Source organism: Microbacterium sp. X-17, from assembly GCF_039615055.1.
In genome coordinates this window covers 834,808-1,200,862 of sequence record NZ_JBDHNI010000002.1, presented here as the reverse complement: position 1 = coordinate 1,200,862, position 366,055 = coordinate 834,808, and the positions used below count along the sequence as shown (strand labels likewise).

At 70.8% G+C, this 366,055-nt stretch carries 360 protein-coding genes, 6 tRNA genes and 1 riboswitch; of the genes, 150 read left to right on the top strand and 216 right to left on the bottom strand.

Annotated features, from left to right (window positions below; all coding sequences use genetic code 11):
- The 3 genes from ABCS02_RS14285 to ABCS02_RS14275 form a co-directional block, all read right to left on the bottom strand.
- Positions 1-3,594: ATP-binding cassette domain-containing protein (locus tag ABCS02_RS14285; protein ID WP_345836312.1), on the bottom strand; the 3,594-nt coding region annotated here is incomplete at its 3' end.
- Positions 3,595-3,751: 157 nt separating this feature from the next.
- On the bottom strand, positions 3,752-4,441 hold the full coding sequence (locus ABCS02_RS14280) for an SDR family oxidoreductase (RefSeq protein ID WP_345836311.1): 690 nt from the start codon (positions 4,439-4,441) through the stop codon (positions 3,752-3,754).
- Positions 4,442-4,453: 12 nt separating this feature from the next.
- Positions 4,454-5,536: a Gfo/Idh/MocA family oxidoreductase gene (locus ABCS02_RS14275; RefSeq protein WP_345836310.1), complete on the bottom strand. Its 1,083-nt coding sequence runs from the start codon at positions 5,534-5,536 to the stop codon at positions 4,454-4,456.
- A 27-nt stretch (positions 5,537-5,563) separates the two neighbouring features.
- Here ABCS02_RS14275 and ABCS02_RS14270 point away from each other — a divergent pair, with 27 nt between their 5' ends.
- Positions 5,564-6,031, top strand: coding sequence for a nuclear transport factor 2 family protein (locus ABCS02_RS14270; protein ID WP_345836309.1), 468 nt, complete (start codon positions 5,564-5,566; stop codon positions 6,029-6,031).
- A 9-nt stretch (positions 6,032-6,040) separates the two neighbouring features.
- Here ABCS02_RS14270 and ABCS02_RS14265 read toward each other — a convergent pair whose 3' ends face one another.
- The 12 genes from ABCS02_RS14265 to ABCS02_RS14210 form a co-directional block, all read right to left on the bottom strand.
- Positions 6,041-6,868: an IclR family transcriptional regulator gene (locus ABCS02_RS14265; protein ID WP_345836308.1), complete on the bottom strand. Its 828-nt coding sequence runs from the start codon at positions 6,866-6,868 to the stop codon at positions 6,041-6,043.
- Positions 6,869-7,070: 202 nt separating this feature from the next.
- Complete coding sequence (locus ABCS02_RS14260) at positions 7,071-8,549, bottom strand: carboxylesterase/lipase family protein (RefSeq protein ID WP_345836307.1); 1,479 nt, start codon at positions 8,547-8,549, stop codon at positions 7,071-7,073.
- A gap of 22 nt (positions 8,550-8,571) precedes the next feature.
- Positions 8,572-9,249, bottom strand: coding sequence for a cupin domain-containing protein (locus ABCS02_RS14255; protein ID WP_345836306.1), 678 nt, complete (start codon positions 9,247-9,249; stop codon positions 8,572-8,574).
- 35 nt (positions 9,250-9,284) lie between these two features.
- Positions 9,285-9,965: an isochorismatase family protein gene (locus ABCS02_RS14250; protein ID WP_345836305.1), complete on the bottom strand. Its 681-nt coding sequence runs from the start codon at positions 9,963-9,965 to the stop codon at positions 9,285-9,287.
- 45 nt (positions 9,966-10,010) lie between these two features.
- Positions 10,011-10,799, bottom strand: a complete 789-nt coding sequence (locus ABCS02_RS14245) for an SDR family oxidoreductase (protein WP_345836304.1) — start codon at positions 10,797-10,799, stop codon at positions 10,011-10,013.
- Entirely contained in the window at positions 10,796-11,956 is a 1,161-nt protein-coding gene (locus tag ABCS02_RS14240; RefSeq protein ID WP_345836303.1) for an alpha-hydroxy acid oxidase, read from the bottom strand. Before ABCS02_RS14240 ends, ABCS02_RS14245 begins: the two co-directional genes overlap by 4 nt.
- Positions 11,949-12,335 (bottom strand): nuclear transport factor 2 family protein, encoded by a 387-nt coding sequence (locus ABCS02_RS14235; protein WP_345836302.1) that lies wholly within the window; start codon positions 12,333-12,335, stop codon positions 11,949-11,951. The genes ABCS02_RS14240 and ABCS02_RS14235 overlap by 8 nt, the downstream gene beginning before the upstream one ends.
- A 105-nt stretch (positions 12,336-12,440) precedes the next feature.
- Entirely contained in the window at positions 12,441-12,836 is a 396-nt protein-coding gene (locus ABCS02_RS14230) for a limonene-1,2-epoxide hydrolase family protein (RefSeq protein WP_345836301.1), read from the bottom strand.
- 12 nt (positions 12,837-12,848) lie between these two features.
- Complete coding sequence (locus tag ABCS02_RS14225; protein WP_345836300.1) at positions 12,849-13,004, bottom strand: DUF1059 domain-containing protein; 156 nt, start codon at positions 13,002-13,004, stop codon at positions 12,849-12,851.
- A 28-nt stretch (positions 13,005-13,032) separates the two neighbouring features.
- Positions 13,033-14,679, bottom strand: coding sequence for an FAD-dependent oxidoreductase (locus ABCS02_RS14220; protein ID WP_345836299.1), 1,647 nt, complete (start codon positions 14,677-14,679; stop codon positions 13,033-13,035).
- Positions 14,680-14,686: 7 nt separating this feature from the next.
- Positions 14,687-15,985 carry a cytochrome P450 gene (locus tag ABCS02_RS14215; RefSeq protein ID WP_345836298.1) on the bottom strand — a complete coding sequence of 433 codons (1,299 nt, stop codon included), beginning with the start codon at positions 15,983-15,985 and terminating at the stop codon, positions 14,687-14,689.
- A 52-nt stretch (positions 15,986-16,037) separates the two neighbouring features.
- Complete coding sequence (locus ABCS02_RS14210; RefSeq protein ID WP_345836297.1) at positions 16,038-17,336, bottom strand: cytochrome P450; 1,299 nt, start codon at positions 17,334-17,336, stop codon at positions 16,038-16,040.
- 251 nt (positions 17,337-17,587) lie between these two features.
- Between ABCS02_RS14210 and mftG the strand changes: the two genes are divergently transcribed.
- Together mftG and ABCS02_RS14200 are read left to right on the top strand one after the other, a co-directional pair.
- Positions 17,588-19,105 (top strand): mycofactocin system GMC family oxidoreductase MftG, encoded by a 1,518-nt coding sequence (gene mftG, locus ABCS02_RS14205; RefSeq protein WP_345836296.1) that lies wholly within the window; start codon positions 17,588-17,590, stop codon positions 19,103-19,105.
- Entirely contained in the window at positions 19,102-19,536 is a 435-nt protein-coding gene (locus tag ABCS02_RS14200) for a nitroreductase family deazaflavin-dependent oxidoreductase (protein ID WP_345836295.1), read from the top strand. The genes mftG and ABCS02_RS14200 overlap by 4 nt, the downstream gene beginning before the upstream one ends.
- Positions 19,537-19,549: 13 nt before the next feature.
- On the opposite strand, the gene ABCS02_RS14195 is transcribed toward ABCS02_RS14200, so the two are convergent.
- On the bottom strand, positions 19,550-20,731 hold the full coding sequence (locus ABCS02_RS14195; RefSeq protein WP_345836294.1) for an acyl-CoA dehydrogenase family protein: 1,182 nt from the start codon (positions 20,729-20,731) through the stop codon (positions 19,550-19,552).
- A 231-nt stretch (positions 20,732-20,962) separates the two neighbouring features.
- Between ABCS02_RS14195 and ABCS02_RS14190 the strand changes: the two genes are divergently transcribed.
- Complete coding sequence (locus tag ABCS02_RS14190; protein WP_345836293.1) at positions 20,963-21,724, top strand: glucose 1-dehydrogenase; 762 nt, start codon at positions 20,963-20,965, stop codon at positions 21,722-21,724.
- A 27-nt stretch (positions 21,725-21,751) separates the two neighbouring features.
- Positions 21,752-23,173 (top strand): hypothetical protein, encoded by a 1,422-nt coding sequence (locus ABCS02_RS14185; protein WP_345836292.1) that lies wholly within the window; start codon positions 21,752-21,754, stop codon positions 23,171-23,173.
- Between the two features lie 17 nt (positions 23,174-23,190).
- On the opposite strand, the gene ABCS02_RS14180 is transcribed toward ABCS02_RS14185, so the two are convergent.
- Both ABCS02_RS14180 and ABCS02_RS14175 read right to left on the bottom strand, forming a co-directional pair.
- Positions 23,191-23,727, bottom strand: a complete 537-nt coding sequence (locus tag ABCS02_RS14180) for a helix-turn-helix domain-containing protein (protein ID WP_345836291.1) — start codon at positions 23,725-23,727, stop codon at positions 23,191-23,193.
- A gap of 57 nt (positions 23,728-23,784) precedes the next feature.
- A complete protein-coding gene (locus tag ABCS02_RS14175; protein WP_345836290.1) occupies positions 23,785-24,720 on the bottom strand; it encodes a LysR family transcriptional regulator in 936 nt (311 codons plus the stop codon).
- Positions 24,721-24,798: 78 nt separating this feature from the next.
- Between ABCS02_RS14175 and ABCS02_RS14170 the strand changes: the two genes are divergently transcribed.
- From ABCS02_RS14170 to ABCS02_RS14155, 4 genes are all read left to right on the top strand, one after another.
- Positions 24,799-25,872 carry a TDT family transporter gene (locus ABCS02_RS14170; RefSeq protein WP_345836289.1) on the top strand — a complete coding sequence of 358 codons (1,074 nt, stop codon included), beginning with the start codon at positions 24,799-24,801 and terminating at the stop codon, positions 25,870-25,872.
- Positions 25,873-26,519: 647 nt separating this feature from the next.
- The gene (locus ABCS02_RS14165; protein ID WP_345836288.1) at positions 26,520-28,550 is read left to right on the top strand and encodes a bifunctional polysaccharide deacetylase/glycosyltransferase family 2 protein; all 2,031 of its coding nucleotides are present in this window, start codon (positions 26,520-26,522) and stop codon (positions 28,548-28,550) included.
- A gap of 67 nt (positions 28,551-28,617) precedes the next feature.
- Entirely contained in the window at positions 28,618-28,824 is a 207-nt protein-coding gene (locus ABCS02_RS14160) for a dodecin family protein (RefSeq protein ID WP_345836287.1), read from the top strand.
- Between the two features lie 51 nt (positions 28,825-28,875).
- Positions 28,876-29,544, top strand: coding sequence for a hypothetical protein (locus tag ABCS02_RS14155; RefSeq protein ID WP_345836286.1), 669 nt, complete (start codon positions 28,876-28,878; stop codon positions 29,542-29,544).
- A 12-nt stretch (positions 29,545-29,556) separates the two neighbouring features.
- Here the strand turns inward: ABCS02_RS14155 and ABCS02_RS14150 are convergent, their stop codons facing one another.
- Together ABCS02_RS14150 and ABCS02_RS14145 are read right to left on the bottom strand one after the other, a co-directional pair.
- On the bottom strand, positions 29,557-29,865 hold the full coding sequence (locus ABCS02_RS14150; protein ID WP_345836285.1) for a hypothetical protein: 309 nt from the start codon (positions 29,863-29,865) through the stop codon (positions 29,557-29,559).
- Positions 29,866-29,914: 49 nt separating this feature from the next.
- A complete protein-coding gene (locus tag ABCS02_RS14145) occupies positions 29,915-30,427 on the bottom strand; it encodes a MarR family transcriptional regulator (protein ID WP_345836284.1) in 513 nt (170 codons plus the stop codon).
- Positions 30,428-30,513: 86 nt separating this feature from the next.
- Between ABCS02_RS14145 and ABCS02_RS14140 the strand changes: the two genes are divergently transcribed.
- The 3 genes from ABCS02_RS14140 (at position 30,514) to ABCS02_RS14130 (ending at position 34,081) form a co-directional block, all read left to right on the top strand.
- The gene (locus tag ABCS02_RS14140) at positions 30,514-31,293 is read left to right on the top strand and encodes an alpha/beta hydrolase (protein ID WP_345836283.1); all 780 of its coding nucleotides are present in this window, start codon (positions 30,514-30,516) and stop codon (positions 31,291-31,293) included.
- Between the two features lie 455 nt (positions 31,294-31,748).
- Positions 31,749-33,035, top strand: coding sequence for a hypothetical protein (locus ABCS02_RS14135; protein ID WP_345836282.1), 1,287 nt, complete (start codon positions 31,749-31,751; stop codon positions 33,033-33,035).
- Positions 33,032-34,081, top strand: coding sequence for a DUF262 domain-containing protein (locus ABCS02_RS14130; protein ID WP_345836281.1), 1,050 nt, complete (start codon positions 33,032-33,034; stop codon positions 34,079-34,081). The genes ABCS02_RS14135 and ABCS02_RS14130 overlap by 4 nt, the downstream gene beginning before the upstream one ends.
- A gap of 822 nt (positions 34,082-34,903) precedes the next feature.
- On the opposite strand, the gene ABCS02_RS14125 is transcribed toward ABCS02_RS14130, so the two are convergent.
- From ABCS02_RS14125 to ABCS02_RS14110, 4 genes are all read right to left on the bottom strand, one after another.
- On the bottom strand, positions 34,904-35,236 hold the full coding sequence (locus tag ABCS02_RS14125; protein WP_345836280.1) for an Lsr2 family protein: 333 nt from the start codon (positions 35,234-35,236) through the stop codon (positions 34,904-34,906).
- A 104-nt stretch (positions 35,237-35,340) separates the two neighbouring features.
- Positions 35,341-35,484 carry a hypothetical protein gene (locus tag ABCS02_RS14120; RefSeq protein ID WP_345836279.1) on the bottom strand — a complete coding sequence of 48 codons (144 nt, stop codon included), beginning with the start codon at positions 35,482-35,484 and terminating at the stop codon, positions 35,341-35,343.
- 41 nt (positions 35,485-35,525) lie between these two features.
- Positions 35,526-35,891, bottom strand: a complete 366-nt coding sequence (locus ABCS02_RS14115; RefSeq protein ID WP_345836278.1) for a hypothetical protein — start codon at positions 35,889-35,891, stop codon at positions 35,526-35,528.
- Between the two features lie 26 nt (positions 35,892-35,917).
- Positions 35,918-37,039 (bottom strand): hypothetical protein, encoded by a 1,122-nt coding sequence (locus tag ABCS02_RS14110; protein WP_345836277.1) that lies wholly within the window; start codon positions 37,037-37,039, stop codon positions 35,918-35,920.
- Positions 37,040-37,251: 212 nt separating this feature from the next.
- Here ABCS02_RS14110 and ABCS02_RS14105 point away from each other — a divergent pair, with 212 nt between their 5' ends.
- Complete coding sequence (locus tag ABCS02_RS14105) at positions 37,252-37,533, top strand: helix-turn-helix transcriptional regulator (RefSeq protein ID WP_345836276.1); 282 nt, start codon at positions 37,252-37,254, stop codon at positions 37,531-37,533.
- On the opposite strand, the gene ABCS02_RS14100 is transcribed toward ABCS02_RS14105, so the two are convergent.
- Positions 37,519-39,270 carry a hypothetical protein gene (locus ABCS02_RS14100; RefSeq protein WP_345836275.1) on the bottom strand — a complete coding sequence of 584 codons (1,752 nt, stop codon included), beginning with the start codon at positions 39,268-39,270 and terminating at the stop codon, positions 37,519-37,521. The two genes, ABCS02_RS14105 and ABCS02_RS14100, sit on opposite strands and share 15 nt — an antisense overlap.
- A 53-nt stretch (positions 39,271-39,323) precedes the next feature.
- On the opposite strand from ABCS02_RS14100, the gene ABCS02_RS14095 reads away from it, so the two are divergent.
- From ABCS02_RS14095 to ABCS02_RS14065, 7 genes are all read left to right on the top strand, one after another.
- Positions 39,324-39,767, top strand: coding sequence for a hypothetical protein (locus ABCS02_RS14095; RefSeq protein WP_345836274.1), 444 nt, complete (start codon positions 39,324-39,326; stop codon positions 39,765-39,767).
- Positions 39,768-40,224: 457 nt separating this feature from the next.
- Entirely contained in the window at positions 40,225-40,524 is a 300-nt protein-coding gene (locus ABCS02_RS14090) for a hypothetical protein (protein ID WP_345836273.1), read from the top strand.
- A gap of 257 nt (positions 40,525-40,781) precedes the next feature.
- Positions 40,782-40,970: a hypothetical protein gene (locus tag ABCS02_RS14085; RefSeq protein WP_345836272.1), complete on the top strand. Its 189-nt coding sequence runs from the start codon at positions 40,782-40,784 to the stop codon at positions 40,968-40,970.
- 298 nt (positions 40,971-41,268) lie between these two features.
- Complete coding sequence (locus ABCS02_RS14080) at positions 41,269-41,436, top strand: hypothetical protein (protein WP_345836271.1); 168 nt, start codon at positions 41,269-41,271, stop codon at positions 41,434-41,436.
- The gene (locus ABCS02_RS14075) at positions 41,433-43,595 is read left to right on the top strand and encodes a hypothetical protein (RefSeq protein ID WP_345836270.1); all 2,163 of its coding nucleotides are present in this window, start codon (positions 41,433-41,435) and stop codon (positions 43,593-43,595) included. The genes ABCS02_RS14080 and ABCS02_RS14075 overlap by 4 nt, the downstream gene beginning before the upstream one ends.
- Positions 43,592-44,545, top strand: a complete 954-nt coding sequence (locus ABCS02_RS14070) for a replication-relaxation family protein (RefSeq protein WP_345836269.1) — start codon at positions 43,592-43,594, stop codon at positions 44,543-44,545. Before ABCS02_RS14075 ends, ABCS02_RS14070 begins: the two co-directional genes overlap by 4 nt.
- Positions 44,542-45,549, top strand: a complete 1,008-nt coding sequence (locus ABCS02_RS14065) for a site-specific DNA-methyltransferase (protein ID WP_345836268.1) — start codon at positions 44,542-44,544, stop codon at positions 45,547-45,549. The genes ABCS02_RS14070 and ABCS02_RS14065 overlap by 4 nt, the downstream gene beginning before the upstream one ends.
- 1,103 nt (positions 45,550-46,652) lie before the next feature.
- On the opposite strand, the gene ABCS02_RS14060 is transcribed toward ABCS02_RS14065, so the two are convergent.
- The 6 genes from ABCS02_RS14060 to serS all read right to left on the bottom strand — a co-directional run bounded on the left by ABCS02_RS14060 (position 46,653) and on the right by serS (position 51,558).
- Positions 46,653-46,991 (bottom strand): hypothetical protein, encoded by a 339-nt coding sequence (locus ABCS02_RS14060; RefSeq protein ID WP_345836267.1) that lies wholly within the window; start codon positions 46,989-46,991, stop codon positions 46,653-46,655.
- Positions 46,992-47,685: 694 nt separating this feature from the next.
- Positions 47,686-47,777 (bottom strand) — tRNA-Ser (locus ABCS02_RS14055).
- Positions 47,778-47,830: 53 nt separating this feature from the next.
- Complete coding sequence (locus tag ABCS02_RS14050) at positions 47,831-49,027, bottom strand: LCP family protein (protein ID WP_345836266.1); 1,197 nt, start codon at positions 49,025-49,027, stop codon at positions 47,831-47,833.
- A 129-nt stretch (positions 49,028-49,156) separates the two neighbouring features.
- A tRNA-Ser gene (locus tag ABCS02_RS14045) sits at positions 49,157-49,241 on the bottom strand.
- A gap of 122 nt (positions 49,242-49,363) precedes the next feature.
- Positions 49,364-50,293 (bottom strand): HAD hydrolase family protein, encoded by a 930-nt coding sequence (locus tag ABCS02_RS14040; RefSeq protein WP_345836265.1) that lies wholly within the window; start codon positions 50,291-50,293, stop codon positions 49,364-49,366.
- Entirely contained in the window at positions 50,290-51,558 is a 1,269-nt protein-coding gene (gene serS / locus ABCS02_RS14035) for a serine--tRNA ligase (protein WP_345836264.1), read from the bottom strand. Before serS ends, ABCS02_RS14040 begins: the two co-directional genes overlap by 4 nt.
- 95 nt (positions 51,559-51,653) lie before the next feature.
- Between serS and ABCS02_RS14030 the strand changes: the two genes are divergently transcribed.
- Positions 51,654-52,667 carry a diacylglycerol kinase family protein gene (locus ABCS02_RS14030; protein WP_345836263.1) on the top strand — a complete coding sequence of 338 codons (1,014 nt, stop codon included), beginning with the start codon at positions 51,654-51,656 and terminating at the stop codon, positions 52,665-52,667.
- Positions 52,668-52,682: 15 nt separating this feature from the next.
- Here the strand turns inward: ABCS02_RS14030 and ABCS02_RS14025 are convergent, their stop codons facing one another.
- Positions 52,683-53,906 (bottom strand): serine hydrolase domain-containing protein, encoded by a 1,224-nt coding sequence (locus tag ABCS02_RS14025; RefSeq protein ID WP_345836262.1) that lies wholly within the window; start codon positions 53,904-53,906, stop codon positions 52,683-52,685.
- Between the two features lie 110 nt (positions 53,907-54,016).
- On the opposite strand from ABCS02_RS14025, the gene ABCS02_RS14020 reads away from it, so the two are divergent.
- Positions 54,017-55,084, top strand: a complete 1,068-nt coding sequence (locus tag ABCS02_RS14020) for an LLM class flavin-dependent oxidoreductase (RefSeq protein WP_345836261.1) — start codon at positions 54,017-54,019, stop codon at positions 55,082-55,084.
- A gap of 116 nt (positions 55,085-55,200) precedes the next feature.
- Here ABCS02_RS14020 and pheA read toward each other — a convergent pair whose 3' ends face one another.
- From pheA to ABCS02_RS13995, 5 genes are read right to left on the bottom strand one after another with little or no spacing between them, the layout of a single operon-like run.
- Positions 55,201-56,160 carry a prephenate dehydratase gene (gene pheA, locus ABCS02_RS14015; protein ID WP_345836260.1) on the bottom strand — a complete coding sequence of 320 codons (960 nt, stop codon included), beginning with the start codon at positions 56,158-56,160 and terminating at the stop codon, positions 55,201-55,203.
- A gap of 10 nt (positions 56,161-56,170) precedes the next feature.
- Positions 56,171-56,776, bottom strand: coding sequence for a hypothetical protein (locus ABCS02_RS14010; RefSeq protein WP_345836259.1), 606 nt, complete (start codon positions 56,774-56,776; stop codon positions 56,171-56,173).
- Complete coding sequence (locus tag ABCS02_RS14005; RefSeq protein ID WP_345836258.1) at positions 56,773-57,102, bottom strand: hypothetical protein; 330 nt, start codon at positions 57,100-57,102, stop codon at positions 56,773-56,775. The genes ABCS02_RS14010 and ABCS02_RS14005 overlap by 4 nt, the downstream gene beginning before the upstream one ends.
- Before the next feature lie 24 nt (positions 57,103-57,126).
- Positions 57,127-59,241 (bottom strand): ATP-binding protein, encoded by a 2,115-nt coding sequence (locus ABCS02_RS14000; protein WP_345836257.1) that lies wholly within the window; start codon positions 59,239-59,241, stop codon positions 57,127-57,129.
- Position 59,242: 1 nt separating this feature from the next.
- Positions 59,243-59,896, bottom strand: a complete 654-nt coding sequence (locus ABCS02_RS13995; protein ID WP_345836256.1) for a response regulator transcription factor — start codon at positions 59,894-59,896, stop codon at positions 59,243-59,245.
- Positions 59,897-59,978: 82 nt separating this feature from the next.
- On the opposite strand from ABCS02_RS13995, the gene pgm reads away from it, so the two are divergent.
- Together pgm and galE are read left to right on the top strand one after the other, a co-directional pair.
- A complete protein-coding gene (gene pgm / locus ABCS02_RS13990; protein WP_345836255.1) occupies positions 59,979-61,619 on the top strand; it encodes a phosphoglucomutase (alpha-D-glucose-1,6-bisphosphate-dependent) in 1,641 nt (546 codons plus the stop codon).
- 17 nt (positions 61,620-61,636) lie between these two features.
- Complete coding sequence (gene galE, locus ABCS02_RS13985) at positions 61,637-62,614, top strand: UDP-glucose 4-epimerase GalE (protein ID WP_345836254.1); 978 nt, start codon at positions 61,637-61,639, stop codon at positions 62,612-62,614.
- A gap of 87 nt (positions 62,615-62,701) precedes the next feature.
- Here galE and ABCS02_RS13980 read toward each other — a convergent pair whose 3' ends face one another.
- The 3 genes from ABCS02_RS13980 to ABCS02_RS13970 all read right to left on the bottom strand — a co-directional run bounded on the left by ABCS02_RS13980 (position 62,702) and on the right by ABCS02_RS13970 (position 65,810).
- Entirely contained in the window at positions 62,702-63,697 is a 996-nt protein-coding gene (locus ABCS02_RS13980; RefSeq protein WP_345836253.1) for a LacI family DNA-binding transcriptional regulator, read from the bottom strand.
- 111 nt (positions 63,698-63,808) lie between these two features.
- Positions 63,809-64,858: a biotin/lipoate A/B protein ligase family protein gene (locus ABCS02_RS13975; protein ID WP_345836252.1), complete on the bottom strand. Its 1,050-nt coding sequence runs from the start codon at positions 64,856-64,858 to the stop codon at positions 63,809-63,811.
- Between the two features lie 103 nt (positions 64,859-64,961).
- Positions 64,962-65,810 carry an alpha/beta fold hydrolase gene (locus ABCS02_RS13970; protein WP_345836251.1) on the bottom strand — a complete coding sequence of 283 codons (849 nt, stop codon included), beginning with the start codon at positions 65,808-65,810 and terminating at the stop codon, positions 64,962-64,964.
- Positions 65,811-65,878: 68 nt separating this feature from the next.
- On the opposite strand from ABCS02_RS13970, the gene ABCS02_RS13965 reads away from it, so the two are divergent.
- Positions 65,879-66,310: a MarR family transcriptional regulator gene (locus ABCS02_RS13965; RefSeq protein WP_345836250.1), complete on the top strand. Its 432-nt coding sequence runs from the start codon at positions 65,879-65,881 to the stop codon at positions 66,308-66,310.
- Positions 66,307-67,659 (top strand): MFS transporter, encoded by a 1,353-nt coding sequence (locus ABCS02_RS13960; protein ID WP_345836249.1) that lies wholly within the window; start codon positions 66,307-66,309, stop codon positions 67,657-67,659. Before ABCS02_RS13965 ends, ABCS02_RS13960 begins: the two co-directional genes overlap by 4 nt.
- On the opposite strand, the gene ABCS02_RS13955 is transcribed toward ABCS02_RS13960, so the two are convergent.
- Positions 67,574-68,323, bottom strand: a complete 750-nt coding sequence (locus tag ABCS02_RS13955) for an IclR family transcriptional regulator (RefSeq protein WP_345836248.1) — start codon at positions 68,321-68,323, stop codon at positions 67,574-67,576. The two genes, ABCS02_RS13960 and ABCS02_RS13955, sit on opposite strands and share 86 nt — an antisense overlap.
- Positions 68,324-68,466: 143 nt before the next feature.
- On the opposite strand from ABCS02_RS13955, the gene ABCS02_RS13950 reads away from it, so the two are divergent.
- The 4 genes from ABCS02_RS13950 to ABCS02_RS13935 are packed head-to-tail and all read left to right on the top strand — an operon-like array spanning position 68,467 to position 74,123.
- Positions 68,467-69,867, top strand: a complete 1,401-nt coding sequence (locus ABCS02_RS13950; RefSeq protein WP_345836247.1) for an FAD-linked oxidase C-terminal domain-containing protein — start codon at positions 68,467-68,469, stop codon at positions 69,865-69,867.
- A 1-nt stretch (position 69,868) separates the two neighbouring features.
- Entirely contained in the window at positions 69,869-72,061 is a 2,193-nt protein-coding gene (locus ABCS02_RS13945; protein WP_345836246.1) for a malate synthase G, read from the top strand.
- Positions 72,062-72,086: 25 nt separating this feature from the next.
- Complete coding sequence (locus ABCS02_RS13940; RefSeq protein WP_345836245.1) at positions 72,087-72,512, top strand: carboxymuconolactone decarboxylase family protein; 426 nt, start codon at positions 72,087-72,089, stop codon at positions 72,510-72,512.
- 54 nt (positions 72,513-72,566) lie between these two features.
- Positions 72,567-74,123: a molybdopterin-dependent oxidoreductase gene (locus tag ABCS02_RS13935; protein WP_345836244.1), complete on the top strand. Its 1,557-nt coding sequence runs from the start codon at positions 72,567-72,569 to the stop codon at positions 74,121-74,123.
- Positions 74,124-74,220: 97 nt separating this feature from the next.
- Here ABCS02_RS13935 and rocD read toward each other — a convergent pair whose 3' ends face one another.
- Entirely contained in the window at positions 74,221-75,396 is a 1,176-nt protein-coding gene (gene rocD / locus ABCS02_RS13930) for an ornithine--oxo-acid transaminase (RefSeq protein ID WP_345836243.1), read from the bottom strand.
- Between the two features lie 100 nt (positions 75,397-75,496).
- On the bottom strand, positions 75,497-76,342 hold the full coding sequence (ddaH, locus tag ABCS02_RS13925; protein ID WP_345836242.1) for a dimethylargininase: 846 nt from the start codon (positions 76,340-76,342) through the stop codon (positions 75,497-75,499).
- Positions 76,343-76,458: 116 nt separating this feature from the next.
- Between ddaH and ABCS02_RS13920 the strand changes: the two genes are divergently transcribed.
- Positions 76,459-78,534: an MDR family MFS transporter gene (locus ABCS02_RS13920; protein WP_345836241.1), complete on the top strand. Its 2,076-nt coding sequence runs from the start codon at positions 76,459-76,461 to the stop codon at positions 78,532-78,534.
- A gap of 140 nt (positions 78,535-78,674) precedes the next feature.
- Here the strand turns inward: ABCS02_RS13920 and ABCS02_RS13915 are convergent, their stop codons facing one another.
- Both ABCS02_RS13915 and ABCS02_RS13910 read right to left on the bottom strand, forming a co-directional pair.
- Positions 78,675-82,361 carry a bifunctional proline dehydrogenase/L-glutamate gamma-semialdehyde dehydrogenase gene (locus ABCS02_RS13915; RefSeq protein ID WP_345836240.1) on the bottom strand — a complete coding sequence of 1,229 codons (3,687 nt, stop codon included), beginning with the start codon at positions 82,359-82,361 and terminating at the stop codon, positions 78,675-78,677.
- Between the two features lie 139 nt (positions 82,362-82,500).
- Positions 82,501-83,061: an acyl-CoA thioesterase gene (locus ABCS02_RS13910; RefSeq protein WP_345836239.1), complete on the bottom strand. Its 561-nt coding sequence runs from the start codon at positions 83,059-83,061 to the stop codon at positions 82,501-82,503.
- A 122-nt stretch (positions 83,062-83,183) separates the two neighbouring features.
- Here ABCS02_RS13910 and ABCS02_RS13905 point away from each other — a divergent pair, with 122 nt between their 5' ends.
- Together ABCS02_RS13905 and cofE are read left to right on the top strand one after the other, a co-directional pair.
- Positions 83,184-83,690 carry a GNAT family N-acetyltransferase gene (locus ABCS02_RS13905; RefSeq protein ID WP_345836238.1) on the top strand — a complete coding sequence of 169 codons (507 nt, stop codon included), beginning with the start codon at positions 83,184-83,186 and terminating at the stop codon, positions 83,688-83,690.
- A gap of 1 nt (position 83,691) precedes the next feature.
- Positions 83,692-84,474, top strand: a complete 783-nt coding sequence (gene cofE, locus ABCS02_RS13900) for a coenzyme F420-0:L-glutamate ligase (RefSeq protein WP_345836237.1) — start codon at positions 83,692-83,694, stop codon at positions 84,472-84,474.
- Positions 84,475-84,730: 256 nt separating this feature from the next.
- Here cofE and ABCS02_RS13895 read toward each other — a convergent pair whose 3' ends face one another.
- Genes ABCS02_RS13895 through ABCS02_RS13885 form a run of 3 tightly spaced genes read right to left on the bottom strand, consistent with a single transcriptional unit; the run spans position 84,731 to position 87,545 of the window.
- Positions 84,731-85,594 carry a hypothetical protein gene (locus ABCS02_RS13895; protein WP_345836236.1) on the bottom strand — a complete coding sequence of 288 codons (864 nt, stop codon included), beginning with the start codon at positions 85,592-85,594 and terminating at the stop codon, positions 84,731-84,733.
- Entirely contained in the window at positions 85,591-86,289 is a 699-nt protein-coding gene (locus ABCS02_RS13890; RefSeq protein WP_345836235.1) for a response regulator transcription factor, read from the bottom strand. The genes ABCS02_RS13895 and ABCS02_RS13890 overlap by 4 nt, the downstream gene beginning before the upstream one ends.
- On the bottom strand, positions 86,277-87,545 hold the full coding sequence (locus ABCS02_RS13885) for a histidine kinase (RefSeq protein WP_345836234.1): 1,269 nt from the start codon (positions 87,543-87,545) through the stop codon (positions 86,277-86,279). The genes ABCS02_RS13890 and ABCS02_RS13885 overlap by 13 nt, the downstream gene beginning before the upstream one ends.
- A 139-nt stretch (positions 87,546-87,684) precedes the next feature.
- Between ABCS02_RS13885 and ABCS02_RS13880 the strand changes: the two genes are divergently transcribed.
- Together ABCS02_RS13880 and ABCS02_RS13875 are read left to right on the top strand one after the other, a co-directional pair.
- Complete coding sequence (locus tag ABCS02_RS13880) at positions 87,685-88,047, top strand: helix-turn-helix transcriptional regulator (protein WP_345836233.1); 363 nt, start codon at positions 87,685-87,687, stop codon at positions 88,045-88,047.
- On the top strand, positions 88,044-89,375 hold the full coding sequence (locus ABCS02_RS13875; RefSeq protein WP_345836232.1) for a permease prefix domain 1-containing protein: 1,332 nt from the start codon (positions 88,044-88,046) through the stop codon (positions 89,373-89,375). Before ABCS02_RS13880 ends, ABCS02_RS13875 begins: the two co-directional genes overlap by 4 nt.
- Before the next feature lie 13 nt (positions 89,376-89,388).
- Here the strand turns inward: ABCS02_RS13875 and ABCS02_RS13870 are convergent, their stop codons facing one another.
- From ABCS02_RS13870 to ABCS02_RS13835, 8 genes are all read right to left on the bottom strand, one after another.
- A complete protein-coding gene (locus ABCS02_RS13870; RefSeq protein WP_345836231.1) occupies positions 89,389-90,498 on the bottom strand; it encodes a 3-hydroxyisobutyryl-CoA hydrolase in 1,110 nt (369 codons plus the stop codon).
- Complete coding sequence (locus ABCS02_RS13865; RefSeq protein WP_345836230.1) at positions 90,429-92,012, bottom strand: cytochrome b/b6 domain-containing protein; 1,584 nt, start codon at positions 92,010-92,012, stop codon at positions 90,429-90,431. Before ABCS02_RS13865 ends, ABCS02_RS13870 begins: the two co-directional genes overlap by 70 nt.
- A 5-nt stretch (positions 92,013-92,017) precedes the next feature.
- On the bottom strand, positions 92,018-93,007 hold the full coding sequence (locus ABCS02_RS13860; RefSeq protein WP_345836229.1) for an electron transfer flavoprotein subunit alpha/FixB family protein: 990 nt from the start codon (positions 93,005-93,007) through the stop codon (positions 92,018-92,020).
- 9 nt (positions 93,008-93,016) lie between these two features.
- The gene (locus ABCS02_RS13855) at positions 93,017-93,793 is read right to left on the bottom strand and encodes an electron transfer flavoprotein subunit beta/FixA family protein (RefSeq protein ID WP_345836228.1); all 777 of its coding nucleotides are present in this window, start codon (positions 93,791-93,793) and stop codon (positions 93,017-93,019) included.
- 73 nt (positions 93,794-93,866) lie between these two features.
- Positions 93,867-95,066, bottom strand: a complete 1,200-nt coding sequence (locus tag ABCS02_RS13850; RefSeq protein ID WP_345836227.1) for a bifunctional 2-methylcitrate synthase/citrate synthase — start codon at positions 95,064-95,066, stop codon at positions 93,867-93,869.
- Positions 95,067-95,085: 19 nt separating this feature from the next.
- Positions 95,086-95,985, bottom strand: coding sequence for a methylisocitrate lyase (prpB, locus tag ABCS02_RS13845; protein WP_345836226.1), 900 nt, complete (start codon positions 95,983-95,985; stop codon positions 95,086-95,088).
- Positions 95,985-97,511, bottom strand: a complete 1,527-nt coding sequence (locus ABCS02_RS13840; RefSeq protein ID WP_345836225.1) for an MmgE/PrpD family protein — start codon at positions 97,509-97,511, stop codon at positions 95,985-95,987. Before ABCS02_RS13840 ends, prpB begins: the two co-directional genes overlap by 1 nt.
- Positions 97,508-98,164 (bottom strand): GntR family transcriptional regulator, encoded by a 657-nt coding sequence (locus tag ABCS02_RS13835; protein ID WP_345836224.1) that lies wholly within the window; start codon positions 98,162-98,164, stop codon positions 97,508-97,510. The genes ABCS02_RS13840 and ABCS02_RS13835 overlap by 4 nt, the downstream gene beginning before the upstream one ends.
- A 211-nt stretch (positions 98,165-98,375) precedes the next feature.
- On the opposite strand from ABCS02_RS13835, the gene ABCS02_RS13830 reads away from it, so the two are divergent.
- From ABCS02_RS13830 to ABCS02_RS13810, 5 genes are all read left to right on the top strand, one after another.
- Complete coding sequence (locus ABCS02_RS13830; protein WP_345836223.1) at positions 98,376-99,221, top strand: pyruvate, water dikinase regulatory protein; 846 nt, start codon at positions 98,376-98,378, stop codon at positions 99,219-99,221.
- 22 nt (positions 99,222-99,243) lie between these two features.
- Positions 99,244-101,661 (top strand): phosphoenolpyruvate synthase, encoded by a 2,418-nt coding sequence (gene ppsA / locus ABCS02_RS13825; RefSeq protein ID WP_345836222.1) that lies wholly within the window; start codon positions 99,244-99,246, stop codon positions 101,659-101,661.
- A gap of 61 nt (positions 101,662-101,722) precedes the next feature.
- Complete coding sequence (locus ABCS02_RS13820; RefSeq protein ID WP_345836221.1) at positions 101,723-102,688, top strand: ABC transporter ATP-binding protein; 966 nt, start codon at positions 101,723-101,725, stop codon at positions 102,686-102,688.
- Positions 102,685-104,307 carry a polyketide antibiotic transporter gene (locus ABCS02_RS13815; protein ID WP_345836220.1) on the top strand — a complete coding sequence of 541 codons (1,623 nt, stop codon included), beginning with the start codon at positions 102,685-102,687 and terminating at the stop codon, positions 104,305-104,307. Before ABCS02_RS13820 ends, ABCS02_RS13815 begins: the two co-directional genes overlap by 4 nt.
- A gap of 89 nt (positions 104,308-104,396) precedes the next feature.
- Positions 104,397-104,876, top strand: coding sequence for a helix-turn-helix domain-containing protein (locus ABCS02_RS13810; protein WP_345836219.1), 480 nt, complete (start codon positions 104,397-104,399; stop codon positions 104,874-104,876).
- Here the strand turns inward: ABCS02_RS13810 and ABCS02_RS13805 are convergent.
- The 8 genes from ABCS02_RS13805 to ABCS02_RS13770 form a co-directional block, all read right to left on the bottom strand.
- Complete coding sequence (locus ABCS02_RS13805) at positions 104,846-105,214, bottom strand: VOC family protein (RefSeq protein WP_345836218.1); 369 nt, start codon at positions 105,212-105,214, stop codon at positions 104,846-104,848. The genes ABCS02_RS13810 and ABCS02_RS13805 overlap by 31 nt on opposite strands.
- Before the next feature lie 282 nt (positions 105,215-105,496).
- On the bottom strand, positions 105,497-105,967 hold the full coding sequence (locus ABCS02_RS13800; RefSeq protein ID WP_345836217.1) for an NUDIX domain-containing protein: 471 nt from the start codon (positions 105,965-105,967) through the stop codon (positions 105,497-105,499).
- A 5-nt stretch (positions 105,968-105,972) separates the two neighbouring features.
- Positions 105,973-106,992, bottom strand: coding sequence for an aldo/keto reductase family protein (locus tag ABCS02_RS13795; protein WP_345836216.1), 1,020 nt, complete (start codon positions 106,990-106,992; stop codon positions 105,973-105,975).
- A gap of 20 nt (positions 106,993-107,012) precedes the next feature.
- Positions 107,013-109,064, bottom strand: a complete 2,052-nt coding sequence (locus ABCS02_RS13790) for an ABC transporter ATP-binding protein (RefSeq protein WP_345836215.1) — start codon at positions 109,062-109,064, stop codon at positions 107,013-107,015.
- Positions 109,061-110,794: an ABC transporter ATP-binding protein gene (locus ABCS02_RS13785; protein ID WP_345836214.1), complete on the bottom strand. Its 1,734-nt coding sequence runs from the start codon at positions 110,792-110,794 to the stop codon at positions 109,061-109,063. Before ABCS02_RS13785 ends, ABCS02_RS13790 begins: the two co-directional genes overlap by 4 nt.
- Before the next feature lie 161 nt (positions 110,795-110,955).
- Positions 110,956-112,176, bottom strand: a complete 1,221-nt coding sequence (rlmN, locus tag ABCS02_RS13780; protein ID WP_345836213.1) for a 23S rRNA (adenine(2503)-C(2))-methyltransferase RlmN — start codon at positions 112,174-112,176, stop codon at positions 110,956-110,958.
- Positions 112,177-112,228: 52 nt separating this feature from the next.
- Positions 112,229-113,785 (bottom strand): DUF4407 domain-containing protein, encoded by a 1,557-nt coding sequence (locus tag ABCS02_RS13775; protein ID WP_345836212.1) that lies wholly within the window; start codon positions 113,783-113,785, stop codon positions 112,229-112,231.
- Positions 113,786-114,006: 221 nt separating this feature from the next.
- Complete coding sequence (locus ABCS02_RS13770; protein ID WP_345836211.1) at positions 114,007-114,792, bottom strand: enoyl-CoA hydratase-related protein; 786 nt, start codon at positions 114,790-114,792, stop codon at positions 114,007-114,009.
- A 163-nt stretch (positions 114,793-114,955) separates the two neighbouring features.
- Here ABCS02_RS13770 and ABCS02_RS13765 point away from each other — a divergent pair, with 163 nt between their 5' ends.
- Complete coding sequence (locus ABCS02_RS13765; protein WP_345836210.1) at positions 114,956-116,407, top strand: APC family permease; 1,452 nt, start codon at positions 114,956-114,958, stop codon at positions 116,405-116,407.
- A gap of 35 nt (positions 116,408-116,442) precedes the next feature.
- On the opposite strand, the gene ABCS02_RS13760 is transcribed toward ABCS02_RS13765, so the two are convergent.
- From ABCS02_RS13760 to ABCS02_RS13750, 3 genes are all read right to left on the bottom strand, one after another.
- The gene (locus ABCS02_RS13760) at positions 116,443-117,180 is read right to left on the bottom strand and encodes an energy-coupling factor transporter transmembrane component T (RefSeq protein WP_345836209.1); all 738 of its coding nucleotides are present in this window, start codon (positions 117,178-117,180) and stop codon (positions 116,443-116,445) included.
- Positions 117,177-118,868, bottom strand: a complete 1,692-nt coding sequence (locus ABCS02_RS13755; RefSeq protein WP_345836208.1) for an ATP-binding cassette domain-containing protein — start codon at positions 118,866-118,868, stop codon at positions 117,177-117,179. Before ABCS02_RS13755 ends, ABCS02_RS13760 begins: the two co-directional genes overlap by 4 nt.
- Before the next feature lie 4 nt (positions 118,869-118,872).
- Positions 118,873-119,496 (bottom strand): ECF transporter S component, encoded by a 624-nt coding sequence (locus ABCS02_RS13750; RefSeq protein WP_345836207.1) that lies wholly within the window; start codon positions 119,494-119,496, stop codon positions 118,873-118,875.
- Positions 119,489-119,597, bottom strand: a riboswitch (TPP riboswitch). Its footprint overlaps the gene before it by 8 nt.
- Before the next feature lie 37 nt (positions 119,598-119,634).
- Between ABCS02_RS13750 and ABCS02_RS13745 the strand changes: the two genes are divergently transcribed.
- Positions 119,635-121,059 (top strand): D-alanyl-D-alanine carboxypeptidase, encoded by a 1,425-nt coding sequence (locus ABCS02_RS13745; protein ID WP_345836206.1) that lies wholly within the window; start codon positions 119,635-119,637, stop codon positions 121,057-121,059.
- An 80-nt stretch (positions 121,060-121,139) separates the two neighbouring features.
- Here the strand turns inward: ABCS02_RS13745 and ABCS02_RS13740 are convergent, their stop codons facing one another.
- From ABCS02_RS13740 to ABCS02_RS13730, 3 genes are read right to left on the bottom strand one after another with little or no spacing between them, the layout of a single operon-like run.
- Positions 121,140-122,051, bottom strand: a complete 912-nt coding sequence (locus ABCS02_RS13740) for a J domain-containing protein (protein ID WP_345836205.1) — start codon at positions 122,049-122,051, stop codon at positions 121,140-121,142.
- A gap of 57 nt (positions 122,052-122,108) precedes the next feature.
- Positions 122,109-122,648 carry a hypothetical protein gene (locus ABCS02_RS13735; RefSeq protein ID WP_345836204.1) on the bottom strand — a complete coding sequence of 180 codons (540 nt, stop codon included), beginning with the start codon at positions 122,646-122,648 and terminating at the stop codon, positions 122,109-122,111.
- Positions 122,645-123,481: an LssY C-terminal domain-containing protein gene (locus ABCS02_RS13730; RefSeq protein ID WP_345836203.1), complete on the bottom strand. Its 837-nt coding sequence runs from the start codon at positions 123,479-123,481 to the stop codon at positions 122,645-122,647. The genes ABCS02_RS13735 and ABCS02_RS13730 overlap by 4 nt, the downstream gene beginning before the upstream one ends.
- Positions 123,482-123,593: 112 nt before the next feature.
- Here ABCS02_RS13730 and ABCS02_RS13725 point away from each other — a divergent pair, with 112 nt between their 5' ends.
- Both ABCS02_RS13725 and ABCS02_RS13720 read left to right on the top strand, forming a co-directional pair.
- The gene (locus ABCS02_RS13725) at positions 123,594-124,622 is read left to right on the top strand and encodes an ATP-binding cassette domain-containing protein (RefSeq protein ID WP_345836202.1); all 1,029 of its coding nucleotides are present in this window, start codon (positions 123,594-123,596) and stop codon (positions 124,620-124,622) included.
- Positions 124,619-125,443 (top strand): ABC transporter permease, encoded by an 825-nt coding sequence (locus tag ABCS02_RS13720; RefSeq protein ID WP_345836201.1) that lies wholly within the window; start codon positions 124,619-124,621, stop codon positions 125,441-125,443. Before ABCS02_RS13725 ends, ABCS02_RS13720 begins: the two co-directional genes overlap by 4 nt.
- 12 nt (positions 125,444-125,455) lie before the next feature.
- On the opposite strand, the gene ABCS02_RS13715 is transcribed toward ABCS02_RS13720, so the two are convergent.
- Positions 125,456-125,863, bottom strand: coding sequence for a hypothetical protein (locus ABCS02_RS13715; protein WP_345836200.1), 408 nt, complete (start codon positions 125,861-125,863; stop codon positions 125,456-125,458).
- A gap of 93 nt (positions 125,864-125,956) precedes the next feature.
- Between ABCS02_RS13715 and cofG the strand changes: the two genes are divergently transcribed.
- Genes cofG through cofC form a run of 4 tightly spaced genes read left to right on the top strand, consistent with a single transcriptional unit; the run spans position 125,957 to position 131,419 of the window.
- On the top strand, positions 125,957-128,320 hold the full coding sequence (cofG, locus tag ABCS02_RS13710; protein ID WP_345836199.1) for a 7,8-didemethyl-8-hydroxy-5-deazariboflavin synthase CofG: 2,364 nt from the start codon (positions 125,957-125,959) through the stop codon (positions 128,318-128,320).
- On the top strand, positions 128,317-129,810 hold the full coding sequence (locus ABCS02_RS13705; protein WP_345836198.1) for an NAD(P)/FAD-dependent oxidoreductase: 1,494 nt from the start codon (positions 128,317-128,319) through the stop codon (positions 129,808-129,810). Before cofG ends, ABCS02_RS13705 begins: the two co-directional genes overlap by 4 nt.
- Positions 129,807-130,814, top strand: a complete 1,008-nt coding sequence (gene fgd / locus ABCS02_RS13700) for a glucose-6-phosphate dehydrogenase (coenzyme-F420) (RefSeq protein WP_345836197.1) — start codon at positions 129,807-129,809, stop codon at positions 130,812-130,814. The genes ABCS02_RS13705 and fgd overlap by 4 nt, the downstream gene beginning before the upstream one ends.
- Entirely contained in the window at positions 130,811-131,419 is a 609-nt protein-coding gene (cofC, locus tag ABCS02_RS13695; protein WP_345836196.1) for a 2-phospho-L-lactate guanylyltransferase, read from the top strand. The genes fgd and cofC overlap by 4 nt, the downstream gene beginning before the upstream one ends.
- 206 nt (positions 131,420-131,625) lie before the next feature.
- Here cofC and cofD read toward each other — a convergent pair whose 3' ends face one another.
- From cofD to ABCS02_RS13665, 6 genes are all read right to left on the bottom strand, one after another.
- Positions 131,626-132,579, bottom strand: a complete 954-nt coding sequence (cofD, locus tag ABCS02_RS13690; protein ID WP_345836195.1) for a 2-phospho-L-lactate transferase — start codon at positions 132,577-132,579, stop codon at positions 131,626-131,628.
- Positions 132,576-133,373, bottom strand: a complete 798-nt coding sequence (locus ABCS02_RS13685) for a uroporphyrinogen-III synthase (protein WP_345836194.1) — start codon at positions 133,371-133,373, stop codon at positions 132,576-132,578. The genes cofD and ABCS02_RS13685 overlap by 4 nt, the downstream gene beginning before the upstream one ends.
- A gap of 177 nt (positions 133,374-133,550) precedes the next feature.
- Complete coding sequence (locus ABCS02_RS13680; RefSeq protein WP_345836193.1) at positions 133,551-133,817, bottom strand: hypothetical protein; 267 nt, start codon at positions 133,815-133,817, stop codon at positions 133,551-133,553.
- Positions 133,807-134,217 (bottom strand): phage holin family protein, encoded by a 411-nt coding sequence (locus tag ABCS02_RS13675; protein WP_345836192.1) that lies wholly within the window; start codon positions 134,215-134,217, stop codon positions 133,807-133,809. The genes ABCS02_RS13680 and ABCS02_RS13675 overlap by 11 nt, the downstream gene beginning before the upstream one ends.
- A gap of 1 nt (position 134,218) precedes the next feature.
- Positions 134,219-134,554, bottom strand: a complete 336-nt coding sequence (locus ABCS02_RS13670) for a hypothetical protein (protein WP_345836191.1) — start codon at positions 134,552-134,554, stop codon at positions 134,219-134,221.
- Between the two features lie 85 nt (positions 134,555-134,639).
- The gene (locus ABCS02_RS13665) at positions 134,640-136,142 is read right to left on the bottom strand and encodes an FAD-dependent oxidoreductase (RefSeq protein WP_345836190.1); all 1,503 of its coding nucleotides are present in this window, start codon (positions 136,140-136,142) and stop codon (positions 134,640-134,642) included.
- Positions 136,143-136,350: 208 nt separating this feature from the next.
- On the opposite strand from ABCS02_RS13665, the gene ABCS02_RS13660 reads away from it, so the two are divergent.
- The gene (locus ABCS02_RS13660) at positions 136,351-136,920 is read left to right on the top strand and encodes an HhH-GPD-type base excision DNA repair protein (protein ID WP_345836189.1); all 570 of its coding nucleotides are present in this window, start codon (positions 136,351-136,353) and stop codon (positions 136,918-136,920) included.
- On the top strand, positions 136,920-139,799 hold the full coding sequence (locus tag ABCS02_RS13655; RefSeq protein WP_345836188.1) for an NB-ARC domain-containing protein: 2,880 nt from the start codon (positions 136,920-136,922) through the stop codon (positions 139,797-139,799). Before ABCS02_RS13660 ends, ABCS02_RS13655 begins: the two co-directional genes overlap by 1 nt.
- Before the next feature lie 2 nt (positions 139,800-139,801).
- Here the strand turns inward: ABCS02_RS13655 and ABCS02_RS13650 are convergent, their stop codons facing one another.
- Both ABCS02_RS13650 and ABCS02_RS13645 read right to left on the bottom strand, forming a co-directional pair.
- A complete protein-coding gene (locus ABCS02_RS13650; protein WP_345836187.1) occupies positions 139,802-140,626 on the bottom strand; it encodes an ABC transporter permease in 825 nt (274 codons plus the stop codon).
- Positions 140,623-141,633, bottom strand: coding sequence for an ATP-binding cassette domain-containing protein (locus ABCS02_RS13645; RefSeq protein ID WP_345836186.1), 1,011 nt, complete (start codon positions 141,631-141,633; stop codon positions 140,623-140,625). Before ABCS02_RS13645 ends, ABCS02_RS13650 begins: the two co-directional genes overlap by 4 nt.
- 234 nt (positions 141,634-141,867) lie before the next feature.
- Between ABCS02_RS13645 and ABCS02_RS13640 the strand changes: the two genes are divergently transcribed.
- The 7 genes from ABCS02_RS13640 (at position 141,868) to ABCS02_RS13610 (ending at position 148,402) form a co-directional block, all read left to right on the top strand.
- Positions 141,868-142,767: a LysR family transcriptional regulator gene (locus ABCS02_RS13640; RefSeq protein ID WP_345836185.1), complete on the top strand. Its 900-nt coding sequence runs from the start codon at positions 141,868-141,870 to the stop codon at positions 142,765-142,767.
- 87 nt (positions 142,768-142,854) lie between these two features.
- Positions 142,855-143,685 (top strand): MBL fold metallo-hydrolase, encoded by an 831-nt coding sequence (locus ABCS02_RS13635; protein ID WP_345836184.1) that lies wholly within the window; start codon positions 142,855-142,857, stop codon positions 143,683-143,685.
- Positions 143,682-144,980 (top strand): ABC transporter substrate-binding protein, encoded by a 1,299-nt coding sequence (locus ABCS02_RS13630; RefSeq protein WP_345836183.1) that lies wholly within the window; start codon positions 143,682-143,684, stop codon positions 144,978-144,980. The genes ABCS02_RS13635 and ABCS02_RS13630 overlap by 4 nt, the downstream gene beginning before the upstream one ends.
- Positions 144,977-145,849 carry a sugar ABC transporter permease gene (locus ABCS02_RS13625; RefSeq protein WP_345836182.1) on the top strand — a complete coding sequence of 291 codons (873 nt, stop codon included), beginning with the start codon at positions 144,977-144,979 and terminating at the stop codon, positions 145,847-145,849. The genes ABCS02_RS13630 and ABCS02_RS13625 overlap by 4 nt, the downstream gene beginning before the upstream one ends.
- A complete protein-coding gene (locus ABCS02_RS13620; protein ID WP_345836181.1) occupies positions 145,839-146,675 on the top strand; it encodes a carbohydrate ABC transporter permease in 837 nt (278 codons plus the stop codon). Before ABCS02_RS13625 ends, ABCS02_RS13620 begins: the two co-directional genes overlap by 11 nt.
- Before the next feature lie 16 nt (positions 146,676-146,691).
- Positions 146,692-147,768 (top strand): ABC transporter ATP-binding protein, encoded by a 1,077-nt coding sequence (locus ABCS02_RS13615; RefSeq protein ID WP_345836180.1) that lies wholly within the window; start codon positions 146,692-146,694, stop codon positions 147,766-147,768.
- 4 nt (positions 147,769-147,772) lie between these two features.
- Complete coding sequence (locus ABCS02_RS13610) at positions 147,773-148,402, top strand: HAD family phosphatase (RefSeq protein ID WP_345836179.1); 630 nt, start codon at positions 147,773-147,775, stop codon at positions 148,400-148,402.
- 118 nt (positions 148,403-148,520) lie between these two features.
- On the opposite strand, the gene ABCS02_RS13605 is transcribed toward ABCS02_RS13610, so the two are convergent.
- Complete coding sequence (locus ABCS02_RS13605; protein ID WP_345836178.1) at positions 148,521-149,906, bottom strand: glycine--tRNA ligase; 1,386 nt, start codon at positions 149,904-149,906, stop codon at positions 148,521-148,523.
- 68 nt (positions 149,907-149,974) lie between these two features.
- Positions 149,975-150,448: a hypothetical protein gene (locus ABCS02_RS13600; protein WP_345836177.1), complete on the bottom strand. Its 474-nt coding sequence runs from the start codon at positions 150,446-150,448 to the stop codon at positions 149,975-149,977.
- A 179-nt stretch (positions 150,449-150,627) separates the two neighbouring features.
- Here ABCS02_RS13600 and ABCS02_RS13595 point away from each other — a divergent pair, with 179 nt between their 5' ends.
- Positions 150,628-152,031 (top strand): MFS transporter, encoded by a 1,404-nt coding sequence (locus ABCS02_RS13595; RefSeq protein ID WP_345836338.1) that lies wholly within the window; start codon positions 150,628-150,630, stop codon positions 152,029-152,031.
- 13 nt (positions 152,032-152,044) lie between these two features.
- Here the strand turns inward: ABCS02_RS13595 and ABCS02_RS13590 are convergent, their stop codons facing one another.
- Positions 152,045-152,962, bottom strand: coding sequence for a serine hydrolase (locus tag ABCS02_RS13590; RefSeq protein WP_345836176.1), 918 nt, complete (start codon positions 152,960-152,962; stop codon positions 152,045-152,047).
- A 43-nt stretch (positions 152,963-153,005) separates the two neighbouring features.
- Positions 153,006-154,970 (bottom strand): M13-type metalloendopeptidase, encoded by a 1,965-nt coding sequence (locus ABCS02_RS13585; protein ID WP_345836175.1) that lies wholly within the window; start codon positions 154,968-154,970, stop codon positions 153,006-153,008.
- Positions 154,971-155,046: 76 nt separating this feature from the next.
- On the opposite strand from ABCS02_RS13585, the gene ABCS02_RS13580 reads away from it, so the two are divergent.
- Positions 155,047-156,369 (top strand): MATE family efflux transporter, encoded by a 1,323-nt coding sequence (locus tag ABCS02_RS13580; protein ID WP_345836174.1) that lies wholly within the window; start codon positions 155,047-155,049, stop codon positions 156,367-156,369.
- Positions 156,370-156,373: 4 nt separating this feature from the next.
- Here the strand turns inward: ABCS02_RS13580 and ABCS02_RS13575 are convergent, their stop codons facing one another.
- Entirely contained in the window at positions 156,374-156,964 is a 591-nt protein-coding gene (locus ABCS02_RS13575) for a TrmH family RNA methyltransferase (protein ID WP_345836173.1), read from the bottom strand.
- 229 nt (positions 156,965-157,193) lie between these two features.
- Here ABCS02_RS13575 and ABCS02_RS13570 point away from each other — a divergent pair, with 229 nt between their 5' ends.
- Positions 157,194-158,474 (top strand): Nramp family divalent metal transporter, encoded by a 1,281-nt coding sequence (locus ABCS02_RS13570; protein ID WP_345836172.1) that lies wholly within the window; start codon positions 157,194-157,196, stop codon positions 158,472-158,474.
- Between the two features lie 9 nt (positions 158,475-158,483).
- On the top strand, positions 158,484-159,122 hold the full coding sequence (locus ABCS02_RS13565) for a metal-dependent transcriptional regulator (RefSeq protein ID WP_345836171.1): 639 nt from the start codon (positions 158,484-158,486) through the stop codon (positions 159,120-159,122).
- Here the strand turns inward: ABCS02_RS13565 and ABCS02_RS13560 are convergent.
- Positions 159,112-159,537, bottom strand: a complete 426-nt coding sequence (locus tag ABCS02_RS13560; RefSeq protein ID WP_345836170.1) for a very short patch repair endonuclease — start codon at positions 159,535-159,537, stop codon at positions 159,112-159,114. The genes ABCS02_RS13565 and ABCS02_RS13560 overlap by 11 nt on opposite strands.
- Positions 159,538-159,587: 50 nt before the next feature.
- Here ABCS02_RS13560 and ABCS02_RS13555 point away from each other — a divergent pair, with 50 nt between their 5' ends.
- Positions 159,588-160,748 (top strand): DNA cytosine methyltransferase, encoded by a 1,161-nt coding sequence (locus tag ABCS02_RS13555; RefSeq protein WP_345836169.1) that lies wholly within the window; start codon positions 159,588-159,590, stop codon positions 160,746-160,748.
- Positions 160,749-160,755: 7 nt separating this feature from the next.
- Positions 160,756-161,514, top strand: a complete 759-nt coding sequence (locus ABCS02_RS13550; RefSeq protein WP_345836168.1) for a GIY-YIG nuclease family protein — start codon at positions 160,756-160,758, stop codon at positions 161,512-161,514.
- Between the two features lie 9 nt (positions 161,515-161,523).
- On the opposite strand, the gene ABCS02_RS13545 is transcribed toward ABCS02_RS13550, so the two are convergent.
- The gene (locus ABCS02_RS13545) at positions 161,524-162,480 is read right to left on the bottom strand and encodes an SDR family NAD(P)-dependent oxidoreductase (RefSeq protein ID WP_345836167.1); all 957 of its coding nucleotides are present in this window, start codon (positions 162,478-162,480) and stop codon (positions 161,524-161,526) included.
- 52 nt (positions 162,481-162,532) lie between these two features.
- On the opposite strand from ABCS02_RS13545, the gene ABCS02_RS13540 reads away from it, so the two are divergent.
- Together ABCS02_RS13540 and ABCS02_RS13535 are read left to right on the top strand one after the other, a co-directional pair.
- Positions 162,533-163,342, top strand: coding sequence for an HAD-IIA family hydrolase (locus tag ABCS02_RS13540; RefSeq protein ID WP_345836166.1), 810 nt, complete (start codon positions 162,533-162,535; stop codon positions 163,340-163,342).
- A 1-nt stretch (position 163,343) separates the two neighbouring features.
- On the top strand, positions 163,344-163,922 hold the full coding sequence (locus ABCS02_RS13535; RefSeq protein WP_345836165.1) for a YdeI/OmpD-associated family protein: 579 nt from the start codon (positions 163,344-163,346) through the stop codon (positions 163,920-163,922).
- A gap of 52 nt (positions 163,923-163,974) precedes the next feature.
- On the opposite strand, the gene pyrE is transcribed toward ABCS02_RS13535, so the two are convergent.
- The gene (gene pyrE / locus ABCS02_RS13530) at positions 163,975-164,553 is read right to left on the bottom strand and encodes an orotate phosphoribosyltransferase (RefSeq protein ID WP_345836164.1); all 579 of its coding nucleotides are present in this window, start codon (positions 164,551-164,553) and stop codon (positions 163,975-163,977) included.
- Positions 164,554-164,780: 227 nt separating this feature from the next.
- Between pyrE and ABCS02_RS13525 the strand changes: the two genes are divergently transcribed.
- A complete protein-coding gene (locus ABCS02_RS13525; RefSeq protein ID WP_345836163.1) occupies positions 164,781-165,623 on the top strand; it encodes an exodeoxyribonuclease III in 843 nt (280 codons plus the stop codon).
- A 25-nt stretch (positions 165,624-165,648) separates the two neighbouring features.
- On the opposite strand, the gene ABCS02_RS13520 is transcribed toward ABCS02_RS13525, so the two are convergent.
- The 5 genes from ABCS02_RS13520 to ABCS02_RS13500 all read right to left on the bottom strand — a co-directional run bounded on the left by ABCS02_RS13520 (position 165,649) and on the right by ABCS02_RS13500 (position 169,797).
- Positions 165,649-165,900 carry a hypothetical protein gene (locus ABCS02_RS13520; protein WP_345836162.1) on the bottom strand — a complete coding sequence of 84 codons (252 nt, stop codon included), beginning with the start codon at positions 165,898-165,900 and terminating at the stop codon, positions 165,649-165,651.
- A gap of 223 nt (positions 165,901-166,123) precedes the next feature.
- Positions 166,124-166,759 (bottom strand): dihydrofolate reductase family protein, encoded by a 636-nt coding sequence (locus ABCS02_RS13515; RefSeq protein WP_345836161.1) that lies wholly within the window; start codon positions 166,757-166,759, stop codon positions 166,124-166,126.
- A 37-nt stretch (positions 166,760-166,796) separates the two neighbouring features.
- Entirely contained in the window at positions 166,797-167,519 is a 723-nt protein-coding gene (locus ABCS02_RS13510; protein ID WP_345836160.1) for a helix-turn-helix domain-containing protein, read from the bottom strand.
- Positions 167,520-167,960 carry a VOC family protein gene (locus ABCS02_RS13505; RefSeq protein WP_345836159.1) on the bottom strand — a complete coding sequence of 147 codons (441 nt, stop codon included), beginning with the start codon at positions 167,958-167,960 and terminating at the stop codon, positions 167,520-167,522.
- Between the two features lie 43 nt (positions 167,961-168,003).
- A complete protein-coding gene (locus ABCS02_RS13500; RefSeq protein WP_345836158.1) occupies positions 168,004-169,797 on the bottom strand; it encodes a glycoside hydrolase family 15 protein in 1,794 nt (597 codons plus the stop codon).
- A 55-nt stretch (positions 169,798-169,852) separates the two neighbouring features.
- On the opposite strand from ABCS02_RS13500, the gene ABCS02_RS13495 reads away from it, so the two are divergent.
- A complete protein-coding gene (locus ABCS02_RS13495; protein ID WP_345836157.1) occupies positions 169,853-171,214 on the top strand; it encodes a glucose-6-phosphate dehydrogenase in 1,362 nt (453 codons plus the stop codon).
- Between the two features lie 231 nt (positions 171,215-171,445).
- Here the strand turns inward: ABCS02_RS13495 and rraA are convergent, their stop codons facing one another.
- Both rraA and ABCS02_RS13485 read right to left on the bottom strand, forming a co-directional pair.
- Positions 171,446-171,916, bottom strand: coding sequence for a ribonuclease E activity regulator RraA (rraA, locus tag ABCS02_RS13490; protein ID WP_345836156.1), 471 nt, complete (start codon positions 171,914-171,916; stop codon positions 171,446-171,448).
- A 100-nt stretch (positions 171,917-172,016) separates the two neighbouring features.
- Positions 172,017-172,817 carry an alpha/beta hydrolase gene (locus ABCS02_RS13485; protein ID WP_345836155.1) on the bottom strand — a complete coding sequence of 267 codons (801 nt, stop codon included), beginning with the start codon at positions 172,815-172,817 and terminating at the stop codon, positions 172,017-172,019.
- Positions 172,818-172,916: 99 nt separating this feature from the next.
- On the opposite strand from ABCS02_RS13485, the gene ABCS02_RS13480 reads away from it, so the two are divergent.
- The 4 genes from ABCS02_RS13480 to ABCS02_RS13465 are packed head-to-tail and all read left to right on the top strand — an operon-like array spanning position 172,917 to position 176,463.
- Positions 172,917-173,498: a nitroreductase family protein gene (locus ABCS02_RS13480; protein ID WP_345836154.1), complete on the top strand. Its 582-nt coding sequence runs from the start codon at positions 172,917-172,919 to the stop codon at positions 173,496-173,498.
- 37 nt (positions 173,499-173,535) lie between these two features.
- A complete protein-coding gene (locus tag ABCS02_RS13475) occupies positions 173,536-174,636 on the top strand; it encodes a type III polyketide synthase (protein ID WP_345836153.1) in 1,101 nt (366 codons plus the stop codon).
- Positions 174,633-175,322 carry a methyltransferase domain-containing protein gene (locus ABCS02_RS13470; RefSeq protein WP_345836152.1) on the top strand — a complete coding sequence of 230 codons (690 nt, stop codon included), beginning with the start codon at positions 174,633-174,635 and terminating at the stop codon, positions 175,320-175,322. Before ABCS02_RS13475 ends, ABCS02_RS13470 begins: the two co-directional genes overlap by 4 nt.
- Positions 175,315-176,463, top strand: a complete 1,149-nt coding sequence (locus ABCS02_RS13465) for an NAD(P)/FAD-dependent oxidoreductase (RefSeq protein WP_345836151.1) — start codon at positions 175,315-175,317, stop codon at positions 176,461-176,463. Before ABCS02_RS13470 ends, ABCS02_RS13465 begins: the two co-directional genes overlap by 8 nt.
- Positions 176,464-176,675: 212 nt before the next feature.
- Here the strand turns inward: ABCS02_RS13465 and ABCS02_RS13460 are convergent, their stop codons facing one another.
- The 5 genes from ABCS02_RS13460 to ABCS02_RS13440 form a co-directional block, all read right to left on the bottom strand.
- Positions 176,676-177,518 carry a UbiA family prenyltransferase gene (locus ABCS02_RS13460; RefSeq protein WP_345836150.1) on the bottom strand — a complete coding sequence of 281 codons (843 nt, stop codon included), beginning with the start codon at positions 177,516-177,518 and terminating at the stop codon, positions 176,676-176,678.
- Between the two features lie 232 nt (positions 177,519-177,750).
- The gene (locus ABCS02_RS13455; protein WP_345836149.1) at positions 177,751-179,955 is read right to left on the bottom strand and encodes an AAA family ATPase; all 2,205 of its coding nucleotides are present in this window, start codon (positions 179,953-179,955) and stop codon (positions 177,751-177,753) included.
- 94 nt (positions 179,956-180,049) lie between these two features.
- Positions 180,050-181,240 (bottom strand): glycosyltransferase, encoded by a 1,191-nt coding sequence (locus tag ABCS02_RS13450; RefSeq protein WP_345836148.1) that lies wholly within the window; start codon positions 181,238-181,240, stop codon positions 180,050-180,052.
- 3 nt (positions 181,241-181,243) lie between these two features.
- The gene (locus tag ABCS02_RS13445) at positions 181,244-182,455 is read right to left on the bottom strand and encodes a glycosyltransferase (protein ID WP_345836147.1); all 1,212 of its coding nucleotides are present in this window, start codon (positions 182,453-182,455) and stop codon (positions 181,244-181,246) included.
- An 84-nt stretch (positions 182,456-182,539) separates the two neighbouring features.
- Positions 182,540-182,914: an SHOCT domain-containing protein gene (locus ABCS02_RS13440; RefSeq protein ID WP_345836146.1), complete on the bottom strand. Its 375-nt coding sequence runs from the start codon at positions 182,912-182,914 to the stop codon at positions 182,540-182,542.
- A gap of 146 nt (positions 182,915-183,060) precedes the next feature.
- Between ABCS02_RS13440 and ABCS02_RS13435 the strand changes: the two genes are divergently transcribed.
- From ABCS02_RS13435 to ABCS02_RS13425, 3 genes are read left to right on the top strand one after another with little or no spacing between them, the layout of a single operon-like run.
- Positions 183,061-183,735: a GAP family protein gene (locus tag ABCS02_RS13435; protein WP_345836145.1), complete on the top strand. Its 675-nt coding sequence runs from the start codon at positions 183,061-183,063 to the stop codon at positions 183,733-183,735.
- Positions 183,736-183,776: 41 nt separating this feature from the next.
- Positions 183,777-184,214 (top strand): DUF6325 family protein, encoded by a 438-nt coding sequence (locus ABCS02_RS13430; RefSeq protein ID WP_345836144.1) that lies wholly within the window; start codon positions 183,777-183,779, stop codon positions 184,212-184,214.
- Between the two features lie 3 nt (positions 184,215-184,217).
- Complete coding sequence (locus ABCS02_RS13425; RefSeq protein ID WP_345836143.1) at positions 184,218-184,559, top strand: SHOCT domain-containing protein; 342 nt, start codon at positions 184,218-184,220, stop codon at positions 184,557-184,559.
- Positions 184,560-184,709: 150 nt separating this feature from the next.
- Here the strand turns inward: ABCS02_RS13425 and ABCS02_RS13420 are convergent, their stop codons facing one another.
- Together ABCS02_RS13420 and ABCS02_RS13415 are read right to left on the bottom strand one after the other, a co-directional pair.
- A complete protein-coding gene (locus ABCS02_RS13420) occupies positions 184,710-185,762 on the bottom strand; it encodes a DUF998 domain-containing protein (RefSeq protein WP_345836142.1) in 1,053 nt (350 codons plus the stop codon).
- 11 nt (positions 185,763-185,773) lie between these two features.
- Positions 185,774-186,553, bottom strand: a complete 780-nt coding sequence (locus tag ABCS02_RS13415; protein WP_345836141.1) for a potassium channel family protein — start codon at positions 186,551-186,553, stop codon at positions 185,774-185,776.
- 24 nt (positions 186,554-186,577) lie between these two features.
- On the opposite strand from ABCS02_RS13415, the gene ABCS02_RS13410 reads away from it, so the two are divergent.
- Entirely contained in the window at positions 186,578-187,882 is a 1,305-nt protein-coding gene (locus ABCS02_RS13410; protein ID WP_345836140.1) for an ion channel protein, read from the top strand.
- Here the strand turns inward: ABCS02_RS13410 and ABCS02_RS13405 are convergent, their stop codons facing one another.
- From ABCS02_RS13405 to dnaK, 4 genes are read right to left on the bottom strand one after another with little or no spacing between them, the layout of a single operon-like run.
- The gene (locus ABCS02_RS13405) at positions 187,883-188,374 is read right to left on the bottom strand and encodes a MerR family transcriptional regulator (RefSeq protein ID WP_345836139.1); all 492 of its coding nucleotides are present in this window, start codon (positions 188,372-188,374) and stop codon (positions 187,883-187,885) included.
- A gap of 25 nt (positions 188,375-188,399) precedes the next feature.
- Positions 188,400-189,392 carry a DnaJ C-terminal domain-containing protein gene (locus ABCS02_RS13400; protein WP_345836138.1) on the bottom strand — a complete coding sequence of 331 codons (993 nt, stop codon included), beginning with the start codon at positions 189,390-189,392 and terminating at the stop codon, positions 188,400-188,402.
- 8 nt (positions 189,393-189,400) lie between these two features.
- Positions 189,401-189,994 (bottom strand): nucleotide exchange factor GrpE, encoded by a 594-nt coding sequence (locus ABCS02_RS13395; RefSeq protein ID WP_345836137.1) that lies wholly within the window; start codon positions 189,992-189,994, stop codon positions 189,401-189,403.
- Positions 189,995-189,997: 3 nt separating this feature from the next.
- Positions 189,998-191,881: a molecular chaperone DnaK gene (dnaK, locus tag ABCS02_RS13390; RefSeq protein WP_345836136.1), complete on the bottom strand. Its 1,884-nt coding sequence runs from the start codon at positions 191,879-191,881 to the stop codon at positions 189,998-190,000.
- 177 nt (positions 191,882-192,058) lie between these two features.
- Between dnaK and ABCS02_RS13385 the strand changes: the two genes are divergently transcribed.
- Complete coding sequence (locus ABCS02_RS13385) at positions 192,059-193,432, top strand: MFS transporter (protein ID WP_345836135.1); 1,374 nt, start codon at positions 192,059-192,061, stop codon at positions 193,430-193,432.
- Between the two features lie 170 nt (positions 193,433-193,602).
- On the opposite strand, the gene ABCS02_RS13380 is transcribed toward ABCS02_RS13385, so the two are convergent.
- On the bottom strand, positions 193,603-194,142 hold the full coding sequence (locus ABCS02_RS13380) for a MarR family winged helix-turn-helix transcriptional regulator (protein ID WP_345836134.1): 540 nt from the start codon (positions 194,140-194,142) through the stop codon (positions 193,603-193,605).
- A gap of 106 nt (positions 194,143-194,248) precedes the next feature.
- Between ABCS02_RS13380 and ABCS02_RS13375 the strand changes: the two genes are divergently transcribed.
- The 12 genes from ABCS02_RS13375 (at position 194,249) to fdxA (ending at position 205,683) form a co-directional block, all read left to right on the top strand.
- Positions 194,249-194,761 (top strand): hypothetical protein, encoded by a 513-nt coding sequence (locus tag ABCS02_RS13375; protein WP_345836133.1) that lies wholly within the window; start codon positions 194,249-194,251, stop codon positions 194,759-194,761.
- Between the two features lie 35 nt (positions 194,762-194,796).
- Positions 194,797-195,504, top strand: coding sequence for a CbiX/SirB N-terminal domain-containing protein (locus ABCS02_RS13370; RefSeq protein WP_345836132.1), 708 nt, complete (start codon positions 194,797-194,799; stop codon positions 195,502-195,504).
- Between the two features lie 142 nt (positions 195,505-195,646).
- Positions 195,647-197,347 (top strand): nitrite/sulfite reductase, encoded by a 1,701-nt coding sequence (locus tag ABCS02_RS13365; RefSeq protein ID WP_345836131.1) that lies wholly within the window; start codon positions 195,647-195,649, stop codon positions 197,345-197,347.
- A complete protein-coding gene (locus ABCS02_RS13360) occupies positions 197,344-198,087 on the top strand; it encodes a phosphoadenylyl-sulfate reductase (protein ID WP_345836130.1) in 744 nt (247 codons plus the stop codon). The genes ABCS02_RS13365 and ABCS02_RS13360 overlap by 4 nt, the downstream gene beginning before the upstream one ends.
- A complete protein-coding gene (gene cysD, locus ABCS02_RS13355; protein WP_345836129.1) occupies positions 198,084-199,007 on the top strand; it encodes a sulfate adenylyltransferase subunit CysD in 924 nt (307 codons plus the stop codon). Before ABCS02_RS13360 ends, cysD begins: the two co-directional genes overlap by 4 nt.
- Positions 199,007-200,317: a GTP-binding protein gene (locus tag ABCS02_RS13350; RefSeq protein WP_345836128.1), complete on the top strand. Its 1,311-nt coding sequence runs from the start codon at positions 199,007-199,009 to the stop codon at positions 200,315-200,317. The genes cysD and ABCS02_RS13350 overlap by 1 nt, the downstream gene beginning before the upstream one ends.
- 48 nt (positions 200,318-200,365) lie before the next feature.
- Complete coding sequence (locus tag ABCS02_RS13345; RefSeq protein WP_345836127.1) at positions 200,366-201,433, top strand: ABC transporter substrate-binding protein; 1,068 nt, start codon at positions 200,366-200,368, stop codon at positions 201,431-201,433.
- 119 nt (positions 201,434-201,552) lie between these two features.
- A complete protein-coding gene (locus tag ABCS02_RS13340; RefSeq protein WP_345836337.1) occupies positions 201,553-202,278 on the top strand; it encodes an ABC transporter ATP-binding protein in 726 nt (241 codons plus the stop codon).
- The gene (locus ABCS02_RS13335; protein ID WP_345836126.1) at positions 202,268-203,179 is read left to right on the top strand and encodes an ABC transporter permease; all 912 of its coding nucleotides are present in this window, start codon (positions 202,268-202,270) and stop codon (positions 203,177-203,179) included. The genes ABCS02_RS13340 and ABCS02_RS13335 overlap by 11 nt, the downstream gene beginning before the upstream one ends.
- Positions 203,176-203,991, top strand: coding sequence for a uroporphyrinogen-III C-methyltransferase (cobA, locus tag ABCS02_RS13330; RefSeq protein ID WP_345836125.1), 816 nt, complete (start codon positions 203,176-203,178; stop codon positions 203,989-203,991). The genes ABCS02_RS13335 and cobA overlap by 4 nt, the downstream gene beginning before the upstream one ends.
- Before the next feature lies 1 nt (position 203,992).
- Positions 203,993-205,363 carry an FAD-dependent oxidoreductase gene (locus ABCS02_RS13325; protein ID WP_345836124.1) on the top strand — a complete coding sequence of 457 codons (1,371 nt, stop codon included), beginning with the start codon at positions 203,993-203,995 and terminating at the stop codon, positions 205,361-205,363.
- Positions 205,360-205,683 carry a ferredoxin gene (gene fdxA, locus ABCS02_RS13320; RefSeq protein ID WP_345836123.1) on the top strand — a complete coding sequence of 108 codons (324 nt, stop codon included), beginning with the start codon at positions 205,360-205,362 and terminating at the stop codon, positions 205,681-205,683. Before ABCS02_RS13325 ends, fdxA begins: the two co-directional genes overlap by 4 nt.
- A gap of 25 nt (positions 205,684-205,708) precedes the next feature.
- On the opposite strand, the gene dcd is transcribed toward fdxA, so the two are convergent.
- Positions 205,709-206,314, bottom strand: a complete 606-nt coding sequence (dcd, locus tag ABCS02_RS13315; RefSeq protein WP_345836122.1) for a dCTP deaminase — start codon at positions 206,312-206,314, stop codon at positions 205,709-205,711.
- Between the two features lie 51 nt (positions 206,315-206,365).
- On the opposite strand from dcd, the gene ABCS02_RS13310 reads away from it, so the two are divergent.
- Positions 206,366-206,439 (top strand) — tRNA-Gly (locus ABCS02_RS13310).
- Between the two features lie 61 nt (positions 206,440-206,500).
- Here the strand turns inward: ABCS02_RS13310 and ABCS02_RS13305 are convergent.
- Positions 206,501-206,842 (bottom strand): hypothetical protein, encoded by a 342-nt coding sequence (locus ABCS02_RS13305; RefSeq protein ID WP_345836121.1) that lies wholly within the window; start codon positions 206,840-206,842, stop codon positions 206,501-206,503.
- Positions 206,839-207,684, bottom strand: a complete 846-nt coding sequence (locus ABCS02_RS13300; protein ID WP_345836120.1) for a ribokinase — start codon at positions 207,682-207,684, stop codon at positions 206,839-206,841. Before ABCS02_RS13300 ends, ABCS02_RS13305 begins: the two co-directional genes overlap by 4 nt.
- 29 nt (positions 207,685-207,713) lie before the next feature.
- On the opposite strand from ABCS02_RS13300, the gene ABCS02_RS13295 reads away from it, so the two are divergent.
- Complete coding sequence (locus ABCS02_RS13295) at positions 207,714-208,670, top strand: nucleoside hydrolase (protein ID WP_345836119.1); 957 nt, start codon at positions 207,714-207,716, stop codon at positions 208,668-208,670.
- Between the two features lie 271 nt (positions 208,671-208,941).
- On the opposite strand, the gene ABCS02_RS13290 is transcribed toward ABCS02_RS13295, so the two are convergent.
- Positions 208,942-210,213, bottom strand: a complete 1,272-nt coding sequence (locus ABCS02_RS13290; RefSeq protein ID WP_345836118.1) for a serine hydrolase domain-containing protein — start codon at positions 210,211-210,213, stop codon at positions 208,942-208,944.
- Positions 210,214-210,294: 81 nt separating this feature from the next.
- Between ABCS02_RS13290 and ABCS02_RS13285 the strand changes: the two genes are divergently transcribed.
- Both ABCS02_RS13285 and ABCS02_RS13280 read left to right on the top strand, forming a co-directional pair.
- On the top strand, positions 210,295-210,600 hold the full coding sequence (locus ABCS02_RS13285; protein WP_345836117.1) for a DUF2470 domain-containing protein: 306 nt from the start codon (positions 210,295-210,297) through the stop codon (positions 210,598-210,600).
- Positions 210,601-210,642: 42 nt separating this feature from the next.
- Entirely contained in the window at positions 210,643-211,296 is a 654-nt protein-coding gene (locus tag ABCS02_RS13280; RefSeq protein ID WP_345836116.1) for a biliverdin-producing heme oxygenase, read from the top strand.
- 1 nt (position 211,297) lies between these two features.
- On the opposite strand, the gene ABCS02_RS13275 is transcribed toward ABCS02_RS13280, so the two are convergent.
- On the bottom strand, positions 211,298-212,647 hold the full coding sequence (locus ABCS02_RS13275) for an AAA family ATPase (RefSeq protein WP_345836115.1): 1,350 nt from the start codon (positions 212,645-212,647) through the stop codon (positions 211,298-211,300).
- A 79-nt stretch (positions 212,648-212,726) separates the two neighbouring features.
- Between ABCS02_RS13275 and ABCS02_RS13270 the strand changes: the two genes are divergently transcribed.
- Positions 212,727-213,812, top strand: a complete 1,086-nt coding sequence (locus tag ABCS02_RS13270; RefSeq protein ID WP_345836114.1) for a hypothetical protein — start codon at positions 212,727-212,729, stop codon at positions 213,810-213,812.
- Positions 213,813-213,920: 108 nt separating this feature from the next.
- On the top strand, positions 213,921-214,442 hold the full coding sequence (locus ABCS02_RS13265) for a hypothetical protein (protein ID WP_345836113.1): 522 nt from the start codon (positions 213,921-213,923) through the stop codon (positions 214,440-214,442).
- Between the two features lie 96 nt (positions 214,443-214,538).
- Here the strand turns inward: ABCS02_RS13265 and ABCS02_RS13260 are convergent, their stop codons facing one another.
- The 17 genes from ABCS02_RS13260 to ABCS02_RS13180 form a co-directional block, all read right to left on the bottom strand.
- A complete protein-coding gene (locus ABCS02_RS13260; RefSeq protein WP_345836112.1) occupies positions 214,539-216,518 on the bottom strand; it encodes a cytochrome c oxidase assembly protein in 1,980 nt (659 codons plus the stop codon).
- A 78-nt stretch (positions 216,519-216,596) separates the two neighbouring features.
- Entirely contained in the window at positions 216,597-216,884 is a 288-nt protein-coding gene (locus ABCS02_RS13255) for an HU family DNA-binding protein (protein WP_345836111.1), read from the bottom strand.
- Positions 216,885-217,070: 186 nt separating this feature from the next.
- Positions 217,071-217,376 carry a 30S ribosomal protein S14 gene (gene rpsN / locus ABCS02_RS13250; RefSeq protein WP_345836110.1) on the bottom strand — a complete coding sequence of 102 codons (306 nt, stop codon included), beginning with the start codon at positions 217,374-217,376 and terminating at the stop codon, positions 217,071-217,073.
- Between the two features lie 3 nt (positions 217,377-217,379).
- Positions 217,380-217,550, bottom strand: a complete 171-nt coding sequence (rpmG, locus tag ABCS02_RS13245) for a 50S ribosomal protein L33 (protein WP_320942767.1) — start codon at positions 217,548-217,550, stop codon at positions 217,380-217,382.
- Positions 217,550-217,786, bottom strand: a complete 237-nt coding sequence (gene rpmB / locus ABCS02_RS13240; RefSeq protein ID WP_345836109.1) for a 50S ribosomal protein L28 — start codon at positions 217,784-217,786, stop codon at positions 217,550-217,552. Before rpmB ends, rpmG begins: the two co-directional genes overlap by 1 nt.
- A 108-nt stretch (positions 217,787-217,894) precedes the next feature.
- Complete coding sequence (locus ABCS02_RS13235; protein ID WP_345836108.1) at positions 217,895-218,566, bottom strand: DNA-3-methyladenine glycosylase; 672 nt, start codon at positions 218,564-218,566, stop codon at positions 217,895-217,897.
- A gap of 5 nt (positions 218,567-218,571) precedes the next feature.
- On the bottom strand, positions 218,572-219,987 hold the full coding sequence (locus ABCS02_RS13230; protein ID WP_345836107.1) for a hypothetical protein: 1,416 nt from the start codon (positions 219,985-219,987) through the stop codon (positions 218,572-218,574).
- A complete protein-coding gene (locus tag ABCS02_RS13225; protein ID WP_345836106.1) occupies positions 219,977-220,756 on the bottom strand; it encodes a TIGR03943 family protein in 780 nt (259 codons plus the stop codon). Before ABCS02_RS13225 ends, ABCS02_RS13230 begins: the two co-directional genes overlap by 11 nt.
- Complete coding sequence (locus tag ABCS02_RS13220) at positions 220,749-221,786, bottom strand: permease (RefSeq protein ID WP_345836105.1); 1,038 nt, start codon at positions 221,784-221,786, stop codon at positions 220,749-220,751. Before ABCS02_RS13220 ends, ABCS02_RS13225 begins: the two co-directional genes overlap by 8 nt.
- Positions 221,783-222,184: a transcriptional repressor gene (locus ABCS02_RS13215; RefSeq protein ID WP_345836104.1), complete on the bottom strand. Its 402-nt coding sequence runs from the start codon at positions 222,182-222,184 to the stop codon at positions 221,783-221,785. The genes ABCS02_RS13220 and ABCS02_RS13215 overlap by 4 nt, the downstream gene beginning before the upstream one ends.
- Before the next feature lie 137 nt (positions 222,185-222,321).
- On the bottom strand, positions 222,322-223,182 hold the full coding sequence (locus ABCS02_RS13210; RefSeq protein WP_345836103.1) for a metal ABC transporter permease: 861 nt from the start codon (positions 223,180-223,182) through the stop codon (positions 222,322-222,324).
- Positions 223,179-223,991 carry an ATP-binding cassette domain-containing protein gene (locus ABCS02_RS13205; RefSeq protein ID WP_345836102.1) on the bottom strand — a complete coding sequence of 271 codons (813 nt, stop codon included), beginning with the start codon at positions 223,989-223,991 and terminating at the stop codon, positions 223,179-223,181. Before ABCS02_RS13205 ends, ABCS02_RS13210 begins: the two co-directional genes overlap by 4 nt.
- On the bottom strand, positions 223,988-224,899 hold the full coding sequence (locus tag ABCS02_RS13200) for a zinc ABC transporter substrate-binding protein (RefSeq protein ID WP_345836101.1): 912 nt from the start codon (positions 224,897-224,899) through the stop codon (positions 223,988-223,990). Before ABCS02_RS13200 ends, ABCS02_RS13205 begins: the two co-directional genes overlap by 4 nt.
- A gap of 67 nt (positions 224,900-224,966) precedes the next feature.
- Positions 224,967-226,289 (bottom strand): dihydrolipoamide acetyltransferase family protein, encoded by a 1,323-nt coding sequence (locus ABCS02_RS13195; protein WP_345836100.1) that lies wholly within the window; start codon positions 226,287-226,289, stop codon positions 224,967-224,969.
- A gap of 11 nt (positions 226,290-226,300) precedes the next feature.
- Entirely contained in the window at positions 226,301-227,284 is a 984-nt protein-coding gene (locus ABCS02_RS13190) for an alpha-ketoacid dehydrogenase subunit beta (protein ID WP_345836099.1), read from the bottom strand.
- The gene (locus tag ABCS02_RS13185) at positions 227,281-228,411 is read right to left on the bottom strand and encodes a thiamine pyrophosphate-dependent enzyme (protein ID WP_345836098.1); all 1,131 of its coding nucleotides are present in this window, start codon (positions 228,409-228,411) and stop codon (positions 227,281-227,283) included. The genes ABCS02_RS13190 and ABCS02_RS13185 overlap by 4 nt, the downstream gene beginning before the upstream one ends.
- A 4-nt stretch (positions 228,412-228,415) precedes the next feature.
- Positions 228,416-229,525, bottom strand: coding sequence for a histidinol-phosphate transaminase (locus ABCS02_RS13180; protein ID WP_345836097.1), 1,110 nt, complete (start codon positions 229,523-229,525; stop codon positions 228,416-228,418).
- A gap of 55 nt (positions 229,526-229,580) precedes the next feature.
- Between ABCS02_RS13180 and ABCS02_RS13175 the strand changes: the two genes are divergently transcribed.
- Genes ABCS02_RS13175 through ABCS02_RS13165 form a run of 3 tightly spaced genes read left to right on the top strand, consistent with a single transcriptional unit; the run spans position 229,581 to position 230,580 of the window.
- Positions 229,581-229,787 (top strand): ribbon-helix-helix protein, CopG family, encoded by a 207-nt coding sequence (locus ABCS02_RS13175; protein WP_345836096.1) that lies wholly within the window; start codon positions 229,581-229,583, stop codon positions 229,785-229,787.
- On the top strand, positions 229,784-230,152 hold the full coding sequence (locus ABCS02_RS13170) for a type II toxin-antitoxin system death-on-curing family toxin (RefSeq protein ID WP_345836095.1): 369 nt from the start codon (positions 229,784-229,786) through the stop codon (positions 230,150-230,152). Before ABCS02_RS13175 ends, ABCS02_RS13170 begins: the two co-directional genes overlap by 4 nt.
- Before the next feature lie 32 nt (positions 230,153-230,184).
- Positions 230,185-230,580 carry a phage holin family protein gene (locus ABCS02_RS13165; protein ID WP_345836094.1) on the top strand — a complete coding sequence of 132 codons (396 nt, stop codon included), beginning with the start codon at positions 230,185-230,187 and terminating at the stop codon, positions 230,578-230,580.
- Here the strand turns inward: ABCS02_RS13165 and ABCS02_RS13160 are convergent.
- Positions 230,549-231,745, bottom strand: a complete 1,197-nt coding sequence (locus ABCS02_RS13160; RefSeq protein ID WP_345836093.1) for a hypothetical protein — start codon at positions 231,743-231,745, stop codon at positions 230,549-230,551. The genes ABCS02_RS13165 and ABCS02_RS13160 overlap by 32 nt on opposite strands.
- Positions 231,742-232,008 carry a hypothetical protein gene (locus ABCS02_RS13155; protein WP_345836092.1) on the bottom strand — a complete coding sequence of 89 codons (267 nt, stop codon included), beginning with the start codon at positions 232,006-232,008 and terminating at the stop codon, positions 231,742-231,744. Before ABCS02_RS13155 ends, ABCS02_RS13160 begins: the two co-directional genes overlap by 4 nt.
- A gap of 113 nt (positions 232,009-232,121) precedes the next feature.
- On the opposite strand from ABCS02_RS13155, the gene ABCS02_RS13150 reads away from it, so the two are divergent.
- Together ABCS02_RS13150 and purB are read left to right on the top strand one after the other, a co-directional pair.
- Complete coding sequence (locus tag ABCS02_RS13150; protein WP_345836091.1) at positions 232,122-232,631, top strand: low molecular weight protein-tyrosine-phosphatase; 510 nt, start codon at positions 232,122-232,124, stop codon at positions 232,629-232,631.
- A gap of 20 nt (positions 232,632-232,651) precedes the next feature.
- Complete coding sequence (gene purB / locus ABCS02_RS13145) at positions 232,652-234,034, top strand: adenylosuccinate lyase (protein WP_345836090.1); 1,383 nt, start codon at positions 232,652-232,654, stop codon at positions 234,032-234,034.
- A 3-nt stretch (positions 234,035-234,037) separates the two neighbouring features.
- On the opposite strand, the gene ABCS02_RS13140 is transcribed toward purB, so the two are convergent.
- The 3 genes from ABCS02_RS13140 to ABCS02_RS13130 all read right to left on the bottom strand — a co-directional run bounded on the left by ABCS02_RS13140 (position 234,038) and on the right by ABCS02_RS13130 (position 235,847).
- Positions 234,038-234,373, bottom strand: coding sequence for an amino acid transporter (locus ABCS02_RS13140; protein ID WP_345836089.1), 336 nt, complete (start codon positions 234,371-234,373; stop codon positions 234,038-234,040).
- Positions 234,370-235,026: an acyl-CoA synthetase gene (locus ABCS02_RS13135; protein WP_345836088.1), complete on the bottom strand. Its 657-nt coding sequence runs from the start codon at positions 235,024-235,026 to the stop codon at positions 234,370-234,372. The genes ABCS02_RS13140 and ABCS02_RS13135 overlap by 4 nt, the downstream gene beginning before the upstream one ends.
- Before the next feature lie 113 nt (positions 235,027-235,139).
- A complete protein-coding gene (locus ABCS02_RS13130; RefSeq protein WP_345836087.1) occupies positions 235,140-235,847 on the bottom strand; it encodes a GntR family transcriptional regulator in 708 nt (235 codons plus the stop codon).
- Between the two features lie 50 nt (positions 235,848-235,897).
- Between ABCS02_RS13130 and ABCS02_RS13125 the strand changes: the two genes are divergently transcribed.
- Positions 235,898-237,100: an MFS transporter gene (locus ABCS02_RS13125; protein ID WP_345836086.1), complete on the top strand. Its 1,203-nt coding sequence runs from the start codon at positions 235,898-235,900 to the stop codon at positions 237,098-237,100.
- Positions 237,101-237,112: 12 nt separating this feature from the next.
- Positions 237,113-237,280: a hypothetical protein gene (locus tag ABCS02_RS13120; protein WP_345836085.1), complete on the top strand. Its 168-nt coding sequence runs from the start codon at positions 237,113-237,115 to the stop codon at positions 237,278-237,280.
- A 12-nt stretch (positions 237,281-237,292) separates the two neighbouring features.
- On the opposite strand, the gene ABCS02_RS13115 is transcribed toward ABCS02_RS13120, so the two are convergent.
- From ABCS02_RS13115 to ABCS02_RS13095, 5 genes are read right to left on the bottom strand one after another with little or no spacing between them, the layout of a single operon-like run.
- Entirely contained in the window at positions 237,293-237,955 is a 663-nt protein-coding gene (locus tag ABCS02_RS13115; protein WP_345836084.1) for a DUF1254 domain-containing protein, read from the bottom strand.
- Between the two features lies 1 nt (position 237,956).
- Complete coding sequence (locus tag ABCS02_RS13110; RefSeq protein WP_345836083.1) at positions 237,957-238,559, bottom strand: DUF1214 domain-containing protein; 603 nt, start codon at positions 238,557-238,559, stop codon at positions 237,957-237,959.
- A gap of 9 nt (positions 238,560-238,568) precedes the next feature.
- Positions 238,569-239,858 (bottom strand): erythromycin esterase family protein, encoded by a 1,290-nt coding sequence (locus tag ABCS02_RS13105; RefSeq protein WP_345836082.1) that lies wholly within the window; start codon positions 239,856-239,858, stop codon positions 238,569-238,571.
- Positions 239,855-240,490 (bottom strand): phosphoribosyltransferase family protein, encoded by a 636-nt coding sequence (locus ABCS02_RS13100; RefSeq protein ID WP_345836081.1) that lies wholly within the window; start codon positions 240,488-240,490, stop codon positions 239,855-239,857. The genes ABCS02_RS13105 and ABCS02_RS13100 overlap by 4 nt, the downstream gene beginning before the upstream one ends.
- Before the next feature lie 10 nt (positions 240,491-240,500).
- Entirely contained in the window at positions 240,501-240,926 is a 426-nt protein-coding gene (locus ABCS02_RS13095) for an Hsp20/alpha crystallin family protein (protein WP_345836080.1), read from the bottom strand.
- A gap of 167 nt (positions 240,927-241,093) precedes the next feature.
- On the opposite strand from ABCS02_RS13095, the gene ABCS02_RS13090 reads away from it, so the two are divergent.
- From ABCS02_RS13090 to ABCS02_RS13075, 4 genes are all read left to right on the top strand, one after another.
- Positions 241,094-241,246, top strand: a complete 153-nt coding sequence (locus tag ABCS02_RS13090) for a hypothetical protein (protein ID WP_345836079.1) — start codon at positions 241,094-241,096, stop codon at positions 241,244-241,246.
- 69 nt (positions 241,247-241,315) lie between these two features.
- Entirely contained in the window at positions 241,316-243,985 is a 2,670-nt protein-coding gene (gene mgtA / locus ABCS02_RS13085; RefSeq protein WP_345836078.1) for a magnesium-translocating P-type ATPase, read from the top strand.
- Positions 243,986-244,025: 40 nt separating this feature from the next.
- Positions 244,026-244,574, top strand: a complete 549-nt coding sequence (locus ABCS02_RS13080) for a flavodoxin domain-containing protein (protein WP_345836077.1) — start codon at positions 244,026-244,028, stop codon at positions 244,572-244,574.
- A gap of 70 nt (positions 244,575-244,644) precedes the next feature.
- Positions 244,645-246,369, top strand: coding sequence for an acyl-CoA dehydrogenase (locus ABCS02_RS13075; protein WP_345836076.1), 1,725 nt, complete (start codon positions 244,645-244,647; stop codon positions 246,367-246,369).
- 27 nt (positions 246,370-246,396) lie between these two features.
- On the opposite strand, the gene ABCS02_RS13070 is transcribed toward ABCS02_RS13075, so the two are convergent.
- From ABCS02_RS13070 to ABCS02_RS13025, 10 genes are all read right to left on the bottom strand, one after another.
- A complete protein-coding gene (locus tag ABCS02_RS13070; protein ID WP_345836075.1) occupies positions 246,397-247,290 on the bottom strand; it encodes an alpha/beta hydrolase in 894 nt (297 codons plus the stop codon).
- A complete protein-coding gene (locus ABCS02_RS13065) occupies positions 247,287-248,846 on the bottom strand; it encodes an amidase family protein (protein WP_345836074.1) in 1,560 nt (519 codons plus the stop codon). Before ABCS02_RS13065 ends, ABCS02_RS13070 begins: the two co-directional genes overlap by 4 nt.
- Positions 248,846-249,640, bottom strand: coding sequence for an enoyl-CoA hydratase-related protein (locus ABCS02_RS13060; RefSeq protein WP_345836073.1), 795 nt, complete (start codon positions 249,638-249,640; stop codon positions 248,846-248,848). The genes ABCS02_RS13065 and ABCS02_RS13060 overlap by 1 nt, the downstream gene beginning before the upstream one ends.
- Positions 249,637-250,779 carry an acetyl-CoA C-acetyltransferase gene (locus ABCS02_RS13055; protein WP_345836072.1) on the bottom strand — a complete coding sequence of 381 codons (1,143 nt, stop codon included), beginning with the start codon at positions 250,777-250,779 and terminating at the stop codon, positions 249,637-249,639. The genes ABCS02_RS13060 and ABCS02_RS13055 overlap by 4 nt, the downstream gene beginning before the upstream one ends.
- Before the next feature lie 32 nt (positions 250,780-250,811).
- Positions 250,812-251,636 carry an enoyl-CoA hydratase/isomerase family protein gene (locus ABCS02_RS13050; protein ID WP_345836071.1) on the bottom strand — a complete coding sequence of 275 codons (825 nt, stop codon included), beginning with the start codon at positions 251,634-251,636 and terminating at the stop codon, positions 250,812-250,814.
- A gap of 28 nt (positions 251,637-251,664) precedes the next feature.
- The gene (locus tag ABCS02_RS13045) at positions 251,665-254,094 is read right to left on the bottom strand and encodes a CoA transferase (protein WP_345836070.1); all 2,430 of its coding nucleotides are present in this window, start codon (positions 254,092-254,094) and stop codon (positions 251,665-251,667) included.
- Positions 254,091-254,942: an acyl-CoA dehydrogenase family protein gene (locus tag ABCS02_RS13040; protein ID WP_345836069.1), complete on the bottom strand. Its 852-nt coding sequence runs from the start codon at positions 254,940-254,942 to the stop codon at positions 254,091-254,093. The genes ABCS02_RS13045 and ABCS02_RS13040 overlap by 4 nt, the downstream gene beginning before the upstream one ends.
- Positions 254,943-254,959: 17 nt before the next feature.
- Positions 254,960-256,150 carry an acyl-CoA dehydrogenase family protein gene (locus ABCS02_RS13035; protein WP_345836068.1) on the bottom strand — a complete coding sequence of 397 codons (1,191 nt, stop codon included), beginning with the start codon at positions 256,148-256,150 and terminating at the stop codon, positions 254,960-254,962.
- Between the two features lie 37 nt (positions 256,151-256,187).
- Complete coding sequence (locus ABCS02_RS13030) at positions 256,188-257,003, bottom strand: enoyl-CoA hydratase/isomerase family protein (protein WP_345836067.1); 816 nt, start codon at positions 257,001-257,003, stop codon at positions 256,188-256,190.
- Between the two features lie 70 nt (positions 257,004-257,073).
- Positions 257,074-257,739, bottom strand: a complete 666-nt coding sequence (locus tag ABCS02_RS13025; RefSeq protein WP_345836066.1) for an isochorismatase family cysteine hydrolase — start codon at positions 257,737-257,739, stop codon at positions 257,074-257,076.
- Between the two features lie 168 nt (positions 257,740-257,907).
- Between ABCS02_RS13025 and ABCS02_RS13020 the strand changes: the two genes are divergently transcribed.
- The 3 genes from ABCS02_RS13020 to ABCS02_RS13010 are packed head-to-tail and all read left to right on the top strand — an operon-like array spanning position 257,908 to position 260,905.
- Entirely contained in the window at positions 257,908-259,266 is a 1,359-nt protein-coding gene (locus tag ABCS02_RS13020; protein ID WP_345836065.1) for an MmgE/PrpD family protein, read from the top strand.
- Positions 259,263-260,030 carry an MmgE/PrpD family protein gene (locus ABCS02_RS13015; RefSeq protein ID WP_345836064.1) on the top strand — a complete coding sequence of 256 codons (768 nt, stop codon included), beginning with the start codon at positions 259,263-259,265 and terminating at the stop codon, positions 260,028-260,030. Before ABCS02_RS13020 ends, ABCS02_RS13015 begins: the two co-directional genes overlap by 4 nt.
- Positions 260,031-260,032: 2 nt before the next feature.
- Positions 260,033-260,905 carry a polysaccharide deacetylase family protein gene (locus ABCS02_RS13010; RefSeq protein WP_345836063.1) on the top strand — a complete coding sequence of 291 codons (873 nt, stop codon included), beginning with the start codon at positions 260,033-260,035 and terminating at the stop codon, positions 260,903-260,905.
- 131 nt (positions 260,906-261,036) lie between these two features.
- On the opposite strand, the gene ABCS02_RS13005 is transcribed toward ABCS02_RS13010, so the two are convergent.
- The 3 genes from ABCS02_RS13005 to ABCS02_RS12995 are packed head-to-tail and all read right to left on the bottom strand — an operon-like array spanning position 261,037 to position 264,244.
- The gene (locus ABCS02_RS13005; RefSeq protein WP_345836062.1) at positions 261,037-262,452 is read right to left on the bottom strand and encodes an aldehyde dehydrogenase family protein; all 1,416 of its coding nucleotides are present in this window, start codon (positions 262,450-262,452) and stop codon (positions 261,037-261,039) included.
- Positions 262,449-263,432 (bottom strand): MDR family oxidoreductase, encoded by a 984-nt coding sequence (locus ABCS02_RS13000; RefSeq protein WP_345836061.1) that lies wholly within the window; start codon positions 263,430-263,432, stop codon positions 262,449-262,451. The genes ABCS02_RS13005 and ABCS02_RS13000 overlap by 4 nt, the downstream gene beginning before the upstream one ends.
- Positions 263,433-263,443: 11 nt before the next feature.
- The gene (locus ABCS02_RS12995) at positions 263,444-264,244 is read right to left on the bottom strand and encodes an SDR family oxidoreductase (protein ID WP_345836060.1); all 801 of its coding nucleotides are present in this window, start codon (positions 264,242-264,244) and stop codon (positions 263,444-263,446) included.
- A 158-nt stretch (positions 264,245-264,402) separates the two neighbouring features.
- Between ABCS02_RS12995 and ABCS02_RS12990 the strand changes: the two genes are divergently transcribed.
- Positions 264,403-264,699, top strand: coding sequence for a hypothetical protein (locus ABCS02_RS12990; protein WP_345836059.1), 297 nt, complete (start codon positions 264,403-264,405; stop codon positions 264,697-264,699).
- A gap of 38 nt (positions 264,700-264,737) precedes the next feature.
- A complete protein-coding gene (locus tag ABCS02_RS12985; RefSeq protein WP_345836058.1) occupies positions 264,738-266,243 on the top strand; it encodes a class I adenylate-forming enzyme family protein in 1,506 nt (501 codons plus the stop codon).
- Here the strand turns inward: ABCS02_RS12985 and ABCS02_RS12980 are convergent.
- Genes ABCS02_RS12980 through ABCS02_RS12950 form a run of 7 tightly spaced genes read right to left on the bottom strand, consistent with a single transcriptional unit; the run spans position 266,231 to position 273,066 of the window.
- Positions 266,231-267,454: a TetR/AcrR family transcriptional regulator gene (locus tag ABCS02_RS12980; RefSeq protein WP_345836057.1), complete on the bottom strand. Its 1,224-nt coding sequence runs from the start codon at positions 267,452-267,454 to the stop codon at positions 266,231-266,233. The two genes, ABCS02_RS12985 and ABCS02_RS12980, sit on opposite strands and share 13 nt — an antisense overlap.
- A complete protein-coding gene (locus tag ABCS02_RS12975) occupies positions 267,451-269,028 on the bottom strand; it encodes an AMP-binding protein (RefSeq protein ID WP_345836056.1) in 1,578 nt (525 codons plus the stop codon). Before ABCS02_RS12975 ends, ABCS02_RS12980 begins: the two co-directional genes overlap by 4 nt.
- 14 nt (positions 269,029-269,042) lie before the next feature.
- The gene (locus ABCS02_RS12970) at positions 269,043-270,194 is read right to left on the bottom strand and encodes an acyl-CoA dehydrogenase family protein (RefSeq protein WP_345836055.1); all 1,152 of its coding nucleotides are present in this window, start codon (positions 270,192-270,194) and stop codon (positions 269,043-269,045) included.
- A 31-nt stretch (positions 270,195-270,225) separates the two neighbouring features.
- Entirely contained in the window at positions 270,226-271,029 is an 804-nt protein-coding gene (locus ABCS02_RS12965; protein WP_345836054.1) for an SDR family oxidoreductase, read from the bottom strand.
- A gap of 15 nt (positions 271,030-271,044) precedes the next feature.
- Positions 271,045-271,428: a MaoC/PaaZ C-terminal domain-containing protein gene (locus tag ABCS02_RS12960; protein ID WP_345836053.1), complete on the bottom strand. Its 384-nt coding sequence runs from the start codon at positions 271,426-271,428 to the stop codon at positions 271,045-271,047.
- Positions 271,425-271,880 carry a MaoC family dehydratase N-terminal domain-containing protein gene (locus ABCS02_RS12955; RefSeq protein WP_345836052.1) on the bottom strand — a complete coding sequence of 152 codons (456 nt, stop codon included), beginning with the start codon at positions 271,878-271,880 and terminating at the stop codon, positions 271,425-271,427. Before ABCS02_RS12955 ends, ABCS02_RS12960 begins: the two co-directional genes overlap by 4 nt.
- 1 nt (position 271,881) lies before the next feature.
- Entirely contained in the window at positions 271,882-273,066 is a 1,185-nt protein-coding gene (locus tag ABCS02_RS12950) for a lipid-transfer protein (protein ID WP_345836051.1), read from the bottom strand.
- Between the two features lie 123 nt (positions 273,067-273,189).
- On the opposite strand from ABCS02_RS12950, the gene ABCS02_RS12945 reads away from it, so the two are divergent.
- The 4 genes from ABCS02_RS12945 to ABCS02_RS12930 are packed head-to-tail and all read left to right on the top strand — an operon-like array spanning position 273,190 to position 277,753.
- Positions 273,190-273,984 (top strand): IclR family transcriptional regulator, encoded by a 795-nt coding sequence (locus ABCS02_RS12945; protein WP_345836050.1) that lies wholly within the window; start codon positions 273,190-273,192, stop codon positions 273,982-273,984.
- Between the two features lie 49 nt (positions 273,985-274,033).
- Positions 274,034-275,077, top strand: a complete 1,044-nt coding sequence (locus tag ABCS02_RS12940) for an enoyl-CoA hydratase/isomerase family protein (protein ID WP_345836049.1) — start codon at positions 274,034-274,036, stop codon at positions 275,075-275,077.
- On the top strand, positions 275,070-276,341 hold the full coding sequence (locus tag ABCS02_RS12935) for a CoA transferase (protein ID WP_345836048.1): 1,272 nt from the start codon (positions 275,070-275,072) through the stop codon (positions 276,339-276,341). Before ABCS02_RS12940 ends, ABCS02_RS12935 begins: the two co-directional genes overlap by 8 nt.
- On the top strand, positions 276,338-277,753 hold the full coding sequence (locus tag ABCS02_RS12930) for an amidohydrolase family protein (protein ID WP_345836047.1): 1,416 nt from the start codon (positions 276,338-276,340) through the stop codon (positions 277,751-277,753). The genes ABCS02_RS12935 and ABCS02_RS12930 overlap by 4 nt, the downstream gene beginning before the upstream one ends.
- 84 nt (positions 277,754-277,837) lie before the next feature.
- Here the strand turns inward: ABCS02_RS12930 and ABCS02_RS12925 are convergent, their stop codons facing one another.
- Both ABCS02_RS12925 and ABCS02_RS12920 read right to left on the bottom strand, forming a co-directional pair.
- Positions 277,838-277,981 (bottom strand): hypothetical protein, encoded by a 144-nt coding sequence (locus ABCS02_RS12925; protein ID WP_345836046.1) that lies wholly within the window; start codon positions 277,979-277,981, stop codon positions 277,838-277,840.
- Positions 277,978-278,640 carry a DsbA family oxidoreductase gene (locus ABCS02_RS12920; RefSeq protein ID WP_345836045.1) on the bottom strand — a complete coding sequence of 221 codons (663 nt, stop codon included), beginning with the start codon at positions 278,638-278,640 and terminating at the stop codon, positions 277,978-277,980. The genes ABCS02_RS12925 and ABCS02_RS12920 overlap by 4 nt, the downstream gene beginning before the upstream one ends.
- A gap of 81 nt (positions 278,641-278,721) precedes the next feature.
- Here ABCS02_RS12920 and ABCS02_RS12915 point away from each other — a divergent pair, with 81 nt between their 5' ends.
- Positions 278,722-279,198 carry a MarR family transcriptional regulator gene (locus ABCS02_RS12915; RefSeq protein WP_345836044.1) on the top strand — a complete coding sequence of 159 codons (477 nt, stop codon included), beginning with the start codon at positions 278,722-278,724 and terminating at the stop codon, positions 279,196-279,198.
- 144 nt (positions 279,199-279,342) lie between these two features.
- Positions 279,343-279,783: a nuclear transport factor 2 family protein gene (locus tag ABCS02_RS12910; RefSeq protein ID WP_345836043.1), complete on the top strand. Its 441-nt coding sequence runs from the start codon at positions 279,343-279,345 to the stop codon at positions 279,781-279,783.
- Between the two features lie 44 nt (positions 279,784-279,827).
- On the opposite strand, the gene ABCS02_RS12905 is transcribed toward ABCS02_RS12910, so the two are convergent.
- A complete protein-coding gene (locus ABCS02_RS12905; RefSeq protein WP_345836042.1) occupies positions 279,828-280,811 on the bottom strand; it encodes a PDR/VanB family oxidoreductase in 984 nt (327 codons plus the stop codon).
- A 3-nt stretch (positions 280,812-280,814) separates the two neighbouring features.
- A complete protein-coding gene (locus tag ABCS02_RS12900) occupies positions 280,815-281,906 on the bottom strand; it encodes an aromatic ring-hydroxylating dioxygenase subunit alpha (protein WP_345836041.1) in 1,092 nt (363 codons plus the stop codon).
- 101 nt (positions 281,907-282,007) lie between these two features.
- Here ABCS02_RS12900 and ABCS02_RS12895 point away from each other — a divergent pair, with 101 nt between their 5' ends.
- Entirely contained in the window at positions 282,008-282,613 is a 606-nt protein-coding gene (locus ABCS02_RS12895) for a PadR family transcriptional regulator (RefSeq protein WP_345836040.1), read from the top strand.
- Here ABCS02_RS12895 and ABCS02_RS12890 read toward each other — a convergent pair.
- Genes ABCS02_RS12890 through ABCS02_RS12870 form a run of 5 tightly spaced genes read right to left on the bottom strand, consistent with a single transcriptional unit; the run spans position 282,610 to position 287,337 of the window.
- Positions 282,610-283,572 carry an MBL fold metallo-hydrolase gene (locus ABCS02_RS12890; RefSeq protein WP_345836039.1) on the bottom strand — a complete coding sequence of 321 codons (963 nt, stop codon included), beginning with the start codon at positions 283,570-283,572 and terminating at the stop codon, positions 282,610-282,612. The genes ABCS02_RS12895 and ABCS02_RS12890 overlap by 4 nt on opposite strands.
- A complete protein-coding gene (locus tag ABCS02_RS12885; RefSeq protein WP_345836038.1) occupies positions 283,559-284,485 on the bottom strand; it encodes a CoA ester lyase in 927 nt (308 codons plus the stop codon). Before ABCS02_RS12885 ends, ABCS02_RS12890 begins: the two co-directional genes overlap by 14 nt.
- The gene (locus ABCS02_RS12880; RefSeq protein ID WP_345836037.1) at positions 284,482-285,675 is read right to left on the bottom strand and encodes a CoA transferase; all 1,194 of its coding nucleotides are present in this window, start codon (positions 285,673-285,675) and stop codon (positions 284,482-284,484) included. Before ABCS02_RS12880 ends, ABCS02_RS12885 begins: the two co-directional genes overlap by 4 nt.
- The gene (locus tag ABCS02_RS12875) at positions 285,672-286,130 is read right to left on the bottom strand and encodes a MaoC family dehydratase (protein ID WP_345836036.1); all 459 of its coding nucleotides are present in this window, start codon (positions 286,128-286,130) and stop codon (positions 285,672-285,674) included. The genes ABCS02_RS12880 and ABCS02_RS12875 overlap by 4 nt, the downstream gene beginning before the upstream one ends.
- Positions 286,131-286,143: 13 nt before the next feature.
- Entirely contained in the window at positions 286,144-287,337 is a 1,194-nt protein-coding gene (locus ABCS02_RS12870; protein WP_345836035.1) for an acyl-CoA dehydrogenase family protein, read from the bottom strand.
- Positions 287,338-287,477: 140 nt separating this feature from the next.
- Between ABCS02_RS12870 and ABCS02_RS12865 the strand changes: the two genes are divergently transcribed.
- Genes ABCS02_RS12865 through ABCS02_RS12840 form a run of 6 tightly spaced genes read left to right on the top strand, consistent with a single transcriptional unit; the run spans position 287,478 to position 293,233 of the window.
- Positions 287,478-288,503 carry an NADP-dependent oxidoreductase gene (locus ABCS02_RS12865; protein ID WP_345836034.1) on the top strand — a complete coding sequence of 342 codons (1,026 nt, stop codon included), beginning with the start codon at positions 287,478-287,480 and terminating at the stop codon, positions 288,501-288,503.
- On the top strand, positions 288,503-289,270 hold the full coding sequence (locus ABCS02_RS12860; RefSeq protein WP_345836033.1) for a FadR/GntR family transcriptional regulator: 768 nt from the start codon (positions 288,503-288,505) through the stop codon (positions 289,268-289,270). The genes ABCS02_RS12865 and ABCS02_RS12860 overlap by 1 nt, the downstream gene beginning before the upstream one ends.
- A 3-nt stretch (positions 289,271-289,273) precedes the next feature.
- Complete coding sequence (locus tag ABCS02_RS12855) at positions 289,274-290,170, top strand: MBL fold metallo-hydrolase (protein WP_345836032.1); 897 nt, start codon at positions 289,274-289,276, stop codon at positions 290,168-290,170.
- The gene (locus tag ABCS02_RS12850; RefSeq protein WP_345836031.1) at positions 290,170-291,249 is read left to right on the top strand and encodes an alcohol dehydrogenase; all 1,080 of its coding nucleotides are present in this window, start codon (positions 290,170-290,172) and stop codon (positions 291,247-291,249) included. Before ABCS02_RS12855 ends, ABCS02_RS12850 begins: the two co-directional genes overlap by 1 nt.
- Entirely contained in the window at positions 291,246-291,773 is a 528-nt protein-coding gene (locus ABCS02_RS12845) for a carboxymuconolactone decarboxylase family protein (protein WP_345836030.1), read from the top strand. The genes ABCS02_RS12850 and ABCS02_RS12845 overlap by 4 nt, the downstream gene beginning before the upstream one ends.
- Positions 291,774-291,793: 20 nt before the next feature.
- On the top strand, positions 291,794-293,233 hold the full coding sequence (locus ABCS02_RS12840; protein WP_345836029.1) for an NAD-dependent succinate-semialdehyde dehydrogenase: 1,440 nt from the start codon (positions 291,794-291,796) through the stop codon (positions 293,231-293,233).
- 18 nt (positions 293,234-293,251) lie between these two features.
- Here the strand turns inward: ABCS02_RS12840 and ABCS02_RS12835 are convergent, their stop codons facing one another.
- From ABCS02_RS12835 to dnaB, 15 genes are all read right to left on the bottom strand, one after another.
- The gene (locus ABCS02_RS12835) at positions 293,252-294,742 is read right to left on the bottom strand and encodes an aldehyde dehydrogenase family protein (protein WP_345836028.1); all 1,491 of its coding nucleotides are present in this window, start codon (positions 294,740-294,742) and stop codon (positions 293,252-293,254) included.
- 2 nt (positions 294,743-294,744) lie between these two features.
- A complete protein-coding gene (locus tag ABCS02_RS12830; RefSeq protein ID WP_345836027.1) occupies positions 294,745-295,812 on the bottom strand; it encodes an alcohol dehydrogenase in 1,068 nt (355 codons plus the stop codon).
- 23 nt (positions 295,813-295,835) lie between these two features.
- Positions 295,836-296,906: a zinc-binding dehydrogenase gene (locus ABCS02_RS12825; protein WP_345836026.1), complete on the bottom strand. Its 1,071-nt coding sequence runs from the start codon at positions 296,904-296,906 to the stop codon at positions 295,836-295,838.
- Between the two features lie 13 nt (positions 296,907-296,919).
- Positions 296,920-297,288, bottom strand: coding sequence for a hypothetical protein (locus tag ABCS02_RS12820; protein WP_345836025.1), 369 nt, complete (start codon positions 297,286-297,288; stop codon positions 296,920-296,922).
- Between the two features lie 4 nt (positions 297,289-297,292).
- Positions 297,293-298,084 (bottom strand): N-acyl homoserine lactonase family protein, encoded by a 792-nt coding sequence (locus tag ABCS02_RS12815; RefSeq protein WP_345836024.1) that lies wholly within the window; start codon positions 298,082-298,084, stop codon positions 297,293-297,295.
- Positions 298,085-298,125: 41 nt separating this feature from the next.
- Complete coding sequence (locus ABCS02_RS12810; protein WP_345836023.1) at positions 298,126-299,298, bottom strand: thiolase family protein; 1,173 nt, start codon at positions 299,296-299,298, stop codon at positions 298,126-298,128.
- Entirely contained in the window at positions 299,295-299,942 is a 648-nt protein-coding gene (locus ABCS02_RS12805; RefSeq protein ID WP_345836022.1) for a 3-oxoacid CoA-transferase subunit B, read from the bottom strand. Before ABCS02_RS12805 ends, ABCS02_RS12810 begins: the two co-directional genes overlap by 4 nt.
- The gene (locus ABCS02_RS12800; RefSeq protein ID WP_345836021.1) at positions 299,939-300,664 is read right to left on the bottom strand and encodes a 3-oxoacid CoA-transferase subunit A; all 726 of its coding nucleotides are present in this window, start codon (positions 300,662-300,664) and stop codon (positions 299,939-299,941) included. Before ABCS02_RS12800 ends, ABCS02_RS12805 begins: the two co-directional genes overlap by 4 nt.
- Entirely contained in the window at positions 300,661-301,785 is a 1,125-nt protein-coding gene (locus ABCS02_RS12795; protein WP_345836020.1) for an NDMA-dependent alcohol dehydrogenase, read from the bottom strand. Before ABCS02_RS12795 ends, ABCS02_RS12800 begins: the two co-directional genes overlap by 4 nt.
- 12 nt (positions 301,786-301,797) lie before the next feature.
- Complete coding sequence (locus tag ABCS02_RS12790) at positions 301,798-302,622, bottom strand: mycofactocin-coupled SDR family oxidoreductase (RefSeq protein ID WP_345836019.1); 825 nt, start codon at positions 302,620-302,622, stop codon at positions 301,798-301,800.
- Between the two features lie 29 nt (positions 302,623-302,651).
- Positions 302,652-303,923 carry an ABC transporter permease gene (locus ABCS02_RS12785; RefSeq protein ID WP_345836018.1) on the bottom strand — a complete coding sequence of 424 codons (1,272 nt, stop codon included), beginning with the start codon at positions 303,921-303,923 and terminating at the stop codon, positions 302,652-302,654.
- A complete protein-coding gene (locus tag ABCS02_RS12780) occupies positions 303,920-305,419 on the bottom strand; it encodes an ATP-binding cassette domain-containing protein (RefSeq protein ID WP_345836017.1) in 1,500 nt (499 codons plus the stop codon). Before ABCS02_RS12780 ends, ABCS02_RS12785 begins: the two co-directional genes overlap by 4 nt.
- A gap of 3 nt (positions 305,420-305,422) precedes the next feature.
- On the bottom strand, positions 305,423-306,646 hold the full coding sequence (locus ABCS02_RS12775) for a substrate-binding domain-containing protein (protein ID WP_345836016.1): 1,224 nt from the start codon (positions 306,644-306,646) through the stop codon (positions 305,423-305,425).
- A 224-nt stretch (positions 306,647-306,870) separates the two neighbouring features.
- On the bottom strand, positions 306,871-308,544 hold the full coding sequence (locus ABCS02_RS12770) for an RNA-binding domain-containing protein (protein WP_345836015.1): 1,674 nt from the start codon (positions 308,542-308,544) through the stop codon (positions 306,871-306,873).
- A gap of 85 nt (positions 308,545-308,629) precedes the next feature.
- Positions 308,630-309,994 (bottom strand): replicative DNA helicase, encoded by a 1,365-nt coding sequence (gene dnaB / locus ABCS02_RS12765; protein WP_345836014.1) that lies wholly within the window; start codon positions 309,992-309,994, stop codon positions 308,630-308,632.
- A gap of 559 nt (positions 309,995-310,553) precedes the next feature.
- Between dnaB and ABCS02_RS12760 the strand changes: the two genes are divergently transcribed.
- Both ABCS02_RS12760 and ABCS02_RS12755 read left to right on the top strand, forming a co-directional pair.
- Complete coding sequence (locus ABCS02_RS12760; protein ID WP_345836013.1) at positions 310,554-311,555, top strand: hypothetical protein; 1,002 nt, start codon at positions 310,554-310,556, stop codon at positions 311,553-311,555.
- Between the two features lie 85 nt (positions 311,556-311,640).
- Positions 311,641-312,843, top strand: a complete 1,203-nt coding sequence (locus ABCS02_RS12755; protein WP_345836012.1) for a hypothetical protein — start codon at positions 311,641-311,643, stop codon at positions 312,841-312,843.
- A 63-nt stretch (positions 312,844-312,906) separates the two neighbouring features.
- Here the strand turns inward: ABCS02_RS12755 and rplI are convergent, their stop codons facing one another.
- From rplI to rpsF, 4 genes are read right to left on the bottom strand one after another with little or no spacing between them, the layout of a single operon-like run.
- Complete coding sequence (gene rplI, locus ABCS02_RS12750) at positions 312,907-313,359, bottom strand: 50S ribosomal protein L9 (protein WP_345836011.1); 453 nt, start codon at positions 313,357-313,359, stop codon at positions 312,907-312,909.
- A gap of 9 nt (positions 313,360-313,368) precedes the next feature.
- Positions 313,369-313,623, bottom strand: a complete 255-nt coding sequence (gene rpsR, locus ABCS02_RS12745; protein ID WP_124291977.1) for a 30S ribosomal protein S18 — start codon at positions 313,621-313,623, stop codon at positions 313,369-313,371.
- 27 nt (positions 313,624-313,650) lie between these two features.
- Complete coding sequence (locus tag ABCS02_RS12740; protein WP_345836010.1) at positions 313,651-314,145, bottom strand: single-stranded DNA-binding protein; 495 nt, start codon at positions 314,143-314,145, stop codon at positions 313,651-313,653.
- A gap of 5 nt (positions 314,146-314,150) precedes the next feature.
- Positions 314,151-314,507, bottom strand: coding sequence for a 30S ribosomal protein S6 (gene rpsF, locus ABCS02_RS12735; protein ID WP_345836336.1), 357 nt, complete (start codon positions 314,505-314,507; stop codon positions 314,151-314,153).
- Positions 314,508-314,696: 189 nt separating this feature from the next.
- Between rpsF and ABCS02_RS12730 the strand changes: the two genes are divergently transcribed.
- Positions 314,697-315,371 carry a hypothetical protein gene (locus tag ABCS02_RS12730; RefSeq protein ID WP_345836009.1) on the top strand — a complete coding sequence of 225 codons (675 nt, stop codon included), beginning with the start codon at positions 314,697-314,699 and terminating at the stop codon, positions 315,369-315,371.
- On the opposite strand, the gene ABCS02_RS12725 is transcribed toward ABCS02_RS12730, so the two are convergent.
- Complete coding sequence (locus ABCS02_RS12725; protein WP_345836008.1) at positions 315,364-316,008, bottom strand: TMEM175 family protein; 645 nt, start codon at positions 316,006-316,008, stop codon at positions 315,364-315,366. The genes ABCS02_RS12730 and ABCS02_RS12725 overlap by 8 nt on opposite strands.
- A gap of 22 nt (positions 316,009-316,030) precedes the next feature.
- Positions 316,031-316,378: a helix-turn-helix domain-containing protein gene (locus ABCS02_RS12720; RefSeq protein WP_345836007.1), complete on the bottom strand. Its 348-nt coding sequence runs from the start codon at positions 316,376-316,378 to the stop codon at positions 316,031-316,033.
- Positions 316,379-316,455: 77 nt separating this feature from the next.
- Here ABCS02_RS12720 and ABCS02_RS12715 point away from each other — a divergent pair, with 77 nt between their 5' ends.
- On the top strand, positions 316,456-317,103 hold the full coding sequence (locus tag ABCS02_RS12715; RefSeq protein WP_345836006.1) for an NAD(P)H-dependent oxidoreductase: 648 nt from the start codon (positions 316,456-316,458) through the stop codon (positions 317,101-317,103).
- Between the two features lie 109 nt (positions 317,104-317,212).
- Here ABCS02_RS12715 and ABCS02_RS12710 read toward each other — a convergent pair whose 3' ends face one another.
- Complete coding sequence (locus ABCS02_RS12710; protein WP_345836005.1) at positions 317,213-318,640, bottom strand: CCA tRNA nucleotidyltransferase; 1,428 nt, start codon at positions 318,638-318,640, stop codon at positions 317,213-317,215.
- A 193-nt stretch (positions 318,641-318,833) separates the two neighbouring features.
- The gene (locus tag ABCS02_RS12705; RefSeq protein WP_345836004.1) at positions 318,834-320,342 is read right to left on the bottom strand and encodes a methyltransferase; all 1,509 of its coding nucleotides are present in this window, start codon (positions 320,340-320,342) and stop codon (positions 318,834-318,836) included.
- Positions 320,343-320,435: 93 nt separating this feature from the next.
- On the opposite strand from ABCS02_RS12705, the gene ABCS02_RS12700 reads away from it, so the two are divergent.
- Genes ABCS02_RS12700 through trxA form a run of 4 tightly spaced genes read left to right on the top strand, consistent with a single transcriptional unit; the run spans position 320,436 to position 325,600 of the window.
- A complete protein-coding gene (locus tag ABCS02_RS12700) occupies positions 320,436-322,574 on the top strand; it encodes a DUF6049 family protein (RefSeq protein ID WP_345836003.1) in 2,139 nt (712 codons plus the stop codon).
- A complete protein-coding gene (murJ, locus tag ABCS02_RS12695) occupies positions 322,571-324,181 on the top strand; it encodes a murein biosynthesis integral membrane protein MurJ (RefSeq protein ID WP_345836002.1) in 1,611 nt (536 codons plus the stop codon). The genes ABCS02_RS12700 and murJ overlap by 4 nt, the downstream gene beginning before the upstream one ends.
- Positions 324,182-324,231: 50 nt before the next feature.
- Entirely contained in the window at positions 324,232-325,218 is a 987-nt protein-coding gene (gene trxB / locus ABCS02_RS12690; RefSeq protein ID WP_345836001.1) for a thioredoxin-disulfide reductase, read from the top strand.
- A 58-nt stretch (positions 325,219-325,276) separates the two neighbouring features.
- Entirely contained in the window at positions 325,277-325,600 is a 324-nt protein-coding gene (gene trxA, locus ABCS02_RS12685) for a thioredoxin (RefSeq protein ID WP_345836000.1), read from the top strand.
- A gap of 7 nt (positions 325,601-325,607) precedes the next feature.
- Here trxA and ABCS02_RS12680 read toward each other — a convergent pair whose 3' ends face one another.
- The 9 genes from ABCS02_RS12680 to rpmH form a co-directional block, all read right to left on the bottom strand.
- Positions 325,608-325,952 (bottom strand): tryptophan synthase subunit alpha, encoded by a 345-nt coding sequence (locus tag ABCS02_RS12680; protein WP_345835999.1) that lies wholly within the window; start codon positions 325,950-325,952, stop codon positions 325,608-325,610.
- Between the two features lie 181 nt (positions 325,953-326,133).
- Entirely contained in the window at positions 326,134-327,057 is a 924-nt protein-coding gene (locus ABCS02_RS12675; RefSeq protein ID WP_345835998.1) for a ParB/RepB/Spo0J family partition protein, read from the bottom strand.
- Entirely contained in the window at positions 327,057-327,995 is a 939-nt protein-coding gene (locus ABCS02_RS12670) for a ParA family protein (RefSeq protein WP_345835997.1), read from the bottom strand. Before ABCS02_RS12670 ends, ABCS02_RS12675 begins: the two co-directional genes overlap by 1 nt.
- Positions 327,996-328,011: 16 nt before the next feature.
- Complete coding sequence (gene rsmG / locus ABCS02_RS12665; RefSeq protein WP_345835996.1) at positions 328,012-328,650, bottom strand: 16S rRNA (guanine(527)-N(7))-methyltransferase RsmG; 639 nt, start codon at positions 328,648-328,650, stop codon at positions 328,012-328,014.
- Between the two features lie 21 nt (positions 328,651-328,671).
- Entirely contained in the window at positions 328,672-329,172 is a 501-nt protein-coding gene (locus ABCS02_RS12660) for a R3H domain-containing nucleic acid-binding protein (protein WP_345835995.1), read from the bottom strand.
- A 15-nt stretch (positions 329,173-329,187) separates the two neighbouring features.
- Positions 329,188-330,276 (bottom strand): membrane protein insertase YidC, encoded by a 1,089-nt coding sequence (yidC, locus tag ABCS02_RS12655; RefSeq protein ID WP_345835994.1) that lies wholly within the window; start codon positions 330,274-330,276, stop codon positions 329,188-329,190.
- A gap of 3 nt (positions 330,277-330,279) precedes the next feature.
- Positions 330,280-330,636 carry a membrane protein insertion efficiency factor YidD gene (yidD, locus tag ABCS02_RS12650; protein WP_345835993.1) on the bottom strand — a complete coding sequence of 119 codons (357 nt, stop codon included), beginning with the start codon at positions 330,634-330,636 and terminating at the stop codon, positions 330,280-330,282.
- The gene (gene rnpA / locus ABCS02_RS12645) at positions 330,633-330,968 is read right to left on the bottom strand and encodes a ribonuclease P protein component (protein WP_345835992.1); all 336 of its coding nucleotides are present in this window, start codon (positions 330,966-330,968) and stop codon (positions 330,633-330,635) included. The genes yidD and rnpA overlap by 4 nt, the downstream gene beginning before the upstream one ends.
- 9 nt (positions 330,969-330,977) lie before the next feature.
- Positions 330,978-331,115, bottom strand: a complete 138-nt coding sequence (gene rpmH, locus ABCS02_RS12640; RefSeq protein ID WP_005054680.1) for a 50S ribosomal protein L34 — start codon at positions 331,113-331,115, stop codon at positions 330,978-330,980.
- 298 nt (positions 331,116-331,413) lie between these two features.
- Here rpmH and dnaA point away from each other — a divergent pair, with 298 nt between their 5' ends.
- The 7 genes from dnaA (at position 331,414) to ABCS02_RS12605 (ending at position 341,133) form a co-directional block, all read left to right on the top strand.
- Positions 331,414-332,823, top strand: coding sequence for a chromosomal replication initiator protein DnaA (dnaA, locus tag ABCS02_RS12635; protein WP_345835991.1), 1,410 nt, complete (start codon positions 331,414-331,416; stop codon positions 332,821-332,823).
- 396 nt (positions 332,824-333,219) lie between these two features.
- Complete coding sequence (gene dnaN / locus ABCS02_RS12630) at positions 333,220-334,359, top strand: DNA polymerase III subunit beta (protein WP_345835990.1); 1,140 nt, start codon at positions 333,220-333,222, stop codon at positions 334,357-334,359.
- Positions 334,360-334,398: 39 nt separating this feature from the next.
- Positions 334,399-335,553, top strand: a complete 1,155-nt coding sequence (recF, locus tag ABCS02_RS12625) for a DNA replication/repair protein RecF (RefSeq protein WP_345835989.1) — start codon at positions 334,399-334,401, stop codon at positions 335,551-335,553.
- Entirely contained in the window at positions 335,546-336,034 is a 489-nt protein-coding gene (locus ABCS02_RS12620; RefSeq protein WP_345835988.1) for a DciA family protein, read from the top strand. Before recF ends, ABCS02_RS12620 begins: the two co-directional genes overlap by 8 nt.
- A gap of 119 nt (positions 336,035-336,153) precedes the next feature.
- Entirely contained in the window at positions 336,154-338,190 is a 2,037-nt protein-coding gene (gyrB, locus tag ABCS02_RS12615; protein WP_345835987.1) for a DNA topoisomerase (ATP-hydrolyzing) subunit B, read from the top strand.
- 19 nt (positions 338,191-338,209) lie between these two features.
- Positions 338,210-340,732 carry a DNA gyrase subunit A gene (gyrA, locus tag ABCS02_RS12610; protein ID WP_345835986.1) on the top strand — a complete coding sequence of 841 codons (2,523 nt, stop codon included), beginning with the start codon at positions 338,210-338,212 and terminating at the stop codon, positions 340,730-340,732.
- Positions 340,729-341,133, top strand: a complete 405-nt coding sequence (locus tag ABCS02_RS12605) for a DUF3566 domain-containing protein (RefSeq protein WP_345835985.1) — start codon at positions 340,729-340,731, stop codon at positions 341,131-341,133. Before gyrA ends, ABCS02_RS12605 begins: the two co-directional genes overlap by 4 nt.
- 15 nt (positions 341,134-341,148) lie before the next feature.
- On the opposite strand, the gene ABCS02_RS12600 is transcribed toward ABCS02_RS12605, so the two are convergent.
- Positions 341,149-341,868 carry a VIT family protein gene (locus tag ABCS02_RS12600; RefSeq protein WP_345835984.1) on the bottom strand — a complete coding sequence of 240 codons (720 nt, stop codon included), beginning with the start codon at positions 341,866-341,868 and terminating at the stop codon, positions 341,149-341,151.
- A 99-nt stretch (positions 341,869-341,967) separates the two neighbouring features.
- Between ABCS02_RS12600 and ABCS02_RS12595 the strand changes: the two genes are divergently transcribed.
- From ABCS02_RS12595 to ABCS02_RS12570, 6 genes are all read left to right on the top strand, one after another.
- A tRNA-Ile gene (locus tag ABCS02_RS12595) sits at positions 341,968-342,041 on the top strand.
- Between the two features lie 41 nt (positions 342,042-342,082).
- The gene (locus tag ABCS02_RS12590) at positions 342,083-343,636 is read left to right on the top strand and encodes a hypothetical protein (RefSeq protein ID WP_345835983.1); all 1,554 of its coding nucleotides are present in this window, start codon (positions 342,083-342,085) and stop codon (positions 343,634-343,636) included.
- An 88-nt stretch (positions 343,637-343,724) separates the two neighbouring features.
- Positions 343,725-344,825, top strand: a complete 1,101-nt coding sequence (locus ABCS02_RS12585; protein ID WP_345835982.1) for a hypothetical protein — start codon at positions 343,725-343,727, stop codon at positions 344,823-344,825.
- A 34-nt stretch (positions 344,826-344,859) separates the two neighbouring features.
- A tRNA-Ala gene (locus ABCS02_RS12580) sits at positions 344,860-344,932 on the top strand.
- 73 nt (positions 344,933-345,005) lie between these two features.
- The gene (locus tag ABCS02_RS12575; RefSeq protein WP_345835981.1) at positions 345,006-345,257 is read left to right on the top strand and encodes a type II toxin-antitoxin system prevent-host-death family antitoxin; all 252 of its coding nucleotides are present in this window, start codon (positions 345,006-345,008) and stop codon (positions 345,255-345,257) included.
- The gene (locus ABCS02_RS12570) at positions 345,254-345,664 is read left to right on the top strand and encodes a type II toxin-antitoxin system VapC family toxin (protein ID WP_345835980.1); all 411 of its coding nucleotides are present in this window, start codon (positions 345,254-345,256) and stop codon (positions 345,662-345,664) included. The genes ABCS02_RS12575 and ABCS02_RS12570 overlap by 4 nt, the downstream gene beginning before the upstream one ends.
- A 6-nt stretch (positions 345,665-345,670) precedes the next feature.
- On the opposite strand, the gene ABCS02_RS12565 is transcribed toward ABCS02_RS12570, so the two are convergent.
- Positions 345,671-346,030 carry a carboxymuconolactone decarboxylase family protein gene (locus tag ABCS02_RS12565; RefSeq protein WP_345835979.1) on the bottom strand — a complete coding sequence of 120 codons (360 nt, stop codon included), beginning with the start codon at positions 346,028-346,030 and terminating at the stop codon, positions 345,671-345,673.
- Between the two features lie 46 nt (positions 346,031-346,076).
- Positions 346,077-346,658 (bottom strand): DNA helicase, encoded by a 582-nt coding sequence (locus ABCS02_RS12560; protein ID WP_345835978.1) that lies wholly within the window; start codon positions 346,656-346,658, stop codon positions 346,077-346,079.
- A gap of 101 nt (positions 346,659-346,759) precedes the next feature.
- Between ABCS02_RS12560 and ABCS02_RS12555 the strand changes: the two genes are divergently transcribed.
- Together ABCS02_RS12555 and ABCS02_RS12550 are read left to right on the top strand one after the other, a co-directional pair.
- Positions 346,760-347,317 carry a peptidylprolyl isomerase gene (locus tag ABCS02_RS12555; protein ID WP_345835977.1) on the top strand — a complete coding sequence of 186 codons (558 nt, stop codon included), beginning with the start codon at positions 346,760-346,762 and terminating at the stop codon, positions 347,315-347,317.
- Between the two features lie 9 nt (positions 347,318-347,326).
- A complete protein-coding gene (locus ABCS02_RS12550; RefSeq protein WP_345835976.1) occupies positions 347,327-348,211 on the top strand; it encodes a rhomboid family intramembrane serine protease in 885 nt (294 codons plus the stop codon).
- 88 nt (positions 348,212-348,299) lie between these two features.
- Here ABCS02_RS12550 and ABCS02_RS12545 read toward each other — a convergent pair whose 3' ends face one another.
- The gene (locus ABCS02_RS12545; protein WP_345835975.1) at positions 348,300-348,536 is read right to left on the bottom strand and encodes a cell division protein CrgA; all 237 of its coding nucleotides are present in this window, start codon (positions 348,534-348,536) and stop codon (positions 348,300-348,302) included.
- Positions 348,537-348,592: 56 nt separating this feature from the next.
- Between ABCS02_RS12545 and ABCS02_RS12540 the strand changes: the two genes are divergently transcribed.
- Together ABCS02_RS12540 and ABCS02_RS12535 are read left to right on the top strand one after the other, a co-directional pair.
- The gene (locus ABCS02_RS12540) at positions 348,593-349,390 is read left to right on the top strand and encodes a class E sortase (protein WP_345835974.1); all 798 of its coding nucleotides are present in this window, start codon (positions 348,593-348,595) and stop codon (positions 349,388-349,390) included.
- Entirely contained in the window at positions 349,390-349,545 is a 156-nt protein-coding gene (locus ABCS02_RS12535; RefSeq protein WP_345835973.1) for a hypothetical protein, read from the top strand. Before ABCS02_RS12540 ends, ABCS02_RS12535 begins: the two co-directional genes overlap by 1 nt.
- Before the next feature lie 9 nt (positions 349,546-349,554).
- Here the strand turns inward: ABCS02_RS12535 and pknB are convergent, their stop codons facing one another.
- Genes pknB through ABCS02_RS12500 form a run of 7 tightly spaced genes read right to left on the bottom strand, consistent with a single transcriptional unit; the run spans position 349,555 to position 358,363 of the window.
- Entirely contained in the window at positions 349,555-351,249 is a 1,695-nt protein-coding gene (gene pknB, locus ABCS02_RS12530; RefSeq protein ID WP_345835972.1) for a Stk1 family PASTA domain-containing Ser/Thr kinase, read from the bottom strand.
- On the bottom strand, positions 351,246-352,970 hold the full coding sequence (locus tag ABCS02_RS12525; protein ID WP_345835971.1) for a protein kinase: 1,725 nt from the start codon (positions 352,968-352,970) through the stop codon (positions 351,246-351,248). Before ABCS02_RS12525 ends, pknB begins: the two co-directional genes overlap by 4 nt.
- Positions 352,967-354,424 carry a penicillin-binding transpeptidase domain-containing protein gene (locus ABCS02_RS12520; protein WP_345835970.1) on the bottom strand — a complete coding sequence of 486 codons (1,458 nt, stop codon included), beginning with the start codon at positions 354,422-354,424 and terminating at the stop codon, positions 352,967-352,969. The genes ABCS02_RS12525 and ABCS02_RS12520 overlap by 4 nt, the downstream gene beginning before the upstream one ends.
- Positions 354,424-355,818, bottom strand: coding sequence for an FtsW/RodA/SpoVE family cell cycle protein (locus ABCS02_RS12515; protein ID WP_345835969.1), 1,395 nt, complete (start codon positions 355,816-355,818; stop codon positions 354,424-354,426). Before ABCS02_RS12515 ends, ABCS02_RS12520 begins: the two co-directional genes overlap by 1 nt.
- Positions 355,815-357,050 carry a PP2C family serine/threonine-protein phosphatase gene (locus ABCS02_RS12510; RefSeq protein ID WP_345835968.1) on the bottom strand — a complete coding sequence of 412 codons (1,236 nt, stop codon included), beginning with the start codon at positions 357,048-357,050 and terminating at the stop codon, positions 355,815-355,817. The genes ABCS02_RS12515 and ABCS02_RS12510 overlap by 4 nt, the downstream gene beginning before the upstream one ends.
- 12 nt (positions 357,051-357,062) lie before the next feature.
- Positions 357,063-357,626: an FHA domain-containing protein gene (locus ABCS02_RS12505; protein WP_345835967.1), complete on the bottom strand. Its 564-nt coding sequence runs from the start codon at positions 357,624-357,626 to the stop codon at positions 357,063-357,065.
- On the bottom strand, positions 357,623-358,363 hold the full coding sequence (locus tag ABCS02_RS12500) for a DUF3662 and FHA domain-containing protein (protein WP_345835966.1): 741 nt from the start codon (positions 358,361-358,363) through the stop codon (positions 357,623-357,625). The genes ABCS02_RS12505 and ABCS02_RS12500 overlap by 4 nt, the downstream gene beginning before the upstream one ends.
- A gap of 120 nt (positions 358,364-358,483) precedes the next feature.
- Here ABCS02_RS12500 and ABCS02_RS12495 point away from each other — a divergent pair.
- Positions 358,484-358,567: transfer RNA gene (locus ABCS02_RS12495), tRNA-Leu, on the top strand.
- 46 nt (positions 358,568-358,613) lie between these two features.
- Here ABCS02_RS12495 and ABCS02_RS12490 read toward each other — a convergent pair.
- From ABCS02_RS12490 to ABCS02_RS12480, 3 genes are all read right to left on the bottom strand, one after another.
- Positions 358,614-359,750: an alkylhydroperoxidase-related (seleno)protein gene (locus ABCS02_RS12490; RefSeq protein ID WP_345835965.1), complete on the bottom strand. Its 1,137-nt coding sequence runs from the start codon at positions 359,748-359,750 to the stop codon at positions 358,614-358,616.
- A 169-nt stretch (positions 359,751-359,919) separates the two neighbouring features.
- Positions 359,920-360,222: a hypothetical protein gene (locus ABCS02_RS12485; RefSeq protein ID WP_345835964.1), complete on the bottom strand. Its 303-nt coding sequence runs from the start codon at positions 360,220-360,222 to the stop codon at positions 359,920-359,922.
- A gap of 143 nt (positions 360,223-360,365) precedes the next feature.
- Entirely contained in the window at positions 360,366-361,268 is a 903-nt protein-coding gene (locus tag ABCS02_RS12480) for an ATP-binding protein (protein WP_345835963.1), read from the bottom strand.
- Positions 361,269-361,632: 364 nt separating this feature from the next.
- Between ABCS02_RS12480 and ABCS02_RS12475 the strand changes: the two genes are divergently transcribed.
- Complete coding sequence (locus ABCS02_RS12475) at positions 361,633-361,836, top strand: cold-shock protein (RefSeq protein ID WP_345835962.1); 204 nt, start codon at positions 361,633-361,635, stop codon at positions 361,834-361,836.
- 23 nt (positions 361,837-361,859) lie between these two features.
- Here the strand turns inward: ABCS02_RS12475 and ABCS02_RS12470 are convergent, their stop codons facing one another.
- From ABCS02_RS12470 to ABCS02_RS12460, 3 genes are read right to left on the bottom strand one after another with little or no spacing between them, the layout of a single operon-like run.
- Positions 361,860-363,938: a phosphatidylglycerol lysyltransferase domain-containing protein gene (locus ABCS02_RS12470; protein ID WP_345835961.1), complete on the bottom strand. Its 2,079-nt coding sequence runs from the start codon at positions 363,936-363,938 to the stop codon at positions 361,860-361,862.
- 9 nt (positions 363,939-363,947) lie between these two features.
- On the bottom strand, positions 363,948-365,225 hold the full coding sequence (locus ABCS02_RS12465) for a hypothetical protein (RefSeq protein WP_345835960.1): 1,278 nt from the start codon (positions 365,223-365,225) through the stop codon (positions 363,948-363,950).
- Entirely contained in the window at positions 365,218-365,895 is a 678-nt protein-coding gene (locus tag ABCS02_RS12460) for an HAD hydrolase-like protein (protein WP_345835959.1), read from the bottom strand. Before ABCS02_RS12460 ends, ABCS02_RS12465 begins: the two co-directional genes overlap by 8 nt.
- Between the last annotated feature and the right edge of the window lie 160 nt (positions 365,896-366,055).

The window sequence follows — 366,055 nt, the reverse complement described above, 5'->3', positions numbered from 1 at the left end:
CGTGAGGTCGGTGCGTTGGTTGGTGGTGCCGACGAAGACGTCTTTGATTTGTTCGAGGCGGTTTTGGGTTTCGGTGGCGGTTCCGGTGTAGAGGAGGTTGCCGCGGGCCATGACGTAGGCGCGGTCGGCGATGGTGAGTCCGCTGGTGATGTGTTGGTCGACGAGGAGGACTCCGACGCCGGTGTCGGCGACGGTGCGGATGGTGTGCATGAGGTTGTCGACCACGATCGGTGCGAGTCCGAGGGAGAGTTCGTCGATGACGAGGACCTCGGGTTTGCGGGCGAGGGCTGCGCCGACGACGAGCATTTGTCGTTCCCCGCCGGAGAGGAGTCCGGCGGCGCGGTCGCGGATCTTTGCCAGTTGCGGGAAGTATTCGTACGCGATGTCGGGGTTCCCGCCGCCGAGGACGAAGTGGTCTTGCACGGACAGGCTGCGGACGATGTTGCGTTCCTCAGGGACGTACGCGAGCCCGTTCCGCACCCGCCGGTACAGGGGGGTCCGTTTGGTGGGGGTGCCTTTCCACAGCACGTCGCCCTTCATGGGTTTGATGACCCCGCAGATCGTTTTCAGGGTCGTGGATTTCCCGGCCCCGTTCGGTCCGATCAGCAACACCACCTCACCGCGGTTCACGGTCAGGTCGATGTCGCGGACCGCGGGCAGGTCCCCGTACCCGGAGGTCAGCCCACGGATCTGGAGTTGTTGTTCATCGGTGACCGACGCCCGCACGGCGGGGGTTTCGGTGACCCGGGCCGCGCCGACCGTTTCGACCCGGTCGGGGGTTTCGATGGTGACCGTTTCGACGACCACGACCGTTTCCGGTTCCGGGGCGGTGACCCCGGTGTCGGTGTCGCCGAAGTACGCGTCTTTCACCTGCGGGGACGCGGCGACCTGTTCCGGGGTGCCCGACGCGATCACCGCGCCCTGTTCCAGGACCACGATCTGGTCGCACACGTCCATCACCAAACCCACGTCGTGTTCGACCAGCACGATCGTCATCAACCAGTCATCCGCGAGCCGCCGCACCAGCCGGCCCAGTTCCGCGGTCTCGTTCTCATCCAACCCCGCCGCCGGTTCGTCCAGCAGCAGCACCGACGGGTTCGCTGCGACCGCGCGGGCGATCGCGACCAGCCGCCGCCGCCCGAACGACAAGTCGGATGCCATCGTGTCCAGGTCCCCGGTCAAACCGAACTCGTCGATCGCGGACGACGCGACCGGAGACAGTTTCGGTTTCCCCGGCCGGAACAAGTCGGTCACATACGCGCCCAGGTCCCGCCGTTCACACGCGGTGACAATGTTGTCCCGCACCGTCATCGCGTCGAACAACTCCAACGACTGGAACGACCGCCCCAAACCCGCCCGCGCACGCCGGCGGGTCGGCCAGCCCATCACGTCCTGATCGTTGAGCAGCACCCGACCGGTCTGCGGGTGCACGAACCCGGTCGCCGCGTCGATCACCGTGGTCTTCCCCGCCCCGTTCGGACCGATCAACCCCACAATCTGACCCGGCACCGCCTGGAACGACACCTTCTTGACTGCGTGCACCCCCCCGAACGACACCGACACATCCGACAGTTCCAACGTGACCGGCGCGACCGGCTCCACCCGACCCCGCACCCCACCCGCCGTCGCGGCGTCTGCCGTTTCGGTGGTCGCGGCGTCCGCGGTCTCGGTGGCGGCGTCTGCCGTCTCGGTGGTGTCTGCGGTTACGGCTGGGGTCTTGCGGTGGAAGAGGCGCGCCACCCAGGCGCGGGTCGCGGCCATGGTGGAGAACCCGCCGTTGGGCAGGTACGACAACTGCACCAGCAGCAACAGACCGAGCACGACCTGCACGATCGTGGAGGTCCCGATCAACTGCCGGATCGAGAACGGCAGCAACCCCAACGGGTCGATCAACCCGCCCATGATCGCACCCGCGACATACCCGATCCCACCGATCACCGTGTACAACACGATCGAGATCGAGTGGAAGAACGAGAACATCGGCACGAACTGCACGATCGGGCTGGAATACGTGATCAACAACCCGCCGACACCTGCCAACGCGGCAGCCAACGCGAACGCATACAACTTCGCTTGCGGCACGTTGATCCCCAACGCGGACGCAGCCCGCTCATTCGTCCGCACCGCGATCAGACGCCTGCCGGACCGGCCGCGGCGGAGGTTCATCACCCCGAACGAGGTCACCGCGAGCAGCACCACACACACCACCGCCCACCGCACCGGATACACCAACCCGGACAGGCTGAACCCGAACAGATCCGGCGACCCGATCGAGCCCGCCGCAGCCTGCCCGCCACCCAGAGCGGAGTTGTCCAGGAACTGCTGCTCGATGAACACCGCGAACGTCAACGTCACGATCGCAAGGTTCATCCCCCGCACCCGCACCGCCGGCAACGCGATGATCAACCCGACCAGGATCACCGTGATCACCCCGACCACCGCGCCCAAAAGGAACCCGCCACCGGCCATCACGATCCGAGTCCCGACCCACCCGGCCAGGCCCGCCAACGCCATCTGCGCCAACGAGATCTGCCCCGCATACCCGCTGACTACCACCACCGACAAACAAATGATCCCGAGCGCCGCGCTGATCGAGAGCGCCCCCAACGCGGACGGCGACAAGAACACCAACAACAACACCCCCGCGACCACCAGGATCGCCACCGTCACCCACCGGATCTTCCCGTCGGTCAGCATCGGCGGTTTCGCGAGATCCTCATCGGTCCGGCTCGTCACCGAAATGTTCCGGACCAGCAACGCGACCACCACCACGATCACCGACACCAACGCCTGCACACCCGCGATCGGCCACGACGGGTTACTGGTCTGCAGCAACGTCAACTCCGACTGCAACACCCCGATCAACAACCCACCCGCAAGCGCCAACCAAAACGACCGGAAACCCCCCACCACCGCAGCCACCAGGAACGGCACCACCATCAAACTCAACTGCGTCACCGACAACCCCACGATGTTCACGATCATGATCGCCGCCAACACCGACAAGAAACCCGCCAACCCCCAGTTGATCAACGCCACAAAATCCCGCGACACCCCATGCGTGTCCGCAACACCCTCCGCGACCGCCGTGGTCCGCTTCCCGAACCGGGTATACCGATACACCGGCACCAAAACCGCGGTCAGAACAACCCCGACCCCCAACAGAATCAACCGGTCCACCGACACATCCGCGTTCCCCCACAACGGAATCGAATCCTTCGGCAACACCGGCGCCGGAGCAGACGGAGCCCCACCCCACGTCCCCAACGCCCACGCATACAACACCGCGAAAAACGCCAAACTCGCAACCAACTGAATAATCGGCTGCGCATTCCTCAAACGCCGCACCACCACCGCATAAAACGCAACATTCAACAACACACCCGCACCAAACGCGAGCACCAACGCCACCACCAACGGAACACCCGCACCCCGCAACAGGTAAAACGCGAACGCCCCCACCATCCCCACCGCACCCGACGCGAAATGCACCACACCCGACGCCCGATACACCAACACCAAACTCAACGACCCAAGACCATAAATAGCCCCAGACCCCAACCCCAGAATCGCAAAAATCAGAATCTCGTTCATACCACGAACTCCGGCATCGAAATGGTCCTTCCGGGACTGCTGTGTCCTCAAAGATGTCCGACCCAGGGATTCCTCTCGGCATCGAAAGGAAGGTCGGTCTGCTGGACGCTACAGACCCGCGGACGCGGCCGACGTCACCGGTTCGCCTGACGAACCACTACCGGCGGACGGACCCGCCATCGACGACGAGCGTCTGGCCGCTGATGAAGGAGCTTTCCGGGCCCAGCAGGAACCGCACGGCGCCCGCGACGTCCTCCGAATGCCCGGCCCGTTTCAGCGCGCGACCGGCGATCTGCATCGCCTCGCGATCGGCGTAGTCGGGCGTGAGGCCGGTCTCGATCAGGCCCGGCGCGACGACGTTCACGCGCACGTCGCGGGCGCCGAGCTCGCCCGCCAGCGAGCGCGCGAAACCGACGAGACCCGCCTTCGTGGCCGTGTACACGGCGTAGCCCTCGACCCCCTTGAAGACCATCGCCGACGCCACGTAGACGATCGACGCGCCGTCCGGCGTCAGCGGCAGAAGACCCTGGGTCAGGGCGATCGTCCCGGTCAGGTTGACGTCGATGACCCGGCGCCACGTCTCCCGCGGCTCCTCGGCCAGCGGTCGCTGCTGGATGACGCCCGCGCAGTGGACGATCGACGCGAACGACCTCCCCTCGAGGGTTGCGATAGCCGCGTCGATCGATGCGAGATCGCCGAGATCGCAGGCGACGAAGGCGACGTCGTCCCGGGCCGGACGCTCGCGATCGATCACCGTCACGTTCGCGCCGGCCTCCCGGAGGGCAGTCACGATCGCCGCGCCGATGGCGCCGGAGCCTCCGGTCACGAGAGCGTCGGTGTCGATCACAGCGCCTGCCTTTCAGCGATCACGTCGCCTGCGTCTCGGAAGGGAAAGGTCCAGGCGTACCTCGCGGTCCTCCTCGACGGACACCACGATGGCGCGCCCGATCCGTGCGTCGAGGATCGCGGCGGTCAGCGGGTACGGCGGGGCGGCACCGTCGCGCACCCACTCGGCCGTGGCGTCCAGGAACGACGACAGCGCCCACGCCTCGTCGGTCTGTCCCGTCGAGTGCGGCGGCCGGCGGGCGACGACGTCGCCCTCGAAGACGAGGGACTCGGTGCCGCCGTCGAACACGTCCATCTCGTCGCCGCGCCGCACCCGCATGATCCGGGACGGGACGATCGTGCGGGGGCCGACGATGCGGGTCACGACGTCGTCGCGGATCTCGCCGTGCGTCCCGCGGACGGTCATCGCGGCCGGGATCAGCCGGTTGTTCCACTGGTTCGCGGTGAAGTCGTAGAACCCCAGGAGACCGTCGTCGAACTCGATCGTCGCGACGGTTCGCGCTCGCTCGCGGGGCTCGAGGCTGTCGTCCCACCCCTGCCGGCCGAAGACGTCGACGATGCTCGTGGTCCACTCCCGTGCGCGGACGCGGACCGTGCGCGGGTTCACGCGGAGCGCGAGGCGGAGGAGGGCCGCCGCGTGATGCAGTTGCGTGGACGAGATCGACGCCGAGGTCGGCATCCCGATGACGCCACGCGCGATCAGCTCGAGACGCGCCGCGTGGAGCGGATAGCGCGGGTACTGCTCCGCGACCGCGACGGTGTCGGCGTAGCGCTCGGCGAGGCCGTCGAGCCGCTCGGGGGAGGCCGGCGGCGTCTCCACCACGACCCGGGCACCGTGCTCGACCGCGAGCGCGATCAGGTCCGCCGACGCCTCGGGAGCGACTGCCACGAAGACGAGCTCCGGTTCGACCTCCCGCAGAACGGTGGCCGCGTCACCGGCGGCGGTTGCGGCGTGCTTCCGAGCGAGGGAACTCGCCGCGCCGGTGTTCCGCGCACCGAAGCCCCGCAACACGAAGTCGGGATGCCGCGAGAGCGCGTCGGCCAGCTGATCCGCGCGCCATCCGCTGCCGAGTATCACCGTCGATATCGGATTCATGCGGCCTCCGATGAATACTGTATTCCCGTGAGCACAGAGCGATCCATCCGCGATCTCGTCCTCGAGCATTTCGCCACGGAGGACCGGAAAGACGTGCCGGGAAACCTGGCCACCTTCACCGACGACTGCTGGTACGAGATTCCCGCGCTCGGCGTGTCCGTGCGCGGGAAAGAGGCCATCGGCCGCCACATGACCGACCTCGGCCGGTTCTTCCCCGACCTCGTCAACCTCGATCCGCAGATCGCGGTCGCGGGACGGGAGGTGTGGGTGCGCACACGTGTGCGCCGGACCCACGGACAGACCTGGATGGGGATCGAGCCGACCGGACGCGTGATCGAGACGACGACGGTCTCGTACTTCCGCGTCGCCGACGACGGCCTCTTCGAGTGCGAGGTCGTCTACCTCGACGTGCCGGATCTCCTGTTCCAGCTCGGTCTGACCGCCGCCCCCACGGGCAAGGCGATCGTCGACCGCCTGGTCAGTCGTACACAGTAGACACTTACGTCAGCAGAGATCCACCTGCGTCGACGCGCGGCGGGTGATCCCGACCGCGGTGTGCATCACGGTGTTCGCGATCGACTCCAGCTTGATGCGCGACGAGGGCCCCGCGACCGAGACCGCACCGATCACGTTGTTGCGGGAGTCGAAGATCGGCGCCGCGACACTGGAGTACCCGGGCCAGCTCTCCTCGCGGTCGTAGGCGACGCGCGTGCGGCGCACCTCGCGGAGCGAGGAGGTCAGCATCTCGGGCGACGTGATCGTCCGCTTCGTCATGGCGGGCAGCGGCGACCGGTTGAAGTGCTGCTCGATGACGTCCGGCGAGAGGTACGCGAGCATCGACTTGCCGGCGGCCGTGGAGTGCATCGGCATCTGGTCGCCGATCATCCACCGGGCGGCCTGGCCGTCCTCCGCCGCGAGCCGCTCGACGCACACGGCCATCGGCACGCGCAGCGAGCTCAGGTACACGGTCTCGCGCGTCGTGGCATGCAGGGCACGCAGGAACGGGTTCGAGATCGCCCGGAGGGACTTCTGCACCCGGACCTTGGAGCCCAGCTCGAACATGAAGAGCGAGAGGCGGAACCGGCCGTTGCTCTTCTCGAGGAGGCCGGTCTCGACCATCCCGGACGCGAGCCGGAAGACCGTCGCCTTCTTCAGCTGGGTGCGCTGCGTGAGCTCGGACAGCCCGAGGTCGGTCTCACCGGACAGAAAGGCCCCGAGGATCAGCCGCACCTTGGCGAGCACCGACCCGCTCTCGGCGTTTGCCGCGGGCTCGCTGTAGAGCGCCTCGATCTCGGCGAAATCATCAGTCGGATGGAAGTCGAGAAGTGTCACCGTGCTGCCTCCTTCGGCAAGAGCGTCGCCGCTCATCCGGCCCGTCCAACCCTGTAACGGAAGTTCATACACTAATGTATACGAAGTCCCTTCGCCTGTCACCTACTGATGATCCACATGCTGAGGGGCATGCGGAAGAGGGGTCGGAACAACGACGGCGAGTCGCGCATCCGTCGGATGCGTCGCCGATCGGGCGGCAGGGTCAGCGAGCGTCGAGCCAGAGCCGGCGGGCGGCCGCACCCGGGTCCCCCACGGGACGGGAATCCGCGCCGAACTCCATCGTCGTCCGCGCGGACGCGTCGTACCGGCCCCATTCCGGCAGCTCCGGCGTCGCCGGGTCGCCCGTGCGCGCGAAGGCCGCCCAGGCGTCGTGCATCCGGTCCGCCAGAGGCTGCGGCGGATGCGGACCGGCGAACTCGGTCACGCCCGCGGCCGTCAGCTGGTTGAAGACGAACGGCAGCTCGAGCAGGTGGCAGGCACCGAGCCGGCCGTCCTGGGCTCCCGACGGCCACGTGAAGAGGTACATCCAGACGTCCGGGTCGGACGCGGCCCGCGCCTCGGCGAACCGGATGGCCGGGATGCGGAAGATCATGTCGGTGAGGATGCGCGACAGGATGTCGCCGGGCGCGGCATCCGGCAGCTCTTCGCGGTAGACCTCGAGGAGCCGGTCGGGGTCGCGGTGCATCCGGGACACCCGGCGCTGCAGCTGCTCCTCGGCGAGCTCGGGCGCCATCACCGACCAGAGCCCGTTCTCATCCAGATTCGTGCCGAGGAGGATCGGGATCCCCGGAGCCGTGGTCCGGGGCCCGGCAGCGGGGTCCACGACGGGACTGAACGCCGAGGTCACGGGCCGGCCGTCCTCCGCCCGCACGGCGCCGGGCGTCGTGCGGAGCTGGGCGGCGACCGCTCCCTGGGCCCGGAGGACGTCCTCGACGGGCAGACTCTTCAGCTCGGCCACCCCGGAGACGCCGGCGGCCTCCAGGAACAGGGCCGTGACCTGCGCGGCCACGTGCGGAGTGTGGAACGGCTGACCCGCCCCGCTCTCGAGGATCGCGCCGTGGAAGAGCCCCTGCGCCTCCGGCATCCCGAGCAGGGCGTCGATGCTGATGGCGCCGGCGGAGCCGCCGGCCACGGTCACGCGTCCGGGATCCCCGCCGAAAGCCGCGATCGTGTCGCGCACCCAGCGGAGCGCCGCGATCTGGTCGAGGAGGCCGTTGTTCCCGGCGCCCGGCTGCGCGCCGTCGACCTCGTCGAGGGAGAGGAAGCCGAGCGCCCCGAGCCGGTAGTTGACGGTCACGACGACGAGGTCGTGCCGGCGCGCGAAGGAGGAGCCGTCGTACCACGACATCGCGCCGGATCCGACGGTGAAGGCGCCGCCGTGGATCCACACGATCACGGGCCGGAGCGCACCGTCCACGCCCGGCGTGAAGACGTTGAGGGTGAGGCAGTCCTCGCTCCAGTCCGGGAACTCCGGCAGCGGTGCGCCGAGCCTCTGCGGGGACTGGGCGGACGCCGGCCCGAATCGGGTCGCGTCCCGCACCCCGTCCCAACCGGGATGGGGCCGAGGGGGCTGAAAGCGCAGATCTCCGACGGGAGGCTCCGCATAGGGGATGCCCGCGAAGAGCAGAACCCCGTCGCCTTCAGCGCCCTCGACGACCCCCGACGGGGTCGTCACGCGCATGCGCGTGTCTCCATCGTTCGGATCAGGCGTTCTCGCCGGACACCTTGAGCGGCGGGCCGCCCCACTGGATCTCGTCGCGGATCTGCGCACGCCACTGCTTGCGCTGCTCGACGAGGGCGAGGAGCTTCTCCTCGGTCTCCTCCCAGTAGGTGTAGCCGCCGTTGCCGGTGGCGATCCAGCCCTCCTTGAGCTGCTTGATCTCGATGTTGTCCCACTCCTGGTCCTCGCGCGGCACCGTGAACATGAAGTCCACGAACGTGGCCGGCTTGTCGGAGCGGTTCACCGGGTTGTGGAACGTGCCGTTCACGACGACGACGTCGCCGGCGGTGATGACCAGGTCGCCGCCCGGCTGCTCGAAGACCATCTCGCCGTCGAGGCAGATGAGGAGGTCGATCGTGTCGGTGCGGTGCATGCCGCCGCTGCGGTCCATGCCCTGCCCGGGAGGCATCGTCGCGAGGTAGGCGCGCATGCCGCCGTAGGGGGCCTGGTTGCCCGGCTTGAGGTGGGTGCGCATGTGCTCCACCTGGTCGCGGTAGAGGGGAAGCGTGGGGAGCTCGTCCCAGCCCCACAGCCCGCTCATGATCGCGCGCAGCTTGCCGCCGGGCTGCGTCGTGACCTCGGGGTTGGTCATGTCGACGTAGCTCGTCGACACGGTGCCCTGGTCGTCGATGTCAGCCGTGTTGATCAGTCTGATTCTCATCGTGTGTCCTTTCGTCTGCGAAGAGGAAGCGGCGGTCAGGCCCGCGAGCCGATGACCTCGATCACCTCGTCGAGCTTGGAGAGATCCGCGTACTTCGCGGTCATGTCCAGGAGCTCGACGCGGTGGGAGAGCTGCGAGCGGTCCGCGACGCACTCCAGCGGAACGGTCACCCGGTAGTTCAGGTTGAACGCGTCGTTGACCGTAGCCCGGACGCAGCCGCTGGTCGTCATGCCGGTGACGATCAGGGAGTCGGCGCCGACGTAGTTCAGCATCCCCTCCAGCTGCGTGGCATAGAACGCCGACGGCTTGGGCTTCTTGATGACGATCTCGCCCGGCTCCGGGGTCAGGATGTCGACGATCTCGTGCGCCTCCGGCGGCCCGTCGAACGGGAACGTGCTCGGGGTCGGCCGGCCGCGAAGCCACGCCCCGACCTCGGCGCCCGCGAGCGGCTCGGTCACGGTGTAGAAGATCGGGATGCCGGCGGGACGCGCCACGTCGAGGAGGCGACGGATGCTCTCCGCGCACGGCTCGCCGGTCTTCGCCCAGCCGCTCGGGAAGCGGTCCTCCACGAAGGCCCGGGTCATGTCGACCACGACGATCGCGGGTCGCTCGCCGATCCCCCAGCGATGCTCGGCACCCGCCCCCCACCACTTCTCGAGGCCGGCCCGGTCCTCCTCGGGGAGGTCGGGCAGGAGTTCACTGAGTTCGACGGGCATGTGCTCGTTCCTTTCGGCAGGGGGATCGCGAGGGGGGAGGAACCGTCAGAGGGTGGTGTAGCCGCCGTCGACGACGAGCGTGGTACCGGTGATGAAGGTGGACTCGTCAGAGGCGAGGAACAGCGCGGCGTTCGCCAGGTCCTCCGGGGTGCCCCATCGGCCGATCGGGATGTGGGTCGTCACGCTGTCGATCCACGACTGGTCGGAGCCCGCGGCCTCGAACAGCTGCTGCGCCATCGGCGTCCAGGTGGGTCCCGGGGCCAGGGCGTTGGTGCGGATGTTGTACGGCGCGAGGTCGTTAGCCATGACCTTCACCAGGTGGTTGATGCCCGCCTTGGAGGCGCAGTACGCCGCCTGTCCCGGCCGGGCGGAGATGCTCAGCTGCGACGAGGTCAGGATGATCGAACCGTGGCCCTGGCCGGCCATGCGCCGGGCCGCGGCCTGCGCGGCGACGAAGGCGCTCGTGAGGTTGAGGTCCACCGTGCGACGCCAGGTCGCGATCTCGATGTCGAGGAACGAGACCTCCGCACCGCTCCCCCCGACCGTCGTCAGGAAGACGTCCACGCCGCCCAGCGCGTCCGCGGCACGGTCGATCGCGCCGACCAGGTCCGCGTCGTCGAGCGCGTCGACGGCCTGGGTCTCCACCTGTCCGCCGGCGGCACGGATGCCCTCGGCGGTGGCGTCCAGCAGTTCGCGGTTGTTGTCGAGGGCCCACAGGTTCGCCCCGGCGGCGGCGAGGGTCAGCGCGGTCTGCTGACCGATGCCGCCGACGCCCAGCACCACGACCTTCTTGCCCTGGAGCCTCCCGACTCCGGATTCAGCGCTCGTGCTCACGGTCGGTCTCCCATCACCAGGTAGCTCGGATCGAGATCAGCCACCGACTGGCAACCGAGAAGTCGGAGGGTGGTCGACAGCTGGTCGCGGAAGACCTCGAGGATGCGGGAGACACCGGCACCGCCGGCAGCGCCCAGGGCCCACACGTACGGGCGTCCGATCAGGACGGCCCGCGCGCCGAGGGCAAGCGCCCGAGCCACGTCGTTGCCGCGGCGCACACCGCTGTCGAGGAGCACCTCGAGGTCGGACCCGACCGCGTCGACGATCTCTGGCAGCGCGAAGATCGTCGGACGCGCGCCGTCGATCGTGTTGCCGCCGTGGTTGGAGACGATGATGCCGTTGGCGCCCGCGTCGACGGCGCGCCGGGCGTCGTCGGGGTTCATGATGCCCTTGACGATCAAGGGACCGCCCCACAGCTCGCGGATCCACTCGAGGTCCTCGAACGTCGGGGAGTCCTCGAGCATGGTCTTGGACGCCGTCCACATCTCCGTCGGCTGATTGTTCTGCACCCACATGGGGGTGTTGACCTGCATGCCGTCGCGAAGGAAGTCGAGCAGCCACGCGGGCTTGAAGGCGAACTGCGGACCGTACGTCAGCGCGTTCCTGAGGTTGACCGTGAGCGGGCCGTCGACGCGCATGCGGGCGTTCCGCTCGCGCTGAGCGTAGGCGGCGAGGTCGATGGTGACCACGAGCGCGCCCGCGCCGGCGCGCTTGGCGCGGTCGATCATGACCTCGACGTTGCTGCGGCCGCCGACGAAGTAGAGCTGGAAGAAGACCGTGCCCTTGGAGGCGGCGATGACCTCTTCGATCGGGTAGCCCATCATCGTGCTGACCACGGCGATCGTGCCGGCGTCGCCGGTCGCGCGAGCAACAGCCGGCTCCCCGTCGCGGTGGACGGTGCGGACGTTCCCGGTCGGCGCGGTCAGGACCGGCATCGAGACCGGGAAGCCGACCACGGTGGTCGAGAGGTCCGGGTTCGGAACGGCGACACCCGTACGGGGGCGGAACTTCAGGGTCTGGAAGGCGTCCTGGTTCTCCTGCACGGTCTTGCCGAGGCCGGTACCACCCTCGACCATCTGCTGGGTGCCCTTCGGCATCCGCTTTCGGCCGTAGTACTCCGCGTCCTCATAGCTGAGGATCTTGGACACGTCACGCATTGCTGTTGTTCTCCTTCGCGAACCACCACTGCCGGAAGACGACGCAATCTCCGTCGTCATCGAAATCGAGGACGTACACCCCGTCCACCAGGTAACTCAGCTCCGCCTCAGGGAAGGTGAAGCTGTAGGAAATGTGGACCACGCCGCGCGGTCCGTCCACGGCCAGGATGTCGAACTCGAAACCGGGATCCGTGAAGGAGCCCAGATCCTTCCAGAACTCCCGGATGTCGCTCTGCTCGGTCGTGACCGCGAAGGGGCGCTCGTAGTACTCGCGCGTGCTCCGGAAGAGCTCCATCGCCGCCTCGAGGTCCGTCGCGAGCCATGCGTCTCGCAGCCGGTTCATCCAGCGTTCCGCGACAATCGCCGTGGATGCGCTCAAGTTACGTTCTCCTCCCGAGCTGACTGCCCGAGTCTAAGTACGCCTCCGCGCGGTCGTGCCTCGCGGTTCGCCTGATGAACCGCTGCCCGGTAGGGACGGGCCGTCCTAGCCCGCGGTGCCGAGAGAGGCCAGCTGCCGCTCGAACTGGCCCATGTCGAAGTAGTCCCGCCATTCGACGATGCGCCCGTCGCTCACCCGGAAGCTGCCCATGACCGGGATCGAGAGCTGCAGCTTCCCGTCGGGCGAGAGGAAGTCGTCGAGACGCTCCGTGAGGACGATGTCACCGTCCTGGGCGAGCGAGACCAGCTTCCAGTCCGCCAGGAGGGCAGTCCCGAGGCCCGAGGCATCCATCGACGCCCGCCACCCCGCACGGCCGACGATCGGGTCCATCGGGATGTTGTGATAGAAAACGTCGTCCGCGAGGAGCTCCCCGGCCGCGTCGATGCGCTGCGCGTTGAGGTGATCGAGGAACTGCCGTACCACGTCGGCTGCACAGGGCATCGACGTCTCCTTTCAGTCGGGGACGACCGTGGCCATCGTCAGAATCGCGGCCCGCGGGTACGCCCGGCCGTGCACGCTGCTCAGATGAGCCTCGACGTGCTCGACCAGCTCGTCCTCGGAGCTCTCGACGAAGGTCTGCCCACACGGACAGGTCAGTTGGTATGTCATAGCGATCCTGCGATCCTCTCGTCCGCGGTCATGCGCTCTCGGTCGCGAGCGCGACCTGGCGCATCTCCTCCACGTCGACGATCTTCACACGCGGGCGGCCCTGCCGTCTGCCCTCGGCCCGTTCCTGCCGGTCGATGCGCGACCACCCCTGGTAGTCGATCGCGTTCGGGAGGAGGGCGGCGACATCGTCCGAGAGCTCGGCGGGTCCGAGCGCACCGGACTCCCAGTCGGCGATGAGCGCGTCGACCGTCGCCGCGGCATCCTTCTTGTTGGTGCCGATGACCCCGGTCGGGCCGCGCTTGATCCAGCCCGCGGTGTAGACGCCGGCGACCGGCGCGTTGGATGCGGGGTCGATGACGCGACCGCCCTCGTTCGGCAGCGTTCCCGCCGACGCGTCGAAGGGCAGGCCCGCCATCGCGCGACCGCGGTAACCGATCGATCGGACGACGAGGGAGGTCTCCAGGCGCTCGACCGTCCCCGTCGGGACCGCCGTGTGCGCGCCGCTCTCGGTCATCCGGTTGTGGGACACCTCGAGCGCCTCCACGTGGTCCTGGCCGATGAGTGCGACGGGTGACGACAGGAACCGAAGCACGATGCGACGCTTCCGCGTGGGCGTGACGTCGGCGAGCTCCTGCAGCTGCTCGAGCTTCAGCGCGCGCAGCGCATCCGCCGCCTCGCCCGGCTCGCCGCCGAAGTCCACGGTCACGTCGAAGTCCTCGTTCTGCGCGAGGCCGAGGACCTCGGAGAGCGTGAACGCGGCGCTGCTCGCGTCGCGACGCCCGAGCACGACCACCTCGGTGATGTTCGAGGACCGCAGCGCCTCCAGGGCGTGGTCGGCGATGTCGGTCTTCGCGAGGGTCTTCGGGTCGCTCGCGAGGATGCGGGCGACGTCGAGCGCGACGTTGCCGTTGCCCACGACCACCGCGCGGGTGCCGCTGAGGTCGAACGCGGCCTCCCGGAAGTCCGGGTGTCCGTTGTACCAAGCGACGAACTCGGGGGCGCCGACACTGCCCGGCAGCTCCTCCCCCGGGATGCCGAGGTGGCGGGAGGCGCTCGCGCCGTTCGCATAGACGACCGCGGAGTACCGGCGCGCGAGCTCGTCGTGCGTGATGTCGGTGCCGATCTCGGTGTTGAGGAACACCCGCACGTTCTCGCGCTTGAGCGTCTTGTCGAAGCGGTCGAGCACGTCCTTCGTCTGGGCGTGGTCGGGCGCGACGCCGAACCGCGCGAGACCGCCGGGAACCGGCAGCCGCTCGAAGACGTCGACGCGGACGTCGAGGCCGCGGATCTTGAGGAGCTCGTCCACGACGTAGGAGGCCGCCGGACCCGTGCCGACGACCGCGACGCGCAGGGTCTCCCCCGTACGCGCGACGGACCGACCGACCGTGGGCACCGGGAGCCGGACGTAGTCACGGCGTCCGGAGACCTCGTAGAAGCTCGCGTTGATCCGCTCGAAGATCTCCTGCTCGGGCTCGAGATCGAAGTCGGGGACGATCGCGCTGACGGGGCACACGGCCACGCACGCGCCGCAGTTGATGCAGACCTCCGGGTCGATGTACAGCATCTCGGCCGTCAGGTAGTCGGCCTCCCCGGGCGAGGGGTGGATGCAGTTGACCGGGCAGACGGACACACACGCGGCGTCGTTGCAGCAGCGTTCGGTGATTACATGCGGCATGTTCGGGTCAGGCGGGAGTCAGGCGAACCGGAAGGCTGTTGAGCCCGCGGAACTGGTAGCTGACGAAGTAGTCGAGATCGGCGTCGGTGAGGGGCGTCGAGATGTCGGAGAAGCGCGCCAGCAACCGCTGCATGGCGATGCGGATCTCCGCCCGGGCCAGCGGGGCTCCGAGGCAGAAGTGGATGCCGTGGCCGAGGCTCAGGTGCGGCGTCCCGTCGCGCCCGTCGAGACGGATCTCGTCCGGGTCGTCGAAGCGGGCGCCGTCGCGATTCCCGGAGGCGTACGCGAGGTACAGCATGGAGCCCGCGGGGATCGCGACGCCGCCGACCTCGGTGTCCTCGGTCGCGTAGCGGAACATGCCCTGAGCGGGGGCCTCGAGTCGGAGCATCTCCTCGACGAACTGCGCCACCAGGTCGGGGTCCTCGCGCAGCTGCGCGGCGAGCTCGGGCTCGCGCGCGAGGCGCAGGACGCACGCCGCGATCAGCTTGGTCGAGGTGTCGTTGCCGGCCACGAGGACCGCCATCGAGATCTCGAGCTGCTCCGCTCGCGTCAGGGGCTCGCCCTCGGGAGCGGCCTGCGCCAGAACGGTCAGGAGGTCGTCCTGGGGGTTCTCCAACCGGTCGTCGAGGAGCGAGTTGAAGAGTGCGTAGAACTCACCCTGGGTCTGGATGACGGTCTTCAGGTCGTCCGGGCCGATCGTCGGGCTGAGCGGCTTCAGGAAGTCGTCGGACCACCTCTTGAACCTCTCCAGGTGATCGGTCGGCGCCCCCAGCACACTGGAGACGGCCTTCAACGGCAGCGGCACGCCGAACGCCGGGATGATGTCGATCTCCCCCGACGTGTCGAACGCATCGATCAGCTCGTCGACCATCTGGGTGAGCTGGTCCTCCATGTTGCGGACCTGGCGAACCGAGAACGCCCGGTTCACGACGGAGCGGTGCCGGCTGTGCTGCGGCGGGTCGGCGTTCAGCAGGACGCCCTGCGCCTCGCGCACCTCACCGCCCTGCGCGAAGAGCTCCGGCTCGCGCTCGAGCAGCGCCATCGAGGCCTCCTGCAGCCGCGCCGCTTGCGCTGGGCTGCTCTGCATCCGATTCGAAAAGAGATTCGGCTGCCCGGTCACCCCGACGATGTCGTCGTAGCGGGTGACCACGAAGGCCTCGATGGCGGGCTCCCAGTACACGGGGGTCTCGGAGCGCTGCTTCTCGTAGGCGAGAAAGGGGCACCGTACCGCGGCGTCTTCGAGCCGGAACAGCGCGGCGGTACCGTCCGGCGCGGCGTTCTCACGGGAATCAGCGGTGATACTCATGGTCCCATTCTCCTCTTCGGGGACGCCCGCGGACGCGGGCGTCCCGGTTGTTCTACTCGGCGCGCGTGACGTGAACCGGCAGGCTCTCGATGCCGCGGAACTGGTAGCTGCTGATGTACTCGATGTCCTCGTCCGCCAGCGGCGTCGAGATGTCCGAGAAGCGCTCCAGCAGGCGCTGGATCGCAATGCGGAGCTCCGCACGGGCGAGCGTCGCGCCGACGCAGAAGTGCTCGCCCTGGCCGAAGCTCAGGTGCGGCGTCGTGACGTCGCGGCCGAACACCAGCTCCTCGGCGTTCTCGAAGCGCGACTCGTCGCGGCTGCCCGAGGCGTACAGGAGGAAGAGCACGGAGCCCTGCGGGATCGCGACGCCGGCCACCTCGGTGTCGGCGGTGGCGATGCGGTAGAAGCCCTGTCCGGGAGACTCGAGACGCAGGACCTCCTCGACGAAGTCGGACACGAGGTCCGGCTCCGCGCGGAGGCGCGCCGCGAGCTGCGGGTCGCGCGCCAGGCGCAGCACCATCGCGGTGATGATCTTCGTCGTGGTGTCGTTGCCCGCCGCCATGACCTGGAGGGACGCCTCGAGGATCTCCGGCTCGGTCAGCGCCTCGCCGTCGATGTTCGCCTCGACGAGCGCGGTGAGCAGGTCTTCCTTCGGGTTCTGACGCCGATCGGCGATCTGCTCGCGGAAGTACGTGTAGAACTCGATCTGGCTGCCCAGCGCGTCCTTCATGTCGACCGTCGTGAGGTGCGGGTTGAGCATCTTCAGGAAGTCGTCGGACCAGCGCTTGACGTCGGCGGTGTGGTCGATCTCCACGCCGAGCGCGTTCGCGATGACGGTGACGGGCAGCGGCACGGCGAAGTCGCGGACGATCTCGACGTCGCCCGACGCGTCGAAGCCGTCGAGCAGACGGTCGACGAGCTCGGTGAGGCCCTCCTCCATCTTGCGGACCTGGCGCAGCGTGAAGGCGCGGTTCACGAGCGCGCGCTGGCGGGCGTGCTCCGGCGGGTCGGCGTTCAGGAGGAAGCCGGCGGGGCCGCGCAGCTGCCCGGCGCGCTCGAAGATCTCCGGCGCCTCGCCGAAGAGCGCGCCCGCGACCTCCTGGACGCGACGGTCGTGAACGGGGCTGTTCTGGACGCCGTTCGAGAAGAGGTTGGGCTGGCCGGTGATCGCCACGATGTCGTCGTAGCGCGACACGACGAACGCCTCGATGCGGGGCTCCCAGTAGACGGGCTCGTCGGTGCGCAGCTTGTCGTAGATCCGGAAGGGGCAGCGGATCGCCGCGGGCTCGAGATCGAACAGCTGGCCGCTGTCGGTCGGCGCGCCCTCACCGATGTCAGTCGTCGTGCTCATGGTCCGGATCCTCCTCGATCGGGTTCCCGCGAGAGGGCGTCGTTCGACGCCGGTCGACCCTCGCGGCCATTGAATGTGCTGGGCAACCAGTAGAGCGCGATCCGCGGCCTCGCGCGCGTCATGGTTCGTTGAACGAACCGCCCGCGGAGGGGGCGCCGGGCGGTCGTCAGGATGGGCGACGGATCGATGACGATGCGAGGCCGGAGGAGCGCCATGACCGAGTTGATCGCCACCCCGTGCGAGGTCGCTTCGTGAACGGTTTCGACGTCATCGTCGTCGGCTCCGGCTCGTCGGGGGGAACCCTCGCGGCGCGCCTGAGCGAGAACCCGGATCGGTCGGTCCTCCTCCTCGAAGCCGGGCAGGTCTTCCGGTCCGCCGGCGAGATGCCCGTCGAGCTGCTCGAGCCCTCCCGCATCTCGGCGGCGATCCCCGGGGAGCCGACGACCTGGACGTTCCAGGCCGAGATGACGCCCGGCCGCCGCGTGCCCTACGCCCGCGGCAAGGTCATGGGCGGTTCCAGCACGATCAACGCGTGCTACTTCGTCCGCGGCACGAAGCAGGACTTCGACACGTGGGCGCGTCTCGGCAATGACGAGTGGGCCTTCGACCGGGTGCTGCCAGTGTTCACCCGGCTCGAGACCGACCGCGACTTCGCCGGTCCGTATCACGGCGCGAGCGGGCCGGTCCAGGTGTCGCGGCAGGCCGGGCTGGCGCCCGAGTTCGCCTCCGCCTTCGACGCATCCTGCCGCGCGCTGGGCTTCGCGGACGACCCCGACAAGAACGCGCCGGACTCGCGCGGCGGGATCGGCCCGCTGCCGATGAACATCGCGGACGGGGTCCGCTACGGCTCCGCGATGGCGTACCTGCTCCCGGCGATGGGGCGGCCCAACCTCCGCGTCGTGGGCGGCGCGCTCGTCCAGAAGGTGCTCTTCGACGGGCAGACCGCGATCGGCATCCAGGCGCTCGTCGACGGACGCCTGCAGAACTACTACGCGGACGAGGTCGTCCTCTCGGCGGGCGCGCTGAACACGCCCCAGGTCCTGATGCTGTCCGGAGTCGGCCCGGCCGAGCATCTCCGTGAGCACGGGATCGACGTCGTCCACGACCTCCCCGGCGTCGGTCAGGGTCTCAGCGACCATGCCATGGTCGGCGCCGCGTGGGAGTCGTCGGCCCGGCTCTCCGAGGACCTGACGAAGGGCTCGGTCAACCCGATCCTCCACTGCGCGGTCGAGGGCGGCGAGATCGAGATCATCCCCTTCGTGCTGACGAATGAGGCGATGCTCGGACTGGGCGGGAACGAAGGCGGCACGGCGAGCATCGCGGTCGTCATGCTCCAGCCGGAGAGCCGCGGCACCGTGAGTCTCGGCTCGGCGGATGCCACCGACCTCCCGGTCCCGCGCTGGAACCTGCTGAGCGCCCAGGCCGACCGGGTGAGCCTGCGCGAGGGCGTCCGGCTCGCCGCCGAGATCTTCGACCAGCAGGCCCTCCGGGGCATCGGCGGCCGCCTTTCCGGGTTCCCCGAGGACCTCAGCGACACGGCGGCGCTGGACGCCTGGCTCGACCAGAACGTCGCCGCGGGGCATCCGTCGTCGACCTGCCGGATGGGCCCCACCTCCGATCCGGGCGCCGTCGTCGATCAGCGCCTGCGGGTGTACGGACTGGACCGGCTGCACATCGCAGATGCGTCGGTCTTCCCGACGCTCACCTCCCGCGGTCCGAATGCGACGTCGTTCCTCGTCGGGGAGCGCGCGGCCGAGCTGCTCGGATGAGCGACGGCGACTACGCGCCGAGCCCGCGCGAGTACATCGCCCGGCAGGTCGCCGACTACGAGCGGACCGGCGGCGTCGAGGGCGGCATCACCGTCGGCGCGCCCTGCATCATCCTCACCTCGCGGGGCGCGCGCAGCGGGAAGGTGCGGAAGACGCCGCTCGTCCGCGTCACGGACGGCCGGAGCTACGTGGTCATCGGCTCGCACGCCGGCGCCCCGACCGATCCGGCCTGGGTCCACAACCTCCGGGCGGATGCGGACTGCCGGCTGCAGGACGGCGCCGTCCTCCTCGACTATCGCGCGCGGGAGACCGAGGGCGCCGACCGCGCGTCGTGGTGGGCGCTGGCGACCTCGGTCTGGCCGGCGTTCGACGACTACCAGGCGAAGGCCGGCCGACTCATCCCCCTGTTCGTCCTCGAGCCGAAGGCCTGAGGACTCCGGCGGGTCAGATGACCCCGGCGACGACCTCGTCGTTGCCGAGCAGCTTCTTGCCGTAGATCTCCTCGGCGATCTCGAAGTTCATGTACGAGTGACGCGTCGCGACCGAGACGTTGCGGAGGATGCGCTGGAGCGGGTTCGCGAGGGCGAACGAGCCGGCGCCCGACACCGACACCAGGCCGTCGACCGCCTCGCGGAGCGTCTTGCCGGCCCACGTCAGGTCGAGGCGGCGCGCCGCGCGCTCGACCTCGGGCATGTCCTCGCCGCGCTCGGCGTAGCGCATGACGTCCGCGACGACGGCGTCCACCATGGCCTCGGCCGCCCGGATCAGGGTCGCCGCGCGGGCGATGCCGATCTGGGCCGTCGGCGCATCGACGTGCGAGCGGTAGGTGGTGTCGGAGATGCCCTTCGTCGGCGCCTTCTGCAGCACGTACTCGAGCGCGGCCTTCGCCATGCCGAGGACGCCGCCGGCAACCACCGCGTTCCCCATCGGGATGAACGCGACGTGGTAGAGCGCCTCGTCGTCGAACGGGGTGCGGCGGAAGTTGTCCTCCGGCCCGGAGCGGAACATGACGCGGTGGTCGGGGACGAAGACGTCCTCGCCGACCATCGTGACGCTGCCCGTGCCGTTGAGCCCGGAAACGTACCAGGTGTCCTTGATCGTGAACTTGGTGCGGTCGACGAGGGCGATGCCGCCCTGGACCTCGCCCGACTCGTCCGTCGTCATCATGCCGATCGTGCCCCACTGGGCGTAGAGCGATCCCGACGAGTTGCTCCACGCGCCGTTGAGCAGGTAGCCGCCCTCGACCCGGGTGCCCACGCCGACGGATCCGCTGGCGCCGCAGATGATCGCGTCCGGGTTGGATCCCCACACGTCCTGCTGGGCCTGCTCGCCGAACCGCCCGACCAGCGCGGCCGCACCCGTGTACAGGCCCGCGACCCAGGCCGGCGCACCGTCGCCGCGGCCGATCTCGCTGAGCACGGCGACCTGCGTCCCCAGGTCCGCCTCGTAGCCGCCGAAGCGCTTCGGAACGGCGAGCCGCAGCAGGCCCGCGTCACGCAGGGCGGCGATCGTGTCCTCGCCGATCTGACGCTCGTTCTCCACGCGCTCGGCGTTGCCGCGGAGGAAGGGGACGAGTGCGGTCGCCCGCGCCACCAGCTCGTCGCGCGACGGCTCAGTAAGGGACATCGGTGCACTCCCGTTCGTCATTGAGGAAGACAACGTCGCGCAGCGCGAAGCAGCGGGACCTACCGCACGCTACCGAGCGCCCCCTGGACCGGATCCCGGCGGTCCGCTAGCCGGACCATCGCCGGAGCGCCCTCCGGGACACTTCTAACCTTCCGCAAGACCGGTCGCGTTCTGCGCCGGCGGCTCACACACGGACGCGGCGGACGCGATCGGCTGGACAAGGAGACGAGTATGGGACGGGTCAGCGGCAAGGTCGCACTGATCAGCGGCGGCGCACGCGGAATGGGCGCGGAACACGCCCGGCTCCTCGTGAAGGAAGGCGCGAAGGTCGTCCTCGGCGACCTCCTCGACGAGGACGGCGCGGCGGTCGCGGCGGAGCTCGGCGCGGAGAACGCCCGCTACGTGCACCTCGACGTGACGAAGTACGACCAGTGGGAGTCCGCGGTCCAGACGGCGGTCGACGCGTTCGGGCACCTCGACATCCTCGTGAACAACGCCGGCATCGTGAACTTCGCGCCGATCGACGAGTTCCCGCTCGAGGCCTGGCAGCAGATCATCGACATCAACCTGACGGGCCCGTTCTACGGCATCCGCGCGTCGGTCCCGGCGCTCCGGAAGGCCGGCGGCGGCTCGATCATCAACGTGTCCTCGATCGCCGGCCTGCAGGGCTTCAGCATGGTCTCGGGCTACAACGCGTCGAAGTTCGGCGTCCGCGGCCTCACGCGGAGCGTCGCGCTCGACCTCGGCCACGACAACATCCGCGTGAACGCCGTGCTCCCGGGCAGCGTGAAGACGCCGATGAACGCCGACATGGACGTCGACCAGAGCAAGGTCGCGCTCGGGCGCCAGGGCGAGCCCATCGAGCTCTCGAACCTCATCCTCTTCCTCGCGAGCGACGAGTCGTCGTTCTGCACGGGCGCCGACTTCATCGCCGACGGCGGCGAGATCGCGGGCCCCGCGGGTCGCGACCCTCGCGCCGACGACGACAAGTAGACACGCGTCACGCACGGGACGAGTGACATGACGTTCGATCCGGATGCTGCGCCTTGGGAATCGCCGGTTCCCCAGGCGCAGCCCGGGCCGGGCGACCGACCCGAGACCGCTCTGCAGGGGCAGACGACGGTCGCGGAGCGGGAGAACGGCGACGCTGAGCGGGCGTACACCGCCAATCTCCAGCTCGTCGGCAGCTTCCCGGGGGAAGGAGCCGAGGGCTTCCAAATGGCGTGGGTGGGCGACTTCGCCTATGTGCCCACCCACAACAGCCCGCACCAGGAGCATCCCGGCACGATCGTGATCGACGCGTCGGATCCGGCCCGGCCGCATCCCACCGCGTACCTCACGAGCCCGGCGATGCTCGACCCGCACGAAGCGCTGCACGTGCACCCCGGCCGGATGCTCCTCGCCGGTGCGGAGAACACGAGCTTCACCGACCCGCTGCCGAAGGCGATGAGCTTCGACGTCTACGACATCGCGGCCGATCCCGGGCATCCGGTCCTGCTGTCGAGCGTGGAGATCCCCGGTGCCGTCGGGCACGGCGGGAACTTCACGCCGGACGGCCGGACCTTCTTCGTCGGAGCGAACCTCGTTGACGGCATCTACGCCATCGACCTCGCGGATCCATCGAACCCGGTCGCCCTGCCGCGGATCGACGAGCGCGCCCACGACTTCGTCTTCAACGCGGACGGCACGCGCGCCTACATCGCGCACGCGGGCCACTTCCCGCCCATGTTCCCCGAGCTCACCGGCGACAACGGGCTCGTGATCCTCGACGTCAGCGACTACCAGTACCGGCGGCCCGACCCGCAAGCCCGCGTCGTCAGCCGGCTGTACTGGGAGGACGGCGGCGGCGCGCACATGCAGCTCTCGCGGCTCGTCACGTACGACGGGCGCCCGTATGTCGTCATGGGCGACGAGATGGGTGGGGGCGAGCACTTCGGCGAGGGCCGCTCCGGCCCCTACCATCACGGGGTCGCACCGGACGGCTTCATCCGCATCATCGACGTGAGCGACGAGCAGAACCCCCGCGTCGTGTCGAAGCTGATGCTCGAGGTCAGCGACCCGCGGAACGCCGGCGCGAAGGACGACCACATCGGCTACGGCGGGTACTCCTCGCACTACTGCGGCGTCGACCGCTACGAGGATCCGCGGCTGCTCGCCGCCACGTACCGGCAGGCGGGCGTGCGCGTGTTCGACATCCGCAATCCCTTCCGGCCCCGCGAGATCGCCTACTACAAGCCGCCGCTCCGGACCGGGATGCCGCTGCCGGGGTCGTGGCGCGAGTCCGAGGACCAGGGCGGTCTCGGCACGAGCACCACGGACCACTCCGGCTCCCAGGTGCGGTTCGTCGAGCGCGACGGAGAGCTGCACCTCTGGTTCACCAGCACCGACAACGGCTTCCAGGTCCTCCGTTTCACCCGCCCGCTCGACGAGCTCCTGGCCTGACGGGTCCGTCTCCCGCGTCAGGCGACCTGAACGGAGTCAGGCGTGCGCGCGGCGGGCTCCTGCGGGAAGGACAGGACGAGGTGCCGGCCGAGTGCCGTCGCAAGGCGCGCCAGGGTGTCGATTCGGTTCCGCGCCCCGCCACCCTCCTCGAGCCGGGAGATCACCGACTGGGTGGTCTTCATCCGGACCGCCAGCTCGCGCTGGCTCAGCCCGGCAGCCGTGCGGAGATCGTAGACGAGCTGACCGAGTGCGAGATCCTGCTCGACCTCATCGCGACGCTCGTCGGACACGGCGCCACGGCGCTCCCTCATGTCCTCCCACCGGGAATAGTTGCCCATCTCTTCCTCCATCACGTATGTGATCCTTCGCGCAGTTCGACCGAGGGTGAACCGCAATTCGAACAACCCATCGCCGAGGCTTCGCGAAAACGGCATCCGAGCGCTCGACGCGAGCGCCCCGAGCCGGTCCACGATCACGACCACACGCTCCCAGTCGCCGCGACTCAGGCTGTCGAGCCACGACTCAACCTCGTCGTGCACTTCGATCTCAGCCACGACTCATCATCGCATTCGAGGCATGATCGCACAAGAGCGATCATGCCTCTCCGCTCGTCACCAGGCGGCGGGACGAGCGCGGGCGGCGAGTCGGGCTGAGGGGGAGTCCGCCTGCGCGTTGCGGGTCGCCGCACGGAGGAGGGACTGCAGCTCGGGATCCAGGGCGGCCGAGGCGGCGTAGATCGCGCGGAGCTCGCGGATGAAGCGGAGATCGCGGATCCGGACCCGAGCGAGCCGGCCGGACGCGATGTCGTCGCGCACGGCGAGGATGCTGAGCACGGCCGGCCCGGCGCCCGCGGCGACGACGGTACGGATCGCGGCGGTCGTCGGGAGCTCGAGCAGCGGGCGATGCGGCGTGTGCCCGGCATCGAGCATCATCCGTTCCGCGCTGAGGCGGGTACCCGATCCCTCCTCGCGCACGATGAGCGGGGTCTTCGCGAGCTGCGTCGCGGTGATCGACGCGCGGTTCGCCCAGGGGTGCGTCGGCGCGACGACGAGGACCAGCTCGTCCCGGGCGATCGTGACCGACCGCAGGTCGCCGATGTCCTGCGGCGACTCGATGAAGCCGAGCGGATGACTGCCGGACCTGACCAGTTCGACGACGGTGGCGCTGTTCGTCGCGGTCACCGACAGCGGAACGTCGCGACCGCCGTCACGGACGGCCAACAGCCAGGCGGGCAGAAGATACTCCGCGATCGTGAGGCTGGCCGCGACCGAGAGCGGCGTCCGGCGACCGCGGAGCGCGGACGCCCCGACGGCGAATCGCTCGGCCGCGGTCACCACGTCGGCGGCCCACTGCGCCGCGATCTCCCCCTCCGCGGTCAGGCTCGTGCCCCGGGGTCCGCGGTGGAGGAGGGCGAGACCGAGGCGCTCCTCGAGACGCCGCATCCGGGCGGATGCCGCCTGCTGCGTCAGTCCGGCGGCCAGCCCGGCGGCGGAGATCGAGCCCCGCTCCGCGATCGCGGCGAGAACCGCGAGCGAGACGAGATCCACGTCAGCTACAACCAATGCTTGTGCATCCACAATGCATGTACCCTACTGCGCCGGCCGAGGACGGACGAGTGTGGAGGCATGGCCCGGTTCCGCATCTCCGACGTGACCCCCAACTGGTTCGCCGCCGTGATGGGCACCGGCATCGTCGCGACCGCCGCGGCGGCGCTGCCTCTCCAGGTGCCGGGACTCCGTCCGGCGGCGATCGTCGTCTGGATGGCGGCATCCGCGCTCCTCGTGTTCCTGGTCACGACCGCCGTCCTGCACGCGACGCGGCACGGCGGGCGGGCGCGCCAGCACCACCTCGATCCGGTGATGGCGCACTTCTACGGCGCACCTCCGATGGCGTTCCTGACGGTCGGCGCCGGCGCGCTGCTCCTGGGAAAGGACGTGATCGGGACGCCGGCGGCCGTCACCCTCGACGCCATCCTCTGGACCATCGGAACGATCGGCGGTCTGGCGAGCGCGGTGATCGTCCCCTACCTCGCCTTCACCCGGCACGAGAATGCCGCGGACGCGGCCTTCGGCGGTTGGCTCATGCCCGTGGCGCCGCCCATGGTCTCGGCGGCGACCGGCGCGCTGCTGCTGCCGTACGTGCCGAGCGGGCAGCCCCGCGAGACGCTGCTGCTGGCCTGCCTGGCGATGTTCGGGCTGAGCCTGCTCGCCTCGATCATTATCATCGCCCAGCTGTGGCAGCGGCTCGCCGTCCACCATGTCGGCCCGGACCGCCTGGTGCCCACCCTCTGGATCGTGCTGGGCCCGCTCGGTCAGAGCATCACCGCCGTTACGCTCCTGGCCGCGCACGCGGACGGCGCGCTCAGCCCGTCGCTCGCCCGGGCGCTGGCGGGCTTCGCCGTCCTCTACGGGACGGCCATGCTCGGCTTCGCTCTCCTCTGGCTGAGCGTGGCCGCGCTCATCACGATCCGGACCGCTCGGCGCGGGATGCCGTTCTCGTTGACCTGGTGGTCGTTCGTCTTCCCGATCGGCACCTGCGTGACCGGGACCGCGGGACTGGCGGCGCAGACCGGCAACGCCGCCGTCGGGGCGCTCTCCGTCGCCCTCTTCGTCCTCCTCATCGGCGCGTGGACCACGGTCGGCGCACAGACCGTCTACGCGAACGTGCCGCCTCGGCTCCGCCCGTCGCTCGCACGGTAGATCCGAAGACCCGCGACCGTCGCACCCATCGAAGGCGGGGTCGGCTATCGTGGTTGCGCCTCCGGAACCATTGAGGAAGCCGCAGCAATGAGCGAATCCCCCCGCACTCGTCGCACCGGGCACGCCGAAGCGAAGCCCGTCTTCGTCGACCCCAGCGGTCGGCGGGCGAAGCGAATCCGGATAATGGTCGGATCCCTGGCATCGGGCCTCGCGATCTACGTCGGCCTCACGGCCATCGCGCTGCTCTCACCTTCGGTTCCTTGGGCGCCACTTCTGCCGGCAGCGATCCAGCCCGCCGCTCAGACGACGCCGCAGCCCGAGCCCGTCACACCGCCACCGGCCGCCGAACCGAGGACGCCAACCAGGGGTGTGAGCGCACCCCTTACCCCGTCGACAGCACCGATGGACGTGACGGGTCAAACGGTCAGTCAACCGGTCGCCGTCGCGCCACCAGCCCCCGCAGCGACTCCGCGCGCGCCATCGCCATCAGCGACGGCGACGCATGGGAACAGCGCCCTCGCGCCGGGTCAGAGCCGCCGACAGTCCGGTCCCACGCATCCGTGAGCTCGCCCCCTCGGTTCTCCGCGCGAGCGATCCGTCCGACAGCCCACTGGGTGGCGTTGGCGGTTGTCCTCGCCTTCCTGGCGGTGGCACTCACCGTCCAGGGCTACATCCAGCACCTCGGCGGTAGCGGTCAAGACGGCGCGGCGGGCTCGGGCCCGGTCGGCGACGTCCCTGACGCCGTGTCCTCCGGGGGGCCGATCATCTCGATGACACCGGACCTCCGAACACTCACGCCTCCGGAGAACACGATCGCGCTGACGTTCGACGACGGCCCCGACCCGATCTGGACGCCGCAGGTGCTAGCCGTCCTCCGTGACGCGCACGTCCACGCGACCTTCTTCGTCACGGGCGAGGCCGCGATCGCGCAGCCCGCCCTGATGCGCGAGATCCTCGCCGACGGGAACGAGGTCGGCGTGCACACCCTGTCCCACGTGGACCTCGCGTCCGCCCCCGCGTGGCGGCGGCAGCTCGAGGTCGACGGTGGCGAGCAGGCGATCGTCGACGCTACCGGCACGTCCACTGCGCTCGTGCGCCCGCCGTACAGTTCGACCAACACTGCCGTGACCGACGGCCTCTGGAGCGCCATCCAGGGCATCGGAGCCACCGGCAGGATCACGGTGCTGACCACGCTGGACAGTGAGGACTGGCAACGGCCCGGCGTGGACGCCATCGTCCGCAACGCAACACCGCGGGGCACCGAGGGGCAGGTGCTGCTGATGCATGACGGCGGCGGCGATCGAAGCGAGACCGTCGCCGCGCTCGCGCAGCTTCTCCCGCGGCTCGCGTCGAACGGCTTCCGCGTCACGACGGTGAGCGATGCGGCCGGGCTGAAGGCCACCACCCGGCCGGCGACACCGATCGAGCGGATTACCGCGGGAGCGCTGGCCTGGACGATCCGGATCAGCGACATCGTGATCACGCTGATCGGCATCGCCCTCGTGCTGAGCGGGATTGCGATCATCATCCGGTCCGCTCTCGTCGTGATCGTCGCCGCGCGCCACGCGCATCTCGCTCGCAGGCCCCGACCGGCCCGGCCGACGGTCACCGATCCGGTGACCGTGATCATGCCCGCGTACAACGAGGCCGCCGGTATCGAAGCCGCCATCCGCTCCATCGCCGCCTCGGCGCACCCGGTGGAGATCATCGTCGTCGACGACGGCTCGACCGACGAGACCGCCCGCATCGCGGAAGGGCTGGGCATCCCGTCCGTGCGCGTGATCCGTCAGTCCAACGCGGGAAAGCCCGCCGCTTTGAACACTGGGCTCGCCGCAGCGAGCCACGAGCTGGTCGTCATGGTCGATGCCGACACCGTCTTCGAGACGGACACCATCGGCCGCCTGGTGCAACCGTTCGCGGACCCCGAGGTGGGGGCCGTCTCCGGGAACACCAAGGTCGTCAACCGACGGGGAATCATCGGCCGGTGGCAGCACATCGAGTACGTCGTCGGCTTCAACCTCGACCGCCGGCTCTTCGACCTCGCGGAATGCATGCCGACCGTTCCCGGGGCGATCGGTGCGTTCCGCCGGTCCGCGATCATCCGCATCGGCGGCGTGAGCTCCGACACCCTGGCGGAGGACACCGACCTCACGATGTCGCTCCTGCGCGACGGATGGCGGGTCGTCTACCGCGAAGACGCACGCGCGTGGACCGAAGTGCCGGCGGATCTCGGTGCTCTCTGGAAACAGCGCTATCGCTGGTGCTACGGCACGCTTCAGGCGATGTGGAAGCACCGCCGCGCCGTGGTGCAGAAGGGACGCGCCGGCAAGCTCGGACGACGCGGCCTGACGTACCTGTTGATCCTGCAGGTGCTCCTGCCCCTGCTCGCGCCCGTCGTGGACCTGTTCGCTCTCTACGGACTGATCTTCCTCGATCCGGTGAGGATCGTCGCCCTGTGGCTGGCGTTCCTCATCGTCCAGGCCCTGGTCGCCGCCTATGCGTTCCGGCTCGACCGGGAGCCCCTCGGACCGTTGTGGACCCTGCCGTTGCAGCAGATCGTCTACCGGCAGCTCATGTACCTCGTGGTCATCCAATCGGTGTTCACCGCGATCGCCGGGCGCCGCCTCCGGTGGCAGCGGATGGAACGCTACGGGTCTCTGCAGCAGAAGTCTGTGTGACCCCCTTCCCTCCGCACGCGAGCGCGATCAGTATGGGGTGGTCGGCATCGAGCGATGAGGGGTCGAGATGAGCGTTTACCGAGTGATCGACGTGATCGGCACGAGCGAGTCGTCCTGGGAGGACGCCGCCCGAGAAGCCATCAGCACCGCGGCGGAATCGCTGCACGATCTCCGGATCGCCGAGGTGACGAAGCAGGACGTCGTCGTCGGCGATGACGAGACGCTTCTGTTCCGCGTCCGGCTCCAGCTCTCGTTCAAGTACGCGCCGGAGTAAGCCGTTCACGGCCCTCACCCGTCGCGCTGGACGCATGCGGCGGTCGCGATCATGGTGGCTATCGTCCTGAGCAGTGGTGGCGCAGCAGCTGCAGCACCCGTCGACGTGCCGCCCGAGGTCGCGAACCTTTTCGCATGCCCCGCCACCGCCCCGTGCAACGGGATCGTCTTGGGCGAACCGAAGCCGGTCTACGATCTCAACGGCGGTTACAGCACCGACAAATCCGCAGACCCGCGCGGCTCGATCAGCCAGTGGATCGCCGTCGCGTACGACCCCGCGGGAACGGTCATCGGCACCGACTCGGCCGTCCTGCGAAACGGCACATGGGTCCTCGGCGACGTCTACCATCCGCCGTACGATCCGACCGTCATCACCCGCGCAGACGGGCTCCTGCAAGTCCCAGTGGACGGCGCCGCCCTCTACGCGCTCAACGGGGACACCATCAGCGGCATCTACGGTCAAGCGACCCGCAGGGTGCCCTCGCCGACGACGGTCGAGTCCGCGCAGGCCTCCGTCACCGCATGGGCTCGGCAGGCCCCGTGGCGCAATCCGCTCCCGGACGCACCCACGAATCCGATCCTGGTCGGCGTGGTGGGGCTGGGTGGCGCGGCGATCCTGGCCGCGTTCGTCTTCTTCACACGACCTCAGCGCCGACGGCCAGCCTCGCCGGAGCCGGAACACGGTGCCCGTCCTGGTCCGCCCGAACGCGGGGCGCTTTGAGCTGCGGGTGAGCTACCCGCGTTCGCGGAGCGCCCGCTCGAGTTGCGTTCGTGTCGGCGCACCGGCCAGGCCGGTATCGGTGAGGTAGACCCGACACGCGAGATCCGTCGTCCGCCCGCCGGACGGGAAGAGGTCCTCGCCGTCGACGGTGATCGTCGGCGAGCCCGCGAACCCTGCGTCCTCCGCTTCGCCGGCCGTGCGGATCAGCACGTACTCGACCGGGACGTCTGTGAGACCGATTGCGTCGAGCGCCTGCCGCGTCCGTGTTCCCGCCTCTTCCCAGTTGGAGCACTCATCAATGTGCAGGACCCGGACCCTCATACGCACATTGTCGTACGCGCGCGGAGCGAACCGCCGCCCGGCTCGTCCGCTAGATCCCGACGCCCGGCGCGTCGTCGACGACCCGGGCCAGCATCTCCCCGAACGCCACCCGCTCCGTCGCGGAGAGGCGTTCGAAGGATGCCCGTAGCACCGCGTCGATCGATCGGGTGCCTTCCGCGAGCACGCGCTCGCCCTCGGGAGTGAGCTCGGGACGGATGGCACGGCCGGGTCCGTCGGTGCGGCGGATGAGTCCGCGCGCCTCCATCCGGGTCGCGAGGGTGCCGAATGCCTGATCGGTCTGAAAGGTCAGCACGGCGAGGTCATGCAGCGACGAACCCGGGTGTGCGTGAAGGTGGCGGAGGGCGTCCCACTGCACGATCGAGATCCCCAGGGGTTTGAGTGCTTCGTTGCCCGCCCGATGGTGCTTGACCTGCAACCGCTTCACCGCCTGCCCGAGCTGCTGGATCGTCATCGCCATGCCCCGATCATAGGACAAGACATCAAGGTTGTTTATATAAATATGTTGATATAAGGTTGCCGACATGATGGCGACCCATTGCACGCCGTGATGCTGCTGCTGACAGTCGCCCTCGTCATCACCTTGGCCGTCAGCGCAGCGCTGACGGCGACCACCAGAAGGAGCACCCCATGAGCACTGAGTCAGCCCTCGCCCTCACGACCTCGGCCGGCGATATCCCGCTGACCTTCACCGAGCGCGGCGGCGGACGCCCCGTACTGCTGCTGCACGGGGGCGCCGGCCCGCTCTCCGTCGCGGGATTCGCCGACCTGCTCGCCGACCGCACCGGCACCCGCGTGATCACCCCGACCCACCCGGGTTTCGGCGGCACCCCCCGCCCCGAGCAGCTGTCGACAATCGGCGGGCTCGCCGAGCTCTACGCCGGCCTGCTCGACGCGCTCGAGCTGAACGACGTCACCGTGATCGGCAACTCGATCGGCGGCTGGATCACCGCAGAGCTCGCCCTGCGCCGATCGCCCCGCGTGGCCCGCATCGCCTTCGTCGACGCCACCGGCATCGAGGTGGCCGGGCATCCCGTCGTCGACTTCTTCTCGCTCACCCCCGCCGACATCGCCGAGCACAGCTACTACGACCCGTCCAAGGCCGTCATCCCGGACCCGGCGACGCTGCCCCCCGCCGCACGGCAGATCCTGCTCGGCAACCGCGAGGCGCTCGCGGTCTACGGCGGTGCGATGACGGATCCCGGCCTCCGGGAACGGCTGCGCTCGATCGACGTGCCCGCCCTCGTGCTGTGGGGTGAGGCCGACCGCATCGCCGACGCCGACTACGGCCGCGCGTTCGCCGCCGCGATCGGCGACGCCCGGTTCGTGCTTCTCGAGCGCACCGGACACGTCCCGCAGATCGAGACCCCCGAGGCTCTGCTGAGCGCGCTGCACGACTTCGTCGCATAGCCGGACAGACGCCCGTCATGCGGGAGCGTTGGCGGACCCGACGCAATGGCTTTCGAACCCTTCGTGGGAGACGAAGCGACTCCTCGACTGGATCGCGAAGCGCCAGAAGCACTAGTAGTCCGCTCGCCTTGTCAGTTATGAGCTATGGCGCGATCGCTGTCAAGTCTCCTGCACACCTCCGCAAGGGTGTCCCCGGGCGCCAGCAGGACTACTGCACGCGATCGCGATTCGTACACAGAGGGAGCCAGAACGCATCGCCCTTATGGCCCCCTGGGCCCTGGGCCGCGAGCACGCAGTCGCGGGCTCGCGCTGCCTGGTAAGCGACTATCTACACGCCAGGGGACGGTCACCACAGGGAGCCGCACTGCCCACGATGCACGTGTGAACAAGCCGGTACGGAGGGTCACTTGTGGATAGGATGGCGTGCTGACGCGCGTGCGAAAAGGAGCCCTCGAGTGGAGCGTTCTCTGGAGCTTGTTCGCTCGCCGAAGCTCAGCCCTGTGGGCCCGAGGTGGTACAGGTACTACGCCGGGTTTGATCCTGGCTTCGTAGCCGACGTCTGCGATGCTCTCGGGATTGAGGAGGGGGGGTCGGTTCTAGACCCCTGGATGGGCTCAGGCACGACCCTAGGTGTCGCGGCAACTCGAGGCGTGGGAGTCGCGGGGATCGACCTGAACCCTGCGATGGTCGTGGTCGCTAAGGGGCGTCTTCTCGCTACGGACACTTTGTCCAGTCTCGAACCTCTCGGTACGGAGATTCTCAGCACCGCCGGCGCCGCCGAATACATGGGAGTCGACCCGCTGCGCCACTGGCTCGACACGGAGAGTGCGGTGTGGGTACGAGGGCTCGCTCAGCAGATCCGGCGCGTACTCACTACCGACGAAACTTGGCCGTGCGACGTCGATAGCCTCTCGTCACTCGCCAGCTTCTACTTCGTTGCTCTATTCGAAGCCGTCACGCAGGCACTACGAGCGTACGGATCCCGTAATCCAACATGGATCAAGCGTGCTACCGAATACGACGGCGCCGTTGAACTATCCAAGACACAACTCGAGAGTGCCTTCAGTACGGCCGTCAAACGTCTCGCGGTCTATCTTCGCAGCGCACGAAACATCACACCTGAGACTCATGATGCGGCGGTGCTCTCAACGGGCGACTCGCGCAAGATGCCCTTCGCCAAAGGAACGTTCGACACCATTGTGACGTCTCCGCCGTACTTGACCCGCCTGGACTACGTCATGGGTCATGCGCCAGAGTTGGCACTCCTGGGTTACGACGGCGAGGAAATCCGAGTGCTACGCGACCGAATGATCGGTACACCCACGCGCAGGGATGAGGATCTTGCGGAGGGGGTACTGGGAACGATCGCGGAGCAACTTCTGGATCGCGTTCGTAATCACGACAGCTACGCGGCTCGTAGCTACTACGAGCCGAACTTCCGCCAGTACTTTGCCGGAATGGCGAAGTCGTTCAGTGAAATCGAACGGGTCGGTAAGCCAGGAGGAAGCGTACTGCTCGTGGTTCAGGACAGCCGTTTCAAGGATGTCCACATTGACCTTGCGGCCGCTCTGACAAGCATGGGAGAGCGCCGCGGCTGGGAGGTGGGACCACGAAAAGACTTTGTGAATGTGAGATCGATGGCGCAACTGAACAAGAATGCTCACCCTCTCGCGCGCTCAATCAAGCCCGTTGAATCAGCGATCAGCTTCTCTCTACCCCGCAGCACCGGAGGCTTAGGATGAAAACTATTCACTCAACCCAGCCAATCCTCGACTTCTGCAACGGGCTGAAGAGCGGCGAGTACATGGTGAACCGCGACTATCAGCGGAGTGACAAGGTGTGGCCAGCAAACGCGAAGTCATTCCTGATCGAGACGATTGTGCTGGACTACCCAGTGCCCAAGCTGTCCCTACACCAGAATCTTGACGTCAAGTCGCGAAAGACTGTCAAGCAGATCGTCGATGGTCAACAGCGATCGATGGCGATCCAGGAGTTCTACCAGAATAAGCTCCGATTGGGCAGAACCTTGGCGACTGAGCGCCTTCGAAACAAGACATTTGAGGAACTTGATGAAGCCGATCAGGCCACATTCCTCAACTATGGTCTGAACTTTGACATCTTCGTCGGTGCTTCCGTGGACGAAGTACGAGAAGTGTTCCGCCGAATGAACTCTTTCACCATTCCCCTGAACCCGGAAGAAACTCGTCACGCGACGTTCCAGGGACCCTTCAAGTGGTTCATTAACTCGTTGAGCAAACAGTACGACACCGCATTCAGTGAGGTAGGCGTTTTCACCCCCAAGCAGCTCACTCGAATGGCCGATGCCAAGCTGCTGACCGAGATCAGCCACGCGATCGAGCATGGCATCACGACAACCAGCGCTTCATCATTGAACGCCATGTACAAGGCACACGACATCGATTTCCCGCAGGAGGAAGAGATGCGTCACGCCATCGAGATCGCGTTCGATCGGGCGCTCTTTGAGAGCGACATCGCGGGCACCCCGCTTGCCAAACCTCTCAACTTTTACGCTTTGGCACTTGCGTACGTGCATGCTGACGGCCGCATGGCTATCCCGGGGGACTTCGAGACTCCCGACACTCCTTCATTTGAGCGAGGCGACAGGCTTTTCAACCTCTCGTTGCTAGCCGACGCTCTGGAAGCCGACTCCCCGACAGACGTAAGTAGGGAGTTCACGACATTCGCTTCGGCCGCCAAGGATCGGACGAACGTGGCGGCTCAACGCAAGGTGCGCTTCGAGTTCTTCTTACGCGCTATCAGCATCTGAGCCCAATCGTGCGTGCGGTCTCCTACACCCCTCGGCTTTACGCCGTCGCGAGGAAAAGAACTGCCTACGTAGAATCCCTCCTGCCCACAACTCAAGTTTCGATGACTCATCAGCTAGACCGAGAGGTTTCCTTCGCCGCCGTCGAACTCCTGAATACTTGGGCGCGGTTCAGTCGCACGATGTACTTCTCCGTGTGCCGTGGGGTACGTGATGCCAACGGCGCTTTAGTAAGAACATCCATAGCTTTTGCGGATTTCGACGACGCGCAGCGTCATGCAGCTCAGCACTTCAGGAAGCACCGTTTGCCTCCAGGTAAGCTCAGCCATCGCGAAGAACCAAATTGGCTCGAACCTACTGTCTTACAGAAGTTGCTCCACGATATAGGTGCCACCAACGCTTCTACGATTGATGCGGCGTTGTCTTTTCAGACGAGAGTCTTTCAAGGCCTGCCATCCGTTCGAAACTTTTACGGGCACCGTGGACAGGATACGGCACGAAAAGCTTCGAATGTTGGACGACAGTATCAGCTTGGCGGCTCGCTTCACCCGACTCAGCTGTGCCTGAGTTATGCTCCGAACCGCCCGCAATCGATACTTCTAGACTGGATCGCCGACCTGCGCACGATAATGAGACTCGCGGCGGCCTAAGCGCTTGAACCGTTCAGTGTAATGGTATTGGGCCGGTGGCAATCCATTCGAGTCGGGCATTGCGCCAGCGAACTCATCGCCCGCTTGAGAGGATTAGCCTGTCGAATGACAATGGCGGCTAGTAACCGGCGCTGAACTGAGAAGCGGCCTCCATCCAGCGGCCAAGAACACTTGCCTAGTGGGCGGCGTCATAGGCCTCAAGGACGCTAGCAGGCACGCGACCACGCGTGGATACCTCGTGGCCATTCCGGGCAGCCCAGGAACGAACGTCAGCCAGGTCACGGCTGGAGGTCTTACGCGGGGCGGAAGAACGACCAGCGGCGGCGATGCCAGTTGACCGAGCCACCTTGATGAAGGGAGCGAGGGCCTCTTCGAGCTTCACCTTGTTGGCGTCAGAGAGGTCAATCTCGTAGCTCTTACGCTCTAGGGAGAAGGTAATGGTGGCGACGTCCTCGAGAGGCGTGCCGTCGAGGTCATCGAAGAACTGGGTGATGGTCTTCTGCGCCATGGGTATTTTTCTCTTTCCTAGAAGCCCTGCGAGTGAAAGCGTAGCGGCCACCAACGCAGAATGCCCTCGCCACGACGGCGAGGGCATTCTTGTGTGCTCGGGATCTAGAGAACGTCGTGATCGCAGTAGGGGCAGCGGTACGGCCCCTGCGGGTGCATCTGGTCCTTGTAAACGGTGTGACCCTTGGTGCAGCTGGCCGCCAGCTGGTAGTTGCCGGTCGGGGTCTTGGCGGCTTCGGTACGGAACATGAGATGGGGCTCCTTCGTGTCGGGTGGTTGCAGGCGGATGGTTATCGGATGGCGGTCGCGATGGTGTCGCGGCGGCCGATGCTGGCGGAAAGGGAGACGGTGTTGCGTGCGCCGTTCCAGGCCCGGGAGAAGCCACCGTCCCCAAGCGCCACCAGGCAGACCTGGCGTTGGTGGCCGTGGTCGATGACATAGACCTGCACGACCCAGTAGCCGCCGATCAGGCTCTTGCCCTGGGCGACAACCTCAATCTCGGCGTGGTCATCGAAAACCGCCAGGGCACCTGAGCCGCTGTCGACGGGCTCAACTGAGTGGGCTTTGACCTGTTGCATGGCCTGCTGCAACCGGCGTCCCAGATCCTGCACGCTTCGCTCGGTGGTGAATTCGATGAGGTCGGATTTCATCCCCATGATGGATTTCTCCTTATGCCGAACGCTTAGGCCTGGAGGGCACGGCGCGCGCGAGCAAAGAAGATGGCACCGACACCCACGACGAGCGCCAATCCACCAGCGGCCAGGAGGTAGGGCACGGCGGTGTTATTGGCTCCCGTGGCGGCCAAGCTGCCGGTGACAGCGACGGGCACCCAGACCGATCCGGAGGTACTGCCGAGGAGCTCGATCTGGTGGCTACCAAGAGGGATATCCGCCGGAATGGTTACCGTCTGCGAGAGCGTGCCGTCAGCCGAGGCGTTCACCGTAGCCAGGAGTACCGGATCGCTATGCAGCCAGATGGCTACTTCCTCATTCGGCTGGAAGCCAGAGGCCGTGACGATGACGGTCGAGCCGGGGGTAAGCGCGTTGTCCGAGACGGTGGCACTGAGATCGGTCGCAGCCGGAGTGGGGCTTTCGCTCGGCGTGGGGGTGGCAGTCGGCTCCGGATCCGACGTGGGCGTCGGGGTCGGGGTGGAGCCAGGGCAGTCTCCCGGAAGCGAGAAGGTGTGGTTTCCGATCGGCTCCGTCAGGGTTGGCCGATACTGCTCCGTCACGTTCAGCGTCGTGGAGCCGCTGGGATCCAACGGAATGTCGAAGTGAACCTGGCCCATCTCGTTGTGGGCGTAATCGGTATAGGTGTTCGATCCAGACGACGTGATGGCGGTGACGTTGGCCCTCAGGCTGCTGCCTTCGGGAAGAGAGACATCCACCGGCACGGTAGCGCTGCCGTCGACGCACACGGGAGTGCCGAAGTTGACAGCGGCCGGAACCGGGTGCGGATCACACGAGGTGAGGTAGGAGAAGCTGCCGCTGGCGTAGACAACGCCGTTCAGCACCCACTCGACAACGTGAGTGGCATCGTCCCGGAGGAAGGCCGTCGAGAGTGAAGGGCCCCGGGTGCCATCCTGATCGGCGGCTCCTTCCCAGACACCACCGCTGATCTGACCGTCGACGGTCATGTACGTCGTGAAGGTCTCACCAGCCGTCAGTGGGAACGTGCCACCGCCTCCGACACGGAAGGCGTCGAAGTAGCAGTTGGCCGTCATCGGGAACGGCTGAATGTCGCCGACGGCAGCCTGTGCTGGCGCAGCTACCAGCAGGCCAGCAGCACCGAGGAGGAGTGCCACGACGGCAGAGGTGAGAACGCGGAGGCGGTGAGGCCCAAAGCGTAGCGAACGGGTGGGTCGGGTCATGGCGTGGTTCCCCTAACGAGCGACGGAGCGAAGCCGACTCAGCAACCCGTGAGGGCACACGGAGGAGGCTCCAAGATAACTCAGGCAGGGTTCATTATGCATGATTTATCTTCCATCGCGAACGCGACGGTGACGAACGTTGAGGGATGGCCAAGCGCGTCCCACCCCCGGAGTGGGCACCCTATGTACGCGAGCTCGGTCAGGAGCTACACAGACGCCGCATCGCAGCGGGGTTGAGCCAAGAGCAACTGGCCGCAGCCGCTGGCATCACCCGTGTCACGTACGGGCAGCTGGAGAAGGGGCTGTCCAAGGCGGATGCCATCGCCAACCCATCGCTTGCCACACTGGTCGCGCTCAGCAACGTCCTTCACGTCGATGTGACGGAGTTGATACCGAAGGGTGCGCCGGATATTTCAGCGTGGCGATGAACTATCAAAACCGGCCGCCTGGCGAATTCTCTTTACAAAATCACCGTGCTTAATGTGATAGATTGCCTCAATTAGCGGCCACGGCGTGAGAAGAAAGTAAACTCCATTTTTCGACAGGCGTCGCCGAGCCAAGCTAGTACGTAGAGCAATTCGCTCGGCACGGGCCGATGGCCGCGTCAAAGCCGACCAAAGCGCACGGGGCAATTCCCAATCGGCATCTAGAGAACCCTCGTATCCCGCGAAACCGAAGAAGCTAAGCAGCCACTCGCGATATTTCGGCAGGCCAGATGCGAGATCAAATAGCATGGCCTCATATGAACTCACGGCCATCGTGTCATAGCCGCAGTAGTACATCACGGCTTGCAGGTTGGGAAGCTCAGTCTCCGCGGCGCTTAGACCTCGCACACCAAACTTGGCGACGCGGATGAGTTCCGTCTGTAAGCCATAAAAGTCGAAATGCGTTGCGATCCCGCGATCTGCGTAATGACCCGGCCTTGGTTCAACTTGCGACCCGTAGTGTCGCCGGTTCCAGTCGATCGCCCCCGAAGGAAGAGCAGATCCTATGTCGATCAGCCAGCGATAATAGTTCCTGACAATCTCAGCATCCTGCCAACCACTTGTGATCTGTTCAAAATGTGTTGACTGCGGTAGGTTGCTCCTAACGCGCTCTTTGGAATTTTCGTGCTTCCGCGGATCAAGAACTAGGCGACCCAAGAAGACCGCTTGAGCGAGCGAAGTGGCGCTCGGCAGGCTGTTGCGCTCATCACGAAACCGCTCCTCCAGTTCCGTTTGGATCGCCTCTAGTAGTGGCAACGGGCCGTATCCAGAATTCCAACCGTCCACCTTCTCGAACTTCTCCATAAGAAGTCGTAGTGTCGCACTCTGATAAAGAACGTATACCCAAACTGGGCCCTTACGAGCTTCGCGCAATATGAAAAGTTCTTCGTCGCGTGGTAGGCGATCGGCCCAAAAATCAGCTTTGCGAAAATTCTCCCTGTCTGGCAGTGATTGCCAGCGCCGATAGGTATACCCATTCGGTGCGAGTAGCTTCGGCAGCGCCATCGGATCCTGACCGTAGTCACTCGCGAGGTGAGGCCTCAAGGTGACTGTTGCCGAGCCGGCCTCTGTCGATGGCGAGGCCTTCCCGGCATCCCGACTGGCCAGTCGTTCTGCGGCCTGCTGCATCTGCTGGCGGGCTTGACGTATGAGCGCCTTCCGATTCGGACTGCCGACCACCTGCTTGATCGCCTGCAACAGAGCATAGGCAATCTGCGGCTCTCGCTCGCTAATGTTCCTTCGCGTCTGAGCGTAGCCTCCGGCGATCATGGCCATACGGTGGCGCAATGAGTTGGAAGTTAGTGGCTCAAGATTCTTGATCCCTTTGTCGCCCTCCTGCAACCCTTTCTTGCTCCGGCCGAGCTCCTCAATGATCTCATTTTCGTCGTCCGGATACGCACCAAGCGCCAGAAGATGCTTTGCAGCCCGCAGCGGCCACCGCGGAACCTCGTTGCCGTACTGATCTTTCTCGTACTCTGCGGTTGGAGGGAGTGTTGCCGCAGCAAAAATGGCGGCAGCCAGATCATGGTCGCTCACCTTCGAGTCGAAATTCTTTAGTAGGTACTTGTAGAGCGCGTCGTATTCCCGCAACGACCACTGGCCCACACTGGAGACGTGGAGAAAACTCGTCAGGTCGCGAACGACGACTTGCGTATCAATTGGTATTGACATTTCTTCCAATTAGTCCATAATAGCGAGTTGCGGTGGCCGCCGTATTTGTTGAGGAGGCTACCATGTGGCAAACCAACGGATTCTCGCAAGACGATGTGGTCGGCGCCTTCCTGGATTTCCTGGAATCGCCGATATACAAGACGTGGGCGAAAGCCCAGGACGAAGAGGAGAAGAACAGCATCACGCTGGCCGACGCGATCCAAGGCTGGCTCGAGGAAGGCGACGGCATCAAGCTCTTCAGTACCTATACCTCGTTTCTGCTCGGCGTGATCTCGATCATCGACGAGTGGACCATCCACGGCGACTGCAAGACGCTTGTTGACAGCTACGTCGACCCGGTCAACAAGAGGAGTGTCCAACTCTTCCAGTCGATCGAAACCGTTGAGGTGGGCGACAGCAGCTTCTACAGCGGGTTCCGGTTCATCGGCCGGACGACGTTCCATCCGATCATGCAACAGAACTACTTCGAGATGCTGCGTGCTCGCGCAACGTCTCGAACCACCTAACCATCCATCGCGGCCACAGCAGGGCCCCCGTCACCGGGGGCCTTTTCACGTCCCCGCGTAAGAAATTCGTGTCCCAGGCTCCCAGGCGTCCCAGACCGGAATCTGGCGGCCTGGGACGGCTCACCGTTGACCCATGAGCGAGACCCGAACCCCTTCGCCCACGATCCACTGGATCGTCCGCAGCGCCGCTACTGGTGCTGTCGTCACCGTGCTTGCCCCGTCAGGGCAAGCTGCCCTCGTTAAGGCTGCTCGCCGTCTCGATGACGGCGACACGTCTCTGGAGGTAGCGGCCTCGTGAGCAACGAGGAGGAACGCCAAGCCGTCATTGCCATCCTTCGCAAGTACGGCGTTCCAGAGGAGGTGATTGAAGACTATTTGGGCCCCTATCCCCACTAACCCGAGAGACCGGCCTCGACACAAGTTGAGGCCGGTCTCTCTCCTTGAAAGGAGTATCCGCATGACAGAAATTCGCCCCCTGGTTGGAAGCCAGGTGGTCAGTCTCAACCAGCCCGTGAGTCGGGGCCTGGCCCGCCGTGCTCAACGGGAACTTGAAGGCATCGCGGTTCGTGCCGTCATTGCCGCCGCAACCGAAGACGCAAACGCGTTCGTCACCTCTGTGGCGCTGACGCGGGCGGCGAGCCTATCGATGGAGGCACAGGGCCACATCGAGAGGGCACCCCTGGGAACCCGTGCCTATGTCGAGCTGCTCGAAGGCTACGTCGCGGGCGCAAAGAACCGACTCTCCCGAGGGATCTGATCATGGTGATGCTGCCGGAGATCCTGTTCGCTGCTGCCGTCATCGTGGTGGCTTGGGGGCTCCTCATCGGCGGTGTCGTGGTGTCGTCGTGGCTCGATACTCGGCTCCGTGCCCGTCACGCCCGCCTGCAAGCGGAGTTGATCAGTTGCCCTTCGTGCCCGCGTCGAGGAGCTCGTCGACGACCTGAACGCCGCAGCCGACGACGCGAGTAGGGAAATGGCGCGTCTCGCCCGGAAGTATCGGAAGGAATAAGAACCGTGATCGACAACTCGCCAGGGCCAGCCAAGCGCCTGTTCTTCCTGGCCCTGGCGGTGTTGTTCGCCGCGTGGGTGCTCTACGTGGTGGTGAGCCTGCTAAGCGCCATCTGGTGGCAGCTTCTCGTCATCGCGGCGGTCATATGTGCCGTCATCGTTGTCATTTTCACACTACGTAATCGGTGGCGCTAAAACGCTGCTGCACATCGGAACGCTGACCGTCCGATCGCTCGGCCGAAATTTGCATGACTTTGCAAGAGTTTATTTCTATTTCATTTTTCTTGTGCATAGTCGTCCGTGCATCACGTTCGCGCCCGTCGAACCTGAACCCGCAGAAGATGTCTTGCGAGGCCACTAGAGCCAAGCGAGCACAGTGGCCGGTTCGGTTCCAGGCTCATCAGCCACCTGGCAAGTTCAGGCGGTATTTGCTGTGCCTGCGCTACAGGAGACGACCGTGACAAGCGAAAACCTAACCAAGAAGAGGAGGGAAATGGAAGAGAAGAAGAATCAGGTTCGGGTCATCGCGGCAGTGGAACAAAAGGCCAGCGACGAGATGGCTCTACGCAAGGTAGCCCGAGCCGTCATCTCCATCGCCGCGCGCCAGATTGAGCGTGAGGCAGAGGAGCAGCCAACAGGCGAGGAAGGGGATGCCTCATGAGTCGCCGTGCTCCGTTCCTCTGGCGAGAGGTCATTGTCCAGCGACCCCTGACCGAGACGGACGCCACTACCCGTATCCGGCGGCTGGCCGACGATCCGTCTCATCCCCGGGTAGCGCTGGAACTCCGCTCAGAAGGCGGCAACGTTCGCATGCTCCTTGGTGCCGATGCTGACCGGCTGCCTCACATCATGGCCTCGCTCGACGCCATCGCCGGGGAGACAGCAACACGGGCCGAAGTCCAGGTTGCCCGCTCGCTCCAGGTAGCACCGAGTAGACGAGCCTTCGCCCCCGATGATCTGGCCGTATCCGTGCCGGAGATCTATCGAGCGATCAGTCGAACCGTGGCCGGCGAAGTGCTCGTTCTGCAACTGGTGCTTGGCCCTCGGATTCGTTCGCGAACCGTCAGCAGTCAGACGGGGGAGCTGGCCGTCGCCTCGTCGTTCTTCGGGAAGAGGCAACCGCCAGAGCGTCTTGTGAACGAGCAAGTACGGCAGAAGCACCACGAACCCGGCTTCGCGGCCACCGTTCGTATTGGGGTAGCCGCTGAGGATCGGAACCGACAACGGAGCCTTCTGCTTGGTCTGCACCAGGCGCTTCGCCGGATGGAAGCTCCCGGTGTCCATCTCTCACTGCGATCAACATCGGCAACGGCTCTGAACGAAGCCCTATCCCCGTGGGGATGGCCGCTTCATCTGTCGGTACGGGAGGCGGCCGCACTGAGCGGCCTCCCAACCGGCGAGGAGCTTGCCGGATTGCTGCCACTGCATCCGAAGCTGCTTCGACCCCTGGGCGGTGCTCCAGACGCCTCCAGGCATGTTGTGGTGGCAGAAGCGATCGCTCCGGGGTTCAGCCAACCGTTGACGTTGAGCGAAGAGGCCATCCTCAAAGGCGTACACCTGCTCGGGCCCATCGGAAGTGGCAAATCTGATGCTGCCGCTCAGTTGGTCGTCCAGTGGATCAATCAGGGCAATGCCGCGATCATCGTGGAGCCCAAACGCGATCTCAGCGACGCGGTGGCCACGAGAGTCGATGAGCAGTACCGCGACCGGATTGCCTACCTCGACTTGTTCTCCGAGGAAGGCATCATTGGCTTCAATCCCTTGCGGCTAAACGGGCAACCGCCGGAACTGGTAGTCGACAGCCTTGTCCACATTTTCGCCACGGTGCTGTCTGATGTCATCGGCGTCACGACCCGTGACCTGCTAAACGCAGCACTCCTGTCACTGGTGCAGTATCCAGGTGCCACCCTCCTGATGTTGCCGCTTCTACTGGCCGATTCGAAGTTCCGCCACAAGGTCGTGGCGAACGTCGCAGGCGACATCTTCTTGCAGCACTACTGGGCAGAGTTTGAAGGGAAGTCAGAATCGGCCCGGGCGAATCTGGTCGCCCCAGTGTTGACCCGCCTGCGAGCGATCTTGCTCCGCGAATCGTTCAGACGTTGCCTCGGTCAAGCCGAGCCAGCCTTTGATATCGCCTCCGTGTTCGGTCCCGAGAAGCGAATCCTGATCGTGCCGCTCCCGGAAGCACAGCTCGGTAAAGCCGGGGTGGCACTGCTCGGCTCGCTGGTACTCCATGAGGTGTTCGCCGCCGTCCGGAGCCGAGCCGTTGTTGAACCATCGAAGCGCCACCCGGTCATGGTGGTGGTCGATGAGTGGCACCGCTTTGTTCGTGGCAACGAAGAGTTCGCCGAGGCGTTGACGCTGTTTCGCGGCTATGGAGCCGGATTCGTGCTCTGCAATCAGGTCTTGGGCCAGCTCTCCAAGGAACTGCGCGACGTGGTAACCGGCACGATTCGTAGCCACGTCTATTTTCAACTGGGCTACGACGATGCCGCGCTCATCGCTCGGCACTCGGCAGACCTTGAAGCCATCGACCTGATGAGCCTCGGGAAGTTCCACATCTATGCGGCGCTGTACGGACACGGCAAAACGCAGCCGTTCGTTTCAGGCAGGACCATCCAGCTTCCGCCGCCCCCGAGTGAGCCGGCCATCGTGCGCGAACAGAGCAGCCGACGCTACGGCACGCCGACAGAGGTCATAGAGGCCGAGCTTCGCCGTCTCTATGGCGACGAGCAGGCCAGGGGCGACGAACAGCAACCACCACCAGAGATTGGACGCCGCTATCGAACCGACAACGTAAAAGGAGACCCGCAGCCATGAAGAAGCCAGCAGCAGCGAATGAAGTTCGAGGCGTGTCCGATCGCTCAGCCGATCGCTCGCTCCACAACACCCCCATCCCCACCTCAACCAGCAGCCTCTCGGCTGATCAAGGGATCGACAGTCACGCCGTTGGCGTGACGGCAGCCGCCAGCCGACGGGTCGGCAAGCTCGAACTCGACGTTATTCGAATGAGCCTCAACCACCGGGATCGCCAGATCATCGGCAGCTTGCACCAACACCGGTTCCTGACCACAACGGCCATCGAACAGTGGCATTTCGCCGATCATGCTTCGCCCCTGACGGCGGCGCGAACCTCCAGGCGGGTACTGGCAAGGCTCCGAGAGCTTGGCGTTGTCACCACCCTGGAGAGGGACAAAGGTGGCAATCGTGGCGGCTCAGCTCAGCACGTATGGCACCTGACGGTTGTCGGCTCGCGGTTGGTGCCTGGCAAGCAGGGCAAGAGAGTACGCGAGCCGTCAACGGCCTTCTTGAGGCACGAGATGGGCGTTGCTCAGGTACATCTGGACCTCATCAGCGCGGAACGCGATGCCAAGCTCCGACTGATCGACTTCACGGCAGAGCCTGCCTGCTGGCGAACCTTTCCAGGTGCCAGTGGGCAGGTCGTCACCTTGAAGCCAGACTTCTTCGCCAGCTTCGCCGCCCATGAGGAGTACGAATCAATCGTCTTCGGCGAGTACGACAACGGTACGGAATCGCTCAGGACGATTCAGAAGAAGGCGTTGGTATACGAGAACTATTGGCGCACCGGCCTCGAGGTGCGACGTTCGGGAACCTTTCCAAAGGTCTGGTGGATCGCACCCAATAGAACACGGCTGGACCGTATTCTCCAGGAGCTTGGCCGTACCGCCGCGATCACGATGGCACTTCATGCTTTCGCGACTCCCACGACGGTGGTTGAGCTGATGCTCCAACAGGAGGAGCCTGCATGAGTAATGCGCCATTCTCCAAGCTCTTCGTCGGTGATGCTGGGTTCTGCCTCCGGCAGTTTCCGGATCATTCGGTTGACATGGTGCTCACCAGCCCGCCGTACGCCAACGGTCTCCGCAACTACGGCGTCAAGGGGCAGCTCGGGCAGGAAGCCAGCGTTGGCGAGTGGGTGGATAACGTCGTCACAGCGCTTGAACCACTCCAACGCGTCCTGACCGAACAGGGCACCCTCTGGCTCAATGTCGATGACAGCTACTCCCGTACCCCCGGCCAAGGTGCTCCTCGAAAGGGACTCCTACTTGGTCCTGAGCGACTGGCGATTGCCCTCAGTGAGCACGGCTGGATCGTGCGCAACAAGCTGGTCTGGAAAAAATCGAACGGGCTGCCCACGGCGGTGACGGATCGACTGCGCCACCAATGGGAAGCCGTCTATGTACTGGCTCGTTCACCTCGCTACTTCTTTGACCTCGATGCGGTGCGAGTACCCCACGAGAGCCGACCGCCGAAGCGCAAGGACACCCACGCACCCCGAAATCGCCCGGATGCTTGGCAGGGCAGATACGGCGACCGCGGCGACGGACTCAAGCGAAACCGAGCGCTCGGCAAGGTTGGCCATGACCTGGGGAAGAACCCCGGCGATGTGTGGACGATCCCCGTCAGCAACGGACACGGCGGCCATCACGCCACCTTCCCGCTAGGGCTGGCTGAGCGAAGTATCCAGGCCGGTTGCCCCGAGTTGGTGTGCCTGAGCTGCCAGACGCCCTGGAGACGGAAGGTAGTACATCGGCTTGGCACGGTGGCTGTTCGGAGCGGACTCGGACAGATGTGCCACTGCGACGACACTGCCACGCGACCGGGGATCGTGCTCGATCCGTTCATGGGTTCGGGAACCACCGCAGTTGCGGCCGAAAAGCTCGGCAGAGATTGGCGGGGCATTGAACTCAACCCTCACTTTGCTCGAATGGCCGAGTATCGCATCATTGCGGCGCGAAATGGTGAGGGATAAGCCTGCTAGCGACAAAGTTGGTATTGCAAGGATCACATGTCCGTGGTCCACTGAACAGCAGCCTATGAAAGGAGGTGAGAATGAACAAGGAATGGTCGCCTGAAGAGGAGGTGCGGAGCGCGAGTCGATCCGCTATGGTCACGGAGCAAAAATCAGCGAAACCAACGCGAAAGAGACGACAGGTGATCCGAGACAGAGTAGACGCTCCAGCACGACTTGATCCGGTTTCGCAAGGGATCGTCAACGATCAGATCGCGCTTAACCCTCGCACCAAGCCGCGTAGAGAAACATACGACGGCGCTCACACCGATCTGGTGGAGCGGCTCAAGCGAGGAGAAAACCCGTCCGATGAACCGATGCTGACGCCATATCGCCAAAGCGCCCTAACTAGGAGGAAGCGCGGTGTCATATATTGCCGGGTCAGTACCGAAGAGCAAGCGCGCATCGGTGGGGGTGAGGAAGGCTACTCGATTCCGTTTCAGAAGGAATCGTGCGAACGGTACGCCGCTGAACGTGACATCGAGATCGTCGGCATCTACGTCGACCCAGGCAAGTCCGGCACAACGATCCAGCGTAAAGAATTCCTACACATGTTTGCCGAGTTGGAAGAGCTTCAAGTTGACTACATTATCCAGCACAAGCTCGACCGCCTGAGCCGTTCGCCAAAAGTGGACTACTACGTTGACGAGGAACGAGAGAAAACAAAGACCGCGCTGGTGTCGGTGACGGAATACATCGACGAGACGCCGCAAGGGTTGCTGAACCTTCAATTCATGCGCGGTGTCGCCGCCTACTATTCCAACAACCTTGGAAATGAGGTGAAGAAGGGGATCTCGATCAAGCTGCGCGAAGGTGGAACTCCAGGGCAGCCTCCCCTTGGCTACATCAACAGGCAACGCAAAGAAGGGCGGGCGGACATTCGATGGATTGAGCTTGATCCCGTTCGGGCACCTCATGTCCGATGGGCGTTTGAGCAGTACGCTACGGGCGATTGGAGCATCAAGACGCTCACTGATGCACTGGAAGCCCGTGGACTGAAGAACCGGGCACGAGGGAAGCAACCGAGCCGAGCAATCGGCACCTCCCAGCTATACCGCCTGTTGTCACACCCCCACTACGTCGGCATCGTCGTGTACGGCGGCGGCTACTACCAGGGGTCGCACCCCGCGTTGGTGTCGAGAGAACTTTGGCTCCGCGTACAAGACGTCCTCAAGGCCCACAACTATGCCGGCGAGAAGGATGCGAAGCACCCGCACTACCTCAAGGGCACCATCTACTGCGGGGAGTGCGGCAACCGTCTCATCTACAGCCAGCATGTCAATCGGCACGGAAAGCTCTATAAGTACTTTCGTTGTCTCGGGCGGCTCGCCAAGGTAGCGGCATGTACACGCCCCTATGTGCGGCTCGAAGCTGTTGAACGAGGCGTAGAGAACTTCTACCAAGGGCTTCACTTCTCTGACGAGCAGATTGCGACCATTCGGCTGGTCGTGAAGTCAGAGGTTGCCCACAGCCAAGCGGACGCGGAGTTCACCCTCGAGGATGCGCGCCGACGAGTACGTGTCGTCAAGAACGAGCAAGCTTCCCTCATGAAAGCCCACTACGCGGGGGCGGTGCCCGTTGCCGTCCTTAAGTCGGAGATGGAACGGACGACGAAGGAGCTTGAGGCCGCGGAGAAGCAGATGGCGACCGCTGCCCGAACCCTCCAAGAGACGGATGAGCAGCTGGAACGTGCCCTGAACGTCGCTCGCCTCTGCCGCGAATCGTATGCCGGTGCCACCCCCTCCGAACGGCGTCTACTGAACCAGGGCCTCTTCGAGAAGCTCTTCATCGCGGAGGATGGCTCGGTCGAGGAAGCCGAAATCCAGAGCCTGTTCGCGAGCATTTTGGCGCGCGACGAGACTGTGACGACGGAGGTACGGGAGATGGCAGTGGTGCCGGTTCCCGAGCAAACCGGAGAGACTGTGTCCCCGGCGGGCCCGGATGGGAGGCTGGTGCCCGTTGGAGAGTGGGGAACACGCCCGGAACGCCGCTGGTGCCCGTCAGCGGTACTGCTGAGCATCAAGGCGCCCAGCGCGTCGAAGCAAACAGAAACCCCGCGAAAGCTCTCGTTTTCGCGGGGTCAGAACAAAACACCAATGGCGGAGACGGAGGGATTTGAACCCTCGGTCCCCATAAGGGGACTCCACCTTAGCAGGGTGGTGCACTAGGCCTGACTATGCGACGTCTCCTCGTATCCGGGCGCTCGGCGCCGGACACGCTCGTCCATGATAGCCGCTCGGAACTAGCGACTGTTGCCGTTCGAGCAGGTCTGCTGCGCAGCCGTCGAACCAGAGATGGACGAGGGCAGGACCGCCGCCGACTGGGTCGGCGCCGGGGTGGCGGAGCCGTCCGGCGCGGGGGTGGCGCTGTCGGCCGGGGTGGGCGCGTCGGTGGGCGTCACCTCGACCACGCCGCCGTTCATCGCGGCGTTGCCCGTGATCTGCAGGGGCTGGTTCGCGGCCAGCGCCGCCAGCAGCGTCGCCGCGGCATCCTTGTTCGGTGCGACCTTGTTCGGGTTGGGCGCGTACTCCGTCGTCGGGTACTGGATGAACGCGATGTCGCTGAACGGGACGCTCTTCACCGCGAGCGCGATCTGCACGAGCGTCAGCGGGTTCGTGAGGCTCTGGCTCGGCGTGATGTTGTCCACCGCGGTCGTCGCGAGCTTGAAGAGCGTCGTGGGGTTGGACAGGACGTCCTCGCTGACGAGCTTCCGCGCGAGCCGCGACATGTACTGCTGCTGGTTCGAGATGCGCGCCAGGTCGCTGCCGTCACCGACGCCGTGGCGGGTGCGCAGGAACTCCAGCGCCTCGATCCCCTGCAACGTGTGCATCCCGGGCCCGAGATCGAGGCCCGTGTTCGTCGGGTCGTAGATCCGGTTCGCGACGCAGACGTCGACGCCGCCGATCGCGTTCGTGATCTGCATCACGCCGCCCCACGTGATCTTCGCCGCGTAGGGGATGTTGAGGCCGGTCAGCTGCGAGATCGTCTTCACGACGCAGTTCAGGCCGCCGTCGTCGTACGACACGTTGAGCGGCTGCAGGCTCATCGCGGACGCCGTCGAGCCGTCGTCGCGCGTGCAGGCCGGGATCGGTACCATCATGTCGCGCGGGAACGAGATGACCGTCACGCGCCGCGGGCTGTCCGAGATGTGGACGAGCATGTTGACGTCGTTGTTGACGGTGTCGGCATCGGGGCCGTCGCAGCGACCCGGGAAATACTGTTTGTAGGCGGGTTCGCACTCGTCCGTGCCAGTGATGAAGAGGTTGACGCCCCCCTCGATCTGCCCGATGTCGGGAGGCACCTGGTCCTGCCCCTCGAGCGCGACCGCCTTGTCCACCACGGTCTGTGCGAGGCTCCACGCCGTGAACCCGACGACGCCGATCGTCGCGACCAGCACGACTGCGAGGCCGACGCCGATCAGCTTGAAGACCTGCGCCACGGGCCGCGGCGACGTGAGCCGCCCGTGCCGCGCAACCGTGCCGCGTCGCCGGGAAGGCTTGCTCGTCTGACTCAATGGGGTCCTCTCGGGCTTCGAGCGGCCGATATCCGCCCGGGCCTCACCATCTTGCGGAGGGTGTGGGATTCGAACCCACGGGACATCGCTGCCCACTGGTTTTCAAGACCAGCTCCATCGGCCGCTCGGACAACCCTCCCGGTGGATGACGCACGCCATCCGCCGAACCGGCGTCGAGTCTAGCCGACAGGCCCACGCGCAATTCTTCCGACCGATGCTGTGCGGGTGCTGAGCGCCGCGCCGAACCGATTCCGAGGCTGATCAGGCCCCGCGCTCCCGGTCGAGGGCGCGGAGGACGGCGGCGACGCCGCCTTCCTCCACCGTCAACGTGACCTCGTCAGCGGCGTCGTGGACCTCGCGAGGGCCCTGGGCCATGGCGATCGCGCGCCCGCCGTGGCGGCGCGCCCACGCGAACATGCCCAGGTCGTTGCGGCCGTCGCCCATCACGAGCACGCGGGCGGGATCGATGCCGAGCCACTCCCGCACGAGCTCCAGAGCGCTGCCCTTGTCGACGCCCTGCGGCGCGATGTCGAGCCACGCGGTCCAGCCGACCGCGTACGAGACCTGGTTCAGGCCGATCCGCCCCACGAGGTCGAGGAAGTCGTACTCGCTGCGCTCCGGCGCGACCACCACGACGCGCGAGACCGGCTGATGCGCGAGCTCGTCGAACTCGACCCGCGCCGCGAGGTGCAGGTTCCAGTCGTCGAGATAGTCGGTGTACAGGCGCCGGCCGTCCGGCAGCTCCACGAGGAAGCGGGCATCGGGGAGGTGCCCGCGCAGCAGCTCCAGCACCTCGCTCGCGTCGAACGTCTCGGTGTGGAAGCGCTCGTAGTGCGTCGGATCCATGTCGTCGCGCCGCATGACGACGGCACCGTTCGAGCACACCGCGTACTCCGGCGCGATGTCGAGCACGCGCATGACCCCGACCGTCGCCTCCCAGCTGCGGCCGGTCGCGAGCATGATCTCGTGCCCTGCGCGCTGCGCCTCCGCGACCGCCTCGACGATGCCCGGACTCAGCGACTCGTCCTCGAGCAGGACCGTGCCGTCGACGTCGAGCACGATCAGGAGCCGGTTCTCGGGATGCCGGTGCGCGACGTCCTCATGCGCCAGCTCCTCGACGATCTCCACGGCCCCGGCGGGCGGCACGACCTCCACGCCGCCGGTCGCGGGAAGCCCCGCCTCGTCGATCACGCCACCGGCTCCAGCACCTCGAGGCCGCCGAGGTACGGGCGCAGCACCTCGGGCACTGCGACCGAGCCGTCGGCGCGCTGGTGCGTCTCGAGGATCGCGACGATCCACCGCGTCGTCGCCAGCGTGCCGTTCAGTGTCGCGACGACCTGGGTGCCCTTCGCGCCCTCGGGACGGTGGCGGATGTCGAGCCGGCGCGCCTGGAACGTCGTGCAGTTGCTCGTGCTCGTGAGCTCGCGGTACGCGTCCTGCGTCGGCACCCACGCCTCGACGTCGTACTTGCGCGCGGCGCTCGAGCCCAGGTCGCCGGCCGCGACGTCGATGACGCGGTAGGCGAGACCGAGGTCCTGCAGCATCCGCTCCTGCATCTCCACGAGGCGTACGTGCTCCGCCTCGGCGTCCTCGGGGGTGGTGTAGACGAACATCTCGAGCTTGTTGAACTGGTGCACGCGGATGATGCCGCGCGTGTCCTTGCCGTACGACCCGGCCTCGCGGCGGTAGCAGGTCGACCAGCCGGCGTACCGCTTCGGCCCGCCCCCGAGGTCGAGGATCTCGCCCATGTGATAGCCCGCGAGCGGCACCTCGCTCGTGCCGACGAGGTAGAGGTCGTCCTCGTCGAGCTTGTACACCTCGGCGGAGTGCTGCCCGAGGAAGCCCGTCCCCTGCATGACCTCCGGGCGCACGAGCGTCGGCGGGATCATCGGGATGAAGCCGGCGTCGAGCGCCCGCTGCAGACCGAGGCTCATGAGCGCGTACTCGAGGCGCGCCCCGGGGCCGGTGAGGAAGTAGAAACGGCTCCCCGAGACCTTGGTTCCGCGCTCCATGTCGATCGCACCCAGGAGCTCGCCGAGCTCGAGGTGGTCGCGCGGCGCGAAGTCGAACGTGGGCGGCTCGCCGTGGGTGCGGAGCGTGACGAAGTCGTGCTCGCCGCCCGCCGGGACGCCGTCGAGCACGATGTTCTCGATCACCGCGAGCGCCGCGGTCGCGGCATCCTCCGCGACCGTGGCCGCGTGCTGCGCGGCCTTGACCCGCTCGGCGAGGTCCTTCGCCTGCGCGACGAGCGCGGCCTTCTCGTCCTTCGGCGCCTGCGCCACGCGCTTGCCGAACGCGTTCTGCTCCGCGCGGAGCTCCTCGAAACGCGTGATCGCCGTACGCCGCACGCGGTCCGCGGCGAGGGCCTCGTCGACCGCCTCCGGGGACTCTCCGCGCGAGAGCTGAGAGCGCTTGACGAGCTCGGGGGCGTCGCGCAGCAGTACCGGATCGATCACCCTCCGAGTCTAGCCAGGCACGGGGTGCGGGCTCCGGCCGTGGCCGCCGCGCGACCGCCGGGGGCGGGCCGGGACGCGGGAACTAGGGTGGACCCATGTCGGACGCCGCATCCACCCGCGCGCAGTCCGCGGACGCGCGGCGAGCGGCCCTCGTCTACAACCCGATCAAGGTGGATCGCCGGCGCCTCCGCGCGCAGGTGACGCACTTCGCGAAGCTCGCCGGATGGCGGCATCCGCTGTTCTTCGAGACGACCCCCGACGACCTCGGCGACGGCGCGACGGCACGGGCGCTCGAGGCAGGTGTCGACGCGATGCTCGTCGCCGGCGGCGACGGCACTGTCCGCGCCGTCGCGCACGCGCTCGCGGGTCGCGGCGTGCCGCTGTCGATCGTGCCGAGCGGCACCGGGAACCTCCTCGCCCGCAACCTCTTCCTGCCGCTCGACGACCCCGAGAAGATGATCCGCGCGACGTTCGAGGGGGAGCTGCGGACGATCGACGTGGGCCTCGCCCGGATCGTCCGCGCGGACGGCTCCACCACGGAGCAGGGCTTCGTCGTGATGGCCGGCATGGGCCTCGACGCGGCGATGATCGCGAACACCCGCCCCGAGCTGAAGAAGGCCGTCGGCTGGGTGGCCTACGTCGACGGCGCGGCCCGCTCGCTCGCCGGTGCGAAGCCGTTCCGCCTGGTGTACCAGATCGACGACCACCGCCTGCACACCTCCAAGGTGCACAGCATGCTGGTGGCGAACTGCGGCGCGCTGCCGGCGGGGATCGCGCTGATCCCGGATGCCTCCGTGACGGACGGCATCCTCGACGTCGCCGTCATCCAGCCGACCGGATGGTTCGGATGGATCGGCGTGTGGCGCAAGGTCTGGTGGGACAACAGCGTGCTTCGCCGCTTCCGCGCGGGGCGCCGGGTCCTCGAGCGCCGGGGCCGGGACACCTCCGTGCACTTCCGGCGCGGTCACCGGGTCGAGATCGCGACCTCCCCCGCCCAGCCGGTCGAGCTCGACGGCGACGAGTTCGGCGAAGCGGTCGAGATGACCTCCCGTGTCCAGGCGGGCGCGCTCCAGGTCTTCGTGCCCGCCGGGCACCGGACCCTCCCCTGAGCGCGCGCCCGAGGGTCAGCCGACGGACTCGATGATGCTGCGGGCGATCGTCGTGGCCGGGTCCTTGCCGTCGCCGGTCGGGGCCAGGTTGGCCCACACGACGAGGGTGACGCCCGTCTTCGGGTTGCTCGCGACGAACGAGTTGTAGCCGGGCAGCTCGCCGGTGTGGCCGTAGTAGCCGCCGAAGTTCGCCAGGGCGAGTCCGTAGGTCGCCGCGTTCGACGGGGCGGTCGGCGAGACCTTCTGGAACTGCGTCCGCTGGGCCTGGTACGCAGGGTCGAGCAGCGTGCCGTTCGCGAGCGCCTTCGCCCAGATCGCGAGGTCGTGCGCCGTGGAGATGCCCGCGCCGGCGGCGTACGCCCACGACGGGTTGTCGAACGTGTGATCGTCGGGCGCGAGCAGGCCGGCGTAGAAGTCCTGCAGCTGCGAGGCATCCAGGGCCGGCGCGTTCAGCGTGCCGACGTTCGTGCCGAACGAGTAGCCGTGCGACAGGGGGCGCGGGAGGTCGGCGTCCGTCGCGACCGGGAAGAGCGTGTCGCTCATCCCGAGCGGGTTGAACAGGCGCTCCTGGAACACGTCGTGGAGAGACTTGTTCTCCAGCTGCTCGATGATCGTGCCGAGGATCGCGGTGTTCGTGTTGGAGTAGTGGTACCCCTGGTCCGGCGCGAAGTACGGCGGCTGCGACAGCCCGACCTTGATGAGCTCCGCGGGGGCCCACACGCGCTGCGGGTTGGCGTCCATCGCCGCCGCGAGACCCGGGTCCTCCGTGTAGTTGTAAAGCCCGCTGCGCATGTCCAGCAGCATCCGGATCGTGATGTTCTCACCGTTCGGGACGTCGGAGCGGAAGCGCGACACCGGGTCGTCGAGCTTCAGCTTCCCCTCCTCGGCGAGCTGAAGGATGACCGTTCCGGTCCACGTCTTCGTGTTGGAGCCGACGCGGATGTGCGTGCCCGCAGCCGGCGGCGTCTCGCCGCCGATCTGGGTCGCGCCGTAGCTCGAGCTGAACTCGCCGTCGGGCGTCTCCAGGAGCAGGAACGCGCCGGGCATGTGCAGATCGGCCGCACCCTGCTGGAAGAGCGCCTCGACCTTCGCGGTCGAGATGCCGGACAGCTCGGTCGGGCTGGGCGCCGGGGCGGCCGCGGCGGAACATCCCGCCGCCACGAGGGCGACGACCGACGCGAGCACGGTCGCGGATGCGAGACGGATGCCGCGGCGGTGCGCGGAGCGGATACGGGTCATCGGGGTCCTCTCCTCATCCGGACGCGCGCAGAGCACCGCTTCCCGGGAACCCTCCGACTCTATCGGCCACCGCGGAATAGCCGCACCGCTCCCGCGGGTTGAACGTCTGCGTGACCGCTTCGCCTCTCGCCCTGTCCGTCCTCGACCTCGTCCCGGTCCGCGCGCGCCAGACGAGCGCGCAGGCCATCGCGGCATCCCTCGACCTCGTGCGCCACGCCGAGCGGCTCGGCATCCACCGCTACTGGTACGCGGAGCACCACAACATGCCCGCCGTCGCCTCGACCGCCCCGCCCGTGCTCATCGCGGCGGCGGCCAGCGTGACCCGCATGATGCGCGTCGGCTCCGGCGGCGTCATGCTTCCGAACCACTCGCCGCTCATCGTGGCCGAGCAGTTCGCGGCGCTGGAGGCGCTCGCACCCGGACGGATCGACCTCGGCATCGGCCGCGCCCCGGGCAGCGACCCGGTCATCTCGCAGCTGCTGCGGCAGTCGGGCACCACGAGCGAGGTGGACCGGTTCCCCGATAACGTGCGCGACATCATCGCGCTCACGAGCCCCGAGGGCGCCTCGGTGCGCGTCCGCTCGCTCGACCCCGAGGGCAGCGTGTACGAGATCCACGCGACGCCGGCCTCGGACGCGTCGCCCGACGTGTGGCTCCTCGGGTCGAGCGACTACTCCGCCCAGCTCGCCGCCACGCTCGGCCTGCCCTACGTGTTCGCGAACCACTTCGCCGGAAGGGGCCTCGGGCGCGCGCTCGACCTCTACCGCGAGCAGTACCGGCCGAGCGCGGCGCATCCCCAGCCGCGCACGTTCCTGACCGCGAACGCCCTCGCGGCGCCGACGGCCGAGGAAGCGGAGGAGCGCGCCCTGCCGCAGCTGCGCGCGATGGTGCGGCTGCGCACGAATCAGCCGCTGCGGCCGCAGGAGACCGTCGAGGACGCCGTCGCCGCGGAGCGCGGCGCGCAGCCGCTCGCCGGGGCGCTCATGGACGAGATGCGCGCGCGCTGGTTCGTCGGCACGGGTGCGGACGTCGCGGCCGGGCTGCGCGAGCTCGCGGCGCGGTTCGATCTCGACGAGGTCATGATCTCGCCGATCGGCGGCGCCTACGCGGGCGAGCCGCTGGATGCCTCCCCTGACCGCGTGCGGACGCTGGAGCTCCTCACCGCCGCCCTCGCCTGACCCAGTACCGGGACTGGGGGTCAGGACTCGAGATTCCCTGATCTCGGAAGGTGCAGGGCGGAGGACGAGGCGGGAGACGGACTCGGGGGTCAGTGACGCGGGTCAGAACTCGAGGGTCAGGACTCGGGGTCGCCGGAGAGGACGCCGCGGAGCCAGTCGCGTGCGTCGACGAAGACGTCGTCGGAGTAGCGGTCGGGGTAGCGCACGATCACGCGGTCGGCGCGCGGGTACGAGCCGAGGAAGGTCACGCGGGGACTGAAGCGGCGCAGGCCCAGGAGCGCGTCCGCCATCCGCTCGTCGTGGATGTGGCCGTCCGCGTCGATCACGAAGCGGTACCGGCCGAGCGCGTCGCCGATGGGCCGCGAGGCCAGCAGGCTGAGGTTGATGCCGCGCGTCTCGAACTGGCTCAGCATCTCCCGGAGCGCGCCCGGGTACTCCTCCGGCAGCTCCACGATGAGCGAGGTCTTGTCCGCGCCGGTCGGCGGCGGCGGCGGCACCGTGCGGCTCACGAGGACGAAGCGCGTGACGGCGTTCGCATTGTCGCCGATGTTCTCGGCGAGCAGCTCGAGGTTGTGGTGCTCGAGGATCGCGGGCGGCGCGATCGCGGCCTCCGCGTTGCTCGTGCCGTCGAGGAGGCCGAGGGCGCTCGCGACGTTGCTGGCGGCCGGCAGGTGGGCGTGCGCGGGGAGCTCGCGACTCAGCCACCGGCTGCACTGCGCGTAGGCGACCGGATGCGCGGCGACGAGCGACACGTCCGCCAGGCGGGTCCCGGGCAGCCCCACGAGGACGAACGTGACCGGCACGAGGTACTCCCCGACGATCCGCAGACCGGGCATCGTCGCGAGCGCGTCCTGCGCCGTCGAGACCCCGCCGTCGACCGAGTTCTCGATCGCGATCATCGCGGCATCCGACCGCCCCTCGACGACGTCGCCGAGCGCCTCGCCCACGTTGTGCACGGGCTTCCAGGCGTGTTCGCGGGCCTCGGGGACCTGCGCGAGCGCCGCCTCGGTGAACGTGCCGGCCGGCCCGAGGTAGCTGTACGTGCGGCGGGCGGGAACGCCGAGGTCGTCAGTCACGGCGAAAAGCCTAGACCTCGTCGGCCCCCTCGCCGCGGCGACGACGGCGGCCGTCGACGATCGCCCGCACGGACATCGTGCCCAGGTAGCCGAACAGCACCACCGCGATCGCCGGCAGAGCCCACATCTGCACGGGACCGGCGAGCAGCCCGCCGACCCAGCCGAGCCCGGGGATCGCGTACCAGAGCACCCCGCTGACGTCGGACACGGGAACGGGCTCCAAGCCCGCCGCGCCGCCGTCGGTGAGGAGCACGACCCCGCCCCGCGCGTCGGTGCTGAGCGCCGCCACCTCACGCGTGTCCACGGTCCCGGCATCAGCCGGGACCGCGACGATGTCGCCCACCGCGATCGCGGCGGACGGATGCACGACCGCGAGTGAGCCGGACGGGACCCCGAGCGCGGAGCTGTTGCCCACCGGGTAGCGGTGACCGCCGGCGACCATCGGCACGACGAGGATCAGGACCGCGACCAGAGCCACGACCCCGAGCGCCCCGAAGAGGGCGCCGCGCCACAGGTACCAGCCGAGCGGACGCGGGTGGATGGGGGTGCGGACCGGGGTGCCGTGCATGTCGTCCGGGCGAGGGTCGATCCCGTCCGGTGATCGGACGACGCTCACCGAGCGGCCGCGCGCCGCCGCTGCAGCGCCGAGACGCCCACGACGAGCGTGCCGCCGACCGCGAGAGCGGCCGCGGTCGCGAGGAAGCTCAGCGGCATGCCGCCGCCGGGGGCGGGCGACACGTCGGTTCGTGCCACCGGGGCGGGATGCGCCGCGGGCGCCGGGGCGGCAGGAACCGCGAATGCCGGCGCGGGCTGCACGATCGTCGAACCGACGTCGGAGCGGATCGACTCCGCCGTCGCCGCGGGGGACGCGAGAAGCGCGGCCGAGGTCATCGCGAGACCCGCCAGGCCTGCGATCAGGATTCTGCGCCGACGCCGATCCATGTCTTCGACGTTAGAACGCCGAGGTCAGGCGATGGAGGTCGGCCGCCCACGGAAATGGGTGGTTTCGCCGTCGGCGGTCAGCGTCGCGAGGGCGGGGCGGCCGGGCGGCAGCGCGCGGCCGACGACGCTCTGGCCTGCGGCGTCCACGAGCGGAGCCATCCAGCGGGCGATGTCGTCGGTCACCGCGTCGGATGCCGTGCCGTCGCTGTCGTCGAGCAGCACGACATCGACGCCGCGCTCGCGCGCCGCGCGCGCCGCCGACACGAGCGGCTCACGCGCGAGCACGCCGGCGCGGACTTCGTCCCGCAGTTCGCCCTCGATCCGGAGGCGGGCGCGACGGTCCCCGTCGGTGAGCGGCCCCGTGCCGTCGAGACGGTCGAGGAGCGGAAGCACCTGCGCCCGCAGCCGTGCGCCGCGGGCCGCGAGCTCCGCGCGGGCCGCGGCATCCCACGCCCGGCGGCCGGATTCGACGACCGCCGCGCTGTGCAGCGCGCCCGCGCGCCGACGCATGCGGCCCACGACGACGTGGAGGATCACGGCGAGACCGACCATCAGCAGCGGACGCGTCAGCACGTGGCCGATGGTGTCCACCGGCCCGTCCTGAACGATCGCCAGCACCACGATCCCCACGGCGACGGCGAGCTGCGCGGTCACGGCGACGGCCGGACGCCCGAGCAGCGCGAGGCCCACGAACAGGAACGCGGCCGCCCCGACGAACCACAGGTCGCCGAACGTGTACGGCACGATCCACGTCGCCACGAGCACGACGAGCGCTGTGGCGAGGCCGATGATCCACGCGTTCCGGGCCGAAAGCCGGGGTCGCGCCGCACGGCGCAGGGCCTCGCCGAACAGGAGCAGCAGCACGAGCACGACGGGCGGCAGCCACGACGACGACGTGATCCCGGCCGCGAGCGCGGCGAGCCCCTGGCCGATCACGAACACGGCGGCGATCACGACGATCGCGGTCCGCGGCGAGCGCGACGCGATGTCGGGCTCCGCCGCCACGGGCCGCTCCCAGCGCAGCGCGACGCGCGTCCCGAGGCCCGGCGCGGACACGACGTCCGCGTCGCCGCCCGGCACGTCGCGCATGCGCCGGAGGATGCTGGTCGTGACCCCGAGCCGGTCCGCGGCGACGCCGCCGAGATCGAACCCGCGGCCGTCGTCGACGACCTCGACCTCGATCTCGGTCGCGCCCGCGCGCAGCCGCACGCCGCGCTGCACCGTGCCGTCGCCGGCGTGGCGGACGCTGTTGTCGAGCGCCTGCCGCGTGGCCGCGAGAAGCGCCTCCGCCGCGACGGGCGTCGGCTCGGTCTCCTCCTCGACGGACGCCCAGAACCGCGCACCGTACTCGCGGGCGATCCGCGCGAGGGCGATCCGCAGGGGCTCCGCCGTGGCAGCGTTCTCGCGCTCGACCTCGCTCAGGAGCCGGGTGGCGCGCGCGGACTGGCGGGCGAGCGCATCCCGCGGGATCGGCAGGTCGGATGCCGCGAGCGTGAGAGTGGCGAGCACCTCATCATGCACGAGCGCGGCCGCCCGGGTGCGGGCGGACAGGCGCCCGCGCTCCGCGGCGGCGAGCGCCGCCTCCGCGGCGGCCGTCTCCTTCGCATGGTCGAGGCCCCGGCTGACCGAGAAGAGGAAGGCGCCGAGCGTGCACACCACAACGGCGGACAGCACGCTCTGCGTGTCGTTCACGAGCCCGTCGAGGTCGAGCCCGCCGAACATGAGCCGGTAGAGGAGCGCGGACCCCGCGCCGAACACGATCGTGGCGGTCGCAAGCAGCGGACCCCCGGCGAGCAGGGCGACGGCAGCGGCGACCCCCATGGTCGACAGCATCCACGGGATCCGCCCCACGCCCCCGACCGCGAACGCGGCCGGCGGAAACGCGGCGACGAAGACGACGTAGCCGGCGACGCCGATCGACGCCCCGATCCGCAGGCCCCGCGCGCTCAGCCACGGCGCCAGGAGCCCCCACGCCACGATGATGCCCACGACCCCCAGGACGATGCCCGCGTACCAGCCAGGGAGCGTCCGGTCGGCGGGTCGCAGGATGACGAGCGGCACGACGATGACGATGAGGACCGCCAGCACCGCGGTCGCCAGTGCTACCACGCGCCGGCTCGCGAGCTCGGTCGCGCCCACGTCAGCCCCGGCCGGGCGCGGGCAGATAGCCGTCCTCGATGCCGCGCTGGTAGAGCTCGACCTTCGTCGCGGCGGGTCGGCCGATCTGCTGATAGATGTGCCGGATGCGGCGCAGGTGGTCGTCGATCGTGTTGTCGCTCACGTACAGCTGCGTCGCGACCTGCTTGACGCCCAGGCCCGAGGCGTAGAGCGAGAGGACCTCGCGCTCGCGGTCCGTCAGCGGCGCCGCGTCCAGGAGCGGATCCGTGTCGAGCGCCGACGCCCACTCCGTGCTGAGGGCCGGCTCCCCGCGCGAGACCGCGATGAGCGCCTCGCGGAGCGAGGCGAGCGGCGCGGACTTCCGGACGATGCCGAGCGCGGCCGTGCGGGACGCCTCGCGGACGAGATAGGGGTCCTCCGCGGACGTCAGCACGAGCACCTCGGCACCCCAGTCGCGGATGGCCGCCACGTTCTCCGCCGGCGTCGTGCCGTCGCGGAGGTTGAGGTCGAGCACGACGACATCCGCGTCGCGGCCCCGGTCCACGAGCGCCGCGACGGTGGCGACGTGGCGGGTGAACTCCATCCAGGGGAGGTCGTCGGCGATGCTGCGCACGGCGAACCCCACGAGCTCGTGGTCATCGACCATCGCGATACGAACAGCCTCCGCGCTCCCCATGGAGCCGAGTATGGCGCACGGGCGGCCCGCATGGGTGGAAAGCGGGGATGCCGCCGCCGAACCGGCACGGCAGACTGGACGCATGGACCCTCGCGCAGGACAGCCCGCCGAAGCATCCGACCTCATCGACGTGGACGCCGTCATCGCCGCGTACTACGACCTCGCCCCCGATCCGTCCGTCCCTGCACAGCGCGTCGTGTTCGGCACGAGCGGCCACCGCGGCTCCTCCCTGACGACGAGCTTCAACGAGAACCACATCCTCGCCACGACGCAGGCGATCGTCGACTACCGCACCGCACAGGGCATCGCGGGGCCGCTGTTCCTCGGCCGCGACACGCACGCCCTCTCCCTCCCCGCCGAGCGCAGCGCGATCGAGGTCCTGGTCGCGAACGGCGTGGACGTGCGGGTCGACGCCCGCGACTCCTGGGTGCCGACGCCCTCGCTGAGCCACGCGATCCTCACGGCGAACCGCGGCCGTGGGCAGGACGACCCCGGCCGCGCCGACGGGATCGTCGTCACGCCCTCGCACAACCCGCCCGCCGACGGCGGCTTCAAGTACAACCCGCCGCACGGCGGCCCGGCCGACACCGACGCGACCGGATGGATCGCGAACCGCGCGAACGAGCTCATCGCGGCGGGTCTCACCGGGGTCCGGCGCACGCGGTACGCCGACCTCGACGGCGACGCTCTCGGCCAGTACGACTTCCGCGACGCGTACGTCCGCGACCTCGGCTCGATCGTCGACCTCGACGCGATCCGCTCGGCGGGCGTGCGGATCGGCGCCGACCCGCTGGGCGGGGCATCCGTCGAGTACTGGGCCCTCATCGGCGAGGTCTACGGCATCGACCTCACCGTCGTGAACCCGGACGTCGACCCCGCGTGGCGGTTCATGACGCTCGACTGGGACGGCAAGATCCGGATGGATCCGTCCTCGCCGTCCGCGATGGCCGCGCTCGTCGCGCGCCGCCACGAGTATGACCTTCTCACGGGCAACGACGCGGACGCCGACCGGCACGGGATCGTGACCCCCGACGGCGGGCTCATGAACCCGAACCACTACCTCGCGGTCGCGATCGACTACCTCTTCTCGCACCGCGAGGGATGGCCGACGGATGCCGCGGTGGGCAAGACCCTCGTCTCCTCGGCCATCATCGACCGCGTCACCGCCGCCCTCGGCCGGACGCTGCTCGAGGTGCCGGTCGGGTTCAAGTGGTTCGTGCCGGGGCTCCTCGACGGCTCCGTCGCGTTCGGCGGCGAGGAGTCCGCCGGCGCCTCGTTCCTCCGCCGCGACGGCTCGGTGTGGACGACCGACAAGGACGGCATCATCCTGTGCCTGCTCGCCGCGGAGATCCTCGCCGTGACCGGCAAGACGCCGTCGCAGCGCTACGCGGAGCTGGAGGCCGAGCACGGGGTGTCGCATTACCAGCGCGTCGACGCCCCCGCCTCGCGGGAGCAGAAGGCCGCCCTCGCGAAGCTCTCGCCCGACGCGGTGACCGCGACGACGCTGGCCGACGAGCCCATCATCGCGAAGCTCTCGCACGCGCCCGGCAACGGCGCGGCGATCGGCGGGCTCAAGGTCGTGACCGAGCACGCGTGGTTCGCGGCCCGACCCTCGGGCACGGAGGACGTGTACAAGCTGTACGCCGAGTCGTTCGTGGGCGAGGAGCACCTCCGCCGCGTGCAGGACGAAGCCCGCGCGGTGGTGTCGGCCGCGCTGGGCTGACCGGGCAGGATGGTTCCATGACCTGGTTGGTGACCGGCGGCGCCGGCTACATCGGTGCCCACGTGGTGCGGGCCCTCGCCGAGAACGGCATCCCTCCCGTCGTGATCGACGACATGTCGAGCGGGCACGCCGCGTTCGTCCCGGCGGGCGTGCCGTTCGTGCGCGGCTCGATCCTCGACTTCGCGCTCGTCGAGCAGACGCTGCGGGAGCACGCGATCGAGGGCGTCATCCACGTCGCGGGCTACAAGTACGCGGGCGTCTCCGTGCGCCGGCCCCTGCACACGTACGCGCAGAACGTCGAGGGCACGCGCATCGTGCTCGAGGCGATGGCCGCGACCGGCGTCGCGAACCTCGTGTTCTCGTCGAGCGCGGCGGTGTACGGGACGCCGGACGTCCCGCTCGTGACCGAGGACCTGCCGAAGCGGCCCGCGTCGCCCTACGGCGAGTCGAAGCTCATCGGCGAGTGGCTCATCCGCGACCAGGGGGTGGCGACGGCGGAGTCGCCGCAGCCGCTGCGCCACACCTCGCTGCGGTACTTCAACGTGGTCGGCTCGGGGTATCTGGACGTGTACGACTCGAGCCCCCACAACCTCTTCCCGCTCGTGTTCGAGGCGCTCATCGAGGGCCGGACGCCGAAGATCTTCGGCGACGACTACGACACCCCGGACGGGACGAACGTGCGCGACTACGTCCACGTCGCCGACATCGCGGCCGCCCACGTCGCCGCCGCGCGGCTGCTGGCATCCGGCTCGCCCATCGAGGCGGCCTACAACCTCGGCTCGCAGAACGGGCTGTCGGTCCGCAAGATCATGGACGCGATGGCGCGCGTCACCGGGATCGACTTCACACCCGAGATCGCGCCGCGCCGTCCCGGGGATCCGGACCGGATCGTCGCGACCGGCGACCTCGCCGCCCGCGACCTCGACTGGCGGATGCGCTACTCGGTGGACGAGATGGTCCGCACCGGCTGGGAGGCCCGCCGCAACGCCGGCTGACCCCGGCGTCGAGCCGCTCCTGTGTCACCTGCGCACGGTTGTCGGCCGGCCCGGCTGTGCGGGAGTGACACCGGAGTGGCTCGGGGCTCAGCCCAGCACGGGGCGGTGGGCGACGGGGGCCGTGCTGGCACGGACCGCGAGGATGGCGGGGACCACGATCCGCTCCGGCATCGGCACGCCGTCCTCGATCTCGGCGACCAGGGCGGCCACCGCCCGCTCGGCGAGCACGTCGAAGTACTGCCGGACTGTCGTGAGCGGCGGCTGGTAGTGCGACGCGTCGTCGAGGTCGTCGAACCCGATGACGCTCACGTCCTCCGGCACGCGGCGCCCCGCCTCGGCGAGCCCCCGGAGCGCCCCGAGGGCCATCTGGTCGTTCGCGCAGAAGATCGCCGTCGCCTCGCGGAGCTCGCTCGCGGCGGCATAGCCGGATGACGCGGTCCACTCGCCGCGGACCACCGCGGGATCCACGATCCCGGCGGCGTGCAGCGCCGCCCGCCAGCCCTCCTCCCGGGCGCGGGCCGTGTGCGACGCGGCCGGACCGCCCAGGTGCCACACCGTCGCGTGGCCGAGCTCGAGCAGGTACTCGGTCGCGGCGCGGGCGCCGGCGAGGTGGTCGGTCTCGAGCGAGGTCATGCCCGGCATCGGCGCGGCGTCGACCCCCACGACGCGCGCGCCCCGCGGCAGGATCACGTTCGAGAGCGACGGCGACGCCTCGTTCAGCACGATGACGCCGTCGACGCCCTGGTCCTCGAGCCGCTCGAACGCCCGACCCAGGCCCTCCTGCCCGATCGTGACGACCGTGAGCGCGTACCCCCGGGCCCCGGTCGACTCGGCGATGGCTTCCAGCATCCGCGAGTTCTCCGCTGCGGCGAGCGTCGCGACGACGAGCCCGATCGTCTGCGTACGACCGGTGCGGAGCGCACGCGCGGCGCGGTTGGGGCGGTAGCCGATCTCGGCCATCGCGGCCTCGACGCGGGCGCGCGTGGAATCGAGCACCCGCGGACTGCCGTTCACGACGCGCGAGACCGTCTGCCCGGAGACCCCCGCCCGCGCCGCGACGTCCGCAATGGATACCCGCCGCATGACCCGCCTCCCCCTCCCAGGCCCCCCGCCCGAGATGTTGACGATATCATCCCCGCCCGTTCACGCCTCGTTCACGGTCGGTGCGTGTCGCTCCCCGCCGACGCGGATGCTCTACGGGACGCGGTGGAGCCAGGCGTCGGTCGCGAACTTCGACGCGACGAGCGCTTCGGCGTCGGCGTACTCGTCCGGGGAGATCGTGCCGCGGACGGCGCCGTAGCGGCGGACGAACGTCTCCTCCAGCCGCGCGATGATCGCCTCGCGGGACAGGCCCGTCTGACGCCGGAGCGGATCCACGCGCTTCTGGGCCGACGTCGTGCCCTTGTCGCTGAGCTTCTCCCGGCCGATGCGGAGCACCTCCGTCATCACCTGGCCGTCCATGTCGTAGCTCAGCGTCGCGTGGTGGAGCACGCCGCCATTGGCGAGGCGCTTCTGCGCGGCGCCGCCGATCTTCCCGAGCGGGCTGGCGATGTCGTTGAGCGGCTGGTACGTGGCCTCGATCCCGAGCGAGCGCAGCGCCTCCAGCACCCAGTCGTCGAGGAACGCGTACGAGTCGGCGAACGTCATCCCCGCGACGAGGGATGCCGGGACATACAGCGAGTACGTGATGATCGCGTTCGCGGCCATGAGCATGGCCCCGCCACCGGAGATCCGCCGCACGACGTCGAAGCCGTGGCGGACGGCACCCTCGGGATCCACCTCGTTCCGGTACGACTGGAACGAGCCGATCACGACGGCCGACGTGTTCCACTCCCAGATGCGCAGGGTCGGCGCGCGGCGGCCGTCGCCGACGCGGGTCGTGAGCACCTCGTCGAGCGCGAGGTTCATGCGCGCCGAGACGGGCGGCTCGTGGACGAGCTGCCAGTCGAACGCGCGCCATCCGGAGGCCGTCACAAGGGCGCGCCGCACGGCGGTGCCGACCGCCTCCGGCGTGAAGCCGAGCAGCTGCGCGCCCGGCGGCAGCGCGGCGCGGATCGCGGCCGCGATCGTCGCGACATCCGCCTCCGCGGGAAGCCCCTCGACCGCCCGGTCGATGTCATGCAGCGCCGTGTCGGGCTCGAGGAAGAAGTCGCCCGCGAGCCGGAAGCCGGCGATGCGCCCATCCTGCACCTCGAGGTCGACGACCACGAGCTTCCCGCCGGGGATCTTGTACTCGCCGTGCACCCTCCCAGCGTAGGCGCCCGCCCCCTCCTCCCCTTCGCTCACCCGTCGCGAATGACGCCCTCGCCCGGTCGCAAGAGACGGGTGAGCATCTCGGGAGGGAGGGTCAGACGCGGGAGGGGAAGCGGGCGTCGAGCCAGGCGATGAGATCGGCGCGGACCTCGGCGGAGTTCACCTCGTTGAACACCTCGTGCCGCATGCCGGGGTAGACGAGGGTCGTGACGTCGGTGAGGCCGGAGCGCTCGCGGTAGGCATCCGCGAGCCGGTGGACGCTGCGCGGCCCACCGACCGTGTCCTCCCGCCCGACCATGAGCAGGATCGGCACGTCGCGTCCGAGGTCGCGGCGCGGACGGCCGAAGAGCCGCGCCGCGTCCACGGGCCCGAACAGCCGTAGCAGGGGCGTGGCGACCGTCAGCGGATCCGACACGTAGTCGGTCGCGACGGACGGATCCGACGAGAGCCACGCGAGCCCGGTCGAGTCGACCTTCTTCCACGGCGCGTTGAGGTCGCCCGCATTGAGGGAGCCCGGCCAGCGCAGCGCGGATCCCGAGAGCACGACGCCGTCGTACGCGTCCGGATGCCGATTGAGCAGCATCTGCGCGAGGAACGAGCCCCACGAGTGGCCGAGCAGGACGAGGGGCAGGTCGGGGTTCTCGTCGCGGATGAGCTGCGTGAACCGCCAGACGGCGTCGACGGCCGCGGGATGGCCGCCGGGGCCGAGATGGCCGAGCCGGGAGGCATCCCCCTTCCACTGCTTCATGCCCGTGCGGCCGTGGCCGCGGTGGTCGTCCGCGTAGACGGTGTACCCCTCCGCGTTCAGCGCGTCGATGAGAGCGCCGTACCGGCCGGCGTGCTCGCCCACCCCGTGCGAGAGCTGGACGACCGCGCGAGCGCCCGCGGCGGGATAGACGTCGTAGACGATCTCGATGCCGAACGCGTCGGTGAACTCGGGCATGCCTGCGAGCTTAGGGGGCGCCGGTCGATCTATTTCATTAGCGAAACTAATGAGCTAGACTAAGGATCATGCCCGACTCCCTCGCCACGGTCACCGAGGCCTCCGCCGTGCGCCTCGCGACGTTCCGCCTCGCGCGGCGGCTCCGGGCGGAGAGCGCGATCGATGCGATGAGCGACGCGCAGTTCTCCGTGCTCGCCGGGCTCCGCGCCCATGGGCCGCACACCCTGCGCGAGCTCGCGGAGCGCGAGCGGGTCAGCGCGCCCTCGATGAACCGCACGGTCAACGGCCTCGAGGCGGCGGGCTACGTCACTCGGACCACCGACGACGCCGATCGGCGCAAGGTCAACATCGCGCTCGCCCCCGCGGGCGAGGCCATCGTGCTCGAGACGGTCCGGCGGCGGGACGCCTGGCTGGAGGAGGCGCTCGCGTCCCTTTCCGACGCCGACCGCACCATCGTGTCGCGGGCCGCCGTCATCCTGCAAGGGCTGGCGACCCGATGAAGACGATGTTCCGCTCGTTCGCCGCCGTCAACTTCCGGATCTGGTTCTTCGGCGCGCTCGTCTCCAGCATCGGGACGTGGATGCAGACGACGGCGCAGAGCTGGGTCGTGCTCACCGAGCTGACGCACAACGACGCCACGGCGATGGGCGTGACGATGGCGCTGCAGTTCGGCCCGCCGCTCCTGCTCGTCGGCGTCACCGGCTGGGTCGCAGACCGGTTCGACCGGCGCTACGTGCTCATGGTGACGCAGTCGTCGCTGCTGCTCATCGCCGCCACGATCTCGGTGCTGCTGCTCACCGGCATCCTGACCCTCCCGCTCATGTTCGTGCTCGCGCTGGTCGCGGGCATCGCGACGGCGTTCGACACCCCGGCCCGACAGGCGTTCGTGTCCGACCTCGTGCCCCGGGAGCTGGCATCCAACGCCGTCGCTCTGAACTCCTCTTCGTTCAACCTCGCCCGGATGATCGGGCCCGCCGTCGCCGGCGTCATGATCGTGCTCGTCGGCAGCGGCTGGGTGTTCCTCGTCAACGCGCTCACGTTCCTCGCGGTCCTCGTCGCGCTCCTGCTGATCCGCCCGCATGAGCTCGTGCCGCGCCAGCGCCCGGAGGGCTCCGCGCGGCTCGCCGACGGGGTGCGCTACGTGCGGAGTCGTGCGGATCTGTCCGTGGTGTTCGCGATGGTGCTCATCTTCGGCATGTTCGGGATGAATCTGCCGATCTTCGCGTCGACCATGGCGGTCGAGTTCCAGCAGGGCGCGGACGGGTTCGGCCTGCTGACCTCGATCCTCGCGATCGGCTCGCTGAGTGGAGCGCTGCTGGCCGCGCGGCGGGAGCGGGCGCGCCTGAGCGTCGTGATCGTGGCCCTGGGCGGCTTCGGGATCGCGATGATCGCGGCGTCCTTCGCGCCGACCTACTGGGTGTTCGCGATCATGCTCGTGATCGTCGGGTTCACGACGGTCACGGCGCTCACGACGACGAACGGATACGTACAGACGACGACCGAGCCCGCGCTCCGCGGGCGGGTCCTCGCCCTCTACTTCGCGCTGCTCATGGGCGGGACGCCGATCGGCGCCCCCATCGTCGGCGCGATCGCGACGGCGCTCGGCCCGCGCGCCGCGATCTTCATCTCGGCGGTCATCTGCCTCTTCGCGTGCGGGATCGGGGTCACCTGGGTGGCGCGGTCCGGCCGACTGCACCGGGCGGAGGGCAGCCGGTTCCGGCTGCGCCTCGACGAGACCGTGCCGATCGTGCTCCCGCGGGACGTCACGCCGGGGAGCGGAAAGCCTCGTGCAGCTGCGCCGCGGCGCGACGCAGCAACGGGACGAGCGACGGCACCTCGACCGCAGTGACGCGCGAGTCCGGGCCGGAGACGGACACCGCGACCGGACCGGCGCCGCCCGCGAACGGCACCGCGACGCAGCGGACGCCGAACTCCTGCTCGCCGTCGTCCACCGAGAACCCGCGGGTGCGGATGGCGCGGAGCTCGGCGAGCAGCGCCTCCTCGGTCGTGATCGTGGTCGCGGTGAACGCCGGCATCCCCGCCCGCCGCACGATCGCGAGCGCCTCCTCGTCCGGCAGCTGGGCGAGAAGGGCCTTGCCGACGCCGGTGGAGTGGAGGTGCACGCGCCGGCCGACCTCGGTGAACATCCGCATCTGGTGGCGCGAGGGCACCTGCGCGAGGTACACGGCCATGTCACCGTCGAGCGCGGCGAGGTTCGCGGTCTCCTTCGCCTCGAGCTCGACGAGCTCCAGCACGGGCCGGGCCCAGCGTGCGAGCAGCCCGGAGGCGCTGTCGCCCAGGCGCACGAGGCCCGCGCCGAGGCTGTACCGGCGGCCCGCCGCCCGGCGCACGTAGCCGAGCGCCGTCAGGGTCTGGAGCAGCCGGTGGATCGTCGGCTGGGCGAGGCCCGTCCGCTCTGCGAGCTCGGTCACCCCGCTCTCCCCGCCCGCGGCCTCCAGCGCCTCCAGCAGCCCGAACGCCCGCGCCACGGACTGGATCCCTCCGCCCTCCATACCCCTCCTCCCCACCGTGAGAACGCGCTTGTGTCACGAAAACGGCCCGTTTTCGTGACACAAGCGCGTTCTCACGTACAGGCGGATTTCACATCGTGGATGTTATTTTCCAGAACATGCCCGCTCGGGATAGCTTACCGAGCATGACGGAACGGGAGGACGCGCTCGATCGACTGATCCGCAGCCTGCCCGCGGGCGCCGTCCTCACCGAGCCCGCCTCGATGGACGCCTACCGGTGGGATCGCGCGAACGACCCCGACGCGGGCGTCCCGCTCGCCGTCGTCCGGGCCATCTCGACCGAGGACGTGCAGGCGGCGGTGCGCTTCGCGGCATCCACCGGCACGCCCATCGTGCCCCGCGGGGCGGGAACGGGCCTGTCCGGCGGCAGCTCCGCCGCGGACGGATGCCTCGTGGTCTCGCTCGAGCGCATGCGCGCGATCGAGATCGACGTCGACACGCGGATGGCGACCGTCCAGCCGGGCGCGCTCAACGCGGAGGTCAAGGCCGCCGCGGCGCTGCACGGCCTCTGGTATCCGCCTGACCCCTCCTCCTCCGAGATCTGCTCGATCGGCGGCAACATCGCGACCAACGCGGGCGGGCTCTGCTGCGTCAAGTACGGCGTCACGACCGACTACGTGCTCGGGCTCACCGTCGTCCTCGCGGACGGCCGCGCCGTGCGCCTCGGCGGCCCGCGCGTCAAGGACGTCGCGGGCCTGTCGCTCACGAAGCTCTTCGTCGGCAGCGAGGGCACGCTCGGGATCGTGACCGAGATCATCCTCCGGCTCGTGCCGGCGCAGCGGCCGCCGACCACGCTCGTCGCGACGTTCCCCACCCTCGAGGGCGCGACGACGGCCGTCATGGACATCGCCCGCACCGCCCGCCCGTCGATGCTGGAGTTCATGGACCGCGTCACGATCGGCGCCGTCGAGGACGTGCTCCGCATGGGCCTGGACCGGACCGCCGCCGCAATGCTCGTCGTCCAGTCCGACGAGCACGGCGAGGCTGCCGCCGCGGAGATCGCCGCGGTCGAGGCGATCTGCGCGGGGCACGGCGCGTCCGAGTGCTTCGCCACCGCGGATCCGGACGAGGGCGAGGCGTTCGTCCACGCCCGGCGCACCGCGATCCCGGCGGTGGAGCGGATGGGCACGCTCCTCCTCGAAGACGTCGGCGTGCCGATCCCCCGCCTCGCGGACCTCGTGCTCGGCATCGAGCGGATCGCCGCGGAGCACGACCTGACGATCGCCGTCATCGCCCACGCGGGCGACGGCAACACGCATCCGCTCCTCGTCGTGGATCCGACGGATGCCGCGCAGAAGGCGCGCGCCGAGGTCGCGTACGGCGAGATCATGAACCTCGCGATCGGCCTCGGCGGCACGATCACGGGCGAGCACGGCGTCGGCCGGCTCAAGCGCCCGTGGCTCGGCGCGCAGCTCGGAGCCGACGTCCTCGAACTCAACCGCCGCATCAAGACGGCGCTCGACCCCCAAGGCATCCTCAATCCCGGCGCGATCCTCGAGCCGGACCCCGAACGAAGCGGAGCATGACGTGACCGACCCCTCCCCCACCCTCACTGCGCGCCAGGCCAAGGCCGGACTCGACGTGGCGACGCCGGTCGTCGAGTTCGCGGAGGGCGCGCTCGCCGACGCGGGCCTGCCCGCGGACGCGTTCTGGACCGGGTTCGCGGCGATCGTCCGCGACCTCACGCCGCGCAACCGGGAGCTCCTCGCGACCCGCGACGACCTGCAGGCCCGGCTCGACGCGTACCACCGCGCCCAGCCCGGCCGGCCGGACGCCACCGCGTACCGCGCCTTCCTCGAGGAGATCGGCTACCTCGTGCCCGAGCCCGGCGAGTTCACGGTCACGACCGAGAACGTCGACGCGGAGATCGGCGTCATGGCCGGCCCCCAGCTCGTCGTGCCGCTGCTCAACGCCCGCTTCGCCGTCAACGCCGCGAACGCGCGCTGGGGCTCGCTCTACGACGCGCTCTACGGCACCGACGCGATCTCCGAGGACGACGGCCGCGAGCGCGCCGGCGCATACAACGCAGTGCGCGGCGCCGCGGTCATCGCGCGCGGGCGGCAGCTCCTCGATCTCGCCGCTCCCCTCGCCCAGGGCTCGCACGCCGACGCGCGCGGCTACCGCGTCGAGGGCGGCGCGCTCGTCGTGACGCTCGACGGCGGCGCCGAGACGGGCCTCGCCGACGCCTCCGGCTTCGCCGGGTTCACGGGGGATGCGGCGGATCCGTCCGCCATCCTGCTGCGCCACCACGGCCTGCACGTCCACGTCGCGATCGACCGGAACGGCACGATCGGACGGACGGATGCCGCGGGCATCGACGACCTCGTCCTCGAGTCGGCGCTCACGACGATCATGGACCTCGAGGACTCCGTCGCCGCCGTCGACGCCGACGACAAGGCGCTCGGCTACCGCAACTGGCAGGGCCTCATGCGCGGCGAGCTGAGCGAGACCGTCGCGAAGGGCGACCGCTCGTTCCTGCGCACCATGAACCCCGACCGCCGCTACACGGCGCCGGACGGCTCGGAGCTCGTCCTGCACGGTCGGGCGCTCCTCCTCATCCGCAACGTCGGACACCTCATGACGATCGACGCCGTGCGCGACGAGGCCGGCGACGAGATCTTCGAGGGCATCCTCGACGCGGTCATGACGACGCTCGGCGCCCTGCCCGACCTCCGCGGCGAGACCCCCCTCTCGAACTCCCGCACCGGCTCGATGTACATCGTGAAGCCGAAGATGCACGGACCCGCCGAGGTGCGCTTCGCGGTCGACCTGTTCGCCCGCGTCGAGGAGCTCCTGGGCCTCCCCGCCCGCACGCTGAAGATCGGCATCATGGACGAGGAGCGCCGCACGAGCGTCAACCTCCGCGCCGCGATCGCCGAGGCCGCGGACCGGATCGTGTTCATCAACACGGGCTTCCTGGACCGCACGGGCGACGAGATCCACACCTCGCTGCACGCCGGGCCGTTCATCCCGAAGGGCCAGATCCGTGCGCAGCAGTTCATGAGCGCGTACGAGGACCGCAACGTGGATGCCGGCCTGCGCGCGGGCTTCTTCGGTCACGCCCAGATCGGCAAGGGCATGTGGGCGATGCCCGACCTCATGCACGCGATGCTCGAGCAGAAGATCGCGCACCCGCTCGCGGGCGCGACGACCGCGTGGGTCCCGTCGCCGACCGCGGCGACCCTGCACGCGCTGCACTACCACGACGTCGACGTGTTCGCCGTCGAGGAGGGGCTGCGCTCGCGCGCACCCCGCGACGTCGCCGAGGTGCTCGTGATCCCGCTGCAGGACGCGCCGCTCACGGCGGAGGAGATCCGCACCGAGCTCGACAACAACGTGCAGTCGATCCTCGGATACGTCGTGCGCTGGATCGACCAGGGGGTGGGCTGCTCGAAGGTGCCCGACATCCACGGGATCGCCCTCATGGAGGACCGCGCGACGCTCCGCATCTCGAGCCAGCTGCTCGCGAACTGGCTCGAGCACGGCCTGATCACGGCCGAGGAGGTCGAGGACGGCCTGCGCCGCCTCGCCCCGGTCGTCGACGGTCAGAACGCCGGCGACGCCACGTACGAGAGCCTCATCGGGCCGGACGGCCCCGGGATCGCGTTCGAGAGCGCCCGCCGGATGATCCTCGAAGGCGCCGCGCAGCCGAGCGGCTACACCGAGCCGCTCCTGCACGAGATGCGCCGCCGCAAGAAGGCGGCCCTCGCCGCCCGGTAGGCTCGCCGCGGCGAGAGGAGCCGCGATGAGCGACACGATGCGGGAGCGGGACGCGAGGTTCGAGCGCGGCATGCGGGTGCTGGAGTCGGTCGACGGCGAGGCCGGCGACCGGCTGATCGCGGCGCTCGGCGACATCTCGCCGGACATAGTCCACGAGGTCGCGGCCTGGGCGTACGGCGACGTCTACGCCCGGCCGGGCCTCGTGCCCCGCGACCGGCAGCTCGTGACGCTCGGGATGCTGACGGCGCTCGGGGACACGACCGCCGAGCTCCGCGTGCACATCGGCGCGGCCCTCAACGTCGGGCTCACCCCGGACGAGGTCCTCGAGGCCCTTCTGCAGTCGGCGGTCTACTGCGGCTTCCCGCGCGCGATCAACGCGATCCTGGTCGCGAAGGAGGTCTTCACCGAGCGCGGACTGCTCCTTCCGCGAACCGCGGCCGACACGGGCTGAACGCCCCGCGGTTTCCTTGCCGGGTACATAGCGTCCGGACGTACGATCGTGCTCATGGCACGTGGGGGAGCAGCAGCGGGCGCCGGCCTGGCGGCGACGGCTCTGGGCCTTGGTCTCGGCGAGCTGACGGCCGCGTTCCTCGACCCCGGCGCGAGCCCGATCGCGGGTGTGGGCGGCGCGATCATCGATGCGGCGCCCCCAGGGGCGAAGGATGTCGCGATCGCCCTGTTCGGCACGTCGGACAAGCTCGCGCTCGTGCTCCTGATCGGCGCTCTGCTCCTCGTGGCCGGCGCGTTCACCGGCATCCTCGAACAGCGACGGCCGCCGTGGGGCCGCGTCGTGGCCGGCGCCGTCGGCGTCGCGGGCGCCGCGATCGCACTGACCCGTCCGGACGCCGGGGTCGCGGCCTGGCTCCCGTCCGTCGTCGGCGGGGGCGTCACCGTCCTGGCGCTCGGCTTCCTCATCCGCCGAGAACGCGCTTCTGTCACAGACACGCCGCGGGAAAAGGACACACGCGCGCTCTCGCGGGGGCGGACGGACGGACCCACCCGCCGCTCGTTCCTCCTCTGGAGCGTGGGCGCGGCCGCCGTCGGCGTGCTCGCGCTCGCCGGCAGCACCGTCGTGCGGGCCGGATCCCAGGCCGTGCAGTCCGTCCGCAATGCGCTGCGGCTGCCGGCGCCGGCAAAGACCGCGCCGCCGATCCCTCCCGGCGCGCAGGTCGACGTCGCGGGCATGACCCCGGTCATCACCCCCAACGAGGCCTTCTACCGGATCGACACCGCGCTCGTGGTCCCGAACGTGAACCCGACGGACTGGAGCCTCCGCATCCACGGGCTCGTCGCGAACGAGGTCACCCTCACGTGGGATCAGCTGATGGCGCTGCCGCTCGAGGAGAGCGTCACGACGCTCATGTGCGTGTCGAACGAGGTCGGCGGCGACCTCATCGGCAACGCCGTTTGGCTCGGCTACCCCGTCCGCGAGCTCCTCGCGCGTGCCGTGCCGGCCGCCGACGCCGACATGGTGCTGTCCCGCTCGATCGACGGCTTCACGGCATCCACCCCGATCGAGACGCTGACCGATGACCGCAACGCGATCCTCGCCGTAGGGATGAACGGGGACCCCCTGCCGCTCGAGCACGGATTCCCCGTGCGGATGGTGGTGCCGGGGCTCTACGGCTACGTCTCCGCGACGAAGTGGATCACGGAGCTCGAGGTCACGCGCTACGCGGATGCCTCCGCGTACTGGACGCAGCGCGGCTGGGCGCCGCGGGGGCCGGTCAAGCTGTCGTCGCGCATCGACGTGCCGCGGTCGGGACAGACGCTCGCGGCCGGCAACACGGTCGTCGCGGGCGTCGCCTGGCAGCAGCACGTCGGCGTCTCCGGCGTCGAGGTGCGCGTGGACGGCGGCGCGTGGCAGCCGGCGCAGCTCGCGCCCGCGATCTCCGACGACACCTGGGTGCAGTGGACTTTCCCGTGGACCGCGTCGTCCGGCCAGCACCAGATCGAGTGCCGCGCGATCTCGGCGACCGGCCAGGTGCAGACCGGCACGGTCGCACCCCCCGTGCCCGACGGCGCCACAGGCTGGGACCGCCTGAGCGTCTCGGTCAGCTAACGCGCCTGCCCCCCCGCGCTACCGCACGCGAGAACGCGCGTATGTCACCGACACGCCGCGCAAAAGTGACATACGCGCGTTCTCAGGGTGAGGGGGGTCAGCGGGAGGCGGAGAGGGAGCGGGCGAGCTGCTCGACAGCCCAGTCGAGCTCGGTCGCGCGGATCACGAGCGGCGGGGCGAGGCGCAGGGTCTGGGCGTGCGTGTCCTTCACGAGGACGCCGCGGGACAGCATCCGCTCCGCCACGGCGCGCCCCGTGCCCCGGGCCGGATCCACGTCGACGCCGGCCCACAGCCCGGCCACGCGGATCGCCGTGAGCCCGCGGCCGAGGAGCGGCGTGAGGGCGGACTCGAGGTGCGCGCCGAGGAGGCGCGCCCGCTCCTGCAGCTCGCCGGACGCGAGCAGCTCCACGACGCGCTCGCCGATCGCCGCGGCGAGCGGGTTGCCGCCGAACGTCGATCCGTGCTCGCCGGGACGGATGACGCCCAGCACGTCACGGTCGGCGACGACGGCCGAGAGCGGCACGATCCCGCCGCCGAGCGCCTTGCCGAGGAGGTACACGTCCGGGACGACGCTCTCGCGGTCGCACGCGAACGTCGCGCCGACCCGGCCCAGCCCGGACTGGATCTCGTCCGCGAGGAACAGGACGCCGCGCCGCGTGCAGATCTCCCGCACCGCGCGGAGATACCCGTCGGGCGGGACGATCACACCGGCCTCGCCCTGGATCGGCTCGATCAGCACCGCGGCCGTGTCGTCGTCGATCGCGGCCTCGATCGCCGCGGCATCCCCGAATGGCACCGCGACGAAGCCCCCGCCGTACGGGCCGAAGTCGTCGTGCGTCGCCGGATCGTCGCTGAAACCCACGATCGTGGTCGTGCGGCCGTGGAAGTTGCCGTGGGCGACCACGATCCGCGCGGCATCGGGCGCGACGCCCTTGACGCGATAGGCCCAGGCGCGCGCGACCTTGATGCCGGTCTCGACGGCCTCGGCGCCGGTGTTCATCGGGAGCACGAGGTCCTTGCCGGCGAGCCCCGCGAGCGCCGTCGCGAACGCCTCCAGCCGGTCGTTCTCGAATGCCCGGCTCGTGAGCGTGAGGCGGCCGAGCTGCTCCTGCGCGACCGCGACGAGCGCGGGATGCCGATGCCCGAAGTTCAACGCCGAATACGCCGACAGCAGGTCGAGGTAGCGGCGTCCCTCGACGTCCGTGACCCACGCGCCCTCGCCGCGGGCGATCACGACGGGGAGCGGTTCGTAGTTGTGCGCGAGATGCGTCATCCGCGCAGTTCCCGCGCGCGGCAGGTGATGCGGAAGGCGTCCGACGGCATCATCCGCGCAGTTCCCGCGCGGCAGGTGATGCGGAAGGCGTTCGACGGCATCATCCGCGCAGTTCCAGCGTGCAGCATTTGATGCCGCCGCCGCCGAGCAGCAGCTCGGAGAGGTCGACCGGGACGGGCCGGTACCCGCGCTCGGCGAGCTGGGCCGCGAAGCCCGTGGCGCGCGGCGAGACGAAGACGTGCAGCCCGTCGCTCGCGGCGTTGAGCCCGAACGCGTCGCCGTCGAGGTCGGCGACGCGGATCGCGTCCGGGTAGCGCTCCTGGAGGATGCCGCGGCTCGTGGCGTCGAACGCGGACGGGAGGTACGCGATCGTCGCGTGCTCCACGGCATCCGGCCCCTCGACCGGATCGAGCACCGTCAGCGCCGTGTCGAGGTGGTAGAACCGCGGGTCGGTGAGGGTGAGCGAGAGCACCTCGCGGTCGAACACCTCGCCCACCTCGCGGTGGCTGTCCCCCGTGGAGCGGAAGCCCGTCCCGGCGAGGATCGTGTCGCCGACGAGCAGGAAGTCGCCCTCGCCCTCGTTGACCTCCGCCGGCTCGACGACCTCGAACCCGTGTTCCGCGAACCAGCGCGCGAAGAACGCGGACTCGGGCCGGCGCTCGGCGTACCGGAAGCTCGGGACGTACGCGCGGCCGCCGATCACGAACCCACCGTTGGCGGTGTAGACCATGTCGGGCAGGTCGGGCACCTGGTCGATGAGCTCGACCTCGTGCCCGAGCGCGACGTACGCGTCGTAGAGCGCCTGCCACTGCCGGACCGCGCGGCCTGTGTCGGTCGGCCGGCTCGGCACCATCCACGGGTTGATCGAGTACCGCACGGTGAAGTGGTCGGGCCGGCACATGAGATAGCGACGGCGGTGCGCGGTGCGGGAGGCGGTGATCGTCATGGCTGTCCGGCATCCAGTGTCGCACGCGTCGACCGCGTCGCAGGGGTGGTCTACGATTAGTTGCGCTTAGTCAACGATCGTTGAGAGCACTCGCCCCTCCAGAACCGAGGATCCGCATGTCCAACGTCGCCGTGAAGCCCGGCTCCGGCAGCCCCATCATGACCCAGCGACAGATCCTGTTCGTGATCTTCGGCCTCATGGCGGGCATGTTCCTGTCGGCCCTCGACCAGACCGTGGTGGGCACCTCGATCCGGACGATCGGTGACGACCTCAACGGCCTCAGCCAGCAGGCCTGGGTAACGACCGCGTACCTCATCCTCTCCACGATCTCGACGCCGATCTACGGCAAGCTGTCCGACATCTTCGGCCGCCGGCCGCTGTTCATCATCGCGATCGTCATCTTCGTGATCGGCTCGATCCTCGCGACGTTCTCGACGTCGATGCTCGAGCTGGCGTTCTTCCGCGCGATCCAGGGACTCGGCGCGGGCGGCCTGATGTCGATGCCCCTCGCGATCCTCGGCGACATCCTCGCCCCACGGGAACGAGCCAGATACCAGGGCTACTTCCTCGCCGTGTTCGGCGTCTCGAGCGTCGTCGGCCCGCTGATCGGCGGCGTGTTCGCCGGTGCGGACCAGATCCTCGGGATCGCCGGCTGGCGCTGGGTCTTCCTCATCAACGTGCCGATCGGCCTGATCGCCCTCGCGATCGTGCTGCGGTTCCTGCACATCCCCCGGCACGCACGCGGCCGCGCACGGATCGACTGGTGGGGCGCCACGATGGTGATCGTTGCGCTCGTCCCGCTCCTGCTCGTCGCGGAGCAGGGTCGCGACTGGGGCTGGAGCTCGCCGATCGCGATCGGATGCTACGTCCTGGGCGGCATCGGCATCCTCGCCTTCGTCATCATCGAGACGCTGATGAAGGACGATGCGATCATCCCGCTGAAGCTGTTCCGGTCGTCGACGTTCTCGATGGCGACCGTCATCGGCGTGTTCATCGGCTTCGGCATGTTCGGCGCGATGCTGACACTCCCCCTCTACCTGCAGCTCGTGCTCGGCTCGACGCCGACCCAGAGCGGGTTCCAGCTCCTGCCGATGATCCTCGGCCTCATGATCACCTCGATCGCGAGCGGTCAGATCATCGCCCGCACGGGGCGCTATCGCATCTTCCCGCTGCTCGGCACGCTGTTCATGGCGCTCGGGTTCTTCCTCCTGACGCGCCTCCAGTACGACACGTCGTACTGGCTGATCGCGCTCGCCATGCTGCTGATCGGCATGGGCCTCGGTCAGCTCATGCAGACCCTCACGATCGCGAGCCAGAATTCGGTCGGTCCGCGCGACATGGGCGTGGCCACGAGCGCCTCGACGTTCTTCCGCCAGATCGGCGGCACGCTCGGCACGGCGGTCCTGCTGTCGCTCATGTTCTCGGTGATGCCCGCCAACGTGCAGACCGCGTTCGCGGACGAGGAGACCCTGTCCGGCGCGCTCAACGCGGCCCTCGACCCCGCGGTCGCGGGCGCTCCGGAGAACGCCGCGATCATGCAGACGATCTACGCTCCGATGGTGTCGCAGCTCACCGCGGCGACGACGCAGCAGATCCAGTCCGGACTCCAGCAGGCGACGGATGCCGCGACCAAGGCCGTGGCCGACCAGGTCGCCGCCGGCACGATCCCGGCATCCGCTCAGGGCGCCGCGACGGCGGTGGCCGTGGCCGCCGCGCGGGCGACCGCCGCGCAGCAGATCGAGCAGCAGGTGCCGGTCGCGCAGATCTCGGCGGACGGCACCGTCACGCTCGACTTCTCGAACGCGGCGGCCCGCGAGGCCTATGTCGCTCAGGTCGCCCCGACCGTGTCGGCGCGCCTGGCCGGCGGCAGCGGCGACACCTCGATCGACGGCAGCGCCCTGAACGACTCGTCGTTCCTGAACGGTGCGAGCCCGGCGCTCACGAAGCCGATCCTCGTCGCGTTCAACGCCTCGGCCGTTCTCGTGTACTGGGTCGCGATGTTCGTGGTGCTGATCGCGTTCGTCCTGACGATCTTCTTCCGGACGCCGCCGCTCCGCGACCGCTCCGCCCTGCAGGAGGCCGCCGACGAGGGGATGCTGGCGACGGCCGCCGCCGAGGAGGCCGGCGCCCTGGTGGTGCCCGGCCCGTCCACGGACTCGATCGACACCGACGCCGTCCGCCCCCGCGCCTGACCCCGCCGGCGTGCCTGCTCACCTGTCGCGTCCGACCGCTCACCCCGGTCGTTAGCGCCAGGCGAGCGGGGCACGCGATCCCTCACCCGTCGCGTTCGACGGGCGCGACGGGTGATCGCGCCAGGTGAGCCCGTAGGCGGTCAGATGACGGACTCGGACCAGGGGTCGGGGGTGCCGAAGCGGTGGGCCGTGATCGAGATGGACTGCTCGCGCAGGAAGGGCAGGAGCTCCAGCCGGCCCGCGGTCGTCACCTCGCCGGCGTAGACCGCGAGGTCGGGATCGCCCTCAACCGCCTCGGCCAGCGCCTGCCGCAGCGACGCCACCGACTCCGCCGGGCCCACGAGCCGGGCCCGAGGCGGGCGCGGCGCGGGGGGCTCGTCGGCGGCCTCGGCGAGGATGTCGCGGGTCCGGCCGCTCATGCGCTCGCACCACTGCGCGTCGGTCTCCACGAACACCGGCACGCCCAGCTCGGCGAGCGCCCGGCGCACGGCCGCGGGCAGGCCCGATCCGGAGCTGAGCACGACCTCGGACGCCGCCCGGATGCCGGCGAGCGCTGCGCGCAGGACCTCGTGCAGCGGCGCATCGGCGGTCGCGCGGATCGCGACGGGCATCGGCCGGTACCGCAGGAGGTTGCGCTCGACCCCGAGCCCGGACACGTCGCGGACGCGGCCGAACTCGCGGTCCCAGGCCACGGCATCCGACAGCGCCGCGCGGCGGAGCCACTCGAACGAGGGGTAGTCGAGCGAGGGCTGCGCCGACTCGATGAGGCTCGTCATCCGGGTGTCGAGCCCGCGCAGGTGCAGGGTCGAGGATGCCGCTCCCCCGGCCGACGCGCGCCACGACCCCAGGCCGACGAGGTGGTTGGGGCCGCCCGGCTTCGCCCCCGGTCCGACCGCCGACCGCTTCCAGCCGCCGAACGGCTGCCGCTGCACGATCGCGCCAGTCATGCCGCGGTTGACGGACAGGTTCCCGGCCTGGACGCGCTCGAGCCACAGCGCGAGGTCGGCGGGCTCTCGCGTGTGGAGGCCCGCCGTGAGCCCGTACTCGACGGCGTTCTGCAGGTCGATCGCCTCCGCGAGCGAGCCCGCCGTCATGATCCCGAGCACCGGCCCGAAGAACTCCTCCGTGTGGAAACGCGACCCCGGCTGCACGCCGGTGCGGATGCCGGGGCTCCACAGGCGCGGTTCGATCTCGCGCGGCTCGACGAGCCACCGTTCGCCCTCGCCGAGGGTGGACAGCGCCCACGCGAGCTTGCCGCGCGGCTCCTCGATGAGGGGCGGCACCTCGGCGCGCGGATCCGTCGGCCACCCGACACGGAGGGAGGTCACCGCGTCGACGAGCTGCCGCGCGAACCGCGGCGAGCGCGCGACCGGACCCACGAGGATCGCGAGCGACGCGGCCGAGCACTTCTGCCCCGCATGCGAGAACGCGCTCCGCACGAGATCCGCGACCGCGAGGTCCAGGTCGGCCGAGGGCGTCACGATCATCGCGTTCTTGCCGCTCGTCTCCGCGTGCAGCGGCAGATCGTGGCGCCACGAGCGGAACAGCGCCGCCGTCTCCCACGAGCCGGTGAGGATGACGCGGTCCACGGCCGGATGCGTCACGAGCGCCCGGCCGAGCGCGTCCTCGTCGAGATCGACGAGCGCGAGCACCTCGCGCGGGACGCCGGCATCCCACAGCGCTTCGGCGAGCACGGCCGCGGTGCGCCGCGCCTGCGGGGCGGGCTTGAGCACCACCCCGGACCCGGCCGCGAGCGCGGCGAGCAGCCCGCCCGCCGGGATCGCGACGGGGAAGTTCCACGGCGGAGCCACGACCGTGACGCGCGAGGGGACGAAGACGGCGCCGCCGACGCTGTCCAGCTCGAGCGCCGTCGAGGCGTAGTAGTTCGCGTAGTCGACGGCCTCGCTGACCTCGACGTCGCCCTCGGCGAGCACCTTGCCGGTCTCGGCCGCGGCGACCTCGACGAGCGCGCCGCGTCGGGACTCCAGCATCCGCCCCGCCGACCGCAGCACCTGCGCCCGCTCCGCGGCGGAGCGCGCACCCCAGGAGGCGCCGGCGATGCCGACCCGCTCCACGAGCGCGTCGAGCTCGGCGGCATCCGTCACGCGCGCCCGCGCGATCACGTCCACGCCTGCCGTGGAGGTCGCGATCGCGGCGAGCACGTCGGCCGCCCAGGCGCGGTTCTCCGGCAGCGCGGGGTCGGTGTCGGGCGCGTTCCGGAACCCCGGCGCACCGGAGGCGCTCGCGCCCGGACTCTCCGGGCCCGCGCCCTCGTGCGAGGCGTACACCGCGGTCTCGACGAAGTCGACGCCGCCGAACCGGACGGCGGGCGTCTCCGTCTGAGGCTGCGCGCCGCGCGCGATTCCGAGCACGCGCTGCGTGAGGGCGCCCTCCGGCTCCGGCGACGCGGGGTCGCGGGTCAGGCGCCCCTCGGGCAGCGGTACGTGCCGGTCCTGCGTACGGCGCGGGACGGCGCGCAGCGCCGGGTCCATCGCGCGGACGACGGATGCCGCGTACCGGTCGCGCTCGACGGCGAGGCGCACCCGGTCGCGCGGGAGGAAGGACGCCGCGGCGAGGAAGTTCTCCGGACCCGCGCTCTCCTCGAGCCGGCGCACGAGGTAGCCGATCGCGACGTCGAACTCGTCCGGGTGCACGACCGGGACGTAGAGCAGCACGGGTCCGACGTCGCGCGACACCGCCTGCACCTGGCCCGTCGCCATCCCGAGGAGCATCTCGAACTGCACGGCGTCGCGCACGCCGCGCGCCCCCGCGAGGAGCCACGCGTGCGCGACGTCGAAGAGGTTGTGCCCCGCGACGCCGATGTGCACCGCGGCGACGCTCTCGGGGCGCAGGGCCTCGTCGAGGCAGCGCAGGTAGTTCCCGTCGGTGTCGTCCTTCGTGTCGTACGGCGCCGGCGTCCAGCCGTGGAGGACCGCCTCCACGCGCTCCATCGCGAGGTTCGCGCCCTTGACGAGCCGGATCGTGATCGGCGCCCCGCCGGACGCGACGCGCTGCCGCGCCCACGCCGACAGCTCCCGCAGGGCCGGGAGCGCGTCGGGCAGGTACGTCTGCAGCACGATGCCGGCCCGCATACCGCCGAGCTCCGGATGCTCGAGGAGCCGCGTGAACACTGCGATCGTCAGGTCGAGGTCGCGGTACTCCTCCATGTCGAGGTTCAGGAACGTGCCGTGGGCCGCGGCGGCCCGGTACAGGGGCAGGAGCCGGCCGACGACCTCGTCGACCGTGTCGTCGAGGCCCCACGGCGTGAGACGGCTCGCGATCGCGGACACCTTGACCGACACGTAGTCGACGTCGTCGCGCTCGACGAGAGCGCGGATGCCGGCGAGCCGGCGATCGGCCTCCTTCTCCCCGAGCACGGCCTCACCGAGCAGGTTGAGGTTGAGCCGGTGCCCCTCGGCGCGCAGTCGCTCGATCGCCGGTCCGAGCTTGGCCGGCCGGGCGTCCGCGACGAGGTGGTCGACCAGGTCGCGCAACGCGCGTCGCGCCACCGGGACGACCGCTGCGGGCAGCGCGGGCGCCACCGCTCCTCCGACCCGCACGGCGGTCCGCAGCCGCCACGGGAGGATCTCCGGGGTGAGGCCCGCGACCCGGTGTAGGCCCGAGGCGGCCGCGCCGTAGCTCTCCGGACGCATGACCCCGTCGACGAAGCCGACCGTGAACGGCAGCCCGCGCGGGTCCTGGAGGACTCCGGCGAGGAGCTCCGCGGATGCCTCGACGGGGGCCTGCGCGGCCTCGGCGATCCAGCGCTCCGCGAGGGCGATCGCCTCGGCCGCGACGCCGAGCCCGGTCTGGTCCCCTCCACCCATGCCGCCAGCCTATGCGCGGGCAGGCCCGAGGTCCCTGAGCCCCTCCGGTGTCACGCGCGCATAGTTCCCGGCATCCGCGACTGTGCGCGAGCGACACCGGAGCGGCTCGGGCGGCTCGGAGGACGGGGCGCGGGGGCGGTCAGGGCCAGAGGCTCGGGGCGGGGGCCTTGGTCGGGGGGAGGGCGGATGCGGCGGCCCAGTCGTGCATCCAGGGGGCGATGTCGGGCAGGTCGTCGGGGCGGCCGACCGCGGCGAAGAGCTCCTCGTGCGACAGGGTGCCGCCCGAGCGCTTCAGCATCCGCGCCCGGATGATCGCCCGCGCGTACACCTCGCCGTCGACGACCGCGCGGTGCTCGAGGTAGAGCGCCCGGTCGTCGTGCCCGATGAACCGCGACTCCACGTCGAAGCGCTGCCACAGGGTGAGCGACTTCCGGAACGTGATCGTCTCCGCGGCCACGACCGCGTACCAGCCGTGCGTGCGCATCGCGCCGGCGAGCCCCGTGCGGATGAGGAGATCCCAGCGGCCGAGGTCGAAGAGGGACAGATAGCGGCCGTTGTTCATGTGACCCAGGAGGTCCAGGTCGGTCGGCAGCGTCGTCAGCCGCACACGGCCCACGCCGGTGGGCGGGAGCGCGCCGCCCCGGCGGCGGCCGCGGCGGGCGCGGAAGACGACGAGGAGAGTCCGCCAGAGCACGTTCACGAGGCGCGATGCTAGCCGTGGGCACCGCCGCAACGCAGTTCGTTTGTGGGTTCCCACAGTGCGCGCCGCCCGGCATCCGGCTCGATTTCGCGCACCACGGCGGCTCACGTAGAGTCAGCGCCATGGATGCCGAACTGCAGACGGACATCGTCGTCCGCCCCGTGCGCGATGTGGATGCCGAGGCCCTCGGGCGCGTCCACGCCACGTGCTGGCACGAGACCTACGATCACCTCATCAGCAAGGCGGCGCTAGAGCGCATCTCTCCGCGCCGCATGGCAGAGCTCTGGACCCACTGGGCCAGCCAGGGCCCCGAGTACCGGATGAGCGCGGCCCTCGTCGACGGCGAGATCGTGGGCTTCGTCGGCTCGGGTCCAGCCCGCGACGAGGATGCGCCGAGCCCGCGCGAGCTGTACTTCATCTACTTGCTCGACGCCTGGCACGGCACCGGCATCGGACAGCGCCTGTTCGATGCCGCGGTCGATCCCGGCGAGCCGCTCTACCTGTGGGTCGCGGAGGACAACCCCCGCGCGCACCACTTCTACGAGCGCAACGGCTTCGCGCTGGACGGCGCCTCGCACGAGGAGCTGTTCCTCGGCGAGCCGCTCACCGAGGTGCGGTTCGTCCGCTGACGTGCTGGAGATCTGGGCGCCGGACGGCATCCCGGAGGTCCACGCCGGCGACGATCTCGTCGCCCTGATCGCGGACGCGTTCGGTGACGGGCTGCGCGACGGCGACATCCTCGTCGTGACGTCGAAGATCGTCTCGAAGGCGGAGGGCCGGATGATCCGCGCCGAAGACCGCGAGGACGCGATCACCTCGGAGACCGTGCGCCTCGTCGCGGAGCGCACGTCGCCGAGCGGCCATCGCACGCGCATCGTCGAGAACCGGCTCGGGATCGTGGCGGCCGCAGCCGGGGTCGACGCGAGCAACACGCCCGAGGGCACCGTGCTGCTGCTGCCCGCGGATCCGGATGCCTCCGCCCGCGCGATCGCGGCGGGCCTGCGCGCCGGACTCGAGGTCGAGGTGGGCGTGCTCGTATCCGACACGCTCGGCCGCGCGTGGCGCGAGGGCCAGACCGACGCGGCGATCGGCGCCGCCGGCGTTCGCGTGTTCGAGGACCTCCGCGGATCCACGGACGCCGAGGGCCGGCCGCTCGCGGTGACCATGCCGTGCGTCGCCGACGAGCTCGCCGCCGCTGCGGACCTCGCCAAGGGCAAGACCTCGCGGCGTCCGGTCGCGGTGGTGCGGGGCCGCGCCGACCTGGTCGGGCCGCTGGATCTTCCCGGCGCGCGCGCGATCGTCCGCCCGGCCGAGACCGACATGTTCCGCCAGGGCGCCGACGAGGCCTTCGCCGCCGGCCGCGCGGCCGGCTACGCCGCGGGCCTGGCGGCCCGCCCTGCCGACCCCCGCTGACCCCACCCGCCAGACCCGCACAACTCCTGCACCCCAAGCCCCGCGCCCGGCATAACTCCTGCACCCCCGCCCGCTGGCCCCGCACAACTCCTGCAGATTGGGGCGGGGCCGGGCCGACGACCGCGGGACCACGTGGTCTGGACTGACGCCAGGGGCAGGATGCAGGAGTTGTGCGGACTGACTCGGGTGCGTGCAGGAGTTGTGCGAGCCGGCACGGGGTGGGTGCAGGAGTTGTGCGGGGTGGGAGGGGCGGGGGTCAGGAGGTGGGGGTCAGCTCGACGTAGCCGCCGCTGATGTTCACCGAGACGGCGTGGGGGGAGGTGGCCGAGGTGTCCAGGCGGTTGTCGAGGTTGCCGGCGGTGACCGAGCGGGTCACGGCGTAGGTCGCGTCGGGCAGCCGCACGGTGGCGGAGCCGGCCGTCGCCGAGACCGACACCCGGTCGGGGGCGGAGCCGGTGAGACGCACGTCGGCGGCCCCGGCCTCCACCGAGACGTCCGCGGTGCGGGCGCCGGACACGGCCACGGTCGCGGAGCCGGCCCGCAGGTCGAGGGTGACCGAAGTCGCCGCGCCGTTGACGTCGACCGAGCCGCCGGCGACGTCGAGCGTGAGCGCGCGGAACCCGCCGTCGACCTGGAGGACGCCGCCCGCGACCGACAGCGCGCCGTCGAGTCGTCCGTCGAGCGCGCGCGGGAGCGTGAGCACGGCGTTGGCGCTGCGCCCCCACCACCCGCCGAAGCCGACGAGGGCCCCGGGGCCGAGCCCACCGCGATCCGCGCCGACGCGTAGCTCGCCGCCGGTGCGGGTGAGCGACCAGCCGTCGGCCCCGCGGAACCCGGTCACCCGCAGCTCGGCATCCTTCACGTCGCCGAACGCGATCCGGATAGACGCGGCGGAGGCATCGATGACGACGCGCTGCGCGCCGGTCGCGGATGCTGTCACCGTGTCGGTCCGCGAGATGCCACTGAACGCGACCGGGAGAGCGGCGGTGATCAGCGTGGCGAGCACGGCGAGCACGCCGATCGCGATCGCGACGATCGCGACCACGCGCGACGAGGAACGCACGGGCGGCGGCGCGTCCGGGGCGGGGGCCGGGGTCTCCGGCGTCAGGGTGGTGCTCATCGGAGTCCTCCTGTCTGCGGCGGCAGGCCGCCCGGTTCGGTGCGCGCGGAGCCGTGCTCGAGGTGCGCGAGGGCCGCGAGGACGCGGCGGTTGCCCGACTCGTCGGGTTCGAGGCCGAGCTTCTGGAAGACGGCCGTCACGTGCTTTTCGACGCTGCCCTCGGTCACGAAGAGTGCCTTCGCGATCGCCTGGTTCGACTTCCCCTCGGCGATGAGCGCGAGGACGGCGGCCTCCCGCTCCGTCAGCCGGCTCATCCGGGCGTCGAGCGCGCGACGGCTGAGGAGCTGCGCGACGACCTCGGGGTCGAAGACCGTCGCGCCCGCGCCGATCCGCTGCACGGTCTCGACGAACTCGCCGACATCCGCGACGCGGTCCTTCAGGAGGTACCCGAGCGCCCCGCCGTTGCCGGCGATGAGGTCTGTCGCGTAACGCTCCTCGACGTACTGGGAGAGGACGAGCACGGGAAGGTCCGGATGCGCGGCCCGTAGCTCGAGCGCGGCACGGATTCCCTCATCGGCATATGTCGGCGGGAGGCGAACGTCGAGGATGCAGAGGTCCGGTCGCGCGGCCTCCTGCTGAGCCATCAGGTCACGCGCGTCGGGCAGCGCCGCGACGACCTCGTGACCGGCGTCCTCGAGGAGCCGGACGAGTCCCTCGCGGAGGAGGACCGAGTCCTCGCAGATCAGGATGCGCACGGAACCGTCACCTCCACCGTCGTCGGGCCGCCGGGCATGCTGTCGATGCGCGCAACGCCGCCGGCGGCGGCCACGCGGTTGACGAGGCCGTCGAGCCCGCCGCCCGGGACGATCCGCGCCCCGCCGATACCGTCGTCCTCGACCCGCGCCCACAGCGTGCCGGCGTCGGGCTGGCGGACGAGCACCCGGCAGGCCGTCGCGCGCGAGTGCTTGGCGGCGTTCGTGAGCGCCTCCGCGATCGCGAAGTACACGGCCGCTTCGGCCGGCCGGCTGCAGCGCTGCGCGATCCGCACGTCGAGCGTCACAGGGATGTGCGAGCGCGCGGCGAGCGCGGACAGCGCGGCATCCAGTCCGCGGTCGTCCAGCACGGCGGTGTGGATGCCGCGGGCGAGCTGGCGCAGCTCCGTCACGGCGGCCTTCGTCGAGGCGTGCGCCTCGGCGATGAGCGCCTTCGCCGCGGCCGGGTCGCTGTCGATCTTCTGCTGCGCGAGACCCAGCGTCATCCCGATCGAGACGAGCCGCGGCTGGACTCCGTCGTGCAGGTCGCGCTCGATGCGCGTGCGCTCGACCTCGGCGGCGCGCACCGCGCCGGCGCGCTGCTCGCGTGACGCGCGGGCCTCCGCGGCGAACTGCGCCTCCCGCGAGGGGACGAGGATGACGCGGCAGAGCGCCGCGTCCGCGATCGCGAGCCCGACGATGGCGGCGAGCGACCCGATCACCGCGAGGACGCCGGCGAGCGGCGCCCACGCGGTCGCGACGGCGAGGTCGAACCGGAGCACCTCGACCGTGTCGCCGCGCGCGTACAGCGGAGCGAAGATCAGCGCGACGCCGGCCGCAAGAAGCGTGAGCAGCGGCAGGATCACGAAGCCGAACACCGTCGCGATCGCGCCGCTCGCGATCGCCCGCCACTGCGCGCCGTCGATCGCCTGCAGCCAGATCGTGTGCAGGAAGCCGCGGAAGCCGGACCGCGGGCTGCGGCGCGGGCGGAGCGGCGGGAGCCGGAGGTCGTACAGTCCGTCCGCGCGGGCGGCGGCCACCCACGCAAGCGCGTACAGGATATAGACGAGCGCGAGCAGGAACAGGACCCCGACGAGGAACACGGGCAGGAGCCCGATGCCGAGGGCGAGGAAGGTCAGGACGAGGGCGAACGCCCCGGATCCGACGATGCCGAGCGCCGCCAGCTGCGCGATCGCTCCCGCGATCCGCAGGGGCGAGGCGAGCGACGGACGCCGAGCCGGTGCCGGTAGTGCGGTCATGGCTCCACGGTAGGTGGGCGGCGGCGGACTCCGCGCCCCCGGCATCCGGACGAATCCCCGGGGGATATCCCCCGCACCCTCGCGTATACCTTGCACCTCTATGTATATTGAGCTGCAAGGTATCGATGGGAGGACGCGCATGCGCATCGGAAAGGACCTCGTCGCGGCCGCCGCGACGCCGCTCGTGCTGGGCATCCTGGCGGAGGGCGAGTCGTACGGGTACGCGATCCTGCAGCGCGTCGACCAGCTCTCCGACGGCCGGTTCGTGTGGAGCGACGGGATGCTGTACCCCCTCCTGCACCGCCTGGAGCGCCTCGGTCTCGTGGAGGCGCGGTGGTCGGAGTCCGAGACCGGCCGCCGCCGGAAGCACTACCGGCTGAGCGCGGACGGGCAGACGGCCTTCGCCGAGCAGCGGCGGCAGTGGGCGGTCGTGACCGAGACGCTGCACCGCGTCTGGTCCGAGCTGCCGGGCGCAGCCGGTCCGCTGGCGGCGGGAGCATGACCGTGGAGGAGGTCGATGCCCAGATCGCGCAGTGGCGCCGGTACGTCGAGCGCCACCGCGCGCTGGAGACGGCCGACGTCGACGAGCTCGAGACCCACCTGCGCGACCAGATCGACGCGCTGGAGCGGGCGGGGCTGAGCCCGGACGAGGGGTTCCTCGTCGCGGTCCAGCGCCTCGGGCGCGTCGACGAGCTCTCGCGGGAGTTCGCGCGCGAGCACTCGGTGCGGATGTGGAAGCAGCTCGTCGTCGGCGAGCCCGGCCGACGTCCGCGGAACGGGCTCGTGCTCGCCTTGGCACTCGCCGTGGTTGCGGCGATCCTGGTGAAGCTCCCCGCGCTCGCCGGCGGGGACCCGCTGACGACCCTGCGGTTCGCGGGGCCGCTCGTGCTGGCCCCGCTCGCGGCGTACTTCCTCGTGCGGCGACGGTCCCGCGGTGCGACCATCGCGGTCGTCGCGGGGATCTTCGCGGTCGTCACCGCAGCCCTCGCCGCCTACCCGTTCGTGATGGGCGGCCAGACGATCGTGCTCGCGGCGATCCACGCGGTCGTCGCCCTCTGGTTCGCGACCGGGATCGCCTACGCCGACGGCGCGTGGCGGTCCGATCGCGCGCGCATGGACGTCATCCGCTTCACCGGCGAGTGGGTGGTCTACTACGCCCTCATCGCGTTGGGCGGCGGCGTGCTTACGGGGCTCACGCTGGCCGTGTTCGGCGCGATCGGGCTCAACGTCAACGCGTTCGTCGCGGAGTGGATGCTGCCCTGCGGCGCCGCCGGCGCGGTGGTCGTCGCGGCCTGGCTCGTCGAGGCGAAGCAGAGCGTCGTGGAGAACATGGCGCCCGTGCTCACGCGGGTGTTCACGCCGCTGTTCACGCTGCTCCTGCTCACGCTCGTGGTCGCCGCCGCGGTGCAGCGCGACCTCGTCGCCGCCGACCGCAACCTGCTGATCCTCTTCGATATCGTGCTGCTGGTCGTGCTGGGCCTGCTGCTTTACGCGCTATCGTCGCGCGAGCCGACGAGCCGCGCCACGTGGTTCGACCGGCTGCAGCTGCTGATGCTCGGCAGCGCGGTCGTCGTCGATGTGCTCGTGATGATCGCGGTCCTGGCGCGGATCGGCGCCTACGGACTGACCGCGAACAAGGTCGCGGCGCTCGGGCTCAATGTGATCCTGCTCGCGAACCTCGTCTACGCCGGCATCCTGCAGTGGCGCTTCGTCCGCGGCCGGGTGCCGCTCGGGCGGCTGGAGCGCTGGCAGACCGGCTACCTGCCGGTCTTCTTCGCCTGGAGCGTCGCCGTCGTCGTGGTGCTGCCGCCCGTCTTCGCGTTCGGCTGAGCCCGCCAACGCGTCAGGTCAGGTCGAGGTCGCCGCAGACGGGCGCCGCGAAGTACGCGGCCACGGCCTCGGGAGTGACGGCGTCGTGAGTCGCCGGGCGCCAGCGCGGAGCGCGGTCCTTGTCGATGACCTGCGCGCGGATCCCCTCCCGGAGCTCCGCCGTCCCGAACGCGTGGCACGAGACGCGGTACTCCTGCACGAGCGCCTCGGCCAGGGAGCCGAGACCGGCGGCGGTGCGGATGCCGCGGAGCGCGACCGCCGCACTCGTCGGCGAGACGCGGTCGAGGGCGGCGGCGAGCTCGGCGGCCCGCTCGGACGCCTGCCCGCGCAGGCGCTCGACGATCGCAGGCACGTCCGCGGCGGCGAACACCTCGTCGATCCAGTCCCGGTCCGCGAGGAGCCCGCTGACCGGGGCCGGCTGCGCGACCGCCGCGATCGCGGCATCCGGCTCCTGCGTCTCGAGCGCCGCGAGCAGGCCCGCGAGGTCGCCGGACGGCACGGAGTGGTCGCTCAGCCCGAGAGCCAGCGCGTCGCCCGCGCCGACCGTGAGACCGGTCATCCCGATCGCCAGCCCGAGCCGGCCCGGAGCGCGCGACAGGAGCCACGTCGCACCCACATCCGGCGCGAACCCGATGCCGACCTCGGGCAGGCCGAGGCGGCTGCGCTCCGTCACGACGCGATGCGAGCAGTGCGCGGAGATCCCGATGCCGCCGCCGAGGACGAGGCCGTCCTGGATCGCGACGACCGGCTTCGGATACCGCGCCAGCGCGAGGTCGAGCCGGTACTCGTCGGCCCAGAACGCCCTACTGGCAGAGCCGTCACCCTCGGTCGCATCGCGGTACAGCGCGACGATGTCCCCGCCCGCGCACAGCCCGCGCGGACCCGCGCCCGTGATCGCGACGGCGCCGACCGTGTCGTCGTCCGCCCAGGTCGCGATCGCCTCGGCGATCCGCCGGACCATCGGATGCGTCAGGGCGTTGAGCGCGCGCGGCCGGTCGAGCGTGAGGAGCCCGAGCCGGCCGCGCCGCTCGACGAGAACGTCCGAGTACTCGGTCAGCGCATGCTCACGGAGCCGAAGAGCCGAGCGATCGGGGCGAGGACGAGCGGCCGTGCCGCGACCCACGCCGCGACGATGACGACCATGGAGGCGGAGAAGATCCAGAACCCGGCCCAGTTCACGACATCGCTCATCGCGTACATGTGGTTCAGGTTCCGCAGCGCCCCCGTCGCGAACACGAGGGTGACGTGAACGATGATGAACAGCACGAAGTAGATCATCGTCGGGAAGTGCACCGCACGCGCCCACTCGATCGGGTACGCCTTGTTCAGCTGCGTCGTCTTCTTCGGCCAGATCCCGCTCATCCGCACGCCGGTGATCACGGCCAGCGGCGCCGCGATGAACACGGTCGTGAAGTAGGCGAGCTGCTGCAGGCTGTTGTAGTTCACCCAGCCGTCCTCGGTCGGCCAGTTCAGCGACACGTACTGCAGGCCGGCGGAGATCGCGTTCGGGAAGACCTCCCAGGAGGTGGGCACGAGCCGCATCCACTGCCCGGTCACGAACAGCAGCACGATGAACACGGCGCCGTTGACCATCCACAGGATGTCGAGCGACTGGTGGAACCACAGGTTGATGCTGATCTTGCGCGACTTGTTCCAGCGAGGCGACCAGAACGCCGGCGGCCGCTTCTGGTGCCGCACCTGCATGCCGGACCGGATGATCAGCACCATCAGGAACACGTTGAAGAAGTGCTGCCATTCGAGCCAGACCGGGAAGCCGACCGGGGCGCCCACCGGCAGGTGGTACTCCCCCGGGTAGGTCGTCAGGAAGTCCTGCATGAACGGGATGCTGACGAACCAGCGCACGAGGAACACGAGCATCGCGCCCGCACCCAGCAGCGCGATGAGCGTGACGATCCCCGCGCCGACCCACTGCCCAGCGGTGAAGGGGCCGAGCCGGCGCGGCTCGGGCGCGACCTCGACCACGGCTTGCCCGCGACGCTCCGCGTTCCACTCCCGGGCCGCGGCCCCGGGGAACACGGTCTGCGGGAAGGGCAGGGGCGCACGCGGACCCGCCGGGACGACCGGCACGACGACGGGGGCCGCCGGGGCCACGGATGCCGCGACCGGCGCGGCCTCGACGACGGGAGCGGCCTCGACGACGGCGGGAGCGGCCGGAGCGAGTCCCGCCGGGGGCCAGGGCTCGCCGCCCGCAACGCGCGGGAGCCCGCGACGCAGCGACGTGGACGACACCGCGGCGGGAGCGACGGCCGCAGCCGCGGGCGCGGCGACGGCAGCCGCGGCGGGGACTGCAGCGACGGCGGCCGGGGGAAGCGCGCCGGCCGGGGGCCAGGGCTCCCCGCCCGGGACGCGCGGAAGCCCGCGGCGGAGCGCGGAAGCGGCGGGCGCGGCGACCACGGGTGCGGCGGCCACGGCCGGAGCCGGAACCGCGGGTGCGGCGACCGGGGGCACGGCCTCAGCAGGAGCCGCGGCGGCGGGCGCCACGGCCGGCGCGGCCTCCGCGACGACCGCGGCCGTCGCGAGGATCCGGTCGGGGACACCGGTCGCCGCGTGCGGCCAGGGCTCGCCGCCCTTGACCCGCGGCAGGCCCCGACGGATCGTGGTCCCGTACGTCGCCATCCGCTTTACGCCTTCCGCGCTTCCAGCGCGGCGATCAGCTGCGGCACGACCGTGAACAGGTCGCCGACGACACCGAAGTCCGCGATCTCGAAGATCGGGGCATCCGCGTCCTTGTTGATCGCGACGATCGTCTTGGCGGTCTGCATGCCGGCCCGGTGCTGGATCGCACCCGAGATGCCGAGCGCCACGTACAGCTGCGGCGACACCGACACACCGGTCTGGCCGACCTGCGACGCGTAGGGGATGTATCCGGCGTCCACCGCGGCGCGGGACGCGCCGACCGCGGCACCGAGGACGTCGGCGAGCTGCCCGACCAGGGCGAACTGCTCCGCCGAGCCCAGGCCGCGACCACCGGACACGACCTTGGCCGCACCGCGCAGCTCGGGTCGCGACGAGACCGCGACCGTCTGCTCGAAGGACTCGATCGTCGCGACCGGCGCACCGCCGGCGGCGACCGCGAGCTCCTCGACCGCGGCCGGCTGAGCCTCGGCGCGCGCGTCCACAGCGCCCTGACGCACCGTGATCACGGGGGCGCCGAAGGTGGCCGTCGACGTCACGTCGAACGAGCCGCCGTACACGGAGTGCTGCGCCACGACGCCCTCGGCATCGCGCGCGACGCCGATCGCGTCGACGGCAAGCGCGGAGCGGGTGCGGGCGGCGAACACGCCCGCCACGTCACGGCCGTCCACCGAGTTCGACACGAGCACGGCATCGGGGCGCACGAGGTCGGCCGCGGCCACGAGGGCGTCGGCGACCCGGCTGCCCCCGAGGATGCCGTCGAGGCCGTCGACCTCGACGGTCAGCACGCGGGCGGCGCCGAGCTCGGCGGCGGAGGCAGCGGCGGTGGCCGCCTGGCCGGAACCCGTCACGACGAGCGCGACCGGGGTGCCGACGAGCGATGCCGCACCGAGCAGGCCGGCGGCGCTCTTCGCGACGGTTCCGTCGCGGCCGGTCTCGACCAGGACGAGCACAGAGTCAGAAGCGAAATCAACCATCGGAGTTCCTCACGCGAGCCGGTTGGAGACGAGGAACTCGGCGAGCTTCTCGCCCGCATCGCCTTCGTCGACGATCTTCGTGCCGGCCTGACGCGGCGGCTTCTGCGACACCGCGAGCATGATCGAGCGGGACGCGTCCGCGGCGGCGGCGTCGACGCCGAGGTCGGCGGTGCTCACCACCTCGAACGGCTTCTTCTTGGCCGCCATGATCCCCTTGAAGTTCGGGAACCGGGCATCCGGCAGCGCCTCGGTGATCGACACGACCGCCGGCAGCGGTGCGCTCACCCGCGCGGTCCCGTCGTCGGTGACGCGCGTGCCCGCGACGCGGTCGGCCTCGATGTCGAGGGCGGCGAGCGCCGTCACGGCCGGCACGCCGAGCAGCTCGCCCAGCATGGCCGCCATCACGCCGCCGGAGCCGTCGGTCGAGAGGTTGCCGGCGATCACCAGATCGAAGCCCACGCGACGGATCGCCGCGGCCAGCACCTCCGCCGTGAGTCCGAGGTCGGCACCGAGCAGGCTCTCGTCGACCACGTGCAGCGCGCGGTGCGCGCCCATCGCGAGCGCCTTGCGGATCGTCGCGGTCGCCGACTCCGGACCCATCGACACCACCACGACCTCGGTGCCCTCGTGCTTGTCCGCGTACGACAACGCCGCCTCGACCGAGCGCTCGCCGATCTCGTCGAGCACGACCTCGCTCGCTCCGCGGTCGGCCAGACCCGTCTCCAAGCTCAGCTTGCGGTCCCCATACGTGTCCGGCACTTCCTTCGCCAACACGACGATGTTCATAGGCACCTCTCCTTTACACCGTCTGGCAGTTTATGCGCCAGTGGATGTTTCATCCCAAACGAGCGATCGCCACCTAGCTCGCCGCCTCCTCCGCGCGCTCCGCAGCGGCGATCGCGGCCGCGTCGGCCACATAGCCGGCGATGTGGCGCTCGTCCGGGCCGTTGTAGGCCGAGAGGGGACGGATCAGGGCGTTCGACGCCTGCTGTTCCATGATGTGCGCGGTCCAGCCCGTCACGCGCGCCACGACGAAGAGCGGCGTGAAGGTGAGGGTGTCGAAGCCGATGAGCTTGTATGCGGGGCCCGACGGGTAGTCGAGGTTCGGGTAGATGCCCTTGCGTGCGACGAACTCCGACTCCAGCTCGTCGTACAGCGCCGCGACGTCTGGACGGTCGTAGTGCGCGACGAGGGTGTCCAGTGCTGCCTTCATCGTCGGGACGCGGGAGTCGCCGCGCTTGTACACGCGGTGCCCGAAGCCCATGATCTTCCGCTTCTCCGCGAGCGCCTGGTCCAGCCACGGTCCGACGTTCGCGGCATCGCCGATCTCGTCGAAGATGTGCAGGACGGCCTCGTTCGCGCCGCCGTGCAGCGGGCCCTTCAGCGCGCCGATCGCGCCGACCACGGCGGAGAAGAGGTCGCTGAGCGTCGAGGTGATGACGCGCGCCGTGAACGTCGACGCGTTGAAAGAGTGCTCGGCGTACAGGATGAGCGACTGGTTGAACGCGTCGACCACGACGTCGTCCAGCTCCTCGCCGAACGTCATCCAGAGGAAGTTCGCGGCGTAGTCGAGGTCGTCGCGCGGACCCACGACATCCTGGCCGCGGCGGCGGCGCTGCCCGTACGCGACGATCGCCGGCAGCTCGGCGAAGAGGCGGATGCTGCGCGCGAGGTTCTCCTCGGGCGTGCCGACCGCATCCATGACGTTGTCGATGCCCGCCGTCTCACGGGCGCCGATGACGCTCACGGCCGTGCGCACCTCGTCCATGGGGTGCGAGCTCACGGGGAGGAGGTCGATGGCCGCCTTGACATCGGCCTGGAGCACGCGGTGCGCCCGCTCCGTCGCCCGCAGCCGCGCCAGCTGCTCCGCGGTCGGCAGCTCGCCGTTCCACAGGAGGTAAGCGACGGCCTCGAACGGCTGTGTCGCCGCCAGCTCCTGCACCGGGTACCCCCGGTAGAGGAGGCTGTTGGTGTCCGGGTTGACCTTGGAGACCGCGGTGTAGTCCACCGTGACCCCCGCCAGGCCCTTCCTGATCTCCGGTTCGGTCGTGTCGGTCATGCGTGCTCCTTCGCTCGCGTCAGCGGTCCACCGAGAAGGTGAAGATGCCGGTGTCGAACCGGCTGTATCCCTCGTAGTCGACGAGGTCGTAGAGGTCGGCCCGGTGCTGCATCTCCCCGAGCCGGGAGGTGAGGTGCCCCTCGTCGAGCAGCGTCTCGAGCGCGCGGTCCGCGGCGCCCATCGCGATCCGCAGGAGGGAGACGGGCCAGATGACGATGTTCACGCCGACGTCCCGCAGCTGGTCGTCGCTGAAGAGCTCGCTCTTCCCGAACTCCGTCATGTTGGCGAGGATCGGCACGTCCACCGCCTTGCGGATCGCCTCGAACTCGGCGAGATCGCGCATCGCCTCGGGGAAGATCGCGTCCGCGCCGGCATCCACGAGCGCCTTCGCGCGGTCGATCGCGGCGTCGAGGCCCTCCACGGCGCGGATGTCCGTCCGGGCCATGATGAGGAAGTCCGGATCGCGGCGCGCGTCGACGGCCGCGCGGATCCGCTTCAGCGCGGTGCCGTCGTCCACGACGGCCTTGCCGTCGAGGTGCCCGCACCGCTTCGGGTTGACCTGGTCCTCGATGTGGGTGCCGGCGATCCCGGCATCCTCGAGCGTCTGGATGGTCCGCGCGACGTTCATGGGCTCGCCGAAGCCGGTGTCCGCGTCGATCAGCGCCGGGAGCTCCGTCATCCGGGCGATCTGCGCCCCGCGTCCGGCGACCTCGCTGAGCGTCGTCAGTCCGATGTCGGGCAGGCCCAGGTCGGCGGCGATCACGGCCCCCGAGATGTAGACGCCCTCGAAGCCCTTGCGCTCGATGAGCCGCGCCGACAGCGGGTTGAACGCGCCCGGGAAGCGCAGCAGCTCGCCGGACGCGAGCCGCTCCCGGAGGATCCGGCGCTTGTCGGCGGCCGGCGTCCGCGCGTAGAGCATCAGAAGAGGCCCTTCGGAGCGGGCGCGCGCTCGATGACGCCGGGGGCCGCGACGATGGACAGCTCGCGCACGTCGTCGGCCGACAGCTCGGGCAGGCGCTCGGCGAGGCCCAGGAACCGGTCGATCTCCTCGGGGGTCAGGACCGGCTCGGCCAGCAGCCGGAACTTGCGGACGTAGTCCTCGCGGCCGAACGGGCGCGCGCCGAGCGGATGCGCGTCGGCCACGGCAATCTCGTCCGTGAGCGTCGAGCCGTCGGTCAGCGTGATGACGACGCGGCCGCCGAAGGCCTTCTCGTTCGGGTCCTCCGAGTGGTAGCGGCGCGTCCACTCCTCGTCCTCCTCGGTGTGGACCTTGTGCCACAGCGCGACCGTGTCGGGACGCGCCGCGCGCTCGGGCAGGTACGAGTCGACGTGGTGCCACGCGCCGTCCTGCAGCGCGACCGTGAAGATGTACGGGATCGAGTGGTCGAGGGTCTCCCGCGAGGCGGTCGGGTCGTACTTCTGCGGGTCGCCCGCGCCCGAGCCGATCACGTAGTGCGTGTGGTGGCTCGTATGCAGCACGACGCTCGCGACGTTCTCCGGGTCGCGGAGCTCGGGCCGCTCGGTGCCGAGCTTCCGGGCGAGGTCGATCCACGCCTGCGCCTGGTACTCGGCCGAGTGCTCCTTCGTATAGGAGTCGAGGATGGCGCGCTTCGGCTCGCCCGGCGCCGGGAGCGGGACGTGGTAGACCGCCTCCGGGCCGTCGAGCAGCCAGGCGATCACGCCGTCCTCGCCCTCGTAGATCGGCGCGGGGCTCGTCTGCCCGCGCATCGCGCGGTCGACCGCTTCGACGGCCATCTTCCCGGCGAACGCCGGGGCGTGCGCCTTCCACGTCGAGATCTCGCCCTTGCGCGACTGACGCGTCGCGGTCGTGGTGTGCAGCGCCTGGCCGACGGCCTGGAAGATCGTCTCCGCGGAAAGCCCCAGCATCGTGCCGATGCCGGCCGCGGCCGACGGGCCGAGATGGGCGACGTGGTCGATCTTGTGCCGGTGGAGGCTGATGGCGCGGGCGAGGTCGATCTGGATCTCGTAGCCCGTCGCGATGCCGCGCACGAGCGCCGCGCCGGCCGCGCCCACGTGCTGCGCCACCGCGAGGATCGGAGGGATGTTGTCGCCGGGGTGCGAGTACTCCGCGGCCAGGAACGTGTCGTGGTAGTCGAGCTCGCGCACGGCCACGCCGTTCGCCCAGGCCGCCCACTCCGGGCTGGTCCGCCGGGCGAGCGACGGCCCGAACACGGTCGACCCGAACCCGCCGATCGAGACGGGGTGGTCGAGCGCCTGCTGGCGGGCCGCGCTCACGGGGCCCCGGGTGAGGGATGCTGCTGCGACCGCGGCGTTGTCGATCACGCGGTTGACGACCATGTCCGCGACCGCGGGCTCCACCTCGACGGGGTCGGTGGCGACCTCGGCGATGGCGTACGCGAGCTGCCGCTCGCGCGGGAGGTCTTCCTCGCTGCGGTACGTGCGAACGTCGTGGATGACGGTCATGCGGCTCCTCTTTCCCGGCGGCCCTCGTCCTCGAGGGAGTCGAGGATGCTCGTCAGGGCGTTGTGCAGATGGACGTGCGTCGCGTGCGCGGCGAGCTCCGGATCGCGCGCGGCCAGGGCCGACGCGATCTGGCGGTGCTCTCCGACGGAGGCGACGAGGCGGTCGCGATGATCGCGGGCGAGCCGGCGCACGCGCACGAGGTGCGTCCGCACGGTCCGGAGCGCCGCCGCCAGGTAGTCGTTGGCGACGGCGTCGTCGATCGCCGCGTCGAACCGGGCGATCAGCGCGTAGTAGGCGTCGCGGGTGGCCTCGCCGTCGAGGGAGACCCGTGCGAAGGCATCCGCGAGCTCCGCGAACAGCGCCGGCTCGCCGCGGACGGCGGCGAGCCGCGCGGCGGTCTCCTCCAGGGCACGGCGCACCTCGAACAGCTCACGGATGTTGTCGTCGCTGACCGGCGTGACCACGGTGATCCGCGGCGATTGCTGGGCGACCAGGCCGTCGGCCACGAGGCGTCCGAGCGCCTCGCGCAGCGGTGTGCGGCTGACGCCGAGCCGGGCGGCCTGCTCGACCTCGCCGAGGACCGCGCCCGGAGGGAGGATCCCGCTCTGGATCTCGTCGAGGAGGATCGCGTACGCCCGGTCGCCGGCTTTCACGTCGCCTCCTCGCTGTCGGCCTTTCGCTCCCGCCAGTGTATACACTCACCGGCTCGATGGCTACTCTCAGCCCGATTCAGCCCCCTAACGTATACAGACACCGCGTCAGCAGGGTTGAGGGCGATCGTTCTTGACATCCCGGAAGTTTCCACACTTCTTTCATCCCCGAGGCAGGGGAATCCCGCGGGGACCTTTCCGTAGTGTCGGCCCCATGGAATCCCGGACGGGCGCCGCCGCACCCGCGACCGCGCCCGCTCGCGCGGTCTTCTTCGTGTCCGACAGCACCGGGATCACCGCCGAGACCCTCGGCAGCGCGCTGCTCGCGAACTTCCCCGGGATCGGCTTCGAGCGGTATACCGTGCCCTTCGTCGACACCCCCGAGGCCGCGCACCACGTCGCGCGCGACATCGCGTCCGCCGCGGCCCAGGGCGCCGATCCCATCCTCTTCACCACCGTGAAGGCGCCCGCGGTCGCCGGCATCCTCTCGGGCACCCCGGCCACGCGCATCGACCTGCTGCGCGGCCACCTGACCGACCTCGAGCACGCGCTCGGGGTGACGGCGTCCGAGCAGCTGGGGCAGTACCACGGCGTCGCGAACACCGAGCGGTACTTCGCGCGGATGCGCGCGGTCGAGTACGCGATCGAGCACGACGACGGGCAGAGCGACCGTGCGCTGGACCTCGCCGACGTCATCATCGTCGCGCCGTCCCGCTGCGGCAAAACGCCGACGACGATGTACCTCGCGCTGCACTACGGCCTGCTCGTCGCGAACTACCCGCTGACCGACGACGACTTCCCGACCGACGGGCTCCCCCGCGCGATCGCGCCGCATCGCGCGCGCTGCTTCGGGCTCACGACGACGCCGCTGCGGCTCAGCCAGGTGCGTCACGAGCGCCGGCCGAACTCGCGCTACGCGAGCCTCGCGCAGTGCACGTCGGAGCTCCGCATGGCCGAGGGCCTCTACCGCCGCACCGGCGTCCCCTTCCTGAACTCGTCGACGAAAAGCGTCGAGGAGATGTCCGCCGTCATCATGCAGACCATGCATCTGCGCGCTTGACCCCTCCCAGAAGGAGCACACGATGAACGAGATCGCCTGGTTCGACCAGATCGGGATGGCCGACCTGCCCCGCGTCGGCGGGAAGAACGCCTCTCTCGGCGAGATGGTGTCCCACCTCGCCGCGCTCGGCGTGGCCGTGCCGAACGGCTTCGCGACGACCGCGGACGCCTACCGCGAGTTCCTCGCGCACGACGGGCTGGAGGACCGCATCCGGGATGCCGTCGCGCGGCTCGACGTCGAGGATGTCGCGGCGCTCACGAGCGTCGGCGCGACCGTGCGCCGCTGGATCGAGGAGCAGCCCTTCCCGCCGGCCCTCGAGCGCGCGCTGCGCGACGCGTACGCCGCGCTCGTGGCCCGCGACCCGCAGCCCGAGACGGTCACGTGGGCGGTGCGGTCGAGCGCGACGGCGGAGGACCTGCCGGATGCCTCGTTCGCGGGCCAGCAGGAGACGTTCCTCAACATCGGCGGGATCGACAACATCCTGCAGGCCGTTCGCTCGGTCTTTGCCTCCCTCTACAACGACCGCGCGATCGCGTACCGCGCGCACCACGGGTTCGACCACGCCGACGTCGCGCTGTCCGCCGGCATCCAGCGCATGGTCCGCTCCGACGTCGGCGCGTCCGGCGTCCTGTTCACGGTCGACACGGAGTCGGGCTTCGACGGCGCGGTCTTCATCACGAGCTCGTACGGCCTCGGCGAGGCGGTCGTGCAGGGGGCCGTGAACCCCGACGAGTTCTACGTCTCCAAGACGGCGCTGCGCGCCGGCCGGCCCGCGATCCTCAAGCGCTCGGTCGGCGAGAAGGCCGTCGCGATGCGCTACGCCGAGGGGCGGCACGTCGGCGGCAGCACGGCCTTCGCCGACGTCCCCGCGGAGGATCGACGCCGGTTCTCGATCACGGATGCCGAGGTCGAGGAGCTCGCGCGCATCGCGCTCGTGATCGAGGAGCACTACGGCCGGCCGATGGACATCGAGTGGGGCAAGGACGGCACCGACGGCCGGCTCTACGTGCTGCAGGCGCGCCCAGAGACCGTCGTCTCGCGCGACGACGCCGGCGTCGTCCGCCGGTTCCGGCTCCACGAGCGCGGCGAGGTCCTGACCGCGGGCCGCGCGATCGGCCAGAAGATCGGCGCCGGCCCGGTGCGGATCCTCACCGACCTCGCGCAGATGGACCTCTTCCAGCCCGGCGAGGTGCTCGTCGCCGACATGACCGACCCCGACTGGGAGCCGATCATGAAGCGCGCGTCGGCGATCGTCACGAACCGCGGTGGACGCACGTGCCACGCGGCGATCATCGCGCGCGAGCTCGGCATCCCCGCCGTCGTCGGCACCGGCGACGCGACCACCACGCTCGCGGGCGGGCGCGAGGTCACGGTCTCGTGCGCCGAGGGCGACACCGGCTTCGTGTACGACGGGATCCTGCCCTTCACCGAGGAGCAGACGCGGCTCGACAGCATGCCGGCGGCGCCGGTGAAGATCATGATGAACGTCGGCACGCCCGACCAGGCGTTCGCGTTCTCGCGCCTCCCGCACGCGGGCGTGGGCCTGGCGCGGCTGGAGTTCATCATCAACCGCCAGATCGGCATCCATCCGCGCGCGCTCCTGGAGCGCGACGGCCTGCCCGAGGAGCTGCGCGCCCGCGTCGAGGAGCGGATCGCGGCCTACCCGTCGCCGCGCGACTACTTCGTGCAGCGCGTCGCCGAGGGCGTCTCGATGATCGCGGCCGCCTTCGCGCCGGAGCCCGTGATCGTGCGGCTCAGCGACTTCAAGTCGAACGAGTACGCGAACCTGCTCGGCGGCGAGCTCTACGAGCCGCACGAGGAGAACCCGATGCTCGGCTACCGCGGGGCGTCGCGCTACATCTCGGCGGACTTCCGCGAGTGCTTCGACATGGAGTGCGAGGCGCTGCGCTACGTGCGCGACGAGATGGGCTTCACGAACGTGAAGATCATGGTGCCGTTCGTACGGACCGTCGGCGAGGGCCACGCCGTCGTCGAGCTCCTCGCCGAGAACGGCCTGCGTCGCGGGGAGAACGGGCTCGAGGTCGTCATGATGTGCGAGCTGCCGAGCAATGCGGTGCTCGCGGACGACTTCCTCGAGTTCTTCGACGGCTTCTCGATCGGCTCGAACGACATGACCCAGCTCACGCTCGGGCTCGACCGCGACAGCGGGCTGGTCGCGCAGACGTTCGACGAGCGCGACCCGGCGGTGCTGCGGATGCTGTCGATGGCGATCGAGGCCTGCCGGAGGCACGGCAAGTACGTCGGCATCTGCGGGCAGGGCCCCTCGGATCACCCCGACCTCGCCGAGTGGCTCGTGACCCAGGGCATCGAGTCCATCTCCCTGAACCCCGACACCGTGGTGGAAACGTGGCTGCGACTCGCCCACCTCCCCCGCGAGAACGCGCGTATGTCCGTTTCGGACGGCGTGTCTGTGACATAAGCGCGTTCTCGGCAGATTTGGGGTATTCAGGAAATTGTGAAATCGGTGTAGTGTCCGGGACGTGACCACCGTCATCCGCACTGCAGGCCTCGTCAAGCGTTACGGGCGCACGCGCGCCCTCGACGGGCTCGACCTCACGGTCGAGTCCGGACAGATCCACGGATTCCTCGGCCCGAACGGCGCCGGGAAGTCCACCACGATCCGCGTCCTCCTCGGCCTCGCCCGCGCGACCGCCGGCGAGGCGACCGTGCTCGGCGGGCATCCGTGGCGGGATGCCGTCCGTCTCCATCGCCGGATCGCGTACGTCCCCGGCGACGTGAACGTGTGGCCGAACCTCTCGGGCGGCGAGACCATCGACCTGCTCGCGCGCCTCCGGGGCGACGGGCGGGACGAGGGCTACCGCCGCGAGCGCGCGCGCCTCATCGAGGAATTCCAGTTCGACCCGCGCAAGAAGGGCCGGGCGTACTCGAAGGGCAACCGGCAGAAGGTCGCGCTCATCGCCGCGTTCGCCGTGCCCGCCGACCTGTACATCCTCGACGAGCCGACGAGCGGCCTCGACCCGCTCATGGAGGTCGTGTTCCAGCGCGAGCTCGCCCGGGTGCGGGATGCCGGCGGCACGGTGCTGCTGTCGAGCCACATCCTCTCCGAGGTCGAGCAGCTGTGCGACCGCGTCAGCATCATCCGGGCGGGGAAGGTCGTCGAGTCCGGCACGCTCGCGGAGCTGCGCCACCTGACGCGCACCGAGGTCTCGTTCGCCGCCGCGGATGCCGCGTCCCTCGGCGCGATCCCGGACGCACACGACCTGCACGTGCGCGACGGGCGCGCTCGATTCACGATCGACAGCGACCGCGTCGCCGGCGCACTGCCCGCCCTCGCGCAGCTGGGTGTCGAGGGGCTGCGGGTCGAGCCGCCCTCGCTCGAGGAGCTGTTCCTCCGCCACTACGGCGACGTGGTCCCCGGCCCCGAGGCCAATCCCGCCGCCCCCGCGGACGCGGCCGAGCCCGAGCCCTCCGAGGCCCGGCGATGAGGCGGATGCTCGCGCTGCTCCGGCAGCGGATGCGGCGGGACGGGCTGCAGCTCACGCTGTGGATCGTCGGGACCGTGCTGCTCGGCGCGCTGTCCTATGTCGGCGTGAGCCAGACCTACGGCACCGAGACGGACCGCGCGAACCTCCTAGCCGCAGCGATCGCCAACCCTGTCATCCTGCTCTTCCGCGGCCTCCCGGAGGGCGCCGGTACCGGGCCGTTCATCGCGTTCCTCATCGTCCCGTTCCTCGTGATGCTCGCGGCGTTCATGAGCACCTTCCTGGCGGTGCGACACACCCGCGCGGACGAGGAACTGGACCGCGCGGAAGTCATCGCCGCGACCCCGGCCGGGCGCGTCCTGCCGCTCGTCGCGACCATCGTGCACGGGGTGCTCGCGAACGTCGTCCTCGCGATCCTCGTCGCCGCATCGTTCGCGGCGCTCGGCCTGTCCGTGGCCGGGAGCGTCCTCGTCGGTGCCGCGACCGGCAGCGTGGGCGTCGCCTTCTTCGGCTTCGCACTGCTCGCCGCGCAGCTCGTGCGCACGTCACGCGCGGCGAACAGCGTCGCGGTGTGGGCGATCGTGATCACGTTCCTGATCTCGGGCGTCGGCAACGCGATCGGCACACCCTCCGCCGACCTCCAGAGCGTGCAGAGCTCGTGGCTCGCCTGGCTGTCGCCGTTCGGATGGGCGGAGAACACGCGGCCCTACGCCACCGACAACGCACTCCCTCTGCTCCTCACACTCGGGATCGCCGTCGCCTGCACGGCCGGTGCGTTCGTGCTGCAGGCGGCGCGCGACATCGGCGGCAGCCTCCTGCCGGAGCGGCGCAGCCGCGCGACGGCGGGTGCGGCGCTGGGCAGCTCGTTCGGGCTCGTGTGGCGACTGTCGCGCGGCGCGGTGATCGGCTGGGCGGTCGGCGGGCTCGTGAGCGGGCTGCTCGCGACGCGGCTGTCCGACGTCATCGCCCAGGTCAGCGTCACGATCCCGTCGGTGCAAGCGATCATGCAGGCGCTCGCGGCGGGCGGAACGCTGCAACAGGGCATCGTCGTGATCTTTTTCACGATGGTCGGGATCCTCGCCGCGTGCTGCGCCGTTCAGACCGTCTGCCGCGCGAGGCAGGAGGAGGCTCACGGCACGGCGGAGCCGGTGCTGGCTGCGGTCGTCGGCCGCGTGCACTGGCTCGCCGACTACGTCCTCGTCGCCCTGGTCGGCATAGTCGTGACGATCGGGGCCGGGGTCGCGGGCGCGGCACTGGGGTTGGCGACGCTGAGTGAACCGGACTGGTCGCTCCTCGGCGACGTCATCGTGACCGGAGCGGGCCAGATGGCCGCCGCCGCCGTCTTCCTCGTCATCACGGCACTCGTGTTCGTGCTCGTGCCACGCCTCACGATCGCGGTCGGGTGGACCCTCGTCGTCGTCGGGACGATCCTCGGCCTGTTCGGGTCGCTCTTCGGGTTCCCGCAGGCGCTCGTGGACGTGTCCCCGTTTGCCGTCACCCCGACCGTGACGGCGAACGCCGTGGACCTCCGCGGTCTGTGGTGGCTCGTCCTCGCCGTCGCGGTGGGGGCCGCGGCATCCCTCACCCTCATGCGTCGGCGTGAACTGGCGGGTGCCGAGTGAGTGCCGACCCCTCGCGAGAACGCGCTCGTGTCACAAAAACACCCGCAAAACGTGACACAAGCGCGTTCTCACGTGGGAGGGCGGACGGGGTGCTCGGGGCGGACGGGGTGGAGGCCGTCGAGCACGCGGCGGCGATGCTCGACGTCGCGGGGATGCCGCGGATGCCGGCGCGCGTCATGATGATGCTCGTCGGGGCTCCGGACGGGGGACTGACCGCCGCGGAGCTCGGCGAGCGGCTCGGGGTCTCCCCCGCAGCAATCTCCGGCGCGGTGCGCTACCTGCAGAACGCCGCGTTCATCCGACGCCTGTCGCGCGCCGGCGATCGCGTCGCCCGCTACGACCTCATGGCGGACGGCCTGCACTCGATGATCCTCGCGAACATCCCGTTGTACGAGCGGCTCGGCGCGTACATCGACACGATCGCGGGCAGCATCGAGGGCGCACCCGCCTCCGCAGCCCGAGCCCGCGAAATGGCGGACTTCCTGCGCTTCCTCGGAGCCCGGATGCCGGGGCTCGTGGCGGAGTGGGAATCCCGCTCTCAGCCCTCGACCTCGGTGACGCCCTCGTAGAGACCGATGTGGTTGCCGTCGGGATCGACGATGACAGCCCACCAGCTCGTGTCGGAGATCGGCTGCTTGTCCCGCGCGACCGTCGCGCCGTTCGCCTCCGCCAGCGCGATCGTGTCGTCGATCGAGTCGACCTCGACGTAGGACCGCGGCTGGGTGAAGCCCTCCTCGCGCGGGGCGAGCCCGCCACCCGAGATCTGGTTGGGCGCCCGCCACATGGGGTAGCCCTCGAAGCCGGGAGCCTCCGCGATCTCCCAGCCGAAGAGGGTCGAATAGAAAGCGCCCGCTCGCGCGTGATCGGAGACCGGGATGTCGATGTGCGTGATGTCGCCGTGAGCCATGATGCGTCCCTTCGTCGGGGACGCCGGTCGTCCCGCGCGCGCCCAGTCTCTCCCGACCCCCGCGATGTCACAACCCCTCGACCGGGCCCGCTCCGCGCCGCCGCGGCGGCGGCTCCGGCGTCCCGCCCGAATGAGCGGAGGAGATGGGACGAAGGGAGGAGCCGAGCTCGCGAACTCTCCCTCCCCCGGTCACATCTCCTCCCGCGGTGACGCCGCGCGCGGGCACGGGAGGGCGGCGCGCGGGCGCCGCGCGGGCGAGGTGCGCAACCAGGGCTGCGCGGGTCAGGCGGCGAGGCGGGCGACCAGGGCGGCGAGGGCGGGGCGCTGGCCCGCGGGGAGACGCGGGTGGGCGGCCTCGAGCGGCATCCACTCCGCGCGATCGACCTCGGGGAACGCCTGCACGCGGCCGGAGCGCGGCGGCCACTCGAGGTCGAACGTGCCGAACACGAACGGCGACGGGGCCCAGTCCTGGCCGTCGACGGCGAAGACGGTCACGCGCTTGCCGGACGAGTACGCGAACTCGCCGAGCTCGACGAACGGGAGGGCGGGCGGGTCGACGCCGAGCTCCTCGCGGAACTCGCGGATCGCGGCGTCCTGCGGCCGCTCGGAGTCCGGGTCGTACTCGCCCTTCGGGATCGACCAGGCGCCGGCATCCTTCCGCGCCCAGAAGGGGCCGCCCAGGTGCCCGAGCAGGACCTCCACCCCGTCGGCCGCGCGTCGGTGCAGCAGGATGCCGGCGCTCCGGATCGGCACGGCGCTCAGTCCCCGCGGGGACGGGACAAAGACGACTGCTGGTAGGTGAGCTCGGGGTCGGTGATGACGACCTCGGCGAGGGCGGCGTCGATCGCGCTCATCGTGGCGTCGTCGAGGACGACCCCGGATGCCTTCACCGTGTCGTCGAGCTGCTCGGGACGCGAGGCGCCGACGATCGCCGACGCGACGTTCGGGTTCTGCAGGACCCACGCGATCGCGAGCTGCGGGAGCGTGAGCCCGGCCTCCGCGGCGATCGGCCGGAGCCGCTGCACGGCCTCGAGCACCTCGGTGCCGAGGTACCGCTTGATGAACGCGGCGCCGCTCTTCTCGTCGGTCGCGCGCGTGTCCTCCGGAAGCGGGTGGCCCGGCAGGTACTTGCCGGAGAGGACGCCCTGGGCCATCGGCGACCAGACGATCTGCGAGATCCCGAGCTGTTCCGAGGTCGGGATGACCCGCTCCTCGATGACGCGCCACAGCGCCGAGTACTGCGGCTGATTCGAGATGAGCTGGATGCGCAGTTCGGTGGCGAGCTCGTGGCCGGCGCGCAGCTGCTCGGGAGTCCACTCGGAGACCCCGATGTAGAGCGCCTTGCCCTGGCGGACGATGTCGGCGAACGCCTGCATCGTCTCCTCGAGCGGGGTCTCGTAGTCGTACCGGTGCGCCTGGTAGAGGTCGACGTAGTCGACGCCAAGCCGCTTCAGCGAGCCGTTGATCCCTTCGAGGACGTGCTTGCGCGACAGACCCTCGTCGTTCGGTCCGTGCGGTCCGACCGGCCCGTAGACCTTCGTGAAGATCTCGAGGGACTCGCGGCGCTGTCCCTTGAGCGCCTCGCCCAGCACGACCTCGGCCGCCGTGTTGGCGTACGTGTCGGCGGTGTCGAATGTCGTGATGCCGAGGTCGAGTGCGCGATGCACCGTGGCGATCGCCGCCTCGTTGCCGACCTGGGACGCGTGCGTGACCCAGTTCCCGTACGTGATCTCGGAGACTCGGAAGCCGCTGTTGCCCAGGTATCGGTAGGTGACCATTCCCTCACGCTAGCGGCCGCTCACGAGACCGCTGCGTCCTCCTCCTCGGCGTCGATCGCCTCGGCGATCGCAGCGTCCCGCTCCTCCTCGTCGAGGTCGGCCGCGGCCTGCTCGAACTGGGAGTTGTACAGGCGGAAGTACGCGCCGCGCGCCGTGATCAGCTCGTCGTGCGTGCCCTGCTCGACGATCGACCCGTTCTCCATCACGAGGATGAGGTCGGCGTCCCGGATCGTCGACAGGCGGTGGGCGATCACGAACGACGTGCGCCCGTCGCGCAGCGCCGCCATCGCGTTCTGCAGCAGCAGCTCGGTGCGGGTGTCGACGGAGCTCGTCGCCTCGTCGAGGATCAGCACCGAGGGCTGCGCGACGAACGCGCGCGCGATCGTGATGAGCTGCTTCTCGCCCGCGGAGATGTTCGACGCGTCCTCGTCGAGGACCGTGTCGTACCCGTCGGGCAAGGAGTGCACGAAGCGATCGACGTACGTCGCCCGCGCCGCGGCGAGGATCTCCTCGTCGGTCGCGTCGGCCCGGCCGTAGCGGATGTTCTCCCGGATCGTGCCCGCGAACAGCCACGGATCTTGCAGCACCATGCCCGTCTTCGCGCGGATGTCGTGCCGCGTGAGGTCCGCGATGCTCTGGCCGTTCAGCAGGATGCGCCCGCCGTCGAGCTCGTAGAACCGCATGATGAGGTTGACGAGCGTCGTCTTACCTGCGCCCGTCGGGCCCACGATCGCCACGGTCTGACCGGGAGCGACGCGGAACGACAGGTCCTGGATCAGCGGACGCTCGGGCGAGTACGAGAACGACACGTGGTCGAACTCGATCGTGCCGTCGCCGTCGACCGGCGCCGGGGCATCCTCCGCGTCCGGCTGCTCCTCAGACTCGTCGAGCAGATCGAACACCCGCTCGGCCGAGGCCGTGCCGGACTGCACGACGGCGGCCATGCCGCCGAGCTCGGCGAGGGGCTGCGTGAACTGCTGCGAGTACTGGATGAACGCCTGCACGTCGCCGAGCCGCAGCTGGCCGCTCGCGACCATGAGGGCGCCGAACACCGCGATCCCGACATAGGTCAGGTTCCCGATGAACATCATGGCCGGCATCATGATGTTCGACATGAACTGGGCCTTGAACGAGGCCTGGTACAGCTCCTCGTTCTCCGCCCGAAACGCCTCGCGCGAGCCCTGCTCGCGCCCGAAGACCTTGACGAGCGCGTGGCCCGAGAAGGACTCCTCGACGCGCGCGTTGAGCCGGCCGACCTTGCGCCACTGGACGCCGAACGCCTTCTGCGAGCGCGGACCGATGACGCCGAACAGGATCGCCATGAGCGGGAACGTCACGAGCACGACGAGCGTCAGCTGCCACGAGATCGACAGCATCATGATGAGCACGCCGATGATGGTCAGCACGCTCGTCAGCGCCTGGGAGAGCGACTGCTGCATCATCTGCGTGATGTTGTCGATGTCGTTCGTGACGCGCGAGATCAACTCGCCGCGCTGCACCCGGTCGAAGTAGCTGAGCGGCAGGCGGTTGACCTTCGCCTCGACCTGCTCGCGCAGGCGCCACATGGTGCGCACCATGACGATGTTGATGACATAGCCCTGGAGCCACATCAGCAGCGACGACGCGATGTACAGTGCCAGGACGAGCAGCAGGACGCGGCTCAGCGCCAGGAAGTCGACCCCGGCGCCGGGCACGAAATCGCGCATCGCACCCACGATGTTGGCCAGGTCCTGCTGGCCCGATGCGACGAGCTGATCGACGACCTGCTGCTGCGTCGCGCCGGCCGGGGCCATCGAGGAGATGACGCCCTCGAAGAGGATGTTGGTCGCATTGCCGAGCACCTTCGGTGCGAGCACGGCCAGCACCACGCCGATCGCCCCGAGGATCGAAACCCCGACGAAGGCGAGCGCATTCGGCTTGAGCAGCCCGATCAGGCGCTTGAACGACGGCCAGAAGTGCGTGGCCTTGCCGGGCGCGACCGCGCCGCTCCAATCGTTGGCGGCGAGACGCGCGGACTCGCCGAGCTCGATCTCTTCCTTCTCCTCGGCGGTCATCTCCCTGTCGCGGCTCATCGTGCGGCCTCCGCCCCGAGCTGGGATTCCACGATCTCGCGGTAGGTCTGGCTCGTCTCGAGGAGCTCCTCGTGCGTGCCGAGCCCGACCACGCCGCCGTCGTCGAGCACGACGATTCGGTCGGCGTCGGTGATCGTCGAGACGCGCTGCGCGACGACGATCTTCGTCACCTCCGGAAGTTCTCGCCAGAGCGCCTGTCTGAGCCGCGCATCCGTCGCGAGGTCGAGCGCGGAGAACGAGTCGTCGAACACGAGCACCTCCGGCCGGTGCACGATCGCTCGGGCGATCGCGAGACGCTGCCGCTGCCCGCCCGACACGTTCGTGCCGCCCTGGGCGATCGTCGCGTCGAGACCGCCGTCCATCTGCGCGACGAAGTCGCTGCCCTGCGCGATCTCGAGCGCCTGCCACAGCTCGGCATCCGTCGCGGCCTCGCGGCCGAACCGCAGGTTCGACCCCACGGTGCCGGCGAACAGGAACGGTCGCTGCGGCACGAGCCCGATCGTCTTCCAGAGCGCGTCGAGATCGGCCTCGCGCACGTCGACGCCGCCCACCAGGACGGCGCCGCCCGTCACGTCGAACAGTCGCGGGAGGAGCGAGATGAGCGTCGTCTTGCCGGCGCCGGTCGACCCCACGATTGCGACCGTCTCGCCGCGCGCCGCCGAGAAGCTGATGTCGGACAGGATCGGGTGCTCCGCCCCGGGGTATGTGAAGGACGCGCCCCGGAACTCGACCGACCCCCGCATCGGGAACGCGTGCACGCCGTCGGCCGGCCGGGACAGCGACGACGACGCACCCAGGACCTCGCCGATCCGCTCGGCGGACACGGCCGCGCGCGGGATCATCATCGTCATGAAGCTCGCCATCATGACGCCCGAGAGGATGATCATGACGTACTGCATGAAGGCGAACAGCGTGCCGATCTCGACCGTGCCGTCGTTCACCTGGATGCCGCCGAACCAGATCACGCCGACGACCGTGACGTTGAGGATCAGCATCACGGCCGGGAACAGCAGCACGAACAGCGACCCGACCTTGCGGCCGACGACCATGATGTCGGTGTTGGCCTCGCGGAACCGCTCTGCCTCGATCGGCTCGCGGACGAAGGCGCGGATGACGCGGATGCCGGTCAGCTGCTCGCGCATGACCCGGTTCACGGCGTCGAGCTTGCCCTGGTAGCTGCGGAAGAGCGGGACCATCCGGCTGATCACGAGCGCCGCGACGATCAGCAGGATCGGCACCGCGACCGCGATGATCCACGCCAGACTCGGGCTCTGCCGGATCGCGAGCACGATGCCGCCGATCGCGAGCAGCGGCGCCGACACGAGGAACGTCGCCGACATCATCGCCAGCATCTGCACCTGCTGCACGTCGTTCGTGTTGCGGGTGATGAGCGAGCCGGGCCCGAAGGTCGTGACCTCGCGCTCGGAGAAGCCGGAGACCCGCTCGAACACGTCGTCGCGGATGTCGCGACCGAGCCTCATCGCCGCGCGGGCTGCGAAGAACGTCGCGATGATCGACGCGATGATCTGGCCCAGCGACACCGCGAGCATGAGCCCGCCGGTGCGCCAGATATAGGCGGTGTCGCCCTTCGACACGCCGTTGTTGATGATGTCGGCGTTCAGGCTCGGCAGGAACAGCGAGGCGAGGGCCGAGACGATCTGGAAGACGAGCAGGCCGAGGAGCAGCCAACCGTAGGGCCTGAGGTAGCGGACGAGAAGCTTCGCGAGCACGGTCTCTCCCGGTTGGAGGTCGGAGGGGCGGTGAAAAAAGACTCGCACGCACCACCGACATCCGGCCAGGGGGTCACGTGCGCGTTCGCGCCGGGCGTCAGACTAACACGATATATCGCGTCTTGGCCAGCGTCGCATTCACGCGAATCCAGGACAAGAGATCACGCGCGCGCGGCGGCGCGCTGATCCTCCTCGGTCGCGACGAGCTGCCCGCAGGCGCCGTCGATCTCCTTGCCGCGCGTGTCGCGGAGGGTCGTCGGGATGCCCGCGGCCTCCAGCCGGCGCACGAACTCGTTCTGCACGGAACGGTCGGACGCGGTCCAGATCGAGCCCGGCGTCGGATTGAGCGGGATCGGGTTGACGTGCACCCAGCCCCGCCCCCGCGCGTTGAGCTTCTCCGCGAGGAGGTCGGCGCGCCACCCGTGGTCGTTCATGTCCTTGATGAGGGCGTACTCGATCGAGACGCGGCGCCCGGTCGCGTCGAAGTAGGCGCGCGCGGCATCCAGCGCCTCGTCCACCTTCCAGCGCGAGTTCACGGGGATGAGCTCGTCGCGCAGCGCGTCGTCGGGCGCGTGCAGCGACAGCGCGAACGTGACGGGGAGCTCCTCCGCGGCGAGCTTGCGGATCGCCGGCACGAGCCCGACCGTCGACACCGTGATGCCGCGCGCGCTCATCCCCATCCCGTGGGTTTTGTCGACCATCACGCGCACCGCCTGCATGACCCGCGCGTAGTTCGCGAGCGGCTCCCCCATGCCCATGAAGACGATATTGGTCACCCGCTCGTCGGGATGCTCGGGGGTGTCGAGCTCGCCGGCGCGGATCGCGGCATTGGCCCGCACGACCTGCGCGACGACCTCCGCGGCGGACATGTTGCGCGTGAGCCCCGCCTGCCCCGTCGCGCAGAACGGGCAATTCATCCCGCATCCGGCCTGGGACGACACGCACAGCGTGATGCGGCCCGGATACCGCATGAGGACGGACTCGACGAGCGCACCGTCGTGCAGCTTCCACAGGAACTTGATCGTGTCTCCGCTGTCGGTCTGCAGCCGGCGCACCTCGGTGAGCAGCGGCGGGAGGAGGGCGACGACGAGCTCCTCGCGACCGGATGCCGGGAGGTCGGTCATCGCCGCCGGATCGTCGGTGTAGTGCGTGAAGAAGTGCTTCTCGAGCTGCTTGGCGCGGAAGCCGGGGAGGCCGAGCTCCGTCACGCGGGCGACGCGCTCCTCGGGGGTGAGATCGGCGAGATGCGCGGGCGGCATACCGCGGCGCGGCGACGCGAACTGGAGGAGCGGCCGGCCCGCGGCATCCTTCTTCTGCGACCAGCCCTCGGTCGCCGGCCGCACCTGGCGGTCGGCCCGTCCGGATGCGTCGGAGGAACTCACCCTCCCAGGGTAGGCGACGCCTCCGACCCCGCCGCCATCGCGCGAGACGCGGCTAGGAGGGGGTGGCGGTGCCGGGGGCGACGATCGAGGCGCGCTCGCGCCAGGTGCGGGCCGACACGCGGTCGAGGTCCACCTGCCGGCGCATCGCCTCGGCGCGCTCGTACAGCGACGGATCTCCGTAGCTCGTCAGCACCTTCACGAGGACCGGCAGCAGCTCGATCATGAAGAAGAGGCCCGCGATCAGCGCGTGCGCCCAGCCGAGCGCCGGCTCCCGGGCGGACAGCCGCTCCAGGGCGCTCATCTGGCTGAGGAGGCCCACCGCGTCGGCGTTGCCTCCCGCCACCGCCGCGGCGCGGTCGTTGTAGGCCGCCAGCGCCGCGTCGTACTGCTGCTGCGCCGCGGGGAGCTGGTCCTGCGCCTGCTGCTTGTTCTGCTCGGCCGAGGTCGCGGCGGCGGCCGTGCCGGCGGAGTTGGCCGACGTCAGCGCGGCCTGCGCCTGCTGCAGCTGGCCGGCGAGCGCGTCGTACGACGCCTGCGCCTGGGTCAGCTGAGCCTGCGCGGCCTGGGAGCTGGTGCCGGTGCCGGCGACCCCCGTGCAGCCGGGGACCGTTCCCGCGCCCTGCCCGGTCAGCTCGCACTGATACAGCGCCCGCGCCTGGTCGATGACGGTCTGCTGGGCCGCGACCTGCTGCGTGAGCTGGTCCACGCTCTGCTGCGCCGCCGTCGACTCGGCGGACGTGGTGGACGTCCCCGCCACCGTCCCGGTCGCGGCCTGGTTCTCGAGGGCCGACACGCGACTGCTCGCGGCATCCAGCGCCTGCTTCTCGGGGCCGTTCGTGACGGCATCCTGATCGGACTGCGCCTGCACCACGTTGGTCGACGTGACCTCGCGGGCGATGTCGTTGTGGAAGGCCTGGAGCACGAGCGGCTCCGCGACGACCACGCCGATCAGCGCCGCGAGGATGATGCGGGGGATCGCCAGCCCGATGAGCTTCCAGACGTTGCGCGTCGACCGCATCGTCGAGGTGAGGAAACGGTCGAGGTTGAAGATGATGAGCGCCCACACGAGGGCGAGCGGGACCGCGATCCAGGGCGAGATGCGCACGCCGGTCAGGAGCGCGAAGAACATCGACAGCGCCGAGACGACGGCGGTCCCGGCGAGCACGAAGAACATCTGCACGAACCGAGAGGTCTCCGCCGGCACGTCGTCGAGCACGGCGCCCTGGGCCCCGCCCAGGATCGCAAGCAGGCGTGAGGTCGGCATCCGGCGGCGGCGCGGGGATGCGGCGCGGCGCGTGGTGGCCTCGCGCGCATCCTCGGGCTCGGGTGCGGGCTCGGGTGCGGGTGCGGGCTCGGGTGCGGGCTCGGGTGCGGGCTCGGGCTCGGACTGGGGTGCGGGGGCCGGCTCGGGAGCTGGGGTGGGTGCCGGTGCGGGTGGGGCCGGGACCGGGGCGTCGATCAGCTCGGTGACGGCGTCGTCGGCGCGAGGGTCGTCCGCGGGATCCGTGAGGGTCCGCAGGTCGCTCAGGTACAGCGGTTCCTCGTCCACGGTGTACTCGATGCGGCCGTCGGAGCCGAACCGGCCAGGTCGATGGGCGGAATAGGACATCGACCCAGGGTAGAAGTGCCCGCCTGTGCGGCAGGTGCGTGCCTCCAAGGAGCCACCTGGACGCGTCGGTGCGTCGAGGTGCCCGCCGATCCGCTCGCACAACTCCTGCAGTTCGGGCGCGGGAGGGCGGATCCGAGGCCGACACGCGGCCCGCCATCACGGATTGCAGGAGTTGTGCGAGGGTCGCGCGGCAGCCCCAGCCCGGATGGCCCGGGGTCGGGCTACCGAGCCGGCCGCTCCTCGGCGCGGCGGGCGGATGCCGCGGCGAACGCGGCCACCCGGCTGCGGGATTCCTCGGTGTCGAACGCGCGGCCGATCGTGGCGGCCTCGTCGGCGAGATTGTCCGCGAACGAGCGGTGCGCGCCGGTGCGGATGAGGCGTTTCGCCTGCCCGAACGCGGCGGTGGCCCCGCCGAGCCAGAAGCCGGCGACCTCCCGCGCGCGGGCACCGGCGTCGTCGGCGACCTCGGCCACGAGCCCCCAGTCGAGGGCCTCCGCGGCGGTCAGAGCGCGGTCCTGCAGGAGGAGCTGGAGGGCGCGGCGCTGGCCGATCGCTGCGGGCAGAAGGGTCGAGACCCCGAGGTCCGGGGTCAGGCCGACGTTCGCGTAGCGGCTGACGAAGCGCGCCGACGGCGACGCGATGACATAGTCGGCGGTCAGCATGAGCCCGAGGCCGCCGCCCGCTACCGCGCCCTGCACGGCCGCGACGACAGGCGTGTCGGACTCGACGAACGCGCGGATGCCGTCGTGGATCGCGCGTGCCGTCGCGGCCACCTCGGAGCCGCCAATACCCGACGCCGCCATCGCGATGACGTCGCCGCCCGCGCAGAACGCGGGGCCGGCGGCATCCAGGAGGACCGCCCCGACGGCGGGATCCGCGGTGACGCGGCGGGCGATGTCGCGCCAGCGCTCGCCCATCTCGATGTCCGTCGCGTTGAACCGCTCGGGACGGTGGAGGGTGACGCGGGCGAGACCGTCCTCGATCTCGAGCAGGATGCTGTCGGTCATCGGTCTCCTTCGATGGGCGATCCGGGTCTCAGGATAGGGGGCGAGTCCGTCCACCGAAATCCGAGCGCAGAGGGGCGCGCCGGGGTCTGGCAGGCTGCCCCCACAGCATCGTGCGGCACTTCCGCCCCCACCCGAGGAAACGAAAATCGCTACTACGAACGACGTGCAGTCGGACTCAGCCCCCGCCCCTTCGGCGACTCTCGCCCCCTCGAAGGGGATCGGAACCCTCGGAGCCGTCTTCGCGGCGATGTCCTACGCAGCGCCCCTGACCCTCGCCGTCACCTTCATCCCGATCATGATCGCGTTCGGCGCGGGTCTCGCCGCGCCGGTCATGATCGTGATCGTCGGTGTCGTCATCGGGCTCTTCTCGATCGGATTCCTCGCGACCGTGCGACGTCTGAAGCGCTCCGGCGGCTTCTACAGCATCATCACGGCCGGCCTCGGCCGCCCCATCGGTCTCGGCCTGGGGCTCGTCGCCACGATGATCTACGGATCGATCCTGCTCGGCGCGATGGCGCTGATCGGATGGAGCGCGAACAACCTGATCCACGGAACCCTCGGCGGACCCGACGTGCCCTGGTGGATCTACTCCCTCGTGGTCGTCGTCGTGGCCGGCGTCCTCTGCTTCCGTGACCTGGCGACCTCGGCCAAGGCGCTCGGAGTGCTCGTCATCATCGAGCTGCTCGTCGTCCTGATCTACGACATCGCCGTCATCGTGCAGGGCGGCTTCGACGGGTTCCACGCGCCCTCGTTCGACTTCTTCTCGAGCATCACCGGGACGCCGGCGCTGGCCATGCTGTTCGGCGTCTTCTTCTTCGGCGGCTTCGAGTCGATGGTCATCTTCCGCGACGAGGCCCGCGGCGGGGAGAAGACGATCCTGCGCGCCACCCTGACCTTCATCGGCATCTGCATGGTGTTCTTCGCCATCTCCGCCTTCATCTTCATCCAGGGCGTCGGCGAGCAGAACGTTGTGGCCGCCGCCGCCGAGAGCCCGAGCGGGTCGTTCTTCGACAGCGCCGAGATGTACCTCGGGCAGGCCGGCCGGGTGATCGTGTCCGCGCTGCTCATCACGAGCCTGCTCGCCGCGGTCGTCGCGTGCCACAGCATCGTCGCGCGCTACCTCAGCAACTTCGGGCGCGACGCGATCCTCCCGACCGTGCTCGGCCGGATCCACCCCCGATTCACGTCGCCCGCCGTCGCCTCGCTGGTCGTATCGGCGATCTCCCTGCTGACGCTCATCATCATGGTGGCGGTCGGTGGCGACCCGAACGCCTTCTACACCGTCAACTCCGGATTCTCCGGATGGATGTTCATCTCCGTCATCTCCCTCGCCGGGGTCGCCGTGGTCGTGTACCTCTGGCGCAACGGACGCCGGTGGGCGTTCATCCTCCCGACCGCGTTCGCGACGCTCGTCCTCCTCTATGCGGCCTACCTCGCCGCGACGAACCTGGAGCTTCTCGTCGGCTCGGACTCGTTCATCCTCGCCCTGGCCCGCATCCTGGCGGTCGCGGTCGTGGTGTTCGGGATCGTCTACGCGCTCGTGCTGCGTCGGACGAAGCCGGACGTGTACCGGCGCATCGGGCGCCAGGAGGATGACCCGGGCCCAATCGTCTAACGACCCGGCTCGGGCGCTCGGGCTCGGGCTCGGGCTCAGGCGAAGACCGGGTGCCAGGCGCCCGTGAGGATCGCCGCGGTCAGAGCCGCCGCCGGGATCAGCGCGGCGTAGGCGAGCAGCAGCGCGTCGCGGACGTGGAAGCGCGAAGGGCGCGCCCACGTGCGCGGGGTCGGGCCGCCGAAGCCGCGCGCCTCCATCGCCGTGGCGAGGGCGGATCCGCGGCGCACCGACAGCACGAGCAGCGCGAACGCCATGCCGAGCACGCGCCGGATGCGGCCGTGATCGGCCACGCCGCGCGCGCGGCGGGCGAGGGCGAGCGCGCGCCAGTCGTCGCCGAGGAGCTCCATGAGCCGCATGCCCGCGAGCGCGCCGAGCACGAACCGGGCGGGCAGCCGCACGAGCTGCGCGAGGCCGTCGGCCAGCTCGGTGGCGTCGACAGTCGCGAAGAGGACGACGGCGGGCAGGCCGATCGCGAGGATCCGCAGACCCGTCGCAAGCGCGAGCAGGAGGGATCCCTCGCTCACCCGGACGAACACCCACTCGAACAGGACCGCACCCGAGGTCTGCCCGTAGAGCGCGATCGTGAGGGCGACGAGCGGCGCCGCGATCCACACGGGGGCCGTGCGGGTCCAGAACGCGCGCCAGGAGAGCCCCGCCGTGGCGAGGAGCGGCACCTCGAGCACGAGCGCCGTCGCCGCCGACACCGGATCGATCGTGACCACGAGCGGCAGCGCGATGACCAGGACCGCCGCGAGCTTAGCGACCGGGTTCATCCCGTCCCCCCTTCACCCTCCCCCGCGGGCTCGCCCGCACCCGCGCGCCCACCCTCACCCGCGCCGAGCCCACCCTCCTGCGAGCGCTCGCCCGCGGGCGCGGGCGCTCCCTCACCCGCACCGGGCCCACCTCCTCCTCGCGAGCCCACCCCGTCGCGGCGCTGCGAGGAGGTGGATTCGCGAGGAAGAGGTGGGTTCGCGGCCGGGGTGGGGAGGGAGCCCGGCGCGAGGGGGACGGGGGCGGGAGCGGGAGCGGGGTCCAGACGGGCGAGGGGGAACGGGCGGGCCTGGAGGGCGGCGGCGACGGCGGGGTCGTGGGTCGTCACGACCAGGGCCGTCCCGGCGTCGCGTTGGCGGGCCATGATGCCGACGAGCTCCGCCCAGGTCGTGGCATCCTGGCCGAACGTGGGCTCGTCGAGCACGAGGACGCGCGGGCGCGACGCGAGCACCGCGGCCACGGTGAGCCGGCGCTTCTCCCCGCCCGAGAGCGTGAACGGATGCGCCTCCGCGAGCGCGCCGAGCCCCAGGCGCTCGAGGAGCTCGTCGACGCGGGCCCGAACCTCCCCCTCGGGCAGGCGTAGGGCGCGGGGTCCGACCTCGAGCTCGCGCCGGACGGTACGGGCGAGGAGCTGATGCTCGGGCTCCTGAAGGACCGCGCCGATGCGGGTGAGGAGGGAGCGCGACGGCCACGCCGCGGGATCGCCCTTCGCCCCCCGGGCGAGGGCCGGCGTCGCGACCACCCGACCGGCGACCGGCGGCAGCAGCCCCGCGAGCGTGAGCCCGAACGTGGACTTGCCGGCCCCGTTGGGCCCGGTCACGGCGAGCGCCTCCCCCGCCCGGAGCTCGATCCCGAACGGCCCCGCGACCGGCTCCCCGCGGCCGACCACGAGATCCTCCGTCGTCAGCAGCACCTCGCCGGGCGCGTGCGGCGGCGGCGAGGGGACGCGCGGAGGGATCCCGGGCACCCACACCCCGCCGGCCGCGAGCTCCGGCCCGCGGCCGCCGAGCACGGCCGACGGGCTGCCGTCGGCGACGACGCCGTCCGGGCCCAGCACGACGACGCGGTCGACGAGCGGGAGCCACACGTCGACCCGGTGTTCCACGAGGACGAGGGTCGCGCCAGAGGCGTCCGCGGCGCGGCGGACGGCATCCCGCACCTCCACGACCCCGTCCGGGTCGAGGTTGGCGGTCGGCTCGTCGAGGAGGATCGCGCCGGGCCGCATCGCGAGCACGCCCGCGAGCGCGAGGCGCTGCCGCTGACCGCCGGACAGCGCGGTCGTGGACCGGTCGAGCGGCAGGCCCAGGCCGACGGCATCCAGGGCCGCGGCGACGCGCGGCCCGATCTCCTCGCGCGGGACGCCGAGGTTCTCGCACCCGAACGCGACGTCGTCCCCGACCCGCGCAAGCACCGTCTGATTCGCCGGATCCTGCAGCACGAGGCCGGCGCGTCCGCGAGCGGACGCGGGCGGCACCCCATCCACCAGCAGCGCGCCGGTCTGCTCGCCCTCGTCGTCGCCGCCGAGCACGCCCGCGAAGCCGTGCAGGAGCGTGGACTTGCCGGCGCCGGACGCCCCGAGCAGGAGCAGGCGCTCGCCCGGTTCGATCCGCAGGCTCGTGTCCCGCACCGCCCACCGATGGCGCGTCGCGTAGCGCCAGCCCCAGCTGCGCGCCTCGAGCGCCGCCGGCATCGGGTCAGACGCGCCGGCCCGCGTCGCGTCCCGACGCGAAGCGGTTCAGCGCGCCCGTCGCGGCGAGCCCGCGCGCGATGAGCCAGGATCCGATACCCGCGATGACCCCGCCGGAGACGATGCTCGACACGACGTACACGGTCGCGAACGTGGCATCCGAGCCGGGGTAGGAGAACACGAGGTCGTTGATACCGCACGCGAGGCCCGCGCCCGCGCCCGCCAGGATGGCGACCGGCAGACGCCACACGGCGTACGCGAACAGGAAGAACACGATCTCGGCGCCGAGGCCCTGGACAAGCCCGGACACGATCGTCAGCGGCCCCCACACGTTGCCGACGAGGGCCGAGATGGTGGCGGCGACGAGCTCCGCGTAGATCGCCGCACCGGGCTTTCGGACGATGAGCGCCGCAAGCACCCCGGCGACGAACCACGGTCCGTTCACGAGACCCTGGAGTCCGGGGAGAAGCGGCGTGAGGAGGGTTGCGGGCCCGAGGTACGCGACGTTCCAGACGACGAACAGGAGCGCACTGGCCACGGCGACGACGCTCGCGACCACGATGTCGACGACGCGCCACCGCCAGACGATGCGCGCGTAGGCGTTGCGCGGAGACGTGGAGACGGAATGCATGACTTCTCCTTCCTGCGCTGGCATGACCCAGATCAGGTTCGACGGTCGAAGCTTGATTGCTTCCTCTCAGCCCGGCACACCGGACTCCCGTGGTTGATGCGCATCAGTGTAATGGCTGCGCCACGGTACGGTACCGACATGACGATCGCCGGCCCGACCCCGCCGACGCGTCGCTCTCTCCGGGAGACCGGGGCGGTCGTCATCATCCCGCCGGCCGAGCCGCCGGCATCCGGCGCAGCGCTCTCCTGGGTCGACCCGGGCACGGTCGCGCGGCCGCAGATCACCGCGGCGATCGAGGCGAGCCCTTACGTGCCCGTCGCGCCGGACCTCCTGGCGAAGGCGCCGCGGCGCTCGCCCTGGCGCCCCGGGGTCCTCGTCCCGTTCGGGATCGTGCTCGCGCTCATCGCGGCGTATTGCACGACGACCCTGCTGTGGCCGTTGTCCGCGATCCCGCCGCAGGCGTCGGCCGTCGCCGTACAGCCGGTCGCGGCGACGGTCGCCACCCCCGCGTGGCCCGCGCAGGGCAGCGCCGCCGTCGCCGTGGAGGGCATCGGCGGGACGCTGTCGTCGACCGGCAACGCCTCCCCGATCGCGAGCATCACGAAGCTCGTCACGACGCTCATGGTGCTGGAGCGGATGCCACTCGCCGCGGGCGAGCAGGGACCGGCGTACCGGATGACGGCCGCCGACCGGGACGCCTACATCGGCTACCAGGACCGGGGCGAGTCCTCGCTCGACGTGCCGGTGGGCGGATCCCTCTCCGAGCTCCAGCTCCTGCAGGGGACGCTGATCGGCTCGGCGAACAACTACGCGCAGATCCTCGCCGACAGCATCTGGGCGAACGACGCCGTCTTCGCGAACGCCGCGTCGACGTGGCTCGCGGCGCACGGTCTGAGCGACATGCGGATCGTCGACCCGACCGGGATCGAGGAGGGCAACACGGCCTCCCCCGCCGACCTCGTCGCCCTCGCGCAGCGCGCCCTCGCGAACCCGGTGATCGCGCAGATCGTCTCGACCCGCACGATCGACCTCCCCGGAGCCGGCCGTGTCGAGAACACGAACCAGCTCCTGCAGGCCGATCCCGCCGTCGTCGGCGTCAAGACCGGATCCCTCGACGGGATCGACAACCTCGTCGCCGCCAAGGACGTCACGATCGGGACCACCCCCGTCCGCCTGTACGCCGTCGCGCTCGGACAGCCCGACGCCGCCGCGCGCACCGCGACCGCGCAGGCGCTGCTGAACCAGCTCGCGACCGAGCTGCAGCAGCCGCCGGCCCTCGCGACCGGAACCGTGGTGGGCCAGGTCACGACCCGGTGGGGCGACACGGTCGGGATCGTGACCGGCCAGGACGCCTCCGTCGTGGAGTGGAACGGCGGCGCCCCCACGACGTCCAGCGAGCTGACGATCGGCGACGGGTGGAAGGCGGGCGACGACGCCGGCACCGTGACGCTCCACGGCCCGCTGAACACCGCGACGGTGCCCGTGCAGCTGGCTGCGGCGGTCGATCCCCCGTCCCCGTGGTGGCGCCTCACCCACCCGCTGGACCTCTTCGGCCTCGTCTGACCCGTACCTCGAGCCGCTCCGGTGTCACTCGCGCATACCTGTGCCGGCCGCGAAGTGTGCGCGGGTGACACCGGAGGGGCTCAGACGAAGCGGACGGCCTGCTGCAGGCGGGTGCGGACGTCGAAGAGCTCCGTGCCGCCCATCTCGCGCGCGCCGACGAGGCCGCGGCGCAGGACGGTCCCGAGGCCGCTGCGGGAGCTGACGGCGACGCGGATGCCGCGGACCGTGCCGAACTCGGTCACGGCGTCGGCGAGGTGGTCGTCGGGCAGCACCACGATCGCGCCGCTGAAGCGCACGCGCGCGGCGCGGGCGACCGCGCGCACGCGGGAGACGAGCTGCGTGACGGGCGCGCCGTCGACGTGCGGACCGGTGATCTCGCCGCGGCGGAAGCCGACGGGCTCGCCGTAGTCCTCGGACAGGAGCCCGTACAGCCCGCTCGGGCCGAGCACGACGTGGTCGAGCTTGTCCTCCGGGTCCACGGCATCCGCCGCGACGTCGTGCCACACCGTGTAGCCCATGCCGAGGCCCGAGACGATGCGGGCCGTCTCCTCCTCGGCGAGCGCGTCGGCCAGCATCCGGCGGAGCTCCCGCGGGGCCGAGCGCACGAACGCGGCGGCGTACGGATCCGGGAGCTCGACGCCGCGCCCGGCCCACTCCCGCGCGAGCACGAGGTAGCGCTCGCGCCGCCATCCGCCCGGCTGCCCGTACGACCGGGCTCGGGGGCGGGTCGAGGCGGCGGCCTCGTGGCGCACGACGACGGGCTCCTCCGGAGCGCCGAGGCCCGTCGCACGGTCGTACGCCGCACGCGCCTCCGCGTCCCCGATCAGCTCCCACGCCTGCTGCACCCGGATGAACAGCGCCGAGTCGCCCCCGGTGTCGGGGTGCGTCTCGCGCAGCCGGAGCCGGTACGCGCGACGGACAGCATCCGGCGTCGCATCGACCGTCACCCCGAGGATCTCGTACGCGGATGCGGAGAGCGGACTTGCCGGCACGAATCCTCCTTCCGCCCGCGGGACCGCGTCCGGGCGGAGCGTGTCGAAGAGTACAGGCTAATCCTGCGAGGGCTCCGGGCGGCGCCGGTTGCGGCGGGCGTAGGCGGCCGCACCCCGGCTGGACAGCGCCAGGAGCACGAGGATGTCGAGCGCGAGCGAGAGCAGGGTCGAGTCGAGGCGCAGCTCCTGCCCCTGGAACCACCACGAGAAGAACGCCGAGCAGATCGAGACGACGGAGACGAACATCACGAACACGCGCGGCCAGTTCCAGCCGCGGAAGATGAGGAACGCCAATGCGACGTCCACGAGCACGAGGATGCCCACGCCGCACAGCACGACGATGAGCGCGGCCTGGGCCTCGTCCACCGTCAGCGGCGGGCCGCCCGCGCCGTCGTCGATCGTGAGGGAGATCGTCAGGCTCTGCCAGCCGAACCCGAGCGCGATCATCCACTGAACGCCCACGACGGCGCGCAGGAGCACGAGCACTGCCCCCGTCACGGTGGCCATCGGGCGCGTCATCCCGGGGTCGGGCTGTCCCGGCTCGACGAGGAGGGCCGCCGGTTCGAACGCCGGCCGCTTCTCCGGGGTCCGGCTCATGCCGCCACCGCCGCCGGCACCGCGACCGCGCGCACGTCGATGATCGGGAGGTCACCGTCCGTGCGGATGCTGTCGCCGCCGCCGTTGCGCGCGTGATATCCCGTCGAGAAGTCCTTCAAGACCGTCAGCACGATGCCCGGGTTTCCCTCGGTCATGGTCGAGACGATGTGGTCGCGCTCGATGTCGGTGTCGGCGTCGATCCGGTGGGTCACCTGCAGCGTGAACAGGGACAGCCCGACCGAGGTGTCGAACGTGCCGGCGGCGAGCCAGTCGACGCGCGAACCGCCCGGCAGGAGCCAGCCGTCGGGGCAGCGCCAGAACCGCACGTGATGACGCTGTGCCGGGTTGCCGTCGACCTCCTGCTGGTAGGCGAAGTCCTGCTGGCGGCCGAACAGCAGCAGGGGGCTGACCGGCGCCTCGTGGTAGCTGCGACGCCTGATCGTGGACAGGACGATGCGCCACGAGGACCGCAGCGTCACGGGATCCGCCTTCGTCCAGCCCGCGGTCCGCAGCGCCTGCTCGATCTGGTCGCCGGTGCCGAGCAGCGCGAGGTTGACCGGGTCGCCGAGCAGGCCGTCGCTCGTGCGCGTGCGGCCGATGAAGTAGTCCGGGACGTAGATCGTCGTGAGGATGCGGTGCAGACGTGGCAGGACGAGATAAGCGAGCAGGATCCAGAACACGATGGCGGCGAGGATGCCCCACCAGCCGATGCTGAACGTCTCGGTGAGGCTCAGATACGCGAGCCAGATCGCCGCGACGCCCGCGAACACGAAGAAGAACCAGTCCAGGACCGCGCCGCGCGAATAGCGCCGCCGTCGGGAAGAGCTCGTCACGGTCGTCAGGTTACCGCGGGGACACCCGGCCGCACCGCCCGGGGAAATGCCGGGTCGGGGACGAAACATCCGGGAAGATGAGGGAAACCGCCCGTGAACGAGGGAGGCGCCCATGCCCCGCGGAGAGGTGCTGGAGTTCGCCGGCGTCACCAAGCGGTTCGGCGCGGTGACCGCCGTCGAGGATCTGACGGCACGCGTCGAGCCCGGCGTCGTCACCGGGTTCCTCGGGCCCAACGGCGCCGGCAAGACGACCACGCTGCGCGTCCTCCTCGGACTCGTGGCCGCGACAGCCGGCCGGGCCACGATCGGCGGTCGCACCTACGCCGAGCTCGACGCGCCGATGCGGACGGTCGGCGCAGCGCTGGAGGCATCGAGCTTCCACCCCGGCCGCACCGGGGCGAACCACCTCCGCGTCCTCGCGGACGCCGCCGGCATCCCGCGCTCGCGCATCGACGAGACGCTCGGTCTCGTAGGGCTGGCGGACGCCGCGGGCCGCACCGTGGGCGGCTACTCGCTCGGGATGCGTCAGCGGCTCGGCCTAGCCGCCGCCCTCCTCGGCGACCCGGGCGTACTCGTGCTCGACGAGCCCGCCAACGGCCTGGATCCGGAGGGCATCCGCTGGATGCGCGGGCTCCTGCGGGCGCTCGCGCGCGAAGGCCGCACGGTGCTCGTGTCGTCGCACCTGCTGACCGAGGTGCAGCAGACCGCGGAGGCGCTGCTGATCCTCGCCGGCGGGCGGCTCGTCTTCGAGGGGAGCCTCGAAGAGCTCTCGCCGCCGGACGAGTATGCGACGATCGTGGACTCGCCCGACCGCGTGGCCCTCGTCGGCGCGCTGCACGCGGCGGGGCTGCCCGCGCAGGTGCTGCGGACGGGGCTGCGGATCCCCCGCGCCGACCCGGCCGCGATCGGGCGGATCGCGAACGACGCGGACGTGCCGCTCTCGCTCCTCCAGCGCCGAGGCCCCGCCCTGGAGGAGGTGTTCCTCGAGCTCGTCGAGGGACGCCGCGTCTTCACGCGCACGCCACGCGAGCCCCTTCAGCTCGAGGCCCCCGCCCCGGCCCCGAACCCCGACGCCGAGCCCGGCGAACCAGCCGAGCCCACCCGAGACGCCGAGCCGGCCGAGCCGGAGGAGGAGCGATGAGCCTCGTCGCCGCGACCCGGTCGGAGACGACCAAGCTGACCACGACAGGCGGCTGGTGGATCCTCGCGATCGTGCTGGTCGGGTACCTCGGCGTGACTGCCGCCGCGCTCGCGTTCGTGATCGGCGCCGCGGCGACGGGCGCGATCGGCACGAGCGGGCGCACCCCGCTCCCCACCACGGGCATCGCGCCGCTCCTCTACAGCCTCGCGTCGTCGGTCGGCTACGTGTTCCCCCTACTCATCGGCACTCTCATCGTCACGACCGAGTTCCGCCACCAGACCCTCACCCCGACGTTCCTGGCGATCCCGCGCCGCGGCATGGTGCTGTCGGCGAAGATGATCGTCGGCGTGGCGATCGGCGTCGTCTACGCGGTGTTGGCCCTCGTCGCAACGGTCGGCCCGGTCGCCGGCATCCTCGCGGGGTTCGGCCGCGACACGAGCCTCGGCTCCGGCGACGCGTGGGCGCAGTTCGCCCGCGTCCTCCTCGCGTTCGCGGTGTGGGCGCTGGTCGGGATCGGCGTCGGCACGCTCCTGCGCAATCAGGTGGCGGCGATCGTCGTGGTGCTCGTGTTCACGCAGTTCGTCGGGCCGATCCTGCAGGTCGCCGCGACCTTCGTGAGCGGGCTCCAGCCCGTCACGCGCTACCTCCCGGGTGCGGCGAGCGACGCGCTCGTCGGGTCCAGCATCCTGTCGGCGAGCGCGCTCGGCGCATCGTCGAGTCCGCCCCTGGAGTGGTGGCAGGGCGGCCTCGTGCTCGCCGCGTACGCCGTCGTGTTCCTCGGCGCCGGGTACCTCGTCAGCTGGCGCCGCGACGTCAGCTGACGTCGCGGCAGATCAGGCCTCGGGCGCCGCGTCGGACGCGAGCTCGGCGACGTCGGCCGCCTCGTGGATGTCCTCGAGCCGCAGCGCGCGGATCAGCTGCGGGCCGTGGCGGGTGGTGAGGATGACCCGCTGGAACTCGTCGTGCCCCTCGAGGTCGATCACGATGCTGGGCCGGCGGCGGCGGATGATCGCGAAGTCTCGCCCGCCGGAGGACTTCCAGTTGCCCATCGCGACGGCGACCGGGAGGTAGGTGCCGGGGTCCGGGACGCCGCGGAGCCACGTCCACGCGTCGTCGGTCAGCTGGACGCGCGCGATCGTGTCGCGGTCGATCAGCAGGTTCTGCCGGCGGAACGACAGGGCGTGCTCCACGGCGCCGAGCACGACCTCGAGGTGCGCCGAGTCCAGCATGAGCGTCACCATGCCCCCTAGTCTGCCAGGGGCAGGTGTCGGATTGGCTTACGGACGGGCAACGATCGTGGAGCCGGTGGCGGCACGCGGTGGGAGACTGAACGGGTGAGTCTGCGGGAACCGCTCTCGGCCGAAGACGCGACAGTCCTGCTGGCCGCGCGCGGCGAGGAGCTCGAGCTCCTGCTCGATCGAGCGGCCGCCATCCGCGACGAGGGGCTGGCGGATGCCGGACGCGCCGGCATCCTCACGTACTCCCGCAAGGTGTTCGTGCCGCTGACGACCCTGTGCCGCGACCGCTGCCACTACTGCGTCTTCGTGGACACCCCGGGGCAGCTGCTCGCGAAGCACAAGCCGACGTACATGACCCCGGAGCAGGTGCTCGCGGTCGTGCGGCAGGGCCAGGCGCTCGGGTGCAAGGAGGCGCTGCTCACGCTCGGCGACCGCCCCGAGGAGCGCTGGCCCGAGGCACGCGCCTGGCTGGACGCGCACGGCTACGCCTCGACGCTCGACTACGTCGCCGCGATCGCACGCCTCATCACGCAAGAGACGGGGATGCTGCCGCACCTGAACCCCGGCGTCATGTCCGCCGCGGAGCTGGCGGCCCTGCGCCCCGTCGCGCCGTCCATGGGCATGATGCTCGAGACCACCTCGCGGCGGCTGTACGAGGAGCCGGGCCAGGTGCACTACGGCTCGCCGGACAAGGACCCGGCCGTGCGGCTCCGTGTGATCGAGGACGCGGGGCGGGCCCGCATCCCGTTCACGACCGGCATCCTCGTCGGGATCGGAGAGACCCTGCGCGATCGCGCCGAGTCGCTCGTCGCGATCCGCGACGCGCACGAGCGGCACGGGCACGTGCAGGAGGTCATCGTGCAGAACTTCCGTGCGAAGCCCCGCACCGCGATGCGGGACGCGCCCGACCCCGGGCTGGACGAGTACGTCGCCGCAGTCGCGGTGGCGCGGCTCGTGTTCGGGGCCCGCATGCGGATCCAGGTGCCGCCGAACCTGTCCGACCCCGAGGAGTTCGCGCTCCTGGTCCGCGCCGGGGCCGACGACTGGGGCGGGGTCTCGCCCCTGACCGCCGACCACGTCAACCCGGAGCGGCCCTGGCCGCACCTCGACGACCTCGCCGCCCGCACCGCGGACCTGGGGTTCACGCTGCGCGAGCGCCTGACCGCGCACCCCGAGTTCGTGCGGGATCCCGGGCTCTGGCTCGACCCCGCGCAGCACGCCCCCGTGGCGGCGCTGGCCGCCGCCGACGGCCTCGCGGGCGCCTCCGCCGCGCACAACTCCTGCAATCCGGACGACGGCGTGGCCGAAGCCGCGGGATCCCGCGGCTCGGCCGCCGGGGGGCCGACGGATCGCAGGAGTTCTGCGCGCCCGGCTCACGGGAGCGGGGTGCGCGGCCACGCCGAGGCGGCCGCGAGCGACCCCGCGAGCCTCGAGGACGGGGAGTGGGAGCTCCTCCTCCGCGCCGCGGGCGACGACCTCGACGCGCTCGCCGCGACCGCCGACGACGTGCGCCGCTACACGGTCGGCGAGGCCGTCAGCATCGTCGTCAACCGCAACCTCACCTCGTCCGGGCTGCGCGCCCGACCCGCGGCGCCCGCGGAGTTCACTCTCGCGGATGCTGCCGCGATCGCCGCCGACGCGTGGGACCTCGGCGCGACCGAGGTGTGCGTGCAGGGGATGCTGCCGGCGTCCGAGGATCCGGCGGGCTATGCCGCGATCGTGCGCGCCCTGAAGGGCGCCGCACCGCGCCTGCACGTCCACGGGTACCGCCCCCAGGACGTGTGGGACCTCGCGGACCGGGGCGCGCTGGGGCTCGACGGCGCCCTCACGGCCCTGCGCGAGGCCGGCGTCGACACGATGCCCGGCACCGGGGTCAAGGTCCTGAGCGAGCGCGTCCGCGAGCGGGTCGCGCCCGGCGACCTGGCGATCGAGCGGTGGCTCGCCGCGATCCGGGCGGCGCACGCGCGCGGCATCCGGACGAGCTCCGTCCTCTTCTACGGCCACGTAGAGACGGCGTCGGAGCGGATCGCGCACCTGCGTCTGCTCCGCGCGCTGCAGGACGCCGCGCCCGCGGGGGGCGGCTTCACCGAGTTCGTGCCGATCCCCCTTCCCGGGCCGGCGGGCGGCGTGCCGCTCGTGCCGGGCCGACCGGCGATCGACGAGCACCGCGCGATGGTCGCGGTCTCGCGCCTGCTGCTGTCCGGCAGCATCCCGCACGTGCAGGCCGCGTGGCCGCGCGTCGGCCGGGACGGCACCGTCGAGCTCCTCCGCGCCGGGGCGGACGACCTCGGCGGGGCCCTCCTCGACGGACGTGTCCGGCCGGAGGCGGGAATCGAGCACGGCGCGGAGCTGCCCGTCGCGGAGGCGGCCGCGCTCACGCGACGCCTGTTCCGGCCGCTCCGGCAACGCACGACCGACTACCGCGAGCCGCCGGCCGACCGGAAGGCGGCGGTGCGGTGAGCGGCGCGCGCGTCGAGGTCGCGATCGTCGGCGCCGGGTTCGCGGGGCTCGGCATGGCGCGCGCGCTGCGCCGCGCCGGGCGTGAGTCGTTCGTGCTGCTCGAGCGCGGAGCATCCGTCGGCGGGACGTGGCGCGACAACACCTACCCGGGTGTCGCGTGCGACGTGCCCTCGCACCTGTACTGCTTCGCCGACCGCCCGAACCCCGGGTGGTCGGGGCGGTATGCGACCGGCACCGAGATCCACGACTACCTCCGCGAGACCGCGGTCGCCGAGGGGCTCAGCCGCTGGCTGCGGCTCGAGACGCCATTGCGGTCCGCCGCGTGGGATGCGGATGCCGCGGCCTGGCGCCTGCGCGCCGGGGACGAGGACCTCGAGGCGGAGGCCCTGGTCCTCGCGTGCGGGCGGCTGACCGAGCCGGCGATCCCGGACATCCCGGGGCTCGAGACGTTCCCCGGACCGGTGTTCCACACCGCGCGCTGGGACCATTCCGCCGACCTCGCGGGCCGCCGCATCGCGGTCGTCGGCACGGGTGCGAGCGCCGTGCAGCTCGTGCCCGAGCTCGCGCGGATCGCCGGGCAGGTCACGCTCTTCCAGCGCACGCCCGCGTGGATCATGCCGCGCGACGCGCACCCATACAGCGCGGCCGAGCGCGACCGGTTCGCGCGGCATCCGGAGAAGCTCGCGGAGCTGCGCGACGCCCTCGACCGCGAGGGCGAGGAGCGCTTCGCCTCCCGCTCCGGCGACGCCGCGGCCGCGGCCGCCGCAAGCGCGACCGCGCTCGCGCACCTCCGCGCCCAGGTCGCGGATCCGGCCCTGCGCGCGGGCCTCACCCCGGACTACGCCTTCGGCTGCAAGCGCGTGCTGCTGTCCGACGCGTTCTACCCGGCCGTCGCCGACGGACCCGTCACGCTCGAGACCTCCGCGCTCGCGAGCGTCTCCGGGACGACGCTCGTGTCCGCCGCCGGGAACGCGTACGAGGCCGACGCGATCGTGCTCGCGACCGGCTTCGCGTCGTCGCGCCAGCCGTACGCCGAGCTGGTGACCGGCGAGGACGGCATCACGCTCGACGCGCACTGGGGCGCCGGCATGACCTCGTACGCCTCGACCGTGGTGCCGGGCTTCCCGAACCTCTTCGTCCTGAACGGCCCGAACGCCTCGCTCGGGCACAACTCCTCCATTCTGATGACCGAGGCGCAGGCCGAGTACGTCGTGCGCGCCTTGGAGCACCGGAATGCCGGAGTTCTGCGGGTGCGGCCCGAAGCGGAGCGCGCGTACACCGCGCGCATCGACGCCGCCGCGGCATCCACCCCGTGGATCGCCGGCGGATGCCGCAACTGGTACGTTGACGAGCGTTCCGACCGGCTCACGCTCCTCTGGCCCGGCACGGTGGCCGAGTTCCGGAGTGTGCTCGCGTCCGCGGACGGCTCGGAGTTCGAGCCCGTCACCCACGAGTCCCGCGAGCTGTCGCGGGCGAGAGGAGAGAGATGATCCCGCTGCGTCTGGGCTACAAGGCATCCGCGGAGCAGTTCGATCCCGCCACGCTCGCCGATTTCGCGGTGCTGGCGGAGGAGAAGGGCTTCGACTCGGTCTTCATCTCCGACCATCTGCAACCGTGGCAGCACGAGGGCGGACACGCGCCCGCGGCGCTGCCGTGGCTCGGGGCCGTCGGCGCGCGCACGTCGCGGATGCTGCTCGGCACCTCCGTGCTGACCCCGACCTTCCGGTACCACCCCGCCGTCGTCGCGCAGGCGTTCGGCACGCTCGGGGTCATGTACCCCGGCCGGATGATCCTCGGCGTCGGCACCGGCGAGGCGCTCAACGAGGTCACGCTCGGCCTCGAGTGGCCCGACCCGCCCGAGCGCTTCCAGCGCCTGAAGGAGGCGCTGACGCTCATCGAGAAGCTGTGGGCCGAAGAGCGCGTCACGTTCGACGGCACCTACTACACCGTGCGGGATGCCACGATCTACGACCGCCCGGAGACCCCCGTCCCCGTCTACATCGGCGCGGCGGGACCGGCGGCGACGCGGCTCGCGGGCCGCATCGCGAGCGGCTTCATCACGACGAGCGGCAAGGATCCGAAGCTCTACACGGACACGCTCCTGCCCGCGCTGCACGAGGGGCTCGAGAAGGCCGGCCGGCCGGCGGACGCGATCGACACGCTCATGGAGGTCAAGGTCTCCTTCCACCCCGACCGCGAGACCGCCCTGGAGAAGACGCGGTTCTGGGCGCCGCTGGCGCTCACGCCCGAGGAGAAGATGGGCATCCACGACCCGATCGAGATGCAGCGGCGCGCCGCCGAGCTGCCGATCGAGCGCGTGGCCTCGCGCTTCATCGTCTCGACGGATCCGGACGAGCACGTCGAGCGGATCGCGGAGTACGTGGAGCTCGGCTTCCGGCACCTCGTGTTCCACGACCCGGGCGAGAACCAGGCCGAGTTCCTGGAGCTGTACGGAGCGGAGATCCTGCCGCGCCTGCGCGCGCGGTTCGCGTGACCCGCGACTGGGTCGTGATCGTGCCCGTGAAGCGGGCGGATGCCGGGAAGTCCCGGCTCGCGACGGACGACACGCGCCCCGCGCTCGCGCGCGCCATCGCGCTCGACACGATCGCCGCCGCCGCCGCGTGCGCCGAGGTCGCGCGGGTGATCGTGGTGACGGAGGATCCCGTGGTGGCGCGGGAGGCATCCGCCCTGCCCGGCGTGGACTGCGTGCCCGACGGCACGGCGCGGGGGCTCAACGCCGCGCTGGCGGTCGGCGCCGCCGCGGCGGGCGCGGGCGCGCCGCGCGCCGCGCTGCTCGGGGACCTGCCGGCGCTGCGTCCGGCGGAGCTCGCGCTCGCGCTCCGGGCCGCGGCCACGCTGCCGCGGGCCGTGGTGGCGGATGCCGAGGGCACCGGCTCGACCCTCGTCACCGCCCGCGCGGGGCTGGCGCTCGAGACCGCCTTCGGCGCGGACTCATTCGCCCGGCACGTGGAGCTCGGCGCGGTCCCGTTGTCGCTGCCCGACGCCCCATCCGTGCACCACGACGTGGACACGCCCGCCCAGCTCGCCCACGCGGCCTCCCTGGGCCTTGCCCCCCGCACCCGAGCCCTCCTCCCCTAGCCCCCGCGCGCCCGCGGCCGCGCCCCGCTCCCTCCCCCACCCGCGCTCACCTGTCGCGAGGCGCGGTCCCGCCCGTCGATAGCGACAGGCGAGCGAAACCCCGTCCTGCTCACCCGTCGCAAAGTGCGGGGTCGAGGGGTCGGAAGCGCCAGGTGAGCGGAACGTGGCGCGTGGCGCGGGGCGCGGGGCGCGGGCGGGGTGGGGGGTCAGGCGGAGAGGGCGGCGGCGGCGATCGCGGCGGAGTGCTCCACGTCGCGCATCCACAGGGGGACGGCGGCGCAGCGGATGCCGAGCGCCGCCACGGGCGCGGTCGCCGCGGCATCCTCCTCCGCGACGAGCCAGGCGTCGAGGATGCCGCCGTCGCGGCGGGCGCCGTAGTGCGCGGCGACCGCGGCGGCCGAGGTCTCCACGCCGATCGCGGTCAGGCACACGTCGGCCATGCCGCGGACCACGCGTCCGTCGATGATCGGGGACACCCCGACGACGGCCGCGGACGTCTCCCGCAGGGCCTCCCGGATACCGGGCACCGTCAGGATCGGACCGATCGACACCACCGGGTTCGACGGCGCCACGAGCACGACGTCGGCGTCCGCGATCGCCTCGACGACGCCAGACGCGGGCCGGGCGGCCTCGATCCCCGGGTTCTCGAACGCGATCGGCGCGAGCGTCGCGCGGTGGCGCGTCCACCACTCCTGGAAGTGCAGGCGCTCGCCGCCCGCCACGGTCACGACCGTGTCGACCTCGGCGTCGGTCATGGGCAGGAGCCGCGCACCGAGGTCCCAGCGCCGCGACATCCGCTCGATCACCTCGGTCGGCGTGAGCCCGTCGCGCAGCCAGCCCGTGCGGGCGACGTGCAGCCCGAGGTCGAGATCCCCGAGCGTGAACCACGGCCACCCCGCGCCCCAGGCCTGGATCTCCTCGTGCACGCGTTCCGAGTCGCCGGCGCGGCCCCAGCCGCGCTCGCGGTCGTTCACCCCGGCCAGGGCGTACAGGATCGAGTCGACGTCGGGCTGCAGCCGCACCCCGGTGAGCCAGAGGTCGTCGCCGGTGTTGACGACGATCGTCGCGGGTGGATCGCCGCGCCGCGCGAGCGCCTCCCGCACGCCGAGCGAAAACTTCGCGCCGCCGACGCCGCCGGCGAGCACGACGGTCCGTGTCACCGCTGCAGCTCGGTATGGGGGGCGGGGAAGCGGGCGACGGCGGCGATGAGCGCATCGACGGTGAGCGTGTCGGCGACGACGTCGACGTCGAGGCCCACGCGCTGCGCGTCCTTGGCGGTGCGGGGGCCGATCGCCGCGATGAGGGTGGTCGGCGGGATCTCCGGGAACTGCAGGTGCACCTGCTCCGCGATCGAGCCGCTCGTGATGAGGATCGCGTTGATGCGCCCGCTCTCGACGTCGCGCGCGATCCGCTCCGTGACCGGCACGCCGACGGTGCGGTACGCGACGACGCTCCGTACCCGGTGCCCGGCCGCGATGAGCTCGCGCGTGAGGACGGGCTTGGCGACCTCGTTGCGGAGCGTGAGGATGTCGCGGGGCTCGGGCTCCAGCGCGATCATCTGGCGCGCCATCCCCGCGGCCGAGTTGTCCCGGTCCGGCACGAGATCGACGCGGTAGCCGACGGCCTGCAGCGCTGCGGCGGTCGTCTCGCCCACCGCGGCGACGCGCGTGTGCGCGGGGATGACGGCGCGATACGCGGCGAGGACGTCCACGGTCACCGCGCTCGTGAGCGTGATCCAGTCGAACGCCCCGGCGGCGAGATCCGCGAGCGCGCGCTCGAGCGTCTCCTGATCGTCGGTCGGAGCGAAGTTGACGAGCGGTGCGACGACGGGCACGGCGCCCTTCGTGCGGAGGGTTGCCGCGACGACGTCGCCCCAGGGTCCGCCGCGCGGAACGAGGACGCGCCACCCCGTGAGGGGCTTGAGGGCGTCCGTGTGGGACTGCGTGCTGTTCATCAGGGCCGACTTTCGTGGTGGAACACGACCGCCCTCAGGCAGAGGAGCGGCCGGCTTCGACGCCGTTTCCCCAGGTTCGACCGGGGAACGGGCCATCGGCAGCCACCGCACCGTAGCTATTGCCTGAATCCCGAGCATACTCCGGGAACTCGCGGTCGTGGCCACGACCGCGAGGCGTCAGCGCACGTAGGCCCGGACGAGACCCCACACCGTGGCCCCCACGGTGGCGGCGATCGCGACCACGGCGAGAGTCGCCGTGACGGGCCGCTCGTGGGCGAACGCGCGCGCCCGCGACATCCGGCGCTCGGTCGCCACCGCCCAGCGCTTGGGCACGTTGGCCTTCTCCTCGATCGCCGCCAGCGCCGCCTTCAGCTCGGCGCGCGCCGCCTCGACGGGATCCGTGATGCCGCCGGGCACGACGGTTCGGGGACCCTCAGAACTCATCGCCGGCCTCCTTCACGATGCGGACGTCCTCGACGACCGCCTGCACGGGGTTCTTCCGGGTGCGGAGCCGCCGGAAGCGCAGGACGCCGAGGAGGGCGAGCACGGCCACCACGACGATCATCGCTCCGAAGACGACGAGCGCCGAGAGCCAGACCGGCCACCACGACGAGAGTCCGGCGATCACGAACGCGCCGAGCGCCGGGACTGACCAGAACAGGACGAAGAGGGCGCCGGCGATCCAGCCGACGCCGATCCCGGCATCCTTAGCGGTGCGCGCCGCCCAGGCCTTCGCGGCGTCGACCTCGGCGATCACGAGGTTGCGGACGAGCTCGGGGATCTCCCCGACGAGGGTCAGCAGGCTGTCGTCGGCGCGGTCTCGGGGGCCACGGGGTGTCGTCACGTCAGCTCCCGGCGGGGGCCTGGTCCGCGGCGCCGGGGAGGTCGCGCACGGCCGCCTCACCCGCGGCGATGCCGGCGTCGAGCTTCTGCCCGGGGGTGCCGTTCTGCTCCTGGACGGACCGCGTCACCTTGACGGCGCCGTTCCAGACCGCCCGCGGGAGGGCCATCGCGGCCGAGCCGGCCGCCTGCTTCGCCTTCTCGACCTGCCGCTGCACCGGATCGAGGTTCCACACCCGGACCGCCGCCGCCTTGATCTGCTCGTAGCGCTCGCGACCCGCCCGGGTCCCCAGCACGTAGCCGATCGCCAATCCGACGACAAGTCCGGTCCTGAACTTCATGGGATCTCCTCACACGTGCGGGGCGGTGCGGTCGTCACCAGCGTATCGCTGTATTCCGGTCGCGGCATCCACTGCCGCGGAAGCCTCAGCCCGCTGGCGGCACGGCGCCCCACAGCAGTACTCTCCGCACCCGCTCGGCCTGTTCGCGGGCGTCCGAGACGACCGAGCCGAGGCCGGATCCGGCGACCCATCCGCCCGCGATCGCGAGCCCCGGAATGCGGGCGACCGCGGCGCGCACGGCGTCGGCGAACGCGCCGTGGCCGAGCGTCGTCGCCGGCGGTGCCGAGGCGAAGCGCACGCGCTGCGCGGCGCGGACCGCGGATGCCGGGAGCTCCACGCCGAGCAGGACGGATGCCTCCCGACGGGCGAGGTCCACGGCATCCGCGTCGGAGAGGTCGGCCGTCACCGTGGCCGGGAAGGTGACGCGCACGACGTGGAATCCGCCGGCCCGGAGCCACCGCCAGCGGGCCGACTCGTGCTCCGCCATCGCGGCCGGACCCGACCCCGGCACGCGCAGCACCCGCGCACCGCGGGCCGCCGCGTCGAGCCCGGGCGCGTCGACCGCGAGCGCGACCTGGTCGACCTCGACCGCGGGCAGCTCCTCCGCGGGCAGCTCTGGAACGACGGGCGCGAGCAGCGCCCGGGCCGCGCTCGGCGGCAGCGCCACGACGACGACGTCCGCCGCGACCGTCGCCGGCTCCCCGTCCGCCGCGACCGTCGTTTCCCCCGGGGCATCGGACCCCGCGGCATCCGCGTCGCCCACCGCCGGCCCGCCCGCGAGGCGCACGCTCCATCCGCGCTCCGCGCGGTCGAGCCCGACCACCTCGGTGCCCGGGCGGAGGTCCGCGTCGAGGGTCCGCAGCTGCTCCACCATGCCGTCGACGAGTCGCGACATCCCGCCGACGATCGTCTCCAGCGGGCCGCGCGGCGCGGCGAGCTCGCCGGCGGCGCCCGAGAGCGAGCCCGCGCGGGTCAGCGCGGGGCTGAGGCCCGGCACCGCGGTGTCGACGTCGACGAGCTCCGGCGGGATCCCGTGCACCGCCTGCGCCGGCGGCGCGACGAGCCGGTCCCGCACGCGCGCGCCCATCCGGCTCGAGACGAGGCGGCCGAGGCTCCGCTCGCGGCCGATCGTGAGCGGAGGTCGCAGGCGGTCGAGGTACGCGCGCCACACGCCGCTCCAGCCGATGACCCGGCGGACGTCGTCGCTCCACGGGTTGACCGGGATGCCGAGCACCGTCTCGGCCGGGAACGGCGCCGCCCCCGCGCCCGGGATCCCGCCGATCCAGGTCGCGTCGGTGTCCGGCGACACGACGAGCGCGCCGAGCCCGGCGTCGTCGGCGAGCGCGCGCACCACGCCCCCGCGCACCGCCGTGGCGCCGAGCTCCACCGGCATCCGGTCCAGCTCGCCGCGGCGGACGATCCCGCCGAACCGCTCCTCGCGCTCGATCAGGGTGACGCGCAGGCCGACCTTCGCGCACTCGATCGCGACCACGAGGCCGGCCATCCCGCCGCCCACGACGGCGACGTGCCGGGCCCTCGCGCGTCCGGCGAGAGCGTCGAGCGGGCGGGGATCGGGCGCATCGGACATCGCCTCAGTCTCGCACCGCCCCAGCCCGCGCGACCGCGGCGATCGCCGTGACGTGCGGAGGAGATGGGGCGAGCGGAGGATGAATCGCGGGCGCACGGTCCTCCCTCGGTCACATCTCCTCCGCTCATCACGAGCCGTGACGGCACGACCCACGCTCCGCGACGGTTCCCGGTGCGGGATCGACCAGGCGCGGTGGGAGACTGTGCTCATGTCGCTCCATATCACGGCGGACGAGGCCGCGGACGATCTCCTCACGCGCGACCCGCTCGCGCTGCTGATCGGGATGCTGCTGGACCAGCAGGTCGCGATGGAGACCGCGTTCGCCGGCCCCCTCAAGATCGCGCAGCGCACCGGCGGGCTGGACCCGCGAAGAATCGCGGACGACGACCCCGAGTCGTTCGCGGCTGTGTTCGCGCAGACGCCGGCCGTGCACCGTTTCCCCGGATCGATGGCCGCGCGCGTGCAGGCGCTGTGCCGCATCGTCGAGGACCAGTGGGGCGGCGACGCGGCCGCGATCTGGACCCGCGATAACCCGGACGGGCCCGAGGTGCTCCGCCGCCTGAAGGCGCTGCCCGGCTTCGGGGAGCAGAAGGCCAGGATCTTCCTCGCGCTGCTCGGGAAGCAGTGCGGGTTCGGCGGCGCGGGCTGGCGCGAGGCATCCGCTCCCTACGGTGAGGACGGCTCGTTCCGCAGCGTCGCCGACATCACGAGCCCCGAGTCGCTCACTCGCGTGCGCGAGCACAAGCGGGCGATGAAGGCCGCCGCGAAGAAGAGCTGATGCGGCTCCGGTTCTTCGGCGGCCTCGCGGTCGAGGCCGACGGCGTTCCCGTCGAGGTGCGCGGGCGGGGACAGGAGGCGCTCCTGTTCCGCCTCGCGCTCGACGCCGGCACGACGGTCGGCTATCGCGCGCTCGCCGAGGACGTGTGGCCGGACGACCCGCCCGAGGACCCCAAGGCGGCCCTGCAGTCGCTCGCGTCGCGCCTACGCCGCGCGCTGCCGGGCACCGGGATCGACGCGGTCGCCGGCGGGTACCGGCTCGCCCTGCCGCGGGAGGACGTCGACGTCGTGCGGTTCCAGGACCTCGTCGCCGCGGCGCGGCGGGAGACGGATGCCGCGGCCGCGACGGCTCTCGCGCGCGACGCGCTCGACCTGTGGACCGCCGATCCCTGGCTCCCGGACGGCTTCGACTGGGTCGGCCGCGACCTGTGGGAGGACCGCGGGCACGCGGAGCGACTCGCGCGCGGCGCCGAGCGGGCACCCACCGGGCCCGTCGCAATCGCCGAGCCGGACGTGCCGGCCGCGCTCACCGAGCCTGACGTGCCGGCGGCGCTTACCTCGCTCGTCGGCCGCGAGCGCGAGCTCGAGCTGCTGCGCACGCAGCTCGCCGCCGAACGGCTCGTGACGCTCCTCGGTCCGGGCGGCGCGGGGAAGACGACGCTCGCGCTGGAGACGGCGCGCCACGAGCCGAACGTCGTCGTGGTCGAGCTCGCGCCGGTCAGCGCGGGCGAGGTCTGGAGCGCGATCGACGGCTCGATCGGGCGGCGCCTGCGCGTGGTCGAGACCGTGGCGGTGGCGACCTCGCCGCGGGAGAAAGCCCTCGCCGCCCTGGGCGGCCGCGCGGTCCTGCTCGTGCTCGACAACTGCGAGCACGTGGTGGACGAAGCCGCCGGGGTCGTGGTCGAGATCCTCCGCGGCCTCCCCGGAGTGCGCATCCTCACGACGAGCCGCGAGCCGCTGGCCGTGCCCGGGGAGGCGTTCATCGACCTCGGCCCGCTCTCGGAGGACGACGCCGCGGAGCTCCTGGCCCGCCGCGTGCGCGCCGCGCGCGGCACCCCGCCGGATGCCGCGGAGGAGGAGACCGTCGCGCGGATCGTCCGGCGCCTCGACGGGCTGCCGCTCGCGATCGAGCTCGCCGCCGCGAAGGCGCGGACGCTGACGCTCGCCGAGATCGAGGCCGGCCTCGACGACCGCTTCCGGCTCCTGCGTGCGCCCGCTCGCGTCGGCGACGCGCGGCATCAGACCCTCCGCGCGCTCATCGACTGGAGCTGGGACACGCTCACCGACCACGAGCGCGACGCCCTCCTCGCCGTCGCGGTCTTCCCGGATGGCGTGGGCGCCGACGACGCGGACGTCATCGCGGGCGCCTTCGGCGTGGCTGCCGCCGACTTCGACGCGCTCGTCGACCGCTCGCTGCTGCGCCGCGCGGCGGGACGGTTCCGGATGCTGGAGACCGTGCGCGAATACGGCCGGGAGCGCCTTCGCGAGACCGGCCGGCTCGCGGCCGCGCAGGGCCGCCAGGCCGCGGTCATCGCCGAGATCGCGCTCGCCCGCGACCGCCGTTCGCGCGGCCCGCGGGTGCGGGAGGTCGTGCGCTGGTTCGACGCGAACGAGGACAACCTCACGGCGGCGACGCGGTGGTGCGCGAGCGAGGACGGCGACCCCGCGCTCGGCGTCCTCCTCACGCGCGCGCAGCTGTGGATCTGGCTCATCCGCGAGCGGTTCGTCGAGGCGCAGGCTGCGCTCGGGGCGTTCGGGGAAGCCGCGAGCGCGCTGGACTCGGAGGCGAGTGTGACGGTCTCGACCGTCGCGTTCGTTATCGCCGCGATGGGCACCGCCGCGCAGGGCGAAGTCGACGACGACCGGCTCGCGGAGTTCACCGTGCGCAGCACCGAGATCGCGGATGCGGCGGAGCGGCATCCCTCGGAGCTCACGCAGGCGATCCCGGTGATCCTGCGGGGCGTCCTGCAGGCGCTCGCGACGGGGGGCGACGCGAGCGCGTGGTCGGCGAGCTTCGTGGTCGACGAGACCGCCGTCGAGGGCGCACCCCCGTGGACGCGGGCGTTCGTCGCGGTCATGAGCGCCGCGCTCGCGCAGAACGAGGGGCATCAGTCGACCCTCGGCGCGCAGAGCGAACGCGCCCTGGCGATGTTCGTCGACGTGGGAGATCCGTGGGGGATCGCCCTGGCGAGCCAGATGCGCTCGGAGTGGCTCGTGCTGGAGGGCCGGCTCGACGAGGCGCTGGCCGTGACCGACGATGCGGCGCCCGGGATGGCCGGCCTCGCCTCGGTGGCGGACCTGCTCCAGCAGCGGGCCCAGGGGATCAGCATCCTCATGCGCCTCGGGCGGGTCGAGGAGGCGCGCGAACGCCTCGGCGAGTTGCAGGAGCTCGGGCAGACCGAGGGCTCGGACCGCACGAATCAGCAGCTGGCGGGCTCGCTCGCCGCTCTCGAGCTTGCCGCCGGCGACGGTGGGGCGGCCCTCGCCGCGCTGGATGCGGTGCCGCGCGACCAGCCGCAGAACTTCCCCGCCCAGGTCACGGCCTGGACCTTTTCCAAGCGCGCGCAGGCGCTCGCGCTGCTCGGCCGCTCCGAGGAGGCCGGCGACGCGGTCCGGATCGCTGCCCCGCTCGCCGTCCGCAGCGGCGACAAGCCGATCCTCGCCGACACCGCGGTCGCGGTCGCGGCCTGGTTCGCGGCATCCGGGGACGCCGCCCGGGCCTGGCAGGCGCTCGCGCTCTCCGACGCGTTCCGCGGAGCCCAGGACCGGACCGATCCGTACCAGCTCCGGCTGCGCGCATCGCTTCCCGCGGACGCGGCATCGCCGGGACCCGATCCGGATCCCGGCGACACGGCGGCGCTGCTCGCGCTCGTGGAGTGAGCTCAGGCCTTCCGCATGTAGGCGCGCACGGTCAGCGGGGCGAAGATCGCGACCACGACCGCCGCCCCGAGGAGCGCGAGCCAGAGATCGCCGGTCACGGCGCCGTTGTTCACGAGGTCGCGCACCGCGGTGATGAGGTGCGACACCGGGTTGACGTTCGCGAACCACGCGAGCCAGTCCGGCATCGTGCTCGGGTTCACGAACGCGTTGGACAGGAACGTGAGCGGGAACAGGACGAGGAACGAGATGCCTTGCACGGAGGATGCGGAGCGCGCGACCACGCCGAAGTAGGCGAAGATCCAGCTGAGCGCCCACGCGCACACGATCACGAGGACGGCCGCGGCGATCACGCCGCCCGCGCCGCCGCCCGCGCGCAGCCCGAGGATGAAGCCCATCGCGAACGTCAGGGTCGTCGCGATCGCATAGCGGACGACATCCGCCAGCAGCGCCCCGGACAGCGGCGCGATCCGCGCGATGGGGAGGGACCGGAACCGGTCGAACACGCCCTTGTCCATGTCCTCCCGCAGCTGCACGCCCGTCACGACGGACGCCGTGATGACGGTCTGGACGAGGATGCCCGGGATGATCGTCGGCAGGTAGTCCTGGATGCTGCCGGCGATCGCGCCGCCGAACAGGAACGTGAACATCAGCGTGAACAGGATCGGCTGCAGCGTCACGTCGATGAGCTGCTCCGGCGTGCGGCGGATCTTGAGCAGGCCGCGGCCCGCCATCGTGAACGTGTTCGCCAGCGTCTGCCCGATACCGGCGTGGTTGCGGAGGGGCCGGCCGCCGGGGCCGGTGAGGGTGGGGGTGGCGATCGCGGTCATGCCGTCGCTCCTTCCAGGGATGAGGTGGCTGCGGGGTTCTCGTGGGCCGCGGCGTCGCCCGCGGGGACGCCCTCGCCCGTGATGGCGAGGAAGACCTCGTCGAGCGTGGGCTGCTGGACGCTGAACTCGGCGAGGTGCAGGCCCTCGGCGCGGAACGCGATCAGCAGGTCGGTGACCCGGTCGGGGTCGCTCATCGGGGCGGTGAGGCGCGCGGCCTCCGGCGAGACGACCGCCTCGACGCCGAGCTCGCGCGCGATCACCTCGCGGGCGAGCGGCACGTCCGCGTTGTCGTGGAGCCGCAGGATGAGCGAGGCCTGCCCGACCGATGCCTTCAGCTCGAGCGCCGTCCCCTCCGCGACGACCTTGCCGCGGTCGATGACGGCGATGCGGTCGGCGAGCTGGTCCGCCTCGTCGAGGTACTGCGTCGTGAGGACGACCGTGGAGCCGCTCGAGACGAGCCGGCGGATCGTGTCCCACATCTGCCCGCGCGTGCGCGGGTCCAGGCCCGTGGTCGGCTCGTCGAGGAAGATGAGAGGCGGCTGCGCGATCAGGGATGCCGCGAGGTCGAGCCGGCGGCGCATGCCGCCGGAGAACTTCTCGAGCGGCCGGGTCGCGGCATCCGCCAGCGCGAACTCCTCCAGGAGGTCGGTCGAGCGCTTCTTCGCGTCGGCGCGGGAGAGCCCGAGCAGGCGCGCGAAGATCATGAGGTTCTCGGTCGCGGACAGCTTCTCGTCGACCGAGGCGAACTGCCCGGTCAGCCCGATGAGCTGTCGCACGATCTGCGGCTCGCGGACGACGTCGTGTCCGAAGATCCGGCCGGTGCCGGCATCCGGACGCAGGAGCGTCGTCAGCATGCTGATGGTGGTGGTCTTGCCCGCGCCGTTCGGCCCGAGCACGCCGTATACCGTGCCCGCGCCGACCACGAGGTCGACCCCGTCGACGGCCCGGTTCGCACCGAACGACTTCACGAGCCCTTCGGCCTCGACGGCATAAGTGGATTGCGTCATGGTTGTCTGCCTTTCGCCGACACCCACGATGCGCCCCGAGCACTGTCACGCCGCTGTCACGTCCCCCGGACCTCTGTCATCCCGCCGTCATCCCCTGCCCCCTCCCCAGTCCCCCTCCACGCGAGAACGCGCTTGTGTCATGTTCTTGCGGCGTGTCTGTGACATAGGCGCGTTCTCGCGGGGGGGTGGGGTGGACCGCGCCAGACGTTAACGTTGGCGGGCTTGCATGGGGACATGGACTTCCGCCAGCTCGAGGTCTTCTGCGCCACCGCGGAGGAACTGCACTTCGGCCGGGCTGCGCGTCGGCTGTTCATCGCGCAGGCATCCGTCAGCGAACAGATCCGACGCCTCGAGTCGGAGCTCGGAACCGTCCTGCTGCATCGGTCGTCGCGATCGGTCCGGCTCACCCCCGCCGGGGGCGTCCTGCTCACGGAGGCGCGAGAGCTCCTCGCCCGCCGTGAGCGCGTCGTGCAGCTCGTCCGCGCCGCCGGCGCGGGTCGGCGCGGCGCGCTGCGCATGGCCGCGAACTACCCCGCGAGCCGGATGCTGCTCTTGCCCCTTCTCGAGCGGATGGCCGCGGTCGTTCCGGACGTGACGATCGTCCCGCGCGAGCTGTCGTCCACGGACCAGATTCGCGAGCTGGAACGCGGTGAACTCGACCTCGGGCTCGCGTACGGCCCCATCGACCGTGCCGACCTCGGCAGCGAGCACCTCCTCGACGTCCCGGTGGTCGCGGTCGTTCGAGCGAGCCATCCGCTCGCCGCTGCCGGCTCGATCCCGCTTCGCGATCTCCCCGCCCTCCGCTACATCACGACGCACGCCGGGGCGACGAGCCGCATCGAGGACGCACTCGTCGACGCGGCTCTCCACGCCGGGGTCCGGATACGCCCGCGACCCAGCACGACGGACCTGTCCGGTTACCTCCTCGAGCTCGAGACGACCGACACCATCGGCTTCAGCTCCCTCCCCCGTGGAGAGCAGAGCGCCGGACAGGGGATGCGGATGCTGCGCCTCGCCCCCGAGCCGTCCGTCGCGATCCACGCGGTCTGGCGCGCAGACGGGGATGAACCCTTGGTGAACACTTCTCTCGACGAGCTCCGCGGGCTTGCCCGGCTGCGGCGCGAGCAGCGATAGTGCCGGCTTTCGTCGATCGGCTGCGCCTATCGATCGACAGGCGACCTCTCGTTGATCCGGCCGAGCTCGCCGGCTGAGCATGGGCACATGCGACTGATCCCCCTCGGCTGTCTCGCGGGCATGCCCGCCGCCGGATTGGCCAGCTCGGGCTACGTCGTCGAGGAGGGCGAGACGCGCGTTCTCCTCGACGCGGGCCCCGGCATCGCTGCACACCTGTCCGCGCTGCCCGGCGCCCGCCTCAGCGCCGTCTACATCACTCACGAGCACACCGATCACATCCTGGATCTCCTGGTGATCGGCAAGACCGTGCTGGCGGATCGGCTCCGCCGACCCGAGCCGGACGGCCCGCTGGTGCTGGACGAGAGCGTGCCGCCGGTGCCGCTCTATGTGCCCCGGGGTGCGCTCGCGACCCTCCGCGCGCTCGCGGGACTGTACCCGGTGACGACCCACCCCCTGCTCGACCGGGCCTTCGACCTCGGGTTCGACTGCCGCGAATACGAGCCGGGCGAGCGGATGCGGATCGGTGACATCGAGGCGACCACGGCCCTGCTGGCGCACACCGCCCCGAACTGCGGCATCCGGCTCGAAGCCGGTGGCGAGGCCTTCGTCTACACCGGCGACACGGGGGTGACCGATGCGCTGGTCGGCCTCGCCGAGGGCGCCGGCACGCTGCTGGCCGAGAGCACTCTCCGTGAGACCGACCGCAGCGGGCACGGGCATCTGAGCTCGCTCGACGCGGCGCGCGCCGCCGTCGATGCCGGCGTCACGGACCTCGTCCTCACCCACTTCTCCTCACCCGATCCCGTCGAGCATCGCTGGCACCGCGACCGCGCGGCCACGGTCTTCGACGGCCCGGTCGCGACCGCGCGACCGGGAATCCCGCATCCCGTCTCCCTCCCCCGAAAGGTCCACGCATGAACCGCTCCCGCACGATGCTCGCCGGCATCGTCGCCGTCGCGATGGGCGCCCTCTCGGCGTGCTCCAGCGCCGGTCCCTCCACCTCGCTGGCCTCCGACCAGCCCGTCACGATCACCTTCAGCTCTTACAACTACGGCACCCCCGGCGCGGCGGGCGCGGGCACGCAGGCGCTCCTCGACGCCTTCGCCGCCGAGCACCCCAACATCACGGTCCAGCCGCAGTCCGTCCCCACCGCGGACGTGCTGACGAAGGCCAAGACGGATGTCGCGGCGGGCAACGCCCCGGACGTGGTCCAGATCGGCTACAGCAAGCTCGCCGAGGCGTTCCAGACCCTGCCGGTGAGGTCGCTTCAGGACATCGCGGGCGGTGAATGGGCCGCCCACGTCGACGGGATCAACCCGTCGCTCGTGCAGACGGGCGAGAACAAGGGATCGATCGCCGCCCTGCCGTACACCATCTCGGTGCCCACCCTGTTCTACAACGCCGACCTCTTCCGCGCGGCGGGCCTGGACCCCGATGCGCCCCCCACGACGATCGACGCGGTCCGGCAGGATGCGCAGGCCATCGTCCAGGCCGGTCACCAGGGCGCGTACTTCGGCATCGTCGACTCCGGAAAATCCGACTACCTCACGCAGTCCGTGATCGACAGCGCCGGCGGGGCGGTCGTCTCCGACTCCGGAGACGTCACCGTCGCCTCGGACGCAGCGGTACGCGGGCTCACCGCGGTCCAGGCGCTCACGACCGCCGGCCTCCAGCCGGCCGTCGGGGTCGAGGACGCCGTGGCGGCGTTCTCCTCGGGGAACCTCGGGATGCTGGTCGTGAGCACCGCCGTCGCCGGCAGCCTGCAGAAGGCGGCGAAGTTCGACCTGCGCTCGAGCGCGTTCCCGAGTTTCGGCGCGGGGACGGCGAAGCCGACGTTCTCGGGAGCGGGGCTCATCGTGCTCAGCGACGATCCGGTCAAGCAGGCGGCCGCCTGGCAGCTCGTGAAGTTCCTGACGAGCGCTGAAGGGAACACGATCGTCACGAAGCAGATCGGCTACCTTCCGCTGCGCGCCGGCCTCGCAGACGACCCCGCCTATCTGAAGGACTACTTCGCCGCCAACCACCTGCTGCTGCCCGCCATGAAGCAGCTCGCCGACGTCTCCCCGTACCGCTTCTTCCCCGGGTCGAAGGCCAACCAGGCCGTCGTCCTGCTGCAGGACAACGCGGTCGAGCCGATCGTCCTACGCGGCGCCGATCCGCGCCAGACCCTGACGGACGTCGCCGCGCGCATCCGGGAGTTGACGGCACCATGAGCGCCCGCACCCGCGGATGGCCGTACCTCACCCCGCTGCTGCTCGTCCTGGCGGTGTGGGTGTACGGCCCCGCGGTGGCGAGCGTCGTCCTGTCCTTCCTCGATTGGAACCTGACCACCCCGCCGGCCGGCTTCGTCGGCGGGAACAACTACGTCGATCTCTTGCGTCACCCGGAGTTCATCCGCTCCGTCTGGCAGACCGTCCTCTACGCCCTGCTTCTCCTTCCGTTCTCCACCGTGGTCCCGCTGCTTCTCGCCGTCATGCTGTGGCTCCGACCCGGGCGCGCGGCGGATGCCTACCGGGCGATCCTGTTCCTTCCGGTCGTGCTGGCGCCCGTCGCCATCGCGCTGTCGTGGCGATTCCTGCTCAACCCGCTGCAGGGACTGGTGAACGAGCTGCTCGGCGTGGTCGGGGTGCCCGCGATCAACTGGCTCGGCGATCCATCGACGGCGCTTCCGGTGATCGCGGTCATTACGGCGGCGAAGGTCGTCGCGTTCAACATGCTTCTGTACGGCGCCTCCCTCGCCGCCATCGATCGGCGGGTCGTCGAGGCTGCCCGGCTCGCAGGGGCGACGGGCGGTGAGGTCGCGCGGTTCGTCGTCCTCCCGCACGTCGCTCGCACGACAGTGGTGCTGGCGCTCCTGAATCTCGTCCTCGCCGGGCAGTGGACGTTCGCGAACATCTCCGTGCTGACGCAGGGCAACCCCGACGGGACGACCGACAGCGTCTACTACCGGATCTACACGCTGGGCTTCTCGTTCTTCGACGTCGGAGGCGCATCCGCGGCCGCCGTGATGGTCCTCGTCGCGTTCGCCGTGGTCGCCGGCGTCTGGCACCTCATCCGAAGGAGATCCGCACGTGCGGCCTGAGTCCCGCCTCCTCGCCCGAGCGCGACGGATCTCGTGGCACCTGATCCTCGCCGGATGCTGCCTGCTGATGTCCTTCCCCGTGCTCTGGGCGGTCATCACCTCGTTCAAGACGCCCGGGGACGTCTTCTCGCCGAGCCCGGTGCCCGCTCCGCCGACCCTGGAGAACTACGCCGCCGTGCTGGCGAGCTGGCCCCTGCCGACTCTGGTCTGGAACAGCTTCGTCATGTCGGCCGGCGTCGCCGCGGGTCAGCTCGCGATCGCGGTGCTGGCCGCGTATGCGATCGTCCTGCTCTCGCCGCGCCTGCGCCCTGTCATCCTCGTCGCGTCGACGGTCGCACTGGCGATCCCCCCTCAGGCGATCGTCATCCCGCAGTTCCTCCTCACCACCCGGCTCGGGTGGCTCAACTCGCCCGCGGGCCTCATCGTTCCGCAGCTGGGTGCGGCCGCGCTCGCCGTGCTGCTGCTCGTGCAACACATCGCCGCGATACCGGGCACCCAGGTCGAGGCGGCTCGGATGGAAGCCGCCCGGCCCGCGGAGGTCCTCTGGCACATCGTGCTCCCGGCCTTGCGGCCCGCACTCGTGGCGGTCGGGATCCTCGTGTTCATCACGACCTGGAACGAGTACCTCTGGCCGCTGCTCATCGCCCCTCGGCCCGAGCACGCGACAGTCCAGATCGGCCTCGCACAGTTCCGCACCGAAGGCGGCACCGACTACGGAGCGCTGATGGCGGCCGCCACCCTCACCAGCCTCCCCATCGTCGCCGTCTACGTCCTCGCGTCGCGTCGCGTGACCGACGCCTTCCTCCACTCAGGACTCCGCACATGACCCCCGGGACCCGCTCATGACCTCATCACCCGCCGCCGGCCTCCTCACCCCGGTCCGCGGCGCCGCCCTCTCGCTCGAGGGCGTCACCCGCACCTTCGGTGCGACGACGGCGATCGATGCGATAGACCTGACGATCCCCGGCGGCTCGCTCACCGCGATCGTCGGCCCGTCCGGCTGCGGGAAGTCGACGCTGCTGCGGCTGCTCGCGGGCCTCGAGCAGCCGGACGGCGGGCGGCTCCTCGCCGACGGCAGTGACCTCACCGCCGCGCCGCTCGGCACGCGCGACGTCGCCATGGTGTTCCAGGACTACGCGCTGTTTCCGCACATGTCGGTGGCTCAGAACATCTCGTTCGGCCTCCGCCTGCAACGCCGGCACGATCGCCGGAACGGCCCGGACACGCGGTACATCGCGACCGAGGTGGAGCGGATGGCCGAGCTCTTCGGGCTCGGGACCCTCCTGTCGCGTCGCCCGCACCAGCTCAGCGGCGGTCAGCGGCAGCGGGTCGCCCTGGCGCGCGCCGTCGTGCGACGCCCGTCCCTCCTTCTGCTCGACGAGCCGCTTTCCGCACTCGACGTCGCGCTGCGCGCCAGCGCACGCGCCGAGATTCTCCGGCTGCACCGGGATCTCGGCGCGACGCTCGTGCTCGTCACGCACGATCAGCAGGAGGCGATGTCGATGGCCACCGAGCTCGTCGTGATGGAGAGGGGGCGGGTCGTGCAGGCCGGCCACCCCACGGAGGTATATCGCACCCCGAGGACGCGCTTCGTGGCCGGGTTCGTCGGCTCCCCCGCGATGAACCTGTTCCCGACGGCGGACGGCGGGAGCCTCGGGTGGCGTCCGCAGGACGCCCGGATCGTCGATTCGGGGGGCGTTCCCGAACCGCCGGGGCTGCTGATCGCCGGCGTCGTCGACGTCTGCGAGTTCACGGGCTCCGGGCAGGAGGTGGTCTGCCGCGCGGCCGACGGAGAGGTGTTCACGCTCGTGCAGCACGATGGCGAACCCTGGCTACGGCCCGGCGACGCCATCCGGGGGTTCGTGCCGGGGCGGGCACTGCACCGGTTCCGGCCCGATGGAACACGGATCGATGACTGAGCCCGTGAGCGTCGCATCCGTATGGTGCGACTTCGGCGGCGTGCTCACGCCCCCGATCGCCGACGCGGCGGCGGAGGTCGCGCGCGCTGCCGGCGTTCCTTGGGATCGCATCTGGCGCGCCATCGACGAGGTCGCGGCTGCCGAGGGCCTGCACGGCATGCAGCCGCTCGAACTCGGCGTGCTGAGTCAGGCAGCCTGGGGCGCCCGCGTGGAGGAGGCGCTCGGCGTGCGGCCGGCGATCGACCTGCGCGAATGGGACCGGCACTGGTACCGCGACCGGCCGGTGGACGCGGCGCTGCTGGACGTGCTGGCGGGCCTGCGCCGCCGCGGTATCGGCGTCGGCCTCCTGACCAACAGCGTGCGCGAATGGGAGCCGCATCGCGCCCGCCTGCTCCGGGGCTACGCGGATGTCTTCCAGGCGGTCGTCCGCTCCCACGAGGTGGCGCTCGCGAAGCCCGATCCGCGGATCTTCGCGCACGCCGCGTCGCTCCTCCCCGGCCCGACGCTACTGATCGACGACAGTGCGGAGAACTGCCGCGCCGCGCGCGCGGTCGGCTGGCGTGCGCACCATCACACGGATCCCGCCGAGACCCGGCAGCTCCTCCACACCCTCCCCCGGTCCACCTCCCCCTGAGAACGCGCTTGTGTCACGAAAACGTCCCGTTTTCGTGACACAAGCGCGTTCTCGGCGAGGGGTGGCGAGGGGCGGCGCGGCCTGACGCGCCCCGGGGTCAGGCGCCGCGGAGCCGGGGTCAGGCGCCGCGGAGGCGCTCGGCGAGGTACGAGGTCAGCGCGTCCAGGGGGACACGCTCCTGGGCCATCGAGTCGCGGTCGCGCACGGTGACGGCGCGGTCCTCGAGGGAGTCGAAGTCGACCGTGACGCAGAATGGCGTGCCGATCTCGTCCTGGCGGCGGTAGCGGCGACCGATCGCGCCGGCATCGTCGAAGTCGACGTTCCAGCGGCCGCGGAGGGTGTCCGCGACCTCGCGGGCCAGCGGCGACAGGTTCTCGTTGCGCGACAGCGGCAGCACCGCGATCTTGACGGGCGCGAGGCGCGGGTCGAGGTGCAGGACGGTCCGGACGTCGGTGCCGCCCTTCGCGTTCGGCACCTCCTCTTCCTCGTACGCGTCGATGAGGAACGCCATCATCGACCGGGTGAGGCCGAACGAGGGCTCGATCACGTACGGCACGTACGTCGATCCGGAGGCCTGATCGAAGTAGTGGAGCTTCTGACCGGATGCCTCGGAGTGGCTCTTCAGGTCGTAGTCGGTGCGGTTGGCGATGCCCATGAGCTCGCCCCACGCCTTCCCCGGGAACCCGAACTCGTATTCGATGTCGATCGTGCCGTCGGAGTAGTGCGCGCGCTCGTCGTCCGGGACCTCGAAGCGCCGCATGTGGGCGGGGTCGATCCCGAGGTCGATGAACCAGTTCCAGCACTCCTCGACCCAGTGCTCGAACCACTCCTGGGCATCCGCCGGCGGGACGAAGTATTCGATCTCCATCTGCTCGAACTCGCGCGTGCGGAAGATGAAGTTGCCGGGCGTGATCTCGTTGCGGAACGACTTGCCGATCTGGCCGACACCGAACGGCGGCTTGCGGCGCGACGCGGTGAGCACGTTCCCGAAGTTGACGAAGATGCCCTGCGCGGTTTCGGGGCGCAGGAAGTGCAGGCCGGACTCGTCGTCGACGACGCCGAGGTAGGTCTTCATGAGGCCGGAGAACGCCTTCGGCTCGGTGTACTGCCCCTTCGTGCCGCAGTTCGGGCACGGGACGTCGGCGAGCCCGTTCTCCGGCGCGCGCCCCTTGCGCGCCTCGAAGTCCTCGACGAGCGTGTCGGCGCGGAACCGGCGGTGGCAGCTGAGGCACTCCACGAGCGGGTCCGTGAACGTCGCGACGTGACCGGACGCCTCCCACACGCGCTTCGGGAGCACGACGGACGAGTCGAGGCCGACCATGTCCCCGCGGCCGCGGACGAACGTCTGCCACCACTCGCGGCGGATGTTCTCCTTCAGCTCCGTCCCGAGCGGGCCGTAGTCCCACGCCGAGCGGGATCCGCCGTAGATCTCGCCCGCCTGGAAGACGAACCCGCGATGGCGGGCGAGGGCGATGACTTTGTCCAGACGGGACTGTTCGGCCACGGCGGCTCCCACGGTCGGATGCGTCGAGCGGCCGCGGGCGCGGCCCTGATGAGTCTAGTCGGAGCCGTTCAGCCGGCCGCGGACGAGGGGCACTGCGCCGAGACGAGCGTCTGCACCGCTCCCTGCGCGCCGTTCAGCGTGATGGCGGCGACACCGGATGCCGCGCCCCACGCGAACTGGACCGTCGCGGTCGGGACGGACGTCGTCGCAGCCTGGCAGTCGAGGTGCGCCACCGGCACGCGCACCTGACGCGTCGCGTGCGCGGGAACCTCGGTGATCGTGGAGCCGACGAGGATGCTGCCGAGCGCCGGCGCCCGCAGCCGGACGCGCGAGACGTCGACCGGCTCATCCGTCGTGTTGCTGATCGTCATCGCGAGCTCGTTCTGATCGGTCGCGACGAGCGTGGCGCGGATGCCCTCGGGGAGGGCCGTCGCCGACGGCGCGGGCGCCGGCAGGCCGTTGCAGCCGGCGAGCAGAACAGCGGCCGCGGCGACGGCGACGACCGCGAACGAGGCGCGCAGGGCGTATCGCGGACGTATCATCCGTCCCCCCGCACAGACATCGGCATAGTACATAGGGTATCCGCAGCGCGCCTATGCGCTTGCCGTGAGCGCGCGCCCGCCCCCGACGGCGACGCGGGAGGTCTTCCGGAGCCGGCCTCCGATCCGCCGCGGGTAGGGTGGAGGACGTGACGGATGCTGCGCGGAGACGACTCAGCAGGATGCCGTCGCAGAACGCGATCATCGCGGTTCTGGCCCTCGCCGGCGTGTCCGCGTCGTTCATGTTCACGCTCGTCGTGCCGATCCAGGCGAAACTTCCCGAGCTCCTGAACGCGACCCGGGACGACACCGCCTGGGTCGTCACCGCCACGCTCCTGTCCGCCGCCGTGGTGACCCCGATCGCCGGCCGGCTCGGCGACATGTACGGCAAGCGGCGCATCGTCCTGGCGCTGCTGGCGGCGCTCATCGTCGGCTCGATCATCGCTGCGCTCTCCGCCGGGGTCATCGGGATCATCGTGGGCCGCGTCCTGCAGGGAGCCGCGGTCGGCGTCATCCCCCTGGGCATCTCGATCCTCCGCGACGTGCTGCACACCGACCGCGTCGAGCCCGCGATCGCCCTCATCAGCGCCACGCTCGGCGTGGGCTCCGCGATCGGGCTGCCGATCAGCGCGTTCGTCACGGAGAACCTGGATTGGCACGCGCTGTTCTGGCTCGCGGGGGCGCTCGGGGCGATCATGTTCGTGCTCGTCCTGTGGATCATCCCGGTCAGCGTCCTGCGCACCGCCGGCCGGTTCGACTACCTCGGTGTCGTGGGCCTCGCCGCCGGCCTCGTCGGCATCCTGCTCGCGGTCTCGCGCGGGAGCGAGTGGGGCTGGGGATCGCCCGCGACCCTCGCCTGCGGCCTCGGCGGCGTGGTCGTCCTGCTGGTGTGGGGCTGGTACGAGCTGCGGACCCCGCACGCGCTGCTCGACCTGCGGATCGCGGCGCGCCGGCCCGTGCTGCTGACGAACCTCGCCTCGGTCGCGCTCGGGTTCGCACTGTTCTCCTCAAACGTCCTCATCCCGCAGATGCTCGAGCTGCAGGCCGGGCTCAGCGTCGGCTTCGGCCTCTCGCTGCTGCACGCGAGCCTCATCGTGATGCCGGCGGGGCTCGTGATGATGGTGCTCTCGCCGTTCTCGGGGCGGCTCGCGCGCACGTTCGGCCCCCGGCTGCTGCTCGTGCTGGGATCGACAGCGCTCATCGTCGCCTACCTCTTCGTGCTCCTGTTCCACTCCGAGGTGTGGCACCTGCTCGTCACCAACATCATGATCGGCGTCGGCATCGGGTTCGGCTACGCGTCGATGCCGATGCTCATCATGCGCTCGGTCCCGCAGAGCGAGACGGGCGCCTCGAACGGCCTCAACACGCTGTTCCGGCAGGTCGGATCGAGCACGGCGGCGGCCGTCGTGGCCGCGATCCTCGCGAGCATGTCGTTCACCGTCGGCACGCAGCAGATCCCGACGCCCGCCGCGTTCGAGCTCTCGTTCGGCCTCGGCGCAATCGCGGCGACCGTGGCCCTCGTGCTCGCCCTGTTCGTCCCGCGCGCCCGCGACCCGCGCGAGCAACGTCCGTCGCTGCCGCGGTAGCCGCGCGGGCGTCTCAGTAGACGTACTCCATGAGGTCGACGCCGAGCGCGCGGAAGCACTCGTCGATCTGCACGCCGTGCGTGATCACCCGCTCGTCGAAGCGGACGATCAGCGCGTAGGACAGGCCGGCGCGGGGCCCGGCGAGCACGCCCGCCTCGGCCCGCACCCCCGGCTCGCGCCCCGTCTTGTTGACGAGGACCAGCCCGCTCGGATCCGACGCGTGCGCGAACGGATCCAGACCGGTCGCGGCCCCCACGAGGCCGAGGTCATGATTGAGGCTGAGCCATCCGGCGATCCGCTCGCTCACCCGCACCGACACCGCCTGCGCCCCTACGAGCACCGAGAACAGCGTCGCGTACTCCCGCGCCGACCCGAGCGCGGGATGCGGGGCGTCGTCTGGGCCGCGGCTGTCGCGGAAGTGGTCCATGATCGCCGTACGCGTCAGGCCGAGCCCCTCGATGCGCGCGCGGACCCCGTCGAGCCCGACCCGGCCGAGCAGCGCGTTGGCGGCGAGCGTGTCGCCCGTCGACGCCGCGAGAACGGCGAGGTCGACGAGCGGGAGGCTCGAGGTCGCGAGGTGCTGCCACGTGCCCGCCGTATGGACGCTCGCGACGGCCTGCCGATCGACCCGCTCGAACGGGTCGAGGGATCCGTCCTCGAAGCGCGCCGCCACCTCGATCAGCAGCGGCACGACCCCGAGCCCCGCGACCGGCAGCACGAGGTGGTCGTCGCCGGCGAGGATCGAGGTGCGCCGGTCGAGGTCGTCGACCCGCAGCGACACCTGCGCGCCCGCCTCGGCGAGCGCCTCGAGCCCCCTCAGCGACGACGCGAACGTCCGCGTCGTGACCGGCCGCGGCGCGATCCGCCGCCCCCCTCTCCGACTCGCGCGCGTCGGCACCAGGTCTCGCGGGAGCTCGGCGGGCGCGCCCATCGGCAACGCTCCTTCCGCGTCGGAGAGTCGGACGGAGGAGGCGCTACCAGATGCTGACGCGCTGCTCCGGATCCAGCCACAACGCGTCGTTCTGTGTGACGCCGAAGGCATCATAGAACGCGTCGATGTTGCGAACGATCTGGTTGCAGCGGAACTCGTTCGGCGAGTGCGGGTCGATCGTCAGCAGGCGGATCGTCTCGGCATCCCGGCCCTTCTGCTGCCAGATCTGCGCCCAGCTCAGCAAGAGCCGCTGGATGCCCGTCAGACCGCCGATCTCGGGGTCCTCGCCGCCCGCGAGCGACAGCTCGTACGCGCGGATCGCGATGCCGAGGCCGCCGAGGTCGCCGATGTTCTCACCGATCGTCAGTGCGCCGTTGACCTTGTGTTCATCGGATAGACCCCGAGGCGTCAGCTCCGCGTACTGCGCGATGAGGCTCGCGGTGCGCTCCTCGAAAGCGGCGCGGTCCTCGTCCGTCCACCAGTCGCGGAGGGTCCCGTCGCCGTCGAAGCGACTGCCCTGGTCGTCGAAGCCGTGGCCGACCTCGTGCCCGATGACCGCGCCGATCCCGCCGTAGTTCGCGGCCGCGTCACGGTCCGCGTCGAAGAACGGGTACTGCAGGATCGCCGCGGGAAACACGATCTCGTTCATGAGCGGGTTGTAGTACGCGTTCACGGTCTGCGGCGTCATGTGCCACTCGTCGCGGTCGATCGGCCCGCCGATCTTGGCGAGCTGCCGGTCGTGCTCGTGGACGTGCGCACGCCGGACGTTGCCGACGAGGTCGTCGCGGTCGATCTCGAGGCCGGAGTAGTCGCGCCAGGTCACGGGGAACCCGATCTTGGGCGTGAACGCCTCGAGCTTCGCGAGCGCGCGCTCGCGGGTCTCCGGGCTCATCCACTCGAGCTCCGAGATGCTCTCGCGGTAGGCCGCGATGAGGTTCCCGACGAGCTCGTCCATCGCCTGCTTCGCGGCCGGCGGGAAGTGCCGCTCGACGTACACGCGCCCGACGGCCTCGCCGAGCGCCGCCTCCACGAGGCTGACGCCGCGCTTCCAGCGCTCGCGGTTGACCGGCACGCCCGTGAGCTGCGTGCCGTAGAACGAGAAGTTCTCGTCGACGAAGTCGTCCGACAGGAAAGCCGCGGCCGCGTGCACGACCTTGAACCGGAGCCAGGCCTTCCAGTCCTCGAGCCGCTCGGGCACGAGCAGCGCACCCAGGCCCTCGACGAAGCTCGGCTGGTAGACCACGACCTCGGCGAACGCGGCCTCGCGACCCGCGGCCACACCCTCCAGCCAGGGCTGCAGGTCGACGCCGGCGAGCGCCGAGACCTCGTCCCACGTGCGGAGGTTGTAGGTCTGCACGGCGTCGCGGCTGCGCACGTTGTCCCAGTGGTGGGCCGCGATCTCGCTCTCCAGCGTGACGATCCGGTCGGCGTTCGCCCCGGCATCCGGGATGCCGGCGAGCCCGAGGATGCGCTCGATGTGCTCGCGCAGCGCGATCCGCGTCTCGTGGAACGTGTCGAGCCGGTAGTAGCTCTCGTCCGGCATCGAGAGGCCGCCCTGGATCAGGAACGGGACGTAGCGCTGCGGGTTGCCCGGGTCGGGCTCGACGTAGAGCTCGATGAGGCCGGAGATGCCGTCGCGCTCGAGTTCGCCGATCGTCCGCAGGAGCGCGGGGATCGACTCGACGGCGTCGACCGTCGCCAGCTGCGGCGCGAGGGGACCCGACCCGAGCGCCGCGACGACGGCCGTGTCGGTGAAGCTGGCGTAGAGGTCGCCGATCTTGCGCTCCTCGGTGCCCTCCGCGGCACCCTGCGACTCCTCGACGATCGCGTGGACGTCCTTCTCCGCCTGCTCGGCGAGGAGGTGGAACGAGCCCCAGCGCGCCTTGTCGTCGGGGATCTCCGTGCGCTCGAGCCATTTGCCGTTGACGTGCAGGTACAGGTCATCCTGCGGACGGACCTCGTCGTCGAAGTCGTCCACCGCCAGACCGGGAGGAAGCTGTGTGGTCATTCCTCCACAATAGGCATCGGGCACCCCCACCCCGCTCTGCGCGGACCGCTGGGCGTGCGCGCCGTAGGCTTTCCGGGTGACGCGTGCGGACACCCTGAGCCGCGACATCCTCCGGCTCGCCGTCCCCGCCCTCGGTGCTCTCGTCGCGGAGCCGCTGTTCCTCATCGTGGATGCCGCCCTCGTCGGCCATCTCGGGGTCGTGCCCCTCGCCGCGCTCGGCCTCGCCTCCGCAGTGCTCCAGACGATCGTCGGGCTCATGGTCTTCCTCGCCTACTCGACCACGCCGTCGGTGGCGCGCCGCGTGGGCGCGGGCGATCCGTCGGGCGCGGTGCGGGCCGGCATCGACGGGATGTGGCTCGCCCTCGGGCTCGGGCTCGCCCTGGCGATCGCGGGCTTCCTCGCGACCCCGTTCGTCGTGGGGCTCTTCGGCGCCGGACCGGACGTCGCGCGGGATGCCGAGACGTACCTCGCGATCTCGATGTGGGGCCTGCCCGCGATGCTGCTCGTGTTCGCCGCGACCGGGCTCCTGCGCGGGATGCAGGACACGGTCACGCCGCTATGGATCGCCGGCACCGGCTTCGGCCTGAACGCGCTCCTCAACCTCGCCTTCATCTACGGGCTCGGCTGGGGCATCGCCGGCTCCGCCGCCGGCACCGTGGTCGCCCAGTGGGGCATGGTGGCCGCGTACGCGATCGTGGTCGGGCGTCTCGCGCGCCGGCACGCGGCATCCGTCGGTCCGCGCGCGGCCGGGCTCGGCGGCTCCGCGCGATCGGGCGGATGGATGTTCCTGCGCACCGTGAGCCTCCGCGCGGCCCTGCTCGCCACGGTCGCCGTCGCGACCACGCTCGGAGCGCCGGAGCTCGCGGGCTGGCAGATCGTGTTCACGATCTTCTCCACCGCCGCGTTCGCGCTCGACGCGCTCTCGATCGCGGCGCAGGCCCTCGTGGGGAAGAGCATCGGCGCGGCGGACCTCGAGACCGCGCGCCACGTGCTGCGCCGCATGATCGCCTGGGGCGCGTGGTTCGGCGCGATCGTGGGGGTCGTCGTCGGCGGGCTCTCCGGGGTCATCGGGCTGCTGTTCACGGGCGACGCGGCTCTCGCCGCGATGATCCAGCCCGCGCTCCTCGTGCTCGCGGTCGCGCAGCCGCTGTGCGGCGTGGTGTTCGTGCTCGACGGCGTGCTCATCGGCGCGAACGACGGCCGCTACCTCGCGATCACGGGCGGCCTGAACCTCGTGCCGTTCGTGCCGTGTCTGCTCGTGCTCGCGCTCCTGCATCCCGCCGGCGCCGCAGGTCTCGCGGGGCTCTCGGTCGCGTTCTTCGGCGTGTACATGCTCGCCCGCATCGCGACGCTCGGCTGGCGCATCCGCGGCAGCGCCTGGCTGCACCGCCCCGCCTGACCCCTCAGGCCCAGCGGCGGCACCATTCGTACATCACGACCGCGGCCGCCGCGGCGGCATTGATCGAGCGCGTCGAGCCGTACTGGGCGATCTCCACGGCACCGGATGCCGCGGCGAGCGCCTCCTCGGACAGCCCGGGACCCTCCTGCCCGAACAGGAGGACGCAGCGCTCGGGCAGCTCGGCCGCCGGGAGCGGGACGGAGCCGGCGACGTTGTCGACGGCGACGATCGGCAGTGCGTGCTCGGCGGCCCACCGGGCCAGCGCCGGCACGTCCTCGTGGTAGCGCACGTGCTGGTAGCGGTCGGTCACCATCGCACCCCGCTTGTTCCAGCGCCGCCGGCCGACGATGTGCACCTTCGCGGCGAGGAACGCGTTGGCGCTGCGCACGATCGAGCCGATGTTGAGGTCGTGCTGCCAGTTCTCGATCGCGACGTGAAACGGATGCCGCCGCGCGTCGAGGTCAGCGACGATCGCGTCCATCGTCCAGTAGCGGTACCGGTCGACGACGTTGCGCGCGTCGCCCTCCGCAAGCAACTCGGGGTCGTAGCGCGGATCGTCCGGGAGCGGGCCCGCCCACGGCGGCACCCCCGTCATCCGGCTTCCCCCGCGACATCCATCCCCCCACGCTACGGCCCCGCGCCGCCCGCCACCCCCGGCCACCTCCCCGTGCCACCTCCCCGTGCCACCTCCCCGCGAGAACGCGCTTGTGTCACGAAATGGGGTCCATTTCGTGACACAAGCGCGTTCTCGGCGTCGGGCAGCCGGGGTTTCGGCGTCGGGGGGCGGGTTTTCGGTGTGCCGAAAAAGGGGGTACGGTCGAGGGATGACCAGGGATGTGGTGGCGCGCAGCGCGGCGCGCGCGGCGGCACCCGGACCCCGTGTGGCGTGGCTCGTGGGGCCGGCGCTCGTCGCGGGCGTCGCGTACCTCGACCCCGGCAACGTCGCCAGCAACATGACCGCGGGCGCCGGCTACGGCTACCTGCTCGTGTGGGTCGTCGTGCTCGCGAACGTCATGGCGTGGCTCATCCAGTACCTGTCCGCGAAGCTCGGGATCGTGACCGGCCAGAGCCTGCCGGAGACGCTCGGCCGCCGCATCCGGAACCGCTGGGCTCGCCGCGCGTATTGGCTGCAGGCCGAGCTCGTCGCGATGGCGACGGACATCGCCGAGGTGATCGGCGGCGCCGTCGCGCTGAACCTCCTCTTCGCGCTGCCGCTCGTGTGGGGCGGAGTCATCACGGGCCTCGTCTCGGTCGGCGTCCTGATGCTGCAGTCGAAGCGCGGGCCGCGCACGTTCGAGTCCGTCGTCATCGCGCTCGTCGTCGTCATCGCGGTCGGCTTCACGGTCGGCGTGTTCGTAGCCCCGCCCGACCCGGGCGGCGTCCTCGGCGGTCTCGTCCCCCGCTTCCAGGGCACCGACTCGGTGCTGCTGGCCGCCTCGATCCTCGGCGCGACGATCATGCCCCACGCGATCTACGCGCACAGCGCGCTCGCCCGGGATCGGTTCGCGCCGCACCTCCCGCACGAGGATCTGGAGGCAGGGCGCGGCATCGGCACCGCGCGTCTGCTGCGCGCGACCCGCTGGGACGTCACGATCGCGATGGCGATCGCTGGCACCGTGAACCTCTGCATCCTCCTGCTCGCGGCCGCGAACCTCCAGGGCGTGGCCGGCACCGAGACGCTCGAGGGCGCGTACGCCGCCCTCCGCGACGGGATCGGCCCGGTCGTCGCGACCCTCTTCGCAGTGGGCCTGCTCGCGAGCGGCCTCGCGAGCACCTCGGTCGGCGCGTACGCGGGCGCCGAGATCATGCACGGGCTGCTCCACGTGCGCGTGCCGATGCTCGCGCGGCGGCTCGTCACGCTCGTCCCCGCGCTCGCGATCCTCGCGCTCGGCGTCGACCCCACGCTCGCGCTCGTGCTGAGCCAGGTCGTGCTGTCGTTCGGGATCCCGTTCGCGCTCATCCCCCTCGTGCGTCTCACCGCGCAGCGCGCGGTGCTGGGACCGTTCCGCAACCGCGTGATCACGACGGTCGCGGGGATCGCGGCATCCGTCTTCCTCATCGCGCTGAACGGGGTGCTGCTCGGACTGCTCATCACCGGCGGGTAGCCTGTCGGGGTGGCCCCCTCGCCCGCGATCGACGACTACCTGAAGACGATCTATCACCACACCGAGTGGCAGGACGCGCCCATCACACCGTCGCAGCTGGCGGCGGAGCTGGGTCTCGCGCCGTCCAGCGTCACGGAGATGGTGCGCAAGCTCGCCGCGATGGACCTCGTCTCCCACCGCCCGTACGGGCCGATCGCGTTGACGGATGCCGGTGGCGAGCGCGCGGCCGCGATCACGCGGCGGCATCGCCTCATCGAGACGTGGCTCGTGCGCGAGTTCGGCTACGCGTGGGACGAGGTGCACAACGAGGCCGAGATCCTCGAGCACGCCATCAGCGACCGCCTCCTCGAGGGGATCGACGCGCGCCTCGGGCGTCCGCGCTTCGACCCGCACGGCGACGCGATCCCGGATGCCGCGGGCCGTGTCGAACGCGTTCCCTACGTGCGGCTGCGGGAGGCGGACCCCGGCCACCGCGGGCGGGTCGTGCGCGTGAGCGACCGGGATCCCTCGCTCCTGCGGCTCCTCGACGACGGCGGGATCACGGTCGGCGCGGACGTCGTGGTGCGCGACGCGCAGACCCTCGAGCTCGCGGGCCGCGCGGTCGCGCTGCCCGCTCACGCGGACGAGGCGGTCTTCCTCAGCCGCTGACCCGCGCCGCGCGGACAGCCCCCTCAATCGCTGTGGCAACCCTCTCCGGCTCCTGGTGCTCCCAGAATCTCAAGACTGTCCAGCCGGCGGCCCGCAACAGTTCATCAGTGTTCACGTCGCGTTCTCGATTTCGCGCGATCTTCGGTTGCCAGTAGTCGGCATTCGCTCGAGGCATCACAAAGTGCTCCGGACACCCGTGCCAGAAACAGCCATCAATGAAGACGGCGACTCGCCACCGTGTGAACACGATGTCCGCCGTCCTGCGGATACTGGAGACCGGACGAAGATGAGTTCGATAGCGCAGACCGCGTTGATGCAGGAGCGACCTCACGGCCCTTTCGGGGCCTGTGTCCTTCGAGCGATTGGCCGTCATCGCGCGACGAGCCTGATCACTGGAGGCCCATGAATCCGCCACACCGCGATGGTAAGCCGCGAGGCTTGTATGCGCACGGCTACCCTGTCGTCATGCCCGCACTCACCCCGATTGAGGCCGCCCGCCCAAAGGCCCTCGAGTTCTTCGCTGGCATCGGGCTAGCGCGAATGGGGCTGGAAGCCGGAGGCTTCCGGGTTGCGTGGGCCAACGACTACGAACCAGACAAGAAGGCGATGTACGACGCCCAGTTCGGCGACCGTGCAGACCACCAGTTCACGCTCGGCGACGTGGCCGCGATCGACGCGTCTGAGTTGCCGCAGGATGCCTCCCTCGCGTGGGCGTCGTCCCCTTGCACCGATTTGTCGCTTGCGGGTGCCCGGGCAGGCCTGGCAGGCCGCCAGTCCAGCGCTTTCTGGCAGTTCATCCGCCTCCTGCGCGAACTGGGCGACCGACGTCCGCCCGTCGCAGTCCTCGAAAACGTCACCGGGCTTGCGACTTCGCATGGGGGCGACGACCTCGCGGCGGCCATCATGGCGTTCAATGATCTGGGCTACTCCGTTGACGTTCTCGCAATCGATGCCCGACGCTTCGTGCCTCAGTCCCGTCCGCGCCTTTTCCTTGTCGCAGCCCAAGACGCACCGGAGGAAACCGACGAGTTCGTCTCCGACTTGAGGCCAGATTGGCTGAGCGGCATCTTCACCGACAGTTCTCTACGCACTCACCGGGCGAAGCTTCCGGCGCCTCCAGCACCGATGATCGAGGGTTTTGGCGCGCTCGTCGAGGATATTCCTCCAAGCGATGGACTCTGGTGGGACGCCGATCGCACGGCGGCGTTCGTGGCTTCGCTCTCACCCATTCAGCGCGAGCGAGTGACAGCGATGCGACGCACACCCGGCGTGAAACACCGAACGGCGTATCGGCGCACTCGTCGGGGCGAGGCTGTCTGGGAGGTGCGTCCGGACGATATTTCAGGTTGCCTCCGAACGGCCCGCGGCGGCTCTTCAAAACAGGCTGTCGTGAAGCTCGGCAACAAGCGACTGCAGGTGCGCTGGATGACACCGCGCGAGTATGCGCGCCTCATGGGCGCAGCCGATTACGACCTGAGCGGTGCGCGAACAAACCAAGCCCTCTTCGGCTTCGGCGACGCGGTTGCCGTGCCCGCAGTGGCGTGGTTGGCCGAGCACTACCTGGAGCCTCTGGCAACCGGACGGTTGACCAGGATCGACGCCAGAGAGCTGCGCGCAATTGGCTAGCCGAGGTGTGGCGTCGTACAACGCAACAGACGCTGTGCCGCCGAAGAAGTCGATGCCGACGCGCTTCGTGCAGGGCTTTCGGGCGCGACTGACAGACGCGTTGGACTCGATGGACACCCGAAGCGGGAAGAAGCTAGGGCGCTGCATCGGCGTGTATGCGTTCTACGACTACGACGGAGAACCAATATACGTGGGGCAGACCTCCGAGAACTTCGCGACTCGCATCGGCCGACACCTTCGCGGCCAACGGTCCGACACGCTTGCCTACCGAATACTGGACCCTTTCGAGGTAGCAGAGATGGAATTGTTCCCTCTTGAGGAGTTGCGAAAGGACCCCGAGAAGCGAGCAAAGCTGGATGCCGCCGAATACTCGGTCTATCGGCGCGCTATCCGCGACTCAAAATACAAGGCGATCTTGAACGAGAAGATTCCGCCCGTTTCCCCGGAAGCAGAGATTCCAGCCTCGTTCCGCTTCCCTCTGATCCCGGATGAACTACGCGAGGACCGCGAGCATCCGGATGTGCGAATCGCGCGACGTGCTGAGACGCTCGCCCGCGTTGCCGCTGTCGCACACGAGCGCGGGGAGGTGTCGGCTGGCCTGCGGCGAGTGATCGTCATCCAAGCTGTGAGGCTAGCCGACCTCGCCGCCGCACGATTGGCGTATGCGGAGGGCCGACCCCGACCCGGCGCTTACGCGTTCGACGTGACCGCCTTGGTCGGCAACGTCCTCAGCGACGCGGACGACCTTGAGGAGGACGAGCAGTGATCCTCTTCCTCAGCCGCTGACCCGCGCCGCGCGGGCGAAGGGCCACTCCACGCGCGCGGACTCCTCGCAGAAGCTCCACAGCCGTGCGCCGATCTCCGGATCGCGCGTGATGCGCGACGGGCGCGCGCGTCGCGGCGTGCCCTTGACGAGCCCCCGCGGCCCCCAGAAGTCGCCGCTGGCCGCCGCCGGATCGGCGAGCGCCCGGACGAGGGGCCACGCGCCGCGCTCCTTCGACTGCGTGAACGGCGCCTGGAGGTTGTCGGCGAAGCGGGTGAGCCGCGTCGGCTCGTGGACGCCCTCGATTCCGGGCGTGCGCCCGCCGATCGAGTACCCCGGATGCGCCACGAGGCTCGCGACCGGCACGTGCGCATCGGCCAGGCGGCGGGCCGCCTCCAGCCCCAGCGCCGTCGTCGCGACCTTGGACTGCGCGTACGCGCGCCACGGCGAGTAGTTCTCCTTCAGCTGCGGATCGACCGGGTCGTAGGGCGCGATGGTCGTGGCCATGCTGCCGACCCACACCATCCGGCCCGAGCGCTGCGCGAGCGGGACGAGCAGCTCGCCCGCGAGGGCGAAGTGGCCGAGGGCGTTGGTGGCGAAGACGACCTCGTTGCCGTCGAGCGTGGTCTCGCGGCGCTTCGGCGGGTGCACGATGCCTGCGTTCAGGAGCAGGCCGTCGAGCCCGTCCGACGCGCGCACGGTGGCGGCCGCCGCGCGCACCGAGCCGAGGTTGCTCGTGTCGATGAGGAGGGTCTCGACGGATGCCCCGGGCACGCGGCCGAGCAGCGCGCGCTTCGTCGCGGCGAGCCGGTTCGGATTGCGGCCGGTCGCGATGACGTGCGCACCGGCGCGGGCGAGCTGCTCGCACGCGAAGTATCCGATGCCCGCGGTGGAGCCGGTCACGAGGTACCGTCTCCCGGTCAGATCCGGCAGGTGGCGCGGATCCCAGTCCGTCGCGCGAGCGGTCACGAGAACGACCTTACCCGCGGTCCTCGTCGCACGCGGTGAATAGGCTGACCCCATGCGGACCCATGCGGACGTCGACTGCTGGCTGACGGACATGGACGGCGTGCTCGTCCATGAGAACCGGCCGATCCCGGGCGCCGCGGAGCTGCTCACGCAGTGGCGCGACACCGGCACCCCGTTCCTCGTCCTGACCAACAACCCGATCTTCACGCCCCGAGACCTCAGCGCGCGCCTGGCCCGATCCGGCCTGGACGTGCCGGAGGACAACATCTGGACGTCCGCGCTCGCGACCGCCGAGTTCCTCCGGTCGCAGCTGCCCGGCGGCACGGCGTTCGTCATCGGCGAGGCGGGCCTCACGACCGCGCTGCACGAGGCCGGCTACGTGATGACCGAGACGCAGCCCGACTACGTCGTCGTCGGCGAGACCCGCCAGTACTCGTTCGAGGCGATCACGACCGCCATCCGCTTCATCAACGCGGGCGCGCGGTTCATCGTCACGAACCCGGATGCCACGGGCCCGACGCCGCACGGGATCGTGCCCGCGACCGGGGCGTTCGCGGCGCTCATCACGAAGGCCACGGGCAAGGAGCCCTACGTCGTCGGGAAGCCGAACCCGATGATGTTCCGCTCCGCGCTCAACCGGATCGGCGCGCACTCCGAGTCGACGGGCATGATCGGCGACCGCATGGACACGGACATCGTGGCCGGCATCGAGGCGGGCCTGCACACCGTGCTCGTGCTGAGCGGCATCAGCGACCGTGCCGAGATCGAGCGCTACCCCTTCCGTCCCGACGAGATCGTGAACTCGGTGGCCGACCTCGTCGCGGCGGCGCCCGTCGAGTCGGACCTGCCGGAGGTGAGCTGACGTGGGCGCGCTCGACGACGGCATCCGTCTGCGCATGCCGGATGCCGCGGCCTGGCGCGCGTGGCTCGAGGAGCACCACGCCCGCTCGACCGGGGCGTGGCTCGTGCGCGCGCGGCCCGGATCGACTGAGGTGCTGGTGGAGTACGAGACCGCGGTCGAGCACGCACTGTGCTTCGGCTGGGTCGACGGGCCGACGCGGACGTTCGACGAGCTGAGCGGGGGCCTGTGGTTCGCGCCACGGCGGCCGCAGAGCGCGTGGGCGGCGTCGAACCGCGAGCGCGTCGAGCGCCTGGAGGCGGCGGGGCTCATGACGGATGCCGGACGCCGCGTCATCGCGGCGGCGAAGGCGAACGGCGCGTGGAGCGTGCTGATGGGCCCCGAATCGGGGATCGAGCCGCCGGAGCTCACGGCCGCGCTCGACGCGGTGCCGGAGGCGCGCGCTGCGTGGGACGCCTTCCCGCCCTCGGCCCGCAAGCTCGGGCTCACGACGGTGGCGATGGCGAAGCGGCCCGAGACGCGCACGGCGCGGATCGCGAAGCTCGTCGCGGATGCCGCGGCCGGCATCCGCCCCACGACCTGAGCGCTTCCCCGCCGAGCGCGCGCCAATCCCTGTGCTCGCGCGCGGAGATGGGCTACTGGGGGGCGAGGCCGAGGTCGTCGAGGTCGATCGCGGCGAGCCACGCGAGGCCGGCGGCCTCGACCGCGGCCTGCGCACCGGTCTTGCGATCGACGATCACGGCGACGGCCACGACCTCGGCGCCCTCGCGGCGGAGGGCCTCGACGGCCTTGAGCGCGGACTGGCCGGTCGTGGAGGTGTCCTCGACGACGACGACGCGCTTGCCGGCGACCTCGGCGCCCTCGACCTGGCGGCCGCGGCCGTGGTCCTTGGGCTCCTTGCGGACGACGAACGCGTCGAGCGGCCGGTCCGTGCCGACGGACGCGTGGAGCACCGCGTTCGCGATCGGATCGGCGCCGAGCGTCAGCCCGCCGACGGCGACGATGCCGTCGACGTCGCGGATCAGGTCGAGCATGATCCGTCCGATCGACGGAGCCGCACGGTGGTCGAGCGTGAGCTTGCGCATATCGACGTAGTACGCCGCCTTCTTGCCGCTGGAGAGCGTGAAGTCGCCGTGGAAGACGGCCTCCGCCCCGATCAGCGCGATGAGCGCCTGGCGTTCCGACTCGAGCTCAGGCGTTCCTGCGACCGTCATGCCCCCGAGTCTAGGCGGCGCACTCCGGGTCCTCCGCCCCGCTCACGCGCGTACGCCCCGATCCCCCACCCCGCGAGAACGCACTTATGTCACGGAAACGCCACAAAAACGTGACACGAGCGCGTTCTCGCGGAGGTGGGGCAGGAGGAGGAGGGCCGGAGGAGGAGGGCCGGAGGGGGAGGGTTGGGAGGAGGGACGGGTCGGAGGGCCGCCCTAGGCTGGTCGTCATGCGCCTGGCCACCTGGAACGTGAACTCGATCCGCGCCCGCGTCGGCAGGATCGTGGACTTCGCCGTCCGCGAGAGCGTCGACGTCCTCGCGATGCAGGAGATCAAGTGCAAGGCCGAGCAGTTCCCGTACGCGGAGTTCGAGGATGCCGGCTACCACGTCGCGGCGCACGGCTTCAGCCAGTGGAACGGGGTCGCGATCGCGAGCCGCGAGCCGATCGCCGACGTCGAGCACGGTTTCCCCGGGATGCCGGGGTTCGAGAAGGGGCACAACGGCCCGGATGCGCCGCTGGAGGCGCGCGCGATCGGCGGCACCGTCGCGGGGGTCCGGGTCTGGAGCCTCTACGTGCCCAACGGCCGGGCGCTCAACGATCCGCACTACTTCTACAAGCTCGACTGGCTGGGCGCGCTTGCCGACTACACGCGTGAGACCCTGACGGCGGATCCGGACCGCGCACTCGCGCTCGTGGGCGACTACAACATCGCGCCGACCGCGGCCGACAACGGCGATCCCGCGGTCGTGGAGGGCTTCGCGACGCACGTCTCAGGCCCCGAGCGGGAGGCGTTCGCCGCGCTCGAGGCCAGCGGCCTGCAAGACGTCGTGCGCCCCCTCGTGCCGGCGGGCTTCACCTACTGGGACTACAAGCAGCTGCGCTTCCCCCGCAACCAGGGCATGCGGATCGACTTCATCCTCGGCTCCCACGCGCTGGCCGACGCGACGCGCGGCGCGCGGATCCACCGCGACGAGCGCAAGGGCGAGTCCCCCAGCGACCACGTCCCGGTCGTCGTCGACCTGGACCTCACGGGCCCGGACGCCGACGACCGCCCGATGATCTTCGGCTGACCGCGCCCGCGGCATCCCGCGCCGGTCAGTCGGCGGGCGCAGCCTCGGCGGCAGGCGGGGACTTGAACCGCTGCTGCGCGCCCTGCTTCGTCAGACCGTAGACCTTGCCGATCGTGGCCCAGGAGGCGCCGCCCGCGCGCGCCGCGGACACGGCGTCTCGCTCGGCGAGCTCCGCGGCCTCCCGCAGATCGCGGGCCGCGGCGAGCGACTCCAGCGGATCGCGCGCGCCCTGCAGCGCCTTGACGGCGTGGGCGAGATCGCGGCCCGGTTTGGACATGGCTCCATCGTAGGGGCGCGACACATCGACAACGAACAGTTGACAATGTCGTCAATACACGGTTGACTTCCTAGTCAACACAGACTTGACGGCGAAGGGGGTGCACCCATGGCTAAGAAGAAGGACAAGAAGAAGAAGGGCAAGAAGGGCAAGAAGAAGTGACCTTCTGCGAGAGGGCCGGGACCGCGAGGTCCCGGCCCTCTCGCATTCCCCCGCCCCGAGGTCAGACGCCGCGATTCGGCTCGTCCATGTTCCCGGTGCGGACCGGTCCGCCGGGTGCGTAGCGCAGCAGCACCGCGCCGGTCGATCCCTGGATCGGCGGCCCCACGAGCGACAGGGATGTCGGTACCGCGCCATCCGGGAAGACCTTCTTCCCCTGCCCGAGCACGAGCGGGTACACCCACAGGGCGAGCACGTCGTACAGGCCGCGGGCGAGCAGGGTCTGCGCGAAGTCGATGCTGCCGATCACGTGCACGTCCTCGTGTCGCGCCCGCAATCCGTCGATCTCGGCGACGAGGTCGGGGCCGAGCTGCGTCGTCCCGGGCCAGTCGAGCGCGGGGGTGCCGCGGGAGGCGACGTACTTCGGGATCGCGTCGAACCGCCGCCCGACCGCACCGTCCGGGCCGTCGGTGTGCTGCGGCCAGTAGCCCGCGAAGATGTCGTACGTGCGGCGGCCGAGCAGGAGCGCGTCCATCGCCTCGATGCCGCTCAGGATCTCCCCGCCGACGACGTCGTCGAAGAACGGCGCCTGCCAGCCGCCGAACGGGAACGCGCCGGAGGGATCCTCCTCCGGGCCGCCCGGCGCCTGGGCGACGCCGTCGAGCGTGGTGAACAGGTCGATCGTGATGCGTCCGGTCATGGGATCCTCCTCGGTTCAGGCGACGGACGTCTTCGGTTCAGGCGACGGACGTCGCGGTGGCGGCGGTCGTGGTCGGCACGCCCGCCTCGATGTGGAAGGTGCTGGCGAAGCGCTCGAGGAGCGTCGCGTCGCCCGCGAGCACGTGCAGCTCGCCCGCGTCGATCGCCGCGGCGGGCGCGAGCTCGCCCGAGATGACCCGCCGGATGCCGGGACCCGCCGCGAAGACGAGCTCGGCCTCGCCGGCCGGGAGGACGCCACCGACGGGCGCGGCCCGCGGCGCGAGCTGCGCGATCCGGAGCCCGTCCGCGCCGACCTGCACGCGCAGCGCGACATCCCCGACGTGCACCTCGTAGTCGGCCGGCGGGAGGGATGCCGCGATCTCGGGCCGGAACGCGGTGCGCAGCGCCATCGTGAGCGAGTCGGCGGTCACGACGTCATCCGGTCCGGGCTCCCCCATCGCGGCGAAGCCCCAGCGGCCGAGCGCGAGCACGATCGGTTCGAGCGCACGGCCATAGGGGGTGAGCTCGTACACGAGCCCGCAGTTCTTCAGGGGCACGCGTCGCACGATCCCGTTCTCCTGCAGCTCCTTCAGCCGCGTCGACAGGATGTTCGTGGGGATGCGGGGCAGGCCCTGCTTCAGGTCGGTGTAGCGGTGCGGGCCGACCAGCAGATCGCGGATGATGAGCAGCGCCCACCGCTCCCCGACCAGCTCGACGGCGGTCGTAACCCCGCAGTACTGCCCGTAGCTGCGCGAGGTCACTTACGCCTGCGCCTGCTCCGCCAGGTACGCCTCGGGACCGATCTCGGCGGCACGCGGCTCCATGAAGAGGAACCCGATCGCGTTCCCGTCCGGGTCGTCGAGGTCGCGGGAGTACATGAAGCCGAAGTCCTGCGCCGGCCGCGGCTCGGTGCCACCCGCGCCGAGCCCGGCGGCCATGACCGCGTCGACCTCCGCCCGGGAGTCGCGGGTGAACGCGATCGCGACCTGCGCGCTCGTGGCGGGATCGATGATCGGCTTGTCGGTGAACGTGCCGAGGTACTCGCGCGTCAGGACCATGAAGTAGACGTTGTCGTCCCACACGATGCACGCCGCGTTGTCGTCGGTGAAATCGGGGTTGATGCTGCAGCCGAGGGCGGTGTAGAACGCCTTGGCGCGCTCGAGGTCGGTCGTGGGCAGGTTGACGAAGATGTTGGTTGCCATGCGTCCACGCTTGCAAAAGACAAGCAAGCTTGTCAAGAGCGAGTCAGGAACGGCGGGCGGCGCGTCCGGTGTGGCCGGCGAGGGCGTCCGCGGCGCGCACGAGCGCGAGGTGGGAAAACGCCTGCGGGGTGTTGCCCGCCTGCCGCGCACCCTCGGTGTCGTACTCCTCGGACAGGAGACCGACATCGTTCGCGAGCGCGCACACGCGCTCCATGAGCGCGGTCGCGTCCTCGATCCGCCCGCTGCCGGCGTACTGCTCGACGAGCCAGAACGAGCACGCGAGGAACGGATGCTCCGGGCCGGGCAGCCCGTCGACACCGCTCGTGTTCCGGTAGCGCATGAGCAGGCCGTCATGCATCAGGACCCGCTCGAGCTCCGCGACCGTGCCGAGCATCCGCGGGTCGTCGTGCGCGCAGTAGCCGACCTGCGCGAGCAGGAGCAGGGAGGCATCCACCTCCGTCGAGCCGTAGTACTGCACGAAGTGCCCGCGCTCGGCGTCGTACCCGTGCGCGTCGATCTCGGCGCCGACGTCGTCGCGCAGCCGCTCCCAGCGCTCGGCCGGCCCATCCAGACCGAACTCCCGGACGGCACGCGCGCCGCGGTCGAACGCCGCCCAGATCATGGCTCGCGACTGGGTGAACTTCTGCGGTTCCCCGCGGATCTCCCAGATGCCGTTGTCCGGGCGATCCAGGCTCCGCTCCATCTGCTCCAGCAGCGCCACCTGCAGCCGCCAGGAGAACCGGCTCTCCGCGATGCCCGCCGCGCGCGCGGCCTCCAGGGCCATCATCACTTCGCCGATGACGTCGCCCTGGTACTGGTCGGATGCCGCGTTCCCGATCCGCACCGGGGCCGCGCCCTGGTAGCCGGGGAGGTTCGTCATCTCGCGCTCGACGAGATCGCGCTCGCCGGAGAGCCCGTACATGATCTGCATCTGGCCCGGATCCCCCGCGAGCGCGCGCAGCAGCCACTGCCGCCACCGCTCGGTGACGCGCAGGAACCCGTGCGAGATCAGCGCCTCGATCGTGAGCGCGGCATCCCGCAGCCACACGTACCGGTAGTCCCAGTTGCGGACGCCGCCGAAGTCCTCCGGAAGCGAGGTCGTCGCCGCCGCGACGACGCCGCCGGTGTCCTCGTGCGTGAGGGCGCGGAGCACGAGCAGCGAGCGCACGACCTCGGCCTGGAAGGGGCCATCGTGGTCGATCCGGGCCGCCCAGTCCTGCCACCACTCCCGCGTCTGCGCGAGCATCTCGTCCACGTCCACCATGTGCGGGGTGTCCTCATGCGAGGGGAACCACGTGAGCGTCAGGCCGCGCTGCTGCCCCGCGGCGACCGTGAACCGTGTGCGGTGCACGTGGTCGTCGGCCGTGTACGCGGCGCCGCGCACGAGCACGGCATCCGGTCCCGCGACCGCGAGGAGCGCCGGGGCGCCCTCGCCGCCCGCCTGCTGGAGCCACGGGATCGTGCGCGCGTAGTCGAACCGGAGGCGCAGCGCGCTCCGGAACTCCACCTCGCCGGAGATCCCGACGACGCGCCGGACGAGCTCGACACGGCCGCCGTCCACGGGCATGAACTCGTGCACCTCCGCGACACCCGTCGGGGTTTCCCAGCGTGTGACGAGCACGAACGTGTCGCCGTCGTACGAGCGATTCGGTATCGCGTCCAGGCTCGCCGGGCGCAGACTCCAGTGACCGTGGTGCTTCTCGCCGAGGAGCGCCGCGAAGATCGACGGGGAGTCGTAGCGCGGCAGGGAGAGCCAGTCGATGCTGCCGTGCCGGGAGACGAGCGCGGCCGTGCGGCAGTTGCTGAGGATCGCATAGTCCTCGATGGGCGCGGACATGCCCCGATTGTGTCAGCTCGACCGGCGGACACGGCTGATCGCTAGGGTGTGGCCTATGGCCGATGAGACCACGCTTCTGATCCTCGGCGCGTCAGGCGACCTGACTTCGCGCCTCCTCCTGCCGGCCCTCGGTCAGCTCCTCTCCCGCCAGCCCGACCGCGACGTGCGGCTGCTCGGCGCCGGGATGGACGACTGGACCGACGACCACTGGCGCCAGACTGTGCGCAACGCGTTCGATTCGGCCGACGCGGACGCGGCCTACGCGACGGTGTCCGACACGACCTACCATCGGGCGGACATCACGAATCCGGCGGATCTGAAGGCCCTCCTCAAGACGACGAACGGCCGGGTCGCGCTGTACTTCGCCGTGCCGCCGTCGATCGCGGAGCGGGCGTGCGAGGCACTGGCATCCATCGAGCTGCCCGAGGGACTGGTGCTCGCGCTCGAGAAGCCGTTCGGCACCGACGAGGAGAGCGCGCGCCGCCTCAACCAGCTGCTCGAGAAGCTCGTGCCCGAGAAGCAGGTCTTCCGCGTCGACCACTTCCTCGGCCGGTCGACGCTGCTGAACGTGATCGGGGTGCGGTTCGCGAACCGCGTGTTCGAGCCGGTCTGGTCGGCCGAGCACATCGAGTCGATCGTGATCCGCTACGACGAGTCGCTGGGCCTCGAGGGACGCGCGGGCTACTACGACAACTCCGGCGCGCTCCGCGACATGATCCAGAGCCACCTGCTGCAGGTGCTCGCGATCGTCGCCATGACGCCGCCGGCGACCCTCGACGAGCAGGATCTGCGGGACGCCACGACCGCGGTCCTGCGGGCGACGCACGTGTGGGGCGACGATCCGGTGGCCTCGTCGCGCCGCGGGCGCTACACGGCCGGCCGGGTGGACTCGCGCGATCTGCCGTCGTACGTGAACGAGCCGGGCGTCGACCCCGCGCGCGAGACCGAGACGCTCGCCGAGGTCACGTTCGAGATCCGCACCGCGCGGTGGGAGGGCGTGCCGATCACGCTCCGCTCCGGCAAGGCCATCACCGCCCGCAATGCGGACATCGTGCTCACCTTCCGTCCCGTCCGGCACCTGCCTGCCGGCTTCAACGGCGACGCCCCGGGGTCGCAGCTGCGGTTCACGCTCGGCCCCGACATCATGGCCCTCGACCTCAACGTGAACGGCGGGGACAACCCGTTCGATCTGCACCGCGCGACGATGGAGGCCGACCTCGGCGAGGGCTCGATCCGCGCCTACGCCGAAGTGCTGTCCGAGATCCTCGACGGCGACGCCTCCCTCTCGGTGCGCGGCGACGCGGCCGAGGAGTGCTGGCGCATCGTCCAGCCCGTGCTCGACGCCTGGGCCGCCGACCAGGTCCCCCTGGAGGACTACCCCGCCGGCTCGTCCGGCCCCGCCACCTGGCCCCGCTGACCGGGGGCGGGGGCCCGCCTCGGGCCCGCGCCCTGCGCCCGCGCCCGGGCCCGCATCCGCGAGCACACCTCCTCCTCGCGAACCCACCCGCTCGCGGCGCGAGGAGGACGTGCGCTCGCGAGGAGGAGGTGGGCTCGAGGGAGAGGGGAGGGAGGGCGCGAGAAGGCTCCGGGCGGGCGGAAGCCTCGGGCGGGCGCGGCGGGGGGCTAGGGGCCGCTAGGGGGGCGGGGGCTAGGGGCGCTCGACCAGGATGCCGTCGGGGTCGGCCCAGACGTGACGGCCGGGCTGGAAGACGACACCGGCGATCGTGACGGGGACGTCGACCTCGCCGGCGCCGGCCTTCGCGCTCTTGCGCGGGTTCGAGCCCAGCGCCTTCACGCCCAGGTCGAGGTCCGCGATCGCCTCGCGGTCGCGGATGGCGCCGAACACGATGACACCGCTCCACCCGTTCTCGACGGCGGATGCCGCGATGAGATCCCCGACGAGCGCGGACTCCAGCGATCCGCCGCCGTCGACCACGAGCACCGCGCCGTCGCCGGGCGTCCCGAGCGTCGCCTTCACCAGCGCGTTGTCGCGGTGGCAGCGGATCGTGCGGACCGGGCCGTCGAACGCGCGGCGTCCGCCGAGGTCGTGGAACTGGACGCCGAGCGAGTCGAGCTCGTCGCCGCGCTCGTCGTAGAGGTCTGCCGTTGCGATCGCCATGCCCTCACGCTAGCGGCGCGGTCGTCCGCCCGATCGCCCGCGCGGCGACGAAGATCGGCCGATCTTCTGCCTCTGCGTCATGTGCCCCTTCGTGCCGGGGTCAGGGCTCGGCGAGGAACTCCACCGCACCCTGGCGGAAGACCCGCGAGCCGGGCGCGTTGAAGTGGTGCCGGTCCGGGATCTCCAGGAAGCGGCCCCGCGGGCACGCCGCGGCGAGGGCCCGCGAGCCCTCGATGATGGCATCCCGGGATCCGGTCGCGAACAGCACCGGCTGCGCCGGCGCGCGGCGCGGGTCGGGGTCCGCAGTGCCGGAGGACCGCATCCCCTCGGCGATCGCCAGCAGCGCGCGGGTGTCGTTGCCGCGGACGCGCTCGGTCAGACGGATGTAGTTCTGCGTCACGGGATCCTGCACCGGTATGCCGTCGTCGACATACGCGCGCACCTGCGCGAGGTCCAGCCGCGCGAGGGGCACACCGTCCGGCACGCCGCCGAGGACCGCGCGCTCGATCCGGTCGGTGAGGTCGAGCGTCACCTCCCAACCGACGCGCGCGCCGAGCGAGTAGCCGACGTAGCGTGCCGTGTCGACGAGGTACGTGTCGAGCACGATCTCGACGTCGCGCGCCAGGAGGCGGAGCTCGTACGCCCGCGGATCCCGGGGCTTGTCGCTCGCGCCGTGCCCGCGCTGGTCCAGGGCAAGCACGCGATACCCGGCCCGCAGCAGATCGCGGACCCAGCCGGTCTCGACCCAGTTGTCCCGCGCGTTCGAGGCGAAGCCGTGGACGAGGACCACGACCGGTGCCTCCTCCTCGCCCCACGTATATGTCGCGATCCGCATGCCGTCTTCGGCCATGACGTACCGTGGATCGGGCAGCTGCGTGAGCTGCGTCAGGGCATCGGTCATCCCCCCGACGATAGCCGCAGCCGGGCGGGAACATTTGCGGGCCGGACGCTGTTGCGTCATACGGACCGTTGCCGTCCCGCACCCCCTCAAAGGACACACATGCCGCTCATCCATGACCGCACCATCGTCGATGCCCCCGTTCTCGACATCCTTGCCGAACGCTGGAGCACGCGCCTCTTCGACGGCGATGCCCCGCTCGACGAGGAGGCGCTCACGAGCGCCCTCGAGGCCGCGCGCTGGGCGCCGTCGGCGAACAACTCGCAGCCGTGGCGCTTCATCGTCGCCCGTCGCGGCACGCCCGCGCATGCGGCGGTCGTGTCGACCCTGGCCGGCTTCAACCAGCAGTGGGCCCCGCGTGCGGGAGCGCTGGTGGTCGTGCTCGCGCAGAAGACGCGCGACGACGGCACCCCCCTCCGCTGGGCCGAGTACGACGCCGGTCAGGCCGCCGCCTTCTTCATCGCGCAGGCGCACGCGTCCGGCCTGTTCGCGCACCAGATCGGCGGGTACGACCACGCCGCGGTCGCCGACGCGTTCGCGCTCGACGACGATCTCACGCCCCTGACCGTGATCGCGGTCGGCGCGCTGGGCGACGCGGACACGGCGTCGGACGACCTGCGCGAGCGCGAGACGGCGCCGCGCACCCGCCGCCCGGTCTCGGAGCTCGTCCTCCTCGACGCCTGACGGCCCAGGCGCCGGGTCGGCGGGCATACCCTGAAGCATGCCTGCTGCGCCCAGCGTTGTCGCGATCGGCACGGTCGTCCCGCCCACGCGCCTGGCGCAGGAGTGGATCCGCGACCTCTTCGACGCGCAGCCGGAGCTCGATCGCCTCGCCCGACGCCTCGTGCACGCGGCGTTCGACGGCGCGGCGATCGAGCATCGGCACACGGTCCTGCGCGACCTCGCTCCCGATCGTCGCGGCCCCGATGACCTCCCCGTGCGCACCGCGGACGGCATCCTGCTCTCGCCGTCGACGGCGGCGCGCAACGCGGAGTATCGGCGCCTCGCGCCGGCCCTGTTCGCGGAGGCGGCGCGGCGGGCGCTCGCCGAGGCGGACGTGCCCGCGCCCGCGGTCACGCACCTGATCACGGTGTCGTGCACGGGCCTGTTCGCGCCCGGTCCCGACGCGCTGCTCGTCGGCGACCTCGGCCTCGATCCGGGCGTGGAGCGCTACCACCTCGGGTTCGTTGGGTGTGCGGCGGCGATGCCCGCGCTGCGCCTCGCGCAGCGGCTCGTGCGCGCGGAGCCCGAGGCGATCGTGCTCGTCGTGTGCGCGGAGCTGTGCTCGCTGCACCTGCGCGTCTCCCCGGATCCCGAGCAGATCGTGGCGTCCTCCCTCTTCGCGGACGGGGCGGCCGCCGCGATCGTGCGGGATGCGCCGACGGATGCCGCGAGCCTCGAGCTCGCGGACTTCGGCACCGCGCTCGTGGCCGAGGGCGAAGCCGAGATGACCTGGACCGTCGGCGACCACGGCTTCGAGATGGTGCTCACCGCGGAGGTGCCGAAGATCGTCGGTCGCGAGGTCCGCGCGGCGGCGGCGCGGCTGCTCGGCGCGGATGCCTGGGCGGTGCATCCGGGCGGCCGCAGCATCCTCGATCGCGTCGCCGGGGCGCTCGACCTCGACGAGGCCGCGATGGCGCCGTCGCGACGCGTGCTGCGCGAGTACGGGAACATGTCGAGCGCGACGATCCTCTTCATCCTGCGGGACCTGCTCGCGGATGCCACCCTGCCGGACGGCGCGACCATCGGCGCGCTCGCGTTCGGTCCCGGACTCACGGTCGAGTCCGCGCGCCTGCGGCACCGCGCGGGGACCGCGGCGTGAACCTGCGCGAGCGCGACGCGACGCTGCGGGAGCTCATGGACGATCCGGACTGCGATCGCGCGCGCCTCGCCCGCACCCTGCGGCGGTTCGGCACGATCAACCGCCTGATCTCGGGGTGGGGCAGTGTCTACCGCCGGCACGTGCGGCCTGCGCTGCAAGGTCGGGGACGGCCCGCGCGCGTGCTCGACCTCGGCTGCGGGGGCGGCGACGTGCTCGTCCGGCTCGCGGCGCTGGCGACGCGCGACGGACTCGCGGCGGAGTGGGTCGGCGCGGATCCGGACCCCCGGGCGCTTCCGGTCGCGCAGCGTCGGAGCCGCCCCGGCGTGACGTTCGTCGCGGCCGACTCGGGCGCTCTGCTCGCGGCCGGCGAGCGCTTCGACCTCGTGCTCTCGAACCACGTGCTGCACCACCTCGACGACGCCGAGCTCGCGCGCTTCGCCGCCGACTCGCTCGCGCTCTCCCGCGGCGCCGTCCTGCACGCCGACATCGAGCGCGGCGCCCTCGCGTATGCCCTGTACGGCATCGGCATCACCCCGTTCGCGCCCGGCACGTTCCTCCGCACGGACGGGCTGCGCTCGATCCGTCGCAGCTACCGTGCCGTGGAGCTCGCCGCCGCGCTGCCCGGGTGGCGCGTCTCCCGCCCCGCGCCCTTCCGCCTGCTCGCACGGAGCACGGGCCATGCCTGAGGCGCCGCTCCCGAAGCAGGCCGAGGTCGTTGTGATCGGCGCGGGCCCGGTCGGGCTGCTGCTGGGCGCGGAACTGCACCGGCGCGGCATCGACGCGCTCGTCGTGGAGCGGCGCGAGACCGCGGCCGCCGGCACGCGCGCGATCGGGGTGCACGCGCCCGCGCTCCGGGCGCTCGAGCCGTCGGGCGCGGCGGAGCGCCTGCTCGCTGCGGCCGTCCGTGTGCAGCGCGGCGAGGCGCGCGCGGGCACGCGCGTGCTCGGCACGATCCGCTTCGACCGCCTCGACACGCGGTTCCCGTTCGTGGCGACGGTCCCCCAGGCCGAGACCGAGGCCGCGGTGTCGCACGGCGCGCCGCAGCCGCGGCGGGGCACGACCGTGCTCGGCGTCGCGCCCCACGGCGATCGGATGCTCGTGCGCACGGACCGCGGCGACGTGCTCGCGCGGATCGCGGTGCTCGCCGGCGGGGCCGCGGCGCGCGGGCTCGCGTACCGGACCGGCGCGATCGGCGTGCGGGAGTACCGCGACCGGTACCTCATGACCGACGCCGCGGTGGGCGACGAGGACCCGACCGCGATCGTGCGGCTCGGGCGGCACGGCGTGCTCGAGTCGTTCCCCCTTCCCGGGGGCGGGCGGCGGTTCGTCGCGTGGGATCCGGCGCCGGAGGATGCCGACCCCGCGCACCGGCGGGAGCGGCTGCGCGCCGCGATCGCCGCGCACGGGCTCGACCGCGAGGCGGCGCACGTCGCGAGCGCGACCGGCTTCCGCGTGCGGCGGGCCGTCGCGCCGCGCCTGCGCCGCGGCGCGCTCCTCGTGATCGGGGACGCCGCGCACGAGATCAGCCCGATCGGGGGGCAGGGCATGAACCTCGGCATCCTGGACGCGGCGACGCTCGCGCCGATCCTCGCGGAGTGGGTCCGCCGCGGACGCGCGCCCGAGGCGGCGCTCGCCACCTGGGAGCGCCGTCGCGTGACCTCGGCCCGGCGGGCGGCGGCCATCGCGACCCTGAACACCGCGCTCGGCCGCCCGCTCGGTGCGGCCGGGGATGCCGGCCGGCGCCGCGCCCTGCGGATCCTCCTGGCCCCGCCCGGCGCGCGCCTCTTCGCCCACGCCTACGCCATGGGCTTCGACCGCGACGCCTGACCCCGGTCACGACCCGCCCGCCCGCTCCCGCCCGCCCGCTCCCGCCCGCCCGCTCCCGCCCGCGCGGTTCCACCCGCGCGAGATCAGGTGATTCCGCGTACGCAGGAGTTTCCGGAGCGCAAACATCCTGTCTCCGCGAGATCACCTGATCCCGCGCGGTGGCGCGTCGCGGCGCGGGGCCTGGCGGAGAATCGACGGAGGCCTGACCCGGGTCAGGGGGTGAGGGCGCCACCGGTGGCAACGAGCTCTGCGGCCAACAGGAGCGCCGCGAGCATCACGAGCCGGAACACCACACGGCCGGAGGATCCGCTCAGCACGAGAACGGCCGCCAGCACCGCGGCCACCACGGCGGCCACGAAGAAGACCCACGACACCGGAGCGACGGCGGCGAGGTCGCCCGCGACCGGTCCGAGCAGAACCGCGATCGCCCCGCCGACGACCGCGACCGCCGCAAGGATCGCCGACACGCGCGGACCGAGCCGATGCGGCAGACCCCGGATGCCGGTGCGCCGGTCGTCGTCGAGGTCGGGAAGCACGTTCGTCAGATGCACCGCCGCGCCGAGCGCCGCGCCGGCGATCGTCGCCCAGAGCGGGGCGAGGTGCGGATCGGACGCGGAGAGCGTCGCGAACGAGGGGAACAGCCCGAAGCTGACGAGGAACGGGAGCAGCGAGAAGGGCGTCGCCTTCAGCCCCGCGTTGTACGCCCACGCCGAGGCGAGCGCGATCGCGTGAGCCGCCAGCATCCCGAGTCCGAGGACCGCGCTCAGCGCGAGCGCGACCACGAGGGCCGAGATCGCGGCGATCCAGGCGGCGCGCACGCTCACGTCACCGCGGGCCAGCGGCTTGTCGCTCCGTCCGACGGCTCGGTCGCGCTCGGCGTCGATCGCGTCGTTCGAGATGCCGACCGACACCTGCCCCGCGAGTACCGCGAGCCCGAGCAGGACGATCCGCCACGGATCGAGCCCCGCCGCCACCCCGAGCGCGATCGCGAGCACGGTCACGACCAGCGTCGGCCCCGGGTGCGACGCGCCCCACAGCCCGCGGACGCTCGTCATGCTCCGACCGTAGCCCCCCGCCCCGCCCAGCGCCCCTCCCACCCCGCGCGCCCGCACCCGGCGCGCTCCGCTCACCCGTCGCTTTCCGCGGGCGCGTCCGCATTTCGCGACAGGCGAGCCGCGCGTGACCGCCGCTCGCCCGTCACTTGCGACCACGCCCGCAGGCGATCGCGACAGGTGAGCGGACGGTCGCGCGGCGGCCTGCGGGCTGGAGCAGCACGGATGGCGCGGGTCAGTCCTCCTCCAGGACCGCCTCCACCACGTCGTCGTCGGGGAGGCCCGACGGGCCTGCGCTGGTCAGCACCAGGGACGAGCCATCCGCGGCGACCTCCACGCGGACGATGTCGCCGTCGCGCACACCGCCGGAGAGGATCGCCATCGCAAGCCTGTCCTGGATCTCGGACTGGATGAGGCGGCGCAGCGGCCGCGCGCCGAACACGGGGTCGTACCCGCGCTCGGCGAGCCAGGTCCGGGCTTCGGGCGTCACCGCGAGGGTGAGCCGGCGCTCGTGCAGCCGGCGCTGCAGAGCGTCGACCGCGAGCTCCACGATCTGCGCGAGGTCGTCCTGGGTGAGCGCCTGGAAGATCACGATGTCGTCGAGGCGGTTCACGAACTCGGGGCGGAACGCCTGGCGAACGAGCGCCGACACCTGCTCGCGCTTCTGCGCGGTCGTCAGCATCGGGTCGATGAGGATCGGCGAGCCCAGGTTCGACGTCAGGATCAGGATGACGTTCGAGAAGTCGACCGTGCGGCCCTGTCCGTCGGTCAGACGGCCGTCGTCCATGACCTGCAGCAGGAGGTCGAACACCTCCGGATGCGCCTTCTCCACCTCATCGAGCAGCACGACACTGTACGGTCGCCGCCGGACGGCCTCCGTGAGCTGACCACCCTGCTCGTACCCGATGTATCCCGGGGGCGCACCGACGAGACGGGCGACCGAGTGCTTCTCGCCGTACTCCGACATGTCGATGCGGATCATGGCGTGCTCGTCGTCGAAGAGGAACTCCGCGAGCGCCTTCGCGAGTTCGGTCTTGCCGACACCGGTCGGGCCGAGGAAGAGGAACGAGCCGGTCGGGCGTCCGGGGTCGGAGATCCCCGCGCGCGAGCGGCGCACGGCATCCGCCACGGCCTTGACGGCATCCTTCTGCCCGATGAGGCGCTTGCCGAGCTCGGCCTCGAGGTGCACGAGCTTCTCCGTCTCGCCCTGCAGCAGGCGACCGACGGGGATGCCGGTCCACGCGGCGATGACCCCGGCGATGTCCTCGTCGGTGACCTGCTCGTTCACCATCCGGCCCTCGCCCGCGGCGGAGGCGTCCTCCCGCTCGACGAGCGCGAGCTCGCGCTCGAGCTGCGGGATCTCGGCGTACAGCAGGCGCGACGCCTTCTCGAGGTTGCCCTCGCGCTGCGCGCGCTCGGCCTCGATCCGCGCGGCGTCGAGCCGGGTCTTGAGGTCGCCGACGCGGTTGAGGGAGGCGCGCTCCCGGTCCCAGCGGGACTGCAGCTCGCCCAGGCGCGCCTGTTCGACGGAGAGGTCCTCGCGCAGCTTCGCGAGCCGCTCCTTCGAGGCGTCGTCCTTCTCCTTCTTGAGCGCGAGCTCCTCCAGCTTGAGGCGGTCGACGTGCCGGCGCAGCTCGTCGATCTCGAGCGGCGCGGAGTCGATCTCCATCCGCAGCCGCGACGCCGCCTCGTCGATGAGGTCGATCGCCTTGTCCGGCAGCTGCCGGCCGGGGATGTACCGGTTGGACAGGGATGCCGCGGCCACGAGCGCGCCGTCGGCGATCGCCACCTTGTGGTGGGCCTCGTAGCGCTCCTTGAGCCCGCGGAGGATCGCGATCGTGTCCTCCACGCTCGGCTCGCCGACATAGACCTGCTGGAAGCGGCGCTCCAGCGCGGCATCCTTCTCGATGAACTCGCGGTACTCGTCGAGCGTCGTCGCGCCGATGAGCCGCAGCTCACCGCGGGCGAGCATCGGCTTCAGCATGTTGGATGCCGCGACCGAGCCCTCGCCGCCGCCCGCGCCCATGAGCACGTGGAGCTCGTCGATGAACGTGATGATGCGTCCCTCGGACTCGGTGATCTCCTTCAGGACGCTCTTCAGCCGCTCCTCGAACTGGCCGCGGTACATGGCCCCGGCCACGAGGGCGGAGATGTCGAGCGCGATGAGCTGCTTGTCCTTGAGGCTCTCCGCGACGTCGCCGGCGACGATGCGCTGCGCGAGTCCCTCGACGACGGCCGTCTTGCCGACGCCGGGCTCGCCGATGAGGACGGGGTTGTTCTTCGTCCGGCGCGTGAGCACCTGGCTGACGCGGCGGATCTCGCTGTCGCGCCCGATGACGGGATCGAGCTTGCCCTGCTGGGCGCGCTCCGTGAGGTTGACACCGAACTGCTCGAGGGCGCTCTGCTGCTCCTCCTGCCCGGCGGCCTGCGGCATGGACATGCTCTCTCCCCTGAGGTCTCGTGAACGTCCGACAAACTTGAGTCGAATGCGCTCAACTTTATCAGCCGTGGTCCCGGCTCACAAGAGGTCGGGATCAGCGGGCGATCGCGCGCTCGTAGACCTCGATCATCGCGGCCGTGCGGGAGGACTGGCGGAACCGCTCCGCTACCCCGGGGTCGGGCGCCGGGGTCGAGCCGGACTCGATCGCGGCCGCGGCGGTACGCAGGGCGGCGGCGAGCCCGGCCACCGAGGCCCCGCCGTCGACGGGCCAGGTGCCGGCGCCGAGCTCGGCGGCGATGTCCGGGTCGCTCACGATCGACGGCGTCCCGAGCGACGCCGCCTCGAACACCGTCATCCCCTGCGTCTCGAAGCCGACGGAGGTCTGCACGACCGCGTCGGCCGCGGCGATGCGCTCCAGCGTCGTCGCGTACGGCAGGCGTCCGGCGAAGGAGACGGATGCCGCGGGCCGCGCGGTCTCGACGATGCGGCGCGCGGCGCGGAGCTCGCCGCCTCCGCCGATCACCTCGACCTCGGCCCGCACCCCGGACTCCGCGAGCGCGCGGAGGAACGGCAGCAGGCGCTTCTCCGGGCTCATTCGGCCGACCCAGACGAACCGCGGCAGCCCCGGGAGGCGGGGCCTGCGCGCGGCGAGCGCCGCGTCAAGAGCGTCGTCGTCGATGCCGTTCCACACCACATCGACGCGCGGGAACACCCCGTGCTGCTCGAGCCGGCGAGCGAAGTGCGCGGACGGCGCGGTCACCGCGGCAGCGCCGGCGGCGAGCCCGGCGAGGTACGACCAGCCGTCGGTGCCACGCGGAACGACCTCGATCGGCGGCAGCGCACGCCGCTGCCAGAGGTTGAGCGCGCGCATCGTGAGGCCCGGGAGCGGGCTCGTCGCCTCGATCCCGACGTCGACGCGGTTGTGCATCGTGTGCACGACGGGGAGCCCGCGCCGCCGCGCGAGGCGGTGCCCGAGGAACGCGCCCCAGAAGTCGGCCTGCACATGGACGACGTCGACCGGGGGGCGCGACACGAGGGCCGCGTCGATGAACCGGTCGGCGCGACGGCCCGGCCACGTGAGCGCGTACTCGCGGTCCACCGTGATCGGGATCGAAGGGGTGTCGAGGTATGCGGCATCCGACATATGCGTCGCGCTGTGCATCCGCGGTGCGACGACCGTGACCGTGTGACCGGCGCGTTCGAGGAAGCGCCGCTGCAGTCGCATCGAGACCTGCGCCCCGCCCAGCGACTCGAGGTGCTGGTCCGCGAACATCACGACGTGCACGCGCTACTCCGGCAGGGGCTCGCCGCGGTACAGCGCCTCGAACGTGTCGAGGGTGCGGGTGATGTCGTGCGGGACTACGCCGTCGAGCGAGGCCTGCTGCATCCGGCGCCGCTCCGCGGCATCCGCGGTGAGCACGTCGGTGAGCCGCGCCGCGAGCGCGTCGACGTCGCCGGGCTCGAAGAGGTACCCGTTCTGGCCGTCGTGCACGAGGTGGGGCAGGGCGACGGCGTTCGCCGCCACGATCGGAAGTCCCGAGGCCATCGCCTCCATCGTCGCGATCGACTGCAGCTCCGCGACCGACGCGATCGCGAACACACTCGCCCGCGAGTACAGCTCGCGCAGCTCCTCCTCGGACGTGTGCCCGTGGAAGCGCACGCGCCCGTCGAGACCGAGCTCGTGCGTCAGCGCGTCGAGGCTCTTGCGCTGGTCGCCGTCGCCGACCACGTCGAACGTCACGTCGAGCGCGGGATCCAGCGCCGCCAGCGCGCGAAGCACGACGTCGATGTTCTTCTCGGTCGTAAGCCGCCCGACGAACAGGATGCGGTTCGCGTCGCGCGGCTCCAGGTCGGGCCGGTAGTTGCGACGGTCGATGCCGCAGCTGACCGGGATCACGTCCGTGACATCGATCGTCGCCTCGAGGAAGTCCGCGGCCTTGCGCGTCGGGGTGGTGACGGCGCGGCTCATCCCGAGCGTGCGCGCCGCGTCGTCCCACGCGAGCTTCACGAACAGCTTGTCCAGGAGCGGCGGCAGCGTCGTGAAGTCGAGGATGTTCTCGGCCATGACGTGGTTCGTCGCGATCACCGGGATGCGGCGCTTGCGCGCCATCCGCGTGAGGCCGCGGCCGATCACGATGTGCGACTGGCTGTGCACGACGTCCGGACGCACCTCGTCCAGCACCTTCCGCGCGTAGTGCTTCGAGCGCCACGGCAGCACGAACCGCAGCCAGTCGTGCGGATACCAGCGCCACGAGGGGATGCGGTGCACCGTCATCCGCTCGCCCTCGATCTCCTCCACGAATGTGCCGCCGTCACGGTGTCGGACGCTGGGGGCCGTGACGTGCACGTCGTGCCCGCGCGCGACGAGCCCCGCGGCGAGCCGCTCGGCGAAGCGGGCGGCGCCGTTGACGTCGGGAGCGAAGGTGTCCGCCCCGATGAGGATCGTCAACGGCCGCCGGTCGGGTTCCGCCTGGGGAGCGGGATCGGGCGCGGGAGTCACGAAGAAGTGGCTGCCTCTCTCGGGCGGTCGCGGTCGATCCACTGTAACCGAGGGTCCCCGGCCCGCCCGGGAGCGCGCCGCCGCTCAGGAGAGGGCTTTGGCCTTGATCTGCTCGTATTCCGCCTGCGTGATCGTGCCGGCGTCGCGCAGCTGCGCGGCCTTCGCGATCTCGTCGCTCGCGCTCGTCCCTGCCGTCTGCCGGATGTACGCGTCGGTCTGCTGCTGCGCCTGGACGGCCTGCGCGTGCCCGCGCTCCGCCATCCCCCGCCCGCGGGCGATCAGGTAGACGAGCGCCCCGATGATCGGGAAGAAGATCAGGAAGATGATCCAGAGCGCCTTCCACCAGCCGTTGAGCTTGTGGTCACGGAACAGGTCGCTGAAGATCGAGAACAGCAGGAACAGGTACGCGATGAAGACGTACACCCACAGCATCCAGACGATGAAATCCCAGAAGTTCATCGGGGTGGTCCTTTCCAGGTGAGGACGCGACGATTCGCGTCCGATGCCCTACCCTCCCGATCCGTGCCGCGCACGCGCATCACCCTCCCCGGGTGAATCCGGCACCGGGCCCTGGCGGCGCGGCGGCGCGACGATACTGTGATGCCATGGGCGCAGTGATCGGTGCGATCCTGCCGCATGCAGTCGGCATCGCGATCAGTCCGGTCCCGATCATCGCGGCGATCCTCATGCTGCTCTCCCGCCGGGCGAAGGCGACGAGCGTCGGCTTCCTCGTCGGCTGGCTGGTCGGCGTCTTCGTCGCGACGCTCGTGTTCGCCGTACTCGCCGCGGCGGTCTCGACGACGGCCCCGTCGGGCGCGCGGCCGATCCTCGGCGTCGTGCAGCTGCTGCTCGGCCTGCTCCTGCTCCTCCTCGCCGTGCGGCAGTGGCGCAAGCGCCCCCGCCCGGGCGTGGAGCCCGAACTGCCGGCGTGGCTGAAGGCCGTCGACCGCCTCACGTTCGGCACGTCTCTCGGTCTGGGGATCCTCCTTTCCGCGGTCAACCCGAAGAACCTCGTGCTCGCCGCGAGCGCCGGCGCGATCATCGGCGTCACGAACCTGAACGTCGGGGAGACCGTCGGGACGATCGGGATCTTCACGCTCATCTCGTCCCTGACGATCGCGATCCCCGTCATCGGCTACCTATTCGCCGCGAAGCGGATGGAGCGGCCGCTGCGCGCGCTCCACGCGTGGCTCGTGCGCGAGAACGCGGTCATCATGTCGATCCTCTTCCTCGTCCTCGGCGCCGTGATCGTCGGAAAGGGCATCGCGAGCCTCCTCTAACCCTGCAGCCCCCACCCCGCGTTCGAAAGGAAGTACCTCCCATGGTCGATTTCCGATACGGCCCCGTCGAGCTCTATCTCGTCGGGTTCGCCGGTGACCGCCCGGACCCCGGCGCCATCACCGCCCTCCTGGAGCTCGTCGAGTCCGGCGTCGTGCGCCTTCTGGACTTCGTGCTGGTGACGAAGGACCTCGCCGGCGACGTGATCCTCACCGAGATCGAGGACGACGAGGACGGGTTCGGGTTCGGCGAGCTCGTGCTCGACGGCGCCGGCCTCACGGGCGAAGAGGATGTCGCGGAGCTCGCGGAGCTCGTCGAGCCGGGCAGCTCCGCCGCCGTCATCGCCCTGGAGCTCGTCTTCGCGCGGACCCTCGCGACCCGCCTCGCGGCGGGCGGCGGCGTCGTCCTGGCCACCGAGCGCATCCCCGCCCCCGTCGTCAATGCCCTCGTCGATGCCGTCGACGAAATCGAAGGAGAGTAAGCCATGTTGAGAAGAGTCGGACGCCCGGGCCTCATCGGTCTCGCCGCGCGCACGGCCGTCGTCGCCGGCACTGCCACGGCGGTGAGCGGCGCGATGCGCAACAACCAGGAGAAGAAGGCGCAGTCGCAGTACGAGCAGGAGCAGTACGAGGCCGCGCAGCAGCAGGCTGCGATGCAGCAGGCCGCCCAGCAGGCGGTCGCGCAGCAGCAGGCCGCAGCCCCCGCTCCGGCCGCGGCTCCCACGGTGGACATGGTCGGGGAGCTGCAGAAGCTCGCGGCGCTGAAGGATTCCGGCGTCCTGAGCGACGCGGAGTTCGCGGCCGCGAAGGCCAAGCTCCTCGCCTGACCGCCCTCCCGCAACCTGAGCTCGCCTGTCGCGATCGACCACCCCCGGCGTCGTTCGCGACAGGCGAGCTTTGTGTTGCGTGGGCTCACCCGTCGCCAGCGACCGCGCCAGGCGTCGACCGCGACGGGCGAACGCGGGGGTGAAAGGCGGCTAGCGAGTGGGAATGGGGACAGGCTCCGGCTCGGCATCCGCCGGGGCGGCGTCGGCGGCGAGGGCCGCAGCGCTGCGGATGAACAGGATGATCCACGCGAACACGAGGATGCCCGCCACGAGCTCGACCGCGGTCAGCGTGTAGTAACCGACGAAGAACGCGATGGCGAGCGCGACGACCACGCCGAGGAACACGTAGCCCACGCCGAGGAACGCGCGCGACAGGCCGGGGATCCACCGCGCCAGCCCGATCACGAGGACGCCGAACGTCACCGCCATCCCGGACGCCACGGTGTTGTGCACCGCGAGGAACTCGTCGACCGGGAAGATCCCGACGCACGCAAGGAAGACGCCCACCAGCACGAGGCAGATGCGCACCGCGACGATGCCGCCGCCCGTGCGGGCACCGGGGATGCCGCGGGTGGCGTACCGCGTGAGCGTCGTCACGATGAAGCCGGCGACGATCAGGGTGATGTTGAACGCGAGCGCGGACAGGTCGTCGGTCGCGCCGAGCGCGCTGAGGTTGATCCGCCACCAGTGCGGGTCGCTCGCGGTGAGCATGCTCGCGAGGATCCCCTCGACGAGGAACACCGCGAGCACGATCGCGAGCAGGTCGAGGTTCATGTGCGCCGACGACAGGAACGCGGCGTAGGCGGTCACGGCCGCCGCCGCGCCGGCGACGACCAGGAGCGGCACTGCGAACACCTGCGCGTCCAGGAACGACTGCTCGAGGATGACGGCGATGAGCGTCCAGGACAGGAGGGCGATGATCCCGTGCGCGATCGCGAGCGCCGCGATGTCGAGGACGTCGAGGAACGTCACCCGCCGCCCGCTGCGCGCGCGGACGACGTAGCGCCCCGCCACGAAGGCGAGCAGCGCCGCGACGGCCGAGGCGATCGCGGCGTACTGCCCGACCGATCCCGGGCCCGAGATCGGCGCGGACTCGAGCCGGAAGACCGGCAGCGCGACCAGGGCGGTGACGACGAACGCGAGGGTGCCGAGCCCGAGAGCGATGGACTCGAGGCGACGGGCGGGCGTGGCGTGAGCGACCATGACACCGGATGCTATCGCCGCGGGTCGCCGCCGTCCGGGATGTCGTCGGCCGGGGGCGTGGGGTCGTCCGCCGGCGGCATCCCCATGCGCTCCCCGAACGCGTCGATCTGCCGCGCGAGCGCGCGGATCTGGCCGCGCGTGGCCGCCTCGTTGTCGTCGCGACCACCGGCGGCGCGCTCGATGATCCACGACGAGATCGAGGCCGCCGTGACACCGACGATCGCGACGCCGCCGGCCATGAGGCCGACCGCGATGACGCGCCCCGCGATCGTGACGGGCGTGTAGTCGCCGTATCCGACGGTCGTGATCGTGACGAACGCCCACCAGATCGCGTCGCCCATGCTGACGATCGTGGCTCCCGGCGCGTGGCGCTCCGCCTCGAGCTCCGCGAGAGCCGCGAACCAGATGATGATCGCCGCGCTCAGCGCACCGTAGACCGCGATGCGGCTGCGGAGCTCGTCGCCCTTCGTCTGCCTGCGGTGGCGGGCGACGCCGAGCGTGCGCAGCAGCCGCAAGGGCCGCAGCGGCGGGAGGAGGACGATCAGCAGATCGAAGAGGTGCGTGCGGAACCAGTGCCCGCGCGCGGGGGCGAGCCAGAACCGGGCGAGATAGTCGACGACGAAGATCAGCCACGTCACGAGCAGGACCGCGACCGTCCAGCCCCGGTGCGGGTAGGGGAGGTCGGCGATCACCTGCCAGGAATAGGCGACGACGAACGCGAGCGAGGCGATGAGCAGCGGCCAGTAGGCGATGTCCTGCCAGCGCTCGATGGTCATTCCGCGGCCCGTCACGCATCGCACTCTACAGTTTGGGATGTGAGCGCCTCCTCGATCGAGCACGGCGGCCCGACGCCCGTGCGGCTCCTCGTCCTGTCCGCGCCGGCAGCTCTCGTCGGGCTCCTCTCCGGGCTCGTGCTCTGGGCCCTCGACACCGTCGCGCACGGCGTGCAGGACACGCTGTGGACCACCCTCCCGAACGCGTGGGGCATCGACCCCTCGTCACCGTGGTGGATCATCGGGATGCTGACCGTGATCGGCGTGCTCGTCGGCCTCGTGCTCCAGTTCGTGCCGGGCCGCGGCGGACGGGACTCGGCCACGGTCGAGCTCATCGCGCCGCCGCAGCCGATCGCGGCCGTGCCCAGCATCCTGCTCGCCGTCGTGCTGACCCTCGTCGGCGGCGTGAGCCTCGGCCCGGAGAGCCCGATCATCGCGATCAACACGGCGCTCGCGGTCTGGGGCCTCACGCGTTTGTGGAAGGGCTTCCCGACCGAGCTCGCGCTGATCCTCACCGCCGCCGGCACGATCGGCGCGCTGTTCGGCACGCCGGTGGCCGCCGCGCTCGTGTTCACCGGCACGGTCGCCGCGCGGCCCGGGGGCGGGTCCCTGTGGGACAAGCTCTTCCTGCCGCTCGTCTCCGCCTCCACGGGGTCGATCGTCACCTACCTGCTCGGCGGCGGGATGGGGGCGATGACCGGCATCACCCCCTACCCGGGGGTGGAAGCCTGGGACCTCCTGTGGGGCATGCTCGTCGCGGCGGGCGCCGCGCTCCTCGGGCTCGTGGCGGTGTTCCTCCTCCCGCCCGTGCACCGGCTCATGCACGGCCTGCGATGGCCGATCCTGGCCACGACGATCGGCGGCCTGGTGCTCGGCATCCTCGGCGCGATCGGCGGGCCGGTCACCCTGTTCAAGGGGCTCGAGCAGGGGGAGCAGCTCGTGCAGGCGGCGCCGGGGATGACGCTCGGCGCGCTCGTGATCGTGCTGGTGGTGAAGCTCGCCGCACTGGTCGTCTCGGCGGGATCCGGCTTCCGCGGCGGCCGCGTGTTCCCGTCCGTGTTCCTGGGGATCGCCGCCGGGCTCGTCGCGCACGCCCTGTTCCCCGGCATCCCCGAGGCCCTCGCGCTCGCCGCGGGCGTCCTCGGCTTCACACTCGCGGTCGCGCGCGACGGCTGGATCGCCCTGTTCGTCGCGGTCGCCATCACGGGCGACATCCACCTGCTGCCGATCCTGTGCGTGGCGCTGCTGCCGGCCTGGCTGCTCGTCGCCCGGGCGCCCGAGATGCTCGCGCCCGAGACCGAGGCCATCGGCGGCCCCCGGCTCGCCGAGGTCCCCGCGAGCCGCTAGCTACGGCCGCCCCTCCGCTCCGGACGGGTTCGTCCCCAGGTCAGGACGGGTGGCGGCACCGGGCGGGGGCTCGTCGGGGCGCCACAGCACGACCTCGGTCGCGCGGCGCACGCGCGTGCCCTGGCGGAGCGTCACGACCGAGCCGCTGACCCCCGCGGCGAAGACGCGCGCGCCGGGGCGGCTCTGCAGCTCCACGCGCATGCGGGACTCCAGGTCCTGCACGCGGGCGTGCAGCTCGCGCACGTGCTCCTCGAGCGCGAGGATCCGCGCGATCGCCATGAGGCTCACGCCGTCGCCGGACAGGCGCGAGACCTCCCGCAGCTGCTCGACGTGACGGACGGAGTACCGGCGCGAGCCGCCCTTCGTGCGGCCCGGGACCACGAGGCCGAGACGGTCGTACTGGCGCAGGGTCTGCGGGTGCATGCCGGCGAGCTCCGCCGCCACCGCGATCGCGTAGACCGGCGCGTCCTCGTCGGGCTCCTCCTCCGGCATCCGTCCCACCTCCGTCACGACTGTCTCAGCCGCGGGCCTTCGCCATCAGCTCGGCGCGCGGGTTCTCCTTGGGCTCGAGGTCCTGGAACCGCTCCAGCGCCTCCTTCGCCGCCGCATCCAGGTGCGAGGGCACGGCCACCTGCACTTCCGCGAGGAGGTCGCCGGTGCCCTTCTGCGTCTGGATGCCACGACCCTTCACGCGCAAGATGCGACCGGACGGCGTCCCCGGCGCGACGCGCAGCCGCACGGGATCCTCACCGAGGGTCGGCACCTCGATCGTCGCGCCGAGCGCTGCCTCCGTGAAGGTCACCGGCACGACGACGCGCAGGTTGAGCCCGTCGCGCGTGAACACGGGATGCGGACGCACGGTCACCTGCACGACGATGTCGCCGTTCTCCCCGCCGTCCGGCGAGGGCCGGCCGCGGCCGGGCAGGCGGATCTTCTGACCGTCCGCGACGCCGGCGGGGATCTTCACCTTGAACGGCTTCCCGTCCTCGGACTGCAGCGAGATCGTCTCGCCCTTCGCCGCGGTCGTGAAGTCGAGCGTCGTACGGGCCGTGACATCCGCTCCGCGCGTCGGACCGCCGTATCCGCGGAAGCCGCCGGTGGTCTGCCCGAACGTGCCGGAGCCGAACCGGCCCCCGCCGCCCTGCCCGAACATCGTGAAGATGTCGTCGAAGTCCTGGGCGGAGTACGTGCGACCGCCACGGCCCTGGCCGAACTGGCTGAACACGTCCTCGAAGCCGCCCGCACCCGGGCCGCCCGCCGTGAAGCGTGCACCCGAGCCCATGGCGCGGATCTGGTCGTACTCCTCCCGCTGCTCCGGATCGCTCAGCACGGCGTACGCCTCGCTGATCTCCTTGAAGCGCGCCTCGGCGGCGGTATCCCCCTGGTTCGAATCCGGGTGGTATTGCCGCGCGAGCTTCCGGTACGTCTTCTTGAGGTCGGCCGCGCTCACGCCCTTGTCGACGCCGAGCACCTGATAGAAGTCCTTGTCGAACCAGTCCTGGCTCGCCATCGGATCCCCTACTCCGCCGGGACGGCGACGACGACCTTCGCCGGCCGCAGCTCGACGTCGCCGATCCGGTAGCCGGCCTCCACGACCTCGAGCACCGTCGTCTGGGTCGCCCCCGGTGTCGGCTGCTGGAAGATCGCCTCGTGCTGCTGCGGGTCGAAGACCTCGCCGACGGCGCCGTAGGCGGTGAGGCCCATGCGCGCGGCCGTGCCCCGGAGCTTCTCCGCGATCGCGGCGAACGGGCTCCCCTCGACGAGGTCGCCGTGCTTCTCGGCGCGGTCGAGGTCGTCGAGGACGGGCAGCAGGCTCTTCGCGACGGCGCCCTTCGCGCGGTCGATCTCGACCTCGCGCTGCTCCTCCGTGCGTCGGCGGTAATTCGCGTACTCCGCCTGCAGGCGCTTGAGGTCGCCGAGCAGCGCCGACTCGAGGTCGGCGAGCTTCGCATCCTCCGCCGCGGCATCCACGTTCTGGGTCGCGCCGAGGATGTCGTCGACCGTCAGCTCCGGCTCCAGCGTGTCGGGGTCGGGAGCCTGCGCCCCCGACCCCTCCTCGCCGGGCAGGGCTCCGTCGCCGTCCTGCGGCTCTTCGAAGTCCTTGTCAGCCATCAGCTACTTCGTCTCGTTCTTCTTCTCGTCCTCGTCGTCGACGACCTCGGCGTCGATGACGTCCTCCTCGGGGTTCGGCACCGAGCCGTTGCCCGGGTCGGTCACCGTGGGGTCGGCCGGCTGGCCCGCGGCCTGCTGGGACGCGTAGATCGCCTCGCCGAGCTGACCCTGGCTCTGGTTGAGCTTGTCGAACGCCGCCTTGACGGCGTCGTCGTCCTCGCCCGCGAGCGCGGTCTTCAGCGCGTCGACGTCGGCCTGCACCGAGCTCTTCACCTCGGCGGGGATCTTGTCCTCGTTGTCCTTGATGAGCTTCTCGATCGAGTACGAGAGCGTCTCGGCCTGGTTGCGCGTCTCCGCGGACTCGCGGCGCTTCTTGTCCTCCGCCGCGTGCTCCTCGGCCTCGCGCACCATGCGCTCGATGTCGTCCTTCGGCAGCGACGAGCCGCCGGTGATCGTCATCGACTGCTCCTTGCCCGTGCCCTTGTCCTTAGCGGACACGTGCACGATGCCGTTCGCGTCGATGTCGAACGTGACCTCGACCTGCGGGATGCCGCGGGGCGCCGGCGCGATACCGGTGAGCTCGAAGGTGCCGAGCGGCTTGTTGTCGCGCGTGAACTCGCGCTCGCCCTGGAACACCTGGATCGCGACCGACGGCTGGTTGTCGTCGGCGGTCGTGAACGTCTCCGAGCGCTTGGTCGGGATGGCGGTGTTGCGCTCGATGAGCTTCGTCATGATGCCGCCCTTGGTCTCGATGCCGAGGCTCAGCGGGGTGACGTCGATCAGGAGCACGTCCTTGCGCTCGCCCTTGAGGACACCGGCCTGCAGGGCGGCGCCGACGGCGACGACCTCGTCCGGGTTCACGCCCTTGTTGGGCTCCTTGCCGCCGGTGAGCGTCTTCACGAGCTCGGTGACCTGCGGCATGCGGGTCGAGCCGCCGACGAGCACGACGTGGTCGATGTCGGCGACCTTGATGCCGGCCTCGCGGATGACGTCCTCGAACGGCTTCTTCGTGCGGTCGAGCAGGTCCTTCGTCAGGTCCTCGAACTTCGCGCGCGTGAGCGTCTCCGACAGCGACACCGGGCCGGAGTCGGTGAGCGACAGGTACGGGAGGTTGATGCTCGTCGAGGTCGAGCTCGAGAGCTCCTTCTTCGCCTGCTCGGCCGCCTCCTTGAGGCGCTGCAGCGCGATCTTGTCGCCCGAGACGTCGACGCCGGTGGTCTGGCGGAACTGCGTGATCAGGTAGTCGACGACGCGCTGGTCCCAGTCGTCGCCGCCGAGGCGGTTGTCGCCGGACGTCGCGCGCACCTGGATCGTGGAGAAGTCGTCGTCCTTGCCCACCTCGAGGAGGGACACGTCGAACGTGCCGCCGCCGAGGTCGAAGACGAGGATGAGCTCGTCCTCCTTGCCCTTGTCGAGGCCGTACGCGAGCGCCGCCGCGGTGGGCTCGTTGATGATGCGCAGCACGTTGAGGCCCGCGATCTCGCCGGCCTCCTTCGTCGCCTGGCGCTCGGCGTCGTTGAAGTACGCGGGGACCGTGATGACGGCATCCGCCACCGAGTCGCCGAGGTACTGCTCGGCGTCGCGCTTGAGCTTCTGCAGGATGCGCGCCGACACCTCCTGCGGGGTGTAGCGCTTGCCGTCGATCTCCTGCGTCTTCCAGTCGGTGCCCATGTGGCGCTTGACGGAGACGATCGTGCGGTCGATGTTGGTCACGGCCTGACGCTTGGCCGTCTCGCCGACGAGCACCTCGCCGTCTTTCGTGAAGGCGACCACCGACGGGGTGGTGCGGAAGCCCTCGGCGTTCGCGATGACGTAGGGCTCGCCGCCCTCGAGGACCGAGACGACGGAGTTCGTCGTACCGAGGTCGATTCCCACTGCACGGGGCATGTGTCTCTCCTTGTGTGTTGCGGTTCGTTGTGAAGTCCGAGGCGACACACCAAAGGTTGAGTCGCGATGGCTCAACACTATTCGAGACCCGAGAGATCCGTCAAGTGAACTTGATATGAATACGCTCAAGTTATTGGGGGTACCGTTCGTTTACCCTGTGGCCCTACCGTGACGGGGGTGAGCAACACCGGCGCCCTCTCCGCCATGGGCGGACTGTTCCAGGAGTCGACCGACGACCGGGTCATCCCGCGCAAGCAGGTCGTCTCGTGGGCGTTCTGGGACTGGGCGACGCAGCCGTTCAACTCGGTGCTGCTCACCTTCGTGTTCGCGCCGCTGTTCCTGACGTCGAAGTGGATGCTGCCACCCGACGTCGCGGTCCTCCCCGACGACGCTCCGGCGAAGGTGAGCGCGCTCGCGCAGCTGTCCAGCGGATACGGCTGGGCCACCGCGGCCGCCGGCATCCTGATCCTGCTCCTCGCGCCCGTGCTCGGACAGCAGGCCGACCGGACCGGCCGCAAGAAGCGGTGGCTGCTCGTCTTCACGGCGCTGCTCGCGCTGCTCGAGTTCGCGCTGTTCTTCACGCAGGCCGATCCGGTCTTCTTCTGGTACGGCGCGCTCGTTCTCGCGTTCGGGGCCGTGGTCTCGGAGATCGCGGGCGTCAACTACAACGCGATGCTCGTGCAGGTCTCGACGCCGAAGACGATCGGCAAGGTGAGCGGTCTCGGCTGGGGCCTCGGCTATATCGGCGGGATCGTCGCGCTCACGATCGTCGTCGCGCTCAACTTCGCGAACTGGTTCGGGATGGACACCTCGAACGGTCTCGTCTACCGCCTCATCGCCGTCGGATGCGGCGTGTGGACCGTCGTGTTCGCGATCCCGCTGTTCCTCAACGTGCCCGAGCAGCCGGCGTTCCGCGCGGATGCGCCGCGCGTCTCTTTCTTCCGGAGCTACGTGGTGCTCGTGAAGGACATCGTCCGCCTCTACCGCACACACCGCTCGACGTTCTGGTTCCTCCTCGCGAGCGCGATCTACCGCGACGGTCTCGCGGGCGTGTTCGCGTTCGGCGGCATCCTCGCCGCGGCCGCCTTCGGCTTCTCGGACACGCAGGTGATCGTGTTCGGGATCGCGGCGAACGTCGTGGCCGGCATCTCGACGATCCTCGCCGGGCGTCTGGACGACCGCTTCGGCGCCCGCGCGGTCATCATCGCGGCGCTCACGGGCCTCGTGGTGTTCGCGCTTTTCGTGTTCTTCGGCTACGCCGGCGGCACGAGCGTGTTCTGGATCGGCGGCCTGCTGTTGTCGGCGTTCGTGGGCCCCGCGCAGGCGGCGAGCCGCTCGCTGCTGGCCCGCGTCACGCCGGAAGGCATGCAGGGCGAGATCTTCGGCCTCTACGCCACGACCGGCCGCGTGGCGAGCTTCATCTCGCCGCTCATGTGGGCCCTCTTCATCGGATGGTTCGGCGCGGTCATCTGGGGCGTGGTCGGGATCGCCCTCGTGCTCCTCGTGGGGCTGGTGCTCCTGCTCTTCGTGCGCCTCCCGAAGCAGCCCTGACCCCTCGAACGAGACGCTCCCACCCGCACGAGATCAGGTGATTTCGCGTAGTCAGGACGGTTTCGGGCCGGAATCCCCTGAATACGCGAGATCACCTGATCTGGCGCGGTGGGTGCGGGCGGGCGCGGTGGGTGTGGGCGGGTGGCGGACGCGGGGCCGGGGGGCGGGGGTCAGGGGGCGGGCCAGGCGTCGGCCACGCGGGTCAGGAGGCGGGCGAGCTCGGCCTGCTCGGCCGGGGTCAGGGCCGCGAGCGCCTGGGAGATCTGGTCGCGGCGGTGGCCGCGGAAGCGGTCGATCATCGTGCGCCCGGCATCCGTCAGCGCGATGAGGGTGCGGCGCGCGTCGGCGGGATCCGCCTCGCGGCGGAGGAACCCGTGGTCGACGCCCTGCTGCACGAGCCGCGAGGCGCGCGGCTGATCCACGCCGATGCGCTCGGCGAGCTCGCTCACCGACAGCGGCTGCGTCGTGCCGGCGAGCGCGTCGAGGAGCCGGAAGCGGGCGAGACCCGCGGCGCGCGGGCCTTCCCACGGGCCCTCGCCCTTGTCCTCGTGGCGGTGCCGGCCGCGGTGCCACGGCGGATGCGGACCGCCCGGCCCGAACGGCCCGAACGGCGGACCCGGGATGCCGGGACCGAACGGACCTCGCGACATGCGCATCCGCCCGAGCGCGCGCGTGATCGCCTCGAGGACGTCGTCGGGGACATCGGTCATGCCTCGAATTTACATGTCGCTTGACATCCATCACAGTGCATGTCACAGTGCATGTAGTTGTCACTTGACATGCATCGCCGGAGACTCCGGCGGGAGAGGACAGATCATGGAAGACAAGGACACACAGAACGACGGATCCCCCGCGGAGCACTCGCTGCTCTACTGGCTGCGCGCGGTCGGCTTCGGCGCGGCGCGCGAAGTCATGCACTCCGTTCACGAGGGCGACGAGCGCTCGTGGCAGGAACTCGCGGACGAGGTCTCGGCGAAGCTCGCCGCGGCCGTCAGCCCCGAGGACCTCGAGACGACACGCGCCTCACTGCAGGCGATGGCGCGGGCCCTGGGCTGGGACGAGGCGGAGGCCGCGGGCAAGCTCCGCGGGTTCGGGCCGGGTCGCGGCTTCGGACCCCGTCGCGGCTTCGGACCGGGACGGGGCTTCGGCCCCTGGGGCGGATACGGCCCCGGGTTCGGCGCGGGCTACGGCCCCGGGTTCGGCCCGCACCACCACGGCCACCACGGCCACGGCGGCAAGGGCAAGGAGCGCGCGTACGAGCGCGGCTTCGCGGCCGGCTTCGCCGCGGCCCGCGGCGCGACCGGCGAGCGCCCGAGCGACGCCGCCTGAACCGACCCGACGCGGAGCGCGGGCAGAATGGCCCCATGGCCCTGCCCGCGCTCCTCGCCGTCTCGCACGGGACCAGCTCGGCCGCCGGCCGGGCCGCGGTCTCGGCGCTCGTGGACGCGGTCGCGGCGGCGCTGCCCGAGGTCACGGTGCGGCTCGCGCACGTCGACGTGCAGCAGCCCGACGTGGCGGCCGGGCTCGCCGCGCTGCCGCCCGGTCCCGTCGTGATCGTGCCGCTGCTCCTGTCGGCCGGTTACCACGTGCGGGTGGACCTCGTGGCGCAGGCCCGGGCCCGCGCTGGCACCGTGATCTCCCCGGCGCTCGGGCCCGATCCGCGGCTCGTCGACGCGCTGGTCGCGCGGATCCACGACCTGGCTCCGGGCGACGCGGACGCGATCGTGCTCGCCGTGGCGGGATCCAGCGACGCGCGCGCCAACGCGGACTGCGTCGAGGTCGGCGCGCTGCTGGAGCGCCGGCTGGGCCGCGAGGTGACCGTCGGGTTCCTCGCCGCGGCCGAGCCCCGACTCGGCGACGCCGTCGCGCACGCGAGCGAACGGGCGGGCGGCGGCCAGGTCGTCGTCGCGACCTACCTCCTCGCGCCCGGCCACTTCCACGATCTGGCGGAGCGCCTGGCCGGCACGGCCCGCGTCGCGCGTCCGCTGCTCGACGCGGATCCGCCGTTCCCCGGCCTGGTGGACCTCGTCGTGGATCGCTACCGCGCCCTCGCCGAACCCGCCACCGCGTGACGCTCCGCACGTCACCGGATGGCGTCGACTGTTACGCCCGGTGACGCGCGAAGTCGCGGCGACACGTTCGCGCCCCTACGCTCGCCCGAGTGGGCTCGACGGGGTCCGTGAGGAAATCCGCGCCAGTCGGAGGCACGCGAACATGAGCGAGACGGTCCAGAGCCCGGGGACGCGGCGCGCGTCGTCGAAGCCGAACGGGCAGTGGAAGATCGACGGCACGACGCCCCTCAACGCCAACGAGGAGTGGAAGCAGGAGGACGGCGGCCTCGCCGTCCGCGAGCGCATCGAGAACGTCTACGCCGAGGGCGGGTTCGCCTCGATCGACAAGACGGATCTGCACGGCCGCTTCCGCTGGTGGGGCCTCTACACGCAGCGCAAGCCCGGCATCGACGGCGGGCGCACCGCCACCCTGGAGCCGCACGAGCTCGAGGACGAGTACTTCATGCTGCGCGTCCGGATCGACGGCGGCCAGCTCACGACCGAGCAGCTCCGCGTGATCGCGGGCATCTCCGAGGAGTTCGGGCGGGACACCGCCGACCTCACCGACCGGCAGAACATCCAGCTGCACTGGATCCAGGTCGAGGCCATGCCGGAGATCTGGCGCCGCCTCGAGGGCGTCGGCCTCGGGACGACGGAGGCCTGCGGCGACGTGCCGCGCGTCGTGCTCGGCTCGCCGGTCGCCGGCATCGCCGCCGACGAGCTCATCGACCCCACGCCGCAGATCGACGAGATCACCTCGCGGTTCATCGGCGACGAGTCGCTCGCGAACCTCCCCCGCAAGTTCAAGTCGGCCATCACCGGTCACCCCAGCCAGGACGTCGTCCACGAGATCAACGACGTCGCCTTCGTCGCCGTCGAGCACCCGGAGCACGGGATCGGATACGACCTGTGGGTCGGCGGCGGCCTGTCCACGGCGCCGCGCCTCGCGGAGCGCCTCGGCGTCTTCGTCGCGCCGGAGCGGGTGGCCGAGGCCTGGCACGGCGTCGCGCAGATCTTCCGCGACTACGGATACCGGCGGCTGCGCAACAAGGCGCGCCTGAAGTTCCTCCTCGCCGAGTGGGGCCCCGCCCGCTTCCGCGAGGTGCTGGAGACCGAGTACCTCGGCTACGCGCTTCCGGACGGCCCCGCCGCCCCCGCGCCGCTCACCGCGGGCGACCACGTGGGCGTCCACCGGCAGAAGGACGGCCGGTTCTACGTCGGCGTCACGCCGATCGTCGGCCGCGTGTCCGGCCCGATCCTGTCTCGGCTCGCCGACCTGATCGAGGCGCACGGCTCCACGCGCCTCCGCACGACGCCGCACCAGAAGCTCGTCATCCTCGACATCCCCGAGGACAAGGTCGAGTCCCTCATCGCCGGACTCGACGAGCTCGGCCTGTCCGCGCGGCCCAGCCTCATCCGCCGCGGCACGATCGCCTGCACCGGGATCGAGTTCTGCAAGCTCGCGATCGTCGAGACCAAGGCCAACGCGACGGCGGCGGTGCTCGACCTGGAGGAACGCCTCGCCGACCTCGACCTGCCGCACCCGCTCAGCCTGCACGTCAACGGATGCCCCAACTCCTGCGCGCGCATCCAGACCGCGGACATCGGCCTGAAGGGCCAGCTCGTCACGATCGACGGCGAGCAGGTCCCCGGCTACCAGGTGCACCTCGGCGGCGGGCTCGCCTCCCAGGACCGCGACGAGGCCGGCCTCGGCCGCACCGTCCGCGGGCTGAAGGTGGCCGCCGACGGCATCGCCGACTACACGGAGCGCGTCGTGCGCCGCTTCCTCGCGGAGCGGGACGCCGCCACCGACGAGACCTTCGCCCAGTGGGCGCACCGAGCCGAGGAGGAGGCCCTGCAATGAGCGTGTCGATCGCCCCTCGCGCCGCCATCACGCGGACGCACGACGAGCTGCGTGCGCTCGCGGAGGAAGGCGCGCGGATCCTGCGCAGCCGCCAGCCCGACGAGGCGTCCCCCGCCGAGGTCGTCCGCTGGGTCGCCGAGAACTTCCCCGTCGGAACCGCCGCCGTCGCCTGCTCGATGGCCGACGCCGCCCTCCCCCACCTCGTCGCGGAACAGCTGCCCGGCGTCGACGTGCTGTTCCTCGACACCGGATACCACTTCGCCGAGACCCGCCACACGCGGGACGAGGTGGAGCGGTCGCTCGACGTGCGGATCGTCGACGTGCTGCCGGAGCAGACGGTCGCCGAGCAGGATGCCGAGTTCGGCGCCCGGCTGTACGAGCGCGACCCCGGGCTGTGCTGCGCGCGCCGCAAGGTCGCGCCGCTGCAGGAGGCCCTCGCCGGATACGAGGTCTGGTTCACGGGCGTGCGCCGCGAGGAGGCGCCGACGCGCGCCGAGACCCCGCTCATCACGTGGGACGAGCGCAACGGCCTCGTGAAGGTCAACCCCGTCGCGGCGTGGACGTTCGACGACCTGCTCGACTACGCGGGCACGCACCAGGTGCCGGTGAACCTGCTCGTCTCCAACGGCTACCCCTCGATCGGCTGCGAGCCCTGCACGTCCAAGGTCGCGCCGGGCGAGGACCCGCGGTCGGGCCGCTGGGCCGGGCTGTCCAAGACGGAATGCGGGCTGCACCTGTGAGCGGCGCCGGAACCACGACGCGCGCGACGGCGCTGTCGACCCTCGACCTCCTCGAGGCCGAGGCGATCCACGTCATCCGCGAGGTGGTGGCCGAATTCGAGCGACCGGTCCTGCTGTTCTCCGGCGGCAAGGACTCCGTGGTGGTGCTGCACCTCGCCACGAAGGCGTTCGCGCCCGGGCGCGTGCCGTTCCCCGTCCTCCACGTCGACACGGGTCACAACTTCCCCGAGGTGATCCGCTTCCGCGACGAGACCGTGGCGCGCCTCGGCATCCGCCTCGAGGTCGCCCGCGTGCAGGACTACATCGACGACGGCCGGCTGCACGAGCGGGCCGACGGCACGCGGAACCCGCTGCAGACGCTTCCGCTGCTGGACGCGATCACCGCGGGCCGCCACGACGCCGTCTTCGGCGGGGCGCGACGCGACGAGGACAAGGCCCGCGCCAAGGAGCGGATCATCTCCCTGCGCGACGAGTTCGGCCAGTGGGATCCCCGCAACCAGCGCCCCGAGCTGTGGACGCTGTACAACGGGCGACACACGCCCGGTCAGCACGTGCGCGCGTTTCCGATCTCGAACTGGACCGAGCTCGACGTGTGGCGCTACATCGAGCGGGAGGGCATCGAGCTCCCGCCGCTGTACTTCGCACACGACCGCGAGGTGTATTCCCGCGACGGCATGTGGCGCCCGGTGGGCGAGTTCTCGCCGCCGACGCCCGAGGAGGCCGTCGAGGTCCGGCGCGTGCGGTACCGCACGGTCGGCGACATGAGCTGCACCGGCGCCGTGGACTCGGATGCCGCGGACCTCGCCGCGATCGTCGCGGAGGTCGCGCTGTCCACCCTCACCGAGCGCGGCGCCACCCGCGCCGACGACCGCCTCTCGGAGGCGGCCATGGAGGATCGCAAGAAGGACGGGTACTTCTGATGACGACCCTGGCCACCGGCACGCTGTTCCGCTTCGCGACCGCGGGCTCCGTCGACGACGGCAAGTCCACGCTCGTGGGCCGGATGCTGCACGACTCCAAGGCGATCCTCTCCGACCAGCTGGAGCAGGTCGCCCGCACCTCCGCCGAGCGCGGCTTCGCGCACGGCGAGTTCGACTTCGCGCTGCTCACCGACGGTCTCCGCGCCGAGCGTGAGCAGGGCATCACGATCGACGTCGCCTACCGCTACTTCACGACCGGCACGCGGAGCTTCATCCTCGCCGACTGCCCCGGACACGTGCAGTACACGCGGAACATGGTCACCGGCGCCACCACGGCGGATGCTGTGATCGTGCTCATCGACGGGCGCAAGGGCGTGGTCGAGCAGACCCGTCGGCACCTCGCCGTCGTCGCGCTCCTGCGCGTGCCGCACGTGATCGTCGCGGTCAACAAGGTGGACCTCCTCGACTACTCCGAGACGGCGTTCGCACCGGTCGCGCGCGACGCGGCCGAGGTCGCCGCCGAGCTCGGCATCACCGGTCTCCACGTGCTGCCGGTCTCCGCGCTGGCGGGCGACAACATCGTCGAGCGCTCTCCGCGCACCCCCTGGTACACCGGCCCCGCGCTTCTGGAGCTGCTGGAGTCGCTGCCCGCGGCGGACGAGCTCGACCAGGCCCTGGAGCCCTTCCGCCTGCCGGTGCAGCTCGTGCTCCGCCCGCAGGGCGGGCTCGCCCCCGAGCTCGCCGCGGATCCGGACGCCGCCGAACGGCTGCGCGACTACCGCGCCGCCGCGGGCCGGATCGCCTCCGGCTCGGTGCGCGTCGGCGATCGCGTGGACATCTTCCCCTCCGGGATCACGACGACGGTGACGGGCATCCAGCTCGCCGGCGTCGACGTCGACGAGGCGGTCGCCCCGCAGTCGGTCTCCCTGCAGCTCGGCGACGACGTGGATGCCGCGCGCGGCGCCGTCGTCGCGGCGACCGGCACGCTGCCGGCGGGACGACGCGAGTTCTCCGCCGAGGTGTTCCAGCTCGACGCCCGCCCGCTCACCGCCGGCGCCCGTGTGCTCGTCAAGCACGGCACCGCGACCGTGCAGGCGATCGTGCAGCGCATCGACTCGCGCTACGACCTCGACGCGCTCGCCCACGAGCCCGCGGAGGCGCTCGAGACCAACGACATCGGCATCGCGCAGCTGCGCCTCGCCTCCGACCTGCCGCTCGAGCCGTACGCGCAGAACCGCCATGGCGGCTCGTTCCTGGTCATCCATCCGTCCGACGGCGCGACTCTCGCCGCCGGCATCGTGCGCGACTGACGCGCACACCCACCCCTACCCGCAACAACGCCACTAAGGAGGCGAACCGTGAAAATCACCCGCATTGCGACCGCGATCACCACGCTTGGACTCGTTGCGGCGATGATGGCGGGCTGCGCCTCCGCAAGCGCCCAGCCTCAGGGGACGGACCAGGCCACGGAGCTCCGTCTCGGCTACTTCGCCAACGTGACGCACGCCCCCGCCCTCGTGGGGGTCGACCAGGGACTGATCCAGAACGCGCTCGGCGACGTGAAGCTCAGCACGCAGGTCTTCAACGCCGGTCCGGCGGAGATCGAGGCGCTCACGGCGGGCGCCATCGACGCGGCGTACATCGGCCCGAGCCCGGCGATCAACTCGTTCATCCAGTCCGGCGGCCAGTCGGCCGTGATCGTCGCGGGGGCCGCCGTCGGCGGTGCCGCGCTCGTCGTGCGCGACGGCATCAACTCCCCGGCGGACCTCAAGGGGAAGACGCTCGCGACGCCGCAGCTCGGCAACACGCAGGACGTCGCGCTCCGCGCCTGGCTGTCCGAACAGGGCTTCAAGACGGACCCCTCCGGCGGCGGTGACGTCAACATCACCCCGACGGACAACGCGCAGACCCTGACGCTCTTCCAGCAGGGCAAGCTCGACGGCGCCTGGCTCCCCGAGCCGTGGGTGTCGCGCCTCGTGCTGGACGCGGGCGCGCACGTCCTCGTCAACGAGGCCAGCCTGTGGCCGAACGGCGCCTTCCCGACCACGGTGCTCCTCGTGAACGCCGACTACCTGAAGGCGAATCCCGGCATCGTCGCGAACCTCGTGAAGGGGAACGCCGCCGCCGTCCAGTGGCTCACCGACAACCCGACCCAGGCGCCGGCCGCGGTGAACGCCTCGCTCGCCGCACTGACCGGCAAGCCGCTCTCGGATGCCGTCATCCAGCGGTCCCTGCAGAACGTGAGCTTCTCGATCGACCCGCACGCGGAGGCCTTCAAGACCCTCGTCTCCAACGGGGTCACGGCGGGCACGCAGCGCGACGGCTCGATCGACGGCCTGTTCGACCTGCGCATCCTCAACGGCCTGCTGAAGGCATCGGGCGCCGCGACGGTCTCCGCAGACGGACTCGGGCAGGACGCTCCGTGAGCACGCTCGCCGGCATCCAGGGGATCGGCGCAGCCGCGTCGACGCAGCCGAGCCCCCTCGGGCCCAGCTTCGACGGGGTGGCGCCGCCGCGCGCCACCCCGGTCCCCGCCGAGCCGGCGGTGCGCATCGAGCAGGTCACGAAGCGCTTCGGCAGCGGACCGATCGTGCTGGAGGGCATCGACCTCGACATCGCGCCCGGGGAGTTCGTGTGCCTGCTGGGCGCGTCGGGCTGCGGCAAGTCGACCCTCCTCAACCTCATCGCGGGACTCGATCGGCCGACCTCCGGCCGCATCGAGTCCCCCGACGGGGGATCCGCGGTGATGTTCCAGGAGGCCGCGCTCATGCCGTGGCTCACCGCGCGACGCAACGTCGAGCTGGCGCTGCGGCTGCGCGGCGTGCCGCGCGCCCAGCGTCGCGAGCAGGCGCTCGCGCTGCTCGCGACCGTGAACCTCGCGGACGCCGGCGACAAGCGGCCGCACGAGCTCTCCGGCGGCATGCGCCAGCGCGTCGCGCTCGCGCGCGCCCTCGCCCAGGACCGCCCCGTGCTCCTCATGGACGAGCCGTTCGCGGCGCTGGACGCGATCACCCGCGACCTGCTGCACGAGGAGCTCGAGCGCGTGTGGCGGGCCACCGGGCGCACGATCGTCTTCGTCACGCACAACGTGCGCGAGGCCGCCCGCCTCGGGCAGCGCGTCGTGCTGATGGGGAGCCGGCCGGGACGCATCGTGCAGGAGTGGCGGATCGGCAAGACCACGGACCGCCGCATCGAGTCCCCCGAGGTCGCCGCCCTGTCCATCGAGATCACCGAGCAGCTGCGGAAGGAGATCCGCCGGAATGCCGCGTGACACCACCGTCCTCGACCGCGCGGACGCCGGCCAGGCCGACGACCTGCGCAGCCTCGCCGCGGGCCTGGACCGCCTGCAGACCGACGTCGAGCGCCGCCCCAGCCTGTGGCGCCGGCTCGCCGCCAGCGTCCTCCCGCCGATCATCTTCGTCGTGCTGCTGGTCGCCGCGTGGCAGCTGTACGTGGTGATCGCCCACCCGCGCCCCGACATCGTCCCCTCGCCGCTCGACGTCGCCGGCGCGCTCGCGCACGCGTGGGACACCGGCCGGCTGCAGATCGCCGTGACCACGAGCCTCGAGCGGGGCCTCGTCGGGTTCGCGATCGCGATCGCGGTCGGCACGCCCATCGGCCTCCTCCTCGCCGAGGTGCGCCCCATCCGCCGCGCGGTCGGCCCGATCATCTCGGGGCTCCAGGTCCTCCCCTCGGTCGCGTGGGTGCCCGCCGCGATCATCTGGTTCGGCCTCTCCGACGCCACCGTGTACTTCGTGATCCTCATGGGCGCGATCCCCTCGATCGTCAACGGGCTCATCGCCGGCGTCCAGCAGGTGCCGCCGCAGCTGCGCCGCGTGGGCACCGTCCTGGGCGCTTCGCGCTGGCAGCTCGCCACGACCGTGATCCTCCCGGCGGCCCTCCCCGGCTACCTCGCGGGCATCAAGCAGGGCTGGGCGTTCGCGTGGCGCTCCCTCATGGCGGCGGAGATCATCGCGGTCGGCGGATCGATCGGGTTCGGTCTCGGCTCGATGCTGGACCAGTCGCGCCAGCTCGCCGACCTGGCGGGCGTGCTCGCCACGATCCTGCTCATCCTCGTGATCGGCATCCTGATCGAGCTCGTGTTCTTCGGCCCGCTCGAGCGGCGGGTGCTGCGCCGACGCGGCCTTCTGCTGGCGGGGACCGCGCGATGACCGCGACCGGGAAGGTGTGGCTCGTCGGGGCCGGACCCGGGGATGCCGGGCTGCTGACCATCCGTGGGCTGCGCGCCCTGCAGCAGGCCGACGTGATCGTCGCCGACCGGCTCGGGGCGCGCGGGGTCCTAGAGGGCCTCGCCGCGGAGGGGATCGAGCTGACCGCCGAGGTCGTCGACGTCGGCAAGCGGCCCGGGCACCACGCCGTGCCCCAGGACGCCATCAACGCGCTGCTGGTCGAGCTCGCCCGCACGGGGTCCGTGGTCGTGCGCCTCAAGGGCGGCGACCCGTACGTGTTCGGCCGCGGCGGCGAGGAGCTCGAGTTCTGCCGTGCGGCGGGCGTCGAGGTCGAGGTCGTCGCGGGCATCACGAGCCCCATCGCCGTTCCGGCGCTCGCCGGCATCCCGCTGACCCACCGCGGTCTCGCGACGGCGTTCACCGTCGTCAGCGGCCACGACCAGATCGAGCAGCTCGCCGGCGGTCGCGACCACACGGTCGTCCTCGTCATGGGGATCGGCACGTTGGCGCACTCCGCGCACGTGCTCGGCCGCGGCGAGCGCGGCGGCGACTGCCCCGTCGCGATCGTCGAGGACGGCTACGGTCCCGGCCAGCGCGTCACGATCGGCACGCTCGCCACCATCGCCGGCCAGGCCGCCTCGCGCGACGTCCGCTCCCCCGCGGTCGTCGTCGTCGGCGACGTGGTCCGGCTGAGCCCCTTCGCGCCCGCCGAGCTCGCGGTGGACGCCCTGGAGGTCTCCGAGAAGCTCTCCGCGCGCCTGGCGGCGGAGCAGACCCGTCAGAAAGGCCAATGAAGTGACTGACCTGAACCTCCGCGTCGCCATCGTCGGAGCCGGCCCCGCCGGCGTGTACGCCGGCAACATCCTCGCGAACGCGGTCGGCGAGGCCGGCGGCACGGTCGCGATCGACCTGTTCGACTCGCTCCCGGCCCCCTACGGGCTGATCCGATACGGCGTCGCCCCCGACCACCCCCGCATCAAGGGCATCGTGAACTCGCTGCACGAGATGCTCGATGCCGGCACCATCCGTTTCCTCGGCAACGTCGAGATCGGTCGCGACGTGACGATCGACGAGCTGCAGGAGCGCTACGACGCCGTCATCCTCGCCACGGGCGCGATCCGCGACGCGGCGCTGAACATCCCCGGCATCGACCTGCCCGGCTCGCACGGGGCGGCGGAGTTCGTGGCCTGGTACGACGGCCACCCCGAGGCGCCGTCGGACTGGACGCTCGACGCCCGCGAGGTCGCGGTCATCGGCAACGGCAACGTGGCGCTCGACGTCGCGCGCGTGCTCGCCAAGCACGCGGTGGACCTCCGCCCGACCGAGATCCCGGACAACGTGCTGGCCGGCCTCGAGGCCTCCGCGGTCACCGACGTGCACCTCTTCGGACGCCGCGGCCCCGCCGACATCAAGTTCACTCCGATCGAGCTGCGCGAGCTCGGCGAGGTGCCGAATGTCGACATCATCGTGCACGAGGAGGACTTCGCCGACGCGGACCCCGCGAACGCGAGCAACAACCAGCTGAAGGTGATGCTGCGGATCCTGAACTCGTGGCGCACCCGCGAGGAGACGGGCGCCACCCGCCGCCTGCACCTGCACTTCTACCACCTCCCGCTCGAGGTCCGGGGCGAGGACCGCGTCGAGTCCGTGCGCTTCGAGCGCACCGAGCCGGACGGGAACGGCTCCGTCCGCGGCACCGGCGAGTACCGCGAGATCGCGGTGCAGCAGGTGTACCGCGCCGTCGGCTACTATGGCTCCCCCGTCCCGGGCGCGCCGTTCGACGCCGCCGCGGGCGTCATCCCGAACGCCGGCGGACGCGTGGTCGCGGCATCCGGCACCCCGATCGGCGGCCTGTACGCGACCGGATGGATCAAGCGGGGTCCCGTCGGGCTTATCGGTCACACCAAGTCGGACGCCATGGAGACGATCGAGCACCTCGTCGCCGACGCGAGCGCGGGCCTGCTCACGGCGCCGGTCGCGACGGGCGACATCACGGAGCTGCTCGACGAGCGGACCGTCGCGTTCACGACGTGGGACGGATGGCTCGCGCTGGACGCGCACGAGCGCGCGCTCGGCGCCGCGCACGTGCACACCCGCGAGCGCGTCAAGGTCGTGCCGCGTGACGAGCAGGTCGAGATCTCCCGGGCCGGAGCGCTGATCTCGTGACGTATGTGATCGCCCTTCCGTGTGTGGATGTGAAGGATCGGGCGTGTATCGACGAGTGTCCTGTGGATTGCATCTACGAGGGTGAGCGGTCGTTGTACATCCATCCGGATGAGTGTGTGGATTGTGGGGCGTGTGAGCCGGTGTGTCCGGTGGAGGCGATCTACTACGAGGACGATGTTCCGGAGGAGTGGGCGGACTACTACACCGCGAATGTGGAGTTCTTCCAGGACGTGGGTTCCCCGGGTGGGGCGGCGAAGGTGGGTGTGATCCACAAGGACCACCCCTTGATCGCGGCGCTCCCCCCACAGGGCGAGCACTGAGGATCGCGCCGGGCGCGGCGTCGAGTCAGTGCCCGGCGCTGCCGGCGTCGGTCACGCCGACGTCGGTGCGATGGAAGTTCAGGAACGAGCGGGACGCCGTCGGACCGCGCTGCCCCTGGTACCGGTTCCCGTAGGGGCCGGAGCCGTAAGGGTTCTCCGCCGGCGAGCTCAGCCGGAAGAAGCACAGCTGGCCGATCTTCATGCCCGGCCAGAGCGTGATCGGCAGGGTCGCCACGTTCGACAGCTCGAGCGTCACGTGCCCGGAGAAGCCCGGGTCGATGAATCCCGCGGTGGAGTGCGTGAGCAGGCCGAGGCGGCCGAGCGACGACTTGCCCTCGAGGCGCGCGGCGATGTCATCCGGGAGGGTGATGCGCTCGAACGTCGAACCGAGCGCGAACTCGCCGGGGTGCAGGATGAACGGCTCGTCCGGCGCGACCTCGATGAGCCGCGTGAGGTCGGGCTGATCCACCGCCGGGTCGATGAACGGGTACTTGTGGTTGTCGAACAGCCGGAAGTACCGGTCCAGGCGCACATCGACGCTCGACGGCTGCACCATCGAGGCGTCCGAGGGCTCGAGCCCGATGCGTCCCGCGGACCACTCCTGGCGGATGTCGCGATCGGAGAGCAGCACGCCACCAGCCTAGGCCCCGGGCCGCCTTTGCTATGCTTGCGTGGTTCTCCCGGGGATGTAGTTCAATGGCAGAACTTCTGCTTCCCAAGCAGACAGCGCGGGTTCGATTCCCGTCATCCCCTCCACAGCCCTCACGGGCGGCCATCGGCCGCGCGGGAGGGCTTTCGTATGGGATGCCGCAGGGCACTACGACAGCGCGTCGAGGTACATCCATGCCACGGGCAGCACCTGGATGATCCCGAGGACCACGCCGATGGCCGACAGGACCCAGCGACCACGGCGGACGCTCGCGATCCAGATCCCGATCAGACCCAGCAGGAGCGTGACGATCCCGACGACCGCCATCAAGGGGAGAATGATCAGCCCCAGCCACCAGATCGCGTTCATCGACGGGATCAACCCCACCAGGAACACGAGCAGACCGGGAACGAGGCCGACCGCCCCCACGATCACGGCGGTCAGGCCGAGGATGTCCACGCCGCGGCGGGGAGCGGCCCCCACCGGTCGCACCTCGTACGGATGAGTCACGGAACCTCCCAGGCGTAGGACGCGAGCGGGCGGAGCGGCGGCTGGGCGCCCGGCATCGTGACCGCATCGGCGCCCACGGCGCAGGCGGCGCGGAGCGCGAGCTCGGGCGGCCAGCCCGCGTGCAGGCCCAAGGTCAGGGCCGCGGCGAAGGCATCGCCGGCGCCGACCGAGTCGACGGCGGTGACCGGCGGCGCGGACGCGCGCGCCACCTCCGTGCCGCGCGAGAGCAGCACGGCGCCGGCGGCGCCGTGCGTCACCGCGACCAGCCGCGCGGCCGCGAGCGCCGGCTGCAGCGCGTACTCGGTCTCGTTGACGATCACGAGATCGGCGCGTTCCACGACGGATGCCGGCAGCTCCGCCGCCGGCGCGGCGTTGAGCGCGAGGAACCCGGGGGCGGTTGCAAGCGCCGCGACCGTGGCGAGCGGGATCTCCAGCTGCGCCAGCACCGCCTCGTCGTCGCCGAGGTCGTCCGGAGCCTCCACCGCGGCGTTCGCGCCCGGACAGACCACGATCTGGTTCTCGCCGTTCGCGTCGACCGCGATTAGCGCGGTCCCCGTCGGGGTGTCGCCGAGCCAGATGCCGCCCGTGTCGACGCCGGCATCCCGGAGGGCGTCGATCATCCAGCGTCCGTCGGAGTCGTCCCCGACGCAGCCGACCATCCGCACCCGGGCGCCGAGGCGCGCCGCCGCGACGGCCTGGTTCGCGCCCTTCCCGCCAGGGCTGCGGGTCAGCGCGCCGCCGAGTACGGTCTCGCCGGGACCGGGGAGGCGGGCCACCCGGGCCACGACATCCACGTTGATGCTGCCGACGACGGCGAGCGGCCGGAGAGGAGCGAGATCCACGGGGACATTCCATGCGGTAGAACCGTGAGATGACCTACGCCGCGCCGATCCCGGTCTACCTCGACTGCGACACGGGCGTGGACGACGCTCTGGCCCTCGCCTACCTGCTCGCCCGATCCGGAGTCGAGGTCGTCGGCGTCGGTACGGTGAGCGGCAACACCTCGGCCGAGCAAGCGGCGCGCAACACGCTGGACCTCCTCGGGATCGCCGGGCGCACCAGCATCCCCGTCGCGATCGGAGCGCACGACCACCTCGCGCAGCCATTCGCCGGCGGCGCGACCCGCGTCCACGGGGCGAACGGGATCGGCGGCGTCGAGCTGCCGCGGGCGGATGCCGAACCGGACGCGCGCTCGGCCGTCGAGCTCCTCCTCGACCTGTCGCGCTGGTACCCCGGCCGGCTGCGGATCATCGCGGTCGGCCCCCTCACGAACATCGCGCTCGCGCTCCGCGCCGACCCCACGCTCACGCAGCGCGTCACCGAGATCACGGTCATGGGCGGCGCGGCCCTCGTGCCGGGCAACGTCACGCCCGTCGCCGAGGCGAACGTCTTCTGCGATCCGGAGGCGGCGGCCGCGGTCTTCGAGGCGGACTGGGATGTCGTGATCGTGCCGCTCGACGTGACGCACGAGCACGTCCTGGACGAGCCCGGCCGCGAGGCCCTCCTGCACGCGGAGGATCCCCTCGCCCGCGTGATCGGCGGCATCCTCGACCACTACTTCGACTTCTACACCGGCCTGTACGGGATGCGGGCGAGTGCCCTCCACGATCCACTCGCCGCCGCGATCGCGGTGGGCGGCGTCCATCCGACGCGCGCGCTGCGCGTCCCAGTCGTGGTCGATACGACCGATGGCCCCGGGCGCGGGCAGACGATCGTGGACCTCCGCGGCCAGCGGCTCGCGCCCCGGCATCACGAGGGAGTCCGTACGACCGTGGTCCTGGAGACGGCCACCCCCCTGGCCCCCCATCTCCTCGCCACCCTCCTCTAGCCCGTACCCCTTCTCTCGCCCGAGCCCGCTCCCTCCCTCCCTCCCCTCCCTCCCTCCCTCCCTCCCTCTCGTCGAACCCACCTCTTCCTCGCGAGCCCACGTGCTCGTGGGGCCCTATGCGGGTGGTCTCGCGAGGAGGAGGTGGGCTCGGGGACGGACCGGAGAGGGCGAGGGGCCCCGGCGCGCGGAACGACGGGCCCAGGGGGCTGGGCTCGCGCGGCTCGCGCGCCGGGCCAGGGCCCGTGGGCGCGGGGCCGGGGGGCAGACGAGGTCAGGAGACGGGGCAGACCGCGGACTTGGCTATCGCGTCGTGGAGCTGCGGGGCGGTCCAGGGGAGGCCCGAGGTCGCGGCATCGCGCCCCGCGGCGGGGGTCGCCTTCGACGCGATCGCCGCCAGCTGCCACGCGAGGTCGCCCGCGAGCTGAGCAGGTGCCGCGGAGTCGTTCAGCACCACGACCACGGTCAGGCCCGTGCCGGGGTCGGCGAACGAGGCCGTCAGGTACCCGGGCACCGAGCCGTACTGCCCGACGAGCGACCCGGCCCGGAACGCGCCGCCGCCCGTGGTGAACCACGTCGGCGCGTCCGCGCTCGGGGACTTGGCGGAGGCGAAGCGGTCGACACCGGACGGCAGCAGGGATCCCGCGGCGAGGGCCTGCGTGTAGGTCTTCGCGTCGTCGAGGGTCGACACCACCCCGGAGTCCGTGAACCCGATGCTCGAGGAGAGGTCGGTCACGTCGGTCGGCGCCGTACACGCGACCGCGCCGTCCGCCCCCCGGGCGGAGACGTATCCGTGCAGCGGATCGCGGCCGGGGTCGGCCGGCGCCGGATCCGGCAGCGCGGTCTGCGACAGCCCCAGGGGCCCGGTCACGTACATCCCGTAGAGATCGGCCGCCTTGCGGCCGGACGCGGCCTCCAGAGCGAGGCCGAGCAGCTGGTAGCCGGCATCCGAGTCGACCCACGCGGTCCCCGGTGCGGATGCCGCCAGGCGGCCGATGCCGTAGGAGACGAGCTCACGCGGATCCCACACCCGGCCCGGGTTCTGCAGCCACATGCTCTCCACCGACGGACGGTACGAGCCGACGCCGGACGTGCCATCGCACAGCTCCCCCAGCGTCACGCCGTTCAGACCGATGACCGTGGGCACGTACTTCGACACCAGATCGCTCGGTGACACCGTCCCGTTCGCGACGAGCGCATAGAGCACGTCGCACGTCATCGGCCGGGTCAACGTCGTCGCGCGGAAGCTCATAGCCGGATCTGCCGCGGCTCCGGTCGCGGTGTCCGCGACACCCAGCCCGACCACCCACGTGCCGCTCCACGGCGCCCACACGCCGACCAGCGCCCCGGACGACCCGGATGCCTTCATGGCGAACTCGGCGGCGTCCTGAAGCTGCGACTGCATGTCGGCGGCCAGCGCGCCCGACGCCTGCGACGGCACGTTCGGACGCACACTGCCCCCGGAGCAGCCCGCAACCAGCACCGCCACGGCAACGACGCCGACCACGATCGCGCCGAGTCGCCGTCCACCCCGACGGGAACTCATCCTCACCCCTGAACCTCCGCTCACGATTCAAACACACGAAGGTCTCGGAGCCATCACGACCGCGCCCCCTACGCTGAGAGGATGCCGCATACCTTCGACGATGCCGTGCGCTCCGGTGTCCTGGGCCACATGAACGCCGACCACACGGGTGACAACGTGCTGATCGTGCGGGCATTCGCCGGAGTCGAGGCGACCTCCGCCGTGATGACCGGGTTCGACGGCGACGGCGCCGACTGGGATGCCACCACCGCGGCCGGCGAGACGCAGCACGTCCGCGTGCCGTGGCCGGGCGGTCCGGTCACCGAACGCGCCGAGGTCCGGCGCGAGGTCGTCGCGCTCTACGACGAGGCGTGCGGCCGGCTGGGGATCGAGCCGCGCCCGCACTGATCGAGGTTAGGTGGACCTAACCTCGCCCGCTACACTGAGCGCATGCCCGAGCCGATCCCGTTCTCCACGGCGCTCCGCGAGCGCTCGACCGCCGCTCACTCGTCCAGCGAGACGAGCGGCTTCATGTCCGATCTCATGCAGGGCGAGGGCTCGCGCGAGGACTATGTCGCCCTCGTCGCCCAGCACTGGTTCATCTACGCGGCGCTCGAGAGCGCGGCGGAGGCGATGCGGCAGGACCCCGTGGCCGCCGCGTTCATCACCGACCGGCTCACGCGCCTGCCCGCGCTGGAGGCCGACCTCGAGTTCCTGATCGGCCCGGACTGGCGCGACCGGATCGAGTCGTTGCCGACGACCCAGCGCTACGTCGACCGCATCGACGCCGTCGGCGCGACCTGGCCGGGCGGCTTCGTCGCCCACCACTACACGCGCTATCTCGGCGACCTGTCCGGCGGCCAGTTCATCGGCAAGGTCATGGCGCGGCGGTTCGGCTTCGAGACCAACGGGATCGGCTTCTACGTCTTCGACGACATCGCCGACCCCGCCGCATTCAAGGACGCGTACCGCGAGCAGCTGGATGCCGCGCCGTGGGACGAGGCGGAGAAGGCCCGCGTGATCGACGAGGTCCTCCTCGCGTACCGCTTCAACACGGAGCTGTTCGAGGACCTCGCCCGCGCGAAGGCCGAAGCCGCCGCCTGACTCAGGCCGCGCGGACCGCGCTCATGAAGCGCTGGACGTCGGGATCGACCCGGACGTCGCGGGGCCGGAGCGGCCGCGACAGGTAGAGCCCGTCGAGCGAGGTCAGCCGGCTGAGCGCCACGTACGTCTGCCCCGGGGCGAACGCACCCGAGCCGAGGTCGATGACGGCGCGCTGGTAGGTCTTGCCCTGCGACTTGTGGATCGTCACGGCCCACGCGAGCCGCAGCGGGAACTGCGTGAACTCCGCCACGACATCGCGCGAAAGCGCCTTCGTGCCGGCGTCGTACGAGTACCGGAACCTCTCCCAGACCGCGGGCTCGACCTCGTGCTCGACGCCGTCGACCTCGACGCGCACCGTGCCCCCCGCGATCCGGGTGACGGTGCCGATCGTCCCGTTGACCCACCGCGGCGGCTCCGGATACCCACCGACGTCGTTGCGCAGGAACATGACCTGCGCGCCGATCTTCAACTGCAGCTCCACGTCGGCGGGATAGATGTCGCCGCGCCCGAAGTCGCCGTTGATCTCGGCGAGCGCGGTCTGCGCCCGGCCCTTCAGGGCGTCGAGATGGCGCCGGTTGATCGAGGTGACGATGTCGTTGCGCGTCGCGAGCGTGATGACCGGGGGCTCGCCGTCGACCGGCTCGGGCGCAGGCCGCGCGCCGACATCGTTGAGCACCTGCGCCATGTCGGCGGTGACGTGGCCGTGCCGCACCGCGTTGAGCAGCGCTGTGAACCGCGGATCGGACTGGCGGTGGATCTGCCGCAGCTCCTCGATGCGGAGATCCGCGCCGTAGCGTCCGAGGTCGAGGATCCCGGCGGCATCCGGCTCGTCCCCGGCCCACACACGCGCGTCGAAGAACCACGAGGAGCGGTAGTGGTCCTGGATGTAGCGGAGCTCGTCGCCGCGCGGCGGCACGGGCGCCAGCTGGTACGGATCGCCGAACATGACGACCTGCACGCCCCCGAACGGCTCGCCGCGGCGCCCGCGGGCCTGCCGGAGGGAGCGGTCGATCGCGTCCATGAGGTCGGCGCCCACCATCGAGATCTCGTCGATCACGAGCGTGTCGATCGCGTTGAGGATGCGCCGCGTCGCATCCGACTGATCCAGCTCGCTGTCCGCGATGAGCCCGATCGGCAGGCGGAAGAGCGAGTGGATCGTCTGGCCCTCGACGTTCAGCGCCGCGACGCCCGTCGGCGCGCAGATCGCGAGCTGCTTGCTCGTGTTCCACGCGAGGTGCCGCAGGAGGGTCGACTTGCCGGTGCCCGCGCGGCCCGTGACGAACACGTGGTCGCGCGTGTTCTCGATCTGCTGGAACAGCGACTCCTGCTCGGCGGACAGAGGCGTGCTCACCGTGACATGGTAGTCAGCCTCGGACGGCCCTCCGGCCGCTTCCCAGGCGATTCGCCCGGGCGCTTCCTAGACTGGGGCCGTGAGCGGGCCGACCGAGGGGGCGATCGCCGACACTCCGGTGTCGCCGCGACGTCGGCGACGGTCTCGCCGTCTCGCGGTGGATCTGTCGATCCTCGGCATCGTCGGCGTGCTGCTCGTCGGCGCCACCGTCGCCGGCGGAGTCACGGTGTACCGGCAGTTCTACAGCCCCACCGCGTTCGTGCTGCACTACCTGGGTCTCCTCGGCGACGGACGCGCCGCGGACGCGCTGGCCCTCCCCGGCGTCGCGGTCGATCCGACCGTCCTCACGGCCCGCGGGCTGCCGTCCACGGCCTCGACGGCGCTCCTCCGTCAGGCGGCGCTCGGCCATCTGAGCGACGTGCACCCGATCGCGGAACAGGCCGACGGCGACCTCACGCGCGTCACGGTCGGCTACTCGGCCGGCGGATATCCGGCGCAGACGACCTTCGCCGTCCGCCGCGACGGCACGGCGGGCGTCCTGCCCGCGTGGCGGTTCGATACGAGCCCGCTCGCGATCGTCGACCTCACGGTGCTCGGATCGGCGGACTTCCGGGTCAACGGCTTCGACGTCGACAAGAACCAGGTGTCCGCGGCGGCGGATCAGGCGAGCGCGGTCCCGCTCCTCGTGTTCTCCCCCGGCCTTTACTCGGTGACGGTCGACACGCCGGTGGCAACCGCCGACGGGGTCGCGGTGCTCGCCGACGCCCCGCTCACCCAGGTGCCGGTGGACGTGCAGGCGCAACCGACGGCGCAGTTCGTCTCGACCGTGCAGTCCCGCGTCGAGCAGTTCCTCACCGACTGCACCACCCAGCGGGTGCTCCAGCCGACCGGGTGCCCGTTCGGCTACGTCGTCTACAACCGGATCGACGGCCTGCCGACGTGGTCGATGGTGAAGCAGCCGACGGTGTCGATCGTCCCAGACGGGGCGAACTGGCGCATTCCGGGGACTCCCGCGACCGCGCACATCGAGGTCGACATCCGCTCGGTCTCGAACGGCTCGTTGCACCACGTGAGCGAGGACGTGCCGTTCCTCTTGGACGGCTCGATCACGACCCAGAGCGACGGATCGCTGTCGATCCAGCTCGGCGGCTCCGCGACCGGCTGAGGGTCTGCGACGAGATTTGCTGTGCAGATCGTTGACAGATTGTTATGGTGCTCGTGACGGTCGAAGGGGTCGACCGAAGGGGAATTCAAAATGAAGCGTAGTTCTGTCGTGAAATTCGCGATCTCGTTGAGTGTCGCTGGGGCACTTGCGCTCGGAGCGTCACCGGCATTCGCCGACAGCGGAAGTCTCGCATCATCCGCACCGGTCACGGTTGACGTGAACCCGTTCTCGGATGCTCAGGCGTTGGCGCGGCTGGAAGCGCTGGCACAGACACAGACGGCCGCAGACATCGCCGCAATCGTCAACACCGGACTCCCGAACGTCAGCCTGCGGAACGGAGCCGGCGACATCATCGCCGTCTACCTTCCGTCTCCCGGCATCACACCGCTGCTTAGCCAGAGAGGGCCAGGGTGCGCTGCCGGCGACGCCTGCGCCTTGGCAAATGGTGGCAGCACGCCATTCGGCTTCTACGGGACGGGGTTGCTTTCGGTCGGCATCCCGAATGTGACGAGGATCTCCGCAGGGTCGAACACCACGACCTTCTGGTACGGCGGCTCAGGCGATTTCGTCTCAGCGGGAAGCACGGCATTCGTTCCCAACCGGTACTACACGCGGGTGACGCGCAGCTAGTTGGGCGAATTCGGCGACGACGATCGTGGCCGGCCCATGTCTGGTCGGCCACGATCGTCGTCTCACCATCCGCGACCGACTGAAGCCGGCGGCGGCTCAGCGGCCGCCAGTGCGGGCGTCGCGGTCGGCGAGCTCCTGCAGCTGCGCGTTGTACGCCTCGAGCTCGGCGTCGCCCGTGCGATCCGCATGCCGGTCGCGGACCCGATTGCGCCGGGTGTCGCTGCGACTCCACTGGATCGCGACGGTCAGCGCGAGGATGAGCGACGGGATCTCGCCGATCGACCACGCGACACCTCCGCCGACGTACTGGTCCTCGAGCGGTGTCCCGCCCCACGTGCGCCCCATCGACCCGAACCACTCGGCCACCATGAGGCCGGACTGCTCCATGATCGCGACACCGAAGAACGCGTGCATGCCCATGACCGCGAGAAGCGTCACGAGCCGCCCCGGATACGGCAGGCGGTACGGCACCGGGTCGATCCCGATCAGGGACAGCACGAAGAGGTAACCGGTGATGAGGAAGTGGGCCGTCATCCACTCGTGCCCCGCGTGGTCGTACAGCGACCAGCGGAAGAGGTCCGTGTAGTAGAAGACGAAGAGCGAGGCGACGAACAGGCCCGCGGTGAAGAACGGGTTCGTGATGATGCGGCCGAACGGCGAGTGCAACGCCCAGAGGATCCACTCCCGGCCGCCGCGCGTGCCGTCGTCGCGCTTTCGGATGGCCCGGAGCGCGAGCGTGATCGGCGCACCAGGCACGAGCAGCAGGGGGATTGCCATGGTCAGCAGCATGTGCCCGGCCATGTGCACGCTGAAGAGGTACTCCTGGTAGACGTTGACCGGTCCGCACGTCACCCACAGGAGCAGCAGCATCCCGCCCAGCCAGAGGATCGTGCGGTACACGGGCCAGCGGTCGCCGCGACGGTGCAGGCGCCACACGCCGGCGAGGTAGAAGAAGACGCCCGCCGCGACGATGACGACCCACACCGGGTCGATGTTCCACGACGTGAACCAGCGCGAGATGTCGAGCTCCGGCGGAAGCGGCGAGCCGGAGAGGATCTCCGCGGGCGTGCGCACGGTCGGCACCGCCTCGCCCACCGGCGGCGGTGTCCGCGCGAGGGCGACGCCGGCGCCGCTCGCGATCCCCATGAGGGCGAGCTCGAGCACGACGAGGCCCCAGAACCGGCGCGCCCGCCGATCCTGGTCCATCCGCCCGATCAGCCGCAGCCGGTACCAGGCGCCGAGCGCCCCGAGGCCGATGAGCACGACGATCTTGACCCCGAGGATCGCGCCGTACGGGGTCAGCAGGCCCGACCAGTCGCCGACCGCAACGATCGCACGGGCGGTGCCCGAGTACGCCACCACGACGAACGCGAACAGCGCGATCGTCGAGTACCGGCGGAGGAGATCCGGCACCTCCCGTTTCGCAAGCAGCGGTCGGACCACGACGAGCAGCAGCAGCCCGCCGACCCAGACGGCCGCGGCGAGCATGTGCAGGATCAGCGACGTCATCGCGACGTCGTGGGTGGACAGCTCGCCCGAGTGACCCTGCGTGCCCATCGGCACGATCACGACGAGGGCGAGGATCGCGACGAGGAACGTCGAGGTCCAGCCCCTCACCGCGAACGTCAGCACGGTGAGCGCCGCCCCGCCGACCGTCGTGAAGAGCCACGTGCGGCCGAGCTCCTGCTGCACGAGGAAGCTGCCCAGCTGCTCGCCGAAGAGCATGTCGCCGCTCGGTGCGGCGTTGGAGACGTTCACGAACGTGAAGAACCCGGTCACTCCGGCGGCGACCGTGAACACCGCGGCGGAGACGGATGCCGTGTCCAGCGCGACGTCGAAGGCGCGCTCCCCCGCCTTCAGCCCGAACAGCGCGAGCACGAGAGAGCCCGCCATCCCCGCGGCGCCGAGGTTGACCGCGACCGTCGAGATCGGGAGGCCCCACCGGACGACGGGGCCGGGATCGGCGATCACGAGCGGCGCCGCGCCGCCGCCGTAGGCCAGCAGCACGAGGAGTGCGACGACGGCCGCGACGCCCAGAACGAGGGGGCCGGCGGCACGAAGCGCGCGGGGGTGCATCCCTCAAGCCTAGGCGCGTGTTCCTTCCAGAAACGCAGAGAGGGGGAGGCGATCCGCCTCCCCCTCTCTGACGACGACTTACTTGACGGCGCCCTTGAGCTTCGAGCCCGCCGTCACCTTGACGCGCTTGCCCGCGGGGATCTTGATCTCCGCACCCGTCTGCGGGTTGCGGCCCGTGCGGGCGGCGGTGGAGACCTGCTCGAACGAGAGCCAGCCCGGGATCGAGACCTTGTTGCCCTTGGCGACCGCGTCGGCGACCGTGGCGAAGAGCGAGTCGAGCACGCCCGAGACAGCGGACTGGCTCTGGCCCGTCGCGCTGGCGATGCTCGCGACGAGCTCGGTCTTGGTGATGGACTTGTCGGCCATGTGGTTTGTCCTCCACGGACGGACGATGCCGTCCTTCGTTTCTCGGACCGGGAGCGGGAGCTTCCGGCTGGTGTGTGCAACCGACTCGAATATTAGCTGGCATCCCGCGGATTTCCGCGGATTTCCGACCAGAAAGCACGAAGCCCCCGAGGACGGATCCTCGAGGGCTTCGGGCGAAGCAGGTGGTTACCAGCTCGACTTGGTCACACCGGGCAGCTCGCCACGGTGGGCCATGTCACGGAAGCGGACACGCGAGATGCCGAACTTCGTGAGGACACCGCGGGGACGGCCGTCGATGACGTCGCGGCTGCGCAGGCGCACGGGCGACGCGTTACGGGGCAGCTTCTGCAGGCCGACGCGGGCGGCCTCGCGCTCCTCGTCGGAGGCCTGCGGGTTGACGAGCTGCTTCTTCAGCTCGGCGCGCTTCGCGGCGTAGCGGTCGACGACCACCTTGCGCTGCTCGTTGCGGGCGATCTTGCTCTTCTTGGCCATGGGTCAGCGCTCCTCTCGGAACTCGACGTGCTTGCGCACGATGGGGTCGTACTTCTTCAGCACGATGCGGTCGGGGTTGTTGCGGCGGTTCTTGCGCGTCACGTAGGTGTACCCCGTGCCGGCGGTCGAACGCAGCTTGATGATCGGACGGACGTCCTGAGCCTTCTTCGCCATCAGAGCTTCACACCCTTCGCGAGGAGGTCCTTGACGACGGCCTCGATGCCACGGGCATCGATGACCTTGATGCCCTTGGCGGACACGTTGAGCGTGACCTTACGGCCGAGCGACGGCACGTAGTAGGTCTTCTTCTGCACGTTCGGGTCGAAGCGGCGCTTCGTCCGTCGGTGCGAGTGCGAGATGTTGTGACCGAAGCCGGGAACCGCTCCAGTCACCTGGCACACAGCAGCCATGGTGATGTCTCCTTCATTACCGTGGAACCGGACGGTTCCACCCAAGATCCCTTGTCTGCACCGCCGGAGCGGCACGAACTGCGCGCAGGAGTGCACGCAGACAAACGCCTACTCTAGCACGGCGGCTTGCGCGCCCCGTCCCCAGCGGAAGGCTGAGACCGTCGGATCGCCCGCGATCCAGAACCGCCACGGGAACACGGCCGTGCCGGCGACGCCGGCCACCCCGACGCGGGGGCCGGACGCGACGCTGGGGAGGGGTTCGTCGCGCAGCAGCAGGCGCGCCTCGGCATCCGCCTGCCGCCCGCCGCCGACCGCGTCGATCCCGTCGTGGACCGGATGCCGCAGCCCGACCGCGTCGCCGAGCCGGCCGGGACCGCGGGCCAGGTCCCGCGCGATCCGCGCCGCGGGGCGGCGCCGGCGCGCGGCATCCGCCCCGTCGACGACTTCGCCGGCGCGCAGCAGCACTCCGCCCGCGACGCCGGCCGGGCCGCACACGACGTTGACGCAGGAGTGGATGCCGTGGCTCAGGTACACGTACAGGTGGCCGGGCTCGCCCCACATCGTGGCGTTCCGCGCGGTCGGACCCATCCGGGCGTGGGAGCCGGGATCGGGCACGTCGCCGGTCCCGCGGCCGTGGTACGCCTCGACCTCGGTGAGGCGCACCGCGACGCGCTCGCCCGCGACGCGGGTCTCGAGCACCCCGCCGAGCAGGCGCGGTGCGACCTCGCGCGGGAACCCGGACAGCTCCGCGCGCGTCGCGGGGTGCAGGCCCGGCGGCATCCCCCTCACTGGGTCGCTGCCTGGCACCACGAGATGTCGGAGCCGGCGAGGGCCACGACCTCCTGCCCCGTGTCGAGGTCGACGATGTGCGTCTCGACCCGGCCGGGGAGGGGCCGCAGGTACGTGTCGTAGGGGTTGGACACGATGTCCGGGGCGAGCAGGAACGCGCCGTAGCGGCCGTTCGGCGAGATGCACGTCTGGAGGAACGCGGCCGACGCGGCGATCGTGAAGACTGGCTTCGACGTCGTGCCGTCGGCGCTCACGCGGTAGACGGTCGTCCCCTGCGCGACGCCGCCCGTCACGACGGCGAACGGGCGGAGAGCCTCGTTCGCGGAGCCTGGCAGCGGGGTGAGGATGCCCTCCGAGCCGGGCACGCCGGTCGCGACCGGGAGCGGGGTGGTCGAGCCGTCCGCGAGGTTGACCACGACCATGCCGTCGATCCGCTCGATGATCGCGAGCTGCGACCCGCGGGCGATGCCCTCGATCGCGGCCGCCGTGCCGAGGTCGGTCGCCGTCGTGCCGCCCGGCGCGGTCAGGAGCAGGCGGCCGGCGAAGTTCGCGATCAGCACCCGGTCGGTGTCGGGCACGAACCGCCACTGCGCGACACGCGCATCCGCCCCCGCGGGCTGGACCGCGACCGGCTGCGCGGTCGGATCCGACAGCGACACCGTGTAGAGCACGCTGTCCGCGCCGGCCCCGGTGGCCGGATCCCGGTCGGAGTAGACGAAGCCGATCGTCTCGCCACGATCGGCGGATTCGAGCCCGCTGACGTTCCCGGTGCCGGGAAGGGGCAGGTCGCGCCGGTTCTGGCCGTCGCGATCGGTCACCACGAGCTCCGGCACGTTGTCGTGGCGCAACGAGATCACGAGGTGACCGGAGGTCGCGCGGAAGTCCTCGATGTGCGCGTCGCGGAAGACCGGGACGGCCGCGGTGCCGGCGAGACCGGTGCGGAAGATCGTGTCCCCGTCGGTCGCGCGCTGGAGCAGGAAGACCTCGAGATCGGGCGTCTGGAACGTCTCCGAGAGGGTCGAGGCGGGACCCCCGCCGACCCCGGTCACGTTCGCGATCTGGACCGTGTACTGCGTCGCGTCGTACAGCGGGAGCGTGAAGCGGATGCCGATGCTCCGGCCGGACGTGTCGACGGTGAACGGAGCCGCGGGCGTGACGGTCACCTGCTCGGGCCGCACGGTCTGCAGCGACTGGTTGGTCGTGAGGATGAGCCGGGAGCCCGAGGACGAGACCGCGGCGGCGGGATCCACCTGCACGTCGGTCGTCCGCGGACCCTGCATCGCGCTCACGGCCGCGCCCGCGGCCCCCACGATCGCGAGCGTGAGGATCGCGATCCCGAACCCGGCCAGGAACAGGCGCAGCCGGCGTCGGCGCGACCGCCCGCGGCGGGACGAGGAGCGCTCAGTACTCATACGGATCCTTGGGCGCCGCGATCGTCGCGACCTGAGCGGCGTCCACGCGCAGGCGACCGTCGGCGTCGGCGCGGATCGTGCCGGTCACCGTGACCCATTGGCCGGCCGGCAGACCGAGGTCGTCCGTCGCGATGGGGACCGATGCGGCCTGGGCGTCGACGACGCAGTGCGTGATGACGAGGCGCGTGAGCCCGAAGCCGCCGCTCTGCTTCGACGGGCCGACGAAGCCGGTGAGCGTGACGGCCTTGCCGACGAACTGGTCCGGATCGGTCGCGCTCGCGAACACGCTCGCCCAGTCGCCGACGCCGAACGCGGCGGTGTCGCCCGTCGTCGCGAGCGCGACCCGGTCGGCGCCGCCGAACAGCGGGGGCGCGTTCGCGCCGCGCTCCAGCGCGAGCTGCGTGGACAGCGCGGTGGGCGGCACGACGAGCATCGTGGCCACGAGCGCGGTGGACAGCACGCCCCCGGCGACGGCGGCGATGCCCGCGATCGACGCGCCGCGCACCTCTCCCTCGTGCTCGTGGTCGTCGTGGGCGTGCCCGTGGTCGTGACCGTGCCCGTCGTCGGCCTCGGCCCCCAGCGGCAGGGTGAACGTGAGAGCCGCGCCGATCAGCAGCACGACCGACATCCCGACCGCGAACCACGCCGAGTCGGGGTTGATGTACAGGCCGATCTGCCCCGTGACCGCGAGGGAGAGCGTGACGACGGCGAGCACCGCCGCCAGGCCCACGCCCAGCAGGCGCACCGCGATCCACCGCCCCTTACGCAAGGAGGTTCACCCCGATCGCGATCGCGAAGGCGGACAGGAGGACGACCACGACGATCCCCGCGATCGTCCGGGTCGTGAACGTGGTGCGCAGCAGCGCGATCATCTTGACGTCCACGATCGGGCCGATCAGGAGGAACGCGACGATCGAGCCCGGCGTGAACGTCGAGGCGAACGACAGCGCGAAGAACGCGTCGACGTTGGAGCAGATCGACACGACGATCGCGAGCGCCGCCATCGCGACGATCGAGTAGACCGGGTTGGAGCCGATCGCGAGCAGCGCCTCGCGGGGTACGACGACCTGGACGGCGCCCGCGAGCGCCGAGCCGATCACGAGCGCCGGCATGACGGCGCGGAGCTCGACGATGAACTGCGCGATGCTGCGGCGGCCGCGGCTCCCCTGCTCGTGCGCGACGATCTCGCGCGAGCGCGCGAAACGCGCGGTCAGCAGGCCGTCCGGATCCGGATGCCGGCTGTACAGCCATCCGATGAGGTTCGCGATGAGGAACCCGCCGACGAGCCGCGCGACCAGGATGCCGTCGCTGAACCCGAACGCCTGGTGGGTCGTGATGATGACGATCGGGTTGACGATGGGGGCGGCGATGAGGAACGTCATCGTCTCCGCGACCCCGAACCCGCGGATCAGCAGGCCGCGGGCGAACGGCACGTTGCCGCACTCGCACACCGGGACGATCATGCCCAGCAGCGACAGCACGAGGCGGCGGGCCCAGGCCTGCCGCGGCATCCATCGCTCGATCGACGCCGGCGGCACCCACACCTGGATGACGATCGACAGCACGACGCCGAGGACCACGAACGGCAGCGACTCGACGAGGACCGACAGGGACAGCGTGATCCCGTCCTGCAGGCGGGTCGGCATGTCCGGGATGACGTCCGGCGCGAAGAACCGGAGGCCGACGAGGACCGCGATCGCGGCGAGCCCGACGCCGATGCCCGCGATCGCCGTGCGCGAGCGTGTCGTCCGCGGCGGGGTCGCGCCCCGCGGGCGCGTCGTGGTGCGAGGGGCCGTCACGCTCGGTCGCGGGCCAGGGCGCACGAGCGGCACAACCCGAAGATGTCCACGATGTGCTCCGCGTCGGTGAAGCCGTGCTGGGACGCGGTCGTGCGCGCCCACTGCTCGACGGCGGTGGCCTCGATCTCGACCGTGAGGCCGCACGAGCGGCAGATCAGGTGATGGTGGTGGCCGGGGGTGGTGCAGGCGCGATACAGGCTCTCGCCCTCCGGGCTCTGCAGGGAGTCGGCCGAGCCGTCGGCCGCGAGCCCGGCGAGGGCTCGGTAGACCGTGGCGAGCCCGATGCCCGTGTTCTCGTCGCGCAGCTGCGCGTGCAAGGTCTGCGCGCTCACGAAGCCTCGGGTGTGCGCGAGCGCCTCCTTGACGCGCTCGCGCTGCCACGTGTTGCGCTGGGCCATGCGCGGGAGTCTACCGACGGTCTCTGGCAACCGGCCGGGTCAGGCGCCCCCGGCCGGCCCACCCCACCGTGAGAACGCGCTTGTGTCTCAAAATGGGGTCCATTTTGAGACACAAGCGCGTTCTCACGTCCGGGGGGTCAGGCTACGCGGGTCTGGCGGTCGCGGCGGGCGCCCACCAGCCGGCAGACGACGTAGATGAGGAAGGACAGGGTCGTGATGTACGGGCTCACCGGGAGCGTGCCCGCGATCGCGAGGAGGATGCCGCCGACCGCGGACACCACGCCGAAGACCGCGGCGAGCAGCGGCACCGCCACGGGGCCCGTCGCGATCCGCATCGCCGCCGCCGCGGGGGTCACGAGCAGCGCCATCACGAGCAGCGCCCCGATGATGTGGACCGCCACCGCGACGATGAGGCCGAGCAGCAGCATGAACGCGAGCGAGACGAACCGGCCCGGGACCCCGCGCGCCGCGGCCGCCTGCGGGTCGAGCGAGTCGAAGCGGAGCGGACGCCAGAACAGCAGCAGCGCGACCACGACAACGGCGCTGATGCCGATGAGCCAGCCGAGCTGCGACGACTGCACCGACACGATCTGCCCGGTCAGGAGGCTGAAGCGGTTCGCGCTGCGGCCGTTGTAGAGCGACAGGAACAGGATGCCGAGGCCCAGGCCGAACGGCATGAGCACGCCGATGATCGAGTTGCGGTCGCGCGCGCGGGCGCCGAGCCATCCGATGATCGCCGCCGCGAGGAGGGAGCCGACGATCGAGCCGGTCACGACGTCGACGCCCAGGAAGAGCGCCGCGGCCGCCCCCGCGAACGACAGCTCCGAAATGCCGTGCACGGCGAACGCCATGTCGCGCTGCATGACGAACACGCCGACGAGACCTCCGGCGAGACCGAGGACCGCCCCCGCCCAGACGGAGTTCTGCACGAGGTCGAGGATCGCCCCGTACTGCGACAGGCCGCCGAACATCGCGGACCACACGTCGGCCCAGCTCACGACGGAGCCCCGTCGTGGTAGTGCTGGGACTCCTCGGCATCCGGCGCGCCCACGACGACGAGCCGGCCGCCGGCGCGCAGCACATAGACGGGCGCGCCGTAGAGGTCGGAGAGCACCCGGGAGTCGAGCACCTCGTCCGGGGTGCCGAGCATGAAGCGGCCGCCCGCGAGGTACAGGATGCGGTCCACGCTGCCCAGCACGGGGTTGATGTCGTGCGTGACGAACAGCACCGCGGCGCCCGCCGCGCGCCGGTGCTGGTCGATGAGCTGGATCACCGCGCGCTGGTTGGCGAGGTCGAGGCTCGTGAGCGGCTCGTCGCAGAGGACCAGGCGGGGCGCGTCCGCGAGAGCCTGCCCGACCCGCAGCCGCTGCTGCTCGCCGCCGGAGAGGAGCCCGACGGGCCGCTCCGCGTAGTCGCGCGCGCCGACGGCGTCGAGGAGCCGGTCGATCCGCGCCCGGTCGCCGCGGCGCGGGATCGGCAGTCCGAACCGGTGCCCCGCGACGCCCAGCCCGACGAGGTCGCGCGCCCGCATCGTGGTGTCGCGGGGGAGCGGGCGCTGCTGCGGCACGTACCCGATGCGGCGGTTCCCCGCGCGGCGCACGGGCTCGCCGAGCGCCGTGATCGTCCCCTCCGACAGCCGGTCGAGGCCGAGGATCGCGCGCAGCAGGCTCGTCTTGCCCGTTCCGCTCGGCCCCAGCACGGCCACGAACTCGCCCGGCGCCACGTCCAGGTCGAGTCCGCTCCACAGCTCGCGGTCGCCGCGGCGCAGCGCGGCGCCCGTAATCCGGAGGGGCGGAACGGCCGTCACTTCCCCAGCGCCTGCGCGATCTGGTCGATGTTCTGCTGCATCCATTGGACGTAAGTCTGTCCGGCCGGCAGGGTCTCCGTGAACTCGAGGACCGGGATGCCGGCCGCGGTCGCGGTGTCGACGACCTGCGTCGTCTCGGCACCCCCCGCCTGCGCGTTCACGATCACGAGCTTCACGGTGCCCGCCCGGAGCAGTCCGATCGCGTCGAGCAGCGTCGCGGGCGGCACGTCGTGGCCCTCCTCGACCGCCTGGCTGAAGGCATCCGGGGTCACGCTGTCGAGCGCCGCCGCGGCGATCAGGTACCCGGGCACCGGCTCCGTCACGAAGACCTGCGCGCCCCGATGCTGCGTCGCGATCGCCGCGAGCGCGCTCTCCAGCCCCGCGACCTGCGTCGTGAAGGCCTGCGCGTTCGCGGCGAACGCGTCGGCGCGCGACGGGTCCAGCGTCGAGAGCTGCGTCGCGATCGCGTCGGCGACCTGGGCGGTCGTGGCCGGGTCGTACCAGACGTGCTCGTTGAAGCCCTCGAGGTGGTCGGCGCCCTTCCACGCGGGCGAGTGCTCTGCCGCGACGACGACCGGAGCGCTCGACCCGCTCGCCTGGACGAGGGAGTCGAAGAACGTGTCGTAGCCGCCGCCGTTCTCGACGAGGAGGTCCGCGCTCCGCACCGCGAGTTGGTTGCTCGCGGTGGCCTCGTACTCGTGCGGGTCCTGGCTCGGCGAGTCGATGAGGGCGGTGACCGTCACGGCGTCGCCGCCGATCTGCTGCGCGATCTGCCCGTACACGTTCGTCGAGGTGACGACCGAGATGCGTCCGTCGCCGGTGCTCGTGCCGGATGCTCCGCCCGAGCATCCGGTGAGAACGAGGGCGGCCAGGGCGACGAGGCCCCCGAGGAGCAGACGTTTGGGCATGCCCCCGACTCTACGGGTATTGAGAATCGTTCTCAAATCCGCCGGGGACGGCGGCCGCGCGGGCGGATCAGTCGAGGAGGAGGGCGGGCTCTTCCAGGATCGAGGCCACGTCGGCGATGAATCGGCTCATGCCGTCGCCGTCGATCACGCGGTGGTCGAACGACCCGGCGACCGTCGTCACGTAGCGGGGCCGCACCTCGCCGTCGACGACCCACGGCTTCTGGCGGATCGTGCCGAGCGCCACGATCCCCGCCTCGCCGGCGTTGAGGATCGGGGTCCCGGCGTCCATCCCGAACACGCCGATGTTCGTGATCGTGATCGTGCCGCCCTGCTGGTCGGCGGGGCTGGTCTTGCCCTCGCGCGCCGTGAGCGTGAGCTTCTCCAGGGCGCGGGCGAGGTCGCGCATGCTGAGGTCCTGCGCGTCCTTGATGTTGGGCACGAGCAGGCCGCGCGGGGTGGCCGCGGCGATGCCGAGGTTCACGTAGTGGTGGACCCGGATCTGCGCGCCGTCCTCCCCGTCGACCCACGCGGCGTTCACCATCGGCGTGCGGCGGACGGCCCAGATGACGGCCCGCGCCATGATGAGCAGCGGCGAGACACGGACGTCGGCGAAGTCGGGCGAGGCCTTCAGGCGCTTGACGAGCTCCATGGTGCGCGACGCGTCGACGTCGGTCCACACCGACACGTGGGGCGCCTCGTGCGCGGACTGCACCATCCCGCTCGCGACGGCCTTGCGCACCCCGCGGACCGGGATCGACTCCGACCGCGCGTCGGGGGAGACCACGGCAGCCGCGGGCGCCGGCTCGGCGACCGTGATCGTCTCCTCGCGCTCCTCGGGCCACGCGGGCGTCTCGATGTTCCGGAACACGCTCGCCTGCGACGCGTGGCGCAGCACGTCGTCGCGCGTCACCTCGCCGGCCGGGCCGCTCGGCACGACGTGGGCGAGGTCGACCCCGAGGTCGCGCGCGAGCTTGCGGATCGGCGGCTTCGCGACGACCCCGACGGATGCCGCGACCGGGCGCTCGGCCGGCTTCCGGCGCCGCGAGACCGCCTCGCCGCCGGTGCCGTAGCCGACGAGGACCGAGCCGCTGCCGGAGGCGTCGGCGGACGCGGGCTCCGACGGCACGACGGCGGGGGACGCGGCATCCGCCTCGCCCGCGATCGTGATGATCGGCGCGCCGACCTCGACCGTGTCACCCTCGGCAGCGAGCAGCTCGCCGACGACGCCCGCGAAGGGCGACGGCAGCTCGACGAGCGACTTCGCCGTCTCGATCTCGACGAGCACGTCGTTGATCGCGACGGTGTCGCCGGGGGCGACGCGCCACGTCACGATCTCGGCCTCGGTGAGACCCTCCCCGACGTCGGGGAGCTGGAAGGTCTGAGTGCTCATCGGGGATCCCTTCAATAGGCGAGAGCGCGGTCGACGGCCTCGAGGATGCGGTCCGGGTCGGGCAGATAGAGCGACTCGAGCTTGGCGGGCGGGAACGGCGCGTCGAAGCCGGACACGCGGAGCACGGGCGCTTCGAGCGCGTAGAACGCCCGCTCCATGACGGTGGCGGCGACCTCGCTCCCCACGCTCACGTTGCCCGGCGCCTCCTGCGCGTAGACCATACGACCCGTGCGACGCACGGAGTCGAGGATCGGGCCGTAGTCGATGGGGGAGAGCGACCGCAGGTCGATGACCTCGCAGCTCGTGCCCTCGGCCTCGGCGAGCGCGGCGGCCTGGAGCAGCGTCGTGACCATGGCGCCGTGACCGACGAGCGTCACGTCTGTGCCGCGCCGGACGAGCCGGCTGGCGTGCAGCGGCAGGGCGCGCTCGGCGAGATCCACCTCGCCCTTCTGCCAGTACTTGCTCTTCGGTTCGAGGAAGATCACCGGGTCGGACGACGCGATCGCGTCCTGGATCATCCAGTACGCGTCGTTCGGCGTCGACGGGCTCACGACGCGCAGGCCCGCCGTGTGCGCGAAGTACGTCTCAGGGCTCTCCTGGTGGTGCTCGACCGCGCCGATGTGCCCGCCGTAGGGGATGCGGATGACGACCGGCATGCTGATCGTGCCTTCGTGCCGGTTCGTCAGCTTCGCGAGCTGCGTCGTGATCTGGTCGAACGCGGGGAACACGAACCCGTCGAACTGGATCTCGCACACCGGCCGGTAGCCGGACATCGCGAGGCCGATCGCGGTGCCCACGATGCCCGACTCGGCGAGCGGGGTGTCAAGCACGCGGCGGTCGCCGAACTCGGCCTGCAGGCCCTCCGTCACCCGGAACACGCCGCCCAGCGCGCCGATGTCCTCGCCCATGAGGAGGACCCGATCGTTCGTCGCGAGCGCGCGGCGCAGACCCGCGTTGAGCGCCTTCGCCAGGGGCATCGTCTCGGTCGTGCTCATGCCTGGCCCCCCTCGAACGCGCGCTCGTACTCCGCGAGCCACGCCGCCTGCTCCTCGAGGAGCGGATGCGGCTCGCTGTAGACGTGCTGGAAGATCATGTCGGCCGGGAGACCGCCGAGCGCGATCGTGCGCGTCCGCGCGTCCTCGGCGATGGCGGCCGCGGCGGCCTCGGCGTCCGCGAAGAACGCGGCCGACGCGCCGCGGGACTCGAGGAAGGTGCGCAGCCGCACGACGGGATCGCGCTGCGTCCACGCCTGCTCCTCGTCGGAGGTGCGGTACTTGGTCGGGTCGTCGCTCGTCGTGTGCGCGCCCATGCGGTACGTCACGGCCTCGATCGCCCGCGGCCCGAGCCCGGCGCGCGCCTCGTCCAGCGCCTGCTTCGTCACGACGTAGCTGGCGATCACGTCGTTCCCGTCGATCTGGATGCTCGGCATCCCGTAGCCGGCGCCGCGCTGGAAGAGCGGCGCGCGGGACTGGGTCGCGACCGGGACGGAGATCGCCCACTGGTTGTTCTGGAGGAAGAAGACCTCGGGCGTGCGGTAACTCGCCGCGAAGACCATCGACTCGTGCACGTCGCCCTGGCTGGACGCGCCATCGCCGTAGTAGACCATGACGGCCTGGTCGCGCTCGGCGTCGCCCGTGCCGGATCTGCCGTCGAACGCGAGCCCCATCGCGTAGCCCGTCGCGTGCAGCGTCTGCGACCCGAGCACCATCGTGTAGATGTGCATGTTGCCGTTGGCGGGGTCGGCCGGGTCCCACCCGCCGTGCGTCAGCCCGCGCATGAGGCGAATGATGTGCACCGGGTCGACGCCGCGCACCATGCACACGACGTGCTCGCGGTACGAGGGGAAGAGGTGGTCCTGCGGCCGCGCGGCGCGCGCGGAGCCCACCTGCGCCGCCTCCTGGCCGAGGCTCGGCGGCCACAGCGCCAGCTGGCCCTGCCGCTGGAGGAGCGTCGCCTCGCGGTCGAACGCCCGCACCGCGAGCATGTCGCGGTAGAACTGCTCGAGCTCGGCATCCGTCACCGCCTCGGCGGCGGCGAGGTACGGTTCGGCGGCGGGGGTGGGGGACAGCGTCCCGTCCGCACCCAGGATGCGCACGAGCGAGGGATCGTCGACCGGGATCACCGTTCTACGCTAACGTGCGGCCCGGGTGGGCTTCTGGGAGGTTCCGGACAACGGATGCCGCGATCCCTAGGATCCTCTCCACAGACTCCTCCTCGCCGACGGAGACGCGGATGCCGTCCCCCGCGAACCCCCGCACGATCAGGCCGGCCGCCTCGAAGGCATCCGCGACGACCGTCGTCTCCGCTCCCGCGGGAAGCCAGACGAAGTTCCCCTGCGCTTCGGGCACCTTCCAGCCGAGCTCGCGGAGACCCGCCGCGAGCCGGTCGCGGCGCTGCGCGATCTCGCGCACGCGGATGAGGAGCTCGTCCTCCGCGTCGAGGCTCGCGAGTGCCGCGTGCTCGGCGGTCGCCGTCACCGACAGCGGGATCGCGGTGGAACGCGCCGCGTCGAGGATCCGCCGGTGGCCGATCGCGTAGCCCACGCGAAGGCCGGCGAGGCCGTACGCCTTCGAGAACGTCCGGAGCGAGACGACGTTCGGATGCCCCTTCGCGCCGACGACGCGCAGCCCGTCCGCCGGCTCCGGCGCGGTCACGAACTCGCCGTACGCCTCGTCCAGGACGACGAGGACGTCGCCAGGGATGCGCTCCAGGAACGCGGTGAACGCGGCGTGGCCGACGACCGGACCCGTCGGGTTGTTGGGCGAGCAGACGAGGACGACCCGCGTGCGCTCGGTCACCGCCGCCGCCATCGCGTCGAGGTCGTGCCGGCCGTCGGACGTCAGCGGGACCTCGACAGGCGTCGCGCCGGCGACGCGAACGAGGCCGGGATAGGCCTCGAACGACCGCCAGGCGTAGACGACCTCGTCTCCGGGCGCCGCGGCCGCGAGGATCAGCTGGGCGAGGATCGCGACGCTCCCCGCACCGATGTGGACCTCGTCCGCGGTGACGCCGAACCGCGCCGCGAGGCGTTCGCGCAGGCGCGCGGCCGTGGCATCCGGATAGCGGTTGACGTGCTCCGCGGCGGCATGGATCGAGGCCAGCACGCTCGGCAGCGGCGCGTTGGGGTTCTCGTTGCTGGAGAGCTTGAACGCGTCGTCGTCCGCCTGTCGTCCTTGACGGTAGGGGGCCAGCGACGCGATCTCCGGGCGCACGCGCACGGGGATGTCGTCGGTCACCCGCTCAGTCTAGGAGCGGGGGCGTGATACCAATCTGGTGTGATACCGTTTTGGTATGGCTATGACCGTTCGTCTCCCCGAGGAACTCGACGCCCAGCTCGAGGCGCTCGCCGCCGCCCGCCACACCTCGAAGCACGCCCTGCTCATCGAAGGCGTCTCCATGCTCGTGGATGCCAGCCAACGGACCGCGCGCGTGACCGGTATCGCCGCCGACGTGCGCGAGCGTTACGCGGAGCTCATGCGGCGTCTCGAAGACGCATGACCGAGTACCTCGATCTGCCGCTCGCGGCCGCGATCGCCTCGGAGATGGGTCTGCACGTCCGCGACCTCGGGCTTCTCTCCTCCGCGCTCGCCCGGCCAGGGGCCGCGATGTTCGGGGTCGAGGCGTATTCCGACCTGCATGAGAAGGCTGCCGCGCTGTTGTCGTCGCTCGCGCAGAACCATCCGTTCTTCGACGGCAACAAGCGGTTCTCCTGGGTGGCGACCCTGACGTTCCTCGAGCTGAACGGAAGTCGGGTGGACATGCCGATCGACGACGCGTTCGCTCTCGTCCTCGGCACGGCCCAGAGCCAACTCGACATCCCGGAGATCGCCGACGCGCTGCGCCGCTACGTCGTGGAGGCGTGACCTCGGGACGACACCGATGGGAGACTGCTCGCATGGGCTTCCTCATCCGCGTGGTCGTCAACGCGTTCGCGATCTGGGTCGTGACCCTGATCCCCGCACTGCAGGTCTCTGTGATCGCGTTCCCGCCGGGGGAGACGCTGCAGTTCGTGCTGACGCTCCTGATCGTGGCCGTGATCTTCGCGCTCGTGAACACGATCATCGGGACCGTCATCAAGGTGCTGGCCTTCCCGATCTACATCCTCACGCTCGGCCTCATCTCCCTCGTCATCAACGGGTTCCTCCTGTGGCTGACCGCGTGGCTCACGTCGTTCTGGTCGTGGGGGCTGCGCGTCGAGGACTTCTGGTGGGGCATCCTCGCCGCCCTGATCATCTCCCTCATCAACTGGGTGTTCGGGCTCATCCTCCGGCCGCGGAACCGGGACCGCTGACGACCGGCGCCCACGTCGTGACCTCCGCGGGAGCGTCGGCCAGCTCGCCGAGCACGTCGCGGAGGTGCGCGACGCGCGGATCGGCCGAGGCGTCCACGAGCCGGGCGGTCTCCTCGTAGGCGGACAGCTGGTGCGCGCCGAGCGCGAGATCGCCGATCGACGGCTGCGGATCCGCCGTCCGCTCCGCGACGAAACCGCCGGGTGCCCCGACGGGCGCGGGGCTGCCGCCACCCGCGAGAAGTGCGACCGGATCGTCGCGATGCCGCACCTGCACGCTCAGCGTCCCCGCCCCGACCTCCGCCTCGACCGGTGAGCCGAACGTGACGAGCGCCCGAGTGTCGTAGCCGCCCTCGAGCGCCAGGCGGGACGCGATCATGGCGCCCTGCGAGTGGCCGACAGCGTAGACCGCGTCGCCCTGCCGCGCGCCGGATGCGGCGAGCGCGGCCTCGGTCGCCGCGTACGAGTCGGAGCGCGTGCCCGTGTACAGCCGCAGGTTCGACGACATGTCCCACGGCTCCGCCCCCGCCCACCCCTGCGTGCCGCCCACGTACACCGCGAACCGGCGCGCGCCGTCGGGCATCGCGTAGCGCTCGACGCGCACGCGATCCGGACTCGCCGGGATCCGCCCGGCCAGCTCCGCAAGCGACGCCGGCCGCCCGGACGGCGCGACGGCCGTCGCGCGCATCGGCGGCGGCGCGGCCTCGCCCTCGAGCACCGCGCCGGCCGGGATCCGGCCCCGCGCCGCCTGCCGGACGGCAAGGACGGTCGTGCCGGCGAGCACGAGCGCCGTCGGGGTCGGGAGGAACCCGAACGGGAGCAGCCCGAGCACCGTCTGCCGGACGAACTCGCCGGCCCAATCGCCCGTCCCGCGGGCGTCCGCCCCGCGCGCCGCGCGCGCCTCGACGCGCTCGTACCCGGCTGCGGCCTCGCGGAGCGCGCGCTCCAACGCCCGGGCCTCCTCCGCGCACGCCTCCGCCCACCGCACGAGCGACGGCCCGGTCGGCCACGCGAGGTCGGCGAGGCCGAACAGCGCGACCGCCCGCTCTACGTCCGCCGCCGCGTCCTGGAGCAGCGCCGCGAGCGCGGATGCCTCGTCCGCGGCGGACTCGAGGGAGGCGGCGTCCACCGCGATCGCACCGCCGCTGCGGATCTCGAGGTCGCTCACGGCTCGCGCCACGGCCAGAACTGCGGGCCGCCCGGCAGGTGCTCGGGCGCGTTCTCGAGCGCCGCCGCGAGGGCCGACACCTCGGTCTGCCACGCCTCGACGCGGGCACGGAACGCGTCGAACGCGCGGGAGCGCCACCGGACGTCCGCCACCAGCCCGGACGCGCGGGCCGCCGCCCGGCACGCGGCCTCGGCCGCCGCATCCACCGCGGCACGCGCGGCCGTGCGCAGCATCAGCGTGTCGTCGGAGGGCGGCGAGAGCATGCGACCAGCCTCACGCCCAGACCGGAGGTACGGCGACCCCGGGCACGTCCTGTGGGCAGGAGCCGCGAAAATCCACGCTGTGCAGGCGACGCGCCGACCTCCACAATGGAACGATGACGTTGCCCGCGACCGAGCCGTTCCGGGTCGTGTTCGTGTGCACGGGCAACATCTGCCGCTCGCCCATGGCGGAAGTCGTCTTCCGCGCCTTCGCCCAATCGGTCGGCCTCGGCGAGCAGATCGTGTCGACGAGCGCCAGCACCGGCGATTGGCACGTCGGCGAGCGCGCCGACCACCGCACGCTCACTGCCCTGGAACGGCGCGGATATGACGGCAGCGCGCACCGCGCGCGCCAGTTCACCTCGGCGGACTTCGCGGGCAACGACCTCGTCGTCGCGCTCGATCGCACCCACGAGCGGATCCTCCGCGGCTGGGCCCCCACCGAGCCGGACATCGACAAGATCGTGCTGCTCCTCGCCTTCGACGTCGCGCATCGCGGCGTGCTGGACGTGCCCGACCCGTACTACGCGGGGCCGGCGATGTTCGACGACGTGCTCGGTATGATCGAGAGCGCGTGCCGTGGACTGTTCCGGCAGCTCGAGCCCGCCATCCGGCCCGCGCATTGACCGCCATCGACGGGAGCATCGTGTCGTCCTTCCCCGTGCAGCCGCTCAGCCCTCTCGACGGAAGGTACCGGCCGGTCGTCGCGCCGCTCGGCGAGTACCTCTCCGAGGCCGGCCTCAACCGCGCCCGGGTCGAGGTCGAGGTCGAGTGGATCATCGCGCTCACCTCGCGCTCGCTGTTCGGCACGCGTCCGCTCAGCGAGGTCGAGTGCGACCGCCTGCGCCTCCTGTACCTCGACTTCGGGCAGAAGGAGATCGACGCCCTGGCCGAACGCGAGGCCGTCACCCGCCACGACGTGAAGGCGGTCGAGTACCTCGTCCGCGACCGGCTCGCCGAGATCGGCCTCGGAGCCGTCGCCGAGCTCACCCACTTCGCGTGCACGAGCGAGGACATCAACTCCGTCGCGTATGCGCTCACCGTCAAGCGCGCCGTCCACGATGTCTGGCTCCCCGCGCTGCAGCGGGTGATCGAGGCCGTGCGCGCGCTCGCGCATCAGCACCGGGATGCCGCGATGCTCGCCCGCACGCACGGACAGCCCGCCACACCCACGACGATGGGCAAGGAGCTGGCGGTGTTCGTCGCCCGGCTGGCCCGCGTCGAGCGCCAGCTCGCGGCATCCGAGTTCCTCGCGAAGTTCTCGGGTGCGACCGGTACGTGGTCGGCGCACGTCGCGGCGGCGCCGGACGTGTCGTGGCCGACCGTGACGCGCGAGTTCGTCGAGAGCCTCGGGCTCGACGTGAACCCCCTCACGACCCAGATCGAGCCGCACGACTGGCAGGTCGAGCTCTACGACCGCGCGCGGCACGCGGGTGGCATCCTGCACAACCTCGCGACCGACATCTGGACCTACATCTCGCTCGGGTACTTCTCGCAGATCCCGGTGCCGGGCGCCACGGGCTCCTCGACGATGCCGCACAAGATCAACCCGATCCGCTTCGAGAACGCGGAGGCGAACCTCGAGATCGCGGGGGCGCTGTTCGCGTCGCTCTCGCAGACCCTCGTGACCTCGCGGCTCCAGCGTGACCTGACCGACTCGACGACGCAGCGCAACATCGGTGTCGCGTTCGGGCACTCGCTCCTCGCGCTCGACAACCTCCGGCGCGGTCTCGGCGAGATCGCCCTCGCCGAGGACGTGCTGCGCGCCGACCTCGACGGCAACTGGGAGGTGCTCGCGGAGGCGATCCAGACGGTCGTCCGCGCCGAGATCGTCGCGGGGCGGTCCTCGATCAGCGACCCCTACGCGCTGCTGAAGGACCTCACGCGCGGGCACCGCGTCGGCCCGGCCGACCTCGCCGCGTTCGTGTCGGGGCTCGACATCGGCAACGAGGCGAAGGAACGCCTGCGCGCCCTGACGCCCGCGACCTACACGGGCCTGGCCGCCGACCTCGTCGACGACCTGCCCTGAGCCTCAGTCGGTCGAGCCGGGCTCCCGGCCCTCGGGCTTCTCTTCGGGCTTCTCGGACGAGTCGCGCGGCAGGAGCACCGGACGGTCGATCGTCTTCGTGACGTCGGCCGGGTCGACCGCGAGCAGGAGCAGCGCGATCCCGATCAGGGTCACGACGAAGACGCTGCCGCCGAGGACCGACGCGACGATCAGCGCCTGCATCTTCGCGGCGTCCGGGATGTCCTGGAGGATCCCCATCGACAGGAGCGTGACGAGGAACGCGAAGGCGGCGGCCGCGAACGCGAGTCCGAGCAGCTGCACTGGCTTCATGAGTTCACGACGCCGTGGACGTTCGTTCATCCGCGGTCACCTTCCGACGGCGTGCCCGATGCCGCGGTCGCGGCCGGGGTGGGCTTGGCTCGGGGCGAGAACGCCGCGATCCCCAGATAGACGGCGATGACGGCGGCGTAGCCGCCGAAGACGCCGACGCCGATCGCGATGCCCGTCAGCGTGAAGGTCTGGTGAGCCTCGTCGATGTAGTAGTTCAGCGCGTACCCTCCGGGCACGAGCATCAGGCCGACACCGAGGATCAGCGTGATCGCGCCGACCACGATCGCGTCCCGTGCGTCGGCTCGCGGCTCGCTGCCGCTGCGGCGAGCGAGGATGCCGGACAGCAGCTCGAAGAAGCCCGTCGCAAGCGCCCACGCGATCACGATCACGAAGAAGAGGGTCGTCGACCGCCACGCGACGATGCCGCCGGCCATGCCCGCCAGGACCGTCAGCACGCCGAGCACGACGGCCGGCCAGCGGTGATCCGCCCGGTAGACGAGCCAGGCGGCGATGAGCAGCACGACAGCCGTCGCGATCGCGAAGCCGCTGAAGACCGAGAGCCCGACGGCCGCGGAGTGATCCGGCGAGAACGTGATCATCAGGGCCGCCAGAGCCGCGAACGCCGCGCGGGCCATCTGCAGGTGCCGCACGGCGAAGGTGCGGGCAGAGGGCGAAGACGGCACGGCAGGTCCTGAACAGCTCGGGGAGCTTCCAGTGTAGATCGTGCCGATCCGCACCCTCGACCCGCCGTCGCGAGCGGAGGAGATGGGACGAGCGGAGGACGCGCGGGCGCGAATCACTCCTCCGCTGCCGACATCCCCTCCGCTCGTTGCGGGGCTGTCTCGACGATCGCGATGCCGCGGCCGCGGAGGCGCCGCCGTTCGTCGGCGAGGAGGGCCAGCAGCCGGTCGCGCGTGCCGCGGCTGTGGGCCGTCGCGAGCGCCACGGCCCGCGCGGCGTCGCGCTCCCGGATCGCGTCGAGGATGCCGAGGTGCTCGTCGCGCGCGTGGGCGCGGGCCTCCGGGGTGCGGACCTCGAGCCAGCGGGTCCGGGACAGGCGCGTGAGCACACCGCGCATGGCCTCGGCGAAGAACGCGTTGCCGGACAGCTGCGCCACCGTCACGTGGAAGTCGCTGCCGTCGCGGAGCCCCGTGGCCTCGTCGTCGTCCCGGCGGCCCTCCTCCACGAGGCCCCGGAGCGCCTCCAGCTCGTCGTCGGCCGCGCGCTCGACCGCGAGCGCGACGGCGCCGGCCTCGATCGCCTCCCGGTACTCCAGGACCGCGCGGACCTCGGCGAGGTCGATCGGCGCCACGCGCCACCCGCGTCCCGCGCGCTGCGTGAGCCCCTCCGCCTCCAGCCGGAGCAGCGCCGCCCGGATCGGCGTCCGCGAGGCGCCGAGCGCATCCTCGAGACCGCGCTCGGACAGGGGCTCGCCGGGGAGCAGCTCGAACGAGAGGATCGCGGCACGCAGGTTCTCGTGCGCCGACCGTGGTCCCGTGGTCATCCCGGCCTCCCGCTTTGGTATACCATCACGGTACACCAAAGGAGCGGCGGATGACGGAGGGCGTGGTCTCGGCGGAACGCACGCCGGCGAAGGCGTGGCGGATGCTCGCACTCGGCGTGGCCGCGCAGGCATCCGGCTCGTTCCTCATCAGCATCCCCGTGTACCTCATCCCGCTGCTGCACCTGCAGCAAGGAGTGCCCCTCACGTCCGCCGGCGCGCTCGCGGCGGCGCCGACGATCGGCACGGTACTGACGCTCGTCGCGTGGGGCGCCGCGGCCGACCGGTTCGGCGAGCGCGGCGTGATCGCGCTCGGGCAGGTCCTGGCGGCCACGATCGCGTTCGCGACCGCGTTCCTCGTCGGAGACCTCGTGGGCGCGGCGCTCCTGCTGGGTCTCGGCGGGGCCGCCGCGGCGAGCGCAAGCGCCGCCAGCGGGCGGGTCGTGATCGGCTGGTTCCCGCGGCGACGGCGCGGCTTCGCGATGGGCGTGCGCCAGATCTCGCAGCCGCTGGGCGTCGCGATCGCGGCACTGGTCGTGCCCCCGCTCGCGGCGGGCGCGGGGCTCGCCGCGCCCTTCGTCGTGGCCGGCGTCGTCCTCGCCTTCCTCGGGATCGCGTGCGCCCTCGGCATCCGCAACCCGCCACGGTCGCCCGTCGGCCTCTCCGACGGCGCGGCCGCGAACCCCTACCGGCGCGATGGCTTCCTCGTGCGCATCCACATCGTGTCGGCGCTGCTCGTCGTGCCGCAGTTCACCCTCTCCACGTTCGGGATGCTGTGGCTCATCACGGGACTCGGGTGGAGCGAGACGACCGCCGGCATCGTCGTCGGCTCCGCCCAGCTCGTCGGGGCGCTCGGCCGCATCGCGGTCGGGGACCTGAGCGACCGCGTGGGCAGCCGCGTGCGGGTGCTGCGGTGGGTCGCGCTCGCGGGCATCGCCACGATGCTGGCCCTGGCGCTCACGGGCGCCGCGCAGTGGGCGATCCCCGGAGCGATCCTGCTCGTGATCGCGACGACCGTCAGCGTCGCCGACAACGGCCTCGCGTTCACGTCCGTCGCCGAGGCCGCCGGCAGCGCGTGGGCCGGCCGGGCCCTCGGCATCCAGAACACGGGCCAGTTCCTCGCCGCCTCGGCGGTCGGCCCCGGCATGGGCGCGCTCATCACTCTCGTCGGCTTCCCGCTCTCGTTCGCGATCGCCGCGCTTGCCCCGGTCGCGTCGTTCCCGCTCATCCCCCGCCGCGACCAAGACCGGCGGTGAGAGAATCGACGCGTGGGACACACCGCAGTGGCGCTTCTCGGCCTGTTGATCATGGTGACGCTGATCGTCGTCCTCGACGTCGCATTCCTCCGACACCGATTCGTGCTGCGCCTGATCGTCAATGTCGCGATCGTCGCCGTGTTCGCGGTCGTCTACCTCGTCTTCATCGGGCGCTCCTGACGCGGGTCGCGCTCACCGAGGCGAGGCGTCGAGCGGGGTGAGCCGGATGCAGCGCGCGACGTCGTACGCGGCCTGCTGGTCGCTCTCGTCCGCGACGAAGACACGACCGATCACCAGCACGGAGTCGGTCGGCGAGGCGACGCGGGTCATGCCCTCGGGGACCGTCCCCGCCCAACGTCGCCCGGTGATGAGGAAGTCACCGGCCGCCGTTCCCGTCGTGCGCTTTCCGACGTAGGCGAAATCGGCGCCGTCCGCGGGATCCGTCAGCTGCACGGAGTAGTACCGACCCGCCGAATCCGGGACATGCAGGACCTGGGGACCATCCGTCAGGTCGAGCCAGCCGCCGACATAGAGCACGTCGTCGGCCCCGGTCGCCAGAACACTGCCGGCCGCTGCCGCGGAGGACGACGACTCGGGCACGGCGTAAAGGGTGTTGACCGGGATCGGTCCGCCCCCGAACCCGCGCCGCAGGATGGCCCGCTTGAAGCCGCCGACCGTGATGCGCGGCCAGAGCCAGATGAACACTGGCACTCCGGCGATCCACACGACCGCCGCGGTCACCGCGAGGACGGTGAGGTCGTCGCCGCGGACGATCCGCTGGACGACCACCCACGCGAAGATCGCCAGGATGACGGCCGTCAACGGGTACGCGAATCTCAGGATCAGCCGATTCATGTCACCGCACCCTTTCGATCCGCGGCACGCGATACGTGCCATCGAGCACGGTCGCAGCGGGCAGGTAGGCGCGGAGCATGAGCGTGAACCGGCGGCCGGGCACCGGCAGCCAGTTCTGCTCCTGCCCGGACGGGGCCGTGTGCTGAAGGTGAATCTCGACGGAACCGTCAGGGTTCGTCACGAACTCGGACCGGTCATTGACGCTCGACCGCGCGACGGGGTTGCGCGTGGCGTATCCCACGAGATCCGCCACGGTCAGCGACCAGAACGCATCGTTCGGCGGGAACCCGCCCTTCGGGAAGCGCAGGACGTAGTCATGCCGCCCATGGAGCCGGCGGCCGGCGCCATCCTTGGTGCTCTTCCAGTACGCCGCCTCTTCGAAGACGTTGACGACCGGCAGCGCCTTCGCGCAGGCGGCGCGGACGAGGAAGCCGTTCCCGGGGCGCCCGGCCCGGGGGATCACGCTCCAGCCGTTCACCTCCGTCGTCAGACCGCGGATCACGACGTTCATGATCAGAATCGCGGTCAGGAACGCCAGCGTCGCACCGATGATGACGCCCTGCACGACGCCGGACTGCACGACCCACCCGAACAGACCTGTCATGCCCGCATCCTAGAAGCCGGTCGGCTCGGTCTCGAACTCCGCCTCCTCGGGCGACCTCTCGTGATGCAGCGGACGCAGGGCGTGCGTCTCTTCGAACCAGAGAAGCGCGTCATAACGGCCGCCCATCACGGTCGGCACGTCATTGCGATGCCCGCGGGAGGGGTCGTAGACCACCCCGATCGCTCGGTGTCCCGCACGATGGCGGAGCCACGGGCGTTCCCGATCCGTCCCGAACTCGAGCACCGCCGGCGCTCCCAATGCCCGGTGGAGAAGTCCCTCGTGACTGTCGTCGCGCGCGGCGGGTACCGTCATCCTCTCCTCCTCCTCGCCCCACGCCCGCGCGGCGGTGACCTCGCCGGCGTACGAGGCCATCCCGACGAGAAGGACCTGATCGGCGCCGTGGCGCTGTCGGATCAGCTGACCGAGGTTGAGGAGGCCCTCGGCGGCCATGGTGGTGGCGCGGGCGTCCCCGACGTGGGTGTTGTGCGCCCACAGGACCCCTTTCGATGCCGGCCCGAGGTGCGCGGCGAGCCGGTCGACGGTGTCCACCATGTGGGTGTCGCGGATGTTCCAGGATCCGCGGTCGGTGCGCACCATCGCGCGGTAGTACTTCTCCGCCTCGACCGCGATGGTCGCGTTCTGCACCGCGTCGAACGCGTCCTCCCCGTCGGCGATCGCGCGCCGGCGCACCTCGACCAGGAGACTCACGACGTCGTCCTCGCACGACGTGGGCACCAGGCGGGTGCTCCATGCGTAGCGGTGCGGATCCTCGTCGAACGGCGCGAAACACCGCCACGCCCGTGACGCGAGAGGCAGGGCGTTCGGCTCCTTCTCCGCCAGCCAGGTCATCGTGCGGTGCAGTGAGTCCCACAGCGAATACACGTCGAGGCCGTAGAAGCCGACCCGCGACGACGCGGGCCGAGCACGGTTGTGGGCGCGCAGCCAGTCGAGGAACTCGGCCACATCGGCGTTCGCCCACATCCACGTCGGCCACCGCTGGAACCCGGCGAGTACGCCGCGGGCGTCGAGATCGACGTCGGCGAGGCCTCGCACCCACCGGTCGATGCGCCAGCAGTCCGGCCAGTCCCCCTCCACGCCGATCCAGGTGGCACCGGCCTCCTCGATGAGGCGCCGCGTGAGCCGTGCCCGCCATTGATAGAACTCGTGGGTGCCGTGTGACGCCTCCCCGATCGCGATGAGGCGCCGGGACCGGGCACGGTCCACCAGTACGCCGAGAGCCGGATGGTCGAGCGGTCGCGCCAGAGCGCGGATGTCGGCGATCATGTCGGACGGGATCACGGTCGTTCTCTCGATTCGCTCAGAAGACGCACGACCTCGTCTTCGGTGGTCTGATCGAAGACGCGGTAGAAGGCCCCGACCGCCTGGAATCCAGCCGGCTGCTCCAGGCAGACCACCCGGTCGGCGCCACTGACCCGGACTCCGGCGTCCGGACCGCCGACGGGCGCCGCCACGATCACGTGCGCGGCGCCGAGGCGACGGGCGACGAGGCACGCGGCGGAGGCGGTCGCGCCCGTGGCGATGCCGTCGTCGACGATGAGAACCGTCTGGCCGGTGAGGTCACGCCTCGGACGTCCCCCGCGCAACGTCACCGCGCGCCGCTCCAGCGTCTCGCGCTCGCGCCGTTCCACGGCCGCGAGTTCCGCCAGCGTCACGCCGACCTCACCGATCAGCGTGAGGTCGAGCAGGCGGACGTCGCCTTCCCCGATCGAGCCCATCGCGACCTCCGGGTAGGTGGGGAGTCCGAGCTTGCGGACGATGATCACGTCCAACGGCAGGTTCAGCACCGCCGCGACCGCAGCCGCGACCGGAACTCCGCCCCGGGGGAGCCCGAGGACGACGGATGCTGTGATCCCGACGTCGCGGAGGTGCGCTCCCAGCCGGCGACCGGCATCTTCCCGATCGGCGAACATGGGCTCCTCGTCACGCTCCGGTGATGGCGATCTTCCGAGGCGTCGCTGCCTGGGTGAGCGGGACCGTGACTTTCAGCAGCCCGTTCTCGAAGGCGGCGGTGATGCCGGCATCGTCGGCCTGGTCCGGAAGGGCGATGCTGCGGTAGAAGCTGCTGCTGCTCTCCCGGACCACGTAGTTCTTCTTCTTGTCCTCCTCCTTCTCATGACGGTCGGCCTGGATGATCAGCTGACCGCCGTCGACATTGACCGTGATGTCCTTCTCCTCGAAGTTGGGGAGATGGGCTTCCACGATGAGGGCTTTGTCATCCTCCGTGTACACGTCGGTCGTCGGCAGGCTGACGCCGCGAAGGCCGCGGAGGAGACCGTCGTCGAACAGGTCTCTGCGCAACGCCTCCAAGCCGGAGAACGGGTCGAATCGGACAATGCTCCGAGTCATGATGAACAACGTTCCTTCCTGTGTGGTGTGCAGAAGTCTGCACACCGCCCACGGTCCCCCTCCCCTCTCGCTGCTGCTGGGCCCTAAGTCCCACGCCGCTCACCGGTTGCAATCCCCGTGTGACCTTCGTCCCGACCTCCCGTCGTCGGGACGGACACGGTGGCGGCATGGACAGCATCGACACCCCGCGGGGCGATGTCCGAGGATCGGAGGCGCCCGCGCCGATCGACCCCGCGGACATCCTTCTCCCGCCCACGCAACCGATCGACATCACGGGAATCGTCACGCGGCGTCTCGCGACCTCTTCCGCGACGCCCTAGATGTCCGGAGGGACATCCGTCGGGGAGCTGCACGATGCGGGTGACCTGCGAACGATCGCGGCGCAGGATGTGAGCAGCACGCTCGCCCGGCTGGCGGTGACATCGGCAGGGCTGAGCACGGCGGAGGCGACGGCGCGGCGCGCCATCGCGGGATCGAACGTGCTTCGCGTTCACCGGGCGCGGCCTTGGCGGGTGCTGGGGCGCCAGTTGAAGAGCCCGATCCTCATCCTCCTGTTCGTGACCGCCGCAGTGTCGATGTTCCTCGGAGAGGCCGCGGACGCGATCATCATCGGCGTGATCCTCCTCGCGAGCATCGGCCTCGGCTTCGTCAACGAGTTCCGTGCGGAGCTGACCGCCGACGCCATGCACGATCGGATCCGGCACACCGTCGTCGTGCTGCGCGACGGACGCCCGACCGTCGTCGACGTCACGGATCTCGTGCCGGGGGACATCGTGCAGCTCAAGGTCGGCACGGTCGTGCCGGCCGACATGCGACTGCTCTCCACGCAGAACCTCTCCTGCGACGAGAGCATCATCACCGGGGAGTCGCTGCCCGTCTCCAAGACACCCGACCCCGTGGGCGAGGCCGCGGGAGTCGGAGACCTCACCTCCTGCGCGTTGATGGGCACGGTCGTCCAGGCCGGCACCGGCACCGGCGTCGTCGTGGAGACCGGTCTGCGCACGGAATTCGGACAGATCGCCGGCCGGCTGGGAACCGAGCCCCCGCAGACCGAGTTCCAGCGCGGCCTCGGAAGATTCTCCGTGCTGCTGCTCGAGGTCGCGGTGGTCCTGACGACGGTGATCTTCGTCGCGAACGTGCTCCTGCAGCGTCCGCTCCTTGACTCGCTGCTGTTCTCGCTCGCGATCGCGGTCGGGATCACCCCGCAGCTGCTCCCGGCGGTCGTGAGCACGAGCCTCGCCGCCGGGTCCCGGGCCCTCGCGAAACGTCGGGTGCTGGTGAAGCGGATGGTCTGCATCGAAGATCTCGGCGACATGGACCTGCTCGTCACCGACAAGACCGGCACGCTCACCGAGGGCCGCATCGGCTTCACCGCCGCACTGTCCGCGGACGGAACCACCACCCCCGCTCGGGTGCAGCTGCTGGGGATGCTCGCCACCGAAGCCGATTACGCCGCAGCGTCGGGCGAGGCGCTCGGTCTCAATCCCCTGGACGCGGCGCTCTGGGACGCGCCTCCCCCCGCAGCCGGCCCCGGCCCCTACCGACGCATCGACCTCCTCGCATTCGACCATGAGAGGCGCCGCACCACCGTTCTCGTGGAGACACCCGATCACGAACGGTGGATCGTCACGAAGGGATCGCCAGAGGACGTGATCCGCGCATGCGCGCACATCCCGTCCGAGGCCGACCGGATTCTGGACGCTCAGTACGCCGCGGGCGGAAGAGTGGTGGCGGTGGCGATGCGGCCCGCGGGCGAGGTACGCCGGCTCACACCCGCGGCCGAGACCGGATTCGCCCTGGTCGGCTTCCTCGTGTTCCTGGACCGCCCCAAAGCCGACGCCCGCGAGTCGCTGGAGAGGCTCGCGGGACTCGGGGTGACGGTGAAGATCGCCACCGGCGACAACGCGGTGGTCGCGGAAAAGGTGCTCGCCGACCTCGGCCTCGCCTCGGGCGGCACCCTGACCGGCGCCGAGCTCGACGCGCTGAGCGATGTGGCGCTCCGCGAGGCGGCCGCGACCGCCACGGTGTTCGCTCGAGTGTCGCCGGAGCAGAAGGCACGCGTCATCCGGTCCCTACGCCACTCCGGCCGTGGCGTGGGGTTCCTCGGCGACGGAGTCAACGACGCCCTCGCCCTGCACCAGGCCGACATCGGCATCTCGGTGGAGACCGCCGCCGACGTGGCGAAGGACGCCGCGGACGTTCTGCTGCTCGACAAGGACCTCGGCGTGCTCGCCGACGGGGTCACCGAGGGCCGGCGGATCTTCGCGAACACCATCAAGTACGTGTTGATGGGGACGTCCAGCAACTTCGGGAACATGTTCAGCGCGTCGGTCGCCTCGGTGGTCCTCCCGTTCCTGCCGATGCTTCCGGGGCAGATCCTGCTGAACAACCTGCTCTACGACAGCGGGCAGCTCGCGATCCCCGGCGACCGGGTCGACGCGGAGCAACTGCGCGCGCCGGCACACTGGGACATCGGCTTCATCCGCCGTTTCATGCTGCTGTTCGGGCCCATCAGCTCGCTGTTCGACTTCGCGACCTTCGCACTGATGATGTTCGTCTTCCACGCCGCGGAGGGTGAGTTCCAGGCCGGCTGGTTCATCGAATCCATCGCCACGCAGTCTCTGGTCATCTTCGCCATCCGCACCCGGCGAACCCCCTTCTTCCGCAGCCGACCCTCGCTGGGGCTCACCGTCGCCTCGCTCGCCGTCGTCGGGACCGGAATCTGGCTGCCGTACTCTCCGGTCTCCGGCGTGCTCGGGTTCCAGCCGCTCCCCGCCCCCTTCTTCCTGGCTCTGATCGCCATGGTCATCGCCTACCTCGCCTGCGTCGAGGTCGCCAAGATGTGGTTCTTCCGCCGTGCCGCCCAGCGGCAGCCGGCACGCCCGCTTCCGCAGGCCCGTCACGACCACCGTCGGCTGCAGCGCCGATCCGCGCGATTCACCGCCCGGTCTCCTCGCGGGGGCCGCGAGCGGGACGTCGGTGCGGGAGGACGAACGACACTTCCGGCGACCGGTGGGACCAAGGACCCGACACGACGCACCGACACCCGACGAGGATGACCTGACGCTGGGAGCACCGGCGAGAGGCCAGGAGTCATCGATGCACGCGCTCGTCGTCTACGAGTCCATGTTCGGCAACACCCGTGCGATCGCCGAGGCGATCGCGAAGGGCATGTCCACGCGGGCGAAGGTGAGGGTGACGGACGTCGTCGACGCCCCGGCCGAGGTGCCCCCCGAGGTGGACGTGCTCGTCGTCGGCGGTCCGACGCACGCGTTCTCCATGTCGCGGGAGGCCACCCGCCAGGACGCCGCCCGCCGCGGGGGCGCCCACACCGACGTGCCGGCGGGCATCCGCGAGTGGCTGCGGGAGCTGCCCGACGGCGACCATCCCCAGACCTTCGTCGCGTTCGACACGCGCGTGGACCTGCCCCTCGTGCCGGGGGCCGCCGCCCGCAGCGCCTCCCGCCAGGCCCGGAAGCGCGGCTTCACCGTCGCCGACCCGGAGAGCTTCCTCGTCGAGGGCTACGAGGGGCCGCTCGCAGACGGTGAGCTCGACCGCGCCACCGCCTGGGGGCGCCGTCTCGGCGAGCAACTGGAGCAGGACCTGCGAACGAAAGCCGCCTTTCGAGCCGCCGGTGACGCCCGATAGGGCGTCGATGCGGAACTGAGTGTCGCGTATACTGCGTCTCAGTTCCATCCCTCGAGGCTCAGGAGCCGTCATGACCGACGCATCCCCGTACCAGCCCCCCGTCGCCGACTACGCGTTCCTCTTCGGTGAGGCGTTCGGGCTCGACCTCGTGGGTCGGGCGACCGGCGGCGAGATCAGCGCGGAGGACGCGACGGAGATCGTGGCTGCGGCCGGCGACTTCGCGGCATCCGTGCTCGCGCCGCTGCAGAACGTCGGAGACCGGGTCGGTCCCCGCCTGGAGGACGGCCAGGTGCGGATGCCCGAGGGCTTCGCGGAGGCGTACCAGGCCTTCGTCGAGGCCGGCTGGATCACGGCCGAGGCGCCCGTGTCGGCGGGCGGCGACGGCCTCCCCGGCGCCGTGCGCGCCGCGCTGGGCGAGATCTGGAACGGATCGAACGCGGCGTTCGCGCTCTCCTGGCTGCTGACGGCGGGGCAGATCCACGCGCTGGATGCCGCGGCATCCGACGAGATCCGCGAGACGTACCTCACGCGCCTCGTCTCGGGCGAGTGGACCGGCACGATGAACCTCACGGAGCCGGATGCCGGCACCGACCTCGGCGCCATCCGCACGATCGCGACCCCGCGCGGGGACGGCAGCTGGTCGATCCGCGGGCAGAAGATCTTCATCACGTGGGGCGACCACGACGTCGCGGAGAACATCGTGCACCTCGTGCTCGCCCGCACGCCGGACGCGCCCGCCGGCGCGAAGGGCCTCTCGCTGTTCGTCGCCCCGAAGTACCTCGTGAACGAGGACGGCTCGGTCGGCGAGCGCAACGCCGTCACGACGGTCGCGATCGAGCACAAGCTCGGCATCCACGGCAGCCCCACGTGCGTACTCGCCTACGACGACGCCACCGGCTACCTCGTCGGCGAGGTCGGCGGGGGCCTGGCGGGCATGTTCGTCATGATGAACTCCGCCCGCGCGGGCATGGGCTTCCAGGCGACCGGCATCGCCGAGCGCGCGTCGCAGAAGGCCGCGGCCTACGCGGCGGAGCGCCTGCAGGGCGCCGTGCTCGACCGTCCGGCGGGGACGCCGATCGCCGAGCACCCCGACGTGCGCCGCCTGCTCCTGTCGATGTCGAGCAAGGTCTTCGCGATGCGCGCCCTCGGCGTGTACGTCGGCGACCTGCTCAGCCGGGTCGAGGAGGGCGGCGTCGACGCGAAGCTCGCCGACTTCTTCGTGCCGATCCTCAAGGGCTGGACGACCGAGGACGCGCTCACGGTGACGAGCGAGGCGATCCAGGTCTTCGGCGGCATGGGCTTCATCGAGGAGACCGGCGTCGCGCAGCACTACCGCGACATCCGCATCGCGCCGATCTACGAGGGCACGACCGCGATCCAGTCCAACGACCTCATCGGCCGCAAGGTGATCCGCGACAACGGCGCCGTCGCGGAGGAGCTCTACCGGCGGATCGGCGAGACCGTCGCGCAGCTGCGCGGCTTCGACGACGCGCACGCGGCCCGCACCGCGGATCGGCTCGACCGCGCGGTCGAGGCCGCCCGTCGCGCGACCGCGGACCTGCTCGCGTTCGGCGCCGGCCGTGACGCCTACGCCGTGAGCGTCCCCTACCTCCTCCTGCTCGGCACGCTCGCCGGCGGCTGGATGCACGGGCTCGCGGTCGCCGCGGTCCTCGCGCACCCGGCGCTGTCGGAGACGGATGCCGCCCGCCTGCGCTCGGCGGACTTCTACGGGAGCCACCACCTGTCCCGCGTGCACTCTCTGGCGGAGACCATCTCCGCCGGCGAGATCGCCTGATCCCGCCCGGCCCCGCGGGCGGCGCGCTCAGCGCTCCGTCGAGACCGGCGTTGATTCGAGGAATCGGGTCAGCTGGGCCGTGAACACGTCGTTGTCGTCGCCGGCGATCATGTGACCGGCGGCGCGCACCTCGACGAACGCCGCGTGGGGGATCAGCTCCCGCATCTCGCGGAGCCCCTCCGCGCTGACGATGTCGGACTCCGCGCCGCGCACGAGGAGCGTCGGCACGCGGACGTTCCGCGCCGCCGCCTGCGCCTGACCCTGGCGAAGCTCGCGCTCGGGCTCGTCCCGCAGGCTGAGGTAGCGCGGGTCCCAGTGCCAGTGCCAGCGGCCGTCGTCCCGCTGGACGAGGTTCTTGCGGAGGCCGTCGAGCGACCGCGGACGCGGGCGATGGGGGTTGTACGCGGCGATCGCGTCGGATGCCTCCTGGAGGCTCGCGAACCCGTTCGGCGCGCCCGTCATGAACGCCTGGATCCGCTTCGAGCCGGCGGGCGCCGGGCTGGCGACGATGTCGACGAGCACGAGGCCCCGTGCGAGCGGCCCGCGCGTGCCCTCCGCGACGAGCGCGGTCATGCCGCCCATCGAGGCGCCCACGAGCACCGGCGGCTCGCCGATGGCGTCGATCACGGCGAGGGTGTCGTCGACCATCGCGGCGATCGAGTAGTCGCCGTCGTCCGCCCATCCGCTGTCCCCGTGGCCGCGCGCGTCGAACGCGTACGCCGTCCATCCGGCGCGCGCGAGCCGCTCGCCGGTGCGGTGCCAGGAGTACCGCCGCTGGCCTCCGCCGTGCAGGAGCAGGACGCTGCCGCGCCCCGGCTCCGCCCCGCCCCACGCCGGCCAGCGGTCGCCGACGAGGTCGATCCCGTCCGACCGCACGACGACGGTCTCCGCGGCCCCGGCGGCATCCCGGATGTCCGTCACCGCGGCTCCGGCTCCCGGCCGATCGCCTGCTGGAGCGCGTAGCCGGCGCGCAGGAGGACCGGGTCCTCGAAGCGGCGCCCGACCAGCTGCAGGCTGATCGGCAGCCCCCCGACCTTCCCGCACGGCACCGCCAGCGCGGGATGGCCCGTGTAGCTGAACGGGCGCGTGTGGCGGACGGTGTCCGCGTATCCGCCGCGGAGGTCCTCGAGCTCGCGCGCCAGTCCCTCGCGGTGGCTCACGCGCTCCGGCAGCAGGGGCGCCACGGTCGCCGACGTCGGGAGCGCGAGGATGTCGACGTCCGCCAGGGCGCGATCGTACGCGCGGACGAAGCCCGCGCGCAGATTCTGCGCCTTCGCGTACGTCGCGCCGTGGAAGTTGCGGCGGGAGAACTCCGTGAGCAGGACGTTCGCCTTCGTGTGGGTCGAGATGAGGTCGCCCTCGGTCGCCCACATGCGGTTCACCGCGGCGGTGATGGTCTCCGGGTAGTAGTTCCGCGCGCCCGCGCCGAACGGACCGAGGGTCCGGATCGCCCAGGCCCCCTCGACCGCGAGCGTGCCGGCCGCGAGGTGCACGGACCGGTGCTCGGGCACCGAGACCCGGGTGACGACGGCTCCCGCCGCCGACAGCGCATCCAGGGCGGCGAGCACGCCGTCCCGCACCTCGGCGTCGATCGGGTCCTCGAACCCCTCCTCGAGCAGGCCGATCCGGAGCCCGCGGACGCCGTCGCCCAGGCCGCTGAGCGCGTCCACCGACGCGGGCACCTCCCAGCCCTGCCGCGGGTCGTAGTCGTCATGGCCGGCGATGGCCTGCAGGGCCGCGGCGACATCCTCGATGGTCCGCGCCATCGGCCCGAGGTGGTCGATGCTCGGCTCGGACCCGAAGGTCGCGCCCATGTGCGGGACGAGCCCGAAAGTCGGCTTCAGACCGACGATGCCGCAGTACGCGGCGGGGAGCCGGATCGATCCGCCCTGGTCCCCGGCGATCGCGATGTCCACCTCTCCCGTCGCCACCGCGACGGCGGAGCCGGAGGAGGATCCGCCCGTGGTCCGCTCGGGGTCGTGCGGGTTGATCGCCTCCCAGTAGTCGCCGACGTACCCGCCGAGGCTCCGGCCGCCGGACAGGCCGAACATCGTGTTCTTCCCGATCACGGTCGCACCCGCGTCCAGGATCCGCGTCACGACGGTGGCGTCGATGTCGGAGATGAGCCCGTTCAGCGCGAAGGCGTTGAACGTGATCGGGATGCCGGCCACGGCGACGTGGTCTTTGAAGCTCACGGTCCGCCCCGCGAGGAGACCCGTGTCCTTGCCGCCGATCGCGCACTTCCAGAGCCACGCGTTGGACGGGTCCTCGGCGGCGGACGGCCGATGCCCCGGACCGCGCTCCGGGAACAGGAGCGGCGGCCGGTCGCCATCGGTGCGCTCCTGCACGAAGCGATCGAGCGTCTCCAGCCGCGCGGCGAGGAACGCCTGCCATTCGGCCACCGAGTCGTCGTCGACGTGGAAGCCGTACTGCGCCGCGACCGCGATGATGTCGGCGCGGCTCGGGATGGCGAACATCAGGGCACCCTCCAACCGCCGGTGAACTCCGCATCCCGCTTCTCGCGGAACGCGTCGAGCGCGGCGCTGGCGTCCGTGCCCCCGAAGTTGATCGTCTGCGCGCGCGCCTCGCTCTCGAGCGCCTCCTGCAGCGTCCGCGTGGCGCCCTCGTGGAGCAGCGCCTTCGACTGCGCCAGCGCCACCGGCGCCTGCTTCAGGAGGGACTCGGTCAGCCGCGCAACGGTCTCGTCGAGGGCGTCGTCGTCGGTGACGTAGGTCGCGAGGCCGAGCCGCTCGGCCTCCTCGCCGCCGATGATCTCGCCCAGCATCACGAGCCGCTTCGCCCGCTGGAGCCCGACGATCTTCGGCAGCAGCCAGGAGCCGGCGAAGTCGATCGACAGCCCCCGTGCCCCGAACATCTCCGAGAAGCGGGCGCTCCGGGCTGCGACGACGAAGTCGCAGCCGAGCGCGAGGTTGCAGCCCGCCCCGATCGCGACGCCCTGCACCTTCGCGATCGTCGGGACCGAGACGTGGTGGAGGGTGAGCGCGATCTCGTTGGCGACCTGCATGCGGCGGAGCGGATGCCGGCCGGTGGAATCCCCGGCCATGTCCGCCCCGGCGCAGAAGTCGCCGCCGGCGCCGGTCAGGACGAGGACGCGCACGTCCGGGTCCTGCTCGGCCCGGTCGATCGCCGCGATGAGGCCGGTGCGCACGCCCGGGCTGAGCGCGTTCTTGCGGTGCGGCCGGTTGATCGTGACGGTGAGCACGCCGCCGGCGAGGTCCGTCAGGACCTCTGCCTCCCCGTCGTCGCTCACAGTCGCTCCAGGATCATCGTGTTGGCCTGGCCGCCGCCCTCGCACATGCTCTGCAGGCCGTACCGGCCACTCGTGCGCCGCAGCTCGTGGATGAGCTTCGTGGCCAGGATGACGCCGGTCGCGCCGAGCGGATGCCCGAGCGCGATCGCGCCGCCGTTCGGGTTGGTGCGGGCGAGGTCCGCGCCGGTCTCGCGCGCCCACGCCAGCACCACGGACGCGAACGCCTCGTTGACCTCGAAGGTGTCGATGTCCGCGATCGTGAGCCCGCCGCGGTTCAGCGCCGCGCGAGTTCCAGCGATGGGCCCCGTGAGCATGTAGACCGGATCGTCGCCGATGACGCTCATGGCGTGCACGCGGGCGATCGGGACGAGGCCGTGGTCGCGCACCGCCTGCTCCGAGGCGACGAGCATCGCGCCGGCTCCGATCGAGAGCTGGCTCGAGCCGCCGGCCGTGATCACCCCGCCCTCGCGGAGGGGCTCCAGGGCGGCGAGACGCTCGAGCGAGGTGTCGCGACGCGGTCCCTCGTCCTCTTCGAGACCGGCGATCGGCGCCGTCTGGTCACGGAACCGGCCCGCGTCGATCGCGGCGATGGCGCGGTGGTGGCTCTCCAACGAGAACGCGTCCAGCTCCTCGCGGCTCAGACCCCACTTCTCCGCGATGAGCTGCGCGCCCCGGAACTGGGTGATCTCCTGATCCCCGAAACGCGCCAGCCACCCCTCGCTGCGGAGCGGCAGGCCGCGCTCCTCGCTGACCTCCCGGTTCAGGGTCATGGGGACCATCGCCATCTGCTCGACGCCGGCGGCGACCACGAGATCCTGCGTGCCGGACATCACGGCCTGCGCGGCGAACTGCAGCGCCTGCTGCGACGAACCGCACTGGCGCTCCACCGTCACCCCGGGAACGCTCTGCGGCAGGCCCGCGGAGAGCCACGCGGTGCGGGCGATGTTCGCGGACTGCGGCCCCACTTGGTTCACGCAGCCCAGGATCACGTCGTCCACCGCGACCGGGTCCATCCCGGCGCGCGCGATCAGCTCCCGCAGGACGTGCGCGGCGAGGTCTGCCGGGTGTATCCCGGCGAGCCGCCCCTTCCGGGTGCCGACGGGCGTGCGCACGGCCTCGACGATGAAGGCTTCTGCCATTTTGGAATCTCCCCACTGGTCGGGATCCGGCGTCAGATCCGGGTGATCTCCGGATCGAACTTCGCGTCGCGCTCCCGGACGGCATCGCGCAGTCCCCTCGCGACGACGTTCTCCGCGAAGCGCTTCGACGCGGGCGACGGGGGCGGTCCCCAGCGCTTCATGACGGTGGGCGTCAATTGCATGCCCATCAGTTCATATGTCCGGTGCATGGTCTCCTTGGCGTGCCCGAAGGACTCGCTCGGGATGAGCGCCGCCTGGCTCGCCCATCGCGCCGTGACGTCGCGCAGCTCCGCCTCCGGCACGACGCGCTGCACGAGGTGGAGGTCGTGCGCCTGGTCGGCATCCATCCATCCGCCGAACAGGAAGAGCTTCTTGAGCACGCGGATCGGCAGGAGCTCGTAGAGGGGCACGAACGGCAACTGGGGGGCGCTCGACCGCGAGATCTCGAAGCTGAAACGCGTGCCCTCGGCGGCGATCACCCAATCGCACCAGCTGAGGATGGCGAGCGCGTACGGCCCGACGAAGCCGTGCACGCCCGCGATCAGAGGCTTGCGGAAGTACCAGGCCCGCGGGAGCACCGGCGCAACGGACGGCGAGGCGAGCGGATACAGCGTCTCGGCGAACACGCGCCCCGAGGTCTGCTCCTTGAGGTCGTGCCCCGAGGAGAACATCACGCCGGCGCCGGTGAGCATGACCGCACCGACGGCGTCGTCCTCCTCCGCCCGATCGAGCGCGGCGACCAGCTCGGCGTCCATCAGGTGCGAGACGGCGTTCCGCTGCTCGGGGCGGTTGAGCACGATGTCGAGCACGCCGTCGTCGGACAGGGTGCACACGATCGTGTCGAAGTCGTAGGTCATCGTCCGCTCCCTCTCTCCGTGCCGGCCATCAGTAGGCCGTCCCGTCTGATCTCACATAGTCCTCTGCCGCGATCCGATTCCTCAACGCCCTGCGGTATTCGTCCTCGCTCAGGCCCATGACCGTGCGGTACACGTAGTCGTTGTCCTCGCCGAGACCGGGCGACCCGCGTCGCCAGGCCTGGGGCACGCCCCGGTAAGGGTGGGAGGCGTGGAGGTGCGTGCCTACGTCCCGGACCTCGAGCGGCCGCAGCCATCCGCGACCCGCGATCCCCGCGTCGGCGTCGAAGCTCGCGGCGTCCTGCACGGGACCCGCCGCGACCCCGGCGCGCTGGAGTTCCCCGAACGCCTCGTCGACGTCCCGGTCCGCCGACCACGCGGCGATGAGCGCGTCGAGCCGGTCGTGCTGGCGCATCCGGCCGGCCGCCGTCGCGAGCTCGGGGTCGTCGGCGAGCCCCGACCCGAGCCGGCCGGCCAGGGCCGCCCACTGCGCGTCGTCACCGACCGAGACCGCCAGCCAGCGGCCGTCGCGGCACGGATAGAGACCCTGCGGAGCGCGGTGCGGATCGCGATTGCCGAGGAGCTCCGGCTCCGTCCCGCTGAGCTGGAAGCCGACGAACTGGTCCGCGAGGTGGTTGATCAGGTTCTCGGTCTGGCTCAGCTCGATCACCTGGCCCCGGCCCGTGCGGCTCCGGTAGCGCAACGCGGAGAGCACGGCGAACGCGCCGGCAGGGCCGGTCGCGCTGTCCATGTAGACCGTGGTGCGCGTCTCCATCGGCGAGCTGCCGCGATGACCGCACAGCGACGCGAACCCGGAGAGCGCGTCGAACTGGGGTCCGAACCCGCGCCAGCTCGACCAGTCGCCGGTGAGCCCGGTCGGCGGCAGCCGCAGGACGATCAGCCCCGGGTTCTGCACCCGCAGCTCCTCGGGGACGAGCCCCAGCTTGGGCAGGCCGTTCGCGGCGATGTTCTCCACGAGCACGTCGGCACCGGCGATGAGCCGCTTGAGCAGCGCGAGGCCCTCCGGCTCGGTGAAGTCGATCGTGCACGACAGCTTGTTCCGCGACACGGCGTTGTTGTCGGCGCAGCGGTTGTACGGACGGTCGGGCTGATCGGGGGCCGCCGGGCCGTAGGTGGCGTCGAGCCGGGTCGGCCGCGGCGCGTCGCCCTTGCCCGCGGACGGGAACACGAGCGGGTTCTCGACGCGGATCACCTCGGCGCCGAGGTCGGCGAGCAGCATCGTGCCGTACGGCCCGGCCCAGACCGTCGTCAGGTCGACGACGCGCACGCCCGCGAGCGGGAGGTCGCCCTCCGTCCCGTCGGCATCCGTCCCGGCCGTGTCGAGGAACGGATCCCGGTCCGCCGGGCGAGGCTGCGGGTGCAGGCTCCAGCCGCCCTCCGTGTGACGGTACGGCGCTCCGGGCACGAGCACGGGTCCGGTCTCGGGCGTCTCGATCTGCTGCCAGAACCCGCGCTGGTGCAGGTGGTCGGCGTCGAGCACGTCCTGCAGCGTGTTGAGCGGCGTGACGGTCACCCGGTGCGCCTGCGCGGCGCGGACCACCTCGTCCTTCGTGCGCTCCAGCAGCCACGGGTAGAGCACCGCGTCGACGATCTCCTGGTTCTCGGGCTGGTAGATCGCCTCCTCGTCCGCGAGCGCCGCGCGCAGGTCGTCGCTGTCGAGGAGATCCAGCATCCGGGGCAGCGCCGGGGTCATCACGAGGAACGATACGAAGCCGTCCGCGCACGGCATCAGCGCCCACGGCAGCACGCTGCCGCGCGAGCGACGTGCCACGACCTTCTCGCCGTCCGGCCGGACACGATCCCTGGCGTACTGGAACCGGAGGATGTCGCGGGCGTACGGCGGCATGGTCGCCAGCGCCTCCCGCGACGCGATGTCGACGTGGCTGCCCAGCCCCGACCGTGCTGCGCCGATCACGGCGCCGAGCGCTCCGACCGCGGCCATGCTGCCGACGAAGAACTGGCTGGAGCGGCCCGGGAGCCGGAACGGCTGCCCGGTGTCCCCGCCGACCATCGAGCCCGACATCGCCTGGATGATGAGGTCGCTGTGCAGGAGGTCGCGGTACGGTCCGTCGAGGCCGAATCCGCTCACCGTCACCACGGTCAGCCGCGGGTTCTGCTCGCGCAGGGCATCCGCGTCGAGTCCCCACGCGGCGAGCGACAGCGGGCCCGGCGAATCGATCACGAGGTCGGCCTCGGCAAGGAGCCCGCGCAGCGCGGCGCGATCCTCGTCGAGATCGGGGCGCAGGGCCGCCGTCCGCTTGCTCGTGTTCAGGCTCAGCGACAGCGCCCGCGCGTCGACGCCCTCCTCCAGATCCGGGAAGGAGGCGGCGATCTTCGTGACGGTCGCGCCGAGGTCGGCGAACAGCTTCCCGCAGTAGGAGCCGGCGACATCGTCGGTGAGCTCCCACACGGTGAGATCGCTCAGTGCCTGGCGCATCATCCGCGGAGCGAACGCAGGATCCGCTCGATCGTCATCACGTGCCGAAGGTAGCGGTGCATCGGCATGTCCCACGTGAACCCCATGCCGCCGTGGACCTGGATCGTCCCCTCGATCACGGTGCGGGCGTCGCGCGCGATGATCTCGACGGCGCCGAGCGCGTCGGCGGGATCGAGGACAGCCAGCAGCAGCAGCGACCGGGCGGCCTCGATGGTCTTGTGCATGTCCGCTAGGCGGTGCCGGACGGCCTGGAAGCTCGAGAGCGGCTGGCCGTAGGCCTCCCGCATCGTCGTGAAGGGGATCGTCTGCTCGAGACACGCGCGCGCCGCGCCGATGCTCTCCGCCCCGTACAGCACGAGCGTCTGCGCGACGAAGGCGTCCGAGACGCCTGCGTCCGGCCCCGCCGGGCTGACCGGGAGCGAGGGCGCGAAGTCGTCCGGCGCCGCGTCCGCCACCGGACCTCCGCCGAGGTGAACGACACCGGGGACGTGCCCGAACGGCACGAGCCCCGCAGCTCCCGCGAGCGCGTAGGTGTGGCCGATGCCGGCCGCGGATTCCGCGGCCCCCGCGGCGGAGAGGGCGAGGACCGAGGTCGTGAAGGGGCCGGGCACGAGGCGGGCGCCCCAGACCTCGGCGAACTCGGCGAGGTCGATCAGGGTGAACGCGGACTCGTCGTCCGCGGTGCCGATCTCCAGCCATCCGCCGTCGACGACCTGCTGCCAGACCCGGGGGTCGAAGCGATCGAGGTACTCGGGCGCGATCTGGCCGAGGAACCGGTCGAACTCCTGCGCCGCCGCGACGGCCTCGTCGGAGGCGATGAAGCGGGAGACCGCGGACGTGGTGGGGGGCATCGGGGCCGTCCTCGGGTTCATCGGGGGCCCAGTCCGAGCACCCGGTTGGCGATGATGTTGCGGTGGATCTCGCTGGGTCCGCCCGCGATCGTCAGCTTGCGGAACTCGATGTGGCGGCTGCGCCAGTACTCCGCGTGCTCCTCGCAGCCGAGGTCCACGGCCAGTTCGGTGAGGTCCTGGGCGAGCTGGGTCGAGTAGAGCTTGAGGGTCGCCATCGTCGGCATCGGGTCGCGGTCGGCGAGCGCCAGCGAGACCCCGCGGCGGATCTGCCACCGATACGCGCGGGCCCGGAGCATGATCTCCTCGTAGCGCGCCCGCCGCAGCTCGCGGATGCCGGGCTTGGCCGCGTCGAAGCAGTGCGAGAGCGCCCGCGCCCACGCCCCCATCTCGGCCGCCCGCGTGGACACGGCATCCATCGCCCCGAACGCGGCCTTCTGCCGGTTCGCGCCGACGAGCGACGACAGCTTCCAGCCGTCGCCTTCCGCGCCGAGCATGTCGGCCTCGTCGACCTCGGCGTCGATGAACACCTGGCCGAACTCGGACAGCCCGTTGATGTCCTTGATCGCCTGGACCTCGACGCCGGGATTGTGCATGTCGAGGAGGAACACGCTCAGGTTGTGGCGCTTCGGCGCGGTCTCGGAGGACCGGGTGAGGCAGTACATGCGATCGGCGTACGGCGAGTACGTGGTCCAGATCTTCTGGCCCTGGATGCGCCATCCGTTCGCGGTCTTCGTGGCGCGCGTCTGGATGCCCGCCATGTCCGAGCCGGCGGCCGGCTCGGAGAAGCCCTCGCACCAGAGGTCCTCGCCGCTGAGGATCCGCGGCAGGAAGCGCTCCTTCTGCTCCGGCGTCCCCCAGCCGGAGATCGCGCGGCCCGCGAGGAAGTAGCCCACGAGGTTGAACGGCTGCGGCGCCTCGAGCTCGCCCCAGGTCTCGTTGAACAGCACCTGCTCGACGGGGCTGAACCCGTTGCCGCCGTATTCGCGCGGCCAGGAGATGGCGCCGAACCCCGCGGCGGTGCGATTGCGGTCCCACTCCTTGCGGACCTCCAGCGCGCGCGGGTGGAACTCCAGGAGGTGCTTGGCCTCCGCCCAGCCCTCCGGGATGGCCGCCGCGAGCCGCTCCCGGACGGTGGCGACGAACTCCTCGACCCCGGGGTCGTCGAACGAGCTCAGGGTGCTCGGCATCGGTTCGATGGGCGTCGTCATGCGGGAGGACCTCCGGTCGTCGTGGCTGCTCGTCGTCTCAGGCCCGGAAGGGGCCGTCGCGCATCTGGAGGAAGGTGCGCACGTCGGCGCGGCGCGCTTCGCGCAGCTCGTCCTTCTCGGGGATGCCGTGCGCGGTCAGCGACAGCGTGTCGGCGAGGCGGTGGTAGTTCATGGCCCGCGAGAAGCCCATGTTCTCGTAGGTGTTGCGGATGCTGTCCTTGGTCAGCTGCACGGAGTAGGGCGCGACCATGCTGATGCGGCGCGCGATCCGCAGCGCCTCGTCCATCAGCGACTCGCTCGGCACGGCCTTCGCGATGATGCCGTACTCCTTCGCCTCCTGCGCGGTGAACATGTCGCCCGTGTAATACAGGTAGTGCGCCATGCGCGGGTTGCCGCTGAAGTACAGCATCGGCAGCATCGGCGAGAGGGCGTAGTGCCGGATCTCGGGCTCTCCGAACTGGGCGTGCTCGGCGGCCACCGTGATGTCGCAGGTCAGCGCGAGGGTCGATCCCGCGGCGAGCGCGTATCCGTTGACGGCGGCGACCGACGGCACGCGGAGGTTCCACAGCTGCATGAGGGTGTCGAAGTTGCCCTTGATATAGGCCGCGTACTCGGGGCTCGCCGGGTCCGTCTCGCCGAGGTCGAGGTCGAAACCGGTCGAGAACGCCTTCTCGCCGGCACCCGTGATGACGAGGACCCGCACGTCGGTGTCGGCGTTGATCTCGGCGAAGCAGTCCCGGAGCTCGGCCATCAGCTCGGTGCTCATCGCGTTGAGCTTCGCCGGCCGGTTGAGCGTGAGGACGGCGACGTGATCCTCGACCACGTAGGTGATCGTCTCGTAGGGGCTGCTCATGCAGGACCTTCCTTTCGGCAGGGGCTCGACATCGGTGACGAGCCCACTTTTCGACGGGGTCAGAGGCCGGTCAATGGCCCGTTCCGCGCGCCGGAACGAGCCACTGCTCCTCGATCTCGCGCACGGTCGCGACGGTCGCGTACCGCGTCTCGGCGGTCTTCAGCGCCGCGTCGTGGAGCGTCATGTCCCACGAGGCGCACGCGTCGGCGGCATACGTGACGTAGAACTCCCGGTGGAACGCGTCGCGGGCGGTCGCCTCGACGCAGACGTTCGTCGACGTCCCGACGCACAGCACGGAGCGCCGGCCGAGACTGCGGAGCACGAGCTCGAGGTCGGTGCCGACGAATCCGCTGTACCGGTACTTGCGGACCTCCAGGTCGCCCGGCTCGGGCGCGACCTCGGTGATCACCTCCTGACCCCAGGTGCCCTCCAGGCACATGTCGGTTCCGGAATATCGTGCGCGCGACCGCGCCTCGAGCCACACGTCGGACGAGCTCGCCCCGTCGGGCAGCGTGGTGTTCAGCACGTAGATCACGGGGACGCCGGCGGCACGCGCGGCGCGCAGCAGGTCCGCCTGACGCGGGATCATCTCGGCGATCGGGCCGAGCTCCCGCCCGCCCTCCTGGCGCGCCTTGCCCTCCGGGTGGAGGTAGTCGTTCTGCATGTCGATGACCAGCACCGCGCAGTGTTCGGGCGAGACCTTCTCGGCCAGCGTCGTCAGTGGGATCGTCGCCACGTTCTCATTCCTCGTCGAATCGCGGACAGCCCCTGTCCGTGCGCTCAGCCTTCCACCGCGCCGATCCGCGGCGGGTCCGGGTTCTGCGGGACGGAACAACCCCTCGACGCAGGCCGCTCCACGCGCCAGCCTGGGCCCGACCCGCTCGTACGACCGAAGGAAGGTTCCGTGGAACCCATCCCGTCGACGCTGACCGGCCGCCTGGCCGACGCGGTCCGGGAGCAGTTCGATCGCGAGCTGCCGGACGACGTCGCCCACCACGCCGAGATGCATCTGCTCAATGTGATCGCCCTCGCCGCCTCGGCTGCCCGCAGCGACGCCGTCGACGCCGTCGTGGCGACGGCGCTGCTCACCGGCCGGTCCGGTCCGGCGTCGATCCCGGGTCGCGACGAACGCCTCGATCCGGAGCTGGCCGCGCTGGCGATCGGCGTCGCGGCCCATCTGGACGACTTCGACGACACGCATCTCGCGACCGTGATCCACCCGTCGGCATCCGGCCTGGCCACGATGCTGCCGATCGCGGAGAGCACCGGCGCGAGCGGGGAGACGGCCCTGCGCGCCTTCGCGATCGGCTGCGAGGTGCAGCTGCGCGTCGGCCTCGCGATGACACCCGCGCACTACGACGCCGGATGGCACATCACGGGCACGGCGGGGGTGATCGGCGCAGCCGCGACCGCGGGTCTCCTGCTCGGGCTCGACGCTCCGCAGCTGCACTCCGCGCTCGGCATCGCCGCCTCCTCGACCGTCGGCCAGCGTGAAGCGTTCGGGACGATGTCCAAGCCCCTGCACGCCGGCAAGGCGGCGGCGAACGGCATCGTCGCGGCCCGACTCGCGGCCCACGGCTTCACCGGTCCCGCCGACGCGCTGGAGGGGGAGCACGGCTACTTCGCCGTCCTCGCGGATCGCTCCGACCCCGAGAGCGTCCTCGACCGGTTCGGCACGCACTGGGAGCTGTTCCACAACACGGTCAAGCCCTACCCCTGCGGCGTCGTCGCGCACCCGCTGATCGACGCGGGCCGCGAGCTGCGGGAGCGCGGGATCACCCCCGACGCGGTCGCCGCCCTGCGCGTCCACTGCAATCCGCTCGTGCCCGACCTCATGGGGATCCGCACGCCCACCGACGGCCTGCAGGCCCGCTTCTCCGCGGTCCACGGACTCGCGGCCGGGATCGCCGACCCGATCGTCGGGCTCGGCTCGTACGAAGACGTGCGCGCGGGCGATCCGGTCCTCGCTCGGCTGCGCGAGGCGACCGAGCTCATCCCCGAGGCCGACCGCGGGCGCGATGCGGTCCGCGTCGTCGCCGAGCTCACGGACGGGAGCGTGACGGAGGTCGTCGTCACCGCCTCGCGCGGCAGCCTCGACCGCCAGCTCACGCCCGGGGAGGCCCTCGGCAAGGTCGAGGCGCTTCTCGACCGAGCCCCGGGCGTGGACCGTCAGGCGGTCATCGAGGAGGTGCGGGCGCTGCGCCGGCGGCCGGATGTCACCGCTCTCGCCGGCGCGGCCCGCCCGCAGGGAGGAGCACGATGAACGCCCCGGCATCCGTCACCGGCGTGACGGTCGAACTCGCCGAGTTCGCCGTCCGCACGGACCCGCTCCCGCCGCACGTCCTCGCCGCCGCCCGCGCCCTCACGGCCGGGACCCTCGCCCGAATGACCGCCGGCGCCGACGCGCCCGCGGTCCGCATCGCCCGCGCCGCGCTCGGTTCGGACGCGGTCACCCTCGCGGCGCTCCTCGGTGGGCTCGCGGCCCGCGCCGGCGGCGACGGCCCGGCGCATCCCGCGACCGGCGCGGACGTCGGCGCCCCGATCGTGCCCGCGGCCCGCGCGCTCGGCGCGCATCTCGGCCGTACCGAGGACGCGATCGTCGAGGCCGTCGGGTTCGGCGCGGAGGTCGCGCTGCGCGTGGGCGTCGCGCTCGGCGCGTGGCACCGCGAGCGCGGCTGGGACGTCACCGGCACGACCGGCCGCATCGGCGCCGCCGCGGCGTGCGCGCGACTGCTGGGGCTCGGCGCCGAGCAGACGACCCACGCGCTCGGCATCGCCACGACCGAGGCGGCGGGGCTCCTGCGCGCGGCCGATTCGATGACGGGGGACTACCACGCCGGCAAGGCCGCCTACGACGGCGTGGAGGCAGCCCTGCTCGCCTCGGCCGGTTTCACGTCGGCGAGGACCGCGATCGAGGGCGTGCGCGGGCTGCTCGTCACCACCTCGAAGGACGCGGATCCCACCCCGATCGTCGACGGGCTCGGCGACCGGTGGGAGCTGACCGCCCTGGCCCTCGGAGAGGAATGACCGTGCTCAGGTCTCGTGTCCCCTACCGACTCGCGGACGCCGCGCCCGGTCTGCGCCCCCCCGCGCCCGGCAAGCGGCTCATCGTCAGCGTCGTCCTGAACGTCGAGGACTGGCGCTTCGACGCACCCATGCCGCGCTCGATCCTGCCGCCGCCGCACGGCACGTCCTTCGTGCCCGATGTCCCCAACTTCAGCTGGGCGGCCTGGGGGATGCGCCTGGGCCTGCCGCGCATCATCCGTCTCCTCGAGTCGATGGACGTGCCCGCCAGCGTCAACCTCAACGCGAGCGTGATCGACTCCTACCCGGAAGCCGCGGACCGGCTCCTCGAGACCGGGTGGGAGCTCGTCGGCCACGGGCTCGACCAGCGGTCGCTGCACCGCGTCGACGACGAGCCGGCCGTCATCCGCGAGACGCTCGAGAAGATCGAGGCGTTCTCCGGCCGGAAGGTGCGCGGCTGGCTCGGCCCGGGACTGCAGGAGACCGGCGCGACGCCGGACGTGCTCTCCGCGCTCGGGGTCGACTACGTCACGGACTGGGTCGTGGACGAGATCCCGGTGTGGCTCGACGCGTCGCCGCGCCCCCTCGTGGCGGTCCCGTACTCGCTGGAGCTCAACGACAGCGTCCTCTACGCGGTCGAGCACCACGAGTCGGCGGAGCTCCTGCGGCGGGTCACCGACACGTTGCAGACGTGGGATGCCGAGGACGACGACAAGCTCATGGTCCTCACGCTGCCGCTGCATCCCCACCTGATCGGGGTGCGCCACCGGCTCGGATACCTCCGCGCGTCGCTCGAGCTGCTCCTCGCCCGCCCCGACACGATCGTGATGACCGGCGAGCAGATCTGCGACTGGTTCCTGGAGCAGTCCCCCCGCTGACCCCAGCTGACCCCACCCCCGCCCAACCCACCTCTTGCTCGCGAGCGCACCCGCTCATGGCGTCGTGAGCACGTGGTCTCGCGAGGAGGAGGTGGGTTCGTGGAGAGGCGCGAACCGTCGTGGGGAGGGGGTCAGAGCTGCACGGACTTGACCTGGAGGTATTCCTCCACGCCGTACGTGCCGAACTCTCGGCCGATGCCCGACTGCTTGTAGCCCCCGAACGGCGCGAGGGGATTGAACCGGGCGCCGTTGACGTCGATCTGCCCGGTCTGCATCCGCGCGGCGACGCGATGCGCCCGATCCTCGTCCGCGGACCACACCGCGCCGGCGAGGCCGAAGGCCGAGTCGTTGGCGATCGCGACCGCCTCGTCCTCGTCGCGGGCGCTGATCATCGCGAGCACGGGTCCGAAGACCTCCTCCTGCGCGAGCGCCGACGCGCGGTCGACGTCCGCGAACACCGTCGGGCGGACGTACCACCCGCGCGGCATGTCGTCAGGCGCGGTGCTGCCGCCGGCCACCAGGGTGTGCCCGTCGGCGATCGCCCCGTCGATGTACCGGCGCACGGATGCCCGCTGCGCCTCGGAGACAAGGGGCCCGATCCGCGTCGACCGGTCCTTCGGATCCCCGACTGCGAGCGCCGCGACCTCCGCGCGCACGAGGTCCACGGCCTCGTCGCGGCGGCTCGCGGGGACGATCATCCGCGTCCAGGCGCTGCAGGTCTGACCCGCGTTGAGGAACGCGTTGGCGACCCCGGCCTGGATCGCCGCGGGAAGGTCCGCGTCGTCGAGGATGACGTTGGCGGACTTGCCGCCGAGCTCCAGCGTCACCGGGCGGACGAGGTCCGCGGCGATCGTGCCGATCCGCCGCCCCGCCTCGGTCGAGCCGGTGAATGACACCATGTCCACGCCCGGATGCCGGACGAGCGCCTCGCCGACCTCGCGACCCCGGCCCGTGACGAGGTTCACGACCCCGCGCGGGAGCCCGATCTCCTCCAGCAGCCGGAAGAACCGATACGTCGACAGCGGGGCCTCGACGCTCGGCTTGAGCACGACCGTGCAGCCCGCGGCGAGGGCCGGGGCGAGCTTCGCGACGATCTGGTGCAGCGGATAGTTCCACGGGGTGATCGCGGCGACCACGCCGCGCGGCTCCTTCGTCACGATCGACGTGCCGACCCGGCGCTCCAGCTCGAGCTCGCGGGCGACGTCGGCGTGCGACTCCAGGACGGATGCCGGCAGGCCGACGTGCACCGCCCGTCCGAGTCCGATCGGCGCGCCCATCTCGGTCGCGATGAGGTCCGCGAGCTCGTCGCGCGCCGCGCGCATCCCCGCCGCCAGCGCGAGCAGGTACTCGACGCGCCGGGAGAGCGGCGTGGCGCTCCAGGCGGGCAGCGCCGCACGTGCCGCGGCCACGGCCCGGTCGACGTCGCCCTCGTCGCCCAGGCGGATCGTCGCCGCGACCTGCTCCGTCGCGGGCTCGATCACGTCGAGGAAGTCCCCCGACGCCGGCACCCACGCGCCGTCGATGTAGAGGTGCGCGTACTCCGTCATCGCGCGGTGTCGATGACCACGCGGCCCTGCGTCGCTCCCGCGAGAATCTCCTCCGCGAGCTCCGGCACGCGCGTCAGCGGTTCGATCGTGGTGATCCGGTCGAGCACGTCCACCGGCAGATCCCGGCCGAGCCGTTCCCAGGCCTCGGCGCGACGCGGTGTCGGGCACATCACGGAGTCGACCCCGAGCAGGCTGACCCCGCGCAGGATGAAGGGCAGCACGGTCGTCGGCAGGTCGCTGCCGCCGACCAGCCCGCACGCGGCCACCGACCCGCCGTAACGGGTCTGGGCGAGCGCCGTGGCGAGCGTCTGGCTGCCGACGGTGTCGACGGCGCCGGCCCAGCGCTCCTTGTCGAGCGGACGGCCGGCGGTCGCCAGCTCCTCGCGCGCAACGATCGTGGATGCGCCGAGCGAACGCAGGTGGTCGTGGATCTCGGCCCGTCCGGTCGATGCCGCCACGCGGTAGCCGAGGCCGGCCAGGACCGCCACGGCGACGCTGCCGACGCCTCCGCCCGCGCCGGTGACGAGCACCTCGAGGTCGGTGTCGGGAGTGAGGCCGGCCTTCTCGAGCGCGATCACGCAGAGCATCGCGGTGAGCCCCGCGGTGCCGACGGCCATGGTCTGCGCGGGGGTGAGTCCCGCCGGCCGGCGCACGAGCCATTCCGACCGCACCCGCTGGCGCTGGGTGTAACCGCCCGGCCACGTCTCGCCGAGACCCCAGCCGGTGAGCACGACCTCGTCGCCCGCCCGCCAGGTGTCCGACGACGACTCGACGACGGTGCCCGCGAGGTCGATGCCGCACACCATCGGGTACGAGCGGATGACCTTGCCCTTGCCGGTGACGGCGAGGCCGTCCTTGTAGTTCAGGGACGAGTGGCTGACGGCGACGGTGACATCGCCGTCCGGCAGGTCCGCCTCGGTGAGGTCGCGCAACTGCGCGGGCCCGGGCTCGGTCGCGACGATCGCCGAGATCGCAGTCATCGTCTCTCCGTTCAGTAGTGGATGGGTCCGGGCACACCGCCGCCGACGGCCACGGCGTCGCCCGTGATCGCGACGCTGCGAGGCGAGGCGAGGAAGACGACGACGTTCGCGACCTCCGCGGCATCCACGAGGCGACGGATCGAGTTGCCCACCAGGCTCTTCTCGGCGTCCTCCTCCGAGATCGACTGGAACTGGGCGATCCGGCTGATCATCCCGGGCGTCGCCTCGGTGCGGGTCAGGCCGGGGTGGACGGCGGTCACGTTGATACCGCTGCGGGCCAGCTCGTCGGCCAGGGTCTTGGTGAGCGCGGCGATCGAGACGTTGCGGATCGAGCCCACCGGGCCCATCGACGTGCGCGCGGAGAGGCCCGCGATGTTGACGATCCGGCCCCATCCGTTCGCGGCCATGTGCGGCGCCGCGGCCTGCGCGGTGCGCAGGTAGCCGAGCACCTTGGTGTTGATCTCGTTCCAGAAGAAGTCGTCGGTGATGGCCTTGAGCTTCGGCGGCGGACCGGACTGACCGGCGGCCGGCGCGGCGCAGTTCACGAGGATGTCGAGACCGCCGAGCGTCTCGACCGCGCCGGCGACGAGCGCCTCGATGGACTCGCGCGACGTCGCGTCGGCCACGATCCCGGTCACCTTCCGCCCGGTCTCGGCGGCGATCTCCTCCGCCGTCGCGGTCAGGGCCTCCTCGCCGCGCGCCGAGATCACGACGTCACAGCCCTCCGCCGCCAGCGCACGCGCCACCTGCTTGCCGATGCCCCGGCTGCCGCCGGTCACCAGGGCGCGCTTGTCGGTGAGTTCCAGATCCATGCTTTCGTCCTCTCGAAGTGACGCGCCGGTGGCGCCGCTGCGCTTTGATGCTGGTGGCGCCCGGAGGGCGGATCAATGAGCCGTTCTGCACCTTGGAACAACGGGGTTCCCCTCCGCGAAGCCTCGGTGAAGATCGTTCGGAAAAGGAGACCTGAGACGTGGCGATAACAATCGGAAGCAGGCTGCGGGCGCAGAACTCGGCGTGCGAGGTGCTCGTCGTGAAGGGCGCGGAGAGCGGCGCACTGGCCTGCGGCGGAGTCGAGATGACGTCCGGCGGAGCGGCGGCGGATGCGCCGCAGCTGGCCGACGGGCCGGCGATCCAGATCGGCAAGCGCTACACGGACGAGGCGTCCGGGGCGGAAGTCCTCTGCACGAAGGCGGGGCTCGGTCCGCTCACCATCGACGGGCGCACGCTGACCGTCAAGGCGACCAGCCAGCTGCCGTCCTCCGACTGAGCCGCGACGGACCCGACCTTCCGCAGAGGAGCCTGCCCGTGAACCTGACCACGTTGCTGGAGATGATGGCCGAGGGGATGCCCGACCGGGTGCTCCTCGGCGACCGCGCCCGCGGACTCACGCCGGCCGAGCTCCGGCGGCGCGCCCAGGCGGGCGCTCGTCTGGCCCGAGACCTCGACGCGGACACGGTCGTCCACATCGGGGAGAACGGTGTCGTGTTCCCCGTCGCGCTGTTCGCGGCGGCCTACGCGGGGATCCCATTCCTGCCGGTCAACTACCGGCTCAGCGCCGAGCAGCTGGACGACGTGCTGGGGCGACGCGCGGCGCCGCTGATCATCGCGGACGACCCGGCCCTGGCCGGCGGCCGCGCGGCCCTCTCGTCGGAGGAGTTCCTCCAGCGCGTCAGCGCGGACGGAGCGGCCCTCCTGGACGAGCCCGACACCGACCCGGATGCCGTCGCCGTGCTGCTCATGACGAGCGGGACCACGGCCGCACCCAAGAGCGCCGTGCTCCGGCATCGACACCTCTCGTCGTACGTGATCGGCTCGGTCGAGTTCATGGACGCCGCCGAGACGGACGCGACGATCGTCAGCGTCCCGCCGTACCACATCGCCGCGGTCGCGAACCTGCTCTCCAACCTCTACGCGGGGCGGCGGATCGTCTACCTCGACCACTTCACGGCGGACGGATGGCTCCGCGAGGTCGAGGACCAGGGTGTCTCGCACGCCATGGTCGTGCCGACGATGCTCGTCCGGATCGTGGACGAGCTCTCCGCGAGCGACCGGCCCGCCCCCGCGTCGCTGCGGGCGCTGTCGTACGGCGGCGCGAAGATCGCCCAGCCCGTGCTCACCGAGGCGCTGCGGCTGTTCCCGCGGACCGGCTTCGTCAACGCGTACGGCCTGACCGAGACGGCGTCGACCATCGCGCTGCTCGGACCGGAGGACCATCGCACCGCGGTTGCCAGCACCGATCCGGCGATCCGGGCGCGCCTCGGCTCCGTGGGCCGCGCGCTCCCCAACGTCGAGATCGAGATCCATGACGAGGACGGCGCCGTGTGCGCGGCGGGGGTCGTGGGCAGCATCGTCGTCCGCGGCCCGCAGGTCGCCGGCGAGTACGTCGAGGCCGGCAGCGCGGTCGACGCCGACGGCTGGTTCCCGACGCGCGACCTCGGCTACCTGGACGAGGACGGCTACCTGTTCGTCCAGGGCCGGTCAGACGACACGATCATCCGGGGCGGCGAGAACATCGCGCCGTCCGAGATCGAGGCGGTGCTCGACGAGCACCCCGACGTCGCGGTCAGCGCCGTGGCGGGGATCCCCGACGAGGAGTGGGGCCAGCGGATCGCGGCGTTCGTCGTGCCGGCCCCCGGCCGCGCCGCCGACGCCGACGCGCTCCGGCAGTACGTCCGGAGCCGCCTCCGCGGCTCGAAGACGCCGGACGAGGTGCTCTTCGTGGAGTCGCTGCCGGTCAGCGCCACCGGCAAGCTCCTGCGCCGATCCCTCGTCGCCCTCGTGACGGAGCGGCACGCCCCTCAGACGCGCTGAGTCGCGCCATCCGGCTCGGCGCCGCCGAGCGTGCCGCTCAGCGGGAAGTCGAGGACCGCCGTCGTGACCTCGAGGATCCGGTCGCGGAGGTCGGGCCGACGGGCCACCTGCCGCGTTCGCACGAGATTGTTGATGATCGAGAAGACGGTGTCGGTGACGATCTTGACGACCGGCGCCTCCAGATCCGGCCGGACCGCGCCGACCAGCTTCAGCCAGACCTCCCCGTACTGCCGTTGCGCGAGCTCGATCGAGCGGCGCTGCTTCTCCGGCAGCTCCGCACGCTCGCTGATGAGGATCTCGAGCAGGTGCCGCTGCGACAGCGCGAAATCCACCTGCGAGACCAGGAGCTCCTCCAGCACCTCGGCCGGGTTCGCGCCCGACGCCATGGCCTGCGCCATACCGGCCTGCAGCCGCTCGTTGCCCCGGCCCAGGACGGCCGAGAGCAGATCCTGCTTGCTCGCGAAGTGCTTGTAGATCGTGGAGCCCGTGATGCCGGCGGCCGCGCCGATCTCGGCCATGCTCACGGAGTTGAAGCCGCGGCGGCCGAACAGGCGGGTCGCCTCCGCGATCAGCCGCTCGCGCCGGGGCAGCTCCACGTCGAAAGCCACCCGCTCGGTGCCGGATGGCGCGTGGGCGATCACCGCGGGAGTCTCCAGCCGGCAGTCCACGACCACCCGCGCGAGATCGAAGTGGACCTCGAGGTAGTCCGCCTGCGACAGCGTGATGCGGTGCACGCCGAAGCTCGCGAAGACGGCAAGAAGGGTCCAGACGAGGAACTCGGCATCCTCCTCGGAGAGGTCGGGGCGCTCCGGACGGAGCAGCGACACGAGCTGCTCCGCGATCGTGACGAGGCGACGACGCAGCACCAGCCGGCGATCGTCGGGGAGATGCCGGGCCTCGCGCAGCCACAGCGACGCCAGCCCGCGCCGGTGGAGCGCGAGCTCTCCGGACGCGCGGAGGTAGTCGTCGAGATCGGTCGCGCTCGCCATGAGCTCGTCCAGCCGGTCGAGACCCACGACGACGGAGTGGAAGAGGAGCTCCTCCTTGCTGCCGAAGTGCCAGTACAGCGCACCCGACGTGATCCCCACCTCCGCGGCGATGTCGGCCATCGACACGGCGTGGTATCCGCGGTTCTGGAACAGCAGCGACGCCGCGCGGGCGATCTGCTGCTTGCGGTCCTTCGGGCGCGTGGTGCTCGTCGCGGTCGTCATCGGACCCCCTCCCGCAGCCGGTCTCGCAGCGCCCTTCGGTCGACCTTGCCGGCCGGGCTGAGCGGGAGGACGTCGACCACGTGCAGCTCGCGCACCTTCTGGTACGAGACGACGCTCCGGGCGACGGAGCCGAGGATGTCGTCGGTCAGCGCGCGGCTCGACCGGAACCCCGGCGCCAGCACGACGAAGGCCACCGGGATCTCCCCGACCGACGGATCCGGGGCACCGAGCACGACCGCCTCCGCGACGGCGGGGTGGGCGCTGAGCAACTCTTCGAGAGGACGTGGGTACACGTTGTATCCCTTGTAGATCAGCATTTCCTTCAGGCGCCCGACGAGATGGACGTATCCGCGGTCGTCGACGTGGGCGAGATCACCGGTACGCAGCCAGCCGTCACGGAAGTGGTCCGCGGTGAGCTCCGGTTCCCGATGATAGCCGTCGGCGATCTGCGGGCCGCGCGCCCAGAGCTCGCCGGTCCCGCCCGGAGGCTCCGGAATCCCGGTTTCCGGCGAGCGGATCTCCACCAAGGTGTCCGCGAGCGGGATCCCGACGGTCCCCGCGGCGTGCCGCCGATCGGCGCCGATCGGGACGCTCGTCACCGCGCTCGTGGCCTCGCTCAGGCCGTATCCCTCCGCGATCCACGCCCCGGTGAACGCCTCACGCAGGCCGTCGAGGACGGCCGGGGCGAGCGCGGCGCCGCCGGACGTGAGCTGTCGCACCGACGACAGGTCGTGCGCGCGCAGCGCGGGGCTGCGCAGCAGCGCGTGGTACATCGCCGGGGTCCCGTTCAGATGCGTGACCCCGAAGCGCTCGACCTCGGCCAGCAGCCGCGCGGGATCGAACCGCCCGCCGAGCACCACGGTGGCGCCGAGCAGGAGGCTGATGTCGAGGTTCACGATGCCGAGGACGTGGAAGAACGGCGCAACGGCGACCGTGACCCCCTCGCCCGGTCGCAGGTGGTGCGGCGTGGGCGGCCCGGCGGGGACGAGGGCGAGTCCGCCCGCCCCGTCCGCGCGGACCCGCACCGCGGCGCGACGGTCGACGACCTGCACGATGTTGCCGACCACGTTGCGATGCAGCACCCGCACGGCCTTCGGGTGGCCGGTGGTGCCGCCCGTGAACTGGAGATGCGCGACCCCATCGGGGCGGCCGCGGCCCTGCGGCAGGGGATCGTGCGCGGCGAGCTCGTCGAGGAGGGACCCCGCGGCTCCGTCGGTCAGGAGGAGGGAGGCGCCCACCTCCGCCAGCATCCGCGCGAGCGCGTCCTCGGGCTGGGCCGGGCTCACGGCCGTGACCGTGGCGCCCGCCGCCAGGATCCCGAAGTAGGCGACGACGAACTCGACCGAGTTCGGCATCCGGATCGCGACCACGTCGCCGTCCGTCACCCCGCGCGCACGGAGCCCGGCCGCGACGCGCAGGGAGCGCTCGTGCAGCATCCCGTACGTCAGCTCGCGGTCGCCCTCTCGCAGGGCCACGCGATCCGGCCAGGCTCGCGCCGCGCCGGCGAGGATCGCGTCGACGCCGGCCGCGGGATACTCCAGCGTCGTCCGCGGTCGCGAGTCCTCTGCAGACACGGTGCCCCTTCCGGTTACAGGCCGAGCGACTTGGCGATGATCGTCTTCATCACCTCGCTGGTGCCGCCGAAGATCCGCTGCACGCGGATGTCGGTGTACAGGCGGGCGATCTGGTACTCGAGGATGTAGCCGTAGCCCCCGAACAGCTGGAGACAGCGGTCAATCACCCGGCCGGCCGTCTCGGTGCAGAAGAGCTTGATCTTCGCGGCGTCCGCCGCGCCGAGCTCGCCCGAGTCGTCGAGCTCGATGCCGCGATCGACCATCGCCCACGCCGCCTCGACCTCGGCGGCGCACGCCGCGAGCTCGAACTTCGTGTTCTGGAAGTCGGCGAGGTGCTTGCCGAACAGCTGGCGATCCTTCACGTACGCGGTCGTGATGTCGATCGCGGTCTGTGCCGCCGCGGTCGCCCCGACCCCGATCGTGAGCCGCTCCCGGGGAAGGTTCGCCGAGAGGTATCCGAACGCCTTCCCCTCCTCGCCCAGCAGGTTCGCCACCGGCACGCGGACGTCGGCGAAGGAGAGCTCGACGGCCTCCAGGCTCTTCTGCCCGATCTTGTCGAGCTTGCGGCCCACGTCGAACCCGGGGGTGCCTTGCTCCACCACGAGGAGCGACAGCCCCGCGCGGCGGTCGCCGGGCTCGGGCGGCGACGTGCGGCACACGACGACGACGAGCTCGGAGTTGACCCCGCCGGTGATGAACGTCTTGGTGCCGTTCAGCACGTAGTGGTCGCCGTCGCGGCGGGCGCTCGTGCGGATGCCGGCGAGGTCCGATCCGGTCCCCGGCTCCGTCATCGCGATCGCCAGCAGCAGGTCCCCGGAAGCCAGGCCCGGGAGCCACCGCTGACGCTGCTCCTCGTTCGCGAGCCGGAGGAGGTAGGGCAGCACGACGCCTGTGTTGACGTTGAAGTGCCCGAACGTCACCCCCGCCCGGTTGGTCTCCTCGATGATGACCGCCATGTACTTGAAGCTGGCCTCACCCGCGCCGCCGTACTCCTCCGGGATGCCGAAGCCGAGCACGCCGAGCTCGCCGAGCTTTCGGAAGAACTCGCGCGGGGCCTGCCGGTCCTTCTCCCACTGCGGGAAGTCGGGGACGACCTCGCTCGCGATGAAGTCCCGGATCGTGGCCCGGAACGCCTCGTGGTCGGCGTCGTAGATGGTGCGCTTCACCGGACGGCCCTTTCGCGGATCGAGGGAACGCTCAGTGCCGGGCCGCGTCGCAGACGAGGCACTGTCCGCTGATGTAGTCCGACTCGGGGGTGGTCAGCAGGTACACGGCGCCCGCGGCCTCCGACGGCGTACCGGGCCGGCCGAGCGGGATGACCTTGGACGCGTTGGCGAGGACCTCGGGCCGCACGCCGACCTTGATCTTGCGTCCCTCGATCTCGACGAACGCCTCGTCCTCCGCCGTCACCTCGGTCATGCGCGTGAGGATGAATCCGAACGCGACAGCGTTGACGTTGACCCGGTACCGGCCCCACTCCTTCGCCATCGCCTTCGTGAGACCCACCACGCCGGACTTCGCCGCGGCGTAGTTCGCCTGACCGGAGTTGCCGAAGACGCCCGAGACGGAGCTGATGTTGACGACCTTGCGGTTGTAGTCCACCGGGTTCGCCTTGAGGACCGGAAGGGCGGCCCGCATGATCTGGAACGGCGCCTTGAGGTGCACGTCGAGGATCGCGTCCCACTGCTCGTCCGTCATCTTCTGGATGACGGAGTCCCACGTGTAGCCGGCGTTGTTGACGACGATGTCCAGCCCGCCGAAGGCATCCACGGCCGTCTGCACGAAACGCTCCGCGAACCCGTCGGCCGTGACGCTGCCCGCGCACGCGACCGCCGCGCCGCCCGCGACCTCGATGTCGCGCACGGTCTCCGCGGCCGGCTCCGGGTCGAGGTCGTTGACGACGACCTTCGCGCCCTCCCGGGCGAGCTTGAGGGCGATCTCCCGCCCGATTCCGCGTCCGGAGCCGCTGACGATGGCGACGCGGCCGTCAAGATTTCCCATTGCTGATGTACCTCTCTATTCGGTGGCGACGACAGCCGTGCCCCGGAGGGTGACGGTGCCGTCGGGAAGGGTGCTTTCGAGCTCGAGCCGAGCGAGCCCGTCGGCCACCTCCGTGACGCGGGCGACGCATGTCGGCTGGCCGTGCACGGGGGTGATGGATGTGAAGCGGACCGAGAACGAGCGGATGCGGTCCTGCGGGAAGCGGTCCGTGAGCACGCGGCCGAGGTACGCCATCGACAGCATCCCGTGGACGAAGACGTCGTCGAACCCGAACGCCCGAGCCTCGTCGAGATCGATGTGCATTGGATTGTGGTCGCCGGACGCGCCCGCGTAGAGCGCCAGCGTCTTCCGCGAGATGGGATCGATCGTGATCGCGGGCAGCACGTCGCCGGCCTTCATGCCGCCTGCCCCCGGTTCGGCACGACGATCGTCGCCGTGAGCCGGGCGATCCGCTCGCCGCCCCGCGTGACCTCGGTGATCCGCTCGACGAAGTCGAGCTGACCGTTCTTCTTGCTGTAGACGTCGCTGATCTCCGTCGTGAACGTGAGCGCGTCGCCGGCGTACGCCAGCGCGTCGTAGTCGAAGGCCTGTTCGCCGTGGAGGATGCTGCGCGGATCGATGCCGAGGCCTTCCAGCTGCGTCGATCCGTCCGGCCGCTCCATGTTCAGGCAGAAGAGGAACGTCAGCGGGACGACCAGGTCGGGGTGGCCCGCGGCCCGCGCGGCGTCGAGGTCCGTGTAGACCGGATCGGTCTGGCCGGTCGCCTTCGCGAAGAAGCGCAGCCGGCCCCGCTCCACCTCGACGGTGTGCGACGGAAACCGGGTCCCGATCGCCGCGGTGTCCAGAGTCACGTCAGGCGACCTTCTCGTAGAGCGTGACGACGCACGCGCCGCCGAGCCCGAGGTTGTGCTGCAGCGCGAGCGTGACGTCGTCGACCTGGCGCGCGTCGGCCTGGCCGCGCAGCTGCCACACCAGCTCGGTGCACTGCGCGAGACCCGTGGCCCCGAGCGGGTGGCCCTTCGACAGCAGGCCGCCGCTCGGGTTGATCACGACCTTGCCGCCGTACGTGTTGTCGCCCTCGAGGATGAACTTCTCGCTGCCGCCCTCGGGGGTGAGGCCGAGCTGCTCGGCGACGAGGACCTCGTTGACCGTGAAGCAGTCGTGGAGTTCGACGACGCGGATGTCGGACGGGCTGACGCCGGCCTCCTCATAGACCCGCTGGGCTGCGGTGACCGTGAGCTCGCGACCGACGAGGTCGAGCGGGTCGTGGTCGAAGGTGTCCGGGTAGTCCGTGGTCAGCGCCTGCGCGGCGATCCGCACGTCCGTGCGCAGCCCGTGGCGCTTCGCGAACGCCTCGCTGTAGACGATGGCCGCCGCCGCGCCGCACGTGGGGGGACATGCCTGCAGGCGGGTCACCGGGCCGTAGAGCCGGGGGGATTCGAGCACCTGCTCGTACGTGACGAGGTCGCGGAACACCGCGTACGGGTTCTGCGCGGCGTGTTTACGGGCCTTCACGGAGACGCGGGCGAAGAAGTCCGGCGAGACGTCGTACTTCTCGGCGTACGCGGCGCCGGCGGCCCCGAAGAAGAGCGCCGCCTTGGGGGCGTTCTCGTCGACGACGCCGAGGTCGGCGAGCACGTCGTTGAACCGGCCGAGCGCGCGGGGGCGATCGTCCCACTTGCTGGGCAGGGGACCCGGGACCATCTGCTCGAACCCGAACGCGAGCGCGCAGTCGACCGCGCCGCTCTCCACGGCCTGCCGGGCGAGCCAGAGCGCGGACGATCCGGTCGCGCAGTTGTTGTTGACGTTGACGACCGGGATGCCCGACATGCCCACGCGGTAGAGCCCGCGCTGCCCGCACGTCGAGTCGCCGTACACGTGCCCGGCGTAGGCCTGCTGCACCTGATCGAACGTCACGCCGCTGTCCGCCAGCGCGGCGCGGACGGCCTGCTCGGCCATCACGTCGTACGTCTCGCTGCGCCCGGGCTTGGTGAACGGGATCATCCCGACACCGCCGACGTACGCCTTGCCCTTCATTGCCACTGCTCCTCCACCTGAGGCGAATCAAGATTTGATTTTCCTGCCCAGATACTGGCATCACGGGGATTGGTGTGTCAACATGTCGGAAATGGGAAGTCAATTCGTGTGGTTGGAGGAACGATGGCTCTCAGCACGATCGACGAGCGGATCCCGCAGCTCGACATCCCCGCAGGGCTGAGCTCGGCGGACAAGGTGCTCGCGCTGCTGGACGCGTTCGACGCCGATCACGACGTCATGGGCGTGTCGCAGCTGGCCCGGCGAGCGGGCATCGCGAAGTCGACGGCGCACCGGCTGCTGGGCGTGCTGGTGCAGTGGGGGATGCTGAGCCGCGACGGCAACCTCTACATGCTCGGGTCGAAGCTCGTGGAGCTGTCCACGTTCGCGGGCAACCGGCTGCTGCGCGACGTCGCGCTGCCCCATCTCCAGGACCTCTACGAGCTCACGCACGGGATCGTGCACCTCGCGGTCCCCGACCGCGGCGACGCGCTGTACGTGGAGAAGCTCTACGGACACTTCTGCGCGAAGTCGACACCCGCGATCGGCGCGCGCGTCCCCCTGAACCGCGGCCCCATCGGCAAGGTCATGCTGGCCCACCTCAACCGCGACTACGGGCACCCCGAGGCCCTGTCCCGCGCGATGAAGAACAGCGTCGCGAGCTCGGAGAGCCTCCGCACCGAGCTGGAGCGCATCGAGTCCACGGGGATCGCGTACGCACAGGAGCGCGCCCCCCGCGGGGACACGTATGTGATCGCCGCGCCGATCCTGGACCCGTCGATCGGGCTCATCGGCGCGATCTCGATCACCGCGGGCGTCGACCGCGTCGCGCCCGCCTCCATCCAGCTCCCGCTCCGCACCGCGACGGTGCGCATCGCACGGGCGCTGACCCTCGGAGCCGCCCGCCAGGGACGCTTCTGAGGCCGCTTTCGCGCCCGCGTAGAGTGGTCCCGTCGCGGAGGGACCGTTGATGAGGTGTTCGCTCGCCGAGCTGATGGAGCTGAGCGTCGACGGACGCGCGCCCTGGCGCTCCGTCGACCGGATCCGGCACGATGCCCTCGTGGTCGTCGACCTCGATCATCGCATCGACCTCGACTGGGACGCCGAGCCCCAGCGGAGAGTGCTCGAGCACCTGACCGCTCCGGGCCCCGTCCTGGTCGGGGTGACGGATCGGGCCGTGCCCGACACGGCCGCTCCGCTGCTCGACCGCCTCACCTATACGCTCGCGCCGCAGGGTCCTGGCCGGATGTGGGTGGACGAGGATCCGGCGAACGGGGTCGCGGCGATCGAGGACGCGGTGGCCCGCGCCCCCGTGGCCGCGGCCACTCTCGCCGGGCTGCTGCGGATCACCGCGGCGGGACCGGTCGCCGAGGCGCTGCTGGCGGAGTCCTTCGCCTACTCGATGCTGCTGGCGGGACCGGAGTTCCAGGCCTGGCGGACCATCACCCCCCGCCGGCCCGTGCCCGAGGTCCCCGACCCGGTCCTCGTGGAACGGGACGGCGGCACCCTCTCCGTGACGCTGAACGTCCCGGCCCGTCGCAATGCCCTCGGCAACGCCGTGCGCGCGCGCCTCCTCGAGGCGCTGGAGCTCGCGGCGGCCGACCGTTCGGTCTCGCACGTCGTGCTCCGCGGCGCCGGGCCGTCGTTCTGCAGCGGCGGCGACCTCGACGAGTTCGGCACCTTCGACGACGTCGCGACCGCGCACGCGATCCGCACTCTCAACAGTCCCGGGTACGCCCTCCACCGGATCGCCGATCGCACGGAGGTGCGCGTCCACGGCGCGGTGATCGGCGCCGGCATCGAGGTAGCGGCGTTCGCCTCGCGGATCGTCGCGGCCGAGGACGCCTGGTTCCGGCTTCCCGAGGTGTCGATGGGGCTGGTCCCCGGCGCGGGCGGAACCGTCAGCATCCCGCGGCGGATCGGGCGGCACCGCACGGCCTGGATGGCACTCACCGGCGAATCCGTGTCGCTCGACCGCGCCCTGGCCTGGGGCCTGGCGGACGACCGTGCCTGACCTCGGCCCGCTCGCGGGCTGGGCCTGGTCCGGAGCGATGGCGCTCACCGGGCGTCCGGACGGTCCACCGCTGGCCGCGCCGGGCGATCCTGCCGGACTCGTCTCGGCCGCGCTGCGCTCCTTCGCGGAGGGCACCGTCGCGCGCACCGGGCGGGAGCCCGCCCTTCCCGGCATCGAGATCCTGGGGGAGCGGGCCGCCCTCGCCGGCCTTCACCGGAACGCGCCGGGGTCGTGCGGCGGACGGTTCCGGTTCCTGCCCACGGTCGATGGCTACGCCGGTCTCTCGCTCGTCCGGCCCGAGGACGTCGACCTCGTCCCCGCCCTCGTGGAGTCCGAGGGCGTGCGCGAGGAGAGCGGCATCCCGACGCCGGCGCTCTGGCGTGCGCTGGCCGAATGGGCCGCACGCGAACGCACGGCCGCCGTGATCGAGCGGATTCGCCTGCTCGGACTGGCGTGCGCGGAGGTCCCCGACGCGGACGCGGCCGCCCTCCCGCCGGGAGACGCGCCGCCGCCCGCGCGCGTGGTCCGGACGGGATCCGCGCGGACCGTGACGGAGCGCCCGCTGATCCTCGACTTCAGCTCCCTGTGGGCGGGCCCGCTCTGTGCGCGCCTGCTGGCGGCGACCGGCGCGGAGGTCGTGAAGGTGGAGAGCCGCGCCCGCCCCGACGGGGCGCGCCGAGGGCCGTCGGCCTTCTTCGACCTGCTGCACCAGGGCACGTCCGCTGTCGCAGTCGACCTCGACGACGCCGAGGAGCTCGCGCGGCTCCGGGCGCTCGTGGCCCGCGCGGACCTGGTGATCGAGGGATCCCGCCCGCGCGCGCTGCGCCGGTGGGGCCTCGACGCGGAAGCGGTCGTCGACGACGGCACCGCGTGGGTGTCGATCACCGCGTACGGCCGCTCCTCCGACGCCATCGGGTACGGCGACGACGTCGCGGCGGATGCCGGGATGCTGGCGTGGGAGGACGACGAGCCGCGCCTGTGCGGAGACGCGCTCGCCGACCCTGTCAGCGGCGCGATCGCCGCGGATGCCGCCGCTCGCGCGCTCATCGCGGGTCGGGCGACCCTCGTGGAGGTGTCGATGCGCGACGCGATGCGCGCGGCGCGGTCGCTGCCCGGACCCGGAACCCACGAGGTGACGGCCGGGGACGACGGCTGGATCGTGCACAGCGAGGGCGAGCGCTATCCCGTCCAGCTGCCGCGGGCGCCCCGGCCGGCGGGACACGGTCCCGCGATCGGGTCGGGGAACGCGAGACTGCTGACGTGAACGATCGGGTGCGCGCCCTGCGTTTCGCCGACGTGGAGGTCGACGGCGTCCGGTGCGACGTGGAGGTCGCTCACGGCCGGGTGACGGCGATCGGGCCGTCACGGCCCGCGGTGGCGCCGGACGCCATGGTCGTGGCCGGCCGTGGCGGCGCGCTCCTCCCCGGCCTGCACGACCACCACCTGCACCTGATGTCCGCCGCGGCGCGGATCGGTTCCGTGGACTGCGGTCCCCCCGCCACCTCGACCGCGGACGACCTGCGCGATCGGCTGCAGAGCGCGGCGCGGCAGGCCGGCGCGGGCGAGTGGGTCCGCGCCGTGAACTACCACGAGTCCGTCGCCGGTCCGCTCGATCGGGATGCGCTCGACCGCATCGTGGCGGACGTCCCGGTGCGGGTGCAGCATCGCGGCGGCGCGCTCTGGATGCTCAACTCGGCCGCGCTCCGGCAGGTCGAGGCGGCGCTGACCGATCGCCTCGGCGCGGATGCGCCGCACGACCTGGAGCGCGACGGCGCCGGCCGGGCCACCGGGCGGCTCTGGCGGCAGGACGCGCTCCTCGCCTCGCTCGTGCCGGCGCATCCTCTCGATCTCGGCGCCCTCGGCGCCCGGCTCCGCGGATACGGCATCACGAGCGTCACCGACGCGACGCCCGACCTCGCCCCCGCCACGGTCGAGCTCCTCGCGGCGGCCGCAACCGACGGCCGTCTGCCGCTCGGGATCACGCTCCTCGGCGCCGCGACCGCACCGGCGCCGCTGCGGGTGGGGCCGGCCAAGATCCTCCTCCGCGACCACGACCTGCCGTCCTTCGACCGGCTGCGGGAGGCGGTGCGCCTCCACCACGACGGGCTCCGGCCGGTCGCCGTGCACTGCGTGACGCGCGAATCGCTCGTCCTCACGCTCGCCGTTCTGGAGGAGATCGGGTCGCTCCCCGGCGACCGGATCGAGCACGCCGCGATCGTGCCGACGGAGGTGATTCCCGCGCTGCGCGCCCTCGGCGTGTGCGTCGTCACCCAGCCCGACTTCCTGCGGCTGAAGGGCGACGGCTACCTCCGCGACGTCGACGCCGAGGACGTCGCCGGCCTCTATCGGCACGGGAGTCTGCTCGACGCGGGCATCTCGACGGTGGCCTCCAGCGACGCGCCGTTCGGCGAGCTGGATCCGTGGCGCGTCATGAGGTCCGCCGTGGAGCGCCGCACCACGGCGGGGACCACGGTCGGCCCGGCCGACCGGGTCTCCGCGAGGACGGCCCTGTCCGGCTACCTCGCCCCGGCCGACCTGCCCGGTCCGGAGCGCCGCATCGCCGTGGGAGCCCCCGCGGACCTCGTCCTGCTGCACACCCGGCTTCGCGAGGCCCTCGCGGACCTCAGCGCCGATTCCGTCCGCGCGACCCTGGTCGGATCCGACTGGCGCGGCTGATCCGCCCGCGCCACTCTTTCCCGCCCGCGCCACTCCAACATGAGCCGCGCGTGCGAGAAAAGGTGGCGGCGCGGAGACCTCACCTCACGACGAGCGCTCCTCCTCGGGGATGGTCGGGAGGTCGTGCGCGATTCCGGATACGGCGGAGGGGAGGACGCAGCCGTCCGGCCCGCAGAGTCCGTCGCCGTCGGTCGGGACGAGGGTCAAGGGCTGCGCGCGCTCGGTCATCGGCTCGCCCCGACGGTCGCGTCGCGCTCGGCCCAGGCCTGGTCGAGCAGCTCGAGGATGGTGTCGACGCTCTGCGCACCGCTCATGCCGTACTTCCGGTCGACCACGAGGAAGGGGACGCCGCGAGCGCCGAGCGCCTGGGCCTCGGCGTGATCCGCCTCGACCTGCGCGCGGAACCGGCGGGACTCGAGCGCCTCGCGCGCTCCGGCCTCGTCGAGGTCGAGAGGAGCGGCGAAGGCGAGGAGGTCGTCGACGGTCCAGAGCTCCGCCTTGTCGCCGAAGTTCGCACGGAAGAGGGTGTCCCACGCGCGCTGGTGCGCGCCTTCGGCGCTTGCGTAGGCGAGGAACTCGTGGGCCAGGGTCGTGTTGCCGATGCTGTTGCCGGCGACGTGATACCGCGGGATGCCGTCGGCGTGCGCGATCTCCTCGATCTGCGCGGCCATCCGCTCGGACTCCGCACGGGGCGTGCCCCGCTGCGCGGCGAAGAACTCAGCGAAGTCGTAGCCGACCCCGTCCGGGAGCTCCGGCAGGAGGCGGAACGAGCGATGCTGCAGCTCGAGTTCGTCCCGATGCGCGAATCGGGCGACGGCCGTGTTCACGCGCTCGTTCATGATCCCGCACCACGAGCACACGATGTCTTCCCAGAGCTCGACCTTCATGCTTCTCCTCCGACCTTGGCGAATCGTCCGAGAACAGACTATCCGAGTTCGGATGGAGGCGGCGAGGGCTACTGTAGGCGCATGCTGCCCGACGTCGACCTGGATGCCCCTGGCATCAAGCCGTGCGCGGCGGTCGACGATCCCGCGACATCCGATCTCACGTGGCTGATGCACCGCGCGGAGCGCGTGCTCAGCCGGGACTTCGACGCGGCGTGCCGGGCGGTCGGCCTGAAGGATCTGCGCGACACCCTCGTGCTCGCCGTCGCCGGCGACGGCATCGCGCGCACGCAGATCGAGATCGCGAGCACCCTCGGCCTCGACAAGACCACGCTCAGCGCCATCATCGACCGACTGGAGCGCCAGGGCTTCCTGGAGCGCGGCGAGGACCCGGCGAACCGGCGCACGAAGATCCCCGTCACCACCGCGGCGGGCCGCGACGCGCTCGAGCACGCGGTGGCGAAGCGCGACGAGTTGATCGCCGACACGATGGCGCGCCTCGGCGACGAGGGCACCGCCGAGCTGCGCGTCCTCCTGTGGAAGGTCGCGACCGCCCGCTGACACTGCGTTCCTCAACCAGGCCCTCGCAGTACCAGGAAGAGCAGGCACTCGTGCGGCCTTGCGGCGCCGCCCACACTGATTCCAGGTCGATCGTTCCCGGCAGCACCGGCTGCCACGAGACCTCCCCAACGAAAGAAGAGAGAGATGTCCCTGGAAGTCCTCGAGGCCAAGGTCGCGCTCCGCGAGCTGGTCGACACGTTCGCCAACCTCGCCGATGAGAAGCGCATCGCCGACCAGATGCCGCTGTTCACGCCGGACACCAAGGTGCAGGTCTACATGGGCGAGGATCTCCTCTTCGACATCGACGGCACCGAGCAGCTCTTCGAGGTCTTCACGAGCTTCACCGCGAACGTGAAGCGCTCGTACCACATGTCCGGCCAGCAGACCGTCGAGGTCGACGGCGACACCGCGAAGGGCATCGCCTACTGCCAGGTGAAGCTCGTGAGCGACGAGGACGGCCGCGAGGTCGTTCAGGACAGCAGCATCCGCTACGACGACGAGTACGTCCGCCGCGACGGCGCGTGGCTCATCGCGAAGCGCATCTCCCACTTCTCCATCAACGACAAGCGCGTCCTCGGCGCGTGATCCCTCCCCCGGGTCGGCCTGCGCGGCCGGCCCGGCCCCGGAGGTCAGGTCGTGATGATCGTCACCACGGCGTCGGTCCCGGCGGGGGCGACCACGCGGGAGACGCAGCAGCACATCTTCGCGCGGGCGTTGCGCTGACGCTCGCTGTAGAAGACGTCGCGGTGATCGATGTCGCCCGCGAGGCTCGTGACGCGCACCTCGCAGAGTCCGCACTCGCCCTTGCGGCAGTCGTAGAGCATGTCGGCGCCGGCGGCTTCGAGCGCCTCCAGCATGGACTGGTGGGGCGCGACCCGCGTCTCGAGGCCGATCGCAGGGATGCGGACGGTGAACTCCTGCGCGTCGAACCAGCCGCTGTTCCCGAACGTCTCCATGCGCAGGTTGGCGACCGGTAGTTCGCGTTCGATCCAGGCGCGGCGCACGGCATCCATGAGGCGGATCGGGCCGCACACGTACATCTCGGTCGACGGGTCCAGTCCGCCGACGAGCGCCGGCACTGACATCGTGGCGCCCTCGTCGCGCGCGTGCACGACGAGACGGTCGCCGTGTCGCCGACCGAGGTCGTCGACGTACGCCATGAGCGGCCGGCTGCGTCCCGCGTAGACGAGGCGGTAGTCCGCGCCGATCCGCTGGAGACGGTCGGCCATGCCCACCATCGCGGTGATTCCGACCCCACCCGCGAGGAGCACGTAGCTCGGGGCGCCCAGCCGCAGCGGGAAGTCGTTGAGCGGCTGCGTCAGCTGCACGCGGTCGCCCGGCGCGAGGGCGTTCACGACGGCGGCGCCTCCGCGGCTGACGGGCGAGGCGTAGACGCTGACCGCGATGCGGCCGCCGTCGGGGCTGGCGTCGACGATGGAGTACGACCGGCGGTCCGGCGCCCCGCCGATGGTCAGGCGGAGGTCGACGTGCGCTCCGGGGTCGACGCGGGCGGGAGAATCCACGTCGATCTCGATGCGGCGGATCTCGGCCGTCAGCTGCCGGACGGCCGCGACGGTGCCGCCCTGCCAGACCTCCCGATGCGCGGAGGCCATCTCTCAGCCCACCGGCTGCGGGGTGCGCGCGCGGCCCTCGGCGGCGAGCATCCGCTCCAGGATGCGGCGCACCCACATGCCGCCGGCGTCGATGTTCAGGCTGCAGAACTCGTAGTCGGGGTTGGCGTCGATCGCGGCCTGCTGCGCCGCGAGCATCGCCTCGTCCTCGCCGAACACGCCGTGCACGCCGTCGCGCAGCTGCGTCGTGATGAGCTGGCTGTCCAGGCGATAGTTGCGCTGGAACGACCAGAAGTAGTGGCTGGTGCGGTCGGTCTCCGGGCTGATCGTGTTCATGACGAACCCGTTCACGCCCTGCGAACGGTCGCCCTCCGGGGCGCCCGTCCCGGCACGGGCGACGCCCACGTCGATGCAGATGGTGCCGGGCGCCTCGAAGTGGATGATCTGCCAGCGGTCGACGCGGCCCGCGAACCCGGGGAACCGGTCCCGCATGTTCTTCAGCCAGAACGGCGGCGGCTCGATGTCGAGCATCCACCGCTCCACCGTCGCGGTCGTTTCGGTGTGGCTCGTCACGAACTCCGACCCGCTGAGCTCCTTCTGGCCGATGCTCGACGTGTGCACGAACTCCTCGTGCGTGAGGTCCATCAGGTTGTCGAGGATCAGCTGGTAGTTGCAGGGCGCATGGATCGTCAGCCCGTCGCCCGTCCAGGACGGATCCGTCATCTGGTGCATGTCGGGGATGGTGGCCGGGTCCGCCAGCGCCGGATCCCCCGGCCAGACCCACACGTAGCGATACCGGTCGACGACCGGGAACGACGGCACCAGAGCGCTGGGATTGACGGTCTCCTGCGCGGGCATGGAGGTGCACCGGCCGGCGGAATCGTACGTGATGCCGTGATACGGGCAGCGGATGTCCTCCGGTCCGACGAGCACGCCCTTCGAGAGGGGCGCGAGCCGGTGCCAGCACGCGTCGGCCAGGGCGACCGGATGCCCCGCCTCCGTGCGGTAGAGGGCGAGAGGGCGGCCGGCCACCGTGCGCGCGAGCACTCTCTTCCGGCCGACTTCGTGATCCCACGCGGCCGCGTACCAGGCGTTCCGCGGATAGTCGAGCAGCTTCGCCGCCATGGTCTCGCGCATCGAGGACTCCTTCGTCTCGAAGACCAATACCTATGTAGATAGGTATTATGAGAAAGATAGTGTGAACGGATGCGACGCGCAAACCTCGATCGGCGCTCCCGGTGAGCCTGCGTTACGCCCTCCTCGCGCTCCTCACGGCGCAGCCCATGACGGGCTACGACCTGGCCAAGGCCTTCCACGTCTCCGTCGGGCACGTGTGGCACGCGCCCGACTCGCAGATCTACCCCGAGCTGAAGCGCATGGTCGCGGACGGGGTCATTGAGGGCGAAGCCGTCGCCTGGGGGCCGAAGTCCACCAAGACGCGGTACTCCATTTCCGCGGCGGGGATCGAGGCGTTCACGCGCTGGCTGGACGAACCGGTGGAGTATCCGTACGACCGCGACCCCGCGCATCTGCGCGCCGCGTACTTCGAGTGGGCGGACCCGGACTCGGCTCGCGCGCGGCTTCGCGAGCACATCGTGCACTACACCGAGCGGCGCGCCCAGTGGCAGGGGCAGCTCGACGCGATCCGGGACCGCACGCATCCGATCCTCGCGCGGCGCATCCAGACCGACACCCGCCACTCCGCCGAGGCGATCGCCGCGTTCAAGGAGTTCACGTACGAGGGATTCGTCGAACGCGCCGACCAGGAGATCGCCTGGGCCCGGCGCGGCCTCGCACTCGTCGACGCGCTCCAGCCCGGCGGCGCGGAACCCGACCGCGGCTAACCCGCGTACCGATCGGCCGCGATCGTGTTCAGGCGCGCGAGATGCGCGAAGACCTCGGCGGTCGCGGACACCTGCTGCGCGACCGAGAGCGCGGCCCACGGCCGACGCCGCGGGATCCGGGCCGCGATCCGCCACGCGACGGGTCCGGTCTCCTCTGCCAGCTCGGCGACGAGCGCGGCCCGCCCCAGATGGTGTCGCTCAACCGTCGCCACCCGCCCCCGCACGTCGGCGAATCCCTCGTAGTGGCCCGCGAGCGCGACGTCGACATCGAGCTCGGCGATCCGGGAGAGGGATCCGAGATACTCCGTCATCGGATCTGCGTCGCCCACGGCGCGCAGGAGCGGGCTGAACGGCGAGCGCGCGTAGAGGAAGTCGCCGGTGAAGAGGACCCGATGGCTCCGCTCGTGGAACACGACGCTTCCCGGCGTGTGGCCGGCGACGTGCAGGACCTCGAGCAGGAACGGCCCGTGCTCGATGATCTGCCCGTCGACCAGGCCGAAGTCCGGCGCTCCCTGCCACGCGCGCTCATGGAGATGCGTCGCGTTCTCGACGGCCACCGGCCAGACGTCTCGCGGCACCCCCGCCGCTTCCAACCAGGCGGTGGTCTCCGCGAGCATCACATCGGCAGAGCGCGGTGCGCTCGGACCCCACCCGGCAGGGTGGAGCCCGATACGCGCGCCCAGGTCCTGGAGCCAGCCCGACTGCCCGGAGTGGTCGGCGTGCTCGTGCGTGAGGAGGACCCGGCTGACATCGCTGGGCCGGTAGCCGAGTCTTGCGATCAGGCGCGCGAGCTGCCGCCGCGTCTCCTCCGTCGCCCACGCGCAGTCGACGAGGAGGATGCCGTCGTCCGCCTCGAGCGCATAGACGTTGACGTGCCCGATCGTGTGGCCGGCCAGAGGCACCCGGAGCAGATGCAGTCCGGGTCTCGGCTCCGCCCGTTCGTCGTCAGAGCTCGGCATCGGCGAAGCGCGAATGCAGCTCGAGCGTCGTGCGCGCGCGCTTCAGGTGCGGGATGTCGAACATCTTGCCGTCGATGCCGACCGTGCCCACCCCGCCCGCGCCCGCGAAGGCGTCGACGATCCGGCGGGCGAGCCGCACCTCGTCGTCCGAGGGTGCGAACTGGCTGTTGATCGGTGCGACCTGGTCGGGATGGATCGCCACGCGGCCGGTGAATCCCTCGCTCGCCGCGGCGCGCGAGGCCCGGATCAGTCCGTCGGTGTCACGGTAGTCGACGTACACCGTCTCGATCGCCTGCACGCCCGCCGCCTTCGCCGCGAGCAGCACGCTCGTCCGGGCGGTCCGGTAGGTGAGCGTCCACTCACCCGCGGAATCGGTGTTGGTCGAGGCGCCGATCGCCGCGCTGAGGTCCTCTGCCCCCCAGTTCAGGGCGACGAGACGCGGGAGGTTCGCGGTCGCGAACTCGTGGAGGCGCAGCACCGCCCGCGGGGTCTCGGTCGCGACGGCGCAGATGCTGGTACGCCCGGTCGGGATCCCCTCGCGCGCCTCCAGCGCGTCGAGGTAGTGGGAGAGGGTCTCCACCTCGGCCGGCCCGTCGATCTTCGGCAGCACGATGCCGTCCGGCCCGCCGCCGACCACCGCAACGAGGTCGCCGAGCGCAGCGTCGTCGAGCGCGTTGATGCGCACCCACAGCTGGGGTCGTCGCGCCCCCGGCGGACGAGCGTCGAGGAACTCGCGCACCTTGCGCCGGGCCGCGGGCCGGTTTCCCTCCGCGACCGAGTCCTCGAGGTCGAGGACCACGGCATCCGCGCCGCTGTCGTCTGCTTTCGCGAGCTTGCGGTCGCTGTCGCCCGGAACGTACAGCATCGACCGGAGATACGGGGTGGGCTTGCCGCCCGAGCTCGACCCGCTCATGCGATCGCCCCCGTCGCGCGGAGGCCCGCCACCCGCTCGTCCGTGTAGCCGAGTTCGTCGAGCACGGTCCGGGTGTGCTCGCCCGGCAGCGGAGGCGGCGATCCGCTGTCGCGGCGTTCCCCGCCGAGGAGGAAGGGCAGGCCGACCCCCTTCATGGCACCGCCCGCGGGGTGCTCGTAGTCGAAGATGATTCCGCTCGCCTCGGTGTGCGGGTGATCGAGCACGTCGCGGAGTGTGTTGACCGGGGCACAGGGCACCCCGGCGATCGCGAGCTGGTCGCTCCACCACTCCACGGTCTGCCGTTCGATGACGGCCTGCACGAGAGCGTCGGTCTCGGTCCGATTGCGCACGCGGTCGGCGTTGGTGCGGAACCGCGGGTCGTCGACGAACTCGTCGAGGCCCGCCACCGCGGTGAACTTGCGCCACAGATGGTCGTTGGCGACGCCAACCAGCACGGGCCCGTCGGCGGCGTCGAACACGCGGTACGGGCAGAGGCCCTCGTGGGTCGACCCGCAGCGCGCAGGCTGCGCCCCCTGCTCCCAGAAGCTCTGCAAGTTGTAGCGCAGCAGCCCGAGCGAGGTCTCGAAGAGGTTGACCTGCACTGTCGTGCCTTCGCCGGTCCGCTGGCGCTCGAACAGTGCGGCCATGATGCCCGTGAGCGCGTGCATCCCGGTCACCTGATCGATCGGCGAGATCGGGCTGCGGATGTAGTCCGTCCCCTCTTCCCCGGTGAGCGACATCATGCCGCTGAAGGCCTGCAGGATGACGTCGTAGCCGAGGAGGTCCTTCAGCGGCCCCGACCGCCCATACCCCGAGATGCTGCAGTGGACCAGCCGGGGATTGATCTCGCGGAGCGACGGGGCGTCGATCCCGAGGCGCTCGGCGACGCCGGTCCCGAAGCTCTCGATGGCGACGTCGGCACCGGCCGCGAGGTCGCGGACGACGGCCCGCCCCTCCTCGGTCTTGAGGTTGATGGCCACGCTCCGCTTGTTGCGGTTCACGCTGAGGAACACCGCGCTCAGGCCCGGGGCGCGGAACGGCGGCCAGCCCCGGGTGTCGTCCCCCACGCCGAGCGGTTCGATCTTGATGACGTCCGCACCCAGGTCCCCGAGGTACTGCGTGCAGAGGGGGCCGGCGAGCGTCTTGGTGAAATCGAGGACGCGGATGCCGGACAGCGGAAGCGTGCTCATTCGGTCGGCCTCTTCTGCATCAGGGCGACCCGTTCGCAGGTCCCCACCAGTTCGTCGCGTTGATTGAAGGCCTCGTGGCGGAACGTGACGATGCCCGCATCGGGTCGCGACGCGCTCTCGCGCCGGGCGGCGACCGTCGTGCGCACGTGGAGCGTGTCGCCGTGGAAGACGGGTCGGGGGAAGCGCACCTCGTTCCACCCCAGGTTCCCCACGGTCGTGCCAAGAGTGGTGTCCTCGACCGTGACACCCACCATGAGCCCGAGGGTGAACGCGCTGTTGACGATGCGCTGCCCGAACTCGCTGTGCTCCCGGCAGTACTCCTCGTCGATGTGCAGCGGGGCGGGGTTATGAGTGAGCGCCGAGAACAGGACGTTGTCCATCTCGGTGACGGTGCGTCTCACCACGTGGTCGAACGTCTGGCCGAGGGTGAGCTCTTCGTAGTAGAGGCCGGGCACTGCTGTCTCCTGATCAGTAGGACTTGGGGAGTCCGAGGACCTTCTCCCCGATGAAGTTGAGGATCATCTGGTCGGTGATCGGACCGATCCGTGTCACGAGGACCTCCCGCAGGAGACGCTCGACCTGGTACTCCTTCGAGTACCCCATGCCGCCCATCGTGAGGACGGCCTGCTGACACGCTTCGTATCCGGCTCGCGATCCGAGCAGCTTTGCGCTGTTCGCCTCGGCCCCGCAGGCCTGACCGGCGTCGTAGAGGTCCGCTGCCCGCTCGGCCATCAGGAGCGCGGACTCCAGGGCGATCCACGACTCGGCGAGCGGATGCTGGATGCCCTGGTTCGTCCCGATGGGTCGATCGAACACGACCCGCTCCCCGGCGTAGGCGACCGCGCGGCGGAGCGCGTCCTGGCCGATGCCGATCGCCTCGACCGAGATGAGGACCCGCTCCGGATTGAGGCCGTCGAGGAGGTAGTAGAAGCCGCGGCCCTCCTCGCCGATCAGGTCCTCGTCCGGGATGAAGAGCTCGTCGATGAAGAGCGCGTTGGAGTCGACCGCGGCACGCCCGTGCTTCGGGATGACCCGCACCTCGACCTTCGACCGGTCCAGGTCGGTGTAGAACAGCGACATCCCGGCGGTCGGCTTCCCCTCGCCTTTCTCCGCCTTCGGCGCCGTCCGGGCGAGCAGCAGGATCTTGTTGGCCACCTGAGCGGTCGAGATCCACATTTTGCGACCGGTGACGAGGTAGCCCCCGTCGACCTTCCGCGCGAACGTGCGGATGCTCGTCGTGTCGAGACCGGCATCCGGCTCGGTGACCCCGAAGCAGACCTGGTCTTTGCCCTCGATCAGACGAGGGATCCAGCGCGCCTTCTGCTCCGCGGTCCCGTGGACCACCATCGGGTGGGGGCCGAACATGTTCATGTGGATGGACGACGTCGCCGCCATCCCGCCGCCGCTCGACGCGACGGCGTGCATGATGACAGCCGCCTCCTTGATGCCGAGACCCGCGCCGCCGTACTCCTCGGGCATCGTCACGCCGAGCCAGCCGTCGTCGGCCATCACCCGGTAGAACTCGGTCGGGAACCGATGCTCGTCCTCGCAGGCGCTCCAGTAGTTGTCGTCGAACGTCTTGCACACTGCGGCGACACCGTCCCGAATAGCCAGCTGGTCTTCTGTGAGGTTGAACATCGCCGTCGTGCTGCTCTCTGTCAATGGTTAGCCATATGGTCTACACGCCGACACTACAGTAGAAGTGAACTACGTGCCCGGGAAACATGACACTTGGTTGATAATTGACCGTGCCAGTCCTACGATGAGGGAGAATCCCCGGAGCGCGGGGAGGTGGGAGCGTGATGATCAACCGTCGATGGGTTCTGACGTCCTACGCGCAGGGAGCGCCGGACGAGTCTCTTTGGACGCTCGAGGACGCCGCGATCCCCGCGATCGCGCCCGGCGAGGTGCTGGTGCGGACCCTGTGGCTGTCGATGGACCCCTACCTTCGCGCGCGCTTGAACCCGGGGCGCGGGCTTCCACTGGGTGAGGTCATGAGTTCGTCAGGCATCGGCGAGGTCGTCGAGTCGCGTCACGCCGACTGGGCCGCGGGTGACCTGATCTCGGTGCCGGACCTCGGCTGGCAGGAGTTCGCCAGTGTCGACCCCGACGCTCCCGGGATCGTGACGTGCGAGCGGATCCACCACGACGACCCGGAGCCCCAGGCCGCCCTCTCCTGGTTGGGCATGGTGGGATTCACGGCGTACTTCGCGATGACGAAGGTGGCCCGCCCCGCGCCCGGGGACACCGTCGTCGTCTCGGCGGCGGGCGGCGGCGTCGGTCAGATCGCCGGACAGATCGCGCACCTCGCGGGAGCGCGCGTGATCGGCATCGCCGGTTCGGACGAGAAGCTCGCACACTGCCGCTCGATCGGCTTCGACGAGGGCATCAACTACCGCGCGTCCGAGGACCTGAGCGCCGAGATCGGCGCCGCCTGCCCGCAGGGGGTCGACGTCTTCTTCGACGGGACGGGCGGCGCGGTCCACGACGCCGTCCTGACGCGTCTCGCGCCCCGCGCGCGGGTGGCGATCGTCGGGCGGATCGCGGTCGCCGGCAGCGGCGCCGCGGACGTCGGAACGCGGGCGAGCTCCCGTCTGATCGACACGAGGGCGACGATCCAGGGATTCACCGTCTACGACTGGTGGCATCGTCGCCAGGAGGCGGTGACGAGGCTTCGGCAGTGGCGCGAGGGGCGCCAGCTCCACGTCCGTGAAGATGTCATGGACGGTATCGCCTCCGCTCCGGTGGCGTTCGTGAGAATGATGCGCGGCGAGAACATCGGAAAACAGCTCGTCGCCGTGCATCGCCGTGTCGAGAAGGCAGCGTGATGGCAATGGTGACCAACAACCCGTCCAACAAGCCGGTGATCGTCGAGAAGGTGCTGGCGCCCAAGCCGTACGACCTCCTTGCCGATCAGCTGCGCGAGGCGATCCTCGGCGGCGACATCGCCGAAGGGGACTCCCTGCCGCCCGAGCGGGAGCTGGTCGAGCAGACCGGCTTGACGCGGGGCTCGGTCCGGGAGGCGCTCAAACAGCTGGCCGCCGAAGGGCTGGTGCAGACCCGTCCCGGACGGTTCGGCGGGAACACCGTGACCCTGCCCGGCAAGGATCTCGTCACCAACAGCCTGAACCAGTTCGTGCGCGGCCGGCGGATCCCGCTCCGCACCCTGAACGAGACGCGCGAGGTCCTGGAACCTGCGCTCGCACGGCTCGCTGCCAGCTATCGCACCGAGGAGGACCTGGAGCGGATCAAGCTCCTCCATCAGGAGCTGGTCGACGCGGCCGCCAACTTCCAGCGCTTCTCGAAGCTGAACATCAAGTGGCACAACGCCGTGGCGCAGGCCAGCGGAAACGACCTGCTGAGCGCGGTCCTCGAAGCGATCTCCTTCGGTGTCGCGGTCTCCACCACCGTCGACGAGTACGACTCCGACGAGACGCGCCTCCAGGTGATCCGCGTCCATGAGCGCATCATCCAGGCCATCGAGGATCGCGACCCGGATGCCGCCGAACGTCACATGCGCCACCACCTGGGCGCCACCCACGCCCGCGCGACCGACGTCGACACGACGAACGTGCCGTTGTCCTCTGACGACTGACCGATGAGCATCACCACCCGGCTCCGCGACGTCACGATCCATCAGCTCCACGAGTTCACCGCCCCGTACATGCCGGTGCGGGAGATGCTGCCGGCGCTGTCGGACGAGGTCCTCGAGGAGAACCGTTCGTGGTTGGGCGAGAGCCTGGACGGTGACGACCAGGTGATGCTCGTGTACCAGTCCTACATCGTGCGCACTCCCCGGGGCATCGTCCTCGTCGACACCGGCGTCGGCAATGACAAGCCTCGCGATCGCCCGGAATGGCACCGGCGCACCCGCGGTCAGTACCTCGCGGAGCTCCGGTCGGTCGGCGTCGAGCCGCGCGACGTCGACTACGTCGTCTGCACGCACTTCCACCCCGATCACGTCGGATGGAACACAGTCCTCCGCGACGGCGAGTGGGTGCCGACGTTCCCGAACGCGACCTACGTGTTCACGGAATCCGAGCTGGCAGAGGCGCGCGCGAAGTCCGACTCCGCCGACGGCTTCCCCCCGTTCACGGACAGCATCCTTCCGGTCCTGGAGGCCGGCCGTGCCCGCGTCGTGACGGGTGAACACGAGATCGACGAATACGTCCGCATCGTGCCCTCGACCGGTCACACAGCGGGACACGGGGTGATCGCGGCCGGACGCGACGAGGATCTCGCCGTGCTCACCGGAGACCTGCTCCACGTCGAGCTCCAGCTCCGGTATCCCGACCTGTCATTCGTCCGCGACCTGGACCAGGATCAATCCGCGCGCGCCCGCCGAACCGTGCTGGAGCGCTACTGCGACACCGACACGCTGATCTGCACCGGCCACCTCCCCCGGCCGAGCATGGGACACCTCCGGCGGTGGGGCGACAGCGGGTACGAGCTCGTCGGACTCACGCCCGCCGCCTACACAGAGAGCAGCCGCTGATGCGCAGCTATGTCGTCGAGAACTTCACCGAACGGCTCGTCACGCGGGAGCAGCCGCCGCTCGAGCCCACCGGCACGGAGGTGATCGTCCGCGTCGCGGGCTCCGGGGTCTGCCACACGGATCTGCACCTGCAGGACGGGTTCTACGATCTCGGCGGCGGCAAGCGCCTCCGCCTCGCGGACCGCGGAATCCTGCCCCCCCTCACCCTGGGGCACGAGATCGCGGGCACGCTCGAGCGGGTCGGCCCAGACGCGCCGATCGCGCCCTCGGACTGGGACAAGACCTACATCGTGTACCCCTGGCTCGGCTGCGGGACGTGCGCTCCGTGCCTCGACGGCGACGAGCAGCTCTGCGCCACCCCCAACTCCATCGGGGTGGCTCGACCCGGCGGCTACGCCGACGAGTGCCTCGTCCCCCACCCGCGCTACCTCGTCGATGCCACGGGCATCGACCCCACCCTCGGCGCCACCTACGCGTGCTCCGGGCTGACGGCGTACAGCGCACTCCGCAAGGTCACCGCGGACCGCGAGCGCGATGTCCTCCTCATCATCGGCCTCGGCGGCGTCGGCTACAGCGGGCTCCTCATCGCGCGCGCCCTCGGGTACGAACGGATCGTCGTCGCCGACATCGATCCTCAGAAGCGCACCATGGCGCAGGAGCTCGACGGGATCACGGCGCTCGACCCCGGCGACCCCACCGCGCTCACGGTCCTCGCCGAGCTCGGCGGCGTCGCCTCGGCCGTGGACTTCGTCGGTACGACCCGCACCGTCGAGTTCGGGCTCGCGGCCCTGCGGAAGGGGGGCGCCTGCATCGTCGTAGGTCTCTTCGGCGGCGACGTCACGATCCCGTTGCCGCCCCTCGTCCAGCGGTCGACGACCCTGCGCGGCTCCTACGTCGGTACGCTGCAGGAGCTGGTCGAGCTGGTCGAGCTGGTCAAGCGCGGCGACCTGCCGCCGCTTCCGGTCGAGGCGCTTCCGCTCGACGCGGCCAATGATGCGCTCACCCGGCTGCGCGCCGGGCGGGTCTCGGGCCGACTGGTCCTCGTCGCGGGCCGGGACACCGCGGGGGAGGCCTCGTGAGCGGCCCCCGCGTCAGCCCCGTCACCCCGGGAACCGTGCCCTCCCTCGCGGACCTCGAAGCCACGATCCGGCGTGAGCGCGGCGGCGAGATCCCGCTGCTCTACGAGATCCTGCTGAACAGCCCGGCCGTCGCCGGGGGCTGGGAGCGCATGCTTACCGCCGTCCGCAACCAGACGGTCGTCGAGGCGAGGCTGCGCGAGCTGATCATCCTCCGTGTCGCCGTCGTGAACGATGCGCCGTACGAGTTCGCCGCTCACGTCCCGCACGGACGGGCCGCCGGACTGAGCGAAGGGCAGATCGACGCGGTCTCGGACTGGACCACACGACCGGAGCTCTTCACCGACGAGGAACGGCTGCTCCTGACGCTCACCGACCAGATGACCCGCGGCGTCACGGTGGATCCCGCGGTCATGAACGCCGTCGGCGCCCGGTACACGGACCAGGAGGTCGTCGAGGTCGTCGCGATCGTCGCGGCCTACAACATGGTCTCCCGCCTCCTCGTCGCACTCGCGATCACCCACTGAGCCACCACGAAGGGAACCTCGTGCACTACACGGACACCCAGCTGCTCATCGACGGCGAATGGACGGCCGCGCAGGACGAGCGCACCCGCCCCGTCCTGAACCCGGCGACAGGCGAAGAGATCGGCACCGTCGCGCACGCGAGCCGCCCGGATCTCGACCGCGCCCTGGCCGCGGTCGAGCGCGGCTTCGACGTCTGGCGGGCGATGACGCCGGCCGCCCGCAGCAGGATCATGCGCCGGGCGGCCGAGCTCGTGCGCGAACGCGCCGACACGATCGCACGTCTGATGACGATGGAGCAGGGCAAGCCGCTGAGCGAGTCGCTCGGCGAGACGCTGGCTGCGGCCGACATCATCGACTGGTTCGCCGAGGAGGGCTTCCGCGTCTACGGCCGGACGGTACCGTCCCGCCACGATCTCGCCGTCCGGCAGCTCGTCGTGAAGGATCCGGTCGGGCCCGTGGCGGCCTTCGCGCCGTGGAACTTCCCCATCAACCAGGTCGTGCGGAAGCTCGCGCCCGCACTCGCGTCGGGTTGCTCGATGCTCGTCAAGGCGCCTGACGAGACCCCGGCGAGCCCGGCGGAGCTGATCCGCGCCTTCCACGACGCGGGCATCCCCGACGGCGTGCTGTCGCTGGTCTACGGCACGTCGCGGGAGATCTCCGCGTACGTCATCCCGCACCCCGTGATCCGCAAGATCACCTTCACCGGATCGACCGAGGTGGGCAAGCAGCTCGCGGCGCTGGCCGGCCTCCATATGAAGCGCAGCTCGATGGAGCTCGGTGGTCACGCGCCCGTCATCGTCTGCGACGACGCCGATCTCGAGCTCGCGATCGCGACGATGAGTCGCGCGAAGTTCCGCAACGCCGGCCAGGTCTGCGTCTCCCCGACTCGATTCCTCGTGGACGAGAAGGTCGTCGACGAGTTCAGCGACGGGATGGCCCGCGCCGCGAAAGCTCTGACCGTAGGGAACGGGCTCGCGGAGACCACCGAGATGGGTCCGCTCGCGAACGCCCGCCGGCTGGACTCGATGAAGGCCCTCCAGGCGGACGCCGAGGAGAAGGGCGCGACGGTCCTCGCCGGCGGCCGGCAGATGGCCGGATCCGGGTACTTCTGGGAGCCGACGGTGCTCACCGACGTTCCAGTGCATGCGGACGTCTTCAACGACGAGCCGTTCGGCCCCGTGGCGGCTATCCGCTCGTTCCGCGATCTGGACGAGGCGATCGTCGAGGCGAATCGGCTGTCGTTCGGCCTGGCCGGCTACGGGTTCACCCGCTCGCTCGCCCACGCGGATGCACTGACCCGCGGGGTGGAGGTCGGCATGATGTGGATCAACATGCCCTCGACGCCCTCGGCCGAGCTGCCGTTCGGCGGCGTGAAGGAGTCCGGCTACGGGTCCGAGGGCGGGCCCGAGGCCATGGAGTGTTACCTCAACACCCGCACGGTCAGCACGCTGCACCGATAGGGGCGGCGGCCCGGCGCATCAGTCGCCGTTGATGTAGACGGCCTTCTGATAGAGGAAGCCCTCGATGTGCTGGGGCCCGCCCTTCCAGCCGTAGCCGCTCTGCTTATAGCCGCCGAAGCCGATCGACGGATCGGTGATGCCGTAGCAGTTCACCCACACCATCCCGGCCTGGATGCCGCGCACCATCGTGTTGACCGTGCCGACGTCCCGCGACCACACGGCCCCGCCGAGGCCGTAGACGGTGTCGTTCGCGAGCCGGAGCGCGTCCTCGGCCGTGTCGAACGGGATGACGGAGATCACCGGGCCGAAGATTTCCTCGCGGGCGATCCGCATGTCGTTGCTGACCTGGCTGAAGATCGTGGGTTCGACGAAGAAGCCGTTCGCATGCGCGCCCCCCATGCGCCGGCCGCCGACCACGAGCTCCGCGCCTTCCCGCCCGCCGATGTCGACGTAGCCCATCACGCGCTCGAGCTGCTTGTCGGAGATGAGCGGGCCGAGCTGGGTGTCGAGGTCGAGCGGGTCGCCGACGCGGATCTGACGGGTGAACTCGGCCATCCGGGCCACGAACTCGTCCTGGATCGAGCGCTGCACGAAGACGCGCGTGCCCGCGAAGCAGACCTGCCCGGAGTTGGCGAACACGCCCATGGCCGCGCCGGGCACGGCGACGTCGAGGTCGGCGTCCGCGAACACGATGTCGGGCGACTTGCCGCCGAGCTCCAGCTGCAGCCGCTTCATGTTGACCGCGGACGCCCGGATGATCTCGCGCCCGGTCTCGGTGGATCCCGTGAAGGCGATGCGGTCGACATCCGGATGGGCGGCCAGCGCGGCCCCGGCCTCGCGGCCGAGTCCGGTGACGACGTTGACGACGCCGGCGGGGACGCCGGCCTCCATGACGAGCTCGGCCGTCCGGAGGACGCTGAGCGAGGCATCCTCGGCAGGCTTCATCACGGCGGTGCACCCCGTCGCCAGCGCCGCCGCGACGATCCACCACTCGCTCATCAGAGGACCGTTCCACGGGATGATCCCGCCGACGACGCCGACCGGGGCCTTGAGGGTCATGGTCGTGAAGTTGCCCGGCATCGAGTTCGGCAGCGTCTCACCCGCGCCGGCGGTGGCCTGGCTCGCGAAGTAGGCGATCAGGCGCAGCGTCCAGTCCTTGGTCGCGTGCATCCGCGCCAGCGGAACCCCGACGTCGAGCGACTCGATGAGGCAGAGCTCCTCCCAGTGGGCGTCCACGAGATCGTGCAGCCGGTGCAGCGCCATCTGCCGCTGATACGGCGTGAACCTGCTCCACGGGCCTTCGAACGCGCGGCGGGACGAGGCGACGGCGCGGTCGACGTCCGCGCTCGTCCCCCGCGCGAGCGTCGTCAACACCTCGCCGGTGGCCGGATTCCAGGTGTCGAGACGTTCTCCGTCCGAGACGTGCCACCCACCGTCGATGAAGTGCCCGAGGTCTCCGCGGGTCACGATCGCGGGGTACGCGGTCTGCAGTGCGGTCTGTTCGCTCATGTCTACGACTCCTTGCCTGTCTGGGTGAGCACGATGCGCCCGGCGACGGCGCCCTGCCGCACCAGCTGGAGAGCTTCGTTGGCCTTGTCGTGGCCCATATGGACGATCGGAATGGGCTCGAGCGCGCCGGCATGAGCGAGAGAGAGCACCTGCTCCAGGTCGCGCAGCGTCCCCACGCCGTTTCCGAGGATCGCCCGCCGGGTGAAGACCATCTGGGCGAGCGGGAGCTCCATCTCGCCCCCAGCGAGGCCGACGAGCACGAGCCGGCCCCCCTGCGCCAGGGCGTTGAATGCCGCGTTGGCGGTCGAGGTCCGGTTGACGAAGTCGATCGCGTACATCAGCGGTCCGCCGGCGGCGGCGATGATCGCGCCGCTCAGGTCCTCGGTGCGCGCGTCGACGTAGGCGGAGACCCCGGCCGCGAGAAGGTCCCGCTCCTTCGTCGGGTCGATGTCGCTCACGATGATGTTGCGGTGTCCGATTCCGCGCAGCATCGCCACCGCCGACCGGCCCAGGCCGCCGGCCCCGATCAGGAGCACCGGCGCATCCGGATCCGCGATCTCGAGCTTTCGGATCGAGGAGAACACCGTGACGCCGGAGCAGGCGTAGGTCGCGGCGACCGAGGGGTCGATGCCGCCGAAATCCACGAGGTAGCGCGGATGCGGAACGGTCACCTGCGTGGCGAACCCGCCGTGGCGCACGACGCCGAGGTTCGCAGCGCTGGCGCACATGTTGTCGTCGCCGGCGAGACAGCGGGCACAGTGACCGCAGCCGATCCAGGGGAACACGATGCGCTGATCGCCGACACTCACACCCTCGGCGTCCGGCCCGACGGCGGAGACGACGCCGACCACCTCGTGGCCGGGTGCACGCGGAAGCGTCACCCCGCGATCGAGCAGCTTGACGACCTTGCCGTAGCCGAGGTTGTACTCGCCCTCCCAGAAGTGCACGTCGGAGTGACACACCCCGCAGTGCGTGACATCGACGACGACCTCGGTGCCTTGCGGCTCAGGGGTCTCCAGCTCCACCCATTCGAGCGGCTGCTTGGCCTCGACGACGGCCCATGCGTGCATAGCTTCCTCCTTTGGTCAACCTATCAGACGACGACGATCGGCTTGATGACCTCCGGAGCGCGGGAGCGCATCAGATCAAGGGCGTCCTCGAGGCGATCCCACCCCTGGAACCGATGGGTGACCAATGGCGAAGGATCCAGCCGGCCGACCTCGATGAGCCGGAGCAGTCGGGTGTAGAACTCGCGGCCCGTGAGCACGAACACGCCCGTGAGAAAGCGCTCGAGGCCACCGTAGGCCCACACGTCGAGCGGGATGCTGACCTCCTCCTCGAAGAACAGCGAGACCACCGCGACGTGTCCGCCGGGCTTGACGATCCGCATCGCCGTGCTGAACTGCTCGCTCGCCCCACCGCCGGACGCGACGAGCACGGAATCGGCCAGCGCGCCCTCGGTCGCCGCCAGGACCGCGTCGGTCACCGGGCCCTTCGTGTAGTCGACGACGTGCGTCGCACCATAGGCGCGCGCCAGTTCGACGGTGTTCGGACGGGACCCGACCACGACGATGCGCGCGGCGCCGCGCATCGACGCGGCCGCCACCGCCATGAGCCCGACCGGTCCGATGCCCAGGATGACGATGGTGTCGCCGAAGTCGATGTGCATCCGCTCCACACCCGTGAACCCCGTCGCAACCATGTCGGGCACCATGAGCGCCTGCTCGTCGGTCACCGCATCCGGGATGTGCGCGAGCGACAGGTCAGCGTCGGGTGCGCGCACGTACTCGCCGAACATCCCACCCTGAAGGGGATCCTCCGAGAAGTACGCCATGTTGTTCGGGTGGTACTTCGCCTCGCCGCGCTGCGCCTGTGGTATCCGCCAATCCGGCCCTCCCGCGGACATCACGACCCGGTCGCCCGGTGCGAAGTCCTTCACCCGGTCGCCCACGCGCGCGATCACACCCACGGCCTCGTGACCGATCGGCTTCCCGATCGCGTTCGGGAACGATGCCGCGGCGATCAGGTGCACGTCCGTCGTGCACGTCGCGACCGCGGTCGGCCGGACGAGCGCGTCGTACGGACCCAGCGGGGGGATCGGGACGTCGCTCCATGAGGCATCGTCCTTGCCGTGGAGGACGTACCCGCGCATGGACTCGGGCATTCGCGCGTTCCTTTCAGTGTCCGTGGTCGTGGCCTGTCAGCGTGTCGGGCGTGAGCGTGCCCGCCTCGATGGCGCATTCCTGGCGTCTCATCTCCCGCTCTTCGCCGGCGCGGTCGCCGGCAGCGCGCGCGGCGAGCCGTCTCAGCGCTGTCGGCGGGAGATGGCATCCGCCCGGGAGCGCGCCGCGGAGCTGTTCCGTGGACAGCGACGAATGCGCAGCACGACTCTCGGCGCGGGGTCCGGGGACCCGACCGACCGTGTACACGCGCCGCGCGGTGCCACCGCACGAGACGCACGAGCTGGACGAGGGAACGGGCGTGGCCTCCCAGCTCTCGAAGGTGCACCGGCAGCCGGCGCAGCGATAGTCGACGACGATCGCCATGGCGTCACTCGGCCCCCGCGGCGAAGCCGAAGTGCTCGCCATCGGCCGGGTCGTGGTTCACCCAGACCTCCGCGTCGTGCGCATCGCGCAGCATCACCAGACGTTCGATCGACAAGCGCGCGTCCTTCGACGAGTAGTCGTACGGGGTCGGCATCCCCGTTTCGAGCGCCGATCGCACATGCACGGTGTCGCCGGCGAGGATCATCGTCCTGTCCGGGAGACGCACGAGCAGCGACTTGTTCCCGGGCGTGTGGCCGGGCATGTCGAGGATGACGACCGACCCGTCGCCGAAGAGATCCAGATCGCCCGGCACCTGATGCCAGGCGAAGCCCCGGGTCTTCTCCAGATCGGGGCGCCGGATGATGCCCTCGTCCGACGCGTTCGGCCAGAACGCGTACTGCAGATCGCCCGCCCCGATGTAGAACTTGGCGTCCGGGAAGAGGAAGAGCCCGCCCGTGTGATCCTGATGCGCGTGCGAGACCACGACGTGGGTCACCTGCGTGGGAGAGAACCCGATCGCCTCGAGCTGATTCACGAGCAGCTGGCTCTCCGTGATCCGGATCGTGACGACGTCCACGAGGAGGGAATACACCGACATCGGGTCGCCGAAGGCCTCCGGCGTGAATCCGGTGTCGAAGAGCACGATCCCGCGCGGATGCTCGATGACGAAGCTCGGCACCGGGATCGTGATCTCGCCGCTCCCCCCGACGACGAGCTCGCCGAGATCGAGGGTGATGGTCGGACCGTGAAGGCCCCAGATCCGCGTGGCGGTGGTGGTGGTCTTCTCAGCGCTCATGTGGTGAAGCACTCCTTCGTGCGAGGGGGGTGGGGGTTGCCTCAGCGTTCGAGGACGATCGCGACGCCCTGGCCGACGCCGATACAGATCGCGGCGAGCGCGACGCCTCCGCCGCGGCGGGCGAGCTCGTGCGCGGCATGGCCGATGATGCGGCCGCCGGACGCACCCAGGGGATGTCCGATCGCCAGGGCGCCGCCGTGGACGTTCAGCCTTTCGGGATCGAGGTCGGGCCAGCCGGCGAGGCACGCGAGCGCCTGCGAGGCGAACGCCTCGTTGAGCTCGACGAGATCCACGTCCGCCCACGTGCGCCCGGCACGGGCGAGCGCCTTGTTCGCCGCCTCGATCGGCGCGAGGGGGAAAACGTCGGGATCGACGCCGTGGGCGGCGCGGCCGGTGATGCGCGCGAGCGGCTCCCGCTCCAGCACGCCCTCCCGCCCGAGCAGCACGGCGGAGGCGCCGTCGTTGATGGGCGACGAGTTGCCCGCGGTCACGGTGCCGTCGCCGCGGGGCGCGAACAGCGCCGTCAGAGCCGCGAGCTTCTCCGGAGACGTGTCGTCGCGGATGCCCTCGTCGCGGGCAAGCTCGGCTCCGGGGACCTGGACGATCTCGGCGTCGTAGACACCGTCCGCCCACGCCTGCGCCGCTCGCCGATGCGAGCGCACCGCGAAGGCATCCTGCTCCTCCCGGCTGATGCCGCCCTCGCGAGCGACCTTCTCCGCCGACTCGCCGTTCGAGATCGTCCAGCCAGGCGGCAGCGCACGATTGGTCATCCGCCATCCGATCGACGTGTTCCACAGCGTCTGGTTGCCGACCGACGGCCACGACCTCGGCGACTTCTCCATCACGAACGGCGCCCGGCTCATCGACTCGACGCCACCGGCCAGGACGATGTCGGCATCGCCCGCCTCGATCGCCCGGGAGCCCTGGATGACAGCCTCGACGCCCGATGCGCAGAGCCTGTTCACCGTGACGCCGGTCACCGAAGTCGGGAACCCTGCCAGCAGCGCGGCCATGCGCGCCACGTTGCGGTTGTCCTCGCCGGCCTGGTTGGCGTCCCCGAGGATCACGTCATCGATCCGGGCGGGATCGAGCCCGGCGCGCTCCACGGTCGCCTTCATCACGACCGCGGCGAGATCGTCCGGGCGGATGCCGGACAGGGCACCGCCGGCGCGGCCGAACGGGGTCCGGACCGCGTCGTACACGAAGGTCGTCATGTCCCCGCCTCCCGGAGAGTGAGGCCGGTGAGCGCGGAGAGGGAGGCGACCGTGTTGTCGCCGAACGCTTCGCGGACGGCGAGGCCGTCGGGCGTGACGTCGAAGATCGCGTGGTCGGTGTAGACGCGGGTGACGCAGCCGACGCCGGTGAGCGGGTAGGTGCACGACACGACGAGCTTCGGCTCGCCCGTCTTTGTCAGCAGATCGGTCATGACGTAGACGCTCTTCGCGCCGATCGCGAGATCCATGGCACCGCCGACGGCGGGGATCGCATCGGACCCGCCGGTGGACCAGTTCGCGAGGTCCCCGCGCTCGGAGACCTGGAACGCGCCGAGGACGCAGACGTCCAGGTGGCCGCCGCGCATCATCCCGAACGAGTCTGCGTGATGGAAGTACGCCGCCCCCGGGACGGCCGTGACCGCCTGCTTGCCCGCATTGATCAGGTCGGGGTCGATGTGCGTCGGATCCGGCGTCGGGCCCATGCCCAGCAGGCCGTTCTCGGTGTGGAGGATGATCTCCTGATCCGCGGGCAGGTAGTCGGCGACGAGCGTGGGGGCACCGATCCCGAGGTTCACGTAGGAGCCCTCGGGGATGTCGGCGGCGATGCGCTGCGCAAGCTCGTGCCGGTCGATCGTCGCGGTCATCGCGGGTTCCCCGCCAGGTCCACTCCGCCGACGAAGGCGCCGTCCTGCAGCCAGCCCCGCGCGCCCACCGCGACGACCCGGTCCACGAAGATGCCCGGCGTCACCACCGCCTCCGGATCCAGTTCCCCCAACGGGACGATCTCGTCGACCTGCGCGATCGCGGTCGTCGCCGCCGCCGCCATGATCGGCCCGAAGTTGCGGGCTGTCCGCCGGTACACGAGGTTCCCCCAGCGGTCGGCCTTCAGCGCCGAGATGAGCGCGAAGTCCGCGAAGATCGGGTACTCCAGCACGTGGGGCCGGCCGCCGATCTCGCGGGACTCCCGCCCCTCCGCCAGCTGCGTGCCCGCCCCGGTCGGAGAGAAGAATGCGCCGATGCCGGCGCCCGCCGCGCGGATCCGCTCCGCGAGATTCCCCTGCGGGACGAGCTCCAGCTCGATCTCGCCCGCGTGGTACAGCCGATCGAACACCCAGGAGTCGGTCTGCCTCGGGAACGAGCAGATGATCTTCCGCACCCGCTTCGTCGCCAGCAGAGCCGCCAGACCGACATCGCCGTTGCCCGCGTTGTTGTTCACGATCGTGAGGCCCGTGGCGCCCTGCGCGATGAGCGCGTCGATCAGCTCGACGGGCTGGCCCGCGCGGCCGAAGCCCCCGATCATAATGGTCGCCCCGTCCGGGACACCGTCGATCGCGGCCGCCGCGTCCGGCACGCTCTTGTCGATCATGAGGGATCGAACACGATGATGCCGCGGAGGTTCGCGCCCGCGTGCATGTCCGCGTACCCCTGCGCGATGTCGTCGAGCGCGTACCTGGCCGTCACGATCCCGTCGAGCTGCAGCTGACCGCCCCGGTACATCCGGATCTGCCGGGGGATGTCGGAGGCCGGGTTGCTCGCGCCGAACAGGGCTCCCTGGAGACGCTTCTGCATCATCGTGAGCTCCCACGGGCTCACCGGGATCCCGATCTCCTGCATCTTGGCAGCGCCCGTGACCACGACCGTGCCGGCCTTGCGGATCGCGGCGAAGCCCTGCGCGATGTGCTCGCCGGTCGTGACGCCGGTCGTGACGATGACGACGTCGGCGCCCTGTCCGTTCGTGATCGACTTCGCGAACGCATCCGCCTCCGCGATCGTGACGTAGGCGTGGGTGGCCCCCATCCGCTCTGCCGCCTCGAGCTTGAAGCGGACGGGGTCGACCGCGATGACCGTGCTCGCCCCGGCATGTCGGGCGCCCTGGACGGCGTTGATGCCGATCCCGCCGATCCCCATCACGATGACGACGTCGCCGGGGTTCACCTCGCCGGCGTACACCGCGGACCCCCAGCCGGTGCCCACCCCGCACCCCAGCAGGCACGCCGTCTCGAGGGGGAGATCCTTGTCGATCTTGATCGCGGATGCCGTCGAGATGACGGTCCGCTCCGCGAACGCACCGAGGCCCGACAGCTGTCCCACGGGGGATCCGTCGAGGGAGAACCGGAAGCTCTCCGGGTCGTCGAACCGGGAGCCCACCAGGGTGTGGGCCCCGATGTCGCAGAGGTTGGACATCCCTTCGGCGCACCAGCGGCAGCGACCGCAGCTGGGTACGAAGGAGAACACCACGTGGTCGCCGACCTCCCAACCCGAGGTGTTCGGTCCGACCTGCTCGACGACGCCGGCACCCTCGTGTCCCGGGATGATCGGGTAGTGCTCGACGATCAGGTCGCCGGTCTGGACGTGATCGTCGGAGTGGCAGAGCCCCGTCGCCACCAGGCGGATCAAGAGCTCGTCCTGGCGGGGCTCCTCGAGGTCGAGCTCGACGATCTCCAGGGGGCTCGCCCGCTCGCGGACGATGGCCGCTCGTGTCTTCATGTCCGTCCGCCTCTACTTGATGGTGCAACCGGCATCGACGGGCAGCGCGACTCCGGTCACATACCTCGCCTCGTCCGACGACAGCCACAGCACGGCGTTCGAGACGTCGACGGATTCGACCCACGGGATGGGGAGCAGGTTGGAGCGCGTGAACCGCTCGATGAGCGCCTCGTCCGTGCGATCCTCGATCGCGAGGTCCGGCGCGAACTTCTCGTACGACACCGGGTTGATCAGCATCTCGGTGTCGACGTTGGTGGGATTCACGCAATTGACGCGGATCATGTCCTGGGCCAGTTCGACGGCGAGCGTGCGCATCAGCCCGATCACGCCGTGCTTGGTCGTCACGTAGTGGCCGATCCCCGGCGCCGGCATCAACCCCATGACGGAACTCGTGATCGTGATCGCGCCGCCGCCGCGCGCCCGAAGATGCGGGATCGCCGCCTTGGCGGTGTGCCAGGCGCCGGTGAGGTTGATGTCGATGACGTCCTGCCACGCGTCCTCGGCCAGGCTCTCGAGCGCACCGAAGCTGATCACGCCGGCGTTGGCAACGACCGTGTCGAGGCCCCCGAGCCGAGCGGCGGCCTCGCTCACACCGGCCGAGAGGGCCGCCTGGTCGCGGACGTCGATCTCGAGGGCGACGATCCGCCGTCCCGTCGCTTCGACGGCTTGGACGGTCGTCGTCAGGTCGTCGGGCGTGGCCATGGCGTAGGGCACCGTCGCGAAATCCCGGCAGGAGTCGACCGCGATGATGTCGGCGCCCTCCTCCGCGAGACGTACGGCGTGGCTCCGGCCCTGGCCTCGGGCGGCTCCCGTGATGAGAGCGATTCGGCCGCTCATTCGTCCGGTCATCTGGTGTCGAGTCCCTTTCAGCTCTTGGGGGAACGGCGTCGGAAGACGAAGCGGCGTCCCATCAGGAGCGAGGCGCCGACCGCGAGGATCAGGACCGCTCCGTTGACGACCTGCGTCCAGGTGTAGGGGAAGCCGCCGACCGCGAGGCCCTGGCCCACCCACACGAGGAAGATCCCGCCGGTCAGCGCGCCCCACACCGTGAATCGCCCCCGCGAGAAGATCACGGTCGAGAGGAAGACCGCCGCGAACGCGGGGAGCAGGAACGAGCCCGCCGCATCCGGCGCCGCGCCGTCCTGCGCTGCGGCGAGGACGATGCCCGCGATCGCCGCGAGCAGTCCGCCGAGGACGAACGAGCCGATGCCGACTCGCCGCACCTTGACGCCGGCGAGGCGCGAGGCGTCGCGATTGCTCCCGAGCGCCCGCGCGTACCGACCGTAGGGGGTGTGCTCGAACGCGATCCACAACAGCAGCGCGACCACGATGAGGAAGAAGATCATCCAGGAGATGCCGTTGGCGATCTGCGTCAGCCAGCCCACGGCGGCGAGGACGACCAGCATCGCTGCGGAGACGGCAATGCCGATGATCCACGACGTGCGGCGCGCGAGCGGCAGCACGTGCGCGAGCCGGTGAGCCAGGAAGACGGCGGTGGCGACGATCAGGCACCACCCCAGCCACGCTGGGATCTGGGAGCTGTAGTTGCCGAACGACGTCGCCTCGCCGGAGAACCATGCCGGCGGCGCCAGCCCACCGGGGACCGGGCTGAGCTGGGCTGCGCCGGAGATGACGTTCGAGATCCCGAGGAAGAGGCCGCCGGTGCCCAGCGTCGCGATGAACGTGTGCATACCGAACTGCTCGACCAGGATGCCGTTCAGCAGCCCGCCGGCGAGGCCGACGACGAGGCAGATGGCGAGCACGAGCGGGAAGGGCAGGTCATTGTTGATCACCAGGCTGATCGTGAGCGTCGCGGTGAGGCTCGCCATCGACGCCACCGAGAGGTCGAACATCCCGACGGTGATCGTCGGCAGGACCGCGAGCACCAGCAGCAGGACGGGCGCCTGCTGGTGGATGTCGAGCATCCGCAGCTGCACGTTCGCGAACGTGCTGCCCAGCCACAGGCCGTAGATGAGGAAGATGACGACGAACGCGGCGGGCGTGATCGAGATCCGCAGCAGATCCGACACGAACTCCTGTTTCGACGCGGACGACGTGCGCACGGGCGCCGTCTCCGGGCGACGGTCCGCCTCGAGTCGCGGCTTCGTCGCCGGTTCGGGCGGGGACAACCTGGTCATACGAAAACGCTCCACTCTTGAGTAGTCATGTCTGCGGCCGTGCGCAGCGGGCTCAGCGTTCCGGCCTCGACGACGGCGACGCGATCGCAGACGGCGCGAATGTCCTCGACATCCGAACTGACCACGACCACCGCGACGTCGCTGTTCGCGAGCCGCCGGATGAGTCGGTAGATCTCGGCCCGCGTCTGGACGTCGACGCCGCGCGTGGGCTCGCACAGCACGTACAGGTGCGCGCCCTGCTCGAGCGCCCGGCCGAAGATGACCTTCTGCTTGTTGCCGCCGGAGATCCCCCCGAAAGCCCGCAGCGGTGAGGGCGGCCGGACGTCGAGGGCGTCCACCGCGGCGCGAACGGCGTCGAGCTCGCGATCGTTGCGCAGCCAGAACCCGAAGCTCGTCCACTTGCGCAGCGCCGAGATCGAGAGGTTCTCACGGATCGTGAGCATCTCGAACCCGCCCTGGCTCTCCCGGTCCGGCGGCACCAGTGCCCGGCGGGTGCCGGATGCCGAGATCACGCGCCCTCGCTCGGGCGCGAGACTGCCATGCACCATGAGCGCGAAGTCGTGGAGCCCGGAGCCCGGGATACCGGTGACGCCGAGGATGTCCCCGGCGCGGATGGTGAGATCGATCGGTCCGGCGAGGCGCGCCTGCGCGGCCTGCAGCTCCACGATGACCCGGCCAGGCCCCCCGGAATCGGGCCGGGCCGCCCCCTGCTCGTCCGGCGCGAGATCCATGGGCGTGCCGTTCAGCGCTCGGACGATCTCGCCCGATTCCAGCCCGGACCGATCCGTGTCCACCGCGACCGATCCGTCGACGAGGACGACGAACCGGTCGGCCGCGCCGAACACCTCCTGCAGCTTGTGGGTGACCATGATCACGATTCCGCCCGCCTCGACGATCCGTCGGAGCTGTGTGATCAGCCTCTCGGCATCCCGTGGCGGGAGAGTCGAGGTGCTCTCGTCCATGACGAGGATCCGCGCGCCGCGCTGAAGTGCCTTCGCCACAGCGACCAGCGTCTTCTCACCCGGTGAGAGCGCGCCCACCTGCTTGTCGATGACGTGCTCCAGGCCGACTCTCGCCAGCGCCTTCTCAGCGGCCCGCCGCTCCTTCGAGCGATCGATGATCACCCCGAACCAGCCGAGAAGACGCAGGCCCAAGCGGAGGTTGTCGACGACCGACAGGTCGTTGATGAGTCCGAGATCCTGATGCACGAAGCCGACGTCGGCACGACCCGCGAGACTGCCGACCCGCTTGCCGCCCACCTCGATGGCTCCGCCGTCGGCGGCGTAGATGCCGTCGAGAACCTTGATCATCGTCGACTTGCCCGCGCCGTTGGGCCCGAGAAGACCGACGAACGTCCCCGGCTCGATCGTCAGGGAGACGTCATGGAGCACCGTGACGCCGCCGAAGACCTTGCGCAGTTCGCGGATCGTCAGTCGTGGCGCCAGGAGGGTCCCGCCACCCGGCTGGTCCGGGGAGTCGTCGGTCGTCTCGAGCATGGCCTACTTACCCCACTGCTCCTTGAACATCGCCTTGAAGTCGAACTCCGGCGTGACGAAGTCGGTGCTGTACTTGGCGATGTTGTCCTTCGTCACCAGGACGAACGGCAGCGTGGTGGCGTCCCAGGTCGGAACTCCGGCCTTCGCGCGCGCCACCTCGTCCATCGCCGCCCAGGCCTCGTAGGAGAACGGCCCCGCGGTCGACGCGAGGAAGCAGTCGCAGCCGGCCATTCCGGCGAGCGTCTGCGGCACGGCGTCGTTGCCCGCGACCTTCACATCCGTTCGGCCCTGCGACTGGAGCGTCTTGATGAACTGCAGCGCAGCCGGGTCGTAGGGCGCGAACACGTAGGGCAGCGAGCCCGGCGGGTTGGCCGCGAGCGCTCCCGTGAAGATCTTGGGGTTCGGTCCGGTGATATCCGCCGTCGACGTGTCGATGGGCCCCTTCACATCACATCCGGGGCAGTACTTCTTGAACTGGTCGAGCTGCGCTTGGTTGACCGCGGAGTTCGCCGGGTACGCCGGATCCTGGAAGACGGTCCCCTTGACCGCGCCGCCGGAGTCGACGATGGCCTGGTCGGCGATCGCCGCGCCAGCCGCGGCGCTGTCGGAGTGGATCGTGATCACCTTGCCGTCCAGGTCGCCCTTGCAGTTCATGCAGGCGATAGGGATGCCGGCGCGGTTCGCGTCGAGGATGGCCGCCTGCACCGAGCTCGGCTCGATGGCCATCAGGATGATGGCGTCGTAACCCTGCTGCACGGCCTGCTCGATATAGCCGGCCTGCACCGACGGCGAGAACTTGCCGTCGAAGACCGGCGACGGCGTCCAGCCGGCGGCCGTCGCCGCTTCGACCGCGTTGTCCGCCGCGACCGCGCAGGCGACGCCCGCCACACCGCACGTGATGATCGCCACGCGACCGGTCCCGACGGCGAAGGGCTGCGACGGCTTCGGCCAGTCGAGCTTGCTCGCGTCGAGGTAGGGCTCCAGCCGTGCCTGCGCGTCGGCGACGACCTGCGCGTTCGCGCCGTTCGCTGCACCCGACGCGCCGGCTGTCGGCGCCGCGGCGGCGCCGGCCGCACACGCCGAGAGCGCCACCATCGCGGCCGCTGCCAGGGACAGGGCCGCGAGCGCGCGCTTCGCGGTCAGGAGCCTCCCCGGCCGCCGCCGAAGAGGCGGTTCAAGGGTGCTGATTCGAGGGGATGCGGCATCGCCGCCCACGAGGTTTCTCATCTCCGATAACGCTCCATTGCGTGAAATGACTGCCGAGGTCCATACGAGGGTCCGTACGGCCAATAGTTGACCTTTTGAAGGATAGTTGTTCTCAGCCCCAGATGCAATGCCCTCTAGCGGGGCAGGAGAGTTCCTGGCGCGTTCCGACTCTCATCGGTCGACCACTGCAGGGATCAACCCGTCGGTCCGGAGTCCTGCGGCAGCTCCTACGACTCACGAAGCGCTCAACCCTTTGGCAGGAGGTACCGTGCGCCTCGCTTCTCTCCATGCAATTCGAGTGCACCCCGGTTGCGCATCCTCTGGAGAAGATGGCTCGCCTGCACGGAGCTGAGATGACAGAGGCTGGCAGCTTGAGACCGCGTGATACTCCCGAACTCGCCGACGTACCGGAGTATCAGCTGCTCTTGCTGCAGCGGGTCCATCCCCTTGAGGCGCGCATAGGCGTCTGATTCTGCGAGGCGGTAGAAGCTCGCCGTGAGTCCGTATTGTCGGCTTCGACCACTCCCGGCCACCTCGACGACGCCCCAACCGGCGAGTCGAGTGAGTTCGCCCCGAAGCACCGACGCCGTGGATCCGAGTGCGTCCGCAAGCTCGCTCGGGCTCTGAGGACCCGCCTCCTTGAGGTCGTGGAGGATCCGCAGCGCGGGGAGCGAGAAGACGACACGGTTCTGGTCCTCGAACTCGACGAGGAAGCGCACGAGTTCAAGATCCGAGTCAGCGGTAGGAATGCGAACGACCACGTGATCCGCGGTGGTCTGCGTGTAGTCCGGTTCGCCGCGACCCGCACGCAACAGGAACGCGTACATCTCGCGAATGCCGCGTCCAGCGCGATCGACGATGCCGGCGCGCTTGAACGCGTCAACCAGGATGGGACTGCGCGGCACCGAGGTGTCCAAGAGGTTGGTCAACGTGACCCCGTGAGGAAGACCTCCCGGACTCGTCACACGCAACTGCTGTTCGTCCAACTGCACCACGACCGGGCCCAGTGCGGCGTAGTCACGATGTGTCAGGGCGTTGGCGATCGACTCGCGGATCACCTCGCCGGGGATTCGCGGTATGCCCACTCGATGTATGCCGAGCATGAGTTCCTGCTCGTTGTTGCGGGCTTGGAGGAGGTCCGTCAACCGCTCCGCGGTGGCGATCAATGGGCCGCGCATCGTCTCGGAGAAGGTGACCTCGCCCGCACGGAACTCTTGGAAGAGGACCTCATGAGTGGGAACGCTGCGCTCGATCGTTGACCGGGCGCCGAACAGCAGCGAGGCCCCGAGCGTCACCTGTGTCGGCTCCTCGGGCCGGATAAGGCGAAGTGCGCGCAAGATCTCGTCGGCGGAGGCATCGGCGAGCGCACGGTCGCCCTTGCCGACAGCGCACAAGCGTCGGAATCGCTCGAACTCCAAGGGATCGAGATCTTCAAGACTCACACCGCGGGCAGCCAGCCCCGCGTAGTCGCTGCCCTGAGCGGCAAGTCCCTGAGCAAGCATGGCGTGAAGCATGAGTGGCTTGCATTGCGGTTCACCGTTGGGCTGAAGGGTCCGGCGCAGGTACTTGCCACCAGTCGTTCCGACCGGGAACACCGACCGGGGGATAGTGATTGCCGCGATCTCTACGCCATCGAGCTTCAGCAGTTCGACGTTGGCATCAAGAGGCGGCTCTGTGCGGTTCATCAACATCGCGCGAAGCAAGTGTGGCTCCGTCACAGCTCCGTGCCGGGGGTGTAGTCCTTCGATCTGCCCATCGTTCGTTACGCCCAGGAAGAGGACCCCTCCCTCGGCGTTGGCTAGGCACGCAGCTGCCTCTACGATCTCCTCGTCGCTGAGGTCCTTGCGGCGCGCACGCTTGAATTCGACGGTGAGTGTTTCGCGCCCCGCAATCAGTGCGGCCGCTTCGTCAGCATTCACCGACCCAGCATATGCATACTTTTGACACACTTATGATCAGACATGCTGGTGTCAATTTCCGACTAAAAATATACATACACTGTCGCTAGATCCCCACGGCCATGTCGGCGAAGCGGGAGAAGTGGCCCTGGAAGGCGACGGTCACGGTGTCGGTCGGGCCGTTGCGGTGCTTCGCGACGATGAGGTCGGCCTCGCCCGCGCGCGGGCTGTCCTTCTCGTAGGCCGACTCGCGATGCAGCAGGATCACCATGTCGGCATCCTGCTCGATCGAACCCGACTCGCGGAGGTCGGAGAGCGCGGGCTTCTTGTCCGCGCGCTGCTCGGGACCACGGTTCAGCTGCGACAGCGCGATGACCGGGACACCGAGCTCCTTGGCGAGGAGCTTCAGCGCGCGCGAGAACTCGCTGACCTCCTGCTGGCGTGACTCGACGCGCTTGCCGCTCGTCATGAGCTGCAGGTAGTCGATCACGACCATCTTGAGGCCCACCCGTTGCTTGAGTCGGCGGCACTTCGCGCGGATCTCGACGAGCGTCATGTTCGGGCTGTCGTCGATGTACAGCGGAGCGTCGTTGATGCGGCCGCGCGTCGACGCGATCGTCGTCCAGTCCCGGGAGTCCAGCGTGCCCTTGCGCATACTCTGCAGCGGAACCGCCGCCTCGGCGCTCATGAGACGCATCGCGATCTCGCTGCGGCCCATCTCGAGCGAGAAGAAGATCGTCGGCATGTCGTGCTTGATCGCGGCGGCCCGCGCGAAGTCGAGCGCGAGGGTCGACTTTCCCATCGCGGGACGGGCGGCCACGACGATCATCTGCCCGGGGTGGAGCCCGTTCGTCAGCTGGTCGAGCCCCGCGAACCCGGTCGGGATGCCGGTCATCTGGCCGTCGCGACCCCGCGCCGCCTCGATCTCGTCGACCGCGGCATCCACCGCGATCGTGAGCGGCACGTAGTCCTCCGCCGCCTCGGCACCGGTGACCCCGTAGATCTCCGCCTGCGCGGTGTTGACGAGATCGACCGCGTCGCCCTGACCGGAGTAGCCCATCTGCACGATCCGCGTGCCGGCCTCGACGAGGCGGCGCAGCAGCGCCCGCTCGGAGACGATCGTCGCGTAGTAGCCCGCGTTGGCCGCGGTCGGGACGATCGAGGTCAGCGTGTGGAGATAGTCGGCGCCGCCCGCGCGCTGCAGCTCGCCGGTCTTGATCAGCTCATCGGTGACGGCGACGACATCCGTTGGCTCACCGTGCGAGTAGAGGGAGAGGACCGCCTCGAAGATGACCTCGTGCTTCGGGATGTAGAAGTCGCCGCCGCGCAACGTCTCGATGACGTCGGCCACCGCATCCTTCGAGAGAAGCATCCCGCCGAGCGTGCTCTGCTCGGCGAGGAAGTCATGCGGCGGGGTGCGCTCCGGCTCGCGCGGCCCCAGCCGCTGCTCCGCGATGTCCGCAATCGACATGCATGCCCCTTCCCCGAATCACGCTACAAATCCCGAATCACGCCCCCGGACGGCGCGCACCGATCAGCTCCGATCGACACCCGCGCGTGGTCTCGCCGTCGCATACTCCATGACAGCGCGAGCCTCCGACATCGTCGTGCGGTGGGCTCTCCCCGCAACGTTCCCCTCACCGTAGAGAGCCCTGTTCTCCACCGCAACCATGCCTGTGGATAACTCTGTGGAGGACCTGCGCGAAACGCCGCGATGTCTGTGCAGAGTGCCTGTGGAGAGTGGGTGTGAGGAGGATGAATTTTGCTCGATTTCTTGCCCTTGATCGGGCATTCTCCATCTCACAGCTTGTGGATAGCTTCGGATCTCAACTGACACTTGAAGGTGCGCGGACCGTCGGCGTGATATGTGCAAAACGCTGTGGGTGAACGGGCGATCGAGGCCCAAAGGAGTACCACCGTTTCCTGCTTCACGCAACAGGTGTTGCGGTGTCTGCTCGCATTCCTATACTCGCCGTCAATACGTCGCTACCTCATGAGTGCAGGCAGGGGTGAGGAACGTGAGAGCAGGGGTGCAGAGGTTCCGACCGCGGAACCTGCTGCTCGTCGGCCTGGGTGCCGGCGCCCTCTGGTGCGCCCTCAGCGTGCTCTCGTCCGCGGCCTCGGCATCCGCCGCCGAGGTCCCCGACGGCGGCCTCCTCGGGGTCGTCTCGCAGACGGTCACCGCGGTGGATCACGTGACCGACGGCGTGCTCGGCGCTGTCGACGGCACGCTCGATGCCGTCACGGATGCTGCGACCGTTCCTCCCGCGCAGACCCCGAGCTCGCCGCCCGCTGGCCCAGCCGAGCCCTCCGCCCCCGCACCCGTGACCGCGATCGACGCGGGCGTGAACGGCGTGGCGGAGACCGTGTCGAGCACGCTCGACGCCACGACCGACGTGGTCGCCCGTACGACCAGTTCCCTCGTGCAGCCGGTCGCCGACCTCGCGGACGCGCGCGTCGCGTCGACCGTCGTGAGCCCCGTCCTCGACGCGCTCACGGGTCTTCCCCTGGTCGGATCCGTCGTCGCGGCGACACCCGTTCCGCCGCTCTTGGGCGGCGTGGCGACCGGCATCGACGACCTGCTCGCAACGGTCGTCGGCGGCGCAGGGACCGTCGGCGTCCCCGTGCCCCCGGCATCCGGTATCCCCGGCGGCGTCACCGGGCCTGCGGCGACGACTCCGCCCGGTCTCGGTGCGAGCACCCTCGTGCCCGGCGCGCAAGGGACCACTGCGTCTCTGGCGACCGCGGCGACCGCCCAGGGCCGTGCCGGGCCCGACCCCGGCGCATCCTCCGCGTCTGCACCCGTCGGCGCCCCCGCGCCGTCCGAAGCCCCGCTGCGCCCGTTCGACCCGCCCGCCAGCGCGCCGGGCACCGGCAGCCTGGGCGGCGCCCCCTCCGGCGCCGCGGGCGCGGCCGGCCTCGTCTCCGACGCCGACGTGCCGCTCCCGCACGCGGCCGGCTTCGCTCCGGGGCGCGTGAACGACGCCCTGCCGGGCTCCCCGGTCTTCCCGGCCGACGTCTCTCCCGACTGACGGATGCCGCCGCGCGCGCCCGACGCGCGCAGACGGTTCCGCGCGCGTTGCGCGCACATCCACTCAGTCCTAGGAGAGAAACATCATGCGTACATTCGTCAAGCGCGCCCTCTGGGGTGCGCTCATCGGCGGCGGACTCGTCGTCTTCGGGACGGCCGCCGCGCAAGCGGCGGAGACCTCCGGCGACACCGGTCTGCTGTCCGGCACTCAGGCCCTCGTCCACGTCGATCTCCCGGTCACGGTCGGCGGCACCGCCGTGTCCGTGCTCGGCGACTCGTCCAGCACGGGAGCAGCCACCGCGGTGACCCCCACCGGGGCGGACGCCGCGGCCCCGACGACCAGCGGCGAGGCCAGCGTCGGCTCGGGCACACAGGCCCTCGTCGACCTCGGCCTGCCGGTGACACTGTCCGGCAACTCGGTTTCTGTGCTGGGCGACAGCGCGTCCAGCGATGCGAAGACGGCTACTCCGGCATCGTCCGCCCCGGCACCGTCGGCTCCCGCCGGGAGCGCGCCGTCGACGTCCGGCGACAGCGGCATCGCCGCCGGCACGCAGGCGCTCGTCGGCGCGGCCCTCCCCGTGACCGTCGGCGGGAACGCCGTCTCGGTCCTCGGTGACAGCGCGTCGTCGGCCGCGGCCACCACGGCCGGTCCGTCCGCGGGGAGCACGGCAGGCTCCGGGGCCACGACCTCCGGCGAGGGCGGGATCGCCGCGGGCACGCAGGTGCTCGCGCCGATCGGTGTTCCGCTCACCGTGGGCGGCAACAGCATCTCGGTGCTGGGTGACAGCTGGACCTCCGGCGCCACGACGAAGGCGCCGGTGGCCCCCAGCACCGGCACCGGAGCCCCAGTGACGTCGGGCGGTGGTGCCGTCCTCGGCGGAACGCAGCTCGGCCTGCCGCTGGCGATCCCGGTGACGCTGGGCGGCAACGCCGTCTCGGTCGTCGGTGACAGCACGACGGCCGACCCGACCACCGGCACGCCGAGCACCCCCGGTAACCCTGGCACCCCGGGCACCCCCGGTAACCCGGGTAACCCCGGAACCCCGGGCACACCCGGCACCCCCGGCACGCCGAGCAACCCCGGCGACCCGGGCACGCCCGGCATCTCCGGCGGCGTCACGGCCGGCGTCGGAGCGCTGGCCGCGGTCGGCACGGTCGTGCCGTTCCGCTCGGGAGCGCTCGCGCTGACGGGCGGCGCGGGCGCGATCCCGTGGGCGCTCGGGCTCGTGCTGCTCGTCCTGGGCGGCGCGGCCTACGCCGCGAGCCGGCGGTACGCGCACCAGCGCTGACCCCGCCGGAAACGACGGATGCCGCGGGCCCTCTCGGGTCCGCGGCATCCGTCCGGCGTCGCCTTACTTGGCGGCGACGACCTGCAGCGTGATGACGGCGGTGACGTCGTCGCGAAGACGGACGGTCGCCTCGTGCTCGCCCACCGACTTGATCGGCGAGGTGATGTGGATCTTCCGCTTGTCCAGGTCACCGAGTCCGGCGGCCTTGACGGCGTCGGCCACGTCGTCGTTCTTGACGGAGCCGAACAGACGGCCCTCCTTGCCCGCCTTGACGGCGAGACGGACCTTGTTCGACTCGAGCGTGCCCTTGAGGGTCACGGCCTCTTCGTGGTCGTGGATCGCACGGGCCTCACGGGCCGCGCGAATCGACGCGACCTCCTTCTCGCCACCGCGCGACCACGCGACGGCGAACCCCTGCGGGATGAGGTAGTTGCGGGCGTACCCGTCCTTGACCTCGACCACGTCGCCGGCGCTACCGAGCCCGGCGACCTCGTTCGTGAGAATCAGCTTCGACATGGGGGCTCCTTACCGGCCGGCGCCGGAGTAGGGCAGGAGCGCCATCTCACGCGCGTTCTTGATCGCGCGGGCGATGAGGCGCTGCTCCTGCACGGAGACACCGGTGATACGACGGGCACGGATCTTGCCGCGCTCCGAGATGAACTTGCGCAGCGTGGCGACGTCCTTGTAGTCAATGACGCCCACGCGGATCGCCTTCGCGGGGGCCGCGTTCTTCGCGCCCTTCCGCGGCTTGCGGCGGTCGCCGCTCGACTTTCCAGCCATGATGATTTCCTTCGGGATAAGCAGTTGTTAGAACGGGGTGTCGTCGCCGTAGGCGCCCGGGGCGCTCCACGCGTCGGCTCCACCACCGCCGCCGTTCGATGACCCGGGGGTCGCCCACGGCTCGTCGGCGACCTGGCCGCGGCTCGCGCCGCCGCCTCCCGCGGCGCGCGTCACCTGAGCGGTGGCGTAGCGCAGCGACGGGCCGATCTCGTCGACCTCGAGCTCGATCGCGGTGCGGTTGTTGCCCTCGCGGTCCTGGTAGGAACGCTGGCGCAGACGACCGGTCGCGACGACGCGCATGCCCTTGGTGAGGGACCCTGCGACGTGCTCGGCGAACTCACGCCAGACGCTCGCACGGAGGAACAGCGCTTCGCCGTCCTTCCACTCGTTCGCCTGACGGTCGAACGTGCGAGGCGTCGACGCGATCGTGAAGTTCGCGACGGGAAGCCCGTTCTGCGTGTATCGCAGCTCGGGGTCGGCCGTGAGGTTGCCCACGACGGTGATGACGGTCTCGCCGGCCATGGCCGTTATGCGTCCTTCTTCACCCGGGGGGCGGCCGCCTTGCGGGCAGCCTTCTCGTCCTGGCGCTTGCGCTCGGAAGCGACCTGCGCGATGGCCTCCTCGGCCCGCAGGACCTTCGTGCGGAAGACCTGCTCCGACAGACCCAGCTGACGGTCGAGCTCCTGCGTGGCCTCGCTCGTGGCGGTGAAGTTCACGACGGCGTAGATGCCCTCGTTCTTCTTCTTGATCTCGTACGCCAGGCGGCGACGGCCCCAGATGTCGATGCTGTCGATCGTGCCCCCGTCACCCGTGATGACGGCGAGGAACTTGTCCAGGTTCGGGGCGACGATGCGCTCATCGAGCTCGGGGTCGAAGATGACCATGAGTTCGTACTGGTGCGTGTGCGTCACTGACCCACCTCCTTCGGACTAGAACGGTCGCCGGGCATTTCCCGGCGACAGGAGGGTGTGTGCACGTGTCCGGACGAAACGCGGCGCGGAGCCGCAGCCGGACAACCTTCGTAGTGTAACGGATACGCTCGCCCGCCGCATCCGGCCGCTACCGTGAGGAGGGTGGAGTGGAGCGACGACGTCAGCGCCGGGGCCTGGCTGCAGCAGAGCGCCGATGGCGTGCCGCGCGGCTATCGCGCGTACGCCCGTATCCCGCACGCCGACGGCACGGAGGGGCAGCTGGATGCCGCGACCCTCGCGGCGATCGTGACGATCGCCGCCGCCCACACGCGGACGCCCGACCGTGCGTGGATCGCGATCTGGGACGGATGGGGCGGCGTCCTCGGCTTCTTCGGCGACACGCCCGCGCGCACGTTCCTCGCGTTCGCGGACGAGGAGCCGGACGACGCCGTCGAGGCCCGTCACCGCCAGATGCTCCAGCGCAGCATCCACGACCCCGTCAACAACGTCTTCCGCAAGCCGGTCTGGCAGTCCGGCATCCTCTCCGACGAGATCTCGCGCGGCCCCCGGCTCGAGGCGGGCGGCCACGACCACGTCCTGTTCCGGGGCGGACTCGCCGAGCTGACGGATGCCGCGTGGGCCGAGCGGGTCCCGTGGGCCGAGCGCGTCACCGAGTGGACGGCCTCGCCGAGCCTCCTCTGGCCGGACGACCGGGCGTGGGTCCTCGTGACCGATCCGGACGCGGATACGACGGTCGTCGCGGGCCCGGAGGCGCTCATCGCGGCCCTGATCGAAGACGCCCGGATGGACGCGTCCCGGACAGCGGCTCCTAGCTGAGCCCGCTCCGCCCGCGGAGGATCCGCGCGACGAGACGCCCGAGGAAGGGCGAGAGGAGCAGCAGGAACATCGTCCAGTAGCTGAGGACCGGCACCGCGAGCGTCAGCGCGAGGGCCACGAGGAACAGCGTGAGGACGGCGATGTCCGCGGCGAGGGTCTCCCGCAGCCGCTGCGGGTCGATCTCGTGCAGCTCCGGGTGCCGGATGACGTAGATGACGGTGGCGAGCGTCAGGAGGCTCGTGACCGACAGGCTGCCGATGTACACGAGCGCCTGCAGGTCGTCCGTCGCAAGGCTCGAGAGCACGGCGGTCGCGACCGGCAGCCACACGATCGTGAACATCCACGCGAACGTGAGCCAGACGAGCGCGCCCGTGGCGTGCTCGATCCGCCGGAACAGGCGGTGATGGCTGAGCCAGAAGTTGGCGATGAGCACGAAGCTCAGCGTGAACGCGAACAGCGACTGCCGCTCCTCGACGATCCAGTCGCCCGTCGAGAGGTCGTGCGTGGCCGCCTCGCCGACGCTGTCCATGAGCGGGAGGATGAGGAGCGTCATCGCGATCGCAACGACCGCGTCCACGAACATCTTCAGCCGCTCGGCGCTCAGGACCTCCGACATCCCCCGCGGCGTTTGGCTCATGGCCGCTACGGTAGCGTGCGCCTCAGCCGGACGCGTGCTGCACGACGAGGTTCTCCTCGGCCCAGCGCCCGAGCTGACGCAGCACCGGGACGATCTGTCGTCCGGCATCCGTCAGCGTGTAGCTCACCGCGATCGGCGGGCCGGGATCCACGTCGCGCACCACCAGGCCGGCATCCGTCAGCTCCGCGAGCCGGTCGGAGAGGACCGCGTCGCTGATGCCCGTGACCGCGCGGCGGAGACGGACGAAGGAGGCCGCGTCTGCACCGAGAGCATCGAGGATCATGCCGTTCCAGCGCTTGCCGAGGATCGAGAACGCGAGCGTGACGGCACCGTCGCACTGCGGGCCCCGCGTGGCCTCGGTCTCGTCCATCGCTCCAGTGTAGCCATGCTACGCTCGCCAGAGTCGCTTTGTTTTTCTGAGCAACTCTGTTCCGATTCGGAGGATCCATGTCCCTGTTCCGCCTGGATGCCAGCATCTTTCCCGCCACCTCGGCGAGCCGCTCGCTCGGCGACCTCGTCGAAGCCGAGTGGGCCGCGGCCCACCCCGGTGACACGATCGTCCGTCGCGACGTCGCCGCCGACCCCGTCCCCGCGACCGCCTGGGTCGACGCCGTCACGTCCGGCGGGGTGCCGGAGGCCGAGCGGACGCCCGCGCAGCGAGCCGCCCACGCCCTCGCCGCCACGTACGCGGACGAGCTGATCGCCGCCGACGCGCTCCTGTTCACCGTGCCGCTGTACAACTACGGCATCTCGCAGCACGTCAAGACCTGGTTCGACCTCGCCTACACCGACCCGCGCACGAGCATGGGCTCGACCACGCTGCAGGGCAAGCCGGCCGTGCTCGCGACCGTGCTCGGCGGCAACTACGGCCCCGGCACCCCGCGCGAGGGCTGGGACCACTCGACCGGCTGGCTCCGCCGCGTGCTCGAGGACGTGTGGGGCCTCGAGCTCCGCGTCGTGCAGCGCCACTTCACGCTCGTGGGCGTGAACCCCGCGCTCGACGACTTCGCCGACCTCGCGGCCGAGCTGAAGGCGGATGCCGAGCACCTCGCCCGCACCCACGGCCAGGAGATCGCGAGCTCCCGCGCCGCCTGACCCCCCGGGGTCGGCCCTTTGAGCCGCTCCGGTGTCACTCGCGCATACCTTCCCGACCGCGGGACTGTGCGGGACTGACACCGGAGCCGCTCGGGAGCGGCGGAGCGGCTCAGGAGCGGGCGGCCCACCAGGCGCGCAGGCGGGCCTCTGCCTCGTCGGGGCCCAGGACGCCCTCGTCCAGCCGGAGCTCCAGCAGGAAGCGGTAGGCCTCGCCGACCTCGCGGCCGGGGCCGATGCCCAGGATCTCCTGGATCCGGTTGCCATCCAGGTCGGGGCGGATCGCGTCGATCTCCTCCTGGTCGCGCAGCCGCGCGATGCGCTCCTCGATGTCGTCGTACGCCGTGCGCAGCCGCGCGGCCTTCCGCTTGTTGCGCGTCGTGACGTCGGCGCGCGTGAGAATGTGCAGCCGCTCCAGCTCCCCACCCGCGTCGCGGACGTAGCGCCGCACCGCCGAGTCGGTCCACGCGCCCTCGGCGTAGCCGAAGAAGCGCAGGTGCAGCTCGATGAGCCGCGCGACCGTGTCGATCGTGGCGCTGTCGAACCGCAGCTCGCGGAGGCGCCGCTGCGCCATCCGGGCGCCGGTCACGTCGTGGTGATGGAACGTCACCCCGCCACCCGGCTCGAGCTTGCGCGTCGACGGCTTGCCGATGTCGTGCAGGAGCGCCGCGAGTCGCAGCGCGATATCCGGCGCCGCGCCCGGATGCCGCTCGCGCTCGAGCGTGATCGCCTGGCGCAGCACGGTGAGCGAGTGCTCGTACACGTCCTTGTGATGGTGGTGCTCGTCGACCTCGAGGCGGAGCGCGGGCACCTCCGGCAGGAACTCCGCCATGAGCCCCGTGTCCACGAGCAGACGGATGCCGCGGACGGGATCCTCGCTCTGCAGCATCCGCACGATCTCGCCCTGGATCCGCTCCGGGCTCACGATCCCGATCGTCGCGCGCAACCGCTCGATCGCGTCGACGGCGGCGGGATCGACGTCGAACCCGAGCTGCGCCGCGAATCGCGCGGCCCGTAGCATCCGGAGCGGGTCGTCGCCGAAGCTCACGTCCGGATCGCTGGGCGTGCGCAGGACGTGCGCGACGAGGTCTTCCACACCGCCGGACGGATCGACGAGCCGGCGCTCGGTGACCCGCAGCGCCATCGCGTTGACGGTGAAGTCGCGGCGGACGAGGTCGGCCTCGAGGGAGTCGCCGAACAGGACGTCCGGCTTGCGGGTGACGCCGTCGTAGCTGTCGGCGCGGTACGTCGTGATCTCGACCTGATCGGCGCCGATCCGCGCGCCGATCGTGCCGAACTCGCGCCCGATGTCCCAGTGCGCGGAGGCGAGCGGTCGCACGATCTGGAGGATGTCGTCGGGTCGTGCGTCCGTCGTGAAGTCGAGGTCGTGCGTCGGACGCCCGAGCAGCGCATCGCGGACGGGTCCTCCGACGATCGCGAGCTCGCGGCCCGCCGCCGCGAACGCCCGGCCGAGCACGGCGACCGAAGGATGTTCGGCGAGGGCGCCCAGGCGCGCGACACCCTCAGCCATGTTCAGCATCCTTCGAGCCTACCGACCGCCCCACCCCGCCCCCTCCGCCCCACCCACCCCTCTCACGCCGCCCCGGCCGGTCACCCCCTCCGTGAGAACGCGCGCATGTCACGGAATCGGGCCCATTTCGTGACATACGCGCGTTATCGCGAGGGTGGGGCGAGTCCCCGGGGCCTCGCAGGCGCCCGGGCACGCGCAGGGGTCAGGGGAGGCGGAGGAAGCCCGTGCGGATCAGGTCGCGCACGCGCGGGAGGAGATCCGCACGCAGGTCGGCGGGATCGACCTCGAGCAGCTCCGCGATCGCCGCCACGAGCGCGCCCACCGCAAGCTCGCCGTCGCTCGCGCCGACGAGGGCGGCGAGCGCGGGATCGACCTCGACCGTGCGGCGCAGGCCGCCGCCTTGGCGCAGCTCGATCACGCTCGGGTCGTCCGCGCCCGGGACGAGGTGCCGCGCCTCCGTCACGTCCGGCGAGGTCGTGAGCGCGGTCGCCAGCAGCACTGCGTCGTCGTGCAGCGCGGGCGCATCCTCGGCCGCGAAGAACGCCGCGACCTGGGCCCCGAGCCCCTCCTCGCCCACCGCGTGCCCGATACGCTCGGTCCGGCCCGCGCCGGATGCCTCGGACCACGGACGCCGCGCGAGCACCCAGCCGAGACCGAGGGCGTCGACGCCGCGCAGCGCGAAGTCGTCGAGCCAGGCCGCCAGCATCCGGTCGTACTCGGCCATGCCGGGCCGCAACCCGCCGTCGCGCACCCAGAGCCGCGCGTACTCCACCGGATCGAGCCGCTCGCGCTCGATGACCCACGCGTCGAGGCCCTCCAGCCAGCTGCGCGCGGCCTCGAGGCCGGCAGCGCCCGACCGGTACTCCCAATTGCCGAGCACCACCGCCATGCCCCCGGGCTCGAGGTGCGCACCCAGGCCCTCGATGACCCGCCGCATGAGCGCGTCGCCCACCTCGCCGCCATCGCGGTACTCGAAGACCGGCACGCCCTCGGCGCGCGGCGTCACCACGAAGGGCGGATTCGCCGCGATCAGCCCGAAGCGCTCGCCCGCCACCGGCTCGTACAGGCTGCCCCGGCGGGTCTCGATGTTCGTCACGCCGTTGAGGCGCGCGTTGAACTCCGTGAACGCGAGCGCCCGTGCCGAGACGTCCGTCGCGACGACGACCCGGCTCCGGCGGCTCGCGTGCAGGCTCAGGATTCCGCAGCCGCAGCCGAGATCGAGCGCGCGGTCGACCTCGCCCGGCGGCAGCAGGGCCGCGAGCGTGCGGCTCGCACCGCCGACCCCGAGCACGTGCTCGGGCGGGAGCGGCGCGATCCCCGCGACCTCGTCGAGGTCGCTCGCGATCCACCACTCACCCGAACCGCGCTCGTCCCGGTACGGCACGGGGCGGAGGGTCAGGGTCGCCCGCACCCCACCCTCGGTCCGCACCGCGCATCCGGCGGCGACGAGTCCGTCGACCCCCGTGCGCGGGAAGGCGCGCTCCGCCTCCTCGGCCGGCACGGTCTCGCCCCACCAGAGGAGGCGCGCCATGACACTCGCGGGATCCGCGCCCGCACGCCAGCGCGCGGCGGCCGCATCGCCCGCGCGCAGGGCCGCGAACGCAGACCTGCCCCACAGCTCGGAGAGTCGCTCTTCGCGGTAGCCCGCAGCGTCGAGGTCCGCGGCGAGAGCCTGGGCGAGCGCGGGAGTCAGGGAGGGCACGCTCTCCATCTAAACGCCCCGCGCTCAGCGGGCGCGAACGAGCCGCACCGTACAATCGCTGCAGATCGTGCGGGCAGGATTCGCACGGGAAGCCGCTGATACATGACCCTGAACGTCGCGCCGGGACCGTCCGCGCGAACGCGATGGGGTGCGCTACTCGCCGCCCTTCTCGTGTTCGCGGTGCTGCTCGTCCCCGCACCCACGTCCGCGGCCACCCCGACACCGACGCCCTCGGCATCCGCCCTCAGCGGCCGGGTCGCGTTCCGTCTCGCGCCTCCGACCGGGGGCATCCTCCCCGCGGGCCAGCCGTTCGTCGCGACGGTGGAGGTCGAGAACGGGACGCCGGAGGCCGTGGCCGGCGGATCCGCGAGCCTCGCGATCGGCCCCGCGATCACCGACCGCGCGGGCCTCACCGCGTGGCTCTCCGGCACGGGTGCCGCCCCGGCGATGTCACCCTTCGGGGCCGCGAGCCTGCCCGTCACCGCCTCGGGCGCGAACGTCTCGGCACCGATCGTCCTCGCGGCGGATGATCCCGCCCTCGCCGGACGGACGCCGGGTGTCTACCCGCTCGAGGCGACACTGCCGCTCGCCGGGGGTACGCTCACGGCCCGCAGCGCCGTGGTCATCCCCGCGGTGGGCGGCATCGCGCCGGTCGGCGTCGTCGTCCCGATCACCGCCGGACGCGTCGCGACCGGACTGCTCACCGCGGCCGACCTTGGCGCCCTCACGGCCGACGGCGGCGCGCTCACCTCTCTCCTCGGCGCGGTGGACGGCACGACCGCGATCCTCGCGCTGGATCCCGCGATCGCCGCGTCGATCCGCGCGCTCGGTACCGCGGCGCCAGCCTCCGCGACGGCCTGGCTCACGCGCCTCCAAGCCCTTCCCAACACCCGCTTCACCCTCCAGTTCGGGGATGCGGACGTCACCACGCAGATCGCCGCGGGACTCTCCGCCCCGCTCCAGCCCACGTCGTTCGCGAGCTATCTCTCCGCCGCGAACTTCGTGTCCGCCGCCACGGTCGCGACCCCGGCCCCCGCGGCGACCCCCGCCCCGGCCGCGACGCCCCGATCGACGACATCCCTCCCGTCCACCGACGACCTGCTCGCGCTCGACACCTCGCGCGACGCGGTCTACTGGCCGCCGAGCGGATCCGCGACGCCCGACGTCGTCGCCAAACTCGGGGCGCTGGGCACGGCGACCACCCCGGCCCTCACCCTCGTCCCGTCGGGGACCACCTCCGTCGCGGCGGCTCCGGCGATCCCGGTGCGGGGCACCGCCGACGGCGCCGAGCTCCTCGTGTACGACTCCGACCTGTCCGCCGCGCTCACGACCGCGGCAGCCGAGACCGACGCCGTCGCCCGCGCCTCCTCCCTCGCCGCCGCGACCGCCTACGGCGTGCTGGCCACCGCCGGTGGCGGACCCGTCCTCGCCGTCATCGACCGCGCGGCGACGGATGCCGGGGTGTCGCAGACGGCGCTGCGCGCCGCGATCGCGGATGTTGCGAGCATCCCGGGCACAACGCCCGCGACGCTGCCCGCGCTCGCGGCGGCGACCTCGGCGCCGATGTCCATCACGAACGCCGCGATCGACCAGAGCCGCGTCGACGCCGCGGGCACGCTGCTCGCGGGCGCGGACCGCGTCGCCCGCTTCGCGACGGTCCTCGACGACCCGACGCTGCTCACCGGACCCGAGCGGGCGACCGACCTGCAGCTGCTCGGCGTGTCCTGGATGGGCGCCGGTTCGACATGGGACACCGCCCTCGCCGGGCATCGCGACCAAGTGGCGACGACCGTGGCGTCGGTGAGCATCGTCCCGCCGACCACCATTACGCTCCTCAGCGCCGACACCGGCCTGCGCGTGTGGCTGCGCAACGACCTCCCGTATCCGGTCAACGTGGTCCTGCGCGCCGAGCCCGAGGATCTGCGGCTCGACGTGCAGCGCGCCACCACCGTGCGGATCGAGGCCTCGAGCAACACCCCCGCCGAGGTGCCCGTCACGTCGCGGGTGGGCAGCGGCGAGGTCGGACTGCGCCTCGCGCTCAAGAGCCCGAGCGGCGAAGCGATCGGCACCCCGACGGCCGTCTCGGTGACGGTTCGCGCCGACTGGGAGAGCATCGGCATCGTCATCCTCGCGGCGATCGTGGCGGTGCTCCTCGTCCTCGGCGTCGTGCGGACGGTCCTGCGCCGTCGCCGTCGCGCCCGCGAGGCCGCAGACCCCGCCGGAGAGGACCCCGCCCCGTGAGCAGCATCGGCCGCGCGAGCGTCGTCATCGGGGCGGGCACGATCGTGTCCCGCGTGACTGGGTTCCTCCGCACGGTCGTGCTCGTCTCGGCGGTCGGATCCGTGCAGAGCCGGGCGGGCGACGCCTTCGCGACCGCGAACCAGCTGCCGAACAACATCTTCGCGATCATCTCCACCGGCATCCTCACGGCCGTCCTCGTGCCGCAGATCGTCAAGGCGAGCAGGGATGCCGACCAGGGCCGCGCGTTCGTCTCGAAGCTGTTCACCCTCGGCACGGTCGTGCTCCTCGCGACGACGGCGATCGCGATGCTCATCGCGCCGTGGCTCGTGACGCTCTACGGCCCGGACTTCACCGAGGCGCAGCTCGCCCTCGCGATCGCGTTCGCGTACTGGTGCCTGCCGCAGATCTTCTTCTACGGCCTCTACGCCCTCATCGGCGAGGCCCTCAACGCGCGCAGTATCTTCGGCCCGTTCACGTGGGCGCCGATCGTCAACAACGTCGTCTCGATCGTGGGCTTCGGCGCCTTCATCGTGCTGTTCGGCAGCCCGGTCGAGATCGTCACCGGATGGACGCCCGCGATGGTCGCGCTGCTGGGTGGCACGGCGACGCTCGGGATCGTCGCGCAGGCCGCGATCCTGCTGGTGTACTGGCGGCGGACCGGTCTGCACGTGCGTCCGGACTTCCGCTGGCGCGGCGTCGGGCTCGGCCAGGTCGGCCGGCTCGCCGGCTGGACGTTCCTCATGGTGCTCGCGGGGCAGCTCGCCGGGCTCGTGCAGTCGCGCGTGCTGTCCGCGGCCTCCGGCTTCGGTCCCGCGATCTTCGCGAGCCAGAATGCGTGGCTCCTGTTCATGCTGCCGTACTCGATCATCGTGCTCTCCATCGGCACCCCGTACTTCACGCGCCTGAGCGAGCACGCCGCGGCCGGACGCGACGACGACGTGCGGCGCGACCTGGTCAGCAGCATCCGCATCCTGGGGCTGTTCGTCATGGTCGCCACCGCCGGTCTGGCCGCGGCGGCGATCCCGGCCTCGCGGATCTTCACCGACTCCGCCGAGAGCGCGAGCGCCGCGGCGGGCGTGCTCCTCTGCTACCTCGTGAGCCTCGTGCCGCTCGCGGTTCTGTTCGTCGTGCAGCGCACGTTCTACGCCTACGACGACACGCGCACGCCGTTCTTCTTCACGCTGCTGCAGACGATCATCGTGGTCGCGCTCACCTACGCGGTCGGCGCCTTCGTCGATGTCGACCACCTGGCCGCGGCCGTCGCGCTCGCCCAGTCGGTCGCGACGATCGTGCAGGTCATCGTCGCGACGTGGCTCCTCGAGCGGCGACTGGGCCGCACCGGCGTCGGGCTATGGATGCGGTCGCTCGTGCGCTACGCGATCGCGGCCGTGCCGGCGGGCTTCGTCGGCTGGGGCGTGTACCTCCTGTTCGGAGCGGACGCCGGATGGATGGCGTCCGACAAGATCCTCGGTGCGCTCGGCGCCGCCGTCATCGGGATCGTCTGCGTGGCGGTCTACGTCGTGTTCCTGTGGCTCCTGCGCTCGCCCGAGTTGCGGCCGGCCGTGGACCTCGTGCGCCGCCGGCTGCGCCGCGGAGCGGGGGAATAGGGCACGGATACCATGTGTTTCAGCCATTCGGGACCACAAGGAAGGGTGCGATGCGTCAGCTCATCGTGATCGGATCGGGGCCTGCCGGCTACACGGCGGCCATCTACGCGGCTCGTGCAAACCTCTCACCGCTCGTCATCGCGAGTTCGGTGGAGGCCGGCGGAGAGCTCATGAACACCACCGAGGTGGAGAACTTCCCGGGCTTCCCCGAGGCGGTCATGGGCCCCGACCTCATGACGAAGATGCAGGAGCAGGCCGAGCGCTTCGGCGCCGAGATCCGGTACGACGACGTCACCGCGCTCGAGCTGGACGGGCCGGTCAAGCGCGTCACCCTGGGCAGCGGCACCGTGGAGGAGGCCGAAGCGGTCATCTTCGCGACGGGCTCCGCGTACCGCAAGCTCGGCGTCGACGGCGAGGAGCGCCTGGCCGGCCGCGGCGTCTCGTGGTGCGCGACATGCGACGGCTTCTTCTTCCGCGATCGCGTGATCGCGGTCGCCGGGGGCGGCGACTCGGCGATGGAGGAGGCGACCTTCCTCACGAAGTTCGCCTCGAAGGTCTACGTCATCCACCGCCGCGGCGAGCTGCGCGCCTCGAAGATCATGCAGGCCCGCGCCGAGGCGAACGAGAAGATCGAGTTCGTCTGGAACAGCGAGATCGCGGAGATCCTCGGCGGTGACGCGGTCACGGGCGTCGTCGTGCGCTCGACGATCGACGGATCGACGCGCGAGCTCCCGCTCGACGGGCTGTTCGTCGCGATCGGGAACGACCCGCGCACGCACCTCGTGCACGACCAGCTGCAGCTCACCTCGGAGGGCACGGTGCAGGTCGAGGGCCGCTCGTCGCGGACCTCGATCCCCGGGGTGTTCGCGGCCGGCGACGTCATCGACCCCACCTACCGGCAGGCGATCACCGCGGCCGGCAGCGGTGCGGCGGCGGCCCTCGACGCCGAGCACTACCTGGCCGCGCTCGACGACGCGGGCGAGCCCGCTCCGGACACCGACCAGATCCAGGGCCTCGCCGAGGCTGCCGCGATCTGAGGAACATTGCGCGGCAGCCCCGCGTTACGGAACGAAGACAATCTTCTAAGGAGAAACCATGACCGCCAAGGCCACCAGCGAGAGCACCTGGGATGAGGACGTCCTCAACGCGGAGGGGCCGGTCCTCGTCGACTTCTGGGCCGCCTGGTGCGGGCCGTGCCGGATGGTCGCGCCGATCCTCGACGAGATCCAGACCGAGAACCCCGGCAAGATCACGATCCTGAAGCTCAACGTCGACGAGAACCCGCAGCTCGCGATGAAGTACCAGATCACGTCGATCCCGGCAATGAAGGTCTTCCAGAAGGGCGAGGTCACGACCACGATCATCGGCGCCAAGCCGAAGTTCGCCCTCGAGCAGGACCTCGCGCCCTACCTCGGCTGAGCCTCGCTCACACCCCGTCGACACGCACCACGGCATCCCACCGTCGGTGCGTGTTCGCGTCTCCGAGGAGTCTCCACACCGCGCGCGTGAGCGGCGGGTAGTCGAGCGCGATCTGGCGCAGCACGCGGTAGTGCCGCGCGGCGGTCGGCCGCACCCCGCCGTTCGCCGCGATGTTCTCCGCCCGTAGCAGGAACACGACGAGCTCGTCGACGGAGGGCAGATCCTCCATGAAGTCCCACGGATCCTCGCCCTCGCGGAGGCGCTCCGCGATGAGGGCGGCGAGCTCGTCCGACGCCTCGGCCCGCAGCAGCTCGAGGCTGGCGCGGCGGCGGGGTACGTAGTCCGAGGTCACCGATCCAGCCTAAGAGCTTCCACACCGGAAGGGGTCGTCCCGCCCCCGTATCCTCCCTCCCCTCCCGCCCGCGACGAGCGGAGGAGATGGAGCCAAGGGAGGATGGATCCGCGCGATCTGACCCTCCGCTCGTCACATCTCCTCCGCTCGAAACGACGCGGCGGGGAGCGGATGGCGCGGGTCAGGCGGCGCCGAAGCCATCCTCGCCGAGATCGGCGAGGATGCGATTCAGGTCATCAATCGTCGCAAAATCTATGCTGATCTGGCCTTTTTTCGCGCTGAGGGACACGCGGACGCGGGTGTTGAGGCGGTCTCCGAGTCGCTGCGCGATCTCGTCCAGGTGACCGCGGCGTACCCCCGCCTTCGGCGCGACGCGACGCGTCGGCGCGGCCTTCACCGCCGCCTCCGCCTGCCGGACCGACAGCTCCTCGTTCACGATCTTGTCCGCGAGGCGCTGCATCTCCTCGATGTCGTCGAGGGACAGCAGCGCTCGGGCGTGGCCGGCGCTGAGAACTCCCGCCGCCACGCGCTGCTGCACAGGGACCGGCAGCCGCAGCAGCCGGATGGTGTTCGAGATCTGCGGACGCGACCGTCCGATACGCGTCGCGAGCTGCTCCTGCGTGATGCCGAAGTCCTCGAGGAGCTGCTGATACGCGGATGCCTCCTCCAAGGGATTCAGCTGCGAACGGTGCAGGTTCTCCAGCAGCGCGTCGCGGAGCAGGTCCTCGTCGGCGGTGTCGCGCACGATCGCGGGGATCGTGGCGAGCCCGGCCTCGCGCGCCGCGCGCGTGCGGCGCTCGCCCATGATGAGCTCGTGCGTGCCGTCGGAGAGCTGCCGCACCACGACCGGCTGCAAGACGCCGAACTCGCGCACGCTGTGCACGAGCTCCGTCAGCTCGTCCGCGTCGAAGATCGACCGCGGCTGCCGCGGGTTCGGCACGATCGTGTGCGGATCCAGCTGCACGAGCCGGGCGCCGGGGACCTCGACGAGGTCGGTCTCGGAGGGGGACTCGGGGAAGAAGACATCGACGGGGCGCGTCTGGGTCGCCTCCGTCGTCGGGATGAGGGCGCCGATCCCGCGCCCCAGGCCTGTCCGCTTCGCCATCAATCTCTCCGATCCGTCGCGGCAGGCTGCGCTCCCCGACGGAGCAGCTCGACCGCCGCCTCGCGGTACGCCACGGCGCCCGCCGACTGCCCATCGTAAGCGATCACGGTCTGTCCGAAGCTCGGCGCCTCCGACACTCGGACGGATCGCGGGATGACGGTGTCGAGGACCTCGCCGGGGAAATGACTCCGCACCTCCTCCGCCACCTGCTGCGACAGCCTGGTCCGCCCGTCGTACATCGTCAGGACGATCGTCGACACCCGCAGCGAGGGGTTGAGGTGCGTCTGGATCATGCCGACACTGCCGAGCAGCTGGCTGAGCCCCTCCAGCGCGTAGTACTCGCACTGGATCGGGATGAGCACCTCGTGCGCGGCGGTGAACGCGTTGATCGTCAGAAGACCCAGCGACGGCGGGCAGTCGATGAGCACGAAGTGCGGCTTCTTCTCGACGGTGTCGAGGTAGGCCTCAATCGCGGTGCGGAGCCGGTGCTCGCGCGCGACCTGCGACACGAGCTCGATCTCCGCTCCGGCGAGGTGGATCGTGCTGGGCGCGCACGTGAGCTTCTTCGACTCCGGGCTCTGCTGGACGACCCCGTCGAGCGGGGCCCCCTCGATGATGACGTCGTAGACGCTCGGGGTGTCCGCCGAGTGCGGGATGCCGAGGGCTGTCGACGCATTCCCCTGCGGATCCAGGTCGATCACGAGCACGCGTGCTCCCACCGACGCGAGAGCCGCAGCGAAGTTCACCGTCGTCGTCGTCTTTCCGACGCCGCCCTTCTGGTTGGAGATCGTGATGATCCGCGTCCCCTCCGGCAGCACGACATCCGCGGTCTCCAGGGCGCGCCGCCGTGATACGAGGTCGGCCAGCTCGCGCGCGAGCGGGGTGTCGTCGTAGAAGCCGGTGGCCGTCGGGGACTCCGGATGTTTCACGTGAAACACTCTCCTCGGGGATCGGTCAGATCGCGTCGTGGTGGACCGTGGCGCGGACGAGAGTCGTGGGCTGCTCCAGGACGTCGCCGATCGTCTCGACGCGAACGTCCGTCAGCCCGAGTGCGCGAATTTGCTTGCGCGCCGCGTCAACCTCCGCGGGCGCACTCGCTCCCTTGAGCAGCACGAGCTCACCGCCGTCACGCACGAGCGGTGCCACCACGGGAAGAAGACCTTTGAGTGCGCTCACCGCCCGCGCGGTCACGGCATCCAGCACCGGCCCCTCCGACCAGTCCTCCGCACGACCACGCACGACCTCCACGTTATCGAGCCCGAGCGCTCCCGCCTGCTCGCGCAGCCACGTGGTGCGTCGCTCCATCGGCTCGATGAGGACCCACTCGACATCCGGCCGCGCGATCGCCAGCGGGATGCCGGGGAGACCGGCGCCGGATCCGACGTCGCCGACGCGACCGGAGAAGAGCGGCGCGACGACCGCGCTGTTGAGGATGTGCCGGGTCCAGAGCCGGGGAAGTTCCAGCGGGCCGATCAGGCCCCGAGCTTCGCCTTCCTCAGCAAGGGATCGCGTGAATCGCCGTGCAAGCGGCAGTCGATCTCCGAAGACCACCTCCGCGGCGGGCGGCTCGGGCTCCAGTTCTGCGACGGTCATCGATGTTTCACGTGAAACATCTCACGCGCGACGGATAACGGTGTGCCGGTCCGCGCCCTCGCCGTAGGACTCGGAGACGTACCCACGCTCGGACACCAGGTCGTGCACGAGCTTGCGCTCGTAGCTCGACATCGCGGGGAGCGACGCCTGCGACGCACCCTCGTCGAGACGGACGATGGCGCGATCCACGAGATCAGCGAGCTCCTGTTGACGCGCGTCGCGCGAGCCGCTGACATCGAGGATGACGCGCGACGGGCGCCCCACCTTCACCTGGACCGCGAGCCGCGTCAGCTCCTGCAGAGCCTGCACGGTGTCCGGGTCTGCCAGCGTGCGCAGGGATCCGTCACCCGACTCCACCGACACGTAGGGTCGTTCGTTCCGCACATCGAGGGCGAGGTCGCCGTCGATGTCGGCGATGTCCAGCAGCCCCTCGAGGAAGTCTGCGGCGATGTCGCCCTGCCGCTCGAGATCCGACAGGGTCTCGACGGGCTCGATGGTGTTCTGCTCCGGCGTCGTGCTCATCTCGGTTCCTGTCGCTCAGTTCGCATCCGACGACGCGGAGGCGCCGTCCGACGACGGTTTCGTGGACTGCGGCTGCGAGCCGCCGCGACCCTGGCCCTGGCGCTTCGCCCGCTGCTTGCTCATGGGCTGCTGGCGCTTCGGGGCGGCGGCCTTCTGCCGTTCCGCCTCCTCGTAGAGGCGCTCCTGTTCGGCCTCGTACTTTTCCACGGCGACCACGCGGCCCTTCGCGTCGATCGCCTTACCGCGCCGCGCCAGTCGTTCCTCCCGGGCCTTGGCTGCCTCCGACCCTGGAGTCGGCATCTCGCGGATGACGATGAACTGCTGCACGCCGGTCCAGATGTTGCTGACGAACCAGTAGATGACGACGCCGAGCGGGAAGAAGACACCCGAGAACACGAAGCCGAGCGGGAGGATGAACAGCATGATGCGCTGCATCTGGTAGGCCTGGCCGGTCTTGGCCTCGGGGGAGAGGTTCTTCGAGATGATCTGCAGCTGGGTGTAGAACTGCGACGAGATCATCAGCACCACGAGCACGATGAGGATCGCGACGGTCGCCTGCCAGCCGGGCTGCTGGTTCTGGATCGACCCGACGAGCGTGTCGTGCAAGGACGCGACACCGAAGAGCTTCGCGTTGTAGAAGGAGGTCGTCAGATCTGCGTTCAGGAGGCCAACTCCGCCGACGCCGCTCTGGGCGTGCTTCGCGACATCGTTCAGCACGGAGTAGAGCGAGAAGAACACCGGCATCTGCACGAGCAGAGGGATACAGCTCGAGACCGGCGAAGTGCCGTGCTTCTTATAGAGCGCCATCGTCTCGCGGCTCATCGCCTCGCGCGACAACTGATCTCGTTTGCCGCGGTACTTCTCCTGGACCTTCTTGAGCTCGGGCGCGATCTCCATCATCTTGCGCTGGCTCTTGATCTGCCTCACGAACAGCGGGATCATCGCGGCGCGCACCACGACCACGAGGCCGACGATCGCGAGCACCCACGTGATGCCCTCGCTCGGCGGGAGTCCGAGGAACGAGAACAGCCCGTGCCAGCTGACGAGCACGAGCTCGACCAGCCACTTCAGCGGCCAGAGGATGGTACCGATGATGTCCGGCACGGATCAGTCCTTTCGGGAAGGCACGACGAAACCGTGCGGGGTCAGGTCGTGACGGAAGTGCGCGTGCGGCGGAACGTCGTCGATACCGCCCACGGCCCACGGGTGGCAGCGCGCGAGACGGAGGGCTGCGAGGACCGCGCCCTTCACCGCCCCGTGCTGCTGGACCGCGCCGACCGCGTAGGCCGAGCAGGACGGGTAGTACTTGCAGACGTCGCCATAGGTGTGCGAGATCGTGGCGCGGTAGCCGTGGAGGAGCGCCAGGAGCGCGTTCCGCGGAAGCAGCGGAATGGCCGCGAGCACGGACGAGCCCGCGAGGTGTCCGTGACCGAGCGCGTAGGAGGGGAGCGTCGACGTGCTCATGAGGCCCTCCGCTCGAGACAGCGCTCGACCTCCGCGCGCAGCGCGGGGAAGGATGCCGAGGCCGAGGCCGGCAGCGCGCGGATCACGATGTCGCTGCCCGCGCGGACGCCCGGCAACGCGCCGGCGCAGACCGCCTTGAGCCGGCGCCGCACCGCGTTCCGCCGCACCGCGTTGCCGACGTTCTTCGCGACGATGAACCCGAAGCGCGCGGCTCGCTCATCGTCGGAGCTCAGGACGTAGACGACCGTGTTCGCTCCCGAGCACCGCGCACCGCGACGTACGACGGCCCTGTAGTCCGTGCCGTCGGTGATGCGGTTCGGCTTCGGGAGCACGGGGTCAGATCAGGCCGAGAGCTCGGTGCGCCCCTTGGCGCGACGAGCGGAGAGGATGCTACGGCCCGCGCGCGTGCGCATGCGGGCGCGGAAGCCGTGCTTCTTGGCGCGACGGCGGTTGTTCGGCTGGAAAGTACGCTTGCTCATGAAGATCACTCCGGATCAGGAGTCTCCGGAGATGACGGATCCGGGGACGGGACGACGGGACAATTGCCGCGAAGGCACAAGTCAACCGATTAAGGCTACGACGAGCATCCCGATATCTCAAACCGGATGCGCGGCGGGCATTATCCACCGGTGCCACTCGGCACCGTGGAAGTGACACGCTACGGCCCCTACAGTGGAGGTTGCCCTGGAAGCACGCGCTCACTAGCGTGACTCGGGCAGTTATCCACAGGGGCCGGCATCCACCGCTCGGCGACCTTCGAGCACGACCGGGAGCACGATGACTTCGCACGAAACCCCAGACGTCCCGGTCTGGGCCGACGTGCTCGACATCCTCACCGCCGACGACCGCATCACGCCCCAACTGCAGGGCTTCCTGAACCTCGCGGTACCCCAGGGCGTCATGAGCGGAACGCTCTACCTCGACGTGCCGAATGACCTGACCGCTGCCCAGATCAACAAGCGCATGCGGGCCTCGATCATGGAGGCCCTCGCGCACGTCGACAGCGACCCCGCGATCGCGACGTTCCGCGTCGTCGTCAATCCCGATCTCGCCGACACGCCCCTGACTATCCCGATCGCCGTACAGCCCGCGGCGGCGCCCGCGCCGTCCGTCGATCCGGATCCGATCGAGGTCGCACCCGCGCCGACGCGCATCGACACACGCCTCAACCCGAAGTACACGTTCGACAACTTCGTCATCGGGCAGTCCAACCGGTTCGCCCACGCCGCGGCGGTCGCCGTGGCCGAGGCGCCGGCGAAGGCCTACAACCCGCTCTTCATCTACGGCGACTCCGGCCTCGGTAAGACGCACCTCCTCCATGCGATCGGCGACTACGCGCTCAGCCTCTACACCGGCATCCGCGTCCGCTACGTGTCGAGCGAGGAGTTCACGAACGACTTCATCAACTCGATCGCGAACAACCGCGGCGCCGCGTTCCAGGCGCGCTACCGCGACGTCGACATCCTGTTGATCGACGACATCCAGTTCCTCCAGGGCCGCGCGGAGACGCAGGAGGCCTTCTTCCACACGTTCAACACGCTGCACGATCACGACAAGCAGGTCGTGATCACGAGCGACGTGCCGCCGAAGCACCTCACCGGGTTCGAGGACCGCATGCGCAGCCGGTTCGAGTGGGGCCTCATCACCGACGTGCAGGCGCCCGACCTCGAGACGCGCATCGCGATCCTCCGCAAAAAGGCACAGAGCGAGCGGATGCAGATCCCGGACGAGGTGCTCGAGTACATCGCCACGGTGGTCTCGTCGAACATCCGCGAGCTCGAGGGCGCGCTCATCCGGGTATCGGCGTTCGCGAGCCTCAACCGCTCGTCCCTCGACATGTCGCTCGCGCAGACGGTGCTCCGCGACATCGTGGATCAGGACGATGCCAACGTCATCTCGCCGACGGACATCATCACGGCCACCGCCGCGTACTTCAAGCTGTCGGTCGACGACCTCTACGGATCGAGCCGGTCGCAGGCGGTCGCCACAGCACGGCAGATCGCGATGTACCTATGCCGCGAGCGGACGAGCCTCTCGTTGCCGAAGATCGGTCAGCTCTTCGGCAACCGCGATCACACCACCGTGATGTACGCCTACAAGAAGATCAGCGACCTCATGAAGGAGCGTCGCTCCATCTACAACCAGGTCTCCGAGATCACCTCTCAGCTCGGCCGCACCACCCGCTGACGTCTTTCGCCGACATCCGCGGGAAATCCTTCTTGACAGGGCCCCGCGGATGCCGCCATCATCTGTTTTTCACATTGTGGATAACTTGTGGATAACCCGCGTCCGCTGAGGACAAGGCTGTGCAGCCCGTCGATCTCCACGTCGGACCGCGCGCCGAGGCGACCGGACTTCGAGGACCCATCCGCAGCCGCTCCACATCTCACACCGTTGTAGTTCCCAACAGACGACGGGCGACGCGCTCGTTATCCCCAGTTTCCACAGCGGTTAAGAAGATGACAGAGATCTCCCATTGAGAAAGTGATTCGATCACCTTCCCGGGAGGGAATGGATGCTTCCGGTCGGACACGCGCCGGGGACTAGCATGGGAGAGCCCAGCCCGACGACCAGGGAGAGCCCGTGAAGTTCCACGTCAATCGCGATGTGTTCAGCGAGGCTGTGTCCTTCGTCGTGAAGCTCCTGCCGCAGCGCAACCCTCAGCCGATCCTCGCGGGCGTGCTCATCACGGCGGACGACAACGGACTCTCGCTCGCGGCCTTCGACTACGAGGCATCCGCGCGCACGACGATCGAGGCGACCGTCGACGAGGCCGGCACGATCCTGGTGCATGGTCGTTTGCTGTCCGACATCGCGAGCCGGCTCCCCAACGCGCCGGTTCAGGTCGTCGTCGATGACGACGGCATCGTGCTCAGCTGCGGGTCGGCCCGCTTCACGCTCGCGTCGATGCCGGTGCAGGAATATCCCGCGATCCCCGAGGTCGACGGCGACGCCGGCCTCGTCCCGGCCGAGGACTTCGCGACCGCGATCGCCCAGGTGGCCTTCGCGGCCTCCCGCGACGACGTCACGCCGGTCCTCACCGGTGTCCAGCTCGAGGTGAGCGGCACGCGTCTGAGCCTCGTCGCGACCGACCGCTACCGTGTGGCGCTCCGCGAGATCCCGTGGGACGGCGCGGACGTCGACAGCGCGACCGCACTCGTCCCGGCGCGCACGCTGCAGGAGGTCGGCAAGACCTTCTCGCACGGCGGCAACATCTCGATCGCGTTCACTGGCTCCGGTGACCGCGAGATCATCGCCTTCACCTCGGGCAACAAGACGGTGACCTCGCTCCTCATCAAGGGCAACTTCCCGCCTGTCCGTCGCCTGTTCCCGGAGGAGACGCAACACCACGCCGTCGTCAACACCGCCGAGCTCACCGAGGCGGTGCGTCGTGTCGCCCTCGTGCTCGACCGTTCGGCGCCGCTCCGTTTCACGTTCACGGGCGAGGGTGTGTCGATGGATGCCTCCGGCACGGAGCAGGCGCGGGCGTCCGAATCCGTCGACGCGACGCTCACCGGCGAGGACGTCACGCTCGGGCTCAACCCGCAGTATCTCCTCGAGGCCCTGTCGGCGGTGCGCAGCGAGTTCACGCGCATCACGTTCACCTCGAGCGACAACGCGAACAAGCTCAGCCCGGTTCTGGTGACGCCGCAGACCTCGGTGGACCGCTCCGGCGAGGATTCGTTCCGCTACCTCCTGCAGCCGAACCTGCTCCTGCGCTGACGCCGCCCCGTTGGGGGAGGCCGCGGTTAGGGTGGTCGCGTGATCGTCGAGCAGGTGAGTCTCGCGGACTTCCGCAACTACATGCGTGCCGACGTCTCGTTCGGAGCCGGTCCGACGGTCCTCGTGGGTCGCAACGGACAGGGGAAGACAAATCTCGCCGAGGCGATCGTGTACCTGTCCGCCGTCGGTTCCCACCGCGTCTCGACGGATGCTCCGCTCGTGCGCGAGGGCGCCGATGCCGCGATCGTCCGCGCGCGCCTCGCCCACGGCGATCGCCGTGTGCAGCTCGAGGTGCAGATCAACAAGCAGGGCGCCAACCGCGCCCGGGTGAACGGCGCCGCCATCAAGACCGCGGAACTCGCCCGCTACGCGCAGGTCGTGCTGTTCGCGCCCGAGGATCTGCAGATCGTCCGCGGCGACCCGTCCGCGCGCCGACGCTTCGCGGACACGCTCCTCGTCCAGCGCTCGCCGCGGCTCGCCGGAGTGCTCGCGGACTACGACCGCGTGCTCCGGCAGCGCAACGCGCTCCTGAAGTCGGCGCGCGCGCGCGGTGTCCGCGGTGACGCGCTCGCCACGCTCGACGTCTGGGACGACAAGCTCTGCGCGCTCGGCACCGAAATCCTCGAGGCGCGGATCCGGTTGACGGACGAGCTCTCCCGGCCGCTCGCCCACGCGTACGCTTCGATCGCCGGGGCCGACCACGACCCGCGTCTCGACTGGGCGCTCTCGATCCGCAGCGCCGATCCCGAGGCCGATCCGGCGAGCGCGCCCGAGGGGACCGCAGCTCCCGCGGCGGACCAGTTCCGCGCGGCGCTCGCCGCGGCGCGCACCGCCGAGCTCGAGCGGGGGGTGACGCTCGTCGGTCCCCACCGCGACGATCTCGTCGTGCGCATCAAGGGCCTCCCGGTCCGCGGGTACGCGTCGCATGGGGAGTCGTGGTCGACCGCGCTAGCTCTGCGACTCGCCTCCGCGGAGCTGCTCCGAGCGCAGTCGACCCTCGGAGACCCGGTGCTGGTGCTGGACGACGTGTTCGCCGAACTCGACGCCGATCGCCGCGTGCGCCTCGCGGAAGTGGCGGGCTCGTACGAGCAGACGATCGTCACGGCGGCCGTGGAGGAGGACGTCCCGGTCGCGCTCCGCGCGCGCACGGTGCGGATCGAGGCCGGCACGATCCGGGAGCCGGCGGATGCCTGAGCCGGACGGTCTGCCCGAGACGGTCGCGACTTATCTCCGCTTGCGCGGCCTGCAGCCTTCCGCGGGCGCGCAGCGCCGCCGGCGCCGCCGACCGGTGGACGACGAGGACGCGCCGTTCGCGCCGGGCCGCGATCCGCACGGCGTGGGCGACGTGCTCGCGGCCTTCACCCGGGAGTCGGGGTGGGACGCGCAGCTCGCGCGGGAGGACGTCGTGCTCCGCTGGGCCGAGGTCGCGGGCCCCGACACCGCGCGGAACGCCACCCCGATCGCGTTCACGGACGGCCTGCTGACGGTGCAGTGCACCTCCACGGCGTGGGCGACGCAGCTGCGGAGCCTTCGCGCGCACCTGCTGTCCGAGATCATCCGCCGATACCCGGAAGCGGGCGTTTCCGACATCCGTTTCATTGGACCGGACGTCCCCTCGTGGAAATGGGGTCCCAGGACGGTTCCAGGCCGCGGTCCGCGGGATACCTACGGCTGAGAAAGGTTCCGGAGTCAGCCGACCGATTTCGTGGCGTCAGAGGCGCGCTGAAGCCCGGATGCTCAGGTCGGACGGGTAGAATATCCACGTCCCGTCCCCGACCTGGAGCGCGTACACCTATGACGTCGCCGAACCCCGCCAGCGTTCCCGAAGAGTCCGGATCCCGCGCGCCGGAACGTCACCAGGGAGACTACGGGGCCGACGCGATCCAGGTGCTCGAGGGGCTCGAGGCGGTCCGGAAGCGTCCGGGCATGTACATCGGCTCGACCGGTGAGCGCGGACTCCATCACCTGGTCTACGAGATCGTCGACAACTCCGTGGACGAGGCGCTCGCCGGGTTCTGCGACCTCATCGATGTCACGATCCTGCCCGACGGCGCCATCCGCGTGATCGACAACGGTCGTGGCATCCCGGTGGACATGCACCCGACTGAGGGGAAGTCGACCGTCGAGGTCGTGCTGACGGTCCTCCACGCCGGCGGAAAGTTCGGCGGCGGCGGATACGCGGTCTCCGGCGGTCTCCACGGCGTGGGCTCCTCCGTCGTGAACGCGCTCTCCAGCCGCCTCGAGGTCGAGGTCAAGCGCCAGGGCCATGTCTGGCGTCAGTCGTACCGGGCCGGCGGTGCTCCGGTGGGGCCCCTCGAGCAGGGCGAGGCGAGCGACGAGACCGGCACGACGATCACGTTCTGGCCGGACGAGACGATCTTCGACACCGTCGACTTCGACTACGACACGCTGCGCACGAGGTTCCAGCAGATGGCGTTCCTCAACAAGGGCCTCACGATCGCGCTCCGCGACGAACGGACCGGGTCCGAGTACGTCGAGGACCATGAGGGCGAGGGCGAGATCGTGCACCCGCACGACACCTTCCTCTATGAGCGCGGCCTGGTCGACTACGTCGAGTACCTCAACAAGGTGCGCAAGGCCGAGGTCGTGCACGAGGAGATCATCGACTTCGAGTCCGAAGACACCGACCGCAATATCGCGCTGGAGATGGCGATGCAGTGGACGACGACGTACACGGAGAACGTCTTCACGTTCGCGAACACGATCAACACGCACGAGGGTGGCACGCACGAGGAGGGCTTCCGGGCCGCGCTGACGGCGCTCGTCAACCGGTACGCGCGTGCGCAGGGCCTCCTCAAGGAGAAGGACGAGAACCTCTCCGGCGACGACGTGCGCGAGGGGCTCACCGCCGTGATCTCGGTCAAGCTCGCCGAGCCCCAGTTCGAAGGTCAGACGAAGACCAAGCTCGGCAACACCGAGGCGAAGGCCTTTGTCCAGAAGGTCGTCGGCGACCGGCTCGGCGACTGGTTCGACCGCAACCCGGCGCAGGCCAAGAGCGTCGTCCGCAAGGCGATCGACGCGGCGACCGCTCGGCTCGCGGCGCGCAAGGCGCGCGAGACCGCGCGGCGCAAGAGCGTCTTTGAGTCGGCCTCGATGCCCGACAAGCTGAAGGACTGCACCAGCAAGGACGCGTCGATCAGCGAGATCTTCCTCGTCGAGGGCGACTCGGCCGGCGGCTCCGCGGTGCGCGGCCGCGACCCGGAGACGCAGGCGATCCTCGCGCTGCGCGGCAAGATCCTCAACGTCGAGAAGGCGCGCCTCGACCGCGCGCTCGGCAACAACGAGATCCAGGCGATGATCTCCGCGTTCGGCACGGGCATCGGCGAGGACTTCACGATCGACAAGGCGCGGTATCACAAGATCGTGCTGATGGCGGATGCCGATGTCGATGGGCAGCACATCGCGACCCTCCTGCTGACGCTCCTCTTCCGCTACATGCGCGGGCTCATCGAGGCGGGCTACGTCTACCTCGCGCAGCCGCCGCTGTACCGGCTGAAGTGGTCGAACGCCGACCACGAGTACGTGTTCAGCGACCGCGAGCGCGATGCGCTCCTCGCGGAGGGCGTCGCGTCGGGGAAGCGGATCCCCAAGGAGAACGCGGTCCAGCGCTACAAGGGTCTCGGCGAGATGAACCCCAGCGAGCTGTGGGAGACGACGATGGATCCCGAGACGCGCACGCTCAAGCAGGTGACGATCGACGACGCGGCCGCCGCGGACGAGGTCTTCGCCATCCTCATGGGAGAGGACGTCGAGTCGCGGCGCGGATTCATCCAGCGCAACGCGAAGGACGTCCGCTTCCTCGATATCTGAGCCGAACAAGAAGAGACGCATGAGCGACGAGACGCGCACCGAGCACAACCACGGCAACATCGAGCAGGTCGACCTCCAGGTCGAGATGCAGCGCAGTTACCTCGACTACGCGATGAGCGTCATCGTCGGCCGCGCGCTGCCGGACGTGCGCGACGGGCTGAAGCCCGTGCACCGCCGAGTGATCTACGGCATGTACGACGGCGGATACCGTCCCGACAAGGCGTTCTCGAAGTGCGCCCGCGTCGTCGGCGAGGTCATGGGACAGTTCCACCCACACGGCGACGCCCCGATTTACGACGCGCTCGTGCGTCTCGTGCAGCCGTGGTCGCTGCGCTACCCGCTCGCTCTCGGCCAGGGGAACTTCGGCTCCCCCGGCAACCAGGGCGCGGCCGCCCCGCGATACACCGAGACGAAGATGTCGCCGCTGGCGATGGAGATGGTCCGCGACATCGACGAGGAGACCGTCGACTTCGAGGACAACTACGACGGCCACACGCAGGAGCCCACGGTCCTCCCCAGCCGCTTCCCGAACCTCCTCGTCAACGGCTCGGTCGGCATCGCGGTCGGCATGGCCACCAACATCCCGCCGCACAACCTGCGCGAGGTGGCATCCGGCGTCCTCTGGGCGCTGGAGAATCCCGAGGCCCCGCGCGAGGAGCTCCTCGAAGCGCTCATGGCGCGGATCCCGGGGCCGGACTTTCCGACCGCCGCGCAGATCCTCGGCACCCGCGGCATCCGCGACGCGTACCGGACCGGCCGGGGCTCGATCACGATGCGCGCCGTCGTGAACGTCGAGGAGATCCAGGGGCGCACGTGCCTCGTGGTCACCGAGCTCCCGTACCAGGTGAACCCGGACAACGTCGCGATCAAGATCCGCGATCTCGCGCGGGACGGCAAGATCCAGGGCATCGCCGACATCCGCGACGAGTCGAGCGACCGCACCGGCCAGCGCCTCGTAATCGTGCTGAAGCGCGACGCCGTCGCGAAGGTCGTGCTCAACAACCTGTACAAGCACACGCAGCTGCAGGACAACTTCGGCGCGAACATGCTCGCGATCGTCGACGGTGTGCCGCGCACGCTCGCGATCGACGGCTTCGTCACGTACTGGATCGCGCACCAGATCGAGGTGATCGTCCGCCGAACGCAGTTCCGGCTCCGCAAGGCGGAGGAGCGGATGCACATCCTGCGCGGCTACCTCAAGGCGCTCGACGCGCTCGACGAGGTCATCGCGCTCATCCGCCGCTCCGACACGGTCGAGGTCGCGCGGGAGGGGCTGAAGGACCTCCTCGAGATCGACGACGTGCAGGCGGACGCGATCCTCGCGATGCAGCTGCGCCGCCTCGCGGCGCTCGAGCGGCAGAAGATCATCGACGAGGCGACCGAGCTCCAGACCCAGATCGCCGAGTTCCAGGCGATCCTCGCCGACCCGGCGCGCCAGCGCGGCATTGTGCACGACGAGCTGGGCGAGATCGTCGCGAAGTATGGCGACGACCGCCGCACGGAGATCCTCCACGGCTTCGACGGGGACATGTCCGTCGAGGACCTCATTCCTGAGGAGGAGATGGTCGTCACGGTCACGCGCGACGGCTACATCAAGCGCACGCGCAGCGACAACTACCGCTCGCAGCACCGCGGTGGGAAGGGTGTCAAGGGTGCGCAGCTGCGCGCCGACGACGTCGTCGAGCACTTCTTCGTCACGACGACGCACCACTGGCTCCTCTTCTTCACGAACATGGGTCGCGTCTACCGCGCCAAGACCTACGAGGTTCCCGAGTCCGGACGGGATGCGAAGGGCCAGCACGTCGCGAACCTCCTGGCACTGCAGCCCGACGAGGAGATCGCGCAGATCCTCGACATCCGCGACTACCAGGTGGCGCCATACCTCGTCCTCGCGACCCGCGGCGGTCTCGTGAAGAAGACGCGGCTCGCCGAGTACGACACGAACCGGCAGGGCGGGGTCATCGGCATCCGCCTCCGGGAGGGCGACGAGGTGACGAGCGCACTGCTCGTCAGCGAGGGCGACGACATCCTGCTCATCAGCCGGCACGGAATGTCGCTGCGCTTCACGGCGTCCGACGACACCCTGCGCCCGATGGGCCGCGCGACCGAGGGCGTGAAGGGCATGGCGTTCCGCGAGGGCGACAGCCTCCTGTCCGCCTCCGTCGCGAACGAGGACGGATATGTCTTCGTCGTGACCGAGGGCGGGTACGCGAAGCGCACGTCGAGCTCCCAATACCGGCTCCAGGGACGCGGCGGACTGGGCATCAAGGTTGCCCGTCTGAACGAGGATCGGGGCGATCTGGCGGGCGGTCTGATCGTCGCGGACGACGACGAGGTCCTGGTGGTTCTTGCCAGTGGCAAGGTGGTACGCTCTGCCGTGGCCGAGGTCCCGGCGAAGGGACGCGACACGATGGGCGTGGTATTCGCCCGGCCGGACGAGGGTGACCGGATCATCGCCATCGCGCGCAACTCCGAGCGCGGGCTCGCCGAAGAGGCGGCCCAGGAATCGGACGCGACGCCCGAAGAAAGTACTGACGCATGAGCACGGTAGCCGACAAGCTGGCCAAGAAGTCGAGCAGCAGGACCAGCGCAAAGCAGGTCCGTTTGCGTCTCGTCTACGTCGACTTCTGGTCGGCGGTCAAGCTCTCGTTCCTCGCGGCGGTCGCGCTCGCGGTCGTGACGATCGTCACGTTCTTCCTGGTCTACATGATCGTGCTGACGACGGGTCTGATCGCGAAGGGCAATGAGTTCTTCCAGAGCTTCACGGACGGGGCGACCTCGCTCACCGACTTCGCCGGCCTCCCCCAAGTGATGGCCTTTGCGGCGGTCGTGGCGATCCTGAACCTCGTCGTCGTGACGGTGCTCGGCGCTGTCATCGCGGGCATCTACAACCTCGCGGTCAAGGTGACCGGCGGCCTGCTCGTCGGCTTCACCTCCAACTGAGCCGGCCCGGCCGCCTCAGCCGACCGTCGCGCCCAGCAGGGTGCCGAGGAGCCACGTCGCCAGAAGCGCGAGCGTGCCGCCCAGCACGAGGCGGAGCGCGGAGCGCCGCTTCGACGAACCGCCGAACCGCGCCGAGATCGTGCCCGTCAGCGCGAGGGCGACGATGACGGCGAGGAACGTCACGGGCACTCGCCAGGCCGGCGGCGGGAGCAGGATCGCGAGCAGCGGCAGCAGCGCGCCGATGACGAACGCCACCGCGGACGAGAAGGCCGCGTGCCACGGGTTCACCAGGTCGTCCTGATCGATGTGGAGCTCGACCTCGAGGTGCGCGGCGAGCGCGTCGCGCGCGGTCAGCTCCTCGGCGACCTTCTGCGCGGTCGCCTCGGAAAGGCCGCGTGCGCGGTAGAGCCCCACCAGCTCGTCGAACTCCTGCTCCGGCATCTCCGCGAGCTCCTGGCGCTCCTTGGCGATCAGGGCCCGCTCGCTGTCCCGCTGGCTCGAGACCGACACATACTCGCCGAGGGCCATCGAAACCGCGCCGCCCACGAGGCCGGCCAGGCCTGCGGTCAGCAGCGCGGGGGTATCGGTCGTCGCGCCGGCGACGCCGACGACGAGGGACGCCACGGAGACGATGCCGTCGTTCGCGCCGAGCACGCCGGCGCGCAGCCAGTTCAGGCGATTCCCGACACCGGAGTCGTGCCGTTCTCCGTCGTGGGGAGTGATGTCCGTGCTCACCCCGACAGTCAAGCAGGTTTCCGAGGCCCCCGACGATTGGCCAGGCGCCCGTCGTTCGGGTAAAGTCTTGGAGGTTGACGACGCGATGTCGCGTCTCACGGGGGTATAGCTCAGGCGGTTAGAGCGCTTCACTGATAATGAAGAGGTCCCAGGTTCAAGTCCTGGTACCCCCACGGTTCACCTCCGGTATCACCCTGCTGTTAGCCTGACCGTCATGACGACGCCGCGCAGGGCCCGCCGCCTCCCCGTTCTTCTCGCCGTCGTAGGCGTCGTCGCAGCACTGCTCGCGGCGCCGGCGATCGCCTCCGCCGCGGACACGCCCTCGGCGTGTGCGCCGTTCAAGCAGCCGTATGCGGGCGACCCCGCGTACGCGGTGGGCGACAAGGTCCTCTTCAATGGGACGGCGTACGTCTCGACGTTCGCGCCGAACTGGTGGTCGCCGAGCGCCGCACCGGCGTATTGGTCGGTGACCACGTGCGACAGCCCGAGCCCGACGCCGACCCCCACCGTTACGCCGTCGCCCACCCCCACTCCGACGCCCACGCCGACGGGTGCGGCGTGCGCGCCGTTCCGGCAGCCGTATGCCGGTGACCCCGCGTACGCGGTGGGCGACAAGGTCCTCTTCAATGGGACGGCGTACGTCTCGACGTTCGCGCCGAACTGGTGGTCGCCGAGCACCGCACCGGCGTACTGGTCGGTGACGACGTGCGACGGATCCACTCCGACGCCCACTCCCACTCCGACGCCCACCGTGACGCCGAGTCCGACCCCGACGCCGACCTCCACCACCCCGCCGACCGTGGGCACGGCCAGCGGCCTGGTGTTCAGCCCCTATAAGGACATCGCGCAGGCCATGTTCTGGAGCACGGGCTACACGATGGGCACGACCGCGGTGAACGGGAGCCCGACCCCGCTCGTCGGCACGGGCACGACGCTGCAGTCGACGCTTCCGGCGCTGAACACGATCACGCTCGCGTTCGCCACGGGCGAGTGCGGTTCGGAGAACTGGGCGGGTGTGTCCGGTCCGGCGTTCGCCGCAGCGAACGTCCCGGGTCTGGATGCCGCGAACGAGAACTACATCCTCAGCACCGGCGGCGCGGCGGGCAGCTTCACGTGCTCGTCTGCGGCCGGGATGCGGGCGTTCATCGACCGCTACGCGAGCGACAACCTGATCGGCGTCGACTTCGACATCGAGCGCGGCCAGTCGCCGACCGACATCCAGAACCAGGTGAACGCCGCGGCCGCCGTGCAGGACCTCTACCCGGACCTGCGGTTCTCGTTCACGATCGCGACGCTCGCGGCCTCCGATGGCAGCTACGGCGGCGTGAACTCGACGGGTGACGCTGTCGTGCAGGCGGTGCTCGCCTCGGGGCTGCGCAACTACACGATCAACCTCATGGTCATGGACTACGGCCCGGCGGCGTCGTCCACGTGCGTCCTGTCCGGTTCCGTCTGCGACATGGGCGCGTCGGCGATCCAGGCCGTGGCGAACCTCCGCCACACCTATCCGTCGGTGCCGCTCAGCCACATCGAGCTGACGCCGATGATCGCGCTCAACGACATCCCGGACGAGACGTTCACCTTGCAGGACATCGACGAGATGACCGCGTACGCGGTGGCGAACAACCTCGCCGGCCTGCACTACTGGTCGCTCGACCGCGACGTGCCGTGCGGCTCGACCGCGCTTTCGAACACGTGCAACTCGACGCCGTCGGTGCCCGCGCTCGGCTACACGAAGCGGTTCCTCACCGCCCTCGGACGCCTCTGACCCGCGCGCCCGACCCCCTTCTGCGGGAGGCGGGCCGGAGGTACCGTGAGCTATGTCCGCGGGCCGCGGGATTCGTCGTCTGCCGACTGTGATCGCCGCCCTGAGCGTCACGGCCGCCGTCCTCGTCGCCTGCGCAACGAATGCTCCCGCGGACTCGGCGCGTGTCGCCGTCTCGCCTACCGCGGCGGCACCGTCCCCGGCTCCGACCAGTAGTCCGAAGACCGGGAAGTCGTCGGGGCTGGTGTTCAGTCCGTACAAGGACGTCGAGGTGGGACTGTCCGGGGATGGCGATGCTGTGGCGCAGACGACCGTCCTCGATGGAACACCCCGTCCGCTGGTGGGCCCGGGCCTCACGCTCCAGTCCGCGCTGCCGCAGCTGAAGACGGTGACGCTCTCCTTCGCTACCGGCGAGTGCGGATCGGAGAGCTGGAACGGCATCCCCGGGCAGGTCTTCGCGGATGCCAATGTCCCCGCCCTCGCCGCCGCCGGATATCAGTACATCATCAGCGCGGGGGGCGCGACCGACAGCTTCCTCTGCTCCTCGGCCGCGGGCATGAGCGAGTTCATCGATCGGTACGTGAGCGACGACCTCATCGGTATCGACTTCGACATCGAGCGCGGGGAATCCGAGGAGCAGATCCGGGCGCTGCAGCAGTCGGTCGCCGCGGTGCAGGACCGGTACCCGGACCTGCGGTTCTCCTTCACGGTCGCGTCCCTCGGCGCGACCGACGGCAGCTTCGCCGGCGTGAACCCGACCGGCGATGCCGTCATCCGGAACGTGATCGCCTCGGGCTTGCGTAACTACACGATCAACCTCATGGTCATGAACGTCGGGGGTGCGATGCCGAGTGGCTGCGTCGTGGCCGGCGATTCTTGTGACCTGGGAGCCACCGCCATCCAGGCGGTGGAGAACCTTCGTCACACGTACCCGGTGGTGCCCCTCGATCGCATCGAGCTGACACCGATGATCGGTAAGAACGAGTGGGACAGCCAACTGTTCACGCTGCAGGATGTCGACGAGATGACGGCGTATGCCGTACAGAACGGTCTCGCGGGACTCCATCCCTGGTCGATCGACCGGGACACGCCGTGCGCGGCCGGTGCGATCTCGCGCTCCTGCAGTTCGATGCCGGACGTGCCGGTCCTCGGCTACACGCAGCGTTTCCTGGCCGACCTTGGGCGGCTCTGAGCGAGAGTCGCTGATAAACTGACGCGACCCTTCCGGGGCCTTAGCTCAGTTGGTAGAGCGCCTGCTTTGCAAGCAGGATGTCAGGAGTTCGAATCTCCTAGGCTCCACACCTGCCGCCATTGTCGAGAGCCACCCGTGTACCTATTGTGCCTATAATAGGTACGCACTCGGGGGGTCACGATGAGGACAACGATCACGAGCCGTGAGTTCAACCGCGACGTCTCGGCTGCCAAGAGGGCGGCCGAGCGTGGCCCGGTGACGATCACCGATCACGGGCGCCCCTCGCACGTGCTGTTGACGGCGGAGGAGTTCGATCGCCTCTCCGGCGAGCGTGAGCTCGTGGGCGACCGGCTATGGGCTCGGGGCACGGAGGCCAGCGAGCTCGAGCTTCCGGAGCGTCGTGTCGAGGCGCCCCGCGAGCTCGAACTGTGAGGTACCTGCTCGACACGAACATCATCAGTGATGCCCGGCGGAAGCGGTCGACGGCGCTCATGACCTGGCTCCGGGGCCAAGAGATCGGGGACCTCGCACTCAGCGCCATCACGATGTTGGAGCTCGAGCGGGGAGTCCAAAGAAAAGAACGTGCTGATCCGGGCGGCGCGCTACCGTTGCGCCTTTGGCTCGACGAGGACGTTCGGCCGATGGTCGGCGGCCGTGTGCTTCCCGTCGACGAGCGGACCGCCGTCGCGGCGGCGGCGCTGCATATCCCCGACCCGCTGCCGGAGATGGACGCCCTCATCGCTGCGACCGCGATGGTGCACGATCTCACGCTCGTCACTCGAAACACCGGGGATTTCGTGCGCACCGGCGTGCGGCTGCTCAACCCCTGGGAGCTGTGAGGGGACTTAGGGAGCGGCGGGGTCGAAGTCTGCGATCGCCTTCCGCATGGCCTTCAGGGTGTTCACGCCGGTGGGGACGCCGCAGTAGATCGTGATCTGCTTCAGCACGGCGAGGAGCTCCGGCACAGTGATGCCGTTGCGTAGAGCGCCGCGCGTGTGCGTCTCGACCTCGCCCATGTGCCCGGACGCGGCCGTCATCCCGAGGACGATCAGGCTGCGCTCGCGGCGCGCCAGCGTCTCGTCGGTCCAGATCTCACCCCAGCAGCGCTCGGTCATGAACGGCTGGAAGGCCGAGGTCAGCTCGTCTTCGGGCGCGATCGCGGCATCGACGTACGCGGCACCGAGAACCTCTCGGCGAACGCGCATACCTCGTTCGAGAAGACTCGAGTCCGACGTCGGGTCCTCGGTCATGTCAGGCGTCGGGGGCGCTCAGCGGGTCGTCGGCGACCCACAGCTCGTCGTCGGCCCGCAGCGTCTGCCAGGCGGCGTAGAGGATGCCGACCGCGGCGGCCACACCGAGGATGATGGCGATCACGCCGCCGGCGCCGATCCCCTTCTTCTCGACGGGGACCGGGACGTACTGCGCGAATCGCGACGCTGCCTTCGCGCCATACTTCTCCGCCTTCTTGGCGTACTTCTTCGCGTCGGGGAGCTCGATGCCGCGGCCTGCGGCCAGGCGTGCGCGGGTCTCGCCCGCGGCATCCCATGCCGAGAGGGCCGAGCCCATGAGGACACCGGCGGTCGGGATGACCTTTTCCGTGAGCACCTGCTGCGAGTACCGCACCCCCCGGTCGACGTGCGGGGCGGCGTAACGGTCGTACGCGGCTTGCGCGGCGGGGACGACGTGCTCGCGGTGGTAGTTTCCGAGCTGACGCCCGGCCTCCCGCGCGACCCCCCCGGCCTCGCCCGCGATGACCTGCTGCGCCTCCCAAAGCCTGGCGGCCTGGTTCTGGAGCTGACGGAGTTCCTTCTTGCGCTTCCGGCTGAGGCTCATGCCACGTCCTCCCTCTCGGGGTAGTGAGTGATGTCCCCATCTTGCCAGAGAAGGGCTGCACCGCCGGAAGAGTGGTGGCGAACTCTGAGACAATGGCGTACATGGCACACCCCACGTCGGTCGCGACCCTGCACACCAACTACGGCGACATCGTCGTCAACCTCTTCGGAGACCACGCTCCGCGCACGGTCGGGAACTTCGTCGGCCTCGCCGACGGCTCCACCGAGTGGACCGACCCGAAGACGGGCGCCGCCGGCACCGGCCCGCTCTACACCGATGTGATCTTCCACCGCATCATCCCCGGCTTCATGATCCAGGGCGGCGACCCGCTGGGCACCGGCACGGGCGGCCCGGGCTACACGTTCAACGACGAGATCCACCCGGAGCTCACGTTCGCCGAGCCCTACAAGCTCGCGATGGCTAACGCGGGCCTCCGTCGCAACGCCATCACGGGCGCCGCCGAGGGCACGAACGGCTCGCAGTTCTTCATCACGACCGACCCGACGCCGTGGCTGCAGGGCAAGCACACGATCTTCGGCGAGGTGGCCGACGACGACTCGCGCCGCGTCGTCGACACGATCGCGGGCGTCGCGACCGCGGCGGGCGACCGCCCGGTCGAGCCCGTCGTGATCGCGTCGATCGACATCGTCCACGCGTGATCTGAGCCCGTGACCACGGCCGACTTCGCCCGCAACCGCGACAACTTCTGCTACCGCCACCCCGACCGGGTGAGCTTCGTGCTGTGTCAGCGGTGCCTGCGGACGATCTGCCCCGAGTGCCAGACGCAGGCGGCCGTCGGCGTCATCTGTCCCGAGTGCATGGCAGAGCAGCGCGCCGCGAGCACCCCGGCGCAGCGGACCGCTGAACGGCGTTGGCGGCGTCCGCGCGCCGCCGCGGTCGCGGCGGTGCCGGGCGGCCGGCCGATCGTCACGTACATCACCCTCGCGGTGACGTCGATCGTCTCGCTCCTGCAGCTCCTCCTGCCCGGCAGCGGGATCTCCGCGGCGCTGATGTTCAACAGCCTCTACCTGCTGCCCATCCCGGGGGTGCCGTTCGAGCCGTGGCGCATCCTCACCATGACGCTCGTGCACGCGAGCTTCTGGCACCTCGCGCTCAACATGCTGGCGCTGTGGATGCTGGGGCGGATCCTCGAGCCGCTCGTCGGGCACGCGCGGTTCCTGGTGCTGTACCTGCTCAGCGCGATCGGCGGCTCGGTCGCGATGGCGTTGCTCGCGCCGGGAACGTCCGCGGTCGGGGCGTCGGGGGCGATCTTCGGCCTCTTCGGCGCGCTCATCATCATCGGCCGCCACATCGGCGCGGAGATCACGGGCATCGTGATCATCCTCGGAATCAACCTGGCGATCGGCTTCCTGCCGGGCATGAACGTGGCGTGGCAGGCCCACGTCGGGGGCCTCGTGGCGGGCGCGCTCGCCGCGCTCGTCTACGCGCGCACACGCCAGCGCCGTCAGCGGACGCTGCAGATCGTGCTGCTCGTGATCGAGGCCGTGATCCTGCTCGGGCTGCTGCTGATCCCGGTGTACCTGTACACCTGACCGCAGTTATCCACAGATCCATCCACACGTGGGGATGAATCACAGCTGTGTAATTCCTGGGAGAGGCGCGCGTTACTCGCGCGTCACGTCACCGCCACCGAGTGGTCATCAGGAACCCGACGAACGCGACGCCGAACCCGATCACGAGGTTCCACGCGTCGATGCCGGGGATCGGGTACTGCATCCCGCTGAGGTAGAAGATGAGCACCCAGAGCAGGCCGACGAGCATGAGCCCGATCATCACGGGCTTGAACCAGACCGGGTTGGGCGCGGGTTCTCCGCCCGTGCTGTCGCGCACCTTCTCGTCGTCGTCGGCTCGGGCCATGGAGACATCCTATCCGTCACGGTCAGCGCATCTGGCGTCGGGTTAGGATCATCGACGTGACGCCCGCCGACCCGCTGCTCGAAACGCGCCGTGGCCGTCGAAGCTCAGGGCGTCCGCGCCGCCGGGTCACCGTCCTCGGCGTCGTCGGCGAGATCCTGCTGACGCTCGGCATCGTGACCCTGCTCTACGTCGCGTGGCAGCTCTGGATCGGCGATGTCATCTACGCGGCCGAGAAGTCGGCTGTCGCGAAGTCGCTCTCCGAGCAGTGGGCGGCCGCCGCGGCCACGCCGTCCCCCACCCCGGATGCGACGACGACATCGCCGGCGCCGCGACCGGCGTCCGTCGAGCCGGTCGTGCTGCCCCAGGCCGGCGACGGTCAGGTCTTCGCCAACCTCTACATCCCCCGGTTCGGCAGCGACTACGCCGTCCAGATCGCCGGCGGGGTCACCCGCGCGACCACGCTCGATCCGATCGGCGTGGGGCACTACCCGGGAACGCCGATGCCGGGCGCCGTCGGCAACGTGGGGTTCGCGGCGCACCGCACGACGTATGGGAAGCCGTTCAACCGGATCGCCGACCTCCACGTCGGCGACGCGATCGTGATCGAGACGCCGGACGGCTGGTACACGTACCGGTTCCGCACGCTCGAGTACGTCACGCCCGACTCGATCGACGTGCTCTCGCCGGTTCCGCAGGCGGACGGCGTCGACGCGAACGGCCGCTACCTCACGATGACGAGCTGCAGCCCGATGTACGCGATGTCCGAGCGGATCGTGGGATACAGCGTGTTCGAGTCGTTCACGCCACGCGCCGCCGGAGCACCGGCGTCGCTGACCGGAGGGGTGACGAGCTGATGTACGGTGCGCTGTGGCGGGTGCTGCCCGGCCCGTGGTGGCTGCGGGTCCTGATCCTCGTGGTGATCGCGGCCGCGATCGTCTATGGGCTCTTCTTCTATGTGTTCCCCTGGGTGAGCAACATCGTCAACCCGCAGGACGTCACGGTCGGCTGACGGCGCGGGTCAGCCCGCGCAGACCGTGAGCGTGACGACCGAGTGGATCGGCACGTCGCCGGGCGCGAGCGACTGGGCGTGCACGGTCTTCGGACTCGTGGCCTTGCACGACTTGTCGTCCATCGTCTGCACGGTCAGCTGCAGAGCATCGATCTGCCGCGTCGCCGCGTCGACCGTGTAGCCGGTCACGTCGACGAGCACCACCAGCCCGGTGGCGACGACCATGTTCACCGGCGTCCCCACCGGCACGGACTTCTGCGCCGCGGGATCGGACGAGATCACGGATCCCTTCGCGAGCGACGGATCGGTCTGCGGGGTCACGGTGCCCACCGTGAGCCCCGCCGCCTGAAGGGCGCTGCGCGCGCTCGTCTCGGTCAGCCCGACCAGCGTGGGCACGGTCACGAGCTTCTGACCCTGGGACACGTAAACCTGGACGGTCTGCCCCGGTGTCACCGAGACGCCCGCGGCCGGATCCGTACGGATGACGAGGCCCTGCGCCACCGAGTTGCTCGGCTCGTCGTGCTCCGCCGCCTGCAGGTCCTGGCCCGCGAGCTCTTGGCTCGCGCGGTCGTAGGTCATGTCGGAGACATCCGGAACCACTCGCGGGGCGGCCGGAACGTTGGTCGCGGCGCGCAGCGTCACGACCCAGAACATGATCGAGATCAGCAGCACGGCGAGGACGGCCACGCCCGCCCAGATCCAGGCGACCGGCGGGCCGGACTGCGTGCGGCGCATCGTCGTGTCTGCCGACAGCTGCCGGAGGGACCGGGCCGTCTCCGCAGCCTGTCGCGGGTTCGGGCCGTAGAGCTCGCTCGTGAGGGCCCCGAGCTCGCGCTTCGTGGGGGCCGCGCCGCCGTGCCCGGCCGCGTCGAGCGCTTCGCGGAACGTCGCGGCATCCTGATAGCGCTGGAACGGATCTTTCGCGAGGGCCCGGAGCACGACGACATCGAGGCCCCGCGGAAGCTTCTCGTCGACCTCGGACGGCGGGAGCGGCGTCTCGCTCACGTGCTGATACGCGACCGCGACCGGGGTGTCGCCGCGGAACGGCTGCCGCCCGGTGAGCAGCTCGTACAGCACGACGCCCGTCGAATAGAGGTCGGCGCGAGTGTCGACGGACTCGCCCTTGGCCTGCTCGGGAGAGAAGTACGCGGCAGTGCCCAGGATCGTGGTGGTCTCGGCGACCGTCGACGACGAGTCGGACACCGCCCGGGCGATGCCGAAGTCCATCACCTTGATCTGACCGGTCGGGGTCACCATGACGTTGCCCGGCTTGATGTCGCGGTGGACGACACCGGCGCGGTGCGAGTACTCGAGAGCTTCGAGGATGCCGTCGGTGTAGCGCACGGCGTCGGCCACCGGCACGGGCCCGCGCGAGATCACCTTCTTCAGCAGCTCGCCCTGCACGAGCTCCATCACGATGTACGGCACGGCGCGGACGGTGCCGTCGGCATCCGTCTCCGCGTCCTCGCCGGCGTCGAAGACCCGCACGATGGCGGGATGCGCCATGCGCGAAGCCGCCTGGGCCTCCAGGCGGAAGCGGGTGCGGAAACCGCCGTCGCGTGCGAGGTCCGCGAGGAGGATCTTGATCGCCACCTCGCGCCCGAGCGTCAGGTCATAGCCGCGGTAGACGCTCGCCATGCCGCCGCGGCCGATGAGCTCGTCGACCCGGTAGCGCCCCGAGAGGACGCGTGAGTCGCCCGTCACGGGGTCGGCGAGCTCGTCGATGCGGGGCGGATCGGAAGGGACATCTGCGGGGACGGGTTCGACTCGCGCTGGCCGCCCGTGCCGGAGCAGAGCGCCACGTACGTCGCCGTCACGTTCTGGCCCGGCTGGTTGGACACCGAGATCGACGCGTTCAGCTGGCCGGCCGGGAAGCTCTGCTTCTGCTGGTCGCCCGAGCTGCCCACGAAGATCGCGTTCGAGATCGACACCGTGTAACCACTGAGCGTGCCGGTGCCGGTGGGGCAGCTGAACTGGGCCCACTCCAACGTGATCGTCGCGTTGGCGACGACCTTCGTCGCTCCGCCCTGCACGTCCGGCGCGTTCGTGGGCGCGCCGATCGGCGTGACATCGCCGTAGCAGCGGACCGTGAGGGTGTCCGTCGGCAGGATCGAACCCGTGGGCGAGACCTGCCACACCGTGCCCACCTGGCTCGCATTCGGGGCGGGCGTCGACGTGTCGGACGTGACGGCGAGTACACCGGCCTGCTTGGCCGCCGAGATCGCGTCGTTGCACTGCATCCCGACGAGGTTCAGGGCGTCGATGTTGACGCGTGTGGGCGTCGGCGACGGGGTCCGCGTCGGTGTCGGTGTCGGCGTCGTCACGGCTGTCGTGGACTGAGACGGGGCCGGCGTCGCGCCGCTGTTCGCCGCCACGAGCGCCCAGACGGCACCCGCGAGCACGAGCGCGAGGATCACGATGAGCGCGATGAGCGGCCACGTCCACGGGCTGCGCTTGCGCTTCTCCGGCTCCTCGGCGGTCGCGGTCGGGGTCGTCATGAGCTGGGTCGCCGCGGCGGCGGCACCCGCGGTGAGTAGCTGCGTGGCGGCGTCGCTCGCCGGATCGCCGGTCGCGACGGCGGGCACGGCCGCAGCGGCTGCCGCGACATCCCCGCGGCGCAGCGCCGTGGCAGCGCGGGCAACCGCGGCGGCCGTCGCCGGACGCTCCTCCGGCTTCTTGGCGATCATCGCCATCACGAGGTTCTGCACCGGAACGGCCACGGTCGGCGGGAGCGCCGGTGGCTCGTCGTTGATCTGCGCCATCGCGATCGCGACCTGAGACTCGCCCGTGAACGGGCGCTTCCCCGCCAGGCACTCGTACGCGACGATGCCGAGCGAGTAGATGTCGGTCGCGGGCGACGCGGGATGCCCCGACGCCTGCTCCGGCGAGAGGTACTGCACGGTGCCCATGACCTGCCCGGTGGCGGTCAGCGGCACCTGATCGGCGATGCGGGCGATGCCGAAGTCGGTGATCTTGACCCGCCCGTCCGGCGTGATCAGGAGGTTGCCGGGCTTGATGTCGCGGTGCACGAGGCCGGCCGCGTGGGCCGCCTGCAGCGCGGCCGCGGTCTGGCCGACGACATCGAGGCTCTTGTCCGTCGACAGGGTGCCCTCGCGCTCGAGGATCGTCGAGAGGGCCTCGCCGGGGACGAGCTCCATGACGAGGAAGGCGCTGCCGTTCTCCTCGCCGTAGTCGAACACGCTCGCGATGCCCTCGTGGTTGACGAGCGCGGCGTGCCGGGCCTCGGCGCGGAACCGCTCGAGGAACCCGGGGTCCCCCATGTACTCGTCCTTGAGGATCTTGATGGCGACCGTGCGTCCGATGACGTGGTCGGTCGCCTCCCAGACCTCGCCCATCCCGCCGATCGCGATCCGCGAGTCGAGCTCGTAGCGGCCGCCGAAGGTCACACCCTGCGTCGGTCTCATTTGCCTAGCACCGCCTCCATGACCTTCTTTGCAATGGGAGCGGCGATGTCGTTGCCGCTGCCGGACTGGCCCTGTCCGCCACCGTTCTCGACCACGACCGCGACGGCGACCTGAGGGTCATCCGCGGGGGCGAAGCCGGTGAACCACAGCGTATACGGGTCGCTCGCGCCGTTCTCCGCGGTGCCCGTCTTACCGGCCACCTGGATGCCGTCTATTCTTGCATTCGACGCCGCGCCGTCACTGACACTGGACACCATCATCTGCGTCATCTCCGCTGCGAGATTCGGGTCCAGCGACCGGCCGAACTCCGTGTTGTCGAACGTCCTCTGGACCGATAGGTCGGACCCGATCACCCGGTCCACCATCCGTGGGTTCATCACCATGCCTCCGTTCGCGATGCCCGCCGACACCATCGCCATCTGCAGCGGTGTCGCCCGCACCTGGCCCTGGCCGAAACCCGAGAGCGCGGTCTGCGGGGCGTCGAGCCCCGGGGGGTAGACCGACGCCTCCGAGTCGAGCGGGATCGACAGGGACTTGTTGAAGCCGTACTTCTCCGCCTCCGCGCGGATCGCGGAGTCGCCGAGCTGCACCGCGAGCTCCGCCATCGGGATGTTGCAGCTCAGGCGGATGGCGTCAGCGATCGTGACAGTGTCCCCGCTGCCGCACGTGCCGCCCCACGAGTTGTGCACGTAGCTCGACGACTGCGGCAACTGGTAGGCGGCCGGGTTCGGGAGCGTGGACTGCGGGGTGTACTTCCCGGATGCGAGCGCCGCGGACGCCGTGACGAGCTTGAACGTCGAGCCGGGCGGGTTCATGTCGCCGGCGATGGCGCGGTTGTAGAGCGGATGGTTCGCCTGCGCATTGAGGGCGTCGTAGGTCGCGTTGACCGCGTCGGGATCGTGCACGGCGAGCGAGTTCGTGTCGTAGCTGGGACTCGTCACCATCGCGAGCACCCGGCCCGTCTTCGGCTCGATCGCGACGACGGCGCCCTGCTGCGCGCCGAGCGCGTCGAAGGCGGCCTTCTGGACCTTCGCGTCGAGGGTCAGCACGACGTTCGCCCCCTGTCGTGGCTGGCCCGTGACGATCTCGTCGAGTCGCGACAGGAACTGGGCGTTGCCGGTGCCGCTCAGCTCCGGGTTCATCGCCTGCTCGATGCCCGTCGCCGAGCCGAGCGCGGGGTTGACGTATCCCGTGACGGGCGCCCACATCGCGGGGTCGGTGTAGACGCGCTGCCACGCGTAGACATCGGTGGAGGGCACCGACGACGCGATCGCCGACCCGTCGACGATGATCGAGCCGCGCTGCACCTGGAACGAGTCGTACCGGGTCCGGCTGTTGGCCGGGTTGTCGGCGAGCGCGTCGGCGCTGATCACCTGGATCCAGGTCGTCGATCCGAACAGCAGGAGGAACATCGCCAGCACGAGGATGCTGAGGCGTCGAAGCTCTTTCGTCATCAGCCGATCACCGCCCGCGGGCGCGTGCGCACGGCATCCGAGATCCGCAGCAGGAGCGCGACGATGATCCAGTTCGCGATGAGGGACGAACCGCCCGCGGTGAGGAACGGCGTGGTGAGACCCGTCAGCGGGATGAGCCGTGTGACGCCGCCGACCATGATGAACACCTGAAGGGCGATCGTGAAGGAGAGACCCACGGCCAGGAGTTTGCCGAAGTCGTCCTGCCCGTTGACGCCGACGCGGATGCCGCGGCTCACCAGCACCATGTAGAGGCACAGGATCGCGAACACGCCGATGAGCCCGAGCTCCTCCCCGAGGCTCGGGAAGATGTAGTCGCTCTGCGACAGAGGCGTGATGTCCGGGCGGCCGCGGCCGAGACCGGTGCCGAGGAGTCCCCCCTGGGCGAGCCCGAAAATGCCCTGGACGAGCTGGTAGCTGCCGCCGTCTCGATTGATGATGTCCGGGTTGAACGCGTCCAGCCAGTTCGCGAACCGCCAGCCGACGTACGTCAGCACCTGGGAGGCGATGAGTGCGCCCGCCACGGCGAGGCCGACGCCGATGAGCACCCAGCTCGTCTTGCCGGTCGCGACGTAGAGCATGGCCACGAACATGCCGAACAGGAGCAGGCCGGTGCCGAGGTCGCGCTGCAGCACGATGATGCCGACCGAGAGAAGCCAGAACACGAGGATCGGGCCGAGGTCGCGCGCGCGCGGCCAGGTCATCCCGAGAAACCGCGTGCCGACCGATGCGAGGCTCTCGCGCGTGCGCGCGAGGTAGCCGGCGAAGAAGATTGCGAGGGCGATCTTCGCAAGCTCGCCCGGCTGGAAGGAGAAGATGCCGATCGAGATCCAGACGTCGGCGTTCTGGTCACTGCCGAGCCCCGGAACCAGGGGCAGCAGAAGCAGGAGAACCCCGACGAAACCGGACACGTAGGTGTAGCGCTGCAGCTGCCGGTAGTTGCGCAGTGTGACCACGACGACGATCGCCAGGACCATCGCGATCGCGGTCCACACGATCTGACGGGTCGACGGGGCGCCCCAGCCGCTCTGGCCCAGTGCGATGTCGATCCGATAGATCATCGCGACGCCGAGCCCCGTGAGCAGGGTCGCGATCGGCAGGAGGAACGGATCGGCGTCGCGCGCGACGAAGCGCAGGAGGACGTGGATCGCGACCGCGAGCAGGGCGAGCCCGCCGACGAAGTAGAGGATCTCCGGCTGGATCGTGGACAGCGCGCCCAACTGCACGAGCGCGACCGACGCGGCGTTGATGACGATCGCGAACAGGAGGAGGGCGAGCTCGCGGTTGCGCTGCGTCTGCGGCACGCGGATGCGGCGGAGCGCCCGCACCACAGCGGTGTCGGTGCTCAGCTCCGGGGACTGCGGGGCCGCCGTCATCCGCCGGCCCCCTGCGGTGCGAGGCGCTCGACGATGAGCTGCGCGTCCTGCAGGGACGGCGCGGAGATCGTGCGCGCGACCGCGGCCCGGTCGAAGTCGCTCAGCCGAGTGAGCGGGATGCCGGTGTCCTCGTACACCGAGGAGAGCCCGAACGGCCCGATCCCCTGCTGGATGCCGCGGTAGATCACGACGGTGTCGTCGTCGGCCCCCACGAAGTAGCGCGTCTGAGTCCACGCGTAGGCGGCGAACAGGCCTCCGACGAGCAGCGCGATCACGACGAGGAATCCCGCGATCCAGGTGATGCGACGCCGGCGGCCACGGCGGCGATCCGCGTCGATGACTTCCTCGAGGTACTCCGGCGCGGGCTCGAAGTGCGTGGGCTCGTTCGCCGCCTGCCGAGCGGGGTGCAGCCACGACGATCGTCCGCTGCGCGCGGCGGGGATCTCGACGCCACCCGTGTTCGAGGCGGATCCCACGATCGTCGGGGTCCCGGAGAACACCGGATGCTGCCCGCCGACGTCGACGAGAACGATCGTGACGTTGTCGGGTGCCCCCGCATCGAGCGCGTGCTTGAGGAGGATGTCGGCCGTGCGTCCGGGAGGCAGTCCCTGCGCCAGCACCTTGCCCGTGTGCGCGTCGTCGACGACGCCGCTCAGGCCGTCGGAGCAGAGGAGCCACCGGTCCCCGGGCCGCGTCGGCATGATGAACGTGTCGACCTCGGGGTGCGCGTCCATATCGCCGAGTACCCGCATGAGGACCGACCGGCGGGGGTGGAAGCGTGCCTCCTCCGGCGTGATGCGGCCCGAGTCGACCAGCCGCTGCACGAACGTGTGGTCGGTCGTGATCTGGGTCAGATCGTCGTCGCGGAACAGGTAGATCCGCGAGTCGCCGATGTGCGCGATGACGGCGTAGTCGTCGACCATGACGATCGCCGAGACGGTCGTGCCCATGCCGGCGAGCTCGGGCTGGTCGCGAACGGTGTCGATGATGTCGCCGGCGGTCTCCACGATCGCATCCCGCAGCGCGCGCTCCGCGTCGGAGGGCGCGGCATAGCTCGTGTCGAGCGGCTCCAGGTGCTCCACCGCGATGCTGGAAGCGACGTCGCCGCCGGCGTGGCCGCCCATTCCGTCGGCGACGGCGAAGAGGTTCGAGCCGGCGAACCCCGAGTCCTGGTTATTGGCGCGCACCTTGCCGGTATGCGAGAGGGCGGCGCTCGATCCCTGAAAGACCATGGAGAGGATCCGTTACCGCAGCTCGAACGTCGTCGCGCCGACCTTGATCGTCCCGCCGATCGTCAGCGGCACGGGGGCCGTGACGCGCGTGCCGTCGAGCCACGTGCCGTTGGTCGAGTCGAGGTCCTGCAGCATCCACTGGTCGCCCCAGAGGACGAGGCGCGCGTGGTGGCTGGATGTGTAGTCGTCGCGGATGACGAGCCCGGACTCGCTCGACCGGCCGATCGACAGCGGCTCCGTGCCGAGGGCGAGCTCGAGCCCCGCCTTGGGCCCGCTCGTGATGACGATGCGGGACGCCGAGTCGGTCGTGGCCTTGCGGCCCTTCGCCGCGCGCGCCGGCGCGGGGAGGGGCGGGGGCGGGACCGGCGCGGTCGCGGACCGGGGGCTGGCGGATGCCGGGGCAGGCGCGGCCGAAGGGGCGGGAGCGGGTGCGGGGGCCGACGCGGGAGCCGGGAGCTTGCGCACGCGCACGCCGAAGAGGTCGGCGCGAAGGGCGTACACGACGGCGAAGACGAAGAACCACAGCAGCACCAGGAACCCGATGCGCAGCAGTAGCAGCGTCAGCTCGCTGGTCACGCGAGGGGACCCCCGTCCCGGTAGGTGTACGCGCGCGTGGCGTCGTCGGCGAAGACCTGGGGCGCGGGGGCCGCGGCCGACGCCACGACCCGGAAGACGATGTCGGTGCGCCCGATCGTGATCGTCGAGTCCGGCGTCAGGGAGGCCTGCGTCACGGGCCGGCCGGCGAGCTTCGTGCCGTTCGTGGACTTGAGGTCGCGGACCATCGCGTGTTCGCCATCCCACAGGACCTCGACGTGCTGGCGGCTCGTTCCGGAGTCGGCGACGGTGATGTCTGCGTCGCTGCCGCGGCCGATGACCGTGCGCGACTTCGTGAGCGGATAGCGGCGCCCAGCGATGTCGAGGACGCCCTGCCACGACACCCGGCCCTCGGCGGCGCGCGACTCGGCGCGCAGCGTGCCGGTCGAGAGCGATGTGTCGCGGACGAGGTCGATCGACAGCGGGCCCGCGAAAGAGTAGCCCTGCGCTCGCGCGTGCTTCTGCACGAGCGACGTGAGCTCGTCGGTCAGCGTCGGCCCGAGCGCCGACATCCGGTCGTAGTCGTTCGGCGCGAGCCGCACCGTGAGCGTGTTGGGGACGATGATGCGCTCGCGGCTGACGATGGCGGCCTTCGTGTCGAGCTCGCCGCGGAGGGCCGCCGCGATCTCCACCGGCTGGATCCCGCTGCGGAAGGTCTTCGCGAAGGCGCCATTGACGGCGCGTTCGAGACCTCTCTCGAAGCTGTCAAGTAGTCCCACGCGACTCCTCAGGCAGGCAGAACGGTCGGTACATCGTAGCCAGCTCGCCTGTACGTGCCATCAAAGCGGCACGGCGCGCGTGATATCCTCGGGAGGTTGAGCGCCGCAGAGCGGCGTCTCGCGCGAGTGGCGGAATAGGCAGACGCGCTGGCTTCAGGTGCCAGTGCCCGCAAGGGCGTGGGGGTTCAACTCCCCCCTCGCGCACAGGAAGGCTGAGCCCCCGGGTGACCGGGGGCTCAGCCTTTTCCGTCTATCGGACGCGCTCGGTCATCGACTGCGCGAGCGTCAGCGTCGCGTCGCCGGTGGCGTCCGCCGCGCCGGCGGCGAGGTGGAAGAACTCCGGCTGGATTCCCGAGGCGTCGGCGATCAGATTGCACTGGTTGTAGCTGGCGAGGATCGCGGCCGCGTCGATGAGGCCGTCCTCTCCGACAGCCGCACGCAGGGCGGCTCGCGCCTCATCGAGCTCCGCGGCCGCTTCGGACCTCTCGGCCGCGCCCGGCCGTCCCGCCGCGAGGACTGCCCGGGCGAAGCGTCGAAGCTCAGGGCCGGCGGGGAGTGCATCGGCGGCGGTCTCGTCGCGCTTCACGACCTCGATGAGGTCGCGGCTCGGGTTGGCGAGCAGGCCGGTCTCGCGGAGCATCGTCGAGTGGTTCATCGTGCAGTAGTAGCAGTCGTTCTCCGCGGACACCGTCGCCGCGAGGAGCTCCGCCTGGGCCCGGGTGATGCTGCGGAGCCATTCGTTCGTGAGGAACGAGAAGTTCATCACGAAGGCCAGCTCGATGAAGCCGAACTGCTCCTCGGGCACGAGCGTGAGTGCCTTCTGGAGGTTGGAGACGATGCCCATCACGTCCAGGCTCTGCTGGTAGTAGCTCGCGACGTCGCCGTCAGCCTTCTCGACCGCGACCGTAGGGACCCGGGTGCCGTTCACCTCGGTCCCGGCTGGTGTCTCGCGCGACGGCGTTCCGCCGGCCGGCGCGGGGAGTGCGAGCTCAGCCCGACCGATGCCGCGAGCGAAGGCGTCGACGGTGCTGACCAGGGCGATGATCCCGGCCGCCTCCACGAACTGGCCTTCGCTGGCACCGCCCGCGATCACGTCCTGGTACCACTGGTCGGTGATCCGGCCGGAATCGGTCGCGATGCGGTGGATGGCGTCGATGACAGCCGGCGGCAACGTAGCGGCGGCGATCGCGCTCGTCGCGTGCTGCCCGGTGACGGCATACGGGGTCAGTGCGGCACGGCGGTCGGCGCACAGCCGACAGTTCCGGCTCTCGCGAGCTTCCGCGGCAATGGCGACGCGCTCTTCTCCCGTCCACCAACGGCCGGCTCTGCTCAGCCGATCCCACTCCGAGCGAATAGCTTCCGCCAAGTCCTCACGTACTGGGTACATCCGGTCAGCTCCTTTGCTGATCTGGCGAACGCGCGACGGGCGCGTCCGCTCTCGAGGCGTGGTCGGGCGCGTAGGCGCGCCCGTCCCACGAGTCGGGACCGTACTCCAGCGTCCAATGGGGTACGGAGGCGGTCCATTCAGCGGACCGCGGCCAGTTGCGCGGCCTGCGTCAGCGGGGAAGGGCGTCCCAGTCGACCTCGACCGCGTCCGCGTGAGTGGGCGAGATCCGGGCGGGGAGCACGGTGCCGGCCTTCGGCCAGTGCTTGCGGGGGAAGACCGCCTCGACGATCACGACACGGGGCGGGACGCCGTCGGCCTGCGCGAGCAGCTCGACGCGGCTCGGTCGGTAGGAGCCGCGGCCCTCGGGCTCGGACAGCGCGACGATCCGCACGGTGCCGCGCACGGCATCCGCGAGCGGGTTCCCCGTCACGCGCTCGAACTGCTGTGCGACGCCGTCTACCCACTCCTCCATGCCGGCAGCCTAGCGGCGGAGGACACGGCCCCCGGCGGCGGAAGCCCAAAGCGCCGTCGGGGGCCGTCTTCTCGCGGGGATCGGGGGACCAGTGACCCGAACACCGTCCAGAGATCCGGTTCGCGAGGCGATGCGGGACCAGGCTAGGGGGTGCTCTCCGAATCACGGGCAACCGTTGACACGTCATGACGACCCTGATACACCGCGCGACGTCGTGGCAGCCGGCTCGCGACGGCGCCGCCGATGCTCGGCCGCCAGCGGCGCGCGACGTACTCGACGGCCTCGTCGACGGGGAACGAGCGGGTCGAGTTGCCCACGCGCACCCACAGCTCCGTCGAGACGCCGTCCTTCGACTGGGTCAGGAACACGGGTCGCGGCGACGGCGGGCACACGACGCAGCACACCACGACGTCGCCCGGGGCGGCGAGGAACCGCACGTCGGGGAGTGATGCCGCGTTGCGGCCGAGCACGGTCGACATCATGTCGCGCAGCCACAGCTCGTAGCGGTCGACGTCCGGCTCGCGGAGGGTCGCGAGGTCGCGGTCGAGCCCCGTCGGCTCACCGTGGTCGTTCGCGCCGATCACGAGCGTGCCGCCGTGGGGGCTGTTGAGGAACGCCGCGACGGTCTTCGCGACGACGGTCTCCATCCGGGTGTCGCGCTGCTCCGTCCGCACGTTCCAGCGCGCGGTCTCCTTGAACTCCACGTGATCCGACTCGCCCGCCGCCAGCAGCGCCGCGACGTCGATCGCGGGGCGTTCGCGGCGGAGGCTCGCGACCGTGCCCGCGACGAGGAAGGCGAGCGCCACGCTCGAGCCGAAGCCGAGGAGGATGGCGGCCGGTGCCCACACGCGCGCGCCGGGGAGGAAGAGTCCAGCGAGCAGCAGACCGACGCCCACGCCGACGAGCGAGATGATCGTCATCACCGAAGCGGAGAGCGGCAGACGCCGGCGGAACAGCATCCGCATCGCCAGGCCGACGAGGTAGGAGACGGCGAGGACCAGCGGGAGCGCGATCGCGAAGCCGACGAGATCCGGGTTCTGGGGCACGCCGGATCTCCTCTCCCGGGCCGCGTTCGCGGGCTCGGGCGGCCCGCGCGACCATGCGCCATCATACGGATCCGGCCCGATTCGAGCGGATCGCCGAGCCACGGGAAGACGCGGTTTCTGCAGCGTCACGACATCAGTAGAGTGATCGCTGTCACGCTTCGCGTGGCTTATCCGGGGGGATCCGTCGACGCCCGGGCCGCTGATCTGATGCTGGCCCGGGCGTCGAATGGTTAAGGCCCCAGAGGGTTACGCGTCGTGCAACTTTTGAGTCACATCTGAAATTGACCTGACGTGAGGCCTTAAGTGCCGCTAGCGTAGGCCGAGCAGGTGCAGGTCGCGCCAGCGAAGAAGAAGAGGCATTTCGATGGCAACTGGCACGGTCAAGTGGTTCAACGCGGACAAGGGTTTCGGCTTCATCGCCCCCGATGATGGGAGCGCGGACGTGTTCGCGCACTTCTCGGCGATCCAGTCGGACGGGTTCCGTTCCCTCGAGGAGAACCAGCGCGTGGAGTTCGACATCGCCGAGGGCCCCAAGGGCCTGCAGGCGGCGAACATCCGCGCGGTCTGATCTAGTGAGCCGTACGCGGCGGGTCAGGACCCGCCGCGTACGAGCCCGAGTCCTGCTCCCGCCAGCTGCCGCAGGGTGGCGGTGGGGAGCATGGCTCGTGTGAGCGCTGCGCCGATGCGGGTGAGGTCGCTCTCGTCGCGGTACAGCAGATACATCGTCTGGTACCGGGGCTGGAACTTCTCCTTGAAGCGGTGCAGCGAGCGGAACCCATAGACGGGCTCCAGCGACTCCGCAAGGCGCTCGCTGAGGTCGGCGATGACGCCGGCTCCGGGCGGGTACGTGTGGGAGAGAGGCGCGCCCGAGAGCGACATGATCTCGGCGCCCTCCTCCGAGAACTGCATCGCGGAGGACCCGATCAGGAACTCCATGACCGGGCCGAAGCCCTCTTCGCGACGCCGCATGAGGTCGAGGGTCCACCCGCGGATGCGCCCCCCCGGCGCGTAGATCGGCAACCAGGAGAGGAAGCCGTCCACATCGCCTCGCGGCGAGATCGCGATCGCCATCCGCACCTCAGGATCGGCCGCCTCCAGCAGCGTCCCGAGCGTGAAGCCCATCTCGGGCAGATCCCGGTCGCCAACCCAGACCTCCGAGATCGCCTGCAGCTGCTGCCGCACACCCCACGGCTCGTCCTTGAGTCGCGTCATCCGGAACGTCATCTCCTCGCGCGCCGCGCGGTTCAGCGACGTGCGCACCGAGTTCCAGCGCTTTCCCGTGAACGCGAGGTCGGGCAGGTCGACGATCGTGTCGTCCGCGACGATCAGGTTCCGCCAGTCGTCGGGCACGGCCGCGAGCGTCTCGTCGCTCGCACTGAAGAAGCAGGGCACGAGGCCGGCATGCTCGGCCTCGTGGATGAACTCCCGCACCGACTGAGCGCGTCCGCCCTCGGGACCGATCGGATCGGCGAGCGCGATCGCGACGCCCATCCGCCGCTGGTAGGCGACGATGCCGGTCGACGTGCGCGCGTACGAGTTCCCCTCCCACGTCGTCATCCAGGACAGCGTGCCGCCGCCGTTGTCCCGGATGGCGCGCGCGACGTCGTCCGTGCTGGGCGTCGGCGGCGGCCCCACGCTCGAGCGGCGGTGCGCGCGGAACGCGCGGCGGACCCAGATGAGGTAGACCGAGATGAGGAGCCACAGCACGCTCGTCGCGAGCGCGAGCGAGGGGTCGCCGGACAGCCCGTCGCGGACCGTGCCCCAGCTCGTGACCGCGATCGCCACGATGAGGAACACGAGCGCGAGCACGTTGAAGATGGCGAGGATGACCGCGACCATCCACGCCCACCGGCGGCCGCGGAGGATGCCGTGCGCGACGAGCGCGATGACCACGAGGTCGATCGCGATGTCGAGGAACGGGCCGCTCGCCGGCTCCGTGCTGCCGAACGGCCCGCTCGTGGGCGCGATGAGCGTCATGATCTCGACCGCGCCGAGCGTCGCGATCGCGATGAACGCCACGAACCGCTGCTCGGAGATCGTGGTCCGCTGGATCCGGAGGCTGCGGTCCCAGAACAGCACGAGCAGCACGGCGAGGAGGTGCGCGATGTCGCTGATGCCGCCCCAGAACAGCATCGTGACGAAGACGTAGGCGAGCAGCACGAGCCATGCCCGCACGCGCCACGGCGACGAGAGCAGTCCGATGGCCGCCGCGATGCACGCCAGCGTCCCGCCCGAGGGGCCGACGTCGAGCCGCATGGCCTGCACTTGCGCCCAGGCCCACGGGGTCATGCTGAGGGCCCAGAGGAGCAGTGACGTGCCCAGAACTGCGAAGAGCTGACCGGCGACGAAGTATCCGGTCGCCGCCCGCCAGCCCCGACGGAACTCGAGGTACGCCATGCCGACGAACGCGAGAATCTGCGGCACATAGACCGCGGGGTACGACGCGAACAGGGTGCCGGTGACGGGCGTCCACCAGCGGCCGTCCTCGAGGGCCGGCAGTCCGTATGCGAGTACGTCCCACCCGGGTGAGTGGGCGAACGGGCGCCACAGGGCGCCGCTGATGACGCCGGCGACCAGGATCACAGCGATCGCGATCAGCGTGGCCGGGATGCGGCGAGCGATCGCGAGCGGCGAGAACCGGCGCGCACCGGGCTCGTACCGCATGCTCATGCGATCACCCTAGCGAGCGCTCCCGGGAAGGTGATCATAGTCGGCGAGCGCCGCGGCATCCTCGGCGTGCCGCAGCGCGCGGCGGCCGACGTCGAGCGCCTCTACCGGGTCGCTCGCTTGCCGTGCGCGGGCCAGTTCGTCGCGCGCGGCCGCGAGGCGCACGCGCGCACTCGGCCCCGTGCCGGGCCGTGCGACGGAGGCCTCGGCCTGCGCGAGCGCGCGCCGCGCGGACGCGAGGGTGCCCGGCAGTGCGGTGCGTGCGCCGCGGAGGCGTTCCTGTGCCGTGCGCGCGTCGCCCTGCGCGAGGTCGAGGCGGTCGCGGAGGCGGGCGATCCGCGCGACGGCCTCGGTCGGATGCCGCGCCGAGGACGGCTCCAGCGCGTCGAGCCCATCCTGCGCGCGGCGCAGCTCGGCGCCGAGCCGCGCGCTCGCGTCGGGGGGCAGGGCGGGAAGGCCGGCCAGTGCCCCGCGGATCTCCTCGCGCGCCGCCTCGAACTCCGTCGGGAGCGCGGCCGCTGCCTGCGTCACGAGCCGGTGCGACTCCTCGAGCGCGCGCGCCTGCTCCTCCGCGGTGCGGAGGGCGCGCTCCGCCTCCGCGAGGTCGGGGAGCGCGGTCCGGGTGGGATCGTCGCGCACGGTGTCTGCGGCGTCGAGGTGGGCCTCGGCCGACTGGAGGGACCGGAGCGCGCCGTCCGCGGCATCCGACGCCGCACGCCACTCGCTCTCGTCGTAGCGCTCGACGAGCTCGGCGACGAGGGCATCCGGGTCGCCGATCGCGGCGTGCAGACGTTCGGCGCGCTCGCGAAGCGTGTCGACGTGCGCGGGTGCGCCGCTCTGCGCGCGCAGCCAGTCGCGGTAGCGGCCGCGGGCGAGGTCGATCGCGGTGAGCGCCTCTCGCGCCCGAGCCTCGACGACGTTGGCTCGGCGCACCGCTTCGGCCGGCGCGGGCTCCGGCGAGGCATCCGTCAGCTCGGTGTAGTCCGCGAACGCGCGGTCGCGCGCGTGCTGCGCCGTCATCCGGGCGCGACGGAGCTCGGCGGGCGCGGTGCCGCCGTAGAGGGCGTCGGACAGGGAGACCTCGAGGTCGAGCTCGCCGACCGCGTCGTCGAGGCGCACGAGCAGGCTGCCCGCGGCCGTGCGCGCGTCCTGCGCGCGGGCGAGCGCGCGCGGCGAGCGGCGCGCCCGGCGGATCGCCCAGCCGATCGTGCCGAGCGCGAGCGCGGTGACGCCGAAGACGACGACGGCCGGCACGAACCAGCCGAGAAAGGCGCCGAGTGCGTCAGTCATCGCCGACGAGGAGCAGCTTCCGGAGATCGTCGGGCGTGTCGACGACGGCCTGCGCTCCCTCCGACTCGTGCGGCCAGCCGAACCCCCAGCGGACGAACACGACCGCGACGCCGTTCGCGCTCCCGCCCTCGACGTCGTGGTGCCGGTCGCCCACGAGGACGGGCCGGCCGGTGTCCACGCCGGCGGCCCGGAGTCGGCGCAGGGCCTCCGCGACGATCTCCGTTTTTCCCGCGAGGGTCCGCTCGTCTGGCGTCGCACCGACGATCGCGGTCAGGTGCGGCGCGAGCCCGAAGTGGTCCATGAGGGCGTCGACCTGCACCTCGGGCTTCGAGCTCGCGGTGCCCTGCGGCACGCCGGCCGCGGCCAGGTCGGCGACGATCCCGTCCATGCCGGGGTAGAGCCGCGCGTCGGCCGTGTAGCCGTCGGCCTTGCCGAGCCTGCGGTAGAACGCGACGGCCTCGGTCGCCTGCGCGGGCGTCATCCCGACGTTCACCTGGAACGACTCGTACATCGGCGGCCCGATCCAGTGCACGAGCTCCGCCCGCGTGGGCGCGGGCCGGCCGAAGTGCTCGAGCGTGATCGTCAGCCGGCGGAGGATCCCGTCGGACGCGTCGACGAGGGTGCCGTCGACGTCCCAGAGCACGCAGGAGAACGGGGATCGCACGGGCATGCCCCCACGCTACCGGGCGACCTTCCCGCGAGACTGCACGGGGTCTCCGAGACTGCGGACCACGCCTGCAGTCTCGGAGCGCGGATGCAGTCTCGGGGGGGGGGGGGGGGGGGGGGACCCAAGACGCGCGGGGCGCCCGCGGCCGGGCCCGTCTTGCCGG

What these genes read in the sequence shown, in the direction of transcription:
- ABCS02_RS14275 (WP_345836310.1), bottom strand. Translation starts at nt 5,536, where the DNA reads ATGAATCCGATATCGACGGTGATACTCGGCAGCGGATGGCGCGCGGAT.
- ABCS02_RS14260 (WP_345836307.1), bottom strand. Translation starts at nt 8,549, where the DNA reads ATGCGCGTGACGACCCCGTCGGGGGTCGTCGAGGGCGCTGAAGGCGAC.
- ABCS02_RS14255 (WP_345836306.1), bottom strand. Translation starts at nt 9,249, where the DNA reads ATGAGAATCAGACTGATCAACACGGCTGACATCGACGACCAGGGCACC.
- ABCS02_RS14250 (WP_345836305.1), bottom strand. Translation starts at nt 9,965, where the DNA reads ATGCCCGTCGAACTCAGTGAACTCCTGCCCGACCTCCCCGAGGAGGAC.
- ABCS02_RS14240 (WP_345836303.1), bottom strand. Translation starts at nt 11,956, where the DNA reads ATGCGTGACGTGTCCAAGATCCTCAGCTATGAGGACGCGGAGTACTAC.
- ABCS02_RS14230 (WP_345836301.1), bottom strand. Translation starts at nt 12,836, where the DNA reads ATGCCCTGTGCAGCCGACGTGGTACGGCAGTTCCTCGATCACCTCAAC.
- ABCS02_RS14225 (WP_345836300.1), bottom strand. Translation starts at nt 13,004, where the DNA reads ATGACATACCAACTGACCTGTCCGTGTGGGCAGACCTTCGTCGAGAGC.
- ABCS02_RS14220 (WP_345836299.1), bottom strand. Translation starts at nt 14,679, where the DNA reads ATGCCGCATGTAATCACCGAACGCTGCTGCAACGACGCCGCGTGTGTG.
- ABCS02_RS14215 (WP_345836298.1), bottom strand. Translation starts at nt 15,985, where the DNA reads ATGAGTATCACCGCTGATTCCCGTGAGAACGCCGCGCCGGACGGTACC.
- ABCS02_RS14210 (WP_345836297.1), bottom strand. Translation starts at nt 17,336, where the DNA reads ATGAGCACGACGACTGACATCGGTGAGGGCGCGCCGACCGACAGCGGC.
- ABCS02_RS14200 (WP_345836295.1), top strand. Translation starts at nt 19,102, where the DNA reads ATGAGCGACGGCGACTACGCGCCGAGCCCGCGCGAGTACATCGCCCGG.
- ABCS02_RS14195 (WP_345836294.1), bottom strand. Translation starts at nt 20,731, where the DNA reads ATGTCCCTTACTGAGCCGTCGCGCGACGAGCTGGTGGCGCGGGCGACC.
- ABCS02_RS14190 (WP_345836293.1), top strand. Translation starts at nt 20,963, where the DNA reads ATGGGACGGGTCAGCGGCAAGGTCGCACTGATCAGCGGCGGCGCACGC.
- ABCS02_RS14185 (WP_345836292.1), top strand. Translation starts at nt 21,752, where the DNA reads ATGACGTTCGATCCGGATGCTGCGCCTTGGGAATCGCCGGTTCCCCAG.
- ABCS02_RS14170 (WP_345836289.1), top strand. Translation starts at nt 24,799, where the DNA reads ATGGCCCGGTTCCGCATCTCCGACGTGACCCCCAACTGGTTCGCCGCC.
- ABCS02_RS14160 (WP_345836287.1), top strand. Translation starts at nt 28,618, where the DNA reads ATGAGCGTTTACCGAGTGATCGACGTGATCGGCACGAGCGAGTCGTCC.
- ABCS02_RS14155 (WP_345836286.1), top strand. Translation starts at nt 28,876, where the DNA reads ATGGTGGCTATCGTCCTGAGCAGTGGTGGCGCAGCAGCTGCAGCACCC.
- ABCS02_RS14150 (WP_345836285.1), bottom strand. Translation starts at nt 29,865, where the DNA reads ATGAGGGTCCGGGTCCTGCACATTGATGAGTGCTCCAACTGGGAAGAG.
- ABCS02_RS14140 (WP_345836283.1), top strand. Translation starts at nt 30,514, where the DNA reads ATGAGCACTGAGTCAGCCCTCGCCCTCACGACCTCGGCCGGCGATATC.
- ABCS02_RS14130 (WP_345836281.1), top strand. Translation starts at nt 33,032, where the DNA reads ATGAAAACTATTCACTCAACCCAGCCAATCCTCGACTTCTGCAACGGG.
- ABCS02_RS14125 (WP_345836280.1), bottom strand. Translation starts at nt 35,236, where the DNA reads ATGGCGCAGAAGACCATCACCCAGTTCTTCGATGACCTCGACGGCACG.
- ABCS02_RS14120 (WP_345836279.1), bottom strand. Translation starts at nt 35,484, where the DNA reads ATGTTCCGTACCGAAGCCGCCAAGACCCCGACCGGCAACTACCAGCTG.
- ABCS02_RS14115 (WP_345836278.1), bottom strand. Translation starts at nt 35,891, where the DNA reads ATGGGGATGAAATCCGACCTCATCGAATTCACCACCGAGCGAAGCGTG.
- ABCS02_RS14105 (WP_345836276.1), top strand. Translation starts at nt 37,252, where the DNA reads ATGGCCAAGCGCGTCCCACCCCCGGAGTGGGCACCCTATGTACGCGAG.
- ABCS02_RS14095 (WP_345836274.1), top strand. Translation starts at nt 39,324, where the DNA reads ATGTGGCAAACCAACGGATTCTCGCAAGACGATGTGGTCGGCGCCTTC.
- ABCS02_RS14090 (WP_345836273.1), top strand. Translation starts at nt 40,225, where the DNA reads ATGACAGAAATTCGCCCCCTGGTTGGAAGCCAGGTGGTCAGTCTCAAC.
- ABCS02_RS14080 (WP_345836271.1), top strand. Translation starts at nt 41,269, where the DNA reads ATGGAAGAGAAGAAGAATCAGGTTCGGGTCATCGCGGCAGTGGAACAA.
- ABCS02_RS14075 (WP_345836270.1), top strand. Translation starts at nt 41,433, where the DNA reads ATGAGTCGCCGTGCTCCGTTCCTCTGGCGAGAGGTCATTGTCCAGCGA.
- ABCS02_RS14070 (WP_345836269.1), top strand. Translation starts at nt 43,592, where the DNA reads ATGAAGAAGCCAGCAGCAGCGAATGAAGTTCGAGGCGTGTCCGATCGC.
- ABCS02_RS14065 (WP_345836268.1), top strand. Translation starts at nt 44,542, where the DNA reads ATGAGTAATGCGCCATTCTCCAAGCTCTTCGTCGGTGATGCTGGGTTC.
- ABCS02_RS14030 (WP_345836263.1), top strand. Translation starts at nt 51,654, where the DNA reads ATGTCGGACGCCGCATCCACCCGCGCGCAGTCCGCGGACGCGCGGCGA.
- ABCS02_RS14025 (WP_345836262.1), bottom strand. Translation starts at nt 53,906, where the DNA reads ATGACCCGTATCCGCTCCGCGCACCGCCGCGGCATCCGTCTCGCATCC.
- ABCS02_RS14005 (WP_345836258.1), bottom strand. Translation starts at nt 57,102, where the DNA reads ATGGATCGGCGTCGGCGCAGAATCCTGATCGCAGGCCTGGCGGGTCTC.
- ABCS02_RS13995 (WP_345836256.1), bottom strand. Translation starts at nt 59,896, where the DNA reads ATGGGGAGCGCGGAGGCTGTTCGTATCGCGATGGTCGATGACCACGAG.
- pgm (WP_345836255.1), top strand. Translation starts at nt 59,979, where the DNA reads ATGGACCCTCGCGCAGGACAGCCCGCCGAAGCATCCGACCTCATCGAC.
- galE (WP_345836254.1), top strand. Translation starts at nt 61,637, where the DNA reads ATGACCTGGTTGGTGACCGGCGGCGCCGGCTACATCGGTGCCCACGTG.
- ABCS02_RS13980 (WP_345836253.1), bottom strand. Translation starts at nt 63,697, where the DNA reads ATGCGGCGGGTATCCATTGCGGACGTCGCGGCGCGGGCGGGGGTCTCC.
- ABCS02_RS13970 (WP_345836251.1), bottom strand. Translation starts at nt 65,810, where the DNA reads ATGCCCGAGTTCACCGACGCGTTCGGCATCGAGATCGTCTACGACGTC.
- ABCS02_RS13965 (WP_345836250.1), top strand. Translation starts at nt 65,879, where the DNA reads ATGCCCGACTCCCTCGCCACGGTCACCGAGGCCTCCGCCGTGCGCCTC.
- ABCS02_RS13960 (WP_345836249.1), top strand. Translation starts at nt 66,307, where the DNA reads ATGAAGACGATGTTCCGCTCGTTCGCCGCCGTCAACTTCCGGATCTGG.
- ABCS02_RS13955 (WP_345836248.1), bottom strand. Translation starts at nt 68,323, where the DNA reads ATGGAGGGCGGAGGGATCCAGTCCGTGGCGCGGGCGTTCGGGCTGCTG.
- ABCS02_RS13950 (WP_345836247.1), top strand. Translation starts at nt 68,467, where the DNA reads ATGACGGAACGGGAGGACGCGCTCGATCGACTGATCCGCAGCCTGCCC.
- ABCS02_RS13940 (WP_345836245.1), top strand. Translation starts at nt 72,087, where the DNA reads ATGAGCGACACGATGCGGGAGCGGGACGCGAGGTTCGAGCGCGGCATG.
- ABCS02_RS13935 (WP_345836244.1), top strand. Translation starts at nt 72,567, where the DNA reads ATGGCACGTGGGGGAGCAGCAGCGGGCGCCGGCCTGGCGGCGACGGCT.
- rocD (WP_345836243.1), bottom strand. Translation starts at nt 75,396, where the DNA reads ATGACGCATCTCGCGCACAACTACGAACCGCTCCCCGTCGTGATCGCC.
- ddaH (WP_345836242.1), bottom strand. Translation starts at nt 76,342, where the DNA reads ATGACGATCACCGCCTCCCGCACCGCGCACCGCCGTCGCTATCTCATG.
- ABCS02_RS13920 (WP_345836241.1), top strand. Translation starts at nt 76,459, where the DNA reads ATGTCCAACGTCGCCGTGAAGCCCGGCTCCGGCAGCCCCATCATGACC.
- ABCS02_RS13915 (WP_345836240.1), bottom strand. Translation starts at nt 82,361, where the DNA reads ATGGGTGGAGGGGACCAGACCGGGCTCGGCGTCGCGGCCGAGGCGATC.
- ABCS02_RS13905 (WP_345836238.1), top strand. Translation starts at nt 83,184, where the DNA reads ATGGATGCCGAACTGCAGACGGACATCGTCGTCCGCCCCGTGCGCGAT.
- ABCS02_RS13895 (WP_345836236.1), bottom strand. Translation starts at nt 85,594, where the DNA reads ATGAGCACCACCCTGACGCCGGAGACCCCGGCCCCCGCCCCGGACGCG.
- ABCS02_RS13885 (WP_345836234.1), bottom strand. Translation starts at nt 87,545, where the DNA reads ATGACCGCACTACCGGCACCGGCTCGGCGTCCGTCGCTCGCCTCGCCC.
- ABCS02_RS13880 (WP_345836233.1), top strand. Translation starts at nt 87,685, where the DNA reads ATGCGCATCGGAAAGGACCTCGTCGCGGCCGCCGCGACGCCGCTCGTG.
- ABCS02_RS13875 (WP_345836232.1), top strand. Translation starts at nt 88,044, where the DNA reads ATGACCGTGGAGGAGGTCGATGCCCAGATCGCGCAGTGGCGCCGGTAC.
- ABCS02_RS13865 (WP_345836230.1), bottom strand. Translation starts at nt 92,012, where the DNA reads ATGGCGACGTACGGGACCACGATCCGTCGGGGCCTGCCGCGGGTCAAG.
- ABCS02_RS13860 (WP_345836229.1), bottom strand. Translation starts at nt 93,007, where the DNA reads ATGGTTGATTTCGCTTCTGACTCTGTGCTCGTCCTGGTCGAGACCGGC.
- ABCS02_RS13855 (WP_345836228.1), bottom strand. Translation starts at nt 93,793, where the DNA reads ATGAACATCGTCGTGTTGGCGAAGGAAGTGCCGGACACGTATGGGGAC.
- ABCS02_RS13850 (WP_345836227.1), bottom strand. Translation starts at nt 95,066, where the DNA reads ATGACCGACACGACCGAACCGGAGATCAGGAAGGGCCTGGCGGGGGTC.
- prpB (WP_345836226.1), bottom strand. Translation starts at nt 95,985, where the DNA reads ATGCTCTACGCGCGGACGCCGGCCGCCGACAAGCGCCGGATCCTCCGG.
- ABCS02_RS13840 (WP_345836225.1), bottom strand. Translation starts at nt 97,511, where the DNA reads ATGACCGTCATCCACGACGTTCGCACGTACCGCAGCGAGGAAGACCTC.
- ABCS02_RS13830 (WP_345836223.1), top strand. Translation starts at nt 98,376, where the DNA reads ATGGAATCCCGGACGGGCGCCGCCGCACCCGCGACCGCGCCCGCTCGC.
- ppsA (WP_345836222.1), top strand. Translation starts at nt 99,244, where the DNA reads ATGAACGAGATCGCCTGGTTCGACCAGATCGGGATGGCCGACCTGCCC.
- ABCS02_RS13815 (WP_345836220.1), top strand. Translation starts at nt 102,685, where the DNA reads ATGAGGCGGATGCTCGCGCTGCTCCGGCAGCGGATGCGGCGGGACGGG.
- ABCS02_RS13805 (WP_345836218.1), bottom strand. Translation starts at nt 105,214, where the DNA reads ATGGCTCACGGCGACATCACGCACATCGACATCCCGGTCTCCGATCAC.
- ABCS02_RS13795 (WP_345836216.1), bottom strand. Translation starts at nt 106,992, where the DNA reads ATGGTCACCTACCGATACCTGGGCAACAGCGGCTTCCGAGTCTCCGAG.
- ABCS02_RS13790 (WP_345836215.1), bottom strand. Translation starts at nt 109,064, where the DNA reads ATGAGCCGCGACAGGGAGATGACCGCCGAGGAGAAGGAAGAGATCGAG.
- ABCS02_RS13775 (WP_345836212.1), bottom strand. Translation starts at nt 113,785, where the DNA reads ATGTCCTATTCCGCCCATCGACCTGGCCGGTTCGGCTCCGACGGCCGC.
- ABCS02_RS13770 (WP_345836211.1), bottom strand. Translation starts at nt 114,792, where the DNA reads ATGACCGACAGCATCCTGCTCGAGATCGAGGACGGTCTCGCCCGCGTC.
- ABCS02_RS13760 (WP_345836209.1), bottom strand. Translation starts at nt 117,180, where the DNA reads ATGAACCCGGTCGCTAAGCTCGCGGCGGTCCTGGTCATCGCGCTGCCG.
- ABCS02_RS13755 (WP_345836208.1), bottom strand. Translation starts at nt 118,868, where the DNA reads ATGCCGGCGGCGCTCGAGGCGCGCAGCTGGGGCTGGCGCTACGCGACG.
- ABCS02_RS13750 (WP_345836207.1), bottom strand. Translation starts at nt 119,496, where the DNA reads ATGCATTCCGTCTCCACGTCTCCGCGCAACGCCTACGCGCGCATCGTC.
- ABCS02_RS13745 (WP_345836206.1), top strand. Translation starts at nt 119,635, where the DNA reads ATGACGATCGCCGGCCCGACCCCGCCGACGCGTCGCTCTCTCCGGGAG.
- ABCS02_RS13735 (WP_345836204.1), bottom strand. Translation starts at nt 122,648, where the DNA reads ATGAGCCGGACCCCGGAGAAGCGGCCGGCGTTCGAACCGGCGGCCCTC.
- ABCS02_RS13725 (WP_345836202.1), top strand. Translation starts at nt 123,594, where the DNA reads ATGCCCCGCGGAGAGGTGCTGGAGTTCGCCGGCGTCACCAAGCGGTTC.
- ABCS02_RS13720 (WP_345836201.1), top strand. Translation starts at nt 124,619, where the DNA reads ATGAGCCTCGTCGCCGCGACCCGGTCGGAGACGACCAAGCTGACCACG.
- ABCS02_RS13715 (WP_345836200.1), bottom strand. Translation starts at nt 125,863, where the DNA reads ATGGTGACGCTCATGCTGGACTCGGCGCACCTCGAGGTCGTGCTCGGC.
- fgd (WP_345836197.1), top strand. Translation starts at nt 129,807, where the DNA reads ATGATCCCGCTGCGTCTGGGCTACAAGGCATCCGCGGAGCAGTTCGAT.
- ABCS02_RS13685 (WP_345836194.1), bottom strand. Translation starts at nt 133,373, where the DNA reads ATGAACAGCACGCAGTCCCACACGGACGCCCTCAAGCCCCTCACGGGG.
- ABCS02_RS13680 (WP_345836193.1), bottom strand. Translation starts at nt 133,817, where the DNA reads ATGAGTTCTGAGGGTCCCCGAACCGTCGTGCCCGGCGGCATCACGGAT.
- ABCS02_RS13670 (WP_345836191.1), bottom strand. Translation starts at nt 134,554, where the DNA reads ATGAAGTTCAGGACCGGACTTGTCGTCGGATTGGCGATCGGCTACGTG.
- ABCS02_RS13665 (WP_345836190.1), bottom strand. Translation starts at nt 136,142, where the DNA reads ATGTCCGATGCGCCCGATCCCCGCCCGCTCGACGCTCTCGCCGGACGC.
- ABCS02_RS13660 (WP_345836189.1), top strand. Translation starts at nt 136,351, where the DNA reads ATGTCGCTCCATATCACGGCGGACGAGGCCGCGGACGATCTCCTCACG.
- ABCS02_RS13655 (WP_345836188.1), top strand. Translation starts at nt 136,920, where the DNA reads ATGCGGCTCCGGTTCTTCGGCGGCCTCGCGGTCGAGGCCGACGGCGTT.
- ABCS02_RS13650 (WP_345836187.1), bottom strand. Translation starts at nt 140,626, where the DNA reads ATGACCGCGATCGCCACCCCCACCCTCACCGGCCCCGGCGGCCGGCCC.
- ABCS02_RS13645 (WP_345836186.1), bottom strand. Translation starts at nt 141,633, where the DNA reads ATGACGCAATCCACTTATGCCGTCGAGGCCGAAGGGCTCGTGAAGTCG.
- ABCS02_RS13640 (WP_345836185.1), top strand. Translation starts at nt 141,868, where the DNA reads ATGGACTTCCGCCAGCTCGAGGTCTTCTGCGCCACCGCGGAGGAACTG.
- ABCS02_RS13635 (WP_345836184.1), top strand. Translation starts at nt 142,855, where the DNA reads ATGCGACTGATCCCCCTCGGCTGTCTCGCGGGCATGCCCGCCGCCGGA.
- ABCS02_RS13630 (WP_345836183.1), top strand. Translation starts at nt 143,682, where the DNA reads ATGAACCGCTCCCGCACGATGCTCGCCGGCATCGTCGCCGTCGCGATG.
- ABCS02_RS13625 (WP_345836182.1), top strand. Translation starts at nt 144,977, where the DNA reads ATGAGCGCCCGCACCCGCGGATGGCCGTACCTCACCCCGCTGCTGCTC.
- ABCS02_RS13615 (WP_345836180.1), top strand. Translation starts at nt 146,692, where the DNA reads ATGACCTCATCACCCGCCGCCGGCCTCCTCACCCCGGTCCGCGGCGCC.
- ABCS02_RS13600 (WP_345836177.1), bottom strand. Translation starts at nt 150,448, where the DNA reads ATGATACGTCCGCGATACGCCCTGCGCGCCTCGTTCGCGGTCGTCGCC.
- ABCS02_RS13595 (WP_345836338.1), top strand. Translation starts at nt 150,628, where the DNA reads ATGCCGTCGCAGAACGCGATCATCGCGGTTCTGGCCCTCGCCGGCGTG.
- ABCS02_RS13590 (WP_345836176.1), bottom strand. Translation starts at nt 152,962, where the DNA reads ATGGGCGCGCCCGCCGAGCTCCCGCGAGACCTGGTGCCGACGCGCGCG.
- ABCS02_RS13585 (WP_345836175.1), bottom strand. Translation starts at nt 154,970, where the DNA reads ATGACCACACAGCTTCCTCCCGGTCTGGCGGTGGACGACTTCGACGAC.
- ABCS02_RS13575 (WP_345836173.1), bottom strand. Translation starts at nt 156,964, where the DNA reads ATGACGGGGGTGCCGCCGTGGGCGGGCCCGCTCCCGGACGATCCGCGC.
- ABCS02_RS13570 (WP_345836172.1), top strand. Translation starts at nt 157,194, where the DNA reads ATGACCAGGGATGTGGTGGCGCGCAGCGCGGCGCGCGCGGCGGCACCC.
- ABCS02_RS13555 (WP_345836169.1), top strand. Translation starts at nt 159,588, where the DNA reads ATGCCCGCACTCACCCCGATTGAGGCCGCCCGCCCAAAGGCCCTCGAG.
- ABCS02_RS13540 (WP_345836166.1), top strand. Translation starts at nt 162,533, where the DNA reads ATGCGGACCCATGCGGACGTCGACTGCTGGCTGACGGACATGGACGGC.
- pyrE (WP_345836164.1), bottom strand. Translation starts at nt 164,553, where the DNA reads ATGACGGTCGCAGGAACGCCTGAGCTCGAGTCGGAACGCCAGGCGCTC.
- ABCS02_RS13525 (WP_345836163.1), top strand. Translation starts at nt 164,781, where the DNA reads ATGCGCCTGGCCACCTGGAACGTGAACTCGATCCGCGCCCGCGTCGGC.
- ABCS02_RS13520 (WP_345836162.1), bottom strand. Translation starts at nt 165,900, where the DNA reads ATGTCCAAACCGGGCCGCGATCTCGCCCACGCCGTCAAGGCGCTGCAG.
- ABCS02_RS13515 (WP_345836161.1), bottom strand. Translation starts at nt 166,759, where the DNA reads ATGACCGGACGCATCACGATCGACCTGTTCACCACGCTCGACGGCGTC.
- ABCS02_RS13505 (WP_345836159.1), bottom strand. Translation starts at nt 167,960, where the DNA reads ATGGCAACCAACATCTTCGTCAACCTGCCCACGACCGACCTCGAGCGC.
- ABCS02_RS13500 (WP_345836158.1), bottom strand. Translation starts at nt 169,797, where the DNA reads ATGTCCGCGCCCATCGAGGACTATGCGATCCTCAGCAACTGCCGCACG.
- ABCS02_RS13495 (WP_345836157.1), top strand. Translation starts at nt 169,853, where the DNA reads ATGGCCGATGAGACCACGCTTCTGATCCTCGGCGCGTCAGGCGACCTG.
- rraA (WP_345836156.1), bottom strand. Translation starts at nt 171,916, where the DNA reads ATGGCGATCGCAACGGCAGACCTCTACGACGAGCGCGGCGACGAGCTC.
- ABCS02_RS13485 (WP_345836155.1), bottom strand. Translation starts at nt 172,817, where the DNA reads ATGACCGATGCCCTGACGCAGCTCACGCAGCTGCCCGATCCACGGTAC.
- ABCS02_RS13480 (WP_345836154.1), top strand. Translation starts at nt 172,917, where the DNA reads ATGCCGCTCATCCATGACCGCACCATCGTCGATGCCCCCGTTCTCGAC.
- ABCS02_RS13475 (WP_345836153.1), top strand. Translation starts at nt 173,536, where the DNA reads ATGCCTGCTGCGCCCAGCGTTGTCGCGATCGGCACGGTCGTCCCGCCC.
- ABCS02_RS13465 (WP_345836151.1), top strand. Translation starts at nt 175,315, where the DNA reads ATGCCTGAGGCGCCGCTCCCGAAGCAGGCCGAGGTCGTTGTGATCGGC.
- ABCS02_RS13460 (WP_345836150.1), bottom strand. Translation starts at nt 177,518, where the DNA reads ATGACGAGCGTCCGCGGGCTGTGGGGCGCGTCGCACCCGGGGCCGACG.
- ABCS02_RS13455 (WP_345836149.1), bottom strand. Translation starts at nt 179,955, where the DNA reads ATGTCCATGCCGCAGGCCGCCGGGCAGGAGGAGCAGCAGAGCGCCCTC.
- ABCS02_RS13440 (WP_345836146.1), bottom strand. Translation starts at nt 182,914, where the DNA reads ATGAACTTCTGGGATTTCATCGTCTGGATGCTGTGGGTGTACGTCTTC.
- ABCS02_RS13435 (WP_345836145.1), top strand. Translation starts at nt 183,061, where the DNA reads ATGGGCGCAGTGATCGGTGCGATCCTGCCGCATGCAGTCGGCATCGCG.
- ABCS02_RS13430 (WP_345836144.1), top strand. Translation starts at nt 183,777, where the DNA reads ATGGTCGATTTCCGATACGGCCCCGTCGAGCTCTATCTCGTCGGGTTC.
- ABCS02_RS13425 (WP_345836143.1), top strand. Translation starts at nt 184,218, where the DNA reads ATGTTGAGAAGAGTCGGACGCCCGGGCCTCATCGGTCTCGCCGCGCGC.
- ABCS02_RS13420 (WP_345836142.1), bottom strand. Translation starts at nt 185,762, where the DNA reads ATGGTCGCTCACGCCACGCCCGCCCGTCGCCTCGAGTCCATCGCTCTC.
- ABCS02_RS13405 (WP_345836139.1), bottom strand. Translation starts at nt 188,374, where the DNA reads ATGCCGGAGGAGGAGCCCGACGAGGACGCGCCGGTCTACGCGATCGCG.
- ABCS02_RS13400 (WP_345836138.1), bottom strand. Translation starts at nt 189,392, where the DNA reads ATGGCGAGCCAGGACTGGTTCGACAAGGACTTCTATCAGGTGCTCGGC.
- ABCS02_RS13395 (WP_345836137.1), bottom strand. Translation starts at nt 189,994, where the DNA reads ATGGCTGACAAGGACTTCGAAGAGCCGCAGGACGGCGACGGAGCCCTG.
- dnaK (WP_345836136.1), bottom strand. Translation starts at nt 191,881, where the DNA reads ATGCCCCGTGCAGTGGGAATCGACCTCGGTACGACGAACTCCGTCGTC.
- ABCS02_RS13380 (WP_345836134.1), bottom strand. Translation starts at nt 194,142, where the DNA reads ATGACCGATGTCCCCGACGACGTCCTCGAGGCGATCACGCGCGCGCTC.
- ABCS02_RS13375 (WP_345836133.1), top strand. Translation starts at nt 194,249, where the DNA reads ATGGAAGACAAGGACACACAGAACGACGGATCCCCCGCGGAGCACTCG.
- ABCS02_RS13370 (WP_345836132.1), top strand. Translation starts at nt 194,797, where the DNA reads ATGGCCCTGCCCGCGCTCCTCGCCGTCTCGCACGGGACCAGCTCGGCC.
- ABCS02_RS13365 (WP_345836131.1), top strand. Translation starts at nt 195,647, where the DNA reads ATGAGCGAGACGGTCCAGAGCCCGGGGACGCGGCGCGCGTCGTCGAAG.
- ABCS02_RS13360 (WP_345836130.1), top strand. Translation starts at nt 197,344, where the DNA reads ATGAGCGTGTCGATCGCCCCTCGCGCCGCCATCACGCGGACGCACGAC.
- ABCS02_RS13350 (WP_345836128.1), top strand. Translation starts at nt 199,007, where the DNA reads ATGACGACCCTGGCCACCGGCACGCTGTTCCGCTTCGCGACCGCGGGC.
- ABCS02_RS13335 (WP_345836126.1), top strand. Translation starts at nt 202,268, where the DNA reads ATGCCGCGTGACACCACCGTCCTCGACCGCGCGGACGCCGGCCAGGCC.
- cobA (WP_345836125.1), top strand. Translation starts at nt 203,176, where the DNA reads ATGACCGCGACCGGGAAGGTGTGGCTCGTCGGGGCCGGACCCGGGGAT.
- ABCS02_RS13295 (WP_345836119.1), top strand. Translation starts at nt 207,714, where the DNA reads ATGACCTACGCCGCGCCGATCCCGGTCTACCTCGACTGCGACACGGGC.
- ABCS02_RS13290 (WP_345836118.1), bottom strand. Translation starts at nt 210,213, where the DNA reads ATGAGTTCCCGTCGGGGTGGACGGCGACTCGGCGCGATCGTGGTCGGC.
- ABCS02_RS13285 (WP_345836117.1), top strand. Translation starts at nt 210,295, where the DNA reads ATGCCGCATACCTTCGACGATGCCGTGCGCTCCGGTGTCCTGGGCCAC.
- ABCS02_RS13280 (WP_345836116.1), top strand. Translation starts at nt 210,643, where the DNA reads ATGCCCGAGCCGATCCCGTTCTCCACGGCGCTCCGCGAGCGCTCGACC.
- ABCS02_RS13260 (WP_345836112.1), bottom strand. Translation starts at nt 216,518, where the DNA reads ATGCACCCCCGCGCGCTTCGTGCCGCCGGCCCCCTCGTTCTGGGCGTC.
- ABCS02_RS13255 (WP_345836111.1), bottom strand. Translation starts at nt 216,884, where the DNA reads ATGGCCGACAAGTCCATCACCAAGACCGAGCTCGTCGCGAGCATCGCC.
- rpsN (WP_345836110.1), bottom strand. Translation starts at nt 217,376, where the DNA reads ATGGCCAAGAAGAGCAAGATCGCCCGCAACGAGCAGCGCAAGGTGGTC.
- rpmG (WP_320942767.1), bottom strand. Translation starts at nt 217,550, where the DNA reads ATGGCGAAGAAGGCTCAGGACGTCCGTCCGATCATCAAGCTGCGTTCG.
- rpmB (WP_345836109.1), bottom strand. Translation starts at nt 217,786, where the DNA reads ATGGCTGCTGTGTGCCAGGTGACTGGAGCGGTTCCCGGCTTCGGTCAC.
- ABCS02_RS13235 (WP_345836108.1), bottom strand. Translation starts at nt 218,566, where the DNA reads ATGCCGCCGGGCCTGCACCCCGCGACGCGCGCGGAGCTGTCCGGGTTC.
- ABCS02_RS13230 (WP_345836107.1), bottom strand. Translation starts at nt 219,987, where the DNA reads ATGAGTACTGAGCGCTCCTCGTCCCGCCGCGGGCGGTCGCGCCGACGC.
- ABCS02_RS13215 (WP_345836104.1), bottom strand. Translation starts at nt 222,184, where the DNA reads ATGGCCCAGCGCAACACGTGGCAGCGCGAGCGCGTCAAGGAGGCGCTC.
- ABCS02_RS13200 (WP_345836101.1), bottom strand. Translation starts at nt 224,899, where the DNA reads ATGCCCAAACGTCTGCTCCTCGGGGGCCTCGTCGCCCTGGCCGCCCTC.
- ABCS02_RS13195 (WP_345836100.1), bottom strand. Translation starts at nt 226,289, where the DNA reads ATGAGCACTCAGACCTTCCAGCTCCCCGACGTCGGGGAGGGTCTCACC.
- ABCS02_RS13190 (WP_345836099.1), bottom strand. Translation starts at nt 227,284, where the DNA reads ATGAGCACGACCGAGACGATGCCCCTGGCGAAGGCGCTCAACGCGGGT.
- ABCS02_RS13175 (WP_345836096.1), top strand. Translation starts at nt 229,581, where the DNA reads ATGGCTATGACCGTTCGTCTCCCCGAGGAACTCGACGCCCAGCTCGAG.
- ABCS02_RS13170 (WP_345836095.1), top strand. Translation starts at nt 229,784, where the DNA reads ATGACCGAGTACCTCGATCTGCCGCTCGCGGCCGCGATCGCCTCGGAG.
- ABCS02_RS13165 (WP_345836094.1), top strand. Translation starts at nt 230,185, where the DNA reads ATGGGCTTCCTCATCCGCGTGGTCGTCAACGCGTTCGCGATCTGGGTC.
- ABCS02_RS13155 (WP_345836092.1), bottom strand. Translation starts at nt 232,008, where the DNA reads ATGCTCTCGCCGCCCTCCGACGACACGCTGATGCTGCGCACGGCCGCG.
- ABCS02_RS13150 (WP_345836091.1), top strand. Translation starts at nt 232,122, where the DNA reads ATGACGTTGCCCGCGACCGAGCCGTTCCGGGTCGTGTTCGTGTGCACG.
- ABCS02_RS13140 (WP_345836089.1), bottom strand. Translation starts at nt 234,373, where the DNA reads ATGAACGAACGTCCACGGCGTCGTGAACTCATGAAGCCAGTGCAGCTG.
- ABCS02_RS13130 (WP_345836087.1), bottom strand. Translation starts at nt 235,847, where the DNA reads ATGACCACGGGACCACGGTCGGCGCACGAGAACCTGCGTGCCGCGATC.
- ABCS02_RS13125 (WP_345836086.1), top strand. Translation starts at nt 235,898, where the DNA reads ATGACGGAGGGCGTGGTCTCGGCGGAACGCACGCCGGCGAAGGCGTGG.
- ABCS02_RS13115 (WP_345836084.1), bottom strand. Translation starts at nt 237,955, where the DNA reads ATGAATCGGCTGATCCTGAGATTCGCGTACCCGTTGACGGCCGTCATC.
- ABCS02_RS13110 (WP_345836083.1), bottom strand. Translation starts at nt 238,559, where the DNA reads ATGACAGGTCTGTTCGGGTGGGTCGTGCAGTCCGGCGTCGTGCAGGGC.
- ABCS02_RS13100 (WP_345836081.1), bottom strand. Translation starts at nt 240,490, where the DNA reads ATGTTCGCCGATCGGGAAGATGCCGGTCGCCGGCTGGGAGCGCACCTC.
- ABCS02_RS13095 (WP_345836080.1), bottom strand. Translation starts at nt 240,926, where the DNA reads ATGACTCGGAGCATTGTCCGATTCGACCCGTTCTCCGGCTTGGAGGCG.
- ABCS02_RS13090 (WP_345836079.1), top strand. Translation starts at nt 241,094, where the DNA reads ATGGACAGCATCGACACCCCGCGGGGCGATGTCCGAGGATCGGAGGCG.
- ABCS02_RS13080 (WP_345836077.1), top strand. Translation starts at nt 244,026, where the DNA reads ATGCACGCGCTCGTCGTCTACGAGTCCATGTTCGGCAACACCCGTGCG.
- ABCS02_RS13075 (WP_345836076.1), top strand. Translation starts at nt 244,645, where the DNA reads ATGACCGACGCATCCCCGTACCAGCCCCCCGTCGCCGACTACGCGTTC.
- ABCS02_RS13065 (WP_345836074.1), bottom strand. Translation starts at nt 248,846, where the DNA reads ATGTTCGCCATCCCGAGCCGCGCCGACATCATCGCGGTCGCGGCGCAG.
- ABCS02_RS13055 (WP_345836072.1), bottom strand. Translation starts at nt 250,779, where the DNA reads ATGGCAGAAGCCTTCATCGTCGAGGCCGTGCGCACGCCCGTCGGCACC.
- ABCS02_RS13050 (WP_345836071.1), bottom strand. Translation starts at nt 251,636, where the DNA reads ATGACCTACGACTTCGACACGATCGTGTGCACCCTGTCCGACGACGGC.
- ABCS02_RS13045 (WP_345836070.1), bottom strand. Translation starts at nt 254,094, where the DNA reads ATGATGCGCCAGGCACTGAGCGATCTCACCGTGTGGGAGCTCACCGAC.
- ABCS02_RS13040 (WP_345836069.1), bottom strand. Translation starts at nt 254,942, where the DNA reads ATGCCCCCCACCACGTCCGCGGTCTCCCGCTTCATCGCCTCCGACGAG.
- ABCS02_RS13035 (WP_345836068.1), bottom strand. Translation starts at nt 256,150, where the DNA reads ATGACGACGCCCATCGAACCGATGCCGAGCACCCTGAGCTCGTTCGAC.
- ABCS02_RS13030 (WP_345836067.1), bottom strand. Translation starts at nt 257,003, where the DNA reads ATGAGCAGCCCCTACGAGACGATCACCTACGTGGTCGAGGATCACGTC.
- ABCS02_RS13015 (WP_345836064.1), top strand. Translation starts at nt 259,263, where the DNA reads ATGAACGCCCCGGCATCCGTCACCGGCGTGACGGTCGAACTCGCCGAG.
- ABCS02_RS13005 (WP_345836062.1), bottom strand. Translation starts at nt 262,452, where the DNA reads ATGACGGAGTACGCGCACCTCTACATCGACGGCGCGTGGGTGCCGGCG.
- ABCS02_RS13000 (WP_345836061.1), bottom strand. Translation starts at nt 263,432, where the DNA reads ATGACTGCGATCTCGGCGATCGTCGCGACCGAGCCCGGGCCCGCGCAG.
- ABCS02_RS12995 (WP_345836060.1), bottom strand. Translation starts at nt 264,244, where the DNA reads ATGGATCTGGAACTCACCGACAAGCGCGCCCTGGTGACCGGCGGCAGC.
- ABCS02_RS12980 (WP_345836057.1), bottom strand. Translation starts at nt 267,454, where the DNA reads ATGACGACCGCGACGAGCACCACGCGCCCGAAGGACCGCAAGCAGCAG.
- ABCS02_RS12965 (WP_345836054.1), bottom strand. Translation starts at nt 271,029, where the DNA reads ATGGGAAATCTTGACGGCCGCGTCGCCATCGTCAGCGGCTCCGGACGC.
- ABCS02_RS12960 (WP_345836053.1), bottom strand. Translation starts at nt 271,428, where the DNA reads ATGAAGGCCGGCGACGTGCTGCCCGCGATCACGATCGATCCCATCTCG.
- ABCS02_RS12950 (WP_345836051.1), bottom strand. Translation starts at nt 273,066, where the DNA reads ATGAAGGGCAAGGCGTACGTCGGCGGTGTCGGGATGATCCCGTTCACC.
- ABCS02_RS12945 (WP_345836050.1), top strand. Translation starts at nt 273,190, where the DNA reads ATGGCTCTCAGCACGATCGACGAGCGGATCCCGCAGCTCGACATCCCC.
- ABCS02_RS12940 (WP_345836049.1), top strand. Translation starts at nt 274,034, where the DNA reads ATGAGGTGTTCGCTCGCCGAGCTGATGGAGCTGAGCGTCGACGGACGC.
- ABCS02_RS12925 (WP_345836046.1), bottom strand. Translation starts at nt 277,981, where the DNA reads ATGACCGAGCGCGCGCAGCCCTTGACCCTCGTCCCGACCGACGGCGAC.
- ABCS02_RS12920 (WP_345836045.1), bottom strand. Translation starts at nt 278,640, where the DNA reads ATGAAGGTCGAGCTCTGGGAAGACATCGTGTGCTCGTGGTGCGGGATC.
- ABCS02_RS12915 (WP_345836044.1), top strand. Translation starts at nt 278,722, where the DNA reads ATGCTGCCCGACGTCGACCTGGATGCCCCTGGCATCAAGCCGTGCGCG.
- ABCS02_RS12910 (WP_345836043.1), top strand. Translation starts at nt 279,343, where the DNA reads ATGTCCCTGGAAGTCCTCGAGGCCAAGGTCGCGCTCCGCGAGCTGGTC.
- ABCS02_RS12905 (WP_345836042.1), bottom strand. Translation starts at nt 280,811, where the DNA reads ATGGCCTCCGCGCATCGGGAGGTCTGGCAGGGCGGCACCGTCGCGGCC.
- ABCS02_RS12900 (WP_345836041.1), bottom strand. Translation starts at nt 281,906, where the DNA reads ATGCGCGAGACCATGGCGGCGAAGCTGCTCGACTATCCGCGGAACGCC.
- ABCS02_RS12890 (WP_345836039.1), bottom strand. Translation starts at nt 283,572, where the DNA reads ATGCCGAGCTCTGACGACGAACGGGCGGAGCCGAGACCCGGACTGCAT.
- ABCS02_RS12885 (WP_345836038.1), bottom strand. Translation starts at nt 284,485, where the DNA reads ATGAGCGGGTCGAGCTCGGGCGGCAAGCCCACCCCGTATCTCCGGTCG.
- ABCS02_RS12880 (WP_345836037.1), bottom strand. Translation starts at nt 285,675, where the DNA reads ATGAGCACGCTTCCGCTGTCCGGCATCCGCGTCCTCGATTTCACCAAG.
- ABCS02_RS12865 (WP_345836034.1), top strand. Translation starts at nt 287,478, where the DNA reads ATGATCAACCGTCGATGGGTTCTGACGTCCTACGCGCAGGGAGCGCCG.
- ABCS02_RS12860 (WP_345836033.1), top strand. Translation starts at nt 288,503, where the DNA reads ATGGCAATGGTGACCAACAACCCGTCCAACAAGCCGGTGATCGTCGAG.
- ABCS02_RS12855 (WP_345836032.1), top strand. Translation starts at nt 289,274, where the DNA reads ATGAGCATCACCACCCGGCTCCGCGACGTCACGATCCATCAGCTCCAC.
- ABCS02_RS12850 (WP_345836031.1), top strand. Translation starts at nt 290,170, where the DNA reads ATGCGCAGCTATGTCGTCGAGAACTTCACCGAACGGCTCGTCACGCGG.
- ABCS02_RS12835 (WP_345836028.1), bottom strand. Translation starts at nt 294,742, where the DNA reads ATGAGCGAACAGACCGCACTGCAGACCGCGTACCCCGCGATCGTGACC.
- ABCS02_RS12830 (WP_345836027.1), bottom strand. Translation starts at nt 295,812, where the DNA reads ATGCACGCATGGGCCGTCGTCGAGGCCAAGCAGCCGCTCGAATGGGTG.
- ABCS02_RS12825 (WP_345836026.1), bottom strand. Translation starts at nt 296,906, where the DNA reads ATGCCCGAGTCCATGCGCGGGTACGTCCTCCACGGCAAGGACGATGCC.
- ABCS02_RS12820 (WP_345836025.1), bottom strand. Translation starts at nt 297,288, where the DNA reads ATGGCGATCGTCGTCGACTATCGCTGCGCCGGCTGCCGGTGCACCTTC.
- ABCS02_RS12815 (WP_345836024.1), bottom strand. Translation starts at nt 298,084, where the DNA reads ATGAGCGCTGAGAAGACCACCACCACCGCCACGCGGATCTGGGGCCTT.
- ABCS02_RS12810 (WP_345836023.1), bottom strand. Translation starts at nt 299,298, where the DNA reads ATGACGACCTTCGTGTACGACGCGGTCCGGACCCCGTTCGGCCGCGCC.
- ABCS02_RS12805 (WP_345836022.1), bottom strand. Translation starts at nt 299,942, where the DNA reads ATGACCGCGACGATCGACCGGCACGAGCTTGCGCAGCGCATCGCCGCC.
- ABCS02_RS12800 (WP_345836021.1), bottom strand. Translation starts at nt 300,664, where the DNA reads ATGATCGACAAGAGCGTGCCGGACGCGGCGGCCGCGATCGACGGTGTC.
- ABCS02_RS12795 (WP_345836020.1), bottom strand. Translation starts at nt 301,785, where the DNA reads ATGAAGACACGAGCGGCCATCGTCCGCGAGCGGGCGAGCCCCCTGGAG.
- ABCS02_RS12790 (WP_345836019.1), bottom strand. Translation starts at nt 302,622, where the DNA reads ATGAGCGGCCGAATCGCTCTCATCACGGGAGCCGCCCGAGGCCAGGGC.
- ABCS02_RS12785 (WP_345836018.1), bottom strand. Translation starts at nt 303,923, where the DNA reads ATGACCAGGTTGTCCCCGCCCGAACCGGCGACGAAGCCGCGACTCGAG.
- ABCS02_RS12780 (WP_345836017.1), bottom strand. Translation starts at nt 305,419, where the DNA reads ATGCTCGAGACGACCGACGACTCCCCGGACCAGCCGGGTGGCGGGACC.
- ABCS02_RS12775 (WP_345836016.1), bottom strand. Translation starts at nt 306,646, where the DNA reads ATGAGAAACCTCGTGGGCGGCGATGCCGCATCCCCTCGAATCAGCACC.
- dnaB (WP_345836014.1), bottom strand. Translation starts at nt 309,994, where the DNA reads ATGTCGATTGCGGACATCGCGGAGCAGCGGCTGGGGCCGCGCGAGCCG.
- ABCS02_RS12755 (WP_345836012.1), top strand. Translation starts at nt 311,641, where the DNA reads ATGCGTACATTCGTCAAGCGCGCCCTCTGGGGTGCGCTCATCGGCGGC.
- rplI (WP_345836011.1), bottom strand. Translation starts at nt 313,359, where the DNA reads ATGTCGAAGCTGATTCTCACGAACGAGGTCGCCGGGCTCGGTAGCGCC.
- rpsR (WP_124291977.1), bottom strand. Translation starts at nt 313,623, where the DNA reads ATGGCTGGAAAGTCGAGCGGCGACCGCCGCAAGCCGCGGAAGGGCGCG.
- ABCS02_RS12740 (WP_345836010.1), bottom strand. Translation starts at nt 314,145, where the DNA reads ATGGCCGGCGAGACCGTCATCACCGTCGTGGGCAACCTCACGGCCGAC.
- rpsF (WP_345836336.1), bottom strand. Translation starts at nt 314,507, where the DNA reads ATGGTCATCTTCGACCCCGAGCTCGATGAGCGCATCGTCGCCCCGAAC.
- ABCS02_RS12725 (WP_345836008.1), bottom strand. Translation starts at nt 316,008, where the DNA reads ATGAGCCAAACGCCGCGGGGGATGTCGGAGGTCCTGAGCGCCGAGCGG.
- ABCS02_RS12720 (WP_345836007.1), bottom strand. Translation starts at nt 316,378, where the DNA reads ATGGACGAGACCGAGGCCACGCGGGGCCCGCAGTGCGACGGTGCCGTC.
- ABCS02_RS12715 (WP_345836006.1), top strand. Translation starts at nt 316,456, where the DNA reads ATGTCCCTGTTCCGCCTGGATGCCAGCATCTTTCCCGCCACCTCGGCG.
- ABCS02_RS12710 (WP_345836005.1), bottom strand. Translation starts at nt 318,640, where the DNA reads ATGCTGAACATGGCTGAGGGTGTCGCGCGCCTGGGCGCCCTCGCCGAA.
- ABCS02_RS12705 (WP_345836004.1), bottom strand. Translation starts at nt 320,342, where the DNA reads ATGGAGAGCGTGCCCTCCCTGACTCCCGCGCTCGCCCAGGCTCTCGCC.
- ABCS02_RS12700 (WP_345836003.1), top strand. Translation starts at nt 320,436, where the DNA reads ATGACCCTGAACGTCGCGCCGGGACCGTCCGCGCGAACGCGATGGGGT.
- trxB (WP_345836001.1), top strand. Translation starts at nt 324,232, where the DNA reads ATGCGTCAGCTCATCGTGATCGGATCGGGGCCTGCCGGCTACACGGCG.
- trxA (WP_345836000.1), top strand. Translation starts at nt 325,277, where the DNA reads ATGACCGCCAAGGCCACCAGCGAGAGCACCTGGGATGAGGACGTCCTC.
- ABCS02_RS12675 (WP_345835998.1), bottom strand. Translation starts at nt 327,057, where the DNA reads ATGGCGAAGCGGACAGGCCTGGGGCGCGGGATCGGCGCCCTCATCCCG.
- rsmG (WP_345835996.1), bottom strand. Translation starts at nt 328,650, where the DNA reads ATGACCGTCGCAGAACTGGAGCCCGAGCCGCCCGCCGCGGAGGTGGTC.
- ABCS02_RS12660 (WP_345835995.1), bottom strand. Translation starts at nt 329,172, where the DNA reads ATGAGCACGACGCCGGAGCAGAACACCATCGAGCCCGTCGAGACCCTG.
- yidD (WP_345835993.1), bottom strand. Translation starts at nt 330,636, where the DNA reads ATGAGCACGTCGACGCTCCCCTCCTACGCGCTCGGTCACGGACACCTC.
- rpmH (WP_005054680.1), bottom strand. Translation starts at nt 331,115, where the DNA reads ATGAGCAAGCGTACTTTCCAGCCGAACAACCGCCGTCGCGCCAAGAAG.
- dnaA (WP_345835991.1), top strand. Translation starts at nt 331,414, where the DNA reads ATGACTTCGCACGAAACCCCAGACGTCCCGGTCTGGGCCGACGTGCTC.
- ABCS02_RS12620 (WP_345835988.1), top strand. Translation starts at nt 335,546, where the DNA reads ATGCCTGAGCCGGACGGTCTGCCCGAGACGGTCGCGACTTATCTCCGC.
- gyrB (WP_345835987.1), top strand. Translation starts at nt 336,154, where the DNA reads ATGACGTCGCCGAACCCCGCCAGCGTTCCCGAAGAGTCCGGATCCCGC.
- gyrA (WP_345835986.1), top strand. Translation starts at nt 338,210, where the DNA reads ATGAGCGACGAGACGCGCACCGAGCACAACCACGGCAACATCGAGCAG.
- ABCS02_RS12605 (WP_345835985.1), top strand. Translation starts at nt 340,729, where the DNA reads ATGAGCACGGTAGCCGACAAGCTGGCCAAGAAGTCGAGCAGCAGGACC.
- ABCS02_RS12590 (WP_345835983.1), top strand. Translation starts at nt 342,083, where the DNA reads ATGACGACGCCGCGCAGGGCCCGCCGCCTCCCCGTTCTTCTCGCCGTC.
- ABCS02_RS12575 (WP_345835981.1), top strand. Translation starts at nt 345,006, where the DNA reads ATGAGGACAACGATCACGAGCCGTGAGTTCAACCGCGACGTCTCGGCT.
- ABCS02_RS12565 (WP_345835979.1), bottom strand. Translation starts at nt 346,030, where the DNA reads ATGCGCGTTCGCCGAGAGGTTCTCGGTGCCGCGTACGTCGATGCCGCG.
- ABCS02_RS12560 (WP_345835978.1), bottom strand. Translation starts at nt 346,658, where the DNA reads ATGAGCCTCAGCCGGAAGCGCAAGAAGGAACTCCGTCAGCTCCAGAAC.
- ABCS02_RS12555 (WP_345835977.1), top strand. Translation starts at nt 346,760, where the DNA reads ATGGCACACCCCACGTCGGTCGCGACCCTGCACACCAACTACGGCGAC.
- ABCS02_RS12545 (WP_345835975.1), bottom strand. Translation starts at nt 348,536, where the DNA reads ATGGCCCGAGCCGACGACGACGAGAAGGTGCGCGACAGCACGGGCGGA.
- ABCS02_RS12535 (WP_345835973.1), top strand. Translation starts at nt 349,390, where the DNA reads ATGTACGGTGCGCTGTGGCGGGTGCTGCCCGGCCCGTGGTGGCTGCGG.
- ABCS02_RS12525 (WP_345835971.1), bottom strand. Translation starts at nt 352,970, where the DNA reads ATGAGACCGACGCAGGGTGTGACCTTCGGCGGCCGCTACGAGCTCGAC.
- ABCS02_RS12520 (WP_345835970.1), bottom strand. Translation starts at nt 354,424, where the DNA reads ATGACGAAAGAGCTTCGACGCCTCAGCATCCTCGTGCTGGCGATGTTC.
- ABCS02_RS12515 (WP_345835969.1), bottom strand. Translation starts at nt 355,818, where the DNA reads ATGACGGCGGCCCCGCAGTCCCCGGAGCTGAGCACCGACACCGCTGTG.
- ABCS02_RS12510 (WP_345835968.1), bottom strand. Translation starts at nt 357,050, where the DNA reads ATGGTCTTTCAGGGATCGAGCGCCGCCCTCTCGCATACCGGCAAGGTG.
- ABCS02_RS12490 (WP_345835965.1), bottom strand. Translation starts at nt 359,750, where the DNA reads ATGTACCCAGTACGTGAGGACTTGGCGGAAGCTATTCGCTCGGAGTGG.
- ABCS02_RS12485 (WP_345835964.1), bottom strand. Translation starts at nt 360,222, where the DNA reads ATGGAGGAGTGGGTAGACGGCGTCGCACAGCAGTTCGAGCGCGTGACG.
- ABCS02_RS12475 (WP_345835962.1), top strand. Translation starts at nt 361,633, where the DNA reads ATGGCAACTGGCACGGTCAAGTGGTTCAACGCGGACAAGGGTTTCGGC.
- ABCS02_RS12470 (WP_345835961.1), bottom strand. Translation starts at nt 363,938, where the DNA reads ATGAGCATGCGGTACGAGCCCGGTGCGCGCCGGTTCTCGCCGCTCGCG.
- ABCS02_RS12465 (WP_345835960.1), bottom strand. Translation starts at nt 365,225, where the DNA reads ATGACTGACGCACTCGGCGCCTTTCTCGGCTGGTTCGTGCCGGCCGTC.
- ABCS02_RS12460 (WP_345835959.1), bottom strand. Translation starts at nt 365,895, where the DNA reads ATGCCCGTGCGATCCCCGTTCTCCTGCGTGCTCTGGGACGTCGACGGC.